468 protein-coding genes, 3 tRNA genes, 1 other RNA gene, 15 pseudogenes, 6 riboswitches and 3 other annotated features (1 of these 496 cut by a window edge) are annotated in these 461,373 nt (G+C 29.8%); of the genes and pseudogenes, 93 read left to right on the top strand and 394 right to left on the bottom strand.

Going from position 1 to position 461,373, the window contains the following annotated elements:
- Nucleotides 1-379: 379 nt before the first annotated feature.
- The 3 genes from uppP to CLOPA_RS10010 form a co-directional block, all read right to left on the bottom strand.
- Nucleotides 380-1,165, bottom strand: a complete 786-nt coding sequence (gene uppP / locus CLOPA_RS10020; RefSeq protein ID WP_015615311.1) for an undecaprenyl-diphosphatase UppP — start codon at nucleotides 1,163-1,165, stop codon at nucleotides 380-382.
- Nucleotides 1,166-1,196: 31 nt separating this feature from the next.
- Nucleotides 1,197-1,874, bottom strand: a complete 678-nt coding sequence (locus CLOPA_RS10015; protein ID WP_015615310.1) for a DedA family protein — start codon at nucleotides 1,872-1,874, stop codon at nucleotides 1,197-1,199.
- 358 nt (nucleotides 1,875-2,232) lie between these two features.
- Nucleotides 2,233-3,054 (bottom strand): polysaccharide deacetylase family protein, encoded by an 822-nt coding sequence (locus tag CLOPA_RS10010; protein ID WP_015615309.1) that lies wholly within the window; start codon nucleotides 3,052-3,054, stop codon nucleotides 2,233-2,235.
- Between the two features lie 267 nt (nucleotides 3,055-3,321).
- Between CLOPA_RS10010 and CLOPA_RS10005 the strand changes: the two genes are divergently transcribed.
- The 4 genes from CLOPA_RS10005 (at nucleotide 3,322) to CLOPA_RS09990 (ending at nucleotide 7,824) form a co-directional block, all read left to right on the top strand.
- Nucleotides 3,322-4,029 (top strand): CAP domain-containing protein, encoded by a 708-nt coding sequence (locus tag CLOPA_RS10005; protein WP_015615308.1) that lies wholly within the window; start codon nucleotides 3,322-3,324, stop codon nucleotides 4,027-4,029.
- A gap of 490 nt (nucleotides 4,030-4,519) precedes the next feature.
- Nucleotides 4,520-5,539, top strand: a complete 1,020-nt coding sequence (locus CLOPA_RS10000) for an aldo/keto reductase (RefSeq protein WP_015615307.1) — start codon at nucleotides 4,520-4,522, stop codon at nucleotides 5,537-5,539.
- A 414-nt stretch (nucleotides 5,540-5,953) separates the two neighbouring features.
- Complete coding sequence (locus CLOPA_RS09995) at nucleotides 5,954-6,832, top strand: radical SAM/SPASM domain-containing protein (RefSeq protein WP_015615306.1); 879 nt, start codon at nucleotides 5,954-5,956, stop codon at nucleotides 6,830-6,832.
- A 401-nt stretch (nucleotides 6,833-7,233) separates the two neighbouring features.
- Nucleotides 7,234-7,824, top strand: a complete 591-nt coding sequence (locus CLOPA_RS09990; RefSeq protein ID WP_015615305.1) for a hypothetical protein — start codon at nucleotides 7,234-7,236, stop codon at nucleotides 7,822-7,824.
- Here the strand turns inward: CLOPA_RS09990 and CLOPA_RS09985 are convergent.
- Entirely contained in the window at nucleotides 7,813-8,007 is a 195-nt protein-coding gene (locus CLOPA_RS09985; RefSeq protein WP_041710858.1) for a hypothetical protein, read from the bottom strand. The genes CLOPA_RS09990 and CLOPA_RS09985 overlap by 12 nt on opposite strands.
- Before the next feature lie 89 nt (nucleotides 8,008-8,096).
- The gene (fabF, locus tag CLOPA_RS09980) at nucleotides 8,097-9,329 is read right to left on the bottom strand and encodes a beta-ketoacyl-ACP synthase II (protein WP_015615304.1); all 1,233 of its coding nucleotides are present in this window, start codon (nucleotides 9,327-9,329) and stop codon (nucleotides 8,097-8,099) included.
- Between the two features lie 426 nt (nucleotides 9,330-9,755).
- On the opposite strand from fabF, the gene CLOPA_RS09975 reads away from it, so the two are divergent.
- Nucleotides 9,756-10,160, top strand: a complete 405-nt coding sequence (locus tag CLOPA_RS09975) for a VOC family protein (RefSeq protein ID WP_015615303.1) — start codon at nucleotides 9,756-9,758, stop codon at nucleotides 10,158-10,160.
- 140 nt (nucleotides 10,161-10,300) lie between these two features.
- On the opposite strand, the gene CLOPA_RS09970 is transcribed toward CLOPA_RS09975, so the two are convergent.
- Entirely contained in the window at nucleotides 10,301-12,622 is a 2,322-nt protein-coding gene (locus CLOPA_RS09970; protein WP_015615302.1) for a PAS domain-containing sensor histidine kinase, read from the bottom strand.
- 743 nt (nucleotides 12,623-13,365) lie between these two features.
- Entirely contained in the window at nucleotides 13,366-13,566 is a 201-nt protein-coding gene (locus CLOPA_RS09965) for a DUF3606 domain-containing protein (protein ID WP_015615301.1), read from the bottom strand.
- Nucleotides 13,567-14,002: 436 nt separating this feature from the next.
- Between CLOPA_RS09965 and CLOPA_RS09960 the strand changes: the two genes are divergently transcribed.
- Nucleotides 14,003-14,494 (top strand): hypothetical protein, encoded by a 492-nt coding sequence (locus CLOPA_RS09960; RefSeq protein ID WP_015615300.1) that lies wholly within the window; start codon nucleotides 14,003-14,005, stop codon nucleotides 14,492-14,494.
- A 341-nt stretch (nucleotides 14,495-14,835) separates the two neighbouring features.
- Here the strand turns inward: CLOPA_RS09960 and CLOPA_RS09955 are convergent, their stop codons facing one another.
- Nucleotides 14,836-15,246: a pyridoxamine 5'-phosphate oxidase family protein gene (locus CLOPA_RS09955; RefSeq protein WP_015615299.1), complete on the bottom strand. Its 411-nt coding sequence runs from the start codon at nucleotides 15,244-15,246 to the stop codon at nucleotides 14,836-14,838.
- Nucleotides 15,247-15,513: 267 nt separating this feature from the next.
- On the bottom strand, nucleotides 15,514-16,014 hold the full coding sequence (locus CLOPA_RS09950) for a hypothetical protein (protein WP_015615298.1): 501 nt from the start codon (nucleotides 16,012-16,014) through the stop codon (nucleotides 15,514-15,516).
- Nucleotides 16,015-16,349: 335 nt separating this feature from the next.
- Here CLOPA_RS09950 and CLOPA_RS09945 point away from each other — a divergent pair, with 335 nt between their 5' ends.
- Complete coding sequence (locus CLOPA_RS09945; protein ID WP_015615297.1) at nucleotides 16,350-16,565, top strand: alpha/beta-type small acid-soluble spore protein; 216 nt, start codon at nucleotides 16,350-16,352, stop codon at nucleotides 16,563-16,565.
- Between the two features lie 66 nt (nucleotides 16,566-16,631).
- Here CLOPA_RS09945 and CLOPA_RS09940 read toward each other — a convergent pair whose 3' ends face one another.
- The 8 genes from CLOPA_RS09940 to CLOPA_RS09910 all read right to left on the bottom strand — a co-directional run bounded on the left by CLOPA_RS09940 (nucleotide 16,632) and on the right by CLOPA_RS09910 (nucleotide 22,564).
- Nucleotides 16,632-17,468 carry a hypothetical protein gene (locus CLOPA_RS09940; protein WP_015615296.1) on the bottom strand — a complete coding sequence of 279 codons (837 nt, stop codon included), beginning with the start codon at nucleotides 17,466-17,468 and terminating at the stop codon, nucleotides 16,632-16,634.
- A gap of 3 nt (nucleotides 17,469-17,471) precedes the next feature.
- The gene (locus CLOPA_RS09935; protein ID WP_015615295.1) at nucleotides 17,472-17,942 is read right to left on the bottom strand and encodes a MarR family winged helix-turn-helix transcriptional regulator; all 471 of its coding nucleotides are present in this window, start codon (nucleotides 17,940-17,942) and stop codon (nucleotides 17,472-17,474) included.
- Between the two features lie 150 nt (nucleotides 17,943-18,092).
- The gene (locus tag CLOPA_RS09930) at nucleotides 18,093-18,482 is read right to left on the bottom strand and encodes an iron chaperone (RefSeq protein ID WP_015615294.1); all 390 of its coding nucleotides are present in this window, start codon (nucleotides 18,480-18,482) and stop codon (nucleotides 18,093-18,095) included.
- A gap of 33 nt (nucleotides 18,483-18,515) precedes the next feature.
- Nucleotides 18,516-18,692, bottom strand: a complete 177-nt coding sequence (locus CLOPA_RS24340) for a helix-turn-helix domain-containing protein (protein ID WP_080648300.1) — start codon at nucleotides 18,690-18,692, stop codon at nucleotides 18,516-18,518.
- Between the two features lie 221 nt (nucleotides 18,693-18,913).
- Nucleotides 18,914-20,239, bottom strand: a complete 1,326-nt coding sequence (locus CLOPA_RS09925; RefSeq protein WP_015615293.1) for an AMP-binding protein — start codon at nucleotides 20,237-20,239, stop codon at nucleotides 18,914-18,916.
- A gap of 6 nt (nucleotides 20,240-20,245) precedes the next feature.
- Complete coding sequence (locus CLOPA_RS09920; RefSeq protein WP_015615292.1) at nucleotides 20,246-21,424, bottom strand: thiolase family protein; 1,179 nt, start codon at nucleotides 21,422-21,424, stop codon at nucleotides 20,246-20,248.
- Nucleotide 21,425: 1 nt separating this feature from the next.
- Nucleotides 21,426-21,965 (bottom strand): biotin transporter BioY, encoded by a 540-nt coding sequence (locus tag CLOPA_RS09915; RefSeq protein WP_015615291.1) that lies wholly within the window; start codon nucleotides 21,963-21,965, stop codon nucleotides 21,426-21,428.
- A gap of 20 nt (nucleotides 21,966-21,985) precedes the next feature.
- Nucleotides 21,986-22,564, bottom strand: coding sequence for a hypothetical protein (locus CLOPA_RS09910; protein WP_015615290.1), 579 nt, complete (start codon nucleotides 22,562-22,564; stop codon nucleotides 21,986-21,988).
- A 623-nt stretch (nucleotides 22,565-23,187) separates the two neighbouring features.
- Here CLOPA_RS09910 and CLOPA_RS09905 point away from each other — a divergent pair.
- Nucleotides 23,188-23,607, top strand: a complete 420-nt coding sequence (locus CLOPA_RS09905; RefSeq protein ID WP_015615289.1) for a hypothetical protein — start codon at nucleotides 23,188-23,190, stop codon at nucleotides 23,605-23,607.
- A gap of 258 nt (nucleotides 23,608-23,865) precedes the next feature.
- Here the strand turns inward: CLOPA_RS09905 and CLOPA_RS09900 are convergent, their stop codons facing one another.
- The 13 genes from CLOPA_RS09900 to CLOPA_RS09845 form a co-directional block, all read right to left on the bottom strand.
- Complete coding sequence (locus CLOPA_RS09900; RefSeq protein WP_015615288.1) at nucleotides 23,866-24,720, bottom strand: hypothetical protein; 855 nt, start codon at nucleotides 24,718-24,720, stop codon at nucleotides 23,866-23,868.
- A 142-nt stretch (nucleotides 24,721-24,862) separates the two neighbouring features.
- Entirely contained in the window at nucleotides 24,863-25,123 is a 261-nt protein-coding gene (locus CLOPA_RS09895) for a hypothetical protein (RefSeq protein WP_015615287.1), read from the bottom strand.
- 258 nt (nucleotides 25,124-25,381) lie between these two features.
- The gene (locus CLOPA_RS09890; protein ID WP_015615286.1) at nucleotides 25,382-25,642 is read right to left on the bottom strand and encodes a YjdF family protein; all 261 of its coding nucleotides are present in this window, start codon (nucleotides 25,640-25,642) and stop codon (nucleotides 25,382-25,384) included.
- A gap of 222 nt (nucleotides 25,643-25,864) precedes the next feature.
- Nucleotides 25,865-26,428: a hypothetical protein gene (locus CLOPA_RS09885; protein WP_015615285.1), complete on the bottom strand. Its 564-nt coding sequence runs from the start codon at nucleotides 26,426-26,428 to the stop codon at nucleotides 25,865-25,867.
- A 131-nt stretch (nucleotides 26,429-26,559) separates the two neighbouring features.
- Nucleotides 26,560-27,345, bottom strand: a complete 786-nt coding sequence (locus CLOPA_RS09880) for a PhzF family phenazine biosynthesis protein (RefSeq protein ID WP_015615284.1) — start codon at nucleotides 27,343-27,345, stop codon at nucleotides 26,560-26,562.
- A 47-nt stretch (nucleotides 27,346-27,392) separates the two neighbouring features.
- Nucleotides 27,393-27,980: a nitroreductase family protein gene (locus CLOPA_RS09875; RefSeq protein ID WP_015615283.1), complete on the bottom strand. Its 588-nt coding sequence runs from the start codon at nucleotides 27,978-27,980 to the stop codon at nucleotides 27,393-27,395.
- A 180-nt stretch (nucleotides 27,981-28,160) separates the two neighbouring features.
- On the bottom strand, nucleotides 28,161-28,409 hold the full coding sequence (locus tag CLOPA_RS26075) for a hypothetical protein (RefSeq protein WP_015615282.1): 249 nt from the start codon (nucleotides 28,407-28,409) through the stop codon (nucleotides 28,161-28,163).
- Nucleotides 28,410-28,822: 413 nt separating this feature from the next.
- A complete protein-coding gene (locus CLOPA_RS26480) occupies nucleotides 28,823-28,945 on the bottom strand; it encodes a hypothetical protein (RefSeq protein ID WP_015615280.1) in 123 nt (40 codons plus the stop codon).
- A 164-nt stretch (nucleotides 28,946-29,109) separates the two neighbouring features.
- Complete coding sequence (locus CLOPA_RS09865; protein WP_015615279.1) at nucleotides 29,110-30,126, bottom strand: zinc-dependent alcohol dehydrogenase family protein; 1,017 nt, start codon at nucleotides 30,124-30,126, stop codon at nucleotides 29,110-29,112.
- Nucleotides 30,127-30,214: 88 nt separating this feature from the next.
- Nucleotides 30,215-30,658: a PTS sugar transporter subunit IIA gene (locus tag CLOPA_RS09860; RefSeq protein ID WP_278246056.1), complete on the bottom strand. Its 444-nt coding sequence runs from the start codon at nucleotides 30,656-30,658 to the stop codon at nucleotides 30,215-30,217.
- 177 nt (nucleotides 30,659-30,835) lie between these two features.
- Nucleotides 30,836-32,158 (bottom strand): 6-phospho-alpha-glucosidase, encoded by a 1,323-nt coding sequence (locus tag CLOPA_RS09855; protein ID WP_015615277.1) that lies wholly within the window; start codon nucleotides 32,156-32,158, stop codon nucleotides 30,836-30,838.
- Nucleotides 32,159-32,253: 95 nt separating this feature from the next.
- The gene (locus CLOPA_RS09850; RefSeq protein WP_015615276.1) at nucleotides 32,254-33,849 is read right to left on the bottom strand and encodes an alpha-glucoside-specific PTS transporter subunit IIBC; all 1,596 of its coding nucleotides are present in this window, start codon (nucleotides 33,847-33,849) and stop codon (nucleotides 32,254-32,256) included.
- 445 nt (nucleotides 33,850-34,294) lie between these two features.
- A complete protein-coding gene (locus CLOPA_RS09845) occupies nucleotides 34,295-35,059 on the bottom strand; it encodes a MurR/RpiR family transcriptional regulator (protein ID WP_015615275.1) in 765 nt (254 codons plus the stop codon).
- A gap of 745 nt (nucleotides 35,060-35,804) precedes the next feature.
- Between CLOPA_RS09845 and CLOPA_RS09840 the strand changes: the two genes are divergently transcribed.
- Nucleotides 35,805-37,250, top strand: coding sequence for a PQQ-dependent sugar dehydrogenase (locus tag CLOPA_RS09840; protein ID WP_015615274.1), 1,446 nt, complete (start codon nucleotides 35,805-35,807; stop codon nucleotides 37,248-37,250).
- Between the two features lie 256 nt (nucleotides 37,251-37,506).
- On the top strand, nucleotides 37,507-38,010 hold the full coding sequence (locus CLOPA_RS09835) for a hypothetical protein (RefSeq protein ID WP_242834327.1): 504 nt from the start codon (nucleotides 37,507-37,509) through the stop codon (nucleotides 38,008-38,010).
- Here the strand turns inward: CLOPA_RS09835 and CLOPA_RS25010 are convergent.
- The 9 genes from CLOPA_RS25010 to CLOPA_RS09795 all read right to left on the bottom strand — a co-directional run bounded on the left by CLOPA_RS25010 (nucleotide 37,999) and on the right by CLOPA_RS09795 (nucleotide 44,769).
- Nucleotides 37,999-38,142, bottom strand: coding sequence for a hypothetical protein (locus CLOPA_RS25010; protein WP_015615272.1), 144 nt, complete (start codon nucleotides 38,140-38,142; stop codon nucleotides 37,999-38,001). The two genes, CLOPA_RS09835 and CLOPA_RS25010, sit on opposite strands and share 12 nt — an antisense overlap.
- 270 nt (nucleotides 38,143-38,412) lie before the next feature.
- Complete coding sequence (locus CLOPA_RS09830; RefSeq protein ID WP_015615271.1) at nucleotides 38,413-39,537, bottom strand: radical SAM protein; 1,125 nt, start codon at nucleotides 39,535-39,537, stop codon at nucleotides 38,413-38,415.
- A gap of 337 nt (nucleotides 39,538-39,874) precedes the next feature.
- Entirely contained in the window at nucleotides 39,875-40,465 is a 591-nt protein-coding gene (locus CLOPA_RS09825; protein WP_015615270.1) for a zeta toxin family protein, read from the bottom strand.
- Nucleotides 40,466-40,681 carry a hypothetical protein gene (locus CLOPA_RS09820; protein ID WP_015615269.1) on the bottom strand — a complete coding sequence of 72 codons (216 nt, stop codon included), beginning with the start codon at nucleotides 40,679-40,681 and terminating at the stop codon, nucleotides 40,466-40,468.
- A 283-nt stretch (nucleotides 40,682-40,964) separates the two neighbouring features.
- A complete protein-coding gene (locus CLOPA_RS09815; RefSeq protein WP_015615268.1) occupies nucleotides 40,965-41,240 on the bottom strand; it encodes a UPF0175 family protein in 276 nt (91 codons plus the stop codon).
- A 97-nt stretch (nucleotides 41,241-41,337) separates the two neighbouring features.
- Nucleotides 41,338-41,754, bottom strand: a complete 417-nt coding sequence (locus CLOPA_RS09810) for a YjdF family protein (RefSeq protein ID WP_015615267.1) — start codon at nucleotides 41,752-41,754, stop codon at nucleotides 41,338-41,340.
- Nucleotides 41,755-41,932: 178 nt separating this feature from the next.
- Entirely contained in the window at nucleotides 41,933-42,847 is a 915-nt protein-coding gene (locus tag CLOPA_RS09805) for a class I SAM-dependent methyltransferase (RefSeq protein WP_015615266.1), read from the bottom strand.
- A 352-nt stretch (nucleotides 42,848-43,199) separates the two neighbouring features.
- Nucleotides 43,200-43,841 (bottom strand): lactate utilization protein, encoded by a 642-nt coding sequence (locus tag CLOPA_RS09800; protein ID WP_015615265.1) that lies wholly within the window; start codon nucleotides 43,839-43,841, stop codon nucleotides 43,200-43,202.
- Between the two features lie 40 nt (nucleotides 43,842-43,881).
- On the bottom strand, nucleotides 43,882-44,769 hold the full coding sequence (locus CLOPA_RS09795) for a LysR family transcriptional regulator (RefSeq protein WP_015615264.1): 888 nt from the start codon (nucleotides 44,767-44,769) through the stop codon (nucleotides 43,882-43,884).
- Between the two features lie 113 nt (nucleotides 44,770-44,882).
- On the opposite strand from CLOPA_RS09795, the gene CLOPA_RS09790 reads away from it, so the two are divergent.
- Nucleotides 44,883-45,338, top strand: coding sequence for a DMT family transporter (locus tag CLOPA_RS09790; RefSeq protein ID WP_015615263.1), 456 nt, complete (start codon nucleotides 44,883-44,885; stop codon nucleotides 45,336-45,338).
- A 57-nt stretch (nucleotides 45,339-45,395) separates the two neighbouring features.
- Nucleotides 45,396-45,980, top strand: coding sequence for a TIGR00730 family Rossman fold protein (locus tag CLOPA_RS09785; protein ID WP_015615262.1), 585 nt, complete (start codon nucleotides 45,396-45,398; stop codon nucleotides 45,978-45,980).
- A 219-nt stretch (nucleotides 45,981-46,199) separates the two neighbouring features.
- Here CLOPA_RS09785 and CLOPA_RS23730 read toward each other — a convergent pair whose 3' ends face one another.
- The 10 genes from CLOPA_RS23730 to polA form a co-directional block, all read right to left on the bottom strand.
- A complete protein-coding gene (locus CLOPA_RS23730) occupies nucleotides 46,200-46,838 on the bottom strand; it encodes a zinc ribbon domain-containing protein (protein WP_242834326.1) in 639 nt (212 codons plus the stop codon).
- 125 nt (nucleotides 46,839-46,963) lie between these two features.
- Nucleotides 46,964-47,593 carry a recombinase family protein gene (locus CLOPA_RS23725; protein WP_278246055.1) on the bottom strand — a complete coding sequence of 210 codons (630 nt, stop codon included), beginning with the start codon at nucleotides 47,591-47,593 and terminating at the stop codon, nucleotides 46,964-46,966.
- 251 nt (nucleotides 47,594-47,844) lie between these two features.
- Nucleotides 47,845-48,057 (bottom strand): hypothetical protein, encoded by a 213-nt coding sequence (locus tag CLOPA_RS09775; protein ID WP_015615261.1) that lies wholly within the window; start codon nucleotides 48,055-48,057, stop codon nucleotides 47,845-47,847.
- Between the two features lie 39 nt (nucleotides 48,058-48,096).
- Nucleotides 48,097-48,402, bottom strand: a complete 306-nt coding sequence (locus CLOPA_RS25005) for a hypothetical protein (protein WP_155241898.1) — start codon at nucleotides 48,400-48,402, stop codon at nucleotides 48,097-48,099.
- Nucleotides 48,403-48,516: 114 nt separating this feature from the next.
- Nucleotides 48,517-49,704: a recombinase family protein gene (locus tag CLOPA_RS09770; RefSeq protein ID WP_172638608.1), complete on the bottom strand. Its 1,188-nt coding sequence runs from the start codon at nucleotides 49,702-49,704 to the stop codon at nucleotides 48,517-48,519.
- A gap of 71 nt (nucleotides 49,705-49,775) precedes the next feature.
- Nucleotides 49,776-49,861, bottom strand: a tRNA-Leu gene (locus CLOPA_RS09765).
- 317 nt (nucleotides 49,862-50,178) lie between these two features.
- Nucleotides 50,179-50,976: a Cof-type HAD-IIB family hydrolase gene (locus tag CLOPA_RS09760; protein ID WP_015615260.1), complete on the bottom strand. Its 798-nt coding sequence runs from the start codon at nucleotides 50,974-50,976 to the stop codon at nucleotides 50,179-50,181.
- Nucleotides 50,977-51,455: 479 nt separating this feature from the next.
- A complete protein-coding gene (locus CLOPA_RS09755; protein WP_015615259.1) occupies nucleotides 51,456-52,010 on the bottom strand; it encodes a lytic transglycosylase domain-containing protein in 555 nt (184 codons plus the stop codon).
- A 9-nt stretch (nucleotides 52,011-52,019) separates the two neighbouring features.
- Nucleotides 52,020-52,616, bottom strand: a complete 597-nt coding sequence (gene coaE, locus CLOPA_RS09750; RefSeq protein WP_015615258.1) for a dephospho-CoA kinase — start codon at nucleotides 52,614-52,616, stop codon at nucleotides 52,020-52,022.
- A 27-nt stretch (nucleotides 52,617-52,643) separates the two neighbouring features.
- Nucleotides 52,644-55,256, bottom strand: coding sequence for a DNA polymerase I (gene polA / locus CLOPA_RS09745; RefSeq protein ID WP_015615257.1), 2,613 nt, complete (start codon nucleotides 55,254-55,256; stop codon nucleotides 52,644-52,646).
- 380 nt (nucleotides 55,257-55,636) lie between these two features.
- Here polA and CLOPA_RS09740 point away from each other — a divergent pair, with 380 nt between their 5' ends.
- The gene (locus CLOPA_RS09740; RefSeq protein WP_015615256.1) at nucleotides 55,637-56,287 is read left to right on the top strand and encodes a DUF6483 family protein; all 651 of its coding nucleotides are present in this window, start codon (nucleotides 55,637-55,639) and stop codon (nucleotides 56,285-56,287) included.
- 187 nt (nucleotides 56,288-56,474) lie between these two features.
- On the opposite strand, the gene crcB is transcribed toward CLOPA_RS09740, so the two are convergent.
- The 3 genes from crcB to trhA form a co-directional block, all read right to left on the bottom strand.
- Entirely contained in the window at nucleotides 56,475-56,834 is a 360-nt protein-coding gene (crcB, locus tag CLOPA_RS09735; protein WP_015615255.1) for a fluoride efflux transporter CrcB, read from the bottom strand.
- Between the two features lie 65 nt (nucleotides 56,835-56,899).
- Nucleotides 56,900-57,316, bottom strand: a complete 417-nt coding sequence (locus tag CLOPA_RS09730) for a fluoride efflux transporter FluC (RefSeq protein WP_015615254.1) — start codon at nucleotides 57,314-57,316, stop codon at nucleotides 56,900-56,902.
- 231 nt (nucleotides 57,317-57,547) lie between these two features.
- Nucleotides 57,548-57,608, bottom strand: a riboswitch (Fluoride riboswitch).
- Nucleotides 57,609-57,740: 132 nt separating this feature from the next.
- Nucleotides 57,741-58,391 (bottom strand): PAQR family membrane homeostasis protein TrhA, encoded by a 651-nt coding sequence (gene trhA / locus CLOPA_RS09725; protein WP_015615253.1) that lies wholly within the window; start codon nucleotides 58,389-58,391, stop codon nucleotides 57,741-57,743.
- Nucleotides 58,392-58,683: 292 nt separating this feature from the next.
- Between trhA and CLOPA_RS09720 the strand changes: the two genes are divergently transcribed.
- The gene (locus tag CLOPA_RS09720) at nucleotides 58,684-59,286 is read left to right on the top strand and encodes a DUF1836 domain-containing protein (protein ID WP_015615252.1); all 603 of its coding nucleotides are present in this window, start codon (nucleotides 58,684-58,686) and stop codon (nucleotides 59,284-59,286) included.
- A 144-nt stretch (nucleotides 59,287-59,430) separates the two neighbouring features.
- On the opposite strand, the gene purD is transcribed toward CLOPA_RS09720, so the two are convergent.
- The 8 genes from purD to CLOPA_RS09680 all read right to left on the bottom strand — a co-directional run bounded on the left by purD (nucleotide 59,431) and on the right by CLOPA_RS09680 (nucleotide 71,445).
- A complete protein-coding gene (purD, locus tag CLOPA_RS09715) occupies nucleotides 59,431-60,681 on the bottom strand; it encodes a phosphoribosylamine--glycine ligase (protein WP_015615251.1) in 1,251 nt (416 codons plus the stop codon).
- A gap of 101 nt (nucleotides 60,682-60,782) precedes the next feature.
- Nucleotides 60,783-62,285 (bottom strand): bifunctional phosphoribosylaminoimidazolecarboxamide formyltransferase/IMP cyclohydrolase, encoded by a 1,503-nt coding sequence (purH, locus tag CLOPA_RS09710; protein WP_015615250.1) that lies wholly within the window; start codon nucleotides 62,283-62,285, stop codon nucleotides 60,783-60,785.
- A 386-nt stretch (nucleotides 62,286-62,671) separates the two neighbouring features.
- Nucleotides 62,672-63,289 carry a phosphoribosylglycinamide formyltransferase gene (gene purN, locus CLOPA_RS09705; protein ID WP_015615249.1) on the bottom strand — a complete coding sequence of 206 codons (618 nt, stop codon included), beginning with the start codon at nucleotides 63,287-63,289 and terminating at the stop codon, nucleotides 62,672-62,674.
- Entirely contained in the window at nucleotides 63,277-64,272 is a 996-nt protein-coding gene (gene purM / locus CLOPA_RS09700) for a phosphoribosylformylglycinamidine cyclo-ligase (RefSeq protein WP_015615248.1), read from the bottom strand. The genes purN and purM overlap by 13 nt, the downstream gene beginning before the upstream one ends.
- Before the next feature lie 20 nt (nucleotides 64,273-64,292).
- Nucleotides 64,293-65,702 (bottom strand): amidophosphoribosyltransferase, encoded by a 1,410-nt coding sequence (gene purF, locus CLOPA_RS09695; protein WP_015615247.1) that lies wholly within the window; start codon nucleotides 65,700-65,702, stop codon nucleotides 64,293-64,295.
- A 25-nt stretch (nucleotides 65,703-65,727) separates the two neighbouring features.
- Nucleotides 65,728-66,438 carry a phosphoribosylaminoimidazolesuccinocarboxamide synthase gene (gene purC / locus CLOPA_RS09690; RefSeq protein ID WP_015615246.1) on the bottom strand — a complete coding sequence of 237 codons (711 nt, stop codon included), beginning with the start codon at nucleotides 66,436-66,438 and terminating at the stop codon, nucleotides 65,728-65,730.
- Nucleotides 66,438-66,917: a 5-(carboxyamino)imidazole ribonucleotide mutase gene (purE, locus tag CLOPA_RS09685; RefSeq protein ID WP_015615245.1), complete on the bottom strand. Its 480-nt coding sequence runs from the start codon at nucleotides 66,915-66,917 to the stop codon at nucleotides 66,438-66,440. Before purE ends, purC begins: the two co-directional genes overlap by 1 nt.
- 400 nt (nucleotides 66,918-67,317) lie before the next feature.
- A riboswitch (purine riboswitch) is annotated at nucleotides 67,318-67,418 on the bottom strand.
- Between the two features lie 265 nt (nucleotides 67,419-67,683).
- Entirely contained in the window at nucleotides 67,684-71,445 is a 3,762-nt protein-coding gene (locus tag CLOPA_RS09680) for a phosphoribosylformylglycinamidine synthase (RefSeq protein WP_015615244.1), read from the bottom strand.
- A 281-nt stretch (nucleotides 71,446-71,726) separates the two neighbouring features.
- Nucleotides 71,727-71,967, top strand: a binding site (T-box leader).
- Nucleotides 71,968-72,027: 60 nt separating this feature from the next.
- On the opposite strand from CLOPA_RS09680, the gene CLOPA_RS09675 reads away from it, so the two are divergent.
- Nucleotides 72,028-72,546, top strand: a complete 519-nt coding sequence (locus CLOPA_RS09675; RefSeq protein ID WP_015615243.1) for a tryptophan transporter — start codon at nucleotides 72,028-72,030, stop codon at nucleotides 72,544-72,546.
- A 162-nt stretch (nucleotides 72,547-72,708) separates the two neighbouring features.
- Nucleotides 72,709-73,617 carry a PhzF family isomerase gene (locus CLOPA_RS09670; protein WP_015615242.1) on the top strand — a complete coding sequence of 303 codons (909 nt, stop codon included), beginning with the start codon at nucleotides 72,709-72,711 and terminating at the stop codon, nucleotides 73,615-73,617.
- A gap of 146 nt (nucleotides 73,618-73,763) precedes the next feature.
- Here the strand turns inward: CLOPA_RS09670 and CLOPA_RS09665 are convergent, their stop codons facing one another.
- The gene (locus CLOPA_RS09665; protein WP_041710857.1) at nucleotides 73,764-74,039 is read right to left on the bottom strand and encodes a class I SAM-dependent methyltransferase; all 276 of its coding nucleotides are present in this window, start codon (nucleotides 74,037-74,039) and stop codon (nucleotides 73,764-73,766) included.
- Between the two features lie 256 nt (nucleotides 74,040-74,295).
- Between CLOPA_RS09665 and CLOPA_RS09660 the strand changes: the two genes are divergently transcribed.
- The gene (locus CLOPA_RS09660; protein ID WP_015615240.1) at nucleotides 74,296-74,703 is read left to right on the top strand and encodes an ArsR/SmtB family transcription factor; all 408 of its coding nucleotides are present in this window, start codon (nucleotides 74,296-74,298) and stop codon (nucleotides 74,701-74,703) included.
- Nucleotides 74,704-74,859: 156 nt separating this feature from the next.
- Nucleotides 74,860-77,145 (top strand): heavy metal translocating P-type ATPase, encoded by a 2,286-nt coding sequence (locus CLOPA_RS09655; protein WP_015615239.1) that lies wholly within the window; start codon nucleotides 74,860-74,862, stop codon nucleotides 77,143-77,145.
- Between the two features lie 219 nt (nucleotides 77,146-77,364).
- Here the strand turns inward: CLOPA_RS09655 and CLOPA_RS09650 are convergent, their stop codons facing one another.
- The 8 genes and pseudogenes from CLOPA_RS09650 to metH all read right to left on the bottom strand — a co-directional run bounded on the left by CLOPA_RS09650 (nucleotide 77,365) and on the right by metH (nucleotide 88,958).
- Entirely contained in the window at nucleotides 77,365-77,670 is a 306-nt protein-coding gene (locus CLOPA_RS09650) for a type II toxin-antitoxin system Phd/YefM family antitoxin (RefSeq protein WP_015615238.1), read from the bottom strand.
- A gap of 16 nt (nucleotides 77,671-77,686) precedes the next feature.
- Nucleotides 77,687-77,812 (bottom strand): hypothetical protein, encoded by a 126-nt coding sequence (locus CLOPA_RS26475; RefSeq protein ID WP_278246039.1) that lies wholly within the window; start codon nucleotides 77,810-77,812, stop codon nucleotides 77,687-77,689.
- 197 nt (nucleotides 77,813-78,009) lie between these two features.
- Complete coding sequence (locus CLOPA_RS09645) at nucleotides 78,010-79,107, bottom strand: acyltransferase (RefSeq protein ID WP_015615237.1); 1,098 nt, start codon at nucleotides 79,105-79,107, stop codon at nucleotides 78,010-78,012.
- A gap of 135 nt (nucleotides 79,108-79,242) precedes the next feature.
- Nucleotides 79,243-80,919: an AAA family ATPase gene (locus CLOPA_RS09640; RefSeq protein ID WP_015615236.1), complete on the bottom strand. Its 1,677-nt coding sequence runs from the start codon at nucleotides 80,917-80,919 to the stop codon at nucleotides 79,243-79,245.
- A gap of 261 nt (nucleotides 80,920-81,180) precedes the next feature.
- Nucleotides 81,181-82,068, bottom strand: a pseudogene (locus CLOPA_RS09635) (sensor histidine kinase); the annotation flags it as partial.
- 613 nt (nucleotides 82,069-82,681) lie between these two features.
- Nucleotides 82,682-83,341, bottom strand: coding sequence for a sporulation membrane protein YtaF (gene ytaF / locus CLOPA_RS09630; RefSeq protein ID WP_015615235.1), 660 nt, complete (start codon nucleotides 83,339-83,341; stop codon nucleotides 82,682-82,684).
- 191 nt (nucleotides 83,342-83,532) lie between these two features.
- The gene (locus tag CLOPA_RS09625) at nucleotides 83,533-85,173 is read right to left on the bottom strand and encodes an ArnT family glycosyltransferase (protein ID WP_172638607.1); all 1,641 of its coding nucleotides are present in this window, start codon (nucleotides 85,171-85,173) and stop codon (nucleotides 83,533-83,535) included.
- 137 nt (nucleotides 85,174-85,310) lie between these two features.
- Nucleotides 85,311-88,958 (bottom strand): methionine synthase, encoded by a 3,648-nt coding sequence (gene metH, locus CLOPA_RS09620; RefSeq protein WP_015615233.1) that lies wholly within the window; start codon nucleotides 88,956-88,958, stop codon nucleotides 85,311-85,313.
- A 164-nt stretch (nucleotides 88,959-89,122) separates the two neighbouring features.
- A riboswitch (SAM riboswitch) is annotated at nucleotides 89,123-89,230 on the bottom strand.
- 386 nt (nucleotides 89,231-89,616) lie between these two features.
- Between metH and CLOPA_RS09615 the strand changes: the two genes are divergently transcribed.
- Nucleotides 89,617-90,255: a histidine phosphatase family protein gene (locus CLOPA_RS09615; RefSeq protein ID WP_015615232.1), complete on the top strand. Its 639-nt coding sequence runs from the start codon at nucleotides 89,617-89,619 to the stop codon at nucleotides 90,253-90,255.
- Between the two features lie 86 nt (nucleotides 90,256-90,341).
- Here CLOPA_RS09615 and CLOPA_RS09610 read toward each other — a convergent pair whose 3' ends face one another.
- The 8 genes from CLOPA_RS09610 to CLOPA_RS09570 form a co-directional block, all read right to left on the bottom strand.
- Complete coding sequence (locus CLOPA_RS09610; RefSeq protein WP_015615231.1) at nucleotides 90,342-90,920, bottom strand: class I SAM-dependent methyltransferase; 579 nt, start codon at nucleotides 90,918-90,920, stop codon at nucleotides 90,342-90,344.
- Nucleotides 90,921-91,063: 143 nt separating this feature from the next.
- Nucleotides 91,064-92,749, bottom strand: a complete 1,686-nt coding sequence (locus CLOPA_RS09605; protein WP_015615230.1) for an NAD-dependent malic enzyme — start codon at nucleotides 92,747-92,749, stop codon at nucleotides 91,064-91,066.
- 172 nt (nucleotides 92,750-92,921) lie between these two features.
- Complete coding sequence (gene yfcE, locus CLOPA_RS09600; protein WP_015615229.1) at nucleotides 92,922-93,473, bottom strand: phosphodiesterase; 552 nt, start codon at nucleotides 93,471-93,473, stop codon at nucleotides 92,922-92,924.
- A gap of 302 nt (nucleotides 93,474-93,775) precedes the next feature.
- A complete protein-coding gene (locus tag CLOPA_RS09590) occupies nucleotides 93,776-94,222 on the bottom strand; it encodes an aminoacyl-tRNA deacylase (RefSeq protein ID WP_015615228.1) in 447 nt (148 codons plus the stop codon).
- Nucleotides 94,223-94,370: 148 nt separating this feature from the next.
- Nucleotides 94,371-95,060 (bottom strand): hypothetical protein, encoded by a 690-nt coding sequence (locus tag CLOPA_RS09585; RefSeq protein WP_015615227.1) that lies wholly within the window; start codon nucleotides 95,058-95,060, stop codon nucleotides 94,371-94,373.
- Between the two features lie 19 nt (nucleotides 95,061-95,079).
- Entirely contained in the window at nucleotides 95,080-95,469 is a 390-nt protein-coding gene (locus CLOPA_RS09580) for a tautomerase family protein (protein WP_015615226.1), read from the bottom strand.
- A 267-nt stretch (nucleotides 95,470-95,736) separates the two neighbouring features.
- Nucleotides 95,737-95,971, bottom strand: a binding site (T-box leader).
- Between the two features lie 147 nt (nucleotides 95,972-96,118).
- Nucleotides 96,119-96,322, bottom strand: a complete 204-nt coding sequence (locus CLOPA_RS09575) for a hypothetical protein (protein ID WP_015615225.1) — start codon at nucleotides 96,320-96,322, stop codon at nucleotides 96,119-96,121.
- Nucleotides 96,323-96,325: 3 nt separating this feature from the next.
- On the bottom strand, nucleotides 96,326-96,520 hold the full coding sequence (locus CLOPA_RS09570) for a DUF1858 domain-containing protein (protein ID WP_015615224.1): 195 nt from the start codon (nucleotides 96,518-96,520) through the stop codon (nucleotides 96,326-96,328).
- 470 nt (nucleotides 96,521-96,990) lie between these two features.
- Here CLOPA_RS09570 and CLOPA_RS09565 point away from each other — a divergent pair, with 470 nt between their 5' ends.
- The 3 genes and pseudogenes from CLOPA_RS09565 (at nucleotide 96,991) to CLOPA_RS26065 (ending at nucleotide 98,415) form a co-directional block, all read left to right on the top strand.
- Nucleotides 96,991-97,623 carry a hypothetical protein gene (locus tag CLOPA_RS09565; RefSeq protein ID WP_015615223.1) on the top strand — a complete coding sequence of 211 codons (633 nt, stop codon included), beginning with the start codon at nucleotides 96,991-96,993 and terminating at the stop codon, nucleotides 97,621-97,623.
- A gap of 204 nt (nucleotides 97,624-97,827) precedes the next feature.
- Nucleotides 97,828-98,001, top strand: a pseudogene (locus CLOPA_RS26470) (TetR/AcrR family transcriptional regulator); the annotation flags it as partial.
- A 105-nt stretch (nucleotides 98,002-98,106) separates the two neighbouring features.
- A complete protein-coding gene (locus CLOPA_RS26065) occupies nucleotides 98,107-98,415 on the top strand; it encodes a hypothetical protein (RefSeq protein WP_242834288.1) in 309 nt (102 codons plus the stop codon).
- A 345-nt stretch (nucleotides 98,416-98,760) separates the two neighbouring features.
- On the opposite strand, the gene CLOPA_RS09555 is transcribed toward CLOPA_RS26065, so the two are convergent.
- From CLOPA_RS09555 to CLOPA_RS09465, 19 genes are all read right to left on the bottom strand, one after another.
- Complete coding sequence (locus CLOPA_RS09555) at nucleotides 98,761-99,153, bottom strand: secondary thiamine-phosphate synthase enzyme YjbQ (protein ID WP_015615222.1); 393 nt, start codon at nucleotides 99,151-99,153, stop codon at nucleotides 98,761-98,763.
- 213 nt (nucleotides 99,154-99,366) lie between these two features.
- Nucleotides 99,367-99,591 (bottom strand): cytochrome b5 domain-containing protein, encoded by a 225-nt coding sequence (locus CLOPA_RS09550; RefSeq protein WP_015615221.1) that lies wholly within the window; start codon nucleotides 99,589-99,591, stop codon nucleotides 99,367-99,369.
- A 228-nt stretch (nucleotides 99,592-99,819) separates the two neighbouring features.
- Complete coding sequence (gene dapA, locus CLOPA_RS09545) at nucleotides 99,820-100,689, bottom strand: 4-hydroxy-tetrahydrodipicolinate synthase (protein WP_015615220.1); 870 nt, start codon at nucleotides 100,687-100,689, stop codon at nucleotides 99,820-99,822.
- A gap of 108 nt (nucleotides 100,690-100,797) precedes the next feature.
- Nucleotides 100,798-100,974: riboswitch (Lysine riboswitch) on the bottom strand.
- A 225-nt stretch (nucleotides 100,975-101,199) separates the two neighbouring features.
- Nucleotides 101,200-102,006 (bottom strand): class I SAM-dependent methyltransferase, encoded by an 807-nt coding sequence (locus CLOPA_RS09540; protein ID WP_015615219.1) that lies wholly within the window; start codon nucleotides 102,004-102,006, stop codon nucleotides 101,200-101,202.
- A 239-nt stretch (nucleotides 102,007-102,245) separates the two neighbouring features.
- Nucleotides 102,246-102,455, bottom strand: coding sequence for a hypothetical protein (locus tag CLOPA_RS09535; protein ID WP_041710855.1), 210 nt, complete (start codon nucleotides 102,453-102,455; stop codon nucleotides 102,246-102,248).
- Nucleotides 102,456-102,747: 292 nt separating this feature from the next.
- Nucleotides 102,748-103,041 (bottom strand): hypothetical protein, encoded by a 294-nt coding sequence (locus CLOPA_RS09530; protein WP_015615217.1) that lies wholly within the window; start codon nucleotides 103,039-103,041, stop codon nucleotides 102,748-102,750.
- 121 nt (nucleotides 103,042-103,162) lie between these two features.
- On the bottom strand, nucleotides 103,163-104,362 hold the full coding sequence (locus CLOPA_RS09525; RefSeq protein WP_015615216.1) for a C40 family peptidase: 1,200 nt from the start codon (nucleotides 104,360-104,362) through the stop codon (nucleotides 103,163-103,165).
- Nucleotides 104,363-104,678: 316 nt separating this feature from the next.
- On the bottom strand, nucleotides 104,679-105,572 hold the full coding sequence (locus CLOPA_RS09520) for a hydrogenase small subunit (protein WP_015615215.1): 894 nt from the start codon (nucleotides 105,570-105,572) through the stop codon (nucleotides 104,679-104,681).
- 143 nt (nucleotides 105,573-105,715) lie between these two features.
- Nucleotides 105,716-107,122, bottom strand: a complete 1,407-nt coding sequence (locus tag CLOPA_RS09515) for an NADH-quinone oxidoreductase subunit N (protein ID WP_015615214.1) — start codon at nucleotides 107,120-107,122, stop codon at nucleotides 105,716-105,718.
- Entirely contained in the window at nucleotides 107,122-108,645 is a 1,524-nt protein-coding gene (locus CLOPA_RS09510; RefSeq protein WP_015615213.1) for a complex I subunit 4 family protein, read from the bottom strand. Before CLOPA_RS09510 ends, CLOPA_RS09515 begins: the two co-directional genes overlap by 1 nt.
- On the bottom strand, nucleotides 108,646-110,514 hold the full coding sequence (nuoL, locus tag CLOPA_RS09505; protein WP_041710854.1) for an NADH-quinone oxidoreductase subunit L: 1,869 nt from the start codon (nucleotides 110,512-110,514) through the stop codon (nucleotides 108,646-108,648).
- Nucleotides 110,508-110,816 (bottom strand): NADH-quinone oxidoreductase subunit NuoK, encoded by a 309-nt coding sequence (gene nuoK / locus CLOPA_RS09500; RefSeq protein ID WP_015615211.1) that lies wholly within the window; start codon nucleotides 110,814-110,816, stop codon nucleotides 110,508-110,510. Before nuoK ends, nuoL begins: the two co-directional genes overlap by 7 nt.
- The gene (locus CLOPA_RS09495) at nucleotides 110,817-111,308 is read right to left on the bottom strand and encodes an NADH-quinone oxidoreductase subunit J family protein (protein WP_015615210.1); all 492 of its coding nucleotides are present in this window, start codon (nucleotides 111,306-111,308) and stop codon (nucleotides 110,817-110,819) included.
- The gene (locus CLOPA_RS09490) at nucleotides 111,305-111,697 is read right to left on the bottom strand and encodes a NuoI/complex I 23 kDa subunit family protein (RefSeq protein ID WP_015615209.1); all 393 of its coding nucleotides are present in this window, start codon (nucleotides 111,695-111,697) and stop codon (nucleotides 111,305-111,307) included. Before CLOPA_RS09490 ends, CLOPA_RS09495 begins: the two co-directional genes overlap by 4 nt.
- A 5-nt stretch (nucleotides 111,698-111,702) precedes the next feature.
- On the bottom strand, nucleotides 111,703-112,740 hold the full coding sequence (gene nuoH, locus CLOPA_RS09485) for an NADH-quinone oxidoreductase subunit NuoH (RefSeq protein ID WP_015615208.1): 1,038 nt from the start codon (nucleotides 112,738-112,740) through the stop codon (nucleotides 111,703-111,705).
- Between the two features lie 12 nt (nucleotides 112,741-112,752).
- On the bottom strand, nucleotides 112,753-113,865 hold the full coding sequence (locus CLOPA_RS09480) for an NADH-quinone oxidoreductase subunit D (RefSeq protein WP_015615207.1): 1,113 nt from the start codon (nucleotides 113,863-113,865) through the stop codon (nucleotides 112,753-112,755).
- A gap of 15 nt (nucleotides 113,866-113,880) precedes the next feature.
- Nucleotides 113,881-114,318, bottom strand: a complete 438-nt coding sequence (locus CLOPA_RS09475; protein ID WP_015615206.1) for an NADH-quinone oxidoreductase subunit C — start codon at nucleotides 114,316-114,318, stop codon at nucleotides 113,881-113,883.
- Entirely contained in the window at nucleotides 114,311-114,820 is a 510-nt protein-coding gene (locus CLOPA_RS09470; RefSeq protein WP_015615205.1) for an NADH-quinone oxidoreductase subunit B, read from the bottom strand. Before CLOPA_RS09470 ends, CLOPA_RS09475 begins: the two co-directional genes overlap by 8 nt.
- The gene (locus CLOPA_RS09465) at nucleotides 114,811-115,167 is read right to left on the bottom strand and encodes an NADH-quinone oxidoreductase subunit A (RefSeq protein WP_015615204.1); all 357 of its coding nucleotides are present in this window, start codon (nucleotides 115,165-115,167) and stop codon (nucleotides 114,811-114,813) included. The genes CLOPA_RS09470 and CLOPA_RS09465 overlap by 10 nt, the downstream gene beginning before the upstream one ends.
- A 361-nt stretch (nucleotides 115,168-115,528) precedes the next feature.
- On the opposite strand from CLOPA_RS09465, the gene CLOPA_RS09460 reads away from it, so the two are divergent.
- Nucleotides 115,529-116,353: a polyprenyl synthetase family protein gene (locus CLOPA_RS09460; RefSeq protein ID WP_015615203.1), complete on the top strand. Its 825-nt coding sequence runs from the start codon at nucleotides 115,529-115,531 to the stop codon at nucleotides 116,351-116,353.
- 191 nt (nucleotides 116,354-116,544) lie between these two features.
- On the opposite strand, the gene CLOPA_RS09455 is transcribed toward CLOPA_RS09460, so the two are convergent.
- The 9 genes from CLOPA_RS09455 to CLOPA_RS09415 form a co-directional block, all read right to left on the bottom strand.
- Complete coding sequence (locus tag CLOPA_RS09455; protein ID WP_015615202.1) at nucleotides 116,545-117,447, bottom strand: prenyltransferase; 903 nt, start codon at nucleotides 117,445-117,447, stop codon at nucleotides 116,545-116,547.
- 4 nt (nucleotides 117,448-117,451) lie between these two features.
- Nucleotides 117,452-117,841: a PaaI family thioesterase gene (locus CLOPA_RS09450; RefSeq protein WP_015615201.1), complete on the bottom strand. Its 390-nt coding sequence runs from the start codon at nucleotides 117,839-117,841 to the stop codon at nucleotides 117,452-117,454.
- A 3-nt stretch (nucleotides 117,842-117,844) separates the two neighbouring features.
- Entirely contained in the window at nucleotides 117,845-118,954 is a 1,110-nt protein-coding gene (gene menC / locus CLOPA_RS09445; RefSeq protein ID WP_015615200.1) for an o-succinylbenzoate synthase, read from the bottom strand.
- Nucleotides 118,955-120,298, bottom strand: coding sequence for an o-succinylbenzoate--CoA ligase (gene menE, locus CLOPA_RS09440; protein WP_041711397.1), 1,344 nt, complete (start codon nucleotides 120,296-120,298; stop codon nucleotides 118,955-118,957).
- A gap of 151 nt (nucleotides 120,299-120,449) precedes the next feature.
- Nucleotides 120,450-121,292, bottom strand: a complete 843-nt coding sequence (gene menB / locus CLOPA_RS09435; RefSeq protein WP_015615198.1) for a 1,4-dihydroxy-2-naphthoyl-CoA synthase — start codon at nucleotides 121,290-121,292, stop codon at nucleotides 120,450-120,452.
- A gap of 254 nt (nucleotides 121,293-121,546) precedes the next feature.
- Nucleotides 121,547-122,356, bottom strand: coding sequence for a 2-succinyl-6-hydroxy-2,4-cyclohexadiene-1-carboxylate synthase (gene menH, locus CLOPA_RS09430; RefSeq protein ID WP_015615197.1), 810 nt, complete (start codon nucleotides 122,354-122,356; stop codon nucleotides 121,547-121,549).
- A 432-nt stretch (nucleotides 122,357-122,788) separates the two neighbouring features.
- A complete protein-coding gene (locus tag CLOPA_RS09425) occupies nucleotides 122,789-123,949 on the bottom strand; it encodes an AI-2E family transporter (RefSeq protein WP_015615196.1) in 1,161 nt (386 codons plus the stop codon).
- Nucleotides 123,950-124,161: 212 nt separating this feature from the next.
- Nucleotides 124,162-126,663 (bottom strand): cation-translocating P-type ATPase, encoded by a 2,502-nt coding sequence (locus tag CLOPA_RS09420; protein ID WP_015615195.1) that lies wholly within the window; start codon nucleotides 126,661-126,663, stop codon nucleotides 124,162-124,164.
- Nucleotides 126,664-127,013: 350 nt separating this feature from the next.
- Entirely contained in the window at nucleotides 127,014-128,081 is a 1,068-nt protein-coding gene (locus CLOPA_RS09415) for a DMT family transporter (RefSeq protein WP_041711395.1), read from the bottom strand.
- A 575-nt stretch (nucleotides 128,082-128,656) separates the two neighbouring features.
- Between CLOPA_RS09415 and CLOPA_RS09410 the strand changes: the two genes are divergently transcribed.
- Nucleotides 128,657-130,468 (top strand): sulfite exporter TauE/SafE family protein, encoded by a 1,812-nt coding sequence (locus tag CLOPA_RS09410; protein ID WP_015615193.1) that lies wholly within the window; start codon nucleotides 128,657-128,659, stop codon nucleotides 130,466-130,468.
- Nucleotides 130,469-130,662: 194 nt separating this feature from the next.
- Here CLOPA_RS09410 and CLOPA_RS09405 read toward each other — a convergent pair whose 3' ends face one another.
- The 19 genes from CLOPA_RS09405 to CLOPA_RS09315 form a co-directional block, all read right to left on the bottom strand.
- A complete protein-coding gene (locus CLOPA_RS09405; protein ID WP_015615192.1) occupies nucleotides 130,663-131,670 on the bottom strand; it encodes a HoxN/HupN/NixA family nickel/cobalt transporter in 1,008 nt (335 codons plus the stop codon).
- A 225-nt stretch (nucleotides 131,671-131,895) separates the two neighbouring features.
- On the bottom strand, nucleotides 131,896-132,978 hold the full coding sequence (gene hypD / locus CLOPA_RS09400; protein ID WP_015615191.1) for a hydrogenase formation protein HypD: 1,083 nt from the start codon (nucleotides 132,976-132,978) through the stop codon (nucleotides 131,896-131,898).
- Nucleotides 132,979-133,213: 235 nt separating this feature from the next.
- A complete protein-coding gene (gene hypF, locus CLOPA_RS09395; RefSeq protein WP_015614979.1) occupies nucleotides 133,214-135,496 on the bottom strand; it encodes a carbamoyltransferase HypF in 2,283 nt (760 codons plus the stop codon).
- Nucleotides 135,497-135,633: 137 nt separating this feature from the next.
- Nucleotides 135,634-136,641, bottom strand: a complete 1,008-nt coding sequence (gene hypE, locus CLOPA_RS09390) for a hydrogenase expression/formation protein HypE (RefSeq protein ID WP_015614978.1) — start codon at nucleotides 136,639-136,641, stop codon at nucleotides 135,634-135,636.
- A gap of 156 nt (nucleotides 136,642-136,797) precedes the next feature.
- On the bottom strand, nucleotides 136,798-137,022 hold the full coding sequence (locus CLOPA_RS09385; protein ID WP_015613474.1) for a HypC/HybG/HupF family hydrogenase formation chaperone: 225 nt from the start codon (nucleotides 137,020-137,022) through the stop codon (nucleotides 136,798-136,800).
- Nucleotides 137,023-137,046: 24 nt separating this feature from the next.
- Nucleotides 137,047-137,790 (bottom strand): twin-arginine translocase subunit TatC, encoded by a 744-nt coding sequence (gene tatC, locus CLOPA_RS09380; RefSeq protein WP_015614977.1) that lies wholly within the window; start codon nucleotides 137,788-137,790, stop codon nucleotides 137,047-137,049.
- Nucleotides 137,791-137,973: 183 nt separating this feature from the next.
- On the bottom strand, nucleotides 137,974-138,726 hold the full coding sequence (tatC, locus tag CLOPA_RS09375; RefSeq protein ID WP_015614976.1) for a twin-arginine translocase subunit TatC: 753 nt from the start codon (nucleotides 138,724-138,726) through the stop codon (nucleotides 137,974-137,976).
- Between the two features lie 13 nt (nucleotides 138,727-138,739).
- Nucleotides 138,740-138,967, bottom strand: a complete 228-nt coding sequence (gene tatA, locus CLOPA_RS09370; protein ID WP_015614975.1) for a twin-arginine translocase TatA/TatE family subunit — start codon at nucleotides 138,965-138,967, stop codon at nucleotides 138,740-138,742.
- A 43-nt stretch (nucleotides 138,968-139,010) separates the two neighbouring features.
- Complete coding sequence (gene hypB, locus CLOPA_RS09365) at nucleotides 139,011-139,670, bottom strand: hydrogenase nickel incorporation protein HypB (protein ID WP_015614974.1); 660 nt, start codon at nucleotides 139,668-139,670, stop codon at nucleotides 139,011-139,013.
- Between the two features lie 3 nt (nucleotides 139,671-139,673).
- On the bottom strand, nucleotides 139,674-140,015 hold the full coding sequence (hypA, locus tag CLOPA_RS09360) for a hydrogenase maturation nickel metallochaperone HypA (RefSeq protein WP_015614973.1): 342 nt from the start codon (nucleotides 140,013-140,015) through the stop codon (nucleotides 139,674-139,676).
- Nucleotides 140,016-140,024: 9 nt separating this feature from the next.
- On the bottom strand, nucleotides 140,025-140,498 hold the full coding sequence (locus CLOPA_RS09355; RefSeq protein ID WP_015614972.1) for a HyaD/HybD family hydrogenase maturation endopeptidase: 474 nt from the start codon (nucleotides 140,496-140,498) through the stop codon (nucleotides 140,025-140,027).
- Between the two features lie 2 nt (nucleotides 140,499-140,500).
- Entirely contained in the window at nucleotides 140,501-141,916 is a 1,416-nt protein-coding gene (locus CLOPA_RS09350; RefSeq protein ID WP_015614971.1) for a nickel-dependent hydrogenase large subunit, read from the bottom strand.
- A 28-nt stretch (nucleotides 141,917-141,944) separates the two neighbouring features.
- Nucleotides 141,945-142,838 carry a hydrogenase small subunit gene (locus tag CLOPA_RS09345; RefSeq protein WP_015615190.1) on the bottom strand — a complete coding sequence of 298 codons (894 nt, stop codon included), beginning with the start codon at nucleotides 142,836-142,838 and terminating at the stop codon, nucleotides 141,945-141,947.
- Between the two features lie 388 nt (nucleotides 142,839-143,226).
- Nucleotides 143,227-144,108, bottom strand: a complete 882-nt coding sequence (locus CLOPA_RS09340) for a hydrogenase small subunit (protein ID WP_015615189.1) — start codon at nucleotides 144,106-144,108, stop codon at nucleotides 143,227-143,229.
- A gap of 529 nt (nucleotides 144,109-144,637) precedes the next feature.
- On the bottom strand, nucleotides 144,638-145,027 hold the full coding sequence (locus CLOPA_RS09335; protein ID WP_015615188.1) for a hypothetical protein: 390 nt from the start codon (nucleotides 145,025-145,027) through the stop codon (nucleotides 144,638-144,640).
- 143 nt (nucleotides 145,028-145,170) lie between these two features.
- Nucleotides 145,171-146,820, bottom strand: a complete 1,650-nt coding sequence (menD, locus tag CLOPA_RS09330; RefSeq protein ID WP_015615187.1) for a 2-succinyl-5-enolpyruvyl-6-hydroxy-3-cyclohexene-1-carboxylic-acid synthase — start codon at nucleotides 146,818-146,820, stop codon at nucleotides 145,171-145,173.
- A 137-nt stretch (nucleotides 146,821-146,957) separates the two neighbouring features.
- Complete coding sequence (locus tag CLOPA_RS09325) at nucleotides 146,958-148,103, bottom strand: isochorismate synthase (RefSeq protein WP_015615186.1); 1,146 nt, start codon at nucleotides 148,101-148,103, stop codon at nucleotides 146,958-146,960.
- Nucleotides 148,104-148,123: 20 nt separating this feature from the next.
- Nucleotides 148,124-148,813, bottom strand: a complete 690-nt coding sequence (locus CLOPA_RS09320; protein WP_015615185.1) for a response regulator transcription factor — start codon at nucleotides 148,811-148,813, stop codon at nucleotides 148,124-148,126.
- A 200-nt stretch (nucleotides 148,814-149,013) separates the two neighbouring features.
- A complete protein-coding gene (locus CLOPA_RS09315; RefSeq protein ID WP_015615184.1) occupies nucleotides 149,014-150,390 on the bottom strand; it encodes a HAMP domain-containing sensor histidine kinase in 1,377 nt (458 codons plus the stop codon).
- A 465-nt stretch (nucleotides 150,391-150,855) separates the two neighbouring features.
- Between CLOPA_RS09315 and CLOPA_RS09310 the strand changes: the two genes are divergently transcribed.
- The 3 genes from CLOPA_RS09310 to ubiE all read left to right on the top strand — a co-directional run bounded on the left by CLOPA_RS09310 (nucleotide 150,856) and on the right by ubiE (nucleotide 153,731).
- Nucleotides 150,856-151,392, top strand: coding sequence for a FixH family protein (locus tag CLOPA_RS09310; RefSeq protein ID WP_015615183.1), 537 nt, complete (start codon nucleotides 150,856-150,858; stop codon nucleotides 151,390-151,392).
- 20 nt (nucleotides 151,393-151,412) lie between these two features.
- A complete protein-coding gene (locus tag CLOPA_RS09305; RefSeq protein ID WP_015615182.1) occupies nucleotides 151,413-152,807 on the top strand; it encodes a 4Fe-4S binding protein in 1,395 nt (464 codons plus the stop codon).
- A gap of 207 nt (nucleotides 152,808-153,014) precedes the next feature.
- Nucleotides 153,015-153,731 carry a bifunctional demethylmenaquinone methyltransferase/2-methoxy-6-polyprenyl-1,4-benzoquinol methylase UbiE gene (gene ubiE, locus CLOPA_RS09300; RefSeq protein WP_015615181.1) on the top strand — a complete coding sequence of 239 codons (717 nt, stop codon included), beginning with the start codon at nucleotides 153,015-153,017 and terminating at the stop codon, nucleotides 153,729-153,731.
- Between the two features lie 236 nt (nucleotides 153,732-153,967).
- Here ubiE and CLOPA_RS09295 read toward each other — a convergent pair whose 3' ends face one another.
- The 6 genes from CLOPA_RS09295 to CLOPA_RS09270 form a co-directional block, all read right to left on the bottom strand.
- Nucleotides 153,968-155,380 carry a sensor histidine kinase gene (locus CLOPA_RS09295; protein WP_041710853.1) on the bottom strand — a complete coding sequence of 471 codons (1,413 nt, stop codon included), beginning with the start codon at nucleotides 155,378-155,380 and terminating at the stop codon, nucleotides 153,968-153,970.
- A 160-nt stretch (nucleotides 155,381-155,540) separates the two neighbouring features.
- Nucleotides 155,541-156,245 carry a response regulator transcription factor gene (locus CLOPA_RS09290; protein ID WP_015615179.1) on the bottom strand — a complete coding sequence of 235 codons (705 nt, stop codon included), beginning with the start codon at nucleotides 156,243-156,245 and terminating at the stop codon, nucleotides 155,541-155,543.
- A gap of 73 nt (nucleotides 156,246-156,318) precedes the next feature.
- Complete coding sequence (locus CLOPA_RS09285) at nucleotides 156,319-156,564, bottom strand: SHOCT domain-containing protein (RefSeq protein WP_015615178.1); 246 nt, start codon at nucleotides 156,562-156,564, stop codon at nucleotides 156,319-156,321.
- 213 nt (nucleotides 156,565-156,777) lie between these two features.
- A complete protein-coding gene (locus CLOPA_RS09280) occupies nucleotides 156,778-157,491 on the bottom strand; it encodes a M48 family metallopeptidase (protein WP_015615177.1) in 714 nt (237 codons plus the stop codon).
- A gap of 64 nt (nucleotides 157,492-157,555) precedes the next feature.
- A complete protein-coding gene (locus CLOPA_RS09275; protein WP_015615176.1) occupies nucleotides 157,556-157,909 on the bottom strand; it encodes a DsrE family protein in 354 nt (117 codons plus the stop codon).
- Between the two features lie 13 nt (nucleotides 157,910-157,922).
- Nucleotides 157,923-158,363, bottom strand: coding sequence for a C-GCAxxG-C-C family protein (locus CLOPA_RS09270; RefSeq protein WP_015615175.1), 441 nt, complete (start codon nucleotides 158,361-158,363; stop codon nucleotides 157,923-157,925).
- Nucleotides 158,364-158,836: 473 nt separating this feature from the next.
- Between CLOPA_RS09270 and CLOPA_RS09265 the strand changes: the two genes are divergently transcribed.
- Nucleotides 158,837-159,814, top strand: coding sequence for an asparaginase (locus CLOPA_RS09265; protein WP_015615174.1), 978 nt, complete (start codon nucleotides 158,837-158,839; stop codon nucleotides 159,812-159,814).
- A 106-nt stretch (nucleotides 159,815-159,920) separates the two neighbouring features.
- Here CLOPA_RS09265 and CLOPA_RS09260 read toward each other — a convergent pair whose 3' ends face one another.
- From CLOPA_RS09260 to CLOPA_RS09140, 27 genes are all read right to left on the bottom strand, one after another.
- On the bottom strand, nucleotides 159,921-160,244 hold the full coding sequence (locus CLOPA_RS09260; protein WP_015615173.1) for a hypothetical protein: 324 nt from the start codon (nucleotides 160,242-160,244) through the stop codon (nucleotides 159,921-159,923).
- Nucleotides 160,245-160,354: 110 nt separating this feature from the next.
- Complete coding sequence (locus tag CLOPA_RS09255) at nucleotides 160,355-161,116, bottom strand: ABC transporter permease (RefSeq protein ID WP_015615172.1); 762 nt, start codon at nucleotides 161,114-161,116, stop codon at nucleotides 160,355-160,357.
- On the bottom strand, nucleotides 161,113-161,769 hold the full coding sequence (locus CLOPA_RS09250) for an ABC transporter ATP-binding protein (RefSeq protein WP_015615171.1): 657 nt from the start codon (nucleotides 161,767-161,769) through the stop codon (nucleotides 161,113-161,115). The genes CLOPA_RS09255 and CLOPA_RS09250 overlap by 4 nt, the downstream gene beginning before the upstream one ends.
- A gap of 18 nt (nucleotides 161,770-161,787) precedes the next feature.
- Nucleotides 161,788-162,222, bottom strand: coding sequence for a MarR family winged helix-turn-helix transcriptional regulator (locus CLOPA_RS09245; RefSeq protein WP_015615170.1), 435 nt, complete (start codon nucleotides 162,220-162,222; stop codon nucleotides 161,788-161,790).
- 187 nt (nucleotides 162,223-162,409) lie between these two features.
- A complete protein-coding gene (locus CLOPA_RS09240; protein ID WP_015615169.1) occupies nucleotides 162,410-163,012 on the bottom strand; it encodes a gamma carbonic anhydrase family protein in 603 nt (200 codons plus the stop codon).
- Nucleotides 163,013-163,092: 80 nt separating this feature from the next.
- Nucleotides 163,093-163,335, bottom strand: coding sequence for a DUF2164 domain-containing protein (locus tag CLOPA_RS09235; protein WP_015615168.1), 243 nt, complete (start codon nucleotides 163,333-163,335; stop codon nucleotides 163,093-163,095).
- Nucleotides 163,336-163,368: 33 nt separating this feature from the next.
- Complete coding sequence (locus CLOPA_RS09230; protein WP_051115633.1) at nucleotides 163,369-165,402, bottom strand: ABC transporter permease; 2,034 nt, start codon at nucleotides 165,400-165,402, stop codon at nucleotides 163,369-163,371.
- Between the two features lie 35 nt (nucleotides 165,403-165,437).
- Nucleotides 165,438-165,860: a hypothetical protein gene (locus tag CLOPA_RS23720; RefSeq protein ID WP_051115632.1), complete on the bottom strand. Its 423-nt coding sequence runs from the start codon at nucleotides 165,858-165,860 to the stop codon at nucleotides 165,438-165,440.
- 72 nt (nucleotides 165,861-165,932) lie between these two features.
- Entirely contained in the window at nucleotides 165,933-166,088 is a 156-nt protein-coding gene (locus CLOPA_RS24325) for an HAD family hydrolase (protein ID WP_015615167.1), read from the bottom strand.
- A 110-nt stretch (nucleotides 166,089-166,198) separates the two neighbouring features.
- Nucleotides 166,199-166,771: a DJ-1/PfpI family protein gene (locus CLOPA_RS09225; protein ID WP_015615166.1), complete on the bottom strand. Its 573-nt coding sequence runs from the start codon at nucleotides 166,769-166,771 to the stop codon at nucleotides 166,199-166,201.
- Between the two features lie 502 nt (nucleotides 166,772-167,273).
- A complete protein-coding gene (locus tag CLOPA_RS09220) occupies nucleotides 167,274-168,071 on the bottom strand; it encodes an EFR1 family ferrodoxin (protein ID WP_015615165.1) in 798 nt (265 codons plus the stop codon).
- A gap of 97 nt (nucleotides 168,072-168,168) precedes the next feature.
- Nucleotides 168,169-168,582, bottom strand: coding sequence for a MerR family transcriptional regulator (locus CLOPA_RS09215; protein WP_015615164.1), 414 nt, complete (start codon nucleotides 168,580-168,582; stop codon nucleotides 168,169-168,171).
- A 187-nt stretch (nucleotides 168,583-168,769) separates the two neighbouring features.
- Entirely contained in the window at nucleotides 168,770-169,450 is a 681-nt protein-coding gene (locus CLOPA_RS09210; protein ID WP_015615162.1) for a YdcF family protein, read from the bottom strand.
- Nucleotides 169,414-169,752: a hypothetical protein gene (locus CLOPA_RS25000; RefSeq protein WP_155241895.1), complete on the bottom strand. Its 339-nt coding sequence runs from the start codon at nucleotides 169,750-169,752 to the stop codon at nucleotides 169,414-169,416. The genes CLOPA_RS09210 and CLOPA_RS25000 overlap by 37 nt, the downstream gene beginning before the upstream one ends.
- 331 nt (nucleotides 169,753-170,083) lie before the next feature.
- Entirely contained in the window at nucleotides 170,084-170,287 is a 204-nt protein-coding gene (locus tag CLOPA_RS09200) for a hypothetical protein (protein ID WP_015615160.1), read from the bottom strand.
- A 230-nt stretch (nucleotides 170,288-170,517) separates the two neighbouring features.
- Nucleotides 170,518-171,015 carry a YbhB/YbcL family Raf kinase inhibitor-like protein gene (locus CLOPA_RS09195; protein WP_015615159.1) on the bottom strand — a complete coding sequence of 166 codons (498 nt, stop codon included), beginning with the start codon at nucleotides 171,013-171,015 and terminating at the stop codon, nucleotides 170,518-170,520.
- A gap of 48 nt (nucleotides 171,016-171,063) precedes the next feature.
- A complete protein-coding gene (locus CLOPA_RS09190) occupies nucleotides 171,064-171,570 on the bottom strand; it encodes an AAA family ATPase (protein WP_015615158.1) in 507 nt (168 codons plus the stop codon).
- A 31-nt stretch (nucleotides 171,571-171,601) separates the two neighbouring features.
- Complete coding sequence (locus CLOPA_RS09185) at nucleotides 171,602-171,784, bottom strand: hypothetical protein (protein WP_015615157.1); 183 nt, start codon at nucleotides 171,782-171,784, stop codon at nucleotides 171,602-171,604.
- Entirely contained in the window at nucleotides 171,781-172,224 is a 444-nt protein-coding gene (locus CLOPA_RS09180; protein ID WP_015615156.1) for a GNAT family N-acetyltransferase, read from the bottom strand. Before CLOPA_RS09180 ends, CLOPA_RS09185 begins: the two co-directional genes overlap by 4 nt.
- Before the next feature lie 82 nt (nucleotides 172,225-172,306).
- Nucleotides 172,307-172,696 carry an ACT domain-containing protein gene (locus CLOPA_RS09175; RefSeq protein ID WP_015615155.1) on the bottom strand — a complete coding sequence of 130 codons (390 nt, stop codon included), beginning with the start codon at nucleotides 172,694-172,696 and terminating at the stop codon, nucleotides 172,307-172,309.
- Between the two features lie 42 nt (nucleotides 172,697-172,738).
- The gene (locus CLOPA_RS26060; RefSeq protein ID WP_242834324.1) at nucleotides 172,739-173,014 is read right to left on the bottom strand and encodes a GNAT family N-acetyltransferase; all 276 of its coding nucleotides are present in this window, start codon (nucleotides 173,012-173,014) and stop codon (nucleotides 172,739-172,741) included.
- Nucleotides 173,015-173,313: 299 nt separating this feature from the next.
- Nucleotides 173,314-173,580 (bottom strand): GNAT family N-acetyltransferase, encoded by a 267-nt coding sequence (locus tag CLOPA_RS26055; RefSeq protein WP_242834287.1) that lies wholly within the window; start codon nucleotides 173,578-173,580, stop codon nucleotides 173,314-173,316.
- A 323-nt stretch (nucleotides 173,581-173,903) separates the two neighbouring features.
- A complete protein-coding gene (locus tag CLOPA_RS09160) occupies nucleotides 173,904-174,422 on the bottom strand; it encodes a methyltransferase family protein (protein WP_015615154.1) in 519 nt (172 codons plus the stop codon).
- Nucleotides 174,423-174,514: 92 nt separating this feature from the next.
- Entirely contained in the window at nucleotides 174,515-174,748 is a 234-nt protein-coding gene (locus CLOPA_RS09155) for a hypothetical protein (protein WP_015615153.1), read from the bottom strand.
- A 5-nt stretch (nucleotides 174,749-174,753) separates the two neighbouring features.
- Complete coding sequence (locus tag CLOPA_RS09150; RefSeq protein WP_015615152.1) at nucleotides 174,754-175,074, bottom strand: heavy metal-binding domain-containing protein; 321 nt, start codon at nucleotides 175,072-175,074, stop codon at nucleotides 174,754-174,756.
- Nucleotides 175,075-175,258: 184 nt separating this feature from the next.
- Nucleotides 175,259-175,747 carry a GNAT family N-acetyltransferase gene (locus CLOPA_RS23715; protein WP_015615151.1) on the bottom strand — a complete coding sequence of 163 codons (489 nt, stop codon included), beginning with the start codon at nucleotides 175,745-175,747 and terminating at the stop codon, nucleotides 175,259-175,261.
- Between the two features lie 14 nt (nucleotides 175,748-175,761).
- Nucleotides 175,762-176,151: an OsmC family protein gene (locus CLOPA_RS09140; RefSeq protein ID WP_015615150.1), complete on the bottom strand. Its 390-nt coding sequence runs from the start codon at nucleotides 176,149-176,151 to the stop codon at nucleotides 175,762-175,764.
- Nucleotides 176,152-176,491: 340 nt separating this feature from the next.
- Here CLOPA_RS09140 and CLOPA_RS09135 point away from each other — a divergent pair, with 340 nt between their 5' ends.
- Nucleotides 176,492-177,355, top strand: a complete 864-nt coding sequence (locus CLOPA_RS09135) for a 2-oxo acid dehydrogenase subunit E2 (protein ID WP_015615149.1) — start codon at nucleotides 176,492-176,494, stop codon at nucleotides 177,353-177,355.
- Nucleotides 177,356-177,745: 390 nt separating this feature from the next.
- Here the strand turns inward: CLOPA_RS09135 and CLOPA_RS09130 are convergent, their stop codons facing one another.
- The 7 genes and pseudogenes from CLOPA_RS09130 to CLOPA_RS26800 form a co-directional block, all read right to left on the bottom strand.
- A complete protein-coding gene (locus tag CLOPA_RS09130) occupies nucleotides 177,746-178,690 on the bottom strand; it encodes a MerR family transcriptional regulator (protein ID WP_015615148.1) in 945 nt (314 codons plus the stop codon).
- Between the two features lie 129 nt (nucleotides 178,691-178,819).
- Nucleotides 178,820-178,990: a hypothetical protein gene (locus tag CLOPA_RS24995; protein WP_155241894.1), complete on the bottom strand. Its 171-nt coding sequence runs from the start codon at nucleotides 178,988-178,990 to the stop codon at nucleotides 178,820-178,822.
- Nucleotides 178,945-179,115 (bottom strand): annotated as a pseudogene (locus CLOPA_RS26045) (MerR family transcriptional regulator); the annotation flags it as partial. The gene CLOPA_RS24995 and the pseudogene CLOPA_RS26045, both read right to left, overlap by 46 nt.
- Nucleotides 179,116-179,271: 156 nt before the next feature.
- A complete protein-coding gene (locus CLOPA_RS09125) occupies nucleotides 179,272-179,637 on the bottom strand; it encodes a hypothetical protein (RefSeq protein WP_015615147.1) in 366 nt (121 codons plus the stop codon).
- 29 nt (nucleotides 179,638-179,666) lie between these two features.
- Nucleotides 179,667-180,125 (bottom strand): nucleoside deaminase, encoded by a 459-nt coding sequence (locus tag CLOPA_RS09120; protein WP_015615146.1) that lies wholly within the window; start codon nucleotides 180,123-180,125, stop codon nucleotides 179,667-179,669.
- Nucleotides 180,126-180,310: 185 nt separating this feature from the next.
- Nucleotides 180,311-180,718, bottom strand: coding sequence for a GNAT family N-acetyltransferase (locus CLOPA_RS09115; protein ID WP_015615144.1), 408 nt, complete (start codon nucleotides 180,716-180,718; stop codon nucleotides 180,311-180,313).
- Nucleotides 180,719-180,786: 68 nt separating this feature from the next.
- Nucleotides 180,787-180,978, bottom strand: a complete 192-nt coding sequence (locus tag CLOPA_RS26800) for a CPBP family glutamic-type intramembrane protease (protein WP_431602575.1) — start codon at nucleotides 180,976-180,978, stop codon at nucleotides 180,787-180,789.
- Between the two features lie 583 nt (nucleotides 180,979-181,561).
- Between CLOPA_RS26800 and CLOPA_RS09110 the strand changes: the two genes are divergently transcribed.
- The gene (locus CLOPA_RS09110; protein ID WP_015615143.1) at nucleotides 181,562-182,278 is read left to right on the top strand and encodes a CPBP family intramembrane glutamic endopeptidase; all 717 of its coding nucleotides are present in this window, start codon (nucleotides 181,562-181,564) and stop codon (nucleotides 182,276-182,278) included.
- 525 nt (nucleotides 182,279-182,803) lie between these two features.
- On the opposite strand, the gene CLOPA_RS09105 is transcribed toward CLOPA_RS09110, so the two are convergent.
- Entirely contained in the window at nucleotides 182,804-183,331 is a 528-nt protein-coding gene (locus tag CLOPA_RS09105) for a DUF1003 domain-containing protein (RefSeq protein WP_015615142.1), read from the bottom strand.
- A gap of 353 nt (nucleotides 183,332-183,684) precedes the next feature.
- Between CLOPA_RS09105 and CLOPA_RS23710 the strand changes: the two genes are divergently transcribed.
- Entirely contained in the window at nucleotides 183,685-184,146 is a 462-nt protein-coding gene (locus CLOPA_RS23710; protein WP_015615141.1) for a hypothetical protein, read from the top strand.
- 103 nt (nucleotides 184,147-184,249) lie between these two features.
- Here the strand turns inward: CLOPA_RS23710 and CLOPA_RS26465 are convergent, their stop codons facing one another.
- From CLOPA_RS26465 to CLOPA_RS09090, 4 genes and pseudogenes are all read right to left on the bottom strand, one after another.
- On the bottom strand, nucleotides 184,250-184,384 hold the full coding sequence (locus CLOPA_RS26465; RefSeq protein WP_278246038.1) for a hypothetical protein: 135 nt from the start codon (nucleotides 184,382-184,384) through the stop codon (nucleotides 184,250-184,252).
- 78 nt (nucleotides 184,385-184,462) lie between these two features.
- Nucleotides 184,463-184,555 (bottom strand): annotated as a pseudogene (locus CLOPA_RS24990) (GGGtGRT protein); the annotation flags it as partial.
- 237 nt (nucleotides 184,556-184,792) lie between these two features.
- The gene (locus CLOPA_RS09095; protein ID WP_015615140.1) at nucleotides 184,793-184,987 is read right to left on the bottom strand and encodes a helix-turn-helix transcriptional regulator; all 195 of its coding nucleotides are present in this window, start codon (nucleotides 184,985-184,987) and stop codon (nucleotides 184,793-184,795) included.
- A gap of 13 nt (nucleotides 184,988-185,000) precedes the next feature.
- A complete protein-coding gene (locus CLOPA_RS09090; RefSeq protein ID WP_015615139.1) occupies nucleotides 185,001-185,297 on the bottom strand; it encodes a hypothetical protein in 297 nt (98 codons plus the stop codon).
- Nucleotides 185,298-185,562: 265 nt separating this feature from the next.
- Here CLOPA_RS09090 and CLOPA_RS09085 point away from each other — a divergent pair, with 265 nt between their 5' ends.
- Entirely contained in the window at nucleotides 185,563-186,159 is a 597-nt protein-coding gene (locus CLOPA_RS09085; RefSeq protein WP_015615138.1) for a DJ-1/PfpI family protein, read from the top strand.
- Nucleotides 186,160-186,265: 106 nt separating this feature from the next.
- Here the strand turns inward: CLOPA_RS09085 and CLOPA_RS09080 are convergent, their stop codons facing one another.
- The 14 genes from CLOPA_RS09080 to CLOPA_RS09020 all read right to left on the bottom strand — a co-directional run bounded on the left by CLOPA_RS09080 (nucleotide 186,266) and on the right by CLOPA_RS09020 (nucleotide 198,088).
- Nucleotides 186,266-186,466, bottom strand: a complete 201-nt coding sequence (locus CLOPA_RS09080; RefSeq protein WP_015615137.1) for a small integral membrane protein — start codon at nucleotides 186,464-186,466, stop codon at nucleotides 186,266-186,268.
- Between the two features lie 14 nt (nucleotides 186,467-186,480).
- Entirely contained in the window at nucleotides 186,481-186,624 is a 144-nt protein-coding gene (locus tag CLOPA_RS25580) for a hypothetical protein (RefSeq protein WP_015615136.1), read from the bottom strand.
- Between the two features lie 11 nt (nucleotides 186,625-186,635).
- Nucleotides 186,636-187,508 carry a GH25 family lysozyme gene (locus tag CLOPA_RS09075; protein WP_015615135.1) on the bottom strand — a complete coding sequence of 291 codons (873 nt, stop codon included), beginning with the start codon at nucleotides 187,506-187,508 and terminating at the stop codon, nucleotides 186,636-186,638.
- An 18-nt stretch (nucleotides 187,509-187,526) separates the two neighbouring features.
- On the bottom strand, nucleotides 187,527-187,748 hold the full coding sequence (locus CLOPA_RS09070; protein WP_015615134.1) for a hypothetical protein: 222 nt from the start codon (nucleotides 187,746-187,748) through the stop codon (nucleotides 187,527-187,529).
- Between the two features lie 228 nt (nucleotides 187,749-187,976).
- On the bottom strand, nucleotides 187,977-188,669 hold the full coding sequence (locus CLOPA_RS09065; RefSeq protein WP_015615133.1) for an SGNH/GDSL hydrolase family protein: 693 nt from the start codon (nucleotides 188,667-188,669) through the stop codon (nucleotides 187,977-187,979).
- 53 nt (nucleotides 188,670-188,722) lie between these two features.
- On the bottom strand, nucleotides 188,723-191,374 hold the full coding sequence (locus CLOPA_RS09060) for a BppU family phage baseplate upper protein (RefSeq protein WP_015615132.1): 2,652 nt from the start codon (nucleotides 191,372-191,374) through the stop codon (nucleotides 188,723-188,725).
- A 66-nt stretch (nucleotides 191,375-191,440) separates the two neighbouring features.
- Complete coding sequence (locus CLOPA_RS23705) at nucleotides 191,441-191,914, bottom strand: Orthopoxvirus protein of unknown function (DUF830) (RefSeq protein ID WP_015615131.1); 474 nt, start codon at nucleotides 191,912-191,914, stop codon at nucleotides 191,441-191,443.
- A gap of 9 nt (nucleotides 191,915-191,923) precedes the next feature.
- Nucleotides 191,924-192,376 carry a hypothetical protein gene (locus tag CLOPA_RS09050; RefSeq protein ID WP_015615130.1) on the bottom strand — a complete coding sequence of 151 codons (453 nt, stop codon included), beginning with the start codon at nucleotides 192,374-192,376 and terminating at the stop codon, nucleotides 191,924-191,926.
- Nucleotides 192,377-192,511: 135 nt separating this feature from the next.
- The gene (locus CLOPA_RS09045; protein WP_015615129.1) at nucleotides 192,512-193,237 is read right to left on the bottom strand and encodes a gp53-like domain-containing protein; all 726 of its coding nucleotides are present in this window, start codon (nucleotides 193,235-193,237) and stop codon (nucleotides 192,512-192,514) included.
- 28 nt (nucleotides 193,238-193,265) lie between these two features.
- The gene (locus tag CLOPA_RS25575) at nucleotides 193,266-193,502 is read right to left on the bottom strand and encodes a hypothetical protein (protein WP_041710852.1); all 237 of its coding nucleotides are present in this window, start codon (nucleotides 193,500-193,502) and stop codon (nucleotides 193,266-193,268) included.
- Nucleotides 193,503-193,541: 39 nt separating this feature from the next.
- Nucleotides 193,542-194,303 (bottom strand): hypothetical protein, encoded by a 762-nt coding sequence (locus CLOPA_RS09035; protein ID WP_015615128.1) that lies wholly within the window; start codon nucleotides 194,301-194,303, stop codon nucleotides 193,542-193,544.
- Nucleotides 194,304-194,305: 2 nt separating this feature from the next.
- Complete coding sequence (locus tag CLOPA_RS09030) at nucleotides 194,306-195,106, bottom strand: phage distal tail protein (protein WP_015615127.1); 801 nt, start codon at nucleotides 195,104-195,106, stop codon at nucleotides 194,306-194,308.
- Nucleotides 195,107-195,121: 15 nt separating this feature from the next.
- Nucleotides 195,122-197,692 carry a transglycosylase SLT domain-containing protein gene (locus tag CLOPA_RS23700; protein ID WP_015615126.1) on the bottom strand — a complete coding sequence of 857 codons (2,571 nt, stop codon included), beginning with the start codon at nucleotides 197,690-197,692 and terminating at the stop codon, nucleotides 195,122-195,124.
- Between the two features lie 60 nt (nucleotides 197,693-197,752).
- On the bottom strand, nucleotides 197,753-198,088 hold the full coding sequence (locus CLOPA_RS09020; protein ID WP_015615125.1) for a hypothetical protein: 336 nt from the start codon (nucleotides 198,086-198,088) through the stop codon (nucleotides 197,753-197,755).
- 133 nt (nucleotides 198,089-198,221) lie between these two features.
- Between CLOPA_RS09020 and CLOPA_RS24310 the strand changes: the two genes are divergently transcribed.
- Nucleotides 198,222-198,380 carry a ribbon-helix-helix domain-containing protein gene (locus CLOPA_RS24310; protein ID WP_015615124.1) on the top strand — a complete coding sequence of 53 codons (159 nt, stop codon included), beginning with the start codon at nucleotides 198,222-198,224 and terminating at the stop codon, nucleotides 198,378-198,380.
- Nucleotides 198,381-198,387: 7 nt separating this feature from the next.
- Here the strand turns inward: CLOPA_RS24310 and CLOPA_RS09015 are convergent, their stop codons facing one another.
- The 40 genes from CLOPA_RS09015 to CLOPA_RS08835 form a co-directional block, all read right to left on the bottom strand.
- Nucleotides 198,388-198,585, bottom strand: a complete 198-nt coding sequence (locus CLOPA_RS09015; RefSeq protein ID WP_015615123.1) for a hypothetical protein — start codon at nucleotides 198,583-198,585, stop codon at nucleotides 198,388-198,390.
- A gap of 35 nt (nucleotides 198,586-198,620) precedes the next feature.
- Nucleotides 198,621-198,932 (bottom strand): phage tail assembly chaperone G, encoded by a 312-nt coding sequence (gpG, locus tag CLOPA_RS09010; protein WP_015615122.1) that lies wholly within the window; start codon nucleotides 198,930-198,932, stop codon nucleotides 198,621-198,623.
- A gap of 85 nt (nucleotides 198,933-199,017) precedes the next feature.
- Nucleotides 199,018-199,566, bottom strand: a complete 549-nt coding sequence (locus tag CLOPA_RS09005; RefSeq protein ID WP_015615121.1) for a major tail protein — start codon at nucleotides 199,564-199,566, stop codon at nucleotides 199,018-199,020.
- 42 nt (nucleotides 199,567-199,608) lie between these two features.
- On the bottom strand, nucleotides 199,609-199,992 hold the full coding sequence (locus tag CLOPA_RS09000) for a hypothetical protein (protein ID WP_015615120.1): 384 nt from the start codon (nucleotides 199,990-199,992) through the stop codon (nucleotides 199,609-199,611).
- Nucleotides 199,993-200,475 carry a Bacteriophage protein of unknown function (DUF646) gene (locus CLOPA_RS23695; RefSeq protein ID WP_015615119.1) on the bottom strand — a complete coding sequence of 161 codons (483 nt, stop codon included), beginning with the start codon at nucleotides 200,473-200,475 and terminating at the stop codon, nucleotides 199,993-199,995.
- Complete coding sequence (locus CLOPA_RS08990; RefSeq protein ID WP_015615118.1) at nucleotides 200,472-200,783, bottom strand: hypothetical protein; 312 nt, start codon at nucleotides 200,781-200,783, stop codon at nucleotides 200,472-200,474. Before CLOPA_RS08990 ends, CLOPA_RS23695 begins: the two co-directional genes overlap by 4 nt.
- A gap of 4 nt (nucleotides 200,784-200,787) precedes the next feature.
- Entirely contained in the window at nucleotides 200,788-201,387 is a 600-nt protein-coding gene (locus tag CLOPA_RS08985) for a head-tail connector protein (RefSeq protein ID WP_015615117.1), read from the bottom strand.
- 10 nt (nucleotides 201,388-201,397) lie between these two features.
- Nucleotides 201,398-201,715, bottom strand: coding sequence for a hypothetical protein (locus CLOPA_RS08980; RefSeq protein ID WP_015615116.1), 318 nt, complete (start codon nucleotides 201,713-201,715; stop codon nucleotides 201,398-201,400).
- 54 nt (nucleotides 201,716-201,769) lie between these two features.
- Entirely contained in the window at nucleotides 201,770-202,885 is a 1,116-nt protein-coding gene (locus CLOPA_RS08975) for a phage major capsid protein (protein WP_015615115.1), read from the bottom strand.
- Nucleotides 202,886-202,887: 2 nt separating this feature from the next.
- The gene (locus CLOPA_RS08970; RefSeq protein WP_015615114.1) at nucleotides 202,888-203,796 is read right to left on the bottom strand and encodes an HK97 family phage prohead protease; all 909 of its coding nucleotides are present in this window, start codon (nucleotides 203,794-203,796) and stop codon (nucleotides 202,888-202,890) included.
- Between the two features lie 63 nt (nucleotides 203,797-203,859).
- Nucleotides 203,860-206,004 (bottom strand): phage portal protein, encoded by a 2,145-nt coding sequence (locus CLOPA_RS08965; RefSeq protein WP_015615113.1) that lies wholly within the window; start codon nucleotides 206,002-206,004, stop codon nucleotides 203,860-203,862.
- A gap of 44 nt (nucleotides 206,005-206,048) precedes the next feature.
- Complete coding sequence (locus CLOPA_RS08960; protein WP_015615112.1) at nucleotides 206,049-206,318, bottom strand: hypothetical protein; 270 nt, start codon at nucleotides 206,316-206,318, stop codon at nucleotides 206,049-206,051.
- A gap of 42 nt (nucleotides 206,319-206,360) precedes the next feature.
- Nucleotides 206,361-206,657, bottom strand: coding sequence for a hypothetical protein (locus CLOPA_RS08955; protein WP_015615111.1), 297 nt, complete (start codon nucleotides 206,655-206,657; stop codon nucleotides 206,361-206,363).
- 118 nt (nucleotides 206,658-206,775) lie between these two features.
- A complete protein-coding gene (locus tag CLOPA_RS08950; RefSeq protein WP_015615110.1) occupies nucleotides 206,776-208,017 on the bottom strand; it encodes a PBSX family phage terminase large subunit in 1,242 nt (413 codons plus the stop codon).
- Nucleotides 208,018-208,068: 51 nt separating this feature from the next.
- A complete protein-coding gene (locus CLOPA_RS08945) occupies nucleotides 208,069-208,638 on the bottom strand; it encodes a recombinase family protein (protein WP_015615109.1) in 570 nt (189 codons plus the stop codon).
- A 185-nt stretch (nucleotides 208,639-208,823) separates the two neighbouring features.
- Complete coding sequence (locus CLOPA_RS08940; RefSeq protein ID WP_015615108.1) at nucleotides 208,824-209,243, bottom strand: helix-turn-helix domain-containing protein; 420 nt, start codon at nucleotides 209,241-209,243, stop codon at nucleotides 208,824-208,826.
- Between the two features lie 42 nt (nucleotides 209,244-209,285).
- A complete protein-coding gene (locus CLOPA_RS08935) occupies nucleotides 209,286-209,501 on the bottom strand; it encodes a hypothetical protein (RefSeq protein WP_015615107.1) in 216 nt (71 codons plus the stop codon).
- A gap of 64 nt (nucleotides 209,502-209,565) precedes the next feature.
- Entirely contained in the window at nucleotides 209,566-209,868 is a 303-nt protein-coding gene (locus tag CLOPA_RS08930) for a hypothetical protein (protein ID WP_015615106.1), read from the bottom strand.
- 39 nt (nucleotides 209,869-209,907) lie between these two features.
- A complete protein-coding gene (locus CLOPA_RS08925; protein WP_015615105.1) occupies nucleotides 209,908-210,309 on the bottom strand; it encodes a hypothetical protein in 402 nt (133 codons plus the stop codon).
- 118 nt (nucleotides 210,310-210,427) lie between these two features.
- Entirely contained in the window at nucleotides 210,428-210,601 is a 174-nt protein-coding gene (locus CLOPA_RS24985) for a hypothetical protein (protein WP_015615104.1), read from the bottom strand.
- A gap of 91 nt (nucleotides 210,602-210,692) precedes the next feature.
- Entirely contained in the window at nucleotides 210,693-210,962 is a 270-nt protein-coding gene (locus tag CLOPA_RS08920) for a hypothetical protein (RefSeq protein ID WP_015615103.1), read from the bottom strand.
- A 129-nt stretch (nucleotides 210,963-211,091) separates the two neighbouring features.
- Nucleotides 211,092-211,304, bottom strand: coding sequence for a hypothetical protein (locus tag CLOPA_RS08915; protein WP_242834286.1), 213 nt, complete (start codon nucleotides 211,302-211,304; stop codon nucleotides 211,092-211,094).
- Nucleotides 211,305-211,609: 305 nt separating this feature from the next.
- A complete protein-coding gene (locus tag CLOPA_RS24980) occupies nucleotides 211,610-211,756 on the bottom strand; it encodes a hypothetical protein (RefSeq protein WP_015615101.1) in 147 nt (48 codons plus the stop codon).
- Between the two features lie 82 nt (nucleotides 211,757-211,838).
- Nucleotides 211,839-212,618: a hypothetical protein gene (locus CLOPA_RS08910; RefSeq protein WP_015615100.1), complete on the bottom strand. Its 780-nt coding sequence runs from the start codon at nucleotides 212,616-212,618 to the stop codon at nucleotides 211,839-211,841.
- 100 nt (nucleotides 212,619-212,718) lie between these two features.
- Nucleotides 212,719-213,540, bottom strand: a complete 822-nt coding sequence (locus tag CLOPA_RS08905) for a hypothetical protein (protein WP_015615099.1) — start codon at nucleotides 213,538-213,540, stop codon at nucleotides 212,719-212,721.
- A gap of 90 nt (nucleotides 213,541-213,630) precedes the next feature.
- Complete coding sequence (locus CLOPA_RS08900) at nucleotides 213,631-213,945, bottom strand: hypothetical protein (RefSeq protein ID WP_015615098.1); 315 nt, start codon at nucleotides 213,943-213,945, stop codon at nucleotides 213,631-213,633.
- A 269-nt stretch (nucleotides 213,946-214,214) separates the two neighbouring features.
- On the bottom strand, nucleotides 214,215-214,595 hold the full coding sequence (locus tag CLOPA_RS08895) for a hypothetical protein (protein ID WP_015615097.1): 381 nt from the start codon (nucleotides 214,593-214,595) through the stop codon (nucleotides 214,215-214,217).
- 74 nt (nucleotides 214,596-214,669) lie between these two features.
- On the bottom strand, nucleotides 214,670-215,176 hold the full coding sequence (locus CLOPA_RS08890) for a hypothetical protein (RefSeq protein WP_015615096.1): 507 nt from the start codon (nucleotides 215,174-215,176) through the stop codon (nucleotides 214,670-214,672).
- Nucleotide 215,177: 1 nt separating this feature from the next.
- A complete protein-coding gene (locus CLOPA_RS08885; RefSeq protein ID WP_015615095.1) occupies nucleotides 215,178-215,477 on the bottom strand; it encodes a hypothetical protein in 300 nt (99 codons plus the stop codon).
- 1 nt (nucleotide 215,478) lies between these two features.
- Nucleotides 215,479-215,826, bottom strand: coding sequence for a hypothetical protein (locus CLOPA_RS08880; protein ID WP_015615094.1), 348 nt, complete (start codon nucleotides 215,824-215,826; stop codon nucleotides 215,479-215,481).
- 146 nt (nucleotides 215,827-215,972) lie between these two features.
- Nucleotides 215,973-217,067, bottom strand: coding sequence for a hypothetical protein (locus tag CLOPA_RS08875; RefSeq protein ID WP_015615093.1), 1,095 nt, complete (start codon nucleotides 217,065-217,067; stop codon nucleotides 215,973-215,975).
- A 981-nt stretch (nucleotides 217,068-218,048) separates the two neighbouring features.
- On the bottom strand, nucleotides 218,049-219,230 hold the full coding sequence (locus CLOPA_RS23690) for a hypothetical protein (RefSeq protein ID WP_015615092.1): 1,182 nt from the start codon (nucleotides 219,228-219,230) through the stop codon (nucleotides 218,049-218,051).
- Nucleotides 219,231-219,452: 222 nt separating this feature from the next.
- Entirely contained in the window at nucleotides 219,453-219,665 is a 213-nt protein-coding gene (locus tag CLOPA_RS08865) for a hypothetical protein (protein ID WP_015615091.1), read from the bottom strand.
- A 75-nt stretch (nucleotides 219,666-219,740) separates the two neighbouring features.
- Nucleotides 219,741-222,758, bottom strand: a complete 3,018-nt coding sequence (locus tag CLOPA_RS08860; RefSeq protein WP_015615090.1) for a hypothetical protein — start codon at nucleotides 222,756-222,758, stop codon at nucleotides 219,741-219,743.
- Between the two features lie 21 nt (nucleotides 222,759-222,779).
- The gene (locus tag CLOPA_RS08855; protein WP_015615089.1) at nucleotides 222,780-223,652 is read right to left on the bottom strand and encodes a hypothetical protein; all 873 of its coding nucleotides are present in this window, start codon (nucleotides 223,650-223,652) and stop codon (nucleotides 222,780-222,782) included.
- A gap of 77 nt (nucleotides 223,653-223,729) precedes the next feature.
- Nucleotides 223,730-224,032, bottom strand: a complete 303-nt coding sequence (locus CLOPA_RS08850) for a hypothetical protein (protein ID WP_015615088.1) — start codon at nucleotides 224,030-224,032, stop codon at nucleotides 223,730-223,732.
- A 40-nt stretch (nucleotides 224,033-224,072) separates the two neighbouring features.
- On the bottom strand, nucleotides 224,073-224,945 hold the full coding sequence (locus CLOPA_RS08845; RefSeq protein WP_015615087.1) for a hypothetical protein: 873 nt from the start codon (nucleotides 224,943-224,945) through the stop codon (nucleotides 224,073-224,075).
- Nucleotides 224,946-225,282: 337 nt separating this feature from the next.
- On the bottom strand, nucleotides 225,283-225,435 hold the full coding sequence (locus tag CLOPA_RS24975) for a hypothetical protein (protein ID WP_015615086.1): 153 nt from the start codon (nucleotides 225,433-225,435) through the stop codon (nucleotides 225,283-225,285).
- An 11-nt stretch (nucleotides 225,436-225,446) separates the two neighbouring features.
- Nucleotides 225,447-225,776 carry a hypothetical protein gene (locus CLOPA_RS08840; RefSeq protein WP_015615085.1) on the bottom strand — a complete coding sequence of 110 codons (330 nt, stop codon included), beginning with the start codon at nucleotides 225,774-225,776 and terminating at the stop codon, nucleotides 225,447-225,449.
- Between the two features lie 88 nt (nucleotides 225,777-225,864).
- The gene (locus CLOPA_RS08835; RefSeq protein ID WP_015615084.1) at nucleotides 225,865-226,542 is read right to left on the bottom strand and encodes a helix-turn-helix domain-containing protein; all 678 of its coding nucleotides are present in this window, start codon (nucleotides 226,540-226,542) and stop codon (nucleotides 225,865-225,867) included.
- A 613-nt stretch (nucleotides 226,543-227,155) separates the two neighbouring features.
- On the opposite strand from CLOPA_RS08835, the gene CLOPA_RS08830 reads away from it, so the two are divergent.
- Nucleotides 227,156-227,377: a helix-turn-helix domain-containing protein gene (locus CLOPA_RS08830; RefSeq protein WP_015615082.1), complete on the top strand. Its 222-nt coding sequence runs from the start codon at nucleotides 227,156-227,158 to the stop codon at nucleotides 227,375-227,377.
- Between the two features lie 458 nt (nucleotides 227,378-227,835).
- Here CLOPA_RS08830 and CLOPA_RS23685 read toward each other — a convergent pair whose 3' ends face one another.
- The 5 genes from CLOPA_RS23685 to CLOPA_RS08805 form a co-directional block, all read right to left on the bottom strand.
- Nucleotides 227,836-228,774: a zinc ribbon domain-containing protein gene (locus CLOPA_RS23685; protein ID WP_015615081.1), complete on the bottom strand. Its 939-nt coding sequence runs from the start codon at nucleotides 228,772-228,774 to the stop codon at nucleotides 227,836-227,838.
- Nucleotides 228,775-229,528: 754 nt separating this feature from the next.
- A complete protein-coding gene (locus tag CLOPA_RS08820; protein ID WP_015615080.1) occupies nucleotides 229,529-229,777 on the bottom strand; it encodes a hypothetical protein in 249 nt (82 codons plus the stop codon).
- Nucleotides 229,778-229,783: 6 nt separating this feature from the next.
- Nucleotides 229,784-230,740 (bottom strand): tyrosine-type recombinase/integrase, encoded by a 957-nt coding sequence (locus CLOPA_RS08815; RefSeq protein ID WP_015615079.1) that lies wholly within the window; start codon nucleotides 230,738-230,740, stop codon nucleotides 229,784-229,786.
- A 135-nt stretch (nucleotides 230,741-230,875) separates the two neighbouring features.
- Entirely contained in the window at nucleotides 230,876-231,874 is a 999-nt protein-coding gene (locus CLOPA_RS08810) for a GGGtGRT protein (protein WP_015615078.1), read from the bottom strand.
- Nucleotides 231,875-231,895: 21 nt separating this feature from the next.
- Nucleotides 231,896-232,588: an iron-sulfur cluster assembly scaffold protein gene (locus CLOPA_RS08805; protein WP_015615077.1), complete on the bottom strand. Its 693-nt coding sequence runs from the start codon at nucleotides 232,586-232,588 to the stop codon at nucleotides 231,896-231,898.
- A gap of 474 nt (nucleotides 232,589-233,062) precedes the next feature.
- Between CLOPA_RS08805 and CLOPA_RS08800 the strand changes: the two genes are divergently transcribed.
- From CLOPA_RS08800 to CLOPA_RS08790, 3 genes are all read left to right on the top strand, one after another.
- Nucleotides 233,063-233,144, top strand: a tRNA-Leu gene (locus tag CLOPA_RS08800).
- 564 nt (nucleotides 233,145-233,708) lie between these two features.
- Nucleotides 233,709-234,800: a GerAB/ArcD/ProY family transporter gene (locus CLOPA_RS08795; RefSeq protein ID WP_015615076.1), complete on the top strand. Its 1,092-nt coding sequence runs from the start codon at nucleotides 233,709-233,711 to the stop codon at nucleotides 234,798-234,800.
- A gap of 63 nt (nucleotides 234,801-234,863) precedes the next feature.
- Entirely contained in the window at nucleotides 234,864-235,169 is a 306-nt protein-coding gene (locus tag CLOPA_RS08790; RefSeq protein ID WP_015615075.1) for a hypothetical protein, read from the top strand.
- A 260-nt stretch (nucleotides 235,170-235,429) separates the two neighbouring features.
- Here CLOPA_RS08790 and CLOPA_RS25570 read toward each other — a convergent pair.
- The 6 genes and pseudogenes from CLOPA_RS25570 to CLOPA_RS08755 form a co-directional block, all read right to left on the bottom strand.
- Nucleotides 235,430-235,723, bottom strand: a pseudogene (locus CLOPA_RS25570) (DUF3102 domain-containing protein); the annotation flags it as partial.
- Nucleotides 235,724-235,752: 29 nt separating this feature from the next.
- A complete protein-coding gene (locus CLOPA_RS08780; RefSeq protein WP_015615074.1) occupies nucleotides 235,753-236,373 on the bottom strand; it encodes an O-methyltransferase in 621 nt (206 codons plus the stop codon).
- Between the two features lie 627 nt (nucleotides 236,374-237,000).
- The gene (locus tag CLOPA_RS08770; protein ID WP_015615072.1) at nucleotides 237,001-238,218 is read right to left on the bottom strand and encodes an L-lactate MFS transporter; all 1,218 of its coding nucleotides are present in this window, start codon (nucleotides 238,216-238,218) and stop codon (nucleotides 237,001-237,003) included.
- A gap of 134 nt (nucleotides 238,219-238,352) precedes the next feature.
- A complete protein-coding gene (locus tag CLOPA_RS08765) occupies nucleotides 238,353-239,069 on the bottom strand; it encodes a LytR/AlgR family response regulator transcription factor (RefSeq protein WP_015615071.1) in 717 nt (238 codons plus the stop codon).
- A gap of 4 nt (nucleotides 239,070-239,073) precedes the next feature.
- Nucleotides 239,074-240,732, bottom strand: a complete 1,659-nt coding sequence (locus tag CLOPA_RS08760) for a sensor histidine kinase (RefSeq protein WP_015615070.1) — start codon at nucleotides 240,730-240,732, stop codon at nucleotides 239,074-239,076.
- 127 nt (nucleotides 240,733-240,859) lie between these two features.
- The gene (locus CLOPA_RS08755) at nucleotides 240,860-241,396 is read right to left on the bottom strand and encodes a guanylate kinase (RefSeq protein ID WP_015615069.1); all 537 of its coding nucleotides are present in this window, start codon (nucleotides 241,394-241,396) and stop codon (nucleotides 240,860-240,862) included.
- Between the two features lie 192 nt (nucleotides 241,397-241,588).
- Between CLOPA_RS08755 and CLOPA_RS08750 the strand changes: the two genes are divergently transcribed.
- Nucleotides 241,589-241,789 carry an alpha/beta-type small acid-soluble spore protein gene (locus CLOPA_RS08750; protein ID WP_015615068.1) on the top strand — a complete coding sequence of 67 codons (201 nt, stop codon included), beginning with the start codon at nucleotides 241,589-241,591 and terminating at the stop codon, nucleotides 241,787-241,789.
- A gap of 98 nt (nucleotides 241,790-241,887) precedes the next feature.
- Here the strand turns inward: CLOPA_RS08750 and CLOPA_RS24970 are convergent, their stop codons facing one another.
- From CLOPA_RS24970 to CLOPA_RS08725, 7 genes are all read right to left on the bottom strand, one after another.
- Complete coding sequence (locus tag CLOPA_RS24970) at nucleotides 241,888-242,046, bottom strand: hypothetical protein (protein ID WP_155241891.1); 159 nt, start codon at nucleotides 242,044-242,046, stop codon at nucleotides 241,888-241,890.
- A complete protein-coding gene (locus CLOPA_RS25565; protein WP_015615066.1) occupies nucleotides 242,047-242,187 on the bottom strand; it encodes a CPC_1213 family protein in 141 nt (46 codons plus the stop codon).
- A gap of 301 nt (nucleotides 242,188-242,488) precedes the next feature.
- Nucleotides 242,489-242,938 (bottom strand): HNH endonuclease, encoded by a 450-nt coding sequence (locus CLOPA_RS08745; protein WP_015615065.1) that lies wholly within the window; start codon nucleotides 242,936-242,938, stop codon nucleotides 242,489-242,491.
- A 196-nt stretch (nucleotides 242,939-243,134) separates the two neighbouring features.
- Nucleotides 243,135-244,445: a hemolysin family protein gene (locus tag CLOPA_RS08740; RefSeq protein ID WP_015615064.1), complete on the bottom strand. Its 1,311-nt coding sequence runs from the start codon at nucleotides 244,443-244,445 to the stop codon at nucleotides 243,135-243,137.
- Nucleotides 244,446-244,598: 153 nt separating this feature from the next.
- Nucleotides 244,599-245,858: a DUF445 domain-containing protein gene (locus CLOPA_RS08735; protein WP_015615063.1), complete on the bottom strand. Its 1,260-nt coding sequence runs from the start codon at nucleotides 245,856-245,858 to the stop codon at nucleotides 244,599-244,601.
- 97 nt (nucleotides 245,859-245,955) lie between these two features.
- Nucleotides 245,956-247,218: a DUF445 family protein gene (locus CLOPA_RS08730; protein WP_015615062.1), complete on the bottom strand. Its 1,263-nt coding sequence runs from the start codon at nucleotides 247,216-247,218 to the stop codon at nucleotides 245,956-245,958.
- 204 nt (nucleotides 247,219-247,422) lie between these two features.
- The gene (locus CLOPA_RS08725; RefSeq protein ID WP_015615061.1) at nucleotides 247,423-249,342 is read right to left on the bottom strand and encodes an ABC-F family ATP-binding cassette domain-containing protein; all 1,920 of its coding nucleotides are present in this window, start codon (nucleotides 249,340-249,342) and stop codon (nucleotides 247,423-247,425) included.
- A 513-nt stretch (nucleotides 249,343-249,855) separates the two neighbouring features.
- Here CLOPA_RS08725 and CLOPA_RS08720 point away from each other — a divergent pair.
- Both CLOPA_RS08720 and CLOPA_RS08715 read left to right on the top strand, forming a co-directional pair.
- Nucleotides 249,856-250,725 carry a cation diffusion facilitator family transporter gene (locus CLOPA_RS08720; RefSeq protein WP_015615060.1) on the top strand — a complete coding sequence of 290 codons (870 nt, stop codon included), beginning with the start codon at nucleotides 249,856-249,858 and terminating at the stop codon, nucleotides 250,723-250,725.
- Nucleotides 250,726-250,879: 154 nt separating this feature from the next.
- Complete coding sequence (locus CLOPA_RS08715) at nucleotides 250,880-251,188, top strand: MTH1187 family thiamine-binding protein (protein ID WP_015615059.1); 309 nt, start codon at nucleotides 250,880-250,882, stop codon at nucleotides 251,186-251,188.
- Nucleotides 251,189-251,392: 204 nt separating this feature from the next.
- Here the strand turns inward: CLOPA_RS08715 and CLOPA_RS08710 are convergent, their stop codons facing one another.
- Nucleotides 251,393-252,151 carry a tRNA threonylcarbamoyladenosine dehydratase gene (locus CLOPA_RS08710; RefSeq protein ID WP_015615058.1) on the bottom strand — a complete coding sequence of 253 codons (759 nt, stop codon included), beginning with the start codon at nucleotides 252,149-252,151 and terminating at the stop codon, nucleotides 251,393-251,395.
- A gap of 277 nt (nucleotides 252,152-252,428) precedes the next feature.
- Between CLOPA_RS08710 and CLOPA_RS08705 the strand changes: the two genes are divergently transcribed.
- Nucleotides 252,429-252,911, top strand: coding sequence for a DUF4883 family protein (locus CLOPA_RS08705; protein ID WP_015615056.1), 483 nt, complete (start codon nucleotides 252,429-252,431; stop codon nucleotides 252,909-252,911).
- Nucleotides 252,912-253,057: 146 nt separating this feature from the next.
- A complete protein-coding gene (locus CLOPA_RS08700; protein ID WP_015615055.1) occupies nucleotides 253,058-253,891 on the top strand; it encodes a PHP domain-containing protein in 834 nt (277 codons plus the stop codon).
- A gap of 167 nt (nucleotides 253,892-254,058) precedes the next feature.
- On the opposite strand, the gene CLOPA_RS08695 is transcribed toward CLOPA_RS08700, so the two are convergent.
- From CLOPA_RS08695 to glpX, 4 genes are all read right to left on the bottom strand, one after another.
- Nucleotides 254,059-255,468, bottom strand: a complete 1,410-nt coding sequence (locus CLOPA_RS08695) for an aminopeptidase (RefSeq protein ID WP_015615054.1) — start codon at nucleotides 255,466-255,468, stop codon at nucleotides 254,059-254,061.
- A gap of 161 nt (nucleotides 255,469-255,629) precedes the next feature.
- The gene (locus CLOPA_RS08690; protein ID WP_015615053.1) at nucleotides 255,630-256,214 is read right to left on the bottom strand and encodes a 5-formyltetrahydrofolate cyclo-ligase; all 585 of its coding nucleotides are present in this window, start codon (nucleotides 256,212-256,214) and stop codon (nucleotides 255,630-255,632) included.
- Complete coding sequence (gene hprK, locus CLOPA_RS08685) at nucleotides 256,195-257,106, bottom strand: HPr(Ser) kinase/phosphatase (protein WP_041710851.1); 912 nt, start codon at nucleotides 257,104-257,106, stop codon at nucleotides 256,195-256,197. The genes CLOPA_RS08690 and hprK overlap by 20 nt, the downstream gene beginning before the upstream one ends.
- Nucleotides 257,107-257,142: 36 nt before the next feature.
- Nucleotides 257,143-258,114, bottom strand: a complete 972-nt coding sequence (gene glpX, locus CLOPA_RS08680; protein ID WP_015615051.1) for a class II fructose-bisphosphatase — start codon at nucleotides 258,112-258,114, stop codon at nucleotides 257,143-257,145.
- Nucleotides 258,115-258,782: 668 nt separating this feature from the next.
- Between glpX and CLOPA_RS08675 the strand changes: the two genes are divergently transcribed.
- Nucleotides 258,783-258,959: an aspartyl-phosphate phosphatase Spo0E family protein gene (locus CLOPA_RS08675; RefSeq protein WP_015615050.1), complete on the top strand. Its 177-nt coding sequence runs from the start codon at nucleotides 258,783-258,785 to the stop codon at nucleotides 258,957-258,959.
- A 221-nt stretch (nucleotides 258,960-259,180) separates the two neighbouring features.
- Here CLOPA_RS08675 and CLOPA_RS08670 read toward each other — a convergent pair whose 3' ends face one another.
- Both CLOPA_RS08670 and CLOPA_RS08665 read right to left on the bottom strand, forming a co-directional pair.
- A complete protein-coding gene (locus CLOPA_RS08670) occupies nucleotides 259,181-260,221 on the bottom strand; it encodes a phosphodiester glycosidase family protein (RefSeq protein ID WP_051115630.1) in 1,041 nt (346 codons plus the stop codon).
- Between the two features lie 216 nt (nucleotides 260,222-260,437).
- The gene (locus CLOPA_RS08665; protein WP_015615048.1) at nucleotides 260,438-262,807 is read right to left on the bottom strand and encodes a glycosyltransferase family 39 protein; all 2,370 of its coding nucleotides are present in this window, start codon (nucleotides 262,805-262,807) and stop codon (nucleotides 260,438-260,440) included.
- A gap of 451 nt (nucleotides 262,808-263,258) precedes the next feature.
- Here CLOPA_RS08665 and CLOPA_RS08660 point away from each other — a divergent pair, with 451 nt between their 5' ends.
- Nucleotides 263,259-264,941, top strand: a complete 1,683-nt coding sequence (locus tag CLOPA_RS08660) for a glycosyltransferase family 39 protein (RefSeq protein WP_015615047.1) — start codon at nucleotides 263,259-263,261, stop codon at nucleotides 264,939-264,941.
- 94 nt (nucleotides 264,942-265,035) lie between these two features.
- Entirely contained in the window at nucleotides 265,036-265,425 is a 390-nt protein-coding gene (locus CLOPA_RS08655) for a DUF6941 family protein (RefSeq protein ID WP_015615046.1), read from the top strand.
- Between the two features lie 508 nt (nucleotides 265,426-265,933).
- Here CLOPA_RS08655 and CLOPA_RS08645 read toward each other — a convergent pair.
- The 5 genes from CLOPA_RS08645 to CLOPA_RS08625 all read right to left on the bottom strand — a co-directional run bounded on the left by CLOPA_RS08645 (nucleotide 265,934) and on the right by CLOPA_RS08625 (nucleotide 273,278).
- Entirely contained in the window at nucleotides 265,934-268,696 is a 2,763-nt protein-coding gene (locus tag CLOPA_RS08645) for a cation-translocating P-type ATPase (RefSeq protein ID WP_015615045.1), read from the bottom strand.
- Between the two features lie 240 nt (nucleotides 268,697-268,936).
- Nucleotides 268,937-270,232, bottom strand: coding sequence for a chromate efflux transporter (gene chrA / locus CLOPA_RS08640; RefSeq protein ID WP_015615044.1), 1,296 nt, complete (start codon nucleotides 270,230-270,232; stop codon nucleotides 268,937-268,939).
- Between the two features lie 366 nt (nucleotides 270,233-270,598).
- Nucleotides 270,599-271,171 carry a class I SAM-dependent methyltransferase gene (locus tag CLOPA_RS08635; protein ID WP_015615043.1) on the bottom strand — a complete coding sequence of 191 codons (573 nt, stop codon included), beginning with the start codon at nucleotides 271,169-271,171 and terminating at the stop codon, nucleotides 270,599-270,601.
- Nucleotides 271,161-271,643 carry a C-GCAxxG-C-C family protein gene (locus tag CLOPA_RS08630; protein ID WP_015615042.1) on the bottom strand — a complete coding sequence of 161 codons (483 nt, stop codon included), beginning with the start codon at nucleotides 271,641-271,643 and terminating at the stop codon, nucleotides 271,161-271,163. Before CLOPA_RS08630 ends, CLOPA_RS08635 begins: the two co-directional genes overlap by 11 nt.
- A gap of 462 nt (nucleotides 271,644-272,105) precedes the next feature.
- On the bottom strand, nucleotides 272,106-273,278 hold the full coding sequence (locus CLOPA_RS08625; RefSeq protein WP_015615041.1) for a macrolide family glycosyltransferase: 1,173 nt from the start codon (nucleotides 273,276-273,278) through the stop codon (nucleotides 272,106-272,108).
- A gap of 127 nt (nucleotides 273,279-273,405) precedes the next feature.
- Between CLOPA_RS08625 and CLOPA_RS08620 the strand changes: the two genes are divergently transcribed.
- Nucleotides 273,406-274,029, top strand: coding sequence for a TetR/AcrR family transcriptional regulator (locus CLOPA_RS08620; protein ID WP_041710849.1), 624 nt, complete (start codon nucleotides 273,406-273,408; stop codon nucleotides 274,027-274,029).
- 319 nt (nucleotides 274,030-274,348) lie between these two features.
- Here the strand turns inward: CLOPA_RS08620 and CLOPA_RS08615 are convergent, their stop codons facing one another.
- Complete coding sequence (locus CLOPA_RS08615; protein WP_015615039.1) at nucleotides 274,349-274,621, bottom strand: hypothetical protein; 273 nt, start codon at nucleotides 274,619-274,621, stop codon at nucleotides 274,349-274,351.
- A 456-nt stretch (nucleotides 274,622-275,077) separates the two neighbouring features.
- Between CLOPA_RS08615 and CLOPA_RS24965 the strand changes: the two genes are divergently transcribed.
- From CLOPA_RS24965 to CLOPA_RS08600, 4 genes are all read left to right on the top strand, one after another.
- Nucleotides 275,078-275,275, top strand: a complete 198-nt coding sequence (locus tag CLOPA_RS24965; protein ID WP_155241890.1) for a hypothetical protein — start codon at nucleotides 275,078-275,080, stop codon at nucleotides 275,273-275,275.
- 3 nt (nucleotides 275,276-275,278) lie between these two features.
- On the top strand, nucleotides 275,279-275,497 hold the full coding sequence (locus tag CLOPA_RS08610) for a hypothetical protein (protein ID WP_015615038.1): 219 nt from the start codon (nucleotides 275,279-275,281) through the stop codon (nucleotides 275,495-275,497).
- Between the two features lie 22 nt (nucleotides 275,498-275,519).
- The gene (locus tag CLOPA_RS08605) at nucleotides 275,520-277,268 is read left to right on the top strand and encodes an AMP-binding protein (RefSeq protein WP_242834323.1); all 1,749 of its coding nucleotides are present in this window, start codon (nucleotides 275,520-275,522) and stop codon (nucleotides 277,266-277,268) included.
- Nucleotides 277,269-277,497: 229 nt separating this feature from the next.
- A complete protein-coding gene (locus CLOPA_RS08600; RefSeq protein ID WP_080648297.1) occupies nucleotides 277,498-277,989 on the top strand; it encodes an NAD(P)H-dependent oxidoreductase in 492 nt (163 codons plus the stop codon).
- A gap of 248 nt (nucleotides 277,990-278,237) precedes the next feature.
- Here the strand turns inward: CLOPA_RS08600 and CLOPA_RS23675 are convergent, their stop codons facing one another.
- Entirely contained in the window at nucleotides 278,238-279,860 is a 1,623-nt protein-coding gene (locus tag CLOPA_RS23675) for an Ig-like domain-containing protein (protein WP_015615037.1), read from the bottom strand.
- A gap of 33 nt (nucleotides 279,861-279,893) precedes the next feature.
- A complete protein-coding gene (locus CLOPA_RS08590; protein ID WP_041710847.1) occupies nucleotides 279,894-280,106 on the bottom strand; it encodes a hypothetical protein in 213 nt (70 codons plus the stop codon).
- Between the two features lie 181 nt (nucleotides 280,107-280,287).
- Between CLOPA_RS08590 and CLOPA_RS08585 the strand changes: the two genes are divergently transcribed.
- From CLOPA_RS08585 to CLOPA_RS08570, 5 genes and pseudogenes are all read left to right on the top strand, one after another.
- Nucleotides 280,288-280,566, top strand: a complete 279-nt coding sequence (locus tag CLOPA_RS08585; RefSeq protein ID WP_015615036.1) for a transposase — start codon at nucleotides 280,288-280,290, stop codon at nucleotides 280,564-280,566.
- Nucleotides 280,521-281,144 carry an IS3 family transposase gene (locus CLOPA_RS08580; RefSeq protein WP_155241888.1) on the top strand — a complete coding sequence of 208 codons (624 nt, stop codon included), beginning with the start codon at nucleotides 280,521-280,523 and terminating at the stop codon, nucleotides 281,142-281,144. The genes CLOPA_RS08585 and CLOPA_RS08580 overlap by 46 nt, the downstream gene beginning before the upstream one ends.
- A 544-nt stretch (nucleotides 281,145-281,688) precedes the next feature.
- A complete protein-coding gene (gene ltrA, locus CLOPA_RS08575) occupies nucleotides 281,689-283,227 on the top strand; it encodes a group II intron reverse transcriptase/maturase (RefSeq protein WP_015615034.1) in 1,539 nt (512 codons plus the stop codon).
- A gap of 37 nt (nucleotides 283,228-283,264) precedes the next feature.
- Nucleotides 283,265-283,531 (top strand): annotated as a pseudogene (locus CLOPA_RS25560) (IS3 family transposase); the annotation flags it as partial.
- 244 nt (nucleotides 283,532-283,775) lie between these two features.
- Entirely contained in the window at nucleotides 283,776-284,207 is a 432-nt protein-coding gene (locus CLOPA_RS08570) for a hypothetical protein (RefSeq protein WP_041710846.1), read from the top strand.
- 564 nt (nucleotides 284,208-284,771) lie between these two features.
- Here CLOPA_RS08570 and CLOPA_RS24300 read toward each other — a convergent pair.
- The 28 genes and pseudogenes from CLOPA_RS24300 to CLOPA_RS08445 all read right to left on the bottom strand — a co-directional run.
- Nucleotides 284,772-284,906, bottom strand: a pseudogene (locus CLOPA_RS24300) (NAD(P)H-dependent oxidoreductase); the annotation flags it as partial.
- Between the two features lie 221 nt (nucleotides 284,907-285,127).
- Nucleotides 285,128-285,556, bottom strand: a complete 429-nt coding sequence (locus CLOPA_RS08565; protein WP_242834320.1) for an ATP-binding cassette domain-containing protein — start codon at nucleotides 285,554-285,556, stop codon at nucleotides 285,128-285,130.
- 109 nt (nucleotides 285,557-285,665) lie between these two features.
- Entirely contained in the window at nucleotides 285,666-286,535 is an 870-nt protein-coding gene (locus CLOPA_RS08560) for a hypothetical protein (RefSeq protein WP_015615030.1), read from the bottom strand.
- A gap of 205 nt (nucleotides 286,536-286,740) precedes the next feature.
- Complete coding sequence (locus tag CLOPA_RS26040) at nucleotides 286,741-286,980, bottom strand: hypothetical protein (RefSeq protein ID WP_242834285.1); 240 nt, start codon at nucleotides 286,978-286,980, stop codon at nucleotides 286,741-286,743.
- A gap of 114 nt (nucleotides 286,981-287,094) precedes the next feature.
- Nucleotides 287,095-287,238: pseudogene (locus CLOPA_RS26035) on the bottom strand (polysaccharide deacetylase family protein); the annotation flags it as partial.
- A 424-nt stretch (nucleotides 287,239-287,662) separates the two neighbouring features.
- A complete protein-coding gene (locus tag CLOPA_RS08550) occupies nucleotides 287,663-289,684 on the bottom strand; it encodes a glycosyltransferase family 39 protein (protein ID WP_015615029.1) in 2,022 nt (673 codons plus the stop codon).
- A gap of 701 nt (nucleotides 289,685-290,385) precedes the next feature.
- Nucleotides 290,386-290,547 carry a hypothetical protein gene (locus tag CLOPA_RS24960; RefSeq protein WP_155241887.1) on the bottom strand — a complete coding sequence of 54 codons (162 nt, stop codon included), beginning with the start codon at nucleotides 290,545-290,547 and terminating at the stop codon, nucleotides 290,386-290,388.
- A 45-nt stretch (nucleotides 290,548-290,592) separates the two neighbouring features.
- Nucleotides 290,593-293,022, bottom strand: coding sequence for an LPXTG cell wall anchor domain-containing protein (locus tag CLOPA_RS08545; RefSeq protein ID WP_015615027.1), 2,430 nt, complete (start codon nucleotides 293,020-293,022; stop codon nucleotides 290,593-290,595).
- A gap of 1,203 nt (nucleotides 293,023-294,225) precedes the next feature.
- Nucleotides 294,226-294,663, bottom strand: coding sequence for a protein-export chaperone SecB (locus CLOPA_RS08535; RefSeq protein WP_015615025.1), 438 nt, complete (start codon nucleotides 294,661-294,663; stop codon nucleotides 294,226-294,228).
- A gap of 2 nt (nucleotides 294,664-294,665) precedes the next feature.
- A complete protein-coding gene (locus tag CLOPA_RS08530; RefSeq protein ID WP_015615024.1) occupies nucleotides 294,666-295,064 on the bottom strand; it encodes a hypothetical protein in 399 nt (132 codons plus the stop codon).
- Nucleotides 295,065-295,078: 14 nt separating this feature from the next.
- Nucleotides 295,079-295,630, bottom strand: coding sequence for a hypothetical protein (locus tag CLOPA_RS23670; RefSeq protein ID WP_015615023.1), 552 nt, complete (start codon nucleotides 295,628-295,630; stop codon nucleotides 295,079-295,081).
- Nucleotides 295,631-296,212: 582 nt separating this feature from the next.
- Entirely contained in the window at nucleotides 296,213-297,253 is a 1,041-nt protein-coding gene (locus CLOPA_RS08520) for a hypothetical protein (RefSeq protein WP_015615022.1), read from the bottom strand.
- A gap of 17 nt (nucleotides 297,254-297,270) precedes the next feature.
- A complete protein-coding gene (locus tag CLOPA_RS08515; protein ID WP_015615021.1) occupies nucleotides 297,271-298,326 on the bottom strand; it encodes a phosphodiester glycosidase family protein in 1,056 nt (351 codons plus the stop codon).
- Between the two features lie 579 nt (nucleotides 298,327-298,905).
- Nucleotides 298,906-299,432, bottom strand: a pseudogene (locus CLOPA_RS08510) (DedA family protein).
- A 146-nt stretch (nucleotides 299,433-299,578) separates the two neighbouring features.
- Nucleotides 299,579-300,169, bottom strand: a complete 591-nt coding sequence (locus CLOPA_RS23665; RefSeq protein ID WP_015615020.1) for a zinc dependent phospholipase C family protein — start codon at nucleotides 300,167-300,169, stop codon at nucleotides 299,579-299,581.
- A gap of 1,324 nt (nucleotides 300,170-301,493) precedes the next feature.
- Complete coding sequence (locus CLOPA_RS08500; protein WP_015615019.1) at nucleotides 301,494-302,837, bottom strand: FAD-binding oxidoreductase; 1,344 nt, start codon at nucleotides 302,835-302,837, stop codon at nucleotides 301,494-301,496.
- 235 nt (nucleotides 302,838-303,072) lie between these two features.
- Entirely contained in the window at nucleotides 303,073-303,894 is an 822-nt protein-coding gene (locus CLOPA_RS26460; protein WP_015615018.1) for a hypothetical protein, read from the bottom strand.
- A 121-nt stretch (nucleotides 303,895-304,015) separates the two neighbouring features.
- Nucleotides 304,016-304,612, bottom strand: coding sequence for a recombinase family protein (locus tag CLOPA_RS08490; RefSeq protein ID WP_015615017.1), 597 nt, complete (start codon nucleotides 304,610-304,612; stop codon nucleotides 304,016-304,018).
- Nucleotides 304,613-304,894: 282 nt separating this feature from the next.
- A pseudogene (locus tag CLOPA_RS26025) lies at nucleotides 304,895-305,041 on the bottom strand (PC4/YdbC family ssDNA-binding protein).
- Between the two features lie 8 nt (nucleotides 305,042-305,049).
- Nucleotides 305,050-308,397 (bottom strand): DEAD/DEAH box helicase family protein, encoded by a 3,348-nt coding sequence (locus CLOPA_RS08480; protein WP_015615016.1) that lies wholly within the window; start codon nucleotides 308,395-308,397, stop codon nucleotides 305,050-305,052.
- 37 nt (nucleotides 308,398-308,434) lie between these two features.
- Nucleotides 308,435-308,866, bottom strand: coding sequence for a hypothetical protein (locus CLOPA_RS08475; RefSeq protein ID WP_015615015.1), 432 nt, complete (start codon nucleotides 308,864-308,866; stop codon nucleotides 308,435-308,437).
- A 23-nt stretch (nucleotides 308,867-308,889) separates the two neighbouring features.
- The gene (locus CLOPA_RS08470) at nucleotides 308,890-310,071 is read right to left on the bottom strand and encodes a restriction endonuclease subunit S (RefSeq protein WP_015615014.1); all 1,182 of its coding nucleotides are present in this window, start codon (nucleotides 310,069-310,071) and stop codon (nucleotides 308,890-308,892) included.
- Nucleotides 310,064-311,521, bottom strand: a complete 1,458-nt coding sequence (locus tag CLOPA_RS08465; RefSeq protein WP_015615013.1) for a type I restriction-modification system subunit M — start codon at nucleotides 311,519-311,521, stop codon at nucleotides 310,064-310,066. The genes CLOPA_RS08470 and CLOPA_RS08465 overlap by 8 nt, the downstream gene beginning before the upstream one ends.
- Nucleotides 311,521-311,667, bottom strand: coding sequence for a hypothetical protein (locus tag CLOPA_RS24950; RefSeq protein ID WP_207637904.1), 147 nt, complete (start codon nucleotides 311,665-311,667; stop codon nucleotides 311,521-311,523). Before CLOPA_RS24950 ends, CLOPA_RS08465 begins: the two co-directional genes overlap by 1 nt.
- A 243-nt stretch (nucleotides 311,668-311,910) precedes the next feature.
- Nucleotides 311,911-314,310, bottom strand: coding sequence for a P-loop NTPase fold protein (locus CLOPA_RS08460; RefSeq protein WP_172638604.1), 2,400 nt, complete (start codon nucleotides 314,308-314,310; stop codon nucleotides 311,911-311,913).
- Nucleotides 314,311-315,255: 945 nt separating this feature from the next.
- Complete coding sequence (locus CLOPA_RS08455; protein WP_015615011.1) at nucleotides 315,256-316,158, bottom strand: hypothetical protein; 903 nt, start codon at nucleotides 316,156-316,158, stop codon at nucleotides 315,256-315,258.
- Nucleotides 316,159-316,320: 162 nt separating this feature from the next.
- Nucleotides 316,321-317,502: a hypothetical protein gene (locus CLOPA_RS23660; RefSeq protein ID WP_015615010.1), complete on the bottom strand. Its 1,182-nt coding sequence runs from the start codon at nucleotides 317,500-317,502 to the stop codon at nucleotides 316,321-316,323.
- A 111-nt stretch (nucleotides 317,503-317,613) separates the two neighbouring features.
- Nucleotides 317,614-318,219, bottom strand: a complete 606-nt coding sequence (locus CLOPA_RS08445) for a recombinase family protein (protein ID WP_015615009.1) — start codon at nucleotides 318,217-318,219, stop codon at nucleotides 317,614-317,616.
- Nucleotides 318,220-318,453: 234 nt separating this feature from the next.
- Here CLOPA_RS08445 and CLOPA_RS08440 point away from each other — a divergent pair.
- From CLOPA_RS08440 to CLOPA_RS08415, 6 genes and pseudogenes are all read left to right on the top strand, one after another.
- Nucleotides 318,454-318,918: pseudogene (locus CLOPA_RS08440) on the top strand (Tn3 family transposase); the annotation flags it as partial.
- An 844-nt stretch (nucleotides 318,919-319,762) separates the two neighbouring features.
- The gene (locus tag CLOPA_RS08435) at nucleotides 319,763-320,128 is read left to right on the top strand and encodes a VOC family protein (protein ID WP_015615008.1); all 366 of its coding nucleotides are present in this window, start codon (nucleotides 319,763-319,765) and stop codon (nucleotides 320,126-320,128) included.
- A 309-nt stretch (nucleotides 320,129-320,437) separates the two neighbouring features.
- Nucleotides 320,438-320,914: a MarR family winged helix-turn-helix transcriptional regulator gene (locus CLOPA_RS08430; protein WP_015615007.1), complete on the top strand. Its 477-nt coding sequence runs from the start codon at nucleotides 320,438-320,440 to the stop codon at nucleotides 320,912-320,914.
- 26 nt (nucleotides 320,915-320,940) lie between these two features.
- Entirely contained in the window at nucleotides 320,941-321,870 is a 930-nt protein-coding gene (locus CLOPA_RS08425) for an alpha/beta hydrolase (RefSeq protein ID WP_015615006.1), read from the top strand.
- A gap of 307 nt (nucleotides 321,871-322,177) precedes the next feature.
- Complete coding sequence (locus CLOPA_RS08420; protein WP_242834284.1) at nucleotides 322,178-323,179, top strand: amidohydrolase family protein; 1,002 nt, start codon at nucleotides 322,178-322,180, stop codon at nucleotides 323,177-323,179.
- A 139-nt stretch (nucleotides 323,180-323,318) separates the two neighbouring features.
- Nucleotides 323,319-324,089 (top strand): flavodoxin family protein, encoded by a 771-nt coding sequence (locus CLOPA_RS08415; protein WP_015615004.1) that lies wholly within the window; start codon nucleotides 323,319-323,321, stop codon nucleotides 324,087-324,089.
- A gap of 273 nt (nucleotides 324,090-324,362) precedes the next feature.
- Here the strand turns inward: CLOPA_RS08415 and CLOPA_RS26020 are convergent, their stop codons facing one another.
- The 3 genes from CLOPA_RS26020 to CLOPA_RS08400 all read right to left on the bottom strand — a co-directional run bounded on the left by CLOPA_RS26020 (nucleotide 324,363) and on the right by CLOPA_RS08400 (nucleotide 326,480).
- The gene (locus tag CLOPA_RS26020) at nucleotides 324,363-324,689 is read right to left on the bottom strand and encodes a hypothetical protein (RefSeq protein WP_242834352.1); all 327 of its coding nucleotides are present in this window, start codon (nucleotides 324,687-324,689) and stop codon (nucleotides 324,363-324,365) included.
- Nucleotides 324,690-324,877: 188 nt separating this feature from the next.
- Nucleotides 324,878-325,039 carry a recombinase family protein gene (locus CLOPA_RS26010; protein WP_242834283.1) on the bottom strand — a complete coding sequence of 54 codons (162 nt, stop codon included), beginning with the start codon at nucleotides 325,037-325,039 and terminating at the stop codon, nucleotides 324,878-324,880.
- Nucleotides 325,040-325,421: 382 nt separating this feature from the next.
- On the bottom strand, nucleotides 325,422-326,480 hold the full coding sequence (locus tag CLOPA_RS08400) for an NAD(P)-dependent alcohol dehydrogenase (RefSeq protein ID WP_015615003.1): 1,059 nt from the start codon (nucleotides 326,478-326,480) through the stop codon (nucleotides 325,422-325,424).
- Nucleotides 326,481-326,857: 377 nt separating this feature from the next.
- On the opposite strand from CLOPA_RS08400, the gene CLOPA_RS08395 reads away from it, so the two are divergent.
- Nucleotides 326,858-327,598, top strand: a complete 741-nt coding sequence (locus CLOPA_RS08395; protein WP_015615002.1) for an acetoacetate decarboxylase — start codon at nucleotides 326,858-326,860, stop codon at nucleotides 327,596-327,598.
- A gap of 186 nt (nucleotides 327,599-327,784) precedes the next feature.
- On the opposite strand, the gene CLOPA_RS08390 is transcribed toward CLOPA_RS08395, so the two are convergent.
- The 13 genes from CLOPA_RS08390 to CLOPA_RS08330 form a co-directional block, all read right to left on the bottom strand.
- A complete protein-coding gene (locus CLOPA_RS08390) occupies nucleotides 327,785-328,450 on the bottom strand; it encodes a 3-oxoacid CoA-transferase subunit B (RefSeq protein WP_015615001.1) in 666 nt (221 codons plus the stop codon).
- Entirely contained in the window at nucleotides 328,451-329,104 is a 654-nt protein-coding gene (locus tag CLOPA_RS08385; protein ID WP_015615000.1) for a 3-oxoacid CoA-transferase subunit A, read from the bottom strand.
- A gap of 607 nt (nucleotides 329,105-329,711) precedes the next feature.
- Nucleotides 329,712-332,291: a bifunctional acetaldehyde-CoA/alcohol dehydrogenase gene (adhE, locus tag CLOPA_RS08380; RefSeq protein WP_015614999.1), complete on the bottom strand. Its 2,580-nt coding sequence runs from the start codon at nucleotides 332,289-332,291 to the stop codon at nucleotides 329,712-329,714.
- A gap of 401 nt (nucleotides 332,292-332,692) precedes the next feature.
- Nucleotides 332,693-333,019, bottom strand: a complete 327-nt coding sequence (locus CLOPA_RS08375; RefSeq protein ID WP_015614998.1) for a hypothetical protein — start codon at nucleotides 333,017-333,019, stop codon at nucleotides 332,693-332,695.
- Nucleotides 333,020-333,208: 189 nt separating this feature from the next.
- Complete coding sequence (locus tag CLOPA_RS08370; protein ID WP_015614997.1) at nucleotides 333,209-333,487, bottom strand: hypothetical protein; 279 nt, start codon at nucleotides 333,485-333,487, stop codon at nucleotides 333,209-333,211.
- Complete coding sequence (locus CLOPA_RS08365) at nucleotides 333,468-333,737, bottom strand: AbrB/MazE/SpoVT family DNA-binding domain-containing protein (RefSeq protein ID WP_015614996.1); 270 nt, start codon at nucleotides 333,735-333,737, stop codon at nucleotides 333,468-333,470. The genes CLOPA_RS08370 and CLOPA_RS08365 overlap by 20 nt, the downstream gene beginning before the upstream one ends.
- Nucleotides 333,738-334,632: 895 nt before the next feature.
- Entirely contained in the window at nucleotides 334,633-336,054 is a 1,422-nt protein-coding gene (locus tag CLOPA_RS08360) for an IS4 family transposase (RefSeq protein WP_015614995.1), read from the bottom strand.
- A 305-nt stretch (nucleotides 336,055-336,359) separates the two neighbouring features.
- Nucleotides 336,360-337,334, bottom strand: coding sequence for a DMT family transporter (locus tag CLOPA_RS08355; RefSeq protein WP_015614994.1), 975 nt, complete (start codon nucleotides 337,332-337,334; stop codon nucleotides 336,360-336,362).
- Between the two features lie 89 nt (nucleotides 337,335-337,423).
- A complete protein-coding gene (locus tag CLOPA_RS08350) occupies nucleotides 337,424-338,287 on the bottom strand; it encodes a spermidine synthase (protein WP_015614993.1) in 864 nt (287 codons plus the stop codon).
- Between the two features lie 29 nt (nucleotides 338,288-338,316).
- Complete coding sequence (locus tag CLOPA_RS08345) at nucleotides 338,317-339,129, bottom strand: SAM-dependent methyltransferase (protein ID WP_015614992.1); 813 nt, start codon at nucleotides 339,127-339,129, stop codon at nucleotides 338,317-338,319.
- 46 nt (nucleotides 339,130-339,175) lie between these two features.
- Nucleotides 339,176-339,916: a YggS family pyridoxal phosphate-dependent enzyme gene (locus tag CLOPA_RS08340; protein WP_242834318.1), complete on the bottom strand. Its 741-nt coding sequence runs from the start codon at nucleotides 339,914-339,916 to the stop codon at nucleotides 339,176-339,178.
- Nucleotides 339,906-340,814: a PLP-dependent cysteine synthase family protein gene (locus CLOPA_RS08335; protein WP_015614990.1), complete on the bottom strand. Its 909-nt coding sequence runs from the start codon at nucleotides 340,812-340,814 to the stop codon at nucleotides 339,906-339,908. Before CLOPA_RS08335 ends, CLOPA_RS08340 begins: the two co-directional genes overlap by 11 nt.
- Nucleotides 340,815-340,951: 137 nt before the next feature.
- The gene (locus tag CLOPA_RS08330) at nucleotides 340,952-342,196 is read right to left on the bottom strand and encodes a diaminopimelate decarboxylase family protein (RefSeq protein WP_041710845.1); all 1,245 of its coding nucleotides are present in this window, start codon (nucleotides 342,194-342,196) and stop codon (nucleotides 340,952-340,954) included.
- Nucleotides 342,197-343,084: 888 nt separating this feature from the next.
- Between CLOPA_RS08330 and CLOPA_RS26005 the strand changes: the two are divergent.
- The 3 genes and pseudogenes from CLOPA_RS26005 to CLOPA_RS25555 form a co-directional block, all read left to right on the top strand.
- Nucleotides 343,085-343,447, top strand: a pseudogene (locus CLOPA_RS26005) (GNAT family N-acetyltransferase); the annotation flags it as partial.
- Between the two features lie 84 nt (nucleotides 343,448-343,531).
- On the top strand, nucleotides 343,532-344,038 hold the full coding sequence (locus tag CLOPA_RS24940) for a GNAT family N-acetyltransferase (RefSeq protein WP_041711358.1): 507 nt from the start codon (nucleotides 343,532-343,534) through the stop codon (nucleotides 344,036-344,038).
- A 102-nt stretch (nucleotides 344,039-344,140) separates the two neighbouring features.
- Nucleotides 344,141-344,335 carry a hypothetical protein gene (locus CLOPA_RS25555; protein ID WP_041710844.1) on the top strand — a complete coding sequence of 65 codons (195 nt, stop codon included), beginning with the start codon at nucleotides 344,141-344,143 and terminating at the stop codon, nucleotides 344,333-344,335.
- A 704-nt stretch (nucleotides 344,336-345,039) separates the two neighbouring features.
- Here CLOPA_RS25555 and CLOPA_RS08315 read toward each other — a convergent pair.
- From CLOPA_RS08315 to CLOPA_RS08295, 5 genes are all read right to left on the bottom strand, one after another.
- Nucleotides 345,040-345,255 carry a hypothetical protein gene (locus CLOPA_RS08315; RefSeq protein ID WP_041710843.1) on the bottom strand — a complete coding sequence of 72 codons (216 nt, stop codon included), beginning with the start codon at nucleotides 345,253-345,255 and terminating at the stop codon, nucleotides 345,040-345,042.
- Nucleotides 345,256-345,504: 249 nt separating this feature from the next.
- Nucleotides 345,505-345,813: a hypothetical protein gene (locus CLOPA_RS08310; protein ID WP_015614987.1), complete on the bottom strand. Its 309-nt coding sequence runs from the start codon at nucleotides 345,811-345,813 to the stop codon at nucleotides 345,505-345,507.
- Nucleotides 345,814-345,887: 74 nt separating this feature from the next.
- The gene (locus tag CLOPA_RS08305; RefSeq protein ID WP_015614986.1) at nucleotides 345,888-346,391 is read right to left on the bottom strand and encodes a hypothetical protein; all 504 of its coding nucleotides are present in this window, start codon (nucleotides 346,389-346,391) and stop codon (nucleotides 345,888-345,890) included.
- A 75-nt stretch (nucleotides 346,392-346,466) separates the two neighbouring features.
- Nucleotides 346,467-346,904: a JAB domain-containing protein gene (locus CLOPA_RS08300; protein ID WP_015614985.1), complete on the bottom strand. Its 438-nt coding sequence runs from the start codon at nucleotides 346,902-346,904 to the stop codon at nucleotides 346,467-346,469.
- Between the two features lie 916 nt (nucleotides 346,905-347,820).
- Entirely contained in the window at nucleotides 347,821-348,471 is a 651-nt protein-coding gene (locus tag CLOPA_RS08295; RefSeq protein WP_015614984.1) for a recombinase family protein, read from the bottom strand.
- Nucleotides 348,472-348,907: 436 nt separating this feature from the next.
- Between CLOPA_RS08295 and CLOPA_RS08290 the strand changes: the two genes are divergently transcribed.
- The 4 genes from CLOPA_RS08290 to CLOPA_RS08280 all read left to right on the top strand — a co-directional run bounded on the left by CLOPA_RS08290 (nucleotide 348,908) and on the right by CLOPA_RS08280 (nucleotide 352,363).
- Complete coding sequence (locus CLOPA_RS08290) at nucleotides 348,908-350,086, top strand: LeuA family protein (protein WP_015614983.1); 1,179 nt, start codon at nucleotides 348,908-348,910, stop codon at nucleotides 350,084-350,086.
- The gene (locus CLOPA_RS25550) at nucleotides 350,052-350,222 is read left to right on the top strand and encodes a hypothetical protein (RefSeq protein WP_172638603.1); all 171 of its coding nucleotides are present in this window, start codon (nucleotides 350,052-350,054) and stop codon (nucleotides 350,220-350,222) included. The genes CLOPA_RS08290 and CLOPA_RS25550 overlap by 35 nt, the downstream gene beginning before the upstream one ends.
- On the top strand, nucleotides 350,152-351,063 hold the full coding sequence (locus CLOPA_RS08285) for an AEC family transporter (protein WP_015614982.1): 912 nt from the start codon (nucleotides 350,152-350,154) through the stop codon (nucleotides 351,061-351,063). Before CLOPA_RS25550 ends, CLOPA_RS08285 begins: the two co-directional genes overlap by 71 nt.
- 703 nt (nucleotides 351,064-351,766) lie before the next feature.
- Nucleotides 351,767-352,363 (top strand): undecaprenyl-diphosphatase, encoded by a 597-nt coding sequence (locus CLOPA_RS08280; RefSeq protein WP_015614981.1) that lies wholly within the window; start codon nucleotides 351,767-351,769, stop codon nucleotides 352,361-352,363.
- A 515-nt stretch (nucleotides 352,364-352,878) separates the two neighbouring features.
- Here the strand turns inward: CLOPA_RS08280 and CLOPA_RS24935 are convergent.
- From CLOPA_RS24935 to CLOPA_RS08215, 14 genes and pseudogenes are all read right to left on the bottom strand, one after another.
- Nucleotides 352,879-353,019: a hypothetical protein gene (locus CLOPA_RS24935; RefSeq protein ID WP_015614980.1), complete on the bottom strand. Its 141-nt coding sequence runs from the start codon at nucleotides 353,017-353,019 to the stop codon at nucleotides 352,879-352,881.
- A 225-nt stretch (nucleotides 353,020-353,244) separates the two neighbouring features.
- Nucleotides 353,245-354,326: pseudogene (hypD, locus tag CLOPA_RS08275) on the bottom strand (hydrogenase formation protein HypD).
- 235 nt (nucleotides 354,327-354,561) lie between these two features.
- Nucleotides 354,562-356,844, bottom strand: coding sequence for a carbamoyltransferase HypF (gene hypF / locus CLOPA_RS08270; protein ID WP_015614979.1), 2,283 nt, complete (start codon nucleotides 356,842-356,844; stop codon nucleotides 354,562-354,564).
- Nucleotides 356,845-356,981: 137 nt separating this feature from the next.
- Nucleotides 356,982-357,989: a hydrogenase expression/formation protein HypE gene (hypE, locus tag CLOPA_RS08265; protein ID WP_015614978.1), complete on the bottom strand. Its 1,008-nt coding sequence runs from the start codon at nucleotides 357,987-357,989 to the stop codon at nucleotides 356,982-356,984.
- A gap of 156 nt (nucleotides 357,990-358,145) precedes the next feature.
- The gene (locus CLOPA_RS08260; RefSeq protein WP_015613474.1) at nucleotides 358,146-358,370 is read right to left on the bottom strand and encodes a HypC/HybG/HupF family hydrogenase formation chaperone; all 225 of its coding nucleotides are present in this window, start codon (nucleotides 358,368-358,370) and stop codon (nucleotides 358,146-358,148) included.
- A 24-nt stretch (nucleotides 358,371-358,394) separates the two neighbouring features.
- The gene (tatC, locus tag CLOPA_RS08255) at nucleotides 358,395-359,138 is read right to left on the bottom strand and encodes a twin-arginine translocase subunit TatC (RefSeq protein WP_015614977.1); all 744 of its coding nucleotides are present in this window, start codon (nucleotides 359,136-359,138) and stop codon (nucleotides 358,395-358,397) included.
- A gap of 183 nt (nucleotides 359,139-359,321) precedes the next feature.
- The gene (gene tatC / locus CLOPA_RS08250) at nucleotides 359,322-360,074 is read right to left on the bottom strand and encodes a twin-arginine translocase subunit TatC (protein ID WP_015614976.1); all 753 of its coding nucleotides are present in this window, start codon (nucleotides 360,072-360,074) and stop codon (nucleotides 359,322-359,324) included.
- Nucleotides 360,075-360,087: 13 nt separating this feature from the next.
- A complete protein-coding gene (gene tatA, locus CLOPA_RS08245; protein ID WP_015614975.1) occupies nucleotides 360,088-360,315 on the bottom strand; it encodes a twin-arginine translocase TatA/TatE family subunit in 228 nt (75 codons plus the stop codon).
- A 43-nt stretch (nucleotides 360,316-360,358) separates the two neighbouring features.
- Nucleotides 360,359-361,018 (bottom strand): hydrogenase nickel incorporation protein HypB, encoded by a 660-nt coding sequence (gene hypB, locus CLOPA_RS08240; protein ID WP_015614974.1) that lies wholly within the window; start codon nucleotides 361,016-361,018, stop codon nucleotides 360,359-360,361.
- A 3-nt stretch (nucleotides 361,019-361,021) separates the two neighbouring features.
- On the bottom strand, nucleotides 361,022-361,363 hold the full coding sequence (gene hypA / locus CLOPA_RS08235) for a hydrogenase maturation nickel metallochaperone HypA (RefSeq protein WP_015614973.1): 342 nt from the start codon (nucleotides 361,361-361,363) through the stop codon (nucleotides 361,022-361,024).
- Between the two features lie 9 nt (nucleotides 361,364-361,372).
- Entirely contained in the window at nucleotides 361,373-361,846 is a 474-nt protein-coding gene (locus CLOPA_RS08230; protein ID WP_015614972.1) for a HyaD/HybD family hydrogenase maturation endopeptidase, read from the bottom strand.
- Nucleotides 361,847-361,848: 2 nt separating this feature from the next.
- Nucleotides 361,849-363,264 (bottom strand): nickel-dependent hydrogenase large subunit, encoded by a 1,416-nt coding sequence (locus CLOPA_RS08225; protein WP_015614971.1) that lies wholly within the window; start codon nucleotides 363,262-363,264, stop codon nucleotides 361,849-361,851.
- A gap of 28 nt (nucleotides 363,265-363,292) precedes the next feature.
- Nucleotides 363,293-364,189 carry a hydrogenase small subunit gene (locus CLOPA_RS08220; RefSeq protein WP_015614970.1) on the bottom strand — a complete coding sequence of 299 codons (897 nt, stop codon included), beginning with the start codon at nucleotides 364,187-364,189 and terminating at the stop codon, nucleotides 363,293-363,295.
- A 349-nt stretch (nucleotides 364,190-364,538) separates the two neighbouring features.
- On the bottom strand, nucleotides 364,539-364,760 hold the full coding sequence (locus tag CLOPA_RS08215; protein WP_015614969.1) for a hypothetical protein: 222 nt from the start codon (nucleotides 364,758-364,760) through the stop codon (nucleotides 364,539-364,541).
- Nucleotides 364,761-365,210: 450 nt separating this feature from the next.
- Between CLOPA_RS08215 and CLOPA_RS26795 the strand changes: the two are divergent.
- Nucleotides 365,211-366,487: pseudogene (locus tag CLOPA_RS26795) on the top strand (IS110 family transposase).
- 803 nt (nucleotides 366,488-367,290) lie between these two features.
- Here CLOPA_RS26795 and CLOPA_RS08200 read toward each other — a convergent pair.
- The 4 genes and pseudogenes from CLOPA_RS08200 to CLOPA_RS25545 all read right to left on the bottom strand — a co-directional run.
- On the bottom strand, nucleotides 367,291-368,025 hold the full coding sequence (locus CLOPA_RS08200) for a YiiX/YebB-like N1pC/P60 family cysteine hydrolase (RefSeq protein ID WP_015614968.1): 735 nt from the start codon (nucleotides 368,023-368,025) through the stop codon (nucleotides 367,291-367,293).
- 95 nt (nucleotides 368,026-368,120) lie between these two features.
- Entirely contained in the window at nucleotides 368,121-369,326 is a 1,206-nt protein-coding gene (locus tag CLOPA_RS08195) for a macrolide family glycosyltransferase (protein WP_015614967.1), read from the bottom strand.
- Nucleotides 369,327-369,475: 149 nt separating this feature from the next.
- Nucleotides 369,476-369,766: a group II intron maturase-specific domain-containing protein gene (locus CLOPA_RS24930; protein WP_155241986.1), complete on the bottom strand. Its 291-nt coding sequence runs from the start codon at nucleotides 369,764-369,766 to the stop codon at nucleotides 369,476-369,478.
- A gap of 105 nt (nucleotides 369,767-369,871) precedes the next feature.
- Nucleotides 369,872-370,027, bottom strand: a pseudogene (locus CLOPA_RS25545) (group II intron reverse transcriptase/maturase); the annotation flags it as partial.
- Nucleotides 370,028-370,263: 236 nt separating this feature from the next.
- Here CLOPA_RS25545 and CLOPA_RS08185 point away from each other — a divergent pair.
- From CLOPA_RS08185 to CLOPA_RS08170, 4 genes are all read left to right on the top strand, one after another.
- Complete coding sequence (locus CLOPA_RS08185) at nucleotides 370,264-372,057, top strand: multicopper oxidase family protein (RefSeq protein WP_015614966.1); 1,794 nt, start codon at nucleotides 370,264-370,266, stop codon at nucleotides 372,055-372,057.
- An 807-nt stretch (nucleotides 372,058-372,864) separates the two neighbouring features.
- The gene (locus tag CLOPA_RS08180) at nucleotides 372,865-373,404 is read left to right on the top strand and encodes a sigma-70 family RNA polymerase sigma factor (RefSeq protein WP_015614965.1); all 540 of its coding nucleotides are present in this window, start codon (nucleotides 372,865-372,867) and stop codon (nucleotides 373,402-373,404) included.
- Nucleotides 373,405-373,423: 19 nt separating this feature from the next.
- Complete coding sequence (locus tag CLOPA_RS08175) at nucleotides 373,424-373,660, top strand: BhlA/UviB family holin-like peptide (protein ID WP_015614964.1); 237 nt, start codon at nucleotides 373,424-373,426, stop codon at nucleotides 373,658-373,660.
- Between the two features lie 39 nt (nucleotides 373,661-373,699).
- The gene (locus CLOPA_RS08170; RefSeq protein ID WP_015614963.1) at nucleotides 373,700-374,062 is read left to right on the top strand and encodes a hypothetical protein; all 363 of its coding nucleotides are present in this window, start codon (nucleotides 373,700-373,702) and stop codon (nucleotides 374,060-374,062) included.
- A 394-nt stretch (nucleotides 374,063-374,456) separates the two neighbouring features.
- Here CLOPA_RS08170 and CLOPA_RS08165 read toward each other — a convergent pair whose 3' ends face one another.
- Nucleotides 374,457-375,464 carry a HoxN/HupN/NixA family nickel/cobalt transporter gene (locus CLOPA_RS08165; protein ID WP_015614962.1) on the bottom strand — a complete coding sequence of 336 codons (1,008 nt, stop codon included), beginning with the start codon at nucleotides 375,462-375,464 and terminating at the stop codon, nucleotides 374,457-374,459.
- Nucleotides 375,465-375,734: 270 nt separating this feature from the next.
- Nucleotides 375,735-376,394, bottom strand: coding sequence for a hydrogenase nickel incorporation protein HypB (gene hypB, locus CLOPA_RS08160; RefSeq protein ID WP_015614961.1), 660 nt, complete (start codon nucleotides 376,392-376,394; stop codon nucleotides 375,735-375,737).
- Nucleotides 376,395-376,550: 156 nt separating this feature from the next.
- On the opposite strand from hypB (CLOPA_RS08160), the gene CLOPA_RS08155 reads away from it, so the two are divergent.
- Nucleotides 376,551-376,967: a DUF3842 family protein gene (locus CLOPA_RS08155; RefSeq protein ID WP_015614960.1), complete on the top strand. Its 417-nt coding sequence runs from the start codon at nucleotides 376,551-376,553 to the stop codon at nucleotides 376,965-376,967.
- Nucleotides 376,968-377,199: 232 nt separating this feature from the next.
- On the opposite strand, the gene CLOPA_RS08150 is transcribed toward CLOPA_RS08155, so the two are convergent.
- Nucleotides 377,200-377,778 (bottom strand): site-specific integrase, encoded by a 579-nt coding sequence (locus tag CLOPA_RS08150; protein ID WP_015614959.1) that lies wholly within the window; start codon nucleotides 377,776-377,778, stop codon nucleotides 377,200-377,202.
- Between the two features lie 185 nt (nucleotides 377,779-377,963).
- Between CLOPA_RS08150 and istA the strand changes: the two genes are divergently transcribed.
- The gene (gene istA, locus CLOPA_RS08145; protein ID WP_015614958.1) at nucleotides 377,964-379,514 is read left to right on the top strand and encodes an IS21 family transposase; all 1,551 of its coding nucleotides are present in this window, start codon (nucleotides 377,964-377,966) and stop codon (nucleotides 379,512-379,514) included.
- Nucleotides 379,514-380,260, top strand: a complete 747-nt coding sequence (gene istB / locus CLOPA_RS08140) for an IS21-like element helper ATPase IstB (protein ID WP_015614957.1) — start codon at nucleotides 379,514-379,516, stop codon at nucleotides 380,258-380,260. Before istA ends, istB begins: the two co-directional genes overlap by 1 nt.
- A gap of 383 nt (nucleotides 380,261-380,643) precedes the next feature.
- Here istB and CLOPA_RS08135 read toward each other — a convergent pair whose 3' ends face one another.
- The 6 genes from CLOPA_RS08135 to CLOPA_RS24925 form a co-directional block, all read right to left on the bottom strand.
- Complete coding sequence (locus CLOPA_RS08135; protein ID WP_015614956.1) at nucleotides 380,644-381,447, bottom strand: ABC transporter permease; 804 nt, start codon at nucleotides 381,445-381,447, stop codon at nucleotides 380,644-380,646.
- The gene (locus CLOPA_RS08130; protein ID WP_015614955.1) at nucleotides 381,444-382,196 is read right to left on the bottom strand and encodes an ABC transporter permease; all 753 of its coding nucleotides are present in this window, start codon (nucleotides 382,194-382,196) and stop codon (nucleotides 381,444-381,446) included. Before CLOPA_RS08130 ends, CLOPA_RS08135 begins: the two co-directional genes overlap by 4 nt.
- Nucleotides 382,197-382,211: 15 nt before the next feature.
- Nucleotides 382,212-383,108 carry an ABC transporter ATP-binding protein gene (locus CLOPA_RS08125; protein ID WP_015614954.1) on the bottom strand — a complete coding sequence of 299 codons (897 nt, stop codon included), beginning with the start codon at nucleotides 383,106-383,108 and terminating at the stop codon, nucleotides 382,212-382,214.
- A gap of 79 nt (nucleotides 383,109-383,187) precedes the next feature.
- Nucleotides 383,188-384,396 carry a M50 family metallopeptidase gene (locus tag CLOPA_RS08120; RefSeq protein WP_015614953.1) on the bottom strand — a complete coding sequence of 403 codons (1,209 nt, stop codon included), beginning with the start codon at nucleotides 384,394-384,396 and terminating at the stop codon, nucleotides 383,188-383,190.
- A gap of 14 nt (nucleotides 384,397-384,410) precedes the next feature.
- Nucleotides 384,411-385,721 carry a radical SAM/SPASM domain-containing protein gene (locus tag CLOPA_RS23655; RefSeq protein WP_015614952.1) on the bottom strand — a complete coding sequence of 437 codons (1,311 nt, stop codon included), beginning with the start codon at nucleotides 385,719-385,721 and terminating at the stop codon, nucleotides 384,411-384,413.
- A 119-nt stretch (nucleotides 385,722-385,840) separates the two neighbouring features.
- A complete protein-coding gene (locus CLOPA_RS24925) occupies nucleotides 385,841-385,990 on the bottom strand; it encodes a hypothetical protein (protein WP_015614951.1) in 150 nt (49 codons plus the stop codon).
- A 412-nt stretch (nucleotides 385,991-386,402) separates the two neighbouring features.
- Between CLOPA_RS24925 and CLOPA_RS08110 the strand changes: the two genes are divergently transcribed.
- The 4 genes from CLOPA_RS08110 (at nucleotide 386,403) to CLOPA_RS08095 (ending at nucleotide 390,129) form a co-directional block, all read left to right on the top strand.
- Nucleotides 386,403-387,101 (top strand): aspartate/glutamate racemase family protein, encoded by a 699-nt coding sequence (locus CLOPA_RS08110; protein WP_015614950.1) that lies wholly within the window; start codon nucleotides 386,403-386,405, stop codon nucleotides 387,099-387,101.
- 139 nt (nucleotides 387,102-387,240) lie between these two features.
- Nucleotides 387,241-387,657 (top strand): cytidine deaminase family protein, encoded by a 417-nt coding sequence (locus CLOPA_RS08105; protein ID WP_015614949.1) that lies wholly within the window; start codon nucleotides 387,241-387,243, stop codon nucleotides 387,655-387,657.
- Between the two features lie 508 nt (nucleotides 387,658-388,165).
- Nucleotides 388,166-389,461 (top strand): group II intron reverse transcriptase/maturase, encoded by a 1,296-nt coding sequence (gene ltrA, locus CLOPA_RS08100; protein WP_015614948.1) that lies wholly within the window; start codon nucleotides 388,166-388,168, stop codon nucleotides 389,459-389,461.
- Nucleotides 389,462-389,700: 239 nt separating this feature from the next.
- Nucleotides 389,701-390,129: a GNAT family N-acetyltransferase gene (locus CLOPA_RS08095; protein ID WP_015614947.1), complete on the top strand. Its 429-nt coding sequence runs from the start codon at nucleotides 389,701-389,703 to the stop codon at nucleotides 390,127-390,129.
- Between the two features lie 214 nt (nucleotides 390,130-390,343).
- Here CLOPA_RS08095 and CLOPA_RS08090 read toward each other — a convergent pair whose 3' ends face one another.
- Together CLOPA_RS08090 and CLOPA_RS08085 are read right to left on the bottom strand one after the other, a co-directional pair.
- Nucleotides 390,344-390,814 (bottom strand): helix-turn-helix domain-containing protein, encoded by a 471-nt coding sequence (locus CLOPA_RS08090; RefSeq protein WP_015614946.1) that lies wholly within the window; start codon nucleotides 390,812-390,814, stop codon nucleotides 390,344-390,346.
- A 4-nt stretch (nucleotides 390,815-390,818) separates the two neighbouring features.
- Entirely contained in the window at nucleotides 390,819-391,361 is a 543-nt protein-coding gene (locus tag CLOPA_RS08085; RefSeq protein ID WP_015614945.1) for a DUF6932 family protein, read from the bottom strand.
- 288 nt (nucleotides 391,362-391,649) lie between these two features.
- On the opposite strand from CLOPA_RS08085, the gene CLOPA_RS08080 reads away from it, so the two are divergent.
- Together CLOPA_RS08080 and lepB are read left to right on the top strand one after the other, a co-directional pair.
- Nucleotides 391,650-392,732, top strand: coding sequence for a hypothetical protein (locus tag CLOPA_RS08080; protein WP_015614944.1), 1,083 nt, complete (start codon nucleotides 391,650-391,652; stop codon nucleotides 392,730-392,732).
- Between the two features lie 231 nt (nucleotides 392,733-392,963).
- Nucleotides 392,964-393,524: a signal peptidase I gene (gene lepB / locus CLOPA_RS08075; RefSeq protein ID WP_015614943.1), complete on the top strand. Its 561-nt coding sequence runs from the start codon at nucleotides 392,964-392,966 to the stop codon at nucleotides 393,522-393,524.
- Between the two features lie 492 nt (nucleotides 393,525-394,016).
- Here lepB and CLOPA_RS08070 read toward each other — a convergent pair whose 3' ends face one another.
- The 23 genes from CLOPA_RS08070 to CLOPA_RS07965 all read right to left on the bottom strand — a co-directional run bounded on the left by CLOPA_RS08070 (nucleotide 394,017) and on the right by CLOPA_RS07965 (nucleotide 411,278).
- Nucleotides 394,017-395,945 carry a type IV secretory system conjugative DNA transfer family protein gene (locus CLOPA_RS08070; protein ID WP_015614942.1) on the bottom strand — a complete coding sequence of 643 codons (1,929 nt, stop codon included), beginning with the start codon at nucleotides 395,943-395,945 and terminating at the stop codon, nucleotides 394,017-394,019.
- A 40-nt stretch (nucleotides 395,946-395,985) separates the two neighbouring features.
- On the bottom strand, nucleotides 395,986-396,906 hold the full coding sequence (locus CLOPA_RS08065) for a hypothetical protein (protein WP_015614941.1): 921 nt from the start codon (nucleotides 396,904-396,906) through the stop codon (nucleotides 395,986-395,988).
- Nucleotides 396,896-397,465, bottom strand: coding sequence for a hypothetical protein (locus tag CLOPA_RS08060; RefSeq protein ID WP_015614940.1), 570 nt, complete (start codon nucleotides 397,463-397,465; stop codon nucleotides 396,896-396,898). Before CLOPA_RS08060 ends, CLOPA_RS08065 begins: the two co-directional genes overlap by 11 nt.
- On the bottom strand, nucleotides 397,466-397,975 hold the full coding sequence (locus CLOPA_RS08055) for a class I SAM-dependent methyltransferase (RefSeq protein WP_015614939.1): 510 nt from the start codon (nucleotides 397,973-397,975) through the stop codon (nucleotides 397,466-397,468).
- Between the two features lie 368 nt (nucleotides 397,976-398,343).
- Nucleotides 398,344-398,562 carry a DUF6103 family protein gene (locus CLOPA_RS08050; RefSeq protein WP_015614938.1) on the bottom strand — a complete coding sequence of 73 codons (219 nt, stop codon included), beginning with the start codon at nucleotides 398,560-398,562 and terminating at the stop codon, nucleotides 398,344-398,346.
- Between the two features lie 21 nt (nucleotides 398,563-398,583).
- Nucleotides 398,584-399,111, bottom strand: coding sequence for a hypothetical protein (locus CLOPA_RS08045; protein ID WP_015614937.1), 528 nt, complete (start codon nucleotides 399,109-399,111; stop codon nucleotides 398,584-398,586).
- A gap of 16 nt (nucleotides 399,112-399,127) precedes the next feature.
- Nucleotides 399,128-399,502 (bottom strand): SHOCT domain-containing protein, encoded by a 375-nt coding sequence (locus tag CLOPA_RS08040; RefSeq protein WP_015614936.1) that lies wholly within the window; start codon nucleotides 399,500-399,502, stop codon nucleotides 399,128-399,130.
- Nucleotides 399,503-399,527: 25 nt separating this feature from the next.
- Nucleotides 399,528-400,553, bottom strand: coding sequence for a bifunctional lytic transglycosylase/C40 family peptidase (locus CLOPA_RS08035; protein WP_015614935.1), 1,026 nt, complete (start codon nucleotides 400,551-400,553; stop codon nucleotides 399,528-399,530).
- Nucleotides 400,553-401,638, bottom strand: a complete 1,086-nt coding sequence (locus CLOPA_RS08030) for a hypothetical protein (RefSeq protein WP_155241886.1) — start codon at nucleotides 401,636-401,638, stop codon at nucleotides 400,553-400,555. Before CLOPA_RS08030 ends, CLOPA_RS08035 begins: the two co-directional genes overlap by 1 nt.
- Before the next feature lie 4 nt (nucleotides 401,639-401,642).
- Complete coding sequence (gene ltrA / locus CLOPA_RS08025; protein WP_015614934.1) at nucleotides 401,643-403,316, bottom strand: group II intron reverse transcriptase/maturase; 1,674 nt, start codon at nucleotides 403,314-403,316, stop codon at nucleotides 401,643-401,645.
- 530 nt (nucleotides 403,317-403,846) lie between these two features.
- The gene (locus CLOPA_RS08020; protein WP_051115626.1) at nucleotides 403,847-404,725 is read right to left on the bottom strand and encodes an ATP-binding protein; all 879 of its coding nucleotides are present in this window, start codon (nucleotides 404,723-404,725) and stop codon (nucleotides 403,847-403,849) included.
- A 17-nt stretch (nucleotides 404,726-404,742) separates the two neighbouring features.
- On the bottom strand, nucleotides 404,743-405,363 hold the full coding sequence (locus CLOPA_RS08015; RefSeq protein ID WP_015614933.1) for a hypothetical protein: 621 nt from the start codon (nucleotides 405,361-405,363) through the stop codon (nucleotides 404,743-404,745).
- The gene (locus CLOPA_RS08010; protein WP_015614932.1) at nucleotides 405,364-405,639 is read right to left on the bottom strand and encodes a hypothetical protein; all 276 of its coding nucleotides are present in this window, start codon (nucleotides 405,637-405,639) and stop codon (nucleotides 405,364-405,366) included. It lies immediately after the preceding gene.
- 47 nt (nucleotides 405,640-405,686) lie between these two features.
- A complete protein-coding gene (locus CLOPA_RS25775) occupies nucleotides 405,687-406,571 on the bottom strand; it encodes a conjugal transfer protein TrbL family protein (protein WP_015614931.1) in 885 nt (294 codons plus the stop codon).
- 29 nt (nucleotides 406,572-406,600) lie between these two features.
- Nucleotides 406,601-406,936: a DUF3852 family protein gene (locus CLOPA_RS08000; protein ID WP_015614930.1), complete on the bottom strand. Its 336-nt coding sequence runs from the start codon at nucleotides 406,934-406,936 to the stop codon at nucleotides 406,601-406,603.
- A 195-nt stretch (nucleotides 406,937-407,131) separates the two neighbouring features.
- Entirely contained in the window at nucleotides 407,132-408,136 is a 1,005-nt protein-coding gene (locus CLOPA_RS23645) for a hypothetical protein (protein ID WP_015614928.1), read from the bottom strand.
- 23 nt (nucleotides 408,137-408,159) lie between these two features.
- A complete protein-coding gene (locus CLOPA_RS07990; RefSeq protein WP_015614927.1) occupies nucleotides 408,160-408,462 on the bottom strand; it encodes a hypothetical protein in 303 nt (100 codons plus the stop codon).
- Between the two features lie 230 nt (nucleotides 408,463-408,692).
- The gene (locus tag CLOPA_RS07985; protein ID WP_015614926.1) at nucleotides 408,693-409,667 is read right to left on the bottom strand and encodes a ParM/StbA family protein; all 975 of its coding nucleotides are present in this window, start codon (nucleotides 409,665-409,667) and stop codon (nucleotides 408,693-408,695) included.
- 145 nt (nucleotides 409,668-409,812) lie between these two features.
- Nucleotides 409,813-410,196, bottom strand: a complete 384-nt coding sequence (locus tag CLOPA_RS07980) for a hypothetical protein (protein WP_015614925.1) — start codon at nucleotides 410,194-410,196, stop codon at nucleotides 409,813-409,815.
- Entirely contained in the window at nucleotides 410,197-410,373 is a 177-nt protein-coding gene (locus CLOPA_RS25540; protein ID WP_015614924.1) for a hypothetical protein, read from the bottom strand.
- A gap of 102 nt (nucleotides 410,374-410,475) precedes the next feature.
- The gene (locus CLOPA_RS07975) at nucleotides 410,476-410,676 is read right to left on the bottom strand and encodes a hypothetical protein (RefSeq protein WP_015614923.1); all 201 of its coding nucleotides are present in this window, start codon (nucleotides 410,674-410,676) and stop codon (nucleotides 410,476-410,478) included.
- A gap of 6 nt (nucleotides 410,677-410,682) precedes the next feature.
- Entirely contained in the window at nucleotides 410,683-410,937 is a 255-nt protein-coding gene (locus CLOPA_RS07970; protein WP_015614922.1) for an excisionase, read from the bottom strand.
- Nucleotides 410,938-411,035: 98 nt separating this feature from the next.
- Nucleotides 411,036-411,278, bottom strand: a complete 243-nt coding sequence (locus CLOPA_RS07965) for a helix-turn-helix transcriptional regulator (protein ID WP_431602570.1) — start codon at nucleotides 411,276-411,278, stop codon at nucleotides 411,036-411,038.
- 134 nt (nucleotides 411,279-411,412) lie between these two features.
- On the opposite strand from CLOPA_RS07965, the gene CLOPA_RS24280 reads away from it, so the two are divergent.
- From CLOPA_RS24280 to CLOPA_RS07950, 3 genes are all read left to right on the top strand, one after another.
- The gene (locus CLOPA_RS24280; RefSeq protein WP_015614920.1) at nucleotides 411,413-411,823 is read left to right on the top strand and encodes a helix-turn-helix domain-containing protein; all 411 of its coding nucleotides are present in this window, start codon (nucleotides 411,413-411,415) and stop codon (nucleotides 411,821-411,823) included.
- A gap of 67 nt (nucleotides 411,824-411,890) precedes the next feature.
- On the top strand, nucleotides 411,891-412,337 hold the full coding sequence (locus CLOPA_RS07955) for an ImmA/IrrE family metallo-endopeptidase (RefSeq protein ID WP_015614919.1): 447 nt from the start codon (nucleotides 411,891-411,893) through the stop codon (nucleotides 412,335-412,337).
- A 40-nt stretch (nucleotides 412,338-412,377) separates the two neighbouring features.
- On the top strand, nucleotides 412,378-413,541 hold the full coding sequence (locus CLOPA_RS07950; RefSeq protein ID WP_015614918.1) for a tyrosine-type recombinase/integrase: 1,164 nt from the start codon (nucleotides 412,378-412,380) through the stop codon (nucleotides 413,539-413,541).
- A 100-nt stretch (nucleotides 413,542-413,641) separates the two neighbouring features.
- On the opposite strand, the gene CLOPA_RS07945 is transcribed toward CLOPA_RS07950, so the two are convergent.
- From CLOPA_RS07945 to CLOPA_RS07940, 3 genes are all read right to left on the bottom strand, one after another.
- A tRNA-Glu gene (locus tag CLOPA_RS07945) sits at nucleotides 413,642-413,716 on the bottom strand.
- Nucleotides 413,717-413,784: 68 nt separating this feature from the next.
- A non-coding RNA gene (ssrS, locus tag CLOPA_RS26455) (6S RNA) lies at nucleotides 413,785-413,966 on the bottom strand.
- Nucleotides 413,967-414,141: 175 nt separating this feature from the next.
- Nucleotides 414,142-414,537, bottom strand: coding sequence for a hypothetical protein (locus CLOPA_RS07940; RefSeq protein WP_015614917.1), 396 nt, complete (start codon nucleotides 414,535-414,537; stop codon nucleotides 414,142-414,144).
- Nucleotides 414,538-414,792: 255 nt separating this feature from the next.
- Here CLOPA_RS07940 and rocF point away from each other — a divergent pair, with 255 nt between their 5' ends.
- Nucleotides 414,793-415,692 carry an arginase gene (gene rocF, locus CLOPA_RS07935; RefSeq protein WP_015614916.1) on the top strand — a complete coding sequence of 300 codons (900 nt, stop codon included), beginning with the start codon at nucleotides 414,793-414,795 and terminating at the stop codon, nucleotides 415,690-415,692.
- A gap of 149 nt (nucleotides 415,693-415,841) precedes the next feature.
- On the opposite strand, the gene CLOPA_RS07930 is transcribed toward rocF, so the two are convergent.
- Nucleotides 415,842-417,023, bottom strand: a complete 1,182-nt coding sequence (locus CLOPA_RS07930; RefSeq protein WP_015614915.1) for an FprA family A-type flavoprotein — start codon at nucleotides 417,021-417,023, stop codon at nucleotides 415,842-415,844.
- Between the two features lie 381 nt (nucleotides 417,024-417,404).
- Nucleotides 417,405-419,690 (bottom strand): RNA polymerase recycling motor HelD, encoded by a 2,286-nt coding sequence (gene helD / locus CLOPA_RS07925; protein ID WP_015614914.1) that lies wholly within the window; start codon nucleotides 419,688-419,690, stop codon nucleotides 417,405-417,407.
- Between the two features lie 328 nt (nucleotides 419,691-420,018).
- Between helD and CLOPA_RS07920 the strand changes: the two genes are divergently transcribed.
- Nucleotides 420,019-420,858 carry an SDR family oxidoreductase gene (locus CLOPA_RS07920; RefSeq protein ID WP_015614913.1) on the top strand — a complete coding sequence of 280 codons (840 nt, stop codon included), beginning with the start codon at nucleotides 420,019-420,021 and terminating at the stop codon, nucleotides 420,856-420,858.
- Between the two features lie 72 nt (nucleotides 420,859-420,930).
- Here the strand turns inward: CLOPA_RS07920 and CLOPA_RS07915 are convergent, their stop codons facing one another.
- The 10 genes from CLOPA_RS07915 to CLOPA_RS07875 form a co-directional block, all read right to left on the bottom strand.
- Nucleotides 420,931-421,917, bottom strand: a complete 987-nt coding sequence (locus CLOPA_RS07915) for a biotin--[acetyl-CoA-carboxylase] ligase (protein ID WP_015614912.1) — start codon at nucleotides 421,915-421,917, stop codon at nucleotides 420,931-420,933.
- A gap of 230 nt (nucleotides 421,918-422,147) precedes the next feature.
- Nucleotides 422,148-422,195, bottom strand: a complete 48-nt coding sequence (locus CLOPA_RS26790) for a KxYKxGKxW signal peptide domain-containing protein (protein WP_155241985.1) — start codon at nucleotides 422,193-422,195, stop codon at nucleotides 422,148-422,150.
- Between the two features lie 306 nt (nucleotides 422,196-422,501).
- Entirely contained in the window at nucleotides 422,502-422,999 is a 498-nt protein-coding gene (locus CLOPA_RS07910; RefSeq protein WP_015614911.1) for a TspO/MBR family protein, read from the bottom strand.
- Between the two features lie 199 nt (nucleotides 423,000-423,198).
- Complete coding sequence (locus CLOPA_RS07905) at nucleotides 423,199-425,427, bottom strand: HelD family protein (protein WP_015614910.1); 2,229 nt, start codon at nucleotides 425,425-425,427, stop codon at nucleotides 423,199-423,201.
- A gap of 293 nt (nucleotides 425,428-425,720) precedes the next feature.
- Nucleotides 425,721-426,281, bottom strand: coding sequence for a beta-class carbonic anhydrase (locus tag CLOPA_RS07900; protein ID WP_015614909.1), 561 nt, complete (start codon nucleotides 426,279-426,281; stop codon nucleotides 425,721-425,723).
- 114 nt (nucleotides 426,282-426,395) lie between these two features.
- The gene (locus tag CLOPA_RS07895; RefSeq protein WP_015614908.1) at nucleotides 426,396-427,535 is read right to left on the bottom strand and encodes a trans-sulfuration enzyme family protein; all 1,140 of its coding nucleotides are present in this window, start codon (nucleotides 427,533-427,535) and stop codon (nucleotides 426,396-426,398) included.
- Nucleotides 427,536-427,587: 52 nt separating this feature from the next.
- Nucleotides 427,588-428,733: a trans-sulfuration enzyme family protein gene (locus CLOPA_RS07890; protein ID WP_015614907.1), complete on the bottom strand. Its 1,146-nt coding sequence runs from the start codon at nucleotides 428,731-428,733 to the stop codon at nucleotides 427,588-427,590.
- A gap of 292 nt (nucleotides 428,734-429,025) precedes the next feature.
- Nucleotides 429,026-429,128, bottom strand: a riboswitch (SAM riboswitch).
- A 290-nt stretch (nucleotides 429,129-429,418) separates the two neighbouring features.
- Nucleotides 429,419-429,527, bottom strand: a riboswitch (SAM riboswitch).
- A 107-nt stretch (nucleotides 429,528-429,634) separates the two neighbouring features.
- A complete protein-coding gene (gene ilvA / locus CLOPA_RS07885) occupies nucleotides 429,635-430,879 on the bottom strand; it encodes a threonine ammonia-lyase (RefSeq protein WP_015614906.1) in 1,245 nt (414 codons plus the stop codon).
- 78 nt (nucleotides 430,880-430,957) lie between these two features.
- Nucleotides 430,958-431,224 (bottom strand) — a binding site (T-box leader).
- A gap of 219 nt (nucleotides 431,225-431,443) precedes the next feature.
- On the bottom strand, nucleotides 431,444-431,980 hold the full coding sequence (locus CLOPA_RS07880) for a GNAT family N-acetyltransferase (protein WP_015614905.1): 537 nt from the start codon (nucleotides 431,978-431,980) through the stop codon (nucleotides 431,444-431,446).
- Nucleotides 431,977-432,540, bottom strand: a complete 564-nt coding sequence (locus CLOPA_RS07875) for an O-acetyl-ADP-ribose deacetylase (RefSeq protein ID WP_051115625.1) — start codon at nucleotides 432,538-432,540, stop codon at nucleotides 431,977-431,979. The genes CLOPA_RS07880 and CLOPA_RS07875 overlap by 4 nt, the downstream gene beginning before the upstream one ends.
- Nucleotides 432,541-432,854: 314 nt before the next feature.
- Between CLOPA_RS07875 and CLOPA_RS07870 the strand changes: the two genes are divergently transcribed.
- Nucleotides 432,855-433,640 (top strand): SDR family NAD(P)-dependent oxidoreductase, encoded by a 786-nt coding sequence (locus tag CLOPA_RS07870; protein ID WP_015614903.1) that lies wholly within the window; start codon nucleotides 432,855-432,857, stop codon nucleotides 433,638-433,640.
- A 180-nt stretch (nucleotides 433,641-433,820) separates the two neighbouring features.
- Here the strand turns inward: CLOPA_RS07870 and CLOPA_RS07865 are convergent, their stop codons facing one another.
- Complete coding sequence (locus CLOPA_RS07865) at nucleotides 433,821-434,192, bottom strand: VOC family protein (protein ID WP_015614902.1); 372 nt, start codon at nucleotides 434,190-434,192, stop codon at nucleotides 433,821-433,823.
- Nucleotides 434,193-434,475: 283 nt separating this feature from the next.
- Between CLOPA_RS07865 and CLOPA_RS07860 the strand changes: the two genes are divergently transcribed.
- Together CLOPA_RS07860 and CLOPA_RS07855 are read left to right on the top strand one after the other, a co-directional pair.
- Complete coding sequence (locus CLOPA_RS07860; protein ID WP_015614901.1) at nucleotides 434,476-435,216, top strand: MBL fold metallo-hydrolase; 741 nt, start codon at nucleotides 434,476-434,478, stop codon at nucleotides 435,214-435,216.
- A gap of 115 nt (nucleotides 435,217-435,331) precedes the next feature.
- Nucleotides 435,332-435,631, top strand: coding sequence for a hypothetical protein (locus CLOPA_RS07855; RefSeq protein ID WP_015614900.1), 300 nt, complete (start codon nucleotides 435,332-435,334; stop codon nucleotides 435,629-435,631).
- Nucleotides 435,632-435,851: 220 nt separating this feature from the next.
- On the opposite strand, the gene CLOPA_RS07850 is transcribed toward CLOPA_RS07855, so the two are convergent.
- From CLOPA_RS07850 to CLOPA_RS07790, 14 genes are all read right to left on the bottom strand, one after another.
- Nucleotides 435,852-436,739, bottom strand: coding sequence for a DUF2156 domain-containing protein (locus CLOPA_RS07850; RefSeq protein WP_015614899.1), 888 nt, complete (start codon nucleotides 436,737-436,739; stop codon nucleotides 435,852-435,854).
- A gap of 319 nt (nucleotides 436,740-437,058) precedes the next feature.
- Nucleotides 437,059-437,892 carry a hypothetical protein gene (locus tag CLOPA_RS07845; RefSeq protein ID WP_041710838.1) on the bottom strand — a complete coding sequence of 278 codons (834 nt, stop codon included), beginning with the start codon at nucleotides 437,890-437,892 and terminating at the stop codon, nucleotides 437,059-437,061.
- 208 nt (nucleotides 437,893-438,100) lie between these two features.
- Nucleotides 438,101-438,847, bottom strand: a complete 747-nt coding sequence (gene ymfI / locus CLOPA_RS07840) for an elongation factor P 5-aminopentanone reductase (protein ID WP_015614897.1) — start codon at nucleotides 438,845-438,847, stop codon at nucleotides 438,101-438,103.
- A gap of 16 nt (nucleotides 438,848-438,863) precedes the next feature.
- Nucleotides 438,864-439,967, bottom strand: coding sequence for a rod shape-determining protein RodA (rodA, locus tag CLOPA_RS07835; protein ID WP_015614896.1), 1,104 nt, complete (start codon nucleotides 439,965-439,967; stop codon nucleotides 438,864-438,866).
- Between the two features lie 147 nt (nucleotides 439,968-440,114).
- Entirely contained in the window at nucleotides 440,115-441,230 is a 1,116-nt protein-coding gene (gene rodA / locus CLOPA_RS07830; protein ID WP_015614895.1) for a rod shape-determining protein RodA, read from the bottom strand.
- 341 nt (nucleotides 441,231-441,571) lie between these two features.
- Complete coding sequence (locus tag CLOPA_RS07825; protein ID WP_015614894.1) at nucleotides 441,572-441,769, bottom strand: DUF3892 domain-containing protein; 198 nt, start codon at nucleotides 441,767-441,769, stop codon at nucleotides 441,572-441,574.
- Between the two features lie 111 nt (nucleotides 441,770-441,880).
- Entirely contained in the window at nucleotides 441,881-442,516 is a 636-nt protein-coding gene (gene trmB, locus CLOPA_RS07820) for a tRNA (guanosine(46)-N7)-methyltransferase TrmB (RefSeq protein WP_015614893.1), read from the bottom strand.
- A 150-nt stretch (nucleotides 442,517-442,666) separates the two neighbouring features.
- Nucleotides 442,667-443,323, bottom strand: a complete 657-nt coding sequence (locus tag CLOPA_RS07815) for a site-2 protease family protein (RefSeq protein WP_015614892.1) — start codon at nucleotides 443,321-443,323, stop codon at nucleotides 442,667-442,669.
- A 194-nt stretch (nucleotides 443,324-443,517) separates the two neighbouring features.
- The gene (locus CLOPA_RS07810) at nucleotides 443,518-444,543 is read right to left on the bottom strand and encodes a hypothetical protein (protein WP_015614891.1); all 1,026 of its coding nucleotides are present in this window, start codon (nucleotides 444,541-444,543) and stop codon (nucleotides 443,518-443,520) included.
- A 10-nt stretch (nucleotides 444,544-444,553) separates the two neighbouring features.
- The gene (locus CLOPA_RS07805; protein WP_015614890.1) at nucleotides 444,554-445,588 is read right to left on the bottom strand and encodes a phosphodiester glycosidase family protein; all 1,035 of its coding nucleotides are present in this window, start codon (nucleotides 445,586-445,588) and stop codon (nucleotides 444,554-444,556) included.
- Nucleotides 445,589-445,675: 87 nt separating this feature from the next.
- Nucleotides 445,676-446,257, bottom strand: a complete 582-nt coding sequence (locus tag CLOPA_RS25995; protein ID WP_242834282.1) for a hypothetical protein — start codon at nucleotides 446,255-446,257, stop codon at nucleotides 445,676-445,678.
- 98 nt (nucleotides 446,258-446,355) lie between these two features.
- Nucleotides 446,356-446,712: a hypothetical protein gene (locus tag CLOPA_RS25990; RefSeq protein ID WP_242834281.1), complete on the bottom strand. Its 357-nt coding sequence runs from the start codon at nucleotides 446,710-446,712 to the stop codon at nucleotides 446,356-446,358.
- A 17-nt stretch (nucleotides 446,713-446,729) separates the two neighbouring features.
- On the bottom strand, nucleotides 446,730-447,797 hold the full coding sequence (locus CLOPA_RS07795; protein WP_015614889.1) for a phosphodiester glycosidase family protein: 1,068 nt from the start codon (nucleotides 447,795-447,797) through the stop codon (nucleotides 446,730-446,732).
- A gap of 445 nt (nucleotides 447,798-448,242) precedes the next feature.
- A complete protein-coding gene (locus CLOPA_RS07790; RefSeq protein ID WP_015614888.1) occupies nucleotides 448,243-449,619 on the bottom strand; it encodes a PhoH family protein in 1,377 nt (458 codons plus the stop codon).
- 347 nt (nucleotides 449,620-449,966) lie between these two features.
- Here CLOPA_RS07790 and CLOPA_RS07785 point away from each other — a divergent pair, with 347 nt between their 5' ends.
- Complete coding sequence (locus tag CLOPA_RS07785; RefSeq protein WP_015614887.1) at nucleotides 449,967-450,398, top strand: Fur family transcriptional regulator; 432 nt, start codon at nucleotides 449,967-449,969, stop codon at nucleotides 450,396-450,398.
- A 228-nt stretch (nucleotides 450,399-450,626) separates the two neighbouring features.
- On the top strand, nucleotides 450,627-451,583 hold the full coding sequence (locus CLOPA_RS07780) for a hypothetical protein (protein WP_015614886.1): 957 nt from the start codon (nucleotides 450,627-450,629) through the stop codon (nucleotides 451,581-451,583).
- Nucleotides 451,584-451,998: 415 nt separating this feature from the next.
- Here CLOPA_RS07780 and yihA read toward each other — a convergent pair whose 3' ends face one another.
- From yihA to CLOPA_RS07745, 7 genes are all read right to left on the bottom strand, one after another.
- Entirely contained in the window at nucleotides 451,999-452,583 is a 585-nt protein-coding gene (yihA, locus tag CLOPA_RS07775; RefSeq protein ID WP_015614885.1) for a ribosome biogenesis GTP-binding protein YihA/YsxC, read from the bottom strand.
- Nucleotides 452,564-454,906: an endopeptidase La gene (gene lon / locus CLOPA_RS07770; protein ID WP_015614884.1), complete on the bottom strand. Its 2,343-nt coding sequence runs from the start codon at nucleotides 454,904-454,906 to the stop codon at nucleotides 452,564-452,566. Before lon ends, yihA begins: the two co-directional genes overlap by 20 nt.
- A 336-nt stretch (nucleotides 454,907-455,242) precedes the next feature.
- Entirely contained in the window at nucleotides 455,243-456,919 is a 1,677-nt protein-coding gene (lonB, locus tag CLOPA_RS07765; protein WP_015614883.1) for an ATP-dependent protease LonB, read from the bottom strand.
- Between the two features lie 144 nt (nucleotides 456,920-457,063).
- A complete protein-coding gene (gene clpX, locus CLOPA_RS07760) occupies nucleotides 457,064-458,368 on the bottom strand; it encodes an ATP-dependent Clp protease ATP-binding subunit ClpX (RefSeq protein WP_015614882.1) in 1,305 nt (434 codons plus the stop codon).
- 20 nt (nucleotides 458,369-458,388) lie between these two features.
- Nucleotides 458,389-458,973 (bottom strand): ATP-dependent Clp endopeptidase proteolytic subunit ClpP, encoded by a 585-nt coding sequence (gene clpP, locus CLOPA_RS07755; RefSeq protein WP_015614881.1) that lies wholly within the window; start codon nucleotides 458,971-458,973, stop codon nucleotides 458,389-458,391.
- Nucleotides 458,974-459,096: 123 nt separating this feature from the next.
- Nucleotides 459,097-460,392 (bottom strand): trigger factor, encoded by a 1,296-nt coding sequence (gene tig, locus CLOPA_RS07750; RefSeq protein WP_015614880.1) that lies wholly within the window; start codon nucleotides 460,390-460,392, stop codon nucleotides 459,097-459,099.
- Between the two features lie 381 nt (nucleotides 460,393-460,773).
- On the bottom strand, nucleotides 460,774-461,373 hold the 3' portion of the coding sequence (locus tag CLOPA_RS07745; protein ID WP_015614879.1) for a sugar phosphate isomerase/epimerase family protein. Its footprint extends 183 nt past the window's final position; 600 of the gene's 783 nt are visible here — the last part of the coding sequence; its start codon lies off the right edge, out of view; it ends in the stop codon at nucleotides 460,774-460,776.

The following is a 461,373-nucleotide window of genomic DNA, read 5'->3' as shown; positions in this document are numbered from 1 at the left end:
AAATAAAATTAACTAGTCAGTATGCTAGTCTATTTCGTATGCTGCTACGTCAACAGAACCTTCAGATAGCATAACTATCCTCGGAAGCTGTTCCTTGTATGATCCAAAATATAAGCTGCATCTTTGACTTACTATTTATTTTCAGATGCCTTAAAAACGTTAACCTGGATGTTTATTATTAACGCAAAAAGCAACTATAGTAATTGAACTAACCAATACTGGATTAAAGTCTATTACATATAGTTGCTTTAATGTTGATTTAGGATATTTTATAGATAATTTAAATAAACATCATATAACCCTTATATATTCTTTATGATGTAAAATTTTTGCTTTTTTTCATAATTTATATAACTGGTTTTTAGACTAATAAAACATATTAATGTTTTATAAAATAAACTGCTATAACAACAGCACCTAAGATAAATCTATATATTGAGAATATTGCAAAGCCCTTGTTTTTCAAATAATTTAATAAAAACTTGATGGCTAATGCGCCCACTATAGCAGATGTTAAAACTGCTACAATAAATGAACCTTTATCTATAGGTATATTTCCCATTTTCTTTAGATGATATAAGGCATCTCCTAATATTATAGGAGATGAAAGTAAGAATGTAAACTTTGCAATACTCTCTCTTTCTATTCCCATAAAACGACCTGCGGACATAGTAATACCTGAACGTGATACACCTGGAACAACTGCTAATACTTGTGAGAATCCAACAATAAGACTTCTTTTTAAACCAATCTTCTCCATTTCAATTTCTTTACTACCAATTTTATCAGCATAGTATAATACTATACCCATTATAATAAGCATAATACCAATAAGTGCAGGATTTCTAAAATTCTGCATATAATTATCAAGAAAAACTCCAAATATGCCTCCAGGAATTGTAGCTGCTATAATTAGCCAAAATAACTTTCCATTTTCTGATTTTGGCTTTGTAAATCCTGAACTTATTAAAGATATCCAGTCCTTCCAGAAAAATAAGATAACTGCTAAAGCAGTACCTAAGTGTAATGCTACATCGAAAGCTACCCCAGGGTCTCCCCATCCAAAAAACCATGGAACTAATATTAAGTGAGCTGTGCTTGATATTGGCAAAAACTCGCCAATTCCCTGTACTATCCCATATACAATTGCTTGAAAAATACTCATTACAAATCTCCTCTCTTGTAAACATTAAATTTTATCTAATTTCTGCATTAGAAACATCGTTTCCTTTGTTGTCCCCTGATTGCTTTCCCTTAATAAATGCAACAATTGCTGGAATAATTGAAATAATTATAATGGCAACTAATACAAAAGAAAAGTTTTGTTTTATTAACGGTAAATTTCCAAAGAAAAATCCACCAACTAAAAATAACGTTACCCATAAAAATCCGCCTAATACATTATAAATTATAAAATGTAAATAACGCATTTCTCCTATACCGGCCACAAAAGGTACAAAAGTTCTTATTATAGGAATAAATCTTCCTATGACTATAGTCATTGAGCCATGCTTTTCATAAAACTTATGTGCCTTTTCAAGATATTCTTTATTTATATATTTCAAGTCTTTCTTTTCTAATATTCCAGTTCCTATCTTTTTCCCAATGCTATAATTTACAGTATCACCTAATACTGCTGATACAAAGAATATCAGAAACAAAATAAAAATGTTAAGTGAGCCAATAGAAGCTAATGCTCCTGTCGCAAATAGTATTGAATCTCCTGGTAAAAATGGAGTGACCACTAATCCAGTCTCACAGAAAATAATAAGAAATATAAGTAAATATGTCCACATTCCATAGCTTTGTATTATTACACCTAAAGACTTATCAAGATGTAAAATACCATTAATAAAATTCATTAAAGTACTCATTTTTTCTCCTTTCATCATTTAAAATCATTTAATTATGCATTTATTTTTCATGTAATTCTGATAAACAGAGTTCTTTGTTTCAGATGGAGTTTTTTTCTCCAGCTGAAACTTAGAAATCGTTATCCATGGACGTAGCAGCCGTTATCTCCCACTTTGATAGAAGTTGGGAGTATTACGGATGGTAGTCATCGGATAAATTATATGAAAATTTAGTTTTGCACTATTTATATTATTTATAATAAATATTAAAATCAGATTAAAAAACGCTTATATTAAGTTAAAAATCAATGCATTTTATGATCTAAAAAACAAAGCGAGCATGTTTTATTTTCACATACTCACTTTATCCATATTACTTTTAAATTTCAAAAGCATATCCTTCAGCCTTTAAGTATTCTATTATTTTAGGAAGGGCTTCTATTGTTTTCTGCCTTCCTGATGAATCATGCATTAATATAATTAAATTGTTTTTGCCTCTGGAAGTATTTTTTACATTGTTTATTAAATCATCAACAGTGTATTTAGTGTTCTCTGCATCCATACTAAGACAATTCCAATCAACTATTTTATAACCTTCACTCTTCACTGCTGTAATATACCGCTTGTCTCTCTGTCTAGATCCCCCTGGAAACCTAACCAATTTTGAATTATATCCTGGCAATATTGATTTTAACAGAATTTCATTTTTCTTAAAATCTTCAACTAAATTTTTAGGATCTGAGTAAAGATAATTAATATTGTGGGAATAGGTATGATTAGCTACTATGAACCCTTCATTTACTTCAAGCTTAAGTATTTCAGGATGAATGACCGCAGATTGTCCAATAACAAAGAATGTTGCCTTTACATTATATTTATTCAAAATACCAATTATTTGGGGGGTGGTATCGGCAGATGGCCCATCATCAAAAGTCAAATATGCTGTTTTTTTACTTGAAGGTATCTTATCAACATCCTGTAAATTTTCTTCCAATAATCCCTTACTGATATTAGAATTAATTACTAAATTTCTTACAGGAATTTTTATTTCAGATGCTTTAACCACACTTCTATCAACACCAGTATTGGTATGTCTATTTTGACCGGTTAAAAAAATCATTTCAACGTATCCAATACAGACTGAAAAAATTATAATTATAATTGCAATTTTTAAAATAGAACTAAAATTTTTACCTTTCAAAATGCACCTCATTTTTAACAAATTTGTAATATATACTGCTTTATTTATATCTGTGAGTAAATATAATACTATATTACCAAAATATACTGATGATTTTTATAAATGTTTTTATCCAGTTTACAAAATAGAATCATTATATTCATATCTATTATCTATACTCTAAAATAAGTTTTCTAAAAGGACAAGAAAACTTGTGTTAAATTATATTAAATATTTTTGCTTTAATATAACTTTTAACAAATTAAAATTTTTAGGAGGTTTATTCTTATGAATAAAACAATTAAATCGATAATTGCCACACTTGTTATAGCAGGAACTGTAACAACTATTACTCCTACTATTGCAAAAGCAGCAGAGACAACCTGTACTAACTCAACAACTCAACAACAAATTTCTTTAAAAGACATTTTAAATAAATACCCTCAATTTAAAAATTGGACAGCTGCTACTTCAACAAAGGCAACTACAAGTAATACAACAACTACTGAACCTACAACAAATGATACTAAACCTGCAAATAGCACCACACAAAATACTGCAACTACACAGCCAACACAAAATAATAATGTACAAGCTTCTTCTATAAGTGCAGAAGCAAATGAGGTAATCAGATTAGTTAATGTGGAAAGAAGTAAAAATGGACTAGCTCCACTTAAGGCTAATGCTGAATTGTCTAAAGTGGCCACAACTAAGGCTCAGGACATGATTGATAAAAACTATTTCAGCCACACTTCACCTACCTATGGTTCACCTTTTGATATGATGAAAAAATTTGGAATCAATTATACAGCGGCTGGTGAAAATATTGCCTATGGTCAAAAAACACCTTCTGACGTAATGAATTCATGGATGAATTCTCCAGGACATAGAGCAAATATATTAAATTCCAACTTTGCAGAAATTGGAGTTGGAGTTGCTAAGGATAAAAATGGAACTCCTTATTGGGTTCAGATGTTTATAAATCCTGGTAAGTAATTATATTAAAAAAATAAATATGTAAATTATATTGATATTTAAAAATCTGAGAATATATGATTTATTCTCAGATTTTTGTAATTTCTATTCAATCTATAGCAAAAGCATTCAATTCATAGTTCCTCCTCAGAAGCAGTCAATTGTTCTACATATGCGCAAGCTCCACATTGGCTTCCGATAGTTCTTCATAACTTTCATTCAAATTTTAATAACAAGCTAATAAACTTTTTAATCTACTCGTAATAAAAATGCTTCTTAATTCAATGAAGCGTGTAATAAAGTTTTTATATTCTATATAATTGATTGTTCGAACAGTCAATTATTATTTACTTTTGTCTAAAATTTATGGTATTAATTAGGTATATTATTGTATAATTATTGTTAGGTGATGATTGTATATTAGCAAAATCGATACTAAAGTTGTAAATTTACATATTTGTTAATGTATTGTTTTAAGATTCCTTATATAAAAATACACGGAGGTGTTATTATGGATAAAATAAGATTAGGAAGAACAAATTTAATGGTAACAAGAAGTGGTTTTGGTGCCTTACCTATACAGAGGGTTTCCTTTGAAGAGGCTAAAAAGATTTTACGTAAAGCTTATGACAATGGAATAAATTTTTTTGATACTGCAAGAATGTATTCTGATAGTGAAGAAAAAATAGGTTATTCCCTTGCAGATATTCGAAAAGATATTATAATAGCTACTAAAAGTCATGCAAAAGATAAGAAAACTTTATTAGAGCATCTTCAGACAAGCTTAAAAAATTTAAAGACAGATTACGTAGATATTCTTCAGCTACATAACCCTGGTGAACTGCCTAACCCTGAAGATCCAGAAGGTCTTTATGCCGGTCTCTTAGAAGCTAAGAAGCAAGGCATGATTCGTTTTATAGGAATTACAAATCATAAAATAGACAATGCTATAGAAGCTGCAAATTCTGAACTATATGATACTATACAGTTTCCTTTAAGTTCTTTATCTGCTGACAATGATTTAAAACTCATAACCAAATGTAAGCAAAAAGATATTGGAGTCATTGCAATGAAAGCTCTTTCAGGTGGACTTATAACTAATGCCGCATCTACCTTTGCATTCTTAAGACAATTTGATAACCTTGTTCCAATATGGGGTATACAAAGAGAATCTGAATTAGATGAGTTTATTGCCCTTGAAAAAAATCCACCAGCACTAGATGAAGCCATGTGGTCCATTATTAATAAGGATCGTTCTGAATTAGCCGGAGATTTCTGCCGTGGCTGCGGATATTGTCTCCCATGCCCTGCTGGAATCGATATTCCTACCTCTGCAAGAATAACGCTGCTTTTAGGAAGAGCTCCCTACAAAGGTTTTTTAGAAGATAATTTTAAAGAAAAAATGGAACTAATAAATAATTGCATAGAATGTGGACACTGTAAAAATCATTGTCCATATAAACTAGATACCCCAAATCTTTTAAAAAGAGAACTTAAAAACTATAATGAATTTTATGCTAAGCATAAATAGTCCTTATTTATTGGGAGTTTTACTCCCAATAATTTTACAGAAATCATCCAAAGATGTGACACTGTTATCTACCCATAATTATCCTTTTTAAAGCCAGCAGGTTTAAGCAAAAATGGAATAAAATTTAACATTGTACTAGAATTGTTATTATTTTTTCCAATTTCTGTTTACCAGATGACTACCCACTCTAATACTCTCATCGCACTTTGTGAAAGTGACTCACACAAAATTAAAAATTTTGGCTCTCTACTTTTCTTCAAAGTAGGAGTAAAGAGTGGCTACGTCCCTGGATAAAATTATTCTCTTGCTAATATTAATTATATTTCTTATAATGTGATTTGAATAATAGTATTATTTTTTAAATATGTCTAAAATCAATTATAGCGCTTTGTTTAATACGAGGAGATTTTACTAATGAAAAAATTTAAGAAGACCTATATAGAAATAACTAATGTTTGTAATTTAAATTGCGAATTTTGTCCTAAGTGTGAGAGAAATCCTGAATTTATGAAAATTGAACTATTTGAAAAGATACTAAGTCAAATAAAAAATCATTCTAATCATATATATTTTCATGTTAAGGGAGAACCTTCCCTACATCCACAACTAGGCAAGTTTTTAGACGCTGCTTACACTTATGGTTATAAAGTGAATATAACCACAAATGGTACACTTATAGAAAGTTCAAAGCATACGCTGCTAAGTAAACCTGCTCTTAGACAAGTAAATTTTTCACTGCACAGCTTTGATGCCAATATAAAAACTACTACTATGGAGAAGTATTTAGATGAGATTTTAATCTTTGCAAAGGAAGCCTCAAGGAATACAAATATCATTTCGGCTCTCAGATTGTGGAATTTAAGTGAAGACAACAATATTAACCCTAGTAAAGAGATGAATAGATATATTCTTAGACAAATAGAAGATGCTTTTAATCTAGATTATATGATAGAAGAGAAACTAGCTGAGCAGAGAGGCATAAAGCTTGCTCGCAACGTGTACTTAAACCAGGCGCCCCGTTTTAAATGGCCTGACATAAATGAAAGTGAAGATAGTTTCTGTGGCTTTTGTTATGGCTTAAGGGATCAAGTTGCTATTCTAGTAGATGGTACCGTAGTTCCTTGCTGCCTTGATGGTGAAGGTGTAATTAATTTAGGGAATATACAATATACTCACTTTGAAGACATTATAGAAAATGAAAGAGCTAACACATTGTACAACGGATTTTCCAATAGAAAAGTAGTTGAACCTCTATGTCAAAAATGCAATTATAGGAAGAAGTTCAACACGTAGAATGGGACATTTTATTTTAACTTCTCCCTATATTCATAGAACCAAAAAATAATAATTATTTTCATTTTAATTCCCCCATAATTTATTTAAATACTCTTTTACAAATATTCTTTTCTTAAAGTTTTAAATTCATCTACTTCTAATTTTAAACCTTCTTTCCTTTGTATGTAAACGCTTTTATATATTTTGATTACTTTTAAAATTACTTGTTATTATCCTAACTAATTTAAAACTATATAGAAAAAATCAGATAATCTTATAGTTTTTTATGTGAAGTTTTGGATCCTATGCATATAAATTTTATATAGAAGGAAAATAGTTATTATGAATTAAAATAAATTTCTTATACAAATATACTTTGTTCATAATAAATACAAATAGTAGAAAGGATACCTATTTTAATGATTAATAAAGATAACAAACTAGCAACTGGAATTGCTGTATTATTTGAACTAATTCTCATAGTTACAGCTATCACTAGTATTTTATCAGGGCAATGGAAGCTTTTATCATTATCACTACTGTCCATTATATGTCTTATGATTCCCTTTATAATTACCTATATTGCTAATATAAAGAACATAATACTGCCTTCTTCATTTAAATTAATAACTTTATTATTTATCTTTTTTGCACAATACCTGGGGGAAATTAAGCAATTCTATAATAAATTTTGGTGGTGGGATCTATTTCTTCACGCTACATTTGGCGGCTATGCAGTTATAATAGCATTATATTTAATACAAGAGACTATTAGAAAGAAACAAGAAATTACGAAGCAGCGATTCACTCTTTTGAATGCAATATTTGCATTTAACTTTTCAATAACTTTAGGTACACTGTGGGAGATGTTTGAGTTTATAGGGGATTATTTATTTAAAACTAATATGACACAAGGTGGGCTTGAAGATACCTCAACTGACCTACTTGTGAACATTCTAGCCGCTTTTATTACTTCGATAATATACTATTATCGCAATTTAAGAAAATAAAACTAAAAAACTCTCATTATCATCTATTAAAAGAATTAATTCACTACCCTTTTTTAGCCCCTTGTTTTGTAAACCTTTTAAATCTTTAAGTGCTTTATTATAAAGCTCATTATATGTGACAAATTTATTTTCTTTATTATTTATAAAAACTATCCCTTTATTCCCAATAATTCTACTTTCCAAAACATCAACTAAAGTATTTAACTTGTTCTTACTTATCCCCCCAAGATGTATGTTGTAAATTTATATTACATAACTAAATCTAAATAATTTTAGTATTTTTTAAACACAAGTGTTGAATTATGCCCTCCAAATCCAAAAGAATTTGACAAAGCAAAATTAATATCCGTACTTCTCCCAATGTTAGGAACATAATCCAGATCACACTCAGGGTCTTTAGTATTATAATTAATAGTTGGAGGTAAAAATCCGTCCTTTAATGCCAGTGTTGTAATAATTGCTTCAATTGCCCCTGAAGCACCAAGTAAATGCCCTGTCATAGATTTAGTAGAACTAATAGGAATGCTCTTAGCTTGCTCACCAAAGGTCCTTTTAATAGCTAAAGTTTCCATTTTATCATTATATACTGTAGATGTTCCATGAGCATTTATATATCCTATGTCCTCAGTACTAATTTTTGAATTTTCAATAGCTTTTAACATACATCTTGCCGCTCCTTCACCCTCAGGATTTGGAGCAACTATATCATATGCATCATTAGTACAACCATAACCTACTATTTCTCCTAATATATTAGCTCCCCTTCTCAAGGCATGTTCAAGTTCTTCCAATACTAAAATACCAGCACCTTCACCCATTACAAAACCATCTCTTTCAGCATCAAAGGGTCTACTGGCATTGTTTGGATTATTAGATTTAGACATAGCTCTCATTGCACAAAACCCCGAAAATACCAAAGGAGTTATAACTGCCTCCGAACCACCAGTTATCATTACCTTCGCTTCTTCATCACGTATGATCTTAAAAGCATTTCCAATAGCATTGGTACCTGTAGCACAAGCTGAAATAACACATTCATTGTAACCCTTTGCACCATACCTTATTGCAATTTCACTGGACGCCATATTAGGAATAATCATTGGAATGGAAAAAGGGGCTATTCTGCTTGGTCCTCGTTTGCACAATGTGTCATATTGTTTTTCAATTACTTCCATGCCTCCAATTCCTGATCCAACTATAACTCCCATCTCATATTTATCAACTTTTTCTACATCTAGTTTTGAGTCTTCAATGGCCATTTGAGATGCCGCAATAGCAAACTGCATAAAACGGCTAGCCTTTCTAATTTCCTTCCTATGCATAAAATCCAGTGGATCAAAATTCTTTATTTCCGCCGCTACTTTTGTGGGCATGTCAGTAACATCAATACTTGATACATAATCAATTGATGATTTACCCTCTTTTATTGAACTCCAAAATTTTCTTATGTCTAAGCCCAAAGGTGAAATTATGCCCATACCAGTTATTACCACTCTCTTCATCATAAGTTTAACCCCCTTTAATTGCATAGGTTTTCAATAGTTGTAAAACCTAATATTTGCACCCTATTAAACTATAAAATAAATGCAATATTACCCTTTAAATGTTCATATGAATAAAAAGTATGCTTTTCAACTTACAATACATTGAAAATGCATGTAATTTTTAATTTGATTTGCAATTATTGAAGTGATATGTATTAATTATACTTGGATATAACTGTACATTGTGTTATTTTAATGTTAATTTTTATATTATTACTATTATAGCTAAAACTATAATATTTTTCTATGATTTTTTGAAATATAAAAAATCAATTAAACATCTGGTGAAATTTGATATAATATTACATATAGATCAAAAATACTTCTAAATACTCATAAGCATTTTTATAATAAAACTTATTTTTACAATAGAGGAGGGAATTTAAAATGAGAGATTCAAACCATAATATAATTACCTATCTTACATTCTCCGGCAATGCCGAGGAAGCAATGAATTTCTATGTGTCAATATTTCCAGATTCAAAAATTCTTGAACTTACAAGGATTGGGGAAAACGACCGCGGTGAAAAAGATAAAGTGCTTAATGGTACTTTCAAGCTAAGAGATCAACTGTTCATGGCCATGGACGTGGAAAAATCCTATGCGCCTTCTTTTACCTGGGCTATATCGCTCTGCATAATGTATACAGATGAGAAAGAATTTGACACCACTTTTGAAAAACTTTCCTCAGGCGGCAATGTACTCATGGGTCCTGAACCAATATATAATTTAAAAAAAGTTGCCTGGATAACCGACAAATTCAGCGTTACATGGCAGCTGGTATTAGAATAATCCTATAAAAATTGAATTTTAGATTTCATATAAATACTGGACAAAATCAGTCACCCACTAAAAAAAGTGGGTGACTTAAATAATTTGTAGAAAAAATACTATATCCAATAAGTAATCATAAATTAATGTACTTAAAAATACTATGAATAAATATCAGAAAATTCAATATTTACCATTTCGATTTTACTATTCTGTTGTCTATTTTTATGAATATTATTTAAGTTTGATATGGCTCTGGCAGGAAGTTCTATATTAAATTTACTGCCTTTACCTAATTTACTTTCCACTCTTATTTTGCCACCGTGTAACTCAACAATCGACTTTACAAGACATAGTCCAATACCACTACCTTCAGCATTACGAGCAAAGGATTTATCAACTTGTTTGAATCTTTCAAAAATAATATTCAAACAATCCTTGGCAATTCCTATACCATTATCCTTTACTGATATTTCAACAGTACCATCTTTATCAAATACATCCACATATATTTCATCCCCCGGCTCAGAAAACTTAATAGCGTTAGAAATAAGGTTAAGAATGATTCTCTCAATTTTATCAGTGTCACAAGCAATAATCTTTTCTTCTGAATTTGTGTCAAAAGTAATCCTCATTCCTTTACTCTGAACATATTCTGATACTGATTGGACAATATCTTCAACAATATATACTATATTTTCATTAGATAAATTTAATTCAAAAAAACCTGACTCTATCTTAGACAAGTCTACTATATTACTTATAAGCTTTGTTAGCCTATAACAATTTTGTCTTGTACTATAGATAATTTTCCTAATCTTATCCTTATTATCTCCTAAAGAATTATTTTTCAAATATAATTCAAATAGTTGAGACGAACTAAAAATCACATTTAGGGGAGTTTTAAGTTCATGTGTTATATTAGCTAAGAATTCCTCCTGCATCTTGAGGTTTTCTTCAACATGAAGCTTATCTTTTATTTCCTTAGTTACATCTATTATAATTACAACAATTTCAGTAATTTCACCATTAATTCCTACTATAGGCTGATAAATTTTTTGAACAAACATTTCTTTTCCAGAAGCCACTATACTTCTATATTTTATATAGGACGTTTCCTTTTTCTCTAGTACATTTCGAATATGTTTGAGAACGCTGACTTTATCACAATCAGGCATAATTTCCGTATAATTCTGTCCTTTAAGAGAAGATATGGACTTTATTTCTGGTTTTAATCCCTTTACAAAATTATAAGCCTTTTGATTAATATCTGTAATCTTAAAATCTGGATATGATAATCTTAAAACAGGTAAATCAAGGTTGTCTATCATGCTATTTAAAAAATTATATTGGGTTTTTATTAATAAATCTTCTTCATGTTTTATCTTTCCAGTAACATCACGACAGCATAATATTCCTGCAATAAAATTACCTTCATTATCATATATTGGAGTACCATTTACATCAGCATAAACAACACTATCATTAATTTTCATAACCATTCTATATCCTAATAGTTTTTCACCCTTTATTACCCTTTTAGCTGGAAGATTTTCATAAGCAATTAATTGTTTATTTACATCAAAATATCTATATTGTTTAAGAGAATCTCCTATTTTATTTACATTTATAGATTCAATTAAAAAAGTATCTCTGGCTGACTTATTAAATGTAGTATAGCTACCATTTTTATCGAAAATCATTAAACTATTAGACATATTTTCAATAATTGCATCTAACTCCTCTTTTTGCTGTTTAATAATTTTTTCTGTTTTTTCACTGCTTTTTCTCAATAATATTTTTTCTGTTACATCTTCTACAATTGAAATAATATATTTTACTTTCCCCGCTTCTATAACAGGTATTATATTATTGTCAATATAATAAATTCCCAAGTTTTTTGTTTGTATTTTTATTTCTTTACCATAAAAAGATTCTCCTGTATTAACAACATTCATCCATACCTCTTTAGCTTTACTACCTTCCCATATATGTAAAAATTCACTTATTTTTTTGCCTAAAGCAATTTCTTTTCTGTCATAATATTCACCCAATAAATCTAGATAGAGTTGATTGGCTGTAAGAAGTATTAAGTTAGATGCATTATATATTCCTATACCCACTTTATTTTCTGATAAAAGTTTATTAATAACGTGAAATTTATTTTCAATACGTGAATTTACTCTTTCTTTAAAGAAATACATTTTTTCATTTTCATGCTCTAAATATTTACATAATATAGTAATTTCTCTTGTTTCACATGATTTAGTAAACATATAACAGTTGTAATCATTTTCAATATTATCAATACATATTTGATCGTTAAGTCTTAACATAAAACTTATTTCATAAAGTGATTTTCCTATCAATTCATCCTTTGAATATCCAGTGAGTTTTATAAACTCATTATTGACTCCAATAATTATACTGTTTTTACTCTGTAAAAATGGTTCTTCAATCTTTCTCTTCAAAGTATATTTCATGACTATCTCCCCCTGCTTTTATACTATATACTTTATTTATACGTAGTAATAATCTATCATATTTATCTGAAAATATTTTATCATATTGTATTTTATTTTAATATATTTATTATATTTGTTAATACGACAATATTATTGTATTTTTTCATAAATAACTAAAACATGTTAATTATTTGTAAGTAATATTAATGTATGTATTAAAATTATTTAACAAATAATTAAACAATAATAAGAATAAAAGAACATCCAATCCAATAATTGAACGTTCTCCATTTTATGCAGATCTTTATTTAACTATATTATAAACTTATATTTACTGTTTTCCTTTCCTCTGTGACCTTAAGAACAATTTTCTAGCTTCATCTGCTAATAGAATTATAGGTCCACATAAGGTTAGAAGTGCCTATTCACGTAAGCCTATTGGTGCGGTATTTAACAGATCCTGTAAAAAAGGAGTATAAATCAGTATGTTAAGCAACGCCAGTTCTGCAACAATACCAGCCAACACAGTGAGTGTAGACTGAATTTCATTCCACCCTCAATGATAATATAAAAATTTATATATTTGTCATTTCTAGTAATTTTTATCCGATCTTAAAATTTTATTTATATATATTCACCATTTGATTTATAATTAAATTAAAGTAAATAAATTGTCAATGATTTGTTTATCAAAAAAACACCTGTAAAAAATACAGGTGAGTAATTCTATATTATTTAAATTATTTAAGTTTTAAGTATTACTAATTCTCTCCAAAATATTCCTTTACTCTATAAGTAGACTCTCCAACTTTATTAACTGTATCTATTAATTCTTCTTCTGTACAGCTTAATTCTTTACACCACCAATTTACCTCTCCCTGTTCGAATATATTTATTGTGGAATAATCTGATGGCACTGCATAATAAATCTTTGTTCTAGGCTTAATTTTAAATAATAACATAACACATCATCCCCTCAATAATAGAAATATTTTATGTACGATAACCCTCTTAATATATTTATATTATAAAGTACAAATTATAAATTGTAAATACTAATTATTATTTTATAATAATAATTTTCTTTATTATAAAAAATTATATAATAATGTTATATTATCAAATAATTATCACAATTTTATAACAAAAATATATAAATTAATCTCATATTTTGCTAATACATTATATAACGGATTTTTATCTGCTGCTATCCCCTCTAGTGCTCACATATTATTCAAGTTGAAGTAAAGAGTACTAGGTGCCTTAATAACGATTTCTAAGTATTATAAATATCGCTACTTAGAAATCTGTTTATGCTACTTACTTTACTAAAGGTGACACAAAGCCTTAATAACGCATAATATAGAATAAGAGTTTAAAAAATAGTGGAGGAATAAAATGATAAAATTTCAAGCTTTTCATGGCGTTATTACTTCAATTAATGAATTTTTAATAGATGAAACTGGTGAAGGAGCAGGATGCTATAAATTAATATCTGTACAAGACAGATATGGAACTTTGGTAAATTTCGTGGTAGCACCATCTACTTACTTTGTAGACCATGAAATGGTAGCAGTAGGAGATATGGTAACTGGATTTTATGATGCTAATGCAGCTACTCCTTTCATTTTTCCACCACAATTTCGAGCAATTGTTATGGCCAGAGATACGCAATTTCGAAATGTAAAAGTGGACTATTTTAATAGTGAGTTAATTAGCAGCGATAATACATTAAAATTAAACATTGCCCCATATACACAGATATTACTAGAAAATGGGCAATCATTTACCAGAAATCCTGCAAACCGAAATCTAATTGTTACCTATGGCGCTGTCACAATGAGTATACCTGCTCAAACCACTCCATATAAAATTATTGTTATGTGCTGAAAATTCAAATCTTCATTTACTTATTTTTCCCATATTAAACTTTGGCTATTTTTCAAATCTAATAAGTTTTTATTAGTTTCTAAAAATCAACACCATCCGTAAAACGGATGGTGTTCTCTAGCTCTATAAGTGTATGTTACCAGCAATGCTACTGGCTTGACAACCGCATGCCATAACTGGCTGCGCCTAAAATGTGCTTTATTTTTGCCTTTCTTTATTGTCTCACCGGTACGAGTCAATATTTTACTTTACAAAAAGATGAGCCTCCCAAATAAGGAAGGCGTGGAATTTTCTAGTGTTACATGTCATCCTATAACTAATAAAATATAATAATCACTCAATTATAATTTAATTACTTCTGTTGGACGCATACCAGCAGAATAATCGTTATAATATACAACTTCAGGGATAAGTTTAAAATAAACAAAAGGCTTCATCATACCCTTTTCAACCATTTCTTTAAATTCAGGATGTCTTTCAAAAAGTATTTTATTATATGTATTGATCTCATCTTCATTAGGAGTAGCAGTTGTTCCGTCAATTGTTACAAACTTAGGCATAGCATTAGCAGAAAAACTGATTTTATTATTTGATTTTAAGTTAGCTGCTTTAATGGAATCACCATCAGTAGCAAATAATATATTGTCTCCAACTACTACATATTCCATAGCAGATGCTCTCGGTTTACCATTACTACAAGTTGCTAAACAGCAAACCAAATTTTCTCTTAAAAATTGAAGTACCTTTTCCATATAAATTACCTCCAAAAGTATTATTTCAGGCAAATCATATCATTTTGGGTTTAATTTGTCAACAGCTATTGATGTCTTCATATTAATCGTGGAAGCGATAATTATTACAAGCCTGTATATCTCTTATCTAATTTATTAATAAAAATTATAACTTTTTTATATGAATACAGCGTCTTGCATGGTTTGTTTTGATATTACATTTATTTGAGTTATGATGGGAAAAAAGATAATTATTACAAATAACCAAAGTATAATTAATGACTCTGTTCAACAAATCTTAAATCTTTTAAGAATGTTAAAAATGAAACTTGAAAAATAGTAATAAATAATATTGTAAATTGTTGAAAATAAAAATATTATTGATATTTGAATTATTATTATACCTGGAATCTTACTACCAAAAACAGGTATACCAATACCATAATTCATAATACTTAATGTACTAGTTAGGGCAAGAGAACTTAAAAACCAAATAATAGCCTTCGTTTTCATATAATAACTGCATATTCCAAGTGAAATCCCAATAATTCCGTTAGTAAATAAGAAAAATAGTCCTTCATGTGTACTAAAAAGCATAACAATCATACTTGCTACAAAATATGATAAAACACCAGCTTTAGGATTTATCCTCGAAACAATATAAATAGGCACTGCGCTAAATATAGTGAAAAATACAAATATTTCCGAAAAGAAAGTAGGTATTAATTGGAATAAAGCCGCTATAGCTGCAAATAATGCTCCAATTACAACAGTCTTAGTATTAATCATTATATTCCTCCAATAATTTAATTCTTAATATACATGCATTATATATTATATGATTTTAAACTATTTTCTGTTACAGCTATTCATTTACATTTTTTAGCTTAATAAGGAATAAACAACGTGTTTTAAAAATATACTATTATGTATATATTGGATTTTGCAGTTACTCCTGAAAATGAGCCAGATGAGTTTTATCCAAACACAGGAGTTATTTGGAAAATTACTAAAAATAATACATTTGTTAATTTTAATACTTATTAAGTATAACCTTTCATGTTTTAAATTCCTCTAAAGTGTAAATCCTATCTTTATAACATCATTTTAAGGAGGCAAGCAATATGAGTAATAGAAAAGATGCTTTGGTTCCAGAAGCAGAAAAAAAACTAGATAAATTTAAAGAAGAAGTAGCGCAGGAGCTAAAAATAGATATTCCTCATGGTAATAAAGACAAACTATGGGGCAAAATCCCTGCGGAAAAATGTGGTGAAGTCGGAGGCGGTATGATAAAGAAAATGGTTGAAAACTATGAAAAAAGTTTAGTAAATAAAAAATAGAAGATGAAACAACCGCTTCATCTTCTGTAATTGGTATTCTTATATATATTTACTTCTTTTGTTACATTATGTATTAGATTGCTTTGAAATATTCTTAAGCATTAACCACAAAAATCCCAAACAAACAATTGTAAATATACTGAAACCAATAATTAACGGCATATTATTGGAAGATGTTTTTACCATGGCAGCAGACGTCAAACATATAATATTGATATTAGTAATTATACCAAAAACGGTCATCATTGGCGCCAAAATATATCCAAGTGTTTTCTTTTTAATAATCATTACAGCTGTTATAAAAATCAATGGCAAATAAAACGAAAAGTCTAGAACATGAATTGGATTTGTAAGCAAACCATCGTTACTAATGCTCTCCGGTACTGTATTGGTCAAGGCCCCAGGCAGTGATTGAGAAAGCCATAATAAAACGAATATAACAGCTATAGTAAATAAGAAAATTCCTATTGCCTTAGTTGGTACTTTTTCAGTAAACCAATTTCTAAAGTCTTCTTTAAAATTATTAATGCAAAAATAAATTACTGAATAAATTGATAAACCTAATATTAAACAATAAACGTGAAATAAAAAGTTAAAATGAACAGCAAAGCAGTATATAACATAAGAATAAATATTTGTAATCATTGTCCCAATCCATATAATTTTAGCAATTTTATTTCCCTTTGAAGCATAAAAAGAAGATACTAGCAAAATTGGCACTACAAAAAACAGATTTGAAATGTCCTGCCCAATACATTGTGACAGCCAATCTATAGTCTCTCTTGAATATAAATTTTGATACCAAATTCCTACACTACTGCATATTGCAATAAGGATAACTATTGGAACAGTAAAATATAATAAGGTTTTATCAGCTTTAGTTTGGTAATTGATGTTAGTCATATTTCAATTCTCCTCACTTTTCTTGTATAACTGACTAATATTCAACAACATTTTCTGCATTACTTTTCTTGCCACTTCTATTTCGTCTTTATTGATATCTTTAAATAATGCTTGAGTAAAGTTATCACCCTCCCCTTCTAGCTTTTTCCAAAAATCAAAACTAGCCTTTGATAACTTAAGTCTGATTGCGCGAGAATCCCTTTTATCTCTTTCTAGAATTAATAATCCCTTTTGCTCCAACTTTAAAGCTACCTGCTTGACGTTTTGGTGAGAACTCCCCATTTCCCTTGCAACTTCTTTTATAGTAGGTGGCTTATCAAATAAATTATCTATAATAATTGATAAAAACCATTGTTTTGTTGTAATATCAAACTTTTTAAATTCCCTTCCAAGTAAAGTATCCATCCTGTTTGCAGCTACAAAAATAGCCCCAAACAAATACTGTTGATCAGTCATTAATTCAAGTTTATTCATACTTATCACCTATTCATAATAATTAAGGTAATACATTACCTATATAGATAATATATTACCTTTTTTTTTGAATGTCAATGCTTTAATCTTGGATAGATCATGCAGAGCAATTATCATTAAGCTCTTCTATATTTTCAGTTGAATATAAAATTATTTCTTCTTTTTCAATTTTTCTTCTGCTTTTTTTATATTCTCATCAGCTCTAAATTTAACTATCTTACTTATTAATTCATAAGGCAGTGGCTTTTTTATAGGAAATTGTACTGTCCCTTTTGATGTCTTATATTCCGATAATTCATGTTTAAATGCATCAATTCCACTAGAAGTTGGATAAAATCCTATATGATTTTTATAGGCAGCAAAATATACTAGATTTCCATGTAGCGCAAAAGTAGGCATTTGATAACTAATCTTTTCCTCTGCATCTGGTGCAGATTCTTTTATAACTTTTCTTAACCTCTTAAGTATTTCCTGAACTTCAGGAGGAAAATTTAAAATATATTCATCAATTGACTTATAAGTAATTTTATTTCCTTCCATGAAAATTTCTCCTATTCCTTTTTAAATATTTCTTTAATATTTACTAGGTTGATATGCACTTACAAATTCTGTTAATTCTTCTAATGATACATCTAAAATTTCTGCTAATTTAATCAAATTGTTTGTACCTAGTTCAATCCGTCCATTTCTCAATTTCAATACCGCTTGTCTGCTTACGCCCAATAATTTTATTATTTTTTCTTGTAACAAGTTTTTTTGTCGTCACAACTGTTTTATTATTTCTGAAAAACCCATTAACACCATCTCCAGATATATAGTAACAAAATGCTTGGCTGCATTCTACCATTTTAGTGATGAAGTTATTCAATTTTTTTGATATAAAATTTAATTCATCATCAAATTTTATATATCTAATATTAATAAAACGGATTTTCTCTTCATTGAAGTCAAATTACTAAATGGCATAAGAATTATAAACTATTAAACAAACCTGCCTTATCAATCTTTCCACTTGAATTCAATTTTAAATCTCTGACTATTTTTATTTTCTTTGGCTGTAAATATGGTTCTAAATTTTTTTTACAATATTCCTTGATATCTTTAATAGTCAAACTATTACTTTTTGACAAAATTACTGCGTATATTTCCTCTCCTTTTACTGGATGTCTCACTCCAAATACTACTGATTTTGATATTTCAGGATGATTATCCAATACTTTTTCTATATTATAAGGAAGTATTTTTACTCCACCCTTGTTTATGGTATTGTTTTCCCTGCCTAAAACATACAAATTTCCTTCATTATCTATTCTTCCTATATCACCAACTGAAGCTTTAGGTCTGAAATCTGGAGCTATATATGGACTTTCTGCCCATATTAGATTATCTTCTATCCAAAATTTCACCTTTGGAAATGCCTTGCCTACACTATCTACTTTATCATTCTTTCTAAAATCCATATAGGCCACATGCCCCAATTCACTGGCACCATAATATTCGTAAATATGTGCATTAGGAAATTTTTCTTTCAGTAAGTCAACAGTTTCAGCATCAATCTTATCCCCGGCACTTAATAATGAATTCACATTAGAAAGATTAGTTTTCAGTTCTTTTAATAATATTCTATAATGAGCTGGTACCATAAATATACTGGTAATATTATTTTGTTCTATTTCCCTGATCCATGTTTTTGGATAAATACTTTTAGAAAATACTATGCTTCCACCTTCATTTAAGATGTGCATGGAGCTATTGAGATTTGCAGTATAAGAAAGAGAACCTGTCAAAAAAAGTACATCCTTGTAACTTATATTAAATACTTCACTTTGATATCTAAAAGCACTTGTCCAGCTCCTGTGATCTCTCCATATAACTTTATTATGTCCTGTAGTTCCGGAACTTAGAGCACCAAGAAAAATATATGAATCTTCAATATGTGGAAAGATAAAGTCTCCTTTTTCTCCTATAGAATAAAAAGTAAATTTATCGTCTATAATACAACACTTATTTACTTTTTGTGTGATTTTATTAATTTTTAGTGAAGATAATTTAGCATTTACTGGAACAGAAATCAAACCTGCTCTAGAACAGGCTAATAAATTAATTATTGTATTCACTGGATTTGTATTTTTTATTATTACCTTTTCACCTTTGGTATATTTACCTACTAAAAATATTGTCCTTTCATCAATGTAATTTATAAGCTCTCCATAAGTAACAGCTGTGTTACGAAAAATCATGCATATTTTATTTGGATTCTTTTCTGCATTTTCATATATGCCCGAAAAAATTAACATTTTATACTAATCACACCTTTCTATCATAGTTGCTACACCAAGACCACCAGCTGCCCCCAATGTTGCCAGACCTACTTTTTTATTTTTGTCTTTAAGTGCCTCTAAAAGGTGAAGTATTATAATAGCGCCAGAAGCTCCATAAGGATGACCATAAGCTAAGGCTCCTCCAAATACATTAACTTTTTCTTTCGGTAAATTAAAATATTTTAAGAAAGCTAATACCTTTACTGCAAAGGCTTCGTTTATTTCTATTAAATCTATATTATCTATATTTAAATCATGGGATTTTAATAGTTTTTCTGAAGCTGAAATTGCTCCAAGAGGAAATAGATTAGGATCAATACCATCACTATCTCCTCCAATCCATAGAGCCTTAGGCTTTAAATTATATTTTTTTACTGCTTCTTCCGATGCCATAACGATAAGAGCTGCTCCATCATGAGTAAGACATGCATTCGCTGCAGTTACTTTACCCTGTTTATTTAAAATTGGTAATGCTCTTTTCATAAGTTTTAAAGAAGGTTTTTTTCTAATGTTCTCATCTTCAATAATTAAATTTTTATCAGTTTTTATAGGAAATATAATATCTTTCAGTTTATTTTCATTTTTGGCTTTTAATGCTTTTATATGGCTTTCTACTGTCCAAATATCCATAGCTTCTCTTTCAATACTACAATATTTTGCTGTATTTTCTGCTCCTTCTATCATGTCAGGATCTCCAATAGAATAAGGAGAAAATTGAGCTCTTTTATAAAATATATCTTTCCCTCTATATCTTTTATCCCTTGGATTATATTGTTTATTAGGTGCTAAACTTGTACTTTCCGCTCCGCCAACTATAATAATATCTTTTTCTCCAGATTTTATTAAACTTGCAGCCAGATTTATAGCTTTTAAACTGGAACCACATTGAAAATCTATAGTTGTTCCTGATACATTAAATGGCAACCCTGCTTTTAGCAAACTCAATCTTGCTAAATTTCCACCTGGACCAATAGCATTACCAAGAATAACTTCCTCTATGGAATCTTTAGGAAGATTATATTTATGTATAAGTGCCTTAATTAAATAAGCTGCTAACTGTTCGGGAAGAAAATCCTTTAGGCATCCATTAGTTTTACCTATTGGTGTCCTTAAACCTCCAACTATATAAACCTTTTTACATGTAGAATTAAAGCTATACATATTAATGCCTTTTCAACTCCTTATTTAACCTGACTGAAATGGATATAGCTGCTATTGATTTTAATAAATCTCCAGGTAAAAATGGAAGAGATCCAATTACAAAAGCCTTTTTTATACCAATTTGTGTAATAAAACCCAACCAAGCTATTCCCAAGAAATGAACTACCACTATTCCACCTAACAGGCAAGATAAGAACATATTTATCATGGATTTGTTTTTTCGTGTTAGAACGCTTATTATAACTGCACCTATTAAGTATCCAATTAGATATCCTCCTGATTTACCTACAACAATTCCTAGTCCAGCTCTTCCTCCTGAAAATACTGGAAGACCAGCACAGCCCATAAATAAGAAAATCAGCATACTAAGACCTGCTTGAATTGGTGTCAAAACACAGCCTGCAATCATTACCGCCAAAGATTGTCCTGTTATAGGAATTGGACTAAATGGCAGCGGAATGACAACATAGCCTAAAACTGAAGTAATTGCTGCTAATAACGCTGAATAAATAATATCTCTTATATTTAATTTTTTACGCAACTTAATTTCTCCTCTCCGCTCTATCCAATAAAATTTAATTTAAAACATATTTTATTATCTGTTATTCCAAATAAGTTTTCAGAATCTTGCCAGTATAAAAATATATCACTACCTGCTATTACCGGCATAATATAAGTTATCTCACAATTATACATATACCTGTTTATTAAAGCTAAATAATCCTCCAATAGCAAAAGTATTAGCATAGCCTGTACAACCGGCTTATCTCCTTTATGTATATAATTGTGATCACCGCTTAAATCACAAAATCTCTCCACTTCATTCTTAGTTATAACTCTAAAAAACGTCTTATTGTTATGATACACACAGTCCTTTTTTAAATCATAATAATTTTCTTTGTTCACATTTTTATTTTTTTTAATTAGAGTTGTCCTAAGCTTTAGAAGCTTTTTATTATTACTATTTACTTCACAATTGCAAATTAAATAGGACATAGCTTGAAGTCTTCTTGATTTTTCAATAACAGACTTAAATTGAATTTTCTCTCTAAAATTTAATGTGTTAACTTTTACAATTTGTTTAGCAATAAAATATCCTTCATTCACTTTATTTGAAAGTTGATGTATTGCTTTTATCAAAAACGTTACAGGAGTAATATCTATTTTCCAATCATATTTCAGAGAAAAAGTTTCTTTATAAATTTTATAATCTAAATTACTATTAATATTCTCTTTTATACTTCATCCCTCCAATCCGTAAATGATTCTAAAAATTTTCCATACGAAATATATGATATGTCAAACGTATAATATTGTCAACTATATATTTAAAATAAGTTGACAATATTATAGTTATAAAATTTAATCTTTTGGCTGTCATACCATTAATCCACTATTCTTCTTTTTCAAAATTAATAAATAACTTTCTTATTACAGATTTCGAAATTCATCACTCCTTGTTCCTAGTACTATAAACATGCAATTCTCTACTTTTATCATTTTATGCTTTTTAACATATTGCTTTAATACATTACCTCCTGTTTCAAAAATATTAACAACCAAAAGGTTATCAGCAACTCTTTTTCATGCTTCAAAATTTGCCTCTAAAGTTTAGAATAATCCCCTCTTAGCTTAAGCTTTATTATATTTTTTCTATAATATAAAGTTTATATGAAATTTTGTATGATGACTAGTTTAATGATATAATTGTATATTGTTATTAAGTAATGACTAAATAAAAAATGTAAAGTGAGAATAATAAAATGAGAAATGAAAAATTAGAAAAATCAATAGTTAAAATGAATAATGATATTGCCGCTATTAATACCGCTAAGAAGTACTTATCAAATGTAGAAGAAATAAATGAGGTAAGAGATAGTTTAAACAACAAGAAACAATTATTATCCAATGAACTATATGCTGAGGATCATAAAAGCTATTCAGAATGTCGTGAAGTTATAGAAGAATTGTTAGATAAAGAGTTAGGAAAAGAAGAACAAGTAAAATTGCTTGAAATGATAAAAGAAATGTTTGGAAGACAAGCACCAAATGTAAGCAAAAAAAGTAACGGCCTTAATGCATGGTTAAAAGAGCTTAACATTGAATATAGTTGGATTAATGACGAAGAAGCTGATTGGGATAAATTAGTTATAACTGGATTCGGATTATATAAACAAAACTAAAGTAAAGCAAAGTGGGACTGTACTTAGATTGTGTAAGCAAAAATCTAAGTACAGTCCCATTCTCATTAGTAGTTCACTTTAATTCTAAGCTTTATATAGCAGAACAACCCATTCCACATACCCTGTCACAGGAAACATAAATTTACCTTAACATAAAAAACTACCTAGTTTCTTATGTAGTTTTATCTTGGTGCAGGTGACGGGACTTGAATTGCATACCACTTTAGTCATTTTTACTTTCTCCTAATTCATATCCGACTACATATTTAGTTCATTAGCTTTATTTAAAGTCTTAAATCCATTAAATATGAAAATCAGTGCAAACAAGTGAAAAATAATTCCAAAGAAGTCCTGAAAAATTATGAATATAATAGCGTCAAGCCCATATAAAATCATTCCAATAATAAAGCTCCACTTTTTGCACTTGTTAGCCATGATTCCAAAGTATATAAAAATTCCTGCAATTATTAAATTTATTACTATTCCACATATAATCGCTGTCATCCCAAAGTAATTAGAAAAAATATAAGCATAATTATCAACTAGCTGTATAAGACCAAGGCCTACAACAAAATTTAGATTTCCATCAAAGAAGACTACTATCGTATTAATAATTGATAAGCCTGCAATCCAATAGAACCAACTCGCTCCATTTTTTATATTTCTTGATGTTACTAATTCTCTTTTTACTTTATCTTCAATTGTTTCAGTTTCTTCATTAATTTTAATTTTTTTATTTCTATTAAGCCATCCAAAAATTTTATTCCATAATTTATTTTCAGGTGAAATAAAAAATAAAAGCCCCGGAACATATAATATTAAAAATAATATTAATCCAATAACAAACTCAGTTATGTCCATGTTTCGAGGAATCCCTATTAATATCTCAATAAGAGAAAGGCTAAGAGCAACTATAATTCCTTTCCTGGCAATTTCCTTTCTTAAAAAAAGACCAATACTTGAAATTATCAAGACTATTCCAATAAACCTTATAAGCCAATTATCAAAGTAAAAAAATCTGCTGTCAGCATCAGCACCAGAAATTAAATCTAATAAACCAAGAACTAAGTATAAAATTGCAAATATAATAACGGGGATTTTATAATTTTTCATAACTCATCTCCTTCATTAATATTTTTGTACTATTTTAAAAGTTTTAGCCAACTGTTCACACTAATTTTCATTTATTAGTTGAGAAAAAATCATTTATATTTCCAATAACGGTTTTAATACTAAAAAATAACTCAATTGAAGTTCAACCATTTTTTCGCACTCCAATCCAACTTCTTTCTTCTATACATAACTCCTTGTTCTTAGTACTATAAACATACACTTCTCTATTTTTATCCTTCTTATGCTTTTCTGCATATTCCTTTAATGCATCATTTCCTCTTTCAAAAACATTAACAACTGAAAGATCATCAATAACTCTTTTTCCTGATTCAGAATGTGCCTCTAAAGCTTCGAATAATATCCATTTTTCAGAATACATTTTTCTTACTTCTTCCCATTTCATTTAAAACACTCCTCTCAAGCAAACTTCCTTATTATTGTCTACAGTATATCACATATTAATTAATTTTCTTATATATTTTGCAACAAAAAACCACCCAGTTTCCTAAGTAGTTTTATCTTGGTGCAGGTGACGGGACTTGAACCCGTACGTCATAGACACACGCCCCTCAAGGTGGCGTTATGTCATGGTGCTTTTTTATTAAATTTACCTAATTAAGTAAATTAAAAAATTTAAAGTTTGATTGCTCTTAAAAATCTTTTAATGCAATTTCATCAATTTAATTTCCCTTTGAAGTTTTTTAGGGTTTATTTTTTTATTTTTAGATTCGGCAATTGATAAGGAATTACTGAACTTTAAACTATAAAAGTTTTTTAATACAAAATCATACACTTCGTAATTTTTTGGCTCGGTACCAAATATAACCTTTGAAACTTCATATTTTTCTCCAGATACTCTCTCAAAAACACCTACCCAAAATACACCTTCAAAAAATACGGTAAATTTAATGCTAATTTTCATTTAAAATTTCCTCCTGTAAAATAAAATTGAACATAGAGAATGGACGACCCCAGGAGGGAAGGATACTTCTATCTATAAGCATATAGATAGGTTCGGACTACCAACCGAAACTGTGATTTTATCTCTAATTATATAATACACTAAATATAGACTGATGATCAATTTCTCATATTTGTTTTTATTTTTTGACAGCTGGACAATAGTTTGCATTATCAAAAGCTGTCATTGGATACTTTGGATTTGCTTCATTTCAAATTCCGTTTTCCACTTATCATTTTTTAACCAGTTGAATAACTCGCTGGATTGAATATAAATTTTTTGGTTGTCATTTTTAAGTTGAAGTACATTGTTAATATAGTGAACTACAGAGGACTGTCCATTACTTATGGCAAGATAAAATGCAGGTTGTATTGTTATTTCATGCTCATCCGAAGTTTTTATATACAGTATTGAAGGATCAATATTTCCATTAAATGTTCCTACGTTCTGTGACTTAGGTATTTTACCTTTATAAGGCTTAGCTTGCTGTAACCAAGAAGTAACTTCATATAAAGTAGTTTTTTGGTTTTTAGGTACCCAGTAAAATGAGGCTGGAGAACCATCTGCTAAACTAATAACCCCACTATTTTCAATACTTTTTAGTTTACTAGTTGAAATGACCTGAGTGTCGCCCGTTTTTGAAGAGTCGATTTCTTGACTATGTTTTTCCCCGCAGCCTGTCATGAAACTTAGAGACATTATTAATACAAAAATACCACATATTATGATCTTTCTATGACTTCTCATATAAATCCACCTTTTTAATTCGTATATTTAGTTTTTTACAGAACCTATAAACCATAATTTTCAACTGTTCTGATTTTAATATATTTCTGAAATAATACATTTTAATTTGAAAAACTCGTAATTAATTACAATTAAGAATTACTTACTATAATTTCACCCATCATGTATAACCTAGCTTTTCCACTTATCTTAACCCTGTCTCCAGCTACTTCACAATACAATGTGCCTCCTCGTTTTGATAATTGTTTAGCTACCATTATGTTTTTATTAAGTCTTTCTGACCAATATGGTATTAGATTGCTGTGAGCTGAACCTGTTACAGGGTCTTCATTTACACCAAGTTTTGGATAAAAGCATCTAGATACAAAGTCTACATCAATTCCTCCGGCTGTAACAATAACTCCTAAGCCTCTATCTAATTTCACCATTTTAGAAAAGTTTGGAGTTAAGCTTTTTACTTGTTCTTCTGTTTGTAATACAACAAATAAATCCCTGGATAAATATAATTCAACTGGTTTTAAACCAATAATTTCTGAAACTTCTTCAATTAACTCAATTTTTTCTGGTTTTCTTAAAGGAAGATTCATTTCATATAAATCACCGTTACGTTTAGCCTCAAGTATTCCACTAGCAGTATCAAATAACATTTTTTCTACTCCAACATCAACGTAATTAGAAATAACATAAGCAGTTCCCAAGGTAGCATGTCCACATAAATCTATTTCTGCTTTTGGAGTGAACCATCTCAATTCATATTTATCTTTATTTTCAAGCACAAAAGCTGTTTCCGATAAATTGTTTTCCGAAGCAATTTTTTGCATCATACCATCGTCTATCCACTTATTTAATACACATACACCTGCAGGATTTCCATTAAATATCTCATCAGTAAAGGCATCTACAACGTAATATTTCATAACAATTCTCCTCTATATTTTTAGTTAATATTAATTCATTTATATTATTACTTAATATAAGTAACGGTATTTCCTGTTCTCTTAAGAGGTACCATATCTGACATTTGAGAATATCCTAGTGCAAGTCCCCCACAAATCGTTTCATTTTCAGTTAGACCCAATTTCATCATGTATGCATGAGTAGACTTATTATCATCTAACCAGTGAAGCTGATTTATCCAACAAGAACCTATATCCAAAGAAACTGCTGCCAGCATCATGTTTTCCAAAGCAACTGAACAGTCCGCCATAGCGTTACTATATCCTTTTTGATTTGCAACCACAATTAATGTAGGAGCATTGTATGTAAAATCGTAACCACCTTTTTTCGATGCTAAAATTGAATTTTTTAGACTCTTATAGGTATCTTCTTTAATCTCCATTTTTGCAAATTCTTTTTCTACCATCAATTTTAGTTCTTGCAGCGTTTCTCGATTCTGTATTACAATAAAATGATTTGTTTGGTTATTTCCACCACTTGGAGCAAAACGCCCAGCTTCAATGACTAGAGAAAGTTTTTCTTCTGAAATCTGCTCTTTTTTATATTTACGAATACTTCGTCGTTTACTAATGACCTCTAATACTTGATTTTCCATAAGATCAGCCTCCAATATTCAAAATCACATTAACTAACTTTATAGCTACTTCGTCTTTACTTACAATTACTCATTAAATTAATTTATAATTTGGTTTACTTTTTTAAATTATATCATAAATAATCATCGAACTGTAATAATTACTATTTTGTTCCAAAATATATCATAATTTCATGACTATTAAATAATAAACGGCGCATTCCAGTTAATCTCAATATCCAGCTTTGGCATATTATATTTACTTACTTCTTCCGTTTCAGTTACCACTATCTTTTCTATAAGCATTGTAACATCAGCATTTGTCAGTTCATTTTTATCCAATATACTTTGTAATACTTCAATATCCTTGAAATACTGGATTTTTTCTAGTTTAAGTTCCCTGTCTTTCAATTCATTTTCTTTCTGTTGTAAAATCTCCTCTTGAGTCATTTCTGATTTTTTCTTTTCCTCCTCAAATTTTGTTTTAAGCTTTTTTTCAGTAGTCTTTACTGCATCAGAAACTCTTTTATCAGCATAAGACTACATATACTTTTTGAATTCAGGATGATTTAATATTCCTTCAATATTAATATCCTTATCACCTTGAGTATCTAAATTTTCTGTACCCTCAGTATTTTGTTGTTCTTTGTTTTCTTCCATAAAAATTCCTCCTTGACTTTATTATTTTTTGTTTGAGTCATTGAATCTTCCCCTTGTTAGTTGAAGGCTTCAATCCCTCGGTAATATAAAAAAGACATCCGATTTGGATGTCCAGTTTTGTTAATATTTATTTGTGCTTATTTATAATATAAAATAAGATTGCAAAATTCCCTTTCATACTAATTGTTGTACATATCGCTCCCTCAAATACCAATATATTCGAATTCGGCCAATACTTCATTTTCTTTAGGATTGGGAATCTTTCGTTCCACAAATCCCATTTTCTCAATGCCATTCATTACTGCAAACTTCATTGTATCTTTCATAAAATATACCTCCAAAATTTTCTTATATATTTCTAAACTAAGCACAATTTTTGAAAGAGTTATTGACTATCATAATTCTTGATAGGATTTTTCTATCTAAGCTTATACTGCCAATTTTTTATTTCATTAATCTCATTTGGAATTGAAATATCTTACCTATTAATCTAAGGTATAATTAATACCTTTACACTTTCAACACTTTTTTGCATCTCTAAAGCTTCTTCAATCTTATCTAAATCAAACTTATGGGTAATTATTGGTTGTACATTAACCTTTCCACTAGATATTAAATCTAAAGCAGACAAATGAGTATCTGGATTTATTAGAGAACCTTTTATTGTTAGTTCCTTTTTAAATATTTCAAATGGACTTATTTCTACTTTTATATCTGGATTACTTACTGCAAACAAAAGTATTTTAGTTCCTTTTTTTGCAATATCAAATGCACTTTCTATTACATATTTGTTTCCTGTGCATTCAATAATTACATCTGGACCTTTTCCAAGATATTTATTTAAATTATTTTTGAAACTTTCTTCCATTGGATTCAATATATAATCAGCTCCTAGTTCTAAAGCTGTATCTCTTCTCTTTTCTATTGGTTCACTTACTCCAACTGTACTTGCTCCTGATATCTTTGCCAATTGAAGCATAATTAAGCCTATAGCTCCTGCTCCTAATACTAATACTTTATCTCCTGGCTTTATTCCAATGTTATTTATTCCATGTAAACAACAAGCTGTTGGCTCTACCATAGCTGCTTCTTCAAAGGTTATATTATTAAATACATAGGCTTGCTCTTTAGGAACTACACAATATTCACTAAAACCTCCATCTATATTTACACCTAGAGCTGTTAAATTCTCGCATAATTGCTTCTTACCATTTCTGCAATAATCACATTCACCACAATATATATTGGGATCAATAACTACTTTATCACCTATTTTTATATCTTCAACGTTATTCCCTACTTTAACAACTTCTCCTGAATATTCGTGACCTAATATTATAGGCGGTGTTACTGGCGCTGAACCTTCTTCACCATTAAAAATATGAATATCTGTACCACAAACTCCGCAAGCTTTAACTTTAACTAATATTTCATTTTCCTTTATCTCTCTATATTCTCTTTCCTCTACTTTTATATTATGCTTACCATAAAATACTGCTGCTTTCATACTCACATTTCCTCCAATTCTTGTTTAAATAATCTATTTTAATACCTAAAGTACTTAATAGATTTAAATTTTTATCTAGCATTAAATTTTATAATTTACACTTCACTATCTCTGTCATTTTATTAACATTTCCTTCTTCAAGCATGATTATATCTTTAATATTTTCAATATTAGCAACGATAACCATCGTAATTAAATTAAATCCCTTTGACTTTATTAAATCTCTGTTTACTTTAATTATAGGATCTCCTACTTTAACTTTATCTTCAACCTTCGCTATTGCTTCAAATCCTTCTCCTTGTAGATTTACTGTATCTAATCCTATATGAACCAATATTTCTATTCCTTCTTTAGTTTCTACTACAAAAGCATGTTTACTCGGAAATAACACTTTAATGGTTCCATCTTGTGGAGCACATATAATATCCTCCTCTATTTCTAAAGCAGCCCCATCTCCTAACATTTTTTTAGCGAATGTATCATCTGGAACAAGTTCTAATCTGACCAGATTTCCTTTAGTCGGCGAATATATACTTATTTCTTTTTTTTAAAATCCAAACATAATTCTTTCACCTCTTAAAATAATTTAAAATATGAGCTGTAGCACTAAGTAAAAATGCCACAATATATTGTGAATACTCTATATTTGCAGAACAATATATTGTGCACAAATTCCTTAATGCGACAGCACCTTTATATTTTCCTCTCTTTACTTTAACTCTGGCCAGTATCCCTTATTAGCCTCAATCAAATCATCCAGAATCTGCTTTGCAATGCCTGCACTTGGCACAGTCCTCGATAAGGTTAGTGCCTGCCATAGCTTCTGGTAGCTTCCTTCAATCCAGGCTTCTACAACCAACTTCTCCACACTGACCTGCTGCTCCATCAAACCTTTCTGAAACTGGGGAATTCTTCCCTGATTAATCTTCTCATATCCGTCTTTTCCAATGATACATGGAATCTCAACCATAGCTTCTGGATCAAAATTTTCTATAGCACCTTCATTTGGTACAATTAGAAGCATTTTCTCTTTCGTATTAAATGCAAGGGCACGAGCAAGATCTACAATATAAGATGCATGGTCATCCACAACAAAACCACAGTCCTTTGCTGTTCCTTTTTCAATAATGTCTCTTGCCGCAGAAAATACTGTCTTTTCTCTTCCATCCATAACCTGATTCGCTCTTGTATAATTCGCATCAGTATGAGCTACCACATAATCTGGATACAGATAATACTTGAGATACGTATTAGGCAGTGTCTCTGGATCTACGGCATAGACATCTTTGACTTTACGGTATGTTTCATGCCAACTCTCATCGTCATGCTGTGCGGATTCCACATGGATATCATATCCGTGTTCTTTTACATACGTTTTAAGCTTTGGCATCAAATCATTACCCTCTTTATCCTTAATCTGTGTCCACCAGCCAAAGTGGTTTAGACCAAAATAACTGATGTCAAATTCTTTTTCGTTCACACCCAAAATCTTTGCCATATGGATCATAATACCAAGAGGCATATCACAGATGTTAATGATACGGGAGTTTGGGCGAAGTCTTCTGGTAGCTTCCGCAACAATGGCTGCTGGATTGGAGTAATTTAACATCCATGCATTAGGACTGTACTTTTCCATGTAATCCAAGATTTCCAGGATTCCGCCAATAGATCGCATTCCATATGCAATTCCACCTGGTCCGCAGGTTTCTTGTCCAACAACGCTATATTTCATAGGAATCTTCTCATCTTTCTCACGCATTGCATATTTTCCGACACGAATATGAGCCATTACAAAATCAGTATCTGTAAATGCAACTTCTGGTTCAACTGTATAAGAAAATTCAATCTGTGGTGCTCTTTCTTTTAAAAGAATTTCAAATGCTTTTGCGATGACTTCCTGTCTATCTTTATCATTATCATACAAACACAATTTTCCAATCGGAAATTCTTCCTGATGATCTAAAAGCATCATAATAATTCTTGGTGTAAATGTACTTCCACCGCCTGCTACTGTGATAGAAAATTTTTTCATAATAATTCCTCCTAAATTCTTTAATTATAATTTTTATATTAATATCATTTATAAAATTAATTTAAAAAAATAACCTTTAATTTATTTTTCTAAATTTATTCTGAACCTAATAAACCTTCAAACTCTTCTCTTACTTGCGGAACTGATAAGCCTACAATAACTTGAATGGCTTTTCCTTTTCTCACTACTCCATGTGCTCCAGCTTTTTTGAAAACACTGTCAGGAGCTAACTTACTTTCATCTTTTACAGACACACGAAGTCTAGTTGCACAATTTGTAACATCATCAATATTTTCACTTCCACCTAATGCCTGTAAAAATTGTAATGCTTGACTGCCTTCTACTACTTCTCTTTTATTTTCTACAGCTGCACCTTGTTTAGCTTTATAATCAGCTTTTGTATAAAGCTTAGTTTCTTCATCCTCTGCTTCACGACCTGGAGTTGCAAAGTTGAACTTTAGTATTAAGAAACGGAATACAAAGAAGTATATTGCTGTAAAACACAAACCAATTATTATTTGTGTTATATAAGTAAATGGGTGATATTTAAATAATGGTAACCAGTTTAGTGCAAACCAGTTAATTAGCCCATCACAAAAATAACCTGATACACCAAATGCATATTCTGTTGCTGCTAAAGTTGCTGCTAAAACAGCATGTACAGCAAATAATGCTGGAGCTACAAATAAGAATGTAAATTCAAGTGGTTCTGTAACACCCGATAGCATAGCTGTCAGTGTTGCTGGAATAAGTAAACCTGCCACTATTTTTTTCTTTTCTGGTTTAGCCGTTGCATAAATTGCTAGCGCTATACCCAAACATCCAAATACCTTAGAATGTCCAGTTAGTGCAAAACCACCAGCTGGGAACATTTCTTTTAGTGATTTTGTACTTGTTGCAAAGTCCGGTAAGTGTTTTGCCCAGTATGCAACTATACCATCAGGTACTACTGCTGGTCCTAATGTAAATGGTGCGTATATAAAGTGATGTAAACCGGTTGGAATTAAAATACGTTCTAAGAATGTATAAATCCATACCCCAATAACTCCAGATGAAGATAAGAATCCTTGTAGTGAACCCATTCCACCTTGAACTTTTGGCCAAATTAAGCAAATTGCAAGTGCTGTTGGAATCATAACAACAAATCCTATTGCTGCTACAAAGACTGAACCTTGAAAAATTCCTAAATAAGCTGGCAATCTCTTCTCAAAGAATTTATCATGCAGGTATACAGTTATACCTGCAATTAAAATAGCACCTAACATCCCTGTATCAAGAGTTTTAATACCAGCAATCATTGCAAGTCCACTTGAAACTCCATTAGTAACTCCAGGCGATAAGTTGAAGTTAACACCAAAAGTTGAACCTGAAAGAGTTAAAATAGCATTAACAAAATAGTTAAAGGTCAAATAAATTACTAAAGTTTCTAAACAAGCACGTGCTTGCGCTTTTTTAGCTAGTCCTATAGGTAAACCAATTACGAATAATAGTGGTAATTGATTGAATACCGTCCATGAACCTTGTTGAACTACATACCAAAAGTTATACCAAGCTGTACCTTTATTTGCAATAGATCCTAAAATATCAGAATTCGTAAATAATAGAGATAATCCAACAGTCAAACCATAAAAAGCAAAGAATAAAACTGGAGTAAACATTGCAGCCCCAAAACGCTGAATTTTTTTCATCATTCTTTTTTACCTCCCAAAAAAATTTTAATATAACGTTTACAACAACATTTGCAAAGAAAAACTTATTACAATATTTTCTCCTCCTTTAAATTTCCTTAAACTCTTCCTTTTAGAATTCAATAAAAAATAATACGTTTCCAATTCAACAAATTTTATCAAGATATCTTGTATGAATCTATCTTAACAAGTACTTCAGACTTGTTCAATGCTTTTAATTCATTTAGTTCTTATGTGCGTTTTTAAATTATTTGAACATAATTTGTACCTTTGCACAGCTTGTTCTTCAAATTCCTTGTTCATAATGACACAAAAAAAGCTGACACATAACTGCTATGACAACTTTGTATTTACCATCTTTCTTAGTCATCGTAAATAAATAACTAGTCAGTATGCTCGTATATTTGACTTCTTATTTATTTTCAGATGCCTTATAAATAATCATATTTTATTGAATTTTCCCTAATTGCTTTAAATACGTAATATATTTTATATATAACATTTCAACTAAAATAAAATACTGAATTGTGCTTTCAAAAACAGTTTCTTCTTTTATTTTCATACATTTAGTAGTAATATATAAACTCTGATTGCATAATCTTGCCACTTGATTATCAGATAACTTCGTAATAGAGATAGAAGGTATATTTTTGGCTTTTATTTTTTTCCCGAATTCAACTGCAGGTTTTGTTTCACCAGACAACGATATAATTACAATTAAATCTTCTTCCGTAGCCATATCTGATACCGTATCTATTTCACCTTCTCCATGTAATGTAATAAAAAATTTATTAACACTTAAAAAATATCTTTTTAGTTCATTTGCTACTGTATCTTGTACAGTTCCTGTCCCATAGACAAAGATCTGCTTTGCATGATAAATCAAACTGCATATTTCTAAAATATCTTTCTTTCTCATATCTTCTACTATTTTGTAATAATTTTCATAGATATCATCTACAGTACTATCTTTACTGTTATCTCTTTCTTCATATTCCAATTTTAGCCTTAATTTAAACTCGCTAAATCCTTCTAATGATAACTTCTGAGTAAATCTAGTAATTGCTGCTCTGGAAATGTTACATTTTGTTGCTAACTCACCAATAGACATTTTACAACATTCTCGCTTATGGTTATGTATATAGTTCCATATATATAGGTCGTTTTGATTTAGTTTGTCGTAATTATTATTAACCAATTCTTCTAAATACATGTTTTCATCCTATCCTTCAAACAAATTTTTATCTGAATTATAACATTTTGTATATTTGCTGTAAATATCAACACTAGATCCATATTACCTTTTACATTATACTCAAATATAATAGCAACCTCACAGAATCATCTTTTGGAATTATGTATTCTATATTTAGTGGCAGTTTTAATTGATAAAAACTGTAATGAATAGTATAATCTTTGTGTGTTAAATTTATAATTCGCATAAATATATTTTACACCTTTTCCCAAGCTTTTTAAGCCCGGGAATTGTATTTTTTGCAAGAAAAATTTTAATTCCGAGGGTCACCCTCTGAATTAAAAATTCTCTCAACCCATAGTCTGAAAGAACATAAAACACACTTCAACATTTACTTAAAATCCTTCAAAGCTTTTGATATCAGACTATTTCTTCTCTATCTTCACAACACACTCGAGGTGCTCTGTGTAGGAAACATAATGTTACCTCACTCAACCCTACCCTATGCTTATTGTCTGCGGGAACATATTTTAATCATTCACAAATCCAGCATTTTCAATGGTTCTAAGCTTTATATAGCCTTACCACGCACTCGAGGTGCCTTGAGGATACAAAAAAAGATACCGCTTGAAGCTGGTACCCCCTTGACATCAGGAAAATGGTGCAATGCATCATCAGATTCCCCGGTCTCAATTTAGTACTAATAGAACAGTTCTAATCATATTCTTATAAAAGAAAAGAATATGAAGGAGTGTACAGTTAGTTGATAAAAGTTAAAGTTAGTTTACGGCCCATTGTTAGTAAGATAAATTTACCCACTGTTTTGAAAACAGCTATACTTCCGGGTGACTCAATTGAAAGATTATTTATTGCAACCCAGGTAGGAGAGATCTTTTACATTGGAAACGGTGTTATAAGAACTTTTTTAGATATTCGTCCGAGAATCATAAGACTAGGTTTTTCTGGCGGTAGATATGATGAACGGGGATTGCTAGGACTAGCGTTTCATCCGGAATTTTATTATAATGGTCTGTTTTATCTTCATTATTCAGTAGCTGGAACACAAGGTCCAGGTGCTCTTCCTAGTTCAGAAGTTTCAAGACAAGGTCTTCCTGAATTTTTTAAGCCTAACCCGTGTGACCCTAGAACCTTAAATCTAAAGTGGATAAATAGAGAAATTCAATATGATCATATTGATACAGTTGAAGAATGGATTTTACAATCGAATGGTCAACCTCAAAAACGGAGGACATTACTAAATTTAAGAAGACCATTTTTTAATCATAATGGTGTCAATAGCTTAAACTTTTCACCTGAAACAGGAAAGCTTGTTTTAACAACTGGAGATGGTGGATCAGGCTATGATCCATTTAATTCAAGCCAGGATGATATGGAAATTGCCGGTAAAATAATTGAAATTGATGTAGCTAAGAATACATTTATCAATAATCCACCGGTAGTCACACGTTTTAATGAACTTCCCGCACCTATTCAGGAAACGCTTATGGTAATTGCCAAAGGGGTTCGCAATATACCTGGCATTTCATTTCAAAGGTTTTATAACCAGTATATCAAATATGTAGGAATTGTCGGACAGGATCTGGTAGAGTCAATTTTTTCATTCGTTAATTATAAACCAATACCGGTTACTCAGCTTATTCAAGCTTCTTTAATGAAATCTGATCCTGACCAAGAAGGATTTATTAACTTTGGCTGGCGAGGGTGGGAAGGTGCTTTTCCTACTTCGATTATAAGGGGCTGCTCTGCAAATCCAACTTTGGATGAGAAAACAATTGCTTATTACAATGATACAGTAAAAACTTCAGTGCAGCGTCTTCAGCCTCTAACTAGTTATTTTCATAAAGATCCCCGACCGGATAAGTTTGGAGGAACTGCACTTACGGGAGTCCAGTCATATATGGGGAATGGAATTCCCGGTTTAACTGGAAGCGTTGTGTTTACTGATTTTGCCCGGGATGAAGGATCTCAACCTCCGATTAGAGGGGTTTTAGCTTATACCAGGCCAAGAACAGATTGTAAACTAAATGATTTTAGTGTTATTGAAACCGATTATAATTTTGGATCTCAATCAGCTTATTATACTAGTTTGGGAACGAATCTGAATCAAACCAGACTATATTTAGGGGTTTATGGCTCTATGAATGTGACTGATTTTAACCAAGGTACTGTTTTTGAAATTGTTCCATGATTCATAATTATAAAATTCGAATTAATACCAGATAAATCCCTTTCTAGGATTTATTGAATCGAAATATAATACAAACAAGAGAGAGCAATCATGTTCCCTCATAAATTTTGAAACTGATTTGATGTAAATGATGAAAGCGTTTAATGAAGGTATATTAAGAAGATATACCTTCATTGCTTATACAGAAATATGCGCGCATCAATCAGTATTCTAAATTACTAGTATCACCTGATAGGAGGCATTTAAATTGAAAAAAATGAATATAGGCAGGTTTATTTGTATTGGAGGAATATTAACAACAATAGCTGTACTATTCCAATCAGCACCTGTATTTTTACCCGCGATTGGGTTGGCCTTAAGCCCATTAAGTACTCTACCTATTGCGATAGCTGCTGTTTCTAATATTTCTCTTAGTTTTACTGTATTTTTTTCTTCCGCATTAATTCTTGTTATAGTTAGTGCGCAGGAGACAATAATCCTGCTTTTTACCACCGGGCTACTAGGTATCGTTATCGGAACATTACTTTATAGGAAGGGAATAATAATTTCTATATTATTTTCAAGCATAGCATTATCTCTTGGTATGATATTTTTAACTTATATAGTAGGTATTTCGCCGTTTGTAGATTTAACCAGTCCGTTATCAACTCCTTTAACTTTTTTAATTTTTTTCTCATTTTCACTTGTTTACTCGAGCATCTGGAATATTTGCCTTAGAAAATTCATGAATTATCTTATAAAAATAAAATTAATTAGTTGACTCAAATATGGATTTCTTATCATTTTGGCTATTTAGTGAAATACCTGTTTTTTCTGTAAGCTTTTTTGAAAAAGTACTTTTCCCACTACCAGGTGAACCTATAACTGTTATTTTTTTACCTATACTACTCATACTTTTTCTCCTTATATTTTACTAAAATTTTTTACTACGATAAAAAACCACCCATTTACATGAGTAGTCTAATTTGTGTGTAGACAAGCTATAAATACAATTTGGCAAATATTTCTTAGCGACCCCCTAAGTCTGGTCTAAGGCTAAAAATGAGACAAATACTCGATTTGCAATACCCGTCTTGCTATCTTTTTTAGTTTTGCATATTGCAAAATACTGCTTGTCTCTGGAAGAAATTACACCTCCGAGGTGCTAGCGAGACATGTTGAGCTAAAAAATCATCTCTCCTGCTTTATAGCCGTCAGGCAATTCTTCTTCACTTAAAAATTTAAAATTGTCATCACGCAGTATTGGTAAAAATACTTCGTATGGTATCCTGGAAAACTCACAGCCATAATTACTGGATCCGAACCACCTACCCTCTTTGCTACTCAAATTCAAATCTCTGGCAAATTTTGTATGGTTTGAGCAATCATGAATTGCTAAATCCCAGTTTTCTTCATCGGCTATCTTCATGAATTTCAGAGTTAATTTCCTGCTCCAAATCGGAGATATATAGCCATGTCTGGAAATATACATATTTTCCTCATAATAATTGTCTATGTTATTCTCATTTAAATGTAATTCTGCACAATTGATAAAATCGAGTTTTGTCTCGAAAATTGCTTGCTTTTTCTTAAAAAATGCTTCGAAAAACTCAGGAGTCATTGGAGTTTCAATACCTACATTTTTAATATATTTTTTCGCTATTCCAATATTTTCAATAACTTTGTCTGAACAATTAGAGGCACCCAGGTTGAAACGTATCTCGTCAAGACCGGCTTGACCTAATGCTTTTAATGTCTCTTCTGTAGCTAAAGTACCATTTGTGTATAAATGTTGATAAATTTGAGCATTACTAAATTTCTTTATAATCGAATAGTATTTTTCAATTTCCATGAATGGCTCTAAATAAACATAGGAAATGCCAGTGGGCTTCTGTTGTATGGAAAGAAGTAAATCAATATCTTTCTCATAAAATTTTGTGTCTCCGATCTCCCACATACCTTCACCAATTGGAGGAATATTATCTAATTCCCCATAATTATAACAGAACTTGCACTCTACGTTACATTGGTTTGTTTTCCTAATTGCACTCAACCCAGTTCCCATCAGACAAGAACGACATCCCTTAGAAAATTTGCTTTCATTTCCCACAAAAAAAGTTCTATTCTCCAAAGTTTTCAAACCTCTAATTTCCGACATTAACGTATCATTTCTATTATCGATTGCTGCCTCAATTTGTGCAAAGGTAGCGTAAATGATTTCTTGTTGTTTTGTCATAATTTCCTCATCCTCTGGCAATATTGAGAAAAATTCAAACCATATCAACGCATCTTTTTTTGAAATTTTCATAATGTATCCTCCTCTAATTAATCCTCTTTAAGACTCAATTCAAATCTTCTTGCTATGCTTTTTCACATATTCTTCTTCTAAAGACATACGCACTCTACATGCCGTGTGTAGGAAAATAACATAAAGAATTTTTATGTTCCCCTACTCAACCCTACCCTATGTTTATTGTCTGCGTTAGCATATTCTCATCATTCAAAAACCTAGTATTTTCAATGGTTCTATGCCTTATATAGCCTTACCACGCACTCCAAATGCCTTGTCACTGTCAAAATAAAATATTTTAATATAAAAAAACTACAAAACTCAACAACCTATTACCACCAATTATTCATTAAAATTATCTTTCAAACTTACTCAACAATTTATTAATATTAAACTTTCTTTCTATCCATTTAGGACTATGATTTTCTATATACTTAATCTTATTCTCTTCAATACAAAAAATCAGTTTATGCTTTGAATCCTCATTTTCATAAAAATAGACATTATTAAACATATCTATGTTATCAGTAAAATTGTTTATTGATTTATCATATCTTCGTTCTACATCTTTACTTGAAATATTATGTCCTCCCTTTAAAACCCTATTGCTAATTCTTAGTTTAGAAGTCTCCTTATCGATAGCAATATATATTATGTCAATAATATATCCATTTGCCTTAGCAATTTCAATTTTTCTAAATATATTTTTACCAGATAATGTTGTCTCAAAATTAAAATCAATTTTTGAAGTTATACAATCATTAAATAATTTTATAGCTTTTTTTCCTGCTTTAAATTGAATATTTCTGTCATTAAAGTCCCCAAGACTTTTAGCAATATCATCAGCGTTTATTTTCGTGCCAACTTTCATAACCTTTTCCATTTGATTGTATAAGGTGCTTTTACCTGAACCATTTACTCCAGCAATGATTAATAGTCTTGGCATTTAATTTACTCCTTCTTTTCCTGGTTCAACTTTTATCAATTTTAATTCATCGCCAAATTTTTTATATATTTTTTTTGCACCATTTTTATATTCTTCTATAATTAATGTACCTGTGGAGTCACCATACGTCCATGGAATTCCCAAATCAAAACTTTTTTTCTTCTCATTTTCTATTGCTTCTTCAATAATGGTATTCATAGCCTTGTAATCAAGCATTAATATCACCTTCTTTTAAAATTAAATCTATATATTTTATTATATATTAGAATTATTTCATATATAAATCATTATTTCTTTACAATCTTTAATTTACTATTATTATATCATATTTACAACAAAAACTACCCATATTCCATGAGTAGTTCCATTTGGTGCAGGTGACGGGACTTGAACCCGTACGTCTTCGACACACGCCCCTCAAGGTGGCGTTATGTCATGGTAGTTTTTTATTAAATTTACCTAACCAAAAAAATTTCAACAGATTAAAAGTGGATTACTCTTAAAAATCTTTTAATGCAATTTCATCAAGATGAAATTCATCTTCTGTGTATTCATTCCACGGTATATTTTTATTTTTGAGTAAAGTAATAAAATCTGAAAGATCCATTTCTGATATTTCAGCTGCACGAGCAAGGGACACTGATTTACTCGTAAACAATGCTATAGCTATTGATATTGTTATATCATTTAAAGATTTTGAAAGTCCGAGCTCTTTTAAAAGAGGTATTAAATCATTAGATAAATTCAAGTCAACTTTTATTTTTTCAGCACCCATTTATTTCACACCCTTAATTATAATTATACCCTATAGGATAATTAATTTAAATTTAAAGTATATTAAATAAAAATTATGCACTATACATTATAAAGAATTAATGCCCATTATGTTTTTCCTTCTTCTTTCGTTGTCGTAATTCAAATTGCCGCTCTTTTTCTTGTTCATTTTTTTTCTTTGAATTTTTTCTTCTTTCTTCCTTGTTTGCTTCATATTGTAATTTTATAGCAAGTTGTGCTTTAGTTCCTACTCCACTATTTTCTGTTTCTTTTTTAATTTCCCTTTGAAGTCTTTTAGGGTTTATTTTTTTATTTTTAGATTCGGCAATTGATAAGGAATTACTGAACTTTAAACTATAAAAGTTTTTTAATACAAAATCATACACTTCGTAATCTTTTGGCTCAATACCAAATATAACCTTTGAAACTTCATATTTTTCTCCAGATACTCTCTCAAAAACACCTACCCAAAATACACCTTCAAAAAATACGGTAAATTTAATGCTAATTTTCATTTAAAATTTCCTCCTGTAAAATAAAATTGAACATAGAGAATGGACGACCCCAGGAGGGAAGGATACTTCTATCTATAAGCATATAGATAGGTTCGGACTACCAACCGAAACTGTGTTTTTATCTCTAATTATACAATACAATAAATATAGCCTGATGCGCAATTTATCAAGTTTGTTTTTATCTTTTGACAGCCAAACAATAATTTACATTATCAAAAGCTGTCATTGGATGCTTTGGATTTGCTTCATTATATTTTTTGAAATACTGGTCTGTTATTTCATTAGGTGTCAAATGCTCATAAATCAAAAAATTACTATCGGCTAATAGCTTTTCCAATTCCATATAAGAATAGCTTGCAAGCATTTTTTCGTTTGCAGCACCAGCCATCGCTGCTTGCTTTTTGGCTCGTTCTCCAGCTTTATCAGTGTAAGTATCCTCATCAGGATAATCAAAAACAATACTGCTGCCTTTTGGCACAAAGCTTGAAATCGTATTGATTGTTTCTTTAAAGACCTGCTTAGACAAATAATAACTTATTCCAAGCAAACTGCAAAAGCTAATTTTACTTTGATCAAATTGCGCACAGCCAAGCAAGTTGCTTTGCCAATTGTTTTCTCTAAAATCTGCAGACACATAGTGTAGATTTGCAGGCCTTTCTGCTGATACTGATTGAATGCGTTTTTGCTTGTCAGCACCGGTAGCTGGGTGGTCAATTTCAAAGATTTGAATTTTCGATGCCCAGTCAGTCTGGCGATATGCAAATGTGTCATATCCGGCAGCAAAAATCAAATACTGCTTTGCCCCAATTTGTATAGCACTTTCAAGTGATTTTTCTGCAAATGCTGCTCTACCTAGCGGAGATGGAGATAACTGATTATTAACAATCCATCGCAAAGCCTCCTCCTGTGTACCCACAAAAGTTGGATTGAAGAAACCTATTCCTTTTGACATATTATTTGCTATTTGTTCGTATTCATTCTGCGTTAAGATTTTTTTTGCAAAATAATCATCAAATACTTTATCTGTATTTTGCGTTGAATGATACGCTCTTGAAAAAGCACTTACGAGTGCTGTCATGCTTTTTTGTTCCATAAAATTATCACCTCTAATACTTTATACTACTTTCGTACTAACATTATAAGATTTGACTTTTTTACCGTTTTATGGTATATTAGAGGTATAGAAACAAAGAATTTACAAAGCCGTTACATTTAAAGTAGCGGCTTTTTTAATAGAATAAAACAATAAAGTGTATTCTAAATATTATAAATAATCCTTAGCACACATTATTTTACTATATCACACTAGTATGATAATCATTACTTAATTCAACCTATTAGAAATTTATGAACTAAATTAAATATCAGTCATTACTTATCATGTATCTCACCTTAACGGATATAACGTAGACTTTTAACATTTCAAAGACAACATACTCAATTTTTTAATAACCTAAAACATCTCCAACAATTAATACCTTTATTCTTCTCTTAATAAACTGCCCTCTAATTACCACAAAATCATTACAAATTCTATTTTCACTTTTGCAATCAACACAATATCCAAGCTTTGCACAAGGTGTATCCTTATTTAATCTTTTTGCATCAATTGGGGCAGCATAGTCCCTTACTCTTTTCTCAGCTTCTTCTATATTTTTAACAATTTTATTTATCCCAATTACAAAAATAACTTGTTTAGGACCATAGAGCATTGGAGCAACTCTACTTCCATTTCCATCAATATTATATAATTCACCACCTTCAGTTATTGCATTTGTGCTACAAATGAAAGTATCAGCAGAAAAATTTTTAATATATATCTCTCTTTTATCATCACTTGTCAATTTATCTTCATATTTGTCTAAAAAATTAAAATTTCCACTTCTTAAAAAATCTATTACTCCAGTTTCAAAAAGAGTCATTGAGTCTCCTACACCAACTGTAGAACCTTTAACTATAAGCTCTTTTAATTTGTGAAATAGCATCTCTCTATTATTAATATAATATCCTTCCATGTTACGGTTATTTAGGTTTTTTATAGTTCTCTCAACTTGCTTCTCAATATACCATGAAACGTTTATATCCATATTCATCTCACTCCTATAACTAAATTTCTAAATAAATAATCTAATCTTTAATAAATTTGATAAACCTCTCTGCGGCTGTAGACATAGGAATATCTTTCTTTATTGCTATTCCCATAATTCTTTCAGGAATTTTTTCTTTAATAGAAATTTCATATAATTGTTTTTGCTCCAATTCCCTTTGAATATAATTTTTTATAACACAAGAAACTCCCAATCCTTTTTTAGCAAATTCAATCAATAGTTCCATATTACTTAACTCTATTTGCGGCAATACTTTTAGTCCATATGTACTAAAATAATTATCTATATAATTTCTAGTATTGCCACCTTTCTCCAGCATAATAATGGGATAATTATCTACCAATTTATTCAACGTTATCTTTCTCTCGCAAATATATTTGTATTTTTCCCCCACTACAAAACAGTCTTGTATTTTAAATGTTTTAATAATACTAATAGAATCATTGTTCTTTATGTTCATATTTAAAATTCCTATATCTATCTCACCTGACTCTAATGCTTGGACTATTTTTTGTGTTGACTGATCCTTGACGTAAATTTTTATATTCGGAAATGCTAAGTTATATGTTTCCAAATATTTCATAAGATAATATTTACATATTGTACTGCATACAGCTATTCTTACCTGACCCAAATTAAGATTTTTTAGTTCTAAAAATTTTCTTTCTGCGGTCTGCATAAGTCCATAACCCTGCTCTATATATTTGAATAATACCTCACCCTCTAAGGTAAGAGAAACTCCTCTTGACGTTCTATGAAATAATTGTCCTTCTAAATTTTCCTCTAATAATTTTATAGACTGGCTAACTGCCGGCTGTGATGTGAAAAGTTCTTTTGCTGCTTTAGATATACTTCCTAATTTGGCAGTAATATAAAAAATTCTGTAAAGTTCAAGATTAATATGCATATAAAAATTTAATATACCTCCTATATTAAATATTAATTTTACTTATACCAGTATATTAATTATAATTGCTTTATGAAAGTTAATCAACAAATAAAAGTATTGGAGGTTATAGTATGATATTTACATATTACTTACTATCATTAGTATCTGGATTTGCCTTGACTTTACAGGTTGGTATAAATGGAGAACTTCGTTCAAAAATAGGAAACCCTATACTTTCATCCCTCATTAGCTTTGGTGTAGGGACACTAGGTCTTGCAATAGTATTCTTCTTTACAGTATTAAATGGTTCTAGCACATTACCTACTGCTAATAATATTAAAAATACAAGTTGGTGGATGTTCATAGGAGGATTATTAGGAGCATTTTATATATTTACAACCATATTCACTTCTTCTAAAATTGGATTTGCCAATATGTTTAGTCTTATTATATGTGGTCAAATAATCCTTGCCGTCATATTTGATCATTTTGGATTATTAGGCAATCAAATTCATTTACTAACTCCACTAAGATCTCTAGGTGTTATTTTGTTAGTCTTAGGTGTTTATATTATTCAAACTCATTAATAAAAAATTTATACTTAGATTTTAATACATAAAACATCTTTACAGGAGGTAATATCTATGAAAAGAATCTGTGTTTATTCTGGCTCTAATCTAGGGTTCCGTCCAGAATATAAAGAAAATGCTAAACTACTTGGAAAAATATTAGCTAAAAGCGAAATTGAATTAGTATATGGTGGTTCAAGAATAGGACTTATGGGCGTAATATCAAATGAGGTTTTAAGAAATAATGGAAAAGTTATTGGGGTTATGCCTAAAGGACTTTTTTCCAGTGAAATGGTTCATAAAAATTTAACTAGGCTTATTGAAGTTGAAAACATGCATGAAAGAAGACAAACTATGGCTGAACTTTCTGATGGCTTCATAGCGCTTCCTGGTGGACTGGGCACTTTTGAAGAACTATTTGAAATGCTTAGTTGGGCTCAGCTTGGTATCCATAAAAAATCTATTGGTATATTAAATATATCAAATTTCTTTGACTCTCTTTTACATATGATTCAAAATATATGTACTGAAGGGTTTATGAGTAAATCAAATATTAAACTTATTTCAATTTCTGACAACCCTTCACTATTAATAGAAAAAATGAAAATCTATATCCCACCGATAATGGGAAATAAATGGCGTGAATTATCCTGTAAATAACTTTACTTTCTGTTTAAAATACCTACAACAAAAATATTGATAGTTGACTATTTAATTTAAAGTCAACTATCTATTGTTTAATATTTAATTCAACATTTCTTACAATTGCTCATTAAATTAACTTATAATTTGGTTTACTTTTTTAAATTATATCATAAATAATCATCAAACTGTAATAATTACTATTTTGTTCCAAAATATATCATAATTTCATGACTATTAAATAATAAACGATGTATTCCAGTTAATCTCAATATCCAGCTTTGGCATATTATATTTACCTACTTCGTCCGTTTCAGTTACCACTATCTTTTCAATAAGCATTGTAACATCCGCATTGGTGAGTTTATTTTTATCTAATATCTTCTGCAAAACCTCAATGCACTTTATTATCTTTTCCTTGTCATTTGCATGATTATCTCTTGAATTTTCTGCCTCGACTAAGAGCTTTTCTAATTTATCCAGTTCCACTTTTGCTTCACTAGTCAATTCTTCAAATATTTCTTCACCAATTAATCCTTTGGCAAGCTGCTTTGCATAATTCTTAATTTCTTCCTTTTGTTCTGCAACTTTAATTTTTAATATTTCAATGCCTTTATCATAGTCCTTACGCTTATTTCTTTTTTCCTCTATGTTTTTATCTATATTATCAAGATTTATCTTTGCATTATGTAGTAACCCTTTGATTTCATCAAGTACAAGTTCATCAATATCACTTTCAAATAGCCTGTGTCCATTGCACAATTCTGAGCCATATCTATGAAAAGTAGCACATACATATGTAATTTTATGTTCATAATTTTTTGTCTTATTTTTTCTTGCTACAAATCCCTTATTGCAGTCTCCGCATTTTAATATACCTGCATATCTATGTATTCTTTGGTTCTTGGCTCTTATGCTATTATTGTATCTACTTTCAGCAAGAACCTTAACTAATTCAAAATCTTCTTTACTTATTATCGGCTCAAAGTAATTTTCGTGAACTATTGATCTTCTTTTGGAACTCTAACCTTTTTCCCTTTCATCTTTATAAGCCTTGTAACTCCACATCTTAATGTTCCTATGTAAGCATCATTATGTAGTATTCTTTTAACACTAGTTGCATACCACAATTCCTTTTGAGTCCAGTCAGGTTTCCATCCAAAATCAAATTTTTTCATCTTATGAATTGATGGAGTTTCTACATGTTTTTCATTTAAATAATGGGCTATTTTTGTACAGCCCATTCCTTCTATGTAAAGTCTAAATATTAATTTTATTGTATCAACTACATCCTCATCAACTATTATTTTTTTAGGATTATTAGGGTCTTTCATATATCCATAATTAGGTACTATAACAAGCCCTTCCTTTTGTTTTTGCTTTATATTAGTTTTTATCTTTTTACTCAAATCTTTTAAATACATTTCATTGTACCAGGTTTTTATTCCAATTATTGAATCATCATCACTATCGCTATCATAATTATCATTTTTAAGCATAAGCCTTACATTATGTTCATCTAAGTAATCTAAAAACAAAAGTGTCTTTGCATTATGTCTGCCTATTCTTGAAAGATCTTTTGCTACTAATATATCTACCTTTTTATTTTCTATTAATTCCTTTAATTGCAGTAGTTACGGTCTTTCAAATGTATATCCACTTACATTGTTATCCTCAAAAACCTCATTTAAAATAAAACCCTGCTCTTTTGCAAAATCTTCTATAACTTTTTTTCAGTTTCTATACTTTCTTTTTTATTATCTTCATCTCTTGAAATTCTTACATATCCATAAGCATTCATTTTATTCCTCCCCTTTTAAATAAAGGAACGTCTAAATGGCGTTCCTTCTTGGTTCATCACATGATATAATTCTATTTTTGCTTAATCAAGCAATTCATCTGATTTTAAGTGATTAATAATTATCTTTTCTAGAATGTCCTCCCACTTAGAAGTTCCATCATATTTATGTACAACTTTATTTATTCTTGGATGATTATCTTCTATAATTAATGACATAACACTTAAATCGCTTTCATTTTTTAACTTTTCAGTAATTAAATCTTTACTGTAGGCTAAACTTTCTCTTATATCCATAATTAAATCATCATAATTAAATCATCATAAATATATCTATCAATAGCTTATCATTTTAGTAAAAACCTCAAATAAACTTGTATTCTTTTCCAATGAATTATTCAGTTTTACTTGAAAATCTAACGTCCCGTTTTTATTGTCTTTTATTGAAATTTCATTAATTAATATTTGTATATCCTCGTTATTAATTTCCTGTTTTTCTAAAATTTTGTCTAACAAAATTATTGCCTGTTTTAGTAATAGCTTTGCATCTTTACTGATTTTATTAATATCTACTAAGCTATCTATTTGTTTTTCTAATAATAAAATTTTCTCACTGTTCTCTCTTGTTAGTTCTTTAAACAAGTCTTCTGTAATTAAATTTCTTGCAAGTTGTTTTGCATATTCTTTTATTTCATTTTTTAAATTTGTTACTTCATATTGTATTTTATAAAATTCATTTGAATAATTGGGCTTTCCTTAATCAAATTTTTTAATGAAATCAGCCATTCCAAAAACATTTTTTCCCACAGCCTTTCTCACACTTTTTAAATAATTGTATAACATAATATCTATATCTTTTTCTTTTATCCTATGGGAAGAACAAACATTATTTCCATATCTATGATAGGCATTACACACATATTCAACATATTTTTTGCTATTACAAAATCGATTTTTAGCTACAAAGCTAGCTCCACAATCTCTACATATTAATAATCCTGCATATTTATGTATTCTTGAATTTTTAATATTTTTATCTCTATTATTTGGCTTATTTTTCTTTATATCTTGAACTTTTTCCCATAGTGCATCTGTTATTATAGATGGATAGAATCCTCTATGAATGATATGTTCCTCTCTAGGCAATCTTTTCTTGTATCTATAGATTACAGATCTTTCCGATACTCCGCATCTTAAAGTTCCTATATAAGCTTCATTTTCAAGTATTGTTGAAATAGTTCTATCACTCCAGAAATCTTGTTCAATCCATTTTTTCCCTGGTTGATATATCTTATCGTATATTTGCTTCTGATACCAAGATGGTGTGTGAATACCTTGTAATGTCAATAACGAAGCTATCTTTTTTATTCCATTCCCATCAATATATAAATTGTATATTTTTCTTACAATTTCAGCACATTCATGATTTATTTCTATCTTCTTTGTTTTTAAATTTTTCTTATATCCAAATGGTGGTATTATAACTAATCCATCCTTTTGCTTTTGTTCAAAACCAGCTTTTATTTTCTTACTTGTATCTTCAACATATTGTTCATTTAACATTTGTTTAAAACTAATTAACATGTAATCATTATCATTAAAATTATCAAGACTTTCCGTTATAGATACAACCCTTACATTTAATCGTCTTAGATATTCTAAAAAAATTGAAGAATAAACCTTGTTTCTTCCTATTCTTGATAAATCTTTGATAAGAACAATATCTACATCTCCATTTTCTACTTCTTTTATTAATTCATATATTCCTTTTCTATTAAAATTCGTTCCTGATACATTATCATCTTCAAAAATTTTAATTAAATTATATTCATTATTTTCTGCATAATCTATAAGAATCCTTTTTTGGTTTTGTAGTGAATTTTGCTTTTTATCTTCATCATTAGATAATCTTACATATCCATAGGCTTTTCTTTTATTATTCATTTTTCCTCCAAAAAATAAAATCATGGAATAAGCATTATTATATGCATATTCCATGATTTTATTATACATTTTGGTGCGAAAGACGGGACTTGAACCCGTACACCCAATGGATACTACCCCCTCAAAGTAGCCTGTCTGCCAATTCCAGCACTCTCGCTTATATTAAACTTCCTATGATTTTTACTAAAAACAACTATCTCTATTACATAGTCTGTCCGTCTCCTGTAAACAACCATGGTATAGATTATATTATATAGATTTACTTTAGTCAATACTTTTTTATCTATCAGACTAATTTTCAAAGTTTAACTAAATTATAATTAATAAAGCGTCCAATATCTTCCTCATACGAAATTATCTCCCTATGGAAATAAATTTTCTTCCATTTACAAAAGCTAATTATTTGTATATACAACATTTATGAACGGTTTGCTAGATTAATTGCAGAATTGAAGATTATAATTATTGGCAATTTCATATACTTTTATCTAGTATAAATTTTTCTATACCTACTGCTATTCCATCATTTTCAACTTCATCTGTTATTTCTTTAGCATAATTTTTCACTTCATCACCAGCATTTCCCATAGCAATTCCACATCCAACAGTTTTTAGCATTTCTATATCATTTTTACCGTCTCCAAAGGCATAGCTATTATTTATAGGAATATTTAAATGCTCCAATACCTTTATTATTCCAGATGCTTTTGTGTCTTTTTTAGAATAAAATTCAAAAACATTAGGTGACGAATTATGAATATAATCATATTCTTCATTTTCCAGTGATAGACAATAGTCTGTCCCTTCTTTATTTTTACACAACATTTCTATCTTATAGGTAGCGATATCTTCAATATTGTATTCACTTTTTATATATTTCCTAGGTATATAGAAACTGTCATAATATGAATATAACTCTCTATACTTTTCCTTTATATATGAATATATTTCTCCTTGTAATATATACTGGATATCAAATTTTTCAAGATCATAAATTAATTTTTTTACAAAATTTTTATTGATTTGTTGTTTATATATTGCTTTGTTTTTAACTATTACTTGTGCGCCATTGGTGAGTACAAAGCCATCAAAACCAAAATCTAGTAATTCTTTATATATAAAGGCATAGGGTCTACCCGTTGCAATAAAAACATAATTTCCTTCATTTTGTAATGTCTTAATAGATTTTTTTACTCTTGGACTAATTTCATTTATACCCTTTGGGCAGTCTATTAACGTTCCGTCTATATCAAAAAATATTGCTTTCTTCATAATTTTTCCCCTTTATTTTATACTTAGTTATAAGATACAGATTTTACCTTTATATTGCCACTCTAACAAAGGCATATAAAAGTAAATACCAACACCCAAATAGACTAGTGTACTAACTAGTTATTTACAATGCCTTATATAGAATTATACCATATTATTCTATGTAATCAATTACAAAAATAAAACAAAATAATTGAAGCATTTTACTAATAATAAATTATTTAATCCTCACTTCCACAAGCAATCTAGCAAACCAATAATACCTAATTATCTTTATAAAAAATTTTTACAGACAAAATACAGTGATGAATGATTATGAGTATTATTTGCTGAATATATGTTAATCTTGAAAGTATAATTTTATTTATATATTTAAAACTTTACTTAAAATTTAAAGATGAGCTTCAATACTTTATATTTCAGTATTAAAGCTCATCTTCAAGCTATTTATAATATTAATTTAAAAATTTCTTTTCAAACTACTGATTACTATACAGCCACTTATATATATTATAATTTACTTTTATTTTATTCACATACTTAGCTGTCTCCGGAAATGGTATATAATGAAGATTTTTTCCATCCTTTGAATGTTCCATATTATTTAGCCAGGACTTAACGTTTCCTCTGCCACCATTATAAGCAGCTGCTACTAGATCCAAGCTTCCAAATTCCTCTTTAAGATTGTTTAAATACCAACATCCCATTCTTATGTTATATTCCGGATCATAGAGCTTTTCAGTGCTAAAATCTTTGAGACCCATTTTTTCCGCTGCCCATGCTCCTGTTTCCGGGGTTATTTGCATTATTCCATAGGCATTTTTATTTGATTTAGCATTTGAATTATAATTACTTTCCGTTTTGGCAATAGCTGCCACATAATAGGGATCTAAATTATACTTAGTAGAATATTCGTATATGAATTTAGAATATTTTATAGGATAATAATGTTTTCCTATTGTTTTTACATTTAATGCTGCTGTAATAATTATCACTACTACTATAAATGTAAGCAGCAAACTTTTTCCCCTCATTCTTTCCTCCTATATTATATCTAGCGATGTCAATAATTTTTTAACCTGAGTCTCAGTATAATCTATATCAACACTGGTATCTATTACAATATCTACATGCTTCTTCTTTTCATCTAAGGGCATCTGTGCATTTATTCTGTTCATCACCTGATCTAAACTCATCTTATCTCTGTCCATAACTCTTTTGATTTGAGTATCTTTATCAACCCATACTAAAACATTAATATCCATATCATTATTTATACCTGTTTCAATTAAAATTGGAGCATCTAGAATACATATATTTTCTTTTAAATCCTCATATAGCTTCATATGCTTAAATATATCCTTTTTTATATAGGGCATTATAATTTCTTCCAGTCTTTTTCTTTTAGGCTCTGATGTAAAAACATAATCTCCTAATTTCCTTCTTAAAAGCCTTCCATCTTCATCAAAGAACTCACTGCCAAATTCATTTTTTATCTCCTGCAATAGCTCTGGATACAGATTTAAAACTTCTCTTGCAATGACATCCGCATCTATAACTGGAATAGATCTTTCCTTAAACATTCTGGCTACAGTACTCTTTCCACTTCCAATGCCTCCTGTAAGTCCTACCTTTAACATAACCCATCATCCTCAATTCTTAATTCATTATTTTGCTTCGTACCAGGTTTCCCCTATATTTATATCTACTTCTAATGGAACCTTTAATTCTATTGCGTTTTCCATTTCATCCTTAACCAGTTTTTTTACTTTTTCTAGTTCATCCTTATATACATTCAAAATAAGTTCATCATGAACCTGAAGTATAATAGTGCTCTTTAATTTTTCTTTGTTAAGTTTTTCATATACCTTTACCATTGCAAGTTTAATTATATCTGCTGCACTTCCCTGTATAGGGGTATTCATGGCGAGTCTTTCACCAAAGGAAGCTACCATTTTATTTCTTGCCTTTATTTCTGGAATATATCTTCTTCTATTTAATATAGTTGTAACATATAGTTCTTCCTTTGCCTTAACAACAATATCTTCCAGATATTTTTTTACATTAGGATATCTTGCAAAATAGGTATCTATATATTCTTTCGCTTTACTTTTGGTTATTTTAAGGTCTTGTGCAAGACTAAAATCCCCGATGCCGTAAACTATACCAAAATTAACTGCCTTTGCATTACTTCTCATAAGTGGCGTTACCTGATCAATTGGCACATTAAACACCTCTGATGCAGTTTTAGTATGTATATCACTATGATGTTTAAAGGCATTTATTAGATTTTCATCATCGGCAATATGAGCAAGCACCCTTAGTTCTATTTGCGAATAATCTCCAGACAAAATTACACATTCTGAGCTGTCAGGTATAAATACCTTTCTTATCTCTCTCCCCATTTCATGTTTTATAGGTATATTCTGAAGGTTAGGTTCTGTGCTTGAAAGTCTTCCTGTAGTTGTAACTGTTTGATTAAAGCTGGAGTGTATTTTATCATCCACATCAATAACAGCTTTTAAACCCTCCACATAAGTAGAATACAATTTTGTAAGCTGCCTATAGTAAGTTATTTTATCTATAATAGGATGCTTATCCCTTAACTTTTCCAGCACCTCTGCATTGGTGGAATAACCTGTTTTGGTCTTTTTAATCACAGGTAAATCAAGCTTTTCAAATAGAATTTTACCAAGCTGCTTTGGAGAGCTTATATTAAACTCCTCTCCAGAAATACTATAGATTTCCTCCTGAGTCTGCTGTATTTTTTCACTGAATTGCTCTCCCAATTCATTAAGCTTTACCCTGTCAACCTTAAAGCCCCTACCTTCCATAGAAGAAAGCACTTCTATTAAGGGTTCTTCCACATCATAAAATAATTCTTCCATATTTAAAAGCTTAATCTTTGCACTTAAATCCTCATATATAGCTTTTAGATATTGTACTTCTTTTACTCTAAGGAGCTCATCTTCATCCTTTATATCTATATTTAAGCTATCCCTTATTAAGCCATTTAATTGGTATTCACTTTTAGCAGGGTCAATAAGATAAGCCGCTATTTTTGTGTCAAAAATCAACCCCTTTAATGAAATACCTATTTTATCAAGTATAGTATAAGGTATTTTAGCATCATGAATTATTTTGTCTATTTCTTCATTTTCAAAAACCGATTTTAGAACTAGTTTCAATTCTTCTGAATCAGCTTTAAAAAGCTTATCATAGTCAATTACATAGTTTTTATCCTGTAGATTCACATATATTTTCTTTATAACACTTTTAGAGTATACATTCTCATTTTCATTTTCGAATAGGATATATATAGCGTCTTTTACTGAGGAAGTAAACTTTTTAAGTTTTTCTATAGTATCCAAAACTTCATAATCTGCTTTTACTTCAATTACAGCCTCTTCCTCCTCTGAATCAGGAATTTTATTCATGAGACTTTTGAATTCAAGCTTTAAAAACATTTTTCTTACAGCTTTTACATCAAAATTGTCTTTTGATTTTATAGACTCTAAATCTATTTCTATTGGAACATTAGTTATTATAGTTGCAAGTTTTTTACTAAATACTGCCTGTTCACTATACTCCATGAGATTTTCCTTAATCTTTTTCCCGCTTATATTTTCTATGTTCATAAGAACATTTTCCACACTGTCATATTCTTTTATAAGCTTAAGTGCCGTTTTTTCTCCAATGCCAGGCACTCCTGGAATATTGTCCGAGCTGTCTCCCATAAGTCCCTTTACATCTATAAACTGCTTAGGAGTAACACCATAGTCCAGAAGCATTCTGTCCTTATCATAAATTTCCTTTTCAGTCATACCCTTTTTATTTATAACTATCTTTACATTATCCTCTGCCAGTTGAAGTGCATCTCTATCTCCTGTAACTATGTAAACTTCTATTCCACGATCTCTTGAAAAGGAAGCCAGGGTTCCTATTAAATCGTCTGCTTCAAAGCCTTCAATTTCAAATATGTTTATAGCCAACTTTTCAAGAAGTTCCTTAACTACTGGAAATTGTTCTGCAAGCTCTGGGGGCATTTTCTTCCTTCCAGCCTTATAATCTTTGTACTCCTTATGTCTAAAAGTGGGAGCTTTTTTATCAAAAGTTGCAACTATGTAATCAGGCTTTAATTCCTCTCTCATTTTAAAGAGCATATTTATAAAACCATAAATAGCATTTGTATTTAATCCCTCTGCATTATTAAGGGCAGGTATCGCATAGAAAGCTCTGTTCATAAGACTATTGCTATCTAATATAAGCAATCTTTCCATAATTTAATCACTTCTCCAATCTAGGATTTCGTTTATTTAAATAAAACTTAGTCATAAGAAAATAAATAGTAAGTCAAAAACGTCACGTATATTTTAGATCCTATAAGGAAACAGGTTCCGCAGATAGTGAGTTATCTAAGGGTTCTGTTAACGTAGCAGGATGCAAATACTGACTAGATATTTATTTGAATATGCCTTGGCATAATACTAAAGTATATATTATCACATTTATTATGCATAACAAAGCTATGAATAATCAGATATAAACATATTCTATAAAATTCACAGTATATTTATTTTACAAATTAATTATATTTATTATAATATTTATTATAGACTATAATACAATAAATAAAAACTTAGAAATTGAGGTGTTATACTTGATAAAAGATGACTATAGTGCTAAAATCTCCCAAGAATTCCTTTCTCTTGTAAAACAAATAAAAAATTTAAAAAACTTGAAATTAGAAGCTTTCGCTTTAATTGATACAGCCTTCAAAAGATTTCTTGGATTTAGTTCAAGTTTTGTAAATTCTGTTTCTGAAAAAGATTTACTAAATCTTATGAAAAAAAATGATGAAATCCAGGGGATACAATGTGCCATTGCTGCTGTACTTCTATTTGAAGAGGGAAATATCTTTTATAATGAAGAAAAATATAATGAAGCCTATTTCAGATATTCAAAGGCTTTTAATTTGATCTCAGCTATATTTACACTAAAACTGGAGTGTGAATTAGAAGGTTATAAAGAGCTTTCACTGGAAATTGGTGATGCTGTTGAAAACTTTGAAACCACCTCGGAGGATAAGAAAAAACTCTTTTATTTTTATAAATCTCTGGGAGCATTTTCTAAAGCTGAAGATCATCTATATGAACTTGTGAAAGATGCTAATAACAAAGATTTTACAGAGAATGAACTTAAAGAATTTTACTTGGAACTTCTAAACAAAAATGATGATGATTTAATAAAAGGTAATCTTCCAAGAAATGAAATTTTAGAAGCTTTGAATACTTATGAAAATAGTCATTAAAATTTTGAAGTTATTAAAGCCTCAGTTATTCCTGATTACGAGGCTATAAAACTTCCTGTAAAAAATATTATTTGAAAACATTATATAATTGGGTTATTTTAACGAATTTTATGTCAAATTCTTATACACTCTTATATATAAGATAGTATATTAATATAAATGGTTAGATACCATTTATGTATATTTTTTATATATTTACTCTTCCTAAACTGTATCCTGCAAAATAACCTATTATCCCTATTACAAGCGAAATAGCTATGTAAAATACAGCATTGAGTTTCTTATTATTGCTAAAAATTGAAAAGCCTTCATACATAAATGTAGAAAAAGTTGTATAAGCTCCTAAAAAACCATCTCCAAGAAAACTATAAATTTGATTATTGGGATTTTTTGATGTAAGAAATCCTAACAAAAAAGCCCCTGTTATATTTATCAGAAAAGTTCCTATAGGGAAACTACCTTTGGCTTTTACAGCCACTATTTTACCTAATTTATATCTGGATAGACTTCCAAGAATTCCACCTAGTCCTACTAATATATATTCCATTTTACAACCATCCTTGTTATAATATTCATCCTCATAATTACACTTATCCTATCCACTCTATTGTCTTATAACGCCTTATATTCCTCTGCAATTTCTTCATTCTTTTTTCCAATGGATTTTGATATTGCAGTGGCAACATATATAGCTATAATACTTAGTAATAGCGATAAGAAAATATACATGGAAGCTGAATAGTATTCTCCCTTTGTGATTAAATTAACTTCTTCTTTGCACAGAGAAGAAAAAGTAGTATAAGTACCTAATAGTCCGGTAGTAATACCTAATTTAACTTCCTCTTTTATCTTATATCTCTCTTTAGTAACACCAAATATAAATGCTAAAAAAAAGCTTCCTGTTACATTGATAATCAATGTGTTTATAGGTATTTGCCCAATATAATTTTGAAAGTTTATATTTTTTATGGTAAATCTCATTATAGCACCTATAAAACCAAAACCGCCAATATACAGATATTTTTTCAAGTTAAATCTCCCCTTATTAATTCATAGTTATTATCCCATGTATAATTTATAATTTTCAGAACCTCAATATTTTCAACTAGCAATAGCACTACCTTTCCATTCATTTTTTATTAGAAAATCCTTATACATATTGAAATTATATATTTCTACTCTACAACCAGCTATATTTCGGCAAAAATAAATCATTTTCACCTTATGTTTAAACGTACAAAAAACCCCTACAGATATAAAAGACCTGTAGGAGTCATCAGCATTCAAGCATTTAAAGGCGAACTCCATCACCTATGACTTATATTATAACACTTTTTCTATAGTACTGAAAGGCTGTTTCTGTTTCAAAACCATTTTTCTTGTATAAAATCAACTTTTTCAAGTCATTAAAATTTTTTATATTAAGCTGGTATAGTATATTCTCTAAACTTTGCTACATAATACTTACATACTTAAGTACAAGCCAATAATGACAGAAGCTTCCTAGCAGCACAAAGATATGAAATATTTCATGAGAACCAAAATATTTATTTTTCATCTTTGGAAGCTGAAGACCATATATTATACCGCCTATAGTATAGGAGATTCCACCCACTACAAGCCAGGTTAGAGCAATGCCTGTGAGGACTTTTGCCAGTGGAAAAATTGCTACAATTACAAGCCAGCCCATAAATATGTAAAAAAAAGTTGAAAGCCATCTAGGTGCGTTAAACCAAAAATTCTTAACCAGTATACCAAATATAGCTAGACACCATATTATAACCAATATACTCAGTCCTAATTTTCCTCTTAACGCTATTAAACAAATAGGTGTATAGCTGCCTGCAATCAAAATATATATCATAGAATGGTCTATTCTTCTAAGTACTTTAATTACCTTTTGTGAGGCAGAGGTTAAATGATAGACAGAACTTGCACTATAAAGCAATATCAGACTTACACCAAATACAACAAAAGCGCTTATATGAGTCAAATTATCTAGCTTTAAAGTGTAATTAATTAAGATAATAAGCCCCACTATAGAAATACCTACTCCAAATAAATGTGTCAATCCACTAACAGGTTCTCTGAATTTTGCAAACACAACATTCACTCCTTTATATTCATATATTGATAACGTAGTTTTTAATACTATATGTTATTATATTATTATTGTAATGATATTATACTTATATTTCAATACCCTTTATAGATAATATAGTCAAATTTTATAGGCTTTATATCTTATTATCTCCATAAATCTAGGTTTTTTATTATATTTTCTTTAATTAATATGTGATGTAAATATAGAATAGAATAAACTGAGTAAATAAAATAATTTATAAAACCTAGATTCATAGTAATAAATACTATATAATATACTAGAGGTGATTTACGTGGACACAAAGAACGATAAAAACTTAGATGCTCTTGTTTCTGAAATTACTGAGTTTAATGAACTAACTCTTGATGATATACCAAATATTGATTTATACATGGATCAGGTAACAACTTTATTTGAAAGTAAACTCCATCCTCTTAAAAGAAATGAAGAAGATAAAATAATGACTAAGACTATGATTAATAACTATGCAAAGGCTAAAATCTTTCCACCTGTAAAGAGTAAAAAATATACTAAAGAACAGATAATATTGTTATCTATAATATACAATTTAAAACAGAGTTTGTCTTTAGCTGATATAGGAAAAGTTTTTAACCCAATATTAAAAGATATAGAAAATGAAAATAAAGAACTTATTTCTGTAGAAAATTTGTATGACACTTTTTTAGAAATTAAAAGAGAAAATGAAAATAAATTTAGTGAACACTTTTACACACTTTTAGATAGAACTAAAAATAATTTAAAAAATAAGGATAATGGCGATAATAGCAAAAATGAATTAATACTTATGGTGCTGTCCCTTATAGCAGAAGCTAATATGAATATACGTATGTCAGAGAAAATCATAGATAACTTTTTTAATGTAGCAAAAAAATAGTATTCAGAAATTATTCTGAATACTATTTTTCAATTTTAATTTACGCACTTTGAATCATTTATGCGATGACTAATGGCTGGATAATTTATTTAAACTTATTGTGAATACAAACTCCAGCTAAGTAAAATTCATTGATATTCTATCCTATCTATATAGAGTTCCTATGTCTTTTCTAAAATACATGCCTTCAAAATTTACATTTTTTATATCTGCATATGCATTTTTAATTGCTTCCTCTAGTGTATCTCCAGTAGATACAATTGACATGACTCTACCTCCAGAGGTTTTCAAAGTATCATCTTCATATTTAGCTCCTGCTGCAAATACTTTGCTTTCTGCTGCTTTGATGTCAATAGCTTTACCTGTTTCATAACTTCCCGGATAACCCTTGGAAGCCAGAACTACACAGCAGGCACCGCCTTTTTTCCACTTGATTTCAACATCTTTAAGCTTTCCATCTATGGCAGCCAATATGATTTCAGTGAAATCACTTTCTAAAAGTGGCAATACTGCCTGAGTTTCTGGATCACCCATTCTTACGTTGTACTCCAATAAATATGTACCCTTTTTAGTTATCATAAGTCCGAAGAAAATAATACCGCAGTAGTCCATATGCTCTTCCTTTATTCCAGAAAGAGTAGGCTTTAACATGGTTTCCTCAAATTCTTTAAGTACATTTTCAGTGCAATATGGATTTGGGACAATTGCGCCCATTCCGCCAGTGTTAGGGCCCTTATCCTCATCGAAGATCTGCTTATGGTCCTTAGCTGATATAAAAGGCACTATAACATTGCCATCTGTAACAGAAAGAATAGAAGCTTCTACTCCATCAAGAAACTCTTCCATAACTACTTTTTTACCAGAGCCCTTAAATACATCATTTACCATAAAGTCTTTTAGTGTATTCTGCGCCTCTTCTGCTGTACCACATATAACTACACCTTTACCTGCAGCCAGGCCATCAGCTTTAATAACTATTGGATAAGGACATTTTTCAGTATAATCAAGAGCTTCCTCTACTCTATCAAAAACCTCATAAGCTGCTGTTTTAACTCCGTGCTTTTTCATAAATTCCTTAGCGAAAGCCTTACTTCCTTCAAGCTCAGCGGCTGCTTTTGATGGTCCAAATATCTTTAATCCATTTTCCTTAAATACATCTACAATACCTTCTACCAGCTTTGCTTCCGGTCCAACAAAAGTTAAGTCTATTTTTTCTTCTTTAGCAAAGTTTAATAATTCATCTATAGTATCTAAATTTACATTTACACACTTATTCTCAAGATGAGTACCACCATTTCCAGGTGCACAATAAATCTTGTCAACAATAGTACTTAATGCCATCTTCCATGCTATAGCATGTTCTCTACCACCATTTCCAATAAGTAAAATTTTCAATTTATCACTTCCTCTACATTAATAAAAAATAATACAGACTATCTCACTATGGAAAAATTTACACCCCAGGGGTGCAAATTTTTCCAGCATTACATTTCTACCTAGTGTTTAAAATGTCTTATTCCTGAAATCACCATTGCTATGCCATGTTTATTGCAGGCATCAATGGAATCTTGGTCTCTTATAGAGCCACCAGGCTGTATTATTGCCTTTATATTGTGCTTAGCTGCTTCTTCCACTACATCGTTAAATGGGAAGAAAGCATCTGATACAAGAAGAGTACCATCCTTTGCTCTATCAAGTGCTTCAATTGTCGGCCATATTCTGTTTACCTGTCCGCCGCCAATTCCCTTAGCCATTCCATCTTTAACCACCAGTATTGCATTGGATTTAACATATTTTACTACCTTCATACCGAATAGAAGCTGCTTTAATTCCTCTTCTGTCGGCTTCTTTTCTGTTACAAATTTAAGTTCATCTACAAGTTTATCATCTGAACTCTGTACTAGAATTCCACCGTCTACCTTTGCATATTCTCTATGATCCTGTGGTTTGTGCTCTGCTTTTATAACTCTTAAGTTTTTCTTTGTCTTTAATATTTCCAGTGCAGCGTCTTCAAAATCAGGAGCTATTACTATTTCAAGGAAAATCTTCACAAGTTCCTCTGCTGTTGCTACATCTAATTTTCTATTAACAGCAACTATACCACCAAAAATAGAGGTAGGATCACATTCAAAGGCACGAACGTAGGCATCATGAATATTATCCGCTATAGCAGCACCACAAGGTGAATTATGTTTTAGTGCACAGCACATAGGTTCTTCAAATTCTGAGGCTACTTTCCAAGCTATATCCATATCCTTTATGTTGTTATAAGAAAGTTCCTTACCATTTAGCTGCTGAAAATCTTTCATTGCGCCTTTAGTAGCTGTAGACACATAGTAAGCAGCACTTTGATGAGGATTTTCACCATATCTTAAATCCATAGATTTTTTATAAGACATATTAAGATATTCAGGATAAACTTCATCTCCCAGTAAAAATCTACTTACAGCTGCATCATAGGCAGCCATTAAATTAAATACTTTACCAGCAAATTTTTTTCTACTTTCAAAATCTACTTCACCATTTTTATCTATTTGATCTATTACATCTTCATAATCCTTAACATCTGTAAGCACAACTACATCTTGAAAATTCTTTGCAGCTGCTCTTATCATAGTAGGACCACCGATATCTATAAACTCAATTTTTTCTTCAAAGGTTAAATCTTCCTGAACTTTATCAAAGAAAGGATAAAGGTTAACTACTACTAGATCAATTGGCTTGATTCCCTTATCTTCAATAGCTTTCATATGCTGAGCATTGTCTCTTATGGCAAGTATACCTCCATGAATATTAGGGTGAAGTGTCTTTACCCTGCCGTCCATCATTTCAGGAAAACCCGTAACTTCCTCTACTTCTGTTACAGCTATGTGATTTTCTTTTAAATATTTGTATGTACCACCAGTAGAAATTATTTCCACATCTTTTTTAATAAGAAATTTAGCTAAATCAAGAACTTTATCCTTATTGTATACACTGATTAATGCTCTTTTAATCATATAATATATTACCTCCACTTAAATATTTTAAAGACTTTTATCTATCATTGTAAATCTTAAATTTTTAGATTAATACTCTATGGACTTGCCACTGCTATGTATACTGTACCTTTTATATTCATTGAATATTACAGCAACTAATTATCAGATAATAAAGGCATCATAAAAGAAATAACCAGTTAATATACTAATCTATTTTCCTTTCAGATGCCTTATTTCTTTTTTAATATCTTTTACTTTCAAGTTAAATATTTTCTATAAGTAAAGCTCCTGTGATCAAGCTAAATTTCATTCTGTCTTATTCTTACTTAATGCACATTCAAATAAATAACTGGTCAGTATGCTAGTCTATTTTGAATTACTATTTATTATATCTTACTTTAAAATTAATTATTTTCTATGAATACTTTTCTCTCTTGAACCTCAACTTTATTTTCCGCTATAAGCCTAATAGCCTCTGGTAAAGCTTCATGCTCCTTTTCTAGTACTCTTTTCTGAAGTAACTCTGCAGTATCCTCAGCAAACACTGGCACAGTCTTTTGTATTATAATTGGCCCTGTATCCGTCCCTTCATCTAGAAAATGCACGGTGCAGCCAGAAGCCTTAACACCATAACTTATTGCAGCTTTATGTACATTTAAACCGTACATCCCCTTGCCACAAAAAGAAGGTATTAGAGAAGGATGAATGTTTATTATTCTGTTTTTAAATTTCTTTAATAAATCACCTTTTAAGATGGATAGAAAACCTGCTGTAACTATTAAGTCTACACCTTTTTCCTCTACAATCTTTAAAACTTCGTCGGATAATTTATCACCATACTGCTTTTTACTTAAAGCTATAGCATATATATTATTTTCTTTAGCTCTTTCTATTCCATAGGCTTTCTCACTATCACTGATTACTATTTCAATTTTACAATTCAAATACCCTGACTTTACTTTATCAATAATAGATTGCAGATTAGTTCCTCCACCTGAAATAAGCACTGCTATTTTAAACATACACCTTTGCCTCCTGCTTCAACGTAACCAATTTCAAAGGCTTCTTCTCCAAATTCTTTTAATGTGTCTATTACTGCTGCTTTATCCTCTTGCTTTACGCATAATACGAAACCAATGCCCATATTAAAAGTATTATACATATCATTCCCTTTTACTCCAAGAGACATTAAATATTTGAATATTTCTGGAACTTCATAGCTGTCTTTATTTATTATAGCTGTAAAATCTCCTTTGAACATTCTTGGAATATTTTCATAGAAACCGCCACCAGTTACATGTGCCATACCTCTTATTTCAAATTTCTCCATAAGCTTTAATATAGGCTTTACATATATCTTTGTTGGTTCAAGAAGAACTTCTCCAATTTTTTTACCATGAAAATCAATTTCTATATCAGGTACTAATTTTCTTACAAGTGAAAAACCGTTACTGTGAACACCTGAAGATGCAATTCCAATAAGTACGTCTTTGTCTTCAATTTTACTTCCGTCTATAATTTCATCTTTTTCAACTATACCTACTGAAAAACCTGCTAAATCATAGTCTCCGTCTTTATAAAACCCTGGCATTTCAGCTGTCTCTCCACCTATAAGGGCACTTTCAGCCTGAAGACAACCCTCAGATACACCCTTTACGATTTGTGAAGCAGTTTCAGCTGAAAGCTTACCACAAGCCATATAATCAAGGAAAAATAGTGGTTTTGCACCATGACATAAAATGTCATTGACACACATTGCAACACAATCAATACCAACTGTATCATATTTTTTCAGCTTAAATGCTATGGCAAGCTTTGTTCCAACACCATCTGTACCGGAAACAAGTACAGGATTTTTATAATTCCCCAGAGCAAACATTCCTGCAAAGCTACCTAAATTATTTAAAACATCCTTTGTGTAAGTTTTTTTAGCATAGTCCTTTATTTTGCTTACAGTTTCATAGCCCTCTTCAATATTTACACCAGCGTCCTTATAAGTTACCATTAGTACACAACCTTTCAAAATTATACTTCAAATCTTTCCTTTTCAACTTCCATTGGTGCTGACACAGGATATACTCCTTTTAAACATCCAAGACAGAAATTATTTTTCTTACCTAAACTCTTTAAAAGTGAATCTATGCTTAAATATGCAAGACTGTCTGCGCCTATAAAATCTCTTATTTCCTCCACAGTCTTATTTCCACCTATGAGTTCATTTCTGGAAGCTATATTTATTCCAAAATAGCATGGATATTTTATAATAGGAGAAGATACTCTAAAATGAATTTCCTTTGCTCCTGCTTTCCTTAATATATCCACCAATTTTTTACTTGTAGTTCCTCTTACAATGGAATCGTCTATTATAACTATTCTTTTCCCCTCAATATTCACTTTCAAAGGATTTAATTTTACAGCAACAGCCTTTTCTCTAAGTTCCTGAGTAGGTGATATAAAGGTTCTTCCCACGTATCTGTTTTTTATAAGTCCTATACCATAAGGTATTCCGGAAGCCTTTGCATAGCCTGTAGCTGCTGCAAGTCCTGAATCTGGTACACCAATTACCATATCAGCCTCTACAGGAGCTTCTCTATAAAGCTCTTCTCCTGCAAGTTCTCTTGAGTTGTATACACTTATTCCATCTATAACACTATCTGGTCTTGCAAAATATATATATTCAAAAACACAGGTTTCACATTTAGTCTTTTCTGCAAAATTTATACTTTTGATTCCTTCTTTATCTATTATTACAATTTCACCTGGATTTACATCTCTTACAAATTCAGCACCTACTGCATCAAGTGCACAAGTTTCTGAACACATTACATAACTATTATCATCAAATTTACCTATGCAGAGAGGTCGTATACCGTTAGGATCTCTAACTCCGATTAATTTATCCTCTGTTAAAATAACAATGGCAAAGGAACCTTTAATAGCCTGAATTGCATCAGCTACGGCGTTTTCTATACCTTTTTTTGCATTTTTAGCAATCAATTTCAGTACAACTTCAGTATCTATTGAAGTTTCAAAGGAAGTTCCGCCATACTGCAATAGTTCTCTTATAATATCAGTATTTACAAGATTTCCGTTGTGAGCAAGAGCAATAGAACCTAATTCAAATTCATTAACTATAGGTTGAGCATTATTGGCACAGCTGCCACCAGTAGTAGAGTATCTTACATGACCTATTGCAGAATTTCCAACCATTTTGTCTAAGCTATCATTATCAAACACATCTGTTACAAGTCCCATACCTTTATGGACATCAATCTTACCATTATTGCACACTGCAATACCAGCACTTTCCTGTCCTCTGTGCTGAAGTGCATACAGTCCATAGTATGTTAAATGTGATACATCTATATTCCTATTTGAAAAAATTCCAAAAACACCACATTCTTCTTTAAGTTTATCTTGTTCTAAATCTATCACAGTTAAACTCCCTCTCTTAAAAAATTTATTTTCCTGCGATTCTCTTTAATATTTCAACATAAGCTTCTTTTACATTACCCATATCTCTTCTAAATCTATCTTTATCAAGTTTTTCATTAGTTGTTGCATCCCAAAGTCTGCAAGTATCTGGAGATATTTCATCTGCTAATAGTATTTCTCCATTAGTAGTTTTACCAAATTCCAATTTAAAGTCAATAAGTTTAATATTTTGTTTTAAGAAAAATTCCTTAAGTATTTCATTTACCTTATCAGTCATTGCATATATAGTCTTTAATTCCTCAAAAGTTGAAAATCCCAAAGCAACTGCATGAGTATCATTTATCAAAGGATCATCATAATCATCATTCTTATAGCATATTTCAAATACTGTAGTCTTTAATGGACTTCCTTCTTCAACACCAAGTCTTTTAGCCATACTTCCTGCAGCTACATTTCTTACTATAACTTCTAGTGGAACTATATTAACTTTTTTGCAAAGTTGTTCTCTATCATTTAGTTTCTCTATAAAATGTGTTTTTACACCATGTTTTTCTACAAGTTCAAATAACATTGAAGTTATGCTGTTATTTAATTCACCCTTATCTTCTATCTGACCCTTTTTTACTCCGTTGAAAGCTGTAGCATCATCTTTATAATAAACTATAACTTCATCCTCTTTATCAGTAGCATAAACCTTTTTTGCTTTTCCTTCGTATAATAATTCTTTTTTTGTCATTATAATTCCACTCCTTCTTCGTTTTCACTTATAAATTTGCTTTTCATATCTTTTCTATATTGAATTAGTTTTTCTTTTAACCCTGGATATTTTAAAGATAGCATCTGAACTGCTAACATTCCTGCATTGTAGCTGTTATTTATTCCTACAGTAGCTACTGGAATTGATTTTGGCATTTGAACTATAGATAAAAGTGAGTCCAATCCGTTAAGAGCTGCATTTATTGGTACTCCTATTACTGGAAGTGTAGTATGTGAAGCAATTACTCCTGGCAAATGCGCTGCAAGTCCTGCCCCTGCTATTATGCAATCAAAGTCTTCAGCTTCTAAATCTTCAATTACCTGAGCTAATTTTTCTGGAACTCTGTGAGCCGATAGTATGTGAACTCTGTACTCAATACCGAATTCCTTAAGAGCCTTGGCAGCACCTCTCATCTTATCCACATCTGATTTACTTCCAAATATTATTGCAACTTTCATTTATAAATTCCTCCTATACTCCTTATGCTGGACTAAACAAATTTAATTGTTTGGTTTTTTGCACACTTTATTATTAAACATCTTTCATCGGTTATTTCCTTTAAGATGTCTTATACTAAAATATTAATTATAATTAGTAATCCTTATAAAGTAATCATCTAATTTATTATATTTTATATTACATAATTTATTTGTAAATAATCGCTAGTTTTATATAAATTATTGCTGAAACATGTTGATTTTTGTCAATATATCATCATAAAGAAACTATGAATCAACTGTTAAAATTCGACTTATTATTTGTTTTTAAATGCCTAAAATTAAAAATGCTCCAAAATGAATATGGAGTAAATTCACTTATAGAGCGCTTAATATAGAGAGTTAAGAAATCCTAACTCTCATAATTTATAAATTTACCCATAGCCAAAAAGTTTAAGGCCTTTTGTAGAAACTCCTGAACCCTATTATCAAGATTATATGGATGCATATTTAATTTTTAATTAGCTGCAAATAAATACTAACACTAGACTTATAAAAAGTCAATGTGTTTATAAGATTATTCATAGTAACATTCGTACATATACCGTATATTTAATGTTTTTCCATATTATTTATTCGTTATATATTGATTTCAAACAAATTTCATCTATATATTTTACTTTAAATGTATAGCCAATTACTAAAATATGCGTTTGAAATTTAAATTATATGGTATTCAAGTTTTACTTATTATAAAAATCAAACACATATTCTGTCAATTTATGTCTTATTTAAAGTATTTTACACCAGATTCAAATATCTTCTGATCCTTGTTTCCAGGTATATTTTTTGCAATATTACTTCCTATTCTTTCACTGTGCCCCATTTTACCCAGTATTCTTCCATCCGGACTTGTTATACCCTCAATAGCCTGCATAGATCCATTTGGATTGAAGTCAATATCATAAGTTGGATTACCCTTAAAGTCCACATATTGAGTGGCCACCTGACCATTTTCAAATAGCTTTTTAATTACATCTTCTTTTCCAACAAATCTTCCCTCGCCATGAGATACCGGTATAGTATAAACTTCATTACAATTAACCTGATTAAACCATGGTGATAATGTAGAAACAATTCTTGTATCTACCATTTTAGATACATGTCTTCCTATATTATTATAGGTAAGTGTAGGACATTCCTCGTCTATTTCTCTTATTTCTCCAAAAGGTACAAGTCCTAATTTGGTTAACGCCTGGAAGCCATTACATATACCCAGCATAAGTCCATCTCTCTCTTTAAGAAGCTTCATTATGCTCTCTGCAATTTTAGGATTTCTTAAAACTGAAGCAATAAATTTACCTGAACCATCAGGCTCATCTCCAGCGCTAAAGCCTCCTGGAAGCATAATCATCTGCGCTTTATCAATTTCATTAGCTATAAAATCTACAGATTCCTTTATAAAGTCAGGAGTTAAATTTTTAAATACTTTGACACTAGTCTCTGCTCCTGCTCTTTCAAAAGCTCTTGCTGAATCATACTCACAATTTGTACCAGGAAATACCGGTATAAACACTCTTGGTCTTGCATATTTTATAGTTGGTGATTTCGTATTTCTATTGTCAAACACACCTTTTTCTATATCTTTACTGCTCACCTCTGTTTTTGTTGGGAATACCCCTTCCAGAGTTTTTGTCCATTGCTTTAATAATTCATCTATATCTAAATTAAATTTTTCATAGCTAATAGCCGCTTCATTAGTAGTTTTTCCTAGAACTACATAATTAACTCCATCCATGATTTTTTTCACATTTTCTTCTTTATCTATTTCAAGAATTATAGATCCATAAGATGGTTCAAATAAAAGTTCTTCATCGACATTTTTATTAAAACCAAAGCCTATTTTATTTCCAAGACACATCTTTGTTATAGCTTCACAAACTCCACCCTGCTTTACTGTATAAGAGGAAAGTACTCTACCCTTTTCAATTAATTTATTGATTTTTTTATAGTTCTTCTTAAGCACTTTAAAATCTGGCAATTCATTTTCATCTCTCACTGCTTCAACTAACACTACAGTATTTCCTGAATTTTTAAATTCCTGAGATACAACCTTATTAGCATCCACTACATCCACTGCAAAGGCAACTAAAGTAGGCGGTACATCCATATCTTTAAAAGTACCTGACATACTGTCTTTTCCGCCTATAGCAGGTATTTCAAACATCTTTTGAGCATGGTATGCTCCAAGGAGCGCTGCAAGAGGTTTTCCCCATCTTTCAGGCTCTGTTCCAAGTCTTTCAAAATATTCCTGCAGTGTAAGTCTTATACTATCGTATTTACCGCCACAAGCTACTACCTTTGCCACAGCTTCAACCACGGAATAAACTGCTCCATGGAAAGGGCTCCAGCTTGACAAATTAGGGTTATAGCCATGAGCCATAACTGTTGCTGTATTAGTTTCCCCTTTTAAAACAGGAACCTTAGCAATCATAGCCTCTGTAGGAGTCATTTGATATTTACCGGCAAAAGGCAAGAACACACTGCCTGCGCCTATAGTACTATCAAATCTTTCCACAAGTCCCTTTTGACTGCATACATTTAAGTCCTCCAAAACTGACAGCCATTTTTTCTTTATATCTTTTACTTTTTCAGTTTTTGCAAAGTAATTCAAGGATTTCTTTGGTTTTTTAACATATACATCTATTTCCTGTCTTACACCATTAGTGTCCAAAAAGTCTCTGCTTATATTAACTACATAGTCATTTCTCCATCTAAGTTTCAGCCTTCTATCTTCTGTTACTACTGCTACCTTTACTGCTTCTAAATTTTCTTTGAGGGAAAGTTCAATAAATTTATCTGCATCTTTTTCCTCTACAACTACAGCCATACGTTCCTGAGATTCTGATATGGCAAGTTCAGTACCATCTAAGCCCTCATATTTTTTCGGTACTAAATTTAAATTTATATCAAGACCATCGCTTAATTCTCCTATAGCAACAGAAACTCCACCTGCTCCAAAATCATTACACCTTTTTATAAGTTTACTTACTTCAGGATTTCTAAATAATCTCTGTATTTTTCTCTCTGTAGGAGCATTTCCCTTTTGAACTTCTGCTCCACAGGTAAGTATGGATTTCTCATCATGTTCTTTAGAAGAACCTGTAGCCCCACCGCAGCCGTCTCTACCAGTTCTGCCTCCAAGTAGTATTATTATATCACCAGCCTTTGGTTCTTTCCTCACCACATTTTCCTTTGGCGCTGCTCCAATAACTGCTCCAACTTCTAATCTCTTTGCTACGTATCCCTCATGATATACTTCTGTTACCTGACCTGTAGCCAGACCTATTTGATTACCATAAGAGCTGTAACCCTTTGCTGCTCCCACAGTTATCTTTCTTTGAGGTAATTTTCCCTGAAGTGTATCTTCTATTTTTGTTCTAGGATCTCCGCTTCCTGTTACTCTCATTGCCTGATATACATAAACTCTTCCTGAAAGAGGATCTCTTATACATCCCCCTATACAAGTTGCTGCTCCACCAAAAGGCTCTATTTCTGTAGGATGATTGTGAGTTTCATTTTTAAACATAATTAACCATTTTTCTTTTTTGCCATCAATGTCAACTTCCTTTTCTATACTGCAGGCATTGATCTCATCAGATACATCCAGATCTTGAAGCTTTCCATCTTCTTTAAGTTCCCTCATAGCCATAAGTGCTACATCCATAAGGCATGTAACCTTATCTTCTCTTTTTAATTTTGTTTTTGAATTATTATATTCTTCAAAGGCTTCTTTAACTGGTTTATTAAATTTACCCTTTTCAAACTCTACATTATTTAGCTTTGTAGCAAAAGTAGTGTGTCTGCAGTGATCTGACCAATAGGTATCAATTACCTTTATTTCTGTATATGTTGGATTTCTTTTTTCTGTATTCTTGAAATATTCCTGACAAAATTTAAGATCTGCAAGACTCATGGCAAGACCTTCATCTAATCTAAATTGTTCTAATTTTTCCTCTGGTAGATCTGTAAAATATTCTAAAATTTTTACATCTGCTGGGAGTTCCACCTCTGTTTCTAAAGTCTCCGGCTTTTCCATGGAAGCTTCTCTTGAATCTACTGGATTAATGCAATATTTTTTTATCCTTTCTACTTCAACCTCATTAAGTTCTCCCTCTAAAATATATAATTTTGCAGTTGCTACCTTGGAAGCTTCATTTTGTGATAATATTTTAATACATTGATCTGCTGAATCTGCTCTCTGATCATATTGTCCTGGCAGATATTCTACTGCAAAAATACTATCATTATCTTTAGTGTTTATATTTTCTTCAAACACATTATCAGTTACAGGCTCAGAAAATATTATTTTTTTTGCCTTTTCAAATTCCTCATCTGAAATTCCACTTATATCATATCTATTTACAATTTTGATATTAGATAATTGACTAATATTAAGATTTTCTTTAACGTCATTCAGCAGTTCAAGTGCCTCAACATTAAAACCTTGTCGTTTCTCTACAAATATTCTTCTAACTTTGTTATCCATATTTAAATTCTCCTTATATAGATATTTACGAACAATAAATTCGCAATAAATAGTTTCATTCGTACTCAGTTATTATAATATATAATTTTTCATAAATAAAGTATTTGTTAAAATATTATTAGTAAATTAGGGATAATTTAATTGCCAATAGAAATTAATTTTCTCAAATAACCACAAAATTTATTGCTGGCACTTAATTGGTTTATTTCATAATTTCTAGTAGAAAAAGTTGTTGACATTTGTTTTTATTTACAGTAAAATCATAACTGATATAAGTGCATAAATATTCAATGATAGGGAAGAGTAGCTTTAAGAATTGCTTACAGAGAGCCGAAGGTGTTAGAATTCGGCAGCATGAATTATTATGAATGGGCCCTTGAGAAATAAATCGAAATCCGTTAGGAAAAGTAGTGGTTATCGGAAGCCTACTGTTAAAAAGGTTAGAGCATATTTGTGTTGAAAATTAAGTTGTGTATTTATACATAAATTAGGTGGTACCGCGATTATAACCTCGCCCTAATATTTTAGGACGAGGTTTTTGTATTATATATTATTATTAATTATTAAGGGAGTGGATTAAAAATGAGTTCAAAAAATGATGTGAGAAAACTAGTCACAATAGCTCTTCTTCTTGCCATAGGAATGGTATTATACCAAATAACACCTGGTGTTGTAATGGGAATGAGACCAAATTTTCTTTTAGCCATGATGTTCATAGCAATTATATTAGCCGATGATTATAAGCTAACTATTTTAATCGGACTTGTATCAGGTATATATTGTGCAATTATCAGTACTTTTCCAGGTGGACAGGTTGGCAACATTGTTGATAAGCTTATTACCTGCCAGGTAGTCTTTCTAATGTTTAAAGCAATGAAAGACAGAATACCAAAACAAATTATGGTTGCTATTATAGGACTTGTATGTACCGCAGTAAGTGGAACAGTTTTTTTATTAACTGTTTCTGTTGTAGCAGGATTACCAAAATCATTTACAACTCTTCTCCTAGCTGTAGTGCTTCCAGCCGTTATAGCTAATGCTATTATATCTGTAATTTTATATAATGCCGTAAATATTAGTTTAAAATATTCTCGTAGATAGACAGTAAAAAAATATTGTTGCTAAAATACAAATTTTTAAGGGAAGTCATATTAGGCTTCCCTTAATTCATACTTTAAAAAAAGTGCGAAGTAGATACTATATAAAATACATGAAGATATTTAGCTTCAAGCTACAAATCCATAATCAATAGGAGGAAAAAGAATGGCAAGAAAGTATAATTTATATCAAATAGACTCATTCACTAAGGATAAATTTGTTGGAAATCCAGCTGGAGTTATAACAAATGCTGACGGATTAACTTCAGATGAAATGCAGAAAATAGCTAGGGAACTTAATAATTCTGAAACAGCTTTTATCTTTTCCTCAAATAATAACGAGTATGATGTTCATACAAAGTTCTTCACGCCAACTAATGAAGTGCCAATTTGTGGACATGCTACTATTGCTGCACACTATGCCCGTGCTATTGAAAATAAACTTAACACTTCAAGGGCTTATCATAAGACAGGTGCAGGAATTTTGCCTGTTGATATAGTGAAAGAAAACAAAGATTACAAAATTACTATGACGCAAGGAAAAATTGAATTTGGCCATATTATTGAAGGAATAAACAGAAAAAATCTTTTATCAGCAATAAATATAAGTGATGCTGATTTATTAGAAAGTTATCCAATTCAGATAGTTTCAACAGGCCATTCTAAGGTTATAGTTGGTATAAAAAGCATTGCAACCTTAAATAAAATGAAACCTGATTATGATGCCCTTTCTAGATTGAGCAATATTATTAAATGTAATGGATATTATGTTTTTACAGTGGATTCTCAGGATAGTGATATTTTAGTTCACGGTAGAATGTTTGCTCCTGCTATAGGTATCAATGAAGATCCTGTAACTGGTAATGCAAATGGTCCTTTGGGGGCATATTTGGTTCACCATAAATTGATCCAGCATGATAACTTTTTATTTAAATTTAAAGCTAAACAAGGCGAAGCCATAAAACGTTCAGGTATTATTGAAGTGGAAGTAATTATACAAAATAATGAACCCGTAGAAGTTAAAATTTCAGGAAATGCTGTAATAGTGTTTAAATCTGAGTTATCATTGGAATAATCATCTAGAATGGCAACTTGAAAGCATTTTACAAGAAAAGAGTAATTGTTACTTATATGAAAAACTAGATTATAAAAACTGGAAACACACAATTTGTAAATGATAAATTAACTTTAGTGTTTTATGAAAAGTAGGATAATTCATAATTAAAAATAATTCATCATATTCTTAATAAATGTAAAAATATCTTCTAAGATAAATTCACAATTATTTTGTTTCTGTTTATTTGCTTCTTCTAAAAGACACCTATCATTATCAAAGCCAATTACTTTTTTTACTTGTGACGAAAGTAATTTTGACACAACTCCAGTTGAGCAGCCTAAATCATAAACTGTTTGGTTTTTATTTAATGGTAATTTCTTTATATATTTATCCCAATCTCTCCAAATATTTTGATTTTTGTATTCTTCTAATAATGTCATCAAAATAATTCCCTCATTCTATCATAAATTATAGTAATCAACTTTTATATTTATATAAATAATGTTTAGTTCGCCCTAAATTACTATTGCCTACTTATTTAATTATATAAAATATCAATTTGAGTTTCAAATATTTATGAGAATCATCTTAAAAATGGTTTTTATTTAAGATTTTCATACTAAAAATCCATGAAATTTATTGACTAAAATTGAAATTAATCATATATTATATATATACATATGAACACATGAACATATGAGCACATATAATATTGTAAAGGAAGTGGTTTATTTGGCTAACAAGGAAGTTGAAACTATAGAAACCTGTAACTGCACTGTGCTTCATGAAGATATAATTAATAAAGTTAGAGAAAATATGATTGATGAAGAATTACTCTATGATTTATCCGATTTATACAAGGTATTTGGTGATACCACCAGAGTTAAAATTCTTCACGTACTATCTATATCTGAAATGTGTGTATGTGATATATCAAGTCTACTTGGAATAAAACAATCTTCAGTATCACATCAATTGAAAACACTAAGGCAGGCTAAATTAGTTAAATACAGAAGAAATGGCAAAGTAGTCTATTATTCTTTAGATGATAATCACGTGGAACAAATATTCAATCAAGGATTAGCACATATAAAAGAAAAATAATATATTATCTTATAAAGCTAATGATACTAATTTAATGTGAATATAAAAACCTTATATAATTGCAGTAATTTTATATAGAAACACTTTCACTTTTATTGGAGTACAGTCATATTAAATAGTCCTGGGACAAGTTAAAATAGAGATGGAGGGTTTACATTGAATGTGAAAAAAAGAGAACTCATATTAGAAGGCTTATGCTGTGCCAATTGTGCAGCTAAAATAGAGAATAAATCAAAAAATATATCGGGAGTAAGTTCAGCAAATATAGACTTTGTATCAAAAAAATTAACTTTGGAAATTGAAAATGAAAATGAAATTATACGTATCCTTGAGGAAGCTAAAAGCATTGTAAAGAAAATAGAACCGGATGTTAAAATAATAGATACAAGTATTAAAGATATTAATGCTGAGGCTGATGAAGAAGATAATTCTAGCAAGAAAATTAAATTTGCCGGACTGGCTGTAGGGGTAATACTCTATATAGTTACTTTTTTCCTAGCAGATAGTTCTAACGTAAAGGTTATTTTTTCTATAGCAGCTTATCTCTTAATTGGTGCTGAAGTTTTAATTAAATCCTTTAAAAATATAATTCGTGGAGAAGTCTTTGATGAAAATTTTCTTATGAGTATTGCAAGTATTGGTGCTCTTGCAATTAAACAATATCCTGAAGGTATAGCTGTTATGCTTTTCTATCAAATCGGAGAAACTTTTCAGGACATGGCAGTGGACAGATCCAGAAGGTCTATAACAAAGCTAATGGATATAAAGCCTGAGTTTGCTAATCTGCAGGTTAAGGATGATTTTATGAAAGTACATCCTGAAGATGTAAATATAGGCGATATTATTCTCATAAAACCCGGTGAAAAGGTTCCTTTGGATGGTACTATAATAAAAGGTGCTTCAATGGTGGATACTTCCGATCTTACTGGAGAATCTCTTCCAAGAGAGGTGAATGTAGGAAGCACAGTACTTGGTGGTTTTATCAATGAGAATGGTGTACTGACAGTTAAAGTTACTAAAGGTTTTGGTGAATCCGCAGTATCAAAAATACTAGAATTGGTTCAAAATGCCAGCAGTAAGAAAGCTCAAACAGAAAATTTTATAACTAAATTTGCTAGATATTATACTCCTATAGTTACACTTTCAGCTGTACTACTTGCTGTAGTCCCTACTTTAGTGATCCCGGGAACACATTTTTCTCAGTGGCTATACAGAGCTTTAGTTTTTCTAGTTGTATCCTGCCCTTGTGCCCTTGTAATTTCTATACCTTTAGGTTTCTTTGGAGGTATAGGGGGTGCTTCAAGAAAAGGTATCCTTATAAAAGGAAGCAATTATTTAGAGGCTCTTTACAATGTAAAAACTGTAGTTTTTGATAAAACAGGCACTCTTACAAAGGGGGTATTTACTGTTACCGAAGTAAACAGCAGAAACAATATAACAGAGGATGAATTACTGGAATACGCTGCTCTTGCAGAAAGCTATTCCAATCATCCAATAGCAAAATCTATTTTAAAAGCCTATGAAGATAAAAATGGTAAGCTTGAAACAGTGCATAATAATGATATTCCAGCTTGTAAGATGAGAGCTAAATGTCAGAATATTATGCCAAATAGTATAAACTTAAAAAAATCAAATAATTCTTCTATTGATAAAATATCAAAGGCAATTTTTAAGCCTTGCAAGTATAAAAGCAACACTGATCATGATACTTTAAATTACAGTGAGCTTGCTGGTTACGGTATAAAGGCCATAATAAAAGGTAAAAATATCCTTGCTGGTAATGCAAAGCTGATGAAAAATGAAAATATAGCCTATGAAGATGTAAATACTATAGGAACTATAATTCATATAGCAATAGATAATATCTATGCTGGATATATTGTAATTTCCGATGAATTAAAGAATGATTCAGCTAGTACAATAAAGGCTTTAAAAAACTTAGGCATGAAGAAAACAGTTATGCTTACTGGTGATGCTTCTAGAGTTGCTGCTGAAATAGGAAATAAACTAGGCATAGACGAGGTTTACTCAGAGCTTCTTCCAAATGAAAAGGTAGAAAAATTTGAAATGCTATACAGCATGAAAACACCAAAGGAAAAAATATTATATGTAGGTGATGGAGTAAACGACGCTCCTGTGCTGGCAAGAGCTGATGTAGGTGTTGCCATGGGTGGTCTGGGGTCAGATGCAGCTATTGAGGCTTCCGATGTAGTAATTATGACAGATGAACCTTCAAAGCTAGTAACTGCTATAAAAGTAGCAAGAAAAACTCAGTATATTGTATGGCAAAATATAATTTTTGCTTTAGGCATAAAGGTTGTAATCCTGGCTCTAGGTGCTTTAGGCTTTGCAAATATGTGGGAAGCTGTATTTGGAGATGTAGGAGTGGCTTTAATAGCAGTGCTGAATTCTATGAGAGCTTTGAATGTGAGGAAGCTGTAAAGCTTGTGTATAAATTAGCCTTTGTAATGTGGTATATTCAACATTACAAAGGCTGATTTTTTTCTAATTATTGTATCCAAATTCCAGATCCTATCTGTTTATCTAATAATATTGCTAATATCCGTCTTTGCATAAATAATTCTGTGTATTTCCACTTTCTGCTCACTGACCACATAAAATACCAAGTAATTCTTTACAGTCAATATTCTATATTCAGCTTCAAGTGGTTCTACTGGCTGATACATTATCTTTATTTACTTTATCCACGAGCCCTGCCCTTAAATCTGAAAATACTTCTTCATGTGAAAAGCGTTTATTCGTGGATTTAGCTTCTAGTTCCGCTTCCTTCAGCTTAAAGTAGATATCACTTTCAAACAGCTTACGTTCATAGGCTTCCATACTCATGACAACCATGTCACCATAACCATTTTTAGTCAAAAACACTGGCTCTGATGTTTCATGAACAACCCTTGAAATATCAGCAAAATTATTTCTTAAATCTGATACTGGTCTAATCTGTGGCATACTATCACCTCTTGATTTATTTATCATAATTATGATAAATAATCAATTCAAAGATAATAATATTTATTACTCCTAAAACTGTATAGTAATTATTTGAGAGCTCATGAGAAGGTATTTCATCTTCTACCACTAGAATATTCACTAATTCACCTTCTTTTTTATGGATATGTACAATATTATAGCATCTTCTGATATATGCGATGGATTTTTTATTTAAATTTTACAAAATGAATACATCTTAAGTTTTTAGGTAAGCTAAAAAGGAGTGTCCCAAAACACCCCTTACTAAAAGTTTAATATCTTACGAAATAAACTGTTTCTTATTAAATTATATGTATTCTAAGACCAGTGATATGTTTTAACTCCAAAAATATATTTGCTAAATGGTATGAAACTTAATATATTACATATCAAAGGTGTTATTATCGCAGTTAATATGAATATTGACACGCTAGGGAATACATAATTATTGGTTAATTTATAGAACCAATAAAAAACATCTGCTACTACATTTAGTATTAATACATGTAAAAGGTATCCTCCAAAAGAATAGTGAGAAATAAATTTTAATAAATTTTCTAATCTATTTTTTCTTTCAATTATATGTATGCTTACAATGTACCAAAAAAATATTGAATTAATAGTAAAGGCAATTGAAATTGCTGTTGTGAAATAATTATTTAAATTTATGTTAATTCTGTCTCCCATTATAACTAGATAATTAGGTATGAGAAAAATAATGAAAAGTATTGTTATAACTGTTTTATATCTAAGCAGTAGATTTACAGCTTTATTAATGTATGTTACAAAATAATATCCAATTATAAAATAAATAGATAAATAAATAGGTGAAATTGACATAAATTCTTTTATGTGAAAATTAGAAGTCTTTGTAAATAAACGCGATACAAATAAATCAATAGAATCTTTGTTTGCAATTAATATAAAACTGAATATGAGATAAAATATTATAAAAAAATTGTTGAATTCATTGGATTTAATCTTTAATTTGTTTAATAAAAACAAAACGATTGGAAAAATAAAGTAAATTCTTATAATCGTACCCATATACCATAAATGGAATACTGTATTACCATTTAAAAGTGAAATGAATAAATTATCTATTTTTTTGTGATAGAGAATAATATAAATAAAGGAACATAAAATATATGGTAAAATTATTGTAGTTATTCGATTTTTATAAAATGTTTTTATGTCTATGCCATCACCATAATTATATAATAATAATACCGCTGATATAAATATAAACATTGGAACAGCAGGTTTTGAAATTGTAAAAATCATTCTCAAAGGAACAGCATTGTTAAATGATGCTTTGGGATCTAAAGAATAGCCGCCTATACTATGTTGCATAAGTACAAGTAAAAAAGCAAAAGCTCTTAATAATTCTAACCCGCATAATCTTTTTTTATGCATTTTGCATCTCCTTAATATCAAATGTTACCATTAGTATTTTACACTTGTTTCAAGTGACTTACAATTAATAGGCACTAAAGCACCAAAGTATCCATTACAAAAATATATTTTTATTCTAGCACCATAATATCATATCTATTGCCATAATAGCTTGACTTCTTTACCTTTAAAGGCAATGCCTAATTCGATTATATTTTTTACACCCTCATTTATTAATTCTACCTTATAGTTCCTATCTTTAATTTGACTTAAGGCATTTTCCGCTGCTTTTTCTATATTTTCTTCATCTTCATCATCATATTTTTTAAATTCTATAACAATACCATTTTGGGTTTTATCTTTTGGTATCAGCATAACATCATATCTTCCATAACCACTTTCTCTATTTGACCTTACTTTATAACTATCACTGAGAGCTACTAACATTCCAAGTACAAAAGCATGGTACACCTTTTCACTTTCCTTTCCACTTGCATCAAAATAACTCATTGAATTTATAACATAGTCCTTGAAAAATTTGCTAAATTCTTTAATATCTCCATTTACTAAACACTTCAGCATATAATTATAGCTATGGGCATTTATGCTTTTGTCCGCCCATTTAATAATAATTTCTCTATAGAGATAAAGCACTTCTATATTAGGAACCATAAGTTCACAGGTTAGTCCATATTCATCCTGAGTTCTGCTTATTACTTTTAAATAGCCGCTAAAAAGAAGAAATGACCATATATTGTTAGGATTTTCATTTATCTCTCTAAGTGATATATCCTCCCTAATTGGCTTTACAATTGTCTTACCATTAATTAAATCTTCAAGATTCATTTTAACATTAGCATCTCCCTGAGATATAAGCTGCTCTATAATGTCATTACTGCTTGTATTTATCCAATATGGTACTAATCCTCTCTCATTATTATCAGCATAATTTACTATAGACCAAGGATTATAGATAACCTTATTTCCACAAATATACCCGTTATACCAACTTCTAACTTCATTCATTTCATATTTCAGTCCATAGTAATCTAAAAGTTCTTCTACTTCATTTTCCGTAAATCCAAAAGCTTCTTCAAAAGAATAATCTACCAATGTACTGGTTTTTATATTATTTAACCCTGAAAAAATACTTTCCTTAGCCATCCTAAGTATACCGATAATAATAGCCTTTTCTATGTATACATTATCTTTCAATGCTCCTCCAAGAAATCCTCTCATAAATTCTATTGCCTCATCATAGTAATCATTCAAATATGAAGAGTGAATTGGAGTATCATACTCGTCAATAAGAAGAATTACTCTTTTGCTATGGTGTTTGTATAAAAGTCCACTTAAATGTTTGATGGCATCAATACAATCTATATAATCAAAATTCCCTAAGACAAACTTATTTAAATCACTTTTTTCATAATCAGCTAGATTAGAACTTTCCTGTAAATAGCTATGTTCTCTATATATATCTATTACTAACCTTAATATTGCCCTTTCAAAGGTAATGAAACTTCCTACCTTAATATCCTTAAAAGTTATGTATATGACAGGATACTTTCCTTGCATTTTCATAATTTCTTTGTATTTACCAATTGCTAGATTTTCAAATAAATATCTATTATTTTCTTTGTCACTTTCAAAGAAATATTTTAACATTGTCATATTTAAAGTTTTTCCAAATCTTCTTGGTCTAGCTAATAATAAAACTTCTTTATTATATTCAATGATGTCTTTAATAAATATGCTCTTATCAATATAGTAGCCATTATTATCTATTATCTTTCTAAAATCACTGGTTCCTATCATTAGGGATTTATTCATGTTGCAATCCTCCCAAATTCGTATACCTAATATATCTATTATTAAACTAATACTTATATTATATTTGGATCTACCAATATTTACAATACAGCTATATCTCTACTTGCCATTATTTACAAGTAAATATTTTTATCTTCTAAAACTAGAATATTCACTAAATCACCTCCATTTTCATGGATATGTACAACATTATAGCATTTTCTGTTATATGAGATGCCTTATTTATTAGATTTTACATAATGAATACATATTAGCTATATATTAATTTTCTCCAACTTTTTTAGATATAACTGTTACCTTAAATAAATCACCATCAATATTAATATCAATTGAACCCTGCTCCAATTCAACTATGCTTTTGGCAATAGCAAGTCCAAGTCCTGATCCTTCAGTACTCCTTGAACTGTCACCTCTTTTAAATCTTTCAAATATCTCCTCAGCATTAAAATCAAGTTCATAAGCAGATATATTTTTAATTGTAAATATTATTTTTTCATCTTCTCCCACAAGATCTATATATACTCTTGTATTAGGCTGAGAATATTTTAATGCATTGTTTATTAAATTATCAAATACTCTCCAGGTTCTCTTCCCATCTAAATTTGAATACATTTTTTCTTTCGGTATATTTATTTTAAATATTAAATTTGATTCTTCAATTTTATGATTAGCTTCTCCTAATGCTTGCTTTAATAGAGAAGTCACATCTATTTTTTCCATATTAACTTCAATATTTCCACTGGAAAGCTTTGAAGCTTCGAACAAATCCTCTATGAGCACCTTAAGTCTTTGGGATTTTTTATCTAATATACTTATATAATTCATTAGCTCTTCCCTAGTTATATCCTCACACTTTAATAAATCCACATAATTTATTATGGAAGTAAGAGTAGTTTTCATGTCATGAGATACATTAGTTATAAGCTCCGACTTTAGTCTTTCACTTTTAACTTGATTTTCCACAGCCTTTTTAAAGCCCATTTTCATGTTGTTTATATTGTTGGCAAGCTTAGAATTAATACCTTTACCTGTAACTTTTATTTCATAGTTCAGATTTCCATTAGTTATTTTATCTGATCCATCTACTATATTGCAAAAATTAAAAAAATTTTTAAGTATATAAAATGGTACAATTGAAGTATAAATAATAATATATTTATATATTTATATTTGCTATATTCAAAAATAAGGCTGAACATATCATAAGGAACACTATACCGGAACATAAAAATAACAAAAAATTTTTTAATGTTAATACCATACATAAATCCATCCTTGAGTTTGTAGATTTATAACCACACTATTGCATCGAATTATAATCTTTCAGTGAAATAATCTTACATTCTATTTTTCTTAACTTATCAAGAAATTACAGACAGCGGAATTGAATTTCTATAATTAATTGTCTGCTAAGTCAGAGGAATTCTTCACCTTAGTACTCTTTATAGTTAAATTAGTATTTAACTATAAAGAGTACTATGATCACTAAATAGATCATCTTCATCCCCTCCTTTTCATAAGCTTACAAGTATATTATAAAATATGAAATTTACAATATACTTAATAAATTTCTTACAAATTTCTTAAGAAAAGAAAATATAATTTTTCATATGCCAAAAAGGAGTGTCCAGAAACACTCCTTACTAAAAAGCCTAATAAATTCCTCATGCTCCTTTCATACTCAATTAAATAATTAATTCACTTAAAATCAATGAGAATTAATATTTCAACATCTATCTATATAATTTCTAGTATAACCACTCTAAAAAAATATCTCATAAATTCCAATAACTATAAGTATAATTCCAGCTATAGGAGTAGCCAGCTTCCCCAGCCAGCGATGTACATATTCATGCCCAAGCTTAATTCCTATCCATATTGCAAATAAACTGACAAGAAATGCAAAGATTGAAGTTATTATAGGATTAATTCCTGCCATACCAGCTCCAATACCATTTGCCATGTTGTTTACCGCCAATGCAAACCCCAATAATAAGCTTTCTTTAATACTAATGTATCCAGAAAAATCCCAGTCTGCAAGGAATGGATTTTCAAGTATCCTTGGTATTCTTCCTATGAATGAATATATATTAACATTCTTTTCAGATGATGATATGTTATTAGTTTTATTTTCATTGCCCTCGTTTTTTTTCCTTTTCATTTCCCCTACACAAATCCAAATACCTACAATTATAATTATTATTGAACCTATATAGCCAGCAATTTTAGGATTTAAAACCTTTGATATACCTTTTCCCACATACATTGAGAATAATGTACCAAATCCTGTAATTAATGCTATAAGTATATTGGATACAAAGGGTATCAGTATTTTCCTTGTTCCATAGGAAATACCAACCCCAAAATTATCTGTATTACTAACTAATGCTATAAGTAATATTACTATTAACCATAATCCCATAACTAGCTTCCACCCTTCATATTACTACCTATGAATTAGTATATGATAGTAGTTATTTATTGGTTACGTATTACTTTTTAGCAATGATACTTTCTATAATCTACCAGAGTCAAATTAAAAATAATACTTCAAAAATGGAGTTGAACTTGAACAGGTGGTAAGTGCCTCTATGATAAAAAATCATGTAATTCTTATTTAACAGGTTCATAGTAGGCTACAGAAAAGTTTTTAAATTCCGCAACTATAAATCCTTTCAATTTAAAATCTGATACTCTACTATTTTCTATAATATACACTTCATTTTTAGATATCTCATCATCAGGTATTCCAAAAATAAATCTCCCAAATTTTAAAGGTGATCTGTATTTTCCATTAATATCATCATATCTAACGGTTTTAATAAATTCTATTGGGGATATCTTTTGATGAAATAATACATAAATATAGGACATATTTATAGAATCAGTGATATAAATATTGCCATTAGTTTCTTTACAGGCATAATCAACAGCTTTGTCAAAGGATTCATTAAATAGTACTCCTATTTTAGAAGGATAGACATGAAAATAATATACTGAAAAACATGAAAATGAGACTAGATAGATAATAGCTATAATAGCTATGGATTTTTTTAAATTTTTAATTACCATATATATTCCCATGCCACAAAAATAAATCAATGGGATAAATATAGAATTAATCCTGTTAATATTAATTTCTGTTAAAGCGGCAGGAATTATTGATGCTGCTAGCCAAGCTATCATTACCATAGAGTCATCAAATTTATTCACTTCTAAATTCAATATTATCTTTTTCAAACTATAGTAAAGTCCTATTACAAGAAACGGTACAGCAAAATAATAGAATATACCAAATCCATCTATAGAATTCCAAATAAGTCCATCTGATTGTTTTAAAATTACCTTTATAAGCACAGATAAATTATGCAATACACTATTTATATCCACTTCTGCTCCCCTATAACCAGCCATATATGGAATGGAGAGAATTCCTATTTTCATTGGTGATATTAATTTCTTATTCACCATAATAAGAAGAATTAACGGTGCCGCCAGTATAAATAAAATTAAAATTCCACATGTAAATTCTTTAAGCCTTACTTTTTTATTTAAAATAATGTATACAAAAACTATAGACAAATAAACTGGTAGAACAATGTAGTCTATTGCATAAGCATATAAGGATAACCCGAAGATTAACATAGAGAAAATAAAAAATACTGATTTTTGAAATGACTTTACAAGAAAATAGGTACCCAAAAGTAGAAATGGAGGTAATAGATTAGATTCCAAGGCCCATCTTGAAATCATTATATGCCATGGATTTATTACTAATAATATAAGAAGTATTATTGCTGGCTTGATTCCATTGAGTTCTTTTACAAGTAGATAAAATATTAAGATAGACAGAGTTCCAAAAATCATTGCCGGAATACGTACAACAGTAATAGTAAGCCCAAATAAAGAAATTAAAGGCATAAGTAAATAAGCATAAAGGACATTTTGTCCACTTCCCCAGGAAATAAAATATACAGGATAGCTAACATCATTTCTATCAATACCATATTTTAAAACTGAAAAGGCATCATAGCCAATGGAAGCTTCATCTTTATTAATTCCAGCCGGATTTGATCCCAAATAAATAATTCGAAGGATAAAACCAATTATTAAAGCTATAGAAACAATTATCCACTGATATTTTTCAAAAAAGTCATTTTCATAACTATCCAAATTATCTCTATGTGTATTTTTTCTCTTTATTAATACTATTATACATAGCGCACAGGTTATAGAAAGAAAAATTTTATTCAATAAATTCATAAAATTTTATCATGCCTTTCATGCAAAAATTATGTTCATAGATATGCTCTGTGGATTGTAGATATCCTTGAATAAATTATTAGAAATGAGGGATATCCTAAATCACAGAGCACGCCTGCCTTTGAGCATTATTTGTAAATTAATATTGTATTTAATACTCTCTCTATCTCTTTGTACTCTTTATTATTGCGCTTTGCATAATCATCCACCTGATCCCTGCCTATCTTGTTTATATCAAAATATTTTGCCTCTTTATTTCCAAAATAAAGTCCGCAGGTACTGGCTACAGGATTCATCATATAGCTGTCAGTTAGCTTTATACCAATTTCTCCTTCTGGATCTAAAATATCAAACAACTTTGTCTTTTCTGCATGATCTCTTAGAGATGGATATCCAAAAGCCGGTCTTATTCCCATATAATTTCCCTTTAATACATCTGAAATTTCTATATCTTCCTCAGGAGAATATCCCCAATAGTTCTTTCTTATTTCCATGTGTAAGTATTCAGAAAATGCCTCTGCCAACCTGTCCGCAAGAATTTTTACCATAGCTGCTCCGTATTCATCGCCATTTTGTTTTAACTTATTCGCATATTCAGCTGCACCTTTACCTGCTGTTGCAATAAAGCCACCAATATAATCCTTTATTCCACTTTCCTTAGGTGCTACATAATCAGAAAGGCACCTGTATACATTTTTCCTTGAAACCTCTTGCTGCCTTAACATATTAAATGTTGCAGCTTTATCACCACTGTGCACCTCAATGTTATCTCCTACTGAATTAGCAGGAAAGATGCCCAAAATAGCATTGGCAGTAAGTATATTTTCTCTTTCTAAAACGTCTAGAATATCATTAGCATCCTTGTAAAGTCTCTTTGCCTCTTCACCATATCTAGGATCCACCATAATTTTAGGATATATCATTCCCATATCCCAAGCAATAAAGAAAAATGTCCAATCTATATATTTCCTAAGTTCTTTTATGGGGAAGTTCAGGAACTTTTTAATTCCAGTAAAGTTTGGAGTTTCAACAATACCCTTATTCCAATCTAGTTTTAATGACTTTTCTCGTGCTTCTTCTATGGTTACAAGCTTTCTGTCTATCTTGGAATAATTTTCTCTTATATTCTTATATTCCTGTTGCACTTCCTTTATATATGCTTCTCGCTTCTCTGGATCAACTAATTTTTTTGCAGCTTCCACTGCCTTTGAAGCATCCGTAGTATGAACTACTCCATTAGAATATTGTGTTTCAATTTTTAGTGCTGTATGGGTTTTTGAGGTAGTTGCTCCCCCAACCATCAGAGGTATTTTAAAACCCTGATTCTCCATTTCCTCAGCCACATTTGCCATTTCCTCCAGCGAAGGAGTTATAAGGCCACTTAGTGCTACTATATCTGCTTTTTCCTTCTTTGCAGTTTCTAAAATAACCTCTGTAGGTACCATTACACCTAAATCAATCACTTCAAAATTATTACAGGAAAGAACTACTGATACTATGTTTTTTCCTATATCATGTACATCGCCTTTAACTGTAGCAAATACTACTTTTCCAGCACTGGTACTGTCTCCTTCTTTCTTCTCTTCTTCAATGTAAGGCAATAAAAAGCTTACTGCTTTTTTCATAACCCTAGCACTTTTAACTACCTGCGGAAGGAACATTTTTCCTTCGCCAAATAATTTACCAACGGTCTTCATTCCATCCATTAGCGGTCCTTCAATCACCTCTAAGGCTCTATCATATTGGACTCTACATTCCTCTACATCCTGCTCAATATATTCAACTATTCCCTTTATAAGAGCATGAGTTAATCTTTCTTTACAATCCTTATCTCTCCAGGAATGCTTATTTTCATTTTCCTTTCCCGCTGCAGCTTTGTAATTCTCTGCAAATTCTAAAAGCTCATCTGCTGCATCTGGTGTCTTATTTAATACTACAGCTTCTACTTTTTCTAGCAAGGCTTTATCAATCTCGTCATATATCTGGATCATTCCAGGATTTACGATTCCCATATCCATACCAGCTTTAATAGCATGATACAAGAATACGGAATGCATAGCTTCCCTTATAACATTATTACCTCTAAAGGAGAAAGATAAATTACTTACTCCACCGCTTATTTTAGCATAAGGAAGATTTTCCTTTATCCATTTTGCAGTATTTATATAATCCACTGCATAATTATTATGCTCCTCTATTCCCGTAGCAATAGCTAATATATTAGGATCAAAAATGATATTGGATGGTAAAAATCCCACCTTATTTACCAATATGTCATAAGCCCTTTTACAAATAGATATTCTTTTTTCATAGGTATCTGCCTGACCAGCCTCATCAAAAGCCATTACTACAGCACCAGCGCCATATTTTTTTATTAAGCTAGCCTGTCTTATAAACTCTTCTTCTCCAACTTTAAGACTAATGGAATTCACCACAGCCTTACCCTGAATTGCCTTGAGTCCTATTTCCAGCACTTCAAATTTTGAAGAATCTATCATTATAGGAACCTTTGAAATTTCCGGCTCACTAGCAAGAAGTTTTAAAAATGTATCCATTTCTTTCTTCGCATCCAGCAGTGCATCATCAAAGTTTACGTCTATAATCTGAGCCCCATTTTCTACCTGATTTTTAGCTACAGTTAGTGCTTTTTCATAATTTTTGTCACGTATTAATCTTGCAAATTTAGCAGAACCAGCTACATTTGTTCTCTCACCTACATTTACAAAATTATTGGACTTATTTATTCTTAAAGCCTCTAAGCCGCAAAATACAGTTTCTTTTTGAAGCTTTGGAATTTTTCTAGGCGCTATGTCAGCTATAGCTTCACTTATGGCTTTAATATGAGCAGGAGTAGTACCACAGCAGCCTCCTACAATGTTAAGATGTCCTTCTAAAGCAAGTTCCTTGACAAAACCCGCAGTTTCTTCCGGGTGCTCATCATATTCTCCCATAGAATTAGGAAGTCCTGCATTAGGATAAAAGCTTATGTACCTATCCTGAGTCTTTGAAAGATATTTAACAAAAGGCAGAAGATCCTTTGCTCCAAAGGAACAGTTAAGTCCTATAATGCGTATATCTTCATCTTTCATTGTTTCTGCAAAAGCTTCAAGCGTCTGACCTGACAGAATTCTTCCACTTTTATCTGCAATAGTTCCAGAGATCATAATAGGTAATTTTATACCCTTTTCTTCAAATACAGTTTTAGCTGCAAATACAGCTGCTCTAGCATTTAAAGCATCGAATATAGTTTCAATAATTATGAAATCTATTCCACCATCTATAAGTCCACTTATCTGTTCTCCATAAGCTGCTGCCAATTCATCAAAAGTTACATTTCTAAAGCCTGGATTTTCTACATCCGGTGACAATGACGCTGTTCTATTGGTAGGTCCTACAGACCCTGCTACAAAACGGGGTTTTTCTGGATTATTATTAGTAAATTCATCTGCTACCTCTCTTGCCAGCCTTGCACCATTGAAGTTTAAATCATATATTTTATCTTCCATGCCATAATCACTTTGAGATATTCTGGTTCCACTAAAAGTATTTGTTTCAACTACATCCGCACCGGCCTCAAAATACTGCCTATGTATTTCTTTAACAACCTCGGGCTTTGTAAGATTTAATATATCATTATTTCCCTTCTGATTTATATCACACTGAAGATTTCCCCTATAATCTTTTTCTTCTAATTTAAATCCCTGAATACAAGTACCCATGGCACCATCAAGTATGAGGATTTTTTTATCAAATAAATCCATAATATTGCGTTTCATAAAAATAAGGCCCCCTAACGTGTAAATAACATAAAAATTATATTATAAATAGCTTAAGCATATTATATAAATTTTGCAAGTATAAAACCAATTATCATAAAAATTTTAAAAATAAAAAACTGCCCTTCATAAGAAAAGCAGTAAATAACACCTATTCACTTCTTCTCTTATCTTTCAGAAAATTTCTGCTGGAATTAACACCGCCACATTTTCGATTAAATGCCGGTTGTTGGGTTTCATAGGGCCAGTCCCTCCACCTCTCTCGATAAGATTAAGAATCAAATTATTAAATTTTCTTTAGTTCATATGATATCTATTTTTATTATCACTGTCAATAGCTTTTATAAAAATTATTATCAATATTAAATTTTATTGAAATTAAAAATTACCCTTCATAAATTGATATTTTATAAATAATAATTAATATAATTTTTATTAAAAACGTTCATCTATTATGTAGATAAATTATACTTACTATAAAATATTAATTTTACTTAAATCCGTTTTACTTACTGCTATTAATTAAATACACAATTTTGGCTGAAATTTACACGTTAAACTCAAAATATTCAATTCTTAAGCTTGACAATTTGATTATATGATTTATGCTTATGGTAATCAATTAAAATAAATTAAAACATGGAGGTTTTGGTTTTCAATGAGCACTTCAATAATGCTAATAAGACACGGAGAAACTGAGTGGAATGCCTTGGGAAAATTTCAAGGAAGTAAAGATATAGATTTATCCAATGAAGGCATAAAGCAAGCAGAATTTTTAAAGAAACGACTTGAAAAAAATTTTGATTACATATATTGTAGCCCATTAAAAAGAGCGTTAAAAACTGCAGAAATTATATCTGAAGGTACTGATCTTAATCCTATAATTTATCCCGAATTACGCGAAATAGACTTTGGTGAATGGGAAGGCTTAACTGTGAAAGATATAAGAAATAATTACCCCGAGCCATTTAAAAAGTGGATAATGGATGATACCACAGGTCCTCTTTGCGGAGGCGACCATAGTTTAAAGGAAGCTAGCATCAGAGCTACAAATGCCCTTCTAAAAATCGTTACAGAAAATAAAGATAAAAATATTGCAGTGGTTGCCCATGGTGGCATTATAAAAGCAGCTTTAATAGGAATTTTTAACTGGAATATGACCATGTACCACAGGATTCGTCTAGGTAATACTTCCATAAGTAAATTACATTTTGATGACAATATGGTTCCATTAATTCTAGGGTTAAATGATACAAGCCATCTTCCTGAAGATAGTAGCATTAAATCTCATGTTTAAATAATGTCAAAATTAAAGGGGATGTAAAGTTATATAAACAAAACTTTACATCCCCTTTTAATTAATGTCTTTATTAATTAAGTTATTTAGTTCATTTCTCCTATTAAAGCATAAAAATTTTCATTTATATTTATACTTGATATATTTATAAATCCTGCATTACTCAATAATTCAACAGAAACCACTTCATCTAATCTATGGTCTAAAGGAGGACCAAATTCACTATCACTCTTTTTCCATTCAATAATAGTTATTCTGCCCTTTGGAGAAATTATTCTCTTTACTTCCTTTAGAAACTTTTCTCTATGCTCTGCTTCATGCAGTACAAAACTTATAAAGGCAATACTTACTTTGTGATTTTCTATTTTCAAGTCATTTTCTTCTGTCAATACAGTTTCTATATTGATGATATTATTTTTCTCCATTTTCATTTGAACTTCTTTTAGCATTTCAGGTGATATATCCATTGCAAATATTTTCCCAATATCAGATACAATTTCAGCTGCTGGAATAGTAAAATATCCAATACCACAGCCAATATCAGCCATTGTATCTCCTTCATGTAATCCAAAGCTTAAAAGAGTCTCCTCTGGAGGTAATATTTTTCTTCTATTTTCACTATCAAGTTTACTCTTATTATTCACATTAAATTTATGTGTACCCATATATATCCCCTTATCACTTTTATTTTACTTATCCTGTTATTTTTAAGCAAATATTGACTAATCTAAAAATCTTATTATATTGCTGTTATTATATATTTATTTTAGTTTTAGGGATTCATTAAAGCTTACTATTTTTTACTCTTCTAATCTTCTGGTGCTATATCATAATACTCTGGATACCAAGTTTCATCTGACACTACCTTCTTTACATCTTTAATTTCTACAGTATTAATTCCTTCTTCTAATGCAGCTTCTATAACTTTTACAGCTACAGCTTGTGAAACCTGATGAAGCATTTCCACCTCTGGTAAAAGAGGTGCACCCTTTTCACTTAGGTCTACAAATTCTGCTACAGCCTTTGATGATGCCTCCAGCATTTTTTCACTTACATAACGTGGTTTTGCTATCATTGCTCCAAAGCCAAGTCCAGGAAATAATAGAGCATTATTTGCCTGGCCTATTTTATAAGTTGTTCCCTTATACTCTACCGGTTCAAAAGGGCTGCCTGTGACTATAAGTCCCTTTCCCTCTGTCCATTCTATTAAATCCTTTGGCACTGCTTCTGCGAGACTTGTTGGATTTGATATTGGCATTATAGCAGGATTTTCTACTCCCTTAGCCATTTCTCTTATTACTTCTTCCTTAAAAGCTCCAGCAACCCCTGAACATCCTATAAGCATAGTAGGTTTTACTATCTTTACTACATCAAGCAATTCAACATTTCTATCTTTAAAATCACCAAATTCACTTCGTTTTCTTGCATAAGGTTTTTGGAAATCTGTTAAAGTGTCCATGTCTTCAATAAGAAGCCCATATCTATCAATACACCAAAATCTATTTTTAGCTTCTTCTTTTGATAATCCTTCCCTTTCCATGGCAGAAGAGATTTGATTTGCTATTCCTATTCCTGCTGTTCCAGCACCAAAAATAACTATTTTCTGATCTTTTAATAAAGTATTTGAAGCCTTACTCATAGACATAACTGCTGAAACTATCATTGCTCCAGTACCTTGGATGTCATCATTAAATGTAAGAATTTTATCTTTATATTTTTCTAACACTTTATGAGCATTTTCTCTACCGAAATCCTCCCAATGAATTAAAACCTTAGGAAATTTTTTTAACGCAGCTTTTACAAATTGGTCTATAAAATCATAGTATTCTTTGCCTTGTACTCTTACATGACGATTTCCAAGGTATAATTCACTTTCTAAAAGTTCTTTATTATCAGTTCCCACATCTAAAACTACAGGTAATACTTTAGATGGATCTACTCCTGCCGCAGCGGTATAAACTGCAAGCTTTCCTATGGATATATCTACTCCATTGACGCCCCAGTCGCCAATGCCTAGTATCCCCTGGGAATCTGTAATAACCATTACCTCAATATCATCTTCATTAAGATTATCAAAAGCTTTTTCCATATTTCCTTTATCATCTATAGATAGATAAAGGCTATCTAAAGGGCTCTTAAATTCTTCACTGTATTTTTTTACTCCAGTTCCTATAGTAGGAGTATATATTATAGGAAGCATTTCCTTTATATGTGAAGTTACCACCTTGTAAAAAAGTGTTCTGTTTAAATCATATAAACCCATTAAGTATAGATGTTTTGAAAAATTATCTGGTTTAGATAAAAACTGTTTGTAACATCTGTCTTCCTGCTTTTCTATATCTTCAACTTGAGATGGTAATAGACCTGCTAAACCAAGACTTTCTCTCTCCTTTTTTGAAAAAGCAGTACCTTTATTTAGAAGAGGATTGTTTAATAGTTCTCTCCCTCTCAGCTTTGTATGAACTGTTTTTTTGTCTGTTGAAATATTACTCATTAGCTCACCTCATTATTTTCTTACATGGATACTTTTTATATCTATTATCTTTAAAATTAGCGTTTATTATTATAATACAATATTTTTAGCATTTTTCCTATAAACAGAATTCTTAGCATCAGGTGGAGTTTTGCAGTTATTAGTTGTTTAGGCATCAGATGAATTTAACCGCTTATTCACTGAAGCTTATTTCTTTAATAACATTACCCTCTAAACCCTTAATCTTAAAAATGTTATTTTCTAGAATCCCATAGGAATTAGGATTTCCTTCTTTTGGGAAAGTAATTGACCCAGGATTGATCACAAAAATATTATTTTGTTTTTCTGCTAAAGGTACATGAATGTGACCATATATTATGGCATCACCACTACTCAAATTAGGTAATTTATCCCTGTCGTATATGTGTCCATGAGTTAAAAATAATCTTCTTCCGTTGTATAGAACAATAGAATATGGGGCCATCATAGGATATTCCAGTACCATTTCGTCAACTTCACTGTCACAATTTCCACGTACAGCTATAATTTTATTTTTATATGTATTTAGAAGCTCCGCTACTTCCTTAGGATTATAATCCTTTGGCAGAGGATTTCTGGCACCATGATATAATTCATCACCTAAAATAATTATATAGTCAGCTTTTTCACTTTCATATATTTCTAAAACCTTTTTTAGATAATATAGTGATCCGTGTATATCTGAAATAAAAAATAGTTTACTCATTGAAACATCACATCCTTTATATATACTTTCATAATCTTTATCTAATGATTATCCACTGTAACACTCTCCTCTTAATAAACTAGTCACTACATACGAGGCAAAAATTTCTAGTTAAAAGTTTAGATACAACAGCAGCACGTCACTAGATATTTAATAGATACTTATTATATATTACAACACTTTTCTAAAATATTCAGCTGATTTTTCATACCCAACTGCATAATAAAAACTGGATGCTCTTCTTGTTGCCAATGCAACAAGCTTTGAATTCTTTAATTTCGACATCAATTCCCCAATCTCTGTTACAACTCTATAACTTCAACAACTCGGTTTAACTTAAATAAAGCTTCAGGCTGAACTTTTAATGTATAATTCTTTTTACCGGTTCCACCATATATAAAATCATTTTCTAAAAGTTTTTTATCAACTATACAAGTTAATTTACTAAACAAAGCAACACTACCAACTGATAAACCTGTTACCTGCTTCACCTCATCTTTTGTTGCCAGCCTGACATCATTACATTTTAAAAGCTTTTTTATAATTTTAAAATCCACTTTATCCCTAATACCTGAAATAATAAGTGAGTAAAATCCAATATCAGTATATATTATAAGATTTGGTGCTGTCTGTCCAATTTTAATATTAAACAAATTTGCACCATCCTCTGCAGAGTATACTGGTTTAGCGTGATGAATAAACTCAAATTCAATTTTATTTTTCTCTAACATATCTTTTATATTATCCATATCGAAAAACCCCCTAAAAATTCTATTAATAATTTTTTATTTACATATTTATGTGTAAAATTTTAAAAGAATTAATCATTACTAATGGCTTATTGAATTACTTAATGAATGAAGGTTAATATAACTATTTACTAAATTTGTAATCAAATCACTTAATCTTAACTACTAACATTTCATTTCCACCTTTTATAAATTCGTAATTAACTTTCACTATATTAATCTCATAATTATTAAAAGCTTTATCTCCCATGAATTTCTCAATGAAAGGAGATCTTTGAGCTTTTAAATTGGCAATTGGAAATATTCTTATCTCTTTCCTTGTTATTCTTATAACCTCATTAATAATTTGTTTGTGAAATTCATAATTCATATGTTCATCATATAAGAATAAAAAGTGTGATATAAGCGATACATCAAATTGATTTTCTTTAAAATTATTACTAGGAAATTCTGAAATTATATATCTATCATCTCTATATAATTTAAAATCTTTTATAAATCCTCTATACGCTCTTTCACGATGATTTTTTAATTGTTCAATATCCTTGAAAAAATCCCATTTATATAACGCTTTTATTGATGTCAATTTCTCCATAGTTTCTTTTAAATCTTTAGAACACTTTTCTTCTATTTCCTCAGGATTGAACCTATAAACTCTATCAGCAGCAGTAACATTATATCCCTTTGCATTTGCTTCTGAGCAGAAAGAACTTACTCCTGAAGCTACATCTAATATTTTTTCATTTTTATCTATACTTTCTAAGTGAAACATTCTGTAATACTCTTCAAAAGTCCTTCCGATGAGAACAAAATCCTCTAATTCTAATTTTTTATCCAAAATTTTACCCCCCATAAAATCATATTTCAACCTTATAATCTAATTTCAATTCATCTCCAGGCAACCCTCTTATCCCCCAATTATATTTAGGAGTTTCAAAAATTGTTATCTCAATATCATTAGGTGAAATATTCAATTCTTTTTCAATAACCTTAAATAAAAGTCTTATTAGCTTCTTCTTTGCTTCAACACTTCTACCCTCAAAAATACTGATTTCAATTATGGTATATTTGTCTGTTCTTCCTTTTGGAAAATAGAAATTTTCTTTATCTAAAGGAAAAAATCTGTGAAATCTTTTTTCTACCGGATATTGCAGTGCATTTACAACGCAAGAATGAATAATATCAGATAACTCTGTTTTAATAATATTCAAATTTTGTTTTAGTCCATATACTTTGATTTGCGCCACTGTCTTACCTCCTTATAACTAACTATATAATCAAAAAAGGCCACTTCATCCTAAAATGGGACGAAGTGACCGTGGTGCCACCCATATTTTTGTTTTATATAAGGTCATATCCAGGAACGAGCCACTCTTCACTCCCACTTTACGAAAATCGGTGGGAGTATTAGAGTAGATAGTCATCAGATAAAATTAACTTTCAATTTAATGTTTTAGAAACTACCATTAAATAAGCTAAAATAAAAGCTATAAAAACAAAAAAACATTTCATCCAATAAGGACAAAATGATTATTTCGCTATACCACCTTAATATAAAACGATCTTTATCAGGTACAGATTTTACTCGATACCCTGTCCTTTTAACGGTAGACTACCGTTTGCTGCTACTATTATTTCGCATCACATCTCAGAGATCCATTCAATATAAACTACAGTACCTGGCTCCCACCATTCCAAGCTCGCTTTAACTAATTTTCTATATCTACTACTTCTCTTCATTGACTTTAACTTTCATTTTTTATATCATATACCTAATTATGTTAAATGTCAATATTATATCATATGTTTAAAAATTTTTTAAACATATGATAATAAATAAAATGAGAAGATACAAAATAGGCCAAGCATATTGACTAATTATTTTTTGAAGATACCTTATTGCATTTCAATATTTTGCAAATCATATACAGACTTTTCCAAATCATTGTCGCTAGTTGCAAAGGATAACAAACTCAACATTCCCAAGAAAAAAATAGCCATACTTGCTTCCCTAGAAATTTCCCCATATACATATAAATATATGCCTGCAAAAATACCCATAAATACCACAGTTAAAAGAATCTCATATTTTTTTAACATTTTTCATCTCTCCTCAGATAAATTTAATTGATAAATTAATTCTTCAAGATCGAATTCATGGACCTGTGCTGCCTTTTCAACAGTTTCAAACTTTGCTGAAAGACAATCATTACAATATAATCCAAATTCCATTAGTACTTCAATTTTTTCAGGATAATGTTTGATAATTTTTCCTATAGTCATATCTTTTGTAATCATAATATCACCCTTTCAATATTCAACCTGCCTATCGTAATCATCTAGACAAGATAAAATACTCATAATTATTAATGATACATAACTTAATATAGGATAAATACGTTTTATTAAGTTATATTATTTTTGAAAATATTTTATATGTTCAATGACTTTATTTCATAGTAAGAACAATGTCATTTCGTATATATATTTATTATTTGGAATATTTTTATCTATTTAGTTATGTATTGTACTGTTTTATACTATTATATTTCGTATTTATATAAAAATCAAGTAAATTTTATAAATTTCTAATTTTTTTATTGTATTTTTATCTGCTTATCAATATTGTTTCAATGTAGATAAAAATATAACAATGCAACATTTTTTATTGTTAATGATAGAAATTTAAAATTTATCAGTTGGTAGTGTAACTTTTGTATTTAAATTCACATACTATAACCTAGAAAAATTATAAGAAGGAGATAATTATGTACCAATATCCAGCAAAAACACATTTCCATAATATACGTCCAATATACAGATATTATAATGAAAGATATGACAATCATTCTATGAAAATCTGCAAAACAGCCTTAATAAATAAGCTTCATATGCTCTGGGAACAACACATTGTCTGGACACGATTGACAATAACAAGCATATTAACAGATTCGCCAGATGTAGATCTTGTTACCAATCGCCTTCTCCAAAATCCTGTGGATTTTGAAAGGGCACTAAGTCCTTTTTACGGGGATAAAATAGCTGCTGAATTTAGGAAATTATTTACAGACCATCTCACCATAGCAGCACAACTTGTAAAGGCAGCTAAAGCTGGTGATACTACTGCTGCTGCGCAAGCTGAAAAAAACTGGTATGCCAATGCAGATGAAATAGCCATTTTTCTTAGCAGAATCAATCCATATTGGTCACAAAGAGACTGGCAATTAATGTTATATGATCACTTAAAACTTACTAAAGCAGAGGCAGTTGCTATACTTACCAAGAACTATTCAGAAAGCATAAGATTATATGATGAAATTGAAAAACAAGCTTTGGAAATGGCTGATATTATGGCTGAAGGTATAATTAAACAATTTCATTATAAATTTATACCCTGTTAATTTTATTAATTTCCGTACAAAAATCACCTCTGCATTAGGAAAATATTATATAATAATTTTTAGTAGATTCATTGATATTAACAGTATGAACATATATAGAATTTTATCAATATACTGTCAACAAAACGTGAACTATATTTCATATTCTTGACAAAACATCAAATTAATCCTAAAATCTAATTAGGTGATAATATGAACAGATAAATACGAATACCTATACAAAAAAGGTCTATTGAAAAAAGAAAAAAAATAATTGATACCGCTAATAAAATATTCAATAATAAGGGATATTTAGATACTACTACTGCAGAAATAGCTAAAGAGGCTGGATTAGCTACTGGAAGTGTCTATGCTTATTTTAAAAATAAAAAAGATATATTTCTAGAAGTTTTACACTTATATAGTAACGCTGTCTACAATAATACCATAGAAAATTTAAATAAAATTAAAGATAAAAATGATTTAACTTTACTTGTAGACACTATGGTGAATTCGGTACTGGAAAACCATAAATTTTCTCCGAGATTTCATCAAGAAATTACAATGCTTGCCTGTACCGACGATGATATTAGAGAATATCATCATCATCAACAAAAAATTCAAATAGATAAATATCTAGAAAAGATTAGTGAATATACCTTAAGTTTTTCTAATAAAAAAGAAAAATTATTTCTAGTATATTCCTTAATTGAAGGTATGTGTCATGAAATTATGTATAATAGAGATTCAAACTTCCATAAGGATACCTTAATCAAAGAATGCAAGGAAATTGTAAAAAAAATATTACAATAAACAATTGATGCTATAGTTAAACTTCTATATTTACAGAGTTTAACTATAGCATTTTATATGTTTCATAATATTCAATCCATAACAATATAAAACTTAATTATTTTTTATTGTTATATAAGATGATTTTTCACTTATGCATCTGTAAATAGCAATAATTAAAGATAAAATTGTGACAAGGCTTAAAATAAAAATAACAACTTTTCCTTTTCTCAAAATAACCACCCCTATAATTTTATATTCTACACATATTATATCATAATTAGAGCAATTTCATCATAATATACAAAATGACTGAGTGGATTTTGTATGTAAACTCTATAGATTACTTATAATACTAAATGCGTATTAATCTCTCAATATTTCTATATAAATCTTTCTACTTCTTGGTCCATCAAATTCACAAAAATAGATTCCCTGCCAGGTTCCAAGCAGTAGCTCTCCATTTTCTACAATTACATTACAGGATGAGCCCATAAGTGATGCTTTTATATGAGCATGAGAATTTCCTTCAACATGTAAATAGCCATTTTCTACTGGAAAAGCTTTATTTAACGCTGACAACATATCCGTTACTACGTCTGGATCAGCATTTTCATTTATAGTCACCCCAGCAGTAGTATGAGGAATAAATACAGTAACAATACCATCATTTACATCATTCTTTCGCACTGCTTCTCTAACAATATTTGTTATATCAACAAGCTCCTGACTCTTTGTAGTTTTTATTTCATATTTCATAATTCCACCCTCTTAGTTATTATTTTACCATAAAACTCTATTGCTATCCCATTTTTTTGATTTACTTATCCATCAAACTTATAAATTCTAATCTAGTTCCAATTCTCATATAAGGCTTTGTACAATTGAAATCTAGATTTATAAATATAATTACACTTTACAAAAATAAATGTTGTCTAAAGCCTTTTACTATGCCTTAAACAACATTTATTTTTATTCTAATTTTCCTACGACTTTTAACCTATCTAACCACTCTATCTTATGTGGAAATTTATCCGTAAAATCCTGCCCTGCTATCTCATCATGATGTATTCCATTTTTCCATACTAATATACCGCTTACATCATAAACAATACCCTTAATTGCTATATACGCTGGATTACCATTTTGTCCATTAAATTTACTCAATTCTTCTTTTGTAAATATCTTGTTACTCATATAAATCCACCTCTTATTAGTTTTATTTAAATTTTAATTCAACATAAAATATCTATTTCCTTCATTTATTTTAAATTCATCTTAAAATTATAAATATATCTGCAAAACATTATCTAAAAAAAATCCGTAAAGCAAGTTACGTTAATTATAATTTTAAACATAAAAATACCCTTGAAATAGTATAATTTTCATCATCTAATTCAAGAGCATATTTTTCAAAATACTACTTTATTTATGATTTATAGCTTTGTCAATTTTTTCCGCTAAAATTTGTGATATTTCTACTAATGGCAATCTTATCTCTTGAGACTTTATTAACCCAGCTTTATACAAACAATACTTAATAGGAGCTGGATTAGGCTCTTGAAATAATAGCGGAATAATATTTGCTACTTCTTTCCATGTTTTAAGAGCTTCAAAATGATTATTTTCTTTTACTTTGTTATAGATTTCAACAAATTTTTCAGTATGAATATGAGCAGATGCCAGAATACCACCGTCTCCACCAAGCATTAAAGTACTATAAAATAGTGCATCTTCTCCTGTTAATATAGAGAAATCCTTAGGTGGATTTAGCAAAAGCTCAGCACTCTGATTAAAATCACCACATGCGTCCTTTATTCCCACTATATTTTTTAGCTCGGCCAATTTTCTAACTGTATCATTTTCAATATTTCTACCAGTTCTATAAGGTATATTATAAAGTATTATATCAAGAGGAGTAGCTTCAGATATTCTTTTAAAATGTTCAAATATTCCCCTTTGATCCGGTCTATTATAATAAGGACAAACTGATAAAATCCCCTGAATTTTATATTTTTCAAAGAGCTTTACACTCTTGACCATTTTTTCTGTATTGTTCCCTCCAAACCCTACATATACTGGTAAGTTTTTTTCGTTATATTCAATAGTTTTTTCCAATACACTTTCATATTCATAATCTGATAAAGTTGGAGTTTCTCCACTGGTTCCAAGTGGCACAAATCCTGCTATGCCCTTATTGGAGTAACGCTTTATCATATTTCCATAAGACTCAAAATCCACCTTTCCCCCTATAAATGGAGTAACAATTGGTAATAAAACACCTTTAATTTTCATATTATACCTACCTTCCTCTTACCAGGGCAAAATGTTAGTATAATAAAAAACTAACAGCAAAGGAACACCCTTGCTGTTAGTATCAAATCTAATATTAACAATGCACGTGTACCCTGTAGCTCTCCACTATACCAAAACCAATAGTGACAGTTTTGCATATATTTTATACAAAACCAGAAGATCCCTTTGCCAAAATATCTCCTTCGGCTATAATTCCTTTCCTTGTTCCTCTTCGCCTGCAAGCTAAGAACAATTACTTATAATTACAGCACCTCTACCCTAGGTAAGAATTCAATTTTATTACGAATAGTTTAACATACATGTAATAGAATTTCAAACTATATTTTAGGCATTGAAATAAATATCCAGTTAGTATGCTAGTTTATTTTGAATCATTCCACGCTAACAGAACCCGACCATAGCACCCCTATCATCAAAACCTGTTTCCTTGCATAATTCAAAATATATGTGGAATCTTTGACTTGCTATTTATTTTCACATACATTTTTTCTATTTTACTCCAATTCTCATACGATAACAGAAGTCTATTTTAAATTTACTGTCACCAAATATATCGCTTATTCTATTCTTGAAATTTATTAAGTAAGGATTAATTTCATTTATTCCAGCTTTTATAACACCCTGTAGGCTGCCCTGACTTAAAGCCAGATTAATAAACCTATCTGCATCACAATCTTCACTATTGGAAAATAATATTTCTCTTACATATCTAAACTTTTCACTATCTTTTATATTAGAAAGATGTTTATCTTTATCCCATTTTACGAAACTATTCTTAAGTTCAGCATTAGTGGACTCTAGATAGTTTACCTTTTCAAAAAGCTTTTTGTATTCTAGTTCAGCTTCCCAGTTAAATACTGGCGGCCAATCACAATCATATACTGCAAAGACTCCACCTTTTTTAAGTATTCTTGCAACTTCCGCTATAGTGGTATCAGGCTTCATCCAGTGAAATGATTGTGAACAGGTAACAACATCTGCATAGTTATCCTCTAAGCCCGTATTATCCGAGAATTTTGAAATAAAGCTAATATTGTTTAACTCAGCCGATTTTTCTTGTGCAACCTTCATCATATCTCTACCTGGTTCTATTCCTATAACCTTATCACTGGTATCACTCCAAATCCTTGTAGATAGTCCAGTACCACAACCTATATCTACTACAAGCTTTGGCTTATAACCTAAATATTTTATTATTATCTCTTTAACCTTTTCCGGGCATGTAGGTCTTGCATTGTTATACACATCAGCAAAGCCCAAGAATCTGTCTACATTCAGCTGTACATTTTCTTTCATAAAATACCATCTCCTAAAATTAGGCAACTGAAAATAAATACCATGTAGCGCTGTTAAATATCCTAGTATACTAGACAGCTATCTTTTTGAAGATACATTAATTATGAATTTTCTACTAAGAAGTATTGTAAATATTTCAACTGGAATATTTAAAGTTGCCTTATGAACTTATAATACAATAATTTCATAAATTATATATATTTTCAATCATTATGTGGTTAATATTATGAAAATTATTATTAATATCTACGCTTAAGTTCTTTATTTATAGCCTTAACTTTGTTTTTATGATCACTTTGAGCTTTTTTATCAAGTTTTCTCTTCATAAATTCAGCTCCTTTATATTCTACAGCAATTCTTCCCACCATATATTCATCTTTAAAGTTTTTAAATTCGTCCTGTAAAGAATCATTCCATCCTAATTCCATTAAATTATAATTTGATTTCACGAATAAGCTACCTCCTAATTTTGGGTATAAAAATACCCTTGGAATAATTGATTTTTCACAAACTACTCCAAGGGTACACACTTCCAAAATAGTAACCTATTAATTACTTACATAAACTCTATAGGAGTAGCCTGTTTTATTATTCTTATAACACTATCTGCATAAAATACTTTTATCATAAAACATCACTCCTCCCAAAATCTCTATATTTTACAAATTTACATTACAACACTTTATCTTAGTAAATTCATGATTACATTTTACCATTTATATCTTAACTAAGCAATAATTTTTAATCCTTTTTCACTATTTCCGTGCTGTTCTTCAAATGCTCATTATCTAGCTTTTTCTTCTTTGAACCTTTCACCATCATAAAAATCATAGATCCCATCATTATAGGACATATAAGCGGTGAAATAGATAATATAGCCCTATTTAAAGTTACATTTAGCTTCAAAAATGGCAGAGCCGCAACTAAAAGAATTGGAATGGCACAGCAAAGAATCATATGAAGCATATGCTTTAAAGGACTGTGTGGTTTTTCTTGATTACTTTGATTATCATTTTTACTTTCATGACAATTCATAGAATCCCTCCTAAATTTTAATAAAAACAAACATAGACCCTAATTCATTCTCTGCATGTATTATATATAAAAATTATGTAGATAAGATGAAGAATTTAAATTTGTAGCCTTTGTCCAATTTTTATTTTACTCTTCTAGCCGTCAAGTAATCACTTCTACCTAGAGGTGATATTTTAACAAAATCTCCCGTGTGAGGTGCATGTATGTACATACCATCTCCTATATACATCCCCATGTGATGTGGATTATCATAGGTTCCAAAGAAAACTAAATCTCCTGGTTGAAGCTGATCTCTTGACACTCCTACTCCATCTTTTATTTGATCATATGTAGTTCTTCCAACTGATATGCCAAACTTTTTATATACATATTGAGTAAATCCAGAGCAATCAAAGCCAGGATTTGGAGATGTGCCTCCCCATACATATGGCGTGCCTAAGAAGCTTGATGCATATGCTATAATGGAATCATTAGAAACTGCTCCACCTCTATTTATACTAACATTTTTATTGGAATTGTTAGCAGCAATATTTGTAGATTTATTTGCTTCACTACTTGCACCATTGTTTTGACTTACATTTTCAGCTGCCTGTTGAGCTGCTTGTTCAGCCGCCTTAGCAGATGCAATTCTTTGCTTTATTGAATCAATTTGAGCCTTTGTAGACGCACTTGACTCAACTGCTGACTTCTGCTGTGCTTTAGCGTCTGCAATAAGCGGCTGCTGCTGTGCTTTCTTATTATTTAAGTCATCTAATTTTTTCTCACTATCATTTTTTAAAGAAATTAAATTTTCTTTATCACTTGCAAGCTTATCCTGTTTCTCTTGAAGAGCTTGTCTTCTTATATTTAAATTTGATATTATCTTGTCATTAAATTCGGTTACACTCTTTATTGTTTCTACTTTTGAAATAAAATCACTTATTCCCTTGGAATCTAACAACATACTTACATATCCACTATTTCCATTGATATATATAGCCCTCATTCTCTTATTATAGAGTTCTTTTTCAGCCTTCATATCCTGTTCAGATCTCTCAATACTTTTCTGTGCACTATCTATGTCTGACTCTGTTTTAATTATTTTACCCTTAACATTATCAATTTCCGTCATACTCTGCTGAATTTGGTTATCCAACATTTCTATACTTGCCTCTATATCGTTGACTTTCTTTTGTGCTCCATTTAGAGTATTCTGACTTTGATTGTATTGATTTTGTGATGTATTTAATTGTTCATCTAATGATGGCGCGGCTAAAGTTCTAACATTCATTGTAAGTACTATACCTAAAGACAGAACAGCAGCTAATATTCTCTTATTCAAACCGTTATCCCCCTAATTTTATATGTCTTTTTATAAACAGAATTCTTGGCATTAGGTGGAGTTTTTATTCCACCTGATGCTTAGAAGTCGTTATACAGGGACGTATCCACTCTTTACCCCCACTTTGAAAAAGATGGGAGTATTAGAGTGGGTAGTCATCGGATAACCCTACCCATATTAATTTTCAACTTATTTTATCACATAAATGTGTAGAACATATGAAGATTTGAATTAATAACGACAGAAAAACTTATAAAGCCCTATATTTTTGCAATATAAGGCTTTATAAAATCTTATTTTTACAATTATTATTTATTTAGCAACCTGTTTTTAATAACGGATTTGTTGGGAAGCTTGAATCTGCACATCCTATACAGGGATGATCAACTTGTACGCACCACCCTTGTCCATTATTCCATTTGAAAGTTGGACATACATTTTCAGTCATTGGTCCCTTACACCCAATCATCATATAACATCCATATATACCTGGCTGATTTACCTTTTGGAGAGGTCTTCTAGGACATACGTCATGAATCATTGTCCCATAATATTTAGTTGGTCTATTATTCATATCTAATGCAGGTGTTCCTATTAATATAAGATCTAGTGATGTCTGTATTAAAACTGTTGGATGAACAGGACATCCAGGAAGATTTATTATAGGATTTGTAGTTTTGCCACTTAATACTGTTTCTACTGATTGACATAATGTAGTATTAGGACTAGAAGCCGGTACTCCTCCAAAAGATGCACAAGCTCCTGCTGAAACTACATACTTAGCCATAGGGCCATATTTTAATAAAGCCTGCTGCATTGTTAATGGTGAACCATTCTGTTCACCAATAATACAATAATATCCATTTTCTCCAGTTGGTACTGCACCCTCAATTACAAGTATAAATTGTCCATTATATTGATTAGCTGCTGCATCAAGAGTTTGCACAGCACTTTCTCCTGCTGTAGTCATAAGAGTTGTACTATATTTCACACTTACCTTATTTAATAAAACATCATCAATAGTGGTAGGATCAGTAACATTTAGCATTGATACTGTACATCCTGAACAACTTGCTCCATTAAGCCAAATAATTGGTGGATCTGTTTCTGCTGCAAGTACTGTATTAACTCTACCTATATCAAGATCAACATTTAGTGCTAATGCAGTTGCTGCAGACCATTTAAGAAAATCTCTTCTGCTAATTTTCATAATATCACTCTCCTCAAATTTAATCACAAGATGGAATTTATTTTGATTGTGCGTCTTTACATTTTTTTACTCACTTACTTTTTTATTGTATAAAACTCTTATGAAGAAATTATGAAGAAATAAAAGGCCTTGCCCTTCTTTTGTTACGGTAAAAATGCTTTAGAAACCGCTAAAACCATATTAATTAATTGATTTGGGTAAATTCCAAGAACGACAAGGGCTATCATAGATACAGTAAGTGCCAATTTGGTACTTTTTGATACAGGAATTGATTCAAATTTCTTAGGACCTTCTCCAAAATACATGACCTTAACAACTCTAAGATAGTAGTATGCTGATACCACGCTCATACCAATACTTAAAAATGCTAGCCACAATTGTCCCTTCTCTATTATAGCTAAGAAAAGATAAAATTTTCCTATAAATCCAGCCAAGGGCGGCATTCCTGCCAGAGAAAGTAAAGAAATGAGCATTACAGCCGCCAGAAAAGGTGATTTTCGGGCTAAATAAGCATAATCTTTAATTTCATTACTACCTGTTGCTTTATAAACAGCAATTGCAACCCCAAAAGCACCCATATTGGCAAAAATGTAAAATAAACTATAGAGTAAAATGGCTGCCACACCAAGGTTTGAATTAGCAATAACACCTAATAAAAAATAACCGGCTTGCGCAATACTTGAGTAAGCTAGCATCCTTTTGATATTGGTCTGAGGAATGGCAATTAGATTGCCTAATATTACGGTTAAAACAGATAAGAGGATGACTAATTCAACCCAATAGCTAGAAATAGATGACATACCACCCATAAAAAGTCTTAGCAATACTGCCAAAGCAGCAGTTTTGGATGCTACTGCCAAAAATACAGTGATTGAAGTAGGTGCTCCTTCATAAATATCTGGTGCCCACATATGAAAAGGAACAATAGCAATTTTAAAAGCAAAGCCTGCCATTAAAAATATCATCCCCAGTATTTCTAAGGGTACAAAATGTCCTGCTCTTAACACACCTGCAATTTCTTTAATAATGGTAGTTTGTGTTACACCATACATTAAACTTAATCCATACAAAAAAATTGCTGAAGACATTGCACCTAAAATAATGTATTTTAAACTTGCTTCTTTTGATTTCTCATCACCTTGATAAGCTATTAAAATACAAAAAGAAATGGTCATTAGTTCTAGCCCCATATACAGAGTTATAAGTTCTCCAGAAGATGCCATAACCATCATTCCCAAAAGTGCTGAAACAATTAATGCATAGAACTCTCCTTGTTTAGATGCTATATGATCTTTAGAAACTAGAACAGTTAAGATGGCAGCAACTAAAAATAGCTGTTTAAAAAAAATACTAAAAGAATCAATAATGTAAGCTCCGCCAAAGAAAGTTTGTGGATGATTACCATTGAATAAAGAAACTATTAAAATTGTAAAAAGACCTATTCCTGTGAGCAATGCAAATTTCTTTTTATGCTTTGGCAGTAATAAATTTGCTACCAAAAGTATAAGACATAAAGCTGCAGTTAAAAGTTCAACTATATAACTAACCATTAAAATCCCCTCCCTATAAGCCCTGCTTCTGAAATTCTCTTAATCAAGGGAATTGCCCCACTATGAATAAGATTAATTAGCGGTGCTGGGAATAGGCCAAAAAATATTAATACACCTGACAAGATAACTATAGGGATCATTTCCACACCTTTGGCATCTTTTAAGTGATCCAATTCTTTTTTTCTAGGACCTAAGAAAGTATCTTGAATCACCTTTAATATATAAACAGCAGTAATGACAATTCCTAGAACAGCTAAAATTGAGATGACTTTAAAGGGTATAACTGAAAATAATTTTGTTGTTTTGCTAAATGAACCTACAAATATGAGAAATTCAGCAACAAAATTATTCAGCCCTGGTAAACCTAGTGATGCAAAGCCAGCAATTGTAAAACCAATGGCTATTCTTGGCATCTGATGCATTAGCCCTCCAAATCGAACAATTTCTCGGGTATGAGCCTTATGATAAATATTACCTATTAAAGTAAAGAATAATGCTGTCATAATGCCATGAGCAAACATCTGTGCTACTGCCCCATCAATTCCTGTAAAATTTAAAGAGGCAATTCCCAAAAGTACATACCCCATATGGCTTACGCTGGAATAACCAATTACAAATTTTAAATCCTTTTGAGCCATGGCAACCAAAGCACCATATACTACATTGGCAATGGATAGTACTGCAATTAAAGGAACCCAGTATTTTGCACCTTCCGGGAAAAGAAATATTCCAGCCCTGATAATCCCATAGCCGCCTAGTTTCATCAAAACTCCAGCATGGAGCATGCTCACAGCTGTTGGTGCCGCTACGTGTCCATCAGGAGACCATGTATGAAAGGGCCACATAGGAACTAAAATGCCAAAGCCTATTAGCATCAGAAAAAAAGCAAATTTCTGAAAGCCAAAACTATATTTAATACTGCTAAGAGTTTGAATATCAAAACTTGTTATTCCCAAGTTATTTGCGTAGACAAAAGTTGCAATGATCCCAACTAAGACAAGCGAACTACCTACCAATAAATACAGAGTTAACTTCATTGCTGCGTAGTCTTTTCGAGTACTTCCCCAAACTCCAATTAAAATATACATTGGAATAACAGCTATTTCAAAGAATAGGAAAAAGAAAAATAAATCTCGGGAAATAAATACACCAAAAACACCTGCAACCAATAAGAGTAGAAATATGAAGAATTCCTTGATTCTATTCTCCATTTTCCATGATGCAAAAACACCTGTAAAAATAACAATAGAGGTAAGCAGTATCAAAGGCAAGCTTAAACCATCTACTCCAACTGAATAATTAATTCCGAAGGCAGGTATCCAGGGATATATCTCCATAAATTGAAGCCCACCTATTCCTCTATTATAAGTTACAAAAGCTACAATGGACAGAAACAATGAAATTGAAGTGACAATTGCTGTGGTTACTTTTATTTCCTTCACCTTAGTTGCTGGAAACAAAAGTATTATCATAATACCTAAAATCGGTGCTAATAATATTAATGTTAATATGGGAAATTGCATCTATACCCCTCCTAAAATCGGTGCTGCTAACCATAGAATTATGAAAGCAATTGCTATAAAAAAAATTAAAGCATAATTCTGCACACTACCCGAGTTAACAAGTCTAAGTCTAATACCCATCCTTTTTATTAAAGAAGTAGTATTATCAAAAATTCCATCTACTATCTTTCGATCCCACCAATGGAAGAAATGAGAAATGTTTAAAACAACTCTGTCATATAGCCAATTATAAAACTCATTGAAATAATATTGATTAAAAAGAAGTTGATGAATTGGTTTGAATCTCACACTAAGAGCTTCACTTGATACTATTTTCTTACCATAAATAAGCCAGCTAAATATGATTCCACCAAAAGCTACCGCCACCGATTCACTCATGATGATTAGATTTGGCACTGTACTTTGGGTTGCCTGAAAATATATGTATGAAGCAAAAGTCTTATTCAGAAAACCATAGAATATTGCAAAAACTGATAATATTATTAAAGGTAACGTCATATTCCAAGGAATTTTATGTACTGAATGCTTTTGCTTTTCCTGGCCAAAGAAGACGGTAAAAACCAGACGTGACATATAAAAAGCTGTTAAAAATGCTGTGATTAAACCTAAATAATATAAAAACCTATAGCCATGTTCGTAAGTTATAGACAAAATTTCATCCTTGCTGAAAAAACCAGACAAAGGTGGAATCCCTGCCAAGGATAAAGAACCAATAATGAAAGTCCAGCTGGTAATTTTCATTTTTTTAATTAGACCACCCATTTTAAAAATGTCCTGTACACCAATAGCATGAATAATACTACCTGCACCTAAAAATAATAAAGCTTTAAAAAATGCGTGACTGGTAAGATGAAATATGCCAGCAGTAAATCCTCCTACACCCATTGCCATAACCATATAACCTAACTGACTCATGGTGGAAAAAGCCAATATCCTTTTTAAATCCCTTTGCACCAGAGCAATAGTACCTGCCATAAAGGCAGTTATTCCTCCAATGTACGCAATTACTAAACTCACTTCATGTAATGAGGAAAATAAGATATAACCACGTGCAAGGAGATATACACCAGCTGCCACCATTGTAGCTGCATGAATTAAAGCACTTACAGGTGTTGGTCCTTCCATAGCATCCGGAAGCCAGACATGCAGTGGAAATTGAGCTGACTTTGCAACTGGACCTGCAAAAATTAATAATGCTGCAATAGTAAGAACGAAAACATTTGGATAAGTGGGGATACTAACAGCAAGTTCCCTAAAATTAAAACTTCCAAAAGCTATAAAGAGACAAAGGATTCCTAATAAAAATCCAAAATCCCCCACTCTATTGGCGATAAATGCTTTTTTACTAGCTCTTATAGCCGAATGCTTATGAAAATAAAAGCCAATGAGAAGATAAGAACATAAACCTACTAATTCCCAGAAAAAAAACATCTGAAAATAGTTATTGGCAATAACTAAACCTAACATAGAGCTGCTGAACAGCGATAAATTTGCAAAGAATCTAGAAAACCCCGGATCATTTTGCATGTATCCTAAGGAATATATTTCCACCAACAATCCAATAAAAGTCACAATTAAAAGCATAACTGCAGTAAGTGGATCAATTAATACTCCTGCTGCAATATTAATTGGAACTGAAAGCCATGAAACAGCATATTCAATAGGCTGTTTAATACTAACTCCAGAAGCAATAACATCATAAAAAACACCTAAAGAAAATATAAAAGAAAGAGACATTCCTGTTATTGCAATTATTGCACTAATACGTTTAAATCCTTTTGTAATAAAGGCTATAAGTAAAAATGTAATTGCTGGAAATATTGGAATTAACCAAGCTAAACTTATAAATATCATCATAGCACCTACCATTTCAAAATATTGAAATCTTCTACATTGGTTGTAGTACGACTGCGGTAAATATTTAGGATAATAGCTAAACCCACAGCAATTTCAGCTGCTGCAACCACAATGACAAAAATAGCGAAGATATGTCCTGTAACTTTTGCAGGTGCTAAGAACCTATTAAAAGCTACTAAATTTATATTAACTGCATTCATCATAATTTCCACAGACATTAATACACTTATAACATTTCTTTTTGCAAAAGCTCCATATAGTCCAACACAAAACAAAGCTGCTGCTAATAAAAGATAACCCTCTAAACCAACCATTTAATTTTTCACTCCTTTAGCTAAAATAATAGCTCCTACCATAGCAATCAACAAAAGTATGGCAGAAATTTCAAATGGAATCATATAATTTCCAAAGAATCCTTCTGCAATAGAGCCAATGGTATTTTTTATTTCTAAATTTTTATAAGTAAAACGACTGACTATAATCAAACGTGCAATCACCCCAAAAAATCCCAAACAAACTATTAGACTGACCCATCTTAATTTATTAAATGGATTACTATTTTTCATTTCACTTCTTCGTGTAAGCATTATAGCAAATACGATTAAAATAGAAATAGCACCAGCATAAATCAAAATCTGTACTAAGCCCAGAAAATCAGCTTCAAGCAAAATGAAAACTACTGCGATACCTATAAATGTTAATATCAGTAATAGTGCACTATGTACAATATTTTTTGAATGAATAACGCCTATGGCACAAGCTAAAATTAGAATTGCTATAGGCCAAAAAACAAAAGATGAGATCATAATAAGTCCTCCTTACTGCTGAATAGTGTCAATTTGGTTTCAGCTCTATTATAAGTACTTAATTCAAAATCTGAAGTAGACTGTAAGGCTTTACTAGGACAGCTTTCAACACAAAGTCCACAAAAAAGGCAATACATTAATTCCATTTCATACTTACTTAAATGTCTTTTATTATTTTCATCTTTATAACTGGCAATGGTAATAACTCTATTAGGACAGCTCAAAGCACAAATACCACAAGAAATACATTTCTCTGGATCTAGTTTAAAAGAGCAACGGGAACGTGGTGGCAGCTTAGGATGCTGTTCTGGATACTGCTCTGTAATATTTTTTTCAAATAAATGTCCTAGTGTTACTCTAAGACCATTGATTAATCCTTTACCAAACATCTAACTCACCCCTTAATTAACTGAAAGATTTTAACACCTATTCCTGTAAATAAAACATTCATCAAAGAAATAGGAATAAGATATTTCCAATTTAAAGACATCATATGATCCAACCTAAATCTAGGAAAAGTCCAGCGAACCAACATGAATAATAAAATTATTACATAGGTTTTTAATATAAACCAAATCCAGGAAGGTAATATAGGACCACTTGCACCACCTAAAAACAAAGTAACAATAAGTGCTGAAATAGCAAACATATTGGTGTATTCAGCAAGATAAAAAAGTGCATAGCGCATTCCACTATATTCTGTAAATGGTCCAGCTATTATCTCCTGTTCTCCTTCAGGCAGGTCAAAAGGTCCTCTATTTAGCTCCGCTGTTGCAGCAATAAAGTAAACAACAAAGGCAATAGGCTGTAAAAAAATGAACCAGACATTATGTTGTGCTGAAATGATTTCTGCCAAATTTAAAGAACCGCTTAGCATGACAATGCCAAGAAGAGAAAAAATCATAGGTATTTCATAGCTGATCATTTGGGCAACTACTCGCATTCCCCCTAGGAGAGAATATTTATTATTAGATCCCCATCCTGCCATTAGAATTGGTACGGAAGCAGTTCCTGAAATGGCTATAAAATAAATCACACCCAAATTTAAATTAGCTGCAATCATATTTTCGCCAAAGGGTAAAACCGCGTAGACTAATAGAGCAGGAACCATAACTAATAAAGAGGCTAACCGAAAGACCCATCGGTCTGCTTTGTCAGGAATAATATCTTCTTTACCTAAAAGCTTAACCACATCGGCCAAGCTCTGAAGAATCCCCCGAGGCCCAAATCTATTCGGTCCCAGACGTTGCTGCAGAAAGCCACAAAATTTTCTCTCTAAATAGATTAGATACATTGCATTTAGCAAAACAAAAGCTACAATAGCTATAAAATAAATAATACTCATAATGATGCTAACCAAAATATGGGGTATTCCTAAGGCTAAAATCAATTTTTCGGTCCAGTTAGATATATTTATAAAGATATTTTCCATTTTTCCCTCCTATTATCGATCAACTTCACCCAATATGGGATCCAGTGAGGCTAAAATAGCAACTGCATCCTGAATTGTACCTTCTTTAGCCATTTCAGGGAAAGCACCAAGATTAACAAAAGATGGTCCATGAATATGAAGTCTATAAGGTTTATTAAGCCCATCGCTTACAAGATAATAGCCTAGAGCACCTTTAGAACCCTCAATTTGGTGATAAATATCTCCTTTTGGTGGTTTTATCATCCTAGGAACTTTAGCTAAAATCGGTCCCTGTTGAATTTGCTGTAGTGCTTGTTTAATAATTTTTATACTTTCCTCCATTTCACCAATACGCATTAGCCATCTTTCGTAGCAGTCACCATTTTTCCCAACAATCACCTTGAATTTGAAACGCTGGTAAATACCATAGGGTACATCACGTCTTAAATCAAAATCGATACCAGAAGCTCTCAAATTTGGACCTGTTAATCCATAAGCCAAAGCTCTTTCTCCGTTAATAATTCCAACATCTTTAGTTCTGGCTTGAAAAATTTCATTTCCTGTAATGATGCGTTCATATTCTACAAAACTTTTGTCCATATCTGTAAGAAAATTTCTTAACTTTGGTATAAATTCCTCAGGCAGATCCTGACTTACTCCGCCAATGCGCATATAATTTGTTGTCATTCTGGAGCCACAAACCATTTCAAACAAATCCAGAATTTTTTCTCTATCTCTAAAAAAATACATCCAAGGAGTAGCTCCGTTGAGATCAATTGCCATACTCCCTAAAAAAACTTGGTGACTGGCAATTCTCTGTAGTTCAGCCATAATAATGCGAAGATATTCGGCTCTTTCCGGAACCTCAATTTCCATAAGCTTCTCCACCGTTTGAACATAACCCAATTCATTTAACATTCCAGATAGGTAATCCAATCTATCGGTATAAGGTATAAATTGAGTATATGTTCTGGATTCAGCTAATTTTTCCATACCTCTATGTAAGTAGCCAATGACATTTTCAACATTAACAATACTCTCTCCATCCAAAGTGAAAATTGCTCGATATACTCCATGAGTACTAGGGTGCTGTGGTCCAAAATTCAGAGTCATTTCCTCAGTATGAAACATTTTCTGTTGTATCATCACCAAACCTCCTCTCTATCGACCTTCAATAATTTTAAAATCTTTTCGTAAAGGATGTCCAATAAAATTATCTGGACACAATATCCTCTTTAAATTTGGATGACCAATAAAGTTGATTCCAAATAGATCATATACTTCTCTTTCCTGAACATTTGCCGCCGCCCAATCCTTAGTCAATGAAGGAATCTCAAGTTTTTCATCAAGTTTTACCTTGATTCTAATTAACTCATGGGTTCTTAATGACATAAAATGATAAATACAGCTTAATCTTTCTTCTTCAACTGCTGTCAAATCCACTAAAAAATTAAAGCCATACTCTTTTACCTTTTTTACAACTCCTAGAAAAGTATTAACTTCTATACAAATAGCCATTTGCGTATTTTCCATGATTTCAACATTTTGTTGATACTCTTCTTTTAATGTCAAAATCATCTGGTCACTAATTCTACTCACCGATACTCACCTCTTCCGGATGAATAATTTTTTCTTTTAAAGTTAAAAGACCATGAAGTAATGCCTCAGGCCGGGGAGGACAGCCTGGAATATAAACATCTACTGGTAAAAATGTGTCTGCACCAGGGACAACGCTATAGGAATCTACAAAAGGACCGCCACTAGTGGCACAACTCCCCATAGCAATTACCCATTTTGGCTCTGGCATTTGTTCGTAAATTCTTTTCACAATAGGTGCCATTTTTTCAGTAACAGTTCCAGCAACAATCATCAAATCTGCTTGCCTTGGTGAAGCACGAAAAACTTCATAGCCAAAGCGTGCAATATCATAACGAGCACCTCCTGCTGCCATCATTTCAATAGCACAGCAGGCTAACCCAAATGTTAAAGGCCAAAAGGAATGAGCACGACAAAAATTTAATGCATCATCTAATTTGGTTAATTTAATATTTTTTTCTATCTCTTCTTGAATGTATTTATTCTGTTCAAATTTCATTTCCACTCTAATGCCCCCTCTTTCCACGCATACCATAAACCAATGATTAGAATGCCGATAAAAATAAACATCTCAGCAAAAGCGAATAAGCCAAGTGTCTTAAATTTCACTGCCCATGGCAAAAGAAAAACTGTTTCAACATCAAAAAATAAAAATACCAAAGCATACATAAAATAACTGGCTTTAAATCTAATCCAAGTTGAGCCAGTAGTCTCAACCCCACACTCATAAGTAGATAACTTTTCTTTATTAGGCTTATTAGGCCTTACAAAAGAAGCAGTTAACAAAACAACCATTCCAAAAATAAATGAGGCTATGAGAAAAATTCCGATCATCAGAAAATTTTGTAACATTTTTATCTCCTCTCTATCTAACTCTCAAAGAGAAATGTTTTTATTCATTACTCTACTAGTTAAAATAATAATTACAAAATAATATAAAGATATTATGAAGATTTAAAAAAATAGACAAACACTCTTTTTTAAGACACCTTAATATCTACATACTATCTTTACATCTTTTTTATATAATTAAACACAATATCAATTAGGTCAAGAAATTTTTTTATCCGATGACTAGCCGCTGTAACACTCCATCTAAAGGTGGAGATAACATCGGCACGTCCCTGGATAATTCATCTAAACTCAGTGGGAATACAAACTCCTACTGAGTAAGATTCATTGATTATTAATATAAGAAAGGTTTTGAGAATAAATGAAATTTCAAGAAATTTATAAACCAATAATAAATGAACTTGATCAAGTAGAAGAAGAACTTAAAAATTTGAGTTCAAGTATGCTTTATTATAATTCACTACATGAAATCATGGAATATTTTTTTAAAATTCCCGGTAAACATCTTCGTCCTACTTTAGTATTATTGTCAGCAGGAACTATAAATTCAAAGCTCCCAACTCATTCTGAATCTTCCCTGCTACAGCTAGCTGTGGCAGTAGAGCTCATACATAGTGCAAGCTTAATTCATGACGATGTTATTGATGGTGATATTTTTCGTAGAGGGCAAAAAACCTTAAATAAAATTTACGGAAGAAAGATAGCCGTACTCACTGGTGATGTTCTTTATTCTCATGCTTTTTTAATCATTAATAAATCTCTTCCTAAAAAATTAATACACAGCTTAATTCAAGTAACTGCAAATATGTGTGCTGCTGAAGTAGATCAGGCTCAAAATACTCTATCTGATAAAGAAATGTATTTTAATATTATAAAAGGTAAAACAGCTTCATTTATGGGACTTTGCTGCCGCTTGGGATGTGAAATTGTAGGTGGAAGTGAAGAAGAAATTTTAAGCTTAGAGGAATACGGCTTAAATCTTGGTATGGCATACCAAATAATTGATGATTATACGGATGGTGATATAAAAGCCACAAGTAATGTAACCTTGGAAGATGCTAATTATTTTGGCGAAAAAGCCAAAGATGCACTAAGAAATTTTAAAGCTTCGACCTATAAAGATAGCTTAATAAACATGGTGGATCATATTTTAACATTTTCGCATAGTAAAACTGAAAATGCTTAGATTACTATAATTAAAAAACATTTTTTAATTTTTTCTTTACACCAATTGGAGTATTAGAAATAAATATTTCCAATACTTCAACTGCCGTAATGAATGCTCTAACTATTCAATCACTTCAATAATAAAAAATAACAATCGACTAGAAAATAGAGGAGAGCTGACCTACTGCTTAAAAAAAATTAAATTAGGTATTATTGAATAAATGAAGAAATTAAAATTGATATTAATAAACCGGCAGTCACAGCCAAATGATATTTTAACCCAACCTGGCCAATAAGCCCCATTGTTTTTCCCTTTGTATTAGCATTCTTATCATAGGATAAAAAATTAGATATGGATTTATATGGAAAAAATACAATGACAGGTGCCAGTATGACAACAGGATAAATATGTAATACTACTAAAACAACAGTCAATACAAGCAACCCTATTACATTAAATATCCAAAGCTTCTCAGCATTTTTAATGCCAATGATTATAGGTAAAGTTTTTCTTCTAACCAGTCTATCCTCTTCCAAATCGCTTAAGTTATTAGACAGTAATATAGTACCAATAAATAGTGCAGTAGGCACTGCTACCAACACCGTATTCAATGTAAGTACACCTGAATGAATATAAATCACTGTTGTAGTTATACCAATACCCATAGTTACTCCTGATACAGCTTCGCCTACGGGTGTATATGAAATGGGCAAAGGTCCAAAAGCATATAAGATTGAAACAATACCTCCAACAACAGCAACCAGTAAAATATAATAGCTTGTTTGGCTAGCTATAAAAATACCAATTATAGAAGCAATGAATTCATATATAAATATAATAAACAATACCTGCTTAGGAGTAATCTCACCGCTTATTAAAGCTTTTTCATTGCCACTCTTTCCATTATCTGCTCCTCGTTTAAAATCAAAATAATCATTAATCATATTAGTGGAACTTTGAATCAGTATCATAGCAAATATTAATAATATAAAATACAAAATATTAAATTTTTTAAAAGCATAAAATGAATAAATTGAACCTAAAATCACAGGAATAGTTCCTGCAACAAGAGTTTTTATATCCATAAGTTTTATTATTGACTTAAAACTCATATTCTCATCTCTCCTCACTGAAGTGTTTATTCTTAATAATAGCATTTGTAACAGTTAAATATGAAATTAACACCTTATTTTCATCAAGCATTTCTATGCTCCAGACATGAGATGTCTTTCCCTTATGCATAAGCTTCCCCTTTGCAATAATATAACCTTCTATTTTTTTTGGTTTCATATGATTTGCAGTTATATTTTGGCCTACTGCCATTTCATCTTTATTTATTTTTTGATTTGAAGCGTACCCAGCAATAGTTTCTCCAAAGGCAATGGTTGCACCACCATGTAAATAGCCAAATGTTTGATCATGAAATTGTGTTAAGGTCATTTTAGCCTCAAGCTTATGTTCATGTATATGAACATATTCAATATTTAAACTCTCTATTAAGTTCATATACTATTCACCACCCATTTTCTTGTAGTCAATTGTATAATTTTTTAATGAAATTTCATCAATATCTACACCTAATCCATAGCCTTTTGGCACTCTAATGATGCCACTTTTAGCTATTATTTCTGGTTTAATTATATCCTTTTTAAAGTAACGGTTTGATGATGACAAATCTCCTGGAATATAAGTATCCTTTAAACTAGCTAAATGTACATGCAATATTTTAGATATACCACTTTCCACCATACTTCCTACCCAATACTCAATATTGCTTTTCCTACATAATTCAATCATTTTTTTTGCATAATATAGTCCCCCTACACGTCCTACTTTTATGTTTAATACCTTAAAAGCTTTAAGCTCAATTGCTGTTATTAAGCCACTAATTGTTTGAATACTTTCATCCAAACATATGGGGGTCTTCAGCTCTTTTTGAAGCCTTTGATATTCCAAAAAATCCACTGAATCTAGGGGTTCCTCTATACAAAGTAAGTTTAGTTCATCCAATTTCTCTAATTCATTAATTTGTTCAAACTTATAACTTTTGTTAGCATCTGCTAACAATTGAATGTTAGTATATTTTTCTCTAATAGCCTTTAATTTTAAAAATCCATCCTCTGGCTTAATCTTTATTTTAAAGCGTATATACCCTTTTTTTTGATAATAATCAATTTGCTTAATTACGTCCTGGACATCCTGGTCTCCTAATACAATTCCTGCATATATCTCATCATTAGTTTCTTCGCTAAATACAACATCCATAATGGATTGCTTTTGCCTTTTAGCATATAAATCTAACAACGCATTTTCCAGTGCTGCAAGCGCCATTGGATAAAATGGCTTGATCCATTTATGAATATCAAAGGGATGTTTAATATCTTTGTGTATTATATCTCGAATATAGTTATACATTAATACATACTTAGAATCTATTAATGTTTCATTAGTATAAGATGGTTCACCAAATGCAACTACTTCACCATAACCTTTATTCTGAAGTTCATCAGTAACTTTAATTATAATTGTCTCACGATGGTCTATAGCAGTTTTCGATGTTTTGAACATAAAATTCAGAGGGATTTTAATATGAAAAAGTTCTATTCTATTAATCCGCATTTAATTTACCTCTTTTAAATTCTTTTTTAATATTTTCCCTGAAGCATTTTTAGGCAGCTCTTCTAGATAAATAATTTTTTTAGGTAATTTATATTTTGCCAGTTTATTTGAAAGATAGGCTAATATTTTTTGTCTATCTATTGAAGAAACCACATATAGTATAGGAACTTGTCCCCATCTGTCATCCTTTTCCCCCACCACTGCACATTCGTGTATTTTGGGATGTACATATAAAATATTTTCAATCTCTTTTGGATATATATTCTCTCCACCAGAAATAATTATATTTTTGCGGCGATCAAGTATATATAAAAATCCATCTTCATCTATATAGCCAACATCTTCTGAATTAAAATGATTAAAAACTTTTTCCTTTCCAATATATCCATCCATTAGCATTGGACTTTTAATTACAACTTCCCCAATGCCTTTTTTATCAGGGTTTTCAATGTGAATAATTACTTTTTCCAGTGGCAATCCCACAGAATCAATTTTTTCTGGATAATCTAATACAGAAAAGGTTGTAACCTGACTTGTTGTTTCAGTCATTCCATAAGTTTTGTAAATAGGGATATTTTTTGCTATACTTTTTTCAACCAGCGACTTAGGAATAAATTCACCACCTACTAGCACTACACGTAAATTATGTTTTCCAATCTTATCCACAATTCTATTTAACATTGTTGGTACCAAAGATAATATATTGATCCTACTACTCTCAATTAATTCTATAACCTGTTCTTCACGAAATTTCTCTAATATGATAACAGAAGTTCCATTGTATAAGCTTCGTATTAAAATGGATAATCCACTAATATGGTACATTGGTAACACTACAAGCCAATTATCCTCATCTGTTACTCCAAGACTTTTTTGAGATGCCTTTACATGGGAATAAAACTGTTTCCAACGTATTGGCACTGATTTAAATTCTCCTGCTGTGGCGCTGGTATTCATGATAACTGTAATACTTTCTTCATCAAACTCTTCTACCAATTCTATATCTTGTTTTTGACTTTTATATACTTTATTAAAGGGTATAAATTTATTATCATAAGAAAAAACAATTTGAACCTTTAGTAATTTTAATTGTTTTTTTATTTCTTCATCAGTTAAACGCGTATTCAGCATAAACACTTCTTTTTCTAAAAATTGAAGTGCCAAAAAGAAAAGTACCATATCAACTGAATTATTGGCATAAAGAGCAACTCTTTTCTCATTTTTTACATATGAAAATAGTTTTTTAGCCAAGTCTGTTACACTCTCATATACTTTTCTAAATGTTACATCATTAATAAATTTTTTATCAGGTCTTTCAATACTATACCTTTTAAGCCAATTCATTTTTTCACCTTTATCAAATTCATTTCCACTATTTTTTACTCTTATCACTTATTCAACTGCTGTAACAAAATCTTGTTCTAAAATGAAAATAGACAAATACAAAATAAATTCTATTTTACCTCATTGAAAATACTTCATAATTGATACTACTCTATGGAAATTTAGGAAATTGCTCAAAATCAGGATTTCGCTTTTCTTTAAAGGCGTCCCGTCCTTCTTTTGCTTCCTCTGTAGTATAAAATAATAATGTAGCATCTCCAGCTAATTGCTGTAAACCAGCCAATCCATCTGTATCTGCATTAAAGGATGCTTTTAAGAAACGTAGTGCAGTAGGTGAATGCTGTAAGATCTCTTTTGCCCATTTTACTGTTTCTTCTTCCAATTCATCAAAGGCCACAACTTCATTCACCAGTCCCATATCAAGTGCTTCATTAGCAGTATATTGACGGCATAGATACCAAATTTCACGTGCTTTTTTATGACCGATAATGCGTGCTAAATACCCAGCTCCATATCCACCATCAAAAGAACCTACCTTTGGTCCTGTTTGTCCAAACTTAGCATTTTCAGAAGCAATTGTTAAATCACATACTATATGCAGTACATGTCCACCACCAATTGCATAGCCATTTACCATTGCTATAACCGGCTTCGGAAGTATTCTAATCAAATGCTGTAAATCTAAAACATTTAAACGTGGTATATTATCATCTCCAACATAACCACCATGGCCACGTACCTTCTGATCTCCACCAGAACAAAATGCCTCTTTATCCTGGCCTTGTCCATGATTTGCACCTGTTAATATAATTACACCTACTCTTTCATCTTCACGAGCTAAAGTAAAAGCATCAATTAATTCCATAATTGTTTTAGGTCGAAATGCATTACGCACTTCAGGACGATTGATTGTAATCTTTGCAATTCCATCATATACTTCATAAATAACATCTTCATAATTACGTTTTAATTCTCTCCAAGGAAATTTATTCATTTTATAACCTCTTTCTAAGTTTTAAAGTTTTTTATAAACTCTTAGTCCATATTACTGTATTACTAACTTAACATAGGATTTTTACTGATAATATTGCTTATAAACAGAGTTCTTAGTATCAGTATTTTCGATACTTAGAACTCGTTATCCAGGGACGTACCCGCCCTTTACTCCCACTTTCACAGAGTGCGATCAAGACAACCAAAATCTTTGAGATTTTATGTGAATCGCTTTCACAGAGTGCGATTGAAGTATTAGAGCGGGTAGTCATCGGATAAAAATTTACTTAAGACTTTAATAAAGGCATTAGGATCTTCAATATGTGTATTATGCCCAGCACCTTTTATTGTTTCATGCTTTGTATAACTATTTAATTTTTCAAAGTCTTTACCTATTTGCTTATATTTTTTGTCATATTCTCCACTGATGTACAATATAGGCATAGATAATTTACCTATATGGTTTTTCATACATGGAAATTTCCCTTGCCCACTGCACAACAATGTATTTGAAAGTGCATAAGTTATGTTTGATAAACGTCTTTTTCTTATTTCATCTATAATAGTATTTGGCAATTTTCTTTGTGATTCAAATATACTCAAATTTGACCAATATTTATTAAACCATTCTATTCCATTTGTTAGTATACTTTTTGCCAAATTCAAATCCTTTCTCCGGCGTTTGAAGCGGTTTATAAATCCCACTTCGCCATAAGATGAACTTTCCAAAATCAACTTATCAATTTCATGTGAATAAGCTGTTGCATAGGCTAAGGCAATTCTTCCACCCATAGAATAACCTAACATTGAATATTTTTTTAAGCCCAATTTATAAATGAGTTTATTTAAGTGTTTAATCATTATTTTCAAGCTATAATATTTACTTGAGTATGGTTTATCACTTTTTCCATGCCCAATAAAATCTATCAATATTAGTTGATATCCCTCTAATTTAAGTAAACTCCATGTACTTAAATTTTCAGAAAAACCATGCAAATAAATAATTGGTTTACCTTTGCCTTTTATCTGAACATGATATTTAATATTTTCGATTTCAATAATCATCCTATCACCTTGCAAGCTTGTATGTTCATCATTCTTATATCTTCTTAAAACTTATTGTACAAAATACTTATAAAGATATTATGAAGAAATTTAATATTTAAAATCTATCAATAGCAACATGAACTACGGTGCCAGCCACATCAATATTTTTGTAAGCGATATTTTCTTTATTCATTAATTTGATATTACCTGTTAAAGCTTCTCTACCTTTAGAGCTAAAGCGAAGATACAAATAGAAAAGCACTATCAAAATCACTAGATTTCAGTAATTTTAATAGTGCTAAGTGCTAATTTTTTTGATACTCCTATACTATGCTTCAACATGGATATGCGAATGTTGAATGTACTATCACCAAAATCTTCATGCTACATATCACATCTGATTTTGATGGTTGTTTTAAGCCGTGATACAAGAAAGATTAGATTAGGTTTTCATTTTAATTTTTCCGTCGATATTTTTTTCATCTTTAGATTCCTTACAACAGACTCCCTCAAAAGTGCGTACAGCACTGAGCAAAGTGGTACACTCACCAGCATGCCAACAATTCCCATAGTACTGCCGCCTAGAGTTACCGCAACCAGTACCCACATGCCTGGTAGCCCTACTGAGCTGCCAACCACACGGGGATAGATAAGGTTACCTTCAATCTGCTGCAACACGAAAAAGAGGATGATAAACCAAAAGGCTTTCACAGGACTGGATACCATAATCATGAATGTGCCAACAAACAAACCGATAAGTACTCCAATTAGCGGAATCAATGCGGTAAAGGCGATGAGTACTCCAACCATCAGTGCATATGGAAAACGAAATATACTCATGGTGACAAAGAACATTGTTCCTAAAATCATTGCGTCCAGACATTGACCAGTTAAAAAGCTGGAAAATATCTTGCTTGCTAGAGTAGAGATATTAATAATCCGGTCTGCTTTTCCCTCGGGTATATAAGCGTACAGAACTTTCTTTATCTGTCGCGCCAGGCTTTCTTTTTGTGCTAGGATATAAATCGCAAATATAGAACCTAAAATAAAATTAAAAATACCGCTGAATATAGATGTTGCTATACCTACAGTGTAACCTAAAAGACTGGTAGTTCCATTTTGCAAAAATCCGAACATTGTTTTGTTAATATTATCCCAATTAATCTTTGTGACTGCAGCTCCCGGTATAAACTGAGGAAGCATTGTTACTAGATTATTGTACCACTCCTGTACACGAACAGTAAAACCGGGAATACTCGTACTGAGGACGCCCAAAGTTCGAACTATCTCTGGAATGACTATAAGCATAACCAGCATAATAATGGTTAGTACAATTAGTACAGTCAGAATTAGACTCACTGGACGTCTCAACTTTTTCTTGATGCCTTTCTTATCCTTTGCATTAAAAGGAAACAGCTTATTTTCAATTACTTTCATTGGTACATTGAGAATGAATGCAATACAAAATCCCATCAGGAAAGGAAAAAGTATTTTGAAAATTCCACCAAGAAAGAAGGAAATTTTCGAAAGATTTTGTAGTCCCCAAAACAATAAAATAGCAATCACTACAATTTCAAGAATTTTTTGTATATCTTTTCGATTAAGTTCCAAGGCAATATTCACTCCGTTTCATTTAAAATCATTTCCGATCATCAGATTTATCTGATGAGTAATTAATACAATTATACAAAAACCTTGTAACTATATCAATTAATTTTGTACCCATCAATTAAAAAGCTCCATGGGTACTCTTTTTTAAAAAAATAATCTGATGTACAAAGTACAAAGCTTCTTGTCATAGTTAATTTTTATTTTTTAATATTTTAGTGTTTAAAATCATTTTTACGTTTTTTATATATTTTAACCAGTTCCCACCATCCCGTTGATAGAATGCCTATGAATACAGCTACTATTAACATTTTTAGATCCACTGCACTTGTTTTAAATAATGATTGTAAAATTGGTATATAAACAATACATGCTAATATAACTAAGGAAATACTATTTATAAAAAGTCGTGCCTTATTTTCTTTCTCCTTAAAAATATGAATTAAATACTGAGTATTTGATCTGTTTACTAATACTAAAATAACATTTGCAACTATCAATGTTATCAGAGAAACACTCCTTGCATACTCCACAGAGGTTCCTGAATCTACCAGATAGTGAAAAGGTAAGAAAGCAGCTAAAAACATTGTAACTCCCTGTGCTATAACTTTTTTAGTTAACTCCTTTGTTAAAAGTGGCTCCTTTGGAGACCTTGGTGGCTGATTCATAATATAAGGTTCCGCAGATTCTCCTTCAAATATTATGGAACAGGTAGGATCTATTATTAATTCCAAAAGCATTATATGCATTGGTAGTAAAATTTGTGGAAGATTGAATATTGGAGCAAACAGTGCAAGAGCTGCTATAGGTATATGAATTATCATAATATATACTATGGCCTTTCTGATATTATCAAATATTCTCCTTCCATCTCTTACCGATTCAACAATAGTCGTAAAATTGTCATCAAGCAGAATCATATGGGCCGCTTCTTTAGCCACTTCTGTTCCTCTTTTTCCCATGGCTATCCCGATATCAGCATTCTTAAGCGCTGGTGCATCATTTACTCCATCACCAGTCATTGCAACAATATCACCATTATTTTTTAGTGCTTTAATGATCTTCATTTTATGCTCAGGAATCACTCTTGAAAATACATCACAGCTTTTTACAGCTTCGCAAAGCTGCTGCTCACTCATATAATTTATTTCATCCCCAGTTATAGATTTGCTGGCAAATTTAAGTCCAATTTCTTCACCTATAGCTACTGCGGTTTTACTGTAGTCACCAGTTATCATAACTACCCTTATACCTGCATTATTACAAATCTTTATTGCCTCTAAGACACCATCTTTAGGAGGATCTTGAAGTCCCACTAATCCTTTAAAATTTAATGGATAGTCCTCCAGTTTTTCTAGAAGTTTGTCATTTTTACATTCTGCGAAGGCCAGCACTCTTAAACCTTTGGAAGCCATTTTATCTATTGCTTCTTCAATTTTCTTAACTTCTTCATCATTTAAATTGCAAAGTGGTATCATGGTTTCCGGAGATCCCTTTGCTGCTGCATAATAATATTCATTTAATTTAAAAATATTAGCCATTCTCTTCGTCTTTGAATCGAAGGTAAATTTTTGGCACAATTCCAAATTATATAATTCATTTAAAGAAATATTTCTTTGGCCATTTTCAATTATAGCTTTTTCCATGGGATCATAAGGTTCTTTTTCGCAAGCTAGTATACTAATTTTGCTTAAATTTTCATCTGTAAAAGCTGTGCTGTCTTGAAGCTCATTATTAACATATATTTTCTTGACTTTCATTCTGTTTTGAGTAATAGTTCCTGTCTTATCTACACAGAGTACGGTGGTAGAACCTAATGTTTCCACCGCTGAAATCTTTCTCATCAATGCATTTTTCTTCGCTAATCTAAATGCCCCTAGAGATAAAAATACTGCTAACACAACTGGAAATTCTTCTGGAATCAATGCCATTGCTAAAGTAATTCCCGATAATATACTGTTTAATAAATTTCTATTATAGAAATAAGATAGAACCATTACAGAGAAACATAAAATTACCCCTGCAATGGCAATAGCTTTTACAAGTTCCCCCATTTTCTTCTGAAGAGGAGTTAATTCATCCTCAGCTTCACTGACAGCCTTTCCAATCTTTCCGTACTCTGTATTAAATCCCGTTAATTTTACTATTGCAGTGCACTTTCCAAAGACAGATAGTGTTCCTGCATAAAGCATATATTTTTTCCAATAGTCATCAGAGCTTTCACTCAATTCCTTTGGCACCTTAAATACATGTTCTGCTTCTCCCGTTAAAATAGATTCATCTACAGAAAAATTAGATGCCTCTATTACTTGACAATCAGCAGGTATTCTTTCTCCTTCCGCAATATAAATTATATCTCCTGGAACAAGTGCAGAACTTTTTATTAAAACTTTCTTACCATTTCTTAATGTATAAACTTGAGGAGATGTTAAGTCCTTCAATGCACCCATAGTTTTTTCTGTTTTCCATTCCTGAATGAAAGTTATGGATACAACTGATATTACAAATGCTAACATTACAATGCCTTCCCTAGGCTGTCCTAAAATAAAATATAGTGTGGAAGCTCCTACTAATAATAAGAACATTGGTTCTTTAAAAACTCCGATAAATTTTTTAAGTGGATTTGGTTTTTCATTTTTAATCAGTTCATTTAATCCATATTTTTCCTGTAGTGTTGAAACTTCTTTCGTTGTAAGTCCATTAATTCTATCTGTCATTTTCTCACCTCATTATCAATTAATATAATAATGTTACCTCTAAAAGCTTTATTTGTCAACGTTTTTCAAGTATATATCTATTATCAATTGATAATGAAAATTAACAATATTTATGAATTTGAATCAATAAACATTTATTACGCCTTACTCAAACTTCGTATATGTATACACAGTTTAAGTCAATAAAAAATAAAACTTTTTAATCATTTTTATATATGAAAATGCCCATAAATAGATAGTTTTATTGATGCCTTTATTTCAAAACTATTCAGATATGTTTCTATTAAATTAAAAGGAGCTGTAATTTCAGCTCCTTTTAATTTGCAGTATAAGAAAGTTGCAGAATAAAATCAATGTGAATGTCTATGATGAATATCTGGTGAATGTGGGTGGATATGTTCTGTTGCCTTATGTGTATGTAAGTGTGAATGATAAGCATTTATAATAATCTGCTCATCAGTATGTTTATGATTATGATGTCCATCTGCATGATCGTGTCTATGTTCATGCTGCAAGGCTAAATGTTGGTGTCTGTGATTATGTGTTTCCTTTAGCAAGAATATTGTGCCAAGAATCATAACCGGAAAAGCTATAATAAACATGCTATTTGGAATATCTTTTAGCAGTATAAATGAGAGAATTGTACCGATAAAAGGTGCTGTGCCGTAGAGTGCACTAGTTCTTGTACTCCCTAGACTTCTCATAGCATATACAAAGAGTACAATACTTAATCCGTAGCAGAAAAACCCTATTATCATTGCCAGTACAGTAATTTTAAACTGAGGCATAGGACTTTTTAATACAATTGCTAATATAAAAGAAAAAGTACCTGCTCCAATTCCCTTTATGGTTACAATTGAAAATGGATTTTTAGAAGAAATATTTCTTGTAAAATTATTGTCAATCCCCCAACAAAAGCAAGCAAATATAATTCCAAGTGAGCCTATAGAAAATCCCCATTGATTTGTAAAACTCCATGACAAAATAATACTTGCAAGTGTAATCAATATTACTCCACTTATAACTTGCCTTCCAGCATTCTCCTTAAAAAATACTATGGCTAGTATTGCAGTAGCAACTCCTTCAAAGTTCAAAAGCAGTGAAGCTGTAGAAGCTGGAGTTGTCTTTAAACTTATCATCTGTATAATAGGAGCTATAATCCCGCCTACAACTATAGCACCAAGAAGCCATTTTAAATCATCTTTCTTTAGAGAAGCTTCATTAATTTTTTGTCTTTTTATTATAAAATTTACGAGTTGAAAAATCATTAATCCAATTCCACTGCCAAGATATAAGAATGAAGCAAGTGGTACTGGTTCAATTTTTCCTAGAAGTATTTTTGTTATAGGTGCACTGGCTCCAAACAAAATTGCAGCTAATAAAGCCATTATCACAGGATAATATTTTGATTTGTTCATTATTACTTCTCCCTTTTTAAAAATTATAACCATTTCTTAAATTCCTTAATATATAGAGTTTTTATTATTTGTGTTAACACACAGTAAGATAATTCCTATAAGCCATGGAAACAGTTGTGGCAATCCAACATAAGCCCCAAATGCGGTAAATGGCATACAAATACCTGCTGTAATTATAATATCTGTTGAAGAAAAATGCAAAGCTTTAGGAAGAGATGTCACAGTAAAAATTTATGTGAAGGAAAAGCATATGCTCAGTACACTTGTAAGAGGCCTATATTTTAAGGATATGATACTAGGATTCTCTCTTGCTTTTGCAACTATACTAGAGGAAATGCCTATTATTATAATCCAAATAATTCCTTGTCAATATAGATTAAACTCTATATTTGCCACTTACATCTTTATAAAATCTACACATCTTTTTTGTATAGTTTAAATTGAGATTTATATTTATAAAATCAGAAAATTAATCTTAATATTCTATTCATAAGACTTTCAACATAAAAATTCATTGAATGTAAAATTATTCTTACACAAAATAATTATATTAAAAGCTTTCAGGAGGTTTAGATTTGAGTATTAAAAAAGAAAAAATAAAAGTCTTTGACATGACATGTACATCCTGCGAATTAAGAGTAGAAAGAGTCGTTAAAAAATTAGATGGCGTAAAAAATGCTATAGCAAGCTTCAGCGATCAATCTTTAATTATAGAATATAATACAGAACTCTGTAATCCTGATAAAATTAAAGCTGCTATAAAGACAGTTGGTTACAGTACGGAAAGTTCAAATAACTACAAAATTGCAGGTATATTTATAATAGTGGCCGCAATTATATTAATTGGAAATTCATCAGGTGGATTTGATATGACCTCTAAACTTAATGGTGCTACATATTTTGTTCTATTCATCGTTGGAATACTTACATCAATACATTGCGTAGGTATGTGTGGAGGAATAATGCTATCACAAAGTATAAATAAAGATAGCAAAAGTAAATTTGATTCTATTAGGCCTGCTATCCTATACAATGCTGGAAGAATTCTATCCTATACTTTAATTGGCGGAGTAGTTGGTGCTCTAGGTTCAGTACTTTCTCTATCTATATCCATGAAAGCTGGACTTCAAATATTTGCTGGTATCTTCATGATAATAATGGGACTTAATATGAGTGGTTATAGCCTCTTTAGAAAGCTCAATTTAAAGCTTCCATGGGCTGCTTGTTCAGTTAAGAAAAAACCTAAAACACCTTTTTTAGTTGGTGTTCTCAATGGACTTATGCCCTGTGGGCCACTTCAGACAATGCAGCTATATGCGTTAGGAACCGGAAGTGCTTTTAATGGAGCATTATCTATGTTTATATTTTCCCTTGGTACAATACCTCTAATGTTAACTTTTGGGGCATTATCAGGTCTGATAAGCAAAGGCTATACAAAAACTCTATTAAAATTTAGTGGAATACTGGTTGTAGTTTTAGGTATTGTAATGGGCACTAGAGGTCTAGCTCTAGCTGGTGTAAACATACCAACTACTGCAACACTTACCACTAGTCTATCTGGCAATAAAACATCAACATCTTCATCAGGTTCTAAGGCAACTATAGAAAATGGAGTTCAGGTAATTAAAATGACGGCAGATGGTGCAGGCTATACTCCAAATGGTCTGTATGTTCAAAAAAATATGCCTGTGAAATGGATAATAGACGGTAAAGCATTGAATTCCTGCAATGGGCAAATCATTGTACCATCCTTAAATATTCAGAAAAATTTACAATCTGGTGAAAATATAATTGAATTTACGCCCAAGGACAAAGATATAAGCTTCAGCTGTGGAATGGGTATGATTAGAGGTTTAATTAAAGTAGTTGATAATATTTCAACTGTAGATACCTCAAAGCCTGATTCTTCAATACCAGCTCCATCTAGTGGAATGCCCGGTTGTAACATGAATGCTCCAGCTTCATCATCTACCGCCCCAGAAAAACCAAGTATTTATGGTACGGATTTGAGTAAAATTGAAACCAGCCGATTTATTCACAAAGCTGTAGTTTCTGGAAACATCCAAACTGCTTCAGTTAAAGGTATAGGCTATGAGTTTGAACCATTAATCGTAGTTGTAACAAAAAATGTTAATACAACCTTAAACTTTGATTTAAATAATTTTGACAATACAAAGGGCACTTTTATAATTTCATCCACAGATACAGGCAATCCAGTTGCTTCTTTTGAAGGTAAAAAAGGAATTGTTAATGCAACAGTTACATTTAATGCTAACGGTTTATATGTAATTTCAAAAGATAGCAGTGTTATAGGAGCTGTAGTTGTGGTAGATGATCTGAAAAATGTAGATTTAGAAAAAATAAGAAAAGATTATATAGGTGGTTAAATTAACTACCCGTAGTTCTATAAAAGCAGGCTATTAATTTCAGATAATAGCCTGCTTTTATAGTGAAAAAATAACTTTCCTTGAAAACTGCTTTGTGAAGACGATGCACCAATATTACCTCTCCTTGAAGCCAGTACATACTAAAGTTACTGACTTCTCATTTATATTGTTTTTTATACTCGCTACCATTAAATCTATGCATTTTCAAAACGAAACATCTTCCAAATGATGTATGATACTCCCCATGATACAATAAATAAACCTACTAGTAAATACCCAATTCCACCAAATTGAAGATTTTGTATCCATCTCCAAATTCCACTATTTAAGCCCAATTTAGGTGTTAGTATCTGAGCTAATTCAATAAATCCTATACATAACGCTGCTACAATAGACAATCCAGTAACTGATAAATTATAATAAATTTTACGTAAAGGCGTTGAAAATGCCCAATTATATGCAGTAGTCATAAATACTCCATCGGCAGTATCCATTAAGCTCATTCCAGCAGCAAAAAGAATCGGTAAAGATATTATCAGAGAAAATGGAACAGCTTGGGTAGCTGCATTTGCTGAAATAGCTAGAAGTGCTACTTCAGAAGCAGTATCGAATCCTAAGCCAAATAGAAAACCAAGTGGATATACATGCCAACTCTTATTAATGAAGCGGTACAATGATCCGAAAAAACGTGAAACAAATCCGCGTTGTAATAAAAGCTGATTCATATGTTCTTCATTAACTTCCCCCTTATGTACTCCAATAAAAAGTTTGTAAATATCAAACCAGATATATAGGTTTAATATCCCTATAAGCATAAGGAAAGTACCTGATACAGTAGTACCAATCATACTACCTATCACTTTTATATGAGGGATGTTGTATTGAGCCCATTTCATTGAAAATGCAGTCAATATTGACATAACAAATACTACAGAGGAATGTCCAATGGAAAAGAAAAAACCAACACCTGTAGGTTCTTCTTTTTGTTGTACTAATTTACGAACAGTATTATCAATAGAAGCTATATGATCTGCATCAAAAGCATGTCTTAATCCAAGTGTATAGGCTAAAAATGCCAATCCAACTATCTGAGGGTATTTATAGACGTTAGATAATAAAAGTATTACTCCTATAATATGCAATAGTACCACTATAGTACCATAAGGAAGCCATTTAGGATATTTTTTTAATGGGACCTTCATTTTAAACTCCTCCCTATCATTAATTTGTGATAATAAATTACATCAATTTCTTAGCTTGATAAGCCACATATTTTACAATAAACTGCAAGCTATCTATTGAATACATTCTTCTATACTAAATGTGCTAGTTAGATACAATGATTTAGCAGCACTTATAGCAAAATGATTTACTGTGGTGCAACTAACTGCAATGCAAGTTTTCATCTGCTCTTTAAAAAATATAAGTTAACTATTATACCTATAATAAGCTGCACAAGTGCCTTCTGAAGATACCATACAGGATCCTACAGGATTTTCTGGTGTACACGCCTTTTTAAATAATGGACATTGAAGTGGAGTTATTTTTCCTTTAAGTATGTCACCACATCTGCAGCCTGGACTACCATCATATTCCTTATAATCTATATTAAAATGCTTTATGGCATCAAATTCTTCATATTCTCTATTAAATGTATATCCGCTATTTGGAATAGTACCAATTCCCCTCCACGTACTATCACTAACTTCAAAAACCTTGTGTAAGTATTCTATAGCCTGAGAATTTCCATCATTTCGTACTATCCTTTTGTATTCATTTATTATATTATGATCCCTATTATTTATCATGTTTATAAGTGTATTTAAGCCCTTAAGTATATCTAAAGGTTCAAAGCCAGTTATAACTCCAGGTATACTGTATTCACTGCTTAAAAATTCATAAGGTTCTTTACCTATAACAGCACTGACATGACCTGGAAGTAAAAAACCACTGATATTAAGTTCCTTATCATCTACAAGAGCTCTCATAGCTGGTGGTACAATCTTATGGGCGGTGAGGAAAAATAGATTTTTAACCCCTTGCTTTCTTGCCTCTATAGCCGTTACAGCCGTCATTGGTGTTGTTGTTTCGAATCCTACTGAAAGAAAAACTATTTTTCTTAATGGATTGTTCTGTGCCAATGTCAATGCATCCATTGGCGAATATACAATCCTGATATCAGCGCCCTCTGCTTTTCTTTTCATTAAAGAAGCTTTCTTTCCAGGTACTCTTATCATATCTCCAAAAGTTGCAATAATAACATCCTTATTTGATGTCAGTTCTAAAGCAGTATCAATATAACTTTGTGGAGTAACACAAACTGGACATCCTGGTCCAGAAATAAGATTTATGTTGCTTGGAAGTATATCTCTAATGCCATATCTAAATATAGCCATAGTATGGGTACCACATACCTCCATTATATTTATTTTTTTATCAGTAATATTTTGTATTAGTTTTACCAGGCTTTTAGAATAATCTCCATTTCTAAATTCATCAACATATTTCATTCACTTATACCCCCTTTATTATTCCAAAATTTTATTTGCTTCTTTAGCTTAAATTATTTGAATTGTATAACCCTATATAAAATAAAAAATCAATGAATCTTACTTGGTGGGAGTTTGTATTCCCACCAAGTTTAGATGAATTATCCATGGACGTGTCGCTGTTATCTACACCTTTAGAAGGTGGAGTATTACAGCGACTAGTCATCGGATAAAATATTGCAACTTCAAGTATTAATTATTTATCACTTAAAACTTTATTTGCTATAACAATTTGTCCTAAAGCCACTCCACCATCATTTGCAGGTATTAATTTATTTGTATAAACAATAAACCCTTCATTTTTTAATTCATCTTTTAAATTTTCTAGTAAATAAGAATTCTGAAATACTCCACCACTTAATGCTACTTCGTTAACATCTGTATCTTTTCTAATTAGTTTGCATATATCTATTGAAAACTTGATTATTGTGTTATGAAATTTATCTGAAATAACATTATCTTGTTCATCTATCAGTTTATCTTTTATAATACCCATAATAATCTTTTCTGTCTTCACAATATAACCATTCTCTTGGACTACATCATAGTCATAGAAATTTAAACTCTTTTGAGAAGCAACAGCTTCAAGTTCTATAGCTGCCTGTCCTTCATATGTAGCACTATCCCTAAGCCCAATTATACTTGCAGCAGCATCAAAAAAACGTCCCATACTTGATGTTTCAGGGCAGTTAATATCTGCTTCAATTACAGCTATAAGATTGATTGCCTTATTTCCATATAGCTTAATCAATATTTCTCTTAACTGTTTATTAGTGTTATATTCATTATATTTACCAGACTTAAACATGTTATAAATATAAGAAACCGCCATTCTCCATGGTTCCTTCACAGCCATTTCACCACCAGGCATCTTTACATAATTCAAATGTCCCAGCCTAGTAAATTCCTTATTATCGCAGAGCAGAAACTCTCCTCCCCATATTCTTCCATCAACACCGTAGCCTGTTCCATCATAGGCAATTCCAATAACTTTTCTATCTATATTGTTTTCTGCTAAACAGCTTACTATATGTGCGTGATGATGTTGAACTTCAATTCTAGGAAGCGACGATCTATATGCATATTCACTTGATATGTAGTTTGGATGCATGTCACAAGCTATATACCTTGGAGTAAAATTAAATATATTCTTAAAATGCTCAATGTTATTTTTATAATGTTCAATTGTTTCTACATTCTCCAAATTCCCATTATGTTGACTCAAAAATATAAAATTCTCATTTGCTATGCAAAATGTATTTTTCATATTTGATCCACATGCCAGAATTTCTTTTATATTATTTTTTTTTATGGGCTCCGGTACATATCCTCTCGCCCTTCTTATCATATGTATCTCATTACCTATTACCTTTACCACTGAATCATCTATAGCTGCATTAATATCTCTATTGTGTTGTAAAAAATAGTCTGCAATATGCCCTAATTTTTCAACTGCACTTTCATTTTTATATTCCAAAGGCAATCCATTACCATTTGCACTGGTCATGATTAAAGCATCTATGCCATTCCCAAATAGTAAATGATGTAAAGGTGTATATGGAAGCATAACTCCTAATGTTTTCTGATGGGGAGCTATACATTTGGGTAAATCATATCCATTAGCTTGATCTAGTATTACTATAGGCTTTATACATCCTGTCAATATCTTTTCTTCTTCCATAGCTACATCACAATACTTTTTTACAGTTTCTATATTTCCTAACATAACTGCAAAGGGTTTATGAGGTCTGTTTTTTCTAATCCTCAGTAGTTTCACTGCATCCTCATTTGTTGCATCACAAACTAGATTAAATCCACCCAGTCCCTTGATAGCAAAAATTTTCCCTTCCTTCAGCTTCTGTCTTGTCCATTCAATTACATCCTCGACTTCTATTTTTATACCATTAGAATCCTCAATCCAAATATGCGGCCCACAAGCTTTACAGGCGTTAGGTTGAGCATGGAATCTTCTGTTAGTTGGATCAGTATATTCTCTATTACATTCTTCACACATATTAAATTTTTTCATTGTTGTCTTGTCCCTATCATAGGGAACAGATTTTATTATAGAAAATCTTGGACCACAGTTTGTGCAACTAGTAAATGGATACATGTATTTTTTATTTAATGGATTTCTAATATCCTCAATACATTCTTCACAGATAGCCACATCAGGAGCAATAAGAGTAATTTTTTTATTATTTATCTCACTTTCCCTTATTTCAAAACTATTGTAATTTACAGTTTTTCTTTCCTCTACAGTTATGTTTTCTATTCTAGCCAAGGGAGGATGTTTATATTTTAGTTTTTCTATAAAATTATTTAGTTTTTCTTCTTCACCCTCTATATCAATATGTACTCCCTGGGAGTTATTATTAATCCATCCTTTTAGTTTAAAGGAAAGTGCCTGATTATAAACAAAAGGTCTAAAACCTACACCCTGTACAATTCCTTCCACCTTTAAAAATAGTCTTTTCACACTAACACCTTCCAGTTTTAAAAGCTTGATATTCAATGTTATGCATCTTCAAGAACTTATCATCACCTTATTAATTTAAAACAATCTCTTTGTTATATAATACAATGCTCTTTTGAAAATACTATTATAGTTTTTTCCTAGCATATTCTAGGTAACTGCTGCCCCGATGGCATATCTACTATTCTTCTTCCACCGATAATAGTTTTCAAATAAACATTTTGTGATACCTGTTCTACAACTTTACCAATGATTTTAGCATTAAATCCTAATGGGTGATTTCTCATCTGCTCCAATACTTTGTCAGCGTATTTTTCTGGTACAAAGCAGCATAGCTTTCCCTCGTTAGCAATGTATAAAGGATCTAATCCCAGCAATTCACAGGCACCCTTTACTTCTTCGCTTACAGGAATAGCATCTTCTTCCAATTCAATAGATACTCTGCTGGTTTCCGCAATTTCATTTAGAACTGCTGCAACTCCACCTCTAGTAGCATCCCTAAGCACATGAATATCCTTACATATATTTAATATTGAATCTACTAGCATATTTAAAGGAGCACAATCACTTTTTAATTCACCCTGTATATCTATTCCACTTCTTTCACACATAATAGTCATTCCGTGATCTCCAAGTGTTCCATTTACAATAACTACATCTCCAGCTTCAGCGTTATTTGCTTTAATATTAACATCTTCATAAATTGTACCTATTCCAGCAGTATTAATGAATAGCCCATCTACTCCACCTTTTTCTACTACTTTTGTATCTCCCGCTACAATTTGAACTCCTGCTTCCTTTGCCGTTTCAGCCATAGATTTTACAATTGTCTCAAGACTTTCAATTGGATATCCCTCTTCTATAATAAATGCACTTGTTAAATAAAGCGGTTTAGCACCACTCACTGCTAAATCATTTACTGTGCCGCATACTGCAAGCTTACCAATATCTCCACCTTTAAAAAAGGATGGTGTGACTACAAATGAATCTGTAGTGAAAGCAATTCTATTGTGTTCTAAATTAAGCTGTGCAGAATCATTCATTTGTCTTATGGTTTCATTATCAAAATACTTTATAAATAGATCACTTATTAAATTATTAGTTTGTTTACCGCCACTTCCATGACTTAATGATATCTTATCCTCCATTTTATCTCCCCGCCTTATTCAGTAATATTTCTGATTTTACACACTGCCTTTATCATATTAATAACTAGCTGTTATTACATATATTCAAAATTTGCAATTATAATACTCTATGCACACCTAACTTGTTCTTTAGTGTAATCTTCGCTTCGAAATTCATCAGCATATTTCATTCTCTGATAGCTCCTTTATTATTTCCAGAGTTTTTGCTGCTTCCTCCTCATCAATTGTTTCAATTGCACAGCCTGCATGAACTAAAACATATTGTCCAACTTTTATATCTGGAATAAGGTGCATAAATACTTCTCTTTTCATATTTCCTATTTCTACAACACCTTTATAATTATCTATTTTCAAAACTTTCCCTGGAACTGCTAAGCACATACTAACCCCTCCAATATTAATGTATTAAATTTTGCTTTTTTTCTTTTCTAACCTTTTTTCTGTAAAATAAACAATCCATATGCTAATCTCGTACAATATCAGTACAGGAGCTGCAACAAGTATGCAAGTAATTAAGCCTGCATTGGAAATAAATAATCCTTCAAGTGTCAGCGTAGCTATAAAAATATACTTTCTCCACTTTCTAAGACGTTTTGAATTTATTAATGACAACTTACCCAAAAGTACAATTATATAAGGAATCAAAAATACAATTCCAGTAAAGAAACAAAAAATACCTATAAAATTGAAATATGTACTGCCTGAAAGCAGCGGATTCATATAATTTTGTCCATAAGATATTAAAAAATTAAGAGCATAGGGCAGTACTAATATATATCCAAAAGTTATGCCAGCAAGCAGTAAAATTGCCATAAAGAATAAATTTTTATATAATAATCTTTTCTCATTTTTAGACAATCCTGGGTTAACAAAAGCAGCCAATTGGTATAATATAATCGGACTTACAATTATAGTCCCGGCTAACAGTGATATTCCCATTCTCGTCATAAAACCTTCTGCTAAAGAAAAATATACAAGCTCCAATTTAAATTTAGCTAAAGGCAGCATTAAAAATTTGATTAAATAATAAGCTTTTTCATAAATAATTCCAGTAGCAGCAGCTATTGCTATTATAATAATTATCAATCTCTTTCTAAGCTCACTGAGATGATCTACCACAGACATATCTTTTATATTTTCATTAGTCATATATTCACCTCTAATGTTGGCATTTAAGCACTTTCATTTAATTCAGGCATCTTCAAAAAATATCTAAGTCAGTATGCTAGTCTATTTTAAATCCTACTGCGTCATCAGAACTCGCTGATAGCCCACTATCAGTGGAACCTGTTTCCTTGTTGTATTGAAAATATACGTCGCATCTTTGACTTGTTATTTATTTTCAGATACCTTAGATGATTGCTTCTTTTTATCACTTTTTTCTAATAGATATACACTCCAGATACTGATTTCATATAGTCCTATTATTGGTAAAGCTACTAAAATAAAAGTCATAGCATCTAGTGAAGGTGCTATAAATGCTACAGCTACAAGTGAAACCATCAAAGCAATTTTTCGTTTTCCCTTTAGCATTTTTGAATTAACAACATTTATTCTGGATAGGGATATTAAAACCAATGGAAGCTCAAAAATTAGACCTACAGCCAGAAGTATAGTTTCTACAAATGAAAAATAACTATCACCAGACAAATTTGCTTTCATAAAATCATTTCCACAACTCAATAAAAACTCAATTGTTGAAGGTAATAATAATCTATATCCAAAAAAAGCTCCACCAATAAAAAGTAATACTGCAACTGGAGTTACAAAAAAATAAAGAATCCTTCTGACTTTTCCAGTTAATCTTGAACCTGCTTGATAAATTAATAAATACGCCATAAAGGGAAATGAAATCACTATGCCACCTAAAAAGGCAATTTTCATTTTCACCATCATTCCTTCAGCTGGCGTCATAAAATATAAATTAACTCCATGAATAGGTTTTTCTAAAATACCTATTATAAAATCAGCCTCAAAATACATAAGCGAAGCAGCAATAATAACAATGACAAGCATTGTTATTATTATCTTTCTAAATTTCTCCAGCGACTTTGCAAAACCAACGATTTGTTCACTTTTTATCATAATATACCTCTAACTACTCTGCTTTCTTTTCTTCTACCTTTTCTTCTACCTTTTCTTCTGCCTTTGCTACAGTAGCGTTACCCTCAGTAGTACTTCCTTTGGTAATTTCAGTCGAAGCTTTCTTAAACTCATTAATTGCCTCTCCTATTGATTTTCCTACTGTTGGAAGCTTTCCTGGTCCGAAAACCACTAAAGCTATTACTAAAATAACAATTAACTCTGGAATTCCTATTCTTGGCATAATATTTTACCTCCTAAAATATCTATTTATATTTAAAATTTTATTACTTTCTCTTCTCAATAATCCTGTCTTTCAGCCATACACACAATTCATCTAATCCTTCATCTTTTACACAGCTTGTTTCAAAGGTGATAGTATTAGCATTCAAAGATTTTACGTCTCTATAAAATTCATCTCTATTAAAATTAGTAAAGGGCATTAGATCTATTTTATTTAAAATAACTGCGCTGCTCTTTTCAAACATAAGAGGATATTTAAGTGGTTTATCATTTCCCTCAGTAGTACTTAAAACGCATATCTTTATGTCCTCACCAATCTCAAATTCAGCTGGGCATACAAGATTACCTACGTTTTCTATAACAAGTAGGTTCACAGCATCTAAATTTAATGAATTTAGTGAATTCTTAATCATATCTCCATCTAAATGACAGGCTCCGCCTGTATTAATTTGTACAACTGGTACTCCCTGTGCTTCAATTCTCTCTGCATCCTTTGTTGTGTATATATCCCCTTCTATAACTGCAATTTTTATATCATCTTTAAGTTTTGAAATAACTTTTTCAAGTATTGAAGTTTTACCTGAACCAGGTGAACTCATTAAATTGATTACATATATGCCTTTTTCATCTAATATTTCTTTATTCTTTGCAGTTATTTCGTCATTGGTTTGAAGTATATTTGTTACTACCTTAATTTCACTCATTCTTTATTCTCCTTCAATTGTATTAACATAGAGTTCATATCCACTTAAAATGTTAGTTGAAAACTTATTGCAATTTGGACATAATTTATTAAAATGATCTATTTCAAATGTAATACCGCAGTCATCACACATAGCTGTGGCATCAACTTTCTCTATTAAGAACTTTGCACCTTCAGCTATAGTTCCTTTAGATAAACTGTTAAATGCAAATATTAATGAATCAGACATTACTCCAGAAAGTTCTCCAATTTTTATAGTAATTTTAGATATATTCTTTAGATTATTTTCTTTAGCCTTTTCTGAAATAATATTTATTGTATTTTCCATGATTGAAACTTCATGCATATTTATCACCTAACTTACATTTTCTTGCTTTTCTTTAAGATCTAACTCCATCTTAAGAAGTTTTATAACTTCAGGTATTTTATTCTTCATAGTTTCTGTCATTTCCGTATCTAAACATATTTTTTCAGGCTCTATTCCGAATATTGTAACCTTAGGAAACTTACCTAACATATTTGCTATTTTGACTACATCCAAAATTTGAACATCATGTATAGACAAATTTTCACTTTTATAGCTTTTTATGTCTTCTGGATTAATCTTATATATAGTACCAGGTTCATATCCAGCTTTTAAACAGTCTACAATAATTACTTTTTTATAATCTAGAAAATAACTTAATGTATCCAGTGTAGAAGTACCTCCATCTACTAATTCTATAGTAGATGGAAGCTTTTCATTCTCTAACTCTCTTATTGTATAGACTCCTACACCGTCATCTTTTAAAAGTATATTACCTATTCCAAGGATGACAGTATCTTTCATAATTAAACTCCTGGTTGTACTATAAATTTAGACATTTCTACTCCCTCAGGTGACATTACATGTACTGAACATCCTGTACATGGATCGAAGGAGTGCACTATCCTTAGTAATTCTACTGGCTGAGTTGTATCAGTAACATGAGTTCCTATTAATGCCTTTTCTATTGGACCAACATTACCGCTGTCATCCATTGGGGAAGCATTCCAACAAGTTGGTGTAATAATCTGATATTTTGATATTTTAGAACTTGATACAGATACCCAGTGTCCAAGAGCTCCTCTTGGTGCTTCTGTTAAACCTACTCCACTTCCTGAAGTTGGAGTTCCTATATTTGTATATCCATTTGTACCAGTTACTATCTGATTTATCCAGGTATTCATATTGCTTGCTATCTTAGCTGTTTCAGTATATCTTGCCATATGTCTGTCCATAACTGATACACCATGTCTATAATCTCCGCTTACCCAAGTTCTTGCTAATGAACCTGCCTCGTAAGGTTGTCCACTATATCTTGGTGCCTTAAGCCAAGTATATGCTCCTGATTTTCCGTAGCTTGGTGTTGTAGTCTCACTAGCTGGATTTACTCCTGATGGTGAGGAATACCATGAATGTCCTACATATTCTTTTACATTAGTCTGACTAAAGCTTCCTACTGTTCCATTAGTTACTGTACCTGCTGGGAATAACTTGCCTCCAGTAGTATTTGTATCAAATACACCATAAGCTATTAAATTACCATAACCAGCACCTACGCTATAATAATCACTATAGGTTGAAGCTAATTTGTTAACATCCCCTTGATATGTATTTGTAATAAAGGATGTTATTGTAGTTAAATAATTCTTGAAATTAGTTATATCTGTTGAAGATGGTATTGCAGTTACACCACCTGGTACAATGTTAGCAACATGTGGAAGCTTACCACCAAATATTGCTCCCATTTCGTGAGCTTGTCTTCTTATTGATAGTGCAGTTACATAATTGTTAACTAAGTTTTGATTATCTGTTGAATTAAATCTATAATCTTGGCTGTATCCTGGTGTCCATGGGGACATTTGTGGTCCTTGAACGTAATCCATTAACGCTAAATGATAGAAATGTAATATATTACTTGATATAAAATTTGAAGCCTGAATAAGATCTCTTAAAAGAAGACCCTGCAAAGTAGGTGTGAAGCCACCAGCTTGCTCTATTGCCTTTGATGAAGATATGGCATGAGAAACTGGACATAGTCCGCATATTCTCTGTGTTAAAAAAGCTGCATCCTTTGGCACTCTATTTAAAAGCATATTTTCAAAATCTCTGTAAAGACCTCCTGAAGCCTGAGCTGCTGTTACATTATTATTTGAGTCAAGTGTTACATTAATTTTTAAGTGTCCTTCTAATCTTGTAATTGGATCTAATACTATAGTACTCATATATATCATCCCTTTCTTTTTTTATTTATTAATCACCACTACCTAACAATGGATTTGTAGGGAAAGTTGGATTTGCACAGCCTATACATGGATAATCTGATAATACACACCAGCTTTGACCATTATTCCACTTCATAGTAGAACATACATTATCACATCCTGGTCCTTTACATCCTATTTCTTCATAACATCCATATACACCTGGTTGACTTGCATCTCCAGCTGAACGTCTAGGACAAGTACTGTGAACAGTAGCGCCAAAGTATTTAGTTGGTCTATTGTAAGTATCTAATGTTGGCATTCCTGTCAATATAAGGTCAAGTAATGTTTGAACCATAACTGTTGGATGAACTGGGCATCCTGCAAGGTTTATAACTGGATTAGTAGTTTGTCCACTTAGTACTGTTTTTACTGATTGGCAAGAAGTACTATTAGGACTAGTTGCCGAAACTCCTCCAAAAGCCGCACAGGTTCCTGCTGCTACTACATATTTAGCCATAGGACCATATTTTAATAACGCCTGCTGCATTGTTAAAGGTGTTCCATTTTGCTCACCAATTACACAATAGTTTCCACTGGCACCTGTTGGTACTGCGCCTTCAACTACAAGTATAAATTGACCTTTGTAAGTATTTGCAGCTTGATCAAGAGTCTGCATTGCTAAATCTCCTGAAGATGTCATAAGAGTAGTACCGTATTTTAAACTTATCTTGTTTAAAAGTACATTATCAATAGTTGCTGGATTAGTAACATTTAAAGTTGATATGGTACATCCTGAACATCCAGCTCCATTTAACCAGATAACTGGAGGATCTGTTTCTGCTGCAAGTACAGTATTAACTTTACCCATATCTAAATCAAGATTTAGAGCTACTGCTGTAGCTGCAGACCACTTTAGAAAGTCTCTTCTGCTAATTTTCATAGTAACACTCCTTTAAATTTATTTTTTATAATTCCATGCATGGGTTAGCATTGTTATCCGAATTGAATATAAAAATACAAGTTTATATTTTCTCGTTTTACCAAATGATAACATACACCCACCCACTACTATGATATGTCATGCTGCCTATTTATAAGTTATGGAATGGTTAAATTCTTTTTAATTTAAAGTTAAATATAATCATAATTCTCATTATAATCTATATTTTATAATTAAATCCTTAAAGGTTGTACTATAAATTTAGACATTTCTACTCCCTAAAGCAACATCACGTGCACTGAACATCCTGCACATAGGTGGAAGGAGTACACTATTCCCAATAATTCTACCAGTATCTCATTACTTCCTTTTTAATTAATAGTCATCATTAGCACAATGGATTTGTAGGGAACGTTGAATTAGCACAACCAATACATGGATAATTTGATATAGTACAAAAACTCACTCCATTATTCCACTGCATAGTAGAACATACATTTTCACACCCTGGCCCTTTACATCCTATGCTTTTGTAACATCCATATACACCTGGCTGACCTGCAGATCCTGTTCCACGTCTAGGACAGTTAAAGTGAAGAGCAGTTCCATAGTACTGAGTTGGTCTATTTTGGCTATCTAAAGCTGGCATTCCAGTTAATATAAGATTCAAAAGTGTTTGAACCATAACTGTTGGATGAACTGGACATCCTGAAAGGTTTATAACCGGATTAGCAGTTTGTCCACTTAGTAATGTTTCTACTGATTGGCAGGAAGTACTATTAGGGCTGGCTGCCGATACTCCTCCAAAAGCTGCACAAGTTCCTGCTGAAACTACATATTTAGCCATAGGACCATATTTCAATACAGCCTGCTGCATTGTTAAGGGCGAACCATTTTGTTCACCAATTATACAATAGTTTCCACTGGCACCTGTTGGTACTGCACCTTCAACTACAAGTATAAATTGGCCATTGTAAGTATTTGCAGCTTGATCAAGAGTCTGTATTGCAGAGTCTCCTGATTGTGTCATAAGTGTAGTATCGTACTTTAAGCTTATTTTGTTTAAAAGTACATCATCAATAGTTGTTGGATTAGTAACATTTAAAGTTGATATGGTACATCCTGAACATCCAGCTCCATTTAGCCAGATAACTGGAGGATCTGTCTCTGCTGCAAGTACAGTATTAACTTTACCCATATCTAAATCAAGATTTAGAGCTACTGCTGTAGCTACAGACCACTTTAGGAAGTCTCTTCTGCTAATTTTCATAGCAACACTCCTTTAATATTTTTTATAATTCCATGCATGTGTTAACATTGTTATCCGAGTTGGAGATAAAATGTAAATTTATATTTTCCTCTTCTACCGAATAATAACATATGTCTAATGCTATGTTATAACATACTGCCTATTTATAAGTTATGTAATTGTTAATCTTTTTAAATTTAAAGTTAAATTTAATTATAATTTTTATTATAATCGATATAATATAACCTTATAACACGAAGCTGCAATAGAGCTTCTACTTTGATCTGCAGCCTAGAATTTCTCTTATTTTGTCAGTATGCTTAAATTTCTTGTCATTAATCTTAATTAATTTGAGTCTATCATTGGATTATACAAAGTTATATATTTATCACTATTTTTGTTTTCTTAAGATTTGTTGTACAAAATACTTATAAAGATTTTATAAAGAAATGTAACGTTAAAAATTGTTCATACCTTTATCATTATTAAAAAAGTCATGTAAAAAGATAACTACTCATTCCTCTTTTCACATGACCAATAAATCACAATATTATCTTCCCATCATGTCCTGATGCATTTTTGTCATATTTCCTCTGCCCACAGTTTCCATCATCTTAGCCATAGATCCGTATCCATTGTTTTGCATTATATCAATCATTTTTTTATAATCATCATCACTTAAATTATTCATAAACTTGTTCATAGCATTATAATCTTTATTTTGCATAGCCTTTGCTTCATCACTAAAACCATTATCTTGCATTATTTTTATCATATTATTAAAGCTATCATTTGATTGATATCCTATATTTTGTGCACTCATCATTTGTCTACTAATATTATTGTAACTTATATTATTTCTTCCCTTTACATATGCAACTGAAATACTACCTACTATAAGTACACCTGATATTACTAAAACCAAAATTTTATTTTTCATTTAATATCACTCCCATAATTATTTTTTCTTTATATGTTTATTGTACTACTCAATTATGGAGCTATTATGAATCCATATAACATAAAATATATAATAGATAAGCTTTTCTAAGTCTGAAAGATTCATATTTATAATAACTTATTTTACAAAGTTGCATATTTATCATGCAGCATCTTACTTAGCTCAGAATCAATTTTTACTTCAATAAGTTTAATTCCGTCTAAAATTAATGCCTCATTAAAGGCATTTTCAAATGATTTATAGTCAATTGCCTTATAATATGTTATATCATATAAAGTTTTTATACCTTCAAAGTTTATATCATGAGGGGTTAAAAATAAATAATCAAAATTCTTTTCTTTACTTTGTGGTAAATACCTAAATATACCTCCGCCATTATTATTCAACAACAAAATAATTAAATTTAAATTATGAGCTTTGCCAATTAACAATCCATTTAAATCATAATAAAAGGATAAATCTCCAGTTAACAATACTGTTGGTTTATTTGATGTAGATATTCCAAGCGCAGTGGAGACAATACCATCTATTCCATTTGCCCCTCTGTTGCACAATACCTTGATATTTTGATTCCGTGCTTCAAAGAAATAATCCACATCACGAATTGCCATACTATTTGAAACAACTAATCTACTTCCATCTGGAATCATATTTTGCATCTTTTGAATCAATTTTCCTTCAAACAACTTCACTTCCTCCTTAGATCTATTTAATTGTTTTCGCATTTGATTTTGATAATTTAACCATTTGGATAAGTAAGCTGTATTGCTATTTTCTATAGAAATACACTGAGCAAACACTCTTGGTGATGAAACAATATATTTTTTCGTAGACAGAGCTGGATTATGGTAGTAAAATGTTTCAGATACTTGTAGGTATAGAGCATCTTTATGCATAGACAAAAATTGTTGAAGGCGTTTTGATACAGTCACTTGCCCAAAGTGAATGATAAACTCAGGCTTCAATTCTCTTTTAATATCATCATTTTTTAAAAAAGCATCATAGCTATCAACAATAATATCTTTTGAATAATTTCTAAAATTGGAAATTGGATCTGCTAATACAGGTGCTTTTAATCGTTCTCCTAATTCTATAACTTCCTTATGATAATTTGAATAGGCATCTCCCCCACAAATGATAATACCACTCTTATTCTTAAGAATTGAAGGTTCAAAAATAACTTGGTTTTCACCTTCTATATATTCAAATTTGTTTTCAAATCGTCCTTTAGTAAAATCCACCTTTTTAAACTCCGGGATTAAAGGTTCTCTAAGTGGTACATTAATATGGACTACACCATATTCTTTTGACATAGCATTTGAATATGCCTTTTGCATAACTACACGCACATAACGGTACATATTTTCATTTTCCTCTGGTAAATGTAATTCTTCATAATACTTAGTGAAATTATCAAATATTTTATTTTGATCAATTGTCTGTGGTGCACCAACATTACGCAATTCAAGGGGACGATCAGCTGTTAAAACAATTAATGGCACTCCTGAATATTTTGCCTCTACAATTGCAGGTAAATAATTTGCTGCCGCTGAACCTGAAGTACAGACTAATACTACTGGTCTTTCATGCTCCTTTGCAATTCCAAGTGCAAAGAAGGCAGAAGATCGTTCATCAATATTCACAAAATTATTAAAATTATGTTCGCAAAATAAATATGCTAAAGGTGTAGAACGTGATCCAGGACTAATTACAACATCACGAACACCTAATTCATATGATTCATCAACTAAAGCTGCAATGTAATTTGTCATTTCTTTCCCCTCTCGACTATCAATAAATCTAAACTTAGTGGCAATTTGTATTCACCAGCTAAGTTTAGATTAAATTACCCAATGACATATCGCTATTATCCAACTTTTAAAGTGGAGTATTACAGCAGATAATCATCTCATAAACTTTCAATTATAGTTTTCAATTTATTTGTAGTTTCAATATATTCACTTTCGCAATTTGATTTATCCACTATACCGCAGCCGCTGTATGCATAGACTATATTTTTTTCAATCAGTGCAGATCGTATTCCTACTACAAAGATCCCGTCTCCATTTTCATCTATTATTCCTATTGGTGCCGCATACAGACCTCTTTCATGTTTTTCATGGTCTTTAATCAATTCCAGTGCTTTATTTACAGGATTTCCTCCTAATGCAGGTGTAGGATGCATCAGCTTTACCCATTGAAGTAATGTTCTGTTTGTATTCTTTCCATGAATACAGGTTTGTAAATGATATAAATTTTTAAGTACCAAAATCTTTGTTTCATCCACTACCAGTTCATCTGTAAAATTCTTCATAGAATTAACTATTGAATCAATGACGATTTGATGTTCATGACGATTTTTGGTATCGATTAGCAACCTTTTCTTTTCATGTTCATCCTCTTTATCACTCCGCAAAACAGTACCAGCTATGGCATAGCTTAAAACATTATTTTTTTCTTTTTGAATTAAAATTTCAGGTGTTGCACCCAGAAAGTTTTTTCCATCTTTACAATATGAAAATATAAAGCTATTTGCATTCTGCTTCAAAAGGTTTTGTAAAATGCTTTCTGTGTTTATTGATCCATCACACTTAATTTTAATTTCTCTTGAAATCACAACTTTATTTAATTCTTTATTCAATATAGCATTATGAGCAGCCGAAAATAGCTGCTCCCAAGAATTATAATCATCCATTTCACATCTGAAAGAATGTCTACAAACTTCCACTTTCATATTTTCAATTTCAACAAAATCCTTTATATAATAAAGTGTCTGTTTACCTTGCTTTTCAACCAAATAATATTCAAATGCTATATTTTCATTTCCAATTCCTGACCACTTTTCGTCTCTGATAGAATTAAAGAAGGTTCTTGATGAAAAAATATATGGATAATCTTTTAAACTTTCCTCCAAAGTCAAGGCTTTTAAACGCTTTGCCCCAAGAATAAATTCCTTTTTCAATGGATTATAAAAGAAAAAATTTTCTTCATTTTTAAAATACTTTAAGAAAGTAAGTGGACTATCTAATTTAATTTGCATTTTCTGATATTTCAAGCTATCCACCTCATTAAATACTACGTATCTCTTTCGCCGCCAAATTTATAACCAACTTTAACAACAGTGATTATATATTTGGGTGTTTTACTGCTATCCTCTATTTTTTTCCTTAAATTTTTAATATGGACATCTACAGTTCTATCATATCCTTCAAAATCAATACCATATACATTTTGAATAAGCTGTTCTCGCGATAGAACTTTACCCTCATTTGAAGCAAGAGTATACAAAAGATCAAATTCATTTGGAGTTAAAATTATATCTTCTCCTTTTACCAGCACATTTCTCTTTTCTTTATCAATCTTAAGTTTTCCATTATCATATGAAAGTATTGTTATTTTATTAGAATCTACCCTTCTAAACAAAGCATTTACCCTTGCCGTCAATTCTCTTGGACTTAGAGGCTTAGTGAGATATTCATCAGCTCCCATATTAAGTCCTTGAATTTTGTCACTTAATTCTACCTTTGCAGTAAGCATGAATATATGCACATCCGATGTTTTCCTTATAAACTTACAAACCTCTTCCCCATCAATATCTGGAAGCATTAAATCTAATATAATCAGCTGAAAATCTATTTTATTGAATAAATTAAGTCCGTCATATCCTTTAATTGTGCAATATACTTTATACCCTTCTTTTTCAAGATAAGCTTTAATTACTTCTGATACTTTTACTTCATCCTCAATTATTAAAATATTATTCATTCTTATTCTCCTTATTTTCTAAATGTATAGATTATTACTAGTTAACCCGCCATGCCACCCGAAGCACAACCATGAATGAAAATACTATTGACAAGCATTTACTAATTAACAAGATTATAAGTACACTTTTTATCTGTTTTTTAAATATTCATTTAAAAAGTGAAACCTTTGATAATTATTCCCAATATTTTAACGACATATTAAGACATTTTCTTATTAAAATATAATGTAAACGATGTTCCTATACCAGCAACACTTTCAACATTAATATCGGCAGAATGAAGAGTAAGTATTCTTTTTACAATAGTTAGCCCTATACCACTTCCTTCTATTTCATGTCGGCTCTTGTCTCCTCTATATAATCTTTCAAAAATATAAGGTAAATCTTCCTTTTTTATACCCATACCATCGTCTTTAACTTTAACTACAACCTTATCCTTGTTTACATCCAAATTAACCCACACATTTCCTCCAGCCTGAGTAAATTTAATGGCATTACTTAATAAATTTATAAAAACCTGTTTGATCTTATCTTCATCTCCTACTATTTGAAAATCCTTATCTTTATCAATATTCAAATTAAATTTAATGTTTTTGTTTTTAAAATCAATAGAAAACTCATTACTTACAGAAGACACAAGTTCATCTAAAAAGACAGTTGTCATATTCAGATTTAATTTTTCTTCATCAAATTCTTTTAATATATTTAAATTATTTAACATTTTCCCAAATCTTATTACCTCTTCATTCAGATAATTCAAGCGTTCCTCATTCACAGGGAATATTCCGTCAATCATTGCTTCTAAATTATTCTGAAGAACATTTAATGGAGTTCTTATTTCATGGGAAATATCAGAAACCAGTCTCTTTCTTAGCTGATCCTGCTCTTGCAATCTCTTACCTAATGTATTTATGCTTTCAGTCAGATTATTGAGTTCTCTTATATTACTCTTTATATTTACAGTAGAATCATAGTTTCCATTAGAAAGTTTAACAGATGTATCTGAAACCGCTTTAATAGGTGAAGAAAATTGCTTCGATATAATTATACTAATTATAACAGCTATAAAAATTGTTATTAAAACACTAATAATAATGCCCCTGTTTATTGATATTTTGAAATTTATATCCTGCTGGGATAACAAAATTGGAGAATACTGACCAATTTCCACATAGCCTACAACTTTCCCATCTGATTTAATTTCAAAGGAATTTGATGTATAAACCCCGTTGTTATTACTATCTTTTACTATTGCCAGATGAGCTCTTTCTTTTATGTCATTGGGATCCATGCCCCAAATTACATTTTTATTAGCATCTAGAAGCGTTAAACAATAGTTGCTCATATAAGCTTCATGCATCATTTCTTCTCCAGAATTTACAGTCCATTTTTTATCTCTTTTATATATTTGCTCAAAATAATCTACAATTCTATTGTTTCTTTGATTCTGGATATTCACCATATATTTATTAAAAGTGCTGTTAAGTGCGAAATTAACAAACAGTGCCGATAAAATAACAGCAATAATTGAACAAAAAATAATTATTATACCTAATCTTCTCCTAATACTCTGCAAAAATATTCCCTCCAAATTTAAATATAAATTTACATATTACAGCTAATTTCATAATTCTATACTAAACAAAATTATGAAATTTTACTTACTAAGCTTATTATATATTACTAAATTATTTTATCAAATTAATATGTTGATTTTATGAAGACTCCAGTTAAAGAAAGAAAAATCGTTTACAAAATCTTTCACTCATTTTAATAATTTTATTTTTCATCTTCATAATATCTTCATATGAAATTTATATACTTAAGCCATTCGATTCAATATAGCTAAGTTAAAAAATTATATAGAAAGAGGTGTAACAAGAAAAGTAATTCAACTCACTATCAAATTATTTTCATGACTTATTATTACATATTATTTAGGTCTGGATAGATTTATTTTGCCTGAAATATTTAACAAAAAGATCACCAGTTAATATCTTATTGGAATTTATTTAATTATATTTAGGAGGAATTTTACAATATGGGAAAAAAATTAATCAAAAATTTAGTGTTAGGATTACTTTTTACACTTATATTATCCACAACTGCATTAGCGGATAGTGGTGGAACTAAAATCGAGAAAAATGTAGACGGAATAAAAGTAGACTTAGTTTTAAGCAGTGATACAGTGAAAACCGGCGATAATGAGTTAACAATTAGACTTTATGATGAGAAAGGACAACCGTTGGAAAATGCAAATGTTAAAGTAACTGCTGACATGCCAAGCAACAATATGGGTAATATGAATATGGATAATTCTAAACCTGGAGCTATTGACTTTAAAGCAGGACAAGAAAAGGGAGAATATACTGGAAACGTAAATTTCTCTGATAAAGGTAATTGGACAATTAAAACAGATTTTACGGCAGCAAACCAGGAAAAAATGGCTGATTTTGATATAAAAGTAGCTGACTCTGGTCCTAATTGGCTTATCATAGGTGGATTTTTAGGAGTTGTTGTTTTAATTATTATTATTGCTGTAATATCTAAAAATAAGAAAAAAACTTCGGCAGCATAGAAAGCGAGGAAATAATTCTTATGGAAGAAAAAGAAAAATATGAAGATAATAAAGGTAAACAAAATTCCAATTCTTCATCTAATGTAAATTTACTTAAAAATAAAATGTTTAAAAAATTTATACAAAGTAAATGGTATCCTGGTATATTCCAATGGCCAGTTTTAATAGTTTTTGCTTTTATTGTTTATGAATTATTGGTTGGTCCATCTGTTGCTCACAATAACTTTGGTACAGCTGGCACATGGGTACTATGGTGGCCTTTGCTTCCAATCATGTTATTTCTACTTGGCAGATTTTGGTGTGCAATATGTCCCTTTGGACTTATAAATGATCTTGTACAAAAGTTTATTGGTAATAATCGTCCAGTTCCTAAATTTTTAAGAAAATATGGAATATGGATTATAGATGCAATGTTTATAATGATAACCTGGAGCGACCATATTTGGGGCGTTGTTGAATCCCCTCGTGGTTCAGCAGTTGTACTGCTACTTATTACCGCTGGAGTTATTTTTTCAGGCGCATTCTTTGAACGCAGAACCTGGTGTAGATATCTATGCTTCCTTGGCGGTGTATCTAGTAACTATACAAGGGTTGGCATGATGGAACTAAGAGCAACTCCAGAAAAATGTGCTAAATGCAAAGTACTTGCCTGCTATAAAGGTAGTGAAAAAGCTGATGGATGTCCAATGTTTGAGTTTCCAAGAACCATGGAAACCAATGCAGAATGTAATTTTTGTGGTAATTGTGTAAAAAATTGTCCTAATGATTCTATCAAAATGTACCCACGTGTACCTACTAAAGAATTATGGTTTATTCGTAAGCCAAAGCTTGCAGAATCATTTCTCGCTGTTGTAATTATGGGTATTGTATTTGTTCAAAATATCACTATGCTAGCTATATGGAAAGATATATTAAATTGGCTTGAAGATGTAACTGGTACTACAAGCTACTATGTAACCTTCACTGTAACTTTTATTATTGCAATGCTGATCCCTATTATTCTACTTTCTGTAACAGGATTAATTGCAAAAAAATTTAATGGAGATTCAGTCAAACAAAATTTTGCTAGATTTGGATATGCTATTATACCTTTGGATTTAGCAGGCCATATAGCTCATAACTTATTTCATTTACTAGCAGAAGGCAAATCTGTAATTTTCACCTTTGCAGAACTTTTTGGAGTAAACATGCATGGATCAACAGCTATCTTAGATAATGAAACCATACAAGTACTTCAATATATATTAATTGTTCTTGGAGCTTTAGGTTCCATATATACTGTGTATAAGATTGCAAAACATACTTATGGAAACAAAAATCCTATAAAGATCTCAGTTGTTTATACAATATTAATAGTGTTTTTAGCAGTTGTAAATCTTATATTATTTGCTCTTCCAATGGAAATGCGTATGTAATTTAAGCTGTTAAAATCTAAATATCAAAGCTTTATTTAAGACCATATCTCTCATCAAAATCTAAGGACACATACATTGTACTTTGGATGTATAGCTCTTAGTTATTAGACAAATGATGATAGTATGGTCTCTCTTAATTATATCCCATGCACTTTGGGATCTTGCAATATTTGTTTTATTCCTATTAATATAAAAGGAGATTATAATATGGCCAGTGAAAAATCAAACGTTCAAAATATTTTTTCATCTATTGCTGAAAAATATGATATGTTGAATACAGTACTAACTCTTAATATTGATAGTCTATGGAGAAAAAAAGCTATAAATATTTCAAATATAAATGAAAATAGTAAAGTTTTAGATTTATGCTGCGGTACCGGTAAAATGATATACTATACCTGCAAAAAGGTTGGTAAAGACACTGAAGTTACAGGTTTAGATTTTAATGAAGCTATGCTTAAGGTGGGTTATAAACGTCTTAATAAGAGTATTAATAATTATAAATTTAAATTGCTTAAAGGTGATGTGCAAGCACTTCCCTTTAAAGATTGCAGCTTTGATTGTGTGACTATTGCATTTGGATTAAGAAACATTCCTAATAAAACAAAGGCACTATCTGAAATCTACAGAGTTCTAAAACCAGGAGGAAAGGCAATCTGCTTAGAACTATCAACTCCACAAATCCCCATATTTAAACAGATATATGGATTATATTTTAATCATATGCTTCCCATTATTGGATATTTAGGTACCGGCAGTAAAAATGCCTATTCCTATCTTAGGGACTCTGTAAATAAATTTATGACAAAAACTGAACTGAAATATGCTTTTGAATCCATAGGCTTCAAAGATGCCAGCTACAAATCCCTATCTTGCGGTATAGCTTCTATACACTATGGTACAAAACCCATTGCAATTGAATAATCTGCTATTTTAACAATTAAAATATTGTGGAAATACATATATTTCCATTACATAAAAAAGTTAGTATATGAAATACTTGATATACTAACTTTTTTACATAAATAAACTTACCTAGATGTTAAATACTATATTATATATAGCATTACTTTTCGGTACATTTCTTCATTTTATCTACATAATTTTGAAAACGCCAGTATATCAAATCAAGTTAAAGTTGAAATCTAGATAAATTAATATTACGCACATATAATTTTAGGAAATTTTATACTAAACACAGTACCTTCCCCTATTTTACTTTCAACCTGAATTTTTCCTCCGTTGGCTTCTACTAAACTTTTAGTTATGGTAAGTCCAAGTCCTGATCCACCGGTATTTTTAGCTCTTGATATATCGCTTCTATAAAATCTCTCAAATATATATGGTAAATCTTTTTCAGAGATACCTATACCATTGTCTTCTACCTCTATTATAATATGGTCTATTTTTTGAAATAAAGACACTTTTACTCTACCATTAATTTCAAGATAGTTATTTGCATTTGAAAGAAGATTGTGCAACATTTGTTTTAAATTATCTTTATCCATATATACAATTATGTTTTCTGTAATTTCAACCGTAATCAAACAGTTTTTTCTCATAAATATAGGCTTAAAAGTATCTACAATATTTTCGATTTCAGAAGATAAATTAAATTTACTTTTATTTAGAGTTATACCTGCTTGCTCAAGTTTTGATATATTTCTAAGAATATTTACTAATTTTGAAAGTCTATCTAATTCTTCATAAAATACTTGAAACCTTTCTTTTGATGGCTCCCATATGCCGTCAATCAAAGCTTCCACATGAGTTTTTAATGTAGTAAGTGGAGTCCTTATTTCATGGGCCATATCGGAAGTAAGTCTTTTTCTCAGTTCCTCTTGGTTCTGTAATGTTTCTGCTAGATAGTTTATTGAGAAAGCTAATTCTTCTATTTCTTTTGTATTGGATTTTATATTGGAACGAGCTCCCAAATTTCCTTTTCTCATGTCAGAAGCAGTTTTGGTTATCTTTTCAAGTGGAGATGCAATCTGCCTTGATAATAAAAAACTTATTGCTAATCCAAAAATCAATGTTATAAAAAAAGATATTATAAAAGATTGATTAAGATTATTTATAAAGGTTAATGAATTGGAAGAAAAATAAGAACTGCCGTAATAGCCAATGATTATTGTCCCAACTACACTATTATCCTTATTCAGTTCATGTTTTTCTTCTTTGTATTCTCCAGAATTAATATTGGATAACCCCCCCATCATACTGCTTTTTCCTCCGCCCATCATTGAATTCATCATATTTTTATGCTGCATATATGAATTCCCAGAAGAAAATATAATATTACCTGAATTATCTCTTACTTCAATATATAATTCATTCATATTTGCATTTCTAACCATTGCTTCCTGGCTATCACTTGAAAACCCATTATCTTTATTATAGGAATCTTCAATAAATTTAACTATTTCATTTATCTTTGTATTATGTTCATCTACTAAATATTTGCTAAATTCATTAGAAATTCTTAAATTTGAAATAATGCTAGTAATGATTAAAGAGCCAATAAGAGCAACTAAAAAACCTAGAGATAATTTTTTACCAAGTGTTATTTTCACCACTACAACCTCCTATATTATTTATCCGATGGCTAGCCGCTGAACACTCCACCTACTAAAGGTGGGGATAACATCGGCACGTGCCTGGATAATTCATCTAAACTAAGTAGGAATACAAGCTCCCACTGAGTAAGATTCATTGATATCAACTAAGATATTATTAAGACTTTGAACCTGTAAATTTATAGCCTACTCCATAAACTGTACTTATATATTTAGGATTCTTTGCGTCATCTTCAATTTTATGTCTTACATTCTTTATATAACTGTCCACAGTTCTATCAAATCCTTCATATTCAACTCCAAAGGCTTTTTTAACTAATTGTTCTCTTGTAAACACCTGACCAGGATTCGTAAGTAGTGCCACCAATACTTTGAATTCATAGGGAGTAATATCTATTTCTTTACTTTTCTTTTTAACTTTCATTTTTCTCACATCTATTTCCAAATCACCATCATTAAATACAAGATAATCTGCAAGTGGACTATCATCTCTATAAGCTCTTCTAAGAAGTGCTCTTATTCTTCCCACAAGTTCTCTTACACTAAAAGGTTTCGTAAGGTAATCATCTGCTCCCATTGCTAAGCCTTCAATTTTATCATCTTCCTCTATTTTAGCAGTAAGCATAATAATAGGAACATCAGATATTGTTCTTATCCTCCTACAAACTTCTTCTCCAGAAATTTTGGGAAGCATTAAATCCAATACAATGAGTTTAATATTTTCTTTTTTGAAAATTTCAATTGCCTCTTCGCCATCTGCTGCCGTATATATTTTAAAATGTTCCTTTTCCAGATAAGCCTTAATTACTTCCAGTATTGTATATTCATCATCAACTACAAGTATATTAATAGTATCATTCATTTTTCAAACACCCCACTACAGTTTATTACTTCATACAATTATCATTATACCAAAAATAACTAGAGATCACTCTCTAGTTATTTTTGATAAATTCTTTTCTCTTTTTATATTCCTCTTCGGTAATTTCTCCTTTGGCATACATGTTATCAAGAGTTTTAATTGCATTGTTATTTCCCTTAAAATAGCCTTTAAATAATTTTACTGCTACAAAAACTATTCCTATAATTATTAGAAGTCGTATTATCATAAATATTATGGGATATGGACCTCCCCATCCCATAAATCCATTACTATAATAACCGTAACCACAACCAAACATAATATCCTCCTCCTTTTAATTTTCTATACTTAAATTATAAAATTAAATTATGGAGCAATTATGAAGAACTTATATCCATTCCTATGTCAGTATCCTGGTCATGCAAAAGAAGGTATGTATGGAAAAATAATTATAAGGTAAATATAATACTATAAAAAAATGTGAAGCAATTTTTTACTGATTTAAAAAATTGTTTCACAATATTATTAAATATTACAAATCCATCTTTATTCCGTTATTTTTAAGCCACTGATCTCTTTGTTTATAATCTGGTAAAATAGAAGCTACTGCATTCCAATATTCTCTTGAGTGATTTTTGTGAACCATATGACACATTTCATGAACAACTATATAATCTAATACTTCAGATTTAGCCATAACGCAGCGCCAATTAAACAGTAATGAATTTTTATAGGTGCAGCTTCCCCATCTTTTCTTTTGTTCTTTTACTTTAACTTCCAAGGGAACTATATTGAAAAATTTTTGATACAAGTTAATTCTTTGATCTATTTCTTCTTTTGCCTTTTCTCTATACCATAATTCCATAGCTTTTTTTGTATTTTCTTTATTCTCATTATTGATAGTAACTATAATTTTATCGTTAAACAAATTAACTTTTGCTTTATTAATATGGGATTTTATATCTATCTGCAGCTGATAGTCCATTCCCAAATACATAAACACTTCACCATTAATAAATTCTCTAATTAAAGGTTTATTCTTAATATGTTTAAACTGATATAGTTTTTTAACAATCCAAGGTGCTTTTTCCATTACTCTTTCTCTTATTACAGCTTTTGGAATTTCTAAAGGAGCCCGTACTTTAATATCGCCAGAAGGCGCTATGGATATCTCCATAGTTTTTCGCTTACTAAACACCACTTGAAACTCTATCTCTTTTCCTGCATAAATAAATTTTAATATCATAAGACCATCCTAATTTAAAATAAACGTAAAAATAATACTTCTAAATGTACTAATATTATGAAAGCTAAGGCTTAATATATGCATATCCCTCTTCTTGTTTGTCTATGAGTTCCAAAATACCTGCTGGTACTACCAGAACAAACGTCATGAGATTTTCTCTTTTTATGCCATGGCCCTTTAATGCATTATTACACGCCACAAATCTAACATTCTTACCGTTTAAATCCTTCATAATATGGAATTCTTCAGAAGAAAAATTATTATTGAAATCATATAATTTTACAGCTTCTGCATTAGCTACTACTTCGATATTATAAATTTCATTTTGAAGAGCATTTATCAAATTATTAATATTTCCTAAAAGTAATTTCCATTTGCTTAATTCATCAATGTGAAATAAAACTTTTGTTTCCTTCATTTCAAACTACCTCTTATACACTACACTGAAGTTCTTCTATAATATTAATAGCATCCTTTATTAGCTTAGGACACACATCTTTAAATACACCCTTTTCTCTAGCATAACCTATCATGCCTTTTTGCTTTAAGTTGCACCCAATTAAATCCTTACACAGCATTGAACAATTCATATTTTTAAATTTTTCACTAAAAATCTCTATCATTTGCTGTGATTTTTCCTTTGATAGCTTGTTCTCAATTTCATCTGTTCCATATTTAAGGTCTAGAACCATTATTGCACCAGTTACGGCTCCACAAACTTCATCTTTACATAATATATTTTCTAAGCCGTTCCCAAGTTTTAAAAGTGAATCCATATCTAAATTTAATTCATTACAATAAGTTAATAATACACTTTGAGCACAATTAACTCCTCTGCTAAATTTTCCTATGGCTTGTTCTACTTTATTCATAATATTCCACCAACTATCTTTAAATTTATCAATTAATATTTTATCCCGTTATATAACAGTTAAATATTTTTTTCTTTATTCTATAATACCACATTTGTAATTAAAAAAACATCATTTTGTTAATTTCTGATTAAATAATTATTATTTTATTGCTTATTTGGGTTTATTTTTACAAAGTTAATAATTTATCATATAAACGTGCATATTTAAAAAACGTTTACAATATCTCATTGCTTTTTGTGCAATAATGGACACTATTATCAATTTATTAATTTCACTAGTATTTTTATTGTATTTTTTATTAATTTTATAAAACAAAAACCTTTACATTCAATATTAAATTATTTTTCACATATACCTCAGCAAAAGATTATGTTAAAATAGGAATAGTTTAAATAGCTTGTCCGAATAGATATTGATAACAATTATACTCATAAATTCTATTTAATAATTATATACAAGGAGCATTAAAAATGAAAAACATTATTATTATATTTACTGGTGGAACAATATCAATGAAAACAGATAAAAACACTAATGCAGCTGTACCCTCACTATGCAGTGAAGATATATTAAATTTAACACCAGGAATAGATAACATAGCAAATATTCATTGTATAGATTTTGGCTCTATACCAAGTCCCCATATGACTCCAGAAAAAATGCTGGAATTGTCAAAAATAATAAAGGATAAATCCAAAAATTATGATGGTATAGTGGTTACTCATGGAACAGATTCTTTAGAAGAAACGGCTTATTTTGTAGATCTTACCTACAATAGTTCAAAGCCTGTAATCTTTTTAGGTTCTATGCGAAATAGTTCAGAACTTGAATGGGATGGTCCTTTAAATCTCATAAATGCTGTTAATACTGCTATATGTGAAGATTCAAGAAATAGAGGAGTGTTGGTGGTAATGAATGGTCAAATTCACTGCGCTTCTCAGGTAACAAAAACAAACACTTCGTCTTTAGATACCTTCAAGAGCCTGAATTTTGGTCCTATAGGCCTTGTGGACAACAATAAACCTTATTTTTATCTAAATTATGCAAAACGCCAGTATATACCGACAATAAAAATTGAAACCAGAGTAGATCTTATAAAATGTGCTTGCGGCATGAACGATAGTATTTTAAAATTCTGTGTAGATTCTGGAACAAAAGGTATTGTTATAGAAGGTATGGGTAGAGGGAATATTACTCCTGATATGGTTTCTGGCGTTCAGTATGCTATAAATAAAAATATACCTGTTGTTCTAGTTTCCAGATGCATATCTGGAAAAGTTTCTGACACCTATGGTTATGAGGGTGCTGGAAGAGATCTCACTAAAAGAGGTGTAATACTTGGAGATAATCTTAATGGCCAAAAAGCAAGAATAAAGCTGATAGTAGCTCTTGGACTTACTAAGGATTTATCTGAAATAAAAAAAATATTTGAGGAAGCTTATTATTAAACCTGTTATACCTATTTTACACAGATAAAATAAATAATAACTACTAAGATTTTAGCTTTACAACAAGTTAAAATTTTAGTAGTCTGATTATAATCTCTAAATACTTTTATATACCTGCTCCATCATTAAAAAACACATTCAACTTCAAATTATAAAAAGTCTTATTATTTATTTCTAGCATACTTATAAGCTCTTTAGTTTTTATATCCTGCTTTTCTCTAAGTATTTCAGCAATTTTCTTCTTATATACTTTAATCTTTTCCTTCTTCTTTCGCTGTATCGCCTCTTTGGCTTTTATATTGAAGTCAACAGAATTCTTCTTAAGGCCTTCCATCAATTTTTCATTTTCTTTTTTCAACTTTTCATTTTCTTTTTTTAGCTCTTCAATTTGTTTAATCAAGCTAAAACAATCCATATCCTGTAAATTCATTTAAATCACCCTATTAAACCAATACGTATTTATTAATTTATATACTATGATAAATAATTCCTATTGTCAAGTTATGAATTTGTAAATATATAAAGAATATATAATTTATCCTAAATTAGTTGTTTTCGTTTATTAAAAAAATTTTTATAACACATAAAACAAGCTATAAATGAGGATATAGCTGTAGTGGAAAAGAGCATGAACGCAACTAGTATCTGATATTTAATAGCATTAACCGGTGAAGTGCCAGCCAAAATAAGTCCTGTCATCATACCAGGTAATGATACAATTCCTAATGTTTTTGTAGAATCGATAGTAGGGAGCATTCCAGTTTTAACAGAATCCCTTATTATTTCTATAGATGATGGTAAAATATCTGCCCCCAGTGAAAGTTTAGTTTCAACCTCTTCACGTTTATTTTTAAAGGATGAACTCATTTGCTTAAAAGATAATCCCAAAGCTATCATTGCATTGCTTATGATCATTCCACCTATAGGTATTATCTGATAGGCCTCATATTTTATAGCTCCTGAAAGTAAAAGAATTACTAAAGTGCTAATGGTTCCCACAGTTATCGAAATGAAAGCTATTAATGCTCCATTTTTTATTCCCTTACCTCTTTTTGCTGCATTGTAAGATGCATTAAATGTCATAAATATCAATAAAAGCGTGGTAAAAACAGGGTTTTTAAAACCAAATATATAATTAAGTAAGTATCCTACAATAATCAATTGAATTATAGCTCTAATTACACTTATAATTATTTCTTTTTCCAATTTTAGCTTTTGAAAATATACAAAGAAAAGAGAAATAAATACAAGTAGTGATGAGATTAACATTGAAGAAATATTAATATCTGCTCCGTTATTCATTTTAAAACCTCCAAAGACGTTATTTCACCATTCTCCATGGATATTACTTTATTTGAATATTTTTTACTTTGTAAAGGATCATGTGTTATCCATAAAATTGTAATACCTTCCTCATTTAAAGACTGTATTACTTTTTCCACAATCAAAGTGTTGTCCACATCAAGAGCTGAAGTAACTTCATCTAACAGGAGAATTTCTGGTTTAAACAATAAATTTCTAATAAGTGCTATTCTCTGTTTTTCTCCACCAGAAAGATTATTTACTTTATTATCTAGACAGTCTTTTTTTAGTTTAAAAATTGATAAAAGCTCTTCTATTCTTTTCAAATCTATTTTTTCATTTCTTATTGAATACGGAAAATTGAAATTTTCAATTACATTATCTCCAAAGAGATAGGGATTTTGAAAACAATATCCTATATTTTTTCTCCATTCTATGGGGTTATATTCCATATAAGATTTATTTTTATAAATTATTTTTCCCTGGGTAGGACTTATAAGATGTGCACATAACTTTAGAAATGTACTTTTTCCACTTCCTGAAGGTCCTATGACAGATATAAAATCTCCAGAATCAATATTTATTGATATATCCTTTAATATAGTTTTATCATCATTAATATATGTTACATTTTGAAAATCTAGTAAAGACAAGATAAACACCCTCTTTAATTATTGATTTTGCTTAAACAACTCTTCCTTATTTACTTTATTGATCAATTCAGACAGCAGCTGCTTAAATGCTATTTTTTTATTTTCTTCTAATGTATTAAATAAATTTTCAGCAAATATTTTATCTTGATTAATATGGTTCTGTATTACCTCACACCCCTCTTCAGTTGCAATAAGTTCTACAATTCTTCTATCTACATTGTCTCTAGTTCTTTTAATATACTTTTTATCCTCTAATCTATCTATAATTCCTGTTGTCGTTGAAGCTGGTATATTATATTCCTTTGATATATCCTTAACTTTTAATTTCTTTTTAAAATATATCCTTTCTAAAATATACATGTCCTGCGGCTGGAGATTAGATGTTTCAAACTGATAAAGATTTTTATACTCTAATATTTCTATTAGTTTATGCAATAAACTATTTTCGTCCAATAACTATCCCCTCCTATAATTTATATTGTTAAAGATATAGATTATTATTTTATTTGTATTAAAAAATTTAATTCTAACCAAATAATATACCATGTACGTTTATTACGATATTCGTATATTATTTATATAATAACATATATACTAATAAAATTCTATTATATATTTATTGTGAAATGATATATGAATTTTAAAGTACCCTATCATTTTCATGTGATTTTAGCGTATTTGTCATCATTTTCATAACCTGCAACATTGTATTTTCTTGTTCATCTTCCCTATTAACACCATAAACATATTCAGGAAAATCTAAAGGCTTTTGTATTTTCCAAATATCATCATGCTTTTCCGGAGGTAAAATTTCAACTGGATTACCAATTGCAATCCATCCTATAGGAACAAATTGATTTTCTTGAAGAATAGTTTTTATATGAACAACTCCATTTATTCTAACCTCTGAACCTCTGCAAAGTTTTGCTCCATGGAATATAGAAGCTCCTGTAGCAATGAATACATTATCATCAACTGTACATCCAACTACATGAGCATTAGGTCCAATTAATACCTTATTGCTAATCTTTAAAGAATGTTTAACCGTACTCCTTAACACTGCATTTTCTAACACCACACAGTCATCACCAATCTCTATGGTCCCTCCCTCAGCAATTATTGAAGCACCATACATAATCCTCGTATTTCTACCAATCTTAACATCACCACAAATTGCAGCATTAGGTGCAATAAATGCAGTTGCATCAATAATAGGAGATTTACCTAAATGATTTATTAACATAACCTCACCCCAGTAATATTATTTTTTACATTAAATTAATGAATTGAATATTTACGCCTGTCCTGTTTGCATTATATAAGTTAATATTTTTGAATTGATAATAAATCATCAATTCTGTCATTCATGTATTTGTAGGAATCATAAACTCCTTGATTATAAAATTCTTGTGCTAATTCTTCTATAATAAAATTTAAAATAAGACTTGCGGCTAAATCACCTATTTCTTCCTCTCTTTCATTAAAAAAATAGGTTTTTATTGCAGAAATCATATCTTCTCTTTTCTCCTTAGTTAACTTAATTTTATTTTTATCTTCATTACTCATAAAGTATCTCCAATCAATTTACTTTCAAATGCTTTACTCATATTTAATAGCCTCAATAATATTCATCTTAGAAGATTTAAAGGCTGGTATTATAGATGCCGCCACATTAATAATTATTCCACCTATAAAAGCATAAACAAATAAAGTCCATAAATAATTTATTTCAAGTGGAAGATTCATAGCTTCACTGACTTTAGGTACAATTTTAATCATTAGACTTCCCGCAAAAATGCCTACTGTTCCTCCTACAATTCCTCCACTTAAAGATTCTATAAATATTACTTTAATGGTCTGTAATTTACTCATACCTACAGAACGAAATATTGCCAAGGATCTTTTTCTCTCCATAAAGCTAATGAGAAGATTATTCAATACACCAAATATCCCTATTACCAATGCCATTATTGAAAAAGCATTGAGAACATTAAACATTTGCTCGTTGCTTTGCCTATTTTGAGTTTCCATTTCCCCTTTTGTCATAAGAGATAGTCTTCTAGTTTGAAGCTTATTTTTAATATTATTTAATACAGTTTGTGGATTTTTATTTGTCTTTACATAAATTGCGGAATAATATTTAATTCCCATGTCATTCTTTATGTATTTTTCTCCTATAAGTGCATAGTTCCCATTATACATTACTGAATTGAAGGATCCGATTATCTTGTACTGTTTCTTATTTTTTCCCATTTCCAAATCAATATAATCTCCTACCTTTAAGTTTAATCTTGAAAGTAGTGAATCCGTTAACATTATATTTCTGTCTTCATTTAACTTTTGAAAAATCTCGTCTGGATTATCTCCTAATTTTTGACTATAAAATTGCAGATATTTATTTGTAGCTACACCTTCCACAGAGTCAATGGTTCTATTTGAGTCAACGACCTTTACACTAGAACTATAAACTCCATAAGTATCATTAACTCCATCTACGTTTTGAACCAGCCTCTCAGTATTTTTATCCAGCATATTACCCCACATTTCAATATCTACATTAAATTTTGCGTAAGCATCTAGAACCTCTACTCCTACACTATAGCTCACGGTATTTATCATAAGTAATGCAGATATTCCTATGGCTAGAAGTGAAATATTATTTAAAAGACTCTTATTTTCCCTCAAATTTTTAGCTGCTAATACACCTTCATTTCCTAAAGTAAAAATATACACTTTTTCAAAAATTTTAATAAATATTTTAGTTATAAATGGTACCAACACTACAACTGAAGAAACAGCTAGTACCATACAAATTCCATCTATGTACAGTGCAAAACTTTTTGGTGCTATATTAGGAAGACCAAAAGAAATACCTAATAATATAATACCTAAAATTAATTTCCAAAATTTATTTTTTTTATTTTCTTGTTCCACTTCATTTAATACAATATCCTTAACTGGAAGTTTTGATATCCTGATTATAGGCAATATAGCACTGATAAGGGAAATAAAAACGGCTAAAACAAATGCAATTAAAAGCTGTGCGATTGAAAAGTGGATTTGTATTGAATTACCTTTAATCCAATCGGGTGTAGTAATCCAGGTCATTATATATAATATTCCTATACCTAAGCTACAGCCTATTATTCCACCAATCACACCATAACATAAACTTTCTATAATTAATATTAAATCCGTCATCCTTTTAGTTGCACCTATACTTCTGAAGGTTCCTATTACAGGTAATTTTTCCATAGCAATTACTTTAAAGGCTGTATATGTAATAAATATACTCATAAAAAGCACTACGATAGTCATCATCATAAATGGTGTGGTAAAACTACTTACTTGCTGCTTTAAATCATCATCATTTATGGCGTTCTCAACTACATAATTTTTATATACAGGTTTTAAATCATCAACAATTTCTTCCTTATTAATTGAATCCTTTGATTTTATGTATACAACAGATACCATTCCTTTAGCACTCATTATAGAATTTAAAGTTTCCAAAGGAACTATACCAGATACAGATTGTCCATCACTGGAAAAGAATCCTGTTTGACCAGCTATTCCCCATACCGAAAACTTATGTTTTGCACCGTTTATTTCTAGTTCAATGGAATCTCCCACATTCTTATTATATTTTTTTGATGTAAATTCACTTATTATAATTTTTTTCCGCTAAAATTCTTATCACTGCTGCTCTCCATAAAAGAAATGGGATTCATTAACTGTAATTCATTAAAATTAAAACCACGTAAATTAAAGCTAACTGTTTCATCCTTATTAATTTTATACAAACCTATTTCACTTATTGATCCAATAGCATAATCTATCTTATCGTTTTCTTTTTGTATCTTATTCATATAAAAATATTTTGAAGGTGATTTGTCTCCAGAATGAATTATAACATTTGAATTACCATATGAACTACTCAATTTATTTACATAAATTTTTTCTATGGTACCAGATATAGCACTAGAAGCAAAAAATAATGCTGATGATACACTAATTGCAAATAAAATAAGAAAAGTTCTAAACTTTTTTTCTTTAATACTTTTTAGAGAAAATTTAAAAATAATACTCACCTATGAACCTCCCAATATATACATTCATTTTGTAGTTTTAAATTGTGATTTGATTACTTCTTGTTCTATGCCTTAAAAGGTTAAATATGAAAAGGATCGAGCAGTTGCGTAGGTAAATTTAACTCCCTTTTTCACTAAAGTATTGATTATTTCTTTACTTTCTTCTGATAATTGAGAATTTCTATTCAGCAGCGTACCATCTAAATCTGAAACATATAATGTATTCATAAATTCATTCCTCCATCATATAATTTTACCCCTCATTTGATAATATTTAGTTTGTCTAATAAGAAAGTTACGAATTAATTTACCAGTGTATTTAAAATACTTAGTTGATATTAACCTTTTAGAGTTTTTAAAAATTGATTTTTTTCATCTTCGCTTTTAAATAATTTAAGCCAATCACATACTTCACACGTAAAATCAATAAAAGCTACTCCCTGAGAAGTTATTAAATTTTTATCTACTACAACTCTTTCATTAACAAAGCTTTCTCTTGGGAAAGGGTCAATTTCTTCATATTGTTGTTTATGCATTTCTGTCCATTCAATCATTGAAGTAGTGTATTTTCTATTCTGTAGAATATTAGCTTTTGCTAAAAAATATGGTCCACCACAAATTGCACCTAAAAGCTTTCCTTCTGAATTAACATTTTTAATTAACTCAATTAATTCTGGTCTAAGTTCACCATTCCAACCACCAGGAATTATTAATCCATCGACATCATCTTTAACAACATCTTTAACTAAACCTTTAGGTTTATATTCCAATCCAGATAAACTTCTTATAATATGATTTTCATATGCAATAGTAACTATTTCCTTACCTAAGTCTGTCCCTAAAATGTGAGCAATAAGAGTCATTTCAAAGTCAGCCATTCCATCATAAATAAATATAAATATCTTATTCATAGAATAACCTCAATTCATTATAATAGTTAGTTATATTATTTTTTATACAGCTATAATTTTTTTGATTTTATATTTTCACTTTTTACAAATACATGACAAGAAGAGCAATAGAAGTTATTAGTCTTAATCTTTAGTATATTTTCATCAGAGTCAATTTCCTCGGTTTCATTTACAATAATATCAAGTTCTTTAAGCGTTCCACATTTAGTGCATATTGCGTTAGCAATATGATGCACCTCCTATAGTTTTTTATTTATTTTAATCTTTTAATCTATATGCTGAAATTTTCAATTGTCTTCTATGTAAATAGTATAAGATAAATTGCAAATTATCAACTAATAATTAGAATAAAGTATAAATATATCCATCACATATACATAATGTTGAAATAACTTAATAATTAAATTTTATGTAAGTCATTACATTCTACTAAAATTTTATTGTAAACAAAATAAAATAAGAAGCTCCCAATCATATGAAACTTCTTCTTTAATGTATTATTTTATATTAACTCATTAATATCTACATTAGGATTTCTATATCTTCTCCTATTTTCAGTTTTCTTACCCCATTGAATAGCTTCACTAGGACAATATTGAATGCAGGCTGTACACTGTTCACAATTATGCCTCCAAAGAGGCTTGTTTACATTAAATTCTATATTATTAACCGGACAAATTCTTTCACATATTTTGCACCCACTGCAATTATCTTTAACCCAAAACTTTTTATCTTTTACATGGAGACTATCCATTATTCTATCCGTAATTTTAATAAAAATCCTGTCTATTATTCTATCAATAATTAATTTGCTTACTTCACATTTATAATCTTTTCCTTGTCTTATAATATCTGATATTTTTTTAATCTTTATCTTTTCTCTTTGAAAAACCTTATCATCTTTTTTTGCTGAACTAGGATTATAGGTAAAAATATTGTTTGCTGGCATATGAATTAAAAAGCCAGCATTAAGTATTCCCCCACAATTTTGTAATATATGCTCTAACTTAATTAACACACCCGCTGCTGCTCCACCATAAGTTGCTGCTGCAAAAATATAGGTTCTCTCATTAACTTTTAGTTTTTTTATAATTTTCTCTACAATCACCGGAAGTCGTGCATAGTACACCGGAAATACTATTCCAAGTATTGCTGAATTAACTTGTATTTCTTTTTCATCTATGAGTGAAGATATTCTACATAAATGAATTTCCCCAAGCTCATTCCCTATATCTTTTGCTACTTGAAGGCTATTGCCTGTTCCTGAGAAATACAGTATAGTATCCTTTTCTATTATCATAATAATGCCACCTCTTTTTTATATTTACTTTCCATTTTACTGAAAAGCAGATTATAAGCTTTTAGTGTTATTATAAATCGTGTACTATACTACATAGTCAAGAATTATTTTTTAGATAAATTTCCATATCAGTACAACATTCTCCGTTGTTGGATAATATGTTATCATTTACTTTTTGAAGTAATTTTTTAGTTGCTTCCAGGTCATTTATTTTATTATTTATCTCTCTTATTTTATATTCAACTATAGCTTTAATGTTATCAATATTCTGTTCTAATATCTCATCATATATCTTGGGAAGCAACATACTTATTTCCTTCAATGAAAAGCCAAAATTTTTAACAATGAGTATAAATCTAATTTTATCTATATCACCTTTTGAGTATATTCTATACCCATTTTTATCTCTTTTAGGTTCAGAAAGCAATCCAATTTTTTCATAATATCTTATAGTCTCTTTATTTATCTTTAATTCCCTGACTAAATCTCCAATATTATAAACACTTTTCATAATATATCTTCCTAATCTTATTTAATTTATATTTTTAAAACATACCTGTCCTATCCATTCCCTGAGTTCTAACCTAATGCTTTTGCTAAAATTTCTTGAACACGCTAATTTAGATTTAGGCTTACTTTTTCTTTCAAGAACATTATATTTTTTGTATTTCATAATTTTCCATAACATATGACTAAAATTAAAATACCCCTTTAAGAATAGTTTCTACATAATTTTCTAATCCTTTAACAATTCCATGTATTTCTTCAATATCACCCTTTTTCCCATAAAATATTATTCTTAAATACTCTCCAAGCACTAAACTTATACTCTTTGGATGTTCCATCCAGTCATATCTGTCAAAAGTAGTCCCATCATCAAGATAAGTATTATATGAATAAGAGATAATTTTTATGTTTTGTGGTAAATATTTTTTCAAAGTTCTATACTGTCTTCCAGCTGCATAATTTTTGGAAATAAAAATCAAACTTTTAACATTTGAAAAGTCATAGATTTCTTTAGCAAACATTACATTTTCTTTACTATTGCTTGATTTCTCTTCAAAAAATATTTTTTCTCTTGTTACTCCATACGATAAGAGTTTTTCAAAAATTACACGTGCTTCTGGTTTATTACCATAATGCCAATCTTTATGTTTACTCTTCGATTTAGATGAACCTCCTGAAATAACAATATCTTTACATAATCCTTTATTATATACTTCCAGTGATTTCTGATATGTTGCAGGATTAGTACTTCCATAAATAAAAAGTACATCACTTATACTTAAATCTTGCTCTTTACAAAATACAATATCAGTTATTTCTTTTATTTGGATATCTGTTAAATCAGGTGCTTCAGGATATTTATATGTATACATATCTTTACACCTTCCATATTTGGACTTAGTGCTTGTTCCAATAATACATTTTCCTTTTTGAGTATATAAGCACCTATTAAAAATAAAAAGCCCATAAAATAAGCCTGTGAAAAAGTATTAAATATTTCAAATATAATTTTTGATACTGTATCAACTGATTTATTTTCAATATAATACCAACCACCAATTCCACTATATGTTACACTTGTATGAACTAAAACTACTATAATAATCATAATCAATCTTATGTTATCAATAAAAAACATCCTACTCTTAGGAACATTAGATTCCACAATATTCATAAAGAACCTCCATATATATTTTAAAAAATTATTTCTATATTCATACAATAAATTTTTATTGCTGTAATATTTTCTAATATGATTTTTTTTACTGTCTTCTAGCTTTGCCATTCTAAAACATACATTTTCAAACCCACTCAATGAATTTGTAATATTAGTAAAATCTCTAAATAAATAACCTGTACAACAAGCTTTTTTATGAAGATCCAAGCACAAACTCATTAATAGAGAATCAATGGATTTATATTTCTTTTTCCCATTTTTATACTATTAATTTAGTATAATGGTCATTTATTCAATTCACTATTATAGAACATTGTGTATTATTATATTAAATTTTTATACTTAATTTTCTTATAATCATAATAATATTGAAAATAATAAGTATGAAAGCCACTAAAGCAATGACTGCATAGCATATCTTCATTGGAAAAGCCATTGATTTACCAAGTAAAAAATACATAAGTCCCATAAAAAATATGAGTAGAATAGAAATTAATAGAGATATATAGTTCATTCGTAAACTTTCTTCCATAATACATCCTCACTTCAATTTAGTTTAATACATAAATCATTTTTGTACCTATAAGCCAATATACATGAACTTATAAAAAATGATTTCAAAACAACACAATAGTAAAGAAAGTGTTCCTACACCCACTCTTCTTTTTACCTATATGCAAATCCTCAACTTCTCCATATAAATTAAACTACTCTTTAATATAATATGTACACTTAACTCTAGACTTTAAATAGTATTTCACTTTAATTTACATAACATCCTTTTAACGTAGTTTGCTCTAAAATATAGCCATCCATAGCTTTATATAGTTCATTCATATAAAATCCTTCCTGTAGATCCAATTTATCCTTCAAAGCAAAAACATGTAGTTCATAAATATGAGGTTTATCAGGTGGTGTCATGCCACCATATCCTATAGCTAACTTTTTATCTACTTTGGTTATTGCTCCACACCAACTATTTAACCCTTGAACAAAGTCATTTTTTAAAATACTTTCATTTTCTTCTATTTCTGTTTTTGTAATATTTGCAGCTATCCAGTGAATCCAAGAAAAACCACAAACAGGAACGGCATCTTTATCTTCTAAAATAAGCGCATAAGATACTGTACCTTTAGGCGAATTTTCAATTTTAATTGGCAATGAATAAGTTGGTATATTAGCTTCATTAAATTGAGTTCCTCTTTTTCCATATTTATCTTCAATAATATCATTTATTATACCTGAGCTTGTTACTTTCAAGTTAATACCTCCCAAATTATAAATAAATTATTCATCTTTTTTACTTTATTAATCATAAATATTTTTTATGATTTTACTTACAGTTTCTGATATCGAAATATCAGTTGTATCAATTTTTACTGTATCCATATTTTTATATAGTGTAAGTCTTTCAACGCTTGTATTAATAGAGTTTTCATCCCTTAAATTAAGCTGAATATCCTTAAATATTCTCTTTTGAAGTGCTTCTTTTGAACAAATAAGAGTTATCTTTATAACATCAAATTCCAAATCATTTAATTTCTGTAGTATAAGTTTAAAAATATCTTCAGTATGTATAACCCAGCTAAATATAACATACTCACAAGATGAATTAACAAGAAAATTTCTTAACATGTAGGTTATATTATTTATAACCATAGCTTTATTCTCATCATTCACAATAAAAGGATTCATCATCCAACACCAATCACCATCAAGCCATACCGAATTGTAAAGTTTTTTATTTAATTCTTTACATGTTACAGTTTTCCCTACCCCCATAGTACCATTAATTATTATAAGTTTTTTATTCATTTTAAAACTCCTAAATCATATTCTAAAAGGATTACAATTTTTTTCTTCTTGAAACAATAAACATGCCTATTGTAACTCCAAAAGAAATAGATGCGGTTCTGATAAAATCCTTATGCTGTGGCCTAAAAAAATAATCAATTCCATATATAGATGTACAGAGAAAAATAAAATATATAAGATATTTAAATATTCTATTTTTTAATAGGTTATTCATATTATTTTCTCCATTCTTATATGTGACAATCCTGTCTTAATTGAAGGAAATTCTTGTCCAACTGTTTCATAACCAAGACTGCGATATAAATTAACAATTTCTATTTTGGCATTTAATATTATCTTCTTCATTCCTGACTCTCTTGATTTGTCAGTAAGTTCCCTTATCAATTCGGAACCTATACCTTTTTTCCTATACTCTTCCTTTACAACCACTTGTGATATTTGAGCAGTTTTATCTATAATATTTAATCTTGCATACCCAGCAGCTACTATATTATTATGACAACAGACTAAATGTATACTTTCTCCTTCTAAATTATCAAACACCATATCCATTGAACAATTAAATGGCTTAAAGAAGATTCTATATCTCAATTCGACCACTTCTTTATATAAACCAGAATCATTATTAATATATAAATATTTATAGCTTGCCATAATTTGCTTTCCCTTCTTATTTATTATATACAGCTGCTACTCTCAGTCTAGTTGCTGAAATTTCTCTATCTGATATTAACATTTAGTATGTTATTATGTACTTTTCATCAGATAATGCATTTACAGCATTATCAATATCTTTATTTTTTACAAGTATGTAATCTGTATCATAGGTGGAAATAGCAAATATACTAATTTTCTTTTCTGTCAATATTGTAGTGATTGATGAAAGGATTCCAATTAGTGAAAAATCTAATGGTCCTTCAACTTTAAGAATTCTCCAATCCTTTTCACATTTTATTTCCCCAGGAATACTATCCTGAGAACACACAATGGATAATTCGTCTTCTGCTTTTGTTACAGAGTAGAATTGACTATTCTGTATCCATTCAGGAATTAATTCATCTTTATCTAATTTACAAACACCAAATTTTTCTTTTAATAATTTCATTGTTAATACTTCTTTTGACATATGTTATTTTCATCTCCAAATTCATCATAGATAATTTTCATTTTACTGGACATTTTCATCTTTTAAAATAGACATTTCGTATAAACTCCAATAGCCTGTGGATGACTTCCTTACATTCTCTAATAATTTTTCTTTTGTAAATCCTACATTTTCATAACATTTAATAGCACTGTAATTAAAATCAAATACTTTAAGGGTTATCTTTTCAAATTTCATGTCTTCAAATCCAATTCTTAATGCCTCTTTTAATGCTTTTCTTCCAATTCCCTTACCTCTATTATTTTCATCTCCAATCAGAAATCTACATATGCTGCCAATTTTATTGTTTTTATCTATTTCTCGTAATTCAACAGTTCCAATAATTTTATCTGTATTAGTAAGTCATATTTTATAAACAAAAATATTAGGATTATCTTTTTTAACATCAGTAAAAAAATAATTTTGAACCTGCCTAAGTGTTAATGGATAATTATACATAGGCCCAGCCCATTGTAGTAAGTAATCAGAAGATTTATTAACATTCCACTCCACAATTTTTGGCAAATCTTTTTTTCTATTAAATCAAGTTTTATCATTGCAATTCCCCATCCCTTTAATTACCAATAGATTCTACAATACTAGTCTCCTTCAATCATTAAAAACATTCCTGACCCATCATATTCTGATGGTCTTAGCTCGAATCCAAACTTTTTGTAAAACCCTTCTTTATTCTTTGAACTAATAAGTTCAACACTTACTTTCCAATCTTTTGGGGTTCTTTGTTTTATAAAAGACAACATATTTTCCAAAATTAAATTTCCAATGCCTTTACCTTGGTATTTGGGTAAAACTGCAACATCCTTTATATAATAAAATAAGCTGTCATCATCACAAAGTCTCCCCATTGCTATTATATTGTTATTATAAAAACACATACTGTATATAACGAATTTTCAATTGCCTTTTTTAATTGATTAACAGGCACACAGCCCCAACCGACTGAGTCTGATAAAACATAAAAATATTCTGCAGTCAAAACCCCTTCTTTAAGCTGTACCATAACTATCCATGCCCTTTTATATAATTATTTTATCACCTTAACTTCTTTGAATAAATAATCTAACATGAATACCCTTTTTTCTATTTTATTAGATTCATTTTCTTTTCAAATAAAGCTATTTTAACAGCACCATACATATATTCTTTTACAATTAGGACTATAAATTCTCTAGAAATAACGTCTCACCTTATTCATATATTTTATATACTCTTCCCCAAACTCCTTTATGCACCATCTTTCTTCTGAAAGGATAATCCAATGAGCTGATATTTGAAAAACTACTAGTAATGCAAGTAATATCAATGAACGCGTGAGCAACACGCAACCTAAAAAATAAATAAAATAGCTTACATACATAGGATTACGGGAGATTTGGTATAATCCTTTTAGATTTATTCCATTCTTTTTCGGTTTTGCAAAGTTTGATACGGATACAATACAAAGAATAACCCCTAAACTATATATGATCAGGCCTGCACAAAACCAAAAGGAGTCATTCCTGATCTTGAGAAAAAATAAATACAGGAGTATAAGAATGTTAGAAATTTGATAAAACCAAAACGCTACCTTTTCATTTCCAATTAGTGGAGGAAAGTAGGCCGCACGTTTTAACGCCTCTTTGTCTAATATGCTTAGAAGCCCGAACCTTATAATTATAATTGGTATTACTGTAAGAAATGCATTCATTATATCACCTCTCTTAAACTACCGATTTATATAAATCTAAAATAGTCATTTTCACATTATAATCTGCCAATATTAATTATATTTCACTAAATCTATCTATTATGCTCTTCGTGATAAAATCTTTCCCCTGTATTAGGATTATAATAAATTCTGAACCTTTTACCATTGTTTGGATCCACAATTATCTCTTCAGTCTTTTCAAATCCTACTGGAACATCTGATCCATGATTTTTTTTATACCTCTTGTCCCAAACTAATAATGATATAACAGCAAAAATTATAATAAATAGTTGGATTAAAATATAAAAAAATAGTGCCTTTGCCATAATTCCTAATCCCTTTCAACTATAACTGCAGTACCATAGGCCAAAACTTCACTCATATATTGTCCAATTTCGCTGGAATCAAACCTCATCATCACAATTGCATTTGCTCCCATTGCAGTAGCATTTAAAACCAAACGATCAATTGCTTGTTTACGAGCATCTTCAAGCATAGATGTATATTCGTGTATTTCTCCGCCAACAAGGCTTCTTAAACTAGCAATTAGATTTCCTCCTAGGCCTCGGCTCCTTACTAATAACCCAAAGACCTGACCTTTTACTTCCTTTACTTTATAACCAGTAATGTTTTCAGTTGTAACAACTATCATTGCACTCCACTCCTTAAAATAATTATAATTATTTCTTATTCTTTCAGCCATTATTAATATTTATTTCACATTTATTTCCTGTCTCTACAGATTCATTAAGAAATACTATGAACTATAACATATAAGAAAACTTAAAGGAAATATTAAGGAAACCTTAATATTAAAGCAACTATGTATTTCCCCATTATCTACTTGTTCTTTCCATTACCACTGTACTAAATTTATCATCTTTCAGTTTATATTCTTTATCTTCAATTATTTTAAATCCATTCTTTTTATAAAAATTTATTCCCTTAATATTATCTTTTTCAGCTTCCAAATATATAGCTTGTTTATTTTTAAAGTCCTTTAAAACACTTAAAAGCAACTTTACACCAATACCTTTCCTTTGACAATTTGAATGAACATAAAGTCTCTTCAAAAATATTTTATTTTCCTTTTCCTCTGCTGTTGCTAATCCAACTATATTGTCTGAACTATCTTTTGCAACAAGAAATAATAAATTTTTATTTTCTATCTCCAGTTTTAATTTATCAATAGTCTGTGATTCTTCTGTAATATATTTAATTGTTTCTTGAGAAAAGAATTCTTTATAAGTATCAACCCACACGTAATTGAGCAATCTTTTAATTTCACTTGTTTCATCTACACTGGCATTACTTATTTTAATCATTTTTTCTCTCCAATTTATTCAATATTATTACAATATTCAAATTCTATTTGCTTTGATAATGTCTTTCTAACAGGACAGTTCCTTACTTTTCTCATAACTTTATTTTTAATATCTTCATTGATGTCAGCATCTATATCTATTGCATATTTAAAACTAGTTTTATCTTCATTTTCTCTATTTAAATCTACTTTAACAGTAACTTTTTCATATCTAATATTCATAAACTCTAGTATCATCCTTGTTGTAATATTTAAACAAGATGCATATGCTGCTTCAAGAAAATCATGAGGTCTAAAATACTTTCCACTCCCACCTTTTTCTTCAGTAACATCTGAAAAAATCATTCCCTTTTCATTATGTATTTCTGTAATATATTTATTATCTCCACTCTTTGATATAATCATTTTTTTCATACCCTTCTTTAGATATTATATTTCCAAACTTTACCGTTGTTTACATCAAATTTTATTTTAAAAGCAGTATAAGATTATGATAACTTTTTATTACTTTATAGGTAAATAATATATTATTTATAATGTAAAATCAATAAACAAACACGTAATCCTTAGAAAAAATAAAATGATCTATTGGGACATTTCATCCATAATGTATTCGGTATGTTTTTTATTTTTTCAAAAAGTAGAAATGCTACTTTAATTAATATATAATAAAACATAAATCAATAAAGAATACTACTATATATGATATAGCATATTATTACATGCAATTAGGAGGAGTTAAATTATGATATATAATAATATTAAAATAAAAAAATCTAATACCTTTGATTCAAAGAGAAAAATAGTTGCACATGCGACTGGTGAATCCTGGATAAATATACCTCATATTACTTATACATATGAACCTGACATAACAAATTTTTATGAAGAGTTTGGTATTTTATCTAAAAAATTAAAAAGTGAAGGTAAAAAAATTTCATTTAATACTTTAATGATTAAAGTTATTGTAGAAGGTCTATTAGCTGCAAATGGCTTAAATTCCTATCTGGAATACAATCATGAAAAATGTGAAGGTACTCTGCATATTTTAGATGAAATTAATGTTGCAATTCCTTGGATTTTATCTGATGGATCACACATAACTCCTAGTATAATGAATGCTGATAATATGTCATTAACAGATATCTCTGATTACATTTTAAATTTGTCTAAGAAAATAGAAAATTCCGATATTAAAGAGATAACGGGTATCCTATCGTCAAAATTTAGTAATGAAAAACCTTATCTTAAAGGTAAAGAAAGAGAAGATTATTACAAGATTCCTGAAAATGAACGCTTAACTGAAGAAGATTTTATTTACGGAACAATTACCTTCTCAAATATTGGTTCACTATATAGAGAACAAAAGGGCGCTTTTTGTTTACTTGAAGTTATACCACCACAAGTATTTGCTATAGGACTTAGCTCAGTACAGGAAAAGCCTGGGGTATTTGTAGACGAACATGGAGATAAACAAATTGGGATTAGAAAAACACTTCCAATGTGCCTGGCCTTTGACCATAGAGCCCTTGATTTTAGCTCCATTATTCCTTTTTTGAAAAAACTTGATTCAATATTTGATGATCCAACTATTATACATCAATGGTAATTGAAAATTTATTGATTTATATTTATTAATGACAAACACCCCGGCAATGCATACTCGCTTCGGGGTGTTTTTTTATGATAGTGTAAAATAAATTCTCTAATTTATCACAGAAAGCTGTTCCTTGCTTTCCTCATATTATAATACTTACCTTCATTTTTATAAGTTCTTTGTCCTGTCCTTCTTCTACAATTATTCCGTCATTTAAAACAAGAATTTTGTCTGCATTTTTTATAATTGAAAGTGTATGGGCTATAATAATAACTGTTTTCTTTTTTTCATCAAGTTTATAATAGCCTCTTTAACTGCCAACTTTTCTTGCATATACTTAGTCTCAATAATTTTGTCCTTGAAAATGGTAAAGCTGCCAGTAGTGTACTCGCCTCATAATATTTACTTCTCAGATACTAATAAATTTCCATTATCATCTATTTTAAAATCCAGTAATTTAGAAAAATCATTCATTTTTTTGATATACTCTCTGTAGTCACTGCTTAATACTTTTAGATTTTCTGAAAATTTATTATGAAAATCAATGTTTTTCATTTTCTTTGTTAATTGCTCAGTAATCTTATGAGTTTCTTTCCATTGCCTTTGCATTTCAGTATCACTTTTCATCTTTTCTGCATATTGAAATAGTCTTTCTTTTTCCTTAATTAATCCTTTATCATCAATTGAAATCCACTTTTTCATAGATTCTTTAATAGAACTCTGAAATTTTTCAAAATCTTTATTTTCTAACTTTTTATATAAATCCTCCATTCCTTCTGGATATTCAATACCTTCAACTTCATCTAAAAACTTAATTAAATTAATCCATGCTTCTTCTTTTTCTCTTGTGTCTATTGGTTCATTTAAGAACTGACTGTATTGAATAATCATCAACCTACCAAATTTGCCAGGGAAAATCCTCTCCAATTGTTTTTTCATAAAACCTTCTCTAGTACGTTCATCCATCTCAAGTGATTTATTTAATGTGGATAACTGGCTTGTTAATTGTGATAGATTAATATTAGAATCGCTTAGTGTATTTAAACATGAATTGAGAATTACCTTACTATGATCTAATCTTTTAACTTGATCATTTATTTTTATTAACTGCTGCTGAAACTTTTCCTTTAGCATTTCAGGTTTTTGTATAATTCCCTTTATATCTTTAACGGATATATCGAATTGTCTTAAAACAGATATTTGTATTAACTTATCAATATCTTCTTTAGAATACTCTCTATAATTATTCGAAGAATTAACACAAGGATTTATTAATCCACTTTCTTCATAATAATTTATAGCCTTTTTTGTAAGAGATGTAATCTCCATAACTTCACTTATCTTCATAAAAAACCCTCCTTAGATATTACTTAAAGTATAAACTAGCACCTAAGGCATCAGTCAATAGAGAATTTTCGACTATTTTAGGTTTCTTAACAATGAGATACGTTGAATTCCACTGGCTTGTCATCTGGTTCAAGCTTCAATTCTATGTTTTTCTTGTATTAAACACTCTTCAATTTCAATATTACTAATGAAATATACTTCCTTTATTTTCCTTGGAATCTTTTTATCTACCCTACTTGTTTCATGCTGCAGTTTCATAGCAATTTTAGCTTTTGTGCATACATTTCTGCAGCTATACAAAAATAGTATGAAAGTCCAATTTGCTGATTTTCAAGCATATTTCTATGGAAATCATCTTCTAAAAAGAATCTTGCCTGAGCAGCAAATGACTTTACATCGATATTATTTCCATGATTATTTAAAAATAATTTATTCTTATACGTTTATCTGCCATACGGCTAAAAGTTATATGTTCTTTTTTCTTTTTATCCAATATAATTACCTCCAAAATCAAGCTCTAATTGTATGATAATTTATATTTATTTACTGTAGCTTTTTTACAATATTATCTATTATGCAAATTAGTATTGTAAGCCTTTTATAGGAAAATCCAATTGTTCTTCTGGCAAGCCAAGTGAACGTCCATATTTTAAGACTTTATCCCATGTATTTTTATCTTCATAATCAAACTCAAAGATTTTGTCTTTGAAAATAGCAATGATGTGTGTATTTTTCCAGAAATGCATATACCAATCTCCAATAATATGCTTAGATAATTCTCTTATTTCTTCTTTTGATACATTAACTTCATACATATGCCATCTATCTTTAAGGTTATTATGACTTGTTATATATATCTTTTTTATATCCAATCCATTTAATATTCTATTATCATTAAGGCTTTCTTCTACAATAATGCCAATATACTCTTTATTCATTATTCTCATCTACCTTCCTTCATTAACTATTACTTTATTTATATAAGTGTTTTTACCCAATCATAATAACCATCTCTAGGAGATATATCTAAAAAATTTTTAAATATTTTCTTACTTTCCTCTGATAAAATACCTTTATATATTTTAGGTAATTTAAATACAGAATCTTTATGATTATCATACCAAGTTTTTTCTGCCCAAGCTGCACCTCCATCAGTAGGGGATTCAAAAAAATAATAAACTTCTCCAATAAATGAATGTATTGCAGCTCCGAAACACATCATGCAAGGTTCTAAATTTACGAATAATTGCAATTCTTTTCTGGTTTTAAAAGAATATCTTTCTTTGTCCATTTCCAAAATGGCTTGAATTTCTGCATGTACTAAATATCTTCCTTCTTTTTTCTCAGTTGTATATGCTTTTGAAACAACATCATCACCATGAAAAATAATGGCAGCAATAGGTATCTCCCCCTTGTTGCATACCTTTTTCAGCAAGTTTTAAAACTTGTCTCATTTTTTCTTCTACAATAATTTTCTCCATTTAGTGTTAACTCCTCCTTACTCCAATTAATTCAGTTGCATAATTATCATGCATATGTATATGTATATGTAAATTCATTCTGCATCTTAAATTATAGAGATAAATTCCTGCTTAATATTAAAAATTAACTAGTAAATTCTTAATATGACTTACGAATACACATGGCAGTAAATCCATTGCTTTCTATTTCAAATCCAAATTTCTTATAATAATCTTTTTTATTAGGAGCAGCAACTAGAGTTGGATAAAGTTTACATTCCTTAAGCATATTAAGTAACTCTTTTATTATAGATGAACCAATACGTTTTTTGCGATAATTTGGATGAACAATTAGACTACATATGTATGCATGTCTTATACCGTCAGATAGTATTCTCACGTAACCAATTAATTCTTCCTTATCATTTCTTACACATATATTTCCCCATGACGTTTTAATACATTTCTCTAATTTTTCAATAGGATGTACATCCCAAGCATTTGTAGCAAGAAGCTCATTTAATTCATCACAATTCAATAATCCATTTCTTTTTATCTTGATACTCATGTAAAAAACTCCTTAAATTTATATTTCTAAAGAATATTTTCCTTTTCTAATTTGAATTTTGGTTTCTGTTAAAGATTTATATTAACTAAATCCAATATACTATTAGCATCAGACATATAATGCAAAACTAATGGTGCAAAGAATGAATACTTTAAGGCAAGATATGCAAAAATACATCCTGAAATAACTATATCTAATATTCTTGATGGCCCATGATTTGGAACATGATAAGCAGCAAAAGCAATTGAATGAACTAAGATATATAATATTTCAGCATATTTGTATCCTTAACTGAAAGTTTATTCTTTACTGCTTTCATTCAATTAAACTTAATTTTTGAAAGAATATTATTTTTTTAATTCCTTATTATTACGTTACAGGTAAATAATATACTATCTATAACGCGAATTCAATTGCAAAAGATAAAATCTATATAATAAATAGTTGAAAAATCAGTTTCGCTAAAAAACAATAAAAAAATACACCTCTTACTAGCTTTATGCTAATAAAACGTGTATCTAAAAAAAAAGGCATCACATTTCTGTGACACCCTAAAAAATTCCTACATATTACATATACCTTATTCTGCTACTTATTCATACTTATAATAATTATTTTTCTAAAACCAACAATAATTCCCAAAACATTAAAATAAGACCTAGAAATACTACTTAAACCAATGTATAATTGTTATATAGATTAAGACGTACTAAGTAGATTATGCGTATAAAGTAATAACTTCTGATAAGATGGTATTACTAATTATAGATAATCATGTAATTAATTTTATAATATTACATCCGCTTATTAAATGAATCACTATATTATTTAAGAGGTGATAAGATGTCTAATTTAAATAATGCCAAAAATCAATCTGCTATCGTTTTAAAAAAACGGTTAAAATTTTCTATACTGCCAGTTCTTTATTACAACCTATTTTTGGGTATATTTATTCTTATGCCAGTATTCATAATGATAATCGCAAAAATTCACCTTGATTTAAGGCAACGTACTATAGTTGCTCTTATAGGAACATTAATCGCTGAAATAGCAATGTACATGCTACTTATTAAATGGGTTCATCAAAGTGGTAAGTCTCTTACTGATTTAGGATGGGGGGTAAATACAAACGTATCTGCAATTATCCTCGGAATATTTTTTTCTATCGGATATATTCTGTGGACTTTCTCAAATCCACTAATTATACAAAATGCTATGGAAATAAGTTTATTTAAAATCTTTGGTGTTCTTGTTGGGATTGTAGGAGCTATTGTTGAAGAGATAGTGTTTCGTGGCTTTGTCTTAACAGAACTATCGGAGACAAAAGTTTCTATTGCTGCACAAATATTTATATCTGGCTTAGCATTTGCTCTAATACACATTGGTTTTAACATTACTGGAGTTATTATTACTTTTATAATGGGAATGGTGTTGTCAGTTATATATATTGTAGGTCGTAGGAGTTTGACCCCTTCATTAATCAGTCATATGTTAATAAACATACTTATTGAACCTTGGCTACTAATGTTTATTATAAATATGTACTCAAAAATTGTTTAACCTAATGTGCAGAATTCTCCAATCCTCTATAGGTGGGAGATGGATAGCACATTAATATAAATGGTTCGATACCATTTATATTAATCAGATTTGTATAATAATTATTATTTTAGGTATAATATAATATAAATGTTAGTTGCTCTTTGTAAACTGAATATATATGGTTGTAGGGAGAATACGAAAATGCGATAACCAAGCTATGCCTCCCCTACGTAAAATATTCAAGGCTCGTATACAGAGCATTATCGTACAGTACCCTTGGTGCAAGGGGATTTCAAGCCTGTGGAGAGTGTAGGTTACGAACTCTAGGAATCAGGAAGCTCTTACTTCTTTAAGTTAGAGTAGTTCACTGCATAACTTATTATAATAATTACGTTTTCAAAATTAATAACTTATAATTATTATATTAGGCTATATTTACCCATAAGTAATCAATTTAAAAAACACGAAATTAATAAAATTCCAAATAAAATTTTGCCAACTAAAAGACGGTACACAATGCTATAAATGTACCGTCTTTTAATATCATTTTTTTGTTTTAAATAATAGCTCTATATTCTTTGCACTCTCTTCCTGCTGTTTTATTAACACATCAATCTTTTTATGTAAATCTTCTATTATAATTTCTGACTTTAAATTTACAAGATAGTCATTAGCAGCAGTTAACCTATCTTTTTCAGATTCACGATTCTGTGACATCATAATTACGGGCGCTTGTATAGCCGCAACACATGATAATACTAAATTTAACAATATAAAAGGATAAGGATCAAATGCCTTTCTTGCTAATAAAATTGCATTTATTAATATCCACACTACAAGCACAGTTATAAAACTTATTATAAAAGGCCAGCTTCCACCAAATGAAGCAATTTTATCCGCAACTTTTTGTCCAATTGTGAGGTTTTCATCATGAACATTATTTATATTTTTTGAAATCTTTCCACTTATAAGTTCATGTATTAATTCTTCACTAATACTAGAACCATCCAAATCTCTGTCATTATCCAATATCTTTTTTACTAATTTTTCTTTATTGATTTTATCACTCATATCGATTACCTCTCTTAATTTAAAGTAATTATAGCACTTTTCAGATATAAGATAATACTATTTTAATATTAATTAACAATATTTTTTCATTTGTAACTAACAATATTTGTGTATTTCACTTCAAAGACTTTTTATATTTTTATACACAATCTATATTTTTACATATATTGTATAATTAGATATAATATATATGTGACATATACTTGAAATTTTTGTTCATTGCGAATAAATCTTATGTTAGTAAATAGCCTGCGGTTTATTTATTTTTTGTAAACTTTCATTACTTATTTTACATTTATTCCCAGAAAGGTGTATAATACTATATTGTAGAATAATTACAAGGGAGTGTTAATATGAACAACAAAACAAAGATAATGAAAAGAAAAGGATTATCTAGAATCATTACAGCCTGTATTATCGCAGTAGGTATAGGCAGTTTATTTAGTGGTTGTGGCTCCACTACCGCTAGCAAATCTAGTAATAGTACCAATACTGCAAACACCACTGCACAAACTACAAAAGCTACTACTACATCGAATAATAATACTGCAACAGATAATAGCTCAAATAATAGTAGACAAGCTAATAGTACAAATTCAACACCACAAAATACTACTTCAAATACTACATCTACTAAAAAACAAACATCATCAACAGTGAATAGTAATCCAGTTGTATACTATTTAAAAGGTAGTAAAACATATTATTTAAGTAAAACAGATGCGGCTTTAAAGAAAAGTAAAAACATATTAAGTATTACCTTAAAACAGGCTAAAGTAGCAGGTATGCATCAATCTACTTCAAAAACAAGTTAGCATATTGTCTATAATTCACTGAAAGTAAGTCTTATGTTTTCAATTCATAAGGCTTATTTTTTGCTCTTATATAATATATTATATCAAATACTTCTATAAAATATCACAAACAAAAGGAAGTGAGATCTAAAAATCCTTCAAAGCCATTTTTGAAAGTCACGTCATCTTCTACTAACATTTTCATCTTTCTTTGCATATAGCCACTTACACCACCTTTAACAAAAAGAAAAAAAGACACATTATATTATTTTTCATAATACAACGTGTCTTCTTCCATTTATTAATATTTTATACTAACTAAGTGGTCTAAACCCTCTTATCTTGAAGTTTCTTCAATAGCAACTGCTACTGCAACTGTAGCTCCAACCATTGGGTTGTTACCCATTCCGATAAGACCCATCATTTCAACGCATTTTTCAGTTTTAATCCTTGAAACCTGCATTATTCCTAACTTTGCGAACGCTACTTTGGAAAAACAAAGCCACGTTATTTATTAATTTTATTATACCAAATTATAAATTGAAAAGTAAAGATATTTTTTATACATATCTTAAATACTCTAAAAAATAAAGTCCCTCAAATTTGAGGTAGTACAAATTTCTGACCACCTATGAAAAAATAAGGATATCCAATTTTAGGACACCCTTTAACTATCAAGTGTAAATAATTCCTCTATTGTAGTATTTAATAATCTAGCAAGTTTCATTGCTAATTCTAGCGTAGGATTATATTTCTCATTTTCAATTGCATTAATAGTTTGCCTTGTAACTCCCAAAGTATTTGCTAAATCCTCTTGTCTATACCCTAATTGTTTTCTTAGCTTTTTTATATTATTTTTCATATTTATACCCCTTTTACTTTGGAAAAAAATGAGCAAGCACGCCCAAAATTAATATGATTAATATAGTTCCTATAAAATAGTGAATGATAGCTTTACGTCCATTTATATCGCCCATTTTCCATTTAGAAATTTGGCTTATAAAGAAATAAATTAAATTTGACATAATTAAGATAAAAAAAGCAAGTGAAGGCTTATTTGTATGAGTGAAATCATAGACAGACCATACTAATAAAGAAACACTGGTAAAAATGTGACTCCATTTGATTGCGTTTAAATTAATGCTCATTTCCATTTCATCCATTTTTTTCATAAAATCATCTCCCAAAATGTAAAATATTATTTACATTTTCATTTTAACAATTACTATATAAAATGTCAATAACTTTTTACATTTTATCATTTAAATTATGTAATGTAGTATATTAATTCCCAAAACATTAAAATAAATCCTAGAAATACTACTTAAACCAAGGTATAATTGTTATATGCATTAAGACGTAATTGTTTAATTTTGCGAATCAGTATGTCAGTATGATACTATAATTAAAATTAAAGATATTTGGGGAGATGAGAAGGTGTTAGAACAGAAAAATGTTGGCATTTTACTTTTTAATGAAGTTGAGGTATTAGATTTTGCTGGTCCATTTGAGGTGTTTTCCATTACTACATATACCGAATGTAATCAAAAACCATTCAAAGTAACTACAGTTGCCCAAACAAAAGACTTAATAAAGGCTCATAATGGGTTGAAATTTCAGCCTGATTATGATTTCTATGATGCTCCACAGTTTGATATTTTAATTATACCTGGAGGATATGGAGCAGAAGAAATTGAAATTCACAATCCAAAGATTATAAACTGGATTAAGAAAAATATGAATAATGTCTATATAATGGCATCTGTATGTACTGGTGCATTCTTATTGGCTGAAGCTGGCTTATTAGATGGGAAACAAGCTACAACACATTGGATGGACATTGATAGGTTAGAAAAGGAATATACTAAAGTTAGAGTCCAGCGTAATGTTAAGTTCATAGATGAAACTCCTATTATTACATCAGGTGGCATATCAGCTGGAATTAATATGTCATTTTATATTATTAAAAAACTTTTAGGTGAAGAAATAGCTAATGCTACAGCTAAAAGGATGGAATATGATATTAATATCTAAAGTATTTAATCAACGATAATATTTCGCATCCTTCTAAAATTACGTAACAATTATAAAGTCGAAAAAAAAGGGGTATCACCATTTCTGGCGACACCCCCTTATATATTTATTTTACTTCTGTATCAATCTGTGGACTATTTAATATTCCCATTAACACTAATAACTGCAATACAGCATTAATTATATCGTTATACTGTGTATCTACAACACCAACACCTGCTGAATGTAATAAGTATAATACAAATGCTCCAATAGCTACCCAAAATGTTTTAGATTTAAGATTTTTAATTAATATTTGTTTATTCATTTTACATTACCCCTTTATTTATTTTTATATAAATTACACTCTAATTCTTTTTCTTGTAATGATCTTTGTGTTTCAATAACTTGATTAATATAATGTTGCTTTTTACAATATAAAAATATATTAAAAAAGATAGAAACACCTAAAATTATTTCTATCATAATATCATCTCCTATGCTTTAAACCATCCTACTTTTAAGTCATTCAAAAGTGTATTTATGGTATTTACTCCTACGATTCCATCTGCTGAAATGCCCATTATCTGCTGATATTTAACCACTGCATTATAAGTCTGTTGTCCAAATGCTCTATCAATTGAGATTCCATCATTTATTAATATCTTCATAATGCTTTGTAGTAATTTAACTCGAGGGCTATTCTCCCCCATTCTAATTGGATTCATTTTTACATCCTCCTGTATATTATTTATATTGATTGATGGTTGTGGTGCAGGATTTACATTATTACCATTTAGTAAAATATTTTCATTAAAGTAATTTACATCACATCCTCCATCCACACCATTAACATGTCCACTTTCGGTAAACTGCCATGAAATATTAGGGTAATTCACTGGTGGATTAGAACTATATTTAGCTATCCAAAGTTTCAAATCACTTCGTATATTTCCTCTCAAAAAATCATTATAGAAGTATTCACCTGTATAAATACCCACTTCATATCCTGCTTTATTAATTATGGCAACAAATTTATTAACATAATCTATTGCCATTCCTTTAGTCCACGACCAACCATAACTAGCTGGTGGCTGTTCTATATCAAGGAATACAATTGTATCAAATTTATATCCTTTAATATAATTTAAAAAATATTGAGCTTCATTTTCTACACCATGTTTACCAGCAAAATGATACACTCCCATTTTAATGCCTAAAGATCGAACAGTATTATAACGATAAGATAAATACTTATCTTGATAGAAATTAGCTTCTGTAGCTTTATTAATTAAAACCTGAACACCGTCTTTAGCAACTAAGTTCCAATTACTAACATTGTTAGCTGAATTTAAATCTATTCCTTTCATATATTTACATCTCCCTATTTAAAAAAATAAAATTTTTATCAATACTCCTGCCATTCCTCCAAGAACAGCAAGTAGCATTTTATTATATAATTTTATTAAACCATCAATTTTTTCACATAGCATTCCTATGTTGTCATCATGTTTAATGTCTTTTTTTTCTAAGGTACTAAGTCTTTCCCCATGATTTTCTAGTGTTTCTGTATGTTCGTTAATTTTTAATTCTACTATTTCATTATTCATATCACACCTCCTGATTTTTTGCATAATAAAAAGGACTAGATTAATAATTAATCTAAGCCCTTAAATTTAATATTCTTATTTCTCTTCACTAGGCTTATGAGAAACTATCCAACCTTTGCCATCATCACTTGAGATAGTAGTAAAATACTTATCATATTCATCTTTTGTTACACAAGCGTTTTTACAATATTATGTTTCAAACTCTTCTTTACTCATGACTTTAACCTCCTATCTTAACTCATTAGTAACATACTTTCCTTGGTAAATAGCTCCGACATCATTAGGATGTAAACCGTCAGCTGTTAAAGTACTTAAATTCTTTTTTGATATACCACTAAATCTATATTGGTCTATAACTCTTAAAGAGTACATCTCACCTATATTTTTTATTGCATTAACATAATCAATTAATTTAGCACCTGCTGTATTTGTATAGTTAACATCATAGCTTGAATTATCCCTTTGCAATGGTGTTAATAATATAATTTTCATAGTAGGACTTTGACCAAGCATATATTCTATAGCATCTCTATACGCACCATAAAAAGTATTTGTATCAAAAGTAGTATCTCCCATTACACCTAAAGTTCCTAAAGGAACATTAAGTTTAAAGTCATTAGTTCCAGACGCTATAGTTACAAAATCATAATTAGTAGTAGCAAAGTTTTTTGTTTTTATTGTTCCATTTGTTCCCACACCACCATTTTGGGCTGTACCATTTGCCATCGGTGTACCTGAGATAGCAAAATTATCATATGCTGTCAATACAAGTGCCTGTTTTACATATGCCGTATATCCTCCATTTGTTGTTAAATAGCCAACTGTGATACTATCTCCAAAAGCGACGCCTCTTTTTCTATACCATTTATTAGTAAGTCTTCTTAAATCGCCGTATCGTTCAATTTCTGTAAATCCGAACATTAATAAAACCCCTTTCCTTTAAAGTGAAAAAGGCACTGTATGTGCCTTTCTAATTATAAAAAGTTATCGATTTGTACAGGTGCAAAAGTAGAGGTTCCATGTAACCCTGGGGAACTTGATGAAATATCATATACATCCCTACTGACCCCATAATTATCAAACCCATATATTGTGTTAGAAGTAGCACCACTTATAGTTTTTGAAACATTGAAAATGCCTACTCTTGCAGCACCGCCATTCTTTAATGTTCCATTATAATATAATCCTTTCAAGTATACTGGAAAAGTAGTGTTATTATTTTGCATAGCTGTTAATAAATCAGCATCAGTTCCAGTGCTTGAAGAGAAAGTTTCATTTACTCCGTTTATACTCATTGTAGTTGTAGTGCCATTCATAGTAATAATTACATCATAAGTCGTATTTAAAGCCAATGCTGTTGTGCTTATTCTTTGTAATATAGTTCCTCCTGTTGCTTGTCTAGCTTCAAATACTAATAATCCTGTATTCCTCACATGTAAATCCCAACCTTTAGGATTAGATGATACGTCATCTTCTGTATGTGATACTATCATATGAAATACTTCAATACCGCCAGTTATACCAGCAATTAACCTAAATTGTACATGTATAGAAAGTGAAGTTGCACCTAAGAAATTAGCTAATTCAGAAGGAAAAGAAACATAGCTATTAACTGGCATATCCAGCATACCATTTTCATCTGTCTTATTACCTCTGACATAGCTTGTTGAAGCAATTACAGAATCGGCAATAGACATTCCTTTTGTTCCATTTCTTCTAAAATCATTGCCTTCAATAGTTGAATAGTTTAATGCTCCCCCACTCATAGATAATCCATACTGTTGTGTCTTTGTAGCTTGGTCATCTCTAGCATAATTACCTTTTATCTCTAAATGAGTTTTAGTGCCAAATAAAGCCATTCCACTTCCAGTATTATTTATAAAATAATTATTTATATAACGACCTCCAGATATTTGAGCATTTGAATCTTTAAATCCATTTCCCCCATTGTAAGATAGTGTATTTCCCATTACCTTTAGTGTTCTGAAATAAGTTCCTGCATCTATATATAATCCTTCTAAAGCATTATTCTTCATATCACAGTTAACTACAGATACACCTTTTTGAGTATGGTTATCACCATCTCTACCTAAAACTAATCCTTCTGCACCATTATCAGAAAAAGTACAAGTATCAATTTTAAATGTTTCTGAAGTAACATTTCCTCCAACATAACCACCCATAGAGGTGTTATCTGAGAAAGTACAGTGTCCTATTGTAATGTTTTTCCAGTTTACTAATTCTGCATGCCCTGCTTTAGCATCAAAATACATACCATGCTTATTACCAAAGGATTGAACACCTATGATTGAGATATTATGACCACCTCTAACACCTATACCAGCAAATCTACCATCTCTAGTAACACAATTAGCTATAACTACACCTTTTGCTTCCTTTGTAAATGTTGCTGGGTCAAACAAAGCCTGATGCTCTAAGAATATACCATAATGCCCACACTGTTCCGTTACACAGTCCGAAATAGTAAAGCTTTCGTCATCAAGAAGTCCTGTTCCTATACCAATTCCCGCTCCTCCTGGTCCAAGTTCAGCTGGTCTAGTATCACCATTTGTCCATGCTTCTTCCCATTGTCTACCACATTCAACACAATGAATATTGTGAATATGAACGTTGTGTAAGAAGTCAGTTCCTAGTGCTGTAGATGGAGTACCTAACAATTCTAAATTCATAAATATGCCATTTCTAACTTTTTGAAAATAGAATGCTTTTCCTTTATGTGAATAAGGTGTAATAGTCATTTCATATCCATCTACGGAAAAATCTCTATACGTAAAGTTTTCAATATAATCTCCTGCTATCAGATCAGCAGGTTTATACCAAAATAATGAATATGGATTAGTGCCTTTTATTTTAAATATAGTCTCCCCAACACCTGCACCTATTACACTAACTCCAGACCTACCTATTATTGAATATTCATTTGTTCCATTCTGACCCATATAGAAAGTTTTTCCTGAAACTCTTATATTGCCCCTACCCATTGTGTTAATAGTATCTTGTAAACTCTGCATTAAAACTCTATTTGATTCTGCCTTAGTTATATCATTAGGTACTCCACCTTGTTGTTCAAAGTCAAACCCTAAATGATCTAATCTAGCATCTTTATTTACTAAATTACTTTGTAAATCCGTAAATCCCTGTCTTGCATTTGTTAATTCTGTTCTATAATTTGCAAAGTCTGTTACTTCTACTAGTGCTAAGTCTAAAGCCGTAAATTGGCTACTTGATATAATGGTTCCATCATTTAATTCTCCCTTTCTAGCAGTAAAAGCAAAAGCATTAGATGATAGCCTTCCGTCTGTAGCATCAAAAATCTCAATTTCTGCGTTGACTTGTCCTACTGCTGCAAAGGCTTGATTAGAAATAACAACATGCATTTTTCCATTTATAGCGTCATCAATTATTAGATTATCAAACACCGTAGTATCATCTGATTTTGTAAAAGTGATTTTTGCAGTGTGTCCAGTTAAATCTGCTGGCGTTGTATCAATTACTACATTAATATTTAGTTGTATAGATTTACTATCTCCAACAGTTGCCCTGATCGGTTCTATTTTACTATTGTTTCCCTTAAGGTCTAAGGTCGCATTATATGGTATTATCATTGTATTACCTCCTGTTTTAAATTTTTATTTTTATGTATTAAAAAAACACCCTATAATTAGAGTGTTTTATATGCTATCTATTTTTCTTAGTAATTTTGATTGATTTAGATCTGCTGGACTTGGATATTTAATATTGGGACATAAATCTATTCCCACTGATTTATAAGCATCAGCTACTAATGTTGAGCATATATGACTTTTAAATGGTTCTTTATAAGGTAATATAATATGTAAGCTATATCTTATTGCTTCAATTAAAATAAGCAAGTAGTCATAATGTGTCCCTACTTGCTTATTTAAGTATTCTTTTATTTTTTGTCTTTGTCCATCTGTTAACCTATCACATGTAAATATATCTAATTGATTTTTATACTTGTCTATAGGTACATATCCTGTCTTTTTAAAACCTTCTGCTTCTATAAGCTTCCCATCTATGTATGTTGTTGCATGGCTGTACATACTATGTTCAAAACCTTCTATGGCTTTACTTATCCATTCTATGCCCTTATCTAATCCAATGTCTCCATTTTTATATTCCATAACTAATACCTACCAACTAATAGCATTAACTTCATCTGCTGTAGTTGCGGAATTAATTTCAGATAATAAAGTATGTAGCTTTGTTTCAAGTGGTATCTCAAAATTTGCTATATCTTTATACAACTGTGTTAATTGCTCTTGTGTAAATTCAATAGCACTTCCATCTGCTGCAAAAATAGTAGCAGGATAAGTAATAATATTTGCACTCATGCTCATTAAAACTTTCATAAATTTTGTTTGTGAAACTTCATCATATGCATAATTTACCGCAGTACCACTTGCAGAAGAAGTAAATCCTGCTATAACTGCATTATTATAGTCATTTCTTATTTCTATCGTTTTAGTTTGTTGTACCTCTTGTAGCGTTGGTACATATAATTTGAATATATCTGTTATATTTTGTACTATTCCACTAAAAGGTAATTTAGTCATATCTACAATATATTTACCTTGGTTTTCCATCAATATCTCTAATATATTATCTGTTGTTGGAATAGAACCATTAGGAATATTACTTCCATGAATTTCATCATTATAGAATCCTAATATTGCACCACTTGTATTGTTAAAATTTACATAATTGATAATTTCACCCCCCTAATATCCTATTGCAAAAAAGTGACCCTTTGGAATACCACTAACATTACAAGAACTATTAAAGTTTCCAGTAGTTAGGTTGGCAACACTTACTGACGCTGCGCTAGTAGCTTCCATTGTTGCGAACACATGCCAACATTCATTTGGAAAATTTGTTAAAAAAGCTGTTGAGCCATAACTTCCTTGTTGAACACCATTTGCAACCCATTGGAGCATTAAACCGCAAGTGAATAAAATATAACCAGAACTACCTAATACTAATGATTTATATATACTTCCTATTCCTGCATTTGCTCTTCCATCTGTAATATTAGCAGTATTAATAGCACTTACATTATTACCTACAAATACATTTGCTATAACTATTTGAGTAGCTGTAGGCAATGGAACTGTTGGAGAAGAACTTGGGGTACCCATTACTGCCTTAATTGTGGTTGTAGCAGAGCCAAGGTCTACGTCTACTACTATAATATCGTATCTATTGTATCCGCTTGCATTACCATTTATAGGAACACTTATAGGAGAACCATTATTAACAAAATACCCATTTAACATACAAGAACCAGCTGCAACATTCACAGTCATGTTCGGCGTACTATTTTGGGTAACAGCTAATGCACCTCCTGAAACATTAAATATACCGTTGGACAATAAAGCTTGCCAAGGTGCTATTAAATCTCCAGAATTGTAGGCAATACCATCAAAGAAATTAGTTTTTATTGTCATTTATACACCATCCTTTCTAAATCTTTTATTATATTTTATATAGTTTTTTCACTGGTGGCTGTCTCTTAAATGCCACATTTCCGAACGTTATATCGTATATTCCATTAGTTTCCGTATAAACTATATGTGTAATCCTCATCAATTTACTAAAATTAAAATACGGAATTAAGTTAACGGTTACACTATCCCCAACTTCTATATTGCTAAAAGGACACATAGTGCTATTTATAGCCTTAATGGAAAAACTATTGGAAGGGAAAGACATTTTGGCTAATGCCCCATTTACAGCATTAGTTAAATCTGTTTAGGAATTTATACTATTACTGGAACTATAAGTTCCTTCCATAAGTCCATACATGCCGATTGATGTATCATCCTGTGCTGTAGCATTAAGTACTGGACTAGATATTTCTGAATATATACTATTAGCCATACTCATTATGTCTTGTGCTAATGTGGGGACTTTAATAATATTATCTGCGTCTCCACCATATGTTAATGAATAATAAGGTTTATCCGAACCCTTTCGTGTATAGAAATTAAATTTTCTATCTACATCTACATTAAAATCGTAGTTGAGATCAGCTGCAAAACTTTGTATATTGGTTATTAAATCCTCTGTATTTGTTACTGTTCTAGTAGTTGCTATTGCTGTATTATCTATATTGCCTATAGTTACAATAGTGGATGGTGTAATTGCATTGGCATCGTTTATCATTTGTGTAAATAATGACCCATAGGTAAGATTCGTGTAAGTTTTTGCTCTCATTCTCCGCCACTTTAACAGTGATAAATTATCTATGCAATTAACCTTTACAGCTTGATCATTAAAATTCAATCCACTTATTTGACCGCCCCATTTTACAATTCCAGTATCACCATCACAAATCTCTATTAAGTTTCTAAACTGTAAATTTATTTCATTACATTTGTTATTTTCTAAACCAATAGAAAAAGACGCTGTATCTATGTCATTAAGCGTCCAGCCATATGTTAAATCATTATTAAAAATATCAATTTCATCCAAAATATTATGATTTTTATCATAAATTTTCAAATAATCCATCTCTATAACCACCTACTTTGTAAATACACTAGGCAATGTGATTTATCCGACTCAGAACTAGAACGAGTAAAAGCAAAATAATTATATTGTGGTTCACAATTTATCCAACCAATACTAGTTTTTAATCCCATATTTCCAATTCCATTTAAATAAATACCTCTGTTTTGTGGTGTATTGTCTATTACTAAAGTATCATTATCATTTAAATTTACATTTAAACTTATACTTTGCCCTGTTGTTGTATTTGTAATAGTTGGATTACTACAAGCACCAATTATGGTTATAATCGGATATGAAATTACATTACCCATATTTTGTATCACTTCATTTTCTGACGTAGTTCCACCTGTGTTAAATGGAATTATAACTGGCGGACGGAATCCATTATTGCTTTGTGGCTGTAACCAAACCGGATCAACACCAGTTAAATACATATACGGGTCGGGCATAGTTAATTGTAAACTGATCTTTTGGCTATTAAAATTTGTATCAGCTATTCTACTACTTATTTCTACATTGCAAATAACTTGATGAAAACCGTTTATAGTTATAGTTAATGCTTTTAATCCGTTAGAATATAAAACATTATTTAATTGAGTTATTTTATCTGTATCACTAGTTTTAATATATCCGTTCATTACTAGAGTTTTTTCTTTAATTTTTGACCTATTATAGCTTATTCCATCTGTATAAAGGTCATTTGTTATAATGTCTTTATTAATGTCAAAAAGACCTAATACATTAAAGAAGTAATCATTTGATATTAGGTCTAATCCATTTAAATTAATTTGTGTAATATCCAATAATTAACACCCCCCTTATGTTAACGGTGCCATAAATTGCAATTGTTGCAATGTGGTCTGTTCATCACCCTTATCTTGTACATTCATGTTGTCAACATATATGTTTACTGACTTGTTATTATTATTAGTTGTTGCTGAAGGTTGTTTATTAACCTGATTACTAGTCAAAGCCTGTATTGCACCTGTTAAGTTTTGAAGAATAGCTGGTGTATTTAATAATGCTGTTGTATTAATATTATTTAATACTCCATCTCCACCATTTGACCAACCTAACTCAATACCTCTTTCGCCATACATATGTAAACCTTTTGTACTATTTAAAGTACCATCAGCATAACCTTGATATGCTCCGCCTGCCATAAGTGACTTAACTCCTGGTACATTATTTACACTACCGTATCTACCAATCATATAACGTATAGCTGCAATTGCATTATCAATAGGATTTAATATATTGTTATGTCCAACCATCATGTATTCTTTGAAAGTTGGGTCAATAACTTGCATCAATCCTTTACTTGGTGTTCCAGCCTTTGCATTTGAGTCCCAGTTATTAACTGAATTCGGATCTCCACCAGATTCATGTTGTGCAATTTGTAATAATGCTGGTAATGTGCTCATACTTTGCCCTGTAGCTTGTATAGCTTGTGTTAACCAATCAGTTACATTTCCACCCATTGAGGTTTGTACAGAACTCATAACACTGCCACCCCAACCTTTTACAAAAGACGTTATATCGTTTTTACTGAAGCCATTTATTAACCCTTGTACTAAATGTCCACCAATATCATACATTACTGTTGAAGGACTATGTATTCCGAATATACTCTTAAAAGTATCAACAACTTTACCAGCTACACCTTTAACCGTATTTACAATATCATCTTTAGCGTGCTCTAATCCATCCATAATAGAATGTATTAAATCATGACCCCAAGACATAGCAGTTTGACCCATACCTTTAAATACTCCACCTATAGAATCCAGAATATCGGAAATTATTTTCTTAGCTCCACCAAAAACATCTTTGACTATATTACATACATCATTCCAAGCTGCCTTCCAGTTACCATTAATTAAATCCATTGCTAATTTTAGGATATCCTCAATTACGTGTATAACTGTTGAAATAGTATCCTTAATTAAATTGAAAATTGGTGGTACTATATTTTTGATAATATTCCATCCTAATTCCCAAATTGGTTTCAAAATAGCCATAGCTACTTTTATAACTGTTACTATATCATTCATTATTGTCTGTATAGTTTGAGAAATTAAAGGCCAATTAGCTTGCACCCACTGAACTACTTGTCCCATTTGCTGAATTATAAATGTTAATACTGGCTTTAATATAGTATTCCAAATAACCTGTATTCCTTTAAATGCATCCTGAATAACAGCATAAATTTGTGGCCATACTTTTTTAGCAGTATTTTGTAAATCATTCCAAATTATCTGTAAATCTGTAAAGAATTTAGATACATTTTTACCTGCTTGTGAACCAAATGCTTTTGTAAATGCATCTGATAGAGCCTGTGGCAAGGACATACCTTTCTTCATATCTCCAGTAAATGTGTTAAATATAATAGATATATTTTTGAATACTCCATTTAAAAATGTTTGTAAGCCTCCAAAATTTTTATTATAGGCTAATACTAATAATCCAATACCAGCTATAACTCCTGCAACTGGTAAGGTTAATCCACCTATTAGACCTACTATTCCTTGTACAGATGGTCCGAGTATTCCAATAACCTTCTGAAATAATGAAAATCCACCAATTAAAGTTCCAATAACTGCTACACTAGATAATATTACTGCTGACATTTGTGAGTGTGCCTTTATAAAATTAATTACTGGTGTAATACCCTTATTTATAGTTTCCATCATATTAGTTAACACTGGTAATAATGCTGAACCTATCGCTGTTTTCATACCAGCCATATTATTAGATAGTATTTTCATCTCTCCTGCATACGTATTCATTTGAGCTTGAGATGACCCACTAAATCTTTTATTAACATCATCTAATACCTGTTGATATGATATACCATTTTTAACTTGTTCTTTTGTTACTATGCCTAATTTCATTAATTGAGTATATTTACCGTTATAAGCTTGTGCTAATAAATTACTTGCACTCGTTAAATCCATATTAGTTCCTGCTGCCAAATTCGATAAGGCACTTGTAGATTTTAACGAATCACTGTATTTCATACCTTTCATTGTTAAATTATCTAAAGCATTTTTTGCTTCACCTGCACTATATGTAGACATTTTAGTTATACCACTAGTAAAATTATCAATGTCTTTTTTGGTATCTTGAAAAGCAATTCCTTGGTTTTTCAATAATCCTTGTAATTGTACGGTACTTTGTTGTGCTGCCGATGCACTTTTTATTGCTCCGTCTAGGTATCCAAAAGCCATAATTCCGACTGCACCCATAGCTTCTCTTGTAGTATCTAGTCCACTTTTTAAACCACCCATAGCACCATTTACATTATCTTTAAGACCTTGCATGGATTTATTAAATCCTTCAGTGATCGCATTAATAGGTATATTAAGTGCTAATCCATTATCTGCCATTCATTTACTCACCTCCATTTTTAAAAAAATACATAAAAAAAAGACTACCTATTAGCAGTCTTACTTGATTACTTGATTTTCTTTATTTGTTTTATATGACTTATATGCTTTGTATAATCGTTTTGTAACATATATTGTACCTTGATAGCCTAATTTTAATATTAGAATAGAGAATTTTATAAAATATTTAAAACAATTGTAAGCTAACTTACAAGCTAAAATTGTCATTTTCCATAAAATTTTAAAGGGTAATTTAATAATCTCTCCTATCAATAGGATACCACTAACTATTAAAAAAATACCACCCATATTATTGACGTTCTTATTTCTACTTACCTTTGCAAGTCCACCTAATGCAGCATATTCAGCTACACCACTTGATTTCCTTTTCTTCATAATATTCACCCCTCAATATCATTATATATTTTCTGCCAAAATTTACAACTTATTTTATAATCTTATTATATCATTATGTCCAAGGACTTGCAAGGACTATTAAAAATATATATAATATTTTTGAGGTGAAAATATGTCAAATAAAGATTTAAAAAATAGAACACCGATTTCTAACGCAATTAATACTAAATTATGGAATGAATTAAAGGAATACTCTAAACAAACTGGTATACCTATATCAAAGTTACTAGATAGAGCAATAGAATTATACCTAGAGTCTACTAAAAAATAGTAGACTCTTATAATCCTATATTGTCATATCTTGCAATTGTTTCTTTATTATCCTTTTTGAGCATATAAATTTTATAATCCAACCAAAAGAATATATCCATTTCATCTATTTCGTTTTGTGTGTACCAAGGCTCTTTATATGTATTTTCCCCATCACTTTTAGTTACCCATAACAAACTATCATATAATTCATAAATAAAATCCATTGGTTTTGTGGGAGATTCATTTTTACTATCTCCCTCTAAGCGTTTTTTCCTGATAACTCTGCTAATTGGTTAGCTTTATTTTGTAAATTTCCTGTAATTTTTTGTATACATTTCTGATAAAAAGGTATAAGTTCTTTGGATTCTATCCCATCATATAAATCGTCAATTGTAAATTGTTTCCCAAATATATCTACCATAAAGTCTACTATTTTATCTAATGATTCTACACCTATTTGTTTACCTTCCATTTCTTCGCTCATAGCCATTGCATCTCTTAATCTACGACCTCCAATAAAAGGTGCTGTAAAAGTTTTTTTCTTATCATCTATCATTAATGTTATCTTCATATATAACCATTCCTTTCAAATTTAATTTTTTATCTACTATTAATTAACATAGGAGGGAAATTAATCCCTCATTTGTGCTATAGTATTATACGGATGCGAACCAAGAAGTTGATACATCTGTATATCCTTCTGCGTCTTCATCTTTTATTGCTTTCCACTGTCCATCAAAAATACGTGTAATTGCTGAACCGTCAAGGGTTTCGTCCTGTATTTTAACAGAATTGTTAACAGTTGAACCATCATCTTTTATATCCTGAAATTTAACCTTTAATAATTTTATGTATCTATAATGGCCATTTACCTTTTGTCTTCTGTACATGAGACACACATATGGTGCTTGGTCAAATTTTCCAAAAGTCATTCCACCTTGACTATCAAGTTCATGACCCAAAAGTTCCGCATAGATCTCAATTGGGAGTGACTCTGTCTCTACTGAAACTTTTGCATCTGTAACCATATAAGCTTGTTCTTTTAGAAATCCGTCTCCATAAAAAGACCCACTGGCCACCGTAGGATCTGCACTAATTTGTACTGCTGCTCCTAGTGGTTTTGGTGTACTATATGTTGCCCCTGTTTCATCATCTTTTGTTTGTACTGCATAATATAATTTATCTATACTTATAAAATTGCTCATTAAATTTATTACCTCTCTTTCTTTTATAAAAAAATAAAGCCCTTAAGTTTCCTCAAAAGCTTTTTTGTATCGCATACTATAATGATTTATTTGTGTTACAGTTTCATAAAGATTGGCGAATGTTATTCTCCTATAACCATTATCTCTAAGTGCTTTATCTACATTACTATAAATAGAAATTAATTCTCCAGTATTAGGATTGGCTCTTTCCCATACATCTACTGTATATTCAATATCTTCAATGATACTTTTACCATCCTGGTATTGCATAGCATTATGATTACTGTCAAAATATGATATGACTGGAAAGAAATCTGCTGGAACTCCTTGACCATTTGTACTTGCTGTGACAAGACTTTGCGGATATTGATATTCTGTTGAAGCAATAGCATTCAAAATAGTGAATATTTCTGTATTATCTTGCATCTACACCACCGCCTTTGCCACATAGCTTAATATAATACTTTGAATTTGGTCTTGGCTATTAAAAACGCTTGGATACATAAAAGGTTTTGCCCTCATTCCTTGTGTAAAATTTAATACACCTGTATTACTAACATAACACCAAGGTGTCTGTCTTCCATCACCATTGACAGCATATATTCCAGTACCATATTCTAAATACTTCGCATAACTAGCAGAACAATAAATCATAGCACTATGTGTTAACTCTGGATTCATTCCACTACCTATACTAGCTTCTAATAATCCAGTGTGCTCCCACATTTCTTCACCTTTTTCATTTACTGGTGGATTATTTGTAAATATACTATTAGCAGTTTGCTTGGCTTGTCCTTCACAATATAAGGCTGATTTTAATAATCCTTGATCTACTGCATTATTAATTTCTTCTGTTTTAGCTTGTACTCTATTAAGCCAATCATTTAATTCATCATCTATTTCACTCATATACCCACCACCTTAGATAAAAAAAGTTCTACATGTTTTGTATATGCAGAAATAGAGTCTATTTTATACTGGCTTCCATTTATAAGTAGATGCATTGAAGCATCTAAATTAAAATCTTTACAAAACAACCAATTTGAAGTACTGTCTGTGATACCATAAGGTTTGTCTTGTACATTATACCTATAAGGCTGGAAATTACCCTTAAAAGTTCTATCTGGTGTGTTAGGATGAAAGTTAGGTAATTTTTGTCCATTTGCATTAACTGTAAATATAGGAATTAATACTCCTACTGTAGTAGTTGCTAACATACTATCACACCCTTACTTTCTTATATCTATCAAGCACTAGCTGAACATCGGCAGGTAGTGACTGGGCATTATTTTTATAATAAGTTTGTTGTACATATCCTTCTCTTTCCATCTCAAGACCAATTCTTCCTTCTCTGGAAATTGTATACTCTAATGCAACTAATTTTGTTGATGCTAACATTAGGTCACTTGGTATCTGGTCTTGTGTCCATCCTGCCGTATAGTCTACCTCAACATAGCTTTCTTCTTTCATGGCATACATAGTTCTACCACTCATAGTTACATACTTCATATCAATCATTTCTATATAGTTTGGATAAATTCTATAAGCTCCTGTCATATCGTCCTGTGTTAGTACAATATCTAATACATCATCACTACTTCTTCTAATTTGTTGTACACTAACAATTGGATAATTATAAACAAATACTTTATGATTGATCCTATGTTGTTCCGCTGTGTAAGTAGCTAATTCAAAATGTCTATGGCAATAATTTTCGATTAAATCCTGTATACTTCCTATTAGCAAAGTTAAAAATGAATCCTCTGAACCATCTGTAATTTGTAAATAACTTTTTACATTATCTAATGTTGTAAGTGACATATGTCATCACCTACTGACTTTTCTTTGGTGATTCTATTGCCGTACTTTCTAAACTAACTTCTTCTGCATATCCTGCTTCAATTATTTTATCTGCAACTCTATCTTTTTCAAATGCTGCTATATCATCTTCTCTGTAGTTTTGAAATGGTCTTATAAATTTTACAATTATCATTAAAAATCCCTCCAATTTATAATATAAATTCTGCTTTTTTTCTTCAATTAATTTTTCTGCTATAGTATCATCTATAGCAATAATGTCATTAGGTTTTAAATCAGTCATTGTACCAATCTCATCTCTAGGCACAAAAATTAATATTTTAATTTTCATAATTACCTCCAATTAAATAAAAGGGCTGAATTAATAACCCTTTATTATTATGTATTAAGCTAAGAAACCAGTTAATAATGCAAATGAAGCTGGAATAGATAATTTACCATCTATTCTTTCCCACATTTTTACTAAAGCTTCATGATTCTTGAATGCTTGGTCACTCTGAGTATTAATTTCACTACCCATTTCCATTTTATCAAAGAAATAGTAATATTCTAAGTTACCAAATACTGCTTCTGTACAAGTAGTCTTAGAGTTTACAGTAAGATTGCTTGGGAATATTGCAGAGAATTCATAAACAGGATATCCGTTAAATGAAGCTGGTACTCCAGCTTGAACATCTCCATTATCCCATAAATATCTACCTTGGTTATCCTTGAATAATTTCATCTGCCTAACTATAGAAGTATTAACGAAGTATGCTCCGCCATCTCTCCATGTAACATCTACATTGAATGGTAACTGTACAAGGTCATCACAAGTTAATACATTTGTTGTTCCAGCATTTGCACTTGCTACAGACACAATGCTTCCAGTATTAACTATTCCGGTAGGCTGATTAGTTCCTGTACCGGTCATAATTGATAAATTTTCTTGTTTTACAAATGCTTTAGCATACTGCTTTGCTAAATAATTATAAAGGTCTACAGGACTGTCAGATAATAAATCCCTGGAAATAGCAGTATAACCATCCAGTCTTGTTACAGAATAAGGTAATGAGCTAAATGTAGGTGATGTAGCTGTGATTGGATTAGTATCACTAGATTCATAAGATAAGCTTATACCTGTTGCACCTACTGGCCATGTTCCGTTCCTATAAGTTACTGGCACTACTGTACATAAATTTCTTAAAGCTCTTGGGTCTGCTTTTACTCTGTCTATAATGTCGGAATGAAACTCGGTTGGTAGTAATTCTAAACCACTACCAGAAGTATTACCTGATAAATCTTTAACTTTTCCACCACAATATTTTGCAACTTCTGCTCTGTTATTGTCCATTTTAGCTTGGAAAAATCTCATTGTTTTTTCATATTTATCCATTTCATCAATAGGTTTTTCATTGAATTTTAATTTTCTTACTACCTCTGTTAAACCTTTCTGTTCTAATACTGCCTTAGTTGTACTCTTTATTAAATCTTCATATTCTTTTTTAGTTAATTTTGCCATTATTATTTACCCCCTAAAATTTTATTAATATTTTCTTGTACTGCTTTGTTAATTTCTTCCTGTGTATATTCTTTTGTGTCCCCACCATCGTTGTCTCCGTCTGTTTCTTGTGTGTTAACCACATCTATTAAGCTTTTGATGGATTCAACATGGTCTGTTATACCTTTGCAAGCTTTTGTTAAGCAATCGCAAGTGGATTGACTTAGTTTTGCACCACTCTTCCCTTGTACTAATGCTTCTAAATCTTTAATTTTTGCATTTAAAGAATCAATTTCTTTTACCTTGTCCCCTAACTCTTCATTATGTTTGTCTTCTAATGTCTTAACCTCTGATTTAACTGCATTTGTAATTAATTCTTTTACTTCTTCAACTTTCATATTTTCAATTACCTCACTTCCATTATTTTTATTTTTATTTATTGCATCAAAAAGAGCCTTACTGATTTTTCCATCTGTAAAGGCTCGTTGGACACATTCGGGATTACACGGTATTGCTACCATAGATAATTCCAAAAGTTCAATTTTTTTATAAGTATAACCACCTTGGGAATTTGGTTCTGACTCAAGTGGAATAAATCCTACGGAACTTGCATTCATGAATTTGTTTTTATATAGATAAAACCATTCTTGACCGTTTGGTGTATCTGCAAATTGTATCTTAAATACTAATTGTGAACCAATTACTTGTACATCTAATGCCTTACCAATACAGGTTGATTTTTCATCTGACCCATAATTATGATTAGCTAGTATAATTGGATTTTTAAGATAATTGGTTAAATCAACACCAGACATTATTATCTTGTCTCCAACTCTATCATAATCTTCTGTACTACCAGTCATTTGAATTATTCTATTTGCTTCATCTAATACTTTTGTTTCAAGTACAAATTGTTTATTTTGTTTACTCAATAAAACCTCACCTCCCTTCCAAGACAATAAAAAAAGACGTTTAAACGTCTGCCTTCTTATTCTTTATTCAGTTTCATCTACTTTAACTACAGGCATCATACAGCACCTACAATTAATACTTTCTTCAGGTGGTAATTCACCATCTCCAGGGCATAAACAATCGTTTCCATTCAAATTAAAGTAATCATCTACTGCTATTGAATTAGATTCATCATAGTCCATACTGGCCTGTATGTGTGAGTCTCTTGTGTGAGAATCACCTACTGCAAGCCATGATTTACCATCTATAAGATTGCTATTTTGTTGATATGTAGATATAGTAGCTTGATTAATACTAGACATAACCTCTGTTTGAGCTATTGTTTCCGCTCTAGCTTCATCAAACTCTGGCATATTACTAATGGCATCACTAATATCTTTTATTGTGAAATTATCTTCTTCACTCTCATACATATCTTTAATAAGTTCAGCTACATTATCTTTAGTGGTTTGATTTACCCCTTTAATCTTCATAACCTTATTCTTTATTGCTCTAGTTACATTTGGGTCTTTATAATCAAACACAATATTGACATTATCTGTATTTCCCGCATCTTTTCTTAGTATATTACTATATCCCTTGAATTCGTTTACTACTGCATTACCACTAGTCTTAAATATCTTGGCATATAAAGGTGTAACAATTTGTGTTAATGTTTTATCCCACACTACTAAATCTACTGGATTCCTACTACCATCATTGAACTTCTTTATAACATCATCTTTCATAACTTTAAAATATTTAGTCATAGTATCCTGAAATTCATTCTCTAAAGGTTTTGACATCTTATCTCTTTCTTGAATCCTTGTTATATTACTCTTTTGTATTAACTGTTTTAATTTAGCTTTTGTAGATTTATTTGTTTTTCTTATACTTTTCTGCGGTAATTCTTCTGTAGTATCATTATTATCTGTAGCATCACTAGTTGGTACTGTTTGTTGTGTTACTGGTGGAGTTCCCATTGGCACTAAATTCATAGGATTATAGATTACATCACCATCAGATAATAGATCTAATTCTACATCATCCAATAATTTATTTAGTATTTTTCTACCTTCATTTACAGTAATCATTTTATTTGTCAGTTGACCAATCGTAGCAACTAAAAATTCCTTATTGGCTGGTACTGGGTCTGTAAATTGTAATTGTACATCATCTTCACCGAATAACTGAACATATTCATTATTGAGTTTATCCTGTATTCTACGTAACCTTGGCCTTATTACATGCTTTTGGAAACTATATTCTGCTGTTTCCATATTTGCTAGAGATGAAGTTTGATCTAATCCTAAGATAGATTTATTAACTCCAAATACACCTAAGATTTCATCCCTGGTTAATTGTCTTAAGTTATAAAAATCCATATCTTTATTATTCATGGTTAAATCTGTAAAACTAGCTTTGCTTCCTTCAATCATTGCAATAGAATGTGCTCTATCAACTGACATATGATTATCCCTAAACTGTTCTGTTAATCTGTCAAAACTTTCATCGTCCAAATCTTGTTCAACATTCAAAATACCAGATAACTTTGCTCCATTATAAAAGAAATTTCTATTATGTTCATTGGAATATTTATCAATTTCAAGAGAATTCCTACATCCTTGTGCTTGTCCTATACCTCCATATTGATTATAAGGGTCTGGATTATTAAAGAATATTACTTGATCTGGGGTAAATGGTATTTGGTCTGCTCCTGATTTATAAATATATCCCTTGATATAATCATTCCTATCAGGTACAATCCACATATCTAAAGGACTAACAGGCCATATTTCTCTATTTCGTCCTGCTTTATCTTTCTCTATTACCCAAAATGATTTTCCACATAAGGACATCCACATATCAGTGAGTTCCATAAGCTCATATCTACTTATATAAGGATTGGGATGATTTAATACTGCTAATGCTTGGCTTTGTTTTTCTGTTAATTCTTTATCTCCACTATATGCACTCCAATCAACATCTGCTATATTTTGTGATATCTTAGATACACAAGCATATAACCAATTACTACCATCTCCATATGTTCTCAAAAAATCTCCAGTAGTTAAATTTGGTGGTATATTTATTTGCTGAGAAGCATATCCATTGTATTTCTTTTGTTTTCCTTGCATTGAATTACTATGTATTTGTGTATTACCACTTTTTGTTCTAGGTCTATACATTTTTGTTCAAACTCTCACCTCCTAACTGTGATATTTAATGGTTATTAATTTGATAGCTCAATAACGTCATCTTCTTTTACAAACCATAGTTTGTCTAATCCATTTCCGAGTATATTGTTTATATCTTTAATTAAATAACCATCAATTTCAACTTTCCATATTTCACCACGTACTAAGAATTTTTCATCTTCTATTTCTATCGCACACATTACATCATCATGTAATTTATATCGTGGTTTAGGTTCTTCTTTCTTTTTAAACCCAGTAAATATATTACTAAAATAATCTTTTATCTTACTTAAAATATTCTTCATATAACTCTCCCTTCTACAAAATAGAGAATAGTTTATTTAATTTTATTTCTTGATAATTCCATTTTTGAAGTCTCTCTGATTGTGTTTTATTACTGCTTTTTTAATTGCATTTGTAAAATGATTTGCAATATATCTATCTACAATATTATCCATTTTAAATACTTCTTTATGTATTACATCTTTTACTTCTAATCCATTATCTAATATTATTTTTATAACCCACTGTTCTTTATCTTTGAGATTTTGATATATTTCAACCTTATCTACATTTATATCTTTAGTAATATCTATATCTTTAAGTTTATTTTGTACTTTTTCTGTAATCTCTGTATCAAACATATATTTACCTCCTAGTGCTAAATTAATTTTAATATAAATCCTAATATATTATTGATAACCTTTAATATGTTCTTTAATATATGCTCTTTAATTAAATTCATAATTACGACATCTCCTCTTATAAAAATCTAACTCTAACTTTATTTTTATTTAAGTCTTCACAGGAATACCTTAGAGCATCTAAAAGATGGTTATATTTGTCAATTGGTCTATTGATATATTCCCCAGTACTTTTATCCTTTTGCCATGTATAATTGCTAAGTTCTTCCACAATGTTTGTACAATTAGTATTAATAATTAACTGATATTGTTGTATAAATTGTATACCATTTATGATACTGTCCTTACCTTTACGTGCACCTTTAATCCTATATATTCCATCACGTTTTATTTCCTCAATAGACTTTTGTTCAGCTGAATCTGCTATAATAATTTCTTTAGAATATCCTTTAGATTTAATCATCTTTGCAAGTTCATTATTAAGTAAACCTTTTCGATAAAATTCATCAAAGATATACATTTTCTTTGCTTCTTTATCTACAAGTATTGCAACAAATGCTGACGGGTCATTGACGTATCCGAAATCCATTCCAAAGTATGCAGTTAATTTATTATTATTTTTAATTAATTCTTTCCAATCAAAGTTATCTATTTTCCAATTGTTGTAAACAAGTTTATCAAGTGTTGCAAACTGTCCAAGAGCATAGATTCTGTAATATGTTGGATTATCTTTTTCCATCTCCAATAAACTATTAACATATTCTTTTGGTAGGAACTTATTATCTTTATAAGTTGTATGTACTACTACTGTATTATCGTGATTATATCCATTCTCAAACCATTTAATATAAGTCCAATTTGCCTTACTGACTGGATTGAACATACAATATATTTGATTAAATTTGTTCTTACTCCTCAATCTCAAATTTAATTGTGAAAATTCATCTAAGTTTAACTCTGTACATTCTTCAATTATAATGTCATCTATATTTGCAATGGATTTTATCTTTTCAGAATCATCAAGACCTTTAAATATAAATTGGTTGCCATTTGGTAATTCTATAGTGAAAAAACTTTCTTTAATTGTACATTTATCATATATATGCCAGTCAGATAGTACACTTTTGAACAATGCAAATACTGAGTCTCTTAACGTTGCACCAACTTTTCTGATAACCAAACATTTTCTATTAGGAAACTTTAAATATTTAAGTATCATCTTCTGAATTACAAAATGACTTTTTCCAGAACCACTGCCCCCGTAGAAAACATTGAATCTATGTTCATAATCTTGTAAGTAAGGCATATATGCCTTGTTAAAAATCTTACTTGAAATTGTTATATTTATTGGTTGTGGCATATACACACCTACCTTTCTTTCTAATTTTGGGTATAAAAAAAGAAGATAAAATTAATTACCTTCTAAATCTTTCAATATTCTATATACTGTACTCCTACTTAATCCAGTTTGTTGTATTATATCTTTAATCTTATATCCTTCTTTACACATTAACTTCACTATATCAAACTTATCATTACGCTTATTAGGTCTGCCACCTTCTCGACCTCTTGCCTTTGCAGAAGCCAAACCTTCTTTAGTTCTTTGGCTTATTAAATCTCTTTCAAGTTGACTTAATCCTGCCATTACAGTTAATAGAAAACTATTATATGGATTATCTGCTGTAGTATCTAACCAAGTATCCTTAATACTTTTAATACTTGCACCTTTACTTTTTATATCTTCTATTATATTTAACAAGTCTTTTGTACTCCTACTTATTCTTGTTATATCAGCAACTATTACTATATCATTAGCTTTTAATTCGTCAATCATCTTATCTAATTGTTCTCTATATCTTTTAGTACCTGTTATTTTTTCTTGGTAGATATTTCTTTCATCAACTCCATATTTAGTAAGAGCATCTATTTGTCTATCTAAATTCTGTTCTTCAGTGCTTACCCTTGCATATCCAACTAACATATTATCACGTTCCTTTTACTATTTATTTTCTAATATAAATATACCATAAACGTTCCATAATGTAAATAGTTTTCGATACGTTTTATGAAACATTTTTATTAGCTAGAAACGTGATAAAATCAATCATGATGAATGTATTCCATAAATCAACGTTTATGAAACAATAAAAGATATGTTTTAATTAGTTATTCTTCTTCATTATTGTCTTCATCGTATGGATAATCTTCTAATGTAACGTTAATATTATTGCCATCCTTAGTAGTCAAGTCAATCATAGTAGTTGCCTTACCGTCCATCTTCTCAACGAGCCACTGATTAGCAGATAATGCAGTCCTTTTATCATCATCTTGACGTGCTAATTTATCAATATTCTTTAAATACTCAACATATCTACCTTTAATGAAGTTCTTTCCTGTGGTTTCGATTTCTTGCTTGTACTTCTCTATTTTATCTTTTATATCATCTCTTTTTAGCCATAAATATGGTGTACTTCTATCAACTCCGAATTCTATAGCAATATCTACTATTTTTAGGCCAGTACAATACATTTGTACAAATTTATCCTGAAGTAATTCATTACCAATTACTTTATCATTTTTAGCCATTTGTATTCACCTCCTATCTCAACATCCAACATTAATTATCAATTAAATCCTACACAAATTTTTCATTATACTTTTTTCCTTATCTGAAGCACTATGATAAATTAATTCATAGTAAGCGTCTAAATTTTTCAATACCTTAGCATTAAATACATCTTCATTAATTGCTCCAAGCCTAACAAGCATATCTATTAAAGTATTTTGCTTAATTAGTAACGCAGTTACCTGCAATTGTTCCATATTTATATTTTCATCTTCCATTACTTATCACCTTCTTTTACTTTGACTTTGACTATTTTTGACTTTCAATAAAAAATATATATTATTATTCTATTTCTCCAATCCATTCATTTGATACATCATCACATAAGCATATAATTTCAAGATTATTATAATAATTCTCATCATATATAGGTCTTAAAGATTCCTTTAATCTATCTGCAAATATATCACCAAACTTTTTTCTTTCTTTCTCAATTTGTTTATTAATTTTTATAATATCATCATCTACTACCTTTCTAAATTCTAACTTTGCTGACTCTAATGCTTCTCTCTCATCTTTAGCAATTACTAATACATTAACATCTACAAAACCAGTAAAACCGTTTTTAACTTTAAATAATTTCATAATTCCTCCAATCAAAAAAGAATCTTATTTCTAAGATTCCTAATCAATAAATTTCCCTTGTTTATTAGCTGTTAGCCACTTTTTAGTCATATAAAAAATATCACTAAAAACAATAGCAACAGCTATAACAATTATTATTATAAGTAATATACCACTTTTAAATGTTGATACATCTATAATAGCTAAAACAAAAAACCATAGTAAACATTTCTTAATTAAGTTTTTAACTATTTCGATGCAAACAACTCTATTATATTTACTTAATAACTTTTTATCTAATTTAATTTCGTCTTCTATGTATTGCTGCTTCGTGCCACCTAAATCCCGTGTTATTCTCTTCCAACTCTTTTGCTTACGATATGTTATTCCGTTCTTATCATTCTTAGATAATTTGATACGTTTATTCTTGGCTATTGGGGATAATTTTCTCAATGATAACATAAATATCACCTCTTTGCAGGAATATTATACCATAATATTTAATATTTATATACCAAAAAATGATATTAGAATAAAACTTTATAAAATTCCAAAATAAAAAGAGCCTTAATCCAGACTCTCAACTAAAATATTTTATTCCATATTTTTTTCTTATCACAGCTCTTATTATTGAGATAGATACAAAAATAGCTAATAATATTCCTCTTATTAAATTAGAGTGTAAAGACACAATAAATACAAAAAATGGTATAAGTAATAACTTTAAAAAAGTATCTACTTCTTCAAACTTCATAATCATCACCTTCTTATTGTGGTAAAAAAGAGTTGTTTATAAATAATCTCTACTTAGGCTAATTTGTACTTTATATCTATATTCTGCAACATTAAGTGAAATTCCTTTTTATATTTTGCACTTTTTCAACAATATAAATTTTTTCTTCATTACTTGGTACAACTTTATCCTTAATTGAACTGCTCTCAACATATCCTTTTATAATTTTAGTTACTTTATATTTCAAATCATTTTTAACAAATTCTACTGCATCTTTAGACATAATCTTAACTCTATTAAACGCAATAAAAAGCTTTATTTGACGTGATGTATAGACTTTATTTACTATTAATTCTTTTGGAATTTCGTTTTCAGATGTCATATTGGCACTTCCTTCCATAGAATATTTTACTATAATATTCTATAAAAAGTCATAATATCCTTTAATTGTTGAATCAAATTAATATAAAAGTAACAATTTTTAAGAACTCTATTAAGAGTTCTTAAAAATTTATTTATGTTCTTGTTGATATCGTTTTTTTAAGCATTGTGCACTGGAACGAAATTTACATCCGTTTTTAATGAATCCACCATTTATAATTTTATCTTTAAATTCTGAGCATTCTTTAACAGTAGTATTTTTGCCTCCTAAAATAACAGGTTTATCAAAAAATTCTATTTCTTTCTTAGCTAACTCACAATACATACTTAACACTCCAATCATAAATTTATATTTTATACTATATACTTCTACAATTGGATTAATTATCCCTTTATTTTTCAAAATATTTATATTTATTTCCCTTGGTATAATTTACCGATAGATATTACATTTAACTTTTAATATAATAGAATATAACAATAGAGAATCCTTTCAATTTAAATATATCTATTGTTGCTACAAGGGATTATGAGTAGTAAGTTAAAACTATTAGTTTAGTTTTACAAGATTAAAGGATAGATTTCTTTAATCTTGTTTTTTACTTCCATCTTTTACTTTAACTTTCTTTGACTTTCAAAAAAAATATATTAATTCTCTAGTTCTTTCTTAATAGCTTTAATGCACCTAGCGATTACTATTGCTTTAGTTTCTATATGCACATCTAAACTATTTATATTTAATGCATCATGTTTTATTATAATATCCATTATTTCTTTTATATCTTGTTTCATCATAACTTATACCTCCTATATATTACAATACAATAAAAAAGAATCCACATATTATTGTAGATTCTCAATTTAGCTATTTTAACTATTATTTTATATTAGTTAATAGTAGAGTTAATAATGGTATTAATGGAGTAAACAAAGTCATATGATTAGCAGCACTCTCAATAAATTTATTATATTTATCTAATAATGATTTTTTACCATTATTATCTTTCATTTCATTAATACATTGTATTACTCTATTCTTTTCTTCATCATTATTTATTAAGTTAGCAGTATTTAATAATTTATTAAATAGTTCATTAATATTTATATCTTGTTTTATATTTTCTCCTATTGCCAAATTAGAATTATTGCTTACAGAAACATTACTAATATTATAAATATTGAGTCTACTACTATCAACCATATCTTTCCCAGTTACTTCATCTTCAATTAAATCTTGAATTTTTATTAATAGCTCTCTTAAACATGGTCTTAATATATTATTATTCCAACATTTTATATTACCATTATAAGTATCCATTTTAAAAACCATATGTGTAAAATTCAATATATTAAAATCATTATATAAAACTTCTTGTAATCTTTGTAAAACATAAGCTATTTCTAATTCAATATCTTCAGGAATATTAAATTCAATCCAATCATTAATATTCTCCTGATATTCGATTTCATTAAAATTAATTTCTACATTGAAGTATGGATTGGTTATGGTATTTAAAACATTATTATCTTTTAATATTTTTATTAATCTTTTCAAATTTATATCATAAATATAAATTGAATCACAATTAAATATATCATCAATAATATTTTCTAAATCTCTTTTTGCTCTTAATATTTCTTTATTAGAAAACTCCACTAAATTCATCCTCCCATAATTTTACTTACAGGATAATTATAGCACAACATATAGTATATTGAACATATGTTTCCACTATATTTATATAAAATAGGCTCTATTAAAGATTTTCTTGATAATTATTTTTAATTAATTCTAAAACCGTACTCAAATACCCACTTATTTTTAATATATTATGTCTACTTTTTTCATATTTTAAATTATTATCTTCAATAAATCTTACTTCATTCCAAATATCTAGATAAATATTTTTAAGAAAAGTTTTACTAATAGTAGAATTAATTTCTTTTATATTATTCTTATCATCAATTCCATCTGCAAGACCTAAAACTAATGCTAATCTATAATTAATATTGTTAAATAATATATTTAAATCTTTATACTTTTTAGCTATTAAGAGACTATTAAGTTCATTTAAAAAATCTAGAAAATCTTCATTTTTATAATTTATTTGTGCTTGTTTTTTGTATGCTGCATATTCATCCCAAAATGAATATGCAAATTCATAAAATATATTACTATTGTTTTTATAATCTTTATTTATTAAGTATCTATCATAATAATGTAAACCATGTACAAATTCATGATATATTGTAAGAAATAAATAATTATAAAAACCATTCATTTTTTCTCCATTATTATAATTATCTACATCATGCAATCCAGCAATCACTAAATTAGGATTTATAATAATTATTATTTCATCTAAGTTATTTATAGTTTTCCCCATAATTTCTGTGAAATCTCTAGACTTTGAAGTTATATCAATTTCATGAATTTTTTCAGTAAAGTCACTTGGAACTATGATACTATTAATAATGTTTTCTATATTTTTATCATAAAAATTTTTAATTACATCATAAATTATTTTTTTTATTAACTCAAAATATGGTTCTAATTTTCCTTCAATGATTATTTCCATAATCCCATCTCCCTAAATATTGTATTTTAATCTACTATTCTACAACATTAGGTAAGAATCCTTTATTTATTAAAAATAAAAAGAACCCTGTTAAGAGTTCTTAGTAAATGATGAAATTGTTTTGTGTATAATTTCATCAGCTGAAATTATTATATTTTCGTTATCGTATAATAGTTTCACATTAGGGACATCAATTTGTATTTTTTCATCAAACCACAAAGTCAATGTAACTGTTTTATCATTAACTAATTCTTTGACTTTTTTAGCAATATTGTATATCACAACACTATAAAAATTCAGTTTGTTAGCCAATACATTTAATTTTAAATCTACTAATACATGATCTATTGGCGGAATTGGTTGTATCTCTTTACCAGTTATTATTATTGATTTATAAACTGCCATATTCAACACCTACCTTTCACCATATTTTCTATATACTTCTATATGTGAAAGATAAAGTCCTTTATTTGTCGAATAAAACCATCCAAAAAATAAAAAAGACACCAGTAGCTTTCACTGATGTTAAATTAAATTATATGAGATTGATCGGATTATTTCCATGTCTATATTATATTATCAATATAATATTAAGATTCCATTTCTAAATTGTATCTATTGCTTTAAGTTTAAGTTAATATAATTTAACATTAGTAAAAACACCAGCATTTTAATCAGAGATTATTTTTTATATATTGTATTTTTTTATCATAATATTCTTTTATTTTATCTATTTCTTCTTCTGATATAGGTATAAATCCATACAAATAGTGTGAATTATCATCATTTAAACTTTTATATTCATATATAATATAATCTATAGCTGAGCCTATTTCATTTTCCCAAAAACTTAAATTAAAATGCTTATTACAACAATATTTATTCTTTTTTGCATTATATTCTTCTTCTTTTTCCTTAAATTTCTCAATAAATAAAGTATTAAAAATTTTATTTGCATCTGATATATCTTTATAGATATAAAAATTAGTCCAATCTATATTTTTAATATTAAATACATTTTTACAGAAATCACAATTTTTAAAATCATATTTCATATTAACACTTCCTTTTATAGAATATTTATAACTAATTTCTATAATTAGAGCAAATTGTCCTTCTTTTTGTCGAATTATTTATTTTTCTGTGCTTCCATTATCTTATCAATTATTGCCTTTTCCTTCTCTAGTAGCCTAATTACCTCATTATCAATGTCGTACATCCTATCTTTTGTCTTAATTTGATACTCAACATTTCTATTGTCAACAGCCCTGACATGTTCTAGTCTTTCATCTGCTAATTCCTTTTCTAGTTCTAATAATTCTCTCTTTATATTATCTAATCTGCTATATAAATTTTCTAGTTCTTTCAAGTTATCGTCCTCCTTGTCCATTTCATCCCATTCAGTTTCATCTCGCCATTCATCATCTTTGGTAATCACTGTTTTATTTTTACTAACAATATTTCTTAGTTCTTCTTGGTCAATTTCCCTGAGCCATTGCTCCCACATCTTTTTAGATTCTTCTAAAGTCTTATATTTCTTAATTAACTTCTTACCGTTTACTTTAGATTTTTCAGAAGGTAAACTATGTGCTTCTTCCAATATTTCCTTAGCATCTTCGCCACGTATTGTATCCATATTAATCTCCTATTAATTCCATTAGTCTCTCAATATCTTTACCATCCATAAAGTCCGAACAAATTTTATCTATTTCTAATGTTAAATCTGCTACATTAATAATAACATCCGTATGACAATTAATATAGATATAATTTTCCCACTCCAATACACCATCCTGGAACAAAGTATCTATTGATTCGATACTATCGACATCCCAGTCATAACTGTCCATCAGATAATCTCTAAAATCATCATATAAGAGTAAATAGCTCACTGAATTATCTGTTGTATTTGTATATATAAAATTGTAAATTCCCATATTATTCTTCCTCCAAATCATCATTAATAATCTTCTCGAATATGCTACAATACTGCTCGTCTCCAACATATTCTAGTACCTCATTTGAACTTATCATGTAACTATCTGACCAAACGAACATTCCATTGAGCCAGAAAATACTATTCTTGCACTTCTCATTTAACTCTTCATTATTATTAATATCTTTTCTACTACAAGTAATCAGTTCTATAGCACTATCAATTGAGTCCTGTCCTACGCTATTTATATAATTTAATAAATCTTCACCTCTTAGTTTACTTAGATGTGAAATACTATCCTGAAAAGTATCTATGCAAAATTTATATTCCTTTTTATTTAAATGTATCATAAATAATTATTCCTCCCAAAATATGTATAAGGGTAACAAAATTGTGTTACCTTCAATAATTTCAATATGTGTTAATTCCTCGTTGGAACCCAGTGGGCCACAACGAGGATATGTATAATCTGCGTACCTAATACGCTATGTATAATTTATTTATTTCTAATAAAGAAACTAATCTTACCTTCTTGCCATGTATCAGCGACACCAACTCTCTGACTATGTATAGATTCAACAATATTATCATCAACTTCATATATGTTATTAAATATCATATCTATAAAACTCTTATCAAGATTCCTTATGTCAATGTCAGGCTTGGCTACATAATTAATAAATAATTCTATAGGTTTATCGAAATCTACATCTTCCCAGTAATCAATTTCCGGAACATTGTCATATGGAAAATATTTAATCCACATTTTATATGCTTCAGATTTATATACATTCTCATCACAATATTTGTACATATAATTATTACTAAATCCATGTACATCAAGTGTCACAAATTCATAATCTACAGGATAATTAGGTATACTCTCCAACTGCTCCTGTAATTGTTTTATTTTCTTAGTTTGTGCCGTCTTGTCTCCACCATTTTTCTTATTGGATAATTTAGTTATATCTGTTTTAATATCACTTATAACTTCTTGCATTCCAATAATTTCACTAGGCTTTAATTCTAATAAGCTATTATTAATTCTCTTTTCTAAAGCACTAACAATAATATTACATAATTTAACTCTATCTTTATTATTAAGTCTCTTGGCTTTTCTCTCAGCCTTAGACAATTTATCAAATTCTTTATAATCTTCAATTATATTATTACTTTTTGTAAATGTTTTTCTAATTCTATATTTACCATACTTTTTCTCAAAATCTATAGCTGCATTTTCTGCATGGTTCAATATGACTACACCTTTTGTTCTTAAGTCTACTAATACTTGTCCTACCCATAACATGAAGTTTGTTGCTTGTTTATTATTTGCTTTACCAATAAGTGGATACATTATGTATTCTGGTATGAAATCACCCTTTCCACACTTCTGTGGAAATTGTAATTCACTTAAATATCCATTAACTCTATCCCACATTAAATATTCTTTGTTATTTTTTATTCTTGTCCAACCACAAAATCTAGCTACAGAATCAATTTGTACCTCACTAACTCCTGTTTCATTATTAATTCTAAAAGTTACCTCTTGTCCATTAAATTCTTTTGTTAATACGTTATTGTTCTTTGTCATATTAATATATTCCCCCTAAGAATATTAGAGAGCCTTTCACCTCTCAATGTCCTCACTGTCTCTAAAGCATCTCACCTTTAGATTTTGGTAACCGAAAATTTGGCCACCAATTCACTGTAATTAATAGGGAGAATATAATGCTGTCATCTCGACATGATATATTCTTAATTGCCTTATTTGATAACCCAGTTAGGCTTCTGAAAAATATTTACTTGATTCAATTACCATGTAATAGTAACTTAATTAAATAAATATAAGTAAATCCTTGACATTTACAATTGAATGATATATAGTAATATTAGATTATTTGTAAATATGATTAATGTAAAAATAATATAAGTCGTAGGATTTATAGTTCTGAATCTATACCTCCCACATAACTCAAATTGTCATATGTATTTTACTCATGAAAACCAGGTAAACCACAAGTACAAATATAGGTAGTACGCACAGATAAGCATGTATGGCAAATCTTAGTACACTTTTCTTCTCACTCTATAAATGTTTTTCTTTGCATTTGTTGGCTAGCCTAATACAAAGCACTACGGTATCTATATTACGTTCCCCAGTTTTTTGAACGGAACGCTATTTACTTCAAAATCAATAAGTTTTTCAATAAATTTATTGAAAAACTTATCATAAACCTATTGCATTATAATATTATTCATGTTATAATTAATTGAATAATTATAAGTTTATTTAGTAAAAAATAATAAATAGATGACACCCATATAGAGCATCATCTGAAAGAAGGAAAAATATTATTATGAAAATGAATTATTATAATAGGAAGAGCATATTACTGCTCCCCCGTAACATGATAACAAACTAGTATAATCACGTCCTGATAGAGCTAGTCTAAACTTATTCTTCTCTACCTATATAGGTGTTATAGATGGCTCAACCAAGCCGTTTATAAGGCATTATCATGCAACTTTTTGATATTTTTTTGTACAAGTTACTCTATCAAGTGGATATTTACTAGAAATCCAAATTATCATCATCTGGAATAATAGCATTTAATGGATACTCAGGGAACATTTTATGAATTAATTCATTTTTTCTATCATTGTTATCTTTATCTTTCTGCTCCTGCATCTTCTCATGTTCAAAATAATCTCCAAATATATCATAATCATCATCATCTAAATTATTATCTGCTATACAATTATCTATTGCTTTTGTTATATCTTCATCGGGAATATCTTCTTCACTACCCAAATCTTCTTCAATTGGCTGTACTTCTTCTATTATTGGCTCTGGTTTATTTAATCCTAAATGTTTTTTAGGTTTAGATTTTTTCTCATTAATCTTAAATTCTAATTCTTTCTTTTCTGCTTCAGTCTTTGCTAACATTTCTTTCAACTTAGCAATTTCATTATCCTTAGCAGTATCAATTTTCTTTTTTGTATTATCAATCTTTTTGCTAACACTACGTCTTTTATTAGATATTTTCTTATCAGTGTGTATAAGGTTAAATTTACTAATTTCTTCACCTAATTGAAACTCAAAATTCTTTTTATTGTCTGGATTACCAACATATGTTTTAGTGTAGTGTTTTTCAGGTGTTAAATAATCGTTATTATATAATATTAATCCTAAATCTTGTAATATTTTAAAATATTTAGATATTGTATCACTTGCAAAACCACATTTTTTACATGAAGATTGAGAAATATATCCAAATTCTGATTGATTAGATATAACTCTTAAACAAGCAATATATAATCTAGCAATTTTAAATTTACTAATATTACTCTGTATTTTTGGTATACTTTCAAATAAATTATCTAATGCAGAATCATAAATTTGAAAGAATTCACTTTCAGGTAAATCAAATCCAACATAAAAATTAGTTTTATTATCAATATCACCAAAATCAACTTCATTAAAATTTTTGTCTCTAATAGCTATGTATTCTTTTTTAATTAAACCTATAATCGATTTTCTAATAGTATCAATAACACGACTATTATTATGTTGAATATATAAATAATCACATAACATGATAATTGAACAAATACCAAATCCTTTAATAGTAAAATAATTTCTTTGCAAAAGACAATATATAACTAGTTCCTCATTGGTTATAGAAGGGTTTAAGAATAAATTATTGGCAACAACAGAATTAGAATTACACAAATTAATACCAATATTTAACATAAATACATTACTTCCTTTCTCAATATAAACTTAAATTTTATTTGTAAGAGAATAATACACTAAAAGAAAAAGAACAAAATATTCTATTATGCTTTCAGAAAATCAAGACACGATAGTGGATTGTTTTTCGAAACATTAATTCTCTTTATTATTATTTTCTCTTTATTACTATATGTTCTCTTTATTCACACCAAAGTTGCACCTGTTTTGCTGTAACTTTTTTTACGTGCTGTGCTTGTTTTGCTGTAACTTTTTTATTTTAATCATTCTCTGCTTGTTTTGACTAAAGAATGTAAGAGCATCAAACAACATATCAGTCTTTGAAAATAACCATATATACTTTTGACGACCTGACCTATCTGGAACTTGTCTATATGTAAATCCCAGTGTAAATAAATATAGTTTTAATCTTTCTGACGTTACCACATAATCCATATTAATACCTCCAAATTATATTTTTGTTATAGGAGGCTTCCCTACAAGAACCCCCCCCCTGTATATGTATTGACTTTAACTAACCTTGCTCTTAATTTCTGATTCTTTAATTAATATATAATTCATGTCATAGATTTTAATAATCTGATCATCTGCATTTACTTTTCTATATAATCTTTTTAATTGTGGTAGTTTTTCTTGCTTGTCCTGAAATATTTCCAAGAAAGTTTTGCTATTTGTCTTAAATAATATAGTTAATAATTTTCTTGCAATATGGTCATATTCGTTAGTGTGGCATAGAGTATGTATTATTTTATACATTGTATCTTTTGTAACTTTATCTTTATATTTTTCAGCAAGTTCATTCTGTTTTGTCTTGCATTTTATATACTTTTCACTGCTCTCTAAGTTATCACTGCTCCATATCTGTTTAGAATCTTTGTTGTATTCTTCTGTGTCTGTGATAATATTAGGAATTTTTCTATTGTCAGCACCTGATAAAGATACTTCTTCTTTATCTATCAATCTTATTAATTGCATTAGATCATTTTTACTATTACGTTTTGCTCTAATATTTTTAGTTTGCTCTGTTATAACTTCTTCGAGTATATCCATTCCAGTGTCATAGGATTGATAGCAATATTTATGTTCTTGATTTTCTTTCTTGGCTATATATTTAAAAAATGTAGGTCTAACTTTTGTTAGTTTATAATCCTTTAGCTTATCCTTATAGTCTACCAATTGTTGCCTATAGTCTTTAAGGTATTCCGAATAATTCATATCATCAATCTTACAATCTTCTCTATTATGCTTATTGATCTTAAAATAAATCATTTCATCATACAATTTATTGATTCTTTCACTTGTTTTATAGCTATCTTTATGCACTAATTCAAAATCAAGATATTTTTCTCTAATCGCATCAAGTTCCACTCCATTATCTACTGGTATTTCACGTTTTGCTTTATCAATTTCAAGACAGCTCATTACGTCTAATTGGCATATAGCAGAATATAAGTCTTGCACTCCTGTATCATTAATTGACTTACCATCTACATTAATCATGTGCCATAATTTTGAGTTTAATTGCTGGCTACAGTTAATAATTTCTCCAATCAAGTTAACAGAAGTTTTAACATCTAAATCACATTTTTGTTTAGCATTATTTAGCCTTGGAATAGATTTTTTATATTCCTTAGCAATACAATCTGTTGGTACTAAAAATTTATTTCTATTATTGTTGTCTAAATTCTTATGAAACGCTTGTAATAAACAATGATTATTAGTTAACAGTAATTGGTCCGAATCAAAATCAGCTGATGATAAAGTCTCAAGCAAGTTATACTTCATACTATTTACACAAATAATTTGTGGAGTTAGATTAAAATATTTATCTAGTACTGGACACTCCACATTCTGCATCAATGCTAAATTCCCCATTGTTACGTGAGGTGAGCGACAACCAAGTAGCTCTGTATAAGCAAAGTTAGTACAATGTACTTCATTTCCTACTAGAACACTATTTTCATGAAATGCCATAGGATGCTCTATATCTTTTATAGTAGCTTTAAGCATTTCAAGACCATTACCAAATAAAACTGAATAATTACCTTGGACGAGAACGTGTCCCTTACGCATATTCTTAATAAAACTATCTACTGCATCATCTCTGAAATCTTGGAATACATCTGTTTTTTCTACATCATTATTACACTCTAATAAACTAAACATTAAATCATTTGTGTTATTAAGATTACGTTCTTCAATAGTTTCACCTAGTTTCATTTTTAAGTGCTTTCTGAATACATTGATATCATTTTTTAATAACTTAATATAATCAAAACTTGGCTCTAGGAAATTTTCTATCTCTGCCTTGTCCATCTGTAGAGTATTCAGGAGTTGATAGTGGGTTGAAACATATTCTCCATTAAAATAATGTGTAGGCTTATCGTATTTAACTACTCCCCATGTACTCTCTAACTGATCTAGATAGTCCATGAAATTATCATTAAATTTTAAATATTTAATACTACTAGGAGTCGTAATCATTAAAATATCCTCAATTTTTGTTGCCTTAGTTGTTCCATTTAATTGTGATATTTCTGTTATATTATTGTCGGAGAAAAACTTCTGAATATTTGAATTAAAACATGCTGTTTTTGTCATTCGATTTCTCAAAAGTAAAAATCCTTTATCAGAATATTTCTCTGCCATTATGCTACTATCTAGCAAAGATTGACCATCCCAAATTGTATTCTTTATTTTTACAGTTTTTGGTTTTGTTATTAGTTTATTTATACCGTCTATAACTTCTATTTCTGTTGCCATAACTTCATCAGTTAACAGACTATCATAATCATTTATCAATAATATGTTTTCTGGTTTAATTTCTATAGTATCTATAATCGAGCTTGTTGTAAGTGCTATATAAGCTTCTAGTGCTGCTAAATCACATTCGTCTGCTTCACCAAATTTTAATCCCATGTAAGACCACTCAATAATATCATTATATAAATCTTCTAGTATAAATAAGCATTTACCAATTCTACTAGAGCCTGATGACCTTTTGAAACGTACCATTTTCTTACCATTTAACTTGAATCCATTTTCATAAAGTTTATCTCTTATATCTTTAGAAGATATTATTGTTTCTCCACAATAGTTTGTCTTATCTTTCTTATTTTTTATAACTCTAAAAGCAACTAATACATCATTTTCGTAATATTTATCATTGGGAAAATCTAGTTTTTCTAATTTAACAGTATCTATATAATTAAATTTTATGTAATATTTATATTTCTTATCTTTCTTTATGTAAGATTCTACGTATTCTTTAACAGAATATTTAAAAGTGACACTGACAATAGCATCTGTGTATTGTTTATTACCTATGTTATAAAATATGTTTTGTTTTTCTGTATCATCCTTATATACTGATTTAGCAACCTTATCTAATTGTAGACACTCTAATGAATAATCTAAGGTAGCCTTATATCTCTTTTTATTTTCACCTTTTGTTTTTAATCCTTTTTTACCTGAATTTAATAAATCTTTCCCCTCAATTTGTATAATATTTGTATTTTTATTCATCATAATATATATCCCCCTATTTTTCTAATTGATATTATCTTCTATATTAATAGTCTTAATATTTTTATTACTTAAGCAATAATGTTTATTGATACCTTTCCATTTAAAGTTTGAATAATTATCAGCCTTTTTTTCTGCAAGTATTTTAAGAGCATATGGAGAAATAGCAACTCCTACCTCATATAGATTTGCACTAGTATTTAGGATTTTAAATTCATTATCTTTGACACCTACAATAGTATCTTTAGAATATAATTTAGGTAATAATCCTGCATTTCTATATGAATACTCAAAATTACATAATGTATAATTATTATTGCCTATACTTTTACTCTTACCTAATTCTTCTGAAACTTTATTATATTCTTTTATTAAGCATATTAGATATTTCTCTAATTCTTTATAATTATCTATATCACATGTCTCGTAGTATAAATCACTATGATAATATCCACTCATAAAGTTATAGCCACTATGACCACCAAAATGCTTTAGACATGCTAGAAATATTGGGGAAGCATCTCTCTCACAACCCTTTAATTTGGAAATTAATTCAAATCTATCCTTGACATAGGCATGAGTGAGTTCATGTAATATTATAGATTTCAAGTTATTAAATGCTTGTTTTTTACTGTAATAAGATATCTGCTTATTATAATCTGTATATTTTTTTATTTCATCTGTATCTATGTAGATTTTATGAGTATCATTTTCATACTTATATAATCCTGCATATTGGTTGTCTTTAGGACATTTTTCCTCCTGAATTGTAATTGGATAATCTAATAATGGTCTTCGTTGGTATTTGAAACATATCTTGCGTAAGTGTTCCATTTCCTTGGATAATAATGTAATTAATAGTTGCTGGCGATCCTTTTTTGTACTTTTATTTTCCATAATATAATTCCTTCTCCCTAAATTTAATTTTTATTTTATACAAGGGCAGCTATGTTTTTGTAGCCACCCTGTATGTACTATCTTAAATCTAATCCTTTTCCCCAAGGTGTTTCCTTATTATTCCTTACTACTTTTTCTAATTCATTTTTAATTTGTTCTTGTGTCATTCCTTTAATCTGATCCTGTGCTTTATCATAAGATACCTTATTAAATATGCACTTTACTTCCTTGGCAGATATATTAAACTTATCAGCCACCTCATTTAAAACAACATCATCATGCTTTGATGGATAATATCCACCGTCCTTTTGCTTGTAAAAATCCCACCTATTCTCGCAATACTCCCAAATTTTTAATTCATCTTGACTAAAATTTTCCATAATTATACTTCCTCCTAAAAATTTATTTATATAGAAAGCATTATTGCTTTATATGCTTGTTAACATCAAAACCACATTGGGTTAATAAACCTTCATATTTCTTTTTTAATTCCTCAAATTCTAATGTATGTTCTGCCTTACCTTCTTTAATTTCTTCCAGTGATTTATTGTATTTTTCCTCAACATCTAATAATTCTTTAACATCTAAAGCTTTTTCTTGTTTATAACATATATCAATTAATACTTCAGCTTCATTTCTATCATCAATCCTAGCAATAATATTATCTATAGATACTTTTCCCTCGAATATAAGATTTTGCTTAGTTCTATGTCTCACCGTTGCACCCCATGCAAACTTTAATGCTATTTCCTTATCGGTTGTCCAACTTAATCCTTCCCAAGATTGACTATATTCATTTACACCTCTATATACTGTTATATAAAAATCATCATCAAGTTTTAAATCACTTATATCTATTTCAACATTTGCAATCTTTCTCCAAAGCTTAATATCTTCTGGATCAAATAATTCATGTCCAGAATCTATGCTAGTCCACCAGTTTAGAAATACATAATACTTTAACTCTGGATTTATTCTTGTATCATCATCCAAAATATCATATAATGATTGTCCTCTTTCAAACGAACCTTCACTTAATAATTCAGCATCTATAAATTCCAACTCATCCTTATACTTTAGCTTCATTTTCTTTTCATAATCCTGAACTGATAATTTTTCACCTAATTTCTCATCTAATGAGAATATATCTATCTCCCATCCACATGAATTACATTTAAACCATCCATTATGTTCATTTGTAATTGGTTTATGACAATGAGGACACTGGTCTATAAAAATTCTCCAATATTCTTCATTGTGATCTTTTGAAATTTGTTCTAATTCTTTTTTCATAATAAATCCTCCATAGTGTCGGTCACTACCCGTAATTTTTATTTGTAAATATTTGGACAAGTGCTCATAATTATTGACGTTTTAAATTTTTTGTGGTATCATAATGTCAATGTAAAGAAATAAATTAAATACATCTTCATCGTGAATGTATAAAAATTAATTAAATTGGTAATAATTTATATGAAGAAGAAATTTGGTAGATTCCCTCTTATATTTGAAATTTTGTATAGACTTCTTGAGTATGTCAGTTTTTTGAATAAATTAATGGTTTTGGTATGGATTTTTTAAAATTTTCTATGCTTTATTTGTTGTTGAATAAATTATAATTTCAAGGTGATTAATAAGTATCTTGTCCCCACATCTTCATTATTTCCTTATTCTTTCTATGTTGCTCTAGCTGCTCTCTTATAAGATATTTGGATATTTTAAGTAAAAACATAGCAAGTTTCCATTTCATGCAATAAATATTATAGTTTAAATATTCCTTCATGTGTTTACCCCCTAAAATGCTTCTAGCAATATTTCATTGCCACTCTCTAGTATAATGTGATAGTCTTCTACATCATAAGAATTACTACCTGTATATTCAGAATATATTTTTGAAATATCTTTATATTTTACATCTAAGAAGCCATTCTCGAACTCTGATCCACCTATACTCAATAAAGTATCATGTTCATGTAATATACTTCCAACTTCAAAATTATCTAGTTGCAACATATACTCTTGTTCACCTTCAACTGTTAAAAATACATCTTTACCGTTCAGTTCCTCCTGTAAATTATTGTAAAACATTTCTGATTCCATATCTAATTCTTTTCTTCTATTCATTTTATAAAATCCTCCTAAATTATAATAATATTTATATTTATAAAAGTGGTAATTAATATCACTTTATATACTAATTAAACTAATATTCTTATTCACCATCAATATTTTTTTTCTTAAATTTATTTTCATAGTATTTATAATAATAAGAAATATCAAATGAATCAGCTAACAAAGAACGTATATATTCATTTATTGTAATGACAGCACCCATTATACAATCTATGTTTCCATAGTCTTCATATTTAGGCGGTCTATTTTTCATTGTATCAAATGCACTAGATAATGAGTTAATTGTATGATGAATCATTGTTATAATCTCTTTATCATCCTTATCTAAAATAACATATATCATATCACATAACATATTTACTACACGGGATATATCTGTTTCTTCTAATTCATTAAACATCATTCTTAACTCTTTTAATAAGCAGCTAACATCATTCTTAACCATCAATTCATTTGAATATGACTCAAATTCTTTATTAAATTTTTCATCTGAAAGTTTATTAATATGATATTTTCTCATAATTTTTTGAAATCTTCTTGTTTCAATTTCTACTATTTCATCATCAGTATAATTATCTTTAAAAAATAACTCTCTGTTGAGATTAAAGTAACCTTCTAATTGCAATAATCTATCATCAGTTATTTGAATTTTACCATTTTCCCAGTTAGATATTGTTTGTTTACTTACTCCAAGCTCTTTTCCTAAATCATCCATAGACATATTAAATGTTTTTCTAATATAAGTTAATCCTTTCAAGAATAATTAACCTCCAATCTATTAATGTTGTGTTTCTATATTTTATATATTACGCTCACTTAATACTATTGTCAAGTATATTTTTAAATTTTCATTTCATAATACTTATGTAAACAGGATTTATATTTCAATAAAATAAAAAGTGTGTACAAAATTAAAAAATCAAAATTGATAATCTAATTTCATACACACTTATGGATTCAGAGAATTTAATAAGTTTTACTGTATTTATCAGATTTAACATTATCACTTTTTTATTACCAAATCAATATATTGTTTATACTTTTGTAAATTTATTGGGTTAATTTCGATATTAAAGGTTTCACACAATAAAATAAATTCATTAAGTAGTTTAATACTCATTTAATCACCTCTAAGAAATATTTAATTTAGCTTATGTGTATAATATATATGAAATATTCTATGTTGTCAACAATTTTATTTATAATATTTATATTTTATTTTATATAATAATAAATTAAATAATAAATCAAATATATTATACATAAATCGTATATTGATGTTATTGAATATTTTTAATTTATTTTTATCGTTATCTCTATATTGTATATTTTATTTAATTATTGTATAATTTAAACGAGGTGATTATAGTATGATAATAACAAAACTCCATATTAGAATGGCTGAACATAGATTAACACAGAGTGAATTAGCCAAAAAGACTGGAATAAGGCAGCCAACAATCTCTGCTTATTGCAGTGACAATTATAAAATGATAAGTAAAGAACATTTAGATGTATTTTGTAAATTTTTTAACTGTAAATTAACTGATATTATAGATTTCGTAGATGATACTAATGATAATAAAGAATAAATTAAAATCTAATAATTATATAAAGAAATTAATTAAAATCTTACAGTACATTTGCCCCAAAATACATAAACCATATGCAATCCCTTTATACGTGCCATTTATAAGGATTTATAAGATTATACTGATATAGAGATAATGTTAATAGAAAATTAATTAAAATGAAATGAGAGAATATTATATTACATAAACAACAAATACTGGTAGTTATAATTATTGATTATGATGTATTTACTATGAAAGCATCTATTATCAATGATAATTCTGTATAAATTCTATATAACAATTAATTAAAATCTAACTGGGTGAATTATACTGTAACCAGTTAGATTTTTTTATGCCTATAAATCCTTTAAAATAGCCATTCTTGAATTTATATAAAAATTCTATTGCAATTTAATTTATTCTTATTAATTATCACTTATTGTCAGATAAAATAATAATAAAATAAATTAATAATGTTAATGGTCTTGGATTGATGTAACAATTCCATTATCTAAATATATGTATCTATAATTTGGATAAACCCATTGTTCAGATGTACCATAAGCAGTTGTTGTTCGATTAATACTTTTAGGATTTCCCCATGTAGATTTTCTTACTTGATCAGCAGTCATACCAATTGTTGGGTCAGTTGGTGTTGGTGGTGGAGTCGTATTACTATCTGTTGTATTTGTAGTGGTGTTATTATATTTATCAAAAGAACCGTCATTTGTTGAACCTGTAATGGTTATATTCTTTTTAAAGTGTAAAGTATTATTACCAGACACTGTATCATGAATTACATATTTGCCTATTAATCTATTACTTATATCATCAGATCCATTAGGAGTTGTAGTTATTTCTAAAGTATAATTGCCATTTTTTAATTGAAAACTGTTATCACTAAAAGAATGTGTTTCTACTTTTCCATTTTCTACAGGATTTAGACCATCTTGTGACTTATAATTAGTTGAATCATTTGTTAATGTAACCATTAAATTCGTACTATCAGGTAGATTTGTAGTAATGTTAAATTTTGTTCCATTAAAATCAGTTACTGGTGTTGCATCCATAGTTACATTAATAGGTTTATTATCATTAGTTACATCAGTAGCTTTATTATTATAATAGTTATATCCTACTATCCCTCCCAAAACAACTACACAAATAATTGCTACAATCAAAGAACGTATAACTAAATTATGCCTTTGTTTTTTATATGTATTATCATTAATAGTATTATCTTCTTTAATTTTTGTAGAATCATCCTTTAAATTTTCCTGCTTGCCTACCTTATTTGAATCATCTTCTAAAATACTATTTTTCTCGACTGCTTCTATTTTGCAACCACAATAATTACAAAATAAACTCTTTTCTGGAATCTCCTTGTCACACTTTGGACATATTTTACTTGGCATTTTTATCCCCCCCCTGTTCTATTGTATTTATAAATGCTGTCTAAAGCATTATAGTTTTGGTCTTCAAATTTGGCATAAACTTCAAATAATTTCACTATAATTTTACTCTTTGTCCAAAATATTTGCAATTTATTTATTAATATGCACACTGTCTTTTCTTACTCTCATGCTCTCAATTCCTGATTAATTAAGTTTTTTAATTGAATCACTTGACTTACCGAACTAAACTTCTTATATTTTTGGAATGATAAGCAATTGTGAGGAAGATATAGTTTGCCCTAGAAAAGAGCATAAATGAAAAGAACTACCAAACTAATGGTAATTCTTATATTTTTGTTTATGATGAAGTTGCTGAGTATAGTAACTGCTATTGTTATTAATACTTAACATATAAATTACTGCCCTTATATGTGCCTATATGGCTTATATTAATAGCTGCCTTGCGACCAGTAAGCCTACCTATCTAATTTATTTAACGCATAGATACAGGCGTTTGACGGGTATATGCCACAATAACAGAAATAATATATAACCGAGTACGATTTTCAGCATTGGCTCGACCACACCACTAGAATTATTTTAAGTTGCTCTAGTGCTTGGACAACTCACATATTACCTTAAAAACGGCAATAAGAAACTAGACCTTGCAATTCCAAAAAATTTTTGTTAAAATTAAGATACTGGGAATTGGAATTCGTAAGGTTTCATTCAAACTATATTTAATTATGGTAAGTCAGTGTGTCGGAGCACTGACTTATTTTATTTTCCGGAACAATTCTTTTACTTCACATTCTGCTAATGTTATATAATGTAAGTCATCAAAATTAATAGGTTTGTCTGCTATCCCTGAAGCTTTATAAATGTAGAATCCACTTTCATTTTTCTCCACAATGTAGATATAAACTGTCCCCCATTCTTTAATATCAACTTCTTGAACAATGATATTTTCTTCGTTGATTCTTGATATTAAATAAAACTCTTTAATATACTTATATTGATTCATAATTACTCACCTCTTATTTTTTTGTTTCATTTTTATATGATTAGTACTGTTGAATTCTTCCAAAATATCATAATCATTTATTTCTTTTTTTAGGTCTGAAACTAATATGTTGATGTAATTCTGAGTTATCAGTAAACTGGAATGTCCTAAAAGCTTTTGTAATATTGCAGGATTTCTCCCTGCGAGGATAAACTTTTTTGCTGATGTATGTCTATATCTGTGTATACCAGTTTTTATAATACCTCTGTCATGGTTATATTTATTTAAACTTCCATTTAAAGTTTTTTTGCATAATTGCTTGTTGTATGCTGTACAAAATAAATATTCTTCATTGCCTTTATACTGTCTTATTTTTAGATATTCTTTTAATATTTTCATGATAGTTCTATTTAAAGGCAGTATTAAAGGCTTTCTGTTTTTCGTTACATTAACATAAACAACTTCATTTTCTAAGTCTATATCTTTAATTTTTATATTAATTAAACTATTTAGTCTTACTGCGGTACTAATCAAAAAATTTACTATGACATAGTTTCTATATTCCACAAAAGTACATTTTTTTAAATCTGGCTTTTTTAATAGTATTTTTAATTCTGCGTCTGAATAACTTTCTATGGCTGTTTTATCTACTTTGGGTAAAGATATTCTAAAAGTAGTCATATAGTCCATACGCATAAAAAAATATAGAATTGTTTTAAAATCTCTGCAATAAGTGTGTAAAGTTTGACTATTAATATTTAAATTATCCCTGCAATATCTCACAAATTCACCTATTGTTTTTGGAGTAATATCTTTTATGGCAGTATCTTCATGTAAAAACTTTATTATAGCTTTATAGCCTTCCTCATAATGCTCGATTGTTGCTAATCTTAAGTTCCTAGATTTACAACTGTCAATAAACTCTTCAAAACCTTGCTTAAATGTTTTATTATTTTCTAATTGAATTTTTAGTTTTTTTACCATACTTCCACCTCTAAAAAAGAACGAAAAAAAGAGCCACGTTTTATTAAAAAATTAATAAATAACGTGACTCGCTTTTTTTGTTAGTTTTTTGAAATTTTATCGGTGTATTATGTTGTCAGTACACTCTAAACCCTCTTATCTTGAAGTTTCTTCAATAGCAACTGCTACTGCAACTGTAGCTCCAACCATTGGGTTGTTACCCATTCCGATAAGACCCATCATTTCAACGTGAGCTGGAACTGATGATGAACCTGCGAATTGTGCATCTGAATGCATTCTTCCCATAGTATCAGTCATACCGTATGAAGCAGGACCTGCTGCCATGTTATCTGGGTGAAGAGTTCTTCCAGTACCACCACCTGATGCAACTGAGAAGTATTTCTTTCCTTGATCAACACATTCTTTTTTGTATGTTCCAGCAACTGGATGTTGGAATCTTGTTGGGTTAGTTGAGTTTCCTGTTATTGAAACGTCAACGCCTTCACTATGCATTATAGCAACACCTTCTCTTACGTCATCAGCGCCATAGCATCTAACTTTAGCTCTTTCTCCGTCTGAGTAAGCTGTTTCTTTAACTACATCTAATTTTCCAGTATAGTAATCAAATTTAGTCTGCACGTATGTAAATCCATTTATTCTTGAAATTATAAATGCAGCATCTTTTCCAAGACCGTTAAGTATAACTTTCAAAGGCTCTTTTCTTACTTTATTTGCTGATCTAGCTAATCCAATTGCACCTTCAGCAGCTGCAAATGATTCGTGTCCAGCAAGGAAAGCAAAACATTTAGTTTCTTCTCTTAAAAGCATTGCTGCTAAGTTTCCATGGCCTAAACCAACTTTTCTGTCATCTGCAACTGATCCAGGAATACAGAAAGCTTGTAAGCCTAATCCTATTGCTTCAGCAGCTTCAGCAGCCTTAGTACATCCTTTTTTAATAGCGATTGCAGCACCTACAGTGTAAGCCCAACACGCATTTTCAAAACAAATTGGTTGAATGCCTTTAACTATATCATAAACGTTTATTCCCTTTTCATCACAAACAGCCTTAGCTTCTTCTATTGTGTTTATGCCGTATTCTTTTAATACAGGTATAATTTGGTCAATTCTTCTTTCATAACTTTCAAATAATGCCATTACGTTTCTCCTCCTTACCTATTATTCATGTCTTGGATCGATAACTTTTACAGCTTCTGCAAATCTACCATAACTTGAAGTAGCTTTTTCCATTGCTTCGTTAGCGTCCACACCCTTTTTAATCATATCCATAACTTTACCAAGGTTTACGAATTCGTAACCTATAACTTCGTTATTAGCATCTAATGCTAAGTGTTTAACATATCCTTCAGCCATTTCTAAATATCTAGTTCCCTTAGCTTTAGTTCCGTACATAGTACCAACTTGGCTTCTAAGTCCTTTTCCTAAATCTTCAAGACCTGCTCCGATAGGTAGTCCACCTTCTGAGAAAGCAGTTTGGCTTCTTCCGTATACTATCTGTAAAAATAATTCTCTCATTGCAGTATTTATAGCATCACAAACTAAGTCAGTGTTTAATGCTTCAAGTATAGTTTTTCCTGGAAGTATTTCTGAAGCCATTGCAGCTGAATGAGTCATTCCTGAACATCCAATTGTTTCTACTAATGCTTCTTCGATTATACCATCTTTAACATTAAGAGTTAGTTTACATGCACCCTGTTGTGGAGCGCACCAACCTATTCCATGTGTTAATCCTGATATATCTTTAATTTCTTTAGCTTGTACCCATTTTCCTTCTTCTGGTATTGGTGCTGGTCCGTGGTTAGGTCCTTTAGCAACACACATCATACTTGATACTTCTGTTGAGTAAATCATATTTATATCTCCTTCCTGTACAAATAATTTACATTTTCCCTTTCATTTATGAAAAGGATATACATAACCATGTTTGGCCTATGTACTTGTAATTACTTTTAACCTATTTCATTGTAGCAAATTGTTTAAAAAGTAACAATGTTTTTTTGAAAAAACATAGCATTATGGTAGAAATTTTATGTTTTATTGTAATATTATCTTCTATTTGTTCCTGTTACTGTATATATGTTTTATTTGTAGCATTTCTAGTAGCTATAATACTAGTCTAATATCCTAATTATAAAATAGAAATATTTTTCCTATGAATTTCATTTCTTTTTAGACTAAATAAACTTAAAAATCAGATTAATTTTATTCATGTTTTTAATATCCATAATTACAATTTGCTAATTGTATCTAAAATAATCATAAAAATATTTATAAAGAAACTTGACTATAAATTTACTCTATGCTATATTATTACATGTCAGCTTTGCCGATGTGGCGGAACGGCAGACGCACACGACTCAAAATCGTGCGGGAAACCATGTGGGTTCAAATCCCACCATCGGCACCAAATAAACCCAGTAAACAAGCCAGTTTATGGGTTTCTATTTTTTTATCTCATAAAACTTTCCTTAAATTTTACCATAAGATTATTTAATAGTAGACTTGTAAAAATCCTCACTCAAATTATATATTATGGAATAATTAAATACAACCCTCATACATATCTTAAATACTCTAAAAAATAAGGGTAGTACAAAATTTCTACCCCCTAAGTCAAAAAAGGATATGCACCATATGGGTACACACCCATAAAACTTTTATATATTATACTGATAAAGTATATTATTTTCTAAAATAATGTTTTCATTAATCTTTTATAAATAGCATCATTAACTTCTATTATACTTTTCTTTCCATCATTAAAATATAATCCTAATATATGAATTCATTTCCATTATAATACTTAATATGTACAAGTATCAATTATTTCTTCATTATTCCTTACAAAAGCCAAAAAAGGATGTCACTATTTTGGCAACACTTTATAAAAATTAATAAAATAAAATGTTTTGCAAATAATAACAATAATAAGTTTTAAGTATATTAAATAAAAGTTTAAGAGGATCATAATATGAAAGAAAAATTAACATCATATCAATTTTTAGCAATAATGTTCTTAGTATCCTATGGAACTGCAAGTTTATTTTTTCTAATGCCAGATGCTAAAAATGATATTTGGATTGCACTAATGTTTTATGCATTAGTTTCTATAATTGTTCAAATAATTTATATAAGTCTTTTTAATAAATATCATGGAGATTCTATAGTAACGTATTTACCTAAAATATATGGTAAATATATTGGTTTTATATTAAGTATCATATATATATGGTTTTTTGCCTATGATGCTGCTAGAGATTTAAGAGATTTTACTGAACTTACATCATCTTTTGCATTTATAAGAATGCCTACATATATAACAGCATCAGTTTTTATGATTGTTATTACATATAGTGTTTATAAGGGAATTGAGAATATAGGGAGTATGGCACAGATAGGTTTAATAATTATGATATTTTCCAGTATTCTTATTTTTATATTGTTGTCCATGACTAAAAATGTTTTCAAATTTGAAAGTTTGTTACCAATTCTACATGTAGGCTTTGTGCCATTGATTCAAAAGACGTGGAAACTTTCTATGTTTCCTTATGGTGAGTATATAACTATGACTATGTTGTATCCTTTTTTAATGCAAAAAACTAAATTAAGAAGAACTGTGATTTTTACATCAATTTTAGAGGGAGTATTTCTTACATTAAACAGTATTTTATTTATAATAACTTTGGGATATGAGTTCGCCAGTTCAACTAATTACCCTTTACTTGAAACGCTTAGATTGGTACATATCGGAGATTTTTTAAACAGATTAGATATAATATTCATAGTAGTCTTAATACTGGGTGGATTTTTTAAAATATCCATATTAATGTATGCATCAGCATTAGGGATTTCACAAGTATTTAAAGTTAAAAATTGGGGTATATTGTGCAGTATATTAGGAATATTAGTGGTAATTACCTCATTAATAATAGCAAGAAATAATCCAGAACATTTAGCCATTGGTTGGAATTTTATGGCACTATATATATCTCTACCTCTTTATATTATAATTCCACTGATATCTCTTATAATTTATTATTTAAAAAAATTGATAAAAGCATAGCTTTATTAATATTTAAGATACAAAAGTCAAAATAAGCTAAATTAATTTAAAGCTTGTGTTGCAATGTTTGATGATGTAATCCAAGAAGATGTATTGCTAGAAATGAAATATGTTTATGACTATGTGAAAATAGAAACAGCCTTTCCAAAATACGCAACAAAGAAAGCCTTGCAAAAGTATAGCTCTCCAACATTGCTCTTTGCTGCTGAAAATGATGTTTTTTTTCCTAGTAAGCTCATTGTTCCAAGGTCAGAACAAATTTTTTCAAATCTAACGAAAACAGTTATTCTTCAAAATTCAAGTCATATGCAAAATAATGCAAATATAAATAAAATATTGACTGAAATAGAATACTTTTTTAGCAATTAAAATTATTATCAATGCTAATGACCATCTATATAGGACAGCAAAGCTATGTAAGGGACTATTCTTGTCTAAGAGGGAGTCCCAGCTAAAGCAGCTGAAACATACTAGTTATCATAAGTGACAAAAAAGAAAAAAAGTGTATTGTCTTGGTAATTGGACTTTTATTACAATTACGTAATAACTCTTATGAAAATTGTACCATTATTTTGCATGAAATTATATATTTTTATAAATCTTAGCATAACTAATTTTAACTTGTTCCTTTAATTGTTTGCTTTCTCCTCAAGCTGCTTCTTTTCCTTTATTACCTTCTGTAATTCCCTACTAGTCATCTGATCTACTGTTTTATCTTGTCCATCTACCTCATGTGGTTGGGAAATGAAATCTTCTCTTTCTTCAGTAGGTACATCTAATAACGCAAATAATTTACTACTATTCAAATCGACCAACGTTGGCCGATTTCCAAATTCAGAAGCAACTCTAATAAATCTTTTTGCAGTAGTTTGACTAAAATCTACTTTCTCTTCAAGCCATTTACCCCATTCACCATATGGTAAACTTTCTTTTACCTAATAAAATCTATGTTTTAATCACAAAGTTTTGTACTAATAGCCACTCCGTCGCCTATAGGAAGTATTGTACTATAAAGACGTTTGTCTGCAAAAACTTTTTTAACATATCTATGTATCGGTTCGCTAAATTTTTCGGGTATTCCCATAGGTTTAAAAAGAACATCATCAGCAATTATTAATCCATTTTTACGAGTTAAATTTATACACTTTTCTAACATTGTAGAATATAAGGATTTATCTGAGTCCTGTACGATTATATCGAATGAACCTTCAATTCTGTTAATTACTTCACTTGCGTCTCCTAATATTAAATCCACGACTTCTGACAATCCTGCCAATTCAATATTTCTCTTTGTTGTTTCATAAAGGTCTTTATCATATTCAACTGATATAAGTTTTCCTCCTGTTTCCTTTAAAGCCTGTGCTATCCATACGGTAGAGTATCCAAGGCATGTGCCAAATTCCAATGCCCTTTTAGCATTGATTGACCTGATTAATAATCCTAAAAGTTTGCCAACTTCTAACCCTACAAATGGTTGAATATCATTCCTTTCTTCCCCTTGTTTTAAAATTGCATCTAATTGTTTGTTGTCAAGAGTAATAAAACTTTCAATATACTCTGTTACTTTATCCATAAAATCACCTCTTAATTAATAACTTTTCCCTCTCATTTCTTGAAAGTATATTATACATAGACATTACACAATTTTGTCTAATATTACATAGATATATTACCATATAGTTTATAGATTTTCAACTTGCAAACATTTTAATATATTTATAAATTTGTCATAAAATTCCTTTAAATGCTATATAATTTACTGAATTATTTAATTGGAGGACTTATGTATAAATATTATCATGATCTTAATTATTCAATGCAAAAGAAAACTGATATGATTATAAAAATCGTGGAAGAAATAAAAAGTATTGCTTTAACTAATATTTTTCTTATATTAATTCTATGTATTTCATTGCTAGTAATTATGTATAATTGTTTTGCAACATATTCAGGATTTCTTTCATCTTTTTTATTTTATAAATAAAATCTGGAAATACTGTTTAATCCAAGTTATAATTAGTACATTGCTTAATACGAACTTGGTGGGATAGCTTAAACTAATAAGTAATCTAAACCTATAATTTATAAACAACGTTTGAATTTATGAAAAATGCACTTTCATGAATCCAACATCGGCACCAGAAAATTAAAAAAAAGCTGTATCATCTAGTTCAAAGACTATTTGATACAGCTTTTTTATTTATACAGTTATTTTGCTTGTTCTTTCTTTTGACGCTTTTTCTTGTGGCATTTTTATAGTAAGTGCAATAACAATTGAAATTAAGCACATTATACCTATGACAACAAAGGTTGCTTTAAAACTTCCTGCAATACCGGCTATAATCGATCCTGAAAGTGCTCCTATACCAAATCCTTGATATATTATCCCATAGTTCTTACTGTGATTCTTAAGTCCGAAAAAATCTCCTACAATTGCTGGGAATACAGTAATGTTTCCACCAAAACAAAATGCAACTGCAGCTACACAGGCAAAGAATATTCCAAAATTCATGTGCACCGTATCCATAATAAACATACTTACAGCTGTTACTATTAAACCAAATAATACCACTTTAAGTCTTCCAACTTTATCTGATAGAGCTCCCAAAATAATTCTTCCTGATGTATTAAAAATAGCAACCATAGCAACAGCATTTGCTGCTACTACAGGATTAAGTCCTGCTAATTGAACGCCAATGTCTTTAACAATACCTATAAGATAAAGTCCACTCATACATGCAGTAAACATTATAATGAACAATAAATATGCTTCTTTTTTCTTCAGCATCTGTACTGGTGTATAATTCCTAACTTCAGATTTAGCATCTGATACTGGCTTTGCATCTGGTGCATCCTTTAACAGCTGTGCACCACCAGATATCAGTACAAAGGCTATAATGCCCCAACATAAAAAGGCAAATGTAAAACCTTTAGACCCTATAACATATGAATTTATATACTTAAAGATTAAACTTCCAGCTCCATAAGCTCCTATAGAAATTCCTGATATAACGCCTTTTTTCTCTGGAAACCATTTTATACAATTTGAAAGTACAGTAATATAGGCTATTCCATCTGCCGCCCCCACAATTACTCCTGCTGTCAAATAAAGCATCCCAAGTGAGCTTGCCTTAGAAGTTAATATAAGTCCTAGCCCCAGTATTATTCCAGCCAAAGTAACAAGTTTTCTTATTCCAATTTTATCTTGGATTTTTCCTGCAAATAAAGTTGAAAATGCTAATGCAAAACTAGTAATTGAAAAAGCCACTGCTACTTTGCTAAGCTGCCAACCAAACTTATCTGCAATAGGCTGATTAAACAAGCTCCATGTATAAATCGTTCCAAGACCTATTTGAGCAATCACAGTTCCTGCTAATATTAAAAGTTTACTTTTGTATTCCTTTTCAGTTTTTAACATTATTCCCCCACTCCTTATATCAAAGTTATAGCATAAATACTGCCTTTCCTTTTGCTTGACTTTATTATATATCCATATATAAGGATTGAGGTTCTTTCATGAATGAGATGATATTATAATTACATAGAATACATTTATATATTCATAATCTGCTTGAATTTTTTTACATTGCTCCTGCTCACAGGTATTTCTTCTGTAACATTCTTAAGCCTTAAATTATACGTATTATTAAACCATGGTATTATTTCTTTTATTTTTGTAAGATTTACAATGTAGGATCTATGACATCTAAAAAACATCTCTTTAGGTAGAGTATCATAAAATTCTGATATTGACATTTTTACAAAGTATTCCTCAGTTTTAGTCAGTACACAAGTTTCCCTTTCTTTTGCCTCACAATAGTATATATCATCTATATTTGTAACTATTATCTTGTCGTTTTTGAATAGATTTATTCTATTTGAAATTGTGTGTAGTTCTCCCTTTTGAGAATTATAGGTAAGTTCAAGCTTTTTTAACATAGATTTAATTCTAGTTTCGTCATAAGGCTTTAGGATATAATCAAAGGCTTCTATTTCAAAAGCTTCTACTGCATGTTCTTTGTATGCTGTTATAAATACTATATATGGTTTTTCAGAAAATTTACTTATATTCTTTGCAATAACAACTCCATCTATACCACTTATGTTAATGTCTAAAAATATAACATCCACTTTATTATTCTGTAAAAATTTTAGAACTTCTATTCCATCTTCAAACTCACCTGTTATTTCAATATTACTGAAATTTTTGATAAAATACTTTAGTTCCTCTCTGGCCAAAAATTCGTCCTCAACTATTATACAATTCACAGTATCATCTCCTAATTAAAAATTCCATTCTTGTACCCTTTTCTAATCTTTTAATTTTAATACCTTCACCGTAAATAAGTTTAAGTCTTAAATAAACGTTATAAAGACCAATTTTATTTTCAGGCACGTTTCCACTATAGACATTTTTTATGATATCTTCACTTATTCCTACACCGCTGTCTTCAACAGTTATTTTGACGCTCTCATCTTCACAATTTTTGACACTTAATTTTATTGTTCCCTTACCCTTCTTTGGAAGTATGCCGTGAATTATTGCATTTTCTACTAATGGCTGTATAATAAGGCTTGGCACTTTTATATTTACATCATCAATATCATATATAAGATTAAGCTTGTCCCCAAATCTTGCCTTTTCTATTTCTACAAAATCCTTAACCTGTTTTAGCTCCTTTTTTATATCAATTAACTCATCATTGATTTCAAGATTATACCTTAGATAACTTGACAGATTTATTATGAGTTCTCTGGCTTTGTCAGGATTTATTCTTATAAATGATGTTATTGCATTTAATGCATTGAATAAAAAATGTGGATTAATCTGCCTTTGAAGTGCCCTTATTTCAGCCTTGTTTGCAGTTTCCTTTATCTGTTCGACCTTTGATACTTCCATCAAAGTTGATATTATCTGTGATAAACCAATAGTAAGAGCTTTAATGGAATAGGTTATTTTATTAGAGTCTTTATAATATATTTTTAGCGTACCATTTACTCCATTCTTATCTTCAAATGGAATTATTATTGCAGATTTTAAATTACTATGACCATTTTTTAAGCTATCATTATTTATAAGTATTTCATTTTTTAAAATTGCGGTCTTGGTTGTTTCATTTACTACTTTATTTTCTACGTTGTATATTTCCTCATCAACCCCAACATAAGCAAGTACGGTAGTTTTATCAGTTATAGATACTGCATCTGCATGCATATGTTCTTTAATAATGATACATATCTTTCTTAAAGATTCATTATTTATGTTTCTAAAATAGGGAAGAGTTTCATTGGCAATATCCAGTGCAAGCTTAGATTGCTGGCCTGCTATCATTTCCTTTTCATCCTCTACAAACTGCATTAGAAGTATAATAAATCCCACGCTTATTTCTCCTAGTATCATTGGAATTGATATTTTGGAAACTATATTTAATCCAAGTTCATAGGGTTTTGTCATTATTAATATAAATACCATAGTCAATATTTCACAAATCATACCCAGCAAAATTCCTGCTATATATAAATACTTTCTTTCAACTCTTTTATTTACATATCCAGATGAGATTCCTGCTACTATACTTGTTATAAGACACGGAATAGATGTTACTCCATGAATATCTATTAGAAATCTATGGGTTCCTGCAACTAGTCCAGTTATTATTCCAACCTCAGGTCCAAATAATATACCAGCAGATACTATAGTTATTATTCTTATGTTTACTAAAGATCCATCTACCCTAATACCTGAATAAGTTTCCAAAATGGCAAAAGCTGAAAATATAGCACATATAATTGCTATATCCTTTTTTTCATAATTGTCCTTTTGAAATATTTTTCTAAAGCTCTTTATTCTAGTGACTATAAATAAAATTAACAAAAGCCACATAGCTCTTTCCATGAGCATAGTTAACATATTAAAAATATACAATAACATAAATAAATTCCTTTCAAAGTCAATTTATACATATTTTGAATACCTAAATCTCCTATAAATGATAAAATAAAGGGCTTATTTGATTGGAGAACTAAAAATTTAAACTATTAAAAATCCAAGTGTACTTTTATTTTTGTACTATTTTCTTAACATCGCAGACTACATCTTCTATATCTCTATTTGCATCCACTACATAATCACATTGAATTATATCAAATATACCCGATTCACTGTCATATGATAGCCTTGCTAATGCTTGTTTTTCTCCTCTATCTTTGCACATTCTTCTATATCGTTCATCTCTATCCACCTTCAGGTATACAACTATAATTTTACAGTTCCTAATGATCTTTTTTAATTTTTCTGCTCCTATAGGTTCTACTACATAAACCGAAAACTCTTTTTCCCTATATTGTTCTCTAGTACTCCAGTAACGGTACCCATGGAATTCTGTATAGGCAATAAGCTCATCTGAGTAGTTTATACCTTCATATTTATTTTTAAAATAATTTTCATCTACAAATATATGACCATTTTCATTTTTGTTTCTTTTAGGTCTTGTAGTATAACTTTTTATATAATTGTATCCTTCTCTTTCTAAACATTCTGCTGTAATTGATTTGCCAGCACCAGATTCACCTACTAAGCATATAATTCTATTCACAGTATTCTCACCTACGCTCTACATAAAAATTATCTATTATTAATAATTAAAGACATTATTACATTAATAAGGTTAGTTTTCAATAAAAATAGAATAATAAAATATAAATCCCTCTATATCCGCTGTTTCCCTAACATATATTTTTCTCCTTTGGACAATATAATACCATAAAATATAAAGGAGGTCATATAAATGGCTAGTAATAATAGAGTATTAGTACCAGAAGCAAAAGAAGCTTTAAATAAATTTAAATTAGAATCAGCAAAAGAGGTTGGAACTCCATTAACTGATGGATACAACGGAAATCTTACTTCAAGACAAAATGGATCCGTTGGTGGTCAAATGGTTAAAAAAATAGTTCAACAATACGAAAACAATATTAGCAATAAATAATCTATTTCAAAATTACTTATTAGATATAGGAGCTGTTTGAAAATACATAAATATGCATTTTCAAACAGCTTTTTAACTATTCTACAATTAAAAATAATTTATCTTTTTTCATCTGCTTTATATTCAGCACTTCTGGAATGATATTTTGCACTATTAGGATTGTGTGACCAGTTCTTAGGTTCATTACCTGCATTTTCTCTTTTAGGTCTATGATTTGTTTCACTTTCCTTTGCCATAATATCAGTCACTCCTTCCATTCAAAATTCACCAGTTACTTTCATTTTTTTATCTACTGCTGCTCTTGCACTTTCATCCTTTGGACTATGCTTAATATTTTTCTTTTTAAAATTTCCATCTTCTTTTTTATTATTTTTTGTATTCGTTAAATCATTACTCATATATAATCCTTCCTTTCAATTTCACTTAAATAGTGGATTTTAATTTAGCAAGCCATCTATAAGATTTATTTTCTTTACAAGAAATTTTAAAAATAAATACAAAAATATTAATGTTCATGAACATAGCTTGCTTTATTTAAATTAAAGTAAATATCTACACACTTATGTTTCCCAAATTCTAATTATAATTACTATGATTTTTATAACATTTATGGTTTTAAAAATGCAAATAAAAAAACACGGCTTTATCTTTAATATCGTGTTATACAATATTAAAAAATTTCAACCGTGTTCTTACTATTTAAAATTCACAATTATCATATAAATCATTATCATTTATGAATTTATCAGTTATATTCCAGGAATCATCATAAAATTCATCCAACATAAAATCATAATAAAATTTTCCACCCATAAGCCTTCTTATTATGTCATCACGTTTATAACCCTCTTTATAGAGCTTGAACTTTTTACAGATACTTCTAACTTGAGATGAATTTAAAGATAAAATCCTCATAATGTCATCCATAAAATAATAGTCTTTAGTGAGAATATTGTTTAGTTTATTTTGAAATTCTAATTTATACATAAGATTTATTTTTTTATTTCTGTGTGGACTTTTTTTCCCTCTATGATGTTCAGCGCAAAGATAAATATAGTTTAACGGAAAATCAAGCCCGCCTTCACATTTAAAAATTATATGGTGTTTTTCTCCTGCTTTTCCACATACCACACATTTGCCATTTTGCAAAAACTAACACTTCCTCAATAATAATTTTTATTTAACCAAACTGCCCTTTACAACAATGAATCTTCCTAAGTGACAGTTCCCATTCATAATTCATTTTAAATAAAACTTTATTAAATCCATACTTTAATATTACTACTAAATAAAAGTTTTCTCAATAGCAATTCTAATATCTTACATTTGTTATTTTTTTCATATATTATTTGATTATTTCCTCATCTTTATTTTTAGTTATCAATATTCTCTTTATTCTTTTCTTTTTTACTGAAAGAATCTTAAAAATAAAATCTTTAATTACAATACTTTCTCCTTCTTTTGGCAATCTACCTATTTTATCTAATATCAAACCACTTACAGTATCATAATTTTCTTCATAATCTGTTTGTAAAAGTTGATTTAATTCTATCATATTTATTCCAGCATCAATTTCAAATTGATTATCACCAGTTTTATGTACTTCCTCCTCTTTTTCATCGTATTCATCATAAATATTTCCAACTATCTCTTCCAGCATATCTTCAATAGTAGCAATACCAGCAGTGGTTCCATATTCATCTATTACTATACATATATGTACATTCCTTTTTTGCATATCTCTTAAAAGATCATCAATTTTTTTATATTCTATTACAAAGAAAGGTTCCTTTATAAAATTATTTAAATGAAACTTTTCATCTTCCATTTTAAAGGCCATATAGTCAATTATATCCTTGCTATATAATATACCAACAATATTATCTATATTATCCTTATATACAGGAATTCTAGAATATTTTTCTTCTGTTATTACCTTTATGGTTTCTTCAAAATCACTTTCTATATTTAGTGCAATTACATCTGGTCTTGGTGTCATTATGTCTACTACAGTGGTATCGTCAAATTGGAAAATACTATTTATCATCTTAGTTTCCATAGACTGAAAAATACCCTTTTCTTCCCCTACATTTATCATCATTTTTATTTCTTCCTCTGTTATATCCTCTTCTCTATTGGTATCTTTTCCAAGTATTATTCTAACAAAGAAATTAGTACAAGCAGTAAGTGCCTCTACTATAGGCTTACTGACTATATTGATAATGTTAATAATGCCTATAGATTTATCTGCTATAAATTCTGATCTTGTAAGGGCTATTCTCTTTGGTAATAATTCTCCAAAGAGCAATGAAAAGAAGGATATCACTATGGTTACAAATATAAAAGAAATTTTTGCTCCATTATCCATAAAAAAACGGATGCCGGAATTTTTTAAAAAGATTTCAAAACTATTAGATAGTCCAACTGCTGCTGCTGCAGATGTAAAAAAACTAGTTAGAGTAATACCTACCTGAATAGTTGCTAAAAATTTACTAGGCTCTTTTAATATATTTAAAAGCAATTTAGCCTTTTTATCTCCTTCACTAGCTCTTTTTTCAATACTTATTTCTTTTAATGATATTATACTAATTTCTGCTGCTGCAAAAAATGCATTTATTATTACAAGTAAAATTATTATAGCTATTTCTCCAATCAAAAATTACTCACTCCTTGTATTTATCTAATCCACAATTATAATTCATTGATTTTTCAAACATTCGCTTGCTGATACAGGTACTTTTCATCCCATTTTCAAAGGGAAACTATATTATTTCCCGTAAAAAAATTTTATTTTTAAATAATAAATTTTTTAGAAAAACTTCCTTATAACAGGCACTACATAGGGGTCATATAACAAATTTAAAAATAAGAACATCAATGCTCCTATAATTCCTCCAACTACAGAACCGTTAATTCTTATCCATTGTAAGTCATTTCCAAATTTATCTTCTATAAATGAATTTAATTTTTTATCATCAAATTCATTTAAGGTTTCACTTACAAGGGTACCTATAAACCCGTGTTCCTTTTCTGCAAAGCCAAGCACAATATGCTTAAGAATATTTTCTACATATTTTTTTAAATTATCATTTTTAGTAAATTTTTCAAAACAAAATTCTATTTGTTCAATTAACCATTGTGATAATATTGAGCTTTTATCATTTCTTAAATTTGTAATGTGCTCTATTATAAAGTTTATATCAATTTCCTGAAATACTTTCATTTTAAATTTTTCTATTTCTTCCCTATGGTATTCTATGTGATAAACATAGTCTCTAATTTCTTCTTTAAGCCTTATTCTCATATTATTATCTTTATTCTTCATTTCTATAAGGCTTTCAACAAGGCCATTTTGAATACTAGAAGCTGCACTTAACAGGTTAACGCTATTAGTTTTTTCAAATATAGAGAAACTCATTCTTGAAAAAAAATTATTGCATTTGGCTTCTTTTATTTCCATGAGCTTTTTATAAATAAAATCCTTTGTAACCCGATTTTCACCTAATTTAATAGCATTATCAATAATAAAATCAACAATATTTTCTTCTTGCTTAGTTCCCTCTGTTTTTTTTGCCAATAATTTTATATTATCTGTAATACTATTTTCTGATATATAGCTTTTAATTCCATTATTATAAAAATACAGTAATTTTTCTTTACCATCCTGAGCAAAATAATCATCTATATATTTTTCTATATACAATAACATGTTATATTTTCTATTTTTTATAAATACAATTAATTCTTCCATAATATTCAATTGTGAAATTTTTTTACTTATAATATCATTAGTCAGTAATTCTTTCTCCACCATAGTTGAAATACCCTGTATAATCTTTTCCCTATTTTTAGGTATAAGTTCTGTATGATAGGATATACCAAATGGTTTACTAAATACAGCAGTAATGGCAAACCAATCTGCAGCTCCTCCAACTAAAGATGCCTCCATCACTATAAAGAAAAAATTTAAAATTACAAGATTTCCATAAAAATATTTTAAAACTGCAGTTATTATAAAAACTACAAATACAAGGAGTAACGTAATATTGGCTTTATTCTTATAATTCACATAATTCACTTCCCTATTCTTCTCACAGCTTTAGACACATTCAAAGAAATACTGGCTATTTTATTTGCTCATCATTCCTTTTCATAGAGCCTACCGCCTACCTTATCCAAAAGGTTAATAAAAATATAAATAGACCAACTAATCCACCTACTATAGATCCATTTATCCTGATAATTTGAAGATCCTCAGACAATCTCTCCTCCATTATCTTTACTATTTCTTCATTATTGTATTTATTTAAATTCTCCCTTATCAATGTACCTATACAATTGTATTTATCATCAATTATTCTGTATATGGTATCTTTTATAGTATTATCAATGCTGTTAATTTTTTTTCTATCTCTTATAAGCTTTAATAATAATTTTCTTTTCTTAACCTTAAACTTCTTAATAAAATCTTTATTACTGTAAAAATTTTCAGTAATATAACTATCTAAAAATTTTTCAAGTGTCTGCTTTAAAAAATCATTTTCTCTTAAGAACTCTATTTTATAATTTTCAATTTTATCTATTAAGCTTGCATCATTATTCAGTCTTAATGCATATTCCTTTAACTTTTCTTTTATAAATTTTCTATTTTTATTATCATAGTTTTTCATGTCATGCAAATTCTTTACTATTTCTTTTTGAATGCTGTAAGCTGCATTATTAGGGGACATATCTAATATATAATTTAATATTAATTTATTTGTAAGTTTTCTATTTATATTATTCTTTTCATAGGTTTTTAAAGCATTTTCATATAATTTTTCAATAAATACAGTTACATTTTTTCCTTTAGAAAGATTAATGGCAGAATCAATAATTTTATCTATTAGCATGTCATCATAGCCCCTATGGGAACTCCACAATAAACACCTATACAGCAATTGACTTATGTTGATTTTTTCTATTGTATTGGAAAGAAATTCATAAGAAAAATCACTTATACTCTTATTGGCTTTCTGTTTAGGATCAAATATTTCATCCATTGCCTGAATTAGCGCCTCGTCACCTTCTCTAGATCTTATAAATCTTACTATAATACCAGCAAGGTTATAGCTTTCTAATTTATTCTTTATTTTTTCTTTATTTAATAGATCCTTTTCTACAGTGCCCACAATGATATCCACAATTCTATCTTTATTTTTATTTATAATATCTGTCCTGAATAAAAACTTAGGCCAATTTATATTAAGAGGCTTCTTGAATATAGCTGTTATTCCAAACCAATCCGCAAGTCCTCCTATTAATGCTGCCATGCAGCATCTGGAAATAAGCGCACCTACAAAGTAATCCTCAAAGGCATAGGAAATGAAAAATCCAACAGCAAATATTAAGAGAATTAAATTCGCCAGTTTTTTATTTTTTTTATCCAAAGTTCATCACCACTTTAAACTATATATTATTTTTTTCCTTAGAAATCATAAGACTCAATGGGGCAGGTAATCCAGTAAATCTTACATAAGTTTTAATTTGATTCATAAAAAATTTTATATGAATTATCAATGCCATCTAGGATTATATATCCAATCCAGGTTAAAATACATTTACATCTTTATTCTACCCAGAAATAAACTAATTTAAGACTTTTGATTATTTATTTTTTCTGCCAGCTCACTAAGATACATCCATCTCTCTAAAAGATAATTCAAATGCTCCTCTGTTTTCTCTTTTTTATCCATTAATTCCTGTAGAGTTACATAATCGCTGGAAGAATTGCTTATTTCATTATTTATTTCTTCTAAAGAATTTTCAGTTTCATTTATATTTGACTCTATTTCTTCATATTCTTTTTGTTCCTTAAAAGTAAATTTTAATGTTTTTTCTCTTTTATTATTTCTAACCTGCTTTTCCTGATTACCTTTATTTTTTATTTTTTGTAGATCATTTTCTTCTTCAACAATATCATTATGAAACTCCAGATAATCTGTGTAATTACCTGTATGCTCTATAATTTTCCCTTCACCTTCAAAGGCAAAAATTTTATTACTTACCTTATCTAAAAAATATCTGTCATGAGACACTGCCACTACGGTTCCAGTGAATTCTTCTATATATTCTTCCAATATATTTAGTGTTTCTATATCCAGGTCATTAGTAGGCTCATCTAACAGTAATACATTAGGTGCTTCCATCAATACCTTTAAAAGATATAGTCTTCTCTTTTCTCCCCCAGAAAGTCTAGATATTGGAGTATACTGAAGTACTCCTGGAAACAAAAATTTTTCAAGCATTTGAGAAGCACTTATTAAACTTCCATCCGCTGTACTCATATATTCTGCCGTTTCTTTTATATAATCTATTACTCTTAAAGTTTCATCTATGTCTCTATACTCCTGTGAAAAATATCCAAGCTTCACTGTTTCTCCAATTTCAACCTCACCTGCAGTTGGCCTAAGTTTTCCAGAAATTATATTCAGAAGGGTACTTTTACCCATACCATTAGGCCCTACTATTCCTATTCTGTCTTCCCTGTTTATTATATAGCTAAAATCATCTATTAAAGTTTTGTCTCCAAAGTTTATACTTATATCATTGATTTCAATTATTTTCTTGCCAAGTCGTGTGTTTCCCACGGATATTTCAACTTTTCCATCAGTTAAATCCATATTTTCATTTTGCAATATCTCAAATCTATCTATTCTAGCCTTTTGCTTCGTAGATCTTGCCTTTGCACCTCTTCTTATCCATTTAAGCTCACTTTTAATTAAACTTTGCCTCTTTTGCTCCTGTGCCTCCATTTGACTTAGTCTCTCTATTTTCTGCTCCAGATATTTACTGTAATTTCCTTCATAACTATAGAGTTTTCCCTTATAAAGCTCCAATATCTCAGTTACGATTCTATCAAGAAAATATCTATCATGAGTTATCATAATTAAAGAACCCTTTCTACTATTAAGGTAGGACTCCAGCCAATTAACAGTGGCATCATCTATATGGTTTGTAGGTTCATCTAATATAAGAAGATCTGAAGGAGCTATAAGTGCACTAGCTAGAGCTATTCTCTTTTTCTGACCACCAGATAAAGTTTCTACCTTAGCCTCAAAGTCTTTTATTCCAAGCTTTGTTAAAATAGCCTTTGCATCACTTTCCACATTCCAGGCATCTAATGCATCCATTTTTTCTGATAAATTATTAAACTTATTTTGAATAGTTTCATCTTGAGGATTTTTGGATAATTGGCTTACTACTTTTTCATATTCTCTTAATAATATCATTACAGGTGAATTTCCTTTAAAAATAGCTTCCATTACTGTATCATCTTTTGTAAAACTGGTATTTTGAGATAAGTATTCAATTTTAATTTTGTTTTTCGTTATAATTTTCCCTTCATCTGCGCTATCAATACCTGTTATAATTTTTAAAAGTGTAGATTTACCAGTACCATTTATACCTATTAATCCGATTTTCTGTCCTTCATTTATTCCAAGAGATATATCATCAAATAATATTTTCTCTCCATAACTCTTTTTTATATTTTCAAGGGATATTAAATTCATAATTGTCTTCCTTTCCTGTATGTCTACTAATTAACTATTAAGAATAGTTCTAACTAGCATGAAGGTTTTTATTTAGTCTTTTCTTCATATTACGAATTACATATTATATTGCATATTCTAATCTCATTATAACAAATTTATCTGCATAAGTAATCTTTTACTCCAGTAATCCTGCAGCCCACTGTACTCACAAGCAGATTTCTTAATATCGGTATTTATGATACTTAGAAATCGTTGCCCTTTAGGGTAAATCCTTATCCAAGAACGTAACCACTCTTTTACTCTCGCTTTAAGAAAGATGGGAGTATTAGAATGGATAGTCATCAGATAAGCATCGCTTATGAAATTTAGCTCAATATAAAGTCATTTCGATTTTTCATTATCAAATGATAATCAATACCAATATCTTCTGTTACTTTTTTCTTCACAGTTATTTATACATCTACATATAATAATACAATAATAGTTTAATTTCTATTATCAATTGAAATAATTGTCACTGGAGAGGTAAAAATGAATAAAGAAAATGGTGCTTTTTTATCCATAGCATCAAATATCATATTAATTATATTTAAAATTATAGCCGGAATATCTATGAATTCTATAAGCGTTATATCTGAAGGTATTCACTCCTCCATAGATTTAATTGCTAGTCTTATTGCATTTTTTTCTATAAAAGAAGCCAGCAAAGCTGAAGACGAAGACCATCCCTTTGGTCACGGAAAATACGAAAATGTTTCAGGTTTTGTGGAAGCTCTGTTAATTTTATTTGCAGGGATTATAATAATATACGAATCCATAGTAAAAATATTTTCTGAAAATAATGTTGGAAATATCTATTCTGGAATAGTAGTAATGCTTATTTCTACAGGAGTAAATCTTATAACTTCACTTAATATTTTAAAAATATCTAAAAAAACAGAATCTATTGCTTTAGAAGCAGACGCCATGCATTTATTAACTGATGTATTCACCTCCTTAGGAGTTTTTATAGGACTTATACTTTTAAAGCTTACAGGTTTAAAGATATTTGATTCAATTGCAGCTATTATAGTAGCTTTGTTAATTATAAGAACTTCTATAGTTCTTATAAAAAAATCCATGAAGGATCTGGTAGACAGCAGCCTGTCTTCTGAAGATATCAATAGAATTTTAAATATTATCCATAAATATTCTGATGTAAAATCCTATCACAAATTGAGAACTCGGAAAAGTGGTGATACAAGAGAAATAGATATCCACCTATTGTTAGACTCAAATCAGTCCTTGGTGGAAGCTCATAATCTATGTAGTTCAATAGAAAAGGACATAAAAATTATATTTCCTAATTCATATATATTAATTCATGCAGAGCCTTATCATAGGCACAATCTTTTGAAATAATATTGTAACACTCTCTTTCTTGTACTATAATTTATTGAAACATATTAAAATCGTATAATCTGTATATTCCTAATTATTATATCGTCAATAGACATGTCAACAAAAGTTACTTATTCCGTTAAACAAAATTAATTAACAAGGGAGATGTGTATATATGGTTATTGCTGACATAGCTGTTATGCCTCTAATTCCATCTGTTTCAGAAGAAGAGCTATATAAACAGGTAGATGCAGCTATTGATTATATAAAAAACAGTGGTTTAAAATATGAGATAGGCGCTATGAGTACTACTGTAGAAGGTGAATATGATGAGGTTTTTGAACTTATAAAAAAAGTTCACAGGATTCCTTTTGAAGCCGGCAGTGAGAGAGTAATAACAGTAGTGAGAATAGATGAGAAGAAAGGCGGACTAATTATAGACGATAAACTTAAAAACTATAAAAATCATAGAAAAAATCAGTAGATGGATTTTAAAAATAACATCTATAATAAACATTCTTTTAGATGTTATTTTTATTAAGTAGAAACTGTAAAAACTAAATTCATCCATTAACATATGTACTTCAAGTCAATGGATGAATTTATCATATTTACATTGCTTCCTATGAAATCTTTAAAAATACTAGCAATTGTATAAACAATTATATGCAGCTATTGATTACATAATCTAGTGAATTCCAATTATATCCTTTATAACTTCCCCACCTATTATCATACCTGCTACTGGTGGTACAAAGGATATACTTCCTGGTATTTGTCTTTTAGCAAGACATTTCTTAGTTCCTCCTGTACAAACGCAACCTTCTTTACAGGTTATAACTTCATCTTCCTTTGGCTTTAAAGGCATTTCCTCAGAATAGAGAACCTTTAAAGACTTTACTCCTCTTTTTCTAAGTTCACATCTCATTACCTTTGCTAGGGGGCATATTTTTGTTTTATATATATCTGCAATTTGAAATTTAGTTGGATCCAATTTATTTCCTGTACCCATACAGCTTATAATTTCAATGTTATGCTCTTTACACCATAATATTAAAGCTATCTTGGAGGATACAGTATCTATCACATCTACTACATAATCCGTATCTTCTCCTATAATATCACCTATATTATCTTCCTTTACAAAAGTTTGATAGATTATAACCTCACATTTAGGATTTATACTTAGTATTCTATCCCTCATAACTTCAACTTTAGGCTTACTTATGCTTTTAAAGGTAGCGTGGATCTGTCTATTAATATTAGTTAAACAAACGGTATCATCGTCTACAAGTACAAGTCTTCCTACTCCGCCTCTAACTAAGGCCTCCACTGTAAAGCTTCCTACCCCACCTATACCAAATACTACTACCTTACTATCTTTTAATTTATCTAAGGCTTCTTTTCCAATTAGAAGCTCTGTCCTTGACAAAGAATGCTGTGGCATTTTTAATTATCTCCCCTTTAATATCAATGAATCTTACTTGGTGGGAGTTTGTATTCCCACCAAGTTTAGATGAATTATCCAGGGACGCGTCGCTATTATCTCTACCTTTAGGTGGTGGAATATTACAGCGACTAGTCATCGGATAAAAACCTGATTATCTTCTTATAAAAATATTCATTGATAGTATACCATACCTAATTAATAAAATGTAATATTGTAATAAAATCCTTATTATTTTCATATTTTAATTTAGAATACTTATAAAGGAGTAACTACATTGAAAGTTAATAAATTAATTTACATAGGAATTGTAATTGTTATAGTTTTAAGTTTTACTGGCTGCAGCCTTAGCTTTAGCTCTAATTCATTTTTAAATCCAAAGAAACCCTACAATTTTTATTATACCAATCTACTTACAAGAGATATAAAACTTGAAAATTCATTTTTGGGAATAGTATTAGATACCAATTTTTATAAAGAACAGACCTTTACTGCTGAACAAAGTACTACAGCTAAAAATTTCATATTACATCTTCATAGAAATGACTTTATAAGTAAACCAAAGGATTTGCCTGCAAAACCTCCTTATAAAATTTACTTTACCTTTAAGACGGACAAGTATGTTCTAGAAATTTATAATGAAAAATATATATCTGTATATCCTTGGGATGGTACTTACGATAAAGATTACGTGGATATGAGTAATATACCGGTTTCCTATAATCTTTATTATTTATGTAAATATATTATACCACGATAAAAACTTAAATTTATTTTATAGTTCACTGATTTTATTCATTATATCTCACTAAATCAAACTTATATACTATTTCATTATCATAGCTTTTAGTATATAATAACCTATACATAGTAAGAGAAATTACTCAATACGAAAGAAGTGATTTAATGTATTTTAAAGGTGATTTTCACAGTCATTCAACAGAATCCGATGGAAAGTTCTCTCCTGATGAATTGGTAAACTTAGCGAAATCTAACGGTGTAGATATTATGGCAATTACTGATCATGATACTACAAAGGGTATAGAGAAAGCCCTCCTTAAGGGTGATGAAATAGGATTAAAGGTGATTCCTGGCATAGAACTTTCAACCCGTTATAACAATGAAAGTATTCATGTGCTTGGATACTTTAAAGATAATTCCTACAAGAATAAGGATTTCCAGGATTTTTTAAAAGGCATAACTGAATACAGAATTAAAAGGGCTGAAATAATAACAGAGAATTTAAAAAAATATTTTAATATAGATGTAGACTATAAAAAAATTATTAAAAATTCAAAAGGTGTTGTGGCAAGACCTCACATTGCAAAAGCCATAATGGAAGCTGGCTATGAATATACTCTTGACTATATTTTTAAAAATATTATAAATGAAGATAGTCCTGCTTATATACCTAATAAAAAGCTTCCTTTAGAGGAAGGAATAGAATTGCTTAGATCTGTAAATACAGTAATTGTACTGGCCCATCCAGTTTTAGTAAAAAAGACTCCTGTGGAAGATTTGATGAAGTACGATTTTGATGGTCTAGAGGCTATTTATCCTCTCAATGAACCGAAAGATACTGAGAGATTCTTAAAGATAGCTAAGGATTATAACAAACTAGTTACTGCAGGTTCAGATTTTCACAGTGGTGAAGAAGCTGACACAAAGCATGGTACTTTAGGTTCAGTTTATCTAGATTCTAATAACATAGGTAAGTTCTTAGAAAAATTTAATGAATAATACTATTAGTTTAATATAAGGTCGTGATAGAATTACGACCTTTATTTTTTTACTGAATGGCAAAAAATGATTGAAAGTATTAAAAAATTAGGAATCCCTCTTAGCTAACGAAATGAGGGATATCCTAATTCATATAGTATACTTGATCTTATTAAAAATCATTTTCCTTAGGCTTCCAATAAAAACGCTGCATAGGCATTTTTAGTTTCATAAATATCTACCTTACTGGAAATTTCCCAAGGAGCATGCATATTAAGAAGAGCTACTCCAGAATCTATAACATCCATACCATACTGAGCAAGTATGTATGCTATAGTTCCACCACCACCTTGATCTACCTTTCCAAGCTCTGAGGTCTGCCAGGATACATTATGCTTATCCATCATGGTTCTTATTTCAGCTAAATACTCAGCACGTGCATCATTGCAGCCAGACTTTCCCCTAGCTCCTGTATATTTATTGAAGACAACACCCTTACCAAGATAGGCTGTATTTTTCTTTTCCATAACTGATGGAAAGTTCGGATCAAAGGCAGCACTTACATCTGAGGACAGCATTTTAGAATTTGCAAGAGCTCTTTTAAGTTTTATATCACTGTAGTCTCCAGCACACTCCATAACCTCTGCTGTAGCATTCTCAAAGAATTTTGAATGCATTCCTGTTGCACCAACACTTCCTATTTCCTCTTTATCAACCAGTATTGTTACGCAGGTCTTATCTGGCTCTTTTATATCAAGCATAGCATCAAAGGATGTATAGGCACATATTCTGTCGTCCTGCCCATATCCCATAACCATACTCTTGTCGAAGCCGTAATCTCTTGCATTTCCAGCAGGCACTACTTCCAGTTCTGCGGAAACAAAATCCTCTTCACTTATGTTATATTTTTCATTCAAAATCTTAAGTATATTGTATTTCACTTTGCTCTTTACATCTTTATCATCAACAGGAATACTTCCAACTAATATGTTTAAATCTTCTCCTTCAATTCCTGTAGCTAAAGACTTTTTAAGCTGATCCTGAGATAAATGTATTAGAAGATCTGATACTCCAAATACCGGGTCTGATTCATCTTCCCCAATTACCACATTTATTATTTCTGCACTTTTTTTCACAATAACTCCATGTATAGCAAGTGGAATAGTCACCCATTGATATTTCTTTATTCCACCATAGTAATGAGTTTCTAACATTGCTAAATCCGTATCTTCATAAAGAGGATTTTGCTTTAAATCCATTCTTGGAGAATCTATATGTGCTCCCAATATTTTAAGTCCCTTTTCAAAAGGATCTTTTCCAATTACATATAAGGCTAAATTCTTTCCTCTATTATTAGCATATACCTTATCTCCTGGATTTAACTTTTTACCTTCACTTATAACTTCATTTATATCTAAATATCCTGCCTTTTTTGCCAATTCTATGAATTCAGTAACACATTCTCTTTCTGTTTTGCAGTCTGATATAAATTTTTTGTATCTATCCGCTAATTCAAAGACTTTAGGCAAGTCCTTTTCAGAATACTTTTTCCATGCGTAATCGTAGTTTTTTTCTAAATTATTTTTTTTATCTGCCATGGTTTTCCCTCCTAAATAAGATAATTATTTTCACATATTCAAAAAAGCAACTAATAAATATATTATACTAATATATTTAATTTATTCTTTCTTTTCATATATGCTAAGTACATTCAAATAAATAACTAGTCAGTATGCTAGTCTATTTATTTTCATATGCCTTATCTAATATTTTTACAACCATTTTCAGTTATTATAGCGTCAATAGCTATATCATGATCTTCTAAAGGGATTCCCTCCAATATTTGAAATTCATAGGCTAAGGCTATTTTTTTTATATTTATATCTGCATTTGAAAAAAATCGATCATAAAAACCACCACCATAACCAATTCTTCCACCTTGCAAATCAAATGCCAAACCTGGAATTACAGCCAAATCCATATTTTCTACAAATACTTCCTCTGAATTCTCTTTTGGTTCCAAAATTCCGTAATTACTTATTTCAAGTTCATCCAAACTGTTTATTTTAAGTGCTCTCATACCCTTTAATCTGCTAATAACTCTTGGTACACATACTTCTTTACCAGAAGCAATAGCATACTTAATTATATTACGTGTGTCCACTTCCTTGTCAAAGCTGATATAAATAAATATTACTTTTGCATTTATAAATTCACCGCTATTAATTATAGTTTCATATATGGCATTATCCATTGCTTTTTTTTCTACTAAGGACAGTACTTCCCTTTTTTTAGCTATATAATCTCTAAATTTACTTTTAGTATTATTCGTCTCCACCCACATCCATTCTCTGATTAATTGTTTCTACCGGAGATACTTTGCAGCTAAGTGCATATCTATAATTTGCGGCAGCAGCTTCAATTATAACAGCTAAATTTCTACCAGGTCTTATTGGCAAAGTCATTTTCCTTACAGGTACATTTAAAATTTCTATACACTCGTTATCTATACCAAGTCTGTCATAATCTTTTCCCTCTTTCCATTGTTCTAAATACATAACTAAATCAATAGTTTTTGTTTCCAGAACTGAGCTAAGTCCATACAAAGCTGGTACATCTATTATGCCCATTCCCCTAACCTCTAGCATACCAGAGGTTATAAAAGGAGATTTGCCATGAAGCACACCCTCAATAGCTTTAATGTCAACTGCATCATCAGCTATGAGTCTATGTCCTCTTTTTATTAGTTCTAAAGCAGTTTCACTTTTACCTATACCGCTTTCACCTGTAATAAGTATACCAAAGCCATATACATCTACTAAAACTCCATGCATTCTGGTTTCTGGTGCAAGCTTATCATCTAAATAATTCATAACCTTACTTATAAATCTGGTAGTAGTACTACTTGCTCTAATGAGCCACGCATTACGTCTTGTAGCTTCTTCTATAAATTCCTCATGAGGTGTAAGATTTCTTGCTATGATTATACAAGGAGTTTCAAACTGGAAAAATTTCTTTAGTCTCTTCTTTCTAATCTCGGATCTCATTTCGTCTAGAAAACTCCATTCTGTTTTTCCCACAATCTGTATTCTTTCATTGGCAAAATAACTGTAAAATCCAGCAAATTGTAGCCCAGGTCTATTTATATCACTTAAGCAAACCTCAGCTTCTTCTGGTCCACTAATAATTACTTCCAAGCCCAAATCTTCAACCAAAGTCTTAACCTTAACAGGCATTGTTCCATCACGCCTTTCCCACATATAATAATACTATTATATTACTAATTTACTTTTATTCAAGTCATGTCTTCCCTCAACAAATCTTATTACACCAGTTTTAGAACTCATAACAATTGAATGGGTAATGGCAATTTCATTTTTTAAATATACAACACCCTTTAATAGATCACATTCAGTTATACCTGTAGCTGCAAATAGAACTTCATCCGATTTTGCCAAATCATCTATAGTTAATATTTTATTCACATCATCAATGCCCATAGATTTGCATCTTATTTTTTCTTCTTCACTATGAGGCATAAGTCGTGCCTGCATTTCTCCTCCCATGCATTTTATAGCTGCTGCTGCAATAACTCCTTCTGGTGCACCACCGATTCCCATAAATAAATCTATTCCTGTTTCCTCAAATCCACAAGCAAGTATGGTAGCCACGTCTCCTTCTCCAAATAACCTAACTCTAGCACCAATATCTCTAGCTTCCTGAACTATGTAATCATGTCTTTCTCTTTCTTGAACCACTACAGTTAATTCTGTTACATCTTTTTTAAGTGCTTTTGCCACACTTATTACATTTTCAGCAACACTTTTATCTATATCTATTGCACCTTTAGCTCCAGGTCCTACTGCTATTTTCTTCATATACATATCCGGTGCATGAAGAAGACTTCCTTTGGGTCCCATAGCAACAACTGCAATAGCATTAGGTGATCCTTTTGCAATTAAAATTGTTCCATCTAATGGATCAACTGCTATATCCATTTCAGGCATATAGTCTTCATTCATTCCAACTTTTTGACCTATATAAAGCATAGGTGCATTATCAAGTTCTCCTTCGCCAATTACAACTGTTCCTCTCACTGGCATTAATTCAAAAGCTTTTTCCATACCATCTACAGCAGCTTGATCTGCACCTATTTTATCTCCTCTACCCATAAATTTTGCCGATCTTATAGCAGCAGCTTCAGTTACTCTAACAAGAGCCATTGTTAGATCCATGTTTAACATAAATGTACCTCCTAAATTTTATTTTGTCCTTAAATTTAGACATATATAAAGAAATAACTAATCAATACGTAAATACTTCTACATCTCTTTCTTTGATCTGCTATTTCTTTGCATATGTCCTGTTTACCAGCTATATTTTAAATGCTTTATCCTATATAAAGATTTTAATATATTCTAATAATATAAAAAAGTATAAAACTTGACTAACTGTCCAATAATATATAAACTTTAGTTAAAATTGTACTTTTAATTTATAATATCTAATGGATGCTATTTAAATAAAATAATTATTTTATTTAAATAGGTAATTTATTGTATCATATATATCTAAAATAAATTATATATGCTGTACCAAACAACCTATTTAACATAAATATTATAACACAATTGTTATTGAAAACAACTTTCAATAATTATAATAATTTATAAAAATAAATGACACATTCCGCCATTTACATATTATAACAAATAGCTTTTTTCAACACGTTTGAACAAATGTAAAAAACAGTAAATTTAAATAAAACTTTGAAAATAGGTGTAAGTTGCCAATAGGTGTAGATTTATGTTCTATAATGACTGTTAAAATGAATTTACATGTGATGTATAATTTGGTAAAATAAATTTGCAATCAAAAAATAAGGGGTAGTTTGAAATAAGGAGGGTTTAATATGGATTCTAATTTGGAACTTTTAATTGCTGAAATAGATGAACTAAGAAATAAGCTTTATCAACTTATACTTTACAAGTCTCTTACTGATGATAAAGTTGTTTCTTACAGTCAGAAATTAGACAGGCTATTAGTTAAATATCATAATGCACGAAAATTGTTACAGAAGGTAGCTTAATTATTTTAAATGATTTTTTGATTGCATTTTATATTTTATTATATATTATATATTGAGTATGCCTTTAAGCATACTTATTTTTTATTGTATAAAAAATATCAAATCTTTTTTATACAATATAATTAAAAATTTCCAGAAATCTGATGAATTATTTATTAAATAAGAAATAAATAAAATCCTATAAATAAATTTATTTATAGGATTAAAACAACTTCTCTACACTATTTAGTTACTAAAAAAGCTGTGGGAAGATATCTTCCGCCTGTACTTCCCAATGGTCCACAGGGTTTATTTATAATTTCACCATTGTAATACATAGCTGTAGAGGAGCCACCATCTAGATTTGAAGCATTGATAGCGCCATATCTCACCATTATATCTTGTATATCTTTTATAGAATCACCAACACTGTAAAGAGGTTGTCTTCCATCAATTTCCAGAAGCAAAACCTTTCCATCCACAGTTTGTCCAATTGCAGTTCTTGGCTGAAGACCAGAACCACCATCTCCTTCTATTGTAACAGGCTTACCATTTATAATTAATGCAGGTCCAAAGGAAACAGCATCCTTTATATTACTTTTAGCTACGTCCTCTAATGTAAATTGTCCAGTAATCAATCTTCCACTATAATCAAATCCTACTATATTAAAAGCACCTGAAGTATCATTATATATTACTTTACCATTTTTCACCACGATACCCATAGGTACACCTCCATTACCCGTACCATTTGGATCTATAAATGCACTAGCATTTATAGCAGCCACCGCATAATTATTCTGTGCTAATTCCAATAACTTATCTCCCTTGATATTCAAGCTGAATTTATCTATAGTTGCCAGTTCTACCCTCTTGGGATTATCCACAATCATAAGCTTACCTGTATAATTATTTTCGTTAATATTAATTACAGATATTGTATCAGAAGTACTAAAACTACTTGCTTTTACTACCATATTGTCATAAGTATTATAGCTTTTTTCGGATAAATTATTCTTTGCTGCACTTTCGCCAGTACTTGTCTTATCATTTGTAGCTACAACTCTGTTTGAATTTAAAATTCTATTTATCTCGGTACTGGATATAAAATCGGTAGCTAACCATTGATGCTTAAATGTAGTCATAGCAGTAGTTACCCATAAAGTTCTCAGCTTGTTAAAAGGACCTAAATTACAATAAAAAACTAATACCATAAATGCGCAAAGCAATATTGAAATTGATACTGAAAATTTTAATATAATCTTTAGTATTTTTTTTATCATGTTAATTTTTACATACCCCTTTCTCTTGTACATCAAAAAGTAAATATACTTACTGACTTATTAAATGATAACTACAAGTTTCACAAATATTTTATCATAAACATTACTGAGAAGAAAGCTGTTTTTCCTCCTCAGTTAATTATACTCTAGTTTTACTCCAAATTAGAAAATATCAATATTTATACTTACTTAGAAAACTATATCCTAACAACTATATTAATTATTGGAGTCAGTATATGATTTTAAATCATAAAGTTGCTGTGATAAATTTCCACCTCTCCTATTATCCATAGCATTACTCTCTTCATTCCCAGCAGCCTCATTATTTTCAGTAGTATTTGTATTATCCACTGATGCCTGTGAATTAGTTGTACTTGATATATTATTGTCTGCATTTGTTTGCGCTCTACTTGAGTCACTATATTCACTTGAAGAAACAAGTTTACCATTTTGTTTAACCCAATTCATTATTTCGCTGCTTCCATTACCCTGCCCCATGCCACCTACCATTACGTACCTTACTTCTCCATTAACAACCAGTTTCTTGAATTGCTCCAAAGTAATTGCCTTATTATTGCCAAGGAAACCACCAAGTGACATTACAGGTTCCCCTGTGTTGATTATTATATCCGCCGCGGAATTAGAATTTGAAACCACAAGCAAATACTTTTGCTTAGCTGTTTTATTTTTCTGTAAAAGTTCTATAAGCTTCGTATCTCCATTAGAAGCTGTCATACCTTGGCCTTGAAAACCGCCAGCACCTGGTCCCTGCTGATTATTACTTGATAACAGTTCTAAACCCGCTGCTGGAAAAGATCCATTCAATTTAGTAGTTAAAACAGCAGAAGATCCAACAAAGGGAGTTATTAAAAGACCAACTATGGATAATGATACCAGAGTTTTCTTTAAATTAAATCTATTGTTCAGACTCCAATTTTTTTCCCTTTCCTCAATATTTACTTTTTCTTTATTTAATACATTCAACATACTAAGTATTATAGCTGGTATAATACTTAAAATCGATACTAATATTATTAATATTTTTATAATATTAGATGAATTAATGAAATAGTATAACATAAGTAAGTGAACTGCGCCATTAACTATCAAGGCTACTGGTAAGAACCAAGCTTTCCGTCCGCCCTCTTTATACAGCTTCCACATAGAAGTAATTCCTATTCCCGCTAAAGCCGCTATTGGTGGTGCTAACATTGTTAAATAATAGGAATGGAATGTTCCTTTATTAAAGCTGAAATATATGAATTCTGGTAAAAACCAAAGGAACCACAATGCTAAAGACTGCTTCCTCTTATTATCCAGTTTAAATTTTAACTTTTCCCTAATAGCTGCTGCTATAAATCCTATTACAGCTAATGGTATAAACCAAACTATCTGATCTGAAAGTATGTTTTTAGAAAATAGTCTTGTAAGACCTGAGGCTGTTTCTCCACCAAAAGCACCTTGAAGTTGTGATGAACCTCCTCCTGATGATCCTCTTCCCTGTTCACCACCATTGGGGCCACCTCCAAATCCTCCTGGATTTTGTCCATTTCCTGTCCCACCATTAAATCCGCCAAAATTGCCGTTATTGCCTTCATTCTGACTCTGGCTAGTGTCAGTCTGACTATTGTCACTTTGACCTGAGGAACTTGTACTGCTTCCATTGCCACTTGGTGGATTTCCCGGCATGTCCTTAAAATTTCCATTAAATCCACCTCTCTGAGAACCTCCATCTGATTGACCTTGTCTCGGCATCCCTCCTGGAGCACCTCCTCCACCATTGCCATTATCAGAACTGCTGAGAGAAAATCTTTCAGCTCCATTATGACCAATTATAAGTTCCAGTACAGTATTATTTGTACTGCTGTCTATATAAGGTCTACTGGAGGTAGGTACGGAATCAACCACCATTGCCCAGGACAGTGAAACTGCTAACAGTACAACGGTTCCAGCTACAATATTAATAATCCTTCTCTTTATGGAAATTGTAGTAGCTAGAAGATATGTTATATATATAGCTGGGACTACAAGATAAGCCTGAAGCATCTTTACATTAAATCCTACACCTACAAGTATCATACTTAATATGATATATTTAAACTTCCCCTTTTCTGCTGCAATGGAAAGCATCCAACATGCCAATAATAAAAACAGTATAAGTATATTGTCTATGGTATTATTTCTACTAACTGCTACAAAAACAGGTGTTATGGCAAGAAATAACGCTGAAATTAATCCCGCTATGCTTCCAAAGGCTCTTTTAACAATTTTGTATATCAATATAACCGATATTACGCTTGCTAATGCTGACGGAAGCAATATGCTTACTCCATTAAATCCAAATATCTTAGCAGATATTGCCTGAAACCAAAAACCCACAGGAGGCTTATCAATAGTTACAAAGCCAGCTGGATCAAAAGCTACAAAGAAGAAATTTTTAAGGCTCATGGTCATACTCTTTACAGCTGAAGTATAGTAAGAATTACTATATCCTTCTATACCTAAGTTAACAAAATTCAATATGGCAGATATTAATATAATTACTATTAGTGCAATTGTTTCTTTCGTAAATTTTATTTTTTTCATTTAATATTTTCCCTTCCTTCTTATATACTATAAGTAACAATTATTTTTACAAGGCATAATCATCAATGAATCTTACTGAGTGGGAGTTTGTTTCTCCCACTCAGTTTAGATGAATTATCTAGGGACGTGCCGCTGTTATCCCCCCCTTAAAGAAAAGCAGAGAACCAAAATCTTTAATTTTGTGTGAATCGCTTTCACAGAGTGCGGCGGAAATGTTACAGCGGCTAGTCATCATATAAAAATATCCATCAATGTTTAATACACATTTCTCATCTAATGCCTATGTGAAAATTATACTTAAGTTTTACTGGATAAATATCAAAAGTTTATGTGAACTTTATGTGATTAAAATTTAAAAAATGTATCACACAAAATTCACATAAATTTTTCATACTAATTCAATAATTTCTGTCTATACTTATTAATAGGAATTATATAAGGAGGCCTCATCATGAAATTCATCAAAAATAACTTATTAAAAATAGTTATAGTACTCATAACTATTTTATTAGGATGCTTATGTATTTACGCCATATTAAATTATGGTAATACTGCTTCCAATACATTCGGACAAAATTCTAGATTTACTAGTTCCTTTAAAAGAGATAATAATTTTAAAAACTATCAGGATATAAATAATTCAAAAAATCAAGCCAATGCAGAATATCAAAAAAATCAACCTAATATAGCTGATTCAAGAACACAGCCTAATGGGGAAAATTTCAAACCACCAAGAGGAGAATTTAATACATCCCATACTGGTAATAACCAATATGGGAATCCCAGAAATGGAAATATGAATAGTGCCTATGGAAATAACAATAATTTAAATAGTAAATATTCTCCTGTATTTATAGCTTATTGTATATTGTTTTTTATATTATTTGTATCAGCATATCTAATTTTAGTTCGTAAGAAAGTAAAATTTAAAAATTCAGATGTTTGTACACTTATATCAGGTACAATTGTAATAGGTATTCTATTGCGTATTTATTTTGGATTACTTATAGATGGACAACCTTTTGATATTAATCTATATAAAAGATGGGCCACTCTAGCTGCAAATAATCTTCTCACAGTATATGGCAATGGCTCTTCAATAGATTATCCACCTGTATATATTTACATTTTATCTATAATCGGAAAGCTTGCCAGCATGCCTGTGCTTAGTAAATATTATTATCTGCTGCTTAAAATACCTTCTATAATTGCAGACATTTTATCTGCTTATTTCATATATAAAACAGCAAACAAACGTATCTCAAAAGAACTTGCCATACTATTAAGTACTTTTTACATCTTTAATCCAGCTGTTTTAATAAACTCAACTCTTTGGGGACAGACAGATTCACTCTTTGCTTTTATAGTTATACTTTCAGTATTCTTATTGTCTGAAAATAGGCTTATATTTTCCTCCATTTTATTTACAGTGGCAGTACTCATGAAGCCCCAGGGAATAATACTTCTTCCCCTTCTTCTGTTTGAACTTATAAGAAGAAAAAATTTAAAAAGTATTTTATATTGTGTATTACCAGCATTAATAACCGCATTAATTATCATATTGCCATTTTCTATAAGCAACGGAAATGTAATCTGGATTTTTAATCTTTACAAAAATACCATAGGGGAATATCCTTATGCTTCTGATAACGCCTTTAATTTTTTTGGTTTAATTGGAGCAAATATGACTAAGGATACAACAACTATGTTTATATTCAGTTACCACACCTGGGGGATGTTTTTCATTGTACTCATTACACTTTTCTCAGGTTTTGTATATATAAAAGCTAAAAATGGATCTTATGTATACATTGCGGCCCTCATTCAAGTTGTAGGTGTTTTTAATTTTTCTGTAGGAATGCATGAAAGATATATGTTTGCAGCTGTTATTATTTCAATTTTAGCATATATATATGCTGAAGATAAAAGATTACTATTATTATCTGCTTTATTTACTTTAATAATTTATATAAATACTCATGTAGTTTTATTCAATCAGTTTAATGGTTTAAACTCGATTTTATATAATGCAATAACTATATTTACTTCGCTTTTAAATGTACTAACCTTTCTGTATCTTTTAAAGCTCTCTGTAGATGTTGTAAGAACTAGTAATCAGCTGGAGTCTATCTGAAAATAACTTTATAATATTTTGTATAAATGTATTATAATAATATAAAACAAAGTTATAATTCAAATTTTTATAATATGGATTGGGAGCGATGTCAATGGAAGTACAAGGTGCATTTTTCTGTGATTCAGCTTATATGGATCAGACTACAGGTAAAATGAATGTAGTAGGTATTTATAATGAAATTGGTTCAAAATATTTTCCAACTCATTTAAAAATAACTTCCTTTGTTGTGCTTCTTGAAAAATCAATTTTTGAAGATCCACCAAAGGAAATACATGTAGACTTTATTGATGAGGACGGAAGAAAGTTTTATGCTTCAGAAACCTATACTTTTGAAGATAATTCAAAACCAGATAAAAATAAAATTTATAGGCTAACTAATTTAACCTTTAATACACTTGGGGTATATGCTGCTAATATATTTGTTGATGGAAATTTTATAAAATCAGCAAAATTAATAGTAAAAAAAGATTATGCTTTTTGAGTTTAGAATTCTTCAATGGAAAAAGGTACATTTAATAGGATGTACCTTTTTCCATTATCTATATTTTCAAATGATAATGGCTACACATATATTTATATAAGTCTACCAAGTTCATATGTTGAGCTTTTTTAGAATCATACTTCCCAATCTTAAATGCAAATTGTACAGAAGGGTCAATTGCCACTGCAAATAGAAATATGTGGCAATTCCCATAATTATAATGGCTGATATAAGCATTAGTATTTTACCTAACATACTTCCTGGTGTTTTTAATATTCCGATATTATTTATTAGATCAACAAAAATTCCAATAAAAATCATGTTAAATATACTTCCAATTCCAGGAATTACTCCTAGGAAAATTTATAACATTATTACACAAAAGCCTACAATCTGCGCTGTCTATCCCAAAGATAAAATGGAATGATTAACAATACCCATATGAAAAACATTATTAGCCTTTTATAATCATTAAAAATCGGCTCAAAAGAGAGTCTGTCACCTCCTTCTACCCCTTTATATTTTCTAATTTTTTACGTGAAATCAGCTTTCTTATTTCTTCTGCTCCAATTAAAATTGGTATAAAAGGTATATAAAACAACCAATAGGTAAAAGGTACCGGATACGTATCAAATATATTGTGCAAAAATGGTGTGTATATTAAAGCTGCAGTTAAAGCTAACTCAAAAATTACGCCTGCATTCAGAAGTTTATTAGTAAACATTCCTATACTAAACATTGATGCAACTTCTGTACGACAAGCAAACACATTTGCTACCTGCATAATTACAATTCCTAAAAAGCTCATAGTAGCTGCTTTTCTTGAAAGTAGATTGTCAGCCGTTAAAATCTGTCCCCAGTGCCATCCCCCATTATGCAATACCCAGAAATATCCTGCTAGAACTGCTGCTGAATTTATTAATCCAAGTAAAATATATCCTCTAAAGAATAATGAAAAATTCAAGAGTTTTTCCTTCGGTGATTTTGGAGGCCTGTCCATAATTCCAGGTTCTGGAAGTTCAACACCCAGGGCAAGCGCTGGCAATGTTTCAGTTCCAAGATCAATTGCTAGTATTTGCATTACTGTTATAGGGAGTGGTATATTAAACAGCGAAAACAGTATATATGGTATAGCTTCAGGAGTTAAATGAGCAAATATATAAGTTATGAACTTTCTAACATTATCATATACTGCTCTTCCTTCTTCTATAGCGTTTACTATGCTTGCAAAATTATCATCTGTTAATACCATTGTTGCAACTTCCCTTGCAACATCTGTGCCTGATTTTCCCATTGCTATACCTATATCAGCCCTCTTAAGGGCTGGGGAATCATTTACTCCATCACCAGTAACAGCAACTACCTCACCCATTTCTTTAAGAGCTGATACAACCTTCATCTTATGTTCAGGTGCGACCCTAGCAAAAATAATTTCTTTGTCCTTTAATTCATTTTTTAAATCTATATCTGATATTTTATCTAGCTCATTTCCTGTAATTATTCTTGGGTGAAGGCCTTTTATAATTCCTATTTTTCTTGCTATAGATTCTGCTGTTAAACCATAGTCTCCTGTAATCATTATTATTTTTATTCCTGCTTTTTGAGCATGTTTAACCGCTTTTTCTACTTCAGTTCTTGGTGGATCCATCATAGCTGTAAGCCCCACAAAAACCAAATCGTTTTCAGTATTATCTACTTTATAATCTTCATCCTTTTTATACATCCTTTTATAAGCCATTGCCAGAACTCTTAAACCTGCCTGGGCAAATTTATCATTTTGTTCTATAATTTTTTGAATGTCTTCTTTCTCTAATTTTTCGATTCTATCTTTTCCCTTAAAGATATGACTACAAACTGAAATAGTCTCTTTTGGTGCACCCTTTGTAAATACATAAACATCTTTTCCAGCATTATGCACAGAACTCATTCTCTTGCGTCTTGAATCAAAAGGCAGCTGAGAAATTATTGGATATTCTCTAAGGATATCTTCTCTAGTGAATCCGGCTTTTCCTGCTAATACAACAAGGGAACCTTCAGTTGGGTCACCAATTATGTTCCATGAAGGGTTATCACTAGAAGGTTTTACTATTCTGCTGTTATTGCAAATCAAACCTATCTTTAAAAGCAGTGACAAATCATCGGGAAAGCTTTTTTCGTCAACCTTATTCCCCTCTATTAAAAAATCTCCCTTTGGCTCATATCCTACGCCACTTACTGTATAATAATCATTAGGTGTCCATATTTCTCTAACTGTCATTTCATTCTGAGTCAATGTACCTGTTTTATCGGTACATATTACCGTTGCACCACCAAGTGTTTCAACACTTGACAACTTCTTTACTAGAGCATGTCTCTTTGCCATTCTCTGCACACCTATAGCAAGTGCCAGAGTCACAGTAGGAAGCAATCCCTCAGGTACATTTGCAGTAATTATACCTATTGCAAACATAAATGTGTCCACTAATGATCTTCCCATTATTAATCCAAGCAGAAAGAAAAACACTCCCATTACAAGTGAAAGATATGCTATAAATTTAGCAACTCTTGTCAACTGCTTTTGCAGCGGGCTTTGTTCTGCTTTTATGTTTTGTGTCAGTGACGCAATTTTCCCAAACTGCGTTTCCATACCTGTTGCATAAACAACTGCAGTGCCTGTACCAGATGCCACATTTGTCCCCATGAAAACTATATTAGGTGACTGAAGTAGGGTTACTTGACTTTCCAGAACAACATCTGAGCTTCTTCTTACAGGTTCCGATTCACCAGTTAAAGCAGCATTTATAGTTCTCATTTCAAATGCCTCGATAAGTCTTGCATCAGCAGGTACATGATCGCCTTCCTCCAAGTAAATCAAATCGCCAGGTACCAATTCCTTAGCAAGCATTTGCTGCTGATGTCCATCCCTAATTACCTTTACATAGGGTGGAAGCATCTTTTTAAGGCTTTCTGTAGCCTGTTCGGCTTTAAATTCCTGCCAAAAGCTAAATAGCGCATTTATTATTATTACCAATACTATTGACCATCCAAGCTGAGGCATACCTCCAACAAATGATAATATACTAGCAATCCAAAGCAGTATTGCTAATAGATGAGTAAAATTAGCTAAAAATCTGGATATAAGTGATGACTTTTTTACTTCTTTGATTTCATTATAACCATATTTCTGAATTTTTGATCTTGCCTCACTATTTGTTAGACCTTTAATCGAAGAATTCAATTCTTTAAATAAATCATCAACTGTTAATCTAAATATATTTTCTGTCTTCATCATAATTAACCTGTTATTTTCAGGTTATGCCTCCTTTCAATACTTTTGACATAGAATCCTCTCTTAATTATACACCTTTATTTAAATAAAATAATCATCGGTGATATTTAAAAATATAGGATATAAATTCATTCATAAAAAATAGATATAAATAATATTATTATTAAATATTTTTACTAAAAGCTATTGTCATTTCTAAAGGTTATTATTAAAAATATCATATATTTAGTTATTATACTATCGTTATTTTAAATAATAAATTATGAGATATAATATTGTACCACCTAATATTACTAACTTAGAGTCTAATTTGGTAAATTGCAGCATAATAAAGGATAATACAAACAATATTAAAGTATAAATATCAATAATGGCATGTCTTCCTGTATTTATTACTACTAATGTCATAATCCCTACAAAAGATGAAAGTAATCCACTTAATACGGAATTTGTCCAAGTATATTTCTTAATTTTTGTATAAATTCTAAAGGTGATTACTACAAAAAGAAAAGATGATGCATATATTGATAGAGTTCCGACTACCGCACCTATCAATCCCATAACCTTATATCCTATAAACGTAGCTGTAATAGTTACTGGTCCAGGTGTCATTTGGCCTAGTGCCACACCAACCATGAACTGATTAAGGTTTAGCCAATGATTAGTGTTAACAACTTCTTGCTGTATTAGTGGAATCATTGTAAAACCATTACCAAATGCCAATGTTCCAATCTTAAAAAATGTTCCTGCAATACTTAATAGTTCTTTATTAAAAGCAGTTAGAATAAAAAAAATTAAAATTGTGATACAAATTATTATGATATTTTTCCACTGTATTTTAGTTTTCTCAATTATGTATGTATTTTTCATATCCTCTGTACTTTTAGGAATAAGCATTATTCCCATCAGTGCTGAAATAAATAAGATAAAAAAAATGTTATTATATAATATAGAAATTATAAAAGCGGTGACAGCTATTATAATTGTTTGGATATTAGTAGTTGTTGTTCTAGCCAAATCACATACAGCATTTAATATAAGTGCAACAACTACAGCTCCAAGTCCTTTAAATAAAACATTTACAAATGCTATATTTTCATACTTAAAATATAGCAATGACAACACTAACATAATAAAAAATGGTGCAAAAATAAACCCTATGAAACTTGCTATGGCACCCAATAATCCCTTTAATTTATAACCGATATAAATAGCAAGAGAAACAAAGGTTGCTCCAGGTATTAGTTGTGCAAGTGCAAGTCCTTCAAGAAGTTCTTTTTCATTAATCCACTTTAACTTTTTTACAATATGTTTTTTTGTTTCTATTATCATGGAAGGACCAAAGGCTGTAAATCCTATCTTAAAGAATAACAAGAATATTTGCATTAAATTAATATCGCTATTAGTTTCTACGTAGTTCTTATCACTTGTGACTAAAGAAAGTTTTTTTATCTTTCCCGAATATTTTTTTATTTGTTCTTTACAAAATTCTTTATCTTTAAACGTTAGTTCGATATGTTGACAACCACAATTACACATATCTTTTTTCTCCTTTTATTATAACTAGTTTTTATTAATTATACTTAAGTATTATATAAAATCAAATTATCGGTTATCTTTAGTTATAATTACTTTTATTGATTAATGTTTGTTTTAATAATAGATTTCCGATTGGATTTATTTGATATACAAAGTGATTTTAGTTAAAACAAGATTAGAGTGATTTTATATATTAGTTTTGACTAGTTATATAAAAAATGTTAACAAATTATTAATTTTATTTACAGAAATAATACCAGTATATGTCGCTAAAAATAAAGTACAACAAAAAAAGCTAATTCAATGGTATCGGCACCTCTTTTAACCATTTCATAAGCCAAACTTTCATATTCTCTTATCCCTAATTTATTTTACAAACACCAAACCAAAATGATAAGGTGGAAGGTCAATCTGATTCTTCAAAGTAAATCCTACCTTTGAAGCCCATTCTATAATAGTTTCAGGTTTAGGTCTTATTTCCATTGATGGTCCTCTTGGAGTTTCTTCATATTTCCAATGTATAACCCCTATTTTGCCATTCTTGTTTAAAACATCATAAACGCTTTGAAGTAAATCTAATGGTTTTTCGCAATGGATAATATTAAATAATGTTATATAATCAATTTCAGCCTTATATTTTTTTAATTGTTCTATTGTGTCCTCTTTAGAAATATCACCGTTAATTAGGTGAACATTTGAAATGCTAGTATCTTGTATCTTATTCCCACAGACCTCTATCATTTTTTCATCAACATCTATTCCAATAACATTCCCACTTACAAGTTCAGTAGCTGGTAACAAAAACGTACCATAACCACATCCTATATCAATTAAAATTCTTATATTTTTGTCTACACCCATTTGTTTAAGAATGTCTACTGGATTAAAAAATGATTGCCATAGTTCTTCTATTGGCATTTCTGACTCTCTATACTTCATTTGAATTCTCCTTTTCTATGTACTTATTACCTGACTCCCTAATAATAATTTTAGCTACTTCCTTAGCAACCTCACCTGTAAATGAGACACATTGTGCCTTATGTTCAGATGAACCAATTTCCATTCCTTTTGTTAGTACTCTACAACATAAGCACTTATGACGATTTCTAAAAAATTCATGTAGTTCGTTAGAAAGAGCCTTTGCTTTCTCAACTTTCTTATCTTTAGCTTCAGTTCTTCCGAAAAAAAGTCCTAATGCCATGATTCCACCAGTAACAGCACCACACGTGCATCCAGAACCTCCAATACCTACTGCAAATCCTGATGCTGCTGCAATGATATCGTCAGGTATTGGTAACTCAAACTCATCTTTTATACTTTTAACGACGGATTCAGAACAGTAAAAATCTCCATTACGATGGTATCCTTCTGCTATATTTTTAATCCTTTCTACATCAACTTGTTTAGCCATTTAACTCATTCCCCTCATATTTTTGCATAATATTTTATAATTTCTCTATTTTACAAACATTTCATTACATTCAAAAAATAATACAGCAATAACAATTTCACATTCGCTGATTATATAAATTTTCTCTGATTAATTTTTAAAACAATTATTTATGTTACTGCTGCCTTATTCATATAATTCATATATATTTGGTGTGATTATAACATGACATTATTTTTTTATCAATAATTAAATTTTTTCAAATAAATTATTCGCAGTATATAGTCATAACTTACAGTATTGATAACAATAATAATATATAGAATCTGGTATACTTAATACATAATTTATACTACTATATTCCATAAATTTTTCTACCTCTTAAGCATTAAATATAAAAAACAAATGTAAGGAATTTTTATTATACATCTATTTTTTATATTTGATATTTAAAATTTTAAGCCAAAATACCTCTTTCTTTTTTTAATTTAAAAACTTTTCAATTTCTTCAGCTGCTTTTTTAGCTCCGCCTGCTTCTTGAATTTTCTGCTGCATGTCATACACCCGCTTCTTCAATTGCTTGTCCGTTGAAACTTGTTGAACAGATTTCTGTAAGACTTGAGCATTTACTTCATTTGGTAGAAAATGCTGCCCTAATCCTAATTCAGTTACCCGACGGGCGGTTATTTCTTGTTCAAACATTTGTGGAATAACAACCATTGGCACACCATAGTTCAACGCTTCCATAGTGCTGTTCATGCCACCATGAGTGATGAATAACTCTGTATATGGAAGAATTTCGATCTGTGGAACTTGCTGGCGAACAGTAAAGTTATTTGGAATCTCTCCCAAAGTTTCTGGATTAATCTTTGTCCCTATGGACATGATAACTTGCCATCTAGAATCACGAAAAGCTTCCATGCACATTTTATAAAATTCTGACCATGGGTTGAAAATAGTACCTAGTGAAATCAACATTACAGGATGATCATTATTCCCATCGATATACAGACTCTCATGATAGCTGCGTTTTCCGATAGACGGACCAACAAAAAGAAAGCGTTCATCAAAGGTATCACCTTTAGGCTGAAAAGCCCGAGGTAAAAAGGCAATATTTAATTTTTCAGAACCTAATAATTCCTGAACAGATAAACCTGCAATTCCTTCCTTCTCAGAAAAAACCTCAAGCATCGACGCCAATTCTTTTATTACTTCGTTAGGGAAATTAGATATTATTGATAAATGCTCATTCTGAGCATAGGAAGAAGATAGCTGTACTGAATCTATGCCGTGCTTTGCAGCAAACAATTTTCCGGCTAATGCCATAAAATCAAACAGAATTAAATCAGGAAGATCATCTTTATACAACTGCTCCAATTGTGAAAAAGTAGATATGGCTTCTTCAAGTATCATAATTGGGACATTTTTATCTCTCATTTTTACGTCTTCTATTATCTTTACATGATCTAATTGACTTAATTTGGAATGATAGAGAAAAGGAGTACCCCCTGACTCCCTAATAGCAGGCATAAATTCTTCAGTTGTTGGATAAGTCACTTCATAGCCTCTTTTAACGAGCTCTGATACAACGGCTAGTGTTGGATTAATATGTCCATAAGCAGAAACGTTAATCATTGCAATATGAGTTTTCTTCACTTTAATCAACCTCCATTTACAATTTACACTTGTACCAAGTGATGGAATAAATTATAGTATAAGTAAAAACAAAGTTCAATTAAAATGAGGACTTTATCCACGAAAATAGACAAAAGAGGTGAAAGTGTTGCATCAAAAAAATTTGGTAAATAAACAAGTTCAGCGGACAAGAGAATGGATTTTAGAGGCCTTACTTTTATTATTGGAGACAACACCCTACGATAAGATTAAAATTACCAACATTACAAAAAAAGCAGGAGTCGCCAGACAGACTTTCTACAGGAATTATAAAAGTAAAGATGATATTATTATCAAATATTTGGATTATATATTTAAAGAGCGTCTAGAAATAACAAAAAAAATACAGGGTAATAATCAGAATGATGTTCTTAATGATCTCCTCTTTGCACACTTGAAGAAGCATCGTGAGCCTTTACTAAAAATTATCAAAGCTGGGCCTTATTATTTAATACTTGAACGATTTGAGAAATTCATAAAATATTTAGTACATCTGTATAAAGAAGAACATACAACTATAGACAAATTAAACGAATTACATTATAAATATTCAATAAAGTATCAAATTGCAGGAGTTTCTACGATTATGGTAGACTGGCTTAGGAACGATATGCCCTTGTCTTTTGAAGAGATGAGAAAAATGATAAGCGAATTTGGAAAGTCATTTATAGAACAAGGCAATTATATGCCTGATATTTTATATAGCTTTGCGAATCAATTTGAGAATTTGTAACATATCTTGTGTATCTTACTACTCACTGGGAAAATAAAAAAATAAGCCAGTCTACAAACTCTGTAAACCGGCTTATGTAAGCTTTGGTAGCCCCAACGGGAATCGAACCCGTGATTTATTTTTATATATTTTTATTTTTCTGCACTTTCCTATAAATGTTGATATTACTAGCTTTACTTACTTCTACTTTCTAAACAAAACTATGGTTATCAGAACTTTTGTGGGAAAAGTGTGGGAAAATTTTAATAAGCTTATTGGTTGAATAAACTAACTTTTATATCTTATACTAAGTGTAAAATACTTAAGTGTATATATAAAACTAATACTTTATATAAGCATCTGTAACTTTAGCTACATAATCATCCATCCCCGAATTTGCTAAAACTATTATAGATTGCTTATTAGTCCCTGATATCTTCGCACAAAATTCCTCTGCTCCATTTATATTTAATTCTTCATGTCTTTTCACTTCTATTTCACTTCTATTAGCAACTCCGTAATCCTCAAGTATTCCTGCAATTCTATTTTCTACTTCACCTGTAGGACATTCAAGAATTTTAATTCTTTCGATCGCATCCTCTATTTTTGACATAAATTCATCTCCTAACAAAGATTCGTTTCATATTTATTATCCCCAGTTAATTATCTTTAATTCTTAACTGCCTTTATACTATCTAATCTTTGTAATAAATCAGACTCTTTTTAAATAATGTAAGAGAACCTTTCAATGAATTAAGTCATTGTTAATTTTATAATAATTATATCGATTAAAGTTAAATAAAGGTTATTAATTTGTAAATTCTATTGAATGATCTGATATGTAATTTATAATAAAAACTGGAACAAAAAAACTGGCAAATATTTGTAGTATAATAATATTGTTAATAAAATTAAAAAATAGCAAAAAAATATTGACATATAATTTATATTATTCTAAAATTTAGATAATTAATTAAATAATATAACATAAAATTTAATGATTGTTATATCATAAATTCAAATATCTATATTTTTAATAGTAATTCTGAAAACACTATTGCATAAAACATTGTTAAGTATACAGGTAGCATTTTTACATGAAAACATTAGAATTAATTCTGAAAAAGCATTTTTAGCAGCACTAGCAAGGCTATATACTCTTAGAGCAGCATATAATCCTAGAAATCTTTATCTAGGAAATATAATCAAATTTCCGCTGCCAACCTATTCTTTCGAAAATACAGAATATAAAGTATCTTTTGTGTAAGATATGAATAAATATGATAAATCAGATGAAATAAGAAGCAAAACAATTATTACTGAAATGAATTCAAACAACGTTATAAGACTTGATGATACCTTTGCTACACAGTATATTAATTCATCTGGATTAGTGAAAATTACTAATAGTTCATACTTAAGCAAGAGCGAAAGACAGGCTTCTTACGAGAAACTTAGTTTTAATTTTTTTTCAAATAAATTAATGTAAGGAAGTGTAGAATTTGAATAATGTGTTTACCCTAGCTGAAAGCTTAATTAAATCAGCTGAAAGTAGTTTCAAAAGAGGAGTTTTTCTTATAAAAGGAGAAAATCAGGAGAAATATATTTCCTATAAGGATATATATAATAAGGCTGTACAGGTTTTATATAATCTTCAGGCTTGTGGATTAAAACCAGGTGATGAACTGATATTACAAATAAAAGAGGATGAAAATGAGCAGTTTATTTACACTTTTTGGGCATGTATATTGGGAAAAATAATCCCTGTTCCTGTTAGTGTAACCTATAAGGAAAACAGATCAAAGGTTTTAAAAATATTTAGTCAGCTAAAAAGTCCTAAAATAATTATAGATGAAAAATGTTTAAAAAGCATAGATAATTATGCAAAAGATACGAGTTTTGAGAAAGTGTTTAAATGCTTAAAGGATAATTCTATTTCTATGGAGGAAGTAATAAAAGAGGAAGGAATCGGGGTAGTACAAGATATTAAACCTGAGGATATCGCATTTATACAATTTTCATCTGGTACTACTGGAGATTCCAAAGGAGTAGTTTTAACTCATAAAAATTTATTGACTAATATAGTAGACATTATTAAAGGGTTTAAGGGCAACGATGAAGATGTAACTTTGAGTTGGATGCCTTTAGCCCATGATATGGGTATTATAGGTTTTCATCTTATGCCATTGGTTCTCAATGTTGATCAATGCTTAATGCCAACTACATTATTCATAAGAAATCCGGTTTTGTGGATAAAGAAAGTTAACGAGCACAGAGCCACAATTATAGCAGCTTCTAACTTTGGATTTAGATATTTCTTAGATAATTTAAAGGATAAAGAATATCCTGAATGGGATTTAAGCTGTGTAAGAAAGGTATTTAATGGAGCTGAGCCTATTTCAGTGGATATAATCAATGAATTTTTAAATAAATTAAGCAGATATAATTTAAAAAGAGTTGCTATGTATCCTGTCTATGGTATGGCAGATGCCAGTTTAGCTGTGGCATTTCCACCTGCCGATGAAGAATTTTCATGTGTATATGTGAGAAGGGATTCTTTGGGTGTGGGTCAAGATATCATTGAGTTAAAAAAGGATGAAGATTCTGAGTTAGTCATGGAATTAGTGGTTGAAGGATACAGCGTAAGAAACTGTACTATCAGAATAGTTGATGATAATGGAAATGCTTTAGATGAAGGCAAGCTTGGTCATATTCAAATTAGTGGAGGCAATGTTACAGGTGAGTATTACAATAATCCAGAGCTTACGAAAAAAATAATAGATAAAGATGGATGGCTTAGCACTGGTGATTTAGGTTTTATAAAAAACAGAAGAATAGTTGTCATAGGGAGAGCAACAGATATAATTCGAATTAATGGTATAACTTACTATCCACATTATATTGAAAAGAAATGTGAAAAGATAGAAGGAATTGTCAGTGGAAGAATAGTTGTCTGTGGATTAAAGGATAAAGTAATTGAAAAAGAAAAATTGATTATATTTTTACGCTTTAAAAAGAAAATTGAAGATTTCTTAGCTCTTGCTGAAGATGTAAAAGAAATAATAAAGGAACAAGTTGGTATAAATGTAGATGAAATAATTCCCATAAGATCTATTCCTAAGACTACCAGCGGCAAAATACAAAGGTTTAAGCTAGTCGAAATGTACAAGAAGGGTGAATTTAATGATATTATTGACAGCATTTCTGCTATACTCAGCACAAAAACATTAGAGGAAGTTAGTGCTACTAAAGATTCATAAATATCATACTAAAAATGGGTAGTTCCAGCTGCCCATTTTTATTATAAAGCTGAAATATAATTATCAGGAGAAGAAAAAATGTTTTCAATCTATGGTGTCAATATAAAAGAGTTTAAGGATTTAACTTTTAACTCATAAATTTCATTTATTGTTTTGATTTTTGAATAGTTTATCATCTAACTTTTTAAACCATGATATACCTCTGTAATTGTAGTTATCGGGGTCTTTCATCAGTTCGTCTGCATCATTAATAGAGTACCCACCAATTACAGGAAATGATGAAATAAGTCCAATTCTAAAAAAAATTAAGAACGCAGATGCTATAATTCTTGGTTCGCCAATTTATTTAGGATCAATTACAGGTGAAATGAAATCTTTTATGGAACGATTAATTTTTCCATATCTAGTTTATGATGAAAATTATTCTTCGCTTTTTCCTAAAAGAATTTCAGTAGGATTAATTTATACATTTAGAGTTAATGAACAAAAATTGGAACAAACAAAATGGAAAGAATCCCTTAAATATAATGAATTTTTAGTGGAAAGATTTTTCGGAAAAGCAGAATCACTTTTTGTAACTGATACTTATCAATTTGATGATTATTCAAAATATGTTGCAACAGCTTTTAATGTTAATGAAAAGGCAAAGCGTAAGAAAGAAGTATTTCCACAAGATTGTAAGAAGGCATTTGAATTAGGCAAACGACTAGTTCAAGTGTAATATATTAATTATAAATATTTAGAAATGATTTTTGTACGTAATTTTCTTATTAGACGAGCTAAAGGAACCCGTTATAATTAATTATAGACGTTCCTTTTAATCTTTATTATAATTTCAACATTATTCTTTAACAGAACCTAAAATTAAAGTTTAAAACAGAAAAAATAAGAGTAAAGCCTTTTATATTAAGACTTTGCTCTTATTTATCCAATTCAACTTAATTGGCATTGTGTTCAATTCAATATATTCTATTTAACTGTAAAATCACCACTGCTTAGATCTGTTGTATTATTTGTTCTATAAGGAGGATTTGATTCTGTATTATTTATTAGTATGCTATTGCCTGCAACATCAGTTAACAGTATACCATCAACTTTCCATAGTCCTACAGCATCATATTGTCCTATAGAGATATACCCGCTATAGGTACCATTGCTATTTTTAGATAAAATCACAACCTTTCTTGCATTTCCTGATGGTGGATCATAATATATAGTAATAGGACCTGAAATGGAACCTTCCGCATTTAATGTTACGGTTATCATATCTCCACTAGTAACTGTGCTTTTATCTACACTTATACTTTTTACTGTTGGTGTTGTTATATTTTGTACTGTCCCTTTAATTGTAAAATCACCACTGCTTAGATCTGTTGTATTATTTGTTCTATAAGGAGGATTTGATTCTGTATTATTTATTAGTATGCTATTGCCTGCAACATCAGTTAACAGTATACCATCAACTTTCCATAATCCTACAGCATCATATTGTCCTATAGAGATATACCCGCTATAGGTACCATTGCTATTTTTAGATAAAATCACAACCTTTCTTGCATTTCCTGATGGTGGATCATAATATATAGTAATAGGACCTGAAATGGAACCTTCCGCATTTAATGTTACGGTTATCATATCTCCACTAGTAACTGTGCTTTTATCTACACTTATACTTTTTACTGTTGGTGTTGTTATATTTTGATTATTTACAGTTACTGTACAGCTTGCAGTTTTACTTCCATCTACTGTTGTTACTGTAATTGCTGCTGTACCAGCACTTACTGCTGTTACTTTTCCTGTAGCATCTACTGTTGCAATAGCATTATTTGAGGATGTCCATGTTACAGCTTGATTTGTAGCATTATCTGGAGCTACTGTTGCTGTTAAAGTATCTGTTCCACCTACTGTTAGTGTATCGGTAGCCTTGTTTAGAGTTACTGATGTTACAGGAATATTTACAGTTACAGTACAACTTGCTGTTTTACTTCCATCTACTGTAGTCACTGTGATAGTAGCAGTACCTGCATCTACTGCAGTTACTTTTCCTGTATTGTCTACTGTTGCTACATTAGTATCAGAAGATGACCATGTTACTGCCTTGTTTGTAGCATTATCTGGAGCTACTGTTGCAGTTAATGTATCTGTACTTCCTACTGTTAGAATATCTGTAGTCTTGTTTAGAGTTACTGATGTTACAGGAGTATTTACAGTTACAGTACAAGAAGCCTTCTTGTTTCCAAGAGTTGCAGTAATAGTAGCAGTACCTGCACTTACTGCTGTTACTTTTCCTGTACTGTCTACTGTTGTTACATTAATATTAGAAGATGTCCATTTTACAGCATTATTAATATCACTATTAGTAGCATTACCTGGAGTTACTAATAATGCTGTTAGAGTATCTGTTCCTCCTACTGGTAATGTATCTGAGGTCTCGCTTAGACTTAATGATGTCGGGTTATTAATGGGTAAGTTATCTGCATAAACATTGTTATCATAAATAAATTGATTAACATTGAAATTTGAAATAGGAAAAATACTGACAATAAATAAGATACTAATAAGTAAACTAATTTTTTTCTTTATATTTTTCATTTAACCCCCTCCAGTATATTAAATCTTTTTATATTATAACACTTTACATGTATGGAATATATAATCAAAATAAATTTTTAAGTGATTTATTTTGTATTCCTGCCTTGCTCCTGCACTACAAAAAATAACTTTATTATAATAGAATAAATTAAAGCATTTTAAGATTCTAATTTCCTCATCACAAAGTGGTAATTCTGCTATCTGTTTAATCGATCCCTTTTTAGATTTTGCTGATAATACTAACATCACAGCTTCATACGTTTTTCCTTTTGCAGCATGTATGGTCTCTATACTAATATTTTCTTTAGGTTTTTCTTCAAAAAATGATCTTACACTTCTATCTTTATAATCAGTACACCCTGACCTATACCCGAATTACAGTACACATATGAGTTAGTTATAATAATCATATGGAGGGAAGGAAAAAATGTCAAGTAACGGTAATAGATATAATAGTGAGTTTAAAGCTGATGCAGTGAGATTAGTAACTAAAGAAGGAAGATCTGTACGCAGTGTTGCAAAGGATCTCGGCATAAGTGATCAGGCGGTAAGAAATTGGATTAATAAAGACAATAGAAAACATGATCCTGAGAAATCAAGAATTGATGAACTTAAGGAGAAACAGAAAAGAATTGATGATTTGGAGGATTCAGTTGATATATTAAAAAAAGCTGCTGCACTCTTTGTACAGGACAACCGAAAGTAATTTATAAATCTATTAAAGCCCAATGCTCTGTGCATTCGGTTGAAAAGATGTGCAAATTATTTCATGTGTCACGGAGCGGTTATTATAACTGGAAAAATGACTCAAAATGTAAAAGAAAACTCGAAAATGAAAAAATATTAAAAGTGGCCCAAAATAGTCATGATCAAAATAAAGGTATTTATGAACTTGATAAAATGCTGTCTGATGTAAGAGAGAAATTCCCTCATTGCAGCCGTAAAAGGCTATATAACATACAAAAACATAATAAATTATATTTAATAAGAAAGAGAAAATTTAAAGCAACTACTTACTCAAATCATAATCTTCCAGTAGCAAATAACCTATTAAATCAGAACTTCAATATAAATAAACCAAATACTGTTTGGGTTACCGATATATCCTATATTAGCACCCGTGAAGGGTGGTTATATCTTGCAGCGGTAAAAGACATATGCACTAAAGAAATAGTAGGATGGGCCACTGCTGACAACATGAAAACGTCACTATGTATAAAAGCACTTGATAATGCTATCAAACTATTCAAGCCTGCTGGATGGAGGACTCATACACCATTCTGACAGAGGGATACAGGTGCGACAAGAAGTCGCTTGATATATTGCCGCAAGGCTACCCCATCCATTCGGGGTAACTCTATTGTGACTAGCGTAGATGGTAACGTCTGGGTTAGAAAGCTCACAAGACAATGTGGAAATCCGAGAAGCCTAAAACTGGGATAACTGCTAGAGTAAGAAAGCTATGGAGAACGTAAAGTGAATCACTGTAGGAATCGTTACGCTGGAGAAAGCGAAATAGGCTGAAACGCTTCGACCAAAATGGTAAGGAGTCGAGCAAAGGTGAACTGTTAAACCAATGCGAATGGATGTGGCTCCTAAGGCTTTCACAATTATATATCGCGCGGAACTTGGTAAACCCTATATGCTCCTCACGAATAATGGGGTATCAAACCGTAAGGAAAAGAAACGGCATAGAGGGCAGAAGAGAAGGATAAAAAGCAAAAGCTACTTTTGTAATGAAAGAAGATAGGGGTTCAAACTTTGCCCTAACCCGAAAGGGTGCTGACTTATCCTATGGTATTTCTTGGCAGAAACGGAGGGTAAACTTATGAATTTTAGTAATTCAACGACGGATAAAACCGAGAGACTAAAAGACAAAAACACACTAACCAGTCAATGGGAATCAATTGACTGGTTGCAGGTACAAAAATATGTTAATAGGCTACAATCCAGAATTGCCAAGGCAACAGTGAAGGGTGACAAGAACAAGACCAAAAGATTACAATACTTACTAACACATTCATTCTATGCAAAAGCCTATGCAGTAAAAAAAGTAACATCTAATAAGGGAAAAAACACATCTGGTGTAGACAAAAAGCTATGGTCAACATCAGCTTCAAAAATAAAGGCGGTACTAACACTTACAGATAAACAATATAGAACAAAACCTCTTAAACGAGTTTACATTAAAAAGAAAGGCAAAAACAAGAAACGACCGCTGGGAATCCCTACAATGTATGACAGAGCCATGCAGACACTGTATGCACTTGCACTAGAACCAGTAGCTGAAGTTACTGGAGACCACATTTCTTTTGATTTTCGTAAAGGAAGAAGTGCTAAGGATGCTTGCGAACAGACATTCTGTGTACTGTCAAGAAAATGTTCTCCTACTTGGATATTAGAAGGAGATATCAAAGGCTGTTTTGATAACATCAACCATGATTGGTTACAAAAGAACATACCGATGGATAAAAGAATAATGAAGCAATTTTTAAAATCAGGATTCATATATGAGGGTAACCTATTTCCTACGGACACAGGTTCACCACAAGGCGGAGCTATCTCAAGTCTCTATGCAAATATGACATTAGACGGTCTTGAAAAATTAATTCAAGACAAATACCATCGAAACTCAAAGGGCAAAATAGAAAATCACTATCGAGCAAAAACCAAAGTAAATATGGTACGTTATGCTGATGACTTTATAATTACTGCAAATACAAAAGAAATAGCAGAAGAACTAAAAGATATCGTCAGTAAATTTCTCAAAAATCGTGGATTAAATCTATCCCAAGAGAAAACAACGATTACGCATATAGACTACGGCTTTGACTTTCTTGGCTGGACATTTCGAAAGTTCAAGGAAAAATTAATTGTCAAACCATCAGAAAACTCAATAAGAACCCTTATAAGAAAATGCGCTACTATTATTCTGAAAGAAGGAAAAGCACACAATCAATCCGAATTAATCCGAAGACTAAATCAAGTGATTAGAGGATGGACAAACTATCACAAACATGTTGTAGCAAGTAAAGTCTTTTCTTACATCAACAATACATTGTATCTTTTATTACAACAATGGGCAAAGCATCGACACCCCAACAAAAATAAATGGTGGAGACTGAACAAATATTGGCATGAAAAGAATGAGAAGAGATGGTTGTTCATGACGGATGAATACAGCCTTATAAATCTGAGAAGGATAAATATCATCCGACACCCTAAATTGCAGATTTCTAAAAATCCCTTTATACACAAAGAGTATTTTGAGAAAAGAAAAATGAAATTAAAATCACTGGCTGCCGCCAGAAATGGTGAAGAAATGCTTGAGCCGTATGAGCGGGAAACTCTCACGTACGGTTCTTAGACGAGGCAAAGGGAGCAATCCCTTTCCTTTAGTCGATTACTGCAGTCATGAATATCAATCATTCTTAAAAAGTCACAAAATAATATGCAGCATGAGCCGCAATAATGCCTGTGCTGAAACCTTCTTCAGTACAATAAAATTCGAAATGTTATACCAAAAACAATACGCTACGCGTGAAGAAGCACGTCGTGATATATTTTGGTACATAGAAATTTTTTATAACCGAAAAAGGAAAAATCAGGCCTTAGGATATATGACACCATCTCAATTTAGAGATAAATATAAAATTTTGTTAGCATCTTAGAAAAATTCTAATTGAATTTTCTATGATGTGAAAACAATAGTAATATTGAGATTTAAAGAGAATACCTAACTCTGAAGTGTCCTTTTTTTCGGGAAAAGCTCAACCTTTAATACGTGATTTGATTTTCAAGTCAATATCATCTTCATCTTTCATTGAAAATTTATTTTCGTTAATCCATTTGTCAATTTCAATTTTGCATAATTTTACCAACTTCAGTTTTTATTCGGACTTTGGTAAAGAAATCATGAATTTATATAAACTAGCTTTCATAGAAAAATTAAAGTTGAAAAAAACAATTAAAAGAATAAAAATCTTTAATGATGACGGTAATAGTGATGGACATAAAATTTTAATCCAAACTCCCAAATCTAAAACAAGTAATAGAATTGTACCTATCCCTTCAAACCTAATAAAAATAATTAAATCTCATAAGTTAAAACAAGATGAGGAAAAATTAAAAGCTGGTGATTCTTATAAAAATAATAATCTTATATTTGCTACTGCAACTGGTAATCCAATAAGTAGTAAAAATTTATTTATGAGATATAAAAACTTGTTAATTAAGGCTGAAATTGAACATAAAAAATTTCTATTTAAATTTAACAATCCAATATATCAGCTATATACGGCTGTTAAACTTCCGAACCCACCCACAACCAAAGGTTTTGCCTTATAGCAAACTACAGTTTTCTAAAATTTACTGTAAGCATTGATCTTACTAGCTTTACTAACTACTGCCTTCTAACAGAAACTATAGTTTTCTAAAACTAGTGTGGGAAAATAAAAAAATAAGCCAGTATACAAACTCTGTAAACTAGCTTATTTAAAGCTTTGGTAGCCCCAACGGGAATCGAACCCGTGATTTGTTTTTATATATTTTTATTTTTCTGCACTTTCCTATAAATGTTGATATTACTAACTTTACTTACTTCTGCTTTCTAAACAAAACTATAGCTATCTGAAACTTTTGTGGGAAAAGTGTGGGAAAAATATAAAGGTAGCTTATTAAGTTAAATAAGCTGATTTTAGACCTACTGATTACGAATTAGTTGAAACATAAAAAAGTTATGAAATTTAAAATTATATAAAGTGATGTAATTATTGATATTAGTAGCTTATAAGCATTTAAAGAAATATCTTATAAAATAAAAAAATATAATTTTGCCAACAAAAGTGCCAACATATAATTTGTTCCCTATACTTCGTCCTGTAAGAAGGTTGCCAATTAACTTAATCTATCTCTAATAGACTTATTTCCTACATGAATTATTTCTGTTTCTATACCTTCTCTCTCAAGTTCATCAATAACTATTTTTATTCCATGATAAGTATTTCCTGCTTTAGAATGACTTCCATTAAAAGCCACAACTTTCATTAAAAATTCCTCCCTTTATAAACTGTTAGTGTAAAAAATTTTACACTAACCTAATACAAAGAGAGGGAGAAAATTATGAATAAGTGTTCAACAAAAAGGTGATTCACATATTCAGCTTTTATACTCAGCGTCAAAAGTTAACACTCTCATGTTTCAAAAATCACATCTATTAAAAAGAGAGTTTGTTATGTTAAATTTTGATTTCTACAATCCAACACGTATTATATTTGGTAAAGACAGGCTTGTTTCATTCCCAAAGAAAATTTTCTTACTTTTTCATGTTTAAACTTAGTTAAATTTACTATATCTAATATACTATTAATTTCATTTTCATTTATTTCTTTATAAAATCTGGCTACAAATTTCAAGTTATTGTAAGCACTCATGTATTCATAAACATCTGCTGTCTCTATAATTGAACCTACATTTTTTAAAGCTTCTTCAAATTGTTTTTTTAAGTCATTTTCTAAAATTTGAACTTTTCCACTGTCAAATCTATTCAAAGCAGTAATTGCTTTCATTACTGTAGTCTTACCTGCGCCATTTGGTTCAAGAAAACCAAATACATCTCCACTATAGACTTTAAAACTTATGTTTTTTACTCCACGCCCATTTTTATATAGCTTAGTTAGTCCCTCTACCTCTAGCACTTTTTTCAACGTAACACCTCATTCCATTATTTATATTAAAAAATAATGTTTTAGATATATGTAAAAAAACAACTATCTAAAACATATCTTAATCTATTTACTATTGGAGTTATTCTCCAAAATGTGAGGTTATAGTTTTTACTTGTTTTCCATTCAAGTCAACTTTATCTGGAGTTGTATTATTAATATTAGATAAAGTTAAGTTTATATCAAATTTAATATTATGTTGTTTTCCATTTGCATCATCACCAGATAATACAATTACAGCAGTTTGATCTGTAATGACATCATTTTTATTTATATCTCCATTTGAATTGATACTTTCAATTTTTATATTACTTTGAAGCTGTGGTATAACATTTTTTAAACTATTTAAATTGACTTTATTGTAATTTACTGCTTCATTATCATTTCTAATCAAGGCTATAGAAGCTAATGCATTTGACAGCGGAGTTATCTCACTAGAATTTAAATTTATTGAATCTTTTTTTGTACCATCTGTATTACCAGTTACACTAACTTTATTTTGCATACTTCCCACTAGTGTATCCATTACCACCTCAACACTCTTGGATACAGCAGGATTTTCAACTTTATCTTTTCCATTTATATTTTTACTGCCATTTTGTTTTACAATGTATTCGTTACTATTATTGTCCTTAGTTATACTTTTTCCATCTTGCTTATAACTATTAAAAGTTTGCGTATCACTTCCTGATTTTACCGTAGTTACACTGCTCATAGCATTAGCATTTAAATTCAACTTAACGTTTGAATTTGCATTTATTATGTTATTTCCATTATCAGATACTGCTAACTGTAAATTAATTGTCCCGTTTTTTAAATTTTTAGTATCATTCACAGCTCCCTTAAATGATTGATATCCAGATAATTGTGAAGCATTTACAAAAGCTGTTCCAAACAATAAGATACCTCCCAAAGCTAAACTAGTTACTATTGCAGTAGATTTCTTATTCATAAAATGTACCTCCTAATTTTAAAATTACACTTCTACATTTATATTGTATATAGAAAATATTAAAATCAGATTAAATATATTAATCTTTCTCTCAGATTAACATATTATACATATTTTATAGACTAAATACTCTTTCTTAAAATATATTGGAGTAAACTTATGAATTAAATTAAAATTATTAAGGATACAAAGTGCGCTTGTATCCTTAATGATTAGAAAATATTTCATTAATCATAACAAACCTATAACCATTTCTTTTTAAATAAGGCAAAACAAATTTTAAAGCATTAATTGTTTTTAATGGAGATTGTTGAGCGCCTCTTCCATCATGTAATAATACTATATCTCCAGATTTCACATTATTAATAAGTTTATTTTTAATATACTCAACAGTTACCCATCTACTCCAGTCCATAGCATGTATTGACCATAGTACAACTTTCAAATTATTTATTTTAGCATAATAAAACGTTACAGGATTAAACATACCCCAAGGAGGTCTAAAAATAGCATTTATATGTTTTAAAGAATGAAGTCCAATATAATGTCCATCCTCTTCAATACGTTTAATTATTTCTGGATATTTTCGTGCTTTTTCCGCAAGAACAAAAAAAGTACATTTTACATTATTCTGTTTGAGTACATCAAGTAAATCAAGAGTATATCTTGGATCCGGTCCATCATCAAAAGTAAGAGCAACTATTTTTTCTTTCGATTAAACTTTTTTTATTATTTTTTTGAGAATTTTCTATAATATAAATTAGGTAATACAACATAGACTACTACTATACAAAAAATAAATAATTTCATTTCTCACACGTCTTTCTATCAATGTCCTATTATTTTTTAATAACATTAGAAATTTTACCTCTCTAAATTAAATACTTTTTACCTTTCCATAAGGTTCTCTTACTCCATTTTATTATCTTATTATTTATAGTTTTTTACTATATATAGAATTAAATATTAATTCTAAGATATGTGATGTAAAAACTTGGAGTAATCAAAGCATTCTTCTGAAAAATTCTAACACAAATATCTAATATAAATAATTTGGCAATACCATTAAAGTATTTTAACTCCTTCTTTACTTACACAATTTAAATTAAGATAATACATTGTAAATACTATAAATTACTATTAATTGTTTTTAAATCATATAACTGCACTGAATTATTTATGTTAAAATTATAATGCTTTTCATTTATTTTATATAAATAATCTATAGTTCCAATAAATTTTGAAGAACTAATGTTCCACTTGTTTTCTGGTACAATCTTACCATTTTCTTTAATGTAGTTTTCTATATCTTTATTTCCATTACCTTCCGGATAGGTCATTGCATATCTGATTTCACCGTTATCTACTAACTGTTCTAACTTTTCTACAGTAATTATTTTATCTCCACCACTAAAGCCACCATAAGCCATTGCAGTTTTACCCGTTTCAACTATTATATACGATGCATAAATACTAGCAGTTGGAGTTGCTAATAGATACTTTTGATTTCCATTATTCTCTTCTAAAAATTGGATTAATTTTTTATTTGTACTTATGGTATCACTTATTTTATTATCAAATAATTCTAAACCCACTATAGGACTTCTACCGCTCATTGTATGAAACATTGGAGTAATGGACCATACAGTTGGGGCAATCAATAGCCCTACAAATGCAAAAATTAAAAATTTTACTTCGTATTTAATGACACTTTCATCTTTAGCCACTTTTGCCTTAACAATACTAAATATAGACAACAAAACCAAAGGTAACAAACTGAAAATTGCAGTTAATATGATGACAATTTTATAGGAATCATTGTTAAAATTATATGATAAAATTAATATTTCCAATAGTGCATTTATTAAAATGGTAAAAAATATAATATACTTTTTCCAATTACTATTGTTACAAAATAATTCCATCATTGTTAGTAATCCAATTCCAACTAGTGCAGAAATAGGCGGCACCATTGTTATAAAATAATAAGGCTGAAATACTCCATAAGTAAAGCTGAAGTATAGAAATTCTGTAACAAACCAGATAAACCAAAATGTTGGCAAAAGTTTTTTATTATCTTCAAAAGAAAATTTTATTTTTTCCTTTACCACAACTGCTATAAAACCTAAAATAGCAAAAGGAATTAGCCAACTAATTTGATCAGACAAATTATTTTTAGAAAAAAACCTTGTTATACCTAGTTTGGAACTATAATCTTGTTGGATATTTTGAGTAAGAACTTCTATGTTATTTTCTTTCATATTACTAAAGGCTGTGTTTTTAGATTTTACAGGGGTATTTTTATTATATTCTTTAGAAGCTTCATAATTCTGCTTGTTGCTACTTATTAATGCTTTAAGATTTATTCCAAGTCTCTTGAATCCATTATAACCCAGAATAAGCTGTATTTCTGTGTTATCTTTACTACTTCCAACATAAGGCCTGTCTATAGGCGCTACAAAATCAACTATCAAAGCCCAGGATAAAGAAACTATTAATAAAGCTATTGTTCCAATTGAAAGATGAAACATTCTCTTTTTTATAGATATTGACGAAAATAACATATATGTAATATATATAGCTGGCAAAATCAAGTATGCTTCTGCCATTTTTATATTAAAGCCAATACCAACTACAACTAAGCATAATACAATATATTTGCCATTTCGTTTTTCAATGGCTAATGCAAAAAAATAACTTGCTGTAATCAAAGCTAGTGTTAAAATACCATCTATTGTATTGTTTCTACTTGTAGCTACAAATATTGGAGTTACTGCAATACAAAATCCAGAAACTAGTGCCGGTAAGGTACCAAAATACTTTTTTACTATATGATAAATTAATGTAACAGAAATTACTCCAGCTAAAGCCTGTGGAAAAATTATACTAAACCCACTAAATCCAAATATTTTAGCGGAGATTGCTTGAAGCCAGAATCCTACTGGCGGTTTATCAATGCTTACAAAACCAGAAGGATCAAATGATACAAAGAAGAAGTTCTTTAGATTCACTGTCATACTTCTTACACCAGCTGCATAATATTCATTACCATATCCCTCTATACCCAAATTTGAAAAATTTAATATTCCGGATACCATTAAAATTATTATCATTGCAAAAGTTTCTTTTGTAAATTTTATTCTTTTCATTTTTCCCTCCCTAAATTGCTTTTTACACAAAAAACTATTAAACTCGTTTAATTAACGCATTTAACTAACAGCAACAATTGTATTTATTTATAAATTAAGTATATTACTACAATATTAGTATTTCAATTCTACATTTTAATAATTTACAATAAATACATATTATTCCATATTTTGAAATTAGTACTTGCTATAAAATTCAACACAAAAATATTACTATGACATAATTTATATGTATAATGTTTTGTTTTCTTCATGGTCGTGCAGAATAATCTTTATACAAATTTAATTAAATATTTTAAATATTAATAATTAGCCATTTTAATTATAACGGATACCTGACACACGTGTAAAAATAGGCCACATGTTGGAATTAATATCCATCATGTGGCCTTAGTTAGTAAACAATATACGAATAAAACGCATCAAATACATATTATTGTTATTACTACTATTAACATTTTCTATTTATATTAAATGCTTGAAATTTAATACTTTTAATAATGTATAAAAATCCAACAAAAAAACTTTTTACTGATTTTTTTTAAAACTTTTTTTATTTATAGTACCTGCAATAATCAATCTTTGAGTTCCACTCTAGTAGGTGTACAAGTTACTAACGTTATTTGGCATCCTTGTATTGATTTAAAACTGAAATTGGAATGAAATTCTCAATACCCGTGCCAAGCTTACTTATCTTGTAATTATTCTCCAATTGTACTACTGGATTTATTATAATTATTAATAAATTTATTTTGAACAGAACGAGTTTTGGCTTTCATATAAATAGCTGAATTTATTGCAATTATCTCAATCAGTACCATTAAAATACCTACGAATCTTTTAAGCATTTTATTAATTCTCATATCTTAAAAATTAGAGCAGAGAATGCTCTGCTCTAATCTTAATATTTATTCTATTACAGTTTTTTTCTTAAATATAGTCCATAAACCATCAACAATCTTTTTCTTAAAGATAATCAATAAACCAACAGCAATTAAAATTACTCCTGCTATTACAAATACTGTAGTATCCAGTGTACTACCAGTCTGTGGCAAAGTACCTTTCAAAGCACTTTTGGCTACAGTTTGTGTAGCAGCAGTAGGTGCCTGTTGTGTTTGTGTAGTAGTATTAGTTGGTGATTGCTGTGTTTGTGTAGCCGTATTAGTTGGTGCTTGCTGTGTTTGTGAAGTGGTATTAGTTGGTGCTTGCTGTGTTTGTGGTACAAACAATAAGCCATGAGGGCTCTTCATACCAAAAGCAACTGGAGTAATTATACCCGAAGTTAAATCTATAGTTCCAACAAAACCACCTACTCCTGAATCATTAGGTGCTGCTACAAAGGCTGTGCCTTTTGTAAAATTACCTGTAATTGCATATACCTTATTATCCGCAGTATCTGTTACATATAAAGTACCCTGTGTACTTGTTGCCCATGCCATATCATCTATCTGATCTCCTATAGGAAGACAAGTATTTACCTGATTTGGTGTTCCTATTTTATCTATAAATATAAGCTTTGAATCTCCTTGATCATCAAGAACTACTTGTCCTGCATATTTAGAACTCTCTGCAGGTACTATTTTATTTGAATCTGGATCTGACATATTTAAGGTTACCTTTGCTCCTGCTGTTGCACCTGGAGTAGCATCATTTGCTGTAGCATTATCCATTAGTACAGGAGTTAAGGTCGCTGTATTATCAGGATTTATTACAGCTTGAAATAAAGCTGCTGTTGTAAAATTTCCCTTGCTGTCTGCTTGCGGGTTTGAAGCTGATATGTAAATATTTCCGTTTTGTATTGCTATACTGTCCGTTCCGCCTGCTGGTAAAGTTTGCCCTGCTACTGCTTTATAAATTATGTGCTGAACCTGTTGTGCCCCCGCAGCAGATGGAGTGATAATGTACATACTTGAATTTCCATCTTCATTTACCGTTGCTATTAGACGATTGTTTGCAGTATCTGCTGTAAGTCCATCGCATTTTCCTGTTATATTCCAGCTAGCTATTGAATTTCCTGCCTGATCATATTCTTGAATTGTGCTCTGTGTTTGTCCTGATGAAGCTGCTGCTCCATCTGATCCTACACCATTTTGTAAGCCAATAAATATATTTCCACCCATTGTGGTTATATCATCCGGTTGTTTTGTACCTGATGATGTACCTTGCGCAAATACTTTGCTAGTTAATGAACCTACAGTTGGAATTGCACCAGTTAAAGGTGGAGCTTGAACTGATGAGTTTGAAGGTACAAATAATAAACCATGAGGGCTTTTCATACCTGCAGCAAAAGGAGTAATTATTCCTGAAGTTAAATCTATAGTTCCAACAAAGCCGCCTACTCCTGAATCATTTGGTGCTGCTACAAAGGCTGTGCCTTTTGTAAAATTACCTGTAATTGCATATATCTTGTTATCCGCAGTATCTGTTACATATAAAGTACCCTGTGTACTTGTTGCCCACACTATATCATTTATCTGATTTCCTATAGGAAGACTAGTATTTATCTGGTTTGGTGTTCCTATTTTATCTGTAAATATAAGCTTTGAATCTCCTTGATCATCAAGAACTACTTGTCCTGCATATTTAGGACTTTCTGCAGGTACTATGTTGTTTGAATCTGGATCTGACATATTTAAGGTTACTTTTGATCCTGCTGCTGCACCTGGAGTAGCATCGTTTGCTGTAGCATTATCCATTAATACAGGAGTTAATGTCGCTGTATTATCAGGATTTATTACAGCTTGAAATAAAGCTGCTGTTGTAAAATTTCCCTTGCTGTCTGCTTGCGGTGCTGAAGCTGATATGTAGATATTTCCGTTTTGTATTGCTATACTGTCTGTTCCGCCTGCGGGTAAAGTCTGTCCTGCTGCTGCTTTATAAGTAATATGCTGAACCTGTTGTGCCCCTGCCGCAGATGGAGTAATAATGTACATGCTTGAATTTCCATCTTCATTTACCGTTGCTATTAAACGATTGTTTGCAGTATCTGCTGTAAGTCCATCGCATTTTCCTGTTATATTCCAGCTAGCTATTGAATTTCCTGCCTGATCATATTCTTGAATTGTACTCTGTGTCTGTCCTGATGATGATGCTGCTCCATCTGATCCTACGCCATTTTGTAGACCAATAAATATATTTCCACCCATTGTGGTTATGTCATCCGGTTGTTTTGTACCTGATGATGTACCTTGTGCAAACACTCTACTTGAAAAACCGCTTAAAACTGGCACTACATTGGTTTTTACACTTTCAGCAAACACATTTGAACTTGTGCTAAGCAATAAGCTAATTGCTGTCACAATACTGAATATTTTAAAAAGTGTTAAATTTTTTTTCATAGATATACCTCCACATTATATATTTTGCTAAATCTGATATTATTAATCCTCAGCTAATAATATTCTCAAATTGTTAGTTTATTGTTAAGATGGGTTTATGTTTAAGTTAATTATTTATTTCTCAATATTTAATGGACTTACTTTTCTCCAAATATTAATATAAATAATGGACTATACTCAAATTTCAGTACACATATGAGTTAGATATTATAATATGGAGGAAAAAGAAAGTGTCAAATAACGTTAAGAGGCATAATAGTCAGTTTAAAACTGATGGAATAAAGTTGGTAAATAAAGAGAGTAGATCTATAAGTGATGTTGCAAGAGATCTTGGTATATAGGATGAAACAATTAGTAATATTGCAATTTAAAGAAATTAACTGCAGCTGAAGATTAAATAATTTATTTATATAAAGTATTTAATTTTAATCAGCTAATTAATCTAAAAACAATACACTTTTGTTTGTAAATCAAAAATTTTGGAGATTATTATAAAATTTTTCTTTCATATATAAGGATAGGCGTTACATCGTTACTAAATATTATTTCATTAACCTGAGGAAGCCTCATAAATAGCATGGTAAGTAGATTTGAATCCACAATCAATATTTTTGTAGCTCAATATATGCTGTTTTTCTACATTTTTAATTGTAACTTAATTCCTTTATTTAAGCCATTTTTAAGATTCTAGTTAAATCTAGTTTTATATAATTATTATATAAAGTACAACCAAAATACAACCGTTTTCTTAACTGCTATTCCAATCAGATTTGTTTTATATTTATTCTCATTTGTTCTCAAATTTCTTCTTATTTTACATAGCAAATTTTTAGTATAATATCTATTAAAAAATTATTTTTCAATTATATTTGCCAACAAATCAACTTTATAGACAATTCGCAAGAAATATGAAAGCCCTTGAAACTTAGTGTTATCAAGGGTTTTATGGTGCTCCCGACAAGATTTGAACTTGCGACCTACTGATTACGAATGTGTATCATTGCTTATTTTATATGATAGCATCTTATTGTAACCCCTTACAAATAGCCATTGTATGAAATTTACTTGTTGTACTTTTTTATAAAATTCAGTGATATTTTGCATTAATAAATCCCAAATAAAACCCAATGGGATTTATTATTTAGTGAGTTTTATTTTATAGTAATAAAACTTAAAAAGGTATGTAGTTCTTTATATTATCAACTACATACCTTTTTCCTTTTGCCTTTTATTATTTTTTTTATCCTCAAGATATTTTAGAACATTTATCGGGGGTAAAATCACTGTCCCAATATTGGCATTTGAACTATATACCGATATTAAAGCTCTTAAATAAGGAAATAAAATTGCAATAGAATTTTTCTCAGCAAAATAAACTTTATTTTTTTCGTCTTCTTGTGAATCAACTTCAAATAATCCTACTATCCTTACTTTCATAGTAAATGGATAGTCATTTTTTTCTGCTTCAGGAAAAATTGTTATTCCTAAATGCAATATAAAATTATTTTCCTCAAAATCGCACTGATTGTCTATGCTAAAATTAATTTTTTTATCTTCTCCTGAGTAATTGTAATTAGTATTAAACTCTATATTTTCCACTATATAATTATTAAATCTTAACGTACTATTTATATCTGCCATATTTATGCCGCCTTTGATAAATCATCTTTAAATATATTATCTTTTTGCTCATTTATTTTAGCCATAAGATTTTCTATTTCTTGTATAATTATTTTTATTGAATGATTTTCTTTATCAAATTTATTTATATCTTCATAATTTATTGTACATGAACTATGAACTATATTTTTACTAGTAGAGAAATTATTTTTATTAAATCTTATTGTATTTGAAACATACTTCTCTATTAATTGAACTTTTGGCTTATTCGGCAATAAAATACTAAAACCTTCGCCAACATAATCTTTTTCGTTATAAACTTTTTTGTCTATATTTTTTTCTACAACAATAGCATCAAATTCATCTTGCGTCATATTCTCTAACTTATTTATACATTTATTTATTTTTTGTAAAGCATTCATAATATCAACTCCTTTTATGATTCTACTTTTCTATTAACTACGAACCCATAATTTCTCGCACAATATATAGCTTTTAAATTGCAATCAATTTGAGGACCGCTATAACTTTCTTTATTAATAAATGTATTGGTTTTATTATGGTTGATATCATAGTTACCAATACCCTTAATCACTTTAATACTCTTCATATCTTCAAAGAATTCTATTAATTTATCTATCTTAATACCTAATGGTTGATTTTCTTCTTCTTTTTTCTTTTTACAATACAATTTCCAAAGATATTCTAATCCATTTACAATATTTACATCTGTTAAGTCTAATAAATATTCTTCGTCTATAAATATATTACTACTTACCTTAATATATGTTACATTAGGTTCTTTTTTAATTTTTTGTTTCTTCCAATATTCTGCATTTGAGTTATTATCCCAGAAATACATTCCAAAACCTAACCAAAATTTATCCTTACTTGTTATTAAATACTTTTCTTCACTTATAAATTTTAAACATCTCTCATTGTCATTTACATGGTATCCCTTAACATTCGTTCTCAATTTATCACTCATCAAGCAGACCTACCTATATTATAATATTCCCATAAAATATTATTGCTATACTTATGCATAGCTTGTACATCTATTTAAATTAAAAATCTCAACTACATTTTGTAGTACTTCTGTAAAACAATTGTACAACAATTAGTATACATTTTGCAATCTTTTTATTGTATTTTGCAATATCTTTTGATAGACTATAAGGGTTGTCTAATTGAATAGAGGTGAAAAGCTATATATCTAAGTCTTAGGATTTTTGGTATTGAATTTACCATATGCATAAGAAAGATAAGATAATCTTATGTGTCACTTCCCCACATAAAATGTTAGCCTTCTAATTTTAGACATAAGATTATTTATAATATATAAATAATAAAAATTTAACATAAAAAATCAATACATGATTCAAAATCAAAGTAATCATATACAGCATATTAGCATATATTTACAAGGTTGATATACTATATTAAGTTAATTATGAAATTTTCTCAATTAAAAATCATCATCTTTACTTATCATATATTCAACTATTAGCCTGTCCAATTCGCAACTAAATAGACAAATTTTTAAATAGTGTTCATTATTAATTTACTTTTAGAAAGATTTTATTGTAAGCTTGTTGCCAATTTTTGAAACAACTGAATTATTGTTTAATTCAATAAAGCTACCTGAAAAAGTATTCCTTTTGTTATCCTTTATATCTGTAATGGTGTCTTGATTTTTATCAACTACATACACATTATTATCTGAACTTATAACAACATCATTAGTATTTACTAAACCTCCTGTGTATAATTCTTTCCATGAAGAAGTATTTTCTGTAAGCTTTCCATAATAAATCTTACTAATTTGTGATTTTCCAACTCCTATGTAGAAATTATCATTATTATCTGAACCCAAAAGCGAACTCCTGTAAACTCCTCCATTTAAGATTATTGTTTTTTGTGGTGTATAATTACTACGCATTCTATCATAAGTTAAATCCTCATATACCAGTTGATCATCATTAGATGCAACTGCTATATTGCCAATATTTCTTGTTACCGTACTTACTCTAGTAAGTGTCTCATTTCTATCAATTCTATATATTCTGTCTAATACGCTACTATAGCTTACCTTTGCATAGAGAACTCCTGTCAATTCAGAAATTTGCAAATCAACACTTTGGCCTGCCGTCACAGCATCTTCTTTTTTGCTTTCATAATTATATATTTCAGCTTTTGCTTGTTTATCAGCATCATATGAGAAAAATTTTATTATCTTTCCGCTACTGCCATTCAACTTTTCAGCTATAATCATTCTGTTAGTCCCTGGAACCCATTTATAGGCCAGGCACTGTATACCCTTTGTAAAATTTATCTTTCTTTCTTTTCCAGTAGTAGTATCCACTATTTTTACAAGTCCACCAGACATATATGCAGTATATGTAAAATCATCGGATAAAGATATATCCTTATCCGTATTGGTAAAAGTTACATTAGGTTTTATTTTATTTATTTTATTTACGCTGTCTATCTTTGTAACCTTTATATTTCCTTCAGGAGAAAAATAAAAATTATTTAAATATAAATAAATTGAACATTGTATAACCAATGAAATAATAATCCATGAAAAAATTCTTTTAGAAGCTGTCACCCTATAATCCTCCTCTTCTATTTTACGTATATAGCAGTTGGTATTGGTCTCTCACCAAATTTATCACTTGGGTTGTTCTGAACACTCCCATTGTAATATAAAGTGGTTGAGGCTCCTCCATCAAGATTAACTGCGTTTATTGCACCCTGATCCTTCATAACTTTTTGTACATCTCCAATAGTGGCTCCCATTTGAAGTCCCTGCCTTCCATCTATAGCAAGAAGAAGTATTGACCCATCCGCTCTTTGTCCTATAGCCGTTCTTGGATTAGCTCCTTGACTATCTATTGGTCTTCCCTGGCTATCTCTAGTCTGAATTGTTCCATTTACTATAAGAGTAGGTCCAAAGCATATAGCTTCTGTAACTCCATCTTTTAATAATTCATTAATACTATGATCACCAACTATTAGCTGCCCATTACTAGTAATCCCAGCCACTCCTATCCTTTTTACATTGTAATCTATATTATCGGTTGGATAGATAAGCTTTCCACCAGAAATTATTATACCTGTAGGTAGCGCTCCCGTTCCAGTCCATGTAGCTGTAGAATTATTAGCTTTATCTTGGAATCCTCCTCCATTTATTGCTGCTATTGCGTTGTTATTCTTTGCTATCTGACTGGTTGTTTGACCTACAGTTCCAAGCTGTGATGAATATCCAATTTTAACTCTTGTTGGATCATGAACTACTAACATTAATCCTGTAAACTTTTTCCCATCAATCTTTTCTAATTCTATATTATTATCATGATTTCCAATTTTTATCTTGTTTAAGTCCTGTGCCAATGAACCAATAGGGCCAGCATTACTATTACTATTGCTATACAGTATGTCATTAATTTGTTTCTGTGATAAAAAAAGTGTGGCAATATATTGGTGACTCATTGTACTCATAGCTTGACCTACAATCATCTTTTTCAAGGTAGAAAATGGGCCATAATAAACTATCCATGGTGCTGTAGCAATACCAAAAAAAAGCTGGAAAATTATAAAGTATATTAAAAGTTTAAATTTTTTGACCTTCCTAGCTCCATTTCTTCTTAAATTCACTTCATTATTAACTCTATTCTTCATATTTGTACCTCATAAAAATATTTATATAATTTATTTTAAAATGCTTAATTTATATTTTATAACATTTTCAACAACCTTTTATTTACAAACTATATATTTTTTGTAAATAAAAATTTAATATACCTACCATTAATCCAGATCATTGTTTATAATCAATTTTCTTTAAGATATATATAGATATTTTAGATTTACAAATTTTCATTAATTTATTTTAAAAGCAACAGTATTTCTACCAGTACTATGTCGGAAGGTTTTTTATCTATAAATGTATGTTGTCAATGTACATTTTTATAATGCTATTCCTAAATTAAAATTTGATTAAAATTACTGGTCTCAATTGTAGCTATTATTTTAAATATAAATTAATAAATTTTTAATATAGAAAAAACACCAGTATTTCTACTAGTGCTCTTCTATAGGTTATTTATACAATAAAAAAGGGGTAATCTATGTTTATATAATATCTATCCATTGTTACGGTTTCTTTTCAATATTATGTCTATTACTTTAAGTATGAATTAATAGACTTTGAACATAATGAATACATTCTAGTTCTCTAATTGTGGTTTTTCCAGATTGCTATTCACTTACAGTTTTTTTCCTTGTTACTATTTTATAAAGTATAAATCCAATTATAAGTATACCCATTGCTATATCTGCATAATGGTAATAGGAATGTATAGTTTCCCAGTTTTCACCCATTATGAAACCTAAATAACCTAAAAATACACTCCATATCGCAGAACCAGCTATAGTATATAATACGAATTTGGGAAAATTCATCTTAGCTACTCCAGCGGGTAGTGATATAAAGGTTCTAATAATTGGGAGAAGTCTTGAAAAGAATATTTTTCTACAAGAGATCTTCCACCGCGTGCACCTATTAAATATGCTATAATGGAACCCACAGTCCCTCCTAAGGTACCAGAAATCATCATAAGTATTAAATTTAAATTACCTTTAAAACTTAGATAGCCACCAAAGGGTAAAATAATTTCACTGGGAATTGGAATACAGGCACTTTCAAGCAACATACCTAAAAATGTACCCAAATATCCAAGTTTGCCTAATATAGTTATTATATGTCCTATCAAATCTAACACAATCCTTTCTTTTTTATGTAGAAATAAATTAATATATTATCTTTTAATAGTTTAAATAGAAATTTTCCATAATAATTAAAAAAGTACTAATTATATATTGAATCTTCACATCTTCATCAACTAACTTTAACATTATTTCGTGAATTTTATTATAGTTCTATGAGTTTTTCTATATAAATATTATTTAAGCAATTGTATACAATCAAATAAGAAGCAGCAGTACAAATTTCTACAGAGTAAAAGACATCTTTGTTTATGCTAGGTTTACCGTTCATATATTCAATATGCCTGAGTTCTGCATATTCTTTTATATTCATACTAGGGCACTTTGCAATTGAATTTATTGTGTCGTTACAAATTTTATTTAAATCAATTTTATAAAATTCTTGAGCAAGTTTATTTTCATAAAGTAAATGAGGAACTAAACGGCATGCTTTTTCATTATTATGAGGAAAGCAGAAAAAATCAGTAAGATAATGATTAATTACTCCCAGTTTTACAGAAAAAGTTTTTAACTCCTTATCGCAAGCTGGTAAATTATATTTTTGTAAAGAAGCTATCATATCCATTATTATATCAAATGAATCATTTTTATAATGTGGTATTGATATCATTCTAGGATCTATATCTGGTTTAATACTCCCATATCTAAAACTATTAAAATCTATCGTGATATTAAAATTTTGTTGAATAATCTTATTAATATGCTTGGCTATTAACATATGAGTTTGGATAAACATAAACTAACATCTCCTATCCTATTTTAAATACTACATCTCCTAAATTAAAATTTGATTAAAATTGCTGATCTCAATTTGTAAATATTAATAACGGCATAGAAAAATGTAATAGTATTTCTATCGGTGCTCTTGTATATGTTATTTATACAAAAGGATACTCACATAATGAGTACATTATACAATAGCTAATTTAATATTTTTCATTGCAGTTCCTTTAAGGATATAACTACCGTAATTGTTCTATTGGATTAATGTTATATTACATTTACCTATACCAACCTGGCCAATGTATCCATTTTGTATACATCATGTATATATTGTCTATCCTTTGACTGCCCAATTAAGCTGACGATTTGTTCTCAATTTGCACATTCTCTGTATCCATTGGTATTACTGGGCTAGATCCAATTTGATTTTGATATGTTTCATAATTGAGAATAGTAATTAAAGTATATTGCTTGGTCTGTTATATTGAATCATTATTACCATTATTATTTATTGATGTTTCACGGTCTGTTTGCGGTCTGCGACTCCTGTGTATCCCTTGATATATCTTGCTTAGCACCGGTTTGACTTTTATATTCTTATGAATTTATATCCTTATTATTTGCTTCTATAATGTTTCTGTGTCGCTTTTATAAGTGCTTTGTTACCTCTTTGTTAGTTTGCTTTTGTGTATCTTGATAAACCTCCCAGTTTTCTATGGTTATAAGCCTTCCTGTCTTTGTTGATTGGTATGTTAAAATTATTATAACTATTTCTTAATTATCAACAAACAAATAAAGGAAAATTAAACTATCTAAAGAATGATAATATAATTCAGGGAGTGCTCCTATAGGGTGGAGAATAGGTTAATAGAATTTACAATGTAATCGAAATTCCTGAAGATCTAGTAACTTTTGAAATAAAACAATTGGTTAATGATTATAAGGAATATAGGAAAATATCCAGGTCTAATGCAAAAGATATTTAAAGGCGTAATCGAAAGTTACTCCTTTTTTTATTAAATCTTTTTATTTAGAGAAAATCTCATTCCGAACATTTTTTACTATACAACGGCATAATTACTATATAAATTCATACAGGCTAGTAAATTATCACAAATTAGTGGATATGACAGCCTATACATCTACCAAAACCTTATCTAAATCTATAAGCCTAAGGACAAAGCTTATAGTCATACCCACAGATACTAAATGTCCAATTAATTTTTTATACTAATAAAAACTTTGTAAGGATATTTTCCTAAATTTGTTTATATTATTTTGCGGACTTCTTGTAACAACTTTTTATTACATTTTAATCATAACTTCGTAGTAAGATACTAAGCAGGCGGGATGCTCTGTGGAAATTTGAAAAAGTTCTTCGGATCATATTTAGCCTTTATCCTTTTTAAGCGTTTGAAGTTGTTACCATAGTAAGCATCTGGCCAGTTTTTGATTGAGAGGTCTTGCGTATTCACATAAACGTAACGGGTAAATGGGATCATAGCTCTGTAGAAATCCTCCACCCAGTTAAAACCCAATGCAGCATCTTCTGGCTTATCCCAAGTAGTAAAGATTGACATGTTCGACAAAGCTTTACGCTGGAAGTATGCCGTAGCTGTACTCGACACTTTTGCCACTGCTCCGCCCAAACCATGGAAAAAAACAGTTGACGGTGAAGTTGGTGCCTCGTTAATAAAGCGTTTGATCGTAGAAATACCCTTGTCTGGTAGCAAATGATAGAGATAAGGACCTACACTCTTGAAAGGTAATGGAGTTCCCGGTTGAGCAGCTGCTATTCGAGTGGCAGCATCAATCCAAGGTATCTCTTCAATAGTCACATTTTGTGGTGAACCAGCATGAAGCAAAGGCTGCATTAAGCGTTCCAACTCTTTAGCCGAACCAAGGAATACTCCCTGCATTAATATCGCTGGCTGCAATCCTGAAGATACCAAAAGAGTAGGAGTCAAACGTTCATCAGCATCAGGGGTAGTATAGTTCTGCCAAATTTTTAGCACCGACCCAAGGTCTTGTAAATCATCCCAACTGATTTCAACAAAGCCGACAGTATCAATGTGGTGTGTTCGAAACTTAAAAGAAGTGCAGACGCCAAAGTTACCTCCTCCTCCTCCTCGTGATGCCCAAAACAAATCAGAGCGATGATCGTCACTAGCATGGATCACGCGGCCTTCAGCATTGACCATTTCCAGTTCCAGCAGATTATCAAGAGTCAACCCCCACGGACGGGATAGAATACTGTGTCCGCCACCCAAAGTAACACCACCAATACCAGGGGTTGGACAAACTCCACTCGGCACTACCAAACCTTCGGACCATAACGCATTGTATAAAGCAATGTTCCGTATGCCAGTTTGCACAGTGACGGTGTTACGCTTATGATCAACTTCCACTACCTTATTCATATCACTAACGTCGATTACGATGCCAGCGTCTACAACTGACAATCCTTCGTAGTTGTGGCCACCGGAGCGAATGCGGAGTGGCACGTCCCTATAACGAGCCCAGTGTATGGCGTTGACTACGTCCTGAGTTTTTTGTGCATAAACGATTACTAATGGAAATCTATTAAAGAAAGTATTGAAATCTCTGCGGTCGATGTTGTATTGTGGGTCCTTTGGTAAAACGATACGTCCAGTTAATTCTGGTTCCTTGCAATAAATCATACAAGCATCTCTCCTTTAATCTGTTGGTGTTTTTAAAATTCCCAGTACATATTATGTTAATCAACACAAAAATGTGTTAATCAAACAGATAAGAAGAAAAATATTAAACAGAATAAAAATAAACTATTGAAAATACTCTGTTTTATTAATATTTAAATTAAGTTTTCATATTGCTTATCTATAATCATACTTATGTTGATTTTTAGATAAAATTATAATATTTGATAAAATTTGATCATCTAGGTGTAAAAGATGTTTGGGCATCTACTGATTGTCCATTAGAATTTATATTAACCTCTACATCTACTGGATATCCTTTAGTTGCTCTGCTTATATCAAAGACAACCGCTCCATTTCCATCAGAGCCTATTGTTATAGGTTTTGGAGAACTTGTTGTTTTATAATTACATGTTACAGTTCCGGTACCTCCTGCTGGTCCTTTTACATTGATTGTTACTCTTTCATTAGTATGAGGTGTTGGATCACTTACACTCGCAGATATTGAAACATTTTGTGGTGGTGCAGGCGTTGGAACAGGAGCGGGCACTGTGGTTGCAACTTGTTTTGGTGCAGGTGCTGGAGCTGGTTCCTGTTTCTTCTCCGGTTGTTGATTTGTACTAGGTGCTGCTGCAGAATTCGTCTGTACTGTAGTTGTATTAGAACTTGAATTCTGTGAAAGTACATTGGCGTTATTTGTAGCAGTGTTATTTGTAGTATTGGCTGAATTAATAGCCTCATCAGTCTTATTTTCACTGGACTTTGCATATACTTGAGATACGTTTTTATTAGAATTTGCTGTATTATTCTTAGGTAGTGCACCACATCCAATAAAGAATACTATAATAGCTGAAACAAGTATTATGATAGGTTCTCTTCTTCTAAATTTAAAAGCTTTAATACCATAGAAGAATATAAAAGGTAATGACAAAAAAATTATAAAAGTTCCCAATCCTCCTGCCAGCATTATTAAAGTTAGTAAGTAATAAATACAGGACACAATCATTTTCCACTTAGTGCTTGTCCTGAAACCAGGTATAAAATTTAATATTTTTTTCATAAGCTCACCCCTAAATCATTAATAATTTGATACAATTGTAACAAATTATTAATAATTCTACAATACATGGATAAAAATATAATATTTTGTAAGTTGCCTATGAAATTTTCATTATATAGACTTAAATATCATATTCTTTAATATATCTGTAAAGAGTAGATCTGCTTATACCTAATAACTTTGCAAACTCAATAGCTGTTATCTCTTTGATTTTCCATCTCTTATAATACTTCTCAAAGTTATCTGGAATTGTTCTTTCTGGTCTACCCAACTTAACACCATTATCTTTTGCAGCTTTCAATCCTTCTTTTACTCTGCTCTGTATTTTTTCTCTTTCCTTATCAGCTATATATGAGAGGAATCCAATAAGCATATTATTTATAGTATAATCTAATTTATCATCACCAGTATCTATTAGAGGTGTATCCAATATTTTAACCTTAATATTCCTTTCAAAAAAGTATTGCAATTCCTTAGGTGTATCCATGAAGTTACGGCCTAATCTATCAAGTTCTTTTATTACTAAGATATCACCAGGCTTTATTATTTCTTTTAAAACTTTATATTGTGGTCTATCAAAATCCTTTCCACTTGCTTTATCCTCAAATACTGCATTAAATTTAATTTTATTTGTACCTTCATATTCCCTTAAAGCTTCATGTTGCCTATCTGTATTCTGTTCCTTAGTTGATACTCTTATATAAGCAAATATTTTCATATTAACCGCTCCCCATGAATTCATTTATCATGGTTTTATTATATAGTGTATCAATAAACCTATCAAACCACATAACACACTTTTACAACGAATTATCAACATTTATCTCTCTTTTTATCTTTATTTTTATATGTATCATTTAATTATAGTTTTTTGAAACAATTAAATCATATCTTTATTAACTGTAAACTTGGAAATTAAAAAACACCAAATACTGCTGTACCTAGTGCTTTAAACTAATTATAAATTCATCTCATTGAGTATATCTTTGAGCTTATTCAATTATTCTACTGTTAAAGTAACTCCTTTACCAATTTTCTCATGTTCAGTTGCCTAATACCTAATATCATACTTAGCTTCTTTGTCATTCCAGCTTATTAAATTTAATTCTTTCTTCCATCCTTTTGAGAATTCACAAAGAACTAACAACTATTCTCCTATCCTACTTCCTCAGCATTTATCTTAATGTTAGATACAATGCCCATAATTTTTCTTGCCTCATCCATATTATCTTTAAATAACTCTGTTATAGTGCCCACACTTCTGAATGGATCTTCTATAAGAACTCTGTTATCCTCAATAAATCCATTAACTACTACATAATCAACAATTAGCTTTACGAAATGCATCTGTTTTATATTTAGGTTTTCATTATTTAAAAATTGTGAGAAAGCTTCATTAGCTGCTTGTCTATCTAATCCTACTATTTTTCTAACTAATTTGTTAACTGGCATGTCACCAAATTCTTTTTCATAATCAGCAGGAGAACCTAGTTCTTTCCACATCAAATTTTCTAATGCTTTTAAATCCTGTTTTGTGAGCTTTTTATTATTTCTAAGTTTGAAAATAGCTAGTTCATCCTTATGCTCCTTAAGATAGAACTCAACCTTTTTTCTATAGTTTTTAAGATCATTAGCGTTATAAAAAGCTACACCTCTATCTTCTCTAACAATTAAATCCTCAAAGTGTGTAGTATATATCTTCTGAGTTTCTTTTTGGAGATACTTCAATAGTTCCCTTAAAGCTTCTCTTACAGTATCTAATTCAAAAATATCTGCTGACTCCCAAAATTCATCTGTTTTAACTTTCTCTATAATATACTTTTGAGATTGTACCTCAGGAATTGTTCCAAGCTTTGAAAGTTCCTCTGCAGTTTGGATTACACTTTTAATAGGTTTTGTTGCATTTCCATTTTGAAGCTTTGCAAGCTGTATTGTAAACATTGTTACATCAAATCTTTTTGCAAATTCATCATCATTTAAAGGCATTATTAATGAAGAAATGTGTTCCTTAATTTCATTTACACTTAAGGTACCAAGAGCAGCCCATTCACTAGCTTCTTTATATTTATGTACAAATTTTAGCTCCATTCTTACTCTAAAATTATCTTCATTTAATGTATTAATATTTAGTGTAGCTTGCTCCACCAAAGCATCTCTTAAAGTTTTATATTCATCATCTTGGTATTTTAAGTCTTGAAGCTCCTTTATAAAATCTAGCTTTAAATTAAAAATTTTTTCTGTAAGGCTTTTTCCAACAGATCCTTCAAAGCCTTTAGGATTTACTCTAAAAAAATCAAAATTATTACAGAAGTCAAATACTAAGAATTTTTCTTTATCCATTCCTATACCTAAAAGGTCAGGACAAAGTCTAGTACCTCTACCAATCATTTGCCAGAACTTAGACTTAGATCTCACCTTTTTAAAGAAGACTAGATTTAATATCTCTGGAATATCTATCCCTGTATCAAGCATATCTACGGAAACTGCAATTTGAGGCATTTTCTTTTTATCTGAGAAATCATCTATTAAGGTATCTACATAATTAATTGAATAATCAATTTCCTTACAGAAACCACTACCTAACTCAGGATATATTTTATTAAACCTATCAACAATAGCTTTTGCATGTCTATTGTTCTTTGCAAAAATTATTGTTTTTCCTAACTTATCTCCACCTTCAATTTTAAGTCCATTTTCCATTAACATATTTAAAACTAAGTCAATAGTATTATCATTAAATAACCATTCATTAATTGCGGCGCTTGAAATCTCTTCTCCTATATTTTCATCATCATCAAAGGTATCTTCATAGGCTTCCTTATCCTCATCAGATAAATCATCATATTTTATGCCATCCTTCATTAGCTTGGACTCATATTCTAAAGTTTCATAGCTTACAAGGAATCCATCTTTTACTGCCTTTTCTAATTCATAAGCATAGGTTGGTGCTCCACTTTCCAAGTCAAATATACTATAAGTATTTTTATCAATCTCATCCTTTGGCGTTGCAGTTAATCCTAAAAGATAAGCATCAAAATAATCAAATATAGCTCTAAATTTTTTATAAATACTTCTATGAGATTCATCTACAATTATTAAATCAAAATGTCCTGGAGTAAATAATCTTTTCCCATCTTTGCTCTTTGTATCATCTATTGCATTCATCATTGTTGGATAGGTGGAAAATATCATTCTAGACTCCTCTGGATTATCCTTATTGTCCAGTAGATTACAAAGTGCTAAGTCCGGTAATAACTTTGAAAAGTTATTTTTAGCTTGCTTCACTAAAGCTTTTCTATCTGCTAAAAATAATGTATTTTTAACATAATTATGTCTTGTTAAAACATCTACTATTGATATAGCTGTTCTTGTTTTACCAGTACCAGTAGCCTTAACTAAAAGCATTTTTCTTTGTTTATTTTCTAAAGCTTCACATACAGAAATAATTGCTTCCTTTTGATAATATCTATTTGTTATACTATCCTTTATTTCAAGATTATTAAATGATTTTCTGCTACTCCTTCTGTCTATTAATAATTGAAGCTCTTCCTTTTTAAAGAAGCCATAAACCCTTCTTTCAGAGTAACCATTAAAATCATCCCACAAATAAGTTTCAAAACCATTGGTGAAGAATATTATTGGTTTTTGAGTAAACTTCTTTTCTAAGCAATCTGCATAAAGCTTTGCCTGCTGCTGACCTACCTTTGGATCTTTGCTGCTTCTTTTAGCTTCAACAACAGCTATAGGTTTACCATTGGCACCATATAATACATAATCAACCTTCCCTGCTCCACTATCATTAGGCATTCCTGTAACTTCTACTTCTTCTCCAATATCCTTACCAAAATTCCAACCTGCAAGTTTAAGCTCAACATCAATGTATCGTTTTCTTGTTTCGAATTCGCTTATATCATCTATACTAAAATCATAACTTTCAGTGTTAGACTTTCTCTTCTCTGTTAATTCTTTTCTAAGTTCTTCATTTTGTTTTATTATTTCGTCAAGCTTTTTATCCTTTGAGCTTAGTTTCTCATAAAGATCTTTAAGCTCCTCTGGTCTCGTTCTCTTTTCTTCACCTTGTAATAGAATATCTTCATTAAACTCTCCTGCTGTGTATTCATCAGCATAGCAATAATCAATCCATGAAATAAACTGATGTAAATTATGTAGTGCAAGAATTGCTTCTTCACGCTTAATATTAGAATTTGTATGAACAGCTACATTGCCAAGACTAACTATGTATTTTAGTAACCTTAACATCTTTGAATCTACAAGGATAATAAAGCTATTGTCATGTATTAAACTTGACAAATTATCTTGATAAGGCAATTTCAAATCTTCATCAAAGCTATATAACCATTTTACAGATAACTCCAAAGCCCTTCGTGTTAAAATAGCACAAGTAGCCGGACTTACTAATATACTTTTTTCAGCTTCTAAACATGCTGCTGTGAAGTTTTTAAAAATTTCTTTCTCAGTTAAAAAATTAAAGTTACCTGACATATTCATCCCCCTAAAAACCACTTTAAATATTTATCAATTAAGTTTCCATAAAGCTATTAAAAGGTGTTTTTAACTCTGTTGCCACATAAATAACTAACATGGATCTTAATATCTCGTCATCTACTTTTATGAATTCTACTCTATAGTTATCGAATAAATAACTTCTTGCCTCTTTCATTGTTGAAAAATCATTATTCTCGTCTTTCATTATTTTCTTAGAAACCGTAGCTTGAATTTCTCCTAATGCTCTCTCATCAGTGCCAATCTTTTGTGCCAATGTTTTTGACCTACTCACATACATAGGAATTTCTTTATCATACATTAGATAAACACCTTTTACTGGTGAACTTTCCCTTAATATTTCTTTAATTTTCCCTTCAGTAAGATTATCAATATTATAACTTGGTGATTCCACTAATTGTTTAAATAATACTGGTAATTTCTCAACATAATCAAAAAATTTACCCATACAAGCACTCATCCCCTTTTATTTTAATTAAATAGTTCTCCTTTAAATGCTTTTTGCATTAGTGAATTAAAATTATCTTCTAATTGAGTTAAGCTTTTCTGCATTTCAAATTCCAATTTGTCGACTTGGTTAACGAAGTCAAAAAATTGATTTTGAAGCTCTATTGGTGGAACAATTACTTTTAAATCACTTAATATTTTTAAGTTAATATTTTTCTGTGCTGACTCTGGTGCTTGCTCTTCCAATAATTTTTGAAATGAACTAAACCAATAATACATAAAAATATTATTTGTTTTATCTCCAGCTATAAATCCTACTACACTATCTGGAAAACATGCATCAAATGTTAAAATTCCAGTCTTAGCTATATTAGCTGCAATAGTAATACATAAAGTCCCTTTTCCCCACATTTTACTTTGCTTTAATCCTAACTCCGAATATGTTGCCTTATAATCTTTTATATATAAGCCTGCATTAGCCACATCGCCTGTTTGAATTAATGGATAATCCCCTCCTAGTAACTCTGGAGCATTTCTTGGTCTATGCTTAGATACACCTCTTCCTATACTTCCAACTTCAGCTAAAGGTTTCATATTCCAATCCATAGTATTTTTAACTGGATCCCCAAACATCTCGATAAATCTCGATTTGACTAATTCATCTAAAGCTTCTATTTGAGTTTTTCTTTTGCCTATTAATTCTTGGGCTTTATTTAAAACTTTCGATATTTTTATTTGGATCTCATAGTCAGGAATATATAATTTAAACTCCTTCACACTATTCGCCGATAAATTTGGTTGTGAACTACCATTATTAGCTTTTAATATCTGTTCATAAATTTCCTTAGATTTAAGATAATGCATTAAGTACTGAGAGTTAATAACATTTTTTTTAGGCCTTATAATAACTAGAGAAGATGCAATTGCGCCATTATTAATATCTGCTATAGCAAGTTTTCCTAGTGAACCTCTTAAACAAAATAAAATATCATTTTTCTTCACTTTTCCAGAACCTAAAGTCTGAAATTTTTCTTCACTTATATAATTCATATTTTCAAAATTAATTTTGTTATCCTTTATGTGTCCAGCATTTATAAAAGGAATTCCACTATTTATAAAATCATTTCCTGATGGATAATTTTTACCCCTGTCACCATTAATAAATTCACAAATACTACCCAAATTCATAAGTTTATATTTATTCACTTAATGTTTCCTCCAATTGCTCAATTCCTTGTAGTATTTCTTTTTCAAGTTTCCTAACCCTATCTAAAATAATACTAGGAGCATCATAAACAACTTCCTCATACTCTATTTCTTTATACTTATTAATAGAAAGATCATAGCTATTATCTCTTATTTCTTCTACTGGAACAAAAAAGGATTGTTCTGTTCTCTTTCTATCTATTTCTTTATCTAAATTATTAAATCTTTCAATAATATCATTTATATCATTATCTTCAGTAGGATTTCTTTTATCATCTAGGCTATAGCCATCTGCCTTCATATCATAGAACCATACTTTATCTGTTCCACCACTACCTGTTTTAGTGAATATCATAATTGCTGTAGAAACCCCTGCATATGGCTTAAATACTCCACTTGGCATTGATATAATAACCTCTAATTTATGATTATCAACTATTTCTTGTCTTATGGATTTATGACCTCCAGTACTTCCAAATAAAACTCCATCAGGTACAATAGAAGCACATCTTCCACCATTTTTTAAGATTCTTAAAAATAATGCTAAGAATAAAATCTCTGTTTTCTTTGTTTTAGTCACTTTTAATAAATCTGCTGATACAGCTTCATAGTCTAGACTTCCCTTAAAAGGAGGATTTGCTAATACTAATGTAAATTTATCTTTATCTATATTTACCTCTGAAAGTGAATCCTTATATTCAATATTGGGATTATTAACCCCATGAAGCATCATGTTCATGGCACCAATTCTAAGCATGGTTCTATCCATATCAAAACCAGAAAACATATCATTATTAAAATGTTCTTTTAAACCTTGCACTAAAAATAAATCAGCATGGTTATCTCTTAGATATTGTTGTGCAGATACTAAGAATCCTGCTGAACCTGCTGCTGGATCTGCTATAATATCTTCAGGCTTTGGCTTTACAAGCTTTACCATCATATCAATTATGTGTCTTGGTGTTCTAAACTGTCCATTTGTTCCTGCTGTAGCAACCTTTGAAAGTAGATATTCATAAAGGTCTCCCTTTGTATCTCTTCCTTCCATATCTATATTATTAATTCCATCTACTATTTTTGAAAGCATTAATGGTGTTGGTATTTTAAATATGGCATCTCCCATATATTTTGCGTATGCTGAATCATCTTTTCCATGAAGATTCTTTATAAATGGAAATACTTCTTCTTGCATCACTTTATACATTTCACCAGCTTCAAGATCCTTAAATTTACTCCATCTTAATTGCTGTTTATCACTTGGAAACATTCCCTGAAATTCTATCCCTAAAAATGATGCTTCATTTTCTTTTGTTGTTTCCTTATCATCTAATCCCTTTATAAATAAAAGATATGTAAACTGTTCTATAACTTCTAAGGGATTAGTTATTCCTCCTGTCCAGAAGGTTTCCCATATTTTATCTACTTTATTTCTTAATTCTCCTGTAATCATTAGTTGTCTGCCTCCATAAATGTATTCTCATATTGCTTTATAAGTTTATAAAATGGACTTTTTTTCAAATTGAGCATTTTTATAGCTTTTACTGCTGTTATATTATCAGATTTCCAATCTTTATAGATATTTTCCCACTGATTCATTTCCTTCTTCTCTCTAATACATTACTTAATTTGTTGAGAAAGCTATGTTTCACATAAATTTAATCATTCAGATTAATAAATTTTTTAATATATTGTTTATGAATAATTGGAATTAAAAAACATTATTATCCTATTTTTACTGGTATGACACTACCTTTTCCGTCACAGCAACTGGCTAAGAAAGTTTTTATAGAATCTCATAAAGACTACTTATAACCAGCTCTATCTTTTTTTATTACAAAACTAATCCTCCCCCTTATGAAATGGATAGAGTTGTTTTATCCTCTCTATTCTAAGTTTAGTATATTTCAGCCACGACATATACTTAGGTATTTCATTATTAAAATTCAGTACTACTTCCTCATATATTTTGTCTAATTCTCTATAGATATCATATTTTTCAAACAATTTTACATTTTCAATAGTATATACATCTTCAACCACTTGACATAAACTTGCAAAATATTTATAAACATCATCTTGTTCCTCAATATTATCCTTATCTTTAATATATACAGATATTTTGTGTAATGCATCTTTAACTTCGTTTTCCAAATTATCTAAGCCTTTGAAATTAAATTCAGGATCAAAATGAAATGATTTTGTAGTATTTCCTATACTTGATACATTAAATAAATTAATATATTTTATAAGTTCTATTGATTCTTCAACTTCCTTAAAATAATCTTGTATTAAATTATTTATATTTTTCAGATTTTTATTTCCATACAAATAATCTTTTATTTTTTTTAAGAAGGCTTCTATTTCCAAAACTTTCACTTCATTATGGTTAAAACTATATATCTTTATTTCTTCATTTACATTGTATAAAACATTATAGAAATCTTCTATGTTATTCATTTGTTTAACATACTTATTCTTGACATAGTTATAGCTAAAATCTTTTAAATTTGTTGTTTGAATTATAATTGTCAAACTGCCACTCAAGCCCCAAATAAAGTTATTTTGGATGTGCTCCATTAGATACACAAACTGAGATTTTATTTTACCATTAAAGTTTGAAATATCGTCTATAAAAGTTTTAATAGTATGCTTGATATACAATAACAGCAGGCCTGTCCTATTAAATCTTGATGCATCTTCTATTTGTTTAAAAATTTCTACTATATATTGCTGTACTATATCTTTGTCCTTTATTGTGCTTACATAAGATACTATCTTTTTAAAGTCTTCATATCTATTATTGTAATTGTATTTCAGGATAACCTCCTGTAAGTATTTCGAAATATTACTTTCTTTTAACTCATTATTTCTTAATTCATCTCGAATTTTTTGATTCTCAGTTTTAATTTCAACAGGATTCCGCTCTAAAAATAGCTTATATAAGATCATATTATATATATGTTTCTCGTTATCTGGTATTGACAAATTTTGTTTAAGTAAAATTTGTGTAACGAAATTTTTATTGTTATCAATATATATATCTATATTATTACTCTTAACGAGTTTATCAAATTCTTTCTCATAGAAGATTTTAATAAAGCATATATTAAAAGCAATCTCATCCCATTTAGAATTTGACAACTCATTATTTAAAGATTCCTCGTCAGAAAACCATCTTATTTCGAACAATGTAAGTATTCTTTCAAGTTCCCTGTAAAACTTTTTTACTTTTCTTGGATTACATAAACCTAATAATAAATTTTGTTGTTCTCTAAGTAGTTGCTTGTAATATGCTTGTTTTTCCTCTGTACCATCTTCCTCTATTTCCTTATATTTGTAAATAAAATTTTCTAGCTCTTCAGTAATACCAGTAAAAAATTTAATTATATCGTTTTTAAGATTAGTTGCTATTGTTTTAATTTTATTGCTTTTGTTCAAAAAGAATGATTCATTTAAATACAATCCACATGTGTAAAAATATTCGACAATCTCGTTTAAATTTATATTTCCAAGTTCATACCTATCATTTATGAACTTATCTAAAAACTCATTGGTAATGGTATCTGATTGTAACTTTTCATAATCTACTAAAAATATTACAGTACAACCCTTCAAATTTACAATTTCCTTTATAAAACTTAGGGTATTCAATTTTACTTCGTCATCACTTCTATCCAAATCGTCAACTATAATATAGAAACGGTTATAATTATTACTATCTCTTTCTATTAACTTTAATAAATCAGTATTTAATTTTTCTTTCACATGCAAATATCCATAATTATTCTCTTTTGTTAAATCTGAAAATATGTCTGTGATAAAATTAAAGTCTTTTCTGCCAAGTATTCTAAAAATAGTATTAAAGTAATTTCTTAAGGTGCTCCCCTTTCCTGTGTATATACCTTTCTTATTGAATACTGCATAAAATTGGGTAGTTAGATCCTCTAACATTTTTATTGGCTTGTTTTCTATTTTAGGTTCAATATATATGAAGTTATCCTTATTCATTTTATCTTTAAATGCATTTATAAAACTTGTCTTTCCTGCTCCCCATACCCCACTTATCGCAACAGAAAATGGTTCATCTTTTTTATTTTTCATCTCAGATAAGAAATAGTCCAACTGCCTTTTTCTAGAAGGAAAAAGCTCACTCTCTTTTTCGATAGGGTTATCTGCCATTTTAAAATCTTTCTTCTCATCACCATCAATATTTAATGTATTTTTTTGTTTTCTTCTCAATTTTGCAAATATATTTCTAACCCTATATACTGAAATACTTTTATTCTCTATCCATTTAGAGAATACTGATAAGAGACATATGTACATAATTCCGGAAATAGACTCTAATAACTCGAGTTTTGAGATAGTAGCCAAAAGTATAATAATTAACATAGTTTCATATATACAATATTTTATTATCTCTACTATAAATCTCTCTAATGAAAAATAATAAATAAATGTATAAATAAATAAGTATACTAAAATCAGAAACCCTAAAGACAGTATTAAAAATATTAGTATTCTATTATTATCTATTATTTTTATGTTTAGAAAATTTAAAAGGACACCTATAATTACTGAAAAAATACCTTTTAATAATCCATCAAAGATACTACTTAGATTTCTCATGATATCCATTTTCCCAATAAATTTATAATAAATATTATATAAAGTTATCATGCTCATTAAGAATATAGGTACACATAAAAATACTATGCGATTTTTTATATACCATTGTGGTAATGTAATTTCGCTAAAAAAAGATATTAAATTTATCCAAAGTATTTTATTTAATGTTATCTTTAAAAAAATAACAAATAAACCACTCATGATTATTATCAGAAATCCAACGAATATGTTTTTTAGTATTCGACATTTAACTTGTGCATCATTTCTCACTTCAGAATTGTTGAACACATTCATACTATTTTTACCTCTTTCTTATAAATATGCTTATCTTTCATCAAAGAATGAAACCTTTAGAAGGTTATATTGTCGTCATGGACATAAATTTCATCTAGATCATACTCTTTATTGTTAACTTCTCTTTTTAAACATAATAGGAAGTTCAGATTTATTAGTTTATATCACTGTTTATATGGATAAATATACAACTCAATTATACTCATTAATTTCAGTTTAAATTGCCCTGTCAGTGCTAGATTTAATGAGTATTTCGACTATTTAATATTCATTTCGTGAATAATTTGGTATTTGAAATGAGCCTTCATCAATATGATATTTTTCTTTTAATCTTTCAAATCTATTTTTGCATATAGAGGTTCTATTTAATTCAAATCCATAGTTTATTTCACTATTTGCTTTAATAATTAAAGATATGTCAGAAGAATCAAACGCATTTGTAATTGGCAAATAAGTAACCTTTAATGTTGTTTCTATATCTGAAGTTAATTTGTGTTTATCTAAAACATCTAACCAGCATGGTAAAATTAACTTCTTATATAATACATCAAGTTTTTCATATATAAATGTATCTCCCAATGATATCACTATACTTGGCATAAGATCTAAATTTACAAAGCAAAACCTGAAAAGATTTAATATTTCCAACGATATTATAAGAGCTTGAATAACATCCACTTGATTTAACATATATACATTATTCGAAAATTTCGTATGTTTATAAATTTGCTCATTATTGTTATATCTGTCATGAAATAATTCATTTCTAAAACAACAAAACTCATTTAATTTATTTATATTTATATTATTCTTATAAATTTCATCCTTATCAAAACCAAGCAATTCAATTAGTTTAGATATTCTTTCTTTTAATTGCTTTTTCTTTAATACATTAAAATCATATTCAGTTTTTTTTATACAAGCAATTTTTAAGATAGAAGATATATACGATTCTATTGCTATAAACCACTGTGCTATTGCATTTCTTGAATTAGGAGTTTTTATAATATTTTGTATATTTTCTAGTAGTTCAATCTCCTTCATAGTATTGTAAAAAGCATTATTTGCAAAATAGTCGTCAAAAAACGGACATGAATTTACATCGTAATTTTGTATATAAAATTTACACTTACCTATATCATCTCTAAGTTCTTCTATTTTCATAATGAACACCTCCATCTAAAGTTTATTTCTAAATTAATTGCTACTTCCCATTATTGCTATTAACTACAAAAACTCCAAACTTCCGATTATTAGTGTAATGGCAATTCTTACAACATGTCCAATTATAAACATAATGAGCAATTCATGTACCATAATCTACTATTAGCTTGGAATGTGTATAGCTATATGATAAAGTTTTGTTATAGTATCATTACGTTTTAGTTCTGCTACCGCCAATTTTAATTCGGAATATTGTTTGTTTTGACACACAGTAAATTGGGTTAATTCAAAAGGATATTTATAAAATTTGGTATATAGAGTATATCTTTCCCAAAATTGCAAAAAGCCTTTTATCTTCACATATGAAATAATAAAGTTGCAAGAATTGCCTAACGTATCATATTTGTATATCTTATCAATATGTTCGGAAATATACGTTTCGTTTACACTTGATAATTTTAAAGACTCTATTATTGAATATGGAAGTTTTTCCACTTTGATTAACAGGTCAACTTCTCCTGCTTGTTTACCACCAGGCGATGATCCTTGTCTTGTTTGATCTCTTAAATCGTATCCCATAGCTGTGAGTAAATCTCTAATAAAATCATTCATATCATCTTCAGGTGATTCTTTATATGAGTGATTTGCCTGCAATCTTTCACAACAAAATAATAAATCTTTTAATAGACTTGGCTCAGAAAGATTATTTTTAGTTAGTTCCACAGTCTTATAATTTACTTCATCGAATTGCTCTTGTAAATCTTTGGGCATCAAATCGTGATATTCATTCAGATCTACATCAGCAAAAAATACTTTAAATAATTTTGGATTCCTTAAGTATATTGTTATTAATCGTTCTAAATTCTCTGGCAAAAAATCATGGTCTGCAAAAAGAATATAATAATATTCATCAAAATCAGTAATTGCGTTTAGTACATAGGTATGTTCATCTTCTAACGCATACTCAACTTGAATTTTAGCTACTAAACTGTTATCAAGTTTATTTGGAAGAAGATCATCCCAACTGTCATTACAATCATCCCACCATTGAAGTATTACATAGAGTAAATATTCATATTTAGGCTTAATCCACTCTCTAATTACATCTGAACGGATAATATCATACAGATCATAAACCATTTCAGTCCATGTGCTATTATCAATTCTTAAGTTATTATATGGCAAAAAATCCTCTGGTGTAAATCCATTATTATCTTCTAAAAAATCTAGTAAAACTCTAATAATGCACGCTACATTACTATTGACATATTTTGTTATATTTCTATCAATGTCCGTCATATCAGCATTATCAAATAAATCCAATGATATCAAATAATCACCCACTTTGCATTATAGACATAATCTACAATTTTTAAAATTACATACCTTTATAACATTATTCTACAAATCACAATTATTTCCTTCAAAATAATTACTTTTTAGCCATATATATATTTATTTAATCACTTCATATTCCTTAACTCTTCTATAGAAAGTATTACTTTTCATTGAGACAAGCTCCATAGCCTCTACTGCAGTTATTTCACCTCGCTTCCATCGAGCATAAACCGTTTTAAAGTTTTCATCTATTGGTGTTTTTCTTCTTCCTAACTTAACACCTTTTTTAATAGCAGCTTTAATACCTTCTTCCTGTCTTTCTTTTATTCTTTTACGTTCATCTTCTGCCATATAACTTAGAAGTTGTAAAATTAAATCAGAAATTAAATTTTCTAATCCGTTCATATCCTTATATTTTCTTGTATCTAATAAAGGCATGTCCCAAACAACTATATTTATTTTTTTATCTCTTGTAAGTTCTCGCCATTCATCTAATATCATTTGTTTATTTCTGCCCAATCGATCTAGAGATTTAATATACAAAATATCTTCTTCCCTAAGCATGCGCTTCATTAATTGATATTCCGGTCTTTTAAAATCTTTACCACTTGCCTTTTCAATAAAAATATATTCATTCTCTATTCCTAATTCTTTAGCTGTAACAAGTTGCCTTTCTAAAGATTGATCTTTACTACTTACCCGTGCATAGAAAAAACTTCTCATTTTAAAAACTCCTTATGTAATAGTCTTATAACAATTATAAATTTATTTCAAAAACTATACAAGTTAATTGAAACATTGCAAATATAAATTTGTTATATATATGACATATAAAAAGCATGCTTATAATGGTCTTTCAAAAAGTATACTTTTTGAAACATAAAGTATAGTACACTTAAAATTACTGTTTGTAAATTATATCCATCAAATTACCGGTTTTTACACGTATCTCGGCGTGTAGCGATATTAAAGCGATTTACTAGAAATAATTTAAAGCATCCAACATACCTTGCCTTTGCTGAATTAGGGAAAGCTATAAAAACTATATTCCTTTGTGAATACCTAAATTCAGAAGAATTGGGAATAGAGATACATGAAGGTCTCAATGTTGTTGAAAACTGGAATTCAGCCAATTCATTTATTTTCTACGGCAAGAGTGGTGAAATATCAACAAATAGAATCGAGGATCAGGAGCTTTCAGTATTAAGCCTTCATCTAGTACAAAATTGTTTGGTATATATAAATACATTAATGATACAACAAGTATTATCTGAAAAGAAATGGTACGATATGATGGCACCAGAAGATTTTAGAGCTTTAACTCCATTAATCTATAATCATGTAAATCCATATGGAAATTCTGATTTAGATATGAATCAAAGGATTCCGATAGATATGTACAATAACGCAGTACAAGCATAACACTAAGTATAAATAAATCCACACTAATTTTTAAAATTTATTAGTGTGGATTTTATTATAATATTTACATTATAATCCATTTACTTTTCAGTACATGACACGAATGCTCCCATTATCCCATGTTGACGTACTCCATATAAAGATACAATAACAAAGTTATTATAGAAGCTATCAAGTGAAAATTTTTATCAAGAATTTGATAATGTGTCAGATACTCTTTCATTACTTAAATGAATATTAATGTACATTTTTAGTCTCAAACTATTTGCAAATGAGTCTCTAAATTTTTGCAAATATTCTCAAACTGTTTGCAAACTCACATGAAATATTTTGTATTACATTTATCTAGATATATTTTTTAATGTATAATATAAATCTTCTTTAAGTTATAATTATGTTATAACCATGTTATTGATATTTATTAGAAAATTCGCCTAGAATCTAGTTCGGACTATTTTTGAATTGCGAAACAAGGGGTCTCTGTAGTAATGGAACAGGAAATTACAACTAAATCCCTTCTATTACCATAATAGTGTAAATATATTTAAATCTTTGAGTTCATAATGGATTTTAAATTTAGATAAGATGGAGCTGTTTAACTAATTTATAAAATGTATTCTTTTTAGGCTTAATTGCTCTATAGCTTTATGGCCTAATACCAGCATAAGTATCACATAAAGTGCAAAGTAGCATTAGAAAACCAGTAATTTTGACATGTAATATGTGAAAACTTAAAACAACCTAATATTCAAAACATTAACTTTAATAGTATAATATCCTTAGCCGTTGAGTCGGAGTGGTAGAACAAAGCGAAGTATTTAATAAATAAAGGAGATGTGAATCAGTGGAAATAAAGAAAATACTAACACGTTTATATGTAAATGATATAAACACAGCTATAGAATTTTATAAAAAACTATTAAATCAAGATTGTGATTTAAGATTTAAGTATACTGAAATGAATTTAGAATTAGCACAAATAGGAAATATTTTAATTTTAGGCGGTAATCATGAAGCTTTAAAACCTTTTAAGGATACAAAGGCAACTTTTCTAGTAGATTCTGTCATTGAATTTAGAGAATTCTTATTAAAGAATGATGCTGTAATCGTTAGAGACTTAAAGAAAGTTCCAACAGGAATGAATTTAACTGTAAAACATTTAGATGGCACTATAGTTGAATATGTTGAACATAAAAATATTAATTCATAATTTTCAAATATTGTTCATCAACTAAAAAAGGCAGCAATGCCTTTTTTCTTTATACTTACCATAGAAGGCAAATACAGTATTATGGTAACTGATTTTCAGTACATAACATGGACTCTCTGATAATTCTAATTAATCCCATCTACTTTGCAGTACACGGTAGCCCCTTATTACAAAATTGCCTTGTATACGAGAACGAGTTTTTAGACGAATACTATAAGTAATACTTTACAAATATTATTACAAGAGTAGTTGACACGTTCAACTATTATGACTATAATTTAGTTGAGCGTGTCAACTAAGGAGGTAAACATGAAACTTATAAATTTTGCAAGACTTGTTGGAATATTGAACAGACAATCTCAAGATTATATGACTATTGCTTATAAGAGCATAGACATAAGTTTTTCAGAATGTATCTTTTTACTGAATTTATATGACAATGAAGGAATTAATCAAGAGGAGCTATCATCAATGCTATTAATTGATAAAGCAGCAACTGCAAGGTCTATAAAGTCACTTGAAAAAAAAGGATTTTTAGTGAGAAAAGTTTCTAAAGAAGATAAAAGAGCTAAAAAACTTTATTTAACTGACAAAGGAAAAAATTACAAAGAACAGATTTTTTCATCTTTGAGAAAATGGATAGATTTTCTTACAGAAGGAATGGATAAAGAAACCAAAAATATTGTTTTTAAAGGACTGCAATCCATGGCAGAAAGAGCTGGAAATGCTGTTTTTAATGAATTATTAGAAGATAAAATAGATGATAGTAATAAAGATAAACAATAAAATATACATGAAAGAGGGAATTAATAATGCCGTTAAATCCAAAATTTCAAAAATTATTAGACACAGATTTTGATAACATGTATTCTCTAGGAGTTGATAAGTTAAGAGAATGGTATGGTAAGAGTTGGGATGACTTTAAAGGAGATGTGCTAGAGGTTGGTACTGTAGTAAACCGTGTCGTTAAAACTTCTAAAAGAGATACCCCAATAAGAGTTTATTATTCAGAAGTCAAAGGTACCCATCCTGCATTTATTTGGATTCATGGTGGTGGATTTGTACTTGGAAATATTGAAGTTTACGATTCTATATGCCGTAAAATAGCAAATAATATAAATTGCACTGTGATATCTATAGATTATGGTCTTTCGCCAGAACATAAATTTCCGGAGCCGGTAGAAGAATGTTACCAAGTTGTAAAATGGATATTTCAAAATGCCAAAGAGCTAAATATAAATTCTGATAAAATTGCCATCGGAGGTGATAGTGTAGGCGGAACTCTTAGTGCAGTAATTTGCCAACTTTCAAGGGAAAGGAAAGAATTCTCGATTACTTATCAGGTGATTATTAATGCGATGTTAGATTTACTTGGGCAAACGAAGCCTAAATCCAGAGTGGAAAACGCTAAGGGATATAGGCTTACAACTAAAGGCATTGAATGGTTCGTTCAACAGTATTTAAGAGATTTAAGCGAGGCTAAAAATCCATTAGCTTCACCATTGCTTGCAGATAATTTTGAAGGTCTTCCTGCTGCATGCATTATTACGTCAGAATATGACCCGTTAAGAGATGAGGGCGAGCATTATGCACAGCGTTTATCTGAGTCTGGGGTTGAGGTATGTCTTAAGAGATATAATGGAATTATTCACGGTTTCTTTAATATGCAGAGGACGCTGGAAGAAGCACGTGATGCTCTTGATTTAGTATGTACAAAATTGAGCGAAGTTTTTAGTAAATAAATTCATCTTAAATCAATAGCTGTTTCCATTCTTGTAAACCAGCATTGGCTCATATTTGCAAATTTATAAGGCGCTACGTTTAGAAAATGATATTTCCGCAGGATATCAATGTAACTACTTTTGGATCGGCATGATAGAATCTGAAGGGAAAGTCTTTAAGCAAGCCTTAAAGTTTTGTATTGAATATATTCTAATTCTTAGTGTACTTATCTATGTGAAGAACTTTTTATATAGCAAGTAACTGTATTTAAATAAATCACCCCAATACAATAATTAACGGTTAAGGAGAAAAATGATGAATAAAGAAATGGAAAATTTAATAAAAAACTATAAAGGAAATAGCATACCTAAAATAGATATGCATGTACATTATTTGCCTAAAACTTATAGAGAAGCTTTATTAAATAGTGGAGAAGAAAATCCAGATGGATTTCCAACTCCTGAGTGGAATCTGGAAATGCATTTAGAAGCAATGAAACACCTGGGTATTTCAACTTCAATGTTATCTATATCATCTCCTCATATTAATTTTGGTGATAAAAATGCCGCTAAAATCTTAGCTCGAAAAGTTAATGAGGACGCAGCAGAACTTGTGAAGAGATATCCTGATAAATTTGGTTTGCTTGCTTCTTTACCATTACCTAATGTGGAGGACAGTATAGAAGAAATTAAGTATGCAAAGGATGTCTTGCATGCTGATGGTTTTGCTTTACCTACCAATACACAAGAAATTTATTTGGGAAATCCTTGCCTAGATCCTATATTTGAGGAGTTAAATAGATATAAAGCTGTAGTAGTTCTCCATCCAAATAAACCTAGCAGTGTTCCTAAAAATGTTGTTGAAGGTTTACCTATTCCTATGATGGAATTTTTCTTTGACACTACTCGCACTGTAATCAATATGATATTAAAAGGAACCTTAAAGCGTTTCCAGGATATTAAATTTGTTATTCCGCATGCTGGTGCATTTTTATCAATACTAGCTGATAGAATTGTTCCTGCTCTTCAAATTACACCTGACTCATTTGGAGATAATATAAAAAAAGAAGAAGATAGAATAGATGTATTTGATGTTTTAAAAGGATTGTACTATGATATAGCCGGAGCTTGTCTACCTAGGCAATTAACTGATCTTTTACAAATTGTTGATGTTAATAATTTATTATATGGCAGCGATTATCCATATACACCGGAAGTTGGATGCATTGCCTTAGCGGCTGCTTTAGATAAAACTGATTTGCTTACTGATGAACAACGTTGTGCTATTTACCGGGATAATGCATTAAAATTATTTCCTCGCTTAAAGTAGGCCATAGCTGACTTATTTTAGGAATAAAGTTTGACCATTTCTAAATAATGCGATATTTTAATTCGTAAATGATAGAGAACTTCTCACTGTAAGGTTATAGATACTGGTAATAAATAAAGTTGATTTAGGGGGAGCTTAAATGAAAAAAGTAACTATATTTATCGGGAGCCAACGAAAACAGGCAACTTACCAAGCGGTGCAAGAATTTGAAAAGAATTTAAAGTCATACGCAGAAATCGAGTTTGAGTATGTTTTTCTTAAGGACTATCATATTGAATACTGTAAAGGTTGTAATTTATGTTTTAATAAAGGAGAAGAATATTGTCCCTTGAAAGATGACCGGGATTTATTGATCGAGAAAATGAATAATTCAGATGGGGTAGTTTTTGCTACACCCAATTATTCATTTCAGGTAACGGCGCTTATGAAGTGCTTAATGGACCGGTTGGCATTTACCTTACACCGGCCACGTTTTTTCGGCAAAACCTTCACGGCTATTGTTACCCAAGGTATATTCGGAGGAGTATCTATCGAGAAGTACCTGGAAAGAATAGGAGGAAATTGGGGATTTTGCGTGACTAAAGGATGCTGTTTGACAGCATTAGAGCCCAGAACGGAGCTTGAACAGAGAAAAATATCAAAGAAAATTAAAAAGACTTCTGTAAGATTTTTTAGAGAACTTATGCGTCCTGCGCCGTCGCCTCCTTCCTTTTTCAAGTTAATGGTTTTTAGATTAACTCGTACAAGTATGATGCTGATTCTGAATAAGAAGTACTATGATTATCGCTACTTTAAAGAAAAAGGCTGGTTTGAGTCTGATTATTATTATGATACTTCGTTAGGGTTTATTAAGAAGATAGCAGGCAATTTCTTTGATTTTATAGGAAAAAGATTGGCTAAAAAAAGATAGGACAACTGACATTGTGCAATTGAAGCAATAACCGTAAATACACATATAGGATACACCTTCAGTATACTCTATTTTTCTTTTATATGGTCAATTACCAGCATAGCTGTCACCAAGTACACAAGTAAAAAGTAAAATTGAAAACGCAGTGATGTAAAAGACCTGACATAGATATGCATTTCTGTGGTCTCTGCAGTAATGGAACAAAAACGGCAATACACAATACATAAAATTCCAAGCATATAAAAAATGGGAGTTTTATGTATTGTGCTTATATTACCATGTCAGTCCAAGTTCATCACAATGGGCATCACCTTCAGTAAAGCAGTTCTTCTGGTAAGCTTCGCTATCTAAATCACGTAATATTTCATATACCGTATTTTTTAAATCATCAATGCTCTTATATTTCACAAAAATTATATAGTCAGTATCCGTGGACCCAGATTCTTGCATATTATAATAATGCTTTAAGTATTTTTCAATATTTTCTTTGACTTTTTTCTTCCCACGTACAAATTTATTATTATTTTCAACTCTCAGACTTATACGGACTTCAGCTATTTTCTCACTGGAAGAATCAAGATCGTTTTTCAAGCTATTCACTTGCTTTTGTATATAGCGATATAAGGTTGCTTGGCTTATTCCAGACATTTCTACAATTTCGCTTATACTGTATTCTTTTGAATTATATAATTTCAAGACTTTATCTATATTTCTATCTTTAACTTTTGGGCGCCCCCCTTTTCTTCCTCGGGCTCTTGCACTTTTAAGTCCCTCCCTAGTCCTTTGAGCTATAAGATCTTTTGTACTTCTCCTAATCTTGAAAAACTCTCTATAACTAAAGTATCACCATTTCTAACTTTATCCTTTAATCTCATTAACTCCGGTCTATTAGTTTTGATACCAGACATTTTTTCAGTTAAGATTTCATTGCAGTTATATTTTTTAAGCATATCCAATTGGCGTATCAAATCTTATTGCTGCGTGCTAATTCTGGCATAACCGTAAATATAATTAATATTCATTGAAACAGCCTCCTGCTCGTGATAATATTATCATAAAGGGAAGTTTATGTAAATTTGTTTTTGACAATAGTTTTGATAATGACTTCTAAGTGTTTTGACAATCCTAAAAACTAAAAATTTTAAGTTATCATAAACCAGGGTTTTTGATAAAAGAACTTGTAACCATTCTATATCAATGGATTGGCAGTTTTGCAAATAATGTAATTTCTATTGCTATTATTGTTCCGTTACTACAGACACCCCATCTTTAAGAGCTTTAGTTCTAGATTATTTTTAGAATCGTGAGTCTTAGATCCTTGCTTATTTATTTTTAATCCACAATAACAACTGGCTTAATTAAATCTGCCGGTTTTTCTCTCATTAAAAGTAATGCTTTTTCCATATTGCCAAAACCATTAAAAACATGAGTAACTAACTTGCCTGGATTAACTCGTCCATATTTTACTATGTTAATAAGTCTTTCCATTCTTAGTCTTCCACCAGGACACAAACCACCTCTTATCTGCTTATGAGCCATACCACATCCCCATTCTATACGTGGAATTGGAATTATTTCCCCTTCGCCAAAATAATTAACATTTGAAATTGTTCCACCAGGTTTTGTCATTTTGACAGCAGACTTCATAATTTCAGTACCAGCCCCAGCAATAATAACTGAATCTACTCCTTTACCATTTGTTGCATTAAGTACTTGTTCAGCAATATCACCATTTTTATAATTTATAACATCTGTAGCTCCAAAAGATTTTGCAACATCAATGCAATTTTGTCTACTACCAACTACAAATATTCTGCCTGCTCCACGTAAAAAAGCCCCGGCAACTGCCATAAGGCCAACAGGTCCGATGCCTATAACTGCAACGCTTGCACCAATTTTAATATTGGCAAGTTCTGCACCGTGGAATCCTGTGGTCATCATATCTGTAATCATGACAGCTGTTGTAAGTGGAATTTCTTCTGGAAGTTTTGCAAGATTCATATCAGCATCATTTACATGAAAGTATTCAGCAAATACTCCATCTTTAAAATTAGAAAATTTCCAACCAGATAACATTTTGTTTGAATGTTGATGATATCCATCTTGGGCTTCTATTGATCTCCAGTCAGGTGTAATGGCTGGAACAACGACTCTATCACCAGGTTTAAAATCTTTGACTTCACTGCCAACTTCAACAATTTCACCAACGGCTTCATGTCCTAATGTCATATTATGCCTGTCACCAAGGCCACCTTCAAAAGCAGTATGAATATCTGAGGTACATGGTGAAACTGCAAGTGGTCGAACAATTGCATCCAAAATCCCGGCCGTTGGTTTGTCCTTTTCAATCCATCCAACCTGACCAATTTCAATCATAGAAAAACTCTTCATAAATAATCTCTCCCTTTATATAATAGCTATTTAACAATCCAAAACCAATTATATCACTAAGTTTTAATTTCTAAAACCATTATTTTCTATTTTATAAAGTTTAATATATTATTAAACTATATTAACATTATTTGATTTTTTTAGTAAAAAGTATATAATAATAACTGTAAATTAATGTTTATTTAAAAAGATTGTCTTTAGTTATTCATAATAAAAGACTTAAGACAAAGTATATAAAAATCCTATCAGAATTTTCATTAATTTATTTTGTAAAAGGATAATGGCATACCCTAAGTATTTTATATTTAAATACTAAAATCTCAATTTAATTATTGATGAAATGCCAAATATAATTAAAAGTAAGAAGATGAATTTTTATGTTAAAAAGTGAAGTATCTAAACAAATTACAATGCCCCTAACTGCGCCTGCATTTCCTAGAGGTCCTTATAGATTTCATAATCGTGAATATCTTAACATTGTATACCGTACAGATGCTAATACATTACGTAAAATTGTACCAGAACCTCTAGAGTTAGATGAACCTTTAGTTAGATTTGAAATGATGGCTATGCCTGATGTAAGTGGACTAGGAGCTTATACTGAATGTGGACAGGTCATTCCTGTAAGTTTTAATGGTAAAAAAGGTGATTATTTGCATATGATGTATTTAGATAACCATCCAGCTATTGCTGTTGGAAGAGAGCTTAGTTCATACCCTAAGAAACTGGGTTATCCAAAACTATTTGTTGATTCGGATACATTAGTTGGTACATTAGATTATGGAAAATTAAGAGTATTAACTGCCACTATGGGATATAAACATGAATCTTTAGACATAAATGAAGCACGTAACCAAATTTGTCGTCCTAATTATATGTTGAAAATTATACCTGATTACGATGGAAGTCCAAGAATTTGCGAATTAGTATGCGCACAAATTACAGATATCACCATACACGAGGCATGGACTGGTCCTGCAAGGCTACAATTATTTGACCATGCTATGGCACCATTTAGTGATTTACCCGTAAAAGAAATAGTATCTAGTTCTCATATTCTTACGGACTTAACTCTTCCAGCTCCTATAGTTGTATATGATTATCTTAAAAATAGTTAAAACAATTTAGTATATAAAAATACCACCATTTATTTGGTGGTATTTTTATCATGATCTTTTTAATATTATATGATTAAAAAGATGAATTATATAAAACAATTATTACTTATACCCCTTATTTTATAATAATACTTGCAATATACTTATTAATATTAATTGTATAAATCAATTTTTTACAACGTTAATTTAAATATCCATAATTTTTACTTTATCAGGAATAATTAAATCTGCTTCTGTTAAAGACTTAATTTCATTAATATTTGTATCTTTATGAATTTCTTTTAGTAGTAAGCCGTCAGATGTTACTTCTATTACACATAGTTCTGTAACAATCAAATTTACTTGACCTTTTGCAGTAAGTGGAAGTGTACATTTTTTTAGAATTTTTGGCTTGCCTTTACGAGTATGCTGCATTGCTATAATTACTGTTTTAGCACCAGTTACTAAATCCATGGCTCCACCCATTCCTGCTATCATCTTTCCTGGAACAATCCAATTAGCAAGATTACCATATTGATCAACTTCTAAAGCACCAAGAACAGTAGCATCAACGTGTCCACCTCTGATTAGTGAAAAAGATATGGAGCTATCAAAGAAAACACCTTCAGGTAATACAGTTACATATTGTCCCCCTGCATTTATTATATTAGAGTCCTCATGACCATGAGTCGGCATCGCTCCCATTCCCACCATTCCATTTTCTGATTGAAAAGTAATTTCAAATTCCTTTGGAATGTAATTTGCCACTAAAGTTGGAAGTCCTATTCCTAGATTTACAAGTTGCCCATCTTTTAGTTCTTTAGCAATTCTTTTTGCTATAATTTCTTTAGCTAACTTTGTATCTGTAATCAATTAAACTTCCTCCTTTACTATATAATTTACTAATACTCCTGGGGTCATTGCATATTCTGTTTCTAATTGCTCACATTTTACTAATTTTTCAGCTTCAACTATTACGGTTTTAGCAGCCATTGCTATATAAGGATTGAAGTTTTTAGTAGTTCCCTTATAACAAGTATTTCCAAATTCATCTACTATACTCCCTTTTACTAAAGCTACATCTGCTCTTAATGGAAGCTCTAATAAATATTCTTTACTATTGATTGTTAGTTTTTGCTTTCCATCTTCTACAACTGTTGCTAATCCAGTTTCAGTTAATACTCCACCTAAACCTGATCCACCTGCACGTATCCTTTCAACTAATGTCCCTTGGGGCGAAAGCTCTACATCCATATCTCCAGCAATTATTTTTCTCCCTGTTTGAGGATTAGTACCAATGTGAGAAGCAATAACCTTCTTAACTTGACCATTTACAACTAGCTTTCCTATACCCTTATCTGGAAAACCAGTATCATTACCTATAATTGTTAGATTTTTTATATTTAGATCAATTAGCATATCAATTAATCCATCAGGTGTACCACAATCTAGAAAACCACCAATCATAATGGTCATTCCATCTTTAAAAATGGATTTTAAATCTTCAAATTTAACTACTTTATTCATTTTAATACCTTCCTTTTAATAATTTAGCTAACTTGAAAAAAATTCAATATATAGATTAATATTAATAAGAAAAATAGTTAAATTTTTTATTTATTAGTACTTAGTAATTTTAATCATATAATGTCAAAAGATCATGTAAGACTATAATTAGTTGTCTATAAAGTATTTTACTACCAATAATTCTATATTCAACCTGTATATCCAATAAATTAAATTATATGCAATTAAAACGTTGTCAAACAAAGTAATAAAAATATATTCCTACTATTTTACTAAATAATAGGAATATATGCTATAAAATACTAATTCTAAACATGTGAATTAAATAACTATAAGCGATTTATTAATAGTTTATAAGTTTTAATTTAAAATTAATATCTTATATACTGTTTATTAGATAATTTTAATTGTATAATGGCTATCACTAAAGTATTTTACTACTAATAATTCTATATTCAACCTTTATGGATAATAAAGATACTTACATGTAATTAAAATGTTACTAAACAAAATAATAAACATGTATTTCCATTATTTGATGAACTAATGGAAATACATGTTATAAATCACTAGTTTTAAAGATTAAACTATATTTATATATTATTCATTAATCAAAAGCATTTATAAGCATTTGTTTAATTTCACTTGTCAATGGAAATCTAGGATTAGCTCCTGTACACTGATCATCAAGTGCTAATTCTGATATTTTATCTAGAGTTGCATAAAAATTCTTTTCCGAAACTCCTGCATCCCTAATAGTTAAAGGTATATTCAATTTTTCTTTTAACTCATGAATAGCCTTAATTAAAAGTTCAACTTTTTCTTTATCTGTGTTACCACCTAGTTTTAGATAATCTGCAATTCTTGCATATCTCCATATAACATTTGGATATTTATATTGAGGAAATGGTGCTTGTTTTACAGGATTATCTACTGCATTAAACCTAATAACTTCTTCAATTAATAATCCATTGGCAATTCCATGTGGTATGTTATGTTCTGAACCTAATTTATGTGCCATTGAATGACATACACCTAAAAATGCATTAGCAAAAGCCATACCTGCCATAGTTGATGCATGAGCCATCTTTTCTCTTGCTTTTTCATTTGTAGCACCTTCTGAGTATGCTTGAGGTAAGTACTCAAATATTAATCTTATTGCTTCTAGGGCTAGTCCATTTGTAAATTCAGAAGCAAGTACTGATGTATAAGCTTCTATACCGTGCACTAATGCATCTATACCTGATGCTGCTGTTAATCCTTTTGGCATATTCATCATTAATTCAGCATCAACAATAGCCATATCTGGAGTTAATTCATAATCTGCTAATGGATACTTAACTCCTGTTTTTTCATCTGTTATTACAGCAAAAGGAGTAACTTCTGATCCTGTACCTGCAGAAGTAGCTACAGATATCATTATAGCTTTTTCTCTAAGCTTTGGAAAAGTATATATTCTCTTTCTTATATCCATAAATCTCATAGCTAAATCCTCAAAATTTACTTCTGGATGTTCATATAGTACCCACATTATTTTTGCAGCATCCATCGGAGAACCTCCACCAAGAGATATTATAGTATCTGGCTTAAATCTCAACATTTCCTCAGCACCGCTTCGAGCTGTAGCCAAAGTTGGATCTTGTTCTACCTCAGTAAATATCTTAAAATCTATACCTATTTCTTCAAGAATTTTTGTAATGGCATCAACATATCCTAATCCATAAAGAACTTTACCTGTTACTATAAAGGCTCTTTTTTTATTTAAATCCTTCAATTCTCTTAATGCAAATTGAAGACAACCAAATTTAAAATAAACTTTTTTTGGTACTCTAAACCAAAGCATATTTTCTCTCCTTTCAGCTACTGTTTTAATATTTAAAAGATGTTTAGGTCCAACATTTTCTGATACGGAATTTCCACCCCAAGAACCACATCCTAGTGTAAATGAAGGAGCTATCTTAAAATTATATAAATCTCCACTTGCACCTTGTGCTGCTGGTATATTAACAAATGTTCTCACTGTTTTCATAGCATTACTAAATCTATCTATCTTGTCTTTTGCCTTTACTACATCTGCATATATTGCTGAAGTATGGCCTAGTCCCCCTAAATTAACAAGGACTACAGCTTTATTCAATGCATCATCAAAGTCTTTTGCATTATACATTGCAAGAACTGGAGATAATTTTTCATGAGCAAAAGGTTCTTCTTCTCCCAAAGAAGTAACTTCTCCAATAAGAACTCTTGTAGTTTTAGGTACATTTATTCCTGCCATTGAAGCTATTTTATATGCAGATTGACCTACTATGTCAGGATTTATACTTCCATTTACAAAAATTACTTCTCTCATTTTATCTAATTCATTTTTCTTAATTATATAAGCGCCTCTTTCTTCAAATTCCTTTTTAACTTTATCATATATAGAATCTAAAACTATTACTGATTGCTCTGAGGCACAGATAACTCCATTATCATATGTTTTTGAAAGTATAATTGAACTTACTGCCATCTTTATATGTGCAGTTTCATCGATTATAACAGGAGTATTCCCTGGGCCAACTCCTATTGCTGGTTTACCAGATGAATAAGCAGATTTAACCATAGATGGTCCCCCTGTAGCCAGTGTTATATCTGCTTTTTCCATTAGCAGGTGGGTTAGCTCAATTGAAGGTTCTTCTATCCATCCTATTATTCCTTCAGGTGCACCTGCTTTAACCGCTGCATCAAGTATTATTTTAGCTGCTTCTACTGTTGATTTTTTAGCTCTTGGATGTGGTGAAAATAGTATACCATTTCTCGTTTTTAATGCTATTAATGATTTGAATATAGTTGTAGATGTAGGATTGGTTGTAGGTATTATAGCTGCTATAACTCCTATTGGTTCTGCAATTTTAGTAATACCATAAGGTTCACTTTTTTCTATAACTCCACATGTCTTTTCGTCTTTGTACTCATTATAAATATATTCACCTGCGAAATGATTCTTTATAACCTTATCTTCTACAAGGCCCATACCAGTTTCTTCTACTGCTATTTTTGCAAGTGGTATCCTTGCATCAATTGCGGCCATTGCAGCTTTTCTAAAGATCTCATCAACTTGTTCTTGGGAATAAGTTGAAAACTTTCTTTGAGCGGCTCTAACTTTTTCTAACATTATGTCTAACTCATCAGTTTTTGTAATTTTCATAAATATACACTTCTTTCTTAATATTTATTATATTCCAAAAACAATGTCTATAGATTAAGTATAGATATCATTTAATGAAAGCTTATTTAGAATTGCATTGCTAATTATTTAACATAAATATAGTTTATAAAAATATATTATAACTTAAAATATACTTTTTAATATAATATATAATATTGTATATAATATATTTAATATTATATTTAGTGAATTTACATATGGATTATATACTATAATTTATATTTTTTGTTATTTAATACTGTATTGTTATTATATAACAATACAGTACAAGTGTCAAAACTTTCACAATTATAAATAGAAATATACCTTACTAATTTTAAATGAGATCAATAAAATATTATATAACAAACTTTCTAAAATCTTATCTCATTTACAATAAGTTACTTGATATAAACGTAAAAAGGAGAGCCTTTTTTACCTTCTCCCTTTATTTCATCTACTAGATTCATTTGTTTTAATAGCATAAACAAAAATATACAATTACATCCATGTTCGTTAAATGAAGGCAATTCAGTATTTTTTAAATCACTAGTTGTACATACCTTTTCTTTGAAATTATAATATATATTATATAAATCATTAATTCTAAGTCTAATTGGTGATTTTCCTCTTATATAAGTTATTGCATTTTTATTTACTTTTTTAATAATAGAAATTATTTTTTTGATTTTCCTGGATTTATAAATATCAAACCTTCTTTTACACATTTATTTAAATTATTATAGAATTCATCATATGTCATAATCACAGTAATCTCCCCCAATATTACTTAAATTTAAAAAAATTAATTCTATATAATATATTATAAAACCTTTTCCAAATAAATAATAAAATTACAATATATTTAAACTACAAAGTATAGTGGAATCATCTGAAAATGATTCCACTATACTTACTTATGGATTATTTAAGGCTTTATCGTGTTTTCCTATATTTCTGAGCAGTATTCCATCTTCAATGTACTGCCATGTCATTCTAATTCCCATAGTTATTGTCATTTCAAAAACATTTGTAGTACCTTGGATTCTTTTTACTCTTAATGATGGATGAAATTCAGCATACGGATGATCTATAAATTTAGTAAACTGTATTTTAAAAGCTTTTTTTATATTTTCAGGCAGTTTCTTATATTCTATTTTAAATTTATCAGTGCGTTCAATTATCAAGATCTTCAAATAGCTCCTCAGCTGAATTGAATTTTTCTACCTTACCTTTTTCTATATCCTTTTCTGCCTGTTTTTCTCCCTGCTGCCACTCTTTACTCCAAAACCATGCCTGATCTTTTGGTATAACTACTACTGGTTTAATGATAATTTTTCCGTCTTCAATATTAATATCTATATTATCTCCAGTTTTTAAATTTAATTTTTTTATTACTTCTTTTGGTATTGTAATTTGAGCTTTATCTCTTAATTGCGTAATCATTTATACACCTCCAAATATTACTTTCCTACTTTCTAACTTTATTATATTCTAATTTATTTATTTTGTATACATAAATACTTGTTGTATTATTTTTACTTAAATGTCAACTATAAAAGATGCAATTTTTATATGCATGATAAAGCATAACATCAATTTTACCACCAAAATTAATGTACATCTGCCAGCAGTACTCTGATAAATGTGGTTCCTGGGGTGTTAATCATAAATGGAAGTCACCAATCTTAAGTATATTATTGAGGAAAGCATTAATACTCTTTGGATTAGATATACTCATTTTTTATGGCACATGCTATTTTATAGTTCAACAAGACGGTAAACATCATCAATATCATCTTGGGAGATCCCGAGGTAAAGTTTAGTTATGGCCTGGGTAGAATGATTGAACAGCTCCATCTGTAGCTTTGTAAAAAAGATTGATCAAAATATCCCTTAGAAATGCCTTAAAACCATTAATTTAAAAATTAATTTTTGAAACAAAGTTTGATCAAAAGCATCATTTTAACAAGCAACTTGTGCCATGTTTTTGTAATAAAGTTTGAGCAAAACTCATATTTATTACGAAGTTATGCCATTTACAAGGATTTTAACCCTTAATTCGGATTAAACTTTATTACAAATGATCGATCTTTATTCCAAAATATCAAACTTTATTTCAAAACTACAATTGGGGGAGTACCACATAGTCATCAAGCTAAGAAACGAGAATAATGTATTAAATCAATTAGTGTAAGAGATTAAGGTAAAACAAGTTTACTTCATTACAAATTTTAGCATAAGAGCTATTTTAATATGATTTTTTGCATATCAAAATAGCTCCTGTATTCATAATTTTTTTGAAGACACGAACTTTAAATTATAGTATAATAAAATTGTTTTATGCGGCGGGTTTACACCTTCTTTCTTGATGGTTATAGGAGACTCCAAGAATGTCAAAAAAGGTCTTTTTGTCCTTACGGTGTGATTTCCGTCCGTTTTTACATATGCAGTTATATATTCTTATTAAAACTTTAGAATTATTTGAAGGTGTCATAAAGCTAAAATACAATTCTCCAACATATTCATGTACTATTTCTGCAGTTTTGATTTCACTTGCCTCAAACTTCTTCTTTTTTAAGAGTTCAGATCTCATTTTAAATATCACTATGGAACTTAAAACTAGTAAAATCAGTTTACCATACAACTGGCATTTAAAGCGCTCAATCTTTACTGGTTTTACACTAGATATGTGGAATATTGACTTCCATATCTTAAACATTAGTTCCACCTGCCATCTTAATGAGTAAATCTCATGTATTTGTTTTGTAAACAATATATCATTTGATATATTAGTTATATATATTGTTATACCCATTAAATCAATTGTATTAGCACTTTTCTTAATGCCTTTCTTTATAGCATTTTTAAAGACCTTATCTTTCCTTTCTTTAAATTGATTCTTGGTAAGCTTATAAATGACCAGTCTTACTTTACGCTTTTCAATTCTTCCAACAAATACATCTGAAATTTCCTTAATTTCACCTTCTTGCATTTCATTTGCTGCATCTTTCAAAAGCAGCCTTTTATAAATAGTTGATTTCTTTGGCTGTCCGTTTTTCAGATATTCCACATTTTCATTTTTTACATAAACAGCTATATTAGGTTTAAGCCTTGAAACATAGAACGATTTTTTATTCTCCATATCCTCAAAATCTTTAAAATTAAAGTATCCCAGGTCTCTTAATGAAAGATCTCCAGCCTTAAATGTATCTTTTATTTTACTTCCAAAGGTATTATCATTTCCACTTCCAGGCCCTACATCTATGTGCATAAAGTTTCCTGATTTTAATTCATATTCAAGCTGTATCTTTAAGCCAGAAGGTTGTGAACTTCCCCCTGAGCCTGGATATATGCTCTTATATATTTCTGGGACTTGAAATGCTGTAGAATCAACTATTCTTATTCTGTTAAAATGAGAATCCCATATAGTAGGTATATTTGAATTCGTAAGCGTTACACTGCTTAAAAGCCTTGTAAATATTTCTTTTAAGAACTCTATTGCTTTGTCATTTAAACGCTGATCTATTGCTTGGCTGCTTACTGTTGTTTTGGTCTTTGAGCTTAGATTAGCACTCATTGTTATAAGTGTATCTTTTGATACATCCAGTTGCGAAAATGCACATAAATAAAGAAACTGCCATGCTTTTAGTTTACCTTCTCTTTGCACAAATCCAACCTTTCTAGCTATCTTTTCAATTTCTTCCTTTGAAAAGTATTTTAGTAATTGCTTTGATAAATGTTTAATTCCATTTTCCATCATTAATTTTTCTTTTGTTATTTTTTAAACCCCCTTATAAAAATTAGATCTTTATTATTGTACTATTTTTTATAAATGGGGGCCAATTTTTTATATTTTTATTTTTAGCTTGATGGCTATGTGGTATTACCCCTTTTCAGAAATAAAATAATATTAAGAAGGATAATATTTAATGGATCTATGAATGTGTTTAAAACAATATTTCTATTGAGATTGTTTTTTTAAAATTATGAAAGTTACCTAAAGTTAATTCTAAATATACATTATAAAAATTCGTATTTAAATTTTTTAATTCATAGAAATTTACTTTAAAGCTGAACTTCTTTAATTTCTTCTGCATTAGTTTCTTTTAATTTTCTTACTGTTTTTATACCAAATAAAACTCCGTATATGACTGTTAAAATACCAACTAATTCAATAATATTGGGAAATCTTAGTTCTACCAGAAAAGAATATGTTAATCCAAAAACTGTTTCTCCTACAGTCATTTGTCCTGCTAAAGAAACAGGTAAAGCATTAGATGCCTTATTCCAAAAAACTGTTCCAATCCATGAAACAATAATACCTAGAACTAAAGCACTACCCCAAAATTTAAAAATTTGATTGTTAAAATTTAGCATTTGAGATATTTTTATAGATTGAGGCATCATCACTTTTAATATTAATACAAAAAACGGCATTAAACACAAAGTAGATCCTCCAGTAATTGTGGACCATATTTTGGGTGTAAATTCTTTATTTTCTCTTAAAAAACGTGCATTTGCCACTGCATACCATGTCCAAAGGCATAATGCAATTAAACTACAAAAAATTCCGTATATATTAAATTTAGTATCTATTGTTCCTTTAAATGAGGCACAATTTAATATAAATATACCAATAAAAATAATAGAAATTGATGGTAATAGTTTTTTAAAAGAAAATTCATGATTTATACAATTGCCATATAATGCTGTAGTAATAGGTAGTAATCCAATTATTAATGTAGAAATTGCAGCACCTGTTAACTTAATAGAAATAACGAGAAAAAGATAATAACCAATATTACCGCAAAAAGCAAATAAAAAAGCATTCTTCCACATATTACGTCTTATAAGTTTATATATTTTTTTATTTTCAATAAATAAAATAACAATAGAAAATATACCATAAATAAAATATCTTCCAAATGTTATTTCAACTGCGGTATAATTATATAATAAATTTGGCACGATAAATGCTAATCCCCAAACTGCATCAGCTATTAATGCATAAATTATACTACTAATAAGTGATTTTGACATAATACTTTTTCCTCCTGCTAAAATAATAGTAAAGTGAAAATTTATAGAAACATAATCAAGAGAAATCTTATAAAATATATTTTTTAAAGTTATATTTTATTTATATTTAAAGATAGGTGTTTAGGCCATAACCACATTCTTTTATAAGAAATATCATCAAAGAAATGTAATGAACTTTTTAATTTATTGTATCTTACATTTTCAAGTATATTTATGTTCAATTCGTATTCACGTTTAGATGCTAATGCAAATCCCCAAGAAGTTCCAAGACTATGAACCTCTACATGATAAGGATTAACAAAAGGAAATTTCTCAGCAATATTAATTTTTTTTTCTAAAAACTTATTTATCGTAGCTGGATGAACTGAACCTAATTGAATTGATAAAATTCCATCAGCATTTAATGCATCATAGATTCTATGATATGATTCTTGTGTAAAAAGTGAAGCATATGGTGAATCTTCAGTTGGATCAGTCGAATCAAATATAATAACATCAAAAGGTTCACAGGAACTTAAAAATTCTAAACAATTACCAAAATAAATATTTAATTTTTGATTAGTTCTAACTGATGATTTCATATGTGGTAAAAATTTTTCTATTATTTCACTTACTATAGGATCCTCATCCATAACAACTACTTCTTTTACATTTTCATGTTTTAATACTTCTCTAACTATTCCTCCCATTCCTCCTGCTAAGCATAATACTCTATTAGGGTGAGGATGCATTAACAAAGCAGGATGAACTGCTGCTTCATTATAAACAAATTCATCTATTTGACATGATTGAATACGTTTATCAAGTAAAAGTGCTAACCCACTTGACTCAAATTCAACTACTTCAGCATAATGATATTTTGTGTATCCAGAATATAAATGGCGTTTTATAGTGTGTGTATGATATTCACCATATACGATTTCTTCTTCTATTTTCTTATTATAATTAAGCATTAAATTCACCTACCCTATAAATATTTTATTTATATTTTTTTACCTACAAACATTGCATAACCAAGTTTTCCTGCAAATGCTGCTTTTTTTTCATATTCTGCTAATTTAAAATCATTTTCAAAGAATTCTTTCCCTGAAATATTAATAAGTTCATTTTTTATTTTTAATCTAGATTCTATACAACGTTGTAAAATATTTTTATATTCTATAGATAAATTTTCAAAATATATATCAGAGAATCCACTTGAATATAATAAATTAAAATAGTCAGTTATTGATTTTATTTCAGTACAAGCCCATTCAGTACAAAGTTTGTATATTTCATCGTCAGTAAGTTCTTTTATTTTTACTCTTTCCATAAATGCAATAGTGCCTCCTGGTTTTAACCATTTATAAACAAGTGGAAATAGATATTTAGGATCTAAATGACACCATGCACCGGTACCAATTATTGAATCATAAGTATTACTTGGTAAGTTAGCTTCCCAAATTGAAGCTTCTATAAATTCAACATTATTTAATGACATACTCTTTGCTCTAGAATTCGAGTATGCTACATAATTAGAAGATATATCTATTCCAGTGACTTTACATCCAATAGTAGATGCCAAGAAACATGATGGGCCACCTGGACCTGAACCTATATCTAAAATGTGACTATTTTTATTAATTTCCGCTTTTTTAGCCATTCTTAATAAATCTGTAGCACTATTATCACTATATTGACCGATATATTCATCATTTTTAAATATTAACGAAAAAATACGATCATGAACTTTCGTACTAATTCCCATTTTATCATCATAGAGCATACGAATCTTATCATCTAACTTAGAAAACATTAAACCATTTCCTTTCATGTATTAGTCTATAATTATTTAAAATATTTTATTTAATAAAGAGTCTAGAACCAATTCTTACAATAGTAGCACCTTCTAATAATGCTAATTTAAAGTCATTACTCATTCCCATAGAAAGATGCTTTAAATTTAACTGTGGATATAAATTTTGTAATTTATCACGAATTACTTTAGTGTCATGAAACACTGATTGAATTAAGTTTTTATCATTAGTGTTTGGTGCCATAGTCATAAACCCTTGTATGTCTAATCCTGGAAGTTCAGCCAATTCATCCATACATGCGAAAATGTTATCACGTTCTAACACTCCAAAATTAGATATAAATCCTTGTTTACTTTCCTCATTAGACGTATTAACTTGCAAAAGCACTGGTTGGCAAATTTGTTTTTCACATGCAAATTTATTTACTAAACGTGCCACTTTAATTGTATCTATAGAATGAATCAATGAAAATTGTCCTACTATTTTATTAACTTTCCGTGATTGAATATGACCAATCATATCCCATGAACAATTATTAAAAAAAGATAATTTTTTTCTATTTTCAAATTTTTCAATACGATTTTCTCCAAAATTTCTAACACCAAGTCTATATGCTATATCCACAATTTCATTTGGCACATACTTAGAAACCGATAAAACTGTAATTTCATTTCTCTTTCTTCCACATTGGTTACAAATATCTGAAATTTCTTTTTCTATATTTATTAAACGATTTTTTAATTCACCTTGTGTTTTACATATATTATATTTAGTTCTAGAATACATTTTCTCCAAAATAACGTTCACCTCGATCGGGTAAAATTGTAACAACAATATCATTTGAACTATAACGTTCAGCTACTTTAGCTGCAACATATACTGAAGCTCCAGCAGAAGGTCCACATAATATACCTTCAGTTCGTGCCATATTAAGAGACGCTTCTCTTGCTTGTTGTGCACTTACTTGGACAATTGTATCAATTAGTGATCTATCAAAAATGTCAGATACAAAAGTTGGACCCACTCCATGAATTTCTGAACATGTAATTCTACCTCCAGAAAAAATAGGTACAGTATCTGGTTCAATTAAAACTAACTCTATGTTTGGATTATATTTTTTTAATGCTCTACCAATACCAGTAAAAGTTCCTCCTGATCCAAATGTGGAAACAAATGCTTTTATTCGTGGTCCTACATCTTTTATAATTTCTTGAGCGGTAGTTTCAGTATGAATTTGAGGATTTGCAATATTTTTAAATTGATGTGGTACATAATATTTTTCAGGATTTTCTTGCTGAAACGTTTCAGCTAATTTTACAGCTGATTCAAAGCTATTCGTTCGTATAACTTCTGCACCTAATGTCTTTACAATTTTACAAATTGATTCTACAATATCAATTTCCTCCATAATAATTATTACTTTATAATTCTTAATTACGCTAACCATTGTAAGTCCTACTCCAGTATTTCCACTAGTGGCTTCTACTATAGTCATTCCATGATGTAGCTTATTATCTTTTTCAGCCGCATTAACCATTGCTAATGCAGGTCTGTCTTTTACACTACCCATTGGATTTAAAAATTCAGCTTTAGCATATACATCAGCCTTGCCAAGTGGACTCAGATGACTTAATTTTACAATAGGTGTATTTCCTATCACGTCTAGGATTGATGAAACTATCATATTAATAAAAGCCTCCTAATCTTTTAATATATCTGTAATTCACAATTTTTATAATTTTATATTATTTCTTAAATTACATATTATGAATCACAGATATAAGTTTAGTATAATATTTATTCTATAATTACAATATAAATTTAATACTTAATATCATATATAGAAGCTATCTTATCTGGTGATATAATATCTTCTGATTTACGAACTATTTTAACATTGTTTTCTGAATTAATTAATAGTTCTAAAGGATGTGGTCTTCCTAAGAATTCTGAAAAAGCAGAACAACAATATGCACCAGCTTTTTCAAATACAAGAATATCACCTATTTCAATTTTAGGTAAATAACGATCACGAGCTAGATAATCACGCGAATAAGTTGTACTACCACAAATATCAATATATTTATCAGTTAAAACTTCATTTTTACCTGATACAAAAACGGGATGATAGGCTTCTGTATAAACATCATAATATAATGGTCTTGGGAAAATATCAATGGATGAATCAACTCCTATATATGTTCTATCAGCTCTATTCTTTATATCTGTTACAGTTGTAACAAATACAGCTGCGTCACTTAACATATATCTTCCTGGTTCAAATATAAGTTCTATTTCACGCCCAAATTCATCACAAAATTTTTCCATACGTTTTGAAATAGCTTCTCCAAATGCTTTGAAATTAAATTCTGTTTCTTCAGGACGAACTTTAACTGGAAAGCCACCTCCCAAATCAATATAACGGAGATCTGGAAATCTCTTTGCAATACGAAATACCTCTTCTGCTCCCTCTAAAAAAATCTGATGTTCTTGTATGTTAGTTCCTAAATATACATGAACTCCTCTTAATTTTAAATTATATTTTTGAGCAATAGAAAAGGCTTTGTCCAATTCTGATTCAAAAATTCCTATACGACTTTTAGGCCCAATATAAACACCTACATGGCTTTCTGGAAAATGTGATAGTTTATCTAAATTAATACGTAATCCTACTGAACCCCCTGGATTTAATCTTCCATACATATCGAGTTGACCTAAAGAATCTACGTTTAATTTCACATTAGACGCAATGGCATATTTCATATCATTCTCACTTAAATTAGTACTTGTAAAAACAATTTCTTCTGTTGAAAATCCTGCATCTAAACCTATAATTAAATGTTTAGGTGAATTTACAAATAGTTTCACACCTAATTTTTTTAGAATTTGCAAAATTTTAGGAGTATTGTTACTCATAGTTGCAAAATGAATACTTGTAGACTTATAAGTAATCATTTTAAATTTATTAACTATTTGTTCGATTTTTAACTCGTCATATAAATAAAATGGATTTCCAAATTCTTTAACTAAATTATTAAAATCAAATTTCCAATCTAATTGAGACATCATATTTCACTCCTTATATAATAAATAAAAATTTCCTAAATACTGCAATATTTATTTTAATTACAAGTATATTGAATATAATAAACTATATACATTTAAAGTAATTTTTTGTATGCACACACATATAATAATAATAATATGTGTTAAATATTAGTCAATATGTAATTTAATAATATGATATTTTATTGTGCGATATATTACTAATCAAATAAGAAAAGTATGTATTTATAATTAAAGTAACAATTACGATAAATATTATAAGATATCGTATTAATATTTTAATATTATATTGTTAGTTTTTTATATATATAAGTTGTAATTAAAATTATTCATTTAATCAATGAGAAAATACACTAGATTAAAAAAATAATTATTTCATGATGAATATAATTTATTGCAATATATATATTAAAAAATAATATAAATTTTTGATTGAATATTTAGATGATTGAATTTTCATAGTGGCAACTGAGATTAAGTTTTATATTTATGAGAGGAACAATTTTAAATAACTTTTTATTTTTAAGAGGGGTAATAGTATAAACTATTTTAATAATAACAACAAAATTTATTGACGTATATTTGAATTTAAGTTATTTTATACTCATAATATTCAAATAATTATGAACTTAGTTTTTTAACACTATCTATGGATGTATTTTTTAATTTATTTCAGCATGTAATTGTAATAATATCTAATATAATTGCTGTATATATACATTAAAAATAAAGATTAGAACTATTCTTCTATAGAATGCTTAATATAATAATTTATATTGTTATATTATGAAGTATTAGTAAAGTTATCAATATATTATATATAGTAAAGGAAAGTGAGTATTTAGTTAGGGTTGAGTAATTATGTTATACTCTCTCTAAAGATAAATTATGGAAATTAGAAAAGGTAAAATAGAAGATATTAAGGAAATAATGAATATAATTAAAACTAATATTATTGATATGGAATCAGAAGATATACATAAATGGGACAACATTTATCTTAGGATAGCTAGTGATATTAATGAACAAAATCTTTATGTCTATATTGATAAGAATGTCATTAAAGGATTTAGTACTCTGAATGAATTTCAGGATAAAGCATATGAGTCAATAAAATGGAAGTGCAATAAAGGTAAAAATTTAATTATTCATAGATTATGTGTTAATGCTAAATATAAAGGTGAAGGAATTGTTACTGCTCTTATAAAATATGCTAAAAAATTAGGAAAAGACAATAATTACGAGTCAATACGTTTAGATGAATGTAAGTTATATGAGAATAATGATTATGAGAAAAAAGGAGTTGTAACATCTAGAAAAGGTGAATTTTTTTGTATTGAGAAGGAATTAAATAAAAATATTACGATTAGACAAGCATCAATAGATGATTTGCATCTAGTAGTAAAAGTGGAAGAAATATGTTTTCCTCAGACAGAAGCGGCTACGAGAGAATCATTAGAACAACGTATTAATACATTTTCAACAAGCTTTTTTGTAGCAGAAATAGATGGTAAAATTATTGGATTTATTAATGGGTGTGTTACAAATAAAACTACTATTTATGATGAACTATACAAAGATTCCTCACTACATATTCTAGATGGAAATTATCAAACTATTTTCGGACTTGATGTGATACCAGAGTATCGAAATCAGGGAATTGCAGCAAAACTCATGTATTATATGATAAAAGCATCAAAAAAAGCAGAGCGTAAAGGTGTTATTCTAGCTTGTAAAGAGAAACTTATTCATTATTATGAAAAGTTCGGATATGTAAATAAAGGTATATCTAAATCAGTACACGGTGGTGCTGAATGGTATGATATGATTTTAGAGTTTTAGTTACGGATTGATGATTCGTTTCAGTTATATTTGGGGTAATACCACATAGCCATCAAGCTAAGGAACGAGAATAATGTATTAATCACTGGTTTGGTAGTAAGTATGTTAATACTATTATTAAGTTTTATTTTTAATATGAATTTATATGTTATTTTAGTGCCTGTGTTTATGATTTTCTTTTTCATAGGATTTATTGTGCCTAATGCATTGGCTCGGACAATGGCATTATTTTCTCAACTTGCAGGTACTGCAAGTTCAGTTTTTGGCACTTTAACGGGAATTATTGTTTTTTTATAACTATGTTTGGAAGTAACTTAAAAACAGATTCTCAAACTTCATTAGCAGCATCATACGTGGTTTTATTTATAATATCAGGATTATTGTTTTATATATGGGGTGTCGCCACATAGCCATCAAGCTAAGAAACGAGAATAATGTATTAAATCAATTAGTGTAAGAGATTAAGGTAAAACAAGTTTAATTCCATTTTCCATCATTAATTTTTCTTTTGTTATTTTTTAAACCCTCTTATAAAAATTAGATTTTTATTATTGTACTATTTTTTATAAATGGGGGCTATTCTTTTATATATTTTTTCTTAACTTGATGGCTATGGGGGAGTACCAGCGAAGCTGCTATTTGTGCAAAGTAAGAGTTAATATTTGTAAAACCAAACATTAACTCTCTTCTTATTACTTTATATATTAATAGATATCCTTTGCTACATATCTAAATCAAAGGATTCCAATAGCTATGTATAATAATAACGCAGTACAGATATAATATTTAGTATAAATAAATCCACTCTAATTTTTAAAATTTATTAGTGTGGATTTTTATATTTGTTATATAATTGCCATTATAATCCGTTTACTTTTCAGTACATGACACAGCTGCTGGTATTACCCCACATTCATTAAATTAATATGACTTTCAAATATATTTATGATTAAACTATTTTTCAAACGGTGCGACTTTTTCCCAAATGGTTAAACTTTTTTTCAAAGCCACACCATCAGCACCGGCACAGGAACTCCCTTCTTCCAGGAATGATAGCCAAAGGTCTTTCTTGGGGTAGTACCCCATTTACAAGCATTATTAACAATAGTAAAGCCAGAACCAAGTTCATTATTATTTAAATAATGAACAATATTATCAATAGATACATAATTATCAATATTATTAAAACTACATTTATTAGAATCTAAATTAACCATTTTAACCACTCACTTTCATTTTTATAAGACGCATTTTAATCATTTGACGGACTTTATATATTTATATATAATTACATATATAATAAGCTTTAATTTATACATCCTGATATCCTTTCTACTTATCACTTGTATAAATTGAAGTTTATTTTTAATCCATCTATTATATATGCTTGTTTTACAATACACTTATGCGCTTTTTTGAATGTAATACAAAAAATTCTTCAGGAAAGAAGGATCTTTGAGGTGGCTTTAAAATTTTGTATTACAATCTTTAACTAGACCTTCAATGGCTTTTTCCACAATATTAACCTTTTCAGATATGCTAAAAAATTTATTTAAATACATTTTAATTTCATCTAATTGTTTTTTCTTCATCTTAATTTTTCTATCCAATTCCTTTAAATACGCTTCTCTTTCATCTTTCTTTTCCTGATAATTTAAAACGATATATTCAAATTTATCAGCGAAAGTTTTCCCTGGAGTGTTATCTACTATATCTCCAACTCTTTTACTAAATCTTAATGAAGTAGAATTTACTCTAAGCTCCTTATCCATCATAAATACACTCCCTTTAAATCTGTAATACATTTTTTCCGGCAAATTAAAATATCTGGATTAAAAATGTATTACATTTATTTATAATCAGTTTCTCTTTCAAAATCTCCACCAATTAACTTTTCCTTTATAGTCTCATATTTTAATGTATTTTCTTTTTCAACCTTATCTATCCCTTTTTTTGCTAAATATTCTTTGACATCATTTGCCCTGAAAAATATTTTTCCACCTCTCTTCTCATAATTTATATTCCCAGCTGCTATTTCTTTTGATATCATAGATTTTGTAAAACCTGTCAACTCAACTAAATCACTTATAAAATATATTTCATTACTCAAATTAAATTTTGCTTTTATCAATGCTCTACCAACCTCTGTTTGTAAAAATCCCCATGAAATTAATATTTCTGTTGAATAAGGAATACTTAAACTTTTTACTATCTTATCAGTCAGAAAATCAGCGTTAACTTCAACATCAACTCCTGATACTACTAAAAAAAGCAATTCGAAATCCTCTTTATTAATATTCTTATTCATCTTGACTAACTCTCTTACTTCTTCAAAATACTTATCTTTATTCATTTTCTTTATCCCCTTTCAGTAAATAGAATCTATTTAAAATAATGAATATTCAAATTTAAAATTGGAGGAAAAGGCTTATAAAAGCCCTTTTTCCTTTAAACTTATGTAGTTATTAAAACTACCAACTATTATATGGTCTAATACTTCTATCCCTAATATTCTTCCTGCTTCCTTTAATCTATTAGTGACATTAATATCTTCTTTACTTGGTGATGTATCCCCTGACGGATGATTATGTCCCACTAATATACTTGCAGCATTTCCTAATATTGCTGTTTTAAATACTTCTCTAGGATGTACAATAGAAGAATTTAAATTCCCAATAGAGTTTACATTTATTGAAGTTGGGTGATTTTTAGTATCTAATGTTATAACTACAAAAGCCTCTCTATCCATATCACCTATAACCTTTCTAACCAACTCTGCTGATTGTGGAACCCTAGAAATACTTTCATACTCATAGTGTAAATCTTTTTCCTTTACCATTTTAATTGATACGATTTGAATATTCATTTTTTACCTCCTGATATTTTATTTCCTTTCTACAATTATAATTATACTATTTCATTCAACTTTTGTCAACTGTCTATTTGATTAAAGTTGAATAAATGTAAAACTTTTTTATTATGAAGTGCTGAACCAAAAACCTTGAATAATTGGGGCAAAAAGTAATGGCAGCACGTGCATACAATCCTCTGTATAGTTTGGATTTATCTACCATGTCCGCATAAACCTATATGAAAGCACACTCTTACCCTTCTAGTGATAGGAGCACCGTAGGTTTTCTTACGATTATTACACGCTTTAGACACACATAGTGAACTGAAATTATGATTTGAATATAATAAGGTTTTAATCAGTAGCAGCATGAAGCATCTGTGCAACCAGGAACAAGCTATAAATTAAGTATTTTTAAAACTAATCATTTATATCTCTAAATATGTAAATATCCTAAAAGAAAAAGAGACTGTAGACCAAGTGGAACAATGGAAGTGGTCAGCGTAGCATAGCGGAGTTGACAAGGTGTCCATTGTGGAACGCGGTAGCCCCAAGCGAAGTGCGGGAGGTAGGTTTTTATGTAATACAAAATTTTTATGCTACAGCTATGGCCATAAAATTTTTGTATTACATTTTTTAATATTATCACGATAAACCTTATATAAGTTATAATTATGTTATAAACATGTTGTTGATATTCACTAGAAAAAAATTACTATACTTTAATAAAAACAAAAGTTTAGCTTTAAGAGGCCTCCGATAAACCTAGCCGAATTTAAAGTCTTAGCTGAGGTGGAAGCTCCCGCGGGACTCCGCGTGGAATTACACCGAAGGTACCCGACGGGCTTAGACTTTCAATGAGGGTGCCCAACGGGCTTGGTTACTTGGAGATAACTTTTGTTTGAATTTCCGTTAGGTTATTTCTTAATCTCTAAGATAGCAATTTTTTTATTTCCTTATTTCTTTTTTCATTTCTAAGCTTCTTAGTCAATTTATAAAATGTATTCTTTTTTAGATTTAAAAATTTCATAGCTTCAACTGCTGTAATTTCTCCATTTTCCCACTTTGGAATAACTTCATTCCAATTACTTGGATATTCTGCTTTCGGTCTACCTAAATGTTTACCTTTTGCTCTTGCCGCTGCAATGCCTTCTGATTGTCTTTGCTTTATTTTCAATCTTTCCTTTTGTGCCATATATGCAAGCAGTTCAAATACTATATTAGATATTAAACTCTTCTCAAGATCTGTCTTATTTGTCGTATTTAATATAGGTGTATCTATAACAACAATATTAATATGTGACTTAGTTAATTCATGCCACTCTTCTTTTATCATGACCATATCTCTACCCAATCTGTCAAGTTCTTTAATTATTAATGTATCACCTTCTCTAAAATTAATCTTTAAAGCCTGGTATTTCTCTCTATTAAAATTTTTTCCGCTTGCTTTATCCGTATATATATCCCTTTCATCTAAATTTATATCATTAGATTTACAGTACTCATTAATTGCGTCCATCTGTCTATCTGTATTTTGATCTTTACTTGAAACCCTAATATACGCAAATATTTTATTTTTCATATACTTAATGCCTCCGTTCAATTATTTCATACCTTAAGTATATAATTAATTGCCTGTAAATGTCTATATGTTTTTACAAACGTTTGTAATATATTTTTTCATACTTTGTAAACTTAATAATTGATTATTTTCATATAGTTTGTAAAAGTATACTTTTTTAAACTATAGCTAAAATGATAATTGTACCTTAACTCATAACCTAAAATGATAGGGCATATGTCAAATGGAGATAAATGAGATTAAGTTGTAATTTTCTGTTCCATTACTACAGAGACCCCTACTACATGGGGTAATGGGAGCATTCGTGTCATGTACTGAAAAGTATAACAAAAGTATAACAAAGTTTTAATCCAATTTTAATGAATTTATATCAAAATTTGTAATAAAGAACACACAAACAAATGTATAATATTTTTTAATTATTTGGAGGTGCATTATGATTAAATTTCAAGATAATACTGTAAGAGATGGTATGCAACAGAGAAATCTTCGTAAAGATCTCAAAACACAATTAAAAATCTTTGATTTGCTTAAAACAACAAATATTCATTCTTTAGAAGTGGGAATGTGTACAACTAAAGAGGATTTCCAATTAATAAGTGAAAAATCAACGCATCTAGGCGAATTACAAAAAATGGTGGTTCTAACCAGGTTAATTCCTAAAGATATTGAATTAACTTGTAAGCTAGTTAATGTAAATAAAAATTTAGTTGTAAAATTACTTGTTCCTATATCCACACTGCATATTCTTAAAAAATTAAATTCTACAAAAGAAAATATGTTAGCAAAATTGCAACAATCCTTAAATTACATATCTAACTTAAATATTAAGGTAGATGTTTGCCTAGAGGATGCAACACGAGCTGATGAAACTTACTTATTTAAAGTCCTGGAATTATGTAATAATTATAATATTGATTATGTAACTATAGCAGACACTGTTGGCTGTTCTACTCCGGAAGAATATGGTGCATTAATAAAAAAAATATATGATTGTAATTATTCTTTTGGCATAAGCATACATTGTCACAATGATATGGGACTTGCTACTGCTAATACTATTGCAGGTATTTTAAACGGTGCAACACAGGTAGAAACAACATTTTTAGGAATTGGAGAACGTGCTGGAAATTCAGCCGTAGATGAAATTCTATGCATATTAAACAAAAAATACAATATTAAAACTGATTTAGATTTAAAAAATATTTATGAAATTAGTAAGTTAATAGAAGATGTAATAGGTTATACATCATCACCATTAAAACCTATTATTGGTAAAAATGCTTTTATTCATGAATCAGGAATACATCAAGATGGCATGCTAAAAGATAAATCTATGTATCAATATATTGCCCCAGAGGATTTTGGGAAAACAACAAATATTTATGATTCACCCATTTCTGGAATATCAAGTTCTAAAATTATTGCTACACATTTAAAATCTAAATTCAGAGATCTTACAAATACAGAAATTGTAAATATCGAAATTTTTTATAGAAATATTTCAAAAATCATAAATGATGTCACAATAGAGGATGCTTATCATTTATTTAATATTATTTTTTTAGAAGATGTAAAAAATGGAAGTGATTACAGATACAAAGACAAATTTTAAAGATTTAGTTCTTCATATGAAAGAAGAAAATCCTATAATGGGTAACGGAAAGCGGGTGGTAGACTATGGCGATACAAGGATTAGTGGACTTGCAGTTAACAATGTTTTTGATGATACTAACAGGTCTGATTCTTAAGAAACTGAATATAATTTCAGAGCAGGGGAAAGAAAGCATCACAAATCTGGTGATTTATGTTCTATTGCCATGCAATATTATTAAATCATTTATGATTACTTTCAATAAAAGCACTTTAATAAGTTTTGGAACCATATTAATTATATCTGTACTCATTCAGATTATGTGTTTCATTCTGAGTAAAATCTTATATGTTAAATATGAATCTGAACAGAGAAAAGTGTTACAATATGCAACAATATGCTCTAATGCTGGTTTTTTGGGAAATCCTATTGCAGAAGGTGTTTTTGGAGCAATGGGTCTTGCCTATGCATCTATCTTTTTAATTCCCCAGCGTATTGTCATGTGGTCTGAAGGTGTAGCCACGTTCACGGAATCACCCGACAAAAAGACATTAATAAAGAGGGTGCTTACACATCCTTGCATTGTGGCAGTTTTTATTGGATTGTTGTTCATGTTTACTCAGGTACATCTACCTGGATTTTTGGATACCTCGATTAAGAATTTGAGCAATTGCAGTACGGCACTTTCCATGATAGTCATTGGAACAATTTTAGCAGATGTGGATTTTAAGACATTGGTAAATAAAAAACTTTTATATTATACAATATTAAGACTTGTAATATTGCCACTATTAGTATGGAGTGGATGTATAATATTTAGAACGGATGCTTTGGTAACAGGAGTCGCAGTTATATTAACAGCTATGCCAGCTGGCACTACAACAGGAATATTAGCTTCTAAATATAATGGAGATGCCACATTTGCTGCAAAATGCGTTATACTTTCTACCCTTGCTTCGCTTGTTTCAACACCAATCTGGAGTTTGATATTAACATAGATTATGGCTACATGGACAATGTCGTCAACTTGGGGTACGGCAACATAGCCATCAAGCTAAGAAACGAGAATAATGTATTAAATCAATTAGTGTAAGAGATTAAGAAGTCTCCAGAATAGAAGGTTAAATTGAAAACGGCTATAACTGTAAAATATTTACACGCTTATAGCTGTTTTCTGTTCCATTACTACACAAGCCCCATATAATACTAAGTCCTACAAAGATAGATTTAAATTATATAGTTCCAATAATTATTATATTATTAATTAGAGTTATACCTATAATTTATTCATATATTATCTATCATAAAATTTATAAATAGAGTATTTAATTATTCTTGTAACACGAATTGAAATGAGATGGCTATGTTGCCGTACCCCATGTAGTTCATTTCAATTCCACACCCATCTATTGCGTTGAATTCGTATTTTTTATTCTAGTAATTATAATTACCACATAATCACATCTTATATATGATTTAAGACAAATCTAAGAGCTTTTTAATGTAATTTTAATCTTAAATATCTATGATATAAAATATAATGAGATCTTATTATTTGAAGACTATAAACTTATCGTGTCTAATTATGTGACCTATAATTGGAATATTATGCTATAAATTAATCTTTATAATTTTATAGGAAGACTATGTGGCAAAGGTTGCTATTTTTTATTTAAATATATTATTGAAGGAGTAGTTAAAATGAATATGGAACTTTTTAGACTAATAAATAATTTAGCAAATAAAAACATAATTTTAGATAAGACAATGATTTTCTTTTCCAAATATGTACCTTATATATTTATGGCAGCTATTGTAATAGTGTTTATTTTAGGAATTAAACAAAAAAAATGCGAATATAGAAAAATTGCTTTTAGTACTATTGTTATAACAGTTATAAATTTAATACTAAATTTAATCATTAGAAGTATATTTCATGTAGACAGACCTTTTGTTCATAATAAGGTGAATTTATTATTGCCTCACGATACAGCTTCATCCTTTCCAAGTAACCATGCTACGGGAACAATGAGTATAGCTTTAGGTTTAGGAAAATACAATAGAATACTTGGAATGATAATGACAATACTATCAATAATTGTAAGCTTTTCAAGAGTGTATGTTGGGCACCACTATCCTATGGATATTATAGGAGCATATATAATTGTTTATGCAACAAGTTACATTTATAACTTGAAATTAAGAAGTAAAGCGGAGAATCTATATGAAATAGTTGAAAAGAAAATAGCAACAATATTAGAGGGAATACCATCATTGGTGTCACGTACTGAAAAGTAAATAGAATATAATATAGTGAAATATAAAATAAATTCCACTATATTATATTTTAAAGATTAGAGTGGAATTTATTTTATACTTGGGTGGATACCGAGATAAGTGTAAAAATCAGCAATTTGATGGTTTTTTTAACATCATCAAGTTGCTGGCTTTGTTAATTATTAATTTGATTCATAATCCTTAACTCTTCTATAAAAGGTATTACTTTTCATGGAAACAAGTTCCATAGCTTTTACTGCGGTAATTTCACCTTGTTTCCACTGAGCATTGACATAGTCTTATATTTATATTTTTTAGTGAGACAATAAAAAAATTATTCTTTGATTCCAATTCTTATATGTTTTAAATTGTCTGTAAAAGATTTTAAGCTTTCACATTCCAAAGATCCCAGTAGTCTGCTTAATAAAGCGAAATGCTTTGGACAAAGCTCATCCATAAGTTTTGTGCCCTTTTCAGTCTACGCTTAAAATGTTACGTTACCGCAATATCTCCAAGACTCGATACAAAGCTATTTGCTAAATATTACTTTGACAGGATTCCCACCTGCTAGAATATGTGCCCTGTCGGGACGCACCACGTATCTCGGTGTCCACCCTATAATATGCAATAGTACCATAAGGAAGCCATTTAGGATATTTTTTTAATGGGACCTTCATTTTAAACTCCTCCCTATCATTAATTTGTGATAATAAATTACATCAATTTCTTAGCTTGATAAGCCACATATTTTACAATAAACTGCAAGCTATCTATTGAATACATTCTTCTATACTAAATGTGCTAGTTAGATACAATGATTTAGCAGCACTTATAGCAAAATGATTTACTGTGGTGCAACTAACTGCAATGCAAGTTTTCATCTGCTCTTTAAAAAATATAAGTTAACTATTATACCTATAATAAGCTGCACAAGTGCCTTCTGAAGATACCATACAGGATCCTACAGGATTTTCTGGTGTACACGCCTTTTTAAATAATGGACATTGAAGTGGAGTTATTTTTCCTTTAAGTATGTCACCACATCTGCAGCCTGGACTACCATCATATTCCTTATAATCTATATTAAAATGCTTTATGGCATCAAATTCTTCATATTCTCTATTAAATGTATATCCGCTATTTGGAATAGTACCAATTCCCCTCCACGTACTATCACTAACTTCAAAAACCTTGTGTAAGTATTCTATAGCCTGAGAATTTCCATCATTTCGTACTATCCTTTTGTATTCATTTATTATATTATGATCCCTATTATTTATCATGTTTATAAGTGTATTTAAGCCCTTAAGTATATCTAAAGGTTCAAAGCCAGTTATAACTCCAGGTATACTGTATTCACTGCTTAAAAATTCATAAGGTTCTTTACCTATAACAGCACTGACATGACCTGGAAGTAAAAAACCACTGATATTAAGTTCCTTATCATCTACAAGAGCTCTCATAGCTGGTGGTACAATCTTATGGGCGGTGAGGAAAAATAGATTTTTAACCCCTTGCTTTCTTGCCTCTATAGCCGTTACAGCCGTCATTGGTGTTGTTGTTTCGAATCCTACTGAAAGAAAAACTATTTTTCTTAATGGATTGTTCTGTGCCAATGTCAATGCATCCATTGGCGAATATACAATCCTGATATCAGCGCCCTCTGCTTTTCTTTTCATTAAAGAAGCTTTCTTTCCAGGTACTCTTATCATATCTCCAAAAGTTGCAATAATAACATCCTTATTTGATGTCAGTTCTAAAGCAGTATCAATATAACTTTGTGGAGTAACACAAACTGGACATCCTGGTCCAGAAATAAGATTTATGTTGCTTGGAAGTATATCTCTAATGCCATATCTAAATATAGCCATAGTATGGGTACCACATACCTCCATTATATTTATTTTTTATCAGTAATATTTTGTATTAGTTTTACCAGGCTTTTAGAATAATCTCCATTTCTAAATTCATCAACATATTTCATTCACTTATACCCCCTTTATTATTCCAAAATTTTATTTGCTTCTTTAGCTTAAATTATTTGAATTGTATAACCCTATATAAAATAAAAAATCAATGAATCTTACTTGGTGGGAGTTTGTATTCCCACCAAGTTTAGATGAATTATCCATGGACGTGTCGCTGTTATCTACACCTTTAGAAGGTGGAGTATTACAGCGACTAGTCATCGGATAAAATATTGCAACTTCAAGTATTAATTATTTATCACTTAAAACTTTATTTGCTATAACAATTTGTCCTAAAGCCACTCCACCATCATTTGCAGGTATTAATTTATTTGTATAAACAATAAACCCTTCATTTTTTAATTCATCTTTTAAATTTTCTAGTAAATAAGAATTCTGAAATACTCCACCACTTAATGCTACTTCGTTAACATCTGTATCTTTTCTAATTAGTTTGCATATATCTATTGAAAACTTGATTATTGTGTTATGAAATTTATCTGAAATAACATTATCTTGTTCATCTATCAGTTTATCTTTTATAATACCCATAATAATCTTTTCTGTCTTCACAATATAACCATTCTCTTGGACTACATCATAGTCATAGAAATTTAAACTCTTTTGAGAAGCAACAGCTTCAAGTTCTATAGCTGCCTGTCCTTCATATGTAGCACTATCCCTAAGCCCAATTATACTTGCAGCAGCATCAAAAAAACGTCCCATACTTGATGTTTCAGGGCAGTTAATATCTGCTTCAATTACAGCTATAAGATTGATTGCCTTATTTCCATATAGCTTAATCAATATTTCTCTTAACTGTTTATTAGTGTTATATTCATTATATTTACCAGACTTAAACATGTTATAAATATAAGAAACCGCCATTCTCCATGGTTCCTTCACAGCCATTTCACCACCAGGCATCTTTACATAATTCAAATGTCCCAGCCTAGTAAATTCCTTATTATCGCAGAGCAGAAACTCTCCTCCCCATATTCTTCCATCAACACCGTAGCCTGTTCCATCATAGGCAATTCCAATAACTTTTCTATCTATATTGTTTTCTGCTAAACAGCTTACTATATGTGCGTGATGATGTTGAACTTCAATTCTAGGAAGCGACGATCTATATGCATATTCACTTGATATGTAGTTTGGATGCATGTCACAAGCTATATACCTTGGAGTAAAATTAAATATATTCTTAAAATGCTCAATGTTATTTTTATAATGTTCAATTGTTTCTACATTCTCCAAATTCCCATTATGTTGACTCAAAAATATAAAATTCTCATTTGCTATGCAAAATGTATTTTTCATATTTGATCCACATGCCAGAATTTCTTTTATATTATTTTTTTTTATGGGCTCCGGTACATATCCTCTCGCCCTTCTTATCATATGTATCTCATTACCTATTACCTTTACCACTGAATCATCTATAGCTGCATTAATATCTCTATTGTGTTGTAAAAAATAGTCTGCAATATGCCCTAATTTTTCAACTGCACTTTCATTTTTATATTCCAAAGGCAATCCATTACCATTTGCACTGGTCATGATTAAAGCATCTATGCCATTCCCAAATAGTAAATGATGTAAAGGTGTATATGGAAGCATAACTCCTAATGTTTTCTGATGGGGAGCTATACATTTGGGTAAATCATATCCATTAGCTTGATCTAGTATTACTATAGGCTTTATACATCCTGTCAATATCTTTTCTTCTTCCATAGCTACATCACAATACTTTTTTACAGTTTCTATATTTCCTAACATAACTGCAAAGGGTTTATGAGGTCTGTTTTTTCTAATCCTCAGTAGTTTCACTGCATCCTCATTTGTTGCATCACAAACTAGATTAAATCCACCCAGTCCCTTGATAGCAAAAATTTTCCCTTCCTTCAGCTTCTGTCTTGTCCATTCAATTACATCCTCGACTTCTATTTTTATACCATTAGAATCCTCAATCCAAATATGCGGCCCACAAGCTTTACAGGCGTTAGGTTGAGCATGGAATCTTCTGTTAGTTGGATCAGTATATTCTCTATTACATTCTTCACACATATTAAATTTTTTCATTGTTGTCTTGTCCCTATCATAGGGAACAGATTTTATTATAGAAAATCTTGGACCACAGTTTGTGCAACTAGTAAATGGATACATGTATTTTTTATTTAATGGATTTCTAATATCCTCAATACATTCTTCACAGATAGCCACATCAGGAGCAATAAGAGTAATTTTTTTATTATTTATCTCACTTTCCCTTATTTCAAAACTATTGTAATTTACAGTTTTTCTTTCCTCTACAGTTATGTTTTCTATTCTAGCCAAGGGAGGATGTTTATATTTTAGTTTTTCTATAAAATTATTTAGTTTTTCTTCTTCACCCTCTATATCAATATGTACTCCCTGGGAGTTATTATTAATCCATCCTTTTAGTTTAAAGGAAAGTGCCTGATTATAAACAAAAGGTCTAAAACCTACACCCTGTACAATTCCTTCCACCTTTAAAAATAGTCTTTTCACACTAACACCTTCCAGTTTTAAAAGCTTGATATTCAATGTTATGCATCTTCAAGAACTTATCATCACCTTATTAATTTAAAACAATCTCTTTGTTATATAATACAATGCTCTTTTGAAAATACTATTATAGTTTTTTCCTAGCATATTCTAGGTAACTGCTGCCCCGATGGCATATCTACTATTCTTCTTCCACCGATAATAGTTTTCAAATAAACATTTTGTGATACCTGTTCTACAACTTTACCAATGATTTTAGCATTAAATCCTAATGGGTGATTTCTCATCTGCTCCAATACTTTGTCAGCGTATTTTTCTGGTACAAAGCAGCATAGCTTTCCCTCGTTAGCAATGTATAAAGGATCTAATCCCAGCAATTCACAGGCACCCTTTACTTCTTCGCTTACAGGAATAGCATCTTCTTCCAATTCAATAGATACTCTGCTGGTTTCCGCAATTTCATTTAGAACTGCTGCAACTCCACCTCTAGTAGCATCCCTAAGCACATGAATATCCTTACATATATTTAATATTGAATCTACTAGCATATTTAAAGGAGCACAATCACTTTTTAATTCACCCTGTATATCTATTCCACTTCTTTCACACATAATAGTCATTCCGTGATCTCCAAGTGTTCCATTTACAATAACTACATCTCCAGCTTCAGCGTTATTTGCTTTAATATTAACATCTTCATAAATTGTACCTATTCCAGCAGTATTAATGAATAGCCCATCTACTCCACCTTTTTCTACTACTTTTGTATCTCCCGCTACAATTTGAACTCCTGCTTCCTTTGCCGTTTCAGCCATAGATTTTACAATTGTCTCAAGACTTTCAATTGGATATCCCTCTTCTATAATAAATGCACTTGTTAAATAAAGCGGTTTAGCACCACTCACTGCTAAATCATTTACTGTGCCGCATACTGCAAGCTTACCAATATCTCCACCTTTAAAAAAGGATGGTGTGACTACAAATGAATCTGTAGTGAAAGCAATTCTATTGTGTTCTAAATTAAGCTGTGCAGAATCATTCATTTGTCTTATGGTTTCATTATCAAAATACTTTATAAATAGATCACTTATTAAATTATTAGTTTGTTTACCGCCACTTCCATGACTTAATGATATCTTATCCTCCATTTTATCTCCCCGCCTTATTCAGTAATATTTCTGATTTTACACACTGCCTTTATCATATTAATAACTAGCTGTTATTACATATATTCAAAATTTGCAATTATAATACTCTATGCACACCTAACTTGTTCTTTAGTGTAATCTTCGCTTCGAAATTCATCAGCATATTTCATTCTCTGATAGCTCCTTTATTATTTCCAGAGTTTTTGCTGCTTCCTCCTCATCAATTGTTTCAATTGCACAGCCTGCATGAACTAAAACATATTGTCCAACTTTTATATCTGGAATAAGGTGCATAAATACTTCTCTTTTCATATTTCCTATTTCTACAACACCTTTATAATTATCTATTTTCAAAACTTTCCCTGGAACTGCTAAGCACATACTAACCCCTCCAATATTAATGTATTAAATTTTGCTTTTTTTCTTTTCTAACCTTTTTTCTGTAAAATAAACAATCCATATGCTAATCTCGTACAATATCAGTACAGGAGCTGCAACAAGTATGCAAGTAATTAAGCCTGCATTGGAAATAAATAATCCTTCAAGTGTCAGCGTAGCTATAAAAATATACTTTCTCCACTTTCTAAGACGTTTTGAATTTATTAATGACAACTTACCCAAAAGTACAATTATATAAGGAATCAAAAATACAATTCCAGTAAAGAAACAAAAAATACCTATAAAATTGAAATATGTACTGCCTGAAAGCAGCGGATTCATATAATTTTGTCCATAAGATATTAAAAAATTAAGAGCATAGGGCAGTACTAATATATATCCAAAAGTTATGCCAGCAAGCAGTAAAATTGCCATAAAGAATAAATTTTTATATAATAATCTTTTCTCATTTTTAGACAATCCTGGGTTAACAAAAGCAGCCAATTGGTATAATATAATCGGACTTACAATTATAGTCCCGGCTAACAGTGATATTCCCATTCTCGTCATAAAACCTTCTGCTAAAGAAAAATATACAAGCTCCAATTTAAATTTAGCTAAAGGCAGCATTAAAAATTTGATTAAATAATAAGCTTTTTCATAAATAATTCCAGTAGCAGCAGCTATTGCTATTATAATAATTATCAATCTCTTTCTAAGCTCACTGAGATGATCTACCACAGACATATCTTTTATATTTTCATTAGTCATATATTCACCTCTAATGTTGGCATTTAAGCACTTTCATTTAATTCAGGCATCTTCAAAAAATATCTAAGTCAGTATGCTAGTCTATTTTAAATCCTACTGCGTCATCAGAACTCGCTGATAGCCCACTATCAGTGGAACCTGTTTCCTTGTTGTATTGAAAATATACGTCGCATCTTTGACTTGTTATTTATTTTCAGATACCTTAGATGATTGCTTCTTTTTATCACTTTTTTCTAATAGATATACACTCCAGATACTGATTTCATATAGTCCTATTATTGGTAAAGCTACTAAAATAAAAGTCATAGCATCTAGTGAAGGTGCTATAAATGCTACAGCTACAAGTGAAACCATCAAAGCAATTTTTCGTTTTCCCTTTAGCATTTTTGAATTAACAACATTTATTCTGGATAGGGATATTAAAACCAATGGAAGCTCAAAAATTAGACCTACAGCCAGAAGTATAGTTTCTACAAATGAAAAATAACTATCACCAGACAAATTTGCTTTCATAAAATCATTTCCACAACTCAATAAAAACTCAATTGTTGAAGGTAATAATAATCTATATCCAAAAAAAGCTCCACCAATAAAAAGTAATACTGCAACTGGAGTTACAAAAAAATAAAGAATCCTTCTGACTTTTCCAGTTAATCTTGAACCTGCTTGATAAATTAATAAATACGCCATAAAGGGAAATGAAATCACTATGCCACCTAAAAAGGCAATTTTCATTTTCACCATCATTCCTTCAGCTGGCGTCATAAAATATAAATTAACTCCATGAATAGGTTTTTCTAAAATACCTATTATAAAATCAGCCTCAAAATACATAAGCGAAGCAGCAATAATAACAATGACAAGCATTGTTATTATTATCTTTCTAAATTTCTCCAGCGACTTTGCAAAACCAACGATTTGTTCACTTTTTATCATAATATACCTCTAACTACTCTGCTTTCTTTTCTTCTACCTTTTCTTCTACCTTTTCTTCTGCCTTTGCTACAGTAGCGTTACCCTCAGTAGTACTTCCTTTGGTAATTTCAGTCGAAGCTTTCTTAAACTCATTAATTGCCTCTCCTATTGATTTTCCTACTGTTGGAAGCTTTCCTGGTCCGAAAACCACTAAAGCTATTACTAAAATAACAATTAACTCTGGAATTCCTATTCTTGGCATAATATTTTACCTCCTAAAATATCTATTTATATTTAAAATTTTATTACTTTCTCTTCTCAATAATCCTGTCTTTCAGCCATACACACAATTCATCTAATCCTTCATCTTTTACACAGCTTGTTTCAAAGGTGATAGTATTAGCATTCAAAGATTTTACGTCTCTATAAAATTCATCTCTATTAAAATTAGTAAAGGGCATTAGATCTATTTTATTTAAAATAACTGCGCTGCTCTTTTCAAACATAAGAGGATATTTAAGTGGTTTATCATTTCCCTCAGTAGTACTTAAAACGCATATCTTTATGTCCTCACCAATCTCAAATTCAGCTGGGCATACAAGATTACCTACGTTTTCTATAACAAGTAGGTTCACAGCATCTAAATTTAATGAATTTAGTGAATTCTTAATCATATCTCCATCTAAATGACAGGCTCCGCCTGTATTAATTTGTACAACTGGTACTCCCTGTGCTTCAATTCTCTCTGCATCCTTTGTTGTGTATATATCCCCTTCTATAACTGCAATTTTTATATCATCTTTAAGTTTTGAAATAACTTTTTCAAGTATTGAAGTTTTACCTGAACCAGGTGAACTCATTAAATTGATTACATATATGCCTTTTTCATCTAATATTTCTTTATTCTTTGCAGTTATTTCGTCATTGGTTTGAAGTATATTTGTTACTACCTTAATTTCACTCATTCTTTATTCTCCTTCAATTGTATTAACATAGAGTTCATATCCACTTAAAATGTTAGTTGAAAACTTATTGCAATTTGGACATAATTTATTAAAATGATCTATTTCAAATGTAATACCGCAGTCATCACACATAGCTGTGGCATCAACTTTCTCTATTAAGAACTTTGCACCTTCAGCTATAGTTCCTTTAGATAAACTGTTAAATGCAAATATTAATGAATCAGACATTACTCCAGAAAGTTCTCCAATTTTTATAGTAATTTTAGATATATTCTTTAGATTATTTTCTTTAGCCTTTTCTGAAATAATATTTATTGTATTTTCCATGATTGAAACTTCATGCATATTTATCACCTAACTTACATTTTCTTGCTTTTCTTTAAGATCTAACTCCATCTTAAGAAGTTTTATAACTTCAGGTATTTTATTCTTCATAGTTTCTGTCATTTCCGTATCTAAACATATTTTTTCAGGCTCTATTCCGAATATTGTAACCTTAGGAAACTTACCTAACATATTTGCTATTTTGACTACATCCAAAATTTGAACATCATGTATAGACAAATTTTCACTTTTATAGCTTTTTATGTCTTCTGGATTAATCTTATATATAGTACCAGGTTCATATCCAGCTTTTAAACAGTCTACAATAATTACTTTTTTATAATCTAGAAAATAACTTAATGTATCCAGTGTAGAAGTACCTCCATCTACTAATTCTATAGTAGATGGAAGCTTTTCATTCTCTAACTCTCTTATTGTATAGACTCCTACACCGTCATCTTTTAAAAGTATATTACCTATTCCAAGGATGACAGTATCTTTCATAATTAAACTCCTGGTTGTACTATAAATTTAGACATTTCTACTCCCTCAGGTGACATTACATGTACTGAACATCCTGTACATGGATCGAAGGAGTGCACTATCCTTAGTAATTCTACTGGCTGAGTTGTATCAGTAACATGAGTTCCTATTAATGCCTTTTCTATTGGACCAACATTACCGCTGTCATCCATTGGGGAAGCATTCCAACAAGTTGGTGTAATAATCTGATATTTTGATATTTTAGAACTTGATACAGATACCCAGTGTCCAAGAGCTCCTCTTGGTGCTTCTGTTAAACCTACTCCACTTCCTGAAGTTGGAGTTCCTATATTTGTATATCCATTTGTACCAGTTACTATCTGATTTATCCAGGTATTCATATTGCTTGCTATCTTAGCTGTTTCAGTATATCTTGCCATATGTCTGTCCATAACTGATACACCATGTCTATAATCTCCGCTTACCCAAGTTCTTGCTAATGAACCTGCCTCGTAAGGTTGTCCACTATATCTTGGTGCCTTAAGCCAAGTATATGCTCCTGATTTTCCGTAGCTTGGTGTTGTAGTCTCACTAGCTGGATTTACTCCTGATGGTGAGGAATACCATGAATGTCCTACATATTCTTTTACATTAGTCTGACTAAAGCTTCCTACTGTTCCATTAGTTACTGTACCTGCTGGGAATAACTTGCCTCCAGTAGTATTTGTATCAAATACACCATAAGCTATTAAATTACCATAACCAGCACCTACGCTATAATAATCACTATAGGTTGAAGCTAATTTGTTAACATCCCCTTGATATGTATTTGTAATAAAGGATGTTATTGTAGTTAAATAATTCTTGAAATTAGTTATATCTGTTGAAGATGGTATTGCAGTTACACCACCTGGTACAATGTTAGCAACATGTGGAAGCTTACCACCAAATATTGCTCCCATTTCGTGAGCTTGTCTTCTTATTGATAGTGCAGTTACATAATTGTTAACTAAGTTTTGATTATCTGTTGAATTAAATCTATAATCTTGGCTGTATCCTGGTGTCCATGGGGACATTTGTGGTCCTTGAACGTAATCCATTAACGCTAAATGATAGAAATGTAATATATTACTTGATATAAAATTTGAAGCCTGAATAAGATCTCTTAAAAGAAGACCCTGCAAAGTAGGTGTGAAGCCACCAGCTTGCTCTATTGCCTTTGATGAAGATATGGCATGAGAAACTGGACATAGTCCGCATATTCTCTGTGTTAAAAAAGCTGCATCCTTTGGCACTCTATTTAAAAGCATATTTTCAAAATCTCTGTAAAGACCTCCTGAAGCCTGAGCTGCTGTTACATTATTATTTGAGTCAAGTGTTACATTAATTTTTAAGTGTCCTTCTAATCTTGTAATTGGATCTAATACTATAGTACTCATATATATCATCCCTTTCTTTTTTTATTTATTAATCGCCAGTACTACCTAACAATGGATTTGTAGGGAAAGTTGGATTTGCGCAACCTATACATGGATAATTTGATAATACACAAAAGCTTACTCCATTATTCCACTTCATACTAGGACACACATTATTACAGTTTGGTCCTTTACATCCTAATCCCCAGTAACATCCAACTACACCTGGTTGACCTGCACTTCCTGTCCCACGTCTAGGACATTTATTGTGAACAGTACTTCCATAGTACTGAGTTGGTCTATTATTGGAATCTAAAGCTGGCATACCAGTTAAGATAAGATTAAGTAAAGTTTGTACCATAACCGTTGGATGAACTGGACATCCTGCAAGGTTTATAACTGGATTAGTAGTTTGTCCACTTAGTACTGTTTTTACTGATTGGCAGGAAGTACTATTAGGACTAGTTGCCGAAACTCCTCCAAAAGCTGCACAGGTTCCTGCTGCTACTACATATTTAGCCATAGGACCATATTTTAATACTGTCTGCTGCATTGTTAATGGTGAGCCATTTTGTTCACCAATTACACAGTAGTTTCCACTTGCACCTGTTGGTACTGCACCTTCAACCACAAGTATAAATTGACCATTGTAAGTATTTGCAGCTTGATCAAGAGTCTGTATTGCAGAGTCTCCTGACTGTGTCATAAGAGTAGTATCGTACTTTAAGCTTATTTTGTTTAAAAGTACGTCATCAATAGTTGTTGGATTAGTAACATTTAAAGTTGATATGGTACATCCTGAACATCCAGCTCCATTTAACCAGATAACTGGAGGATCTGTTTCTGCTGCAAGTACAGTATTAACTTTACCCATATCTAAATCAAGATTTAGAGCTACTGCTGTAGCTGCAGACCACTTTAGAAAGTCTCTTCTGCTAATTTTCATAGTAACACTCCTTTAAATTTATTTTTTATAATTCCATGCATGGGTTAGCATTGCTATTCGAATTAAAAATATAAACATAAGTTTATATTTTCGTATTTTACCGAATAATAACATTTACCCACTATTATAATATATCACACTTCCTATTTATAAGTTATGTAATGGTTAATTGATTTTAAATTTTCAGTTAAATTTAATTATAATTCTCATTATAATTCGACCTAGTACCAGCATAGCTGCCACCGAGTGCAAAGTAAAATTTAAAACGTATCAATATCAACACTTCGATGTAGATATGCATTTCTAAAAATATTGAGAAAATATAATAATAAGTAACCTTTAAAAATGGCTATTTTACTGATTTTATAATGCTACTTTGCACTTCATGAGGTAAGTAGACGGTAATCTTTACAGATACCGCCCCTTTCAGAACCGGACGTGCCCAATTAAGGCATCCGGCTCCCCATATAAAACCATTTACACATATTGCTTGTGCTATGCTTGCAAGTTTTGTTCTCACTGTTATTCCGGTTCTAAGTCCGGGCAATGTTTCCCTTTTAAGCTGTTTCATATGTTACTCTCCTCGTATAATAAGTTTATAGTCAGTTAAATAACTGTTATAGACTTATTTATTTTTTATATTTTGTATAGATTAAGAAAGCATCTCTATTTTTCTAATGGGGATTCTCCCAATTCAATATTGCTGATTCTTTAACTTTCAAATCTATACATTTTAACTTACTATTTATCAAAGGATTTCCTAATGCTAAAATAGTCCTTATGGAACTTTAGCAAAGGTTACTGCATTATCTCTCCTGCAAAACTTATTGTTATTGCCTAGAAAGCTTGCAGCCTGACCAAAGTATCATATTCTGCTTACACAAATGTTGCATATCCTTTCGTAGCCACCAGCAAGGTTTTTCGTCTGGATAAATGCTAATTACGCGAGGTTGCAGTCAGTACTTTGGATTAGGATAATTCCTTTCTAATTTCCTCATTATTTTTGAAAGGTGGTGATTTCATGAAGAAATTAGATTACTTATCAACTCTATTTGTTGGTATCGATATTGGTGCGAGACAAAATGTTGTCTCTGCTATTAATTTTGATCAAGAATTCTTGATTAAAATGGAGCCTGTTCCTAATACACAATTTGGTGCAGAACAATTAGAATCCATGCTTGTTAAAGTGTTAGAAAAGAACACTTTTAAAACTGTAATAATCGGCTTAGAATCTACTTCCTTTTACGGAGTACATATTGCCAACTTTTTATCTTCAAGTGAAAGACTTATGCCTTACAAGCCTTATGTTTACTGCTTAAACCCTAAGGAAGTTGCTAACTACAAAGATTCCTTCAATTCTCTTGATAAAAATGACAGCATTGACTCTTTTGTTATTGCTGATTTTGCAAGAGTTGGCAGAATTCATACTGAATCCTGGCGGGGTTCTCAATATCTTGCTCTGCAAAGACTTACAAGACACAGGCTTCATATTGTTGAATGCTTAACCAGAGAAAAGACTTACATGTTATCCAATGTATTTCTCAAGTTTAGTGAATTTCCTTTGTTACAGGGTGATGATCATCCTTTTTCTGATAAATATGGTGCTACTGCGTCATCTATATTGACAGATTTTCTTTCTTCTGAAGATATTGCAAATACTTCAATTGAAGATCTTGTTGACTTCGTCAATAAAAAAGTCGCAAGCGGATTTCCAATCCACAGATGACTGCTGAAATTCTGCAGCAGGCTGCACGTAATTCATACCGCCTTGATAAATGTTTGTATGAGCCTTTAACAACCTCAATTGCCTGCTCTTTTAATTGTATTCAGGCTTTTGAGAAAGAACTTAAAGCTATTAACAAGGCTATTGAAAAAGCAGTTATGGGAATGAACCCCGTTGAATACCAAATTTTAATGTCAATACCTGGGTTCGGCCCTGTTTACTCTAGTGGCATTCTTTCAGAATTAGGTAGTGTTCATGCTTTCCCTAATAACAATGCCATTGCTAAATACGCTGGCATCGTATGGAAGGAAAATCAATCTGGTGGTTTTAAGGCTGAAAACACACCAATGAACAAAGCAGGCAACCGTTATTTGCGCTATTATCTGATAGAAGCTGCTGGAAGTATCGTAAGATATATTCCTGAATATCAAGAATTCTATCAGAAGAAATTTGCTGAAGTAACTACACATCAGCATAAACGAGCACTCGCACTAACATCTCGTAAATTGATTCGTTTGATTTTTGGATTGCTGGCTAAAAATCAACTCTACTCTTCAAATAGGGTAGATAAATAAATAGTTTTGCGAACATACGTTCTAAGTTTGACGTATGCTTGTTAAGGTTACCCATTTTTTTCAAAATCATTTCTTTTTCTTTTCATTTTGTTCTTGACATATTACCAAATTGCTTTCTTCCTCCGGAATTACCCGTTATCATCAGTAATATAAGAGTATCCGACTTCCTGCTGGCATTTGCCTTCCTTGCTTCTTCAGTTTGTACTGCATACTTTTCATTTGAAAAGACCAGTCAGGATCTCCCCGAGTTTCCACATATTCTTGATGTTTAGCTAGGTAGGGTCTCTGACCCCGGATGTGTCTATTTGCACTCGCATTAACGCACAAACAACTGTTGCTTTCCACGTACATGAACGTTTCTTCCACATCATCCACCGATTTTCGGAGCTCTATACCATTCACTGCTGGGTTACCACCCAGTCAATTCCACCTCGCTAACTTTCTGTCTACGCTTAAAATGTTACGTTACCGCAATATCTCCAAGACTCGATACAAAGCTATTTGCTAAATATTACTTTGACAGGATTCCCACCTGCTAGAATATGTGCCCTGTCGGGACGCACCACGTATCTCGGCGTGTAGCGATTTTGTAATAAATGAACGTTTATTTTATCCAATTTATTGAAGTTACTTTGCACTTCATGACACGTTTGCTGGTATTGGGCCAAGTACTATGATTACTACGTATTTTTATAGTGTAGTTAATTGCACAGATGCTCCCTCAACCCCAAAAAGCTGCAATAAGCTTTTGCGAATTTACACAAAACTCATTGTAGTATCTTTTTTTATTGATTTCTAAGTCACTACTCTCCCTGTTTATATACAATTGTAGTTTTATGACTTATAAAATCATATGGGAAAACAGCTAGTCCACCATTTCTGTCTAAATCTAGTCCATTGTTAAAGTAACATCTCCATACAAATTGTGAACAATAGAATTTATCAGTTGTAGTTTTATTGAATATATCAAAATTAAAAGGTGTGTTTATTTTGGTATGTCCATATTCAATGGCACCTTTAATAGTTTCTTCATTAGTCTTTGGACGTAGAATAAGAATTTTTTTGTATCTAGTTCTCCAATCATTTTCAACGTTTTGAACACCGTTTGGCATGACTTCAAGAACTTTTTTTGGATCTGAATCTACCATAGCAGCATGGGTAGTAAGTGAACCCATCTTAATTGCATTAATATCAGTATTGTCAGCATCAAATACTGCTATTAATATGTCGCCAGGTTTTCCAATGGCTTTTCCTGTAGAATTATACAAGTCCATATCCTTGTCTACTTTTAAGTTATCCCAATTTCTATCTATTTTTATTTGAAATTGTAAAGTATCTACTATTTCTTTTGCAATTTCATCAGGTACGTTTAAACTCTTTTTTACATCATCAATAGTAATTTGGGCATCTGGTTTAGTTATAGTATAACCAGAGTTAACAGATCTGATAGGTAAAGGGGCCGCATCTACACTTAAATAATTGATATTAACAGATATTAACACTGCAATAAGTAAAGATAAAATTAATCTTTTTTTCATAATAACATCCTCCTATAAAATAAATATATTTAATTTACATATTAAAATTAAGATTTATATATAAGTTGAATTTTTCATACACTTGTCCTATTAAATTATGTAAATAAACTTGATTTTTTATTTATTAAATTAAGTATTTCATCAACCCCCTTTTTATACCCTCCTGCTTCTCTGAGCGATTTCCCAATCTTTTTACTGTTTATTTTAAAATTGTTGTCTGAAAGAATCCTAACTACTGACTGCTTCAATACTTCTGGAGTAACCTTATCTTTTTCAATAACAATACCTGCACCTAATTCAGCTACTCTATTAGCTACAGCAGGCTGATCAATAAATTGAGGAATAAGAATCAATGGAACATCATAATACAAACCCTCATTTGTACTGTTCATGCCGCCATGGGTAATGAACACATCTGCATGTTTTAAAATTTCAAGCTGAGGTACATAATTACGAATAATAAAATTTGATGGAATAGATTTAAATGTATTAACATCTATGTTTTTACCTACAGACATAATAATCTTTGCATCCATATTATCAAAAGCTTTAAAGCAATTTTCATAAAACTCAATAGAATTATTAAATATAGTACCTAAAGATATATAAATAACTTTCTTCTTATCATTAGTTTCCAAAGGAAAGCTTATATCTTCCTTTCTATCTGATATTGATGGACCAATGAACTTATAGCTTTCATCAAAACTTTCACCACAAAGTTGAAAATATTTAGAAGTATATACAATACTAATCATGCCTTTTCCAAAAATTACATTAGAAGCACTAGGACACTTTATACCATATTTTTCTTGTGAATATTTAACAAAGTTTATATACTCCGAACTATTTAGGAGTTCCTGTATCTTAGGTTCAATTTTATTAAATAGCGATGATAAACAATTTGTTCTTTCATTTGCTGCAAAAGTAGTAATAGAACAAATTGCAGGTATTTTTAATACTCTTCCTACTTCATTACCTAGCATAAATACTGAATCATAAATAATGTAATCAAATTTTTCCTTTGAATTAAATAAAATTTCAATTATTTTTTTAAAGATATCAATGAAATTTAACAGCGACTCACTATTTTCTAAATTTAAGTTTTCATTAACTAAATTTGCTATATCAAATGAATTATTATAACCTTTAAATTTAGCTCCTGTCTTTTCTATTTTATTTCTAAACTCTTCACCGGCAATATAAGTAACCTGTTCTCCTCTATTCATTAATTCATTAATGAGACCTATAGTAGGGTTAACGTGTCCATGACCGCACATATTTACAAATAATATTTTTTTCATTTAAGATCCCCCTTATTTATGCAAAAATCATACCATATTATACCATATTATTCTATAAATGAGCAAATTTAATTCAATAAATTATTATTATGGGTAGCAGTGAAAGCATTCGTGTCATATACTGAAAAGTAGATACCATTATATGTAACTTACTTCATAAAATCAGTTTTGAGATACCTTCTATAAATCCATTTAAACGGCTTGTTACGGTGTAAATGTTTCAAGTGCTTTCTTATCTTAATCCATATATACGTATCGAGATTTTCGAATATCTTCTTTGCAACTTGACTTGACCAGTAGTTTCCTATGCCTCTAATTATTGGATTCAACTTTGCAATTAGGTCTCCAACTGACATTTCCCACAGTTGTTTAAAAACATTCTTTATTGTTTCTCTGGCTTTTTTCACACTCGCCTTCGATGGCTTTATTAGAAGTTGCATCCCTTTGTTAGATTTATATTGTCTTAAATTGAATCCGAGGAAGTCGCAACCTTCGCTAATATATGGGGTAATGGGAGTATTGATGTCATGTACTGAAAAGTAAATGGAATTAATTGGGCTATTGGCTATTCGCCAATAGCTTTTCCTTGTATTTGCATATTGCCATGCTTTGTATTCATTAATTCTAAGCCTTTTAAGATTATCATGCTTAGTTCTAATCTTTTTCCACTGCTTCTCAAAGCACGTTCTCAATCTTCTTCTAGCCATATAAGGTTACAAATTATTTCTTAAAGTCTTTTTTATATATGTATACAGATTAATTTAAGAAATGAGGTTATGAAAAATGGATTAAATGGTTTTAGAATTACAACAATGGTTAAATGATACTTATGGAAATAACTCAATTTACACACCTGTAATGGGTAGTGGGAGAACACATAAACAAGAATTTTGTTATGTGTTTATTATAAAAATCATTTTTTAGGAGGGCTTTCATCATGACAATCTCACTTGATTCAAAATCAATACCAAAATATAATGAACAATTAGTAATACCGCCTGTTTATGAACCAACTGTGATAGCAGATACTCAAACAGGGAAAATAAGCCACAACTATACCGTAGATGTAAGCGAGTTTTCGCAACAAATTTTACCTTCTGGCTTCCCAATGACTACTGTATGGGGATACAGCGGGGCAGCAAAGGATCCATTGACAGGTACTTTATTTCCGAATTTTAAAAACGCTCCAGGTGCCACCTTTGAAGCAATAAGAGGTATACCAATTAATATCCAATGGGTTAACAGCCTTACAGAACCTCATCCTTTACCTGTTGACCCTACACTGCACTGGGCAGATCCTAACGGATTAGGTATGGTAGATCCAGCAACAGTTCCAGCTTTTCCACCAGGTCTTGCGGCAGCACAAAGTCCTGTTCCTATAGTTCCACATTTGCATGGTGGGGAAACCGAGTCTTCATCAGATGGACATCCTGATGCATGGTTCACTAATGAAGAAGCTATAAAAGGTTCGACATTTACTAAATCACTTTATACCTATCTTAATACGCAATTGCCATCTACTCTTTGGTATCACGACCATACATTAGGATTAACAAGACTGAATGTTTTAATGGGTCTTGCAGGTTTTTATCTTCTTAGAGATCCTAAAAATCCATTAGATAAGCCAAACTCTGTTTTACCAAAGGGCAAGTATGAAATACCTATAGTGATTCAAGATAGATCATTTAATACAGACGGTTCCTTTGCGTTTCCAAGCCTTGGAATAAACCCTGATATACATCCTTATTGGGTACCAGAGTTTTTTGGGGACACTATAACGGTTAATGGAAAAGTATGGCCAAACCTTAATGTAGAAAGAAGACAGTATCGTTTTAGAGTATTAAATGGATCAAATGCAAGATTTTATAATCTCCAGTTCTCTAATAAAATGACTTTTACTCAAATAGGTAGTGATGGTGGATATCTCCCAAGTCCAGTAAATCTTACGTCCTTACTTTTAGCACCTGGAGAACGTGCTGATATACTTGTGGACTTTTCCGGAGTTGCTGCGGGAGACAAGATTATTCTTGGGAATGATGCAAGTGCCCCATTCCCTACAGGGACTCCCGCAGATCCTGAGACCGTTGGGCAAATTATGCAGTTTACTGTGTTGGATGTTCCCGCAGTTTCTCCATCTGTACTTCCAGCAAGGCTTAACACTATTCCGGCTCTAAAAAGCGATTCCCCAAAAAGAACTCTTGTATTAATTGAATTAACGGGTTCTGCTGGGCCTGTGGAAATTCTTCTTGATGGTCAAAAATGGAGTGCACCAATTTCAGAACTTCCAAAGGTTGGTTCAACTGAGGATTGGGAAATAGTTAACTTAACTCCAGATGCACATCCAATTCATTTGCATCTTGTACAATCTCAGGTTGTAGCGCGTCAAACTTTCCAGGCTGAACAATATAAAACTGACTGGATAGCAATAAACGGCACTCCTCCATTTAATAGCCCAACTACTGTGTTACCTGCTACACAATATCTGGAGGGTAATCCAGCCTTGCCTGCAGCTAACGAAGATGGATGGAAGGATACTGTTAAAGCTAATCCTGGAGAAGTTACTACAATTAGGGTTCGTTTTGCTCCACAGGACACTTCGGTTGATGACACTTCGCCAGGTGTTAACTTGTATCCTTTCAGGCCTGATCTTGGACCAGGATACGTTTGGCACTGCCATATAATAGACCATGAAGATAATGAAATGATGAGACCATATAAAGTAATATTATAAAAACATTAAATTACAAAATCTGATAATAGAACCTTCAAAAGAAGTGTAGAGAAAGTTAAAGTTCCTTTATTTATAATTATAAATGAAGGAACTTTAATACAAATTTTTACAGTATATATTTAGAGTTCCCCTTAAGCAACTTTTACAGTTTTAAAAATAATCTCAATAGGTACATTACTTTGAGTATACTTATAAATTCATTGAATATTATCTTTTTTAACACTATTTCTGCAAATTAATAACTCTTTAATAAGAGAATCATTAGCATTTTCTTGAATTGAGATATAGCAATGATTCGTGTAAAAAACAGCTTCAAACCATTATTTACTGTATAAAAATAAGTAAAATGGCCATTTACAAGCCATATATTCACAAAAGGTAAGATTTTGTGTAAAAGGTTTAAATTAAATGTTATTTAATATCAGTAATTTATATAATTATGTCATTGTTCACTATTTATTGTATTAGGATGAGTGAAAATTAAATATTTTATTAATCATATCTCTTAATGTAGTTTCTATAAGCAATATTGATAACACCTCAATATATATCTGTTTCTGATTTCATTAAAGAATCTAACTATCCATTTAAGTTTTGATTTTAGATGATTATTCTTTCATATAACAAATATCATAAAATCAAATTTATTTAGATTTAACATTATTTTTATAATATGATAGTAAATTATTTTACTATTATATTAAATTAATTTGTTAATTTAATTATAATAAATTTGTAAAAACAGGTTACAAATAATACCAAAAACTCCTTCTTATATAGTATCAATATAAAAAATGGAGGGGTTTTATGAGAAATTTATTTAATTTAGTAAAAGAAGCACAATTAGACAATAAGGATTCTATGTTAGCTATTATAGAAAAATTTAATCCATTAATAAAAAAATATAGTAGAAAACTAAATTATGATGGTGCAAATAGCGATTTAATAATAGCTTTAATAGAAACAATAAGAGCTATTCCTATATTCACAAATGATGCTTTGAAAAAAGAACAATATATAATTGGATATATTAATACTTCTATTAGACATAAATATATTAGACTCTCTAAGAAACATATAGAGATAACTAATAAAGAAACAGAATTAGATATAAATATTCTTTTAAAAAATACAACAGAAGAAAGTCAAGATTTAATAGATAATTGTATTTTTTTAAACGCTTTATTAGACAAGCTATCTCAATATCAACATGATATTATAAATAAACTTTTTATTTGTAATATATCGGAAGTTGATTTGGCGAGACAACTAAATATATCTAGACAATCTGTAAATAGAATAAAAAACAGGGCTTTAAATAATTTAAGGAAAGTAGCTCTTGAATAGTGTGGTGAATTAAATCAAAATGGAAAGTGATGTATTAAAACTAGCTGCATCTCAAGGAATATGGGCATTATTATCTGTAATATTAATATATTATATTTTAAAAGCTCAAGAAAAAAGGGACTTAAATCAAGAGATTAGAGAGAAAAATTATCAAAATATAATTTTAAATTTAACAAAAGAATTTGAGGCAATAGAAGATGTAAAAAAAAATATTATTATAATTAGAGAACATATAGATAAAAAAAATAAGGATTAAATTTCTTAATAATAATATTAAGAAGATGGAGTGATTAATATGTTAAAAGAAATAGATAATCAAGTATTATCTATAATTATAAAATCAATAATTTCCATAATAGGTGTTGTTATTACTATATTATCAACCCATATTATTAATTTCATAAAGTTAAAAAACAATGAACTAATTAAAAATATAGGAATAACAAAGTATAATGAAGATAAGAAGTTTGCTTTGGATATATGGAATATAGTTGAAGAACACTTTAGAGTAAAAGAAATAGCTACTAATGTTATTGATAATAAGATTACTATATTTAATCGTGAATTAAAAAGAAAATGTCCATATTTAACTCAAGAAGAAATAGATTTCTTAAGACAAACTATTGCTGGTGAAATTAATAAGGGCAAATTTAATTAATAAATTTTTAGTTTATATGACTAGGTAAAAAATTTGAAGAACTTTTTTACTTTGATTAAAGATATAAATCTGAATTGCTAATATTTTATAATTCTATGAGTATAGGTGATACCATATAGCCATCAAGCTAAAAATATAAAAAATTCGCTTCTATTTATAAAAAATGGAAGCGAATTTTTTATTTAATGCGTAACATAAGAAAATTACGTCGCTTATGTGAAGAATTCTAGCATCTAAACAACTGTAAAGTAACTGTAAATAGATACAACTTTACTTCTATAACTTATGTTGTGGTTTACAATACTGCTTTAATATGTACTTTACTTTTAGTGACAAGATGTTGTCTACTATTTCATCTAGATAGTAAACAGACTTAAATGCATTATATAGTTACTTATGCATTTTCTAAACGTAATATCTTCCACATTAAATAAGACAATCCCCAAGATATGATAAATAAACCAACTAACAAATATCCAATACTACCAAAATCAAGGTCCTGAATCCATTGCCAAAAACCACTGTTTAATCCAAGCTTAGGTGTTAATATCTGAGTTAATTCAATAAATCCTATACATAACGCTGCTACTACAGATATTCCAGTTACGGATAAATTATAGTATATTTTACGTAAAGGTGTTGAAAATGCCCAATTATATGCGGTAGTCATAAAAATTCCATCTGCGGTATCCATTAGACTCATTCCAGCAGCAAAAAGAATTGGTAAAGATATTATTAAAGTAGCTGGAATAGCTTGGGTTGCTGCGTTCGCCGAGATGGCTAAAAGCGCTACTTCAGAGGCAGTATCAAATCCTAAACCAAATAAAAAGCCAAGTGGATATACATGCCAGCTTTTATTAATAAAACGATAAAATGAACCCAAAAAACGTGAGATAAAGCCACGGTTTAGTAAAAGCTCGTCCAGATGTTCTTCATTATATTGACCTCTACGTATACCTGTAAAAATTTTGTAAATATCAAACCATATATACAAATTGAGTATTCCTATAAGTAAAAGAAATCCTCCAGATACTGTTGTCCCAATTACACCACCAACTTCTTTTATTTGAGGAATGTTATTTTGAGCCCATTTCATTGAAAAAGCAGTGAGCACCGACATAACAAATACTACAGAAGAATGTCCTAGTGAAAAGAAAAATCCAACACCTGTAGGTTCTTCTTTTTGTTGTACTAATTTACGAACTGTATTATCGATTGCTGCTATGTGGTCTGCATCAAAAGCATGTCTTAATCCAAATGTATATGCTAGAAAGCCAAATCCAATGATCTGAGGATACTTCTGGGCATTTGTTAATAAAAGTATTATTCCTATTATATGTAATATTGCTACTATAATGCCATAACGAAGCCATTTAGGCTGGTTTTTTAGCTGCAAATTCATTTTTAATTCCTCCCTTTAAATACAAAAATAGTATTGCTGTAGAACAGATTTGTTATTTAAATATAATTCAAGCTGTATAAAATAATTTATTAATCCCTCCTTAAAATTTAACAAAAAATAAAACCACAAAAATTGATAACTGTTTAAAGCAATCAACCTTCGTGGCTATGAATCAAAAATTGTGTATTTATTAAATTTTTTAACAAACGTATACCCTCGTAATATACAAATTTATAGTACTATATGATTTCTAATTTGTAAATACTAACTTTATTTTTTAATTCTTGTTTTTACTTTGTCCTCAATATATGTAACAAGTGAATTTAAACCTTCACCTGTTCTTGATGATACTTTAAACACATCTGATGCAAAATTCAAGCGTTTAATATTCCTTTCTACCTTTTCATCATCAAAATCAAAATATGGCATCATATCATATTTATTTAGCACAATTGCATTAGCTCTGGAAAACAGTAAAGGATATTTTTCAACTTTATCGTCACCTTCGGGAATACTTAAAATAGCAATTTTCATATCCTCACCAATATCAAATTCTGCTGGGCATACAAGATTACCAATATTTTCAATAAGAATTATATCTATTTCATTTAAGTCGAAATATTCTAACACATTCTTAATTGACATAGCTTCTAAATGGCAAGCTCCATCGGTATTAAGTTGAACAACGGAAATTCCAAGTGAATCAATCTTTTCAGCATCCACTTGTCCTGCTATATCACCTTCAATTATTGCAATATTATATTTATCCTTTAAATTCTTAATAAACTCTATTATTAAACTTGTTTTTCCTGTACCAGGTGACCCCATGACATTTATTAAATATACATTTTTGTTTTTCAAAATTTCTTTAATTTCATTACTACAGTCTTTATTCCATTCTAAGATCTGCTTTACAACCTTAATTTCCATTTATTTACCTTCCCAAATTCATTAAAATTTAACCTACTTTGCAATTTTGTTTTTGTATTGCAAATAGAACATATCTCTATTTTATTATATAATAAAGCTCATAGATATAAAAATAAATATCATTGTATTATAAATTTTATTTATGGAGGCATTACTATGAAAGTTGCTGTAATAGATGCACAAGGAGCAGGTCTTGGACAAGCAATTATAAAAAAGATTCGCAAAGAAATAGCCCATAATGTTTATATAATTGCACTTGGTACAAATACATTTGCCACTTCAAATATGGTAAGGTCTGGTGCAAATGTTGGTATAAGTGGCGAAAGATCTATTTGTTCGTTTTGTAAAACAAATAAAATTGATAGTATAATAGGACCAATTGGAATAATTTGTAGTAGTGATATAAATGGAGAGATTACACCCCTGATCTCAAAATCAATATTTAATATGGATTGCACTAAATATATATTTCCACTACAAAAGCATGGTATTTATATACCAGGCACAAGAAATCTGCAAATCAAAGATATAATTGAAGAGATTGTACTTGATATAAAAAATAATAGCATATAATACATAAAAAACTTTATGAAGGTATCCAAACGATACATTATTAATTTCAAATTGAGAATGTTTAAATAAAATCATCAAAATGAGAATGAATCTATATCTATGGAACTAATTTTATTATATTTTATTGTTAACCTAAGCTGACGCGAAAATATTTTAGTTCTCATAATATTAATAGTTCGTTGTAATTCCCTGTATAATAGTATCATTTTTTACCATTGTTTAAAACTAGTATTTATAATTCAACTAGACGGTAAACATCATCAATATCATCCTGTGAGATCCCAAGATAAAGCTTGGTTATTGATTGGGTAGAATGATTGAACAGCTCCATGAGCACCGGAACAGGCACTCCCTTCTTCCATGAATGATATCCAAAGGTCTTTCTAAGTGAATGGCAGCCTACATGCTCTTTTATTCCAACTGCTGAACAACTCTCTTTCACTATTTTTATGGCCATATATCTTGTTATGGCTTTATTTTGTCCGTTGCGGCTGCTGAATATATAGTCTGAAGAATTTATATCTTTGAGTTTCCTCTTATACTTTAAAAGCTCATCTATCGCATTTTTATTTAAAAGAAACTTTTTATCCTTCCCTGTTTTTTGTTCTTTTATGTAAACATGGGTTTTAACTTCCTTTTCTTCAAAATCATACACATCCTCCCAGGTCAGTGAAAGTATATCTGAAATCCTAAGAGCCGTATTAAGCCCCAAAACAATCAAAGCATAATTTCTCATATTTCCTGATCCCAAAAGATACTTTTTCAGATCCTTAATTTTTTTCTCTGATCTTATAGGTTCAACTCTTTCCATAAATTTACTCCTCACTCTATTTGAATAATATTTTGATTTAGGGCCATCATTCCGATATATGAGAGCCACTATGTGCATAATATAGAGCCAGCGTATGCATTTATCAGAGCCACTAATAAAAATTCCAGGTATAATGAATTTATACACTAATTTACAGTGTAAATAAATTCAAAGGGGGTCATATAATGACCAAATATCGCGAGATACTTCGACTGCATAGTCAAGGTATAAGCCAGCGTGGGATTGCCTCAAGCTGTCAATGTTCACGAAATACTGTAGCTTCTGTACTAAAGCGTGCTGATGAATGTGGTATATCGTGGCCGTTTCAAAAAGATCTTCATGATGATGAACTACAAAATATTTTGTTGCCAGAAAAAAACCTTCCTACTTCTCGAAAGATACCTGACTGTGAATATATTCATAGGGAAATGGCTAAGAATGGTGTTACTCTAAGTCTTTTATGGAGTGAATACTGTGAACAATGCCGGCTGAGTAATGAAATACCACTTATGTACAGTCAATTTTGTAGATATTACCGTAAATATGCTAACACTAAAAAAGCCACAATGCATATTAATCATAAACCAGGTGAACAACTTGAAGTTGATTGGGCTGGTCAAACTGCTAAAATTATTGATAATGTAACAGGGAAATTTATTGATGCATATGTCTTTGTATCAGTCTTATCTTGCAGTCAGTATTCTTATGCGGAAGCATTCTTATCTCAAAATCAGGAGTGCTGGATCACGGCACATGTAAATGCCTATAAGTTTTTCGGTGGAGTTACCAGAATCTTAATTCCAGATAATCTTAAAACTGGAGTCGAAAAAATTTCATGGTATAATCCTGTAATCAACAAAACTTATCATGAAATGGCCGAACATTATAATACAGCAGTAATACCTGCCCGTGTTAGAAGACCAAAAGATAAACCTAATGTAGAAGGTTCTGTAGGAATCATATCAACATGGATTATTGCCTCCCTCCGTAATCAAGAATTTTTTTCATTACGGGAATTAAATGAATCCATTCGTACAAAATTATATGAGTTTAATAGTAAACATTTTCAAAAGAAACCAGGAAGCAGGTTGAGTGTATTTCTGGAAGAAGAGAAATCTGCACTCATACCATTGCCTGCGGCTCCATACGAGTTAGCTACATGGAAGACAGTAACCGTACAATTTAATTATCACATATCTGTTGAAAAAATGCATTACTCAGTTCCATATGAATATATAAAACATAAAGTTGATGTCCGTATTACCAAAAATATTGTAGAAGTATTTTTTAATAACCACCGCATTGCTTCGCATGTAAAACTTCACGGCCGTCAAGGCCAGTATAGTACTATAGTAGAGCATATGCCAGAAAATCATCAAAAATATACTACATGGAATTCAGAAAGATTTATATCATGGGCAGAAAGTATTGGCAGCAATACCGCCTTAACTGTTAAAGCAATTCTATCCTTACATCGTATTGAACAACAAGGTTATAAGTCTTGTATGGCACTTTTAAAACTTGCAGATAAATATTCTGTAAGCCGATTGGAGGCTGCTTGCAAGAAAGCTTTATCATATACACCAAGCCCAAGTTACAAGAGTGTTCAAACAATATTAAAAACTGGACAAGATAAAATAATTGATGAAGAAATCAAAGCATCAGATGTCAAAAGCAGCAATTCTACAGCCTTTGGCTTTACCAGAGGTTCTGGTTATTATGGGGGGAATAAATAATGGTAAATGAAACTACAATAGCTAAATTAAACGAAATGCGTTTAGTATCAATGGCTGATTCCTACAGAGAACAATTACAGGATACTTCGTATCAAGAATTAAGTTTTGAGGAACGTTTTGGTCTTATTGTTGACTTAGAATGGTCCAGGCGTAAAAATAATAAATTAAGTAGATTAATTAAAAAAGCAGATTTTCGCTTTAATCAAGCATGTGTTGAAGATATTGAGTATCATTCAGATAGAAAATTGGATAAATCACAAATTACCAGATTGGCTTCTTGTAACTATATACAAGATAAGCATAACGTAATAATTATGAGTGCATCAGGTAATGGAAAGTCGTACATTGGTTGTGCTTTAGGTATAGCTGCTTGCCGTAATTATTATACAGTTAAATATGTACGCCTTCCAGATTTACTTGATGAATTAACTGTAGCAAGAGGAGAAGGTATCTTTAAGAAAGTAATTAAGCAATATAAAAATGTTAGCCTTCTAATTTTAGACGAATGGCTACTTGTACCTTTAAAAGGTACAGAAGTCCGTGATTTACTTGAAATAGTCGAGGCAAGGCATCAGAATGGATCAACAATCTTCTGTTCACAGTTTGCACCTGGAGGCTGGTACGAAAAGATTGGAGAAGATACTTTAGCTGATGCTATTCTCGATCGTATAATTCACGATTCGTACACTATATTTATTGATGGAAAAATTTCAATGAGAGAACGTCATGGATTACATGAAGAATAATTAATTATCAAGATATTTGCAGGTCACCGCTAAACGGTGGCCTCTCAAATGAACACAGTGGCTCTTTCAAATGAACATAATGGCTCTCTAACATTACACATATGACTCTAATTTATCATAATATTCACTCTATTTTCAGATTTTAAATTGATTACCTTTTATTTACAAATTTATTTTTTATAAGTCCCTCTTTTACGATGCTCCACCGCATTTATTTAATTCCACATAATATAATATATATTATGTGGAATTAATTTTTGCAAATTTACTTTTTAAGATCAAAAAAACAAGAGCAAAGCTTTATATATCAATACTTCGCTCTTATTTCATGAATTCAACACAATATGTATTGTGTTAAGTTCAGAAAACTTATTCTAGTAATTTTAAATAAAAATATCTTTTCTCTCCATAATAAATATGTACAACATAAATGTAACTATAAAATAAATAAATGATATTAATCCACAATATAAGATATTAAACGTAATTTTCATTGGAACATCATAATTAAATAATGATAACATACCTGTTGGTGAAAAAAACTTAGTATTTGTAAATGAATCACTAATACCCATTATTATTATAAACATAATTGATATTAATGTTAATATAGACTTATTTATGTTAGTACATGAAATTAACGCTATAATACTTGTAAATGCTAACATAGGTATTGCTCCCAATAAATATATTATAAACGTTTCAATAAAATTTATTGATGTAATACCATGTATTCCAAAGAAAAATGATCCCATTATAAATCCTATTACAAAAAACATACATATAATTATAAATATATTTAAAATCATATAAATATATTTACTTAAAGTTAATTCAAACTTACTTATTCCAGATGCCAATACAAATTTAGCATTTCCAGATTTAAAATCATATAAAAATGTATCTATGGCTAAAAGAGAAACAATCATAATTGAAAATTGAGTTGTTCCACCAAATATTGAATCTGTAGAAAATATTATTAAATAATTCAATGCATTTAAATTATTTAATAAAAATCTCATATTAGGTGGGAAACCAGAAATCGCTCCTGGCTGAAATTTAGAATCAGTATAAGACTTTGCAGTAAAAAAACTCAAAAGAATTATATAAGCTAATATAATATATAATTTTTTTTCAGAAAAAAGCTTTATATATTCATTTTTAACTAAATTTAGTACATTTTTCATATCCAAAAATCCTTTCTTTTAATTGTAATAATATTAATTATCATAATAATTAATGAGTATAATATTGAAAAAATTAAAGATTTATATATAAGTAATTGATTCGTTCCTGTAATAAACATTAAATTAATTATTTCATAGGAAATACTAAAAAACTTAATTCCACTAAATAAATTATCAATAATATAAAATATAAAAAATATCACTATTGATAATGTTACAGATTTCTCAAATTTATCCAAAAGTAATGCTATTAAAATTGAGCCAAGTATAATAGGAATTATTGATATTGATATCAAAATATATTTTCCTAACAATACTAGATATCTTTGTGAAAATATTCCTTGATAATTATGTGCTAAAAACCCACTCATAATAGAAACCAAAATAAATACTGTAATTATATTAATTAATAATATTAAAACTATAGATAAAAATTTACCGAATAAAACTTCAATTCTTGTTATTGGAGATATAATTAAGAATTTCATAGTTCCACTTTCGTAGTCTTCAGCCACTATAGAATTTGATATAACAATGGTTATTATTGGAATTACTAAAGCCATAAGACCTGATTCTAAATTAGTTGAAGTTATAGACTGAGCTATTAAATTTAAATATTGATAATTAGAATTATCACTTATAGTTCTAATTAAATTTAAAACTATTGCAGAAAAAGCAATACTTAAAAAGTATATTATCCATCTATATCTAAAGTACTTCTCAATCTCATTTCTTAAAATTTTAGTCATTACATCTTTACTCCTTTATAATGTACTTAAAAAGTATGATTCTAGTGTATTTTCTTTCTTCTTTATAGATGTGATATCTATATCATTTAAAGCTAGCTTTTTATTTATTTCTCCTATTTTTCCTTTATCAATATTAATTTGAATTATGTTATCATGTATACTTATTGATTTCACTACTTCAAATTTTTCTAATATAACTTTTGCTTTTTGTAAATCAGAAGTATCTATAAAGTATTCATCAAATTCTTGATTTAATAAATCCTTAACATATCCTTCACTTATAAGTTCACCCTTATTAATTATTGAGACTTTATTACAAAGTTCTTGTATTTCGCTTAATATATGAGAACATATTATAAAATTTATATTTTCTTTTACAGAAAGATCTCTTATTAAATTTCTTATTTCTACAACTCCTACTGGATCCAAACCATTTGTAGGCTCGTCCAATATAACTATTTTAGGATAATTTATAAAAGCTCTTGCAATAGCTAACCGTTGTTTCATTCCTAATGAATATTTTTTAACTTTTTTATTTTTCTCTTTTTCCAACCCGACAATGTTGAGTACTTCATTAATTCTAGTTTTGGGTAAATCATATAAATTCTTATATAACTCTAAATTTTTATATCCACTTAAGTAATCATAAAAACTAGGATTTTCTATCATTGCACCAATAGAATTTAAAGCTTTCTTTTTATCTTTCCAAACATCATAACCATTTATTTCAACTCTACCTTCTGTTGGTTTTACAAGACCAAGCATCATCTTTATTGTAGTACTTTTTCCTGAACCATTTGGTCCTAAAAATCCATATATATCTCCCTGTTCTAAATTAATATTTATCTTATTTACTATAGTAACCTCTTTAATTTTTTTTGTTAAATTTATTGTTCTAATAATATTATTCATTGTATATACCTACTTTCTTTAAAATAAGTTAATATTAACTTTAATATTAATATAATAAAAAACTGTAGAAATACCAATTTTAATTGCTAAAAGTATTTGTACAGCTTACTTTTCTATTGTGTTTCAATTTAGGCCTAATAATACTATATAAAGACATCATCATTATTAGTACATATATTTTTATTTCATTTATACCATCTAATACATTATTATTTATTCTCCATCCTATCATAAAGTTATAATACATTTGACTAAATTGTGAAAAAATCAAATATAAAATCATTATAACAGATACTGTAAAATAACATAAATATATACCTTTAAAAGATTTGGAATTAGATTTAGGATTGAATTTTAAAAAGCTTTTAAAAGATTTAAAAGACTTTTTTCTTAAATTAGGAATTTTTAATAATGTAGATAGAACAAAATAACCATCCAGTGGTAAAAATGGTACTAAATTACCAATCATTAATCCTAAATTAGAATAACATGTAACCATAAATATATTGTGAACAACTCCTGTAGTAATTTTTTGTAATAAAATAGAACTTGATAATATTAATAAATTACAATAAACTCCTGCTAACCATATATAAATTCTTTTTTTTCGTTCTATAGTATAAATTCCAGGTATAATTATATAAGCTATAGGATTTAAATATAAATATAAAGAAACTTTAAATTTCTTAGGCTTAAGTCCAAACCTTGTTGCAACTATCGCATGTGAAAATTCATGGAATATCACGCTAAGTGTAGTTATGCTTATAGAAATGATTACACTTAAAGTAGATGAATTAACAATTTTAAATATATTTAAATATAACATTTGTTTTAAAACTAAAATGAAATTAGGAATAGAAATTATAATTATAAATATTGAGATGAAAATTATAAAATTAATATATTTACTTAGAAATTTAAAAAAATTATAAAATTTCTTTAATTCTAAAGTTAATATATTTACTCCATATTTTTCATATTCATTTTTTTCTATATTTATATTATTAGAATTTTCTATCAAGCCAGATTTGTTCAATAAATTATATAATTTATCCACATTTATTTTTATTTTGTCTTTATTTTCTAATTTATATTTTATGTCATCTAATGTATTTTCACCATCAAAATAACTAATCACATTTAAAATTTTATCTTTTAACTTTTGATTAACCTCAATATATTTATCTTTTTCTAAACTACCTATACAATATACATCTTCTTTATTATCATATTTAAAAAGCAAATACGGTTTTATATCTGAAACTACCAAAGGTTTATTTTCGCTCATAGGCAATATTACTCCTAACTAATTTTACATAAAGATAATATAACATTTTCCGTTAACTTCTTCATAAATTGACAATCTTCTTCAGAAGTTTTAAATGCATCACTAGTGTTAAAGTAATTTATTCCTATACACCCGTGACATAAAGTATTATTAAAACAATTTTTACATTTTAATGAATTAGACTTATATGATTTATCAAATAAATTTAATTTATCATTAGAAATATTACTATAATTAAGCACATTACCTAATTTATATTTATCTACATCTGTAAGCATAAAACAAGGATAAATATCTCCTTTTGTAGATACAGAAAAAGTTGATATACCTGCATTACAGATATACTTACTAGTAGTTTTTGAAATAAGACTTCTTATAATTCTATCAATTATCATATAAGTATTTTTATATTCTAATTTATTTTTGTTTTCAATAATTTCGGGTATAGATTTTATAAAAGATCCCCTATCCTTTAAATAAAAATCTTTTGTTTTCTCACAACTCACATGTACTATATGAATATTCTGTATTCCTAAATTTTTTTTTATATATTTAATTACATCTGAAACCTCAATATTGCTATTTACATGATATTGTGTAAAAGTAGCTTCGGCATTTTGAGGTTGTTTTGTATATCTCTTTAATTTAAAAATATTATTTATTACTAAATCTGAACAACCTTTTCCATTTTTCATCAACCTAGTTCTATCATTAATACATTTAGGTCCATCTATACTTACTGTTAATTGTATATTATACTTATTTACAATATCTATAAATCTATCACTTGAACACATCCCATTAGTAACTAACGAAATAATAGGTTTAAAATCTATTTTATGTATATTATATTTCTTATCAAAATAATCACCCACAAATTCTATTGCATCTAAATTTAAGGTGGGTTCTCCTCCAAAAAGTTGTATGTTTTCTATATTTCTATATTTATCTAAAAATACATCTAAAGCTTTCTTCAAAGTGTCCTCTGACATTTGGGATTCTTTAGAGTTATATATTCCACCATTAGCATAACAATACTTGCAATCTAAATTACATTCATTAGTTATATTTAATGTTAATTTATATAAACATTCTTTATTTTTACTTAATTCATAATTTAAATTTTCTTTTTTTGTAATAAATGTCTTTATATAATTGTATTGATCTTCATTTATTTTGTATTTCTCCATTATTAAAGTTTTTTCATTAAAATTTACAATGTCTTTTATTGTAGATTTAGTAATTGAATTTATTCTAAAAAATTTTAATGAATCTGGTAAATACAATATTATATTACCTTTATTCTCAATAAAATGAACTCTCATAATGACACCATCCCATATTATAGTAAATGTTAAATTGAATAATTAAATTAATTATTACAATCGATTTAAAAAAAGTCTTTTCCTAATTAAGAAAAAGACTTTTCTTGAAAAACTATGTTTTAATTACAATATGCTCCAAACCATCCATGTGGACATCCAAATCCAAAGCTAGGAGTAGCTCCATCTTCTAGTATTTCTAATTCGTCAATATTTACCTCTTCCAATTTAAGTCCTTCCATTTTAGCTTCTTTTAAATCTAACTCTTTCATAATATATACACCACCTATTTTTTTATAATAAGTACATATTTTGCATGCATTTATATAATATACTTATCTTCCTTTAATTGTAATATAATGTTTTAAAGTTCTCAAATTACATTATTATGGTTTTTTAGGAGATTGTCCAAGATTTTATTGATAATTATTCCAATCACTCTATTTTTCTTAGTAATTTTATATTAATACTTTTGTCTTATAAAGTATTATGTACTTTTCTAAATCAACTAAATTACTATTGTGTTGATTTGGAGCTCTTCACTCCTATTAATTATAATTTACCACTTCACCAATATTATGGTATCATATTATATATATTTATGTCGTATTTGTAAAAATATCATGAATTAAACACAGAATTATTGACATGTTATGTACTAGATATGAAAAGGAGATAATTTAAATGAGTGAAAAATTAATTGGAATTTTGACTGGAATGGGTCCAAGGTCAACAGCACCATTTATTGATTTACTTATTGATGAATGTCAATTTCAGTATGGAGCAAAATACGATGATGAATTTCCTAAAATGATGATATATTCCCTACCTACTCCATTTTATATTGACCGACCAATAAACCATGAACTTATGAAAAAAACTATAATTGAAGGATTACAAAAGATTGAGTCAACCGGTGTGAGTTTTATTGCAATGCCATGTAATTCAGCACATGTATATTTTAAAGAATTGCAAGAGTCAATTAATGTTCCTTTATTAAATATTGTCGAAGAGACCGTTAAAAAATTGCCTATAGTTTCACAAAAGGTAACTCTATTTTCAACAAATTCAACATTTGAGTCTAACATTTATCAAAAAGATATAATAAAAGGTAGTCATGGATTTATTTTTAAAGATGAATGGCAAATAAAATTAAATAATCTTATTCAAAACATTAAAATGGATAAAAAGAATACACAGAATATTGATATTTGGAATGAACTTATTGAAGATGTAAAAAAGGAATCTATTGAAAATATAGTGATAGCTTGCACTGATTTAAATGTAGTATTAGAGAAAACAAATCCTTTAATTAATATTATTGACTCATCAAAATGTTTAGCTGAATCAGTTGTTAGTAAATATTTAAAATTGGTAAAATAAAGTTAGTTCATTATATTCTTAAGTTACGTCATAGTAATTAACTATGAACTAATAATTATTTATATATCTTACCGATAAATAGTAAATTTGTAGTGAAGAGTGTTTATATACACTAGATATAAAATGGAGGAAGATAATTATGGATATATGGGAAGAATTATATAATAAGGCGAAAGAACAGTTTTATCCAACTGAGGTAACGCCATTTGTATATGCACATCATGTTGTTTGTGCTTTAGAAAGTGAAGATGGGAGAATATTTACAGGTTTTTGTATTGAAAGTTGTGGTGGAGTCATGACATTATGTGCTGAGCGAGTTGCTGCACTTAATATGTATGTTAACAGTGGACAAACTGTAATAAAAAAATTAATTGCCTTTCGTGATGAGCCACCAACAGGTGTAGGAGGAATGCCATGTGGAGCGTGTAGAGAATTTTTGATGCAGCTTTCTCTTAAAAACAAAGATATGGAGATTATGGTTGATTACGAAAGGCGTGAAACTATTCGTTTAGAAGAACTTCTTCCAAACTGGTGGGGAATGATGCGATATGAATAAAAAAATAGAAACTGACAAATTCCAATTGTGCGCCCAGCTAAGGGTAATTAACCTAGCAGGTGGAAATCCTGTCTGAATAAGGTCTAGTCAACCAGCAGTAGCGAGTCTTGAGTTGCCAACAGTAATGGTGGGAGCTAAGCGTAGACAGCGAGAAAGTAGGGTTGAAATGCTATTGAGCCTCGAAATTTTGTATATCAGAGGGCTGACGTCTTAATTGGTGCGGAAAGCAACATCACATAGGTCGTAATGGCAAGAACTATGTGGCACTGCGGGGTCAAAGGGCCAATCATGCTTTACATCGTGGTTAATTATTAACTGGGGAGAGCCTGCCGTTTCTTAGTAATAAGTATGACAGACAACAATAAAACGGAGAATGTCAAATGAACGACAGGCAGTCGGATAGTCTCATAGTACCGCTGAAACTGGGTAATGCCAGTGGAGGGAAGGGGATTACATAATAACAATCTTTCTGAGGACACATCATCTGTACTCAGGGACAGGAGAAATGATGGAAACAAAATTAGAAAGAATAGCAGAAATATCAGCAAAGACTCGAAAGCCAGAATTTACTTCGCTATATCATCATATTAATGATGGTATGCTAAGACAGTGCCACAAAGAACTAGATGGAAATAAGGCAGTAGGCATTGATAGAGTTACAAAAACAAAATACGAAGTAAATCTAGAAGAAAATATATCTAATTTAGTAAAACGGTTAAAGAATAAGTCATACAAACCTTTACCATCATTAAGAGTATTCATACCGAAAGGTAATGGAAAAATGCGACCATTAGGAATTGCATCCTATGAAGATAAGATGGTGCAACTAGCAGTAAAGAAGATACTGGAAGCAATCTATGAACCAAGATTTTTGAGAAATATGCATGGTTTCAGACCGAGACGAGGTTGTCATGATGCTATCAAGGAAGTTTATAACGGAATGTATCATGGAAAGATAAACTACATTGTTGATTCGGACATCAAAGGCTTCTTTAACCACATGAGTCATGAATGGATAATGAAATTTTTGGGAGTATACATAAAAGACCCAAATCTCCTATGGCTGATTAATAAATACTTGAAAGCTGGGGTAATAACTGAGGGCGTATTTGAAGAAAGTACAGATGGTTCTGCTCAAGGGAATATCATAAGCCCAATAATAGCAAATATTTATATGCATAACGTTCTAATGTTGTGGTATAAGATTGTTATTACAAAAGAAACAAAGGGAGATAGCTTTTTGACAGTTTATGCAGATGATTTTATAGCAGGATTCCAGTACAAATGGGAAGCTGAGAAATACTACGGTGAACTCAAGAAAAGAATGGGAAAATTCAATCTAGAGATGGAAGATAGTAAAAGTAGATTACTGGAGTTTGGTAAATTTGCAGAAGAAAACCGGAAAGCAAGGGGAGAAGGTAAACCAGAAACATTTGATTTCTTAGGATTTACATTTTACTGTGGAAGAAGTCGCAGAGGATATCCATGTGTCATGTTACAAACAAGTAGAAAGAAATTTAGACAAAAGCTAAAAGACACTAAAAAGTGGCTGTACGAGAATAGAACTATGCCAGTTAAGGAAATGATAAAGGCATTAAACCTCAAATTGGTTGGGCATTATAGGTACTATGGTGTATCTTTTAATGGTAAGATGATAACAAACTTTTTGCATAGAGTACAGCAATTTCTAAGTAAGACACTGAATAGGCGAAGCGATAAGAAAAGCTACAGCTGGGATGGATATATAGAAATGTTGAAATATTATCCTTTAGCGAAACCAAAGATATATTTTAAATTGTTTTAACTGTGAATGTTATTATGAGGAGCCGTATGCGGGAAAGCCGCACGTACGGATTCTGTGAGGGGCTTACATTGTAAGGTGTAAGTCTACTCGACTAATGATGAGTATTATAAATAGTAATTGTTTGTAGGCAGTTAATAGCTAAACTGTATTGTTTTAAAAAAAATGGGTTATTAGTGAGTAAGATACGAGTTTTTTAGAGCCTGTTGTAGAGAAAAATAGGGATTTTAGGAGGAGTTTTAATGGAGATAAGAACAAGCTGTATTAATGATTTTGAGGAAATTTATAACTTATTTACTCAATTATGGCCAAATAAAGAACTACATAAACAAAAGTTGTTAGAAGTATTTGAACGCGGGTTAAATGCAGATACTGATTATTACTTATCTGCATTTGAAAATGGAAATGTAATTGGATTTTCAGCATTTTATATTGCAAATAACTTTTGGCAAGAAGGAATTATTGCATATGATTATGGAATGATTGTAGATGAGAAAAATAGAGGACAAGGAATAGGCAAAAGTTTAATTGATAAGGCTTGTCAAATATCCAAAGAATTAGGCTGTAAAAGATTTGAACTGGATTCAGGTTTTCAAAGAGAAGGTGCTCATAAATTCTATGAATCAATTGGATTTGAAAAAAGAGCATACCTTTTTTCAAAGATACTATAGAATATATGCAAATTCCAATTTGTAGGGCTTATGTAACATAATTTTAGATTTAGTTCTGTCGGACCTTTCATTTATTGCTAATAATTAAAGTTGACATTGAAAAAATTATAGAACCGGTAACTTGATGTTAATTCCTTCCATCAAGTTACCGGTTTTTGCACGTATCTCGGCTTCCACCCTTTTAGTTCCAGTCATTGTGTTGATTTCGTTTGTATTATAACTTACACATATTTAAATTATCATCTCTAGAAATGATACAATGGTTTTCTTCATCTATTTTGGTTTTAGTTATCATTCCCAATGCATTCATTACTCTTTGTATTTTTTCTATAGATGCTCCATAGTACTCATTTCGCTCATCTTTAGAAACTTGTGTTGGTGAAACACATAGAATATCTGCAAGCTCCTTTTGAGATAAACCTCTATAAATTCTAAAATAAATTAATACTTTTCCTAGTGTTTCAAGATTAAATATAGTATCAAAGTCTCCACGTTTTATTCTCTCATAATATTCAACTTCTTCTCTGAGTTGTTCATGAAAAGATATCAATGGCTCAACAGCTCTAGCTACCTGCTCATCTGTTAGTTCTAATTTATATAATTCTTCTTTTTGTTTATTAATTAACTTTATATCTTCTCTTAATTTTGTTATTGCATTTTGATAATCTTTATCAGTTTTAATCATATTTTTAACTCCTTTCCTTTAATATTTTCACAATTCCTTTAGCCATATATGAATCTCTCGTTTTTCTAAAAGCAGCTGGAAATTGTAGATCATTGCCATATTCATCTTTTATTCCAGATATCTGGCCAATATGAGGATATAATTCAATTCTATATTTATGCCACATTGGTAGCTGGCGTTTACTATATCCTCTATAAGATCTTCTACTTTTACTATCCCAAGTCCACACCTTATATTTATCCAATAAATTAAGATTTTGCTGTAAAGTACCATCAGCTAAATCATGATAATTACATTCAAAATAACCATCTATATCATTTGGATGAGCTTTTTCCTCTACAAAAGATCCATCAATATAAATTTCAGAGATGTCAATTTTCCAAAGTTGATTAACCAATATCTCTAATCTATCAACTAGATATCTCCTCCACTCTACATCCCATGGAATATCACCTGTAGGTCCAATTACTAAGATTGAATTTCTTAATTCCTCAATTGTCATATGATAATCCCCTAGTGGAAGCAATCCAAATTCATTAAATTTCATAATAATGTTATTCCCCTTTTTAAATAAACTTCATCTGTAAAATAATAATAACTTTTATATTAATATTAACCTATATGTTAATTAATATACTATAATTTATTATTAATTGCAACTAACATTTGATAACTTCATATAAATTGCTAATCTATATAACCCACATTGTTTTGAATTAAAGAGATTTTAACTATCCTAATTGTTATTTACTTTATAATTATACATGGCATTATTTACATAGCTTTGATATTATTATATAAATACATAATTTGATAATAAAATGGGGGTTATTAGATGAATTTAATTATGTTTAAATTTTTTATTGATTTTAACTTAGGACTACCAACATCTGCTTTTATAATGAGATTGGATAATAAAAATATCTGTATAAACTGCGAAAAATACAACACATTGAATTATCAAACATTTACAAGTTTGAATATTGATTGGGAAAAAGACAAAGAGAATACTAGGATACTTGAATCGAATGCAATTAATAAGAATGGCGATAAATATTTAAATCGTCAAATATTTTTTAAACTAGATGAGCCATTTAAATATGGTTATAAAGATTACATAACTAGTAATATTTTAGTAATAGTGTTTGAAGAATACCAAGATCATGATGTTACGACATCTGAAGGCTTAGAATACAATTATGAAAAAGCAAAACTTTTCTTTGAAAAATTCATAAATAAATATAGATTAGTTAGCAATTTCTCATTTATTCCAAACCCAAACTCCTTAAAATTGCCATTAATTGAAATTTTAATTTGCAAAAATAAATCTATTAAAAATGTTTATGCTAAAGAAGCTTTGCCTTTTACACATTTAGATATCAAAACTGTATTAGAAAATCCATTTGTAAAAGGTCATACAGATTCCCTTCATCCTGATGATAAGACATTAAATACTCTAGTTTCAAAATTAAATCAGTGTGAAGACATACAACTTTATGATAAATTACTATTAGATGCAAAGGAACAAGCCTTTGTAAAAAAAGACTATCCTCTTTGTATAGTTTTATGCGAAACAGCATTTGAAACATTTCTTCAATACGAATTAAAGAAAGCATGTGTTAAAAATCATATAAAAATGTTACTTACATATTATAAACGTAGGAAAAAATTTAGACCCTATAAATTAGCAATAGAAAACGGTAATGTAAAAAAAGATCTTTTAACAAATTATTTGAATTTTATATTCAAAGTTAAGATTGAAAGTACAATTGAATATATTAATTGGGATAAAAATGCTTATAAAAAAAGAAATAATATTATACATAATGGAATTTTAAATTTTAACCTTAAAGATGCTGAAAATGCTTTCACTACTACTATGTCTTTTATAAAATATATTAAAAAACTTAGCAGCTAGACTTTAATAGTTTAGCTGCTAAGCTTTTTTCAATTTCATATAACTACTGTTCTGAGAAATTAATTATTTATAATAAAAGATTGAACAGCTGAATATTCAGCTGCTCAATTTAACAGAATATACATTGTGTGGAATTCATATATTTTTGAGATGGTTTACGCAGTAATTATACTATTGTATAATATTATCTAAATTACAAATTATTATATAAACATAGAAAGTAGTGATTTTATGAGTGAAAATCGAGAAAGCAATAATTTAATAAGTACTGTAGGTATATTTAAAATAAAAAAAATAATTATAGATTATTTATTACCTATCGTAACAGCCATAGTTCTTGCAACGCTGGTTAATAAGTTACTATTATTTAAAATTAAGGTTCCCACACCATCAATGTATCCTACCATTAAAGTTAATGACCAGATTTTTGTTACTAGAGTTTATAATAAAAGTAATCTAAAAAGAGGAGATGTAGTAGTTTTTGACTCAAAAGAATTAAACGAAGAATTGGTTAAAAGACTTATAGGCCTTCCAAATGATACAGTAGAGATTACTGATAAAGGTTTGGTATATGTTAATGGTAAGAAATTAAACGAGCCATATGTAGTTGATAATGGGGGAAAGGCAGGTATTTATAAAGTACCATCAGAACATTATTTTTTTCTGGGTGATAACAGAATAAATTCTTGGGATTCTAGGTATTGGAATAATCCATATATTGATAGTTCATACATAGAAGGAAAAGCTCAACTTACAGTATATCCTTTTAATAGATTTGGAATTTTAAAATAAATAAAGAAGGATAATTAAATTCTTACTTATTTAAAAAATTAAATGAGTTCTACACAATTACTATTGTGTGGAATTCATTAAGAGTTACTTACTTTTTTTATTGCTATACTCTATATCTTCAATATGATTAAAATTATATATATTCACTAGAAAAAAATAACTATACTTTGATAAAAATAAAAATTTAGCTTTCAGAGGCCTCCGAGAAACCTAGCCGAATTGGAAGTCTTAGCTGAGGTGGAAGCTCCCGCGGGACTCCGCGTGGAATTACACCGAAGGAACCCGACGGGCTTGGTTTGTTGGAGATAACTTATTTTTGATTTTCCGTTAGGTTAATTATTAAAATTTATAAAGATAAAAGTGTGATACAAAACTTTAAGATTCCAGGACTGATCTTGATGGCAGCACAAAAATTTTGTATTACATTAAGTTTATTATTAAAAATAAAAAGGACATAGGGAATATTCCTTATGTCCTTTTTTAGGTTTATATTTAATCTTTTAATATATCTTCTACATCTGCAAATTCATTTTTATTTTTATCATTATCATTATTTTCTTTAGTTTTGACATTTATCTTATCAGTTTTGATATCAATAGCTTTAGGAGTCTTTTTAAGGTCTTTATTTAATGGTATATCTTTAGTTTTTATAACTTCATTATTACTTAAAGTATTATTATTTTTATTCAAAGGCTCTTCAAGATTTAAATTTATACTTCTGACCTTTATTTTATTTAAACTTCTTTGGTCTTTGGATAAAAATATAGCTTGACCAGTTTGGAAATTTTGTATTTCTGTAGCTTTGATTTTTGATTCCATAACATTATGCATACTTCCTGTTCCAGTAATCTTGTTTCCACTGCTGAATATACCTGTTTTCCTCTCTATCGAATAAGTATACTGAATCTTTTCTTCTTCGCCTATTATCCTTTCCCATTCTGTAGAGCTGTCAGCTCCGTTTTGACGCATTATAATGTAATTATTACAGTTATCTATTATCTGATTACGCAAAGATGTTCCGCCTGCCTTATCAAGGTCAGATAGACTTTGAAAAGCAGGAATACAAGTTGTATTTGAACTTCTTGATTTATTTAATAAATCTACTGCTGTGTCACTAGCATAGACGTTAAATTCATCAAAGATAAAAAACTTTCTTGTTTTATCTCCAAAAAGTTTTGATACTGCTTTTCTTGCATCAAGTACCGCAAGCTTACCTACCTGTTTTGAAAACTGTGGCTTACTTAAAGTGTCTAATATTATTAATATATTTGATTTTTCTTTCATTGCTGTGTATATATCTATCCCACTACTCTTAAACAGTATTCCTGCTTCACTCTCTGCTGTAGTTGCAAAACGTGCCATTGCAGAATTTGCAATCGGACCTGTACTCTCTATTATTTCACTTAATTTTGTATATTCTTCAATAGACAAATTTTCATTATCCTTCATTTCTTCAACTAATTTTTGAAATTGACTTGGTGAATAATTAATTATAGTATTTAAATCTAATTTAATCTTTTGCATATTTAAAACTCTTATGAGCTGTTGTAAATATCTTTCTGTATTAACTTTGTAATGCTCTTCTGACCATTCATTCATACTTATAAGCATATCTTTAGCTTCTGTCATTCCTGCATTTAAAAAAGGATTGTAATAATCACTATCATGTGGATTAACAAAATTAATTACATATAATTTTCTATTATATTTTTTAGATAATGACTTCATGTAATCCAGTAAACTTCCTTTGTCTAAATCTCCTTTACCATCTACAGCAAGAATGGGATAATCTTTTTGCATAGCATTTTCAATAAAATTAGCTATAGTGACAGTTTTTCCTGCTCCTGTTGTTCCTGCAATTGCTATATGTTTTGCTTTATCTTCCACTTTAACTTTTAATAAATCTTCGTATTCTATGCCAATTGTTGTATATCCATTTTCATGCTTTAATCCTTTTATTTTATCTAAAGCTTTATTTACTGCTCTTTCCTTTATTGCCTCACTTGAATGTTCTTCTTTATTCATTGCAATTGAAATTATATGAGCTATAATACTTGCTATTATAAATGCTAATACAATTTGCCAAAAAATGTTTATATGAACTATATAATTTTTATAAGTTATAGATATATCATTTTTGTGGATTAAAGCATTAAATAAAACTTTTATAAAATTAATTGAGCTTATAAAAAACTGTGCTGCCAAACTAATTTTAAGATTAACAAGAAATGCAACTATAAAACCTATTAAAGTAAATAATAATTTATTTACTTTAATAAATAAAAAAGGTATCGTAAAAAATATTGAAATTATAAGAGCTGGTAAGCTTGTTATTGCTAAGAAAGTTAATATTAAAGCCCCTAAAATTATTAATATAATCATGTTTTCCGTATGATGACTATTTAAATTATTATTTTCCATATAAAACACTCCTTTACATAGATTAAAGAGCAATTAAAATTTAATTGCTCTTTAATCTTTCCTTTATTTTTTTTATTTCTAAGACATCTATATTTTTTAAAAAGCTTTCTGTTTGCTTATTAGCTCTAAAATACTTACCAATCTCTAAGTTAATTACGCTAATATCTTTCAAAAACATTAATCCTTTTGTTTGCATCTTCTTAATATCATTTATAAGAAATTTTTTTCTCTCTTCACTTTCAGTTAATACTTTAATATTGTATCCTGTATAAATCTTTAAAGATTTTATTACAGGCTCTATTTTTTCAAGTAGTGATTTATATATCCAATTTTTATTTCTATCAAAATCTAATATCAATAATGTAATAAAATTATCTTTAATATCATCAAAATATATTCTACTTCTATTAAGTTTTGATATTATATCTTCACTTTTCTCTGATTTGATTTCTTGCTCTTTTATAATTTTGACATAATCCTTGTTATTTTTAAGAAAATTCATATTAACATTTTTATCATTATTTTTATATTTATCAAGTTCATTTTTATATCTATTTAAAAAAGGTGTATATGGATTTTTGGGATTAAAAAAATCGCTTGGATTAGAAATATATTCTGCTAGATAACAGCAAGCTTTTAGTTGTGTAGATGTTGGAAGTTCTATATAAGATATATTTTTTTTATTTTTAAGATATTTGATTGATGTTTTTGTAAGAATTACATAATTATTATTATTTATATTAATAATTTTTAAAAGCTTACTATCTTCCATTGAATGTATATCTTGAAAAGTTTGCAATTGAACTTTACTAGAAAATTTATATATTTGTTTTACAAACATATATCCACCAAAAGAATATATAAGTTTTATATAATCCTGAAATTTTAAAATTATGTCTAAATAAACATATGGATTAATTTCTAAATTTGCAGGAATTACAATATCTTTTTCAAGCTTCAATTTTTATCACCTCATTACAACCAATTTCATCAGCTATTCTAAACTTCTCTTCTATTTGTTCTCTAGTATAATTTTTTGTTGTAACTTCAACGCCTACAATACTATTATCTATTTTATACGTTGCGTCAATCATCGTAGATAGTGTCTCATTTGGATTATTTGTTTTATAATCACTTATTAAATCATTTTCATTTTTCCATGTTTCTTTTTCTTTTTCATCTAAGCTGTAATAAATACTGGATAATTTTAAATCATGTTCGATCTGTCTTTCATTACTTCTATAAAAATTTTTAATATCTGTATTAGCTTTAAGATAAGCTTTTCCTTTATCATTTAAATAATAGGTTTTAATTACGTTTGTACCTTTATTTACAACAACATTTTTTGTGGTTATATAATTTTCTTTTTCAAGATTCTTTAATCTTTTTTCACTAAGTCCAATTTGATTTCTAGCATCATAGTGAGATGTAACCCCAGTACGTGCGATACCCTTCATGAGTTCAAAATCTTTTCCAGTAATATTTTTAATTAATGCACCCGCTTTTCTCCCCCTTGCCATTTAATCACTCCTTTTCTTAGCTATGAATTTATTTTCTTTTAATCTAATATTTACTATGTCCCATTTTTCAGAAAATAAATTTACAATCTCATTGAAATTATAAGGTATTCCATTTCTTAATTTTTTTTTATTAAGCTCTACAATACAGAAAGATTTTTTATCAGAAATTCTAGTAATTTCTTTAATTAAATGCTTTTTATCTTTAATAAACATAAAAATATAATTACAAAGTATAATATTAAACTTATCACTTATAGGTATTTTATTTTCTAAATCATGTTTAATAAATTTTATGCTGTTATTAATTTCTTTAAATTTATTAATATCAACAGCAGTTATATTTTTTAATCCAAGTTCTTTTAAATAATAAATATTTCTTCCCTTACCACAGCCAAGGTCAATTATTTTATCATCTATTGAAATTTCATTTATAAACCTTAAAATAAAAAATCTTAAATAATCACTCCTAGAACTTCCAGAGCATTGAGGACATATTCTTAAATCAAACATATTTTCTCCTTTGAAAGTATTTACTGTAGGGCGGACAAAAAGTATTTTGGCAGAAAAAAAACAGCTTTGCTGTGGTTCTTATGAAAAAAGCTCCTTAGAGCAAATTTTCGTAAGAATTTTTGAAGCCTTGGCTGTTATTTTTTATATGAATAGAATTATGTAAAGGCAGTAGGTGGGATTGGGTATTTTTGTCCGCCTACTCAACGAGTATAATCCTACTTTTCGTTTTGCGTTGATTTTACTGGCTTTAGCCAGTGAAATATACCTACTCAACAAGTATAATATATTCAATTTCATTGAATTATACTCATTGAGTAGGTATATTTTATACTTAATTATTACAAATTGCAACTGCAATTTATAGTAATTTATTCTGATTGTGTCTCTACTGCTGTCTCTTTTATTGTCTCTGATGATTCACTTTCTTCAATAAATTGCTTTAGCAATTTGGGTACATTTTTATTGTATAATCCATCTAAAAATTTAATTAATTCATCATTTAAATTTTTATTTTTTGACTTTAAAGCTACTGAAATAGCTTTCAATTTTTCTTCGTCATATGATAATTTTAAAGATGTTTTCTTCATAATAGACCTCCTCTTTTATTATTAATTTTGTAAATTATCAATTTGATTTTTCTTAATTAAACTTACATCCAATGTAGTATTTTGATAAGGAATTGTTGTAAAATCTAAGTTATTTTTACTTGCCATATCTTTGTTTAGCGGATATACAGTAATATTTACTTTAGTAACATCATCTGTTAAATTAACAGTATAACTTAATGTATTTTCATTATTTGATGCATTACTATTAATTGTTAGAGTATTATTGTTTTGGTCTTTTGCTATTACTTTTAATTTATCAATATTATTACTATTTTGTATATTTAAATTCAAATTCATTGTGGATTTATCTATAAAAAAAGCATTGCTTATATTATAGGACATTGCATAATCTACTCCTGCTATATTTAAAGTTGTATTGTAATTTTTATTCTCAACCGTGGCTGTTTGTGCCAATACTTTATTACTTTTACCTGTGACTTTCCCCATGTTTTTACCTATCGTAAACGATAAAATAAGAGCTAATATTAACAACGATATATATATAATTCTCTTATTATTATAAAACATATTTTTTAAACCTCCATTATTTTCTATTTAAAATTTCATTCTTTAATCTGTTAAATTCTTCTTCTGTTATAGCACCATTTTTCCTTAGTTCTGCTATCTTGTTTAATTCATCTGCTTTACTACCTTTACTATCTCCCATTTTATTTCTTAATAATTCAGTCTGTTCTCTTAGCAATATACTTGTATTAGAAGGCTTAAATATTACATAAATAATAAAGCCTACTATGGCTCCCAATATTGCTGAGCTGCCTGCCATAGTTAAAGAAACTGCAATAGTTGTTAGTATCGAATCCGTAGTAGGAAATTGAGAAGTCATAAAACCTCCTAGCAATGCAAAAATTAATGCTGTTATTAGAACTGGTTTTTTTGGTGATGGTCTTTTATAACTCATTTTTTACTTCCTTTCATATATATATTTATTTATTAGGTACTCTACCAAAACCTACTAGATGTTGCTGAAAGTATCCTGTTAAATCTGCGTAACCTATGCCTTTACCTCCTGCCTGATAAAATCTATTATTTCCTACGTAAATACCAACGTGAGTAATATAATCTGAAGTAACATAAGTACCTTGGAAGAAAACTAAATCGCCTGGCTGTGCATCAGATTGAGACACCTTTGCACACTGCTCATACTGCTCCTGTGCTGTCCTGTTTAACTTAATTCCTATCTGATTATAAACGTATTCTGTTAGCCCCGAACAATCGAAACTGGTAACAGGTGAAGCCCCACCGAATACGTAAGGCATACCCTGATATTTAGTAGCAATTGACATAAGTTTATTATAATTATCTATGCCTAATGGAGAACTGTTTACTGCTGTAATAACCTCATTTTGTGCTAAGTTTTTCATAACTTTTGAAGCATAGCTTACGTCTCCATAACTTTTCCATCCCATTTTTGAAGCTTCCATTGATGAATAAGTTTGTGCCAAAACATCTGTGCTTTTTCCTCCATTTGATGATACAAAATCAATATATCCCCATCCAAAATTATAAGCTTGAACTATAGTGGTAAAATCAACATGTTTGTTGTTTCCATAGTCTAAAACCGATTTGAAATATTTTACTCCTGCGTCAACACTTTCCTCGGGATTTTGTATTGAATTAGGTGGTAATCCTTCCGATTCAGAACTTTGCATTATATCATTTGTTGATGAACTTCCTATCTCTTGATATATTAGAGCAAGTAAAAAATCTGTGTACTGTGAAACTCCATATTTGTTAGTGTAGACACTAACAAGTGGACGCCATTTTTCAATATATGGAGGTACATTTGCCTTGCCAAAAGGACTTTGATCTGAACTCGTTGCTCCACCAAATATGGCTAAGATAGGAAGAAAAATCAAGAGCATTATACCAATTATTATATAAATAATTTTCTTTCTGTGCTCTTCATCAAATAATATCTTTCCAACTTCGATAATTAATTTTAGATTCATTATCTACCACCTGCATTACCGAATAAAATTCGTTTATGCTCTGGTGCTCCAACCTGTAAATTATATTTACTTCCTCCACTTATAAATAGACAGTTTCCTCTGCATGGAGCTTTTATTAAATTAAATTCACTGCCATTTATATTAAGTAAATTTGTATATAATTTTCTATCTATACTACCTGGGTAAAATAAAAATTTATAAGTTGGTATTGCAAATAATGGCTTTGTAAGTTCTGCTATATCTTTCATTAAATAATCTTCTATATTCTGACTTGCTAATACTATGGAGCTGTCTTTCTTTCTTACTCTTTTTGCAAAGTTTCTTACATACTTTACCATAACTATATTATCAAGGAATAAATAGAATTCGTCAAGCATACCAACTGTATTACCTTCAACTAAAAGCTTATTTGTCATGTATGAAAGTACATTAAAAAGCATTGCATCTTTTAAATTACTGGAAGCTTCAAGTAAACTTTTTACTCCAAAAGTTAAGAAATTGAAATCAGGAATATTAGTATAATTATTAAAAAATCTGCTGTCTGAACCTTTACAAATTGAATATAATCCTAGCAGTAATTCTCTTAATTGTTCTTTTGTATATATAGCAAATTTAAGGTTATCATAATTATTAAAATCTTCTTCAATTGTATTGTATAAATCTGAAAGTATTGGATAATCAGTAGCTTTTTTATTCTTTAAATCTGATTCATAATCTATATTAAATTTTTTATAAGTTCTCTCTAATTCTATTTCTAAGACATCTATTAATTCATCTTTAAAATCTTCTTTATATGCCTTAAAAAAATCTCTTAAGAATGATATATGCTGACTTAAAATTGTCTTTTTACTAAAGGCACTTACAAAGTCATTTTGACTGTTTTCATCATTATAATTACTTTCATTACTATCGTTAAACATTTTAGGCTCTAATACATTTATGATGTATTCTCCTGTCATTAAATCTATAAAAGTACCTTTTAATTTTTCTGTTATTGTTTTATAGTCGACTAAGTCGGAGCGATTACTCGCCCTTTCTCGTCTAAGAACCGTACGTGAGCGTTTCCACTCATACGGCTCAAGCATTTCATCACTCTTTCGAGCGACACTCAAGATAAATTTGTTGGCAATGTTTATGGACATACGCCATGTTAGGCACTTCGTCCTTGCCACCTATGGATTTTCGAACTTTGAAGAATATTTCTCTATCGTCGCTAATTTCCATAGGCATTCCACAGTGATAGCAACATCCGCTTTGATTTTTCCAGACTAATTTGAACCGCCCAGATAATCTCTTCATACCATTATTAAATTTACGGTCATTAAAATACTGTGTATCGAAATACGGATTTGCATTCATTCGTACTTTTGTGTGACGGACTATTGGAATATGGTCTACCCTTAATAATTCTTTTGTATCAGTAGAGAATACCCAGTTACGGTTGCCCTTTTTATGCCAGTAATTTGTTGACACCCACCATTTTCCTTTATGTGGATGACGTCGTTTTGCCCATCTCCATAGTAATTCATAGAGTATATAGTCAGTGTGCGCAAATGCTTCACTGGCACATACAGACTGATGGTAATTTGTCCAGCCACGTATTTGTTGGTTCAGCTTTTCAATCAAGACTTCTTGTTTCCAAGCCTTTCCACGTTTTAAAATAGTTTCAGATAAACTTGCTACAAAGTTGTCCACTGATTTCTTCGATGGTTTTACTATAAGTTTTTCGTTCCATTTTCGGAACGTCCATCCGAGCATATCGAAGCCGTCATTGATGTGTGTTATTTTTGTCTTTTCCTCTGATAACTCCAATCCTCTTGTTTGTAAGAATTCCCGAATTAGTTCTTTTGCTTCTTCGGCAATTTCTTTTGTTGCCGCTGTAACTATAAAATCATCAGCGTAACGTACAAGATATACCTTGTTGGCGATTTGAAACCGATTATCTACTCTTCCTAATTTATTTGTATGGAATCTGTCTGATAGCGCTTTCTGCATACCATCAAGAGCCATATTTGCTAGTATTGGTGAGATAACTCCTCCTTGAGGAGTTCCATCATCTGTTGGGAACAACTCATTTTCAAATACAAATCCAGCTTTTAGGAATTGTTTCAATACCGATTTATCCATAGGAATATTTTCAATCAGCCACTCATGGCTGATGTAGTCGAAGCAAGCTTTTATATCTCCCTCTAATATCCATTTCGCACAATTTTCTCTTGATAGTGCTGTGAATATGTATTCACACGCATCTTGACAACAGCGATTTTTTCTGAATCCAAATGATTTCGTGTCTGCTGTCACCTCTGATACGGGGTCAAGTGCAAGTGCATACAATGCCTGCATTGCTCTGTCATACATACATGGAATACCTAGTGGTCGCTTTGCTTTCTTGCCTTTTTTCTCGATATATACTCGTCTTAGTGGCTTTGCTTTGTAGTTCTTGTCTGTAAGGGATAGCACTGCTTGCATTTTAGAAGCTGTGGTTGACCACAATTCTTTATCTACACCTGAAGTGTTTTTCCCTTTGTTGGTGGTCACTTTTCTAACCGCCAACGCTTTTGCATAGTACGAATGCGTTAATAAATACTGAAGTCTTTTTACTGTGTTCCATTTCTTTTCTTGAGTTGCCTTAGCAATCCTGATTTGTAGCCTATTAACTTCGTCTTCGGCTTTGTTCCAATCAATACTTTTCCATTGGAATTCTAGCTTTTCTTTGTCTGATAACTTCTCGGATTTCTCCGTCATTGAATGATTACCATTCATAGGTTTACCTCCATTTCTTGCTATGAAATACCATAAGATAAGTCTGCACTCTTTCGAGTTAGGGCAAATTTTGAACCCCTATGCTCCACCATTACAGCAGTGCCTTTCGCTTTTTATCTTCTTCCTTTACCCTCTATGCCATTTCTTCCTCTTACGAGGTCGATACCTTGCAATCAAGGAACATATATGGCTTACCAAGTTCCACATAGTAAATAATTGTGAATGTGTTAGGAGCTATCTTTAAGCCGGGAGGATTTGTGTCCATTTGTTGTAGAATCGCGAAAGTTTCCACAACCACCTCCACACCTTTTGGTGTAAGTGTATCAGCCTTATTTCACTTATTCCCTGTAACGACTCTTACAATAGTTCACTTTACGTTCTCCATAACATTCTTATCCTAACAGTACGTCTTACTTAGGCTATAAGATTTCCCATATTGTCCCACAAGCTTTCCACCCGAACGTTACCATTCACGCAGATTGTGGTAGGATTACCCCAAATGGATAGGGTAGCTGATGGCCAGCAATTTACTATGCGACTTCTTGTCGCACCTCATGCTCGGGATCTAAGCAAATTATTTTTTTATCCTTCATTCTCCAATTAACCATAATCAGCTTTAGAAGATAGCTTTTTCCTTCTCCTGCATTTCCTAAAATAACAATATTTGAATTAGTATGAGTTTTATTTCTTTTATCCAAATCAACTATTATACTTCCGCCAAATCTATCTTTTCCTATAAAAAAACCGTTCTTGTCTATTAAACCACTGTAGGAATAAGGAAATAAATTTGCCAAGCTTGATGATGGCATATGCCTTTCAAATTGAAGCCCTAATAAGTTTTTTCCGCATGGATTTACAGCCATAAAGCCTTCTCTCTGCCTTAAAAATAAATTGTCATAGGTAATCCCATCAAGCTTAATTATCATATCGTTTGTAATCTCGTTTAATTCCTCTTGGCTGTATGCTATAGCTTCAATAAATACAGAAACTTTAAACATTCTTTCATCTTTATTTTGGTTTAAATACTGTACTAAGTTCCTTGTTATTTCTAGTTGCTGGCTTGCTTTTGTTCTTGCAATAAATTTATTTTCTGTAGTATCTGAAATGTTTTTGTTAACACTGCTTTCTATTGAATTTTCATATTCTGCTACGGACATTTGATTACAGTAAACTTTTAAAGTAATATTGCTTTTCTCTCCAAACTTTCTTAATAGAGCTTTGCTGTCCGTATTTAAAGGGTAATTTCTTATTGCAAATACTCTTCTGTATGTGTTCCCGAACACATAATAAGAAGGAGAAAATTTTATTACACTGGGGCTTACCATATCAACAAAGTTTTTAATATATTCATGCTCTTTCTGTTCTTTAATTAAAGCCTTATCCTTCTTTTTAATTTTTAATATACTCATCATAACCCCCCTCAATTTTATATATCAAAATCTTTTACAACTTCACCGCTGAAATTCCTTTCCAAATACACTTGAAGCATATTTTTTAATATATCCTCATTACATTCTAGAATTGTAAACCCCCTGTTTTCTAAAACCTGTTCCACCTTTATAAACTGCTGTTGCAGCTTTTTATAATCTGCATTTTTAAATGGTATAATAAAATAAAATTCTCTGCTTGAACTTTTTGAAGTTTCAAGCTCTTTAAAATATTCTAGGTCTTTTTCTAATAATGTTCTGTAAATATCATCATCAGATTTATTCAATAGTTTTTCTATATAGTTTCTGTTATCTTCCAATCTCTCCACTTTATCAACTACCAAAAATTCAATATTCTGAGTAATATTACATACACTTTTCAACTGATAAATTTCATTTAATAGGAATTCATCAGTTAAAATATTTATATTTTTGGGTGTTAATCTAATATAATACTTGCTTCTTTCAGAACCAAATATTATATTATTTTCTATTCTTTGAATGTCTAAAAATTCCTGAACTGTCTTTTTTGCTTTTGCTTCACTTCTGCCTATACTGTTTTTATTTATGCTCTGTTTCTGCTTTGCAGTGTTCCTAGGTTTTATTGTTAAGAAACCCATTTACTCGCCCCCTTTTCTGCCCCAAAAATATTTTTGCTGTGAATCAACAAGATAATTAAAAGCTTTAAAGATTTCTTCCCATAGATTTGATGAATTTTCAAGTATTCTCATTTTAAATATAAAGAATAGAATAGGAACAGCTAGTAGGGTAAATCTGAAATTTTCTATTGAATACACAACAAAAACAACACTTAAAAGACTTCCTATTGCAAAATCACTGACCGTCAAGTAAAGAAATTGCTTTTTTTCTTTTAGATTTCCAGGATATATAAACATAAAACCTCCTTGTAAAATAAAAATAAGCAACTAATCTTTAAGATTAGTTACTTTGGTATCAAACTTGTAACTGAACTGGCTGAACTTGAAGCTGATGCAGCACTTCCTGCGGCACTGGCACCTCCTGAAAAACCTCCAGCAGAACCCATATTTCTAAATGCAAGAGAACTCATTCCTCCCATTTTTGAAGATTTAGGAGACATACCATAACGACCTGCAATTTTTTCTACTGATGCCGCTGCCATTATAACACCGATACCTAAAAACAGTTTTGTAGCATCATTGGCTATTAAGTTCATCCCTATATATAATAGAGCTATTTGTACCACGTTTGTTAGTGCCATTGCTACTGTAGTTTTACACCATTCAAAAAAACCATCTGTATTACCGCTAGGTATAGAGAATATATATAAATATCCTATTATGATTTGTGCCATGTATAATCCGCCACGTTTCATTATTTGTATTAAGCAGGTTATAACTGCAAATAATGCTACTATTCCAATTAAAAGAGTCCATATCAATCCAATACCAAGATTATTTAGGACAGTATTTAGAGTCGATAATTTAGTATTATAATCAGGTGTTGATACAATTTGAGATACATAAGTGTTAATTGTATTACTTAAATCGTAAAGAGCTATAGCACCTACACGTATAAATGTATAGGCGACAATAGCTTTAATGATGTTTATAATAAGCAAATGAACGTTTATACAGTCACTTTCTAAGTAATCGATATAAACATTAGCAATGGCAAAAAGAATTCCTACAGCAAGGAGTATAAGCCCTATAAAGTCAAATAGGGCTAGAATATTAGTTACTAAATTGTTGCTAAAAAGATCAATTGAGGCATTAGTCATATATGTTAATACTTTTCCTGCCATACCAATAATTTGATCTTTAAGATAAGTAAAGACTATATCCATCATAAAGAATCACCTGTCTTTTTTTTATATTATTATCCAATCAGAGCCCAACCCCATACTGGGAATGTAGTTACAAGTGTAATTCCTGCAACCATTAAAATTATTCCTAAAAGCTCTATTTCTACACCACGTTTGTAAGACGCTACCGCTTTAGCTATTAGAACGCATAAAATAGCAACAAGAACAACGTCTATGACAGGTACAACAACTGTATTAACTATAGGTTTAATTTGGTTTATAACATTGTCTTTAGCTTGATTTAAGGCACCGTTTGCATCTGCATAAGCAAATTGTGTTCCTGCTGTAATAAAAGCTCCTGCACCTGCTGTAATCATTGGTAATTTTTTTAATAAATTTTTAATTTTCATTTTAAAATCCTCCTAAAATTTAAATAATTTTTTAATATAAAAAAACTGCATTGATTATCCTTTAATCAACACAGTTTTCATACTTTATTATTAATAACTTTTTGGTACTGCATAGGTAATTTTACCTCTACTTTCATCAAAGACATATTTATTATATTTAGTTTTTGCTTATATTTCATGGCTCCATCACCTTCTTTATTTCCACCCTAAAAGCCTCTTTTCCAGTTCATCATAGTCATAGGAACGCTGCTCGTAGTCGTTAAAACAGGTCTTAGGAAATCTCTCATTAGCCTTATTGTCATAGTTTCCTTCAATGACTTTTAAATAATTACTTTGCAGCAGTACCCAATCAAAATTACACTTCCAATCACCTTTTCTCCCTGTGAGAAAATCACTTCTTTCAAGCTTTTTAAAGTACTCTTCTACAGCTCCCATATTGAATTTTACTAGCTTCCAAAAGGACTTAATGAGCTTATCCCTTCTACTAGTTCTTCCTCTGACTTTAGGCAGTGATACACAGATTTCATTAAACAGACTTATTATTTTTTCATTGGACACATTCTCTGAGGAAGCATTTTTATACACATTATCCACAGGTAAAGTTTCTTCTCTATGCTCTGTATATATTTTTTTATTTTCTTTTTTATTTTTGTTTTCTTTTTGTCCCCGTGACGTGGACGCATCGTCATACGTATCGTGGTACACACCGTTATACGTTCCGTCATACGTTTTGTCCACGCCTCGTGTTTCCTGTAATTCTGCACTCTTAGAATATTTTCTTTCCATAAAATCATCAATTAATTTTCTTATAGAGCTGTTATTTATAGACTGTTCAACATATTCAAGCAGTGAAATATCTTCTATAAGCTCCAGTTCCTTATTTATTAGATCCATAATTGGTTTACCTGAATTAACGAGATTGTATTTACCCCAATTCTTAATTGCAATTTCACTTGTTTCTTCATTGTACTCAATTAATGAGTGATGACTTATAAAACGGTTTAAAAGGCTCTTTACAGATTCATAGGAATAACCTAACTCAAAGGTCATAAGCTTTATAGGAAGCTTATAAACTCCAATTTGTCTTGTATGCGGATTAGTAAGAAGATATAAATAAAAGAATTTATCTTCCGGAGTAAATTTCTCCATAACCTTTGCATCCTCCCAAAAGCTAGTATATACATGTCTATATTTAGCCATTTAAATTCCTCCTTCCCTAAAATTTAATCATCTTCAAGATCTGATTTACTTATGCCTGAAATATCAAAGGCATTTGACTTCTTATTATTAACTTGATATTCTTCCAGGTACTTATAAACTAATTCTCTCACCTCCTTCTCAAGACCTGATTTATTTAAAACATTACTATCTTTATGATAATAATAAAATCTCACTGCTTCACAAATATAATCAGTTTTCTTTGTTCCACTACTGCTTACTTCATCAAGAATTTTAATTACATCTGAATTCTTCTTTGAAAAAGTAACTAAAACTGAATTTCCTATTTCCTTTTTAATAACAATCACCTTCCAAAGACTTATATAAATTTCATATAAGCTTTATATAAATTCCTATAACCTTAACTTGAAAGTTATATATATTTCCTATAATGTTTATATACATTTGCTTTAAAATTACTCTCAACTTATATAACATTTATATAAATTATTTTACTAGTCCGACTTAAGGAATATAACGATCATACCATATTATTCTATATAATCCATTATTACATATAAAACCAACAAGTTGTTATTTAGATATACTTAGCAAAGGCGATCTTAAAAAGCCCTTCTACTGATGCCCATTGAGGATCTTCCTGTATCTCCACATTTTCTATCTCATTCTTAAGCTCTTCCTTAATATTTAAACATGTACCTCCAACTACTATGGGCTGCAATAGATCAAGTGATATCCTTCTTTTAGTAATTTTTCTTATAACATCATTTACTATATATTTGTGTATTCTATTTCTTATGATTTCTCTGCTTTCTTCCATATCTGAATTATTAATTCTTAATACCTTATTCTTAAGTGACTGCTCTGCCTGTTCAAATGTAACTGACTTTCCTTTAAGTAGTATTTCTAAATCTTCTTTTATATCCTGAACTAACTTATTTGATCCTGTCATTTCTGTAAATCTGCTTTCCGGTACGGTTGCTCCATTTACATATTTACAGAACTGCATATTAAGTCCTCCAATATCTATAAGACCTACTTCACAGTTATTGAATCTTTCCTTATCAAGATAAAGCACTCCTGAACCTTCACTCTTTATTGTCATATCTTCAATACTAAATAAGAATTCTTCATTATTCACCTTGATATTTATTTCATTATGATTATTCATAATAAAATTCTTATATTCTTCTTTGTATTCTACAGATTTTAAAAGATTTAAAGGACAGGCAATGACCATATATATTTCTGCTTTTTCTTTAGGTTGTATATATCTAGTTATTGCTGTATAAATACATAATTTATGAAGTAGTGTAGCTTTATTGGTATCCTCCACCCCATCTACGTTGCCCTGTTCTCCTATAATAAATTTACTATCATCGTATTCTACACTAAAGGAGTTTCCCGCTAATTCAACATCACCATCATTCAGATTATACAGTTTACTTCTAAAGCTTACTCTTTTACCTTCCAGTAGACTATCCTGTTCATTCATGCCTACAGCCTTGGTTAAAAACTTTCCTGAATCTATGCTTATAATTACTTTGCACACCTTAACCCATCCTTTCTTTTATAAAAAATAAACACCGACTTCAATAATGGAAAGGCTTCCGTTTGTTTGTAACGGAAAAGGTGTCCATTATTGAAGTCGGTCTAAAATATATTCTTTTTAATTTCATGCTTGTTCACCTTTAATTTTAATATGGTATTGATGTATATTTTAAAGGTAAATCCTTACTAATGCCGCCTCTTGTTTTATCAAACATTAATTCCCCTGTTTCTTTGTTAGTAATATATGACTGTCTATTTGCTTTAATAAATGCTAGTGTACTCATTGTTTCATAGGGCATTAATGGTCTGTCCCTATAGATATAATGCCCTTCATCTTCATACTTTCTTGACGCTCTTTTCTCCATATTTTTTAATTTACGGTTTCCCTTCTCAATTACATATTCCTCTGAATACTCTGCTTTTAATATTTTGCTTACATACTGTTTACTGACCTTAAGTTCTTCTGCTACTTCAATAGTTGATTTCCCTAAGTTAAAAAATAAATTATATATATCACCTTTTTTACTCATTTAATTTAATCCTCCATTCATATTTATTAATACTTTTCTATGCTCTTTTAAAATCCTTAAAGCACTCCTGTGTATACTTCTATCCTTACCAGTATCTTTAGGTATAACATATTCCAATGCTTTTATCTGCCGGTCAATTCTTTTTAAATCATTTCCAAGAATAATTCTAATAGGCATTTAATTTCTCTCCTTCTTTTATTTTGGTTGACTTTTTGTTTAATTTTAAACGCAGTTGAACCCCAGCTTAATATCTATTTTTAAGCCAGTAATTATCACAATTTATTTGTCTTCTTCATAGTTTTTTACAACCTTATAGGATCTTTTAGAAATAGTTACTACATTTTTTAAACTTGTTCTCTTGTTAAATGAAATCCTATTAAATTTAATATCATCAGTTGCAATTTCCATTGTTTCTTTAAATTCTTCATCCGTCATTTTAATTTCACAGGTTTCTATAAGTTTTCGTATCAAACCTATCACCCCAATCTAAAGTATTCTTTTTTCTTGTGATATTTTTTTAAGCCAAATACTAAGTAATTTTCTATTTATGAGAAATTTAGTTCCAACTTTAAAACATGGAAAATCTGAATTATTACTATGAGCCAATTTCATTAATTTATCTCTTCCTATACCTGTAAGATTTGCACATTCTGCTATTGTCAATGTAGCTTTAGGTTTCTCATAACTTTCTTGAATACTTTCCTTAATTATGTTTTTTAATTCTGATGATGTAATTTCCATAATTAATCCCCCTTGTCAGCTTATTATTAAATTTATATACTTAACTATAATGTAATTTTTGTATATAATTAGATTGTAGATTGTATACCATACAAATCTTATTTTATATTTTGAGTTCCTGGGGTTTCAGAACAATATGTTCTATTAATGATTAAAAAAATATCTTCTGGTGGTGCATCATATAACTTACCCATCTCTGATATTAATTTAGTACTTGGTGTTCTTCTTCCATTTTCAAGCATGTTTAAATAATCCTTACTTATACCAAGTAACTTAGCTGCTTCATATTGTTTTAAACCAATATTTTTACGAAATTCTTTTAATGAACTCAATCTTTTCACCTCCGTACAATATGTTCGTTTATTAATTTTATTATACAGAACATTTTGTTCGCTGTCAATATATTTTAGTACATTTTGTTCGTTTTGTTTTTTAATTCAGAACATATTGTTATAATATAGCTAGGAGTGATATTATGAATAATAGAATTAGGGAATTAAGAAAGAAAAAGGGATTAACACAGGTTGATTTAGCAAAACTTCTTAATGTTTCTGACAGAACTATTGGATTTTATGAAAATGAACAACGCGACCCCGATACTACTACATTGAAAAAACTCGCTGATTTTTTTGATGTTACCATAGATTATTTGCTTGGTAGAACAGACACAAATGATACTAATAAAGAAATAAATAAAACTAATTCTATGCCAGATATTCCTGCAAAATTTACTGATGCAAATCTAGCTAGAGAATATGTTTCTAAGCATCAAATATTTGGAGCAAACGGATTTGAGCCAAATAAAATGTCAGATGATGAGATATTAGAATTTGCTAATGCACTGCTTGAACAAATGGAGTTACTGAGCTATAAATATAAAAAATAAATTTACAATAGCCTTTAAAGGAGGGATAATTATAAAATACAAAAATAATAACTATTCCCTTATCTCTATGAAATGGATTGATGAAATTATACTTGGACTTACTGATACATATGGTACTAATAATCCTTATGAATTATGTAGAGTATTAAATATATTAATAATAAAAGTAAATCCATTTAATCGATTATTAAACGGTGAACCATCTTTGTATATAAGAAATTTGTTTGAAATAGGTAGAGAAGCGATTATTATAATGAATAATTTACATTATTCATATGAAAAATTTTATATAATGCATGAATTAGGGCATGCTATATTACATCCTAATATTATAAATTCTTGGAATGAAAACCTTGCAAATATTGGCAAGCTAGAAAAACAAGCTAACTATTTTGCCTTTAAATTAAGCAAGCTAAAATTTGATCCAATCAGCATGAAAAATTTCACAATAGAGCAAATAGCCAGTTGTTTAAAAGTTCCTGAAAAGGCTTTAAAGCAACTGGTTAATATATAACCTTAAATAGAACATACGTTTGTAAAAGGAGGCAAAATATATGGCAAAAAAAGTTAATTACTCTAAAAATGGTCAAGATTATTTTAGAGTAACCGCATCTGTTGGAAGAGACATTAATGGAAAACTAATCAGAAAAGAATTTTATGGCAAAAATAAAAAAGATGCAGAAGAAAAGAGAGATGAGTATATCAATAACATTAAAAATGGGTTAAATTTAAATTTTGATAAAGTTTATTTCGGTGATCTTATGCATACATGGTTATTTGAAGTTACAAAGGTAAAAGTTAAGCCTTCAAGTTTTGAAAGATATGAAAGTATATTTAGAAATTATGTACAAGGCAGTATCTTGTATAATATAAAAATAAATAATATAAAACAATTGGAGATACAAAGATATTATAATGATTTATATAAAAATGGTAAAAGTAGCAACACAATTAAATTTTTAAACAAACTCTTAAAATCATTTTTTTCATATGCCGTTGAAGAAGGTTACATTATGAAAAATCCTTGCAATAGTAAATTAATAATTCCTGGTTTTGAAAATAATATAAAAAAAGAAGTTGAAATATTTAATGAAGATGAAATAAATGTGTTAAAAAAGGCTTTACAAGGTCATAGACTTAAATGTTTAATATTATTAGCCTTAGGAACTGGTTTAAGGCAAGGTGAGCTTCTAGCGCTAACATGGGACGATATTGACTTTAATAATAGAGAAATTAAAGTTGAAAAAACAATTAAGAGAGTAAAGATCTTTAATACTGATGGTAATAGTGAAGGACATAAAATTTTAATCCAATCCCCCAAATCTCAAACAAGTAATAGAATTGTACCTATACCTTCAGACCTAATAAAAATAATTAAATCTCATAAGTTAAGGCAAGATGAAGAAAAATTAAAAGCTGGTGATTCTTATAAAAATAATAATCTTATATTTGCTACTGCAACTGGTAATCCAATAAGCGCTAAAAATTTATTTATGAGCTATAAAAACTTATTAATTAAAGCTAAAATTGAGCATAAAAAATTTCATGCTTTAAGGCACACATATGCCACTAAATTGTTTGAAGTTAACGTACCTCTTAAAACTGTTCAAACTTTATTAGGTCATAGTGATATATCAATTACAGCAGATATATATACTCATGTAATGCCAAAAGAAAAAATTACTGCTGTAGAAAAATTAAACTCTTTATTCAAGTAATGTGTTGGAAAAATTTTTTACTTTTCTAGTGTGGGAAAAGTGTGGGAAAATAAAAAATAAGCAAGTCTACAAGCTCTGTAAACCCGCTTATTTCAAGCTTTGGTAGCCCCAACGGGAATCGAACCCGTGATTCCGCCTTGAGAGGGCGATGTCTTAACCGCTTGACCATGAGGCCCTATTATAATATTTATATGACATGGAACCAAGACCCCATGTCATAATTAAATAACATTATTTTTAAAATGTATTTCCGATATGTCGTCACACTTAAAAGTCACACCCGCACTATAGCAGGTGGGTTTTTCTCAATTTGCTTCTATCTACTTTCAATTAAAAAAAGTTCCATATCTACAAATAATCTCTCGAAAATCCCTTTTTGATTATGTCGGTTGAACATATAAGCTTCACGGGCACATCAGAATTAACTACGTGTATTATTATATCATTTTTTATTTCAGTTTCAAATTTTTATTTAATGAATTTACGTCATTTTTATAATTTAAATGCATAATATCTTAATTTTACTCTCTTAAGCTTTCATTTGCTTAGTTATAGAATATCAAGGAATTTACTTAGTAAAATTTTTCTTTTTTCAAATACCTAAAGCTTTAAATCATCTATGACATTTTCTATATCAACCACTTTGTCACTTTCATAAAATATAGCAATTATTTCACTGCATTGCTCCTCATCATCAAAGTCATAGCTGATAAATTGAATGCCTATATTAAATTCTTTCATACAATCTTCAAGTATATCCCCTATATTATCTATTACTATATCATTTAGATAGGGCTTAAAGAATTCTCCATACCATACTTCTCCTTCTTCCTCTTCTTCACATTCATCATTAGCGTAGGCTCTTGCTGCTTCAATTTCGGAATCATCAAAATCATAATAGAATCTTAAGGTGTAAACTTCTTCTCTATACTTTATCTCTTCTATATCCTCTATTTGATTTTCCTCTAAAAATTTTATTATATTTTGTTTATCCATGCTAAAAACCTCCAAAAAAAAATTTTTAATATTTATAAGCTTTTTTGGTTAAATCTAATATAAAAGTTTATTCTGTAATTATAATATCACAGAAATATATAAATTATTATTGTATATATAAATTTTTTATGTATGAATATGTATTATTAAGCTATTTTAAACTTTTTGCGTTTTAACTAAGCAATTTTTATTTTTATAACTTAACATATAATCAATTTGTTAAGTTAATAATAGCTTCATTAGGAGGTATAATATATGATTGTAAACATGATAGGAGTACCCTTATTTTATGGTTCAGATAGGAAAGGTGTAGATTTTGCTCCAGATAAATTGAGAGAAAATAAAATAATAGATGTAATTCACAATGATCATCACGAAATATATGACTGTGGAAACATTTTTGTTCCTCAGATTAATGAAGATAATAAATATTCTTCTAATTCTAAATTGAAGTATTTAAAACCAATTATAGATGTTAATACCAATTTAGCTCATGAAGTATATAGTTCCTTTACTGCTGGTAGTTTTCCCTTTGTAGTTGGTGGAGATCATTCCTTAGGTCTTGGAAGCATATCCGGAGCAAGTAAATATTATAAAAATCTTGCGGTGATATGGGTGGATGCACATACTGATATAAATACTGATCAAACTTCTGAATCTGGAAACGTACATGGTATGCCTCTAGCTGCAGCCATGGGAATAGGTCCAGCTTCTTTAACAGACTTATATTTCAAAGGTACAAAAGTAAATCCTGAAAATGTATTTATCATAGGAGCCAGATCTATTGATAAAGGTGAATTTAGTTTAATTGAAGAGAGAGGACTTACTGTATATTCAACTGGGGATATAAAAAATAAAGGCATAGAATCAATTCTTAGGGAAATTCATCATAAGCTCATAGAACGTAATGTAGATGCAGTTCATCTAAGCTTTGATATAGATTGCCTTGATCCCTCAATGGTACCAGGAACCGGTACACCTGTTATGAATGGTATGTCCGTAGATGATGCAAAATTTTTATTAAAATATCTTATGGATACAAGACTTATAAAATCCATGGATTTAGTTGAATTAAATACTTTACTGGATAAAAATAATTCCACTACAAAGCTGGTTCTAGATCTGGTGGACTGGACTTTCAAAAATTTGAATTGATACTGATAAGCTATGTATGACTAATATTAAATTTATTAAATAAGGCTAAAGCAAACACCCTGTATTAGCGTAAGCCTAGCCTTATTTAAAATTTAGTATGCACTGTATAGCTTATGTTTAATTGACTGAACTACTTGTTCAATTAAAAATTATAGTAAAGCTACAAATTTTTCTACAAATTCATCTGCTTCTTTAAATTCTTTTTCATCTGGAACAAATTTAAATCTTAATCCACCCTCTACAGTTTTAAACTTAAGAGTTTTTAATCTTTCAGTAAGCATTGGAACACCTTCTCCACTCCAACCAAAAGATCCAAAAGCGCCTGCTGCTTTACCTCTATTAGTTATAGCGGAAACATGTGAAAGTACATCCCAGGATGGCTTTACAGCATCTTGATTTATTGTAGGGGAACCAATTAAAATACCACTTGCTTTTTCAATAAGTTCATTTATTTCACCAGGGTCTGTAGTTGTAATTTCATGCACTTCTGCTTTTATACCTTTTTTACTTATAGCTTCAGCTAAGTAATTTGCCACACGTCCTGTATTTCCATAAGCAGTTATGTAAAGTACTTGTACATTTTTCTCACTAATTGGTTCTATTTTTGCCCATTCTCTGTAAAGATTAATATATTTATCTACATCTTTAATATGAACAGGTCCATGACTTGGTGCAACTATATCCAGTTTTAAATCCTTTATTTTATCCAGACCTGCATTAACAAATCTCTTAAATGGTGACATAATTACATCAAAATAATACTTCATTTCCTCAAAATACTCTTCATTACAGGTATCATCAGTTACATCACAAGTAGGGCAATAATGACAACCCATTACATCACAGGTAAACAATGTAGAGGCTGCTTCATCATAGGTAAACATTGTATCTGGCCAATGTAAATTTGGTGCAGATATAAATTTCAAGTCAGTTTTTCCAAGACTAAGATTCCCAAGTGCTAATGCATCTTCGTTTTTGAAATCTTTATTTACAATTTCTTTTGCATAGTTTATAGCAGCTTTTGTAGCTACTACTGTTGCATCTGGATATTCTTCTATAAGTCTAAAAAGTGAACCACTATGATCAAGTTCTGTATGCTGAACAATTATGTAATCAACTTTTCTTTCACCTATAACTTCTTTTATATTAGCTAAGAATTCATCATAAAAACCATTTTTTACACTATCAATTACAGCCACTTTTTCATCGTCAATTAAATAAGAATTATAAGTACTTCCCTTTTTAGTATTCATTATAATATCAAATACTCTCAATTTCTCATCTTTTACTCCAACCCAATGGATATTGTCTTTTAATTTTATTGCACTCATTTGTGTACCTCCTGTAAGTTTTTATTTTAGGCATATAAAAATAAATAGTAAGTCAAAGATGCGAGCATACTGACTAGTTATATATTTGAATGTGCCTTATACAAATATATAACTTTTATTAAACTATCTTCCTTAGTGTTAATTTTACCACACCTACGTAATATTTCAAACTCATATGTTAATTTTTTAACTTTCCATAGATTGGCTTAGAGTTAGCACTGCTTCCTCTAAACATTGATATAACTAATTTAACATTTCTATATTCATGTATAAAATATTATAAAAACAATTAATTATCATATACAAATTTGATAACTATATATTGTTTATTCTCTATACTGTGAACAAAAATAATTATTATATGCTATTATTTTAAAATCACTAATCCAAAAGCTGCGAAGGCTTTTTATTGTAAAAAATATATTCCAAATGTAATGCTCTTGTAAGTGCTACATATAATATTTTTTTATCAAGCTCATTATTTTTGTAATTTTCTTCATTACAATTATATATAACACTGCAGTCAAATTCCAATCCTTTAGTCATATAAGATGGAATAATTATTTTTTCTAAATTTACATTTTTATCTGTATCCCTTACTATATCCCAGCTGTAGCTGCTGTATTTCTTTAAAAATCCATTTATCTTTTTACATTCCTCATAGGTTCTGCCAATGACAGCTACATTACTTTTACCAGTTTTCTCACAATAATCCACTATCTTATCAAGTTCACAGGCAAAAGACTTATTACTTTCAAACTCTTTAAGTTCAGGCTCATCCCCATGCCTCAATACTGGCTTTGCAGGCTTTAGACTATTTTCTTGCTTTACTAATATTTTGTTGGCAAAATCTATAATCTCTACTGTAGAACGATAACTTTGGGTTAATTGCACATAATTACCTTCCCCCGAGAAAGCATTATCAATGAGCTTTTCCCACTTCTCTATACCCTTATAATAGTAAATTCCCTGCCCTACATCTCCAACTATAGTGTAAGAATTATTTCTTGCCATATCTTTAATTACACAGTATTGAAAAAAACTATAATCTTGTGCCTCATCCATGACTATATGCTTAAACATGAATTTTTCTTCAACACCTTCAATTTTAAATTTCAAATAAATCATGGCAGCTAAATCATCACTGTCCACAATAGCATTTTCCTTGTTATCTTCCAATTCACTTTTCATATAATCATATAGTTTTTTTGACATCCTGTCTCCTACAATTTCATTAAACATAGCTTTGTTATTAAAAAGCTTATGAAGAAGCTCTTTCGTGTCCTTATGTTTCCACTTTTCAAAATATTCTTCTATATTATTTTTAGCAAGTTTTAAAATACGTTTTTTACTCTCATCTCTCTCGTCATAGAGCTGTATTATTTTTTTTCTTCTTTCAGGGCCATCTTCCATAACTCTTTTTATTCTAGCTATATTATATTCATAATTAAAGGCTACTTTTTCTATTATTTCTCCAATTCTGTCACTAAATTTAATAGTAAAATATCTTTTTATCTCATCTTTTCGTCTGTCTATAGGTAGATGTTTCATATCCTTTATAAAAAGTCTTTTTATATCCTCTGCATTAAATAAAATATATTTATCAACTTTTATATCTTCAATCTCTGCATCTCTTGCTTCTATATAAGCTACATAATCATCAATGATAGATTTGTACAGCATTGATCCTTTAAGACTGCTGCTTTGTGTTATAAGATTATTATTTTCATTTTTTCCTTCTAAAACTACAGCTAGCTTTTTATCCTTTGTAAACACTTTCCCCTTTAATTGAAGAATTTCCATTGCCAGCTCTTCAAAGGTTTTCTGCTTAACTTTATTAATACCAAGACTTGGCAGAACCATAGAGATGTAATCTAAAAATAATTTATTTGGCGCAATAACCAAAATATCATCACCACTTAAGGTTTTATTATATTTATATAAAAGATATGCCAGTCTATGCAGTGCAATAGTAGTCTTTCCTGAGCCAGCAGATCCCTGAACTATAAGGGGTATATTTTTACTTGCTCTTATAATATCATTCTGCTCTTTTTGTATGGTGGCTACTACATCTTTCAGCTTGCTGCTTACACTTTCTTCAAGATTTATTTTCAAAAATTCATCTACCAGAGAATTATCTTCGCCACTTGATTTTAATATTATCTCATTTATTCCCTCATCAAAAGCATCTTTAAGCGTTGAATCTCTAATTAGAAATTTACGTTTTAAATTTAAACTTCCATCCACAAACCCATCTGGTATTTCATAGGAAGTTTCTCCCTGAGTACCACTGTAATATAAATCAGCAATAGGCGCTCTCCAATCAATTACAATTTCATCTCCGGTTTTACTATCACCAAGACCAAATTTACCTATGTAATAGCTTTCATTATCTCTGTATTTTTCTCTAAAATCTATTCTTGCAAAATAAGGTTGATCCTTCGCCTCTATATATTTTTGCAGATTTTTATGAGTTATATTATATAATTTTTGAGCTGTTTCAAGTTCTTCATTATATCTGCCCTTAGCTTGTTTTCTCAGCTCAGTAATTTTACTCTGAAGATTTAAATCATTTTTATTTATTATATTTATCTCATCATCAATCCAATGTTTCGTATTATAAAGCTTATCTTCTTCAAATTTAAATTTCTCTTTGTCTATTGCCAAAATTAACACCTCACTTAAAAGTTTAGGCATATGAATATCAATGAATCTTACTCAGTGGGAGTTTGTACTCCCACTGAGTTTAGATGAATTATCCATGAACGTGTCGCTGTTATCTCCACCTTGCAGCAGTGGAGTGTTGCAGCAACTAGTTATCGGATAAATAGGATTCAAAATATACTAGCGTACTGACTAGTTATTTATTTGAATATGCCTTCTATGCAAAATAAAATTATATCTCTACTAGTTAATTTAATCAATAGCACTATTTTAAGTTTTTACTGCATATAATTTTATTGTGACTACATTATTCCGAGGAGGTAGTTTTACTATGAAAATCCTAATTACAGGAGCTGAAAATCCCTTATCTAATTATATTGAAAATAGATTTAAAGGCACAAATGAAATATATAGCTTTACAAGAAATGAACTAGACATTTCAGATAAAAACTTAACTTATGAAATTATAACGGATAATAAACCCGATATCTTAATTCATCTTGATTCCATGAGCAATATTGACATTTGCGAGCATGACGAATCCCTTGCCTACACTATAAATACTATAGGCACTCTAAATGTGGCTTACCCCTGCAGCATATTAAATATACCAATAATTTTTCTGTCCACTTCCTACGTGTACGATGGTAATAAAAACTCTCCTTATTTTGAAACTGATAAATGTTCTCCAGTAAATATATATGGTAAGACAAAACTTGCTGGAGAAAAACTAATTAGAACACTGTGCAAAAAATATTTTATTGTGAGAACTGGTTGGATATTTGGCGAAGAAAATTGTTTTGTAAACAAGGTACTCAATAATAGCAATGTATCCATGTTTGTATGCAGTACTGAAACTGGTAATCCTACATACGTAGAGGATTTATGCAGGGTAATTGAAAAGATGTTTAATTCTAATTTATATGGAATATACAATTGTGGAAACCCCTCAAGTACAACTAAATCTGCCTGGGTAAAGAAGATTTTTAACTATGCTGGCATAGAAAGGCGTATACTTGAAATGCCAGAAAACTTTTTAAGAAATACTGCAATAAGACCAAAGAACTCTTCTTTAAATATATCTCTCATAAAAAACTGTTTTGATATAGAACTTCCTAACTGGGAAAGTAGACTTTCAGAGTATATAAATGATAAATTAAAAAACCAGTAATTTTACTGGTTTTTTTAGGCATCTAAAATAAATAACAATTTAATGTAATTATTTTTTTGAAGATCCCCAAGCTTATATATAACTTTCTAAACCTCTTATGGATATTTCTCCAGATATTAAATTTTCCACCTTGCCATCTTCATATTTAACAATAAGTTCACCTTTGTTATTTATATCAAGTACCTTTGCCCTTATAGAATTTTCTCTCTTAATAACTCTAATCTCCCTATCAATTAAAATTGAATTTTCTCTGCAAATGGCTATAGTTTCTTCTATATCTTCTTTTTCCACAAAAGCCTTATATAATGGTTCAAAATTATTTAATATTCTTGCTACAATTTCTTTTCTACTTATTCTTTTACCAATTTCTATTTTTGCAGAAGTAGCAGTTTCTCTTACTTCCTCTGTAAAATCATCTTTATCCAAATTTACATTTATTCCTATACCCATTACTATAAAATTTACTTTTGTTAATTCAGCACTCATTTCAGTGAGTATTCCACAAAGCTTTTTTTTATTCAAAAGTATATCATTGGGCCATTTTATTAATGTTTCTATTTTCATTTCTCTAAAAGCTTTATTTATAGCCGCTGCACCTATTTGTGTCACCATAGATACCTTTAGAGGATTAATATCTGGCTTTAAAATAATAGACATCCATATTCCTTTTCTATTTGGAGATATAAAGTTTCTTCCGAGTCTCCCCTTACCCATGGTCTGTTCCTCAGCTATTACAACAGTGCCATCTTCATCTAATAAGGAAGCTAATTCTTTAGCTTTAGAATTAGTAGAGTCAATACTATCAAAGTGAATAATTTTTCTACCTATAAATTTAGTACTTAAACCATCATATATTTCCTCATAAGTTAATATATCTGGGGAATCCAGCAATCTATAACCTTTTTTAGATACCGATTCAATTTCATAGCCTTCTATTTTTAATTGATTCATGTATTTCCATATGGCAGTACGACTAACACCAAATCTTTCACTGATTTCCTGCCCTGATATAAAATCTTTAGTATTTTCTTTTAAAAGTCTTAATATTTCATCTTTCAAAGCTTGTTTCCTCCCTGCTTTTCTTTAGCTTACCTGGTAATTTTAAATTTTATATTTATGATCATCAATGAATCTTATTTAGTGGGAGTTTGTATTCCCACTAAATTTAGATGAATTATCCAGGAACGTGTCGCTGTTATCTCCACCTACTTGTAGAAAAGCAGACAAAACAAAATTTATTTTGTATTTGGTCGCTTTCACAGAGTGCGGTGGAGTGTTACAGCCACTAGTTATCGGATAAAAATAAATATAGCAGCCATAACCCATTGTTTACCTATCTTTTAATTATTGACAATATGCTGATTTATACAACATTTAGTAACTATAATCTAAATTTATCTACCTATATGCCATTGCCTACTAATATTCATTATAAATTTTATTATTCCATATTTCTACATAAAATTCTTTTAACCTAATTTTAAATTGTGTAGGTTGTAATAAATTATGTTCATTCTAAAATATTTATTTCATGCAAATCTTTATTTAATTGTTATGATTAAATGTAAAATTTTAATTGCAACTCAATATATTAAATAAGCAATATTTTTGTATATTTCAGTTATTACAACTGTCAATACAGCTTAACAATTTAAAAACCATATTGCGAAATTTAAAACCGCCGCAAAGGAAACCCCTGCTATGTATGGTATCATAAGAAGCCCTGAAAATCTGTCATATTTAAAAAATTCAAAGGTAGTTGACATTATAAATATAAATAAAATTAATAATTCCACAAAAGCAAGTCCATATAATCTCAATCTAAAAAACAAGATTGCCCATAAAAAATTGAATAAAAGCTGAAAAACGTAAAACAATAAAGCTTTTCTTATATTTTTACCCTGTTTACCTGTTTCCCATATTCTATAGGCAGCCAGTCCCATTAATAAATATAAAATAGGCCATACTATTGGAAACACATAGGCTGGCGGTGCAATTATTGGCTTTTTTAAAACCTCATAACTACTGGAATTTACACCCCCTAAAAAAGCACTTAATGCTCCTACTGCTTCTGCAATAATAATACTAAAAAAAGCTTTGAATATTTCGCTCTTATCATTAACTTTAAATATATTAACCATAAATTCCCTCCAGAGATTGTATTATAATAATATTATAGTTAATATTAATTAGTATTATGATTGAAATAACAAATTCTGCTTTTACATCAATGAATGTTACTCAGTGGGAGTTTGTACTCCCACTGAGTTTAGATGAATTATCCAGAAATGTGTCGCTGTTATCTCCACCTTGTAGCAGGTGGAGTGTTACAGCGACTAGTTATCGGATAAACATACTATTTTCCCCCATAGAATATATAGTCAGTTTATGAAGGGGCCTTGTGCAAGCTATATATAATAATTTTTTGTCTAATTCTGTTGAGTAAACACTGACAGCAGCATTGTATATTATAACTCCATCAAATTCTAAACCCTTTGCCATATAAGATGATACAATAACAGTACCACTTTTCACTTCTCTATTATTTTCATCTAATAGTTTTACATCCATAATTTTCTTCAAACTTTCATAAGCTTTACACTTTTCCCCTTCGGTTTTACATACAACAGCTATAGATTTATAGCCCTGCTTATAATAATTAGCAGCAGTAATTTTAATTCCCTCATTAACTTCTTCTAAACTATTCTTCACTATAATCTCTGGTTTTTCCTCATGCCTTTCAAAGGCATTTAAATATTCATTACTATTTAAAAGCTTTTTAGCAAATGAATTTATTTCAAAAGAAGATCTATAACCTTTCTTCAAAAATAGCTTTAAAGATCTTTTCTTATTTAATATATTTTCAATTTCATCATAAATATCCTTATACTTATTCTTTTCAATAGATTGATTTATGTCTCCAAGTACAGTAAATCTTGCTGTCCTGAATAATATACTAAATATCTTATAGTGAATTGGATAATAGTCCTGAGCTTCATCTATAACTACCTGCTTCATTTCCTTAAATTCTTCACTGCCTTCAACTTTTAGCTTAATATATAAAAGAGGTGCTGAATCCTCAAAGGAGATAAAACCCTTGCTTAAATTATCAATAGTTTCGGCTATTATTTCTTCAATGTTTTCAGGCAGTTTTAAACCCTTTGCCAGTTTAAAAAATAAGCCCTTTTTAAAAAATAAACTTTTATATACCTGAAAATAAGATATGTCCGTAAAGCTTCTCAGCTTTTTCATAAACACATTTGCTTCTTTTATGGCTAAAAGTCTGCTAAAGGACTTTTCTTCAAACTCATGACCATAACTATTTTTAACTATATTTTCTATTTTACCAAGCCTTTTTCTTCTCATAGGATGAACCTTATGCAATATAATATTTTCAATTCGCTTAAGTCTTTTTGTCATAGGCATATTAATCTTATTATTTAGAAATAAATTTTTTAGCTGTCCTTTCGTTTCAATAATTTTACCATCATAATATATATCCTGAAAGTAAATAAGCTTATGCTCATAATAATCTAACAATCTATCTAATAATTTTACAAATTCTAAAGAGCTCTTAAACTCAATACTTTTAACCTTTTGGCTGCTTTTTACTGACTGCTGATTATTTATTATAAATTCTAAAGCATTATTTCTATTCTCAATTTTTAATGTATTATTGTTTATGACTTCTCTTACGATCCCCTCATAAGTAATTTCTCTTACATTCTCTTCTCCTAGCTCCGGTAATACATTTGATATGTAATTACTAAAAATAGAATTAGGAGAAATTATAATTATATTATTAGAATTCAGTCTTAAACTCATATAAAGCAAAAATGCAATTCTATGAAGTGCTATAGATGTCTTTCCACTTCCCGCCACTCCTTGAACTATTAGAAGCTCATTATCAGTATCTCTTATAATTATATCCTGTTCTTTTTGTACAGTTTCAACTATATTTTTCATCTTAGTAGAGGAATTTCTGCTTAGCACATTCTGAAGGATTTCATCATTAATAGTAATGCTGCTGTCAAAAAAATATTGAATCTGAGATCTTTCTATTTTATACTGCCTTTTTAATGTAACTTCACCTGTAATTTCACCTACCGGTGAAATATAATCAGCTTTTCCAAGTTCCATTCTATAAAATATACTGGAAATAGGCGCACGCCAATCATAAACATATATTTCATTACTATCTGAATCCATTAAATTGTGAAGCCCTATATATATTTTATCCTCCCCATCAAAATTATCTTCTTTAAAATCAAATCTTCCGAAATAGGGTGCTTCAAGCATAGCTTTATATTTTTTTATTTCTTTTTCTACCTTATAAAAATTTCTGTTATCTTTATTTACTTCCATAAGGTGTTCAGTCATTTCGGGGATTTTATCAAAATCATTAGAAGAATGGGAACTATTTTCCCACATATCCTTTCCTGAGCTAATAAGTTTACTCACTCTTTCCTGAAGCTCATTTTCTGACCTTATCAATGATTTTTTAACGAATTCCAGAGTTTTTTCTAAATAACTCATTTCTAATTCTTTTTCTTCATTAATTCTATCCATTTCACATACCTCCAAAGTTTTTTCGTAAAACCCCTTGACAAGTAATGATTTACTATGATATGATATAATTGAAGTTTTGTTAATTTTTTTATCAATAGGTTCAATTTTAATTATATAACAAAAGGGTACTCATGTAAAGCATGAATATCCTTTTTTAAAATTCGTAATATAAGAATAATGTGTCTCACCTAATATTGATGTGGTACTTATACAATAAAGCATTCAATATATACAAAAATTATTCAAAAAAACTATTACTTTCTTAGTTCACTATATTGAATGTTTTGATATAGCTATTCATATCCATTAACAATAACTTCTAATTTTCCTGTTTCTGGATCTATTATTAGACCATGTATTTTTATATCCTTAGGTATTAGAGGGTGATTTTTTATCAATTCCACACTCTCTTTAATAGATTCCTCTACAGAATCAAAGCCATGCAACCATTTTTTTATATCAATTCCTGCATTACATAAAGTTGTTATAACCTCTTCGGAGATACCTCTTTCTATCGCTTTTTCTAAAATTTTATCTCCATTTAAGTTACTCATACCACAACCATAATGTCCAATTACTAATACTTCATCCGCTTTGAATTCATAAACAGCAACTACAATACTTCTTATTATACTGCCAAATGGATGCATTATAGAAGCACCAGCATTCTTAATAAGCTTAACATCACCATTTTTAAGGTTTAGTGCCTTTGGAAGAAGCTCTGTTAATCTAGTATCCATGCATGACAAAATTACTAGCTTCTTATTTGGTTCTTTCGATGTCCTATACTTAACATATTCTTTATTTTCTACAAAAAATCGATTATAGTCTAATATTTCTTGTAACTTGCTCATTATATCCTCCTAAAGTTTTATAGTTTTTAATTTATTATATCACAGTGGCTAAATATAATGTCAAACAGAATAAAAAATGCATATTTAATTATTTCTAACTATTATAGCACATTATCATTTTGTTGAAAGGGCTATCTTAAAATCTTCTATTATATCATCTGTATCCTCAAGCCCCAAAGAAACTCTTATAAGACTATCCTTAATACCTAAAGCTTCCCTTTCTTCCTTAGGTATGGCCGCATGGGACATCTTAGCAGGATATGAAACTATAGTTTCTACTCCTCCAAGACTAACAGCCACTGCTGCAAGTTTAACCTTTTTCATAAAATTTATAGCCACAGCATCATCTTTAGCTTCAAAAGAAAGAACTGCACCACCACCTCTAGCCTGTGAAAGATGAATATTACTGCTAGGATGATCAGAAAGTCCAGGATAGTAAACCTTAGCCACTTCCTCCTGCTCTTTAAGCCATTTTGCCAATTTCAATGCACTTTTTTGCTGATAATCAAGTCTGACCTTAAGGGTTTTAATTCCTCTTAACAGCAGCCAACAATCCTGGGGTCCCAAGACAGCTCCAAAGGAATTTTGTACAAACTTTACTTTATCTGAAAGCTCTTTCCCTTTAACTGCCACCAGTCCGCTTATAACGTCACTATGTCCTCCAATAAACTTTGTAGCACTGTTAACTACAATATCCGCCCCTAATTTAATAGGATTTTGCAGATAAGGAGACATAAAAGTATTATCCACAATAACTACAATGTTATGTTCCTTAGCTACTTTTATAACTGCTCTTAAATCAGTTATCTTTAAAAGAGGATTAGAAGGCGTTTCAAGAAATATTGCCTTAGTATTACTCTTTATTCTTTCCTTAATCTCTCCAATATTAGAAGCATCCACGAAGGTAGTTTCCACATTAAATTTTGTAAAAAATGAGGAAGTTACTCTGTAAGTACCGCCATAAACATCTTTACAGACTAAAATGTGATCTCCTGCAGAGAAAATAGATAATACTGAAGATATAGCAGCCATACCTGAAGAAAATGCAAACCCACTATCTCCTTCTTCTAAAACAGCTATAGTGTTTTCAAGTGCTTCTCTAGTAGGATTACCAGACCTGGAATAATCATATTTACTGAAATTATCTATGTCAAACTGATGAAAAGTAGATGCGTGATATATAGGTAAACTTAATGCTCCCGTATTTTTATCTATTTCGTTTCCATTATGAATAAGCTTTGTTCCAAAATCCATATTTCTATCTCCCTTACAATCTCATTAATTTTGAATTTTTTATTTAAGTAATTTAATAATTTAAAGCTCTATCAAGATCCTCTATTAAATCCTCCACATTTTCAATTCCTACTGAAAGTCTTAAAAGTGTATCTTTAATACCTATTCTATTTCTTATATCTTCGGGTATAGCTGCATGAGTCTGTGTATACGGATAAGTTATAAGGCTCTCAACTCCGCCTAAACTTTCTGCAAAGTATATGACTTCAAGCTTTTCAAGTACTCTTTCAATACTTTCTTTTTCATTCACATTGAAGGAAATCATTGATCCAAAGCCTGTAGCCTGCTTAATTGATATGTCATATCCTTTATGATTTTTAAGTCCAGGATAGAAGACCTCTTTAACAGCTTTACACTCATTAAGCCAGTTGGATATTTTAATTGCATTTTCCTGCTGCTTTTCAACTCTTATGGATAGGGTTTTTATTCCTCTTAATATAAGCCAGCTATCAAATGGAGAAAGTACTGCCCCTGTAGATACTTGAGTGAATCTTAATTCTTCAATAAATTTATTTGCAACTATAATTCCTGAAAGAGTATCATTATGTCCTCCCAAAAACTTTGTTCCACTATGAATTACTATATCAGCTCCTAAAAGCAATGGTCTTTGAAAATATGGACTTAGGAAAGTATTATCTACTATAGTCAATATTTCTAATGGCCTTGCTATAGATGTTATTTTCTCTATATCTGTTATTCTCATCATAGGATTTGAAGGGGTTTCTATAAAAATTGCTTTAGTATTTTTTCTCAAGACAGCTTCAACTTTTTCTATATCTGTTGTGTCTACATAAGTAGTTTCAACACCATATTTTTTATATACCTGTTCAAATAGTCTATAAGTACCCCCGTATAAATCTTCCGATACAATTATGTGATCCTTAGGTGAAAAGAGCCTTGCCACCGCATCTATAGCGGCCATTCCTGTAGAAAAAGCGTAGCCCGATTTACCTCCTTCAAGCTTAGCAATTGTTTTTTCAAGTTCCTCCCTTGTTGGATTTTCCGATCTTGAATAATCGTATCCTGTACTCTTATTTAATCCCCTATGTCTAAAGGTTGCACTTTGATATATAGGCGTACTTATGGCCCCAGTTGTATCCTCTCTTTCTCTACATCCCTGTACCATAATTGTTTCTAAGCGTCTACAATGATCTCCCATTTAATCTCCCCCTAAAAAATTATGTATTTCTATAATATTTTTATTTATACAATGACTACCCACTGTAACACTTCCGCCGAAATATGTGAAAGCGATTCACACAAATTTTAACTAAATAATATTTGTCCGATGACTAGCCGCTGTAACACTCCGCATTCTAAGGATGTAGATAACACCGGCACGTCCCTGGATAATTCATCTAAGCTCAGTGGGAATACAAACTCCCACTGAGTAATATTCATTGATTAAATTGAAAAAACCCCTTAAAAATAAGAGGCTTATAGCAATTCGCCTCTTATCTCTCAGAAAATACTGTAGGAATTAGCACATTTTCAGCTATTGCTGACTGTTGCTGGGTTTCATTGGGCCTATCCCTCCACCTCTCTTGATAAGAGTTTATTTAATTTTTAAATATATTCTTCAACTTGTTTAATTTATATTATCCTATATTCGGCAAGTAATCACTATATTAATTAATATCGAAAAAATTACTTGTAAATTTTTTTAATAGAGAATCAAGTATTATGAATTAATTGATGAATTACTTCACCAATTAAGGATTACTTAAGATGTACTAAAATAGCTCTGTAATAATTATTTTTTGATGATAAGTAGTAAATAAATTCTAAAAAAATAAAAACTGCCCTTCATAAGAAAAGCAGTAAATAATACCTATTCACCTCTTCTCTTATCTTTCAGAAAACTTCTGCTGGAATTAACACCGCCACATTTTAAAATCAAATGCCGGTTGTCGGGTTTCACTGGGCCAGTCCCTCCACCTCTCTTGATAAGACCAAGAATTTAAATTATTAAATTTTCTTTAGTTCATATAATAACTATTTTTATTATCAAAGTCAATGGTTTTGTTAAAAATAATTCATATTAAATAAAAAAGCAAATCTTAATAAACTTTATAAACATCATATCCTGCTTCATTTAATGCCTTTACTATTTCTTTTATATGTTCATGCCCATTGGTTTCAACAGTTACTTCAAGCATGACATCCTTTAACCTATCAATAGCTTTGAATTGGTTATGGTCTAATTTTATTACATTAGCTTTTTGATCAGCTAGTATTTCTGATATCTTTAATAATTGTCCTGGGGAATCTTGTAATTTAACTGAGAAACAGAATATTCTACCTCTAGACAATAGTCCATTATTTAGCATTGATGCTATAGTTACTACATCAATATTACCTCCACTTATTAATGAAACTACCTTTTTCCCTTTAAAATCTAACCTCTTTAAAGCTGCTAAAGACATTACTCCTGTGGCTTCTGCTACAAGTTTATGTTTTTCCAAAAGTATAAATGCAGCTTCAATGAGTTCACAATCACTTACAGTAACAATTTCATCAACATATTGTTTAACAACCTCAAAAGTTTTATCTCCAGGTTGCTTTACAGCTGCTCCATCTGCAATAGTATCAACTTTATCTGAAGCAGTTAATATTCCGGTATCAAAGGATACCTTCATAGCACTTGCTCCATCTGACTGAACTCCTATAACTTTTATATCTGGATTAATAGACTTTGCTGCTACCGCTATACCACTTATTAAACCGCCGCCGCCTATTGGTACCAAAATGGCATCTACATCTTTTAATTCATCTATTATTTCAAGAGCTATGGTTCCCTGCCCAGCCATAACGTCCTCATCATCAAAAGGATGTATAAAAGTATATCCATTCTCTCTTTCTAATCTTTTAGCCTCTTCATAAGCTTCATCATATATCTGTCCCTTAAGAACTACATTTGCTCCATAACTTTTAGTTGCTTGTACCTTTATTAGAGGTGTAGTTTCTGGCATAACGATAGTTGCTTTAATTCCAAGTTTACTTGCAGAATAAGCAACTCCTTGTGCGTGATTTCCTGCTGAAGATGCTATTAAGCCTCTTTTTTTCTGTTCTTCACTTAGTTTACTTATTTTATTTAATGCTCCTCTTAACTTAAACGCACCAGTAATTTGAAGATTTTCAGGTTTTATATAAACTTCATTACCACTTTCTTTGCTAAATTCTGAACTATATATTAACTTCGTGTTTATACATATGCCTTCTATTCTCTTTTTTGCCTCTAATACATCATCTAAAGTAATGTAATTTTTTTCATTTTCTGTTTCTACTACTGAATTTTGTTCCACAGTTCAAAACCCCTTCCTAAATTTATTAAAAATAAAAAATCTCCCGTCCTTATAAGCACATATAAAAAATCATATGCCCATAAGGACGAAAGATCAAACTTCCGCGGTACCACCTTTTTTGCAGTTAACACATAGTAACTGCCTCTTAACTCAGATCATTACAAAAACTCATAATTAATCTTAACCATATATCGCTGGTAAACGTCCTTGTTTACTTGATAAAACTCTTTCAACTTGGAAACTCCGGAGTGATCATTTTATATCCATGCTAATATTAGCTCCCACCTAACGCTAACTCTCTTTAATTAACAAATCGAATATTTTTTTCTCCATCTTAGTTTTAATTGTGTAATTTATTAAATCTGATTTTAAGTATATTATTGTTTAATATAATTGTCAATATATTTTTATTTAAATCTTTATTTTTAGTTATTTGTAATTTACGAAATTTATTTTGTTATTAATAAAAGCAAAATTTATTTTTATACACCTTATCAATATAAAATATTTCAAGTTATACTTTTTGAAGCTGTCTTTTACTCAATATTTATGTAATTATTAAACTCAATCAATTTTAAGTCCCATAAAAATAGCATCATAAAATTCACCCTTTATATAGAACTCTCTAGTAATAACCCCTTCCTGTTGAAACCCATATTTCTCATATAATTTTATGGCATTTTTATTGTCATCTCTAACTCTTAAATTAATTTTTTTTATTATACCTGTAGCCTTTGTCCACTCTATTAAATAATTTAAAAGTGTACTTCCTACTCCCTGACCCCAGTAAGCTTTTCTTACAGTTATTCCAAACTCACCTACATGTCTTATTCTCTTCTTCTCACCTGCTCTCAGTGCAGCTGATCCAATTATTTTATTATCTAATATAGCTACAATCATTATTGCATTATCTCTGCTATTTATGTCTTTTATAAAATTTTCCTCAGCTTCAATAGTCATTTTAAGTTCTCCTTCTCCAAAGGTCAAATTGTCAGACTCTCCACCAATAGACAGCATATATTCTACTATTTCAGCGGTATCTTCTTCTATAGCTTTTCTAATTACTATTTTCTGTGCATTTTTAATTTTCAATTTACTCATTGTATTCCCCTCATCATTTCATGATATATATTATAATTTTCATCATCAAAGCATACAAATATAATTTGATCAATATTTTTATTGGTTTTCATAACTTCTAAAATTTTTTTAAGTGCGATTTCAGCTGCTAATTTTTTAGGAAATCCATATACGCCTGTGCTTATATTTGGAAATGCAATGGTTCTAACTTCGTTTTCAACAGCTAAATTAATGCTGTTTTCATAGCATTTACCTAATAATTCCTCTTCATTGTTATATCCGCCATTCCACATTGGACCTACTGTATGAATAACATATTTGGCTTTGAGCTTTCCACCTGTGGTAATTGCAGCTTCTCCAGTATGACATCTACCTTTTTTATTCCTAAATTTCATGCACTCTTCATGGATTTTATGTCCACCTGCTTTGTGAATTGCTCCATCCACACCTCCTCCACCTAAAAGTCCACTATTAGCTGCATTTACAATAGCATCCACTTTTAAAGTAGTTATATCAGCTTTTATAAGTTTGATTTTATTATTATATATTTCATAATTCACATTATCCCCTCCTTTTACCATCAATTAATCTTATCTTAATACAAATTTGTTTTCACCGAATTTATATGCATTATTTATATCTATGTATATATAACTGTTATATGCTCCTTAAGAAAATTATAAAAAGTACAATTTATTCAATTTTTTAATCACATAAAGTATTCCATTAAATAATGCTAAAGTGAAAATTTAAATTTTCATTATAAATTATACCATTTTAGGTATATAATCTTAATATAAAGTATCTAAAAATACTTTATTAGAAAACTTAAGATACATTTTAGAGGAACTTAAATTTATGATGAAAACTAAAACATGAAAGAAGGAACTTATCTATGAATATAAATGGTAAAAATATAATTTTAACTGGAGCTTCTTCTGGAATTGGCATGGAATTATTAAAAAAACTTAAAGATTATGATGTAAAAATAATTGCTGTAGCAAGAAATATTGATAAAATACCGAATTACGATAAAAACGTTATATCTTTTTCCTGTGATTTATCAAAAAAAGAGGAAGTTGACCAGCTTTTTGAATATGCATTAAACTTATTTCAAAGTATAGACATATTTATAGCTAATGCCGGCTTTGCCTATTGCGAAGAAATTGAAGAAGCAAACTGGGAACATATAGAAAAAATATATAGTACTAATGTTTTTTCACCCATATATGTTGCTGAAAAAATGAAAAATATTAATAAAGATAAATCATACTATATGATTATAACCTGCTCTGCAGTAAGTGAAGTCCCTCTTCCAGGTTACGCTCTTTATTGTGCAAGCAAAGCTTCCATAAATATGTTTGCAAAAACCTACAGATATGAAATGAAAAACAGAGGGAAATTGGGTTTAGTATATCCCATTGCTACGAATACAAACTTTTTTAGAAGAGCTGGTGGAAATAGAGCTCCTGTGCCATGGCCAGTCCAATCTCCCGAAATAGTTGCTGCCAGTATAATACTAGGTATTAAGCTCAATTTAAGAAACATATATCCTTCAATTTTATTTCTTATTGCCAGTATTATTAACAGAGTGATTCCTATTCTATATCCTATTTACAGTAAAATATTTTCAATAAGCTTTAACTTATGGCTTAAAAGAAATACTAAAAAACCACTTTAATTTTTTTCAGTAATAATAAATATTTCTGAAATTCAAAAAAATTTATTATCACTGAATCTTAGAAATATTTATTATAAATTTATCAAATAATATCCTTATAGATTGATATAGGTATAATTATCCCTATATATCTTATTGTCTTCATGGCATTTTAGTATAATGAATGCTATAGGCTAATTTTTACTTTTTATAAGGCAGTATTTCTACCCAATATCCATCTGGATCATTTATAAAATATATTCCCATAGGTTTATTTTCATAACATATACATCCCATTTCTTTGTGATGCGCATAAGCTGCATCAAAATCATCTGTTTTAACAGCTAAATGGAATTCATTTTCTCCAAGATTATAGGGTTCTTTTCTATCTTTAAGCCACGTAAGCTCTAGCTTGTGCCCTGTTTGATTATCACCGAGAAAACTTAAAATAAAGCTGCCATCTTCTGCGTTATGTCTTCTCACTTCCTCAAAACCTAAAGCTTCTTTATAGAAAGCAATACTTTTTTCTAAATCTAACACATTAAAATTATTATGATCAAAGTTAAATTTCATTCTTATAGTTCCTCCGTATTCTACGATTTATTATACACTTATAATTATATTATAATATAACCATTGGAAAATTAAAACACTCATTCTTTTACATTAAAATTAATAAGTTAAATCTGTATTTCGGAAAAATTTTTTATAAATGTTTCTATTTTTACTATAAATAAATTTATTATATATAGTGTAAAACTGTATTTTGTTCATCTTAAATATGTGTAATAATACTTATATAAATATTAATTAAATTGATGTGATTTATAATAAAATTTATGGAGGTGCTTTTAATATGGAAACTTGTAGGGCAAAAATTAATTATCTATACAATAGTGGATTTGCCGTAGAAACAGAAAATTATCTTTTAATATTTGATTATTATAAAGATTCTACAGATAAAGGAAATAAATGTATATCAAATGCTGCTGTTGGAGAAGAAGATTTAAAAATTCAAAAAAAAATTATAGTATTTTCTTCTCATAGTCATTTTGATCATTTTAATCCTATAATATTAAAATGGAGACAGATAAGACCAGATATTCACTATATATTAAGCAGTGATATTAATATTGATAAAAAAGATAGAGATACTTATATTAATATGTTATCAGTCTATGAAGATTTACATATAGATAATCTATATGTTAAAGCCTTTAGTTCCAATGACATAGGTATTTCTTTTTTAGTAAAGGTAGATAATATAACAATATTTCATTCTGGTGATTTAAACTGGTGGCATTGGTGGGATGAAAATGAGGAATTCAATTCTAAAATGGAAAAGTCTTTTAAATCAGAAATAGAAAAGATTAAAAGTAATTTTATAGATATAGCTTTTTTCCCTGTAGATTCAAGACTTAAAGAATATTATTTTATAGGTGGAGAATATTTTATAAAGGAAATTAATCCTAGACTATTTATTCCAATGCACTTTAGAGAAGATTTTAATATAACAAAAAAATTTAAAGAAAAAATAGAAACTGCAAATACTAAAATTCTTAATATAGCTAAAAGAGGTGAGCAAATTCTTTACTAGTGATTTTATCCATGCAATGTAAAATGTTCCATTATATTATTTTAGAAATATGGGTAATCTATAAGACGTACTGGTTTTCCAGTAAATAAAATTTATATCTCGGAAGGAGATTACCATGGGTAATTCATTAGAAGAAACAAAACAATTAAATCAAAAATCTGCTGCAAGAAAAGGTACTGCTAGTGGAAGCGGTTCTGCTTCTAATTCTAGTTTTTCAAATAGTGCAGCCGATACTAGCCTTGCAGAAACTAGACAATTAAATCAAAATTCTGCTGCAAATAGTGGTACTGCTAACGCAGCCGGAGCTACTTCCGCTTCTAATTCTAGTTTTTCAAGCAGCACAGCTGATCCTAGTCTTGCAGAAACTAAACAGCTAAATAAAAAATCTGCTGAAAACAAAGGTATTAATGGCTAATAAATTAATACTATTATAGTCTAAAAATATTTTTTAGACTATGGCATATGAAAGTAATAGGGCGCTAGAATAAACTGGAACTAAATACTTATTATTTACGATGCCTAAGCAAATTTCTCAATTCTAAAAAGCACTATGAAATTCATGTAATTTAAATGATTTTCATAGTGTTTTAATTGTTTTTACAAATACTTTAACCTTTCACAAAGCTTAATTAAACTTATGGAATTATATATTTTTTGACAAATTCAAAGGGCTTATAGGACTCTTTAGCTTTTCTAAGTCCTTCTCTTCCTAAATCTTGCTCTCTGTTAATTATGTTTACATCACTAAAACATTGCTCAACAAAACTCTTATTTACAAATGAATAAAGACCTTTAATTTGAGGGTCTGCCTTTTCAATATGAATAATAGCCATTTCTTCATTCATCTTTTCTCCCATAGTTAAAGCAGCTATCTTATCTTTTACATAGACAGCTATACCATCGAAATCTAATTTGTCTTTGTTCTTTAATAATTCGTCTATACCCTTAGCTTCATATTTCAAATGTTCATCTGGATCACCTTTACGATACAACCATTCTTTTACAGCTTCTATACATTCTTCTTCATCTGCTTCTCTTATGTCTTTTACATAGTACTCATAATTCTTTATAAATTGATTATAATGATTTTTTTTACCATGAAGTTTTTTACCTGATAGGGATATAAGACTACTGCTTGGATAAATATAGTCAAAATTATCCCTATCCTCAATTATATCTACTTCTATATTACAATATTCTCTTAAATCCTCTAAAAATTCACCTTCTAAATCCTTAAATAAATAATCCATATTAAATTCTTCTCTACATTCTTTAAGTAGTTGAAAAATTTCTTTTAATTGTTCCTTCTTATAACCAATAGGCTGCATAAAATGGGTCTTCCCATCAAAATCTCTTTTTTTAAAAATGAGTACACCATCATATATAGCATACTCTATACTACAGGCCTCTTTCCATATAAAAAGAGTAGTAAAAGAATACTCACAACTTTTAAAATTAAAAGGCTTTAAGTATTTATCCAATACTTCTTTATCCTCCAAATTAAGCTTTTTAAAGTTTAACACCAAATCACTCCAATTCTATAGCTAGCTCAAAATAATACCTATCATCATTTCACACTTATTCAAATTATACTATTTTTTGAATTACAATACAAATGTATATGAAAATATTTAAAATATTCTTATATCTATTTATACTGAGGTAAATTATTTTATTATTTATATAGTGTATTAAATTTTTACAATACTTTTTATTAGTGTTAGCCATAAAATTTTATAGTGGTTACATAACTGAGTTGTATTCTATCTATTATTTTCATATGTATAAATCAAATCATTAGTTCCACAAATTATAGATTTATTCTAATTTATGCCTTCAATTTTAATTCTGATAAGTAGATATTGCTACAATTATATTTCCTAGTGAATCACAATTTGTATTAACATCATGACGTAAACTTTGATTATCCCCAGTCTTAAATGAATCCTTCACAAATGACATAGTCTGTATACTTGAATCATATTGATCTTCTGGAAACTTAAAGTTAATTTTAACTCCCTTTGTAATATTACTTGTACTTACGATAGCACTATCAATATTATAGGAAGATGCTATTTTTTTAATAACTACATTATTTGCCTTTGCTACAGCTTGTATGTCTTTAAATGATTTATTATTTTTTACAGAGTTATCTATATATCTTATATCCTTTATCTTGTAATCCTTTATAAGCTGAGCTGCTGATCCAATAGAATCACTATCTGTAGTAGTTAAAATAATACTATCTAATACTTTTACAGAATGTCCCTTTAGTGAGTTCTCTATATCTTGTATATTATCAATCTTCCCACAATCGATAAGTATATTCTTTTTATTAAACTGTATCAATATTGCTCCATTTAAACCATTATTAATAAAACTCACATTTAGTGGATTATTCTCTATAACACTATTAACTGCCTTAGTATCCGTTGATTCAATGCTAGTTGCAGCTGATTGCTGCGTTTGTGGCATTAAAATATTATTTTTATTTGAAGCATTGCTGTCTGTATTAGTTGGTATTTTCCAAAAACCTATAAAGGCTATAATAAAAGAAATAATTGCTCCTATGAAATAAAATTTAACTTTACTATCTCTTTTTATAACGGAACTTACACCAATAGTTATAAAAAAAACTGCAAATGAAATTCCAAGTACTAATAAGAGTATTTCCATAAACAAATCCCATCCTTTCAATTCATTTATTAGAAATATTGACAATTTAGTACCTAACTATTCATATATATTAAAATTTATCTTCAATTAGAAAAACAATTAATCAAAACATTCATGGTAATCTTTAATTTTTTATAAAAGGTTACATCTGTATCAATGTTTAAATAAATTACTTTACAATTGGAATTTTATATGGAAATTTTTATTATTATAACATTCCACCATCTATAGTTATAATTTGCGAAGTTATATAACTTGCATTATCACTAGCAAGAAACACTGCCAATTTTCCAATTTCATCACTTCGGCCAAATCTCATCATTGGAATTTCATCTTTTATACTTTTTATATCTTCATTACTGAATACACTATTCATACTAGTATCTATAACACCTGGTGATATGGCATTTACTCTTATATTTGATGGTGCAAGCTCTTTTCCAAGGGCTTTTGTAAAAGAATTAACAGCACCTTTAGAAGCTGAATACAGCACCTCGCAAGAAGCTCCAGCATTTCCCCAAATTGAAGAAATGTTTATTATACAGCCTTTCTTTTTATCTACCATATATTTCACTGCCGCGTTAGTGCAGTTGAAAACAGACCTAAAATTAGCATCAAAAATCTCATCATAATCTGCCGTACACTGATCCATAAACAATCCTATTTTAGATATACCTGCATTATTAACTAAAATATCAATCTTGCCAAAATATTTAATTACATTTTCTATCATATCTTTTGCATCTTTAAAATTTCTGACATCAGCTTTATAGGCCTTTGCATAGACTCCTTCACTATTTAAAAGTGCTAGGGTTTCTTTTGCCCCATTATCGTCTTTTAAATAATTTACAGCTACTGCAGCTCCTTCCTTAGCCATTTCTATAGCTATATGCCTTCCTATACCTCTTGAAGCCCCTGTGACAAGTACCACTTTTCCTTTTAGAATATTTTTCAACTATACCAAGCCTCTCTTAAAAATTTATCTTCTTATTTCTCATACCTACATTTAATACTAAGGCTAAAGCTGCAAAGTTTGCTATAATAGAACTTCCTCCAGCACTCATAAGTGGCAGTGTTATTCCCGAGATAGGTGCTAGTCCTATAGTCATAGCTATATTCTGATATATTGAAAATGTCAATCCTGCAAAAGTTCCTATACAAATAAGCCTACCTAAAATGTCTTTAGAATTTTTAGCTATTTTTAATATTCGATAAAGTATTATAGCGTAAATCAGTAAAAGAATAACAGCTCCAACTAATCCCCATTGTTCACCTACTGCTGCAAATATAAAATCCGTACGTGCTTCTGGTATATAACCTCCTGATACCTGTGTTCCATGTAAAAAGCCTTTACCTAAAATTCCACCAGATCCAATTCCAAGTTTAGAATTGGTTAACTGATACCCGGTAGTCTGCTGTGTAAGTTCTGGATGTAAAAACGAAGTTATTCTTGCCATCTGATAAGGTTTTAAAATATTGGCTTTCCATATTATTATACAAGTAGGTATAATTAAAGCTATAGCTCCAAATATTATCTTTAAATTAAGTCCTGATATGAAAAGTATACCAACGGCTATGCAAACACAAATTATTGCCATTCCTAAATTAGGCTGCTTATAAAGCATAATTGCTGGTATTGCAGTATAAAACAGTATCTTGAAAATACCTTTAGGATTATTTACTTCTCCATCCATATCACTTACTTTTTTTGCAAGAATGAGAGCTAATGCCATTCTAAAAAATTCTGCTGGTTCAATTGCAGGAAGAGGGCCTAGCTGAAGCCATGAACTAGCACCATTAACACTTCTACCCTGTATATCTGTAGCCAATAGTAAAACTATTCCAATCCAATATATAATTTCTGAATAATTACTCATCATATTATAATCAATTAACAATATTACATAACAAATCACTATGGCAATGACTATATATATAATTTGTGTTCTCAAATAGGAAATACCCGCCACACTGTATATATTCATGACTCCAAAAATAGCGATAATAAGTGCTGAAATAATTAATGTAATATCAAGTTGTCTTAATAATCTATTGTCTATAATCCATTTTCTCAAACTGGAGACCCCCAAACAAAAAATTTTACTACTATACTTATTATCTACAAAAATTATATTCTTTGTCAATTAATAAATTCTTGTAATGCAAAAATAGAGCTTAATAGGTAGAAGACATCCTAATCCATTAAACTCTTCACAATTTTATCAAAAATTTATCTTTTTCTTTCTCATGCTTACATTTAAAACTAAAGCTAAAGCCATAAAATTTGCTATAATAGAACTTCCACCTGCACTCATAAGTGGAAGGGTTATTCCTGATATAGGTGCTAGTCCTATAGTCATGGCTATATTTTGATATATGGAAAATGTTAGTCCACCAAACGTTCCCACACAAATAAGTTTACCCAAAATATCCTTAGAATTTTTAGCAATTTTCAATATTCTGTACAATATTATAGCATATAAAATTAAAAGTATAACAGCTCCAACTAAGCCCCACTCCTCACCAACTACTGCAAATATAAAATCTGTATGTGCTTCTGGAACATATCCTCCTGATATTTGAGTGCCATGTAAAAATCCCTTGCCTAAAAGTTCTCCTGAACCAATACCAATCTTAGAATTAAAAAGTTGATAATTTGTGGTCTGTTGCGCAGATTCAGGACTCAAGAATGAAGTTATTCTTGCCATCTGATATGGTTTTAAAATATGGCTCTCCCATATTATTATACAAGTAGGAACAATTAAGGCTATGGTTCCAAATATTATCTTTAAATTAAGACCCGATATAAACAGTATAGCAAAAGATATACAAAGGCAAATTATTGCCATGCCAAGATTGGGCTGTTTAATTATCATTACTGTTGGTATTGCAGTATAAAATAATAGCTTCAAGAGATTTTTAGGCTCATTTATATTGCCTTCCATATCATTTATCTTCTTTGCTAAAAGTAGAGCTAAAGCCATTCTAAAAAATTCTGCTGGTTCAATTGCAGGAAGAGGACCTAATTTAAGCCAAGAATTAGCCCCCTTAACACTCATATTCTGTATATCTGTGGCCAGTAATAAAACTATTCCAACCCAATATATAATTTCTGAGTAATTACTCATTATATTATAATCAATTAATAATATAACATAACAAATTACTATAGCTATACATATGAACATAAGTTGTGTCTTTAAATAGCTAGTTCCTGCCGAAGCCCTAGTAGCACTATATATATTCATAACACCAAAAACCGCTATGGCAAGTGCTGCAATAATCAAAGGAAGATCAAGTTGTTTTAATAATTTGCCGTCTATAATCCATTTTTTCAAATTGGAGACCTCCAAACAAAAAATTTATGCTATGATTATTATCCATAAAAATAACACGATTTGTCAATTAACAAATCATTAAATTTATATATAATGTATTAATTTTATACTGTATAAATCCATACACTGTCAACCTATCTTAAACTTTAATGAAAATATCGTAAAATAGCAAGAACTAGTCCCAAAGAAATACTACTTAAAAAGACATTTATAATTCTATCCAAATTAAAAAACTTACTTGATAGAGCTTTTATATCAAATAAGTTTTATTTACAAATACAGAACATTAAAACTCATTACATTAATCTATACATGAGCTTTAAACAGCATATAAAGCCCATCTAAAATATTTTCAAGTTTTCGTTTCCTCCATCACCAGATTCAATTGTAACTCCACTAATTAACCCCTGTGATGCCAAACTTACTGCCTCTTCCTTCATTATTATTTCACCATTTTCAAGCTTATAGGCAATAATATCATCATTATTATTCTTAATAACCTTTTGTATTATATGTGAATTTCTAAATGTAGATGGCATAAAATTCCTCCTTACATTCCATAACAGAATTACAAATAAACAATAATATTAACTTCAATAAACATATTTCCCATATTACTAATTAATTATACACTACTCATATTGAGACTTCTATTTCAGTTTAGCCTTTAAAAACATGATTTTCATTCCAAGATTAACAAATTTATTTTCATATTCTGTTAACGTATTTTGCTGGAAATCACTGCTGTGCAGGTCATAAGTGTAAAACAGCAGTTCAAAGTCACAATTAGTCATATACTCTAAGGATGCATCAAACAATTCTCTATTGTCTGTTTTAAACCAAATCTCCGTACCAGGCTTAATAAATTGTTTATATTTTTCTAAAAATCTTATGTGAGTAAGTCTTCTCTTATTATGTCTATCTTTAGGCCATGGATTACAAAAATTAATATATATTCTACTGATTTCATTTTCATCAAAAATCTCAGTAATAAAGGCTATCTCCAAAGGAATTATTCTCACGTTGGTAAGCTCAGCTTCCTTAACCTTTCTAAGTACACATACTAGTACTTCATCCTTTAAATCTATTGCTATGTAGTTTTTATCTGGATTAGCCATTGCATTCTTAGTAATAAACTCTCCCCTACCACAGCCAAGTTCTAGATATATTTCATTACCATTATTAAATACATCTTTCCACCTGCCCTTATATTCTCTGGGCTCTGTTATAACTAAAGAACTTTCTTCCATCTCCGGTCTAGCCCACCATTTTTTCCTAAGTCGCATTATTCTTCCTCCAACTATTTTATTATATATTTCAACTAAAATAACGATGCCTTAAAAGTACTGATTCTAAAATAAATCACCAATTTTAAAACACCGTCAAGATATTATTGTGTATATTTCCCAGGCAATTTAAGCTGTATCAATGAATCATTAAAAACCCACAACTGTGAAAGCCAGTCTTTCAAACATGCCATATATAGCATTAGATGGTGCCCCTATAATATAAGATAATATAGAACGTCCTCCTATTGGTATTACCAAAACCATAAATATAATTAATTGATACCTATACATAGAATCTGCCACATTGTAAAAGGCTCTAGGAAATAGATCCCTTAAAATATGGAATCCATCAAAACCAGGTATTGGTAACAAATTTAATAAGAACAGCATACAATTTAACTGTGATGTAATACTGGCTATGGTTATTATAATAACAGCTATAGGTGAATTACCTGTTAATACCTTTGAAAGTATTATGGCGATAAAAGCAAATACAAATCCAACTGCTAAATTGGCCAAGGGCCCAGCAATAGAAACTTTAAGATCATCTTTGTAGTAGTGCTTATAAGCACTAGGATTAGTTTGAACTGGCTTAGCCCATCCAAAACCTAAAATTAGAATCAATATAAATCCTATTGGATCTATGTGAGCTATAGGATTTAAAGTAAGTCTACCTTGAAATTTAGGAGTTTTATCACCTAATTTATCTGCAACAAAAGCATGTGCATACTCATGAAAGGTAAAAGCTATTAAAATCCCCGGTATAGATAATATTATAGATAAAACTCTTGTTGAATCAAACAAAAATATTCCTCCCTTAAGTTTTTAGTAACGTACCCTAATTATAACAAATTTTAAGTAAACATATAATATATATTGACAGAATAATTAAAGCATCTAAAAATAAATAATAAGTCAAAGATGAAAAATTTATCAACATATTGACTGACCATTTTTTCAAGATGCCTAAAACATCAAAGTATATATGTCGCCTAATTTTATTTATAAACTGTTTTTACTAATTTGCCATTATCATTAGAAATTATAACTTTTTCGGCCATCTCCAACAGTGTCCCCTGGTAATCGGTAGTTTTATTACCTTTTAAGGCCTGTATTTGCCCTTTTAAATTATTATTAACATATATTTCTCCAGCCTCCGATATATAGACATCATTGGGATTAAAGGGTTCCGTAACATTTAATACTTTCCACTGCTCAGTATGATTTTGTGGACTTCCATAAAATACTTTGTCTATCTTACCGTTAGTGAAATTACCTATATAGACATTATCATTGCTATCACATCCCAAAACAACAGGATTTGGGATATCCTTAAAGGTTATACTGTGATTTTTATTTGTAGTCTGTATAGTATGATTATAGGAATTTTCATAAATCAGTTCATCTTCGTGTGGAAGGATTTTAATATTACCAAGATTAGAGCTTGTATTAATTTTAGTAACCTCATTCATAGCATTTACTTCGTAAGTATCACTTCTTAAAGAATCCCTTTTAACCTTAACAAACATAAGATTTGTTATTGGAGAAACTTGAATATCCTGTACTTGCGATTCACTATCTGACCAGGATAATCTTTCTATATTGTCCTTAACATCTTTAGAAGCATCGTAGTATTTTAATTCGATACTTCCACTACCATCACCTGAAGACTTCTCAGCTATTATAATTCTATGCCTATCTGGCAACCATTTGTACATAGATATCTTATTTCCATCTGATGCTGTCACGCTCTTTTCCTGTCCATTAAGAGTATTAACTATCCTAATAACTCCACCTTGGTAATAGGAAATATAATTTCCATCATAAGAAGCTCTTACTTCATTAGCGTCCCCCGGAATATTTATTGCTATCTCTACTTTTTTAGTTGCACTTACCTCTACTTTTTTTGTCTGAAAAGAAGTTTCTGCTTTTAAATAGTTTTCATTTACATAATACAATGCACTAAATTGTATTACTAAAGAAATGCAAATCCATATAGTTATATGCTTTAGTATTTTACTCATTGGTTTCCCCCTAGTTCTCAACATAGACAACTGAAGGTACATATCTTTCACCAACAGCATCACAAGGATTATTTATAACATCCCCGTTATAATACATTGTAGTTGAAGAACCGCCATCTAAGTTTATAGCATTTACAGCTCCATATTGCAGCATAGCTGTTCTAACATCTTCATAGGTAGCGCCAGCACTTTTTAACTGCCTCCCATCTATAACCAATAGAAGCATAGCTCCATCTTTTCTTTGACCTACAGCTGTTCTTGGAGCAATACCTCCCTCTTCAGTAATCACCTGCGGATTACCATTTAGAACAAGCACAGGTCCAAAAGAAATAGCATCTGTAACATTATTTGCTTCCAAATCCTGAATACTATAGTTTCCAACTAACAATTTTCCATTAGCATCAATACCTAAAGTTGGTACTTTTTGTGATAAATCTCCAGAATTATTTGATATAATCTTACCTTTAGACATTAAAATACCTATAGGTTTTCCTCCAGTACCAGTATACTTGGAATTTCCAGAAGTGGATTCATCACTGAAGCCTCCTCCATTTATAGCTGCTATAGCGTTATTTTCCTGTGCAATTACACTGGTACACTGTCCCTCTTTTCCAAGATTTTTTGTATAACCAACTTTAACTCTAGTTGGATCATGTATAACTAGCATGTACCCTTTAAACTTTTTACCATCCACATCATATCTCTCGATATTAGTATCATTTTTATGCTCCACATTTATTTCATTTACATTTATCTTTTCTGTACTCTCCCCTAACTTCTGATGAGCTAAATCAGTATTAGTCAATTTATTTATATCAGCATCTGACAAAAACCATCTTGCTACATACTGATGCCTGCCAGAGGTCATGAGTGCACCTACAACCGTCTTTTTAACATTTATAAAGGGACCATAAAGTACTATAAACACTAAGGTAGTAATTGTAAAAACAATTTCAAATAAAATAAACAATATAGAATATTTGAATTTACCAAACTTATTTTTATTTTGGTATTTGGCTCCTTTTTCTAATTTGGAATGAGACATTTTATCTAATCCTTTCTAAATTAAATACACACTATATTCTACTATAAATAGACAAATTTTAAAATAGTGTTTACAATTAATTTACTTTTAGAAAGATTTTATTGTGAGCTTATTGTCGATTTTTGAAATAATAGAGCTATTATTTAATTCAATAAAACTACCTTCAAAAGTATTCTTTTTGTTATTCTTTATATCTGTAATAGTCCCCTGATTTCTATCAACTATATATACATTATTATCGGAATTTATAACAATATTATTAGTATTTACTAAACCTCCTGTGGATAATTCTTTCCATGAAGAAGTATTTTCTGTAAGCTTTCCATAATAAATCTTATTAATCTGTGATTTTCCAACTCCTATGTAGAAATTATCATTATTATCTGCTCCTAAAAGTGAACCCATTGAAATTCCATTTAGGCTTATTGTTTTCTTAGGTGTATAATTACTACGCATTCTATCAGAGGTTAAATCTTCATATACCAGTTGATCATTATTAGATGCAACTGCTATATTGCCAATATTTCTTGTAGTTGTACTTACTCTTGTAAGTGTCTCATTTCTGTCAATTCTATATATACTTGCCAAGGTATTGCTATAGTTTATTTTTGCATAAAGCACTCCTGTCAATTCGGAAATTTCCAAATCAACACTTTGGCCTGCCGTCACCGCATCTTCTTTTTTGCTTTCATAATTATATATTTCGGCTTTTGCTTGTTTAGCAGCATCATATGAGAAAAATTTTATTATCTTTCCACTATTGCCATTCAGCTTTTCACTATAATCATTCTATTAGTTCCTGGAACCCATTTATATGCCAAACACTGTATTCCCTTTGTGAAATTTATTTGTAGTTCTTTCCCAGTAGTAGTATCCACCACTTTTACAAGTCCGTTAGACATATATGCAGTATATGTAAAATCATCGGATAAAGATATATCCTTGTCTGTATCTGTAAATGATACATTAGGCTTTATTTCATTTTTTTTACTTACGCTGTCCATCTTTGTAACCTTTATATTTCCTTCAGGAGAAAAATAAAAATTATTTAAATATAAATAAACTGAACATTGCAGAACCAGTGAAATAATAATCCATGTAAAAATTCTTTTAGAAGCTTTCAAAATATAATCCTCCTCATCTATCTTACGTACACAGCAGTAGGTATTGGTCTCTCACCAAATTTATCACTTGGATTGTTCTGAACACTTCCATTGTAATATAAAGTAGTTGAGGCTCCTCCATCAAGATTAACTGCGTTTAATGCTCCCTGATCCTTCATAACTTTTTGTACATCTCCAATAGTAGCTCCCATTTGAAGTCCCTGCCTTCCATCGATGGTAAGAAGAAGTATGGAGCCATCAGCCCTTTGTCCTATAGCCGTTCTCGGATTAGCTCCTTGACTATCTATTGGTCTTCCTTGACTATCTCTAGTCTGAATTGTTCCATTTACTATAAGCGTAGGTCCAAAGCATATAGCTTCTGTAACTCCAGCTTTTAATAATTCATTAATACTATGATCACCAACTATTAACTGCCCATCTCTAGTAATTCCAGCCACTCCTATCCTTTTTACATTGTAATCTATATTATCGGTTGGATAAATAAGCTTTCCACCAGAAATTATTATGCCCGTTGGCAAAGCCCCTGTTCCCGTCCATGTAGCCGTAGAATTATTAGCTTTATCTTGGAATCCACCTCCATTTATCGCTGCTATTGCATTGTTATTCTTTGCTATCTGACTGGTTGTTTGACCTACAGTCCCAAGCTGTGATGAATATCCAATTTTAACTCTTGTTGGATCATGAACTACTAACATTAATCCTGTAAATTTTTTTCCATCAATCTTTTCTAATTCTATAGTATTATCATGATTTCCAATTTTTATCTTGTTTAAATCCTCTGCTAGTGAACCAATGGGTCCAGCAGTGCTATTGCCAGTACTATTGCTATACAATATATCATTAATCTGTTTTTGTGATAAAAAAAATGTGGCAATATATTGATGACTCATGGTACTCATAGCCTGCCCTACGATCATCTTTTTCAATGTAGAAAAGGGGCCATAAAAAACTATTAAGGGTGCTGTAGCAATACCAAAAATGAGTTGAAAAATTATAAAGTATATTAAAATTTTTGACCTTTTAACCTTCTTAGCCCCATTTCTATTTCTTCTTAAATTTGATTCATTACTAATTCCATTCTTCATATTTGTACCTCATAAAATTATAATACATCTCTGCTTATGATTAATTTTAAGATGCTTAACTTATATTTTACAACATTTTCAATAGCTTTTCATTTATAAATTGTATATTTTTTGTAACTAACCGTTAAACATACAATATTTCCCATAAACATTCACGTATTATTAACAATTATAAAAGACCTACTTAATTAGATATAATTTAATTAAGTAGGTCTTTTTATTGTTTATCCGATGACTACCCACTCTAATGCCCCCACCGCACTCTGTGAAAGCGATTCACACAAAATCTAAGATTTTGGTTCTCTGCTTTTCTTCAAGTGTGAGTAAAGAGTGGCTACGTCCCTGGATAACGATTTCTAAGCATCAGATGGAATAAAAACTCCACCTGATGCCAAGAACTCTGTTTATAAAAATTTTTTACAACATAATTAATATTAAAAGTTGACTATAACCTTTTCGATGCTTCAAAAGCAAGTGGAGATCTTTCACATTCATCAAATTTTAATGTAATCTGATAACATATTTTACTCCCCTTCATCTTTTCCGCCGCATAACAAAGTCCATTAGACCTTGAATCCAAAAATGGCTGATCAATTTGATCTGGATCTCCAATTAGTATAAGTTTAGTTCCTTCACCTACTCTTGTAATTATAGCTTTAACCTGTTTTGGTGATAAGTTTTGTGCTTCATCTACTATAACCCAATTTTTCAGTATAGATCTACCTCTAAGAAACGCCACTGCTTCCGTAGTTATTATCCTCCTATCAAAAAGTTCCTTTACCTTATCATTTAGTTCTCCTTCATTTTTATATCTTTCATTTTCGTCTGAATCTACAAGTATCTCTAGGTTATCAAAAATAGGTCTCATAAAAGGAGATATTTTATCTTGTTCCGATCCTGGTAAGTATCCTATATCTTCATCCATAGTTACATTAGGTCGGCATACAAGAATTCTTCTATATTCTTCATTACCATCTTCTAATATTTTATATAATCCTGCTGCTAAAGAAAATAAAGTTTTAGCCGTTCCAGCAGGTCCCTTTATTATTACCAGTGGAGCCTTATCTGCATCAGTGTACAAAGCTTCCAGCATAAACTTTTGTCCCACATTTCTAGTAGTAAGTCCTAAGGGTTTCATTTCCGTAAATTTAAGGGAAGTCACCATTTTGCCATCGAATCTTCCAAGAGCTGTTTGTTTGTCATTATCCATTGAGTGAATTATAACAAATTGATTTATATATAATTGAGGCTTATAATATTTCTCTTCCTCATAGGAATAACTTAAGAGCTTATCTGAGTCCAAATACTTATTTTTAAAGAAATACTGCAATTTTTCTGAAGGTACATACACATCAATTCTCCCTGTATATTGGCTATCATATTCAGGTACTAACTTTTCGTAAAAATCTTCTACATTTACTCCTACACAATCTCCTTTTATTCTTTCAAATATATCCTTGCTAATTAGGTAAACATCCTCACCTTGCTCTTTAAGAGCTTTGCATACCTGTACTATTCTATTATCAGGCTTAGATTTATCCCAACTTTCAGGTATTATCGTATCATGATGATTCATTTCCACTCTAAGTTTACCTCCACCAGGGAGATTTATGCCTTTATTTATATTACCCTCTTTTCTCAATTTATCCAATATTCTTGCAGCATGTCTTGCATTGGCTCCTAAATCACTCTTATCTTTTTTAAAAGAATCTAATTCCTCAAGAACTACCTCCGGAATAACCACATCATTATCTGCAAAAGAAGTTATTGCTCCTGGAGAATATAGAATAACATTTGTATCCAATACATAAGTACGTTTCAAAAAAACTCCCCCTTTCAAGTTCGCCTAATAGATCAGGCATCTGAAGATGCATAGTAAATTAAATATCTTTGTGCATTCCCCTACAACAAAGATTGATAATAACATATATTTTAATATATGTTATTTATATTATTTATCCAGATATTAAATGTTACTTAAGTTTATTATATTTAATTATTATAAACTTATAATAATTAAAAGATTTATTAAAAACCTTTCCTATATTAATATATACAAAGTTTATACTATATATATTTCTATTTTTACATATATACCAAAATTATTCTTTTGACAACTAATAATCTTTATTATATAATATAGTTAATTAAAAAACAAGGATGGTGCTTATGAACAGCATAACAAATATATTTAGAGAAAAAAAATTGAAATTAACGCCTCAACGTATAGCCGTATATAGATATTTACAGTCAACCAAGGAGCATCCTTCTGCTGAGACTATATACAAAGCACTGCAAACAGATTATCCAACTATGAGTTTAGCTACCGTTTATAAAGCACTTAAAACACTTACAGAAGTAAATTTAGTTATTGAACTAAATGTTGGCGAAGGAAATTTCAGATATGACAGTAACGTTTATCCTCATCCGCACATACAATGTATATCCTGTGGTAAAGTTGATGACGTGGAAAATGTGTCTTTTTCGGATTTAAATAGCAAAATCAGTGAATTCACTGACTATGAAGTTTTAACAAATAAAGTTTATTTTTATGGTGTTTGTAAGGATTGCAAGGATAAAGCTATTACTCTAGAAGATTAATAACAATTTATTTTGTAGTTGAGCTGCTTCAAAGTGCATTAACGCATGGAGGCAGCTTTTTTTCTTTTCAATGTATTCCATTTTATCCGATGATTATATACTATAATAATCCCATGGCGCCTTGTGAAGCGATTTTTAAGCATCAGATGGAATAATTATTTTCAAACAACCTCATTTTCTATACTAACTTACTCATTTCAGTCATATATCTTTTATGAGGTGATTTATATGAAATTTAGGGTACTTTTTTTGAAAAAACGATATATTTATTATTCGGCTCTAATAATACTTTTAATTATATTATCAATTTTATTTTTTCTTTCAAAAGAGTCTTTGCCAACCTTTTCAACTATAGGCATCGGCAGAACAATAAAGAATTATGATGTTACTGGTGATGGCATAAAAGATTTAATATCAATAGACTCAATTAACGATAAATATAAAGTAAATATAAATTCTAAGGGAAAAAATTATACTTTATCCCCTAATAAACAACTAGATACCCTTGGAAATCATTATGATTACTGGCCTTTAAGAATTACATTTCTGGACATATCTAGAGATAAACTTCCAGAAATTTTTACCCAAGCCTCTGAAAGGGGAAAGGCAATTCAACACATATTTGTATGGGATAAAGATAAATTCCAAGATATTTTATCTAATACTAATAACCTTTTAGGCTTCATAGATCTTCATAATAATAAAACCCCAAAAATAATATCTGGTAATATAGGAGAAAATGATATAAGCATGGCTAATTACATATTTTCTCAAGATAAACTCATACATTATTCTAATAACTATAATAGTAATTTTTTAGGAAAAGATTCTATATTATCTTTTGTAAAATATGTTCAAGGATTGCCTCAAAATGAAACAGAAAAACCAAATGATATTTTTTACCCGGGGCTTGATGGCAATGCTCTTAGCGCCATAGGTATGCTTTCTGCTTCAGATAGTACTTTTACATTTCAAGATGGTATTTTTATGGACAACCGTTGTAATACTGATGGTGATATTATTGAAATTAAATGGGTATTAAATTTTAAATCAATTTCAAATAAAGATACTAATATGGTAAAAAATTATACTTTAAATCTAATGCTAAAAGCACAAGGAGATCCATCGCAAAAGCATTATTTTAAAATATCCTCTGTACAAATTTCTAATAAAAATAATAATTAAAACATATGAAGATGTAGACAAGTGAGAGAGGGTGAACTAACTATCTGGTTAGTTAAACTAATACATGGTAATTTTTGAGTATTAACAAGTGAAAGCTTTTCACCCAACTGACGCGGTGAAAAAGTGAAAGATTGCCGCCCAGGCGTCAAGGTGAAAGATTTAATCTTGGTTTCGCCTCGATTAAAAGTGAAAGAATTCACGTAGTGAATAGGGAAGGATGTTTTTTCTCCGCTGTGCTGCGAAAAAGCTTTATAATTAAAAAGGGACCGCTTTACGGTCCCAAGGGGGATGGGGGGTTTAGTATAAAATAAAGACTAAATAATTGTCCTCATTTCACACCACTGGAGATATAATCTCCAATTACATTTATTATGTTATCCAATTTTTAAATTCTTATTCAAAATAAATAATATTTTTATAGAACTTCATAAAAAATTTTATCCAGTAATTCTTCCCCTCCAACTTTTTTGAGTGAAGAATAAAAGCTTATTTTTTCACTTTCTTTAAGGTTTAGAGTTTTCCTTATAGTCCTTTCACTTTTAGCCAATTCACTTTTGTTTAATTTATCACTTTTAGTACATATTATCATACAATCGTACCCATAATGCTTAATCCAGTTATACATAAGCATATCATCTTCATTGGGAATTCTTCTACAGTCTAATAGAAGTATTACTCTTCTAAGTACTTCTCTACCCTGTAAATAAGTTTCAATCATCTTACCCCAGTCTTTCTTTTGCTCTTTAGATATTTTTGCATAACCATACCCAGGTAAATCTACAAAATATGAATTATTATTTATGAGAAAAAAATTGACCAACCTAGTCTTTCCCGGAGTACCACTTACCTTAACTAATTTCCTTCTATTAGTAAGTGCATTTATTATAGAAGATTTCCCAACATTTGATCTTCCTACAAAGGCTACCTCTGGCAGCTCATCTTTAGGAAATTGTTCCCTCTTTACAGCCGAAATTATGAATTCAGCTTGTTTTATTTCCATTTGTTTCACCAACCAATGCATTTTTTATTACATCTTCAATTCTATCTGCTAGTATAAAGCTAATTTTACTTTTTACAGACTTAGGTACATCCTTTAAGTCCTTTTTATTATCCTTTGGAATTATAACAGTGTCTATACCAGCCCTATAAGCAGCCAATGACTTTTCTTTAAGTCCACCAATAGGAAGAACTCTTCCTGTAAGCGTAATTTCTCCAGTCATAGCTACATTATGTCTTACTTTTCTATTGGTTAAAGCAGATACCATAGCAGTTATCATTGTTACACCAGCTGAAGGTCCATCTTTAGGTACTGCTCCCTCTGGTACATGGATGTGCAGATCCTTTTCTTTATAAAATTTTTCATTAATTTCATATTTGTTTGCATTAGTTCTTACATAACTAAAGCCAGCTTCCGCAGATTCTTTCATAATATCACCCAATTGCCCTGTAAGTGACAATTTCCCGCTTCCAGGCATTACTGCCACTTCTACAGGCAAAGTATCTCCACCATAGCCAGTCCAAGCCATACCAGTAACTATACCCACTTTATCTTCCTTATCTACCTTATCAAAAGTATATATATCTGATCCTAAATATTTCTTAACAAGTGTTATAGTTATATTCATATCACCTTTATCATTCTCTACCATGTCTGCAATAGATTTTCTTATTACTGAAGCAATCTTTCTCTCAAGATTTCTTACTCCAGATTCTCTAGTATAATTATCTACTATATAATAAATACTATTATCGCTAAAAATAAGTTTATCAGCCTCTACAGAATGTTCTTCCAATTGTTTTGGTATTAAATAATCTTTAGCTATATGGAATTTTTCTTCTGAAGTATAACCTGAAACTTCTATTATCTCCATTCTGTCCAAAAGTGGAATTGGGATTGTATCTAAGGTGTTAGCAGTAGTTACAAACATAACTTCTGACAAATCAAAATCCAATTCTAAATAATGGTCTCTAAAAGTATTATTTTGTTCACTATCCAATACTTCTAAAAGCGCATCTGCTGGATCCCCTTTATATCCTTCTCCCATTTTATCTATTTCATCCAAGAGGAAAAGAGGATTTTGTGACTTTGCCTTTTTCATACTGTATATTATCCTGCCCGGAATAGCACCTATATATGTTCTTCTATGTCCTCTTATTTCTGCTTCATCATTTACCCCACCAAGAGACATTCTAACAAAATTTTTATTTAATGCGTGGGCTATGGATTTAGCAATAGAAGTTTTTCCCACTCCTGGTGGTCCTACAAGACAAAGTATTGGACCCTTCAGGGACTTGCTCATTTTTTTAACTGCAAGATACTCAATAATTCTATCTTTAACATCATTAAGTCCATAATGTTCTTTATTAAGAATCTCTCTTGCCTTCTTTATGTCAAGATAATCCTTTGTTTTTACGCTCCATGGTAAATCTAAAATCCAATCAAGATAATTTCTTACGGCTCCGCCCTCCGAAGAATAGCTTCCAGAATTCTTTAGTTTATTTAATTCATATAACGCTTTTTCTTTAACCTCTTTAGGAAGCTTGCTTTTAGTTATTTTAGATTTATATTTCTTTTGTTCTTTTTTATCTTCGTCTTCTTCTCCTAATTCTTCCTGCATAATTTTAATTTGCTCTCTCAAATAATAATCCTTTTGAGATTTATCTATTTTTTCTCTAACTTTATTCCCTATCTCTTTTTCCACTTCAAGTATATCTACTTCGTTTTCTAGGATTTCCAGTACTTTTTCCAATCTATCCATAGGATTAATTGCATCTAGCATCTCTTGCTTCTTTTCTTGCTTTATCATTAAGTAAGAACACACTATATCTGCAAATCTTCCTGGATCTTCAATATTATCCAGTGGTATCAATGCATCGTTAGGTACTGCACCGGAAAGATTTATATACGTACTAAAGCTTTCTTTCACTAATCTTATTAAAGCTTGAACTTTTTCCTCCTCTAATAAATGTGTATTTTCAATTTCTTCTAATGTAACTTTAAAGAATGGTTCCTTCTCAATATACTCACTAATTTTTGCCCTTCTATCTCCTTCAACTAATACTCTTACAGTATTACCAGGTAGCTTTAACAGCTGCTTAACAGTACAAATAGTACCAATTGAATATATATCTTTTTCTTCTGGAGATTCAGTCTTTGCTTCTTTTTGAGCCACTAAAAATATTTCTTGTTCATTTACCATAGCTTCTTCTAAAGCAAGTATTGACTTTTCTCTACCAACATCAAAATGCATTACCATGTAAGGAAATATAATTATACCTCTTAGTGGAATTAGAGGAAGAATTTTTATATTATTATTGCTCATTTTTCTCCCCTCACTTTCATTACTATCTAATTATGTGGATAGTCTAATACATTATACATTTAAACCAAGTTTTTTTCAATTATAAGTATTCTTATTTATAAATTAATATTAATTTACCAGATATTTATTTAACAATCTTCAAATTTATTCTCTATAATCCCCTTATCCAAAAGTCATTCTGTATAAATTCAATAAATTTAGCTAGAATTAAGTAAGTAATTTTCATACGTACTAATAAAGTATATTTATTTTTAAAAATTCTTTATGGAGAGAATCAGTAGTTATAAATGATCTGATAAAATATTTACCTAATTAGATTTTCATACACTTATATAGTTAGAACTTTAAATTCTGAGCTGCAAGTATACTAATGTTAGGCTCTACTATAACTTTTGCAGCCTCACTATTCTGAGAAAAGGCTATATCAAATACCTCCTTTATATTGTCAATAGAAAATATTTCTACCTCACAAATATTTCTAAAACTTTCTTGCCAATTTTCCTTTGGAATAATGATCTTACTGGCTCCTGCTTTTAGAGCCGCATTTATCTTAGCATTTACACCACCTACAGGCTTTACCTTACCATATAAAGATATTTCTCCTGTCATAGCCACATTATTATCTATTTGTATTTCTTTTATGGCACTATAGACTGCTGTTGCAATGCTTATCCCCGCAGAAGGCCCATCCACAGGTATTCCTCCAGGAAAATTTATATGTATATCATATTCATCACAATTAATATCAAAATTTTTTTCAAGCATAGTAATAACATTTTCAACAGAACATTTAGCATTGCTTTTTCTCAAAATTTTACCTGTAGAATTTTTTATTTCCTCTTCCTCTACTATACCTGTAACTTTTAGAATTCCCTTCCTCAACTTTACTCTTTTAGCACTTGCTTCTATTTCCATAACAGCACCTATGTTAGCACCGTATACTGCAAGACCATTAACATATCCTATCTGTGGCTTGTTGTTTATTTTTTTCTCAGGTCGTGGTGAATATTGACCATTCTCAATAACCCACTCAATATCCTGTAATGCTATTTCATTTCTATTCTCATTTATAGCTATACCTCCAGCCAGTTGAACTAAATTTACAGCATCTCTTCCATTGCTGGCGTATTTTCCAATTAAACTTAATGCTTTTTCATCTATACTTGTTCCCACTTTAATCACTGCATTCCTTGCAATTTTTTCTACTTCTTCTGGAAGTAAGGCTCTAAAAAATATTTCTACACACCTGGAACGTAGTGCCGGACAAATTTCCTCAGGATTTCTAGTGGTAGCGCCTATAAGTCTAAAATCAGCTGGAAGACCCTTCTCAAAAATTTCCTTTATATAGTTAGGTACATTAGTGTCATTAGCATTATAATAAGCACTCTCAAAAAACACTTTTCTATCCTCTAACACTTTTAGCAACTTATTCATTTCAATAGGATGCAATTCCCCTATTTCATCAATAAACAAAATTCCTCCATGTGCTTTTGTTACTGCACCAGGTTTAGGTTGCGGCACCCCTGCTATTCCTAAAGAGCCCGCTCCTTGATATATTGGATCATGAACAGAACCTATCAATGGATCTGCTATTCCCCTATCATCAAATCTTACAGTAGTAGCATCTATTTCAACAAATTTTGCATCCAAATTAAAGGGTGAGTAGGTCTTACTTTTAGCATCTCTTAGAACCAGTCTGGCTGCGGCAGTTTTACCAACACCTGGCGGTCCATAAATTATTACATTTTGGGGATTTGGTCCGCAAAGCGCTGCTCTTAACGCTTTTAAGCCTTTTTCTTGACCAATTATCTCCTGAAAGGTTACCGGTCTGCTTTTTTCTGTTAAGGGCATGGTAAGACTTATTTCTCTAAGCTTTTTAAGATTATCCATCTCCTTTGTACTCTCTTTATCAATTACGATTTTAGTTGATTGTTGATTTTTTAATGCATTTAAAAAATATAATCCAACAATGACAGTAAAAAAGATTTCCATAACTAATAAAATATTTGTCATATTCTTCTGCACCTAAGATATTTCTTCAATATCCCCTTTCTAAAAATAATTTTAAAACAATAATATTTTTAGTATGTTCACTTTCATAGCAATATATTCCACTAAAAAAAGAAGAGCAATATTTAATTACTCTTCTTTAAACAACTAGGCTGTTTCTGGCCCTTTTTTCTTTTTTATGTCCTCAGTTTTCTTTACTGTAGGCTGAGGTGCAGGTATTTCACTGGCATCTTTTAATTGTAATTGTGGTGATTTTGTTTTTAAGGTATCCTCTGTTACAGATACTTTTTTGATATCCTGTCTTGATGGTATATCAAACATTATATTTTTCATCATGTCTTCTATTATAGCCCTTAAACCTCTTGCCCCAGTATTTCTACTGATAGCCTCCTTGGCTATAGCACTAAGAGCATCTTCTTTGAAATCTAAGTCTACACTATCCATTTGAAATAATTTTTTATATTGTTTTACTAATGCATTTTTAGGCTTACTCAATATTTCTATTAATGCCTTTTCATCAAGCGCATCAAGTGTAACAAGGATTGGCAATCTTCCAACAAATTCAGGAATAAGACCAAATTTTAATAAATCCCCTGGCATAATATCTTTCAAAAGAATACCAATATCTTTTTCCTTTTTTGATTGAACATCTGCACCAAATCCCATAGAACTTTTTCTAGTTCTACGTTCTATTATTTTATCTAAACCATCAAAAGCCCCGCCACATATAAATAAAATATTAGTAGTGTTTATTTGTATAAATTCCTGATGAGGATGTTTTCTTCCACCCTGCGGAGGTACTGAAGCAACAGTACCTTCTAATATTTTAAGAAGTGCCTGTTGAACCCCTTCACCAGAAACATCTCTTGTTATAGATGGATTTTCAGACTTTCTTGCTATTTTATCTATCTCATCAATGTATATAATACCCTTTTCAGCTCTTTCAACATCATAATCAGCATTTTGTATAAGCTTTAATAGTATATTTTCTACATCCTCTCCCACATAACCAGCCTCAGTTAAAGTGGTAGCGTCAGCTATAGCAAAAGGTACATTTAAAAATTTAGCTAAAGTTTGAGCTAAAAGTGTTTTACCCGAGCCTGTAGGCCCTAAAAGTAAAATATTACTTTTTTGTAGTTCTACGTCCTCATTACCTATATTAGAATTTATTCTCTTATAATGATTATATACAGCTACGGCTAAGGCCTTCTTCGCTTCTTCCTGCCCTATAACATATTGATCTAAATAATTTTTTATTTCAATAGGTTTTGGAAGTGACCCTACTTCTACTGACGAATTTTCTTCAAATTCGTCAGCTATTATTTCAGAACACAACTCTATACATTCATCACAAATATATACTCCTGGGCCAGCAATAAGTCTTCTAACTTGATCTTGACTCTTGCCGCAAAAAGAACATCTTAATTGTTTCTTATCCTCAAATTTTGACATATCAGCACCCCTTTATAAGGTTATTTCTTTTTTGTAATAACTTCATCAATTAATCCATACTCTTTAGCAGCTACAGCTTCCAAGAAATTATCTCTTTCAGTATCTCTCTCTATAGTTTCTAAAGGCTGACCAGTTCTCTCACTTAAAATTGAATTTAATTTCTTTTTAATGCTTAATATCCTATTAGCATGTATACCTATATCTGTTGCCTGACCCTGGAAACCACCTAATGGTTGATGAATCATTATTTCACTATTTGGCAGTGCAAATCTTTTTCCCTTTGCACCAGCAGTTAACAAAAATGCTCCCATTGATGCTGCCATACCAACACAAATTGTTGATACATCGGGTTTTATATATTGCATTGTATCATAAATAGCCATACCAGCAGTTATTGAACCTCCTGGACTATTTATGTATAGTGATATATCCTTATCAGGATCTTCACTTTCTAAAAATAAAAGTTGAGCAACAATTAGACTAGCAGTTGTATCATTTACTTCTTCACCTAAAAATACAATTCTGTCCTTTAAAAGCCTAGAATATATATCATAAGACCTTTCTCCTCTATTTGTTTGTTCTACTACCATTGGTACTAAAGCCATACAAATTCCCTCCTCATTATATGAATATTAAAATTAATTGCCAGAAATCCATTCTGGCAATTAACCCCTTTTATATTATGCTAACATATCACAGCAAATAATCAATATATAATTAAAAATTTTTTAGTCTATTGCCTTACTGCTATTTACTAATAAGTCTATTACCTTTCCATTTGTTAAATCTTGTTCTAACATAGGTCTTTGTGCATCTAAAAGTAGTTTTGCCATTTTTTCTATATCTTTAGTTCCATATTGTTTAGCAGCTTCAGTTGCCTTCTCTAGTAATTCTTCCTCTGTTGGCTTCACATCTACAACAGTAGCTATCTTTTCAATAACAAGTCTTGTCTTAACTCTTTTTTCTGCTGTTTCCTTCATGTAATCTCTAACTTTTTCTTCTGAGCTATTTGTAAATTTGTAATAAGATTCCAGATCTAACCCTTGATATTTCAATTTTGTTTCCAATTCTTTAATCATTTGATCAGTTTCATTCTTTACCATAATTTCTGGAATATCAACCTTTGCGTTATCGCATACTGCATCTACAACATGGTCTTCGTATTCTGCCTTTGCTCTGGCATTATCGCTTTCTTCCTTTTTTGTTCTTATATCCTTTTTAAGTTCATCTAATGTATCGAATTCTGACACTTCTTTTACAAATTCATCATCTATTTCAGGTAATTCTTTGATTTTTATTTCCTTTATAGTTACAGTGAAAGTAGCTTTCTTACCATTTAGCTCTTCCTTACCATATTCTTCAGGGAAAGTAACTTCTACCTCTTTAGTTTCTCCTTTTTTTAATCCAACAAGCTGATCTTCAAAATTATCTATGAAAGCGCCACTGCCTATTTCTAAAGAATAATCAGTACCTTCTCCACCTTCAAAAGCTACTCCATCTACAAATCCTTTAAAATCAATAACTGCTATATTTCCATTTTCTACAATTCCATCTTCTTCTTTTGTTTCTATTCTAGCATTTTTTTCTTGAGTAGATTTCAATTCATTCTCTATGTCTTCATCAGTTACCGGATATTCTACTTTTTTAACTTCTACACCTTCGTATTGTCCAAGTTCAACTTCTGGAGTAACAGTTACTTTAGCTGTATATACAAAATCTTTTCCTGAACCAATTTCCACTACATCAATTTGTGGGTAATCTACAGGCTTTATATTGTTTTCTTCCAAAGCTACTGGATATGTATCATCACAGCAAAAATTTACTGCATCTTCATAAAATACTCCCTCACCATAATATTGCTTAATTATAGATAAAGGCGCTTTACCCTTTCTGAATCCTGGTATATTATATTTTGTTTTATTTTTTTTATATGCCTTTTCTACTGCCTCATTAAATTTTTCTGCTTCAACTGTTATTTCAAATTTAACTACATTATTTTCTACTTTTTCCATTTTAGCGTTCATACGTAAACTCCTCCTATAAAGTGCAAGCTTCTTATTTTAACTTAAATATTATAACATATTATTGTATATTTACAAATGGTATTAAAAAATAGTTATAATACAAACTTATTCTCTTATATACATTTCCATAATAAGTTATCCTTTTATATATTATATAACAAAGAAGTATAAGTTTACAATTATAACTTTGATTATTTTATCGTTTAAACCTATTCAGAACACCGAATCTTACTTATTTGAATTCTGCACTTCAACCAAGCTTATATAAATTATCTAGAGCAAATACTTTATTATCCATTTTGACAAAAATATATAAACCAAAATTCCTTTTGCATTCGCTCATCTTCCTTTACAGCTAGGCTCTATTGTAGCAGCTAATCATCAGATAAATTTTTCTAAATATTTTTTAGAGTTTTTTATGTCTTCATAGGACTTATAATTATTACTATATACTTCCATTATAGCATTACCGGTATAATTTAATGACTTAATTTTATTGAATATACTTTGAAAATCTACAGTTCCATCCCCAGGAAGCAAGCATGTATGTTTATCATCTCTATCATTAATATGAAAATTTATCAAATTTGTATCCATAACTTCTAAATATTCCATAGGATTTACTCCTGCCCTGTAAGCTTGCTTAATATCAAGAGTAAAATATATAGGATATCTACAATTCTCTTTTAAATTCCTTAAATATTCAATACTGCTGGACATACACCAGGATACATTTTCCTGGGCTAATTTTATTTCATTTTCTGCTGCTATATAAGTAAGATTATTATAAACATCATGTATAAGCTCTTTGCTTATAAAATCTGAAGGTCCCAGTCTCATTCCATGAAAAGTATAACAATTTGCTCCTAAAAGCTTTCCTGCCTTACATACCATCTCAAAAAATTTCAGCATATCTCTTCTTCTTCTTTTGTATGCATCAAAAAGATAGGGCTCAAAGGAAGATGAAAAACTATGCACACT

The sequence above is a fragment of the Clostridium pasteurianum BC1 genome (genome assembly GCF_000389635.1).
GTDB lineage: Bacteria > Bacillota > Clostridia > Clostridiales > Clostridiaceae > Clostridium_I > Clostridium_I pasteurianum_A.
Note: the sequence above shows the minus strand (reverse complement) of the source record. Positions and strands in the feature narration are given on the sequence as shown.

Excerpts from the sequence above, each read along its gene's own strand:
- CLOPA_RS09305 (WP_015615182.1), top strand. The coding sequence starts at position 151,413 with ATGGAAGAAAAAGAAAAATATGAAGATAATAAAGGTAAACAAAATTCC.
- CLOPA_RS07950 (WP_015614918.1), top strand. The coding sequence starts at position 412,378 with ATGGCAAAAAAAGTTAATTACTCTAAAAATGGTCAAGATTATTTTAGA.
- CLOPA_RS09415 (WP_041711395.1), bottom strand. The coding sequence starts at position 128,081 with ATGAACAAATCAAAATATTATCCTGTGATAATGGCTTTATTAGCTGCA.
- CLOPA_RS07980 (WP_015614925.1), bottom strand. The coding sequence starts at position 410,196 with ATGAGTAAAAAAGGTGATATATATAATTTATTTTTTAACTTAGGGAAA.
- CLOPA_RS08660 (WP_015615047.1), top strand. The coding sequence starts at position 263,259 with ATGAAATTCATCAAAAATAACTTATTAAAAATAGTTATAGTACTCATA.
- CLOPA_RS08035 (WP_015614935.1), bottom strand. The coding sequence starts at position 400,553 with ATGAATCTAAAATTAATTATCGAAGTTGGAAAGATATTATTTGATGAA.
- CLOPA_RS08200 (WP_015614968.1), bottom strand. The coding sequence starts at position 368,025 with ATGAAAAAAAGATTAATTTTATCTTTACTTATTGCAGTGTTAATATCT.
- yfcE (WP_015615229.1), bottom strand. The coding sequence starts at position 93,473 with ATGAGTAAACTATTTTTTATTTCAGATATACACGGATCACTATATTAT.
- CLOPA_RS08180 (WP_015614965.1), top strand. The coding sequence starts at position 372,865 with ATGAGAAATTTATTTAATTTAGTAAAAGAAGCACAATTAGACAATAAG.
- CLOPA_RS09275 (WP_015615176.1), bottom strand. The coding sequence starts at position 157,909 with ATGAAGGAAACAAAAGTTTTATTTCACATTGATGAATTAAGCAAATGG.
- CLOPA_RS08095 (WP_015614947.1), top strand. The coding sequence starts at position 389,701 with ATGGAGATAAGAACAAGCTGTATTAATGATTTTGAGGAAATTTATAAC.
- CLOPA_RS09825 (WP_015615270.1), bottom strand. The coding sequence starts at position 40,465 with ATGCCAAGACTATTAATCATTGCTGGAGTAAATGGTTCAGGTAAAAGC.
- CLOPA_RS07845 (WP_041710838.1), bottom strand. The coding sequence starts at position 437,892 with ATGGAAATACTCTTATTAGTACTTGGAATTTCATTTGCAGTTTTTTTT.
- CLOPA_RS08980 (WP_015615116.1), bottom strand. The coding sequence starts at position 201,715 with ATGAAAATTAAAATATTAATTTTTGTGCCTAGAGATGAGATTGGTACA.
- istA (WP_015614958.1), top strand. The coding sequence starts at position 377,964 with ATGACCAAATATCGCGAGATACTTCGACTGCATAGTCAAGGTATAAGC.
- CLOPA_RS08070 (WP_015614942.1), bottom strand. The coding sequence starts at position 395,945 with ATGGAAAATAATAATTTAAATAGTCATCATACGGAAAACATGATTATA.
- CLOPA_RS09260 (WP_015615173.1), bottom strand. The coding sequence starts at position 160,244 with ATGAATTTACAGGATATGGATTGTTTTAGCTTGATTAAACAAATTGAA.
- CLOPA_RS09075 (WP_015615135.1), bottom strand. The coding sequence starts at position 187,508 with ATGAAAGGAATAGATTTAAATTCAGCTAACAATGTTAGTAATTGGAAC.
- CLOPA_RS07895 (WP_015614908.1), bottom strand. The coding sequence starts at position 427,535 with ATGGATTTTGGAACAAAGCTTATTCATAATGGAAACGAAATAGATAAA.
- CLOPA_RS25000 (WP_155241895.1), bottom strand. The coding sequence starts at position 169,752 with ATGAATATTGTGGAATCTAATGTTCCTAAGAGTAGGATGTTTTTTATT.
- CLOPA_RS26460 (WP_015615018.1), bottom strand. The coding sequence starts at position 303,894 with ATGAAAAAAATATTAAATTTTATACCTGGTTTCAGGACAAGCACTAAG.
- CLOPA_RS08335 (WP_015614990.1), bottom strand. The coding sequence starts at position 340,814 with ATGATAGTTTCATCAATCCTAGACGTGATAGGAAATACACCTATTGTA.
- CLOPA_RS08815 (WP_015615079.1), bottom strand. The coding sequence starts at position 230,740 with ATGGTAAAAAAACTAAAAATTCAATTAGAAAATAATAAAACATTTAAG.
- CLOPA_RS09670 (WP_015615242.1), top strand. The coding sequence starts at position 72,709 with ATGGCAAGAAAGTATAATTTATATCAAATAGACTCATTCACTAAGGAT.
- hypB (WP_015614974.1), bottom strand. The coding sequence starts at position 361,018 with ATGAGTGAAATTAAGGTAGTAACAAATATACTTCAAACCAATGACGAA.
- CLOPA_RS08865 (WP_015615091.1), bottom strand. The coding sequence starts at position 219,665 with ATGGATTATGTGGTAACGTCAGAAAGATTAAAACTATATTTATTTACA.
- CLOPA_RS08965 (WP_015615113.1), bottom strand. The coding sequence starts at position 206,004 with ATGTATAGACCTAGAACAAAAAGTGGTAATACACAAATACATAGTAAT.
- CLOPA_RS08955 (WP_015615111.1), bottom strand. The coding sequence starts at position 206,657 with ATGTTTGATACAGAGATTACAGAAAAAGTACAAAATAAACTTAAAGAT.
- CLOPA_RS08045 (WP_015614937.1), bottom strand. The coding sequence starts at position 399,111 with ATGTTTTATAATAATAAGAGAATTATATATATATCGTTGTTAATATTA.
- nuoK (WP_015615211.1), bottom strand. The coding sequence starts at position 110,816 with ATGGTTGGTTTAGAGGGTTATCTTTTATTAGCAGCAGCTTTGTTTTGT.
- CLOPA_RS08615 (WP_015615039.1), bottom strand. The coding sequence starts at position 274,621 with ATGTCAAAAATAGAGGATGCGATCGAAAGAATTAAAATTCTTGAATGT.
- CLOPA_RS08080 (WP_015614944.1), top strand. The coding sequence starts at position 391,650 with ATGAATTTAATTATGTTTAAATTTTTTATTGATTTTAACTTAGGACTA.
- CLOPA_RS08350 (WP_015614993.1), bottom strand. The coding sequence starts at position 338,287 with ATGCTTAATTATAATAAGAAAATAGAAGAAGAAATCGTATATGGTGAA.
- CLOPA_RS09665 (WP_041710857.1), bottom strand. The coding sequence starts at position 74,039 with ATGACATTATTAGAAGAATACAAAAATCAAAATATTTGGAGAGATTGG.
- CLOPA_RS08850 (WP_015615088.1), bottom strand. The coding sequence starts at position 224,032 with ATGGAAAATTTTAGTCAAGATGAATTAAAAATTTGGGAGTATTGCGAG.
- CLOPA_RS09520 (WP_015615215.1), bottom strand. The coding sequence starts at position 105,572 with ATGAAAATTAGCAGAAGAGATTTTCTTAAATGGTCTGCAGCAACTGCA.
- CLOPA_RS07860 (WP_015614901.1), top strand. The coding sequence starts at position 434,476 with ATGGAAACTTGTAGGGCAAAAATTAATTATCTATACAATAGTGGATTT.
- CLOPA_RS09760 (WP_015615260.1), bottom strand. The coding sequence starts at position 50,976 with ATGAAGAAAGCAATATTTTTTGATATAGACGGAACGTTAATAGACTGC.
- tatC (WP_015614976.1), bottom strand. The coding sequence starts at position 138,726 with ATGATAAAAAGTGAACAAATCGTTGGTTTTGCAAAGTCGCTGGAGAAA.
- CLOPA_RS09940 (WP_015615296.1), bottom strand. The coding sequence starts at position 17,468 with ATGACTAACATCAATTACCAAACTAAAGCTGATAAAACCTTATTATAT.
- CLOPA_RS09265 (WP_015615174.1), top strand. The coding sequence starts at position 158,837 with ATGAAAAACATTATTATTATATTTACTGGTGGAACAATATCAATGAAA.
- hprK (WP_041710851.1), bottom strand. The coding sequence starts at position 257,106 with ATGCCTGTTAAGGTTAAGACTTTGGTTGAAGATTTGGGCTTGGAAGTA.
- CLOPA_RS08845 (WP_015615087.1), bottom strand. The coding sequence starts at position 224,945 with ATGAAAAAAGAATTAGAACAAATTTCAAAAGATCACAATGAAGAATAT.
- CLOPA_RS25550 (WP_172638603.1), top strand. The coding sequence starts at position 350,052 with ATGGAAGTGATTACAGATACAAAGACAAATTTTAAAGATTTAGTTCTT.
- CLOPA_RS08085 (WP_015614945.1), bottom strand. The coding sequence starts at position 391,361 with ATGAAATTTAATGAATTTGGATTGCTTCCACTAGGGGATTATCATATG.
- CLOPA_RS08960 (WP_015615112.1), bottom strand. The coding sequence starts at position 206,318 with ATGAAGAATATTTTAAGTAAGATAAAAGATTATTTTAGTAATATATTT.
- CLOPA_RS26065 (WP_242834288.1), top strand. The coding sequence starts at position 98,107 with ATGGTGAATTCGGTACTGGAAAACCATAAATTTTCTCCGAGATTTCAT.
- CLOPA_RS08020 (WP_051115626.1), bottom strand. The coding sequence starts at position 404,725 with ATGAGTATATTAAAAATTAAAAAGAAGGATAAGGCTTTAATTAAAGAA.
- CLOPA_RS09035 (WP_015615128.1), bottom strand. The coding sequence starts at position 194,303 with ATGGATTATTTGAAAATTTATGATAAAAATCATAATATTTTGGATGAA.
- CLOPA_RS08490 (WP_015615017.1), bottom strand. The coding sequence starts at position 304,612 with ATGAAAATATTTGCTTATATAAGAGTATCAACTAAGGAACAGAATACA.
- CLOPA_RS08895 (WP_015615097.1), bottom strand. The coding sequence starts at position 214,595 with ATGAAATATGATTTTAAAAATTGTGATTTCTGTAAAAATGTATTTAAT.
- CLOPA_RS23710 (WP_015615141.1), top strand. The coding sequence starts at position 183,685 with ATGAACAACAAAACAAAGATAATGAAAAGAAAAGGATTATCTAGAATC.
- CLOPA_RS08710 (WP_015615058.1), bottom strand. The coding sequence starts at position 252,151 with ATGCCACAGCATTCTTTGTCAAGGACAGAGCTTCTAATTGGAAAAGAA.
- CLOPA_RS09455 (WP_015615202.1), bottom strand. The coding sequence starts at position 117,447 with ATGAGTTTTAAGTCAATAATAAAACTTATGGATATAAAAACTCTTGTT.
- CLOPA_RS09920 (WP_015615292.1), bottom strand. The coding sequence starts at position 21,424 with ATGTATAGCTTTAATTCTACATGTAAAAAGGTTTATATAGTTGGAGGT.
- CLOPA_RS09210 (WP_015615162.1), bottom strand. The coding sequence starts at position 169,450 with ATGTATACATATAAATATCCTGAAGCACCTGATTTAACAGATATCCAA.
- CLOPA_RS23665 (WP_015615020.1), bottom strand. The coding sequence starts at position 300,169 with ATGTTTATCCAAACTCATATGTTAATAGCCAAGCATATTAATAAGATT.
- CLOPA_RS09965 (WP_015615301.1), bottom strand. The coding sequence starts at position 13,566 with ATGTTATTATTTAAAATTAAGCCTAGAACAAAGATTTATTATGCAGTG.
- CLOPA_RS09575 (WP_015615225.1), bottom strand. The coding sequence starts at position 96,322 with ATGTTAAAAAAATATGAGATTCTTTTAACTGTGGTATTTATGGGTATT.
- CLOPA_RS09805 (WP_015615266.1), bottom strand. The coding sequence starts at position 42,847 with ATGGAACAAAAAAGCATGACAGCACTCGTAAGTGCTTTTTCAAGAGCG.
- CLOPA_RS09850 (WP_015615276.1), bottom strand. The coding sequence starts at position 33,849 with ATGATGAAAAAAATTCAGCGTTTTGGGGCTGCAATGTTTACTCCAGTT.
- CLOPA_RS09650 (WP_015615238.1), bottom strand. The coding sequence starts at position 77,670 with ATGCCACAGATTAGACCAGTATCAGATTTAAGAAATAATTTTGCTGAT.
- CLOPA_RS09605 (WP_015615230.1), bottom strand. The coding sequence starts at position 92,749 with ATGAGTAATATTTCAACAGACAAAAAAACAGTTCATACAAAGCTGAGA.
- CLOPA_RS09405 (WP_015615192.1), bottom strand. The coding sequence starts at position 131,670 with ATGAAGGTCCCATTAAAAAAATATCCTAAATGGCTTCCTTATGGTACT.
- CLOPA_RS08890 (WP_015615096.1), bottom strand. The coding sequence starts at position 215,176 with ATGGATACAATACGTGGCGAAGATGCTAAGGAAATATTGGAAGAAGCA.
- dapA (WP_015615220.1), bottom strand. The coding sequence starts at position 100,689 with ATGAAAATTAAAGGTGTTTTATTACCAATTGTTACTCCATTTATAGGG.
- CLOPA_RS09960 (WP_015615300.1), top strand. The coding sequence starts at position 14,003 with ATGATAAAATTTCAAGCTTTTCATGGCGTTATTACTTCAATTAATGAA.
- CLOPA_RS24325 (WP_015615167.1), bottom strand. The coding sequence starts at position 166,088 with ATGAATACATTATATGTTTCAGATTTAGATGGTACGCTGCTGAATAGA.
- CLOPA_RS07940 (WP_015614917.1), bottom strand. The coding sequence starts at position 414,537 with ATGGATAAACAAAATATAATAAAATTTTTAGAGGAAAATCAAATAGAG.
- CLOPA_RS07785 (WP_015614887.1), top strand. The coding sequence starts at position 449,967 with ATGAACAGCATAACAAATATATTTAGAGAAAAAAAATTGAAATTAACG.
- CLOPA_RS09790 (WP_015615263.1), top strand. The coding sequence starts at position 44,883 with ATGATATTTACATATTACTTACTATCATTAGTATCTGGATTTGCCTTG.
- hypE (WP_015614978.1), bottom strand. The coding sequence starts at position 357,989 with ATGGAGGATAAGATATCATTAAGTCATGGAAGTGGCGGTAAACAAACT.
- CLOPA_RS24925 (WP_015614951.1), bottom strand. The coding sequence starts at position 385,990 with ATGAAAGAGTTAGATTTAAAAGAAGCTAAAATGGAAGGACTTAAATTG.
- CLOPA_RS08480 (WP_015615016.1), bottom strand. The coding sequence starts at position 308,397 with ATGTCAGGTAACTTTAATTTTTTAACTGAGAAAGAAATTTTTAAAAAC.
- CLOPA_RS08715 (WP_015615059.1), top strand. The coding sequence starts at position 250,880 with ATGGTTATTGCTGACATAGCTGTTATGCCTCTAATTCCATCTGTTTCA.
- CLOPA_RS08345 (WP_015614992.1), bottom strand. The coding sequence starts at position 339,129 with ATGTTTTCTAAGTTAGATGATAAGATTCGTATGCTCTATGATGATAAA.
- CLOPA_RS23705 (WP_015615131.1), bottom strand. The coding sequence starts at position 191,914 with ATGGAATATAAAAATGGAGACATTGGATTAGATAAGGGCATAGAATGG.
- CLOPA_RS09865 (WP_015615279.1), bottom strand. The coding sequence starts at position 30,126 with ATGAAAGCAGCAGTATTTTATGGTAAGCATAATATAAAAGTAGAGGAA.
- CLOPA_RS24950 (WP_207637904.1), bottom strand. The coding sequence starts at position 311,667 with ATGAATCAGTGGGAAAATATCTATAAAGATTGGAAATCTGATAATATA.
- CLOPA_RS08010 (WP_015614932.1), bottom strand. The coding sequence starts at position 405,639 with ATGTTTATATATCCTGGAAATCTAAAAGAAAAAAAGCAATTTCTTTAC.
- CLOPA_RS08050 (WP_015614938.1), bottom strand. The coding sequence starts at position 398,562 with ATGAAGAAAACATCTTTAAAATTATCATATGACGAAGAAAAATTGAAA.
- menE (WP_041711397.1), bottom strand. The coding sequence starts at position 120,298 with ATGAATTGGCTTAAAAGGTATAGTATTGAAAGACCTGATAAAAAATTT.
- CLOPA_RS07870 (WP_015614903.1), top strand. The coding sequence starts at position 432,855 with ATGAATATAAATGGTAAAAATATAATTTTAACTGGAGCTTCTTCTGGA.
- CLOPA_RS08935 (WP_015615107.1), bottom strand. The coding sequence starts at position 209,501 with ATGGAAGATGAAAATATAAATATGGAACAATTGCAGGTAACTGCGTTA.
- CLOPA_RS08365 (WP_015614996.1), bottom strand. The coding sequence starts at position 333,737 with ATGATTACGCAATTAAGAGATAAAGCTCAAATTACAATACCAAAAGAA.
- CLOPA_RS09645 (WP_015615237.1), bottom strand. The coding sequence starts at position 79,107 with ATGCATAAAAAAAGATTATGCGGGTTAGAATTATTAAGAGCTTTTGCT.
- menD (WP_015615187.1), bottom strand. The coding sequence starts at position 146,820 with ATGACAAATTACATTGCAGCTTTAGTTGATGAATCATATGAATTAGGT.
- CLOPA_RS09785 (WP_015615262.1), top strand. The coding sequence starts at position 45,396 with ATGAAAAGAATCTGTGTTTATTCTGGCTCTAATCTAGGGTTCCGTCCA.
- CLOPA_RS09855 (WP_015615277.1), bottom strand. The coding sequence starts at position 32,158 with ATGAAAAAATTTTCTATCACAGTAGCAGGCGGTGGAAGTACATTTACA.
- menC (WP_015615200.1), bottom strand. The coding sequence starts at position 118,954 with ATGCGGATTAATAGAATAGAACTTTTTCATATTAAAATCCCTCTGAAT.
- CLOPA_RS09515 (WP_015615214.1), bottom strand. The coding sequence starts at position 107,122 with ATGGTTAGTTATATAGTTGAACTTTTAACTGCAGCTTTATGTCTTATA.
- CLOPA_RS09975 (WP_015615303.1), top strand. The coding sequence starts at position 9,756 with ATGAGAGATTCAAACCATAATATAATTACCTATCTTACATTCTCCGGC.
- CLOPA_RS08355 (WP_015614994.1), bottom strand. The coding sequence starts at position 337,334 with ATGTCAAAATCACTTATTAGTAGTATAATTTATGCATTAATAGCTGAT.
- CLOPA_RS08280 (WP_015614981.1), top strand. The coding sequence starts at position 351,767 with ATGAATATGGAACTTTTTAGACTAATAAATAATTTAGCAAATAAAAAC.
- CLOPA_RS08430 (WP_015615007.1), top strand. The coding sequence starts at position 320,438 with ATGAAACTTATAAATTTTGCAAGACTTGTTGGAATATTGAACAGACAA.
- CLOPA_RS07905 (WP_015614910.1), bottom strand. The coding sequence starts at position 425,427 with ATGGATAGAATTAATGAAGAAAAAGAATTAGAAATGAGTTATTTAGAA.
- CLOPA_RS07970 (WP_015614922.1), bottom strand. The coding sequence starts at position 410,937 with ATGGAAATTACATCATCAGAATTAAAAAACATAATTAAGGAAAGTATT.
- tatA (WP_015614975.1), bottom strand. The coding sequence starts at position 138,967 with ATGCCAAGAATAGGAATTCCAGAGTTAATTGTTATTTTAGTAATAGCT.
- CLOPA_RS08530 (WP_015615024.1), bottom strand. The coding sequence starts at position 295,064 with ATGAATGCTTTACAAAAAATAAATAAATGTATAAATAAGTTAGAGAAT.
- CLOPA_RS08125 (WP_015614954.1), bottom strand. The coding sequence starts at position 383,108 with ATGAATAATATTATTAGAACAATAAATTTAACAAAAAAAATTAAAGAG.
- ubiE (WP_015615181.1), top strand. The coding sequence starts at position 153,015 with ATGGCCAGTGAAAAATCAAACGTTCAAAATATTTTTTCATCTATTGCT.
- CLOPA_RS09160 (WP_015615154.1), bottom strand. The coding sequence starts at position 174,422 with ATGAATGCATTTCTTACAGTAATACCAATTATAATTATAAGGTTCGGG.
- CLOPA_RS25580 (WP_015615136.1), bottom strand. The coding sequence starts at position 186,624 with ATGATAGAAATAATTTTAGGTGTTTCTATCTTTTTTAATATATTTTTA.
- CLOPA_RS09065 (WP_015615133.1), bottom strand. The coding sequence starts at position 188,669 with ATGTTCGGATTTACAGAAATTGAACGATACGGCGATTTAAGAAGACTT.
- CLOPA_RS08535 (WP_015615025.1), bottom strand. The coding sequence starts at position 294,663 with ATGGCAGATATAAATAGTACGTTAAGATTTAATAATTATATAGTGGAA.
- CLOPA_RS09880 (WP_015615284.1), bottom strand. The coding sequence starts at position 27,345 with ATGAAATATTACGTTGTAGATGCCTTTACTGATGAGATATTTAATGGA.
- CLOPA_RS09610 (WP_015615231.1), bottom strand. The coding sequence starts at position 90,920 with ATGGGTACACATAAATTTAATGTGAATAATAAGAGTAAACTTGATAGT.
- CLOPA_RS08780 (WP_015615074.1), bottom strand. The coding sequence starts at position 236,373 with ATGGATAAAGTAACAGAGTATATTGAAAGTTTTATTACTCTTGACAAC.
- menH (WP_015615197.1), bottom strand. The coding sequence starts at position 122,356 with ATGATTATTGAAATCGAAAATATTAAATATCATGTTCAGATAAAAGGC.
- CLOPA_RS08425 (WP_015615006.1), top strand. The coding sequence starts at position 320,941 with ATGCCGTTAAATCCAAAATTTCAAAAATTATTAGACACAGATTTTGAT.
- CLOPA_RS08790 (WP_015615075.1), top strand. The coding sequence starts at position 234,864 with ATGTTTGATGATGTAATCCAAGAAGATGTATTGCTAGAAATGAAATAT.
- CLOPA_RS08060 (WP_015614940.1), bottom strand. The coding sequence starts at position 397,465 with ATGGCAAGGGGGAGAAAAGCGGGTGCATTAATTAAAAATATTACTGGA.
- CLOPA_RS09110 (WP_015615143.1), top strand. The coding sequence starts at position 181,562 with ATGTCTAATTTAAATAATGCCAAAAATCAATCTGCTATCGTTTTAAAA.
- CLOPA_RS09990 (WP_015615305.1), top strand. The coding sequence starts at position 7,234 with ATGATTAATAAAGATAACAAACTAGCAACTGGAATTGCTGTATTATTT.
- CLOPA_RS09345 (WP_015615190.1), bottom strand. The coding sequence starts at position 142,838 with ATGAAAATTAGCAGAAGAGACTTTCTAAAGTGGTCTGCAGCTACAGCA.
- ltrA (WP_015615034.1), top strand. The coding sequence starts at position 281,689 with ATGAATTTTAGTAATTCAACGACGGATAAAACCGAGAGACTAAAAGAC.
- CLOPA_RS09490 (WP_015615209.1), bottom strand. The coding sequence starts at position 111,697 with ATGTTTGGTAAAGGATTAATCAATGGTCTTAGAGTAACACTAGGACAT.
- CLOPA_RS24930 (WP_155241986.1), bottom strand. The coding sequence starts at position 369,766 with ATGCAACTTCTAATAAAGCCATCGAAGGCGAGTGTGAAAAAAGCCAGA.
- CLOPA_RS09495 (WP_015615210.1), bottom strand. The coding sequence starts at position 111,308 with ATGATCTCATCTTTTGTTTTTTGGCCTATAGCAATTCTAATTTTAGCT.
- yihA (WP_015614885.1), bottom strand. The coding sequence starts at position 452,583 with ATGGAAATAAAACAAGCTGAATTCATAATTTCGGCTGTAAAGAGGGAA.
- CLOPA_RS09890 (WP_015615286.1), bottom strand. The coding sequence starts at position 25,642 with ATGAAAATTAGCATTAAATTTACCGTATTTTTTGAAGGTGTATTTTGG.
- CLOPA_RS09240 (WP_015615169.1), bottom strand. The coding sequence starts at position 163,012 with ATGTTAATAAATCATTTAGGTAAATCTCCTATTATTGATGCAACTGCA.
- CLOPA_RS09680 (WP_015615244.1), bottom strand. The coding sequence starts at position 71,445 with ATGGATAACAAAGTTAGAAGAATATTTGTAGAGAAACGACAAGGTTTT.
- CLOPA_RS09555 (WP_015615222.1), bottom strand. The coding sequence starts at position 99,153 with ATGAAATATGAAATAAAAACTACAAAGAGTCAGGAGCTTGTTGATATA.
- CLOPA_RS08030 (WP_155241886.1), bottom strand. The coding sequence starts at position 401,638 with ATGCTTGAGCCGTATGAGTGGAAACGCTCACGTACGGTTCTTAGACGA.
- CLOPA_RS09540 (WP_015615219.1), bottom strand. The coding sequence starts at position 102,006 with ATGAAAGAAAATGTACAGCTGAATGTAGACAGATTCTTGGGCTTTGCT.
- tatC (WP_015614977.1), bottom strand. The coding sequence starts at position 137,790 with ATGACTAATGAAAATATAAAAGATATGTCTGTGGTAGATCATCTCAGT.
- CLOPA_RS26055 (WP_242834287.1), bottom strand. The coding sequence starts at position 173,580 with ATGGGGAGACTTTGTGATGATGACAGCTTATTTTATTATATAAAGGAT.
- CLOPA_RS08550 (WP_015615029.1), bottom strand. The coding sequence starts at position 289,684 with ATGAAAAGAATAAAATTTACAAAAGAAACTTTTGCAATGATAATAATT.
- CLOPA_RS09200 (WP_015615160.1), bottom strand. The coding sequence starts at position 170,287 with ATGGAAGAAAGTTTACGAATGAACTATATATCTCTATTAATTTCTATT.
- lon (WP_015614884.1), bottom strand. The coding sequence starts at position 454,906 with ATGAGCAATAATAATATAAAAATTCTTCCTCTAATTCCACTAAGAGGT.
- CLOPA_RS08570 (WP_041710846.1), top strand. The coding sequence starts at position 283,776 with ATGAATTTATATAAACTAGCTTTCATAGAAAAATTAAAGTTGAAAAAA.
- CLOPA_RS08415 (WP_015615004.1), top strand. The coding sequence starts at position 323,319 with ATGAAAAAAGTAACTATATTTATCGGGAGCCAACGAAAACAGGCAACT.
- CLOPA_RS09420 (WP_015615195.1), bottom strand. The coding sequence starts at position 126,663 with ATGACAGATAGAATTAATGGACTTACAACGAAAGAAGTTTCAACACTA.
- CLOPA_RS24985 (WP_015615104.1), bottom strand. The coding sequence starts at position 210,601 with ATGAAGTTTGAAGAAGTAGATACTTTTTTAAAGTTATTACTTATACCA.
- CLOPA_RS08395 (WP_015615002.1), top strand. The coding sequence starts at position 326,858 with ATGTTAAAAAGTGAAGTATCTAAACAAATTACAATGCCCCTAACTGCG.
- CLOPA_RS08645 (WP_015615045.1), bottom strand. The coding sequence starts at position 268,696 with ATGATGAAGACAGAAAATATATTTAGATTAACAGTTGATGATTTATTT.
- CLOPA_RS08885 (WP_015615095.1), bottom strand. The coding sequence starts at position 215,477 with ATGGGAATTTACAATTTTATATATACAAATACAACAGATAATTCAGTG.
- CLOPA_RS09000 (WP_015615120.1), bottom strand. The coding sequence starts at position 199,992 with ATGCAAGATAATACAGAAATATTCACTATTTTGAATGCTATTGCTTCA.
- CLOPA_RS08690 (WP_015615053.1), bottom strand. The coding sequence starts at position 256,214 with ATGTGGGTGGAGACGAATAATACTAAAAGTAAATTTAGAGATTATATA.
- CLOPA_RS09480 (WP_015615207.1), bottom strand. The coding sequence starts at position 113,865 with ATGATACAACAGAAAATGTTTCATACTGAGGAAATGACTCTGAATTTT.
- CLOPA_RS08725 (WP_015615061.1), bottom strand. The coding sequence starts at position 249,342 with ATGAATTTAATATCCCTTGAAAATATAAAAAAGAGTTATGGAGAGAAA.
- CLOPA_RS08155 (WP_015614960.1), top strand. The coding sequence starts at position 376,551 with ATGAAAGTTGCTGTAATAGATGCACAAGGAGCAGGTCTTGGACAAGCA.
- CLOPA_RS08945 (WP_015615109.1), bottom strand. The coding sequence starts at position 208,638 with ATGTTAGTTGGATATGCAAGGGTAAGCACTGAAGAACAGAATTTAGAT.
- CLOPA_RS08110 (WP_015614950.1), top strand. The coding sequence starts at position 386,403 with ATGAGTGAAAAATTAATTGGAATTTTGACTGGAATGGGTCCAAGGTCA.
- CLOPA_RS09775 (WP_015615261.1), bottom strand. The coding sequence starts at position 48,057 with ATGGATATAAGAGAAAGTTTAGCCTACAGTAAAGATTTAATTACTGAA.
- CLOPA_RS08695 (WP_015615054.1), bottom strand. The coding sequence starts at position 255,468 with ATGGCAGATAAAAAAAATAATTTAGAAAAAAACTACGATTACGCATGG.
- CLOPA_RS09155 (WP_015615153.1), bottom strand. The coding sequence starts at position 174,748 with ATGGCAAAGGCACTATTTTTTTATATTTTAATCCAACTATTTATTATA.
- polA (WP_015615257.1), bottom strand. The coding sequence starts at position 55,256 with ATGGAAAGATTGCTTATATTAGATAGCAATAGTCTTATGAACAGAGCT.
- CLOPA_RS09335 (WP_015615188.1), bottom strand. The coding sequence starts at position 145,027 with ATGAAAAATAAAATTTTGGTTTTAGTAATATCAGGTGTACTTATAGTA.
- CLOPA_RS07880 (WP_015614905.1), bottom strand. The coding sequence starts at position 431,980 with ATGAGTAAATTGAAAATTAAAAATGCACAGAAAATAGTAATTAGAAAA.
- CLOPA_RS08175 (WP_015614964.1), top strand. The coding sequence starts at position 373,424 with ATGGAAAGTGATGTATTAAAACTAGCTGCATCTCAAGGAATATGGGCA.
- CLOPA_RS24960 (WP_155241887.1), bottom strand. The coding sequence starts at position 290,547 with ATGAGAATTAATAAAATGCTTAAAAGATTCGTAGGTATTTTAATGGTA.
- CLOPA_RS07955 (WP_015614919.1), top strand. The coding sequence starts at position 411,891 with ATGAAATGGATTGATGAAATTATACTTGGACTTACTGATACATATGGT.
- CLOPA_RS09835 (WP_242834327.1), top strand. The coding sequence starts at position 37,507 with ATGAATATAGGCAGGTTTATTTGTATTGGAGGAATATTAACAACAATA.
- CLOPA_RS24935 (WP_015614980.1), bottom strand. The coding sequence starts at position 353,019 with ATGAAGGTCCCATTAAAAAAATATCCTAAATGGCTTCCTTATGGTACT.
- CLOPA_RS09005 (WP_015615121.1), bottom strand. The coding sequence starts at position 199,566 with ATGAGCAATTTTATAAGTATAGATAAATTATATTATGCAGTACAAACA.
- CLOPA_RS09845 (WP_015615275.1), bottom strand. The coding sequence starts at position 35,059 with ATGTATTTAGAAGAATTGGTTAATAATAATTACGACAAACTAAATCAA.
- chrA (WP_015615044.1), bottom strand. The coding sequence starts at position 270,232 with ATGTGTAATTGTGGTTGTCAACATATCGAACTAACGTTTAAAGATAAA.
- CLOPA_RS09080 (WP_015615137.1), bottom strand. The coding sequence starts at position 186,466 with ATGAATAAACAAATATTAATTAAAAATCTTAAATCTAAAACATTTTGG.
- CLOPA_RS09905 (WP_015615289.1), top strand. The coding sequence starts at position 23,188 with ATGAGAAATGAAAAATTAGAAAAATCAATAGTTAAAATGAATAATGAT.
- hypD (WP_015615191.1), bottom strand. The coding sequence starts at position 132,978 with ATGAAATATGTTGATGAATTTAGAAATGGAGATTATTCTAAAAGCCTG.
- CLOPA_RS08900 (WP_015615098.1), bottom strand. The coding sequence starts at position 213,945 with ATGGCAGTTTATAAATCAATAATAATAACTGGTAAAGAGATACAACCA.
- hypB (WP_015614961.1), bottom strand. The coding sequence starts at position 376,394 with ATGGAAATTAAGGTTGTAAAGCAGATCTTAGAATGGAATAAAGACTGT.
- purH (WP_015615250.1), bottom strand. The coding sequence starts at position 62,285 with ATGATTAAAAGAGCATTAATCAGTGTATACAATAAGGATAAAGTTCTT.
- trmB (WP_015614893.1), bottom strand. The coding sequence starts at position 442,516 with ATGCGACTTAGGAAAAAATGGTGGGCTAGACCGGAGATGGAAGAAAGT.
- CLOPA_RS23670 (WP_015615023.1), bottom strand. The coding sequence starts at position 295,630 with ATGAGTGATAAATTGAGAACGAATGTTAAGGGATACCATGTAAATGAC.
- CLOPA_RS25555 (WP_041710844.1), top strand. The coding sequence starts at position 344,141 with ATGTTAATACTATTATTAAGTTTTATTTTTAATATGAATTTATATGTT.
- CLOPA_RS08985 (WP_015615117.1), bottom strand. The coding sequence starts at position 201,387 with ATGTCACTTACAACATTAGATAATGTAAAAAGTTATTTACAAATTACA.
- CLOPA_RS07900 (WP_015614909.1), bottom strand. The coding sequence starts at position 426,281 with ATGAGCAAGTTACAAGAAATATTAGACTATAATCGATTTTTTGTAGAA.
- CLOPA_RS09020 (WP_015615125.1), bottom strand. The coding sequence starts at position 198,088 with ATGAAGAAAAGGAAATCAAGTGGTGTAGCTGAATATGCTGCATTAGGT.
- CLOPA_RS08295 (WP_015614984.1), bottom strand. The coding sequence starts at position 348,471 with ATGAAAAATAAAATATTTGCGTATATTAGGGTTTCAAGTAAAGATCAA.
- ytaF (WP_015615235.1), bottom strand. The coding sequence starts at position 83,341 with ATGGGATTATGGTTAATAGTAATATTACTTATAGCATTAGTTAGTAAT.
- CLOPA_RS08720 (WP_015615060.1), top strand. The coding sequence starts at position 249,856 with ATGAATAAAGAAAATGGTGCTTTTTTATCCATAGCATCAAATATCATA.
- hypA (WP_015614973.1), bottom strand. The coding sequence starts at position 140,015 with ATGCATGAAGTTTCAATCATGGAAAATACAATAAATATTATTTCAGAA.
- CLOPA_RS09660 (WP_015615240.1), top strand. The coding sequence starts at position 74,296 with ATGAGCACATATAATATTGTAAAGGAAGTGGTTTATTTGGCTAACAAG.
- CLOPA_RS08290 (WP_015614983.1), top strand. The coding sequence starts at position 348,908 with ATGATTAAATTTCAAGATAATACTGTAAGAGATGGTATGCAACAGAGA.
- CLOPA_RS08760 (WP_015615070.1), bottom strand. The coding sequence starts at position 240,732 with ATGTTATTGTATATTTTTAATATGTTAACTATGCTCATGGAAAGAGCT.
- CLOPA_RS09280 (WP_015615177.1), bottom strand. The coding sequence starts at position 157,491 with ATGATATTAAAATTTATTTATGCAGGAAAAGAGATAGAGTTTCAAGTG.
- CLOPA_RS09530 (WP_015615217.1), bottom strand. The coding sequence starts at position 103,041 with ATGAATTGTCATGAAAGTAAAAATGATAATCAAAGTAATCAAGAAAAA.
- ltrA (WP_015614934.1), bottom strand. The coding sequence starts at position 403,316 with ATGAATGGTAATCATTCAATGACGGAGAAATCCGAGAAGTTATCAGAC.
- CLOPA_RS09815 (WP_015615268.1), bottom strand. The coding sequence starts at position 41,240 with ATGGGTGCTGAAAAAATAAAAGTTGACTTGAATTTATCTAATGATTTA.
- CLOPA_RS09800 (WP_015615265.1), bottom strand. The coding sequence starts at position 43,841 with ATGGATATAAACGTTTCATGGTATATTGAGAAGCAAGTTGAGAGAACT.
- nuoH (WP_015615208.1), bottom strand. The coding sequence starts at position 112,740 with ATGGAAAATATCTTTATAAATATATCTAACTGGACCGAAAAATTGATT.
- CLOPA_RS07825 (WP_015614894.1), bottom strand. The coding sequence starts at position 441,769 with ATGCCATCTACATTTAGAAATTCACATATAATACAAAAGGTTATTAAG.
- CLOPA_RS07875 (WP_051115625.1), bottom strand. The coding sequence starts at position 432,540 with ATGGTAAAAGGAGGGGATAATGTGAATTATGAAATATATAATAATAAA.
- CLOPA_RS25540 (WP_015614924.1), bottom strand. The coding sequence starts at position 410,373 with ATGCCTATTAGAATTATTCTTGGAAATGATTTAAAAAGAATTGACCGG.
- CLOPA_RS09385 (WP_015613474.1), bottom strand. The coding sequence starts at position 137,022 with ATGTGCTTAGCAGTTCCAGGGAAAGTTTTGAAAATAGATAATTATAAA.
- CLOPA_RS25775 (WP_015614931.1), bottom strand. The coding sequence starts at position 406,571 with ATGATGGATATAGTCTTTACTTATCTTAAAGATCAAATTATTGGTATG.
- CLOPA_RS25575 (WP_041710852.1), bottom strand. The coding sequence starts at position 193,502 with ATGTCTTTCCCTTCCAATAGTTTTTCCATTAAGGCTATAAATAGCACT.
- CLOPA_RS23675 (WP_015615037.1), bottom strand. The coding sequence starts at position 279,860 with ATGAAAAATATAAAGAAAAAAATTAGTTTACTTATTAGTATCTTATTT.
- CLOPA_RS09225 (WP_015615166.1), bottom strand. The coding sequence starts at position 166,771 with ATGAATAAGATATTTATATTTATTTATGATGGAATGGCTGACTTTGAA.
- glpX (WP_015615051.1), bottom strand. The coding sequence starts at position 258,114 with ATGTTAAACATGGATCTAACAATGGCTCTTGTTAGAGTAACTGAAGCT.
- CLOPA_RS09270 (WP_015615175.1), bottom strand. The coding sequence starts at position 158,363 with ATGAATAAAGTAGAACAAGCCATAGGAAAATTTAGCAGAGGAGTTAAT.
- CLOPA_RS09310 (WP_015615183.1), top strand. The coding sequence starts at position 150,856 with ATGGGAAAAAAATTAATCAAAAATTTAGTGTTAGGATTACTTTTTACA.
- CLOPA_RS08585 (WP_015615036.1), top strand. The coding sequence starts at position 280,288 with ATGTCAAGTAACGGTAATAGATATAATAGTGAGTTTAAAGCTGATGCA.
- CLOPA_RS08655 (WP_015615046.1), top strand. The coding sequence starts at position 265,036 with ATGGAAGTACAAGGTGCATTTTTCTGTGATTCAGCTTATATGGATCAG.
- uppP (WP_015615311.1), bottom strand. The coding sequence starts at position 1,165 with ATGAGTATTTTTCAAGCAATTGTATATGGGATAGTACAGGGAATTGGC.
- CLOPA_RS08090 (WP_015614946.1), bottom strand. The coding sequence starts at position 390,814 with ATGATTAAAACTGATAAAGATTATCAAAATGCAATAACAAAATTAAGA.
- CLOPA_RS24975 (WP_015615086.1), bottom strand. The coding sequence starts at position 225,435 with ATGAAGGAATATTTAAACTATAATATTTATTGCATGAAATGGAAACTT.
- CLOPA_RS08770 (WP_015615072.1), bottom strand. The coding sequence starts at position 238,218 with ATGTTAAAAACTGAAAAGGAATACAAAAGTAAACTTTTAATATTAGCA.
- CLOPA_RS09220 (WP_015615165.1), bottom strand. The coding sequence starts at position 168,071 with ATGATAATAGAAAAGGATACTATACTGTATTTCTCAGGAACAGGCAAT.
- CLOPA_RS08375 (WP_015614998.1), bottom strand. The coding sequence starts at position 333,019 with ATGTGTAAAAGAAGGTTTGATATTTATAAATCCAGGAAAATCAAAAAA.
- CLOPA_RS08300 (WP_015614985.1), bottom strand. The coding sequence starts at position 346,904 with ATGAATATTCAAATCGTATCAATTAAAATGGTAAAGGAAAAAGATTTA.
- clpX (WP_015614882.1), bottom strand. The coding sequence starts at position 458,368 with ATGTCAAAATTTGAGGATAAGAAACAATTAAGATGTTCTTTTTGCGGC.
- CLOPA_RS08360 (WP_015614995.1), bottom strand. The coding sequence starts at position 336,054 with ATGATGGAAAATGGAATTAAACATTTATCAAAGCAATTACTAAAATAC.
- CLOPA_RS24970 (WP_155241891.1), bottom strand. The coding sequence starts at position 242,046 with ATGGAAGGAGTGACTGATATTATGGCAAAGGAAAGTGAAACAAATCAT.
- CLOPA_RS08130 (WP_015614955.1), bottom strand. The coding sequence starts at position 382,196 with ATGACTAAAATTTTAAGAAATGAGATTGAGAAGTACTTTAGATATAGA.
- tatA (WP_015614975.1), bottom strand. The coding sequence starts at position 360,315 with ATGCCAAGAATAGGAATTCCAGAGTTAATTGTTATTTTAGTAATAGCT.
- purC (WP_015615246.1), bottom strand. The coding sequence starts at position 66,438 with ATGACAAAAAAAGAATTATTATACGAAGGAAAAGCAAAAAAGGTTTAT.
- CLOPA_RS08310 (WP_015614987.1), bottom strand. The coding sequence starts at position 345,813 with ATGATGGATAAGGAGCTTAGAGTAAATTCTACTTCATTAAGATTTAGT.
- lonB (WP_015614883.1), bottom strand. The coding sequence starts at position 456,919 with ATGACAAATATTTTATTAGTTATGGAAATCTTTTTTACTGTCATTGTT.
- CLOPA_RS09925 (WP_015615293.1), bottom strand. The coding sequence starts at position 20,239 with ATGTTAATTTTTTCGGGCATATATGAAAATGCAGAAAAGAATCCAAAT.
- CLOPA_RS08315 (WP_041710843.1), bottom strand. The coding sequence starts at position 345,255 with ATGGTTAATTTAGATTCTAATAAATGTAGTTTTAATAATATTGATAAT.
- CLOPA_RS09015 (WP_015615123.1), bottom strand. The coding sequence starts at position 198,585 with ATGGATTTTATTTATGAATTATATGATAGTTTGTTATGGGTAACTAAA.
- CLOPA_RS08830 (WP_015615082.1), top strand. The coding sequence starts at position 227,156 with ATGATAATAACAAAACTCCATATTAGAATGGCTGAACATAGATTAACA.
- CLOPA_RS08675 (WP_015615050.1), top strand. The coding sequence starts at position 258,783 with ATGGATTCTAATTTGGAACTTTTAATTGCTGAAATAGATGAACTAAGA.
- CLOPA_RS09290 (WP_015615179.1), bottom strand. The coding sequence starts at position 156,245 with ATGAATGATACTATTAATATACTTGTAGTTGATGATGAATATACAATA.
- CLOPA_RS09185 (WP_015615157.1), bottom strand. The coding sequence starts at position 171,784 with ATGAATAACCTATTAAAAAATAGAATATTTAAATATCTTATATATTTT.
- CLOPA_RS07910 (WP_015614911.1), bottom strand. The coding sequence starts at position 422,999 with ATGGTTAATATATTTAAAGTTAATGATAAGAGCGAAATATTCAAAGCT.
- hypE (WP_015614978.1), bottom strand. The coding sequence starts at position 136,641 with ATGGAGGATAAGATATCATTAAGTCATGGAAGTGGCGGTAAACAAACT.
- CLOPA_RS24280 (WP_015614920.1), top strand. The coding sequence starts at position 411,413 with ATGAATAATAGAATTAGGGAATTAAGAAAGAAAAAGGGATTAACACAG.
- crcB (WP_015615255.1), bottom strand. The coding sequence starts at position 56,834 with ATGGAATATATATTAGTAGGACTAGGTGGAATTCTTGGAAGTCTATCC.
- CLOPA_RS08150 (WP_015614959.1), bottom strand. The coding sequence starts at position 377,778 with ATGGAAAGAGTTGAACCTATAAGATCAGAGAAAAAAATTAAGGATCTG.
- CLOPA_RS09140 (WP_015615150.1), bottom strand. The coding sequence starts at position 176,151 with ATGATTATATCAAAGAGTGGAGATAATAAATATATTACAGAAATACAT.
- CLOPA_RS08215 (WP_015614969.1), bottom strand. The coding sequence starts at position 364,760 with ATGAAACAGCTTAAAAGGGAAACATTGCCCGGACTTAGAACCGGAATA.
- CLOPA_RS09510 (WP_015615213.1), bottom strand. The coding sequence starts at position 108,645 with ATGCAATTTCCCATATTAACATTAATATTATTAGCACCGATTTTAGGT.
- CLOPA_RS08750 (WP_015615068.1), top strand. The coding sequence starts at position 241,589 with ATGGCTAGTAATAATAGAGTATTAGTACCAGAAGCAAAAGAAGCTTTA.
- CLOPA_RS08805 (WP_015615077.1), bottom strand. The coding sequence starts at position 232,588 with ATGATTTACTCAACAGAAGTATCAAGTATGATGTGTGTTGCTAAAGGA.
- CLOPA_RS09105 (WP_015615142.1), bottom strand. The coding sequence starts at position 183,331 with ATGAGTGATAAAATCAATAAAGAAAAATTAGTAAAAAAGATATTGGAT.
- CLOPA_RS08220 (WP_015614970.1), bottom strand. The coding sequence starts at position 364,189 with ATGAAAATTAGCAGAAGAGACTTTCTAAAGTGGTCTGCAGCTACAGCA.
- CLOPA_RS08975 (WP_015615115.1), bottom strand. The coding sequence starts at position 202,885 with ATGGCAAAATTAACTAAAAAAGAATATGAAGATTTAATAAAGAGTACA.
- CLOPA_RS08670 (WP_051115630.1), bottom strand. The coding sequence starts at position 260,221 with ATGATAAAAAAAATACTAAAGATTATATTAAAATTTTCAGTATCAATT.
- CLOPA_RS09095 (WP_015615140.1), bottom strand. The coding sequence starts at position 184,987 with ATGAAAAATAATATAAAAAAGCTAAGAAAACAATTAGGGTATAGACAA.
- fabF (WP_015615304.1), bottom strand. The coding sequence starts at position 9,329 with ATGATGAAGAGAGTGGTAATAACTGGTATGGGCATAATTTCACCTTTG.
- CLOPA_RS08455 (WP_015615011.1), bottom strand. The coding sequence starts at position 316,158 with ATGAAAATAGAAGAACTTAGAGATGATATAGGTAAGTGTAAATTTTAT.
- istB (WP_015614957.1), top strand. The coding sequence starts at position 379,514 with ATGGTAAATGAAACTACAATAGCTAAATTAAACGAAATGCGTTTAGTA.
- CLOPA_RS09190 (WP_015615158.1), bottom strand. The coding sequence starts at position 171,570 with ATGAATAAAAAACTTATAATAATTAATGGTACTATGGGGGTAGGGAAA.
- ltrA (WP_015614948.1), top strand. The coding sequence starts at position 388,166 with ATGGAAACAAAATTAGAAAGAATAGCAGAAATATCAGCAAAGACTCGA.
- CLOPA_RS08545 (WP_015615027.1), bottom strand. The coding sequence starts at position 293,022 with ATGAAAAAAAATTTAACACTTTTTAAAATATTCAGTATTGTGACAGCA.
- CLOPA_RS08875 (WP_015615093.1), bottom strand. The coding sequence starts at position 217,067 with ATGACAAAGAACAATAACGTATTAACAAAAGAATTTAATGGACAAGAG.
- gpG (WP_015615122.1), bottom strand. The coding sequence starts at position 198,932 with ATGAAGATAACATTAATGATAGATGATAAGAAAAAAACTTTTACAGCA.
- CLOPA_RS09340 (WP_015615189.1), bottom strand. The coding sequence starts at position 144,108 with ATGAAAATTAGCAGAAGAGACTTCCTAAAGTGGTCTGTAGCTACAGCA.
- CLOPA_RS09450 (WP_015615201.1), bottom strand. The coding sequence starts at position 117,841 with ATGAACTTAATAGAGAGTTTAAATATTGAATATGTTCATATACATGAA.
- CLOPA_RS08120 (WP_015614953.1), bottom strand. The coding sequence starts at position 384,396 with ATGAGCGAAAATAAACCTTTGGTAGTTTCAGATATAAAACCGTATTTG.
- CLOPA_RS26010 (WP_242834283.1), bottom strand. The coding sequence starts at position 325,039 with ATGCTTAAAAAATATAACTGCAATGAAATCTTAACTGAAAAAATGTCT.
- CLOPA_RS09050 (WP_015615130.1), bottom strand. The coding sequence starts at position 192,376 with ATGGAAAACCAAGGTAAATATATTGTAGATATGACTAAATTACCTTTT.
- CLOPA_RS09955 (WP_015615299.1), bottom strand. The coding sequence starts at position 15,246 with ATGGAAAAGGTACTTCAATTTTTAAGAGAAAATTTGGTTTGCTGTTTA.
- CLOPA_RS08880 (WP_015615094.1), bottom strand. The coding sequence starts at position 215,826 with ATGATACATTTAAATAAAAAGGAATATAAATTTTGCATAGATACTTTT.
- CLOPA_RS08840 (WP_015615085.1), bottom strand. The coding sequence starts at position 225,776 with ATGAATAGAAGAAAAGAATTAGATATGGAATCAGAAATGTTTTACAAT.
- lepB (WP_015614943.1), top strand. The coding sequence starts at position 392,964 with ATGAGTGAAAATCGAGAAAGCAATAATTTAATAAGTACTGTAGGTATA.
- CLOPA_RS09945 (WP_015615297.1), top strand. The coding sequence starts at position 16,350 with ATGAGTAATAGAAAAGATGCTTTGGTTCCAGAAGCAGAAAAAAAACTA.
- CLOPA_RS08340 (WP_242834318.1), bottom strand. The coding sequence starts at position 339,916 with ATGTATTCTAGAACTAAATATAATATATGTAAAACACAAGGTGAATTA.
- nuoL (WP_041710854.1), bottom strand. The coding sequence starts at position 110,514 with ATGGTAGGTGCTATGATGATATTTATAAGTTTAGCTTGGTTAATTCCA.
- CLOPA_RS08135 (WP_015614956.1), bottom strand. The coding sequence starts at position 381,447 with ATGAAAAATGTACTAAATTTAGTTAAAAATGAATATATAAAGCTTTTT.
- CLOPA_RS10015 (WP_015615310.1), bottom strand. The coding sequence starts at position 1,874 with ATGAGTACTTTAATGAATTTTATTAATGGTATTTTACATCTTGATAAG.
- purM (WP_015615248.1), bottom strand. The coding sequence starts at position 64,272 with ATGGTAACTTATAAGGACGCTGGTGTAAATATTGAAGAGGGCTATGAA.
- purE (WP_015615245.1), bottom strand. The coding sequence starts at position 66,917 with ATGAAAGTTGCAATAATATTTGGAAGTAAATCAGATGTGGATAAGATG.
- CLOPA_RS08230 (WP_015614972.1), bottom strand. The coding sequence starts at position 361,846 with ATGAAAGATACTGTCATCCTTGGAATAGGTAATATACTTTTAAAAGAT.
- CLOPA_RS08905 (WP_015615099.1), bottom strand. The coding sequence starts at position 213,540 with ATGGAAATAATCATTGAAGGAAAATTAGAACCATATTTTGAGTTAATA.
- CLOPA_RS24980 (WP_015615101.1), bottom strand. The coding sequence starts at position 211,756 with ATGATGAAACAAGATATAAAAGAAATAATGGATATTATAATAAAACAT.
- CLOPA_RS09215 (WP_015615164.1), bottom strand. The coding sequence starts at position 168,582 with ATGAAAAGTGTTTATAATATTGGAGATTTAGTCAGGGAATTAAAGATA.
- CLOPA_RS08225 (WP_015614971.1), bottom strand. The coding sequence starts at position 363,264 with ATGAGTACTATAGTATTAGATCCAATTACAAGATTAGAAGGACACTTA.
- CLOPA_RS09460 (WP_015615203.1), top strand. The coding sequence starts at position 115,529 with ATGAAATTTCAAGAAATTTATAAACCAATAATAAATGAACTTGATCAA.
- CLOPA_RS08930 (WP_015615106.1), bottom strand. The coding sequence starts at position 209,868 with ATGAAATTATTTAAAGTTAAAAACGGTTTTACTGGTTTTGTAGATGTT.
- CLOPA_RS09045 (WP_015615129.1), bottom strand. The coding sequence starts at position 193,237 with ATGACAATAAAAACTAATTTCTTTGATGGTATTGCCTACAATTCTGGA.
- CLOPA_RS09550 (WP_015615221.1), bottom strand. The coding sequence starts at position 99,591 with ATGAGTAACAAGATATTTACAAAAGAAGAATTGAGTAAATTTAATGGA.
- CLOPA_RS08855 (WP_015615089.1), bottom strand. The coding sequence starts at position 223,652 with ATGGAAAATAAAAGTACAAAAAAGGATCGCCAGCAACTATTAATTACA.
- CLOPA_RS09820 (WP_015615269.1), bottom strand. The coding sequence starts at position 40,681 with ATGCTTGATTACAAGGCTATGAATACCATTATTGAAGAAGCAATAGAA.
- CLOPA_RS08700 (WP_015615055.1), top strand. The coding sequence starts at position 253,058 with ATGTATTTTAAAGGTGATTTTCACAGTCATTCAACAGAATCCGATGGA.
- CLOPA_RS07920 (WP_015614913.1), top strand. The coding sequence starts at position 420,019 with ATGAAAATCCTAATTACAGGAGCTGAAAATCCCTTATCTAATTATATT.
- CLOPA_RS08475 (WP_015615015.1), bottom strand. The coding sequence starts at position 308,866 with ATGGGTAAATTTTTTGATTATGTTGAGAAATTACCAGTATTATTTAAA.
- CLOPA_RS09235 (WP_015615168.1), bottom strand. The coding sequence starts at position 163,335 with ATGAGTAATGAAGATAAAAATAAAATTAAGTTAACTAAGGAGAAAAGA.
- CLOPA_RS07865 (WP_015614902.1), bottom strand. The coding sequence starts at position 434,192 with ATGAAATTTAACTTTGATCATAATAATTTTAATGTGTTAGATTTAGAA.
- CLOPA_RS09590 (WP_015615228.1), bottom strand. The coding sequence starts at position 94,222 with ATGGATAATATAAAAGATATGTTAGAGAAAAATAAAATTGAATTTGAG.
- clpP (WP_015614881.1), bottom strand. The coding sequence starts at position 458,973 with ATGGCTTTAGTACCAATGGTAGTAGAACAAACAAATAGAGGAGAAAGG.
- CLOPA_RS26075 (WP_015615282.1), bottom strand. The coding sequence starts at position 28,409 with ATGACTCAAGAGGAGATTTTACAACAGAAAGAAAATGAATTGAAAGAC.
- CLOPA_RS08920 (WP_015615103.1), bottom strand. The coding sequence starts at position 210,962 with ATGACATCTGAAAACGAAATTCCAAAAGAATTAATAGTAAATAAAGTC.
- CLOPA_RS23690 (WP_015615092.1), bottom strand. The coding sequence starts at position 219,230 with ATGTTAAATATTGGTATTAATTTGTGTAATTCTAATTCTGTTGTTGCC.
- metH (WP_015615233.1), bottom strand. The coding sequence starts at position 88,958 with ATGAAACGCAATATTATGGATTTATTTGATAAAAAAATCCTCATACTT.
- CLOPA_RS09755 (WP_015615259.1), bottom strand. The coding sequence starts at position 52,010 with ATGAGGGGAAAAAGTTTGCTGCTTACATTTATAGTAGTAGTGATAATT.
- CLOPA_RS09675 (WP_015615243.1), top strand. The coding sequence starts at position 72,028 with ATGAGTTCAAAAAATGATGTGAGAAAACTAGTCACAATAGCTCTTCTT.
- CLOPA_RS09350 (WP_015614971.1), bottom strand. The coding sequence starts at position 141,916 with ATGAGTACTATAGTATTAGATCCAATTACAAGATTAGAAGGACACTTA.
- CLOPA_RS08860 (WP_015615090.1), bottom strand. The coding sequence starts at position 222,758 with ATGATGAATAAAAATACAAATATTATACAAATTGAGGGGAAAGATTTA.
- CLOPA_RS09885 (WP_015615285.1), bottom strand. The coding sequence starts at position 26,428 with ATGAGAAGTCATAGAAAGATCATAATATGTGGTATTTTTGTATTAATA.
- CLOPA_RS08630 (WP_015615042.1), bottom strand. The coding sequence starts at position 271,643 with ATGGCTAAACAAGTTGATGTAGAAAGGATTAAAAATATAGCAGAAGGA.
- CLOPA_RS08915 (WP_242834286.1), bottom strand. The coding sequence starts at position 211,304 with ATGATTGGAGTGTTAAGTATGTATTGTGAGTTAGCTAAGAAAGAAATA.
- CLOPA_RS07855 (WP_015614900.1), top strand. The coding sequence starts at position 435,332 with ATGGGTAATTCATTAGAAGAAACAAAACAATTAAATCAAAAATCTGCT.
- CLOPA_RS08165 (WP_015614962.1), bottom strand. The coding sequence starts at position 375,464 with ATGAATTTGCAGCTAAAAAACCAGCCTAAATGGCTTCGTTATGGCATT.
- CLOPA_RS08015 (WP_015614933.1), bottom strand. The coding sequence starts at position 405,363 with ATGGGTTTCTTAACAATAAAACCTAGGAACACTGCAAAGCAGAAACAG.
- CLOPA_RS09795 (WP_015615264.1), bottom strand. The coding sequence starts at position 44,769 with ATGCATATTAATCTTGAACTTTACAGAATTTTTTATATTACTGCCAAA.
- CLOPA_RS09900 (WP_015615288.1), bottom strand. The coding sequence starts at position 24,720 with ATGAAAAATTATAAAATCCCCGTTATTATATTTGCAATTTTATACTTA.
- CLOPA_RS07930 (WP_015614915.1), bottom strand. The coding sequence starts at position 417,023 with ATGAGTGCAATAAAATTAAAAGACAATATCCATTGGGTTGGAGTAAAA.
- CLOPA_RS23715 (WP_015615151.1), bottom strand. The coding sequence starts at position 175,747 with ATGATTAAAATAAGTAATGCCAGTGTAGATGAAACAAGTGAAATTAAA.
- CLOPA_RS09465 (WP_015615204.1), bottom strand. The coding sequence starts at position 115,167 with ATGTTACAAAATTTTCTGATGATCGGAATTTTTCTCATAGCCTCATTT.
- CLOPA_RS07795 (WP_015614889.1), bottom strand. The coding sequence starts at position 447,797 with ATGAAGAATGGAATTAGTAATGAATCAAATTTAAGAAGAAATAGAAAT.
- CLOPA_RS08195 (WP_015614967.1), bottom strand. The coding sequence starts at position 369,326 with ATGAAAAAAATATTATTTGTAAATATGTGCGGTCATGGACACGTTAAC.
- CLOPA_RS07805 (WP_015614890.1), bottom strand. The coding sequence starts at position 445,588 with ATGTCTCATTCCAAATTAGAAAAAGGAGCCAAATACCAAAATAAAAAT.
- CLOPA_RS08610 (WP_015615038.1), top strand. The coding sequence starts at position 275,279 with ATGAATAAATATGATAAATCAGATGAAATAAGAAGCAAAACAATTATT.
- CLOPA_RS07890 (WP_015614907.1), bottom strand. The coding sequence starts at position 428,733 with ATGGGAGATCATTGTAGACGCTTAGAAACAATTATGGTACAGGGATGT.
- adhE (WP_015614999.1), bottom strand. The coding sequence starts at position 332,291 with ATGAAAATTACAAAAACTGATGAGTTAGACATAATGTTAGAAAAAGTT.
- CLOPA_RS09875 (WP_015615283.1), bottom strand. The coding sequence starts at position 27,980 with ATGGAAAATCAAGTATTAGAGGTCATTAGTAAACGACGAAGTATTCGT.
- CLOPA_RS09355 (WP_015614972.1), bottom strand. The coding sequence starts at position 140,498 with ATGAAAGATACTGTCATCCTTGGAATAGGTAATATACTTTTAAAAGAT.
- CLOPA_RS08465 (WP_015615013.1), bottom strand. The coding sequence starts at position 311,521 with ATGATTACAGGAGAATTAAGAAATAAAGTAGATAAAATATGGGAAACC.
- CLOPA_RS08635 (WP_015615043.1), bottom strand. The coding sequence starts at position 271,171 with ATGAAGTATAGAGAGTCAGAAATGCCAATAGAAGAACTATGGCAATCA.
- CLOPA_RS09180 (WP_015615156.1), bottom strand. The coding sequence starts at position 172,224 with ATGGCAAGCTATAAATATTTATATATTAATAATGATTCTGGTTTATAT.
- CLOPA_RS09830 (WP_015615271.1), bottom strand. The coding sequence starts at position 39,537 with ATGAAAATTTCAAAAAAAGATGCGTTGATATGGTTTGAATTTTTCTCA.
- CLOPA_RS07810 (WP_015614891.1), bottom strand. The coding sequence starts at position 444,543 with ATGAGTAAAATACTAAAGCATATAACTATATGGATTTGCATTTCTTTA.
- hypA (WP_015614973.1), bottom strand. The coding sequence starts at position 361,363 with ATGCATGAAGTTTCAATCATGGAAAATACAATAAATATTATTTCAGAA.
- CLOPA_RS09320 (WP_015615185.1), bottom strand. The coding sequence starts at position 148,813 with ATGAATAATATTTTAATAATTGAGGATGAAGTAAAAGTATCAGAAGTA.
- CLOPA_RS09125 (WP_015615147.1), bottom strand. The coding sequence starts at position 179,637 with ATGAGAATAATGAATAAAGAGTATATTGGCATTATTGTAGAAGAAAGC.
- CLOPA_RS08285 (WP_015614982.1), top strand. The coding sequence starts at position 350,152 with ATGGCGATACAAGGATTAGTGGACTTGCAGTTAACAATGTTTTTGATG.
- CLOPA_RS08330 (WP_041710845.1), bottom strand. The coding sequence starts at position 342,196 with ATGTCTCAATTAGATTGGAAATTTGATTTTAATAATTTAGTTAAAGAA.
- CLOPA_RS08940 (WP_015615108.1), bottom strand. The coding sequence starts at position 209,243 with ATGGCTAAAAATGATAAAGTAATTGGTAATGAATTACTTCAGGATAAA.
- CLOPA_RS08385 (WP_015615000.1), bottom strand. The coding sequence starts at position 329,104 with ATGAATAAAGTAGTTAAATTTGAAGATTTAAAATCCATTTTTAAAGAT.
- CLOPA_RS09060 (WP_015615132.1), bottom strand. The coding sequence starts at position 191,374 with ATGATAATACCATATAATGCGACCTTAGACCTTAAGGGAAACAATAGT.
- CLOPA_RS09935 (WP_015615295.1), bottom strand. The coding sequence starts at position 17,942 with ATGAATAAACTTGAATTAATGACTGATCAACAGTATTTGTTTGGGGCT.
- CLOPA_RS09070 (WP_015615134.1), bottom strand. The coding sequence starts at position 187,748 with ATGAATAATGAAATAGTAGAATTAAAAATTAACGAACATACAGAAACA.
- CLOPA_RS08105 (WP_015614949.1), top strand. The coding sequence starts at position 387,241 with ATGGATATATGGGAAGAATTATATAATAAGGCGAAAGAACAGTTTTAT.
- CLOPA_RS09255 (WP_015615172.1), bottom strand. The coding sequence starts at position 161,116 with ATGAATAACGGAGCAGATATTAATATTTCTTCAATGTTAATCTCATCA.
- CLOPA_RS09895 (WP_015615287.1), bottom strand. The coding sequence starts at position 25,123 with ATGAAATGGGAAGAAGTAAGAAAAATGTATTCTGAAAAATGGATATTA.
- CLOPA_RS08560 (WP_015615030.1), bottom strand. The coding sequence starts at position 286,535 with ATGAATAAGAAATCTACTGCAATAGTAACTAGTTTAGCTTTGGGAGGT.
- tatC (WP_015614977.1), bottom strand. The coding sequence starts at position 359,138 with ATGACTAATGAAAATATAAAAGATATGTCTGTGGTAGATCATCTCAGT.
- CLOPA_RS08515 (WP_015615021.1), bottom strand. The coding sequence starts at position 298,326 with ATGAAGAATAGAGTTAATAATGAAGTGAATTTAAGAAGAAATGGAGCT.
- CLOPA_RS09810 (WP_015615267.1), bottom strand. The coding sequence starts at position 41,754 with ATGAAAATTAGCATTAAATTTACCGTATTTTTTGAAGGTGTATTTTGG.
- CLOPA_RS23645 (WP_015614928.1), bottom strand. The coding sequence starts at position 408,136 with ATGGCTAAATATAGACATGTATATACTAGCTTTTGGGAGGATGCAAAG.
- CLOPA_RS09970 (WP_015615302.1), bottom strand. The coding sequence starts at position 12,622 with ATGAAATATACTTTGAAGAGAAAGATTGAAGAACCATTTTTACAGAGT.
- CLOPA_RS26480 (WP_015615280.1), bottom strand. The coding sequence starts at position 28,945 with ATGAAAGATACAATGAAGTTTGCAGTAATGAATGGCATTGAGAAAATG.
- CLOPA_RS09615 (WP_015615232.1), top strand. The coding sequence starts at position 89,617 with ATGAGCACTTCAATAATGCTAATAAGACACGGAGAAACTGAGTGGAAT.
- CLOPA_RS08185 (WP_015614966.1), top strand. The coding sequence starts at position 370,264 with ATGACAATCTCACTTGATTCAAAATCAATACCAAAATATAATGAACAA.
- CLOPA_RS10000 (WP_015615307.1), top strand. The coding sequence starts at position 4,520 with ATGGATAAAATAAGATTAGGAAGAACAAATTTAATGGTAACAAGAAGT.
- CLOPA_RS08445 (WP_015615009.1), bottom strand. The coding sequence starts at position 318,219 with ATGAGAAGTTTTTTCTATGCACGGGTAAGTAGTAAAGATCAATCTTTA.
- CLOPA_RS08990 (WP_015615118.1), bottom strand. The coding sequence starts at position 200,783 with ATGTTAGCAACTACTACAGTAGGAGTATTAATTCCTATATTTACAGTT.
- hypB (WP_015614974.1), bottom strand. The coding sequence starts at position 139,670 with ATGAGTGAAATTAAGGTAGTAACAAATATACTTCAAACCAATGACGAA.
- purN (WP_015615249.1), bottom strand. The coding sequence starts at position 63,289 with ATGTTTAAAATAGCAGTGCTTATTTCAGGTGGAGGAACTAATCTGCAA.
- CLOPA_RS08665 (WP_015615048.1), bottom strand. The coding sequence starts at position 262,807 with ATGAAAAAAATAAAATTTACGAAAGAAACAATTGCACTAATAGTAATT.
- CLOPA_RS08810 (WP_015615078.1), bottom strand. The coding sequence starts at position 231,874 with ATGGCATTATTTGAAAGTTATGAAAGAAGAATTGACCAAATTATACCT.
- CLOPA_RS08925 (WP_015615105.1), bottom strand. The coding sequence starts at position 210,309 with ATGTTATCATTGAGAAAATTATCCCCAATAGCCAAGAATAAACGTATC.
- CLOPA_RS23685 (WP_015615081.1), bottom strand. The coding sequence starts at position 228,774 with ATGCCAAGTAAAATATGTCCAAAGTGTGACAAGGAGATTCCAGAAAAG.
- CLOPA_RS23655 (WP_015614952.1), bottom strand. The coding sequence starts at position 385,721 with ATGAGAGTTCATTTTATTGAGAATAAAGGTAATATAATATTGTATTTA.
- CLOPA_RS09640 (WP_015615236.1), bottom strand. The coding sequence starts at position 80,919 with ATGAATAAATCCCTAATGATAGGAACCAGTGATTTTAGAAAGATAATA.
- CLOPA_RS25010 (WP_015615272.1), bottom strand. The coding sequence starts at position 38,142 with ATGAGTAGTATAGGTAAAAAAATAACAGTTATAGGTTCACCTGGTAGT.
- CLOPA_RS08305 (WP_015614986.1), bottom strand. The coding sequence starts at position 346,391 with ATGAATAAAGATAAGTATTTTGAAGAAGTAAGAGAGTTAGTCAAGATG.
- coaE (WP_015615258.1), bottom strand. The coding sequence starts at position 52,616 with ATGTTAAAGGTAGGACTTACAGGAGGCATTGGAAGTGGAAAGAGTACT.
- CLOPA_RS23695 (WP_015615119.1), bottom strand. The coding sequence starts at position 200,475 with ATGAGTGAAATAGATGATGAATTAAATGATTGGCTTAATAGAGTACAA.
- CLOPA_RS23700 (WP_015615126.1), bottom strand. The coding sequence starts at position 197,692 with ATGGCAGATAATGGATTAGCACTTAATATACCTATTAATGCGATCACT.
- CLOPA_RS08040 (WP_015614936.1), bottom strand. The coding sequence starts at position 399,502 with ATGAGTTATAAAAGACCATCACCAAAAAAACCAGTTCTAATAACAGCA.
- CLOPA_RS09175 (WP_015615155.1), bottom strand. The coding sequence starts at position 172,696 with ATGTCAAAAGAAGTATTAACAATGAAATTATTAAAAGAAAAATTTGGT.
- CLOPA_RS07780 (WP_015614886.1), top strand. The coding sequence starts at position 450,627 with ATGAAATTTAGGGTACTTTTTTTGAAAAAACGATATATTTATTATTCG.
- CLOPA_RS09130 (WP_015615148.1), bottom strand. The coding sequence starts at position 178,690 with ATGAAGATAAGTGAAGTTATGGAGATTACATCTCTTACAAAAAAGGCT.
- CLOPA_RS24310 (WP_015615124.1), top strand. The coding sequence starts at position 198,222 with ATGTCAAATAAAGATTTAAAAAATAGAACACCGATTTCTAACGCAATT.
- CLOPA_RS09090 (WP_015615139.1), bottom strand. The coding sequence starts at position 185,297 with ATGAAAAAAATGGATGAAATGGAAATGAGCATTAATTTAAACGCAATC.
- CLOPA_RS09565 (WP_015615223.1), top strand. The coding sequence starts at position 96,991 with ATGTACCAATATCCAGCAAAAACACATTTCCATAATATACGTCCAATA.
- tatC (WP_015614976.1), bottom strand. The coding sequence starts at position 360,074 with ATGATAAAAAGTGAACAAATCGTTGGTTTTGCAAAGTCGCTGGAGAAA.
- CLOPA_RS09285 (WP_015615178.1), bottom strand. The coding sequence starts at position 156,564 with ATGTTTGGTTGTGGTTACGGTTATTATAGTAATGGATTTATGGGATGG.
- rocF (WP_015614916.1), top strand. The coding sequence starts at position 414,793 with ATGATTGTAAACATGATAGGAGTACCCTTATTTTATGGTTCAGATAGG.
- CLOPA_RS25565 (WP_015615066.1), bottom strand. The coding sequence starts at position 242,187 with ATGAGTAATGATTTAACGAATACAAAAAATAATAAAAAAGAAGATGGA.
- CLOPA_RS09950 (WP_015615298.1), bottom strand. The coding sequence starts at position 16,014 with ATGATTAATACTAAGACTGTTGTAATTGGAGCATTATTTGCAGCTATA.
- CLOPA_RS09115 (WP_015615144.1), bottom strand. The coding sequence starts at position 180,718 with ATGAGTATCAAGATAAAAAGAAATGGATTATTGAATTGTGATGAATTA.
- CLOPA_RS09135 (WP_015615149.1), top strand. The coding sequence starts at position 176,492 with ATGATATATAATAATATTAAAATAAAAAAATCTAATACCTTTGATTCA.
- CLOPA_RS10005 (WP_015615308.1), top strand. The coding sequence starts at position 3,322 with ATGAATAAAACAATTAAATCGATAATTGCCACACTTGTTATAGCAGGA.
- menB (WP_015615198.1), bottom strand. The coding sequence starts at position 121,292 with ATGAATAAATTTCCTTGGAGAGAATTAAAACGTAATTATGAAGATGTT.
- CLOPA_RS09570 (WP_015615224.1), bottom strand. The coding sequence starts at position 96,520 with ATGATTACAAAAGATATGACTATAGGAAAAATTATCAAACATTATCCT.
- CLOPA_RS08055 (WP_015614939.1), bottom strand. The coding sequence starts at position 397,975 with ATGTTTGATTTAAGAATATGTCCTCAATGCTCTGGAAGTTCTAGGAGT.
- tig (WP_015614880.1), bottom strand. The coding sequence starts at position 460,392 with ATGAACGCTAAAATGGAAAAAGTAGAAAATAATGTAGTTAAATTTGAA.
- CLOPA_RS08950 (WP_015615110.1), bottom strand. The coding sequence starts at position 208,017 with ATGCCACAACCAATAAATATAACAATTTCAAGTAAGATTTTTAACAAG.
- CLOPA_RS08420 (WP_242834284.1), top strand. The coding sequence starts at position 322,178 with ATGGAAAATTTAATAAAAAACTATAAAGGAAATAGCATACCTAAAATA.
- CLOPA_RS08260 (WP_015613474.1), bottom strand. The coding sequence starts at position 358,370 with ATGTGCTTAGCAGTTCCAGGGAAAGTTTTGAAAATAGATAATTATAAA.
- CLOPA_RS08170 (WP_015614963.1), top strand. The coding sequence starts at position 373,700 with ATGTTAAAAGAAATAGATAATCAAGTATTATCTATAATTATAAAATCA.
- CLOPA_RS09930 (WP_015615294.1), bottom strand. The coding sequence starts at position 18,482 with ATGGAAGGAAATAAAATTACTTATAAGTCAATTGATGAATATATTTTA.
- CLOPA_RS09150 (WP_015615152.1), bottom strand. The coding sequence starts at position 175,074 with ATGATAGTTGTTACAACTGAAAACATTACTGGTTATAAAGTAAAGGAA.
- CLOPA_RS08590 (WP_041710847.1), bottom strand. The coding sequence starts at position 280,106 with ATGTTAGTATTATCAGCAAAATCTAAAAAGGGATCGATTAAACAGATA.
- CLOPA_RS08400 (WP_015615003.1), bottom strand. The coding sequence starts at position 326,480 with ATGAAGAGTTTTTCTATGATTGAAATTGGTCAGGTTGGATGGATTGAA.
- CLOPA_RS09995 (WP_015615306.1), top strand. The coding sequence starts at position 5,954 with ATGAAAAAATTTAAGAAGACCTATATAGAAATAACTAATGTTTGTAAT.
- CLOPA_RS08000 (WP_015614930.1), bottom strand. The coding sequence starts at position 406,936 with ATGAAAATTAAAAATTTATTAAAAAAATTACCAATGATTACAGCAGGT.
- CLOPA_RS09770 (WP_172638608.1), bottom strand. The coding sequence starts at position 49,704 with ATGAATAATAAAAGAAAAGCCTATGGATATGTAAGATTATCTAATGAT.
- CLOPA_RS08795 (WP_015615076.1), top strand. The coding sequence starts at position 233,709 with ATGAAAGAAAAATTAACATCATATCAATTTTTAGCAATAATGTTCTTA.
- CLOPA_RS08820 (WP_015615080.1), bottom strand. The coding sequence starts at position 229,777 with ATGAATCAATATAAGTATATTAAAGAGTTTTATTTAATATCAAGAATC.
- CLOPA_RS08500 (WP_015615019.1), bottom strand. The coding sequence starts at position 302,837 with ATGATTTATTGCAAGGAACCAGAATTAACTGGACGTATCGTTTTACCA.